We start from the raw sequence: 461,373 nt of genomic DNA on the forward strand, positions 1-461,373 counted from the left end.
CCTCGATGCTCTCCAGCCCGTTGATGCGACGAATAAACTCAATGTTGCTCGGGCACCAGGGCGCGTCTGGGCGCACAGACTGCATGTACTTCTCAATGGCGAGGCGGGTGGCGGGATCGTCCCAGGAGAGGGGCAGATGCACAATCCGGGAGGGGACCTCAAAGTTCTGGAGGTCGCCCAATTCATCTTCCGCCCGGGCCAGCAGCGCGAGGAGTTCGGTCCGGGGCATGACCCGGTTGTCATAGTGGAACTGGAGGGAGCGGATGCCGGGGGTCAGGTCAATCAGGCCCGGCAGGTGTTGTTTCCTGATCCATTCCATGAGAGCGTGCACGCGGGCGCGCAGGGTGATGTCCAGCACGAGAGGGCCGTATTCCACCAGCAGGTATTTGTCCCCCGCGGCCCGGTAGCGCACCTCCACCTGGGTGTCGGTGGCAGGGCGTAGGACCGCGACAGGGCTCTCCAGATCCGCCACGATCACGGGGCCGGGGCTTTCTGCGGCGGCGGCATAGGTCAGGGATTCCAGCCCGGTGTCCGTGGCGCGTTCAGCAGCCTCCGCCTCCGCCAGTGTGACGGGGAGGAACTTCAACGTGTCGCCGGGACGGAGCTGTCCCATCATCCATCGGTCGGCGCGAATGATCACCGCCGGGCAGACGAAGCCACCGCAACTGGGACCGTCTGGGCCGAGGATGATCGGCATGTCGCCCGTGTAGTCGATCGCGCCAATCGCGTAGGCGTTGTCGTGGATGTTGGAGGGGTGCAGGCCAGCCTCACCGCCGTCCGTGCGGGCCCAGCGGGGCTTGGGACCGATGAGGCGGATGCCGGTGGGGTTGGAGTTGTAGTGCACTTTCCACGCTGTGGCGAAGAAGGTCTCTATGTCCTCGTTCGTGAAGAAATCAGGAGCCCCATGTGGACCGTAGGTCACGCGGATGACCCACTCGTTCTTCCAGGCTGGAGCGGTGACTCTCGCGGCCGGGGCCACGCCCGTCTCTACGGCCGCCCCCAGGTGAATGATGTCCCCCGCGCGCAGAGCGCGACCTGCGTGGCCGCCGAAGCCTCCCAAGGTGAAGGTGGAGCGACTGCCGAGATACACCGGGACATCCAGGCCGCCGCTCACGGCCAGATAGGCGCGCACACCCGTGTCGCCCAGACGGCCTGTTTTCAAGATGCCACCGGCGGGAATGGCGATGGCCGTGTCCATCGGCACCGATTCGCCGTTCAGGGTTGGTTTCATGCGGGCCCCAGTGAGCGCGACCGTGCAGGCCTGCTGAAACTTGAGGGTGGGGCCCGCCATGGTTATTTCCAAACCCGCAGCGTGATCGTCATTGCCCACGAGGCGGTTTGCCAGACGGAACGAGACATCGTCCATGGGGCCGGACGGCGGCACGCCGATGTCCCAGTAACCCAAACGGCCGGGGAAGTCTTGGACGGTGGTTACAGCGCCCGGTTCCAGCACCTCCATGGTGTGCGGCTGCCAGGCGAACTCCGAGAGCATGCGGGTGGTGGCGTGCCCCGCCAGGAAGGGGGCGTGCTGCAGGACGGCCAGCAGGTAGCTCCGGTTGGTTTCAATCCCGGCCAGAGTCGTGCCCTCCAAGGCGCTGCTCAGAGCGGCCACGGCTTGCTCGCGGTCCGCGGCATGGACAATCACCTTGGCCACGAGTGGATCATAGAATGGGGAGACGGTGACCCCCTGAGTCACCCAAGTCTCCACACGGGCCTGTGGCGGCCAGGCTGCCGCAGTGAGCATGCCGCTGCTGGGCTGGAAGTTCCGGGCAGGATCCTCTGCATAGACACGTGCCTGGATGCTGTGTCCCTGGGAAACGGGCAGTGTCTCGGGCCAGAAGCCCAGATCCCCCGCCGCCAGACGCACCATCCACTCCACAAGATCGATTCCCAGCACCTCCTCGGTGACCCCATGCTCCACCTGGAGCCGGGTGTTGACCTCGAGGAAATAAAACTTCCGGCTGTCCGCATCGTACACGAACTCGACCGTGCCCGCGGAGCGGTAGTTCACCGCCTTGCCCAGCCGCTCCGCGCAGGCGAGCAGTTCCGCCCGTCCTTCAGATGAAAGGTGCGGCGCTGGCGTTTCTTCGATGACCTTCTGGTTGCGGCGCTGCACGGAGCAGTCGCGTTCGCCCAGGGCAAGCACGCGTCCTTCGCCATCGCCGAAGATCTGCACCTCGATATGCCGGGCGTGACGGACGAACTTCTCCAGAAACAGACCGCTGTCCTTGAAGTTGGCCATGCTGAGCCGCTGCACCGATTCAAACTGCGCCCGCAGATCCGAGTCGTTCTCGCAAACCCGCATGCCGATCCCACCACCACCCGCCGTGCTTTTGAGCATGACGGGGTAACCGATGCCTTGGGCCTTCTCCACCGCCTCATCCACGGTGGCGAGGAGACCGGTTCCCGGCAGCAACGGCACCCCCGACTCCATGGCGATTTCCCGGGCCGTGTGCTTGAGGCCGAACTTGACCATCTGCTCAGGCGTGGGGCCGACGAAGGCGATTCCCGCCGCTTCACAGGCGCGAGCAAACTCTGGATTCTCACTGAGGAATCCGTAGCCTGGGTGAATGGCAGTGGCTCCGGTGGCCTTGGCGGCTGCCAAGACTTTTTCTGTATCCAGGTAACTCTCCTTCGGTGCGGGTGGGCCGATGAGGACCGCCTCGTCTGCGGCATCCACATGCAAAGATGCCTTGTCAGCTTCTGAGTAAACGGCCACTGAGCCATATCCCAAGCGTTTAAGAGTGCGGGATACTCGGCAGGAAATGGCACCGCGATTGGCAATGAGGACCTTGGGCGTGGAAGACATGGGAAGGATGAGAGTGAGTGCTGGGAGATGCTTCAGCCGCCTCGAGGCGGTACTCCAACCCGCTTCGATGGGAGTCTGAGGGGGGAGTGGAGGGGAGCCGTTCTGGATCGAGCATTCTGCCGCTTGAGTTTCGCAGCAGGGTTGGAGTACCGCCTTTAGGCGGCTCAGGAGATCAGTCCCAAATCAACAATCTGATGGGCGTCGGATTGTAAGCATTGCACGGATTGTTGAGCTGCGGGCAGTTGGAGATCAACGCCACCACATCCATCTCGGCTTTCATCTCCACGTACTTGCCGGCATCAGAAATGCCGTCTTCGAAGGTGAGCCTGCCCTCGGGAGTGACCGGCACGTTCATGAAGAAGTTCACGTTGCTGGTGAGATCCCGCTTGGAGTAGTCGTGGCCATACTCGGCCATTTGAAGCAGGAAGGTGTCGCGGCAGTTGTGCATGTAGCGCTTTTCGATGGCATAGCGCACCATGTTGCTCTCGGCAGCGCATGCACCGCCCAGGGTGTCGTGACGGCCGCAGGTGTCTGCGGTGATCGTGAGCATGGGGTTCAGTTCGGTGGAGAGCAGGGTGGAGCCGGTGGTGAGGTAAATCGCCCCCTGTTCCCGGATGGTGTCCACGGCGCTGTAGCGCTCGTCTGCATTGGCAGCATTGTAGAAGAGTATGTCCACGGCCTGGTTGCCCTCCAAGTCCACGATGCGGAAGGTCTGTCCCTTCTTGATCTCGTGCATCCAGCCGTCACCAGCTTCGATCACCTGGTCGTAGATTGCTTGTTCAGGAGTAAGTGGGCTCAGGGTCAGGCTCATGGAAGGAACAGAAAAGGGGGTGAAAAGTGAGGGGCGGGGGCTCTAAGTTACATGAAATAACGGTCAGTGAGGATGAGTCCGCGGTCATTCTCCGGGCGGAACTTGCGCACCACGTCTTCAGGCCCGGCGGGCTCGGAGGAGTACACCACCAGATGCACTGGCTTGGGATCATAGGTGCCGCTGGGGGCGAGTGGGTGAGGGCAGGTGTTAAGCACAACAAGCGTGTTCAGCCCGGCACGCAGATCCACGTGGGCACCTGCTTTGGCGTGAGATTCGTCAAAGTGCAGACCACCCGTATCGTCCACGGTCACTTTGCTGAAGAAGTTTGCATTCGGCACCAGATCCTTGGCACCCAGTCCATATTTGCCCAGCTCCACCAGAAAACTGTCCCTCCCGTTCCGGTGGTACTTGTTGCGGTGCTCCTGAAAGCTCGCCTTGCCATACTTCCGCTCCACCAGGGGGGCCGTGCTATGCCCGCAGATCGTGTCGTGCCAGCCGCTGGTGTCGTCTGTGATGGAAACAAGAATGCGCCCCATGTCCGAGTACAACGCACGACCGGTCGTCAGATAGGCCACGTGCTGGGCCTTGAGCGTGTCAGACATGTTGTAGCGCTCCACCATCAACTCAAAGTTGAAAAACAGGGCCGACACATTGGTGCCGCCGTGAGGATCAATGATGCGCATGGTGCTGCCGCGCTTCAGCACATGCGACCAACTGGCACCGCCGAGCACGACCTCGCGGAAACGGACTTTGTCTTCTGGGATGTCTGGGGTGGGGGAGAACATGGGGAATGCGGAGGGTGGAATTTGGAAATCGGAATGGAGGGAGCGAGCTAGGCGGACTCGGCGGCGGGGGGCGTCGTGCGACGGATCTTCTTCTTCTGATGGGCAGAGGAGGAGGATTCCCCGGCCTCGTGGAGCGGAGGCAGCAGGGTGGTGCTGAGCTGGAGCTGACCGTGACGGACGCCTTTAAGGGCGCTCATTTCTTCTTTAATCTCCCGCAAAATGCGGGCCGGACCCTGCACGAGCATGATTTGCAGGCTTTGGTTGTCCTCCAGGTGCACCAGCTGGATGGTCACGATCTCCCGGAGGTATTTGTGCTGGATGTCGGTCAGCGTGTTCTGCAGGTTTCGCTTTTGGTGATCGTAGATCAGGCTGATCACCCCCATCATGACTGTGTCGCCCAACTCACTGGCATAGGCGACGAGGTGATCCCGCACCAGGGCGGTCAGGCATTGGGACCGATTTGCGAACCCGCGGCCGGTCGCCATGCGGTCAAGACCCTCCACGGCGTTTGCGGGCATGGAAACACTGAACCGGATCAGATTGGAGCCTTGGCGCTTTGGCATGGGTTGAATGGGTGTGAAGAATGTCCACATTCGTAACACGAAATGTGCCAAAAGCGAACGGTGTGTTACCCAGAGAGGTGATTTTTTTAAGCAAAGTTCGGGCCAAGAGAGGGGTGGCTCCCCGACATTTCCTTTGCGCCCCTCCCCCTTTTCTTTATGTTCACGGTTCCCATGATGTCCCCTGAAGTCGAGAAACTGGTCAATGCCGGCAAGCTGTCGCGCGCCGATGGTGAAAAGCTTTCCAACCTCCCTGTGGGAGCGTTCTGCCAGCACAAGAGCTGGGGAGCTGGTCGGATTGCAGAATGGGACTTGCTGGGCGACCGTGTCGTGATCGACTTCGAAGGCAAGCCAGGGCATCCCATGAAGCTGGGCTTCGCGGCCGGTTCGCTGGAGCCACTGGCTTCGGATCACATCCTGGCCCGCCGGGTGGGTGATTTGCCCGCGTTGCAGTCCATGGCCAAGGAGCGCCCTGCGGATCTGGTGACGCTGGCTCTGAAGAGCAGCGGAAAGACCATGTCTCTGGATGCGCTCGAAGGCCTTCTCATTCCCCGCGTCATCAAGGAAGCTGACTACAAAGCTTGGTGGAGTGCCGCCAAAAAGGCGCTCAAGGACAAGCGCCATATTGTGGTGCCGGCCAAGCGCACGGAACTGCTGGTGCTCCGTGATGAGGATGTGAGGCACGGCAACGCCATGCTGGACGACCTCAGGAATGCCCGCGACCTCAAGGCCAAGCTGAATGCGTTGGCCCGCATCCAGAAGGATCTCGACCTCTTTGAGAACCACGCTTCAGACCTCATCCCCGTGTTCCAGGAACTGGACACCACGGTGCGCAAGTCCTGGAAGCTACAGTTGAAAGAGGCGCTAAACCTGCTGCTCTCCCGCGATGAACTGCTGGACTCTGCCAAGGGTGCCAAGCTTCCCGAGGGCTCGCTGACAGTGGAGCAACTTCTGCGTGATGCCCGGCCTCAGCTGGCAGATGCTGTGAATGGTCTGCCGGTGGCGCTGCTCAGCCGCGTGTACAAGGCTTTCCCCGCTGCATTCCCTGATCGCGCCTGGGTCCAGGAGTCGCTGAATCACCTCACCAAGACGGGCGGTCGCGCCGTGGCCGAAATCGCAGCGGTGCTGGATGCCAACGATGAAATCGACCTGCTTGCCGACTTTTTGAAGAAGGCGGTGCGCAACCGTCAGCTCAGCACGGACCTCCTCATCTGGATGTGCAAGGAGCGCAAAGGCAAGGCGGAAGGCGTCTTCGACATGGACCTTGGCAATGCCATCATCAGTGCCCTCGAAGACGACCACATTGCTGGTGGACCCAAGCGCACTGGTCGTCTGCATGACGCTTTCGCCGAAGACATCGGTTTGGTGGGCGAGATGGTGGGTGATGCGGACGCCGACGAACTGCGCCTCTTCGCCAAGCGAATCCTTTCCAGCCCGGTGTTCGACGAACTGACCCGTCGTTCCCTGATGGGCCGCCTGATCAAGGCACGGCCGGAGACGCAGGAACTGATGGACGACACGGGCAACAATCAGGCTGCATCCCTGGTTGTTTCCTGGGACAGCATGGAGAAGCGCAAGATCGAGCTTGAAGAGCTCGTGCGCGTCAAGATCCCGCAGAACAAGAAGGACATCCAGATTGCCCGTGAGTACGGCGATCTTCGTGAGAACTTCGAGTACAAGTCCGCCCGTCAGCACCAGGCGGTGCTGCTGCGCATGCAGTCCACTTACGAGCGGGAACTCCGTCGTGCGCGTGGTACGGATTTCGTGGGTGTCAGCACAGAAACGGTCGGAATTGGCACCATCGTTGACCTCCAGGACGTCGGGACAGGAAAGACGGAAACTCAAACGATCCTTGGGGCTTGGGATGGAGATCCAGATCAGAGCATCCTCTCTTACCTGTCCGAGATGGCCAAGGCCCTCATTGGCAAAAGAGTGGGTGACGAAGCCGAACTTCCGACGGATACCCACGGCACGCGGAAGGTGAAGATCGTCAGCATCCGCCCTTACCGTACGCAGGCAGAGGCCGCCCCGATTGCGGGTTGACCCTTGTAAGCGAAACTTCAGGCCCCTGACCGGCGTCGGCTGGTCGGGGGCTTTTTTGTTGGGGGATAGTGCCTGGGCATCCGATCGTCCGCTTGCCTTTCAGGATTGGCTTGGCTCCTGCTTCAATTGAGCCTTCTCCGTGCGGGTGCCCGCAAAATCAGGCAGTCCACCCAGGTTCCTCATGCAAGGTCCCCCCTCCAACGTCATCAGCACGGCTCAGGCACTGGCCCTGACCTTCAGCGGCATGAGAGAACTGGGGATACTGGACCGGGCACTCTATGGCAACATTCTGCAGCGCATTCTGGTGCAGCATCCGGAGTACCTGGGCGTGTGGACGGTCTGGGAGCCCAACGCGTTGGATGGTCGTGATCACGAGTTTGCCCATGCTCCGGGCCACGATGGCACGGGGCGGTTCGTGCCGCTGTGGAACCGGGCGGGTGGCGTGGTGCATCTGGAGCCCAACGTGAACTACGATGTACCAGGGCAGGGAGACTGGTATCTGCTGCCCACCCAGTGTGGCAGGGAAACGGTGATGGACCCCTACCAGTTCCCGGTGGCGGGCCGCAAAGAATTCATTACCAGCCAGGTGGCACCGATCTTTTACCAGGGGCGCTGTGTGGGCGCGGCGGGAGTGGACATAGAGATGGATCGCCTTTTGCAGCCTGAAGCGGAGGAGTTGGAGGAGAGTCTGCATCGCGGTTTTGTGCGCCTGGATGCGAGAGGCAGGATCGACCACTTGAATGCCCGCACGCGGCAGTTGTTGAGTTCCTTTGTGGGGCGTCGTCTGGTTCAGGAAATGCCCGCGGTCATTCTCCGGCAGATTGCCAGGGTACGAGAGTTTCCGGGCACGGTGGAGCTGGCACCGTTGCGCCGGGGCAAAGACTCACTGCGGCTGAAGCATGCGCCGCATCCCGAGTCAGGCATGTCTTTGTTGATTGTGGAAGAGGATCTTGATGGAAGCCCGCAGGCGCCCGACGAAACGCTGACGGCCCGGGAGAAGGAGGTGCTGGAGTGGATGCAGGAGGGCAAAAGCAATCCGGAGATCGGCGTGATCCTGGGCATCAGCACACACACCGTGAAACGGCACGTGGAGCGGGTGCTGGCCAAGCTGGGGGTTGAAAACCGCGTTGCGGCCGCCTTGTATGGCCAGTCCCAGACGAAAAGGCACGCCGCATAGGTCCACCGACCTATATCCGGACGGTGACGATTGCCGCATTGTCCGGCATGACTTCAACGACTCCCGCCGGGCTCACGGCCATCAAGGAAGACCTCATTGCCAAAGGGGTGAAATATTGCATCGGCGCGTATGTGGACATCCACGGCGTGCCCAAGGGCAAAGTGGTGCCTGTGAACCACTTCGAGAGCTTCGCCCAAGGTTCAGAACTGTACACGGGCTACGCACTGGATGGGCTGGGGCAAAGGCCGAATGATGATGAACTCTCCAGCGTGCCGGACCTCAGCCGCGGCGTGCAATTGCCCTGGCAGCCGGAGGTCATGTGGTACCCTGCGGATCTCGCCTTCCACGGCCAGCCCTATGAAGTCAGCACCAGGGTGGCCTTTGGTCGTGTGCTGGAGCAGGCGCGATCGATGGGCTTCGGGTTCAACCTGGGCATTGAGTGTGAAGTGTACTTCGTAAAGCAGGAAGAGGGGCGGTTGGTGGTGCCAAACGCGGATGACAACCTCATGAAGAGTTGCTATGACGTGAAGCGCTTCATGGATGTGTACGGCCTCGTGGATCGCATCGCGACGACCATCAATGGCCTGGGCTGGGATCTCTACTCACTGGATCATGAGGATGGGAACTCACAGTTCGAGTTCGACTTCAAGTTCGCCGATGGCTTGACCATGGCAGACCGCTATGTGTTCTTCCGCTTCCTGGCCAAGAAGCTGGCGGCAGATGCTGGCCTGCTTGCCACTTTCATGCCGAAGCCTTTCGCTGACAAGACGGGGAATGGGGCGCACTTCAACATGTCCCTGAGCGACCTGGAGACTGGGAGAAATCTTTTCAAGGCGGCTCCTGGTGAAGCGGACGCCTATGGCCTGGGACTTACGGGATTGGGGTACTCCTTCATTGCGGGAATTCTGAAGCACGGGCGCGCTCTGTGTGCCGCCTTCGCTCCCACGGTGAACTCCTACAAGCGGCTCATCCGTCGTGGCGCCATGGGGTACTATTCGTGGGCCCCGGTGTTCAATTCGTTTGGCACCAACAACCGCACCAATTCCGTGCGTGTGCCGATGGCGGGAGGACGTTGCGAGTCGCGCAATGCGGACTCATCCTGCAACCCCTACCTTGCCGGGGCGCTGGTGCTGGCGGCGGGATTGGAAGGGGTGAGGGATGGGCTCCTGCCGGGCCAACCCCAGACGGAGAACCTCTATGAACTGACGGATGCTCAATTAGCCGAGCGCGGGGTCCAGCCTCTGCCGCGCACCCTGGCCGAGGCGGTGCAGGCCTTTGAGGATGATCCCTTCACTGAGCAGGTGTTGGGCTCTGCGCTCAAAAAAGAGTTCATCGAGTACAAACGCGCGGAGTGGGAGGAGTACCACCTGACCATCAGCCCGTGGGAGGTGCAGAAGTACGCGAGTCTCTTTTGATGAACTCCCCATCTTGCCTCCTCCCGTCATGACGCCATCTTGGTTTGCCCAACTGCCAGTGCCTCCCGTCCGCAGCCCTGTGCGGCTGGAGCGGCTGGCCTGGCCAGATGCAGCGCACACCCTGCAGGATGTGCTCCTGCTGCCGGTGGGGGCCATGGAGCAGCACGGTCCCCATCTGCCGTTGCATACGGACACGGTCATTGCCGAGTCCACCTGTCAGCTTGCTTCAGCCCTCACCGGGGCACCGGTCCTGCCCGCCCTGGGGTACTCCGTCTCACTCGGCCACACGGTGAAGTGGCCGGGCACGTTCTCCTTGTTTCATGAAACCCTCATGCTCACCGTGCGGGAGATCGCCCAGTGGGCGGCTGACACCGGCTGGAACCGGCTGCTGATCGTAAACTCCCACTACGGGAACGATGCCGCCCTCCGCTGCGCGGTGGACCGCCTGCGCCACGACCTTGGCGGCAATCTCCTCACGGCGACACGGAATACCTGGGACCTCACTCCGGAAATTGCCGGACGATTCACGCATGATGCGGCAGACTGGCATGCCAACGAGGCTGAGACATCCCTCATGTTGTTTCTTGATCCTGCTGCCGTGGTGAAAGAGCGCCTGAGCACGGCAGACGATCCTGATCGCACGATGGGGTGTGTCTTTCCGCACCGGGTGGCTCACACCAGCCTCAATGGCGTCACCGGAAGGCCAAGTCTGGGTACGGTGGAGCAGGGGGCTCTGTTGATCTCCCGCATGGGAGATGCTCTGGCAGATCTGATCCAGAAGGCTCGCGTAGAGCATCCCCCTTTGACTTGGGCCCCCTGAAGACGCCGCACATCCTCATCCCGATCAAACATCCCATCCAACCCCTAATCCATCCATCCAGAAATCTATGAAAACACTTGTCAAATGCCTGTTCTCCATTGCCGCCGTGGCGTTGTCCTCGGCCGGTCTTCACGCAGAACCACTGAAAATCGCCTACTCGGACTGGCCCGGATTCACCCTCATCGAGGTGGCCAAACAGAAGGGGTGGTTCAAAGAAGCCGGGGTGGACGTCGAGCTGGTCTGGTTTGACTACCTGCCTTCGCTGGACGCCTTTGCCTCGGGCAAGGTGGACGCAGTGACCTGCGTCACGACGGATGCGATGGTGACAGGAGCCAACGGTGCCAAGAGCAAGATCATCTGCCTGCTGGACTACAGTGATGGCGGTGACATGATCATTGGCAAGGCAGGGATCAACTCCATCAAGGATCTTAAAGGCAAAAAAGTGGCGCTGGAGCTCACGCTCGTGGAGCATCTGCTGCTGCTCAAGGCGCTGGAGGCAAACGGCATGGCTGCATCCGACGTGGAACTGGTGAATACGGCCACCAATGAAACACCCCAGACCCTGGTGTCGGGGAACGTGGCCGCCATCGGGGCGTGGTACCCTGTTTCCAACCAGGCGCTCAAGGCGGTGGCGGGGTCCAAGCCCCTCTTTACCAGCGGCGACGCCAAAGGACTGATCTATGACGGACTCTGCGTGAACCCGGTCAGCTACAGCCAGCGCAAGGCAGACTGGGAAAAGGTGGTGAAAGTGTACTACAAGTGTGTGGACTACATCCTTGACGAGAAAACCAAGGAGGATGCGGCAGCGATTCTGGCCGCGAAGGTGGGGGCCGAGGTGAAGGACTATCTAGCCGCGATGAAAGGCACCCATTTCCTGACGCTTGAGGAAGCCAAAATAGCCTACAAGAAGGGCACAGGGCTGGACTCTGTCTATGGCTCCATGGCGCTGGGAAACAAGTTCAACCTGGACAACAAGGTTTACACGGAGTCGCAGAAACCGGAGAGCTACTTGGTTCCCGGCATCGTCAACAGCCTCAAGTGAGGGCCGCAGGAGAGGATTCAGGCAAGGAAAACCCGGTCAAACTTTTCCTTGGGGAAAGGGTTTGGCCGGGCTAAAATGCATTCCCGCCCCCATCCCTGCTTGAAACCCTGCCCTCCTTGAGGTTAAGAAACCAATGGTAAAATTTGAAAGCATTCTTGCCGGGGGACAAACCGGGGCGCAGCGTGCCGCGCTGGATTGGGCGATCGCCCACAATGTGCCGCATGGTGGATGGTGTCCCAAGGGCAGAAAAGCCTTGGATGGTGTGTTGGACGCCAAGTACCAGTTGAAGGAAACGGAAAAAGATGTGACGATCGAGCGCACGGAATGGAATGTGCGGGATGCCGATGCCACGGTTGTTTTCACCTTCGCGGAAAAAGCCACTGGCGGAGCTCTGAAGTCGGTTACTTTCGCCCGCAAACTGAAAAAGCCCTGTTTGCACCTGCACCGGGGCATTCTGGCCGGCTCTGAGAAGCTGGTCGCCTTCATGGACAAGCACCGCGTTCGTCGGCTGAACATCGCTGGTTCTCATGAGGAAAAGGAACCTGGCATCTATGTTTGGGTGACCTCCACCCTCGACAAGGCGGAAGGGATCATGATGCGAATGGGCGAGCTTTAAGCTTGGCTGCCCTGCAGGACACCGTCTCCCAACATGGAGGCTTCAGAGAAGCTCTGGAGCCTTGAAGTGAGCTCCATTTCAGTTCGCCGCTTTCTGGCGGGCATAGGCAAGTTCCTGCCCGCCCATCCAGCGGTCCAGGAAGAAAGGCACCAGAGGCAGAAGGGAGGCAACGAAGACCAGCGCCGCCCTGAAGATGGGCCATTTGGCGGTCAGCCAAACTTGGAGCAGGGAAAGGCAGAACACCACAAACAGGGCTCCATGCACCCAACCCACGTACTTCACTGCCAGCGGCATGTGCCACACGTACTTCAGCGGCATGGCGATCCCCAGCAGGATGAGGTAGGACACAGCCTCGGCCAGGGCCACTTTGCGCAGCAGGGTGACAGGGTTTTTCATGCTGCCGCCATACCGCACCCTCAGGCGAGGTTCAAGTGCTGCGCTCTTTTGCCGCACCTGGCGAACCGCGGCGGCCGATGGCCCATAAGCCGCAAGTTCTAGGGTTGACCAGTGAGTTGAGGGAAGGAGGGCTTCTTGCTGTAACAGGCAAAGAGCTGCACCACGCTGCATAGTTCTCCCCGGTGGCGGACCTTGAAGAGGCCAAGACTTTGCACGGACCGGAATTGCTGGGCAAGCTGCTTGGGTGGTTTGCGACGCCCCGATGTCTTCACCACGTAGATGGCATTCTCTCCCACACGGGCATCATAGGAGGGCCAGAACCAGTATTGGTTCTGGGGTTTCTCGGTGGCCAGCACATAGACCAGTTGATCTTCGGGAAGGAGTTTATGTGCCTCTGGTAGATAGAAGTTCAGCAGACTGGCCCGGCCGTAGTGATCAGCGATGACAAACACTGGCTGGCCTTCGACGGCAAGGTGCTGCCGGTGATCTTCAACCAAGCGTGCGAGTTCGGAGGCTCCACGGACTCGAACGAGGGGGTCGTTTTTTTCTGTCAATGCCACGCCCAGGCCCTTGTGGAGCCATTGGGTCTCGTGGAGGAGGGTGACGACGGGCAGGCCCACCACGAGACCCGCGGTCAGCCATCGGGTGCCCCATCTGATCCCTGCGACATGACGCTCATGCCAATAGAGGATGGCGAAGAGAAAAAGCACGGGAGAGGCGGGGGCAATCCAGTTGGGCTGGGCTTTTCCATGGCAGGCCAGCGCGAGATAGAAGACGAAGACCGGCAGTGCAGTGCACAGAAGGAAACGCTGAAGAAGTGGCAGCCCCCGGGCGCGGACAAATCCCATGACGGCACCGATGACGGCGAGGAAGAAGACCGGATTCAAAAGTGCTGCTACGGAGCCCAGGAAGGCGCCTGCGTATTGAAAGCGCAATCCTCCCGGTTCCTGCAGCCCACCACGTTCACCCAGATGAACCAGGGTCACCCAGTCATGCTGCTGATTCCACCACAAGACGGGCAGCAGCGCGATGATGTTCATGCCCATGGCCAGCCAGAGGCCCGGTCGTGTGAACTGTTTTCGCGCACTTGGGGTAAAGGCGGCATAGAGGAAAAAACCGGCCCAGAGGAACGGGGAGAAAAACTTGCTCAAAAATCCCAAGGCCATGGTCCCGCCGGTGAGCAACCACCAGCGGAGCTGATCAGTCTCCAGCGCCTGCCACATGGCCAAGGCGGACAGCGTGTAAAAGAACACCGTAGGGGCATCCACGGTGAGCAGGGTGGAACCCACTGCAAAAAACGGGGTGGCGGCAAAGATCGCGGTAGCGCAGAAGGCCGTTCTCTCGCTGGTGTGGCGGCGGAGAAAACTCCAAAGCACGAGTCCCAGCACGAACGCAAAGACAGGAGAGAAGAAGCGGACGCCAAATGCAGTATGGCCCCACAGGTGGGTGCCCAGCCATTGGATCCATGCAATGAGAGGAGGCTTGCTATAATAGGCCCAATCCAACCGACGGCTCCACATCCACTGGTATGCCTCGTCTTCGCTCAACTCGATCGTGTCTCCCGCGATGTAGAAGAGTCGTAAGATGAGCAACAGGCCCAGCACCATCCAGGTGGCATGCCGCCACGTGAGTTCCTTGTCCTGCTCGGACAAGGAGACTCCGGAGGCGCAGGAATCACGGAACAAGTGGGGCGTGCGGTGCCACCATGCCGGGAAGATCCTGCGTCCCAAGGTGGACCAGAACCAGGCGGCAAATCCCGCCACGGCAAGCCCCGTCAGTGCTCCAAGCAGCCATCCCGCCACCACATCAGAGGGATGATGAACGCCGAGGTAGATGCGGGAGTATCCTACGAGAAGGGCCATGGGGATGCCCAGCCAGCCTGCACGGCGGCAAAAGAGCCATACCACGATGGCGAGGGCACCCCAGGTGGTAGCATGACCAGACGGCATGGCCGTGAGTCCATGCCCGTTACCCGCAACCAAGCGCACGTCAGGCAGAGTCATCGCAGGACGGGGGCGCTGCCAGAACTCCTTCAACGGAGCGGCAACCCCATCTCCCGCCACCAAGGCTGCCAGCACCGCCACCATGACGAACGCCGCACCCCGGCTGCGGCCTTTCTTCACGACGACGGATGCCAGGATGAGGAGCAGCGGGTAGAAGGCCTTGTTCCCGCTCAACCAGGTCATGAAGGGATCCCAACCGGGACCGGCAAGGTCACGATTGATTAGATGAAACAACCAATGGTCCAGGTGTTGCAGAAAAGGCATGCGTACGCGAGTCCCGGACGGGGGCTGACTGTCCGGTGGAGGCGAGGCATGCTAAGTCAGGGGCATGACCAGAGAATGACATGGGGATAACTTTTCAGTTAGTCACCTTCTTCATGTTGCTATTGAATCGCATTTCCACGGTGGTGCCTGCGCCTGGGGTGCTGCTCACAGACACGGTGCCGCCATGCAGTTGAACCACCGTTTTTACGAGTGCCAGCCCCAGGCCCACCCCGGCATCACCACCCTGGCTGCTGCGGGCCGAGTCCACGCGATAGAAACGATCAAACAGGCGGGGCAGATGCTCGGTGGCAATGCCCGTGCCGGAGTCGGCCACGGAGACAAGGCACATACCAGCCTCTCTTGCGATCATCACGGAGACCTTTCCTCCTGGCGGAGTGTGCCGGATTGCGTTTGAGATGAGATTGCCCAGTGCCATGCGCATGAGCGAGGCATCGGCCATCACGCAACCCTCCCCAGATGAGGTGAGCATCACCCCCTTGTCCTCAGCGAGTGCAGAGTAGAAATCCGCAACTTCCTCCGCCAGTGCAGCGGCATCCACCTCCGCCTTGGTGAGAGATGCTTCTGCATTGTCCGCCCGGGCGATAAAGAGGAGACTTTCCACCATATGCTTGAGGCGGTCGTACTCCTCAAGATGCGTGGCCAGCGTCTGGCGGTAGTCTTCCTGGGCATGATCCCTGGAAAGGGCCAGGCTGGTGGAGAGCACGAGATTGTTCAAGGGCGTGCGGAACTCGTGTGCGACATCGGCGCTAAACTGGGACTGGCGCGCAAAAGCGTCGCGCAGGCGTTGCAACATGCGGTCAAATTCCCCGGCCATGGCCGCCAGTTCCCGGGGCCAGGGTTTGCCACCCAGTCTTTCATCCAGTCCCTCTGCTCCCACTCTCTTCATGGTGGAGGTGATTTCGCGAACGGGTTCCAGACCGCGATGGGTCAGGAGCCAGGCTAGCAGGCCTGAGAGAGCGGTGCCTGTGGCCACCACCAGGATCAACTGAAGGCGCAGCTCACCCAACCACTCCTCCAGATGCCTCACGTCCAGTGCCACATGGTAAACGAGTGGAGGTTTGGCAGGATCATGGGCCACCAGCGCGGCGGCCAGGAAGGACGGGATGCCTTTGTTGGAAACATGGCGAGCCACCGCTGAGATGTTCCCATTCTTGGGTGCCGCGACCGGGAAGGCGGCGTCTTTCTCCACCAGATCGCTGAAGCCCGGTGTCTCCAGCAGTACTTTGCCTGTGTGGTCAAGCAACTGGCCGTAGTAGCGCTCCAGGGTGCGATGGGTGGCCGTGGAAAGAATGATTTCCTCTGCCTCACGGAGGCTCTCTGGAGCACGCTCCAACTCGTGCCTGAGGGTGTTCACGTGGTCTGTAAGCAGCTCGGCGTCTTCAATCTCAAAGCTCGTATAGAGCATGTGATAGAGGAAGACAGCAGCGGAAGACATCGTGAACAGAGCCGCAAGCACGTAGCCCAACACCAAGCGCTCGGTGAGCCCAAGCGCAGGCCGACGGGGTGGGGCGGTATCAGGACTGTCCACGATCTTCAAGGATGTAGCCCAAGCCCCGCTGGGTGTGGATGAGCTTGTTCTCAAACGGCTCATCCACCTTGCGACGCAGCCGGCCCATGGCCACATCCACTGCGTTGGAGTCGGTGGAAAAATTCATGTCCCACACCTGCTCGCAGATCGTCGTGCGGGAGAGAACCTCCCCCCGTCTGCGGGCCAGGAGGCTCAGGAGTTGAAATTCCTTGGCCGTGAGGTCGATAGGGTGTCGGCCGCGGCGTGCCTTCATGCGAGGCAGATCCAGCTCCAGGTCGCCGATCTTGATGATCTCCGCCGTGCGCACTGGACTGCGCCGCAGCAAGGTGCGGACCCGGGCGAGGAACTCCGTCCAAGCGAAAGGCTTAACCAGATAGTCATCTGCACCCAGCTCCAGCCCACGCACCCGATCGGGGACCGAGTCGCGCGCTGTGAGGAAGAGAACAGGCGTTTCGCAACCCTCGGTGCGGAGGTGCTCCAGCACATGCCAGCCGTCCCGGACAGGAAGCATGACGTCCAGCACGATGAGGTCGAAGGCGCTGTCCCGCGTCGCTTGGAGCCCCTCCTCGCCATCACCGGCCACATCGACCACGTAGCCCGCCTCCTGGAGCCCCTTGGCGAGGAACTCCCGGCTCCTTCGTTCATCTTCCACAATGAGGATGCGCATGTTGTCAGCCAGAGTTAAGGGGCTGGGGGGCAATTCGTCAACGCCCTTCACGACCTGGAGGGATCTGCGACCCGACGGTCAAAGACGCATGCCCCTGTCGAGGTGTTCACACGCGATGCCTTCATGAACAAGATTTTAGATGAGCAGATCCCCGAATGTCCTGTCCCAACGTATTGACGGTTAACCTTTCAACACCACAACATCATGTTTGAGATCGTAAAAAAAGGCGTTTATATGGGACTCGGGCTGGCCAGCCTGACCAAGGACAGGGTCCAGCAGTTTGCCGCCGATGTGTCTCGGGAGGCCAAACTGACGGAGGAGCAGGGCCGCAAGTTCGAAGAGGAATTGCAGCAGCAGGTAGATGCTTCCAAGAGTGACCTGGAGACGGAAATCGACAAGCGTATCGATCAGTCGCTGGTGCAATTGGGGATTGTGAAGGCGGGTATCAAACGCACTGCAGGCCAGGCGGCCGACGGCATTCAAGGTATGGTGGACAGACGTATCGATGAGGTGCTCAGCCGGCTTAAGGTGGCCCGGCAGGAGGACATCGACTCGCTCAAGCAACGGATCGAACTGCTGGAGTCCAAGCTCCATGCGGCTCCTGGAGAAACTCCCATTGTGCAACCAGGGTTCGAGAGCTAATACCAGCCCATGGAATTGAATCCGCTTGCGAAGCATCAGCGGGATTTCGGGCGGGTGGCCGAGATCATGAAGGCCCTTGTGCGCTATGGACTGGCCGACTGGATGCGGCCTCTGCCATTCGCAAGCTTGCAGCAGTTTTTCACAAGTCGGGAAGGGGATGTCATTGCGGAAGCTCCCATGGCGGTGCGGGTGCGTCTCGTCCTCACGGAGCTGGGGCCTACCTTCATCAAACTGGGACAAGTGCTCAGCACCCGGCCAGACCTGATCGGTGTGGATCTGGCGGAGGAGCTGTCCAAGCTTCAGTCCAGCACCCCTCCCGATCCTCCAGACGCCATCCGCGAGGTCATCATAGAGGATATGGGCCGTCCTCCGGAGGCGATCTTTGCCACCTATGAGCCCCATGCCTTTGCCTCGGCATCGATCGCCCAGGTGCATCATGCCACCTTGCACACGGGTGAGGCTGTGGTCTTGAAAGTGCGCAAGCCCGGCATTGAGCGCAAGGTGGAGGCGGACCTCTCCATTCTGGCTTGGCTGGCGGAGATGTCAGAGGTGCATGCCCCACAGTCCAAGCAGTATGAACCGGTGGCGCTGGTGCGGCAGTTTGAGCGCACGCTCATGCACGAGCTGGATTTCAATCACGAGCGCCGCAATATCGAGGAATTTACCCGTCGGTTTGCCGGGGACCCTACGGTCCGTTTTCCCCGGGCCTATGCAGAATACTCCAGCAAGCGGGTGCTGACGATGGAGCGGCTTGACGGCATTCCCGGCAATGACCGGGAAAGCCTCCAGGCCTCTGGGGCAGATCTCAACGCCTTTGCCCTCCGCGGGGCAAACATGTACATGGCGATGATTTTCCGTGATTCCTTTTACCATGCCGATCCCCACCCTGGGAACCTGATGCTGATGCCGGGTGGCGTGGTGGGAGTGCTGGATTGCGGCATGGCGGGTCGGCTGGATGAACGCCTGCGGGATGAGGTGGAGAATCTCGTGCTCGCCGTGGGCCAGGCGGACGTGCTGGCGCTGGCGGATGCGGTATGCCGGCTGGGCTCGGTATCGGCTGGTGCCGACCATGATCAGCTGATTGCCGAGTTGTCTGACTTTGTAGCGGACTATGCTTCCCAGTCCATCAGCGAGCTCGACGTGAGCGAGGCCCTTTCATCCTTGACGAGCATCATCCGGCATCACCATGTGGTTCTGCCTCCCGGGGTTTCCCTGCTCTTACGCACCTTGGTGCTGCTGGAAGGCACGTCTCAATTGCTCAGCCCCAAGTTCAGCCTGGGCGAGGTAATCCAGCCCTTCTATCGGCGAGCCATCAAACGGCGGTTCGCGCCCAAACGCATGCTGCTGCGGCTCCAGCGCACCTTTCGCGACTGGGACCTGTTGTTTCAAGCACTGCCCCGGGACCTGGGAGACGCGCTTCAGCGCGTTCGTACTGGCAATTTCCAGGTGCATCTGGACCACCGGCACCTTGATCATGTCGTCAACCGGCTGGTCATGGGCATCATCATGGCCTCCATGTTCCTGGGTTCCTCCCTGCTCTGGAGCATGAAAGCACCGCCGGTGGTGTGGGACATCTCCATCTTCGGCGCTGCCGGGTATGTGATCTCCCTTTATCTAGGCTGGAGACTGTACCGGGCCATCCGTAAGTCGGGCAGTATTGACTCGAAGGACCCTTAGCCGGGTGAGGGGGGCGTCTTTGGGGGACAGGATTAACAGGATGGAATGCAGGGGATTTTTAGACGGAATTAACGGAATTTACAGAATTGGGTTGGGGCTTGGAGCTCGGGGAGCGCACGCATCTTGCGTGCTGTTTGCGGCATCTTGCCGCAAACGTCAGCATCCGATTGCCGTCGAGGCGTTGAGGGCGGCAGGGGCAAGTGGATGCTGTCGGCATCCCCACCTGATCATCCTCCGCGGTGGTACCCAGGGTCTCCGTCCACTTCGTGATCTTTGCCCCTGGGCTGGATTCGGTGGGCCCTTCAGGCCCAAGTCCGCTTCGGGAATGCTTCACACTGAGCCAGAGCTGGTTCCTTGGCGGCCACCCGCAAATGTGCATAGCTCGCTCCAACTCCTCAGATCCTCTGGGTTCTCTGCGCCTCTGTGGTTAATTTAGAAGCGCTCTCCCTTCTGCAATTTCCTATTTCCCTTCACTCTGCCAGGTCGCCACATCCTTGGCGAAGTAGGTCAGGATCAGGTCTGCACCGGCGCGGCGGATGCTGGTGAGGGTTTCCAGGACGATCTTCTTTTCATCCAGCCAGCCGCTGGCCGCGGCAGCTTTGATCATGAGGTATTCGCCGCTCACGTGATAGGCGGCCACGGGGAGGGGGCTGTGGTGACGGAGGCGGTAGATGACGTCCAGATAGGGGACCGCGGGCTTCACCATCATGATGTCCGCGCCTTCTGCTTCGTCCAAGGAGGCTTCGCGCAATGCCTCCCGGGCGTTGGCGTAGTCCATCTGATAGGTCTTCTTGTCGCCAAACTTCGGGGCGGAGTCCAGCGCGCCGCGGAAGGGGCCGTAGTAGGCGGACGCATACTTGGCGGTGTAGGACATGATGGCCACGTCCTGAAAGCCGCCCTTGTCCAGCGCGGAGCGGAGGGCGGCCACGCGGCCGTCCATCATGTCACTCGGAGACACCATGTCGGCACCAGCAGTCGCATGGCAGAGGGCCTGCTTCACCAAGGCTGCAACGGTCTCATCATTGAGGATGCGTCCGTCGTCGGCGACCAGCCCGTCGTGCCCATCCGTGTTGTACGGGTCCAGCGCCACGTCCGTGATGACGGTGAGTGTGGGATGGGCCTTCTTGAGAGCCGCAATGGCCTTGGGCACGAGTCCCTTGGCATTCCAGGCCTCACGGGCGTCCTTGGTCTTCAGCTTGTCGGAGATTGCAGGAAACAACACGACGGCCGGGACCCCGAGCGCGTGAGCTTCACCGGCTTCCTTCACCAGACCGGCGAGACTCCACCGGGTACAGCCTGGCATGGACTCAATGGGCTGGTCTGCGGTCCCAGCATGGAGGAAGAGGGGGTAGATGAGATGTGCTGCAGTGAGCTCCGTTTCCCGCACCAGACCGCGGATGGCTTCGGTGCGACGATTGCGGCGGGGACGGATGGGGAGGTCCATGACAGTTGAGGACGAGGAAAACGGGCGCACTGAGGGAATAAACTCTGAGGGGTGTACAAAGAAAGCGGGTGCCAATGAGTGCTTACGCCTGCGGTGTGAGGGTGTAGCCCTCTTTTGAGTCTTTCACGATCCAACCGAGCAGCTCGATCTGCTTGCGCAGATCGTCGGAGGTGGTCCAGTCGCGGGCCTGCTTGGCGTTCCAGCGCTGGTCTGCCAGGGCCTTCACCTCCTCAGGGGCTTCGACTTCGCCTTCGTCTTTGATGACGGGCAACTCCAGTCCCAGCGCGGCCAGCACAAAGTGCAGACCGATCCAGGCGGATTTGGCTGCCTCAACCGAGAGGGCGGCGGGCTTGGTCTTGTTGAGCGTGGCGAAGACGGCTCCAATGGCACCGGGAACGTTCAGGTCATTGAGCAGGTCTGCCCAAGCCTCTGCAAAGATGTCCGCTTTGCCGGTGGCCTTGAGCTCATCGAGCGAGGGCGCTTCAGAGGCTTGCGTGAGGGCACGCAGTTGCTTCTCGAACTTCGCCAGCTTCAGGAGCGCCTGATGGGAGGCATCCAGCGAGTGCAGCGTGAAATTGAGCGGCTGGCGGTAATGCCCGCTGAGCAGCGTGTAGCGAACCACAGCGGGTGAATAGCCCCGATGGCCCAGATCCGCGAGCGTGTACAGGTTGCCAAGGCTCTTGCTCATCTTCCCGCCGTCCACCATGAGGTGGGCGATGTGCATCCAGTGCCGGGCGAACCGGCCCCCGGTCGCGCAGCAGCTCTGGGCGATCTCGTTCTCATGGTGGGGGAAGACAAGGTCGATCCCGCCGCTGTGCAGATCAAACTCGACCCCGAGGTACTCCAGGGCCATGGCGCTGCACTCCAGGTGCCAGCCGGGCCGCCCCTTGCCCCAGGGGCTTTCCCAGAAGTTTTCACCGTCATCTGTCTTATGGGCCTTCCACAGGGCGAAGTCCGCCAGCGAGTCTTTCGTGTACTCGTCGCTGTCATTCGCGGTCTGGGCGGCCCCGACCTTGAGCTCGCGGTCCTCCAGATGGGAAAGCTTGCCGTAGTCCGCATAGGACGAGACGCGGAAGTACACTGATCCATCCGGCGCGGCATAGGCGTTGCCGTGGGAGATCAGGTCCTCGATCATCTTGATCTGGTGCGCAATGTGATCGGTCGCTTTGGGCTCTACGTGAGGGGGCAGGAGGTTCAGCGCGGCGCAATCCGCGTGAAAGCGCTCCGTCCAGTACCGGGTGAACTCGAGGAGCGTCTGTCCCGCCTTCTGGGAATCGCGAATGGTCTTGTCATCGACATCTGTGATGTTCCGCACATGCAGAGTGGGCGTGCCGCTCAGCTCCACCACGCGACGGAAGACGTCCTGGGCGATGAAGGTGCGGAAATTGCCAATGTGCGCCGGGCCGTAAACCGTGGGTCCACAACCGTAAAAGCGCAGGGTGCCGGCCTCAGAGGGCCACACCTCACGCGCAGTGCGGGTCAGCGTGTCGTGGAGTTGCAGACGGTTGGCAGATTCAGACATGGGTTGGGTAGTATGCGCAGAGTGGTGCAGTTTGCAAAACAGTTGCGTGGTGGAGGGGCGTGTGGAGAAGCAGAAGGAGCTTGGCAGCGCCCCGGTGTGATCCATATTGTTCGCCCGCCCCATGCCAGTCTTCACGAACATCGCCGCCTACAAGTTTGCCACGCTTGCCGATCTCAAACCGTTGAGGGAGCGACTCATAGCCCAGTGCAAGGCCTGGAATCTGAAAGGGACGATTTTGCTCAGCCCGGAGGGCATCAATCTGTTTGTCGCGGGAGGTGCCGCTGAAATTGAGGGCCTCATGGATCTGCTGCGGGCGATTTCCGGGCTGGAAGCTCTCACACCCAAGTATAGCGAAAGTGACCACCAGCCCTTCCGCAGGATGCTCGTGCGGCTGAAGAAGGAGATCATCGCCTTTGGCGTGGAAGGGATTTCCCCTGGCGTACACACCTCCCCCAAGCTGGCCCCCGCCACGCTAAAACAGTGGCTGGACGCAGGTCGGCCGGTGACCTTGCTGGACACGCGGAATGATTACGAGGTCAAGCTGGGCACCTTCAAAGGGGCGCTGATTCCCGGGATCGATCACTTCCGGGACTTCCCTGAAGCGGTGCGCAGGCTCCCCGAGACGCTGAAAAAAGAGCCCATTGTCATGTTCTGTACGGGTGGCATCCGCTGTGAAAAGGCGGGCCCCTTCATGGAGCGGGAAGGGTTCGAGCAAATCTACCAGCTCGACGGCGGCATCCTGAAGTACTTCGAAGACTGCGGTGCCGACCACTATGATGGCGAGTGTTTCGTGTTCGACCAGAGGGTGGGTGTGGATCCCAGCCTGCAGGAGTCGGACTCTGCTCTTTGCTTTGCCTGCCAGACACCGCTGGATCTGGAGGACCAGAAGGACCCTCGCTTCGTGCCCAGTGTTTCCTGCCCCTATTGCTACAAGACCACGGATCAACAGCGCGAGGACGCTGTGCAGGCCAGAAATGAGGCCATCCAGAAGTTGGTGAACCCGCTCCCAGGCAGCGTTCCCTACGAGAATGAGCGCCCGCTCAATGTGCCCTCCGAGCAGGATGGCAAGCCGCTCCTGGAGGTGGTGATCGCCCTCTTTCCCCAGATCGATGCGGAGGAATGGCAGCGTCGCTGTGAGGAAGGGCGCTTCACTCGGGAGTCGGGAGAGCGCCTCACTGCTTCCACGGTGCTGGCAGCGGGAGATCGTTGTGTCCAGCATTTCCCGGCTGCGGCAGAGCCCCCGGTGAACGCTGACTTGAAGGTGCTTCATGAGGATGAAGCGATCGTCGTGCTCGACAAGCCAGCACCGTTGCCCATGCACCCGGCGGGCCGGTTCAACCGCAATACCGCTCAGTACATCCTGAGTCAGGTGTATGCCCCGCAGCGCCCGCGGCTGGTGCACCGCCTGGATGCCAATACCACGGGACTGGTGGTTTGTGCCCGGACCCGGCATTTTGCCAATCTGCTGCAAAAGCAGTTTAAAGACTTCAGCATCGAGAAAGGGTATGTGGTGCGGGTGCTGGGGCATCCAGAGGCAGACCAGTTTATGGTGGATGCCCCCATCAGTGCTGAGCCGGGCCATCTGGGCTCGTATGCCGTGGATGAAGAAATGGGACAGTCCGCTCGCACAGACTTCGTCGTTCTGAGCCGGGATGGGGATGGCACCAGTCTCCTGGAAGCCCGCCCGCTCACAGGGCGGACGAATCAGATCCGCCTGCATCTGGCGCACCTCGGCCACAACATTGTGGGCGATCCCACCTACCTCCAAGGGGGTGGCTTGGGGGATACCCAGACGCTTGAACTGGGCAGTCCGCCCATGTGCTTGCATGCCTGGAAGCTTGGTTTCAAACATCCGCTGACAGGGGAGCGCCTGGCGTTCGAGACGCCGCTGCCGGATTGGGCAAAGCGGTAAAAAACGGCGAAAAAGGCACGGCCAGGGGCGAAATAGTTAAAAAGTCAGTTTGACTGACTAATATGGTCAGGGTATCTGACTATGTGGCTTGCCTGCTATGAGTTTGCTCAATCCCACCGATCATGCCGACAGCCTCGGGGCCTCGCTGCGTCGCCCGTACCGTCTCCTTCAGGAGCGGGTCTATGCGGAGCTGGCGGCATCTGGCTTCCCGGAGATCCGGGCAGCCCACAGCGCGGTTTTTCGGCACATTCTGCCAGAGGGTTCACGACTCACGGCGCTGGCTGAGCAAGCAGGAATGACCAAGCAAAGCATGGCGTACCTGGTGGAACATCTGGTGGAACATGGTCACGTAAGCGTTGGCCCTGATCCAGATGATGGTCGGGCGCGAAGGGTCCGCCTGACCCCCCGGGGTGAACGTTTTATCCAGGCGGCCTTGAGTGCCAGTCAGCGGGTGGAGGATCTTCTTTCTGCGGAACTGGGAGCCAAGGCCATGCGCGAGCTGAGGCGGATTCTGGGGGACATTGAGACAGTCCTGATGACGCCTGAAAACGACCCCCGCCAGTCGCTGGCCCAGAGACCGACGGATTGAGCTTTTTCACAAACACACCACCCATGAGCACCAACTCAACAGCAACCCCCTGGATCACCCGGGCTGGCGAAAGCCAGGTCATTCACGCCTTTGGCGATGAGATTCACATCCATCTCGGAGCCCGTGAAACAGGAGGCCGGTACACCTTGTTCACCGATTTCACCCCGCCGGGAGGAGGCCCCCCTCCTCACGTCCATCATACGGAGGACGAGTGGTTCCATGTGCTGGAAGGGCAGGCCGCCTTCCTCAAGGACGGCGTTTGGGAGGAAGTCCCCGCAGGCAGCACGGTCTTCATGCCGAAAGGCTGCGTGCATACTTTCAAGAACATCGGTGATGTTCCGCTCAAGCAGCTCATCACCGTGGTCCCGGCAGGCATCGAGAGGTACTTCGCCCGCTGCGGGGAGGAATTCGCAAAAGCCGGCGGCCCAGACATGGCGGGCATCCTGGCCATCAGCGCAGAACACGATATCGTGTTCGTGTAATTGGTTTCCCGGCAAGCCGCCCTATTTGCCGCCTTTCGCCACGGCTTTGGCGTGTTTCATGAACCGCTCAACCGTGGCGTCCTGCAGGTCATCACGGCAGGCCAGCACCACCTCCATTTCGGGCGGAGCCGGCGTTATGGGTACGAACTGAATGCGTGGGCCCGAGATGCAAAGCAGGCTCTCTGCACTGAGGGCGATGCCGCGACCGCCTTCCACCGCGGCGATGAGGCTCAGGGCACCGTCGCATTCCTCCTCGATGTGCAGTTTCTTGGCGGACACTCCCAGTACGCGGGAGATCCAGCCGTGGTAGTCGTTGTAGTCCCTGCGGGTGTACGCCACCAGCGGCTCTGCGACCACCTCCTGCGCGGTTACTGCTTCCTTCAGGGTGAAGGGATGTCCGGGGGGGACGGCCACCCCCACACGGTATTTGCGGAGGGGCTGGTACACAATGCCCGGCATGATGTTGTTCGGCTGAGCCACCAAAAGTGCCAGGTGAAGTTCGTCCTTGCGGAGCCCGTTCAGCATCTCGGCAGAGGTCATGTCATGCAGAGTGACCCGAACGCCGGGCGAAGACTCGCGGAAGGCCCGCAGGGCAGGGGGCAGGATTTCCACAGTGGGAGAGGGGGCATACCCCACATGCAGCTCGCTTAGCTGGGACAGCGCGGCATCCCGCGCCGCCTGAATCGCCTCCTCTGCACGCAGAATAACCGCACGGGCTTCATTGAGGAACACCCGGCCGGCCTGGGTCAGCTTGACGGACTTGGCCGTCCGTTCCAGGAGATCCACCCCCAGTTCGTCCTCCAGATCCCGGATTTGCCGACTCAGCGGCGGCTGGGAGACATGAAGCCTTTCTGCGGCACGCGTGATGTTCTGCTCTTCAGCAACAGCGACGAAGTAGCGGAGATGGCGCAATTCCATGAATGGCACCAGCATACCTTTGGAGTATGGCCAGACAAGGTCTTTCGTCTTTGGACGATGCGGAAGCTGGTGGTTCGCTCGGGGTGTCAACAGCAACACCCTTTCAAAGCACCATCATCATGAAAAACATCGCCATCATTTACTTCTCCGGTTCAGGTCACACTGCTCTCATGGCTGAGGCCGTCAAGAGCGGAGCAAGCTCCGTAGCCGGAGTGGATGTCAGCCTTATTCCGATCGAGGGCAAAGACATCGTGGAAGGCCGCTACACGAACAATGAGGTCCTGACCCAACTCACGGCCGCAGATGCCATCATCTTCGGGACCCCGACTTACATGGCCGGACCTTCTGCCCAGTTCAAAGCCTTCGCCGATGCCACGGGCATGATCTGGTTCCAGCGTGGCTGGCGCAACAAGATTGCCGGCGGCTTCACGCACAGCGGCTCTCCCAGCGGGGATAAAGTGGTGACGCTCAACTACCTCAGCGCACTGGCGGCTCAGCAGGCCATGATCTGGGTGAACTTCCCAGAGATTCCTTCCTTTAACTTTGGCAAGGACGATGGCCTGAACCGCTTTGGGTTCTACACCGGTGCTGCCGGGGCCACACCGATGAACCCCGGTGCCCCTGCCAAGGTGGATGCAGGTGACCTGCTCACGGCGGAGACCTATGGCCGCCATCTCGCAGAAGTGACCCTGCGCTTCAACGCGGCTCCCGCTCAGGCCTAAGTTTGGGGCATTCGCCTTGTCGATCCTTCACCCTTTCGCGCTCTCCTTTATGAAAATTGCTCCCCTTGTCGCTCGAGTCCTTCTCGCATTGATCTTCCTTGTTTTTGGCCTGAATTTCTGGCTGAAGTTCATCCCGGTGCCGCCCGCCAGTGGTCAGGCCGGGGCCTTCCTCGGTGCCATGTTCCTCAGTGGGTACCTGGCAGTGATCAAGGCCTTGGAGGTGGTCGGCGGCCTGTTGGTGCTCAACAAGCGGTTCCTGCCGTTGGGACTCCTTGTGCTCGGGCCGATCATCATCAACATCAACCTCTATGACCTCTTCCTTTCCAAGGGGTTCAACCCGCCAGCCCTTCTGGCCGCTGTGCTTTCCTTGTTCCTCCTGTGGACCGAACGGAATCGTTTTGCCGCGCTGGTGAAATAAAGAACTGAGATTCACCATCGGCCCCCCGGAAAAGAGGCGCAGGGAGACCTGCGCCTCTTTTTTGCGGTTGTTCATATTCGTGGCGACGCTCCAGACCGTGTGCTATCCGTGTCCCCCTCACCCGAGGCGACCAATCTCCATTCCGACCCGACGATCATGTTCAAGACCGGCCAGCAGGTGGTGTGCATCAACGACGAATTCGACCCGTGGGTTTACGACCTGTACCGGGCTTTGCCAAAGAAGAACCGTATCTACACCGTTCGGGCCGTGGGCGTGGGGCGCTCCAATCCCACCTTCGTGGTCAACGATGACGCCGAGATCAAGTTGAGCGGGGCCGAGTTTGACCTCCTGCTGCTGCTGGAAGAACTGCGCAATCCAGATGATCCCCATTCCAGTGTGAAACAGGAGCTTGGGTTCCGCTCAGAACGTTTTGCCCCGCTTGATGAAGAAGAGGAAGAGGCGGAGGAGTTCGAGCTGGTGGGCACGGGGAAAGCTACGGAGTCTTGGGAACCAGCCACAAAGCCGGGCTGAGCTGGCCGCAATGGACCTGGCCCGGAGGTGATGATGGAAGGGAGAGGGAAGTTGCTCGGCAGCAACGGGTGAGGGCTTCTCGGACCCCGAAAAAAGTTCACGAAAGTGAAGATTTTAGTGGCAAAGTTTTTGGTCTGAGGTACATAAACCTCCGCTTCGGCGACGCGCGGTTAGCTCAGTGGTAGAGCGCTTGCTTCACACGCAAGATGTCACAGGTTCGAACCCTGTATCGCGCACCATCCTTTTAGATTTTTATTTCACCCGCAGATTCGCTCGTTCAAGGCGCTGCGGGTTTCTTATGCCGAAATGCCGACCGCCAGGTTTGGGGTGATCCCGGATGATTGGTGCAGGCTCCGAAGTCCCGGGCTTTGCGATTCTGAATTTGGCTGCAAAGGAGGTGGCTTCTGCGCAGTCTGGAATTAATCGCCCAAGGAGATTTGTAGCGCAGCCCTGTGGTGGAACGAGTCCCGTAAGGGGGCCATGAGTCAACCCTGGGTACGTCTCCCGCACAGGCCATTGAGAGATCGCCAGACTGGGTTTGGGAGCCGAGGTTCCTTGGCAGGCGATAGCTTTCCGGTAGCGGATGTTTGGTTTATGCGTGCTGCCAAATACCCAAAGGGTGCTTCACATGGCCGTGAGTCGCGGTAGCATTACGTACCCCGGAAATGTGTCCTCCCCCGGAGGAGTGGCGCCACTCGGGCCTTTTTTGGCACCTCCGATTCCTTCCCTGGTGGCCTCTGGAGAGCTTCAACTGGGGTGGCAGCCCCGCATCACGTTCAAATGCCGTATGACGCTCCATCCCTTCGCTCCAACGTGGGGGCTGGGAACCCCGCATCCTTTCGGCTTCCAGGCTCGTGATCAGTAAAAGGATAGAGGACATTCCTGGCCGGGTCGTGTGCAGATGTCCCATGAGATTGTATTAGGAATCGCCGTCCAGATAACTTGGTTTGTAGGGCGACCGCTTCGGTTGCCTCAGTTCGGCGGACATGCAAGGCAAGCGGAGCGCTTGCCCTGCCCTATAGCGTCAGGGAGGGAAGGAGTGTTAGAGACGAACGAATCTCAGGGGGACGGCGCTTGAGCCGGATGGCACATCCGGACTACGCCTGAGGCAACGCTGCGGGAGTAGTCCGACGGTCCCCGTCGGTTTGGGAGCGAAGGGGGGATAGGTAATCACCCTTGACGCACTGACTCTTGAACGCCCCACGGCGTCTGGTCGGGCAATACCCAAACTTGTTGCCCCCCAAGCCTGATACCTGCCTGTTTTGGCGGTTGTGGTACCACTACGCGCCTCCGCGCAAAGTTGAGTTCTTCATCAATGTGAGGCATCCTCAGGGGATGCTGATATGATGGCAACATCAGATGCGTTAGTCGGAGCATGGTACAACCAGTTCTCGCTCCTGGCGCCTGATGAAATTTTGAACCGGAGTGCCTCAAACTCCTTCTTGTCCAGAAGTCCGTCTGTTGTCAGCTCTGTCAGCACCTCAGGGTAGAATCCATGCTTTTGCCGATGAACTGATAGCGCGGAGCCGAGTTTGATCGCATTTTCAAGCTGTTTGGGCTGGCCACAACTTTTTAGAACTCTGGCGGCGAAGAAATTCGCCTGATGCGGTCAATCCGATCAGCAGTCCGACGGCGACAAGTATCAAGAGCCTTTTTTCCATCCCGTGCGGGCGTAAATTGGCTAATCCACTGTTACTTCGGCAGCCTCTTGCCGGTGATTCTCCGGGCCTTGTCGAAGTCGAGCACTTCGAAGGTCGAGTAATCATCACTGAAGGTCATCACGGCCTGCTCTCCGCCTTTGCGATTGAGCTCCACGGTCTTGATGTCTTTGATGACGAATTTCGCTGTGAAATGCGGGTGGCGGAATGTGCCGTCAGGCATGAACACGCACTCCCGATCCGGCACCCCAGCGCTCACATTGCGCCAGGACCACTTGCTGGTGAGCAGGAAATCACGCAAATTCGCGGTTGTGCTGACGCGGCTGGGCTCCTTTGGAGGTAGCTGGGCACTTGCGACTAAGGTGAAGGTCAAGAGCAGAGAGAGGGCCAGAAGGTGTTTCATGAGATTGGAGGTGGCAAGAATAGGCAATTCAATGTCAGTCTTGGTTGCGCTGGCCGAGTGCGCTTGCGCTTGCGAGCATAATTTGGATGATCGGAATCAGGACCTTATCGATCTTGGGCATGTGGCCAGATCCGGTGGGCAGCAACCTGATGACGTAGGAAAAAGCGATCGCTGCCGCCCAGAAGGCCTGATTGAGCACTGATAGGTTTCGTCTTGTCTCCGTGTGCCTCGTTCATAGCGCTGTTGGCAGGGGGGGCGCGGGAATTCTCGCTTCGTCTTGGGGGTTGTCCAACCATTCCGGTCCAGGCACCTACGCAACGACGCTCAACCTGCTCACCGAGACCGCTCCACCAAAACACACGTTCACATCAGAACCCACAGGTGCTGGGCGGTCTGCATACCGGGCGGTGTAGCGCAGGTCCCACTCTCCCGCATTTCCCTCACTCCGATCATACGTCACCAGCATCGGCGGGCGGGCGGGGGAGGTGATCAATCGCTCCGGCAATGCCTCGCTGCCAGGTGGCAGGTGGGGGTAGTTGACGTTCCAGAACTCGCCATCCGCCAAATTCTGACCCAGCAACCACTCGATTAACTGGGTGGTCCAACGGCCTGTCCGTTCCCAATCAAGAGCAATGCCCTTCACGAGATAGTGCGAAAAAGCGGCCGAACGGAACCCGTGATACGCCGCTTCTCTCGCCCCGGCGACCGTGCCGGAGATGACCAGATCCTGCCCCATGTTCCCGCCGGCGTTCACGCCGGAGAGCACAAAGTCCGGCTTAATACCCAGGCCAAAGACGGCTGCCCGCACGCAATCGGCCGGAGTGCCGCTGACGGCATAGGCGTGTTCCGCCTTCTGGAGGACCTTCAGGACCTCCGTGGTGGTCACGCGATGGCCACACTGGGAGTACTCGCGATCTGGGGCGGCAATCGTGTAGGTAGCCCCGGGAATTGCTGAAACTGCGGCGGCCAGAGCGGCCAGTCCGGGGGCTTCAATGCCGTCGTCGTTGGTAAGGAGGAAGTGCAAGTCCACCCATGCTCCGGGGAGCAGGAAAAATCAAGTCTTCCCCCGTCGCCCTGCTTACAGGCACTCCCTCTTGCGCAGGGCGTCGATCAGCAGCTCAAACCGGCGGGCTAGAGAGGTCTCAGCAAGGAGCTTTTGCTGCAGCTTGGGGCAGCGGGTGAAATGGTAGCTCAGCACATCACAAATGAGCTCCGGATTGTCGTTCTCTCCCAGCGTTTCACAGAGCTGGGATGCGCTCTCGTCTTTGCCCACCTTGAAGAGCTGGAGGGCCTTGTCTTTCAGGTCCATCACCTTGTCGATATCGTCGATGTGGGTCTCGACTGGATCGACGGCCGCGATGCGGAAGGGGCGTTCCTGGACCCATTTTTTGAGGCGAATGCGGCGGACCCCGAGGAGGAGCAAGTGGGAGGTGCCATCATCCTGCTGGACGCAGGCCCGGACCAGCCCGGCAGTTGTGTGCGGATTGATCTGGTCGCTGTCGCCTTCATCGCTCCGATTCCCGATGCAAAACATGCGATGCGACTGCAGCGCGTGGGTCAGCATGGAGCGGTAGCGCTCTTCAAAGATGTACAGCGGAAGAAGGCAGCCCGGAAAAAGGTGGCAGTCAGAGAGCACCATCACAGGCAGTTCTCCGGGGATAGTCAGACTGGCTTCTTGATTGATGTCCATTCCCACTTCTATACGCCACTCAGCAAGCGGGTGGACGACCCGGCTTGCCGTTTCCCGCCTCCTGCAAAGCACTGATTTTGCAGGAGGTTGACGGATTTGGCTAGCTGAAAAGTGCCTGAATGGGGTGTCCGCCGTCGGTGATGGGCACCGGGCGGGATGCATCAAAGAGCTCCTTGGAAGGGTCCACGCCCATGGCGGCATGGACGGTGGCATGAAAATCCGGGATGCTGACGGGATTCTCCAGGACGTTCTTGGAGAGGTCGTCTGTGACCCCATACGCGCCGCAATGCTTGAGCCCCCCCCCAGCGAGGATCAGGGAAAAGGCGGTACCCTGGTGGCCGCGCCCCCCTTTGCCATCGTAGGCGGCAGGGCGACCGAACTCGGTGCCGATGACGATGAGCGTCTTGTCCAGGAGGCGCTTCTCCTCCAGATCGATGATCAGGGCAGACAGGGCGGTGTCCAGCTCCTGGATAAGCACGTGCTGCTGGAGTTGACCCTCGTTGTGCGTGTCCCAACCGGTGCCGTTGATGAAGTTCAAGTTGTGTGAAACCTCAATGAAACGCACTCCGGACTGTACCAGGCGGCGGGAGAGCAGGCAGCGTTGGCCGAACTCGCCGCCATAGGCCTGGCGCAGAGTGGAGGATTCCTCATCCAGCTTGAAATTGCGCATGAACTCCGGACCGGCCAGCCGCAGCGCCTCCCGCTGTGCCGTCTCGTAGTCGCCCATCACCGAGTGGTCGCTGGTGCGCTTCTGCAGGGGTTCAAGAAGCTTCTCCCGGGCACTCATCCGGTCGGGGGTGACGAAATCTGGGCGGGTGAAGCCTGCGGGTCCCGTGGCCGTATCCGTAAGATACACGTAGCCGTCCTTGGCTCCGAGGAAACCTGGTCCGCGGCTCACGTTGGGGTAGCCGATCAGCATGTAGGCGGGCACTTTGGGATCGGCAGCACCACGCTCATGAGCGATGATGGAGCCGATAGAGGGATAAGTCACGTTACCGCTGATCATCCGGCCGGTGTGGACGATGTTCGTGGCGAAGGCGTGCTCATCAATGACCTTGTGATTCACGGTGCGCACCGCAGTGATGCGGTCCATGAGCGGGGCGGTCTTCTTGAGGTGCTCGCACACCTTCACGCCTGACACTGCCGTATCAATGGAGGCGTACTCTGAGCCTGCCAGCTTGGGCGTCGCCTTGGAGTTGCCCAGAGCCTTGGGGTCAAAGGTGTCGATCTGCGACATCCCGCCGCCCAGCCAGATGAAGATGCAGTGCTCCGCCTTGCCCTTGGGCATCATGGCCTGGGGACTGGCATAGGCCGCGAGGGGGGCCAGGGCGGCGGTCTTAAGGAAGGATCTGCGGTTCATAGTACGAGGAAATTAGATGGGTTGAAGAAGCGGAAACGGATGGTGAATCAGGGGACGAAGACCCATTCCGGGGCGTTCAGCAGGGCCCAGAGGGCGTCCTCCAGCTTCTGACGCCAGGCAGCATCCAGCTTCTGGGTGGGTGGGTCACCCTTGCGGGCGGCCGTTTCTTCCGCCATGCGCACCGTGGTGGCCACGGGGTCCAGGTGGTTGGACCAGGACACGTACATGGGCTTCACCCGCGGGGCTGGGGTGGCGACAGGCACCGGGGAGAGTTTGCGATCGGCATAGCCTGCACCGAGGAACTCCGTGTAGCGTTGCTTCTCCTCCGCGGTCGGCATACGGGTGAGGAGTTTCAGGAACAACGTGTCCACAAACTGGTCCACGGGCCGGTCTTCCAGCGCCAGGGCAGTGATTCCGTGGTCATCGCTCAGTCGGGTGAGCCAGATGCCCACGGTGCCGTTGGAGATGATGGCAGGCTGCAGGACATTCGACTCCCGGTCGCGCTTGCTCACGGGATCCTGACGGGACCCACGCCAGCCGAAGGCGCCCAGCACGTCGCACACGGCCTGGTTGCGGGGGAGAGCCAGGCTGGGGCGGTCACGCTCATTCGAGGTGGAGGTGAGCATCCAGCTACGGCGGGGATGGCCGAGGCTGATGGAGTTGCCCAGATCGCGACGGCCGTCGATGTCGAGGCTCACTTCTTCCAGATTGAAGGGCTTGCCCGTGGCGGCAAAGAGGGAATCGACGATCTGCTCCGCTTCCAGGCGGCGGGGTGCCGGGGAGGCGAAGAGCGGGCTCGCGGTACGCAGGGTGTCATCCGTTGCGCGTTGATAGGCGTGGGACGTCATGATCAGGCGGACCAGCTTCTTGGCATCATAGCCATTGCGCACAAACTCACGGCCCAGCCATTGCAGAAGCTCAGGATGGGTAGGCTTGCCTTTCTCCCAGTCTTCCACCGGCTCCACGATGCCTCGCCCCATGAGGCGGGCCCAGAGGCGGTTGGCCATGACTTGGGCAAAGCGCTCGTTCTGCGGACCTGTGATGATCGCCGCCAGTTGCTCGCGGGTGTCTTCAGGATGCTCCGCAAGAGCGGCTCCGGACGCCTCATCACCAAACTTCGTGAAACGCCACTTGGGCTGCACTTTGGAACCTGGCTTCAGCGTCACTTGAATGAGCGGCTTGCGGCCCCCTTCATGCAACTTGTCCATGGGCACACTGCTTGTGGTGGGCACATCCACGGGTTTCTGGGACAGCATCGCCGCCAGGGCAAAGAGGTCCTCCTGTAGGGACTCATGAGAAGGGGAGTCGTGGCAGCGGGCGCACTTTGTCTCCACACCCAGGAAGGCAGTGCTCACAATCGTGCCCTTGGCGGCCATGGGCACGTCATTCTGTGACGCCACGCCGAAGCCAGCAGGGCCACCAAAGCGGACACTGCCCTTCATGGTCAGCAGTTCTGTGACGAACAGGTCCATCGGCTTGTTATCCAGCAGTGCCTCGTAGATCCACCAGCGGAAGGGACCGGAGTTGTTGAGCGTCGGGTTCAAGATGTTGGGGTTCTCTGCCAGCACATCCTGCCAGTAGCCCGTCCAGTTGTCGGCCCAGCGGGGATCGGTGAGCAGTTTGTCAATCGCGCGAATACGCTTGTCAGCGCTGGTGTCCTTCTGGAAGGCTTCGATCTCGGCCAGCGTTGGCGGCACGCCCACTGTATCGAGGTAAGCACGGCGCAGGAACGCGAGGTCGGAGGTCAGCGCGGTTACGGTGATCTTGTCCACCTTCATTTCGGGCCAGACGGCCCCCTCATTGATCCAGAGGGTGATCAAATCCGTCTGTTCCTTGGTCAACCGGCTGCCTTTGGGGGGCATGATGGCGTCTTCATCATCCGTGATGACTCGCGCAAGCAGGGAGCTCTCCTCCGGGTGCAGTGGCGTGACGGCAGGACCGTCGTTCTCACCGCCATGCATTGCTGCGGCCAGAGAGTCGAGCTTGAGGTCGCCCTTGGTCTTCGTGCCCTGGTGACAGTCATAGCACTTGGTCTCCAAGATGGGCTGGATGTCGCGATAGAAGTCCACCTTGCCGCTGTGGGAGGCCGTGTTCTGCTCACTCACCGTCGCCATCTTCACAGAGAGGAAGTGATCGATGGGGTTGAGGGCAGGATAGCCCTTGACGAGCGGGGGCACGGCCACCTCCTTGGTGCTGGCCAGCCAGTCTTGCACTGCTTTGCGGCGGTTGTCCCAATACGGCTTGGTTTCGGCCAGCCGCTCCGCGCGACGCTGGCTGTTCATTTCATCCAACCTTGCCTGACGGTCTGCCGCATAAGTCGTCCAACCCTGGTCATTGTACGTGATGGCTTCACCCGCCTTGCCGCCCTTGGCCGGGGTGAGTAGTTGCCAGGTCTCCGTGCCTTGCTTGGACCAGGCCACGACGGTTTCCCCCAGTTCAGGCCGACGCTTGCTTTTTCCAACCATGCCGCCCACCAGTGTTTCCAAGACGACGGTATGCTCCCCGCCTTTTGATTCAAACTCGCACCACGTTTCCTGGGTGCCGGGAGGGGCAAAGCGGAAGTCCGGGCCGAGGTTGAGATAGCCTTCCTGCTCGCCCACATGGCCATGTCCGCCGCTGTCGGGTTTGGGGAAAGTCGTGGTGAGCAACTGCACCCCATCGATGTGCAGATGAGAAGCCCCCCGACCACGCAGGAGGATGCGATGCTTGCCCGCCGGGAGGTTCACCACCGCGGCTGCCCGCACAAGAAAAGGGATGGGGCGATCTGCGCGCACGCCGCTGGTGATGTACTTGTGAGGCACTTCGAACAGGCCAAACGCACGCTCACCGTAGGACTCCGTGGCCCGGGGGGATTGGGTCGGCCAGGCGTTCTTTTCTGGCAGGCGGTCCTCGCAGATCTGCACGAGCACCTTGCCATCTGGAATCATGCTGCGCTCGACCACTGGGGGCTGGGGCACATACTGGAAGCGTTGGGCCACCACTGACTCAGGCAGAGTGCCGCGATAGATGGCCACTTCATCCAGCGACCCTTGCAGCGAGTTGCCGGCGCCGCCGCCGTAACCGGAGCCGATGTTCAAGTCGTCGGCATCATTTACAGGACCGTTGTTGGTCTTGCCCGCCATGTCCCACACGCCCTTGACCTCCTTGCCGTCCACATAGGCTTCGAGGCTGTCGGCCTTGCCGAACGTATAGCTCACCACAACATGGTGCCACCCGGTGCCGGGAGTGAATCCTTCTTCGGCCACCCAGCGGTGATACTCGCGTGTGCCATCTGGCTTGTCGGACTCGCTGCGGAAGAGGAACGAAGGCCGGGCCTCGCCACCTTCGCCTTTGAGGCGCAGGGCATAGTTTTGGTTCTCTGTGGAGAAAGCGGCTTTCTTGTTGCGGCCCTTGCTTACGAGATAACAGTAGGAGCCGTTCTTGATTTGCTCGACGCTGACCCACGCTTCCAGCGTGATGGCATCCCCTTTAACAAAACGCAGGTTCACTCCCGGGACATCCGATTCACGGACATTGATGCTGGTGCCGCTGCCGGAGAAGACCGCCGCCTTATTGCCCGCTTTGAAGCCGGGGAACGTCGGTGTCTGCGGCCCCGTCGGGGTGATGGACTTGCCACCCTGCCACGCGCCGGGCTCATCCTTGTCGAAGGTCCATTTGATCAGCGGAGCGGGGGCCTGTTCCGCCACTTTGTCGCTGGAGTCGTTCACGGAGTCATTCGTGGCATCGTTGGTCGTCTGCCCAAAGGCAGTTGCCGAGGCCAGAGCCAGGAAAAGAAAAGGTTTGCGGGGAAAGTGCATGGCGGTGTGTGCTAAAAGAATAACGGAGTCAGGCCGCGTCTTTCAACACTCGCCCGAACCGCATTCGGGGTGGTCCCGCATCCCCCATTCGGGTGATGTTCAGACCTCCAGGAGTCCTCGCCGGATCGCTTCCGTCACCGCCTGGGTGCGGTCTTGAGCCCCCAGTTTTTCCAGGACATTGCTTACGTGGCGTTTCACGGTCTCCTCACTCAGACCGAGAACGGAGGCGATTTCTTTATTGCTGCGCCCTTTGGCCATCTGGGCCAGCACCTCGCGCTCCCGCGGGCTGGGTTCCGGCCTGCCCAGCCGCTCCGCCAGACGCTGGGCGATGTCTCCTGGGAGGTAGCGCTTGCCCAAGCCCACGGTGCGGATGGCCTTCAGCAGGTCCTCGCGGGGAGCGGACTTTTGCAGGTACCCCAGAGCCCCGGCCCTGATGGCCCGGTACACGTCCTCATCCCGTGCAAAGGAGGAAAAGACGAGGATGCGGATGCCCGGGTGGGCCTGCCCAAGCTGCTCTGTGCAAGTGATGCCGTTCACCTCCCCAAGCTGGAGATCCATGATGACGACGTCCGGAGTGTGGGCGGCGCAGGCGGTCAGAGCCTCCGCCGCACTGCCGGCCTCAGCGACCACCAGCAGATCCTCCTCAAGCCCAAGAGAAGCCGCCAGTCCGCTGCGGACCACGAAATGGTCGTCAACGAGAAGGATGCGAACAGGAGGAGGCGCAGTGGACATCAGGTGAATGACGCGCGGAGGGCGGGCAGCGCAAGTGTCAATCCCACCGAAGTGCCTCCACCCGGAGTGCTCTGCAAGGACAGCTCCGTGTGTAGTTTCCTTGATCTCTCCCTCATGCCCTGCAGGCCAAAGTGCCCGCCAGACACGGACATCTTGCTGGGATCAAAGCCCTTGCCATCGTCGGCCACCGTGAGCCGCAACACCTGGGCATCGGTCTCGACCTTGACAATCACCTTTTGAGGCAGCGCATATTTCAGAGCATTGTTCACGGCCTCCCGGGCGATGCGCAGGAGATGATGCTGGACGAGCGGCGGCAGGGGAGGAATCTCGCCGTGCACTTCCACCTGAATCGGGATCGCCGTCGTCGTCTGCAGGTGATCGACGAGCCCTTGGAGAGCCTCGGGAAGCGGCACCTCATTGCGTGAGGCGTCACGCAGATCCCAGACAAAGTCCCGGGTTTCCGTCTGAAGCCGGGAAAGCAGTTTGCGCTGCTGTTCCAGAAGCTGGCGCGCCTTGTCATCGGCCACCCGCGGCGTCGCGGCGTCCAGGCGCAGGGAGAGGCCGGCCAGTTCCTGTTCTAGCGTGTCATGAAACTCCCGCGCAATGCGTTGCCGTTCCTCCAAAACTGCCTCCTGCTGCGTCTTCAGTTGCAAGAGACCCAGCTGCCGGTTCACCTGTAGCTTGAGCAGACCAGCCCATGCGGCCACGAGCACGCCCGCACCGGCGACTCCCGCCAGCGCCAGCGCCAGACGCCGGGCATTCCACCAGGACGGTGCCGTCAGCAGCAGAGCATCCTCCGGCTGACGAAGCCACAGGTCATAGGAGGTGGGGAAGGTGCGGTACCCCTCTGACCGGGTGGAACTGACCCGGCACAACCCGGTGAATTGCACCCTCGAACCCGGCTCAAACATCATCGCAGGGGATGCCGGGCCGATCACCTTGAAGCTGGTCGATTCCACCTCGGCCACCCAGACATTCGCTGTCCCGGACCGTTGCAGAATCTTGGCATTGACCACCACGAGCTCAGAATCGCAGCTGCCGTTGGCCAACTCCTTGGCCGTGACTGCGACTGGTGCCGGAGTAGTGCCGCGAGCGGTCACGCGAAAAACTGCGTCTGCCAGCATGGCACTGAAGTTGCCCATCTGGGGAAAGCCCAGCGCTTCCACATCATCTCCAGGTTCCAGTGGTTCCGCGTATGGCGTGTGGACAAACAGGCTGCGGGTTCCTTCCCGGAGATAGAAGCCGCCGCCCAGCACGCCGCTGAGCGCCGTGCCCTTCACCTTCACCCGATGAATATCGGGATTGCGATTGGCAGCGGCCAGGAGCGCTGCCACGGAGACGGGGGGGAGGTCAAAAGGGTCTGGGGGTGGGGGAGCGCTGATGGTAATGGCCCGAATGTCGGCGACCCGGACGTAGGGATGCACCAGCTGACGGCGATCATTGATCGCCCCCGCCGCCAGCCCAGTGACTTTGAGCTGTGCATCGACAAAGTCGTGGGTGTCTTCCGGTGGATTCTGGTCGAAACGCACCTCTGCCACGCCATCTCGCGTGTTGAGCCGGAGGCTGGCGGTGTTTTCCCCTGTGAGCTCCATCGAGCGTCCCACGCCATCCAGTTCCACCAGTTGATAGTGATAGCGCCCGTCCACGAGATCGTCCGGAGTCACCTTCACCGGGCTGGGCAGCGGCCCTTCACCCAGGATCTCCACCGACTCTGGAGCAATCCCACCGATGTACAAGCCAGGGACGCGAGTCCCTTTCACCCGCAATCGCATGCCCGGCCGCATGGAGCGTCCGGACTTGGAATTCCGTATGAAGGTGGCTCCCGACTCATCCTGGAGAAAGACGGTGCCGCCGGGATCTACAAAGGTCACCGTGGCATCCAGTTGCACAGGGGGCTGCAATTCCGGATCGATCTCCGGATAGCGGGCCACCTCATTGGCGCGGCGCAGGATGTTGGCATTCGCCACAGGCGCGACCGTCGCCGGGGCGGCAGGCGGGATTTGAGAGAAGGCGTCGGGAGTCCCCACACCTAGAATGAGGCACACGGTCAGCAAGGCTGGGAGGGAAAGGGGGCTCATGGTGACCGGGAAAAACATAGCCCTTTCCTCAAAGTTCAAGCAAGCTGGAGCTTGAGGAATTCGTACGGGTCACAGACCCCATATACAGCATGGTCGCCCGGGACAAGGATTCCCGCGCTCGAGCCCTGATCTTGTCGGCAATGGATGTTCACGGCTACTTCCCGCCAATCCACTGATGGACGCCCGCTTTGTGGCAAGCGGCGCAGATGGGGATGGCGGGGTCATGAACGAAATTCCCAAATAGCTACGAGGATGACCAGACTGCGCGTTTGTGATTAAATCCCACTTCCACCATACGTTTCCGCTTCCATGAGCTCCGAACCCCAACCGCTGACACGCCGTCGTCTCCTAAAACAAACCTTTGCTTTCAGCGCGGCTGCGCTCCTGGGTCAGGGTTATCGTCATGTATCGGCTCAAGAAGTCGTCAAGACGGCCAGTCACCTGCTCATGATCGGAGATTGGGGGCCGGACAAGGACTGGAAGCCTCAGGAGGCCGTGGCGCGTGGCATGGCGACCTATGCCAAGGACATGACCGTGAAGCCTGAGGCGTTGTTCCTGTTGGGGGACAACTTCTACGGCTCATTCAAAGGCGGGCTGAAAAATCCCCGCTGGAAGTCCCAGTTTGAGGACATGTACCCGACCAGCGTGTTCCCTGGTCCCTGCTACGCCATGCTTGGCAATCACGACTACGACGATGAGCCAGAGATCAAGCTGAAGGCGCAGCTCGCCTATGCGGCAGAGAACCCCGGCACCCGGTGGACGATGCCTGCCAAATGGTACCGCATGGAGCATCCTCAGGTGAATCCACTCATGACGGTGCTGGTACTGGACAGCAACTACAAAAACCGGGTGGCCTCCCTGACGCAGGACGAAAAGCAGGCCCAGGACAAATGGCTCCGGGCGGAGCTGGCCAAGCCCCGTACCACTCCCTGGTTGGTGGTGATGGGGCACCACCCGCTCTACACCAACGGCGTGCACGGCGACAGCAAGACACTCATCGCTGCCTGGGACAAGCTCTTCCGCGAACACGAAGTGGACTTCTACTTCTGCGGCCACGATCACGATATGCAACACATGGAGTTCGAGGGGCACCCCACCTCCTTCGTGCTTTCTGGCGGGGGCGGGGCCCGCGTTCGTGAGTTCAAGAACGGAGTGGTGCACGGACCCTTTGGTCAAGCCATTCACGGCTTCACGCACCTGGAAGTCACCCAGGACCGGTTTGTCGTGCGCCACATTGATGCGAACCGGAAGCTTCTGCATGCCTTTGAGAAAGACCGGAGCAGCAAGGTGACGATCGTGAGCTGATCCCTCCGTTCTCACCATGAACCCAAGCCTCGCCCTGGCAGGCCTGCTGGCGCTCTGCATCCCAATGATCGGTGGCCGCCTGGCTGCGGCCGAGGTCGCAGTAGCGGATGCGGTTCAACTCCGCGCTGCCGCCGCCGCCGCCCGACCGGGGGATGTGCTGGTGATGAAGGACGGCACCTGGACGGATGTGGACCTCTTGCTTCAGGCCCATGGAACGGCAGAAGCCCCCATCACCCTGCGGGCCGCCACGCCTGGAGTCGTTGTCATTTCCGGGAACTCAAGCCTGCGCATCGCCGGGAGTCATCTCACCGTGGAAGGCCTCTGGTTCAAGGACGCCCTTCCGACGAAGGGAGACGTCGTGAGCTTCCGGTTCGATGCGAAGAATCTGGCCAGCCACTGCCGCCTCACGCAATGCGCTATCACCGAGAGCGAGGGCGGTGGCGACGGCAAAGAACGCAAGTGGGTGTCTCTGTACGGCGCGTATCACAAAGTGGACCACTGCCACTTTGCCGGAAAGACGGGGAAGGGCACGCTCATGGTGGTGTGGCTGGATGGCGGCGAGGCCTCCCACGTCATCGAGGCCAACTCCTTCGGCAAGCGCCTCAAGCTGGGCAAGAACGGCGGCGAGATCCTAAGGGTGGGGGACAGTGATTCCTCCATGCAGAACGCGAGGTGCAGAGTGATGGGAAACCTCTTCGAGGAATGCAATGGGGAGGTCGAGGTGATCTCCAACAAGTCCTGTGAGAACGTGTATGAGGGCAACGTGTTTCGGAATTGCCAGGGCACCCTGACCCTCCGGCATGGAAATCGCTGCCGGGTGGCGGGCAATGCGTTTTTTGGCAATGGCCGTCCCCACACCGGCGGCATCCGCATCATAGGCGAGGGACATCGGGTGATCGGGAACTATCTGGAGAAGCTGGAGGGTGCTGAAGCCCGGGCTGCGATCTGCCTGATGAACGGCATCGAGAAGTCCCCGGCCAACGGGTATTTCCAGGTGAAGGACGCTTTGGTTACAGGCAACTACATCAACCAGTGCCGGGAGAGCATCAACATCGGCTGTGCGGACAAGGACGTGAAAGCTCCGCTGGGACCTCTGAGCTCTGTGATGGCGGACAACGTGATCTACGCGACGAATCGCATTGTGACGCTGCAGGGCACAGGTGCTGGTGTGCGCTGGAGCAGCGGAAAGGTTGGGGGAGCAGAGCTGGGGTATGTAGGCCCTGTGGAGCCCGTGCAGGCCCAAGAAGTGAGCTATGAGGCCTGGCTGAAAGCGACAGGGCGGAAGCCGATGGACGAAGGGTCGGTGGGGGCTTCGTGGATGAAGCGGATGCCGTCGTCGTAGCAGGCTGGCGGAGGTGAGGGGAGATTGAAAGCTCATCCGACAGGCGAAAGCGGCGTCGAGCCGCACGCACTCCAAGACGCTTCGCGAAGTTCGCAGGCGCTGGAGCAAAAGAGTCCTTCATCTGGCATGATCGCCCAACGCGCCAGCGTCTTGGAGTGCCGGTGGCTTGACACCGCTTTGGCAGCCTCTGTGATTTCCTGCAATCCGCAGACCTCTTGCAGGGCTGGTGATTACCTCTGATTCAGTCCATTTCTGCTCCGTCGCTACTCACTAACCAAATTTCCCTCAGCGCCGTAGGCATCAGCGCCCTGAGGCCCCGAACCCGTGCTGGAGGCTTCCGCCGCCTCAGGCGCTTGTTTGCCGCTCGCCGCGGCGGGAATTTTCACCACGGCCACGGTGGTGTTGTCCTGCCGGGGGTGGTGGGCTCCACGAACCGCGAACAGCAGGGCATCAGCTATCTTTCCGGCAGTCGTATTTGTGCCAAAAGCCAGCAGGTCCTGAATGGTTTCCGCGTCCAGCGTGAGCACTCCGTCGCTGGCCGCTATCAGGACGTCTCCCGGCTTCAGAGGGAACTTCTCCATCCGGGCATCCACCAGGGTCAGAGGCAGCCCCATACAGGCTGATTGCAGCACGTGCCGGTCGGGGTGGAACTGGGCTTCTTGAGCGGTCATTTCGCCGCGCCTCACCCGATCATCGAGCAGGGGGGCAAGGGAGTGATCTGCATTGAGGCGCTGCAACTGCCCTTCCCGAAAGAGGAAAAGCGGGGAATCTCCTACGCTGATCCAGTGGGCATGGTCTGCGGTCACGACCAAACCGATGAAGGTGCTGCCCATGGGTGCCTGGTTCCACTGCAGGCGATGGCTCAGGTGATGCAGGGCCTCGTTGGCCGCTTCCAGAGCCACACGAAGCCGCCACGCAGCGGTCAGGGCACTCCGGCGGTAGGCCTTGATGAATTCACTGACCAGAAGGAAACTCGCCACGTTGCCTCCTATGTGCGCACCCAGACCATCTCCCAGGCCAACCAGCAGACGGGTGAAAGGGGGCTCCAGTTTCTCCGACACATCGCCAAAGGCATAGTAGTCCTCCTGCTTCTCGCGGTGACCAATATGCTGGCGGCCGGCGAAGTCCTTCTCGACCTCAAACCGCGGTCCTGGAGCTCTCAAGGGAGCTTTTTTCAAAGACGGAGTCACACCCAGTTATTCGACGCTGAACTTAAAGATGCATGTGTGCTGGTAGCTGTCCCCAGGAGAAAGTTTCGTGGTGGGGAACTCCGGCCGGTTGGGACTGTCTGGGAAGTGCTGTGTCTCCAGGCAGAAAGCATGACGTGCACCGTAGCTATGGCCCTTCTTGCCGGTGATCCCCAGATGGTTGGCCGTGTAGAGCTGTACACCAGGTTCTGTCGTCAAAACTTCCAGCACGCGCCCCGACTTGGGATCTTTGGCACGGGCGGCCACGCGGAGTCCAGATCCATCAAGAATGAAGTTATGATCGTATCCCTTGCCCTGACGGAGCGGCTTGAAGTCCGCATTGATGCGCACCCCGATCTTATGAGGGCTGGTGAAGTCCAATGGAGTCCCGGCGACCGGGGAACGCTCACCTGTCGGGATCAAGGTGTCGTCTGTCGGTGTGTAGTAGTCGGCATTGATGCTCAACTCCTGACCCAGAATGTTGCCACTGCCTTCACCAGCGAGGTTGAAGTAGCTGTGGTTCGTCAGGTTGACGACCGTGGATTTGTCCGTGGTGGCACGGTATTCGATCTCCAGGCTGTTGTCATTCGTCAGCACATAGGTGACCTTGCATTGCAGCGTCCCGGGGTAACCCTCCTCGCCATCAGGGCTGGTGTAGGTGAGTTCCAGTCCAGCCCCACCCCGTTTCATCGGTCGGGCGGTCCAGACTTTTTTGTCAAAACCCACTCGACCACCATGCAGGTGGTTGGGGCCATTGTTCTTGGCCAACACATACTCCCGCCCATCGAGTGTGAACCTGCCACCGGCGATCCGGTTTGCATAACGCCCGGTAATACAGCCGAAGAACGGGCTTGAGGACTCGTATTGGGCGAGGTTGTCAAAGCCCAGCACCACATCCTCGAACTGTCCCTGGCGGTCTGGTGCCGTGAGGCTGACAATCACCCCGCCATAGTTGGTAATCTTCGCCTCCATGCCCTTTTCATTGCGCAGGGTATAGAGACTGACTTTCTGTCCGTTCTTGGTTTCGCCCCAAGATTCTTCTGTGACGGTCATATGGGTGCCGGATTGCAGCGATTGACAAGAAGCCAAAGTGCCTGACAGCAGGGCTGCCAGGCACAGGAAAGTCGGAATTAATTTCATGGATTGGCGTGAGGAATTGGGCGCATTCTGAACAAATCGCCACCGACTGGCAATCCTGTTCGAACGTCGGCCCCTCCTTACGCCTGCTCTTCCGCCTTTTTCTCCTTCCAGGTGCTCTGGATGTAGATTTCGCGGAGCTGTTTGAAGTCGGCCGGACTCGGGCTGGCGGTCATCAGCTCCATGCCACGGTTGTTTTTCGGGAAGGCAATGACCTCACGGATGCTGTCCTCACCGGCGGCCAGCATGATGATGCGGTCCAGACCGAGAGCCAGACCGCCGTGGGGCGGGGCACCAAACTGGAAGGCTTCAAGGATGTGGCTGAACATGATCTTCTGCTCCTCCTCGCTGACGCCGAGAACGCTGAACATCTTGGCCTGGAGATCACTCTCGTGGATCCGCAGGGATCCACCGCCCAGTTCACAACCGTTGAGCACCACGTCGTACGCGATGGCGCGTACTTCGCTGTACTTTCCTTCTTCCAGCAGCGGAATGTCTTCGGTCTTCGGCCGGGTGAATGGGTGGTGCACAGCGCACCATTTGGCGTCTTCCTCGCTGTAGGCGAGCAAGGGGAAGTCCACAACCCAGAGGAAGTTCAGCGCATCGCTGCCCTTCGTAGTGCCCATCATCTCAGCCACCTCAAGGCGGACGCGTCCCAGGATGGTGCAGGTGCTTTCCCATGGGCCAGCCACGAAGAAGACGATGTCGCCTTCCTCGATCTTCATGCGCTCAATGAGCGCCGCCTTTTCCTCATCGGTAAAGAAGCGCCAAAGCGGGGACTTGTACTCGCCGTTCTCATATTTGATGAACGCCAGCGTCTTCACGGGCAGACCCGCCTGGATGGCGATCTCGTTGAGACGGTTCATCTGGCCGGTGGTGACGGAGGCGAAGCCCTTGGCGTTGATGGCACGAACCACTCCGCCGCCGTCGAGCACGCCGCGGAAGATCTTGAACTCGGTCTTGGTGAAGATGTCACCGAGGTCGGTGATCTCATTGCCGAAGCGGGTGTCGGGCTTGTCGATGCCGTAGCGGTCCATCGCCTCTTTCCACGTCATGCGCGGGAAGGGGAGGGGGATTTCCACGTCGCGACCGGCCTTGAACATGTCCTTGAGCAGGCCTTCCACGAGGTTGTAGATGTCTTCTTCCGTGGGGAAGGACATTTCGATGTCCACCTGAGTGAACTCGGGCTGGCGGTCTGCACGGAGGTCTTCGTCACGGAAGCACTTGGCGATCTGGAAATAACGCTCGAGACCCGCGACCATGAGCAGCTGCTTGTACTGCTGGGGGGCCTGGGGCAGGGCATAGAACTTGCCCGGGCTCAGACGGGAGGGCACGAGGAAGTCACGCGCACCTTCCGGGGTGGACTTGGAAAGGATCGGGGTCTCCACCTCCACAAAACCGTGGGCATCGAGGTAGTCACGCGTGGCCTTCGTCACCCGGTGACGGGTGCGCAGGTTCCGAGTCATGCGCGGACGACGCAGGTCGAGGTAGCGGTACTTGAGACGCAGGTCTTCGTTGCTGAGCTCCTTGTCGAGCTGGAAGGGCAGCACCGCGGCCTTGTTGAGCATCGTGAGGCTGGAAACGACAAGCTCCACCTCACCGGTGGCGAGCTTGTCGTTGTTCGTGCCTTCGAGGCGCTTCACCACCTTGCCGGTGATCTGGAGGACGTCTTCATCACGGAGCTTGTGGCTGGCGGCAGCGGCTTCGGGGTTCTCCTCGGAACGGAAGACGATCTGAGTCACGCCTTCCCGGTCCCTCAAGTCCACGAAAATGACGCCGCCCTGGTCGCGAGCCGAATTCACCCAGCCAGACAGCGTGACGGTTTCCCCGACGTGGGCGAGGCGCAGTTCGTTGCAGTGGTGCGTACGGTAGGTGTTCGGTTGCATGGGGTGGGAAAAAGCGAGCGGGTGAAATGCCAGATTTCCGGGGGTTGCGCAAGTGGCATTGTGGTTTCTGCTTGGGCTCCTGCCCCGGAAATGAGAAGCCCCCGGGCCGGGAACTCCGGCACCGGGGGCAAAAGGGAGAGGGCAGGTGCTAGAGTTTCTGGAGTTTGGAGACGCGGCCGCTCTGATTCCAGTCCATCACAAAAAGATTGCCTGCGGCGTCATACCCGATGCCGTGGGGGGCGGTGAAGATGCCGTCCTTCCAGTCTGTGGTGGGAACTTTGAAGTTGGCCCATTCCTTCTTGTTCGGGTTGTCCCCCAGGTGGGCCACTTCCTTGTTGTCCTTGTCCAGAATCGTGACCCGGCCCTGAAGCTCAGCGATGGCGACCTCGCCATTGCGAATGGACATGCTGCACGGGCGGCGCAGGTTCTCGATGACCACGGCCACGAACTTCCCCTCGAGGTCGAAGTGCACCAGACGGCTCTTCTCCCGGTCTGCCACAAGCAAGAGGGGTTGGGGGCCGCGAGTGTCCAACGAGATGCCGTGGGGGTTGGAGAGCAGTTCTTTCGTAGGATTTTTGAGATCGGGGTCTGGGCCTCCGAACGAGCTCACGTACTTGCCGTCAGCGCTGTAGCGGTGGATCCACTTCTTTCCGTAACCATCTGCAGCGTAGATGTCGCCATTGGGGCCGACCGCCACTCCTGTCACCTTGTATTCCCCCGCTTTGGTGTATTTGCCACTTTCCGCCGGGTAGGGGATGGTCAGCACGGGAGTGCCGTCCAGATTGAATTTGACCACCTGGCCCCCCTTGAGATGCGCTGCGTAGATGAACTGCTCCCCATTGGTCTCGTGGATCGCGAGGCCATGGCAGCCGCTGAATTTGGGATCGAAGGACCGGAGGTATTTGCCCTCAGGGGAATAGACCATGATTGAGCGGTCGGTGTCGGTGCTGAAGTAGATAAGTCCTGCCTTGTCCACCACGATGCCACCGTGGGTAGCCCCCAGCACGGCACCGGCACTGGTCGGGATTTCACACCACCCCGCGACGGACTTGAATTGGTGGGTGCCTCCCCCCATTTTCACGTTTTGCGTGACAGACGCGGTATCCGGCGGAGCGACTGCGTTCTGGGCGAGAAGACCGTCATGCGCTTCCAGTGAGAAGGGCGTGAGGGTGACAGCGGCAAGGGCCAGCAAGGTGGATCTCATGAGCATGTTTGGAGTTGGCATAAACGACGACATGGAGCGTATGTACGCAAGTTTCTTCCAGACGTGATATTTTCACATCTTGATGGTGGAAATGACCTTCACCCCCGGGATCTTTTTGCTTGCCGCTGCCAGAGGCTATCGCCAGACTGCGCACGGCCCCGCCAACTGAGCGGAGCCGCATGCACGCAATTCAACCCTATCTGTGATCATGAGCCAGTTTGTTCCTCTCATCTCCTCCGGCGTGGCCGGCCCGCTCGGGGTGCTTCATCTGCCCCGTCTCTGGCAGAAGGCCTCTCTCGAAGCCTCCGGCAAGCTCCACCCTGACTATCCCGGCTGCGGCAAGGGTTACGACCAGATGGTGCTCGACGGCCTCGGCCTGGACCGCGAAGAGTTCCTCGCGTACATCAAGAGCGACAAGCCCACCTATGTGCAGCTCGAGGGCTGGGTGCTCGCCAAGAAGGGGGGCAGTCTCGACAAGGCTGCTGTCCAAACGCTGAACGACGCCATCAAGGGCTACATTCATGACGACGCCACCCGGGCTGCCATCTTGAGCTCCGCTGGCCGTCCAGATGATGGCACCGTGAAGGACGCCATCGGTCTGAACAACCTGGACGACTGGCAGAGCTTCTACAACGAAGTGCTGAAGTAGCCGTGCCCGGCGCAGGCCATCAGGCTTGAATATTCAAAGCCCCGGAATCGCACACGATCCCGGGGCTTTTTGCAGGTTGTGAAAATCTGAAACCGTTTCAGACGGCGGGCATCAGCCGTGGCGGCCCTTGAACGTTAGTTCCGCGATCCCGCTCTTGTCGAGTTCGCCAAGGCCAAGGTCCACCATCTTGCGATACTGGGCCGTCGTGGCGTCATTGAGCGGGAGGTTGAGCCCCACTTCCTTGCCCATGGCACCCGCTATTCCGCTGTCCTTGGCGGCGTGGGCGGCGCTGAACCAGCAGTCATGGGATCGGTCGGCCATGTCCCCACCATCGGTCTCAAGCACCCGGGAGTTGGCCCCCGTCTGGGAAAACACCTCACGGACCATGTCCAGATCGTGCCCCAAGGCGGCAGCCAGACCCAGGCCTTCCGCCAGACCGGCGGTGTTGATGTTCATCACCATGTTCACCAGCACCTTCACCTCGGCCGCACGGCCGGGGCCGCCAATGAAGCGACGGTTCACGCTCATGTCTTCGATGATGGCCAGCACCTTGTTGTAGGTTGCCTCGTCACCTGCCAGCATGAGATAGAGCTTGCCTTCACGTGCGTGACTGATGCTGGAGGCCATGCTGGCTTCCAGTGAGCTTGCGCCTGCCTTCTTCGCAGCATCATACACCTCGCGATGGATGGCTGGCGAGACGGTGGCACAGTTGATGAAAATCTTCCCGGACGCGCCCTTCAGGAGGTTGTCACCCTCGCCAAAGAAGATCGTCCGCATGGACTCGTCATTGGTGACCACGGTGAAAATGACATCGGCGGCAGCCGTCACCCCGGCCAGTGTTTCAGCGTGATGGCACCCCACTTCCTTGGCGAGTGCGCTGGCACCCTCCTTGTAGGTATCATACACAGCGGTGACGTTGTAGCCGCAATCCATGAGGCGGCGCACCATGTTGGCGCCCATACGGCCAACTCCGACAAACGCAATGGTAGGTGACATAAAGAATTTAGGACGGTTGTGAACCGGAAAGACGGAAGGAAAGATGACGACGCAGCCCGGATTCTTAATCCGAGGGCACTGGATGCGGGGCGCGCTTGTACTCGGGATAGAACGGATTGTGCTGACGCTCCTCGCCCACGGTCGTCATCGGGCCGTGACCAGGGCACACCACTGTGTTCTCCGGCAGGGTGAAGATGGCCTCCCGGTTGGTCTTGAGCGCATCCGCATAGGACACCGCTCCGCCGCCCATGGAGCTGGCGAAGAGGGCGTCTCCCACGATCGCGATGGGACGCGCCAGCCCGTGGATCACGTACGTGGTGCCGCCTTTGGAGTGTCCCGTGGTCTGGCGGGTCTCGATCCGGAGATTGCCAATGGTGAATTCCTTGCCGATGGCGAACAGGGTGGCCCCTTCCCAGGGTTCCTTTTCGCATGCATAGAGAGGCTGTTTGCCCTTGCGCAGCGTGGCGATGTCCGCCACGTGGTCGGGGTGGGTATGGGTGAGGAAGACGGCCTCAAGTCGCACGCCCAGCGCGCGAGCCATATCAGCCATGTCGCTGGCGTCGGCACCGCTGTCAAAGGCGGCTCCTGCCTTGGTCGTGGTGTCCCAGACCAGGTAGGCATTCACCGTCATGTCATCGAATGTCGTGTTAAACTGGCGCAAGCCATTGATCTCCAGGGGATGTGGGCGCCAGGTTTTGCGCGCCATGACCACCAGGGTCGGGCCGTGCAACTTCAGCACTGGGGCGATCTTCTCCAGGACGTCTTCGTCCACCGACCCAGATTTGACTGATTCCAGAAGCTGGGGATCTACACCAGCCTGGCTGGCGAGTTCTTGATCGTTGATTCCGAGGCCACGCTGGGCCTTGGCTATCACGTCTGTATAGAGATCTTCAAGTGGGAGAAGCATCCGTGGGGCGGGGGTGAAAAAGCGTACCGGCGCGCAGAAAACTGAGGGTTGCCCATCAGATTACGCGCGCCGGAGAAATGATGGTCTCAAATACTCAGCACTACTGGGAAACGGTCACCTTGTTGATCGTGATCGGGTCCACTGGGACGTCGCCGTGGGGGCCCTTCCGGGTGGTCGGCACGTTCACGATGGCGTCACAGATCTCGATGCCCTTGGTCACCTTGCCGAAGACGGCGTAGCCCCAGCCATCCGGATTCGGATAGTCGAGGGAGGTGTTGTCCTTCACGTTGATGAAGAACTGGCAGGTCGCGCTGTGCGGGTTGCTGGTGCGGGCCATGGCGATGGTGCCCTTGGCGTTCTTGAGGCCGTTCTTGGACTCGCACTCAATGGGCTTGTCGGTCGGCTTCTGCTGCATGTCTGGGGTAAAACCACCCCCCTGGATCATGAAGCCCGGGATCACGCGGTGGAAGATGGTGCCTTCGTAGGTACCCTTGTTCGCGTAGCTGAGGAAGTTCTGAACGGAGATCGGGGCCTTGTCGGCGTCCAGTTCCAGTTCGATGTTGCCTTTGGAGGTCTCGAGGGTGACTTTCACTTTGCCTTTGACAGGTTGGTTGTTGGCGGGTGTTGCCGCGTCCTGGGCCTGGAGCCCGAGGGTAGCGCTCATGGTGAGGGCCACCAGCGTTTTGATAAAGGTTTTCTTCAACATGGGGCGGGATTGCAGCATGGAGTAGGGGGGAGCGCAATGGCAAATTGCTGGAGAGGGGGCTGATAATGGAGTCTTGGAGTGATAGAGCAGGGTGGTTGTGGCCAGAACGGGATGATTTTGCGCCAAAATGAGAACCTCTCACTCCCAAGACCAGAAAGGTTTTCGTGGAAGGTCAGGAACAGAAGTGATGTTGTCTTCCCAGGTGGCCGGATCCATGTCCCGCCCTGCCGTATAGACAATATAGCGAGCCTCGATGAATTCCCCTGGCTTCTGAGGATGGGCGATCTTGCCGTCCTTGTCATCGTCTTTCGATATTCCTCGCATGCCTTCCTTGTTGGCACCAGGTGGCTCAAGGAGGCAGGCACCACGAGCGTTCCATCGCTTCTCCGTCGCCGTCAGGGCTCCCAGAACGTCAGAGTCCACCAACACATCCGCCTGCAACGACCTGCCGAGCAATTCTGGCAACTCCATGATGTATTCCATCTCATACGCCTTGAGACCATTGACGATTAAGACACAGGAACTCCTTTCGCTGAGTTCTCGGTGGCCGCTGCCATGGAGAGTCCCAGTACGGCTGCAAAAGTCGGGGGCCTAAACGAGAAATGCCAACAGAAGCATCGCAATAACGAGGCACCCGCAGCCTCGGGGAAAACGAGAGGGACTTGGCACCACTTCGGGTGCGTCGAGCAGATTCCGTGGCATATCGAGGGGAAGAGGCGCCTACTTCCAGGAGGTGACGTTGTCTTTCCAAGTGTCGCAGTCTTGATCCGGGCCAGCGGAATAAAGAATCACACCCGAGAAGATGCCCTCACCTCATCGGGAAGTTGGCTTGTCGACTTTGACGATCTGATGGTGTCCCAGCCCTGATTGCCCGATGCCGGAGGCATCAAAGCCATTAGCCGGACGGTTGAAGGAGCGTAGCGACTGATACCTCCGGAAGATCAGATTCAGTATTGCATCCCGGAGCGGATGCCAGCGACGTCGCCTCCGGCATCTCAACTTCCCTGGAACACTGTTCCGATTTTAATCGGTTATTGACGCTGTAGGGGCCTCGGGATTGGAGATCTTGCCGTCGCCGTCCGAGTCACTGCGAACGCGAAAGGGGCCTCCCCAAGGGTCACGCATCTGTATTTGTGGGCCTCCGGAAGGGTCGCGCCACAGTCCGTGCTTACCCTTCTTGCTTTCTGGAGGGTCATAGAAACGAATCTTTCGCGGGTTCAGTTCCGACTCGACGGCCATGAGCGGCCTGAGGAGAACCTCGTCAACGGGGTGATTTTTGCTTTCCTTGAACCCGAGTCTATTGGTGATTGGCACATTATATTCCGTTTGGAACCCGGCGAGAGCAATCTCCAGCCCCTTAATGGCTGTCTTTGCCTGAAGTCGCTCAGCTTCTATTTCCGTGGAGTGTGCGACCCTGTGGGAATACTGAACCACGCGAGCAATCCCAAAACCAGCACAGCTGAGACGATACAGCCCCATCGGGGCCGATTGCCAGGCGGAGTGATTTCGAGGGCGTCCATGGTGGAGATATGTCACTGCCAGGATTTGAGATTGTCTCGGGTAGTCGATAGATCGCGATCCATCCCGGCAGTAAAGAGCATATAACGCCCATGCAACTGACTGCTGTTGTCATCTGGGTCCATCACCTTGTCATCTCCATCGGCATCATAGCGAATCATGACCGAATTCCCCATATCGTCGCGATATTGCAAAGTCCCAGATTCATCCCTCCATGCACCGCCCTTCTTTCGCTGGGCAACAGGAGGGTAGAAGAACCGAACCTTGCGTGGGTTGTACTTTGTTGATTCTGCCACGAGGGCACTCAGGATCTCCCCCTCGAAGACCAGATTCTGGTCTCCAGGGAGCTGCATCTCATCCAGAAGACAACGGTTGTATTCCGTCTGATAGGCCTTGAAAGCGATCTCGATGCCTTTCATCATGGTCTTGGTCTGAGGCTTGTGAGTTCGAGGGAAGAGAGCGATCAGCGCCATCACCGCGACAATCAGCAGCATCGGTGAGAGGGCCAACGCACACCCCCACTTGAACCCGGCGGGAGCAACCACGGGGCGTTCGCCTGGCTGTTCGGCGGGATAGATGTACGATTCTTCGGGTGGAAGGTTCATTGCAACAACGCCATTTGCCTCGCTCAACCCTCGCACTCTCACTTCCACGACGCCACATTATCTCTCCAGGTGCTGGGGTCGCCATCAGGACCTGCCGAGTAGATGAGGTACTGCGCCTTCACCGTCGCCGTCGGCATGGCCGGATCGGGAATCAATCCGTCACCATTCAAATCAGCCCGCACGCGGTAAGGCGCACCCCAAGGATCGCTGAGATGCACCACCCCAGTTGCATCGAACCATGCGCCATTCACCTGCCCCTTGGCCGCAGGAGGATCGTAGAAACGGACCTTCCTTGGATTGTGCGTCATCGACAACTGCATGAGGGTGGCCAGCAGGTCGCCTTCGGTGAGGCTGTCGTGCCCCTCAGTCAGCCTCACTTTGTCGCCCAAGGACTTGCCCACAGCTCGTCCATACTCCGTCTCGTAGCCATTCATCGCAATCGCCAGCCCTTTGATGGCCGTCTTTGCCTGGAGAGTGCGGGCTTTCTTGAACAGATAGCCGCCGCCGATAAGAAAGGTGCACGCCACCATCCCAATGATGGCAACCCAGTTCAAAGCCGTCGGGCCAAAAGGGACAATGGCCTCAGGAGCAGAGGTGGGCTGACGTGCGTGGGTCGATTCCACCAGAGGATTGCACCATGAAGTGCCGGTGTTGCACAAGGAAATTGTTGGGGCGAGAGAGCGTGCACCTCAGTCGTAGGTGCATTCGCAAGAATGCGCAACGCACGGCCTTTGAACGTCGTTGTCTCGTTTGTTGCCCGTTCGGTGAGTTCACCCTGTGAACCGCGTTCTCACGAACGCAGCCACGTTAAGCTCCACACCCGCACTCCCAAAAAAATGCCCCGCGGATATCCATCCCGCGAGGCATTCAAACCTACTTGCTAGCTTTTCGACCACTCGGTCCTCACTTCGCGCCCACTGCGGGAACAGCTGCTGCCGGTTTCATCACATGGAGCTCATGCACGCTCCAGAAGTTTCCCTTGGCAGAGCTCGTCTGAGTGATCTTCACAAACTTGGTCTTCACGGGTTTCTCAAACACCAGCTCCGTCACGGCCCCGGAGGGTTGCCCCGTGAGCAGAGGTTTGGACCACTCCGTGCCGTTGCTGGACACCACCACCGTGTAACCGCGGGGGAAGTCGTTGGCAGAACGGGTACTGTCCAGTTCCACTCCCGCCACCTCGGTCTCGGCGGGCAGTTCAATCGTCAGCCACTCGCCACCTGCCTGGAACTTGTTGGTGCTCCACCGGCTGCCAGGATCATTGTCCAGAGCCTTGGAGAGGGCGCTGTCGTTCAAGCTTGAGGTGAGCTTCCACTCCTTCGAGTTGGTCATCGGCTGAGGCAGTCCGGCCCGCAGTTCGTCAATGGTCCAGGCGACCACGCGATCCTTGTTCGCCGTGCGCAGTTTCTTCACCTCATCCTTCGTGACCAATGCGCCTTGGTTGCCAAAGGCCTTGCGCACATAGCTGGCCACATCGGCAATCCACTCGTCGCTGTTGCTGCCCAGTGGTACCATCTGCGACTCATACGTCTTGCCTTCGATCGGGCCTGCCAGACCATGCAGGAGCACCTTCACCAGGAAGTCGCTCTGCAGCACCGTCTTGGAACCAGCCAGCGGCGGGGCCATGGTCACCCCTTCACGACCGGGCATGGGCATCCCTTTGCCGTCAAAGCCGTGGCAGGCAAAGCAGATGGTACGAAAAGCCTCCTGCCCCTTCTCCAGACGCTTCTTGTCCTGCTGACTGAAATTGCCCGCCAGTTTGGGGGCTTCCACCAGGAGCTGCGCGCCGATCTCCTTCACCCCCAGAGACGGGCTCAAGAAGAGGGTGGTCTGCGAGTCCTTCTTCCAGTCCGGCCAGTTGAGCAGCTTGCCGGTCATGAGCGACTGCAGCACCACGGTGGGGGAGCTGTCCTGACGCAGGGACTTGATCTGGGCAATGAGGGCCTCGTTGCCCTGTTTCAGCAGCGTCTCCGCCACGCGGATGGCCGCCGCACGCACCTGGGCGTCCTCGTCCTTGAGCTTTTCCGTCACCAGTTCAGGAGTTAACGCGCCAAGACCTTCCAGGGTCCAGAGGGCATGGATGCGGGCCAGGTGATTCTCATGCTTCTGCGTCATGGCCACCAGGGCGGGCGCCACCGACTTGTCACTTTTCACAATCAGCATGCGCTGGGCGGTGTCGCGCCACCAGCCATTCGGGTGGGCGAGGTGCGCCACCCACTGGGCGGGCGTTTCCTCCAGCATGCGCGGCTGGGGCCCGGGCTTGAAGTCCTTGTGCGTGAGACGCCAGATGCGGCCCTTGCCGATGTTCTTCTCGAACCCGTTCTCAATGACCTTGCCGCGCAGGTAGCTGCCTTCCTTCACCCAGTTGCCTTCCTGGATGATGCCGCGATACATGTCCACGATGTAGAGGCAGCCATCCGGCCCGGTGGTCATGTTCAGCGGGCGGAAGTTCAGGTCCCGGCTGCGGAGGAACTCGGACTGGCCATGGGGATTCGCCACTGTGGTGACCCCGTCCTTCACCTCTACCGTGGCACGGCGGATGAGGCGGCCCACGGGTTCAGGAAGAAACACGTTGCCGTAAAGTTCCCTGGGCAGGCGGTCCCCGCGATAGACGGTCTGGCCCGCGCAACCGGTGAAGTGGTTCAGCGTGCCATCTTCAGGGCGTGACCGGTTGGGCCCACCCTGAAAGTCGTAGGCCCCCACGAGGGGCCAGACGGTATCGAAGTCCGCCGGCTTCTGGCTGCTCACGTTGATGGCTGCATAGAGGATGTGCGTCTGGTAGTTCCAGAGACCCTTTTCACCACCAGCGTTGGACCACCACATCTTGCCGTAGTCATCCTGCGCCACGCCCCACTGGCCGCCGTTCGCTGCCGTGTTCTCCTTGCCTGCCGCCACACCTGCGCCGTTCCAGCGCAGGCGGTAGCTGTTGTAGGTGGTGTAGATCCAGTTGTCCTGACCCCAGACCAGCCCGCTCGGCTGGTGCTCGAGGTTGCCACCACGAGGACCGCCCTCGTACCAGAGCGACTGTTCATCCGCCCTGCCATCCCCGTCCTTGTCCCTGTTGAGCGTGATGTCGTTCGTGTTTGTCACGCCCACGAGCACCCGGTCATCCAGCGGCAGCACCATGCGGGGCAGCAGCAGGTTGTCCAGATAGACGGAGTGCTTGTCATACACGCCATCGCCCTTGCTGCTCTCGTGCCAGCTGATCCGGCTCTTCGGCGTCAGTTCATCAGTGCCGTCGATGTCCTGCATGTAGGTGTTCATCTCCGCCACGTACATACGGCCATTCCCGTCGAAGACGCACAGCACCGGCTCCGTGACCTGGGGCTCGCTCAGCACGAGTTCCAGCTTGTAGCCATCGGGCAGCTCAATGGTCTTGAGCTCCTGCTCGGGCGAGAGCATCGGTGACTGCTTGATGAGCTGGGCTGGAGCAGGGGCCGGGGCCGGGGGGCCGTTGGCAGCCGTGGCGACTGCCGCTGGAAGCAGCAGGCAGGAGAGGAGGGCGGAAGTGCGTTTCATGGGAGGAAGCGGTCTCAAGGCGGAGTTAATACGGGCAATCCGGGAATAAGTTAGCGACGACGACGACGCCAGATTCCGCAAGAACAGATCGAACTGGAACACCGTGGCGCTGTTGAACGAAGACGCACCGGTGCCGGTGACCGTCATCGCAAGGTCCTCTGCCACCGTCGCCGTCACTCCGCCGTGGCTTTGCCCCACCACCAGGAAGCTTCCTGCGCCCAGGCTGATATTGGCCGTGCTGCCACCCGTGATGCTGCGCCACCGCCGAGCTTGGCCCCAGCCGCCACGGAGACGCTGCCACTGCCCGTGCCGGACCCAGCGGCGTTGTTCACCAGGAGCATGCCTTCCGTCACCGTCGTGCCGCAGCTGTAGGTACCCAGCTCCCGCTGCCCGCCTGGCCGTGGCATGGCGCACCCCAAATCAGGATGAAGCCCGCCAGGAGGTCGAGAACGAGGTTGAACTGGGAAATCAGGCAGGAGGGATAGGGGAGATGAACAGGCACCAAGTCAGGGCTTACGCATGAACTGACTGTGAAAACATAAGATTTGTTAAGTATATGGTTTTTAGGGGGCTCCCGCCTTTTTGAGGTGAGAGCATGAGTTCCCAGCTTCCTTCTCAAGACGCTTTGCAAGCTTTGCGGGCCAAGTTTTCCAGACTTCCCGCCCCCGCCAGGCCGGCAAAGTTCTCCACCGGCTTGATGAAGTGCTCCTCATCGCCTTTTGCAGCACCTTGTGTGATGGCGAAAGCTATCTGGACATGGAGGACCTCGCCCAGAGCCAGCTGGTCATTGATGCCGTGGGGACACAAGGCCCCATTGCTGAGCAGATCATTGAGGCGGGTGCCGATTATGTTCTCGCCCTCAAAGCCAACCAGCCCAGCGCACTTCAAGCGGTGAGCGCCCACTTCAAGGAGGCTGAGTCTGTGGATCTCAAGAGCCTGCGGCAGCGCAAAGTGTGACCTTGGAACTCTCCCATGGGCATTGTGAGAAGCGTGAGTACACCATCGTGGAGGATCTCAGATGGTATCACAAAAGTTGGAAATGGGCAGGGCAGGCCTGAAGAGCGTGGCCCAGGTGCGCCGTGAGGTGCAGCGCGACTACGATGGCCCACCTGTAGAGGAAGTGCATTACTTCCTGTGCAGCTTCAAAGCGGATGTGGAACGTCTGGCCAGCCTGGTGCGAGGGCACTGGAGCGTTGAAAACCGCTGCCACTGGGTGCTGGATGTGACCTTTGGAGAAGATCACCGCCAGGTACGAGATCGCACCGCCGCCCACAACCTGACCATCCTATGAGAGATGGTCATCAGCACCCTGCATCGGCACCCAGCCAAGATCAGTCTGCGTAGAAAGCGCAAACTCGCCACCATGGATCCACACTTCAGGCTCCCAATCCTCTCCCTCCTTCATGCGCGTAAACCCTGGCACCAAGCCGGGAGAGTCCAGGCTCGCAATTGAAGAATATGCAGCTACGTTCCAGGATGAAGCTACAGCAAGGTCAAGTTTGGAAACAAGGGGAGCGCTACATCCGGATCGTGCACCTGGAGCGTCTTTCCGTGGAGTACAAGGACATGACCGACCTCGAGGCCAAGACAGGCAAGCACCTCCAGGCGACCAAAAAAGAGTTCTGCCGACTCATCAAAGGCGCTGAGCTGCTGCCCTCGTGATCGGAGAGCGCGGCGAGTGTGCCCGGCCCCGTCGCCGAGGAGCGCCGCGCGAAGACGGCCCCCTGCCTGCTCGCCGCCAACTTCCTTTGGATGGTCGTGTGTGTCCAGGGAGTAGATTGCCCACGTTCCTCCCGCACACCGGTTGGCACCACCAGAACATATGCAGGCATCGCCACAGGCGCAGTCTGGATGTGCCATCCGGCCAGTCGCCGTGTGGACCCTTACCCCAAACAACGACAGCCAGACTTCGCGGTCTTTTGCTCTGCCTGCCTTGATCGCACTACCGCTTCGTTGCCTGAGCCGGTTGACACAACCAGACGACGCCTGAGGAGCATTCGGGACCTCTTTGCAGCGCAGCTCCTCAATTCACGACCACCTCACGGCTTTCTCGCCCCCAGCTTTCGCAACGTTTTGTAGGTTTTAGTGTATTTCCAGAGGCGTGACTTCAGAGTCTCGCCTATCTGCTGACGTAGCGCATCCAGTTCCCTGCGTGAGGCCTTTAGCAGGCCTGCCATCTTCTCTCGCTCCATGGAGCCAGCCTCAAGCTGCCTCCTCAAGTCTTCATTCTCCTGTTTTGCCAGATCCAGCGTCTGCTGCAGGTCCCCACACTTTGTCATCAGGGAAACCACGCCGGGATGCAAGGCATGAGGGTTGTTGGTAACAACAATGTCATTAACGGAATTGAAGCATGCCATATTGTCATGCACCAGCTTCATGGCTGCTTTAACAGGGTCCGCATCCATCCGTTCAAGCAAAACCGCCTCACTCTCGCTCTTGTTTACCCTGTAAACGAACTCAAACTGGGAGGTGATGCGGCGCATGAAGTCCAGGGGATGATTCCTGCTCTGGGATATCAAGCACCAGCTATTGAGCTCAAAGTAAACGACGGGGTTGAAACGCGCCAGGGTCGCCGTCGCCCCGTCAAAAAACTGTGGCTCGTGCCCTTCAATATCCACCTTGATGAAATCAAGACGTTCAAGCCCCAATCTGCCCACAAGATCATCCAACGCAAAACCCTCGATGTCGCTTGCCGATACTGAATCGCTTTCGCCGTCTGGCTCAATATAGCCAAAGGCTGAATTTTCGAGAAACCGGACCCGTTGTGTCTTGTCTGAAACCGCCTGATGATAGGCATCCACATTGGAAACGGCATTGTTTTTCAAATTCTCCTGAAGAAGCTGAAAAACCGTTTCCCCAGGCTCGAACGCAAACACCCTGCCTGATCTCAATCGCTCGCTTAAAATCAGCGACGTCACACCAATGTTGGCCCCCACATCAAGTGCAACGGCATCCTCAGCCAAAAACAGTCGGCAAAAGTGCTGAAACCTCGCTTCAAATCTGCCCTCAATGGCGTTGAAATACCGATCTGTGTCCGACACACCCGCCACCACGAAGGACCGACCGTTGACGCTGAAACACCTTGTACTCATGCAGAAAGGACAAACTACCCAGCAGCATAGATTGTCGTAGAAGGCATTCAAGCCTGGACACACGTCAAAAAAGTAGGCCAAGACCTGCGCCCGGCCGGACGTCTGGCCTTGGTCAAAGGGGGAGGAGATTACCTATCGCCCGGACTAGAACCTCCACTCAAAGCCGCCATCGAACGAGATTGGCTCGCCGGGATGGGAGCGGTTTGGGCCGGTCATACGGGTCTGCGAGGGGTTTTGCCAGGTGCGGGTGTTGTCCACCCACTTCCACATCATGGTAGAGGCACGGAAGCGACCGGAAGGGGAAGGGTTCTCGGATGAATGGCCGCTCAAAGCAGGCGGCAGATGGCTCGTCCTAGGCTTCGCTCCGCCCCTGAAGGACTTCGCACGAAAGTGGCCCGCGAAGACTGGATGAACATCCCATCGCCTGGTCCTATTCACGAGAAGGGAAACCCAAGGCACGCGAGATCGTCCTGGAGCAACCAGTCAGACTAAGGCACCGTACCCGTTGCATATGAAAGGCCCCGTGTACACCCGTCTCCTGAAACTGTCGGGCATTCTCGTGCTGGCAGCATTTGGCGTCGCCGCCTCCTTCATCCCCTGGGGGAGGGAAGACTCACTCCACGGCACCAGGTTCCCAGTTTTCACAGTAGCCTGGGACAGAAGCAAGGATACCGGCCTGTTCCTGGATTACCCCAATCCGCTCGCCTACATTCTGCTACAAGCTCACAATGCCCCACGTATGGGTGGTGTGTTTCTAAACAGAACTCAGGAAGTCTCGTTGAACAATATGAAACCGATGAACGATACTGCCGAGTGGCTTGCGGAAAAGCAGAAAGCAATCCAATTGGGCGTGGCCTAGAACATTTACACTTCTGATAGCGAACCAAACAGGCAATTTCCCGTTAACTTGAGATCTGTGTTAGAGTGCTTCGACCATGACAAAAAATGGCTCTTCGCTGTTATGGGTGGGTAAATGCGGGCCGGAGCTTCAAGTCCAGATCTCCTGCCATCCAGTACGCAATGGCTTGGAAGTTGGCAAAGTTGCGAAAGCCCCTTGCCCGCCGGCGGGCGGTTTGAAGGATCCCGTTGATGGCTTCAATCGCCGCCGACGTAACCCGGTTGGGGTAGTACGCAAGGATTCCCGCCCAGTGCTTTTTGATCGTGCGTGACAACTTGCGGAACGACTCCAGCCGGCTCCGGTCTGCCCACTGACACCATCGCTTGAGATGATGCTCTGCCATGAAGACCCCTGGCCACTCCCATGTCTCCTGCAGGTGCTCACGCAGCGCAAGGGCACGGCCAATTTCCTTGTACCGGGCGCACAACTCGTCTCGCAACTGCTTCTGCGAGGCTTTGAGCCCCTCCCAATTGCCCCTCAAGGCCCACAGCCCCCCTTTGACATCGGCACCCATGCGATGCAGTTGCTTGCGCACCGCATCGGTGGCCTCCTGGGCCAGCTTCATGACGTGGAAGCGGTCAAAGACCACTTGCGCTGCGGGGAAGTGCTCCGCCGCTCCCTTCTGATAAGCGGGGCTCAGATCAATGGCCACCACTTTGACCTGGCTTGGCTGCGCCCCATGCGCGGGCATGGCTTGAGCCACCAGCTCGACACACTCGCCACTGCGCCCCGGGGTCATGAACAACAAGCGTGCTGAGGCTCCTGTCTCAGGTCGAAGATCAACCGCCACTGTGGCATAGCGGTGGCCTTTGCGCGTGGCAGTCTCATCAATGGCCAGAACATGGACCTCGCTCCAGTCTTGGGAAGCATGGGCCTGTCCCACATAGTGATGCACCACCCGCCACAACCGGGTGTCGGTCTCTCCCACCAGACCGGCCACCGCGCTGACGGGCATCTCTCGGGACAGGGCCATCACCAGCGCTTCAAACATCAGCGTAAAGCCGCTGCCCGCTCGCGCCCAAGGAACCTCCACCTGCCTCACCCCGTGTTCAGGACAATCCACCCGCGGCACCCTCGCACTCAAGTAAGTGGCATGCTGCCAGAAGTTCAAATGCCGCCAGCGCTTCAACTCGTGATCATAGGACGTGCAAAGCTTGCTACAGCAGGGACAGGGCAACTTCGCACCGGACTGCACCTCAATCTCCAGGCACAGGAACATCTTGCCGCTCTGATCGCGCTCCAGACCACTGCCGATGACCTTCCAAGGTGCCGTCAGCCCCAATGCTGCCTCAAACAAGCTGTTCTGATCCATGCCTATCCTCTAGCAAAATCCCCACAAAAGACCAGAATCTACCCACTCAATTCAGCGAAGCGCCCAAAAAATTGAAAAAGGGAATCGAGCGCTTATTTTTGTTTAAAGATCCGACGTCAAAAGAATTACACCCTTGGGTGTATAACTTTCGGGCAAAGAATAATTCAAGAGACCTCCTGATTGCATCACCAGCATCTGACGCCCAAAAAAGGGTGATTTTGCTTTGCGACGGCGAAGCCGATGTGATCGCTGAAGATGCGTTTGTCAGTCGATTTGATTGAGATAAAAAAGATCTCTGTCACACGCCACAGGGCAAAAGGCCGAGACGGCGTTTGTGGGGCAAACGCTGACCAAAGTCCTCGAAGCCCTCAAGACCAGTGAGTCGGCCGTCCGTCCACCTCAGACTTCACACCGGGCCAACTCACCGCTGTTGCCTTTCCGGTCGAATCCGACGGCCGATGGCTCGTGCCGGTGAGACCGGCCTGTTTCTGGACTACCCCAATCCGCTCGGATACATCCTGAATCCCTTGTTGTTCGTGGTTGTTGGAGTTCTCACGTTTTCCGCAGCGCGATGGTGCTGGAGCCAGTTGAACAGAAACAGGTCCTGAACGGCACCCCTGCACCCCTCGCGAATCGAGATGGTCATCAATCTGGCGTGTGCAACTGAGATTTCATACTTTCGACTACATCCCCCTTGCCATGTGGTGCGTGGCTTCGCTTTCTGTAATCGCTTAGCATGCGGTTCAAAATCCTATCTTGCCATACCGTTTTCGAGTGGAATGCAATAACTATGCAGCTAGCCAGTATGTTACTTTCACCCTCCCTTTTCACATTAGCTTTGTCGCCCAGTTGTCGAACCTTCTCTATCTGATCGCCCGTGAGATTTGGCGCCCACCTTGATCGAGGTAATCCCATCTGGGTCCACAGAGCTACGGACGCTAATTCCTGAATCCCTTCGATTTCGCTTTCCAACCAGATTTCAAGAATGGAATCACGCCCTATGTCAGAAAGTTGGGTTGATGACTCACTGTAGTACGCCATGAGAGTCCAAGCCCAAATTGCAGCACCCACCACCGCGCTAGATCGATGCTTCAAGTTTGCAACAACTGGCTCTCTTAGAATGATCCATTCATTTAGGTCAAAGTGTCCTTCGGATTGGGTGTCAAATCGATCTGCTATGGCGAACAAGCCTCTGGCCACAAGCTCGTCCTCATCGCTTGTTAGCAGGCAATTGAGTTGCGGGTCAATTTTCCCTTTGGTCACCGCTTTCCCGGTCAATATTGCTCCCGCAATCGTGGCGCAGACGGAGTGTTGATATCTGAATGGGTGATCAAACCTCCTAAATAGCAACCATGAGTGGTGAAACAACTCTGTGCCATATGGGCCACGACCAATTGTACGAAGGTCCAGCGAATCTTGGCCTATCTTTGCGCATGACGCCACTACTTGAATTGCGGACGTAATTGTCTCAGGTGAAGCTTCAGCTTCTTCAACAAGACACTGCATGATTCGCGGGATCGCTGGATCTAGATGCTGCCATGAACTTTTGCTCACACCTTTGTCCGCGCGGGCTTGCGTGGTCGATTCGGGGTAGCTGACCCTTCTGATTAACTCAAGAATCAAGGGTTCAGCCTGCTTGCGTGACAAGACCGCAGCCATTGGAACAACTTCTTTCCACTCATCTGAGAGCAAACAATGCGCCAATGGAGTAAGGACGTTGTCATTGGTTTCATAGTCAAGATAATGCCCCTCGGCCGCAGCTACTGCGGCAAGGTACTCTTGGAATGTTAAATGTCTAAACTGATAAAATGGAACCGTTATACCTGCATCAACCTGCCGACCGGCTTCTAGCAAGACGCTGGAACGCAACTCGACTCTCTTGAGGAACTCAAGTGGAGAACCTTTGGAATATCGCCGAATGTGAGGCAACCGATCTCGAGCCTCTTCCAGAAGCTTCAATAGCTCTTTTTCAGTCGCAGTCTGTTTACCTTGCTTCATAAGCTGAAAAGCAATACAGGCAAGTTGCGGCACGGACTCTTTGAGATTGAGCGGCTCATGTCCTTTGATGTTCCATGTATCAAGCAAGACCTCGACTGCTCGGCCATACAAACTGACGCGATCAGGAGGGAGGCGACCTGCGCCGTGCTTCACCACCAAAAGCATCGTTAAAAGCAGGGGGTTTTCAGCAAGCCGATTTAGTGAAGGATTGGACAGCAACTGCCGAACAACCTCACCCATTTCCTCCACTGCTTCACTGGAATCTCCTGCCATGAGGCACCTCCAATGGTCACACAGGCTTCTAATTGCATCCGGTTCCAAAGGCGCAACTCGCCATCTTTCGCAAAACCTGGATAGCCGCGGTGCAATCAATCCAAACCCCGCTTCGCGACTTGTCACAACTAACTTTATCCTTGGATACTGATCCAAGAATGCCTCGAGGTGCTCAACAAATGACTCGCGTCCAGCATCATCATGTATCTCGTCCAATCCGTCAACAAGCAACAAAACGTTGCCAGCTTGAAGCAACGGAACTAAAGCTTCCCGTAGACCGTCAAGATCAAGTTGACCGGTAATGGCGGCAAGGTTTCCAAGAAGTGTCAAAATTGGCTTTCCTATATATTCTCGCCATTCTCGGCACCTTATTAGAACTGGCGTGAGGTCAACTGACGGCAAATGATCTTCAGTTGCGTTACGGCGATTGGGATTAGCATATGCTACTGCAAGGCGCTTCAATAACAGCGTCTTGCCGCCACCTGGCAAAGCAAGGAGTGCCAAACAGCGTTTAGATGTGAACGCCTTTCCGAAGTCGACAGGCTTTCCGAATCGTTTTACCCACTTGTCCAGTTTTTGTTGTGCCTGGGGGTCGTTTTTAGAGAACTCTGGAGAGCATCTAGTTACCTTCAAGGGCACAAAAAGGCGCTCGAGATCAAACTTGCGCTGACCAAGCTCCATGTCCGCCCGCACACCTTCGATGGTCATTTGACCACAGTCTCTCACGAGGTACTCCCTGTATCGTTGGAGCAGCGCCCTTGAATTAGCGTCGTCATTCACGCTGGGCCCGCTTGGTGCAATTGACTTATTTTGTAAATTTTTGGAGGGCAGAAGGGAATCTAAAAATTGGGGGAGATCTTGAAAACGCTCCCCGTATCCTATTGGCTCAACAAACCCACGCCAACTAGGATCAGCGTGGCGCATCGAAACTTGTGAGTTGAGTACCAATGCATAATGTTGGGGGGCTGCGGTGTTCATTTTCTCTCGCAACCATTTCACTAGGGCCGTGAAATTGGGGTCACTGAATGTCTCCCCGCAGCCGACAAAAAGCAAACGTTTGAATGAGCACATGCTCTTTTGCATGAGATCGCGAATTTCGCTTCGCAGTGTTGCGTCGTAGTCTCGTATGCCTAGAACGCAAGTGGCAGGTCTAGTCCATGAGCCGTGGAGATGTAGGATTCCATCGGTTTCATTTCGCATCCACGATGCTGCTTGTTTTACTTCATCCAAAGTGATCGCCTGACTACTTGTCACCGATTCCAGCAGGTGGTCGTAGTTTAATGTGCAGAAGGGTATTCTAGCGTTCTTTAGACCCACAATTGATCTTGCCAACGCCTCATTGCATGCGAATTCTGCTTTGAATACATGTTCCAGCCAACGCGAGTAGAGGTCTCCATTTGGCGCAGATAATTTGCGACTCACGAATTCCGCGGCGCCGAGCAAGTCGTCAATGTCTGTTGAATTGAGTTGGGCTTGCCACGCAGCGAATTGCACGTCGGATATAAGACCTTTTTTTTGCGCATGGGCGAATCCATCTTGCACGAGGCCTGCCCATGACATTGATGGCATTTTCCCCTCAGTCAGCGCGATGCTCACGCCGGTTCCGACAACTAACACAAGCTCCTGACGCGCTATTGATTCTTTGATCTGTGCCAAATCACTGTGTTGATTTATGCCTTGGACTGGATTGACATTGGCTTTGGGGCTTTTTTTGCTTCGCATTTTCATGGCCTCATTATTTTCATCGACAAATTAGACAAGAAATGTTTTGCTATAGGAAATCAAGTCCAAATAGAACGTTTAGCGTTTTTTGGGTGGGAGCTCTCGGCGCCCTACCCATTCCGCCTTTTTTTGGCTGTTGCAGTTTGCAACGAGCTTTGTATAGCCCAAAATTCATCGAGATCCCTCCACTCATTGTCGGTGACGCGCCCCACTGTGTGGTGCGCAATATTGGGGTAACTTTTCGCGATTCGCGTGCACTCGGCACACTTGGGCATGGATGTCGGCAGCTTGCGCCGTCCAGGCAAACAGGTTGGATCCTTGTTGTAACAGGGCTCGTAGGCGTCGATTGCGCAGATCAGGTCGGGCACACCATGGAGCCTCAGCGCAGTCGTTTGGTGGTGATGTCTCGAAAGAACCTCTCCACCATATTGAGCCACGAGATGTTTGTCGGGGTAAAATGCACCTGGATTCGAGGGCATCGCCTGAGCCAAGCCTGCCCCGGGGCGTGGTTGTGCGTTAGCATAGTTGCCGACGATGAGACGCAGGTGCTTGTCAGATGGTGTCGGGACTTGAGGAGTTTCAGCTCCTCCTGGGGTCGGTGTTGTTGCTGACGGGTGCTTATGACCGTGGCGTCTGCCACGTTGAGCGATGCAAACAACGTGGCGGTGTACCGTGCCGTTTGTAGTCATGGGTGAAGGTGGCGGCGAGCCCCGTCTTTAATGCCAGGGCCTGACTCCTCTCGTCACTACTCAGAACCAACACGTGCTCCACAAGACGCTGAGGGCTAAAAGCGCTTCGAGATAGGCTCTCTAGGGTTAACTCTTGCTTCTCATGCAAGGCGATGGTGACGGCATTGGACATGCGCTACAACAGCACAGGCATTGCAACGCAAGTGTCACACTAGTTGCTGCGCACTACTAAGTTTCATATAGTTCTTTATCCCAACATGTAGGAATGAAGTATTTGTGAATGCATCTAAAATTTGTCTCTAAGCAGGGAATGTTCGTCCAAGTAGTCGATCCTGCTTACAAGGAGAGGTGATTGCGAGTCTCGTCCTTCGTAGAAGATTCCAATGATCAATGGCCGGTTCTCCCTAAAAATGAATGCTGGTGATCCGCTGGCACCTCCAAGCATTGAGCTAGTTGTGTACAAGTCCGAATTGCCATTGCTTACGATATTGGCCTGGTTTGGCCAAAGGTGTACATGCCTAATTCCAACATGTGCTATGGGATACAAGGCCGCCCAATAGTCTTCTCGGATAGGTAGGGACAAGAGATGTCGACCAACGCTGGGATAACCTATAACGTAGCACTCTTCACCCTCTAGAGGTTTAGGGATTGGGTGAGGCTGAGTGAAAAACTTCTCCTCTAGAGTAGAAGGGTCTGAAAATATTGGGGTCGGCTGTGTAGTGGTGAAATATGCTTGATCAAGTTCACGGGATTCGGATTTCTCCCACAAGTGGAGTTCTTTGATGATGCAAAGGGTGCCTGAAATTGAAAACACTACCCGCCCTTGGGGATGGGATCTGCGAAAAATCTCCATCTCGTCCCAGACGTGAGCGCATGTAGCATGCAATTGAATTGCTCCACTGCGCATTCTAAAGCAAGTGCCAAGCGGGCGCCATAACTCTGGTTTTTGAATATCGTAGGCTAAGTAGATCGGCGATACACTCTTCCTTAAGTGGTCTCCGAGTTTAAGCAGTTGTTCGGAGAAGTTCATTGCGGAGGGTCAACGAATTGCACGGCAGGAAGTAAAGTGCATGAGAAGCTTCAGCGCAATTTCAGCGAAGTTCCCGAGAGTTGCAAGATGAGGGCCGAGGGGATCCGGGGTCGTTACGCGTCACTCATCGCCCCTGCCAGCCTTGCCCTCTAATCCCCCAAATAAGCCTCGCGAACCTGCGGATTCTGACGTAGAGCCGCCGCGGAGTCTTCCAAGATCACTTTCCCAGTCTCCAGGACATAACCGTAGTGGGAGATGGCCAACGCCAGGTTGGCGTTCTGTTCCACCAGCAGAATCGTCAGGCCGCGCTCTTTGTTGATCTTGACGATCTGGTCAAAGATGGCGCGGACGAGCATGGGTGCGATGCCGAGGGAGGGCTCGTCCAGCATGAGGCACTTGGGCTTGCTCATGAGGGCCCGGGCGATGGCGAGCATCTGCTGCTCACCACCGGAAAGGGTGCCGGCGAGCTGGGAGATGCGCTCCTTGAGCCGGGGGAACATGGTGAAGGCGTAGTCCACGTCCTCCTTGATACCGGCTTTGTCCCGACGCAGGTAGGCACCCATTCTGAGGTTCTCCTCAACGGTCAGGTTCGCGAAGACCATGCGGCCTTCCGGCACATGGCAGAGGCCCTTGGAGACCACGGCGTGAGGGGACTGGTTGGTGATTTCCTTCCCGTCGTACTTCACCTGACCGCCACCGGCGCGGATGAGGCCGGAGATGGCGCGGAGGGTGGTGGACTTGCCCGCGCCGTTGGCCCCGATGAGCGTGACGATGGACTTCTCCGGCACCTTCAGGGACACCCCGTGCAGGGCCTTGATCGTTCCGTAGGAGACTTCGAGTTGGTTGACTTCAAGCATCGAGCGGGCCCTTTCCATCCTCGGTGCCCAGGTAGGCGGCGATGACTTTCGGGTTGCTTTGAATTTCTGCGGGCGTGCCTTCAGCGATCTTCACTCCGTACTCGAGCACGGCGATGCGCTGGCAGATGCCCATGACGACCTTCATGTCGTGCTCCACGAGCAGCACGCTGATTTGGAATTTGTCTTTGATGAACTGGATGAGGTGCATGAGCTCCTCTTTCTCCGTGGGGTTCATCCCGGCGGCGGGCTCATCCAGCAGCAGGAGCTTGGGCTTGGTGGCCAGGGCGCGGACGATCTCCAGGCGGCGCTGATCACCGTAGCAAAGCGACTTGCACGGCGTGGACGCCTCCTTGCCCAGATCGAAGATATCGAGCAGGTCGAAGACCTCGTTCTCGATCATCGCCTCCTCATCCAGGAACGCTGGTCCGCGGAAGAGGGAATGGGCAATGCCATGCTGCAGGTGCATCATCTTGGCCGTGCGCACGTTGTCGAAGACCGACAGCGAGGAGAACAGGCGGATGTTCTGGAAGGTGCGGGCAATGCCGAGCTTCGTGATCTGGTGCGGCTTGTGCCCTGGCACGGAGACCCCGCCGAACTTGATGCTGCCGCCCGTGGGCTGATAGACCCCGGTGATGAGGTTGAACACCGTCGTCTTGCCGGCACCATTGGGCCCAATGAGGCCGACGAGTTCACCCGGCTGGATGGAGAACGTCAGGCCCCCGACAGCGCGCAAGCCGCCGAACTGGATGGTGACGTCGTTGAGTTCAAGGACCGAACTCATGCGGACTTCCTCCTTTTCTTCTCAAAGGTGACGGGCAGAAGGCCCTGAGGCCGGACAATCATCATGATGATAAGCAGGATCGAAAACACGATCATGCGGTATTTCTCGGCATCGCGGAGTTGCTCATTTAGCACGGTCAAGCCGATGGCAGCGACTACGACACCCAAGGTGCTGCCCATGCCGCCGAGGATGACCATGATGATGATGTCCACCGACTTGAGGAAACCAAAGCCCTTAGGATCGATGGCACCGAAGAGGTGGGCGTACAGTCCACCAGCGAGGCCCGCGAAGAAGGCGCCCAGCACGAAGGCCACCACCTTGTAACGCACCGTGTTCACCCCCATCGATTCACTGGCGACCTCGTCATCCCGCACCGCCAGGAAGCCCCGGCCGTAGGTGGAGTTCACCATGGAAGCCACGACATAGATGCAGATGGCAGCGATCCCGAAGACCCAGAAGAAGGTGGTGTAGTCTGGAATACCCCGCATGCCCAAAGCACCGCCGAAGGGGCCATTGCTGGCGGTATTCTGGAAGATGACCCGGATGATCTCATTGAACCCGAGGGTGACAATGGCGAGGTAGTCGCCCCGGAGACGAAGGGAGGGCACGCCTACCATCCAGCCGCAGGCCGCCGCACAGAGGCCGCCGACCAGCAGGGAGATGATGAACGTGACGGCATGCGGCGCAGGTCCGGGGCCACCCAGGAGGTTCATCAGAGAGGGCCCCATCTCCACCGAAACGGCAGCCGCCATGTAAGCGCCTACGCCCATGAAGCCGGCGTGTCCCAGGGAGAACTGACCGGTGTGGCCATTCACCAGATTCAAGCTCACGGCGAGGATGATGTTGATGCCTGCGATCAACATGATCTGCAGGACATAGGCATCGATGTTGTCTGATGCCTGCGAGACCCCGAAGCTGACCAGCAGGGCCAGCAGGAGGAGCGCTTGAGTACGGTACTTGAGAAGAAATTGCATCGTGACCAGATTCAGACCTTTTCACGTTCCACCTTGCCAAGCAGACCCGAGGGCTTGAACAGCAAAATGAGAATGAGGATGACGAAGGCGACGCCCTCCTTATACCCCGAAGGGATGCCCAGCTTCTGGCTGTAGCCGGTGACGAGAGTCTCCACCACGCCAATGATCATGCCACCCAGCGCGGCACCAGGGATGTTGCCGATGCCTCCCAGCACGGCTGCCACGAAGGCCTTGATGCCTGGCTGGATGCCCATGAAGGGATCCACGGAAGGATAGAGAGATGCGTACAAAATGCCGCCGGCCGCCGCGAGGGCAGAGCCAAGGCCGAAGGTGAAGGAAATGACCACGCTGGTATTCACCCCCATGAGGGCGGCCGCAGTGGGGTTCAAGGAAAGGGCCCGCATGGCCAGCCCCAACCGGGTGCGCATGACGATGTAGCGCAGTCCGACGAGGAGGGCGGTAGTCACCACCACCACAATGACCTGCGTCATAGTCACCGTCAGCCCGCCCAGTCCGCTGATGTTCTGCCGGGGGATCAGCGCCGGGAAGGGCTGCTGCGTGGCCCCGAAGACGAGCTGACCGGTGTACTCAATGAAGAGCGAGACCCCGATGGCGGTGATCAGGACGTTGAGCCGCGGGCGATTGCGCAGCGGCCGGTAGGCGAAGTATTCAATCGCAATACCGAGGGCCGCGCAGATCGCCATGGAGGCGAGCATCACCACCGCGAGCGCGAGGGGCCAGGGCAGGCTGTTCAGCAGGGGCTCGAGGGCCTTGTGGACATAGAGTCCGCCAAAGGCCCCGAGCATGAAGACATCCCCGTGCGCGAAGTTGATGAACCGCAGGACCCCGTACACCATCGTGTACCCCAACGCGATCAACGCGTAGATGGCACCGAGGAACAGGCCGTTGAGAAGTTGCTGAACGAACTGATCCAAGGTGCGCTCTCGATTAAGGGTGGGGCTGCTGCGTCAGGTCAGATGAGTTAGCGAGAGTTCCTAGAGCGAAATCAGGGAGCGACCGTTTCGACGTACACGAACTTGCCGTCCTTGATCGTGAGGACGACCGCGGGCTTGTTGGCGTCGCGCTTGGCGTCCAGGGTGATCTTGCCGGTGATGCCTTCGAAGTCCTTGGTGGCGGCGATCGCGTCACGCAGAGCCTTGCCTTCCGTCGTGCCTGCACGCTTGATGGCGTCCACCAGGATCATGGCGGAGTCATAACCCAGAGCGGCCATGGCGTCAGGGATGGTGCCGTGCTTGGCCTTGTACTTGGTGACGAACTCCTGGATGCGGGGTGCGGTGTCCTCGTTGGAGAAGTGGTTGGAGAAGAAGGAGCCCTCAATGGACTTGCCCGCCACCTGCACGAGGGAAGGGGAGTCCCAGCCATCGCCACCCAGAAGGGGGGCCTGGATGCCGAGTTCCTTGGCCTGCGTGGACATGAGGCCCACTTCATTATAGTAGCCGGAGGCGAGGATGGCATCGGGAGCGCCTTCCTTGATGGAGGTGAGCTGGGCCTTGAAGTCCTTGTCCCCGGAGGCGTAGCTCTGCTCGCCCACGATGGTGCCGCCGTTCTTCGTGAAGTACTCCTTGAAGTACTGGGAGAGACCCACGCTGTAGTCCTGCGTGACGTCCGTCATCACAGCCACCTTCTTCCAGCCACGGGCGAGGGCGAACTTGGCCATCACCGTGCCCTGGAAGGGATCAATGAAACACACGCGGAAGATGGAGTCACCGGTCTCCGTCACCTTGGGGTTCGTGGAGGCAGGGGAGATCATGGGAATGCCCGCCTTCTGGGCGATGGGGGCCATTTCCAGGGAGCGGCCAGAGGCCACTTCACCCAGCAGGGCCACCACCTTCTCACGGCTCACGAGCTTCTTGGCCACGATGCCAGCCTCGCCCTGCTTGGACTGGTCGTCCTCGGTCACGAGCTTGATCTTCTTGCCCAGTACCCCGCCAGCAGCGTTGACCTCGTCAATCGCCATCTGCGTGCCAGCATGGGAGGACTGGCCGAAGGTGGCCGTGCCGCCCGTCAGGGCCGCCACCTCGCCGATCACGATGGTGTCGGCATCAGCAGCGTCGCCGCTCTTTTTACAGCCAGTCAGACCGGCGGTGGCGACGCCCAACAATCCAAGGAGGAGAAAAGCACGGTTGCGGATTTGCATGGAGGGACTGTTTAGCAGCCACCGTTCCACGGGCAAGGGGAAAAGCCGTACGTACTCCACTTCATTTGCGATGTGGGAAATTGCAGGAAAAAGGAATCTTTCCCACAGAGGTTGCCTCGCGGCGGAATGGTGGTTTGATCGGGGTCGGTTTTGTTCCTGTTCCCGATTCTTTTTGCCCCCCTCTAATGGCCCGCGACTACACGCTTCATGGCACCCCGGCTCCTCATCGTATCGATTACCGTGCGGAGCTGAACGAACAGCAGTTCGCGGCCGTGACGGCTCCCGCGGGGCAGTCCCTGGTGATCGCGGGCGCAGGCAGCGGCAAGACCCGGGTGCTGACCTACCGGGTGGCCTACCTGCTGGACAACGGCATTGCTCCGGAGAACATCCTGCTGGTGACCTTCACCAACAAGGCCTCCCGCGAGATGCTGGACCGGGTGCAGAATCTGCTGCCGATCGAGACCAACCGGCTCTGGGGCGGCACCTTTCACTCCATCGGCAACCGGCTCCTGCGGAAGCACGGCGACCGCCTGGGGCTGCGGCAGGGCTTTTCCATCATGGACCGGGAGGACCAGAAGGACCTCATGGAGACGGTGGTGACCAGCAGCGGCGTGGACACCACGACCTACCGCTTCCCCAAGCCGGAGGTGCTGGGGGAGATCTTTTCCCTGGCAGACAACACCAGCACCTCCATCGCCCAGGTGGTGAAGGGCAAGTACCCGTACTTTGAGCGGGTGGTGGAGGGCATCGAGAAGCTCCGCGAGCTCTACACGGCGAAGAAGCTGGAGACGAACAACGTGGACTTCGACGATCTGCTCACGATGACGCTCCGGCTCTTCCGTGAGAATGAGGATCTGCTCGATCGCTACCGCCGGACCTTCCGCTTCATCCTGGTGGACGAGTATCAGGATACCAACCTGCTCCAGAGCGAGCTGATCGAGCTGCTGGCCGGGCCTGAGGGGAACCTCATGGTGGTGGGGGACGATGCCCAGTCCATCTACTCCTGGCGCGGGGCGAACTTGAAGAACATCCTGGAGTTCCCCCAGCGCTATCCGAAGGCCCGGGTGTACAAGATCGAGGTGAACTACCGCAGCGTGCCTGAGGTGCTGCATCTGGCGAACCGGGCCATTGAGGTGAACCAGGGCCAGTTCCGCAAGGCGCTCATGCCCGCCCGCGTGGGCAAGGAGGTGCTGCCCGCCCTGGTGCCGCTGGACAACGCCAGCGCCCAGGCATCGTTCGTGGCTCAGCGCATCCTGGAGCTACGGGATGAGGGCATGGAGTTCAACGAGATGGCGGTGATCTACCGTGCTCATTATCACTCCCTGGAAATCCAGATGGAGCTGACCAACCGAGGGATTCCGTTTCAGATCACGAGCGGTCTGCGATTCTTCGAGCAGGCGCATGTGAAAGACGTGGCCGCGTTCATGAAGTTCGCCGTGAACCGTCAGGACGAGGTCTCCTTCATGCGCCTGGTGCGCCTCATTCCCGGCGTGGGCACCGCCAGCGCAGGGAAGATGTGGGCCCACTGGCTGCAAAGCGCCGCGGTGGCTGGACCGGTGACCCAGAGCGTCTTTGGAGAGTGTCTCCGCAAGCTGCCCGCGCCCAAGAAGGCGGCCAAGATCTGGGAGCAGACCGCCTTCACCCTGGAGGAGTTGCTGGAATCTGAAGGGGAACCCGTGGCCCCCTCGGCCATGATCCGGAGCGTCATGGAGGGCGTGTATGAGGACTACATGCGCACCAAGTTCAAAAACGCCGATCAGCGCAAGCAGGACCTGGAGCAGCTCAGCAACTACAGCACCCGGTTCAAGGATGTGTCCGAGTTCCTCAGCCAGCTCGCGCTGGTGAGCGGGGTGGACACGGATGAGCAGCCCAATGCGAACAACCGCGACTCCGAGGCGGTCACGCTGACGACTGCCCACCAGGCCAAGGGGCTGGAGTGGCAGGCCGTCTTTGCCGTGTGGCTGGCGGAGGGCATGTTCCCCAACAACCGCGTCATCGAGGAATCAGGCGAGGTGGGTCTGGAGGAGGAGCGCCGGCTCTTCTACGTCACGGTCACCCGGGCGAAGGATGAACTTTACCTGACGTATCCGGTGATCAACTACCAGGCGCGCGATGGCGAGGTGCTGCAGCGTCCGTCCCGATTCCTTCAAGAACTGCCCAAAGACTTGATGGAGACCTGGAACGTGCGAAGTGTGTTCGCGTGAGGTCCGGCGGAAAACCCCTGAAGAAGAAACGTGGCTGTGCATGGCGGATCCTGGGCCTCCTGATGGTGCTGGGACTGGTGGCGGTGCTGGCGGTGGACTATGTCTTCAACCTGCGGAGCACCATCGTGTTCCTGGCCTTTCGCGATTCCAGGCAACCCCTGGAAGTGCGCCTGGGAGGCAGCGGTTCATGGAAACCGGTCTCAGCCCTCACCGTGGCCGAGATGGATCGCGCCCTGGTGCGGAGGGACGAGGACAGCGGCATCACCTGGCGCACCCTGGTGCTGCGGCGTGAGGCCCGCACCTGGGGGCAGCGTGTGGCGGGCTTTCTGGTGCGCGAGACCGTGAACGTCATTGAGATCAATCCGGCCAACTACCAGTTTCAGACCAGCTTCAAGGACGGCTTCGCTCTCACCACGGCCAAGGAACGGCTCGCCACCGAGCGTGCCGCCTTTGCGATCACAGCCAATTTCCGCGATCCCGCGGGCAAGCCGCTGGGATTGGTGGTGCACGAGGGCACCCAGCGGAACCCGACCTTCCCGGCGTGGACGGGCTACTTTTTTGTGAAGGCGGGCAAGCCCTGGTTCGGGCCCAAGTCCCTCTTCGAGGAGACCCCCGGTGTGCTTCAGGAGGCATCCCAAGGCTATCCCTCCCTGATGAAGAACCACACGGTGTTTTCCTATGTGGATCTGCCCAGCACCCGGTACTTCGACGGTAATCGGGTCACCTACCGCGCCCTGGCGGGCATGAAGCAGAATGGGAACATCGTTTTCATCCTCTCAGGGACTGGCGGCGTGATGAACGTCTCTGAAGTCACGGCGCTGGCCCAGCGGCTGAACGTGCAACACGCGACGCTGCTGGATGGCGGGCGCGCCCTGCAATACTCGCTGAAACTGCATGGGGCAGCGAGGCATTTTACGGCCTTCAACACGTTGATTGACTTCGGCTCTGAGATGCTCGAATTGCAGCGCTCGCCCGTGTACATCGTCGCCCGTCCCACGGCGGTGGCACCAGCGGGTCCTTCCACCGCCACCGCCCCGTGAAAAAGTCTGCCGCCAGTCGCCCAACCGCCGCACGCAAAAAGGCGGGAGCAGGGAAAGCGATGCTGGGAGCCGCACGCCCGACCTTCCGCTATGAAATGGAGCTGCGCCAGGAAGGCCACCAGGTGGTGGCTGGGGTGGATGAGGCAGGGCGGGGCCCCTTGGCCGGACCAGTGAGTGTGGCCGCGGTCATCTTGCCGGATGATTTCACCCATGCGGAGTTGCACGATTCCAAGCAACTCACGGAATTGCGGCGCGAGCGCATCTATGATGAGCTGATGGGGCGCGCCGACGTCCTGTGGTGTCATGTGATGGTTGAGGTGGATGAGATCGACCGCATCAACATCCTCCAGGCCACGCGGATGGGCATGCGCCGGGCAGTGCAGGGTTTGTCCATGCTGCCGCACGCAGTTTTGATTGACGGGACACCCGTGCCCGACTTTCCTGTGCCACACCGTGCGCTGGTGAAGGGGGATGCTCTAAGTCTCTCCATCGCTGCGGCCAGCGTCATTGCCAAGGTGGCGCGGGACCGGCTCATGCGGCAGGCGGCATTGGATTATCCCGTATATGGCTTCGATCAACACAAAGGGTATGGGACACCTGAGCACCTGGAGGCGCTCCGCAGGCATGGTCCTTGCCCGCTGCATCGCCGTTCTTTCTCGCCCGTCTCTCAACTCACGTTTGCGTTTGACGACCTCTAGGGGGCACCGCGTCGAGCCCAGGATCATTGGGGAATGGGGCGAGCATCTGGCCGCGAAATGGCTGGTGAGGAACGGGAGAAAGATCCTGTACCGGAACTACCGCGGCCCCAAGGGCGGCGAGGTGGACATCGTTTGCCGCCATGGCGATGTGCTGACTTTCGTGGAGGTCAAGACCCGTACCAGTCTGGAGTACGGCCGGCCGGCGGACGCGGTGGGCAGCGTAAAGGAAAGGCTCATCCTTCGTGGGGCAAGGGCCTGGCTGCGACTACTGGATCGGCCAGAATGCATTAACACTCGATGCGATATCGTGGAGGTCATTGTTTCTGAAGGAGAAAAACCACAATTATCCGTCATCGAAGGAGCATTTATTCTGGCGGATGATTAAGAGGGAGTTATGGTTTCTCAGAAATCCCCTCGGCAGTCTCATGGTTCGTAGCGTCTTTGCTTCACTGGTCTTGTTTCTCCTTACGGATGCGGCGTGTGCCGTTACCATCGTGGGGTACGATCCCGCTTTGCATGACCGGTTTGCATCGGGGTATCCCACGACTCCGGTCGTGAATTCCAGCGCGGGTTTTGTTGGCGCTGGCTACGACTTTTCTGGAGTGGGTTGGAGCACGACGGAGCCACAGAAGTCGATCACGATGATCAGTGACCAGTACTTCGTGTACTCGGGGCACTATCCTATTGGATCAGAGGTCACCTTTCGGACGGCTGGGGGCAGCATTATCACCTACTCCGTTGATACCAGCTTTTCATTCGCTCCCACAGGAGAGGTGTCCGATGCGCTCGGGGATCTGAGGATCGGTCGCTTGACCACCACGGTGTCGCCAAGCATCGCTTCGTACGCCATCTTCGACTCATCGGACTACGCTGACTTCGAGGGTTTGTCTCTGCTGGTGTATGGCCATGGAAGCGGAGCCTCACCCAGGATCGGCACCAACATCTCTGAGGGCGTGCAAGATGTGGAAATTGACGGGAGCCTCATTCGGAAAGGGTTGGTCTGGGATCAAGACGCATTGACCGGAGAGGCCCTCCTGGAATCCGGCGACTCGGGCAGCCCCACCTTTGCCATCTACAATGGACAACTGGTCCTGCTGGGCACCCACTACGGGGTAGGAGGTACCACATCGGTGGACGATCTTCTTGCTCTCTATCTGGAGAGCCTGACCGCCGCTGGGATACCATACTCCAGCGTCCCGGAGCCCGGGAAGATGGCGTTTTTCTTGCTGGCGTTGGGATTGATCGGGATGCGGCGGAAGCGCCAGTCGAGCTGATATTTCCAACTATTGTCTGGCATCGTCAGGGTTAAATGATATTTTCGGGCTGATTGGAAATATCATAGGGTAGTCCCAGCCGTCCTGACTCATGCGCCCCTTGGTGAAATCAGTCTTGATTTTCGCGAGCAGCTTCTGCCTTGCCTGGTGTGGCATGCTGGGCGACCTCTCCGCGGCCCTCCAGGTGGCCAGCTATGATGCTGACGTGAATGAGCGGCTCAATGGCAGTGCGAACTTCATTGGCGCTGGCTACGACTGGAGCGGGGTGGGGCAGACGTCCGATGGTCGGTGGGTCACGATGATCTCTGACGAGTACTTCATCTCCGTGGGGCACTACCATCCCGTGGCGGGGGCGGACAATGTCCGCTTCTATCTGAGCGACAGTCTTTCGGGCGGGTTCGAGGACTACGTGGTGAACACCTCATTTGGCATTCAGCTCATGACGGACCAGGGCCTGAGCGACATCTGGATCGGCCGTCTGACCTCCTCTACAAGCAGCAACATCAGCTCCTACGAGATCTTCGACCCGCTGCCCAGTCCCGACATTTTGGAAGGGGAGGATGTCTTCGTCGTGGGGAATTCAGGTCAGGGCTCGTACCAGAACTTCCGCGTGGGCACGAACGTGCTCGATCTCGATGACGGAACCCTGGGGGTGGCGGAGCGGAGCGTTTCTGTGGTGAACGGCTGGTCCGCCACAGCGATTTATGATGCAGACGTGCTGTACGACACCTTCTTCCAGTCTGGGGATTCCGGGGCGCCGACCTTCATTGTGAACAACGGGGTGCTGGAGCTGGTGGGAGTGCATTCCGTGGCTGGCACGATCACCCTTCCCGGAGGAGACGAGCAGGTCAGCATTGATTCCCTGGTCTCGGGCTACCGTCAGGAGATCTTGGGCCTCATCACGCCCGTCCCTGAGCCTGCAGGAATGGTCTTGGTGTGGGGTGCCTGCATGATGCTGGCCCTGCGGCGTCGCCGGCCGGTGATGACGGCTTGAAGAACAAGTGAAGAGGGCGCACACAAATGCCCAACGCCGGATTTGTGTCACTCTGCCTCACCACGTAAGCTTGGCGCGCATGCCCCCTTGCCGTCGGTTTCTCGTCTTGCTTTTCGCCGGGATACTTGTCTCCGGCCCGTCCTGCACGCCCATCGCAGCCCTCCGTGAGACGCGTGCCCGGCTAACGGGCCAGACGAAGGTGGATGTGCGTATCAAGAGCGCCAACGAGGCTCTCCACGAAATCAGCCGCTGCGCGAAGAAAGACCCCCAGCGAGCTATCGAACGGTACCTCACCGTGCTCAAAGACAGCCAGGACCGCCTGCAACAGGATGCCGGGGACAAGGAGGCGCTCCGCGTGTACAACTACGCCCTGCAGCGGGTGTTTGCCGTCATCCGGATGCACCGGATGGACCCGTGGTCGCAGCCAACCCGGTTTGGAGACTTTACGCTCAGCCATCACAAGGATCCACGGCCCACGTGGGATCCCTCCCTGTACGAGTTCCTTCCCGACGACCAACTGGAGGTGGGGGGAAAGTACCTGAAGGAACGTGTCACCCGCCCCGGAGTCGGCGCCGCGTTGGTGGCCATCAGCAAAAGGGCGGACCTGGACCCTGCCGAGGCCATCACCATGGGGGCCAGGATCTACTACGGCGTCACTGCCGTGGCCCGATTCAAGGGCAGCAGTTGCGAGATCCAGTTCTACGATCCGCTGGATACGGACGAGGCAAAGGTGGCAGGACACAGGATGGATCTGGCGGCCGACTACACCACCCCTCTGGCCGTGCTGCTCACGAGAGAGAGGCCCGAACGCCTCGGTCTGCGCCGGCTCATCGACCCCGGGCGCTATGCAGACACGGCCCGGCTCATCCGGATGCGCCCCTATGATCCCAAGCGGGTGCCGCTGGTGCTGGTGCACGGCCTCATGGACACGCCCGCCACCTGGACGCCCATGCTCAATGCCCTGCGGGCAGATCCAGTGATCCGGAAGAAGTACCAGATCTGGATGTACAGCTACCCCAGCGGCTATCCTTACCCGTACACTGCTGAACTGCTGCGGCAGGAGTTTGACAAGGCGGCCAAGACCTACCCCCACCATAAACCGATGGTCTATGTGGGCCACAGTATGGGCGGAGTGATCGGGCGGCTCATGCTGATCGACACGCACCATGATGTCTGGAACAAATTCTTCCGCGTGCCGCCCGAGGAAACGCGCCTCTCCGCGGAGGATCGGGCTCTGCTGGCCAATACGCTCATCTTCAGCCACCGTGATGACATTGACCGCGCCATCTTCATCTCCGCCCCGCACCGCGGGAGCAAGTTGGCCATGGGCTGGGTGGGGCGGCTCGGTTCCCGCCTGGTCAAGGCACCGTCCGATCTCGTCTCCCTGGCCTCCACCATCACCGATGTGCTCCTGCTGGACGAGACCTCCCTACAGATGGGGCGTCTGCCCAATAGCATCGACACCCTCTCCCCGGCCAACCCCTTTGTGAAAGCCACCATGGACCTGCCCATCACGCGGGGGGTGCCGTATCACACCATCTGTGGCAATCGCGGTCGTGGCGGACCTCCGGGCTGTAGTGATGGCGTGGTGCCCTACACGAGCTCGCATCTGGACGGTGCGGAGTCTGAACTGATTGTCCCCTCGAACCACGGTGCCCATCAGAACCCTCAAGCCATCCAGGAAGTGCGCCGCATTCTCCGCAAACATGTGGGAGCCCCACCTGCGGCAACACCCCCTCAGACAGGAGAGGCAGGCAGCAGTCAGGGGCAGGTCAGTAGATAACCCTTGGCTGCGGGGACCAGAATCGAGTGCGCTGGATACCCGCACCTGATCGAACATAGCCCCGCTTGCATCAACTGAAGCGGCAATCACCCCAGAGGATACCTTAACGTCGCCAGCACAGGCACCATCCAGCGGATCTGTTCCCGCGTCACATGCATGGGCGGGATCTCGGGGTGCAGGGAGGCGAGCGTCGCGGACTGATCCGCGCTCTGGGAATGGAAGACACACAGAAGGGCCGGGCCACCGGCATCGCCCCGGAGTCTCACGACCACGCGGAGATGGGGCATGCGCAACGGGTTGCTGGAGAACCCGGCAAGCGTGGCTGATTTCTTGAGTTTTGCCCATAGACCGAAAGGTCTGTTTTGATTTATACTGCACTGCATCAGGTTTTGTGAAAAGTCGGCTGAAGCAGATTCACAAAACGTGTTGCCGGGAGGTATAGTCGGGATCTGCTGATCAGCGCCTCATACAGCCGGGCACCCAGCCCTGGACGCGAGGGCCCCACCCAGACATAGCCGTCGATGAGGATGAGGGCAGGAGGCTCGTCCAGAGACTGGATGGCCGCCAACAGGCAAGGGAGTTCCCGCTTATAAAACTCTCCGGGCTCGTAGCCCTCAGCCACTGGGAGTGTGAGGGTAGTTTCCTTAATCGCCACTGCGTCCGTCCAGCTGGAAAACACCACGGCCGCCACCGTGGCGCCGGCATCAGTGTAGTGAAGGTCCAGGCAGACGATGGGGGCACCAAGTGGCATGGTCGCCACTGTGGAGCGGCAGACGACGCACTTCAATTGACAGGAGGTTGCGGATTCAATCGATTCCAACAGCCGATAAAGGAGGCGGGGTCTCCGGCCCCGCGGTATGCTGGGAGACTGAGGCGATAAGAGAGTCAAGGGAAGCACGACTGAGCGGGGCTGGGAACCCCCGCCTCCTGTACCGCTTCGACCAGGTGCAAGACCTGATGCCCCACCTCACGTTGTTGATCTTGTACCACCATGGGATCCCATTCCGCCAGCTTCGCCTTTCTCAGCCTGCTCTTCCCGTTCTGGCTTGCCGCCCCGTCTGCGGCATCGGCACAGAGGCCGGAACTCACCCCAAAGAACGCTGTGACCGGCATCCAGAGCTACGCCCTGCCTTCCTCTTGCCAGTCCGGCCCCACCACGGTACGAGTGATCCTTCCTGCACCGCTCACCGCAGAAAAGCGCTATCCGGTCCTCTACATCCTCCCCGTCGAGCCAGAAGGCAGCTTTCGCTATGGTGATGGACTCGATGAGGCGCGCAAGCTCGACCTCGCGAACAAGCACCAGGTCATCTGCGTGGCCCCTTCCTTCAAAATCGTGCCTTGGTATGGCAACCACGCCAGTGATCCGAAGTTGCGGCAGGAGGACTTTGTGGTGAAGTCGCTCGTGCCTGATGTGGATCGGCGGTACCCCACAGTCGCGAACGCGGAACATCGCTGGCTCCTGGGCTTCAGCAAATCAGGGTGGGGGGCCTGTGTGCTCCTGCTGCGGCACCCGGCCGTCTTCGGGTACGCCGCCACGTGGGATGCCCCGTTCCTGTTGAACGGCGAGAATCACGGCAAGGAATGGGGGCCCATCGGCATCAAAGACGTGTTTGGGACCAAGGAAACATTCCTCGCCGTTCTGCCTCCCACTCTCCTTGCCGGGGCGGGGGAGGTTTTGAAACACCGTGGCCGCATCGTCCTGGCGGTGGGGCCGGATTGGAAATCGCAGGTGATCGGCATGCATGAGCTCCTGGAGCAGAACCGCATCCCCCACGCGTACCTTCCCGACCTGATGGTCAAGCATCGGTGGGACACCGGCTGGCTGGGGCCCGTGGCGGATCAGCTCGTGGACCTCGCAACTGCTCCCTGAGCGCCAGAATGCTTTGCGAAGGCAAAGAATTCGCCCCGGCCTGGGGCAGGAAAGCCGCCAAACGACCAGTGCGCGACTTTGTGGGAATTTCCCGCCTTTTTTTGCTTCTGCCTGCCCCATTTCTACGTCATGCTGCGTGTCCCGCGTTTGCGTATTTGACAACGCCCACCACCCCGCCTTGTATCCGCGCCACCATGCCGAAGACAACACTTAATAAAGACGAAGTTAAAGCGATGCTGACCCTCGTGGCGGATCGCATCATTGCTGCAGAACCCGTGTTGTCCGAGGCGGACCGCAATCTGGGTGACGGGGATCATGGTCTGGGCATGCAACGCGGGATGAACGCCGCCAAGGAAAAACTGAGCGGTGAGTCCATCGAAAAAGCTTTCTCCAGCGTGGGCATGGCCATGATGAGCAGCATGGGCGGTGCTTCCGGCGCGATCTTTGGCACCATGTTCCGCAACGGCGGCAAGGCCCTGGCTGGCAGGGAAGAATTCGACGCCGCCGGTCTGGCGCTCCTGCTTCAGGCAGGGCTGGAAGGCGTGAAGTCCCGCGGAGGCGCGGCGGTGGGTGACAAAACGATTGTTGACTCGCTCGAACCGGCGGCCGTGAAGGCGCAGGAAGTCGCGGGAGCCTCCCTGATCGATGCCGTGACGGCCGTAGAAACTGCCGCTTTGGGAGGTCTTGAGGCCAGCAAAGCCATGGTGGCCAAGTTCGGCCGCGCCAAAACGCTCGGCGAGGGTGCCATTGGCTTCCCGGACGCGGGTGCGATGTCGCTGACCATCATCGTCGGTGCTATGAAAGAATACATCGCTGCCTGAATATTTCCTGGCGGATTTGTCCTAAACCGCACTTCCTGTGCGATGGAAAATTCCCCCAACATCCGTTTCATCAGACCCCAACTCAACCGACCCTACTAACTACAAGACCATGGCAGACCTAGACGGCACCAAAGCAGAGAAAAAGGAAAAAGAGTACTTCACCGACACTCCCCAGGCTGCACCTGGCTTCTTCCTCAAAGGTTCCCACCAGTACGACTGGGGATTGAAGAACCGCCTGAGCCGCGTGTTCAATCCCAAGGACGGCCGCACGGTGATGCTGGCTTTCGACCACGGCTATTTCCAGGGGCCCACCACGGGCCTGGAGCGTGTGGATCAGACCATCCTCCCGCTTGAGCCGTATGCAGACTGCCTCATGCTGACCCGCGGCATTCAGCGCAGCGTGATCCCCGCCACCACGCAGAAGGCGATCGCCCTGCGCGCTTCCGGCGGCACCAGCATGGCCCAGCCCGACCTTCTCTCCAATGAGAGCATCGCCTGCTCCATTGAGGAAGCCGTGCGCCTGAACGCCTCCGTGCTGGCCGTGCAGGTCTTCATCGGCAGCGAGCATGAGCGCCAGACCATCAAGAACATGACCGACCTCATCGACGGCGCGAACCGCTACGGTATCGGCGTCATGGGCGTGGTGGCCGTGGGCAAGCAGATGGCCCGCACCGCCCAGTACTTCCGCCTCGCCACCCGCATCATGGCGGAGCTCGGCTGCCACATGGTGAAGTGCTACTACACGGAAGAAGAGTTCGACACCATCACGAGCTGCTGCCCCGTGCCGCTCGTCATCGCCGGTGGCAAGAAGCTTCCGGAGCTGGACGCGCTGAAGATGAGCTACAACGCCATCCAGCAGGGTGCCTCCGGTGTGGACATGGGCCGCAACATCTTCCAGTCCGACGCCCCCGTGGCCATGATGCGCGCCGTCCGCGGCGTGGTGCATGAAGGCCTCACCGCCGAGCAGGGCTACGAGTTCTACAATGAGCTCAAGGCTCAGGGTGTGAAGTAAGATCCGCCTCGTTTTCTGAATGGTGCAACAGAAAGGCTTGCCACGTGCAGCCCGGATGTTGCACCATTCCTGTTTCGCCAAAACATCATTCGAATCGCAAAGTCCCGTTACCGAATCATGGCTACTCTACCCAAACTGCACAACGCGATGTGGCCCGGCCTCGTCGGCAAAGAGCCCGGCACGGACCACCCGCCCATCAGCCTGGAGCGCATGCTCGAACTCACCGCCAATGCGGAGGTGAACGGGCAGAAGTTCGAGGGCGTGGATCTCTTCCTCTTCCATCCCCACACGGACCCGGATGGCAGCCTGGATGACATCAAGCGCATGGCAGACCTCATTGCCAGCAAGAACCTCAAGGTGGGCTCTCTGGTGGCCCCGATCTGGCCGGGCACGGTGGGGGATTCCGCCATGGGTGCCCCCGACCAGCGCGCGAAGTTCGTGCTCGCAGTCAAGAAGGCCTGCCGCATTGCCAAGATCCTCAATGAGCACGGCGTCCGCCAGTACGGCGTGATCCGCATTGACTCTGCCGGCAGCCCGGGCGCTTGGGTGGCAGATCCGGTCGCCAGCACGAAGAAGATCGCCGAAACATTCCGCGAAGCGGGTGTGGTGGCCGCCGCAAACGGCGAGCGTCTCGCCGCAGAAGGCGAAATCTGCTGGGCAGGCATGCACTCATGGAAGGACATGCTGGACCTGCTGGAGCAGACTGGCATGCCCGGCACCGTTGGCTTCCAGGCTGACCTGGCCCACACGTACCTCTACCTTCTGGGGTACAATGCCCCTGAGCACGCCCTCCTTAAGGAAGGCTACAGCGAGGCAGAGTTCGAAGCTGCGTACACAACGATGACGGACGCCCTGCGGCCATGGACGATCGACTTCCACGTGGCGCAGAACGACGGCACCGTGCACGGCACCGGCTCCCACGACAAGACCGGGCGTCACTGCCAGGCAGATGATCCCAACGGCAAGCTCGACATCACCAAGGCTGCTGGCTACTGGCTCAAAGACGCCGCCTCCCGCGGCATCCAGCACATCTGCTGGGATGGCTGCATGTTCCCGAACGCCGTTCTGGAAACTCAGGACACGTGGAACAAGATCCTGGCCGCCATGATCAAGGTGCGCGAGGCCCACGGCTGGAGCTGATTGCCCGGAAACGAGGACACCCTCTGAAAGAATACCAACCCCGTCAGGCTGATGGTCTGACGGGGTTTTTTGTGTCGGGGAAGGTCATCGGTTGGGGAGCACGATCTCGCATGAAAAGACGCTCATCAAGCCTCCTCGCCCTCGTCCCACTTGGGCTGTAGGGCGACCGCTCCGGTTGCGGGTCTCAGGAGACGCTCGCGGCAAGCGGGGCGCTTGCCCTACAGAGCGTAAATCAGGGGCGGAGTTCGTGGTCACATTTGGAATGTCGATCTTCTCGCCCGTCAGCCGAACCCCACTTGGGCTGTAGGGCGACCGCTCCGGTTGCCTCATCGGGAGACGCTCGTGGCAAGCGGGGCGCTCGCCCTACAGAGCGTTAGTCAGGGGTGGGGGCATGGTCACACTTGGAATGTCGATCTTCTCGCCTCTCAGCCCGGACTCCACCTGGGCTGTAGGGCGACCGCTTCGGTTTACTCATCGGGAGACGCTCGTGGCAAGCGGGGCGCTCGCCCTACAGAGCGTTAGTCAGGGGTGGGGGCGTGGTCACACGTGGAATGTGGATCTTCTCGCCCGTCAGCCGAACCCCACTTGGGCTGTAGGGCGACCGCTCCGGTTGCTGGGGCAGGAGACGCTCGTGGCAAGCGGGGCGCTCGCCCGACAGAGCGTTAGTCAGGGGTGGGGGCATGGTCACACTTGGAATGTCGATCTTCTCGCCTCTCAGCCCGGACTCCACCTGGGCTGTAGGGCGACCGCTTCGGTTGCCTCATTGCCCCTCCTCACACCGCATGCTTCCCATTTCGCTGTCTCCTCGCCTCACCAAGAAGAGCCCGCAGTTCTGCGATTCCCACCGGCTTCACCAAGTGATGGTCGAAACCGGCGTCATGTGAGCGCTGCCGGTCTTCCTCCTGACCATAGCCTGTGACCGCGATGATCAGGGCATTGCGGCACCCCTCAAGATCGCGCAAGCGCCGCGCCACCTCATAGCCATCCATGCCGGGGAGACCGATATCGAGCACCACCGTATGGGGCACCCATTTTTTCGCTATCACCAGTGCTTGGTTCCCATCATGGGCCACCGTGGTCTCGTGACCGGCCCGTTCCAGCAACCGGGCCAGCCCCTGCGCAGAGTGGACGTTGTCATCCACCACGAGGATGCGCTGTGCTGGAGACTCCGCAGTCGCAGGAGCTGGCTGCTTCTCGCCCGCCGGGGCGGGAGGATCCGCCAACGGCAGGTGCACGGTGAAGGTGCTGCCCTGTTGGGGGCCGGGGCTGACGGCTTCCACGCGACCACCATGCATCTCAGCGATCTTCTGGACAATGGTAAGCCCGATGCCGAGGCCGCCTTCACTTCGGGCAATGGAACGCTCCCCCTGGGTGAAGAGCTGGAACATCTCAGGCAGTCTCTCGGGCACAATGCCGGTGCCATTGTCGCAGACCTGGATGACGACCTCTCCTTCCTGCCGCCGGGCCGCGAGTTCGATCTGTCCGCCGTTGGGTGTGTACTTGGCGGCGTTGGTCAGGAGGTTCAGCACCACTTGTTCGATGCGGGTGGCATCCGCCTCCAGCCAGAGTTCGCCCTGGAGGTAGCGTCTCCTGAGCCGATGCCCCCGGTCGATCATCAAAGGACCGGCGGTCTCACAGGCATGGTCCAGAACGATGGCAGCGTCGATGACTTCCTTCCTCAGATGGATCTTGCCTGTGGTGATGCGTGAGACATCCAACAGATCATCGATGAGGTGGGCAAGTTGCCGGGTCTGCCGGTCAATCACGCCAGCGGCCCAATGAAGGTCTTCCATTTCGGAAGCGTCATTGACCAGCATGGCCGCATGGGAGACGGCGGCTAGGGGGTTGCGCAGTTCGTGGGAGAGCATCGCCAGGAACTCGTCCTTCTTCCGGTCCGCTTCTCGCAGGGCCTGCGTCTGCTGGAGGAGGGCCACCTCGGCGTCTTTCCTCGCCGTGATGTCCATCACCGTGCCAATCATGCGCGGGAATCGCCCGATCGCCTCATGGTAGAGGCCGCCGTGGATGGCGATCCAGTGAACGCTGCTGTCAGGCCAGATCACGCGGCACTCCAAGCGCCATGATTCATTGCTCGCGATGGCGGCGGAAAATTTCCTCGATACCTCCTCGCGATCATCCGGATGCACGTGCTCGAGAAAGGTCTCCAGTCCCCACTCTCTGACCGGCTTCGTGTAACCAAAGACCTGGTCATGCCGCAAGGAACGGTGCGAGGTGTTGTTGGCCAGGTTTAGATCCCAGTCGCCCATCTGCGCAGCGTTGAGGGCGAACTCCAGCCGAGCCTTGCTTTCCCGCAGCTCATTCTGCGCGTGGCGACGCTCCGTGACATCGGAGATGAAGACGGAGATGCCGCGTGAGGAGGGGTAAATTCTCACCTCCAGCCAGCGGTTGAGCGTGGCGTGATATTGCTCGAAGTCGAGATTCTGCTGCTGCACCATCGCCCGCTGCACCGCCTCGTAGATGGGCAGCTCCCGGGCTTCAGGAAATACCTCCCAGATGCACCGGCCGATAAGCTCCTCCTTCTTTCGCCCGGCCAGCACCTCCCCTTTTTCATTGAGAAAGGTGCAGCGCCAGGCGGAGTCAAAGGTGACGAACGCATCACTGATGCTGGCAACCACTGCCTGGCGTTCCTCCAGCAGGTCCCTCACCTGGTATTGGCGCAGGCGGGAACGCAGGGCCACTTTGCAGCTGTTGACCAGGGTGGTGGGTCGCACTGGACGCTCCATGATGGAGACGTTGCCCACTGGGCCCAGCAGATCCAGATAGCGCTGGCGGTAGCGCGTTGCCTCCCCGTTTCCGGTCAGGATGAGGATTGGCAGGTCAGACCAGGACGGTTGGGTGTGAAGTTCCTGCACCAGCAGGTTCACGCAATCCGTGTGAAGCGCTTCTTCCGCCACGAGCACGGCCGCACATCCAGCTCGCATCGCTTCAGTCAGCCCTCCCATGGTGTAGCAGATGAAGGCGTCCAGTCCGGCAGCGGAAAGGAAACCCGCAGTGAGCCGAGCATCGTTGCTGGTGGGTGCCAGCAGGAGGATACGGTTCGCCGCGATCGCCGCGGGCACGGTTGGCACCGCCGATGGCAGCATGTGAGGAGGATCCGTGCCGCCGCTGCTGGCGGAGAGGGGCTCCCCGTGGGTGGTGTCACTCATGGTTGGAGCAGGGGGCTGTCGGTTTCCTCAATCTCCGCCCCATTCAGAAACTCCGGCACGCCCGTGAGGACCCCCTGCATGTTGTACAATGGCTGCCCCACGGTGATCCCCTCGGCGGTGATGCGCATCTCGCGGATGGTCCGCTCATGCGTGCCGCTGCGCTTCTTGATCACGGACACCGCCTGTTTTACCCGCCCATACGCCTCGAAGAACCGGAGCAGCAGCACCGTGTCCGCCAGGTAGGTGAGATCCACGGCAGATTTCATCGAACCAATCAGCCCCTGCTGGGCCAGCACCATGATGGTCACCACCCCCAGCTGGTTCAGGAAGGCCAGCAGCTCATGCAACTGGAGGTTGAGGTGACGCTCCGCAGGCATGGCATTGATGTAGCCATTGATGCTGTCGATCACAATCAGACGCACGCCATCACGGGTAACCGCCTCGCGGATGCGGTGGCCCATCTCCCCAGGGGAAATCTCCGCTGGGTCCACCGACACGATTTCGACCATGCCCCGTTCGATATGCGGTTCCAGGGCCATCCCCAATTGCGAAGCCCGGTTCAGCAGAGTGCCCCGGGTCTCATCAAAGATGAAGAGCATGGCCTTTTCCCCACGTTCGGCGGATGCGAGCGCAAACTTGATGGCCATGGTGGACTTCCCCGTCCCGGGTGGTCCCATGAGCATCGTGCTGGTGCCGCGCCCCAGGCCACCGCCCAGCAGGGCATCCAGCTCTTTGATGCCGCTGGGGAAATCTCCCCGCTCAAAATCATGGTGCGTGCCGTCGGCGATCAAGCGAGGAAAGACGATCATGCCCCCGCGGCGCAGCACCAAATCATGACTGCCTTCCAGGTACTTGGACCCACGGATCTTCAGAACCGTGAGCTGTCGCCGTGTGACACCGTAACTGGGGGAGGAGGCCTCGATGCTGATCACCCCGTGGGCCACACTCTCCACTTGCAGATCCTGGGTGCCTGAAGTGCGGTCATCCAGCAGAAGCACCGTGCACTGGCGCCCTGCGAAGTAGCTCTTAAGCTGTAGGATCTGCCTCCGGTACCGGAGCGGCGTCTCCGCCAGCATGCGCATTTCAGACAGGGAGTCAAAGACCACACGGGCAGGTCCGATCCGTTCCACCTCCTCAATCAAGGCCCCAATCGTCCGGTTGAGCTCCACTTCAGAGGGATGAAAGAAGGTGCTCTCACTGTCACCACGGATCTTCTCCTCGATCGAGGACAACTCATAGAGGTTCACGGCGGAAAGGTCCCACCCGTGAGATTCTGCAACAGCCAGGATCTCGTTCTTCGTCTCAGAGAGGCTGATGTACAGCACCTTCTCACCCTGGTTGGCCCCCTTCATGAGGAACTGCAGGGCAAGTGTGGTTTTTCCCACGCCGGGGTCACCTTTTACCAAATACAGGCGGTGGGATGGCAACCCGCCGCAGAGGACCACGTCGAGGCCCTCCACGCCCATTTCGCAACGTCTGGCAGATGTTGCAGGAGAACATGTGGGATCATTGTGCGTTGGATGGGTCATGGGAGTCGGTGGTTGTGAGGATGGATCGACCTCCGGGGAGGGGTATGGAGCCCCAGTACAGGGCAGGACTTCCATGGCCTGCACTCTAGCTTCTGGCATATGGTGCGCGCCGTTCAACGCAGCCGTTGGGACGGGTCAACAAGTCGCAAGTGCGCGGGCACCTAAAGGTGCGGGAGGTCAGGAGGGGATAGAAGGCGCTGCCTTGGTGATATCCGGTGGATGGAGAGGTTGTTCATACCGTGGACTTTGTATTTCCTGAATCGTGCCTTTCCGGGCAGTGGTCGTATGCACACAACCTGAATTGCGGATAGTCCCGACTCCCGCAGCCGTTGATTTCGCATGCCAACGGAGGGGTTTGGTGAGGCCCTTGGTCTTAAGGTTGCCCAGGATTCTGGGCGGAAACTAGCCGTTGACCTCGTCGCCGAGACCCAAGGCATTCACCACGCTTTCAGCCGCTGCCACCGTGTCACACTCCTGCCAGAGCAGCACATCTGAGGTCTCAAAACTCGTCCGCCCATCCGCAGAATAGAAGGTAAGCTCACCCCGGGTGTTTGTACCCTTGCGACCCTTGAATATCACAGGACCCTTCGAATTGGTGACAACCAGTATGACCTTCATGACAGGTGGAGCCCGTAGCATAAATCATAATTGGTTGCACGTGAAAATTAAATACAACCGAATTACCGCCCTTCAAGTCTGCCACGAGGCCGCATGGGCGGAGTCGGTACGAATGCCAATCTCCGCTACGGAGGCCTGTTCACTCTGGGGGCTTTGGCTCTGCATAACCGGGGAGGGGCCGCAGCTTGCTCCAAGTCGGGCCCATTCCACCCAAGGGGGGTTTGGTCAGATCCGTGTCCCAGCACAACACCTCCGTCTTGGCGAAGCTCTTCAGGATCGTGTCATTCTCCTTGAACAGGAGTTCCGGCCCGTGGGGATCCACGGTCTCAGCCGTAAATTCGTGATATCCACCGTCGAATGCCACCACCACAAAACGAGCCATGCTGGTAATTATTACTTATGGGGGATAATGGACAAGCTATGATGGAACACCTTAGGAATCAATAAAGTTTGTGCTTAGCGATACCCACTCAACAAAGAGTAGTACTTAAGTGCTTCTTCAAGTTCGTCAACCGAGTTCGAAGGTAGTGACACCAAATATGCCCCCAAGATCCACCAAAGGTGGATCTCCAGTGTACATCCGGGCCGTTTCGAAGGTCACCTGCATGCCTGCTTCCTCCGCCAGGGCGACGGCGGCCGGGTTCACCTCAGGCACATCCAGCATGACGGGCCCGGTTGAATTCCGCTGGCTGGCCAAACTCAGCAGGAGCAGTTTCGCGATCTCCCCACTGTCAGCGAAGAGGGGTCCCACCTTGTGCCCCTCACGACATCGCCGAAGCACCCCCAAGCCGCGTAGGCCTTCGCGTCCCAGCGCTGTCAGCGCCACTGCGTCTGGTTGTCGAATCCATGCGCGCAGGAACGCCTGACGCTCTGACGGGAAGAACCGGCGATCATAGGCCACCAGATCTGCGAAGGGCACGTCAGCCGCCGGCATCAGCCGGATGTCGTCGGGCAAGGTGCCCGGAGAGGGGAGGTCGGAGGCCGTATAGCGGACGTTTCGATAGGCCAGCTTGAATCCCGACTTGGCGTACGTATCCTGCATCGCCACCACCCCATCCAGCCCGATGTTGGTTCCGCGCAATCGCTGCATGGCCTTTCGCCATAAGGCTCGGCCGATGCCGCAGCCGCGGTACTCCCGCTCCACAATGTACAGGCCGATGAAACCGAAACCACCCGGGTAGGAGACAGCGGAGATGCACCCCACCGGCTCGCCTTCCAGCTCCGCCATGAGAAAGCCCTCGGGATCGGCAGCCAGGAAGGTTGCCGCATCCTGCAGACCAGGATTCCAGCCCTCGGCGGCGGCCAGTTGGATCGCGTACGGCACCTGAGACGGGCTCATGGTCACGATGGCGACAGACTTGGTGTGCGACATGGGGGAACGACAATGTTGGGCGTTCGCGGGAGGTTTCGCCGTACTGTATCCCAATGCTGCCCGTATCGCGAGCGGGAAAATGCCCAGCGTCTGCATCAGCACCGTCGCATCTGTCACACCATTTGACCATCACCGACTCCACTCCAGAGTGGCGGGGTGAGGAAACTCTTCTCGTGGATCGGCCTGATCATCTTCGGCCCCTTGTTGGTCATGCTGCTGTTCATGATGCCCCTGGACTTCGTCGTCTCCAGCTGGCATCTCTACCGGGCGCGCGAGGGCCTCACCCACGGGAAGGTGGTCTCATCTGAGAAGGTCAGCCATCACGGCAACTCCCGCTCGGACATTCGCTACCGCTATGAGGTGCAGGGCCGCGTCTATGAATCGGATCGCGTCCGGGCCGGATGGTTCAGCCGTCACGGCTATGAATCAGGGGCAGGGGAGCTGGGCGGCGCGCTTCGTCCGGGGGATACGATCCCGATCTACTATGACTCGCACCATCCCGAGTTCGCCCTGGTGGAATACGGCTGGCCCAAGTGGAGCATCGCCTTCTCCCTGTGCGTCTGGGGCGTGCTCTGGAGGAACTACGTCCGGCCAGACTCACCTCAGCGCGTTCAAGGGAAGCTACAGTCCAGGGCTTGGGGAGACAACTTCTCGGCTATGGGGTTGGCACCGGAATGACTGTCTTGGGATTCTGCCTGTTCGCCATTCGTCCTTCCACCGTGGAGTTACAGGATGTCCCCTGGCTGGTGATCTCGGGGTGCGCCATCAGTCTCTTCGCCATGGCATATGGCTGGTTTCGCTACCTGAGGCGTCAGAGCGTCATAGTCCGCCAAGCCCCGTAGTATATTGAGGTGAAGTTCCAGGGCGGGACCATCAAGCTGACCTTAAGCGTCAGGCATGTCGAAGAGCCGTCTGACCCTGCTCGCGGGTACATCGGGGGCCTTCAGGATGAACGAATCCAACTCTCCATTCGATTCACGGCAGAAGTGCCCCCTTCGCAAGAGAGTTTGAAGTTCCCGATGCCGGGCACCCGCTGGTTTAGCGTCATCCACCCAGCGCCTCAGCCTGCTCGATGGCTTCTTCTTCTGTCTCAAAGCCTTCGTACACCAATACATCACGCACGGGAAACGCTTTCCGCCCATCTTCGCAGTAGAACACAAGCTCCCCGATTGTTTGGACAAACTTGAGCGCCTTCAGAACCTCAACACCGCGTGTGTTACTTGCAACCACAAAAAATTTCATCTATGAGACCATGTACACCGGGAGTGGGTATTCAAGGTCCGACTTTTCATAAATTGCTCCAGAGAGCCACCGTTGTCAGCGGGCACTCAAAACCGGCCACTCTGAGGTTGAGTTAGCGCACCGGGCGGCGGCAGCCGCACAGGTGCGCGATGCCGATCACGACAAGACTGCCGATCACGACAAGACAGGCTATTACAAGAAAAGACAGTTGACTGCCCACTATTTTAGGTCGATGGGCCGCCATGGCCTCGCCTCGATACTTTGCCGATCCGCTGGTTCCGGTTGCCTACTACCACTGCATCTCGAGAGTGGTGGAGAGGCGCTTGGCGTTTGGGCCGGAGGAGAAGGAGCAGTTTGTGCGGCTCATGCGCTCGTATGAAGGCTTTTGCCAGGTGCGGGTGCTCTCTTACTGCGTGATGTCCAACCACTTCCACATCATGGTGGAAGTCAGGAAGCGGCCTGAAGGGGAGGTGTATTCGGACGCTTGGCTGCTCAAGCAGGCGGCGTTGATCTACTCCAAGCCAGCAGTGCGAATGCTCAAGGAAGCGCTGGAAACCTTTCGCAGCCAGGGGCATGACGCGGCGGCCGAGGAACTCAAAGAGAAATACCTGGGCCGGATGTGGGATGTGAGCCAGTTCATGAAGGAACTCAAGCAACGCTTCAGTTTGTGGTTCAACAAGAGGGAGAACCGCAAGGGGACTCTCTGGGAGGAGCGGTTCACCAGTGTGTTGCTGGAAGGTGAGTTGGCGACACTCTCGGTGATGAGTGCCTACATCGATCTTAATCCGGTGAGGGCGGGGCTGGTGGAGGATCCCAAAGACTACCGCTGGTGCAGCTATGCGGAGGCGGTGGCGGGTGGACGCAAGGCGTTGTCAGCCGTGTACACGATCACGAACGAGCATCGAGCGCATGAGCGGAACCAGCAGGGGGGCTCGCAGCGGATTCCCGGTGCGGCCAAGATCCTTTCCGGCTACCGGGTATGGCTCTTTGGCCAGGGGGAGGAGGTTCGAGACGGTCACGGTTCGGATAGCCAGGTGCTGCGCAAGGGAATGAAACGCGAGACGGTAGAGCAGGTGCGCGCCGAAGATGGCAAGCTAACGCTGGTGGAGACGCTACGGCACCGGGTGACTTATTTCACGATGGGTGTGGCCTTGGGAAGCCGGGGTTTTGTAGATGCGTTCTTTGAGGCGCGGAGGGAACAGTTTGATGCCCGCCGCAAACGAGGTGCCCGGCCCATGAGGGGCGGAAGTTTCGCGGGGATGTTCGCCTTTCGAGCGCCGAGAGTCGGCGTGGTCTGAGGACGACAGGGGCTACCGAAAGGGAAGGGAGTAAGCTTTCATAAAAATGGGACCCTGGGGGGTATTGGGCTCCAGGTGGCCTGTGGGTAGTGTCCGAAGACGAATCCTGGTTTGCTCTCCGGAACCCGGTGTGTAGGTCCGCTGACGGGCTGTGCATTGCGGAGAAGATCCCAGTCGCGCCTCAAATGATGGCATGAATTGCAATTTTCTTTCCTGGCCTTTGTATAGCCTGTCTCTTCGCACTATGAATCGGATCGCGTACGGGCCGGATGGTTCAGCCATCACGGCTATGAATCAGGGGCAGGGGAGCTGGGCGGCGCGCTTCGTCCGGGGGATACGATCCCGATCTACTATGACTCGCACCATCCCGAGTTCGCCCTGGTGGAATACGGCTGGCCCAAGTGGAGCATCGCCTTCTCCCTGTGCGTCTGGGGCGTGCTCTGGAGGAACTACGTCCGGCCAGATTCACCTCAGCGCGTTCGAGGGAAGCTACAGTCCAGGGCTTGGGGGAGACAACTTCTCGGCTATGGGGTTGGCACCGGAATGACTGTCTTGGGATTCTGCCTGTTCGCCATTCGTCCTTCCACCGTGGAGTTACAGGATGTCCCCTGGCTGGTGATCTCGGGGTGCGCCATCAGTCTCTTCGCCATGGCATATGGCTGGTTTCGCTACCTGAGGCGTCAGAGCGTCATAGTCCGCCAAGCCCCGTAGTATATTGAGGTGAAGTTCCAGTGCGGGACCATCAAGCTGACCTTAAGCGTCAGGCATGTCGAAGAGCCGTCTGACCCTGCTCGCGGGTACATCGGGGGCCTTCAGGATGAACGAATCCAACTCTCCATTCGATTCACGGCAGAAGTGCCCCCTTCGCAAGAGAGTTTGAAGTTCCCGATGCCGGGCACCCGCTGGTTTAGCGTCATCCACCCAGCGCCTCAGCCTGCTCGATGGCTTCTTCTTCTGTCTCAAAGCCTTCGTACACCAATACATCACGCACGGGAAACGCTTTCCGCCCATCTTCGCAGTAGAACACAAGCTCCCCGATTGTTTGGACAAACTTGAGCGCCTTCAGAACCTCAACACCGCGTGTGTTACTTGCAACCACAAAAAATTTCATCTATGAGACCATGTACACCGGGAGTGGGTATTCAAGGTCCGACTTTTCATAAATTGCTCCAGAGAGCCACCGTTGTCAGCGGGCACTTAAAACCGGCCACTCTGAGGTTGAGTTAGCGCACCGGGCGGCGGCAGCCGCACAGGTGCGCGATGAACCAACTCAACGTGAGCCTGCCGATCACGACAAGATGCCGATCACGACAAGACAGGCTATTACAAGAAAAGACAGTTGACTGCCCGCTATTTTAGGTCGATGGGCCGCCATGGCCTCGCCTCGACGATCACGACAAGACAGGCTATTACAAGAAAAGACAGTTGACTGCCCACTATTTTAGGTCGATGGGCCGCCATGGCCTCGCCTCGATACTTTGCCGATCCGCTGGTTCCGGTTGCCTACTACCACTGCATCTCGAGAGTGGTGGAGAGGCGCTTGGCGTTTGGGCCGGAGGAGAAGGAGCAGTTTGTGCGGCTCATGCGCTCGTATGAAGGCTTTTGCCAGGTGCGGGTGCTCTCTTACTGCGTGATGTCCAACCACTTCCACATCATGGTGGAAGTCAGGAAGCGGCCTGAAGGGGAGGTGTATTCGGACGCTTGGCTGCTCAAGCAGGCGGCGTTGATCTACTCCAAGCCAGCAGTGCGAATGCTCAAGGAAGCGCTGGAAACCTTTCGCAGCCAGGGGCATGACGCGGCGGCCGAGGAACTCAAAGAGAAATACCTGGGCCGGATGTGGGATGTGAGCCAGTTCATGAAGGAGCTCAAGCAACGCTTCAGTTTGTGGTTTAACAAGAGGGAGAACCGCAAGGGGACTCTCTGGGAGGAGCGGTTCACCAGTGTGCTGCTGGAAGGTGAGTTGGCGACACTCTCGGTGATGAGTGCCTACATCGATCTTAATCCGGTGAGGGCGGGGCTGGTGGAGGATCCCAAAGACTACCGCTGGTGCAGCTATGCGGGGGCGGTGGCGGGTGGACGCAAGGCGTTGTCAGCCCTGTACACGATCACGAACGAGCATCGAGCGCATGAGCGGAACCAGCAGGGGGGCTCGCAGCGGATTCCCGGTGCGGCCAAGGTCCTTTCCGGCTACCGGGTATGGCTCTTTGGCCAGGGTGAAGAGGTTCGTGACGGTCACGGTTCGGACAGCCAGGTGCTGCGCAAGGGAATGAAACGCGAGACGGTAGAGCAGGTGCGCGCCGAAGATGGCAAGCTAACGCTGGTGGAGACGCTACGGCACCGGGTGACTTATTTCACGATGGGTGTGGCCTTGGGAAGCCGGGGTTTTGTAGATGCGTTCTTTGAGGCGCGGAGGGAACAGTTTGATGCCCGCCGCAAACGAGGTGCCCGGCCCATGAGGGGCGGAAGTTTCGCGGGGATGTTCGCCTTTCGAGCGCCGAGAGTCGGCGTGGTCTGAGGACGACAGGGGCTACCGAAAGGGAAGGGAGTAAGCTTTCATAAAAATGGGACCCTGGGGGGTATTGGGCTCCAGGTGGCCTGTGGGCGTGACCCAAGACGAATCCTGATTTGCTCTCCGGAACCCGGTGTGTAGGTCCGCTGACGGGCTGTGCATTGCGGAGAAGATCCCAGGCGCGCCTCAAATGATGGCATGAATTGCAATTTCTTTCCTAGCTTTTTTGTATAGCCTGTCTCTTCGCACTTTGTCTCTTCGCACTTTGCGCTAACAGCACCGCAAGATTTGGGTAAACTCACTACAATTTCAATATTTTTACTAAGAATTTAATAAGCGTATTGAACACTCTGGATGAGGCACTCGGATGAGTCGGGTCCACGGTCTGAGACCGGCACCGTCAACGTAACAACTCCGGAGACAGCTGGCTTCTTGATTGCCGACAGAATGCCGACCAATGACTGGTCCCATAATGTAAGTTCACTCACGAGAGCAACCATCGCCTCATGGATAGCCTTGTCTGGCACGAAATTTTGATTTGTTTGAGTGTACGGTGTCCCAAAGGCTCCTACCGAGTCCATGAAGCCAAATCCTTGCTTCGACTCGAAAGCGACCAGCTTACCGCGATGGACGATTTTGGAGCGCGCGTCCATGAGCGTTTTGTACCAAGGCTTACCGCTAAGTTCAATACACTGCTGAAGCAGTTGGAGAACTTCAGCTTGTGAGCTATTGCCTAGGTAGAACTCTTTTGAACCCTTGCTCTTCAGCGCTGCCAAGTCAGCGTGATGACTCATCGAATTCACCGGCACTTTATTAAGCGCAATGGCAGCGAGAATGCAGGCCAGGACATCAATTGCTGCCACGGCAGCTGCGAAACAAGAAAATCCAAGACTCGGCATCGTACGGGGGGTGTGCGATCCGGGAATCACCATTCGCTCGTAAGCACTGGCGCTGACACTCAGAAGTGTCGCAAAGGAAGCGCACTGGTGGGTGATGAAATCAGCCTGCTTACGGTCTGTAAACACACTCCCACTGTCGAGTCCGAAAGCGAGCAGGGATGACGCGTAATAAAATGATGGCTGAGTCTCGATGGGAACCGTCCACTCCACACCATTTTCCACAACTTTTGCTCGTTCCCCAGAATCCAAAATCCTCATCCAGATATCGGGAGCCAAAAGCCGAAGTGAATGTGGGGAATAGGGATAAGGGAACTTTGTATTCATGGGCCAAGTTCATCCACAATAAAAAAACCCCAGGGTGTTAGCGCACCACCGGGGCGACAATGAAGTCTGGCTGACCACAATCAGCGTTGAATCAAAAGTATAGGCTAGGGCCACGCATGCAAGCCACAAAGTTTCAACATCTTCATTTTCCCCAGTAGATTTTATATTACGTACATTGTATATAGTTATAAGCATTCCCCAGCGACAGCCTCAAATCACCCTTAAACACACCCATTCCGCCCTCAGTTCTGACAGATTCTGGCTATAGTCGGCTATAGCCGATCACCGGCCAATTCGCAGGCGTGAGCCGCATTTTGATCACTTTGTGAGGCAGTGTTCCACGTGCAACAATCGGCATAAGCGCCTGATTTTGAGGCTTCGGGATTTCGGGATTTTGACGCCGTCCAGCGCTGGGCTCACAAAGCTTTGAGCCGCTTTGGACTGCCTTGCGTGACGCCCGTTCTCAGAATCGCGCCAGCGACTCGTGCCAATCGGCACAGGCCGAGGCCGCGCCCCGCAGTCCTGACGAAACTGCGAGACGCAACACTGAGACAATCCATCACGATGCGGTCGGCATCAGGCTCCCATGAGCATCTCTTCCAGCTCCGAATCCGATACCCCGGCCATGACGGTCGGATCGTCCTCCAAAGTCATGTCCATGATGGAACGCTTCTTCTCCTGAAGCTTGAGGATCTTCTCCTCCACCGTCCCTCTCGTCGCCAGACGGTACGCCGTCACCGGCCTGCCCTGACCGATACGGTGCGCCCGGTCGATGGCCTGGGCCTCGACGGCCGGGTTCCACCAGGGATCCACCAGGAGCACGTGATCGGCCGCCGTCAGGTTGAGGCCGTAGCCGCCGGCTTTGAGGCTGATGAGGAAAAGCTTCCGCTCGGGGTCTGATTGGAACGCTGACACTTGGCCACCACGGTCCTGAGTGCCGCCGTCCAGGTAGCTGTGAGCGATCTCCAAGCTCTGAACTTTATCACGCACAAGGCGTAACATTCCAACGAACTGACTGAATATCAATGCTTTGCCGCCTCCGTCAATGATTTCTTGCAGCAATTCTTCCAACATCGGCCATTTCCCGCCGGGTTGCCCCTTGAAATGATCTCCCAATTTGAGGAGCCGGAGGTCGTTGCAAACCTGACGCAGACGCAGGAGCACGGTGAACATGGTCATGCGCGCCGAGCCCTGCCCAGTCCGCTTGCGGGCCGAGCGGATCTCCTCACGCCCTTCCTCCAGCAGGCGCTGGTACACCTCATTCTGCTCCCGGGTGAGTTCACACCAGACTACTTTCTCGATCTTCTCTGGCAGATCCTTGGCCACCTCCCGCTTGGTACGCCGGAACAAGTACGGCCGGATGAGCCGACGCAGGCGCTCCATGATCGCGCGCGACTGGGCGGATTTCCCTTCCGCCTGGCTGAGCGGTTTCACAAAGCGGGACTGGAAGTCCTCCAGCACCGGCAGGTATCGCGGCAGCATGAAGGCGAAGATGGACCAGAGATCCTTGATGGAGTTCTCCACCGGGGTGCCCGTGAGGGCAAATCTGGCCTCTGCCTTGAGCTGGCACAGCGCCTTGGCGGCAGCCGTATCGGGGTTTCGGATATAGCTGGCCTCATCCAACACGATGACGCAAAACTTAAGATTTGCGTAATACTCTAAATCTCTGATAATCAGAGCATAGGATGTGAATACCACGTCAAAATCGGCAAGGCTCCCCAGCTTCTCTTTACGGCCCGCGTCATGAGAAACATGGGTCTTGAGCTCGGGGGTGAAACGGGCCGCTTCCTCGGACCAGTTCGACAAAAGCGAGGTGGGACAAATCACCAAGGCGGGCCCAACCGGCTCGCCCCCCTGCCCTTTTCCTCCGGCTGCGTTGACTCGGCCCCGGATGATCCGGAGTAGCGCCAGGGTCTGCACGGTCTTGCCCAATCCCATCTCATCTGCCAAGAGGCCGGCGGCTCCTGATCGAGTATGTTGCTCAAGCCATTGAACCCCTTCAAGCTGATAAGGTCGCAAGGTGTTTCCAAGTTCTGAAAGTAGCGTCTTGATCTCAGAAAGTTCCAGCGCTGCCGCTTTCTGTGGCACCGCGGATTTGCCCGTGGGGAGGAAATCACTGAGCACCCCAAGCTGACGCGACCTGACGGCGATCGTCTGGCCGCCCTGGCCAAAACGCGACTCCACATCCTGCAGGGTTTCTTCCAACTCCTCACAGCCTTCAATGTCCAGGAGGTACCGACGCCCATCCTGAGCGCGGACATCCCGCTTACCGCTGCGAATGAGGCGCAGGACCTCCTGCCGGGCAATGCGGAAACCGTCGGCAGCCTCATAGGCCACCTCCAGGCTGAGCCAGTCCATGCCCGTGCCCTGACGAGAATCACCCGCCGACGAGTCCCGGGGATCCTCCTTGGTGCGCATCTGGGGACGGATGGTCGCCAGACCGCGCGTGGCATTGCGCCAGCCATCGCCGTCCTGGATCTCGAAAAGTGATTTCAGGCGCGGCAACTCGGTGGCCACGAAACGAAGCACCTCCGACTCGCCATTGATCGCCAACACGCCTTGATGGTCCATGCGGAAGCCTGCCGACTCCAGCCGCTGCCAGGCACCCTGCTCCCGCAGCAGATTCCGATGTCGGAACCGCAGTGGATCACCTGAGGGGTCCGGGAGTGGGTAGAGGTCTGTCTCGCGCCACTCGCGACCAAAGTCCACCCCGAGGGTGATCGGATGAGAGGCGTGAGGGACAGGATGCACGGTCAAGGATGCCTCGACGCGCCGCAGAGAGCCATCAAGCCGGAGGCCAAAGACAGGGTCCGCCGGCACGACCCGCACCTTTGCCAGAGGAGCCGCAGGGCTCTCGACGTCCATGATTTCCCCCAAGGCTCCAAGGTTCGCCGCCACCCAGCGCGGGGTTCGCTCCACTTTGCGCCGCGTAAAAAGCTCGTCCAGAAATGGCCGCAAGTTATTCACATGCGGGCCATCGAGAAGCATAATCCTACCAGTGGTTGCATCGACCACTGACGAAACATTTCCCACATTATGAACGTTTAAAGCGCTGCTTAATACATGTAATGCAACGCTTTGTGATATATTAACACGTGCAATTTCATCAGTGATGTGCAAGTCATTGATAACCAGCTGTTTTAGCGATGTTCGCACGCCACCTGAAGGTTTGGCGCTCAAGGCGGGCAGGCCATTGTGGACGCGGGGATGACCCTTCAACGTTGTGAACAACTCACCAAGATCGGCCGCAGGAAGTCGAAGCGGCATGGACTGGCATTTCAGTCCTCGCGTGAAAAGCCACTGGGCGATTTCTGCCTCTTTGGTCTCGCCACCGGCCTGGAAATCGAGGAACACGGGAACGGTTCCCTTGGGCAACTGAGAGAGATGCGAGAGGGGGATGTAAATGGTGAATTTTCCCGCCGGGACCGTGTTAAGATCCAGCACGGCTTTCGGAGTCGCACTGGTGCTTTTCACGTCTGAAGCATGAGAAGGCGCGCCTCTGGAAGATGAAGATCCGACCGGAGTGGCATACCGCGATGTGCCAATGCTGGGGCGCGCCTCAGTCGCTCCGGGTCCCGAACTGGCCGATGGTCCCCCGCTGATCGCTTGAAGTGCGACAGCCAGTCCGTGAGAACAGATAAGGCCCCTCTGGGCGTCACTGCAGGCACAACGGCAGTCCACCGTCCGCGCGTCCTTCACGGTCAGGGTGGCCTTGTACCGCCGTCCCCCCTGCCCTACCAGGCCCTGATAGACCTGGCCTTGATGGGAGGCTTCCGCCACGCCACCTGTCCGCACGTATTCCCTGGCCGACTTCATTGCCTGCCAGCCACCGATTTCACCGAGCCACTTTTCCGTCACCTGCATGGGGATTTATCTTGCTGTCATGCAGGTTTGTGATGATGGAATGCGCCCGTCAAGCTGCGTATGAGGATAGTTGCGATCGCGAACCAAAAGGGAGGTGTGGGAAAGACCACCACATCTCTAAATTTGTCTGCCTGTTTGGCAGCAAGAGGGCTGCGCGTGCTGCTCATTGACCTTGACCCCCAGGCCAATACGACCAGCGGTCTGGGGATCGCTCAAGAGGAAGGGGGCAGCTTGTACCCCTGTCTGGTGAGCGACGTGAATCCCACCCAGGTGATCCGGAGCACCCGCCTGCCGAACCTTTCCATCATCCGCTCCCACCAGGAACTGGCGGGGTGCGAAGTCGAGCTGGCCCAGACGGGCCATCATCTCACGCGTCTGCGGGATGTGATGAAGCCGCTGCGCTACAGCGGCCACTTTGACTACGCCATCATGGACTGCCCTCCCTCCCTGGGCGTGCTCATGACCGGCGCTCTCGCCGCGGCCGATGAACTGCTGGTGCCGATCCAGTGCGAGTACTTCGGCCTGGAAGGTCTGTCCAAGATCGTGCAGATCGTCCAGCAGATCCGCGAAAGCGGGGCGAATCCCGCCCTGGCGCTGGAGGGCATCGTGATGACGATGTTCGACTCCCGGATGAACCTCTCCCAGCAGGTGGTCTCCGACGTGCGCAACTACTTCTCCCAGGTGGTGTACGACACCATCATCCCGCGCACGATCCGTCTGGGCGAAGCCCCGAGCTTTGGCAAGTCGATCATCGAGTACGAGCCGAATGGTCGCGGTGCCCAGGCCTACTTGTCCCTGGCCGAGGAGTTCCTGCGCCGACACGGGGATTCTCGGTAGGTCGGTGAGTGGTTAGCGGTAAGAGGTAAGTGGTGGTTGCGCGGCTGGAAATCGTCCGTCAGCGTTTACTGCTTACCTGTCACCTTTTACCATTGACCTGAGGCTTCAGCACCTTTTGCGTCCAAATCGTGCCACTCGGTGCTATCCATCCTCATGGACCCAGCCTCAGATCCCCACCGCGCTCTGGTGCCGCTGCTAATGCGGCATGAGCGGCAGATCTTTGCGTATATTTACACGCTGGTGCCGCACCGTCACGATGCGGAGGACATCCTGCAGGAGACCTGCCTGACCATCTACGACAAATTCCAGGAGTTCACGCCGGGCACGGATTTCCTGGCTTGGGCGATGCGGATCGCCTGGTGGAAGGTGCGGCAGGCCCGGCAGAAGTACGCGAGGTCGAAGGTGGTCTTTAATGACGAGGTGCTGGAGGCGGTGGCCCACACGGCGGAGACCATGCAGGAGGAAACCTCCACCATGCAGATCTGCCTGGCCCAGTGCCTGCAAAAGCTGAATGAACGGGACCGACGCATGATCCTGACCCGCTATGAACGCGGCAGCGGCGTGGAGCGGGCCGCGATGGTAAGCGGTCGGTCGCTTCAGGCGGCCTACAAGGCGCTCATGCGAATCAAACAAGTGCTGCACGATTGTGTGACGAATTCCATGTCCAAAGAGGAGGCTTTGTCATGAGCCAGGAGGAACGAGATCTGGGCCGCCTCTCCGATGAGGACACGGTGAAACTGAACTCCTGGCTCCACGATCTGGAGGAGCACCAACTCGCCGAGCCGGATCGGAAGGCGCTGGAGACGATGCTGCTGGGCAGTGAACCCGCCCGCCGCTATCTGGTGCAACGGCTGGGCATGGGGGCGGCGCTCTGCCGACTGGCGGACGAATCCCAGGAATCCGGCGATCAGGAGGGCGACTCTCCACAGGGATTGCGGGCGCATGGGACCTCCGTCCATCTGGAAGGATCGCATCGACCGGGATCTCTGAAGCGGGCGTGGCCCGCCTCCGCCAAGCTGGCTCTCGCGGCCTCGCTGGTGCTGTGTGCTTGCACTTTGGGTCTGCTCTTTCTAAGACCTGGGCTCCACCGGAATGACGGCCCCATGGTCCAGGCGGAAGTAACGGATGAAGGCTGCGCGGTGCTCGTGGATGTGGTGGGTGCACAGTGGGCCAGCGACGGCGGCGACTGGCAGGTGGGCATGTCTGTGCCAGCCGGGAAGGTCAAGTTGCAGAGTGGCCTGGCGAGGTTGGAATTCTACAGCGGCGCTTCGGTGACGCTGGAAGGTAACAGCGAGCTGGAGATTGTGTCTGTGAACGAGGCCAAGTGCCGGTTCGGCCAGATGCGGGTGCATGTGCCGCCTCATGCGCGCGGGTTCAAGCTGATGACACCCGATGCGAAGGTGGTGGACCTGGGGACTGAGTTCGGCCTGAAGGTGAGCGACTCCGGCAAATCGGATGTGCATGTCTTTGACGGTGAGGTGGAGGTGTACCCGGGCACCGGCGACGACAAGCTGAACCTCAAGACCGGAGCCCGCTGGAACGCGGAGGATGGTGCGGGGACCACAGGAGCAGACACCCAGGCCTTTGCCGACATCGCCTCACTGCATGCGCAGTCCCAGGATGCGGACGAACGCCGGACGCTGGAATGGCGGGTGGGGCTGCAAAAGTTTCTCGATGATCCCCGCTTGCTCGTGGGCTACACCTTTGAGCCGCTCAATGCGTGGGATCGAACCCTGCGAAATCAGCAGCCCGATGCACCTGAGTTCACCAACGGCTCCGTCGTAGGAGCGCAGTGGGCGCAGGGACGTTGGCGGGGCAAGCAGGCGCTGGCCTTCAAGTCCCCCGGTGACCGGGTGCGCCTGGCGGTGGCGGGGGAGTATGACGCCATCACGCTGGCGGCCTGGGTGCAGGTGGGCGGGGTGGACCGGAATTACAACAGTCTGTTCCTCACGGATACATGGACTCATGGCAACCCGCACTGGCAGATCATCCGGTCCGGGGCGGTGGCCCTGGGAGTGCACAACGGTAAAGGTTCCGGCCAGCATGTGCTCAACACCCCTGTTCTATTTGGCCCGGAGAATCTGGGCCTCTGGTTCCATGTGGCATCCACCTTCGATGTGCGCACAGGGATGCTGCGGCATTTCGTGAATGGTCGGCAAGTCGATGAAAAGAAAGAAGCCAAAGTGGATCCCTCTTCACGTATCCGCATCGGCAGTGGCGAGCTGGGCAACTGGGGTCTCCCCGAAGGCAAAACACCCCGCACCGAGGTGCGCAGTTTCAACGGCCGGATGGATGAGTTTTTGATGTTCAAGGAAGCTCTGAGCGCGAAGGAGATCGAACGGATCTTCGAGATCGGGAAGCCAAACTGAAGACCAAAGACTGGAAGACAGAAGACGAAAGACTTGAGGCTCGGGAGCGCAGATTGGCAATCTGCCGTGCCGTCGATTGTTAATCGGCAGCGTTCGTGGGCGACGGGGCGCGGAGTGCGTTTTCTCACACAAAGGTATGAAGAATAACACCACAGGACCAGGGCCGTGCGTGTCCCGACTCTTGGAGCAGGTCCGCAGCAGGGTTGGAGTACCGCTTTTAAGCGGAATCACTTCTCGCGCGTCCCATGTCGAGATTCCCATCCCCAGCGCTGCCAAGCGAACGCCAAGGGGTCAGTCGCTTCGCACCGGGAGCGCGATCAAGGGCCACTTGTAACCTGACTCCGCTTAAAAGCCAATGCCATCAGGGAAAAGCTGGTGAGGTCGATGATTCGCCTTTGGCGAACGAGCTGAGGGCTGAAAGCCCGGCATGATAGCAGCCTTGGGCAACGCCCAAGGTTGGCGTTCGTTTTAGAGGTTGAGGGCTGTAGGCCCGGGGTCATTCAGGGATGCTCGTCGTGGGCAGGATGGATGAGGCCGGGCCTTCAGCCCTCCGATTCCCTTTCAACCCCTAACCTGGGGCGCTGCCCCAGGCTGGTATGACACCGGACTGTTGGTCCTCAGTTTCATCATGCAACGGCGTTGATCGCTCTGCCCAACCTTTTCCCTGATGGCATTGGCTTAAAAACGGTACTCCAACCCTGCTGCGAAACAGTGGTTGGGACTTGGTGCCCCAGTCAAGGAGGAGTCCAAGGGGCCGGCAGGAGTGTGGCGATCGCGTCGCGCAGATTGGGCCATCTCAGTTACTTTGGCACCGGCCACTGCCCACTGAATCTGAATTCCCCTTGCTCCCTGCCCCGGGTCCGCGTAGGAACGGGCCGATGTCCGCGACTGCCTCCTCCCCCGCTCCAACGCCCGCCACTGTCGAACACGTCCTCGTGATCCCCCGCGCGCTGTTTGATGAACTGGGCGCATTTCAGGGCTTTCAGCCGGAGGTGGACCGTTACCTTGAGGCCATCCTGGCACCGGGCGCGAACTTCTTCCTTCCCCGGCCTGGCGCGGAGATGGACCCCACTCACAAGCAGATCATCCCGTACGCGATCTTCCACCATCAGGGCAAGTACCTCGTCTATACCCGGGGTGGCAAGTCGGGTGAAAAACGCCTCGTGGCAAAGCGCAGCATCGGCATCGGTGGTCACATCAACCCGCACGATGAACGGGAGGACTCCCTGGCCAAGACGACCTACCTCAACGGCGTCGAGCGCGAGATCGAAGAAGAACTGGTGCTCACGGGTAGTCATACTCAACAGGTCATCGGCCTGATCAATGACGACTCTAATGAGGTCGGCCAGGTCCACCTCGGCGTGGTGCACCTCTTTGACCTGGAGAGCGATCAAGTGACTTCCAATGAAGACGCCATCCAAGACCTGCAGTTCCTCAGTCTGGACGAGCTGGTTGCGGGGATTGAGAATCTCGAGACTTGGTCGGCGATTTGCGTGCGGCATCTGGTGACACTGCTGTGAGTTTCAGGAGTTTGTTGCATTCGCTGTCGCCAAGAGTCCACAAGTGCAGCTCGAAACGGTAGCATGGGGTGAAATATACAACCTTTGGAAGACTGGCATTGATGTCATTTTGGTGAACAACCTGCCTCCGTTGCCCGTCATTTTCTCGATAGACCGTTGAGCGAAAGGCGATACTGAGCTATCCAAGACGCAACTGAATGGGCAATACAAGTTCGGCAGCATTGCAGGAGGCACGGAGGCGCATCAGCGTTTCCAAGACAACGGGACAGCCCCATCTCTTTTTGGGAGACTTGGGGCTGGATGAAGTCCCATTGGAAGTCGCGGAGCTGTCTCATCTCCGCCAACTGAGTCTCGGATGGAACTATTCCCCTTCGGCCAAAAAGTGGAATCCGGATCGGTCATTCTTTAACCCGGGTGCGATGTCCAACCTCTCAGAGTTGGCGCACCTCCCGCTTGAGTGGTTGGATCTGAGGGCCACCGGATTTAACAACTGTGCCGCTTTGGAAGGGTTCTCTGCATTGAGGAGCCTGAATCTCAGCCACTCCTACGTCAGAAATATTGAACCCCTTTCGGCCCTCAGCCAGTTGCAGTGTCTGGAGCTCTGTCAAACTCAAGTCACGGACTTCAAACCATTGCAACGACTCGGGGCCTTGCAGCAGCTAGACCTCTACTCGACTTCCGTAAGCGATCTCGAACCGCTGGCGGCACTCCACGCTTTGCAGCAACTAAACATTTGTAGCACCAAAGTCACTGATCTTGAACCGTTGGCGGGACTCAGCAGCCTACGGCAGTTCAATTTCAGTTTTACCGGAGTCACCGAACTGGATCCATTGGCGAAGATCACCACCTTACAGCAACTGGAGTTCAGGCTGGCCCCTATCTTCGATCTGGATGCGTTGGCAGGTCTTCGCGAACTGCAAAAGCTTGATCTCAGCACGACAGAAGTTCGTGATCTTGAACCATTGTCAGGGCTCGGCGCATTGCAAAAGCTCTATTTTAACCACACTGCAGTCAGCGACCTTGGACCGTTGGCGGGGCTCAGCGCACTGCGTAAGCTGGACCTTAGATGTGCTCGTCGGGTCACCGACATTGGGCCCTTGGCGGGGCTGCATGCGTTGCAGCGTTTGATCCTCGCTTCAACCCAGGTAACCGACCTCACGCCACTGACGGAACTTCGAAATTTGCAGCATTTGGACCTTTCGAGGACCAAAGTGAGTGACCTCAGTCCGTTGACTTCACTCACAGCTTTGCGGAGTTTGGGCCTTACTTCGACACAAGTCAGCGACCTGGCCCCATTAGCCGCCTATAGAGACTTGCAGCGGCTCTTTCTCGATTCCACACAAGTAAGTGATCTTGGACCAGTGGCGGGAATGAACAGCTTGCAGGAATTGTACGTCAGTCACACGTCGGTCACCGACCTTGGGCCGCTGGCGGGTCTAACGGAACTTAAGCGGTTGAGTGTTGACGAGTGTGCTGTCAATTCAATGCCTCCGACGATCTCCCCCAATGAGAGCTGGGCAAAGCAATGACACTTATGAAAGTGGCTAAAGTGACAATCTGCCAGAATTACGATCTCAACGAGCCTCCAAAAACGGACTCGGACTGGCCGCGGCGGTGACGCACTGAATGGTGCGCAATCCATCCATCCTTGAAGTTCCACGCGGTTTGCTTGATCCTTATATTAGCCGCCATCCTCGTTTCCCGTCCAAAATTCCAATATCTGGCGGTTACTTTTCGGCGTCCTGTTCTGTGCCCAATCGCTCGTTCCATGTCCACCCCTCCCGCCCCTGCCCCACCCGAACACTACGAGACGTTCGTTCGCCTTTTTGTGCACCACGAAGGGCGGCTCCGGGGCTTCCTGAGGACCTTGGTACGCGATTGGGATGACGTGGATGAGGTGATGCAGGAGACCAGTCTGGTGGCTTGGCGGAAGTTCTCGCAGTTCGATCCGGACACGAATTTCATGGCTTGGGCGGCAGCGATTGCCCGATTCGAGGCACTGAAGCACCTGCGGAAGCAATCCCGGGACCGTCTGGTCTTCAACGACGAAATCCTGGACCTGCTGGCTGAGGAGAGTCTGGAAGAAGTGGACTCCCTGGAGCGCCACCGTTCCGCTCTGGGCAAGTGCCTGGAGAAGCTCGACTCCCGCCAGAAGGAGCTCCTCCAGCTGGCTTACCAGCCGGGTGTGAAGTTCCACGAGGTGGCCGCACAGGCGGGCAAGAGCGCGCAGGCCTTCTACAAAACCATCCAGCGTATGCGGGCAGCCCTGCTGCAGTGCGCGGAGAAACAGATGCAGGCGGAGGCTGCGACCTGATTCACCATGTCAACTTCTGGAAACGGTAACACAGGTAACGGTGGGGGGTGCAATCCGGGGCAACTTCCCGAGGCGAGCCGCCTCATCGGTGAGTGGCTCAGCGGTGGCATCACGCCGGCTGACTTTGACCTCTTGCAGACGATGCTGCGCGATTGCAGCGAGGTACGGCGGATGCTGCGCGAGGAGGTAAACCTGGAGCAGGTGCTGCGCGAGAACGCCAGCGTCACGGCCGACCTGAAGGCCTGGAATCCGGAAGGTCTGCCTGACCACGAGGGCGAGGGAGAGGCGGCGGTCATGCCCTTTCCGGGGCAGAGTACGAAGACCCGGGCCAAGAAGTACTGGATTTCTTGGGCCGCGGCTGCATCACTGGCAGTACTGCTCTCCGCAGGCACCTTCCTCTGGGGGGGCCGCCATGCGCTGAGCAAGGATCTGGTGCGGGAAGAAACGAATCGCGGCTGCGCCATCCTCACCCATGTGGTGAATGCTGAGTGGCTGGATGACGACAACAGCCGGCGCACCGGGGACACGGTGAACTCCGGGATGCTGAAACTGGCCTGCGGCTTTGCCCAAGTCGAGTTTTTCAGCGGGGCCACGCTCCTCATGGAGGGAGACGCTGAGCTGGAGATTATTTCCCCGTGGGAAGCTATCTGCCACTCTGGAAAAGTGCGCGTGCGCGTGCCCCCGCCTGCTCGCGGCTTCCTGCTCCATGCCCCGGGCATGAAACTGGTGGATCTGGGCACGGAGTTCGGTGTGCAAGTGAACCCGGAAGACCTGAGCTCCGAGGTGCACGTCTTCGAAGGAGAGGTGGAAGCCCACCCGAACAATCAAGAACTCATCAGCCTGAAAGAGGGCATGGGCCTCTATAAGGAAGGCAACAAAGTCGCCCCGCTACCCGGCGTGCGCCCTGATGACTTCATGGGCATGGAGCGTCTGGACGCGATCACCGCCACCCGGGCCAAAGCCCGGTATGATGCCTGGGCTACATGGAAAAAGGACATCAGCAGCGACGAGCGGCTCGTGGTCTATTTCCCGTTCGAGCGCCAGGGTAAATGGCAGCGCATGATCGGCAACGGCTGCAATCCGTGCAATCCTGACCGCAACGGCGGCGTGGTAGGGGCCCGGTGGACCCAGGGCCGCTGGCCCATGAAGGATGCCCTGGAATTCAAGCGTCCTGGGGATCGGGTACGTCTCCGCATCGACGGCGAGTACGAGGCACTCACTCTCACCTGCTGGGTGAAGGTGGACGGGCTGGACCGCAAGTTCAATGCCCTGCTCCTGACCGATGGCTATGATGCCGGTGAGCCCCACTGGCAGATCACCCAGGATGGGAGGCTCATGTTCTCCATCGCCTATCCGGATGAGGAGCACCCCGATGTGAAGCGCAATCAGGTGCACTACTCGCCAGTCGTGTTCAACCGCTCCAACATCGGCCGCTGGCACCAGCTCGCGGTCACCTATGACAACTGCAGCGGTGAAGCGATCCAGTTTGTGGACGGCAAGGAAGTGAGCCGGGAGGTCTCGCCGCTCTACCAGCCGGGGCGCAAGATCGTCTATGGTGCCTGTGAGCTGGGCAACTGGGGCCTCCCCCTCCAGGACCACCAGTTCCCCGTGCGGAACCTCAATGGATGCATGGACGAGTTTGCCATCTATCAGATCGCACTCGCTGGCGATGAGCTGAAGAAGATCTACGAAGCCTCCAAGCCGGAGTAGGCGGATCATTTTGGATTTTGGAAGCGAGATTTTGGATTAATTGTTTCCTCGATGCGATCTCACAAGCACTTCTGGGCGCTGATGACGGCGGCAGTCTCCACGGGAGGTGGATTGATGGCGGCAGAGCCGGAGGCAGAGAAGCATTTCGTGTTAAAAGTGCTGCCGCTCTTCAAGGAGAAGTGCCTCGCCTGCCACGGGGACGACCCGAAGAAATTCAAGGGCGGGTTCGACATGCGGACGCCGGAGAGGTTCTTCTCCGGCGGTGACAGTGAGAAGAATCCCGTTGTGCCGGGCAAGCCGGAGGAGAGCGTGCTCTACATCTCTGTGACCCGCACCGACTCCAGCCTGGCCATGCCGCCGAAGGAGAATGACAAGCTCTCTGAGGCGCAGGTGGAGATCATCAAACACTGGATCCTGGACGGCGGAATCTGGCCGGATGCCGGGAGGATCGCTGAAATCACGGAGGAACAGGCCCGCGCCCCCAAAGCTGCCGCCACCGGAGAGACGGGTGTCAAAGTGACCACCAGCGGCGGACTGTCGGACGACTGGACGAACCGACCCTACAAGCCGGAGGATCTGTGGGCGTATGCGCCGATTCGTGGCGTGCTCAAAGACGAAGGACCAGAAAGCGGACGTTCCATTGATCGCCTCATCGGCGCCAAGATGAAGGAACTCGGGGTGGAAGCGGGACCTCTGGCGGACCGGAGAACGCTGATCCGCAGGGCGACGTTTGACCTCACCGGACTGCCACCGACTCCGCAGGAGGTGGCGCAATTCCTTGCAGACCCTGTCTCCGAGGAGGAGGCATTTGCAAGACTCGTGGATCGGCTCCTGGCCAGTCCCCACTATGGAGAGCACTGGGCGCGTCACTGGCTGGATGTGGTGCGCTATGCAGACTCCTCCGGCTTTGCCAACGACTACGAGCGCGGCAACACCTGGCGGTACCGCGACTACGTCATCCGGGCATTCAATGAGGACAAACCGTATGACCAGTTCATCCGGGAGCAGATCGCGGGAGATGAACTCCCGTCAGACCGGACCAAGACACCTGAATCGGAAAGGCTGATCGCCACGGGATTCCTGCGCATGGGCCCCTGGGAGCTGACCGGCATGGAGGTGCCGAAGGTGGCGCGTCAACGCTTCCTGGATGACGTGACGGACATCGTGGGACAGGCATTCCTGGGGCACACCCTGCAATGCGCGAGGTGCCATGACCACAAGTTCGATCCCATACCGACGCAGGACTACTACGCCATGCAGGCCTGCTTCGCCACCACGCAGCTCTCCGAGCGGGAGGCGCCCTTCCTTCCGGCAGAGAACACCCGTGGGTTTGAGGAAATCAAGTATCTGGAGATGCGCCGGGCAGAACACCTGGCCAGTCTGCGCCGCCTCGATGGAGTCTCGCTCAAGGCGGCCGGAGCCTGGTTCAAGGAAAAGAGCCTGGACCGCAGTGCTTGGGATGCCGCCCTGGCGAAGATCCGGACCCGCCAACCGGACACCCGGGCGAATGCACGCAGGGAGTTTTTCGGCCTCTTTGACGCCGCGCGCAATGCCCTGCTGAAACAGGGCGTGCCGGAGGCTGAGTATCCGCCAAAAAACCTCGGGTTCAACGTGGAGGACTACGGTCATGAACGCATCGCACGGAAGGGACTGGAGCGCCTGCGCTGGGAGATGGAGCGGTATGAGCCCTATGCCTTCGCCGTCTATGCGGGGCGAACGCCAGCGCTTAAGTCCGTGAACGCCCCGCTGCGGGTGCCTGCGGCAAGGCTGGAGGATGGGGAACTGGAAATCACCGCGATCTTGGCGGGCGGGGATCCCTTTTCGCCCAAAACGCCAGTGAAACCCGGTACGCTGAGTGCCCTGGGAGGACGCAGCGCGGTCATCCCGGAGGGCATCGAAGGGCGGCGTCTGGCGTTGGCGGACTGGATCGCCTCCGCGGACAATCCCCTCACGACCCGCAGCATTGTGAACCGCCTCTGGCAGTGGCACTTTGGGCGACCTATCGCAGGCAATCCCAACAACTTTGGTGCCACAGGGAAGAAACCGACGCATCCCGAACTGTTGGACTGGCTGGCGAATCGTCTCGTCAAAGAAGGATGGTCGATCAAAGCGATGCATCGCGTGATCATGATGAGTGAGGCGTATCGGCGCAGCGCCAGGCACCCCCACCCGGAACGGCTCAAGCAGCAGGATCCTCATGGCGTGAGCTACGCCGCCTTTCAACCCAGGCGGCTCGCCGCGGAGGAGATTCGCGACGCCATGCTCCTCGTCTCGGGAGAGTTGAATCCCACGATCGGCGGCATTCCTGCCCGGCCTGAGATCAATATGGAGGCCGCGCTACAGCCGCGGCAGGTGATGGGCACCTTCGCCCCGGCCTGGCAGCTGAATCCCCTGCCCGCGCAGCGGCATCGTCGCTCCATCTATGTGCTGAAGCTGCATGGTCTGCGGGACCCTTTCATGGAGGTGTTTAACGAGCCCATACCGGAGTTTTCGTGTGAAGCCAGGGATGCGTCCAACGTCACGCCTCAGGTGTTCAGCCTCTTTAACAGTGCCGCCACGTTCGACCGCGGCCTGCAACTGGCACGCCGTATTCTTCGGGATGGGATTGCGGATGCCCAGGTCATCTCCGCGCTCTTTCTGCATACCTGTGGTCGCCCTCCCACCGAGCAGGAACAGCAGAAGTGTCTGGTGCACTGGGGGAACATGACCCGACGACATGAGGGGCTGACTCTGCCGCGGCAGGTGCTTCCCACCGAGGTGGTTCGAGAGGCCGTGGAGGAGAATACAGGAGAGAAGTTCACCTTCACGGAGCGGTTGCATGTCTCTGCGGACTATCAGCCGGACCTTGTCCCGGGCGAGATGGATGCAAAACTGCGCGGGCTTGCAGAAGTGGCCTTGGTGCTCTTTAATTCCAACGAGTTTGCGTTCGTGTACTGAGAGGGCTTTGAGGAGGTGGGTGCAGGACGGAACGCCGGTTCCCCTTTCCCCCTGCCATGAAAACCCCGCACGACTTCTTCAGGGCCATCACTGGCATCGCCATGGAGAACGGGCTCCGGTATCTCCTCTTCGCCGGCTTCGCGTGGCTGTTGGCGTATGTGCTGTTCCGGCGTCGCTGGTTTCACCGCAAGATCATTGCCCGCCTGCCCACTTCGGCAGATGTGCGCCGTGAGATGGGTTACTCAGTGCTCACGGTGGTGATCTACGGCATCGTGGGCACCCTCACGATCTGGATGGCCAAGCAGGGGTGGACGCACATGTATGGCCGCATCCCCAAGTTTGGGTGGGGCTGGTTTGTGGCCAGCATTTTCTGCATCATTGTGCTACACGATGCCTACTTCTACTGGACCCACCGGCTCATGCATCATCCGCGGCTCTACCGCTGGTTTCACCGGGTGCATCACCAGTCCAACAATCCCTCGCCCTGGGCCGCATACTCCTTTGGCCCGCTGGAGGCTGCCATCCAGGTGGGCATCTTCCCGCTCTCGGTGCTGGTGATGCCCGTGCATCCCCTCGCGTTCTTCATCTTTCTGGTATGGCAGATTGCTTTCAACGTGGCTGGTCACACCGGGTTCGAGTTCTATCCCCGCTGGTGGCTGGATACGTGGTTTGGCCGGTTCATGAACACTCCGACGAATCATGTCATGCACCATGAGTACTACCGCGGGAACTATGGTCTGTATTTCAACGTCTGGGACCGCCTCATGGGGACGAACCATGAGAAGTACGAGGAGCGGTTCAAGGAAGTGACAGGCAGGAGCCGGGCAGCCTGAGGGAGGGGGCAAAAAGTCACTTGTGGCTGGGTTCGTAAGAACTTGGTCAGGCCGCTTGTGGCCCATGACGTGCTGTTCACCCCGCAGGGCCGCGCCACCTTCCCCACTTTCACAAGTGCAGCTACGAGCTTCGAATTGCCCTGCAATGATCCTCAGTCGTGGCTGGGTTCGTAAGAACCTGGTCAGGCCGCTTGTCGCCCATGACGTGCTGCTCACCCCGCAGGGCCGCGCCACCCTCCGCACTTTCACAAGTGCAGCTACGAACTTCGAATTGCCCTGCAATGATCCTCAGTCGTGGCTGGGTTCGTAAGAACCTGGTCAGGCCGCTTGTCGCCCATGACGTGCTGCTCACCCCGCAGGGCCGCGCCACCCTCCGCACTTTCACAAGTGCAGCTACGAACTTCGAATTGCCCTGCAATGATCCTCAGTTGTGGCTGGGTTCGTAAGAACCTGGTCAGTCCGCTTGTTGCCCATGACGTGCCGCTCACCCCGCAGGGCCGCGCCACCCTCCGCAGTTTCACAAGTGCAGCTACGAACTTCGAATTGCCCTGCAATGATCCTCAGTTGTCGCTGGGTTCGTAAGAATCTGGTCAGGCTGCTTGGGGCTCATGACGTGCTGCCCACCCCGCAGGGCCGCGCCACCTTTCCGCACGTTCACAAGTGCAGCCACGAGCTTCGAATTGCCTTGTAGGTTCCTGCATTTCCCTTCGACAATTCCCGGGCCGTTTGTATTCGTCCCTCCACCAGCCCATGGCCACGCCGTCACCCACCCGTCGCGACTTTCTTGCCCTGTCAGGAACTTCCCTTCTGGGATTGGCTGGTTGCGATGGCCCGGCCTCCCCAGCCATCATCCCAAAGACCACCTTGGGCATCACGGGGCCACAGTTCACGTTGAATGGGAAGCCCACCTTCCTGCTCGGTTGCAGCTACTACGCGGCATTGGGAGCTCAGGACGGCACCTGGAAATCGGACTTGGACGAACTGCAGCGCCTCGGCTTCAATTGGATCCGGATGTGGGCCACTTGGGCATCCTTTGACAACGATATCTCCGCCGTGCATCCCAAGACGGGCAAGGCCCGGCAGCCGTATCTGGATCGGCTGAAAGCGCTTCTGACCGACTGCGATGCCCGCGGCATGGTCGTGGACGTAAGCCTCTCCCGGGGCAACAGCGTGACTGGACCCGCCAAGCTGCAGAAACACGAGGCGCATGCGGAAGCGGTACGTACGCTGGTGAGTGAACTCAAGAGCTGGAAGAACTGGTACCTGGACCTCAGCAACGAACGAAACCTGACCGACAAGCGCTTCTGTAGTTATGATGAGCTGGTGGCGTTAGCAGGCATCTCACGATCCATCGATCCAGGTCGTCTGCTCACTGCCTCGTTTGCCGGCGACTTTTCCGCAGACGATCTCCAGGCCTACTCCCAACAGGTGAAGGTGGACTTCCTCAGCCCGCATCGTCCTCGCGAAAGCAACTCCCCGGCCGAAACCGAGTCCCGGACCAAGGAATGGCGGGCTGCGACGCTCAAACTCGGGAAAGAGCTGCCGGTGATGCATCAGGAGCCGTTCCGGCGGGGCTACGGATTCTCCCCCGAGGTGAAGGACTTCCTCATCGATCTGGAAGGGGCGGTGCGGGCAGGCGCAGGCGGATGGTGCTTCCACCAGGGCGACGCCCGCAAGGCCCCGGATGGCCGCCCGCGACGGTCCTTCGATCTGCGGGATGGGCCGCTCTTCAGTCAACTGGACGACGTGGAGGAACAAGCCATCACCCAAATGGCGGCCTCGGTCAAAACCGCCCAAGGCACGCCTTAGGCGCTCATGCAGGGGGTGGAAGTCCGCGGCTTTCTTCATTTCCTGTCCAGATTGGCTCTGCGGCGTCGTTTCCCTTGTGTCCTGACGCCGACCCGCTTCATCAGCCATGTCCACCCCGCCCACTCCCTTCTCCTGTGCCGGTCACCGGGCAGTGTGGGCGCCGACTCGGCGGGAGTTTGTCTATAGCCTCGGGGCGAGCATTGGCAGCGTGGCTCTGACGCAGGCGCTTGCGGCAGAGAGCTCCTCTGCTCCGCCGCTCGCGCCCAAGGCAGCGCACCTGCCCGCACGGGCACGACGCTGCATCTTTCTGATGATGGAGGGCGGTCCGTCCCACATCGACACCTTTGATCCCAAGCCCGAGCTCAAGCGGCTGCATCTGAAGGAATTCGTGCGCAACGATGTGCAACAGTCGGCCATGTCCGGCGGGAAGAGGTACTACGTGCAGAGCCCGTTCGGCTTCGCCAGATACGGTGAGAGCGGTGCCGACATGTGCGACCAGTGGGAGCATCTGCGGCATCACGCGGATGACCTCTGCTTCTACCGCGGCTGTCAGGTTGACTCCGTGAACCACCCGACGGCCATGTACCAGATGAACACGGGAAACCGCTTTGGCGGAGATCCCGGCATCGGCGGTTGGGTGACGTATGGGCTGGGCTCGGTGAACCAGGACCTGCCCGGGTTCATTGTGCTGCCGGAGGTTTCCTATCCACAGGGCGGCGCTGCGAACTGGAGCAACGGCTATTTGCCAGCCAACTTTCAAGGCACGCCCCTGCGCGCCCGCGGCTCCCCCATTCTGGATCTCCAGCCCGCACCGGGCATCACGGCAGAGCATCAACGCGCCAATCTGGATCTGCTGGAGGCCTTGAACCAGCGGCATCAAGCGGAACACCCCTGGCACGATGAGCTGGCCGCCCGCATGGAGAACTACGAGCTGGCATTTCGCATGCAGATACAGGTACCAGGCGTGCTGGACATCAGCAAGGAGAATGCCCAGACGCAGGAGATGTACGGAATCGGCAGCGTTCCCACAGACGCCTTTGGCCGCAAGTGCCTCCTTGCCCGCAAGCTGGTGGAGCAAGGGGTGCGCTTTGTGCAGGTGTATGCCGGCACCTGGGATTCACACGACTACATCGAGCGCGCCCATGGCAATCTGATCCGGGCGGTGGACCGTCCCATCGCGGGACTGCTGGCAGACCTGAAACAACGGGGCCTGCTGGAAGACACGCTGGTGGTGTGGTGCGGCGAGTTTGGCCGCAGTCCGGACAACGGCGTGCGCGGCGGCACTTCGTATGGGCGCGATCACAACCCCAAGGCCATGACCGTCTGGATGGCGGGCGGCGGGGTGCGAGCTGGACACACCATCGGAGCCACGGACGAAACCGGTGCCCAGGCTGTCGATTGCGTCCACCATGTGCGCGACCTCCACGTGACGCTGCTACGGCTCCTGGGGCTGGATGACAACAAGCTCACCTACTTCCACGCGGGACGGTTCAAGCAACTCTCGCAGTTCGGAGGCAGCGTCATCAAGGAACTCATCGCCTAGACGCCCCTCCCCATTTAAGGTATGCTGGGTTCGTGGAAGCACCCCGCATCTGTGACACCAAGCACCGCACCGTCGAGCTGGAGCCCGGCGTGCATTGGTGGTGCTCCTGCGGCCTTTCCGGTCACCAACCCTTCTGCGATGGCAGCCACAAGGGGACCGGCCTGCCACCCCAAAAGATCGTCGTGGACAAGCCCACGGTGGTATGCCTGTGCAACTGCAAGCACACCAAAACCCCGCCTTACTGCGATGGATCGCATGCGGAGCTGGCGGGCGGGTAGCAGCTCACCTGCCTACGAGGTTTTCAGTCCGAGAAACTTCGCCAGCTCTTTGACGGCTCCAGAAGCTTTGTGGCCGCGGCGGACAGTGCGATTCATCACTTCCAACCGGCGCTCCTGCCGGTTCGCCTTCGGGTCCACATGCCCGGCGATCTCCAGATTGGAGAGCAGCGGCAGGGCGTAATACCCTCGTACCCGCTTCACAGCGGGCGTGTAAACTTCCCAGGTGTAGTCGAAGTCCCAGAGCTGCCGGGTCACCTTCCGGTCATAGATCAGGGGATCCAGTGGAGCCAGCAGGGTGGGAAGGCGGTCCCCTTCGTCCAGGCTTTCGAGCAGGGGCAAATCCTCCCGCAGGCAATACCAGAGCGGGCCATCCGCCACCTTGATGGGTTGCACCAGATCTTCCACGACTGGCACTTCCTGCCTGGTGAGCGGCACAAGCCGCCGTTGCCGGAGCTTCTGCAGGACAGACCAGCGCCTGATCGCCACCGCATCCGGCTCGGACTGGCTCAGGACTGACGACGGGATGACCCGTTCTGTAAGGTCATAGAGGCGACGGATGCCCTCGCGCCGGGCGATCATGACGCGACCATGGAAGAAGAGCTTCTGCAGAGTGGCCTTGGCCAGCGTGGCCTGGCTGCCCCAGCCGTGGTGGGAGCGTTGATCATCGTCCACATCATCGGAAGCCAGGGGGCCCCGCTCAGCCATCTCGGCGAGGATCCTCCCGGCCAGCTTGGATTCACGATCATCCAGTTTCCCAGACCAGGTGCTGTCCGTCCCCGTGCGATGGCGCATGGTCGCCAGCAGATACGGCCATGCCTCCAGCGGCAGAGCCACGAGGATGTGAGTGTGAGGAAGATGATGCTCGAACGCCTGCCTTTCCTCCGTCGGCAGCCGGGCTTTTTCAGAACCGTGAAGGAAGCGAAAGAGATCCCCCTCCCGGTAGCCCTGCACGCGGTTGCGCAGGATGAGATCTTGCATGCGGCCACAGACATTGATGGGGTCAATCTGGATGTAACCGTGGTGGCGCAGCGCGGCTGCCACGTCGGGAACCCTGGCACTGAGTAGCACAGCCTTGCAATGGAAACGGCGGGCTTCTGGGAGGGAGAGCGTGAGGGGCGCGGTCACAATATAGAGGGAGTGTTCATTATGCCACCTACGCCCACCCTTGCAAGGCGGACCAAGCCGATGAAACTTTCTGCGAATGACCGAGGCTCAGCTCATCCAGAACTATGTGCGCGTTCGCGTAACTCCCGCTCGCATCATGATCGAGGTCAGGGTGGAGGAACCTGCGGATGAGGATGGCGAAGTCCCCTTCTCGCGCTGGTCGCTGGCTGCAGCCCTGCCCAAGCTCTCCCTGGCCACAGCCGTGGAGCGGGCCCGAATGATGGCGGTAGCAGACCGGCGCTACTTCCGAACCTGTGACGATTGCGGAGACCGATTGCCCGTGGCCCAGATCATCAGCCGTGAAGACGGCACGGAGCATTGCCAAGATTGTGCCGAGGAAGGTGGCAGGGACGACTAGCGTCAGCCGCCTGCCTACCGCAGTGGTCCCTACTGCACATAGTGAATGCCGTGCCGTGCTGAGACGGCCACGACTTGCTCCATGTCCGGAGCTTCGGCACCGGCGCAGACGTCTGCCAGCTCAGCAAAGAAGTCCTCAAACCCGGCGGGTGCGGTGTGCACCAGCATCCGTGAAGGAGCGTCTCCCAAATTCTTAAAGGTGTGGGCGACGCCGCGAGGCAGGTAGGCGGATCCGCCGGGGCCGACTTCTGTCCAAGCCCCGCCGCTGAAGAAGCCTACCTTGCCTTCGATCACATGGAACCACTCGTCTTCGTTGTCGTGGACATGGGTAGGCGGCCCGCCACCGGGTGCGGTGATGACGGTGAACATGGAGTACTGACCGTCCGTATCGGCCCCTGTCAGATGGAGCTGCACCTCATCTCCCAACGCACACAGCGTGCGGGGGGAACGGGTACGGATGACGGCGGATGTCGCGGGTGGTGGGGGGCTCAGATGCATGGTGGAGTCGCTGTTGGATGTCATGACGAATTCAGTTGTGACACCTCCATTATCTGGGCGGACCTCGATTGCCGTGGCGAAAGCTGAAAGTAGTCCAGCACTTTAGTGCGTCAGTTGCGCGACTCCCATCGTCGAATACCGAGCTAAAGCTCTGACTACTTTATGCGCTGCCGCAGGGCTCCTTATCCGGCTGCCCACTAGTAAGTCCGAGCAACTCCCAATGAGGCCAGCGAGGCTCTGTTCGTAGGACAAACTTTAGTTTGCTCAGGCAATCAGAGATCACGCATACTGAGCAAACTAAAGTTTGTCCTACGAACAGCTTCCTCCTGCGATGGCCACGCCAGACATGGATGCATCAGGCGCGGCCGCAAGCATTCGATTCCACCTACTTCGCAGGAGCAGCAGGCTCTGCTGCCTGCGGTAGTTTCCTTTTCTCCTGTCCTTGTCCCTGCCCCTGCCCTCGCGGTCCCTGGCCAGGCTTCCGACCGCCGTAGAACCAGGGCTCCTCTTTCTCTGGCACCTTCAGTTCCGTGCGCAGGCGGCTCAGCTCCCCTTTCAGTTCCTCCGTGATCTTCGTGTAGTCCGGGTTCCCGTAGAAGCTTCTCATCTCCTGAGGGTCCGCCTTGCGGTCAAACAGCTCCCAGTAGTCCACATCCGGCGCATAAAAGTGCACCAGCTTGTACTGGTCAGTCACCACACCATAGTGAGGGCGCACACGGTGAGGCTGGGGAAACTCGTAGTAGTGGTAGTAGAAGCTCTTCCGCCAGTCGCTGGGTGTCTCCCCCTTGAGCAGAGGCACCAGGCTTTTGCCCTGCATGTCTGCGGGAACGGACACCCCGGCGGCTTCCAGGAAGGTCTCGGCAAAGTCCAGGTTGGACACGATGTTCTCATTCTCCACCCCTGCCTTGGCGACTCCTGGCCAGCGCACCATGAGAGGCGCCCTTAAGGACTCTTCAAAGATCCAGCGCTTGTCGAACCAGCCATGTTCACCCAGGTAGAAGCCCTGGTCTGCGGAATAGACGACGATCGTGTCCTCCGCGAGCCCCTCGTCATCCAGATACTTCAGCAACCTGGCAACGCCTTCATCCACGGCTTTCACGCAGCCCAGATAGTCGTGCATGTAGCGCTGGTACCGCCAGCGCACGAGGTCTTTACCCGTGGGTTTTGACTTCTCGAACTCTGCATTCCGGGGGCCGTAGTAGGCGTCCCATTTCGCCTTTTGTTCCGGCGTCATGCTGGCTGGGGCTACCAATTTTGCATCCTTCGGCGTGAAGGTCTTCTCCAGCGTCATGTCCTGGTCACGCTCTGCCACGCCGCGGTTCTCATAGTCATCGAACAGGGTCTCGGGCTCCGGGTATTTCCTATCCCCGTCATGGCCCAGATGGCGCAGCGCGGGGTCCCACTCGCGATGCGGTGCTTTGTGCTGGCACATCATCAGGAAAGGCTTGTTCTTGTCGCGATTCTTGAGCCAGTCCAGAGTAAGGTCCGTGATGATGTCTGTCACATAGCCCTCGTGTTTCACGGGCTTGCCGTTGTCGATCATCGGTGGGTTGTAGTAGATGCCCTGCCCGGGAAGGATCTGCCAGTAGTCAAAACCGGTGGGGTCAGACATGAGGTGCCACTTGCCCACAATCGCAGTCTGATACCCTGCTCCCTGAAGCAGCTTGGGAAAGGTCTGCTGACTGCCGTCAAAGACGGAGTTGCTGTTGTTGAGGAACCCGTTGAGGTGATTGTATTTGCCCGTCAGCACCACCGCCCGGCTCGGGCCACAGATGGAGTTGGGCACCACACAGCGCTGGAAGAGCATGCCCTCCTTGGCGATGCGATCGAGGCCCGGGGTCTCGATGAGCTTGCGGCTGTCCTTGTAGGCACTGATGGCCTGATAGGCATGGTCGTCAGAGAAGATGAAAAGGATGTTGGGCTGCTTGGAGGCGGCAGCGGCCGGGGAGGCCGTTGCCAGCGCACCGAGCACCAGCAACCCCAGGATTGGGAGGAACTTTCGTGCGGTCATGAGCGCATGATAACGAATCAACCCGCCAAAGCTATCTACGAAAAACTCCCACTCAGACTCCCTCCGTCCCAGCGGGGATCTTCGCTGGGATCGGCTCACCTCTTTGCGACTTGAGCAGGTCACGGATCTCCATGAGCAGCTTCACATCCTCAGGCATGGGTGGGGGCACTGCACTGGTCTCCGCCTTTTTCATGGTGATATCCCGAAGCTTGTTCATCGGCTTTACAAAGATGAAGAACAGGATGGCAGCGGTAATGAGGAAGCCCATCAGGGCGGAGAGAACCAGCCCGACATTCAACACCCAGATCTGCAGACCGATCTGGGGGGTGCCGCCGAAGGCACCTAGCAAGGGGTTGATGATGCCTTCAGTGAACTTTTTCACCACCTCACCAAAGGCGGTGCCGATCAAGACGCCCACGGCGAGGTCAATCACATTGCCCTTCATGACGAAGGACTTGAATTCTTCCAGTAGAGCTTTCATGGCAGGAATGGAATGATATGGGGACCCTGTGCCCCATTTTCCTGCGGGTTCGGGCAGCGTGATCACTCTGGACGTAGGATTTGCAGCTCCTCGCCAACTTCCATGCTCAAAAGGGCGGGATTTGTCTCCAGCGTGCGGGCGCGCATTTTCTCGAGCAACCGTTTGTCGAGATGAACCCGGAGTTGCTCAAAGCCCTCATGAAACACAGGCGTGCAGTGCTCCCGGTCTAGATTGGCAAACGGGAGTTGAGCGGGAGCGAACCAGCCCAGACGCCCCATATTATCGTCCACCAGTTCAGAGACCGTCTTGCCCACCAGGTGGGCAATGCCCACATAACAGCCCAACTCCACCGCCCGGGCAGAAGCGCAGCGCCCGATGCGGTCCACCCCCATGAGGCTTTCCGTAGCGCTGGGCACGAGTATCGCGTCCACCCCTTTGCCACGGAGAGCGGCAGAGAGTTCCGGAATCTCAATATCCAGACAGATGACTACGGCTAGCGTAAAGCCCCGCAACGTGAACAGCCGGACCTCCCGCCCGCCGGTGAACCCAGTCTCCCAAGGTGTGAGGAAGACCTTGTCCTGATAAGTCGGCGTCCCTTCACAGAGAATGGGAGCCCGGTTGCGCATGGATCCATCCTCAGCGATCCAGGGAGCAGTACCGAACACCACCGCTTTTCCTGGAGCCGACAGCCGCTGCTGAAGCTCAGGCCAAAGCGTCTTCCAAAAGAGCGCCGCCACCCCTGCCAGCTTGTCCGCGTCGGGAACAAATCTCTCCAGGCACATCCAGGAGTATTCCGGAAACAGGACCACATCTGCCCCATTTGCCCAACTGGATTGAACCATCTCCACCATGTGCTGCACACAACCCTTCGGCGAGCTGACGACGGCTCCCACATCCCAGGTCCGGAGGTCGATGTTCATGAGAGATCTTTGAGCCAGAAAGTGAGCGTTTTGGGAGACTCGGATTCTTCGCCGATCTCCTTCCACACAAAGGTGGCCTGCAGTTCCGGGTGCTTCTGATAGCCCTGTGACACCCAGAAATCGTCCAGAACACGGTAGCCGGGTGGACGCGAAGGATGCTCTGCCATGCGGTCCACCGCGCAGAAGGCGGACCACTTGCACCCGAGTTTTTGAGCATGGGCCACGCGCCGCTTGAAAAACTCCTTCCCGAGCCCTTGGCCGCGCCATTGCGGCAGCAGAATGCTCTCCCCAAAGTAACAGACGGAGTTCACTTCATAGCCCGCCGAGAGAAACGGAGCCTGGAACTCCGGCCCCTCGTCCCTCAGCGGAAGACAGGTGGTCGCACCCACGACCTGCTTTGCAGCGTCCACCACCAGCACCACCAGACTGTCTGGGGTATTCACATAGGTCCTCAGGTACTCCCGCTCATACTCCAGCGTGCCATCGTACAGGTAGGGATACTCGCGAAAGACGCTGATGCGGAGTTCCCCCAGGCCATCCAGCCAGGGTTCCACGTCAGCACCGTGAAGATCGAGAAGAGAGAATGCGGCATCCATGAGACTCCCGTTTAAAAACGGCAATCGTGCCAGACGTCAAGCAAGGATGGCTCGGATTCCTCGAAGGTAGGGATCAAGGCTTGCTCGGATCCCACCAGGCATCGAGCTTCTTGGTCAGAGCCTCCACCACCGCCGCTTCCGCAGAAGCCAGATTCGTCTGCTCGTTGGGGTCGGTTTCGATGAGGTACAGCTCCGGCTTTTCGGTCGGCTCATTGCGGGAATCCGGCACGATTAGCTTGTAGCCTCCATCGATGATCCACCGCCAGCGCAGACTGGCTGATGGCTTCTCCAGATCCACCGAGTTGTGGGTGAAGATCTCACCTGTGATCGATTTCCTCGCCGCGAGGGCAGCATCATCCAGCAGGTTGAGTCCAGTCATCTCCAACGGGGGTGTCATTCCCACTGCCTTGAGCACCGTCGGGGCGATGTCCACTGAGCTGGCCAGTGTTGTCTCTTTGCCAGGCTTCACTTTCCCCGGCCAGCGCACCATGATTGGCGTACGCAGCCCACCATCATACTGGCTCTGTTTGGAGCGCGGGGCATACTTGGGCGCCTCTGGATTCTGAATCCAGCCATTGTCTGCCACATAGATGACGATGGTGTTTTCTGTGAGCCCCTTTTCCTTTAGGAAGCCCATGAGCTCACCACAAGTTTCATCAAACCACTCTACCATGGCCCAGTAGCGGGCCACATGGATGGAAGGCGTCTTGTCCTTGTACTTGGCCAGCAGACGATCCGGGGGCGTGTGGGGATCGTGAGGCAGGAGCGGGGCGTACCATGCCAGGAAGGGCTTCTTGTCCGCCACGGCCTGATTGACGAAGTCATAGATCGGCTGGAGCCCTTCGCGCCCGATCTTGAGGCCGTCATCACCATGGCGATCCCCGCGGGTCATGCCGTGGGTGAATCCTCCACGGGCAAAACTCCCCTGCCACCATTTGCCTGTTTGAAAACTCACGTACCCCTTCTGTTGCAGCAGGCGGGGCAACGTGGCGAGCTGATCCATGTGCTGATTGAACCGCTCCCTGCCTGCCACAAAGGCTGGATCCTTGATGCCAGCCCGTTTCCTGCCCTCCGCCAAGGGTGGATCGTTGCTGGTGATGAAGTTCTGGTGCGGATACTGGCCGGAGATGATGGTGGCCAGGCTCGGGCAGCAAAGACTGGAGGGCACATAACCTCGCGCGAAGACACGGCTCTCCGCCGCAAGCCGGTCCAAGTGGGGCGTCTGGACCACTTGGTGCCCCATGAACCCGTAGTCACCCCAGTGGTGGTCATCGGACACAATCAACACCACATTCGGCGGGGCCGGCTTGGGAGTGGCAGCAGATTGGCCGTAAGTCACGCCAGCCAGGAAGGGCAGGCAGACAACGAGGATCGTGAGAAGGCGGGAACCGGTCATGGACGAGTTAAACGCCCACAACCGATGAAAATGTCAAAAAATGCCGGACCCTACGTCAGGAATCCAGCATCAATGCTTATCCCTGCTTTTTGGCCCTCTCCTTGGTTTTCTGGGTGGTTTGGCGGCGCTTGTCCACCAGGGCCGTCTTGCGTTTGCGCAGTTGCCTGGCCAGCACACTGGAGGCCTTGTCCAGCGCGGCATAGAGATCGGCGTCTGCCACGTCGGCATGAATGTCCGGCCCTGCCACGGCGAGGTGGGCTTTCACCCGGAAGCGCTCCTTGGGCTTGGTGGTCTCATCATGAATGAGGACCACATGGGTCGCGATGATCTCGCCGAGATTTTCAATGGCCTCGATCCTCTCCGCTGTGTACTGGTGAATGGCGGCAGTAAGCTTCAGATTGCGCGGGCTGATGTGGATTTGCATGGTGTATGAGGAAGGGGTTGGCTGAATGGTGATCCATCAGGATCTGACGAAAAGGCGCAGCTGCGCATTTTGCGTCACGGCCATGGTAGCAGGATGTCGCAGCTTTCGCTCACCAGTAATTGCGAAAAACTCGCTCTGGATGGCGTCCAGTTCAGCGATGACCTGGAAGCCATAGCGTTTCACCGCCGATTCCACGGCCACGGAGGGCAACGGGAAGAAGCCCTGGGCCTCCAGTGCGAACACCTGCATGAAGGCGGGGTCGTCGAACTCAGCGATGATTTTGGGCTGCAGGATGCGTTCCTCGAACCACTTGTCCACCTGACGGCGCATGGCGGAGTGCTCCGTGGGCAGCAAGGCGGGGGCCCCATGCAGGGACTTGGGAAAGCCCTGCCGCAGCTTTGCGGCGATCTTTGCCGGGGCGCACAACGTTATCCCACATGATCCCAGAGAATGATTGTGAGCTTTGATCTTTGCGCTGCTGGGGGCAGGCTCATCGGCCAGGATGATGTCCAGCTTGTGCGCAGCAAGACGCTGTAGCAGATCTCCCAAATTCCCCTCATGGCAGATGATGCGTGATGGCTCAGGCAGGAAGAAGACAGGTTTCAAAATCTCACTCGCTGCGGATTTGGGCACCGTATCGGTCAGCCCCACATGGAACGGGGCCAGCTTGGCATCGCGATGCTGCACTGCTCCCAGCAAATCGCGACCCAGGGAAAAAATCTCCTCGGCATAGTCAAACACCACCTTGCCGGTTTCGGTCAGCACCTGTCCCCTCCCACTTTTACGAAATAGGGCGGTCCCCAGAGCTTCCTCAAGCTGATGGATTTGGGCACTGATGGACGGCTGGGAAACCCCCAACTCCTCTGCTGCCTTGCGCAGGCTGCCTTCGCGGGCCGTACACCAGAAATAGCGCAAGTGATGAAAGTTGAGCCAGTCCATGGGAATTGCGACGGAGGAGTATTGTTAACTTTAAACTAAGTATCATATAGAAACTAAGTATCAAACAAAGTTTCACCTCTATGCTCTAATCCTGCATGCCTCCTTCCTCAAGGTCAGGCATGCAACCCCCAAGAACTCAAAAGAACCCCACTCTAAAAAGCCCCCACCCCTTTCCTTAATTCAACCCGATAACCCTAGAAACTCACTATTATGCTAGCTGCCATTCTACTTTTTGTCGGCACTCTGCTGCTGTCCCTGTGGGCGCAGTGGCGGGTGAAGAGCGTTTACAACCGCTACCTCCAGGTGCCAGCCCGCTCCGGGGTGACCGGGGCCCAGGCTGCCGCACGGATCTTGCATGAGTCCGGCATCCACGATGTGGAGATCGTGCCCCACGATGAGATGCTGGGGGACCATTACGATCCCACGAACAAGCGTCTCGTTCTTTCCAACGCCAACTACTATGGCAATTCCCTGTCTTCACTGGGCGTAGCCGCTCATGAAGCGGGGCATGCCATCCAGCACAAGGTGGCGTACGCACCCCTGCACTGGCGTATGGCCGCGGTGGGCGTGACGAACTTTGCCAGCCAGATCGTGATGTGGCTGCCGCTGATCGGTATGTTTACCGGTATCTTGAGCGCCTACACTGGCGCGATGATCATGGGCCTCGCGTGGGGTGTGATCATGCTGTTCAACCTCGTCACACTGCCGGTGGAGTTTGATGCCTCCCGTCGTGCCAAACTGGTGCTGGCAGACATGGGCATGGTGGAAGGTTCCGATGAAGGCAAGGGCGTGAGCCGCGTGCTGAGAGCCGCAGCGTGGACCTATGTGGCCGCCTTTATCACCTCTCTCGCCTACCTGCTGTGGCACATCGCTCCCCTGCTGTTTGGCCGGAACAACGACGAATAAACAAATCACCCTCAAACTAACCAACCTGCCCTAGCGTTCCCTCCCTACTCCTTATGACTCCCATTTGGTGGTTCATCTTCTCCGTATTTGTTCTCGGCATGCTCGCCTTGGACCTCGGTGTCTTCCACCGGAAGGCGCACGTGGTCAAGGTCCGCGAGGCCTTAACCTGGACGGCCATCTGGGTGGCCCTCGCACTGCTCTTCAGTCTGGGTATTGCGATGGGCTATGTAGGTGCCTACCCTGAAGGTCTGCAGCAGCAGGCCTCGTTGGAGTTCCTCTCTGGCTATGTGCTTGAGAAGTCTCTAAGCGTGGACAACGTCTTTGTCTTTGCCCTGCTCTTCGCCTACTTCAAGGTCCCCCAGCTTTATCAGCACCGCGTGCTGTTCTGGGGCATTCTTGGTGCTCTGGTCATGCGGGCCGTGTTTATCTTTGCCGGAGTCGCTTTGATCGAGCGCTTCCACTGGATTCTCTATATCTTCGGCGTGATCCTGATCGTGAGCGGTGTAAAAATGTGGATGTCCAAGGACGTGGAGATCGATCCCGCCACCAATCCCGTACTGCGCCTGACGAGACGCCTTTTGCCGGTGAGTGAAACCATGCATGGCCAGGACTTTTTTGTCCGCCAGGGTGGCAAGCTCATGGTGACGCCTCTCTTTGTCGTCTTGATCTTCGTGGAGTGGAGTGACCTGGTCTTTGCCGTGGATTCCATCCCGGCGGTGCTGGCTGTCTCTCGCGATCCGTTCATTGTCTTTACCTCGAACGTCTTCGCCATTCTCGGCCTGCGCTCCCTGTACTTCGCCCTTTCAGGGGTGATGGACCGGTTCCACATGCTGCACTACGGCCTCTCGGCCATCCTCGCCTTCGTGGGGGTGAAAATGCTCATCGTGGACTTCTACAAGGTGCCGATCGGCATCTCCCTGGCAATCATCACTGCCATCCTCACAGTCTCGGTAGTCACCTCCTTCTACATCCCGCCGAAGAAGTCGGAAGCGGCTCCTGAGCCGGACAGTGGTGGCGCAGCGTGATCTGCGGACGATTAACCACCCCTTCCTCCAAGTAACAGAAGTTAAGGCCGCCCGAATCCCGGGCGGCCTTTTTTATGGGGGCACTCAGGTCGTTTCCTTGTACACTCCCAGCCAATCTTTTGCCCTCTGTGGTTTATGGGTTTCTTGGTGCCACCTTCCAGCTGGCGTCGAAGAATCCTGCATCCACCACGTTCCCTGCCCTCTCCGCATCCGGCGGAGTGGTGATGTCGATCACTGCCCAGTCAGGGAGCTTGGGGTTTTGCAGAGAGTTCGTGCGATCATGTGCTTCGCGGAAGGTGAGGCCGGAGTTGATCACCACCATGCCCTGGCCGGGGGCGGAGGGCACCTCGGGATAAATAAGAACAGGCACATGGCTGCCAGAACTGAACCGATTCCCGCCCACCGTGACATCGCCACCAGACCACTTCACGGGGAGGCCGGAGAGACGCTGGGCGATGCAGGAGTTGGACAGGTCATCCCCCCAGAGGATGAGATTTTCACGAGTGGCAAGGCTCTGGCCTACGTCGGAGGCCTTGGCCACCAGAGGGTCGCCACGCATGAGTTCCTTCCACCGACGGATGAAGTGTTCGCTCTCTGCCTTGACCCAGGCATCCACTTCAGGGCTGCGCCCCGGCTTGTCAGGCAGCACGATGACGAAGCGGTTAAGAAGGGCGTCCTCGATACAGGTGCCTCCACTTTTGACCATGGCACGATCTGCACGGCTTTTTCCCGAAAGATTCCACGAACCATCCGGCTGCTTGGTGAGAAGATAGTATTGAGTCTGCCCGCGGCCAGCTTGAAAGGCACGCGTCTCTGCAAAGGTGCTGGATGCGCCATCAATCACGACTGTCCGGGTGGGGCCTGAAGTCTTCCAGGGCACGAGCATCTCGAAGGACTCCACGTTCTTGGTGGTGACCGTGATCGTGTGGCCCACCTCGTCGAGCCTCGCTTCCACCCGGGTGTCCAGCATGGGCTCCTTTACCTGTACCACCTGGAGCCAGTGCATGCGGGCGTAGCGGGCGGAGCGAAACTGCAAAATCACTTGATCGGGCTGGAGATTCCGGCCAGCGGCCACGGCTTTTTCAACGATGGCAGCCACTTGGTCACGCACAGCAGGGTCGTACTTGTGTCCCATGCCTGGACCGATCAGATGCTGCAACTGGAAGCCCTGACCCGCGAGCACCTCCGCCATGTACTCCGCCGTATCCCGCTGGGCGTCGTTCTCCCCGCTGTAGGCGACGAGCGGGACGTTGAAGAAGTTGCGCGCATAGTCCGGAACATCATAGACTCCCCACAGAGTCTGCTCATACCACGGCGCGGAGAAGCCAGCGGGCTTCTTCCCGGGCACGCGGTTCAAGTACCGCTGCACATCGGCAAACCCAGCACCAGCGTGCACACAAGCCCATTGATCCGCATAGTGCGCCCCCATGTGCCATGCTCCAGCTCCACCCATGCTGAAACCCATCAGCGCCACCCGGAGGGGATCGCCGTTGAATCGCTTCAAGGCATCGCTCCGGCATTCAAAGACATCCGTCTCCCCTGCCGATTTGTAGCCGTTGCAGAAGCGTCCAAAAGGGTGCACGACAATGGCGTTCTTGGGCCGGAATTCGCCGCCTTTGGAGCGCATGCGACCGGCGATGAAATGCAGGTCTGTGGCCGTATCTCCCCGCCCATGCAGCCATATCCACAGTGGCACTGCCTTTTTGCCCCGACCCCACTCCAGGCCCTCCGGGATATCCACGCCATACGGTTGGGGTGAGTCATCAATGTTGGAGTAGAATCCCAGCACTTTGGAGCCAGCTCCCTCCAGCCAGGGAGTCGTGTCGTTTTTGAGGCCTTCAATGCGACGACGTGCTTCGGCGAGCTGATCCTGCGCCTTTTTCACCCCGTCCTCCGGCTTCTTGTCATACCATTCACCGAATTCCAGCGCATATCGCACGGCCTTGAGAAAAATGTCCGCATCAGCGGCCCGGTTGTGTCCACGAACTGATTCAAACTCCCTGCTCACTGCCGCGAGTTCTTGCTGCAGCGACGCCTGCAGGTCTGAGGGAATCTCCTTGGCAGGAGGGGGCAGCACACGGTCAAACGCCGCAGCCGGCAGGGCGAGACCACCGGTCAATGCCAGTAAATAGAAAGCCAGGTGTTTCATGATGGGATGAGGTCTGCGAAAAAAATGGGGCGGACGTTAATCATAACGTCCGCCCCCAAAGGCACACAAGACAAGAGAAGGAAAAGCGCAGTGCCAGATTTGCCCTGTTATTTGCCAACGCAATAGAGGCGGTCCTGAGCGCGAATGTAGAGATTGCCGTTCGCGACCACCACGCACGCCCGGCAGATTTTGTCATTATTGGTGGCCGTGGCACCTTCCTGCCCAAAGGTGGCCTGGTGCACGATCTCGAAACCGGCGGTTCCGGCCTTCACGACGAACACATTGCCCATGAAGTCGATGGCATAGATTTTGCCGTCAGCGCCTGTCGGAGAGGCCTCGATTTTGACTCGCGTGGGGAACTCCCCCCGCCAGAGCACCTTGCCAGTCTTGGGCTCGACGCAGGCCAGCGCCTTCCGGTCACTGTCCAGCACGTAGAAGTTCCCCTGGTAGAAAAGCGGCGTGCTCACGTCGCTGCTGACCTCTTTGCTCTCCGAAGTCCAGGCAGGCTCCACGGTGCCCGTGGCATCCAGCTTCAAGCCGTACACCGGTTCCTTTTTCGGGGCGCAGAGGAGGGCGATCCCGTCCCCCGCCACAGGCGAGGGCACATGCCGCCAGTGTCCAATCCGGGACGGATTGTAGGAAACCATGCGCCAGAGCTCCTTGCCGGAGGCAGCGTCATGACAGGTCAGGGTGTCTCCACCAGAGATCAACATGAGCCGACGGCCGTTGTGCGTGTGAAACACCGGGGTGCTGAAGGCTTCCAGCGACTCTGCCTGGGCCTCGCTGGGGCGCACTTGCCGCCAGATTTCCTTCCCCGTCTTGGGCTCAAGGGCAAGAATGTAGCTCTCGTTCTTTCCATTGGGATCCCCTTTCTGAAGTCCGTGGAATTCAAAGGCCTGATTGCGTTGCAGCACCTGGATGTACAGGCGCTCGTTGTCTAAAACCGGGCTGCTGGAGTAAGTCCACTGGGTGCCGAAATTGCCGTAATCCTTGCCAAGGTCTCGTTTCCAGACCTCCTTGCCGGTGAAGTCATAGGCGACAAGCACGCTGGTCCCGTAGAAGAAATAGACCAGATTCCCGTCTGTGCAGGGCGAGGGGGAGGCCAGGTTGCTGCGGTCATCGTGCTGGTAGCCATCGGTCACTTCGTGGCTCCAGCGGACCTTGCCCGTCTTGCCATCCAGGCACATGGCCATGAGCTTTTGGGTGGCCGGGTTTGAGGAGCTCACAAACACATGATCTCCCCACACTGCTGGCACGGAGGCAGCGGGACCGGGCATGTCCGTCGCCCACTTGATGCCATCGGTCTTGCTGAACTTTTCCGGCAGGCCGGTTTCCGGGCTCGAACCATCTTGATTGGGGCCGCGGAACCCAGGCCAGTTTGCGGCTGAAAGCGTGGCACAGGTGGCAAAGAGCCACACCGGAATGAATCGGGAGTATTTCATAGGCATAGGTAAAAGGGATGAGCGGAAACCGGCCAGACCAGACGAAACCAGACCAGTGCAAGGAAGCAAACAAGCAAATCTACTAACGGGCCGAAGGACAAGGATTTTAGCACCAGGTTGGACAGAAATGGGCACTGAAAATCTTACAGACGAAGGGGAGAGCCTAAGGTGTCCTGATACTTAGGTTTAGTTAGGCACATTCCTTATGTCTCTACTTGCCCCAGAATTTTCCAAATCTATAGTCCCAATGAACTGTCGGATCTTCATAATAATTATTTTTAGAAGCTGAATCGGTCAATTCGCTTGTAATTATGGTAATTATAGTTAATGATCCGGAGAAATCGACCCCTAAGAAAAATTTTCAGCCGCCAACAAAATGAGAGTGTGCTCTTTCGAACTCGCCACGGAGAACTACTCGTCCTTCCTTACCAAGGGGTTCGGTACGGTTCGAGTCGGTCGCCGCACGAACACTTTCGGATTCCAGATCGCCACCACCAACCCAGCTCCCCACCCCACCCTTTTGTTCGCCCTGCGGAGTGATGGCGGCGAGTTTCCTGTGGAGTTTGGCATCCGCATCAATTTAGCCACCGGTGAAATCACCGACACCGCCAACAACTCCGGACTGATTGGGTGGCTTGACCCCTCCCTTTGGCCATCGAGCATCGCTCCGTATCCATTGGTGCTCCGCTGGGAGGTGGAAAATACCGGCTTGGCGCTCATCCCCCGATTGATCATTGGGGATGAAGAATGGCTCTACCCTTCGGTCCACTCCCCGGGAGAAGCCTGGTTCACAGCCACAGCAGGGCACGACCTGGAAAACGCAGAGATTGGAGCCGTTTTCTCACCTGCCTATGTCTGGTGTGAAGACCGGATGAATTGACCCGCTCCGGCAGGCCCTTGCAGGCGCGGAGCCTGGGCATCTCATGCACTTCCTGCTTGAGGTGCCCCTTCTGACGCGTTAGGTCGGGACATGGCATTCATCCATGACGACTTCCTCCTGACGACCAAGGCAGCGCGCCGACTGTATCATGAGTTTGCTGAGAACGAGCCGATCTACGACTACCATACCCATCTGCCGGTGGACGAGATCGCGCGTGACCAGCGCTTCGAGAGTCTCGCTCACATCTGGCTGGGAGGTGACCACTATAAATGGCGGGCTATGCGCGCCAACGGAGTGCCTGAAACCCACGTCACGGGCCAGGCTCCTTGGAAAGAGAAGTTCCTCGCATTTGCCAAAACGGTTCCCAACACGCTCCGGAATCCCCTTTATCACTGGACCGCCCTGGAGCTCAAGCGGTTCTTCGGCGTGGACGAACTCCTGAGCGAGGCCACCGCAGAGTCCATCTGGAACCGTTGCAATGAGCAACTGGCGACGCCCGAGTTCTCGTGCCGGAACCTCCTCACCCGCTCGAATGTACGCGTGGTGTGCTCCACCGATGATCCGACGGACTCTCTGGAACATCACTTGGAAGTGGCCAAACTCTCGAGTTTCCCTGTAAAGGCTTATCCAACCTTCCGCCCCGACGCTGGCATGCGGTTGGAAGATTTGAACGCCTGGAATACGTGGACCAACAAGCTCGCTGAAGTGAGCGGCGAGGCCTGTGATACGCTTGACTCCTTCCTGACCGGCCTCCGCAAACGACACGACTTCTTCCACTCCGTAGGTGGTCGTCTCAGCGATCACGGACTCACGGCGATGGACACAGAGACGGCGACGGACGCCGAAGCCAAGGCTATCTTCGACAAGGCCCGCGCCAATCAGGCTCTCACCGCCAGCGATGTCATCCGCTTCCGTTCCTATCTGATGCTCTACTTCGGCCAGCTCGATGCGGAAAAAGGCTGGACCAAGCAGCTCCACCTCGGGGCTCTGCGCAACACGAACACGCGCCTTTTCAACCAGCTTGGGCGCGACATCGGTTGCGATTCCATCGACGACCCAGTGCACGCTGCCGGGCTCAAGTTTTACCTCGATACCCTGGAACAGCGCGGCCACCTGCCCAAGGTCGTGTTGTACAACCTGAACCCGAAGGACAACTACGTCTTCGCCACGATCGTCGGCAACTACCAAGGCAACGACCAGGGGATCGCCGGAAGGATGCAGTTTGGCTCCGGCTGGTGGTTCCTGGACACGATGGAAGGCATGGAATGGCAGATCAACTCCCTCAGTTCCACCGGCCTCCTCAGCCGCTCCGTGGGCATGCTGACCGACTCCCGCAGCTTCCTCTCCCCACCCCGCCACGAGTACTTCCGCCGAATTCTGTGCAACCTCGTCGGCCGCGACGTCGAAAACGGCCTCGTCCCCGACGACTACGACCTCGTCGGCACCATGATCAAGCGCATCTGCTATGCGAATGCGCATGAGTACTTTGGCATGGACGTTTGAGGTAGTTTAGACGCTGCGCTGGTTGAGACGGTGCCGCCGGAGGCGGCACCTGTTGAGACACGTCGTTGGTTGAGACGCTTCGCTGGATCATGAATGAGAACGTTCATCGCAAACAGTTCCCTTTTGAAAAGCTTGGCGTCTGGCAGGACTCACGAAGCTTGATCACAGAGATCTATAGACTAACTCGAACCTTCCCGAAGACCGAGGCATTCGGTCTGGTTTCGCAACTGAATCGAGCGAGCGTTTCCGTAGCATGCAACCTGGCTGAAGGAACCGCCCGCACCAGTGCCAAAGACCAAGCGCATTTTTCTCAACTTGCGTACAGTTCCCTCATGGAAGTGGGTTGCCTTGTTGCAGTCAGCGCTGATCTCGGCTTGATCAGCGAAGAAGATCAGGCACGTATTCGCAGCGCTACCTTTATGTTGTCAGCTCGCATTCACAATCTCCGCAAGTCCCAACTCTCCCGCTCTGACAAACCAGCGTAGCGTCTCAACCAACAACGTGTCTCAACAGGTGCCGCCTCCGGCGGCACCGTCTCAACCAGCGCAGCGTCTCCTCTTTCCTCCTCCCCTTCCATGCCATCCTCCCGTATTCTCGTCACCGGCGGTGCCGGCTTCATCGGTTCCGCACTTGTCTGGGCTCTTAACCAGAGGGGGGAGGAGAACATTGTTGTCACAGATTCACTGGGCACGGATGAAAAATGGAAAAACCTGGTGGCTCTAAAATATGCTGACTATCTGGATGCAGCGGACCTGCTGGAGGCGGTCGCGAACCGCCCAGAGTCGCTGGGCAAGTTCGATGTGATCTATCATCTGGGGGCGAACTCTGCCACGACGGAGCGGGACGCGAACCACCTGATGAAGAACAACTTCGAGTACACCAAGGTGCTGGCCCACTGGGCCATCGCGACCGGGGCGAAGTTTGTGTACGCCTCCTCTGCGGCCACCTACGGGGACGGTGCTCACGGCATGGATGACAAAATGCAGGACATCTCTGTGCTTCGCCCGCTTAACATGTACGGGTACTCGAAACACCTCTTCGACCTCTACGCTCAGCGTGCGGGCATCGCCAAGCGGGTCGTGGGTCTGAAGTATTTCAACGTGTACGGCCCCAATGAAAACCACAAAGGCGACATGCGCTCCGTGGTGAACAAGGCGTTCGACCAGATCCTCACCAACGGCAAGGTGCAGCTCTTCAAGAGTCACCGCCCCGACTTTAAGGATGGTGAACAAATGCGGGACTTCCTCTACGTGAAGGACGCCGTGGCCATGACCCTTTTCCTCGGCAACCATCCCCTTTCCGGCGGACTTTATAACCTGGGCTCTGGCTTGGCGCACACTTGGCTACAGCTCGTCACCGGCATCTTCCGCGCCCTGGAACTCCCACCACACATTGAGTTCATCGACCTTCCCGCCCACCTGCGGGAGAAGTACCAGTACTACACCTGTGCCGACATCAGCAAGCTACGCCAGCTCGGCTACAAAGACGCCATCACCCCGCTGAACGATGCCGTAGCCGACTATGTCCGCTCCTACATGGTCCCTGGCAAACTCCTGGGGGACGGTGAAGCGAGGATCGGGTGAAACCACGCAAGACGATGACGATGGGGAAGGTGGGGGACACCTTCCTCAGACTCATTTTTGCTTCTCCTGATCGCGCCCGGCAAAGCGGATGAGCACCATGCGCTCGCCCCGCTTGCCTTGATCACCCCACGTGCGCTCAAACTCCGCGACGGTCTCTGCCGGGCCGAAGCGACGTTCAAACCAGGGACGGAAACCTTCGTCCGTCTTGGTGCCGGTGAGCATCCAGCGGAAAGGCTGATCTTGAGGAACCTGTTCCAAAGTATCCAGCTCCAGCGAGGTTTCAGGCAGATAGAATGGGTAAGGCATCTGGCCCAGGTGAAAGATCAGAAGGCGTCCTTCGGAGGTGTCCCCCATCGCTTTCCGAATCGCGAGCGCCGTAGAGCGCACATCCTCCCGTTGGGACATGATGTGGTGGCCGATCCGGACGAATGCACCCATGAGCATGGCAGCGGCCAGCGCTGTGACGAGTGTCAAGGACACCACCGCGAGCGTCCCCTCTTGTTTCACCTGGCGCAGCAGCACCTGCGTAAGGACAGTGATGCCAGCCGCCCACGCGGCCACAGCAATGAGTGAAGACGGCCAATAGAGAATGGCGGCGACGCCGATGGCCACCATCGCCAGGACAAAAAAACCGCGATTGATCCAGTGCCAAACCGTGCGCTGCCGTTGGGTAGCCTCGGCACCTCCCTCAACGAGCACCCAGGCGATCATCAAGAGCACCGGTGCCAGCAGCGGCGCCACATAGCGCGCGCTCGAGCTGGGAATAAGAATCATGAAAGCGAAGCCCGCGACCACGCCCCATTTCAGGCCGTCAAAGGTCTTGCGTGATTCGAGATCCCCAAAGGCGCGTTCCAAAGCAGCCTTGCGCCACCAGAGCGGCACCAGCAGGATCCATGGCAGGAACATCACCAGTGCCTTGGGCCCACGGATCAGCCAGTCAGAGGCACTGGTCTTTTCCTCACCCGTCACGCGGCTGGAGACCTCATTTCCCCAGGTGCTCAGCACATCCATCTTCTGGATGCCCATAAGCTGGGCGTACGAGGATATGAAGGGGAGCGCCCAGGCGAGAGTGATCGCAAAGAACAGCAGCAGACCTGCGAGATGCGGGAGGCTGAACAATTGTTTCCAGCGGCTGCTGGCCCAACAGGCACCGACGACCGGCAGGTAAAAGAAGAGCAGATGCATGGGCCCCTTGGCCAGCATGGCCAGCCCCAGGAAAAGCCCCACCCACAACCATGCCGCCCACAGATTGAGTTTGCCCTTGAACCCCGCCATCCACGCTGTGAAGGCCAGCCCTGTGAAGGCAATGTAGTAAACTTCGATCTCCGCGATCCGGCCTTTCTCAATGACCCCTACGCTTGCCAGAAAGAACAATCCGCCCACCAGCGCTGCCTTGTTCCCCATCCAGCGGCGGGAGAACCCAAACATGCCCAGGCTCGCCACCAGAATCGTCAGCACACTCGGGAGTCTTGCCGTCCATTCGTTCACCACTCCAGTGGTCTTGAAGCTCACCGCACTGATCCAGTTGATGAGCGGTGGCTTGCGGACATAGGGAAGCCCTCCTGAACGGGGCACCAGCCAGTCGCCATTCTGCAGCATGTTCCGACCTGGGATCGTGCGGCGCCACTCCTCCCCTTTGATCTCCAGGTCTCCTAATCCGGGCAAATAGATGAGAGCCCAGAAGACGAGAAGGATGAGACGTGCGGTCCAGGTGGAATTCATGCGAGGGATGGAACGGGACAGTGGTGGCGAGAATGCGCTGCATTTCAAGCAGTTGCAGCGCTGCGTGGCACATGGTGATCGGAACTGGCGTTGAGCTCCATGGGCCGTAAAAACCAAGAAGCCCCAAGTCCCCGCCAGGGAGGACTTGAGGCTTAAATGACTGTCAGGGGTCCGGGGCTTAGCCCACGGCGGCGGTGTCTTTTTCCTTGAGCACGGCCTTGCGGCTGAGCTTCACGCGGCCCTTGTCATCCACACCGATGCACTTGGCGGTGACCACGTCACCCACCTTGACCACATCTTCCACCACGTTGACCCGGAAGTCAGCGAGTTCGGAGATGTGAATCAGGCCGTCCTTCTTGCCGCCGAGCGACATGAAGGCACCAAAGTTGGTCGTGCTGACCACGCGGCCCGTGTAGTTCTTGCCGACTTCGACTTCACCCACGGTGTTGTTGACGAGCTCAAGCGCACGCTCAAGGGCTTCCTTGGAGCTGGCATAGATGAGGACGGTGCCGTCGTCATTGATGCTGATGTCCGCACCGGACTCGGCCTGGATGGCCTTGATGTTCTTGCCGCCAGGCCCAATGAGTTCGCCGATTTTGTCGGGGTTGATCTTGGTCTTCTCAATGCGGGGAGCGAACTCGCTAAGGGACTTGGGAGCAGCGATCGCGCTCTTCATCACTTCGAGAATGTTTGTGCGGCCGGTTACCGCCTTGGCAATGGCTTCGTTGAGGATGCTCAACGGGATGCCTGGCAGCTTGAGGTCAAGCTGGAAGCCGGTGACACCCAGCTCGGTACCGCAAAGCTTGAAGTCCATGTCGCCAAAGTGATCTTCGCTGCCGATGATGTCGAGCATCGTCAGGTAGCGGCTCATCTGGTTGTTGGCGTCGTACTCGCTGACGAGGCCCACGGAAATCCCGGCCACGGGGCGCTTGAGAGGCACCCCTGCGTCGAGGAGGGCCATCACACCAGAGCAAACGCTGGCCATGGAGGTGGAACCGTTGGATTCCATCACTTCGCTGGACACGCGCATGGCGTACGGGAAGTCTTCGGAGGAAGGGACCACCGGCTCCACGGAGCGCTCGGCGAGTGCGCCGTGACCGATTTCGCGACGATTCTGCCCGCCGAAACGGCCGGTTTCACCCACGCTAAAGGGAGGGAAGTTGTAGTGAAGGATGAAGCGCTTGGTGGTTTCGCCACCGGCGTAGTTGTCCATTTCCTGGGCTTCGTCGAGCGGGGCCAGAGTGGCCAGCGCGAGCGCCTGGGTTTCGCCACGGGCGAAGAGGGCCGAGCCATGGGACCGGGGAATGAGGCCGGTCTCGCCGCTGAGGGGGCGGAGCTGGTCGATCCCACGACCGTCGGCGCGGGTCTGCTTGTCCAGGATGGCCACGCGGAAAGCCTTCTTCTGAAGGTAGTCGAACGCCTGGCTGATTTCAAAATTGCCGGACTCGGGATAGCGGGCCTTGATGGCGGCTTCCACTTCATCACGCAAGGCTCCCACGGCTTTGCTGCGCTCGACCTTGCTGGGGCGATAGATGGCACCCTCGATACGGCTGCCTGCGACTTCGTAGGCGATCTCAAGGAGTTCGTCCTTCACCAGCATGAGAGGCACTTCGCGCTTCACCTTGCCAGCCTTGGCGCGGAGCTCTTCCTGCACAGCCACGAGCACCTGCACGTGTTCCTGGGCGAAAGCGAGTGCCTTGATGAACTCGGCTTCGGGCAACTCATTGGCGGCACCTTCAATCATGATGACCTCGCTCTTGTTCCCCACGTACACAAGGTCAAGATCGCTCTTGGCGCGCTGGCTGTGAGTGGGGTTCAACACGAACTGGCCGTTCACACGACCCACCCGCACGGCACCCACGGGGCCTGCGAAAGGAATGTCGGACACGCAAAGGGCGGCGGAAGCGCCGTTGATGCTGATGATGTCAGCATCATTCTCGCCGTCTGCGCTCAGCAGGAGGGCGACGATCTGGGTGTCGTAGTAGTAGCCCTTCGGGAAAAGCGGACGCAGTGGGCGGTCCGTCATGCGGCAGGTGAGGATTTCCTTCTCGGTAGGACGGCCTTCACGCTTGAAGTAGCCACCGGGGAATTTGCCGGCTGCTGCTGCCTTTTCCTTGTATTCGACGGAAAGCGGGAAGAAGTCCTGGCCTTCCTTGACCTTGGTAGCGGACACAGCGGTCACGATGACGATGGTGTCACCCTGACGGACGGTTACGGCACCGTCAGCGAGTTTCGCCAGTTTGCCGGTTTCGAACGTGATGTCGCCGTTGGGAAGCGCGGCTGTGATAGTGTGAATAGACATGGTCTAAAATCTTTAAGATTAACGTTTTAGGTCGGATTGCGCCCGGGCGATGGTTCAATCTGCTCCGGTTGACGGAGACATGAGTGACGCCTGCCTGAATTGATGGGGAGGCAAGTGCCCGGTAACGCGGGCGGGTTGGCATCCGTCCAACCCGTTTGGATGCGAATGCTGATGCTAAAAACAGGAAAAGGGCCGCTCGGGAAACAGCTCCCGGTGCCCGTACAGACGTAGGGTCTGCGATCCTGAAAGCAGAAAGGCGAGACCTTTGGAGCCCCGCCTTTCGGCAAAAACTTTAGCGGCGCAATTTGAGCGCCTTCAGCAGACTGGCGTAGCGCCCCTCTTCAGTGACCTTGAGATAGTCAAGAAGCTTGCGGCGGCGGGCAACCATCTGGAGCAGGCCGCGACGGGACGAGTGGTCCTTGGAGTTCGTGGCGAGGTGCTGCGTCAGGTGGTTGATGCGGTCAGTAAGACGAGCGATCTGCACGTCTGCGCTGCCGGTGTCCTTCTCGTGAAGCTGGAAGGACTTGATTTCGTTGGTTGCGGTTTGGCTCATGGTTGAAACTGTCTCCGCCTACTTGGCGGCGGTGGTTCACGGCAATGTGTGGAGCCTGAAAACAAGCATGAAATCCGAAGTGTGCAAGAGGAATTTTGTTTGAGTCAGTTAAGTTTTTCCGATCTGATCCGACCTTTTCCGGGAGCACAAAACCTTGCCCCCATCTGCCACTATCACATGACGCCTTGCAAAAACCGGATTGACTTCTGCACCGCCCTTGGGAACTGGAACATATCCCCCCCTTTCTATGGCCACCCCCTCTGACTCCGCGACTGACTCCCGCTTTCGAGGCGAGGCCCCCGAAAACGCCATCGAGACAGCTCACGCGCTCTATCGCTCCGAACTGAGCAACACCTCGTTCTCCGAGGTTCTACTCTCGTGGACCTCCCATTTTGTTTTTGCCCTTGTTCCCGAAGATGTCGGCATGGAGGAAGCCTTGACGACTGAGGGGCCCGATGGCCACACCTTCATCGCGGTCTTCACCTCGCTCTCCCGAGCAGCAGCAACTGTCGCATCCGCAGGTCTCCCCCACCGCCCGCTGGCGGTCTCGATCTTTGAGGTGATCTTTCTTGCTGAGCCAAATTTTGGACTGGTGATCAACCCCACCATACCCGTGTGGGAATGGACATTCCTGTCCGGGGAGTTGGAAAGACTCCGGACTCTGCTCCTGACTCCCCTGCCCTTGTTCGAGCGTGGCTCGATCTGCGCAATAAGGGGCGCAGAATATTATCAAGCTGCCAAGATTCTCATGGTGGATGACCATGGGGTGCACATCCGCCTCTATTCTAATTGTTGGCCCAGCCCACCAGAGAGGATTGACGTTTCCACCTTGATCCTGGACTCGGAGGGCCCCGGGCAGGCCTTGGGGATAGGGCACCTCCCTTTCACGACCAAAGCTTTTCTGGCGCAGGGCCCCGTGGCCTTCCAGCAGTCCACCGTCACCGAGGAAGAGCTCGATGGCTATCAGATCTGGCAGCAGGACCAGGGTGGCTATTTTGCCTCGTAGCTTGTCGAGCCGCCTTCATTGAGCGCAGCAGAGACGGTTTTGTAGAAAACTTTAGCGGATTTGTCCTGTGGACGACCGCCCGTTCGTCGTGGCCTGGAAGGAAGGGACCATGACAAGCGTGACGCGACTCCATTTCAAAACCCCTCACCCCAGAACCGAAAAACCAAACTACAGACCACCCAACCCATACTACCATGAGCCAAAACGCCACCCTCGAAGCCGAAGCACCCACCCAAGCCTGTGGAGACATGAACCCACCTTCCAGACAACACCAGTGGCTGGACCGCCTGGTGGGCACATGGTCCTCCAAAGGAGAAGCCAACTGCATGCCTGGCCAGCCCGCCATGCAACTCAGCGGTATTGAAACCGTCCGCTCCATCGGCGGCTTCTGGGCCCACACCGTAATTGAAAGTGACAACCCAGAGATGCCTTACACCCAGCTTGTCACCGTCGGCTACGACCAGGAGAAGGAAAAGTACATCGCCACCGTGGTGGACTCCATGAGCGGCTATCGCTGGCTTGCCGAGGGCACGGTGGACGATACTGGCAACAAGCTCACCATGGAGACGGAAGGCCCCTTCCCATTCCGCGACGCTCCCCTCTCCCGATTTCAGGACGTGACCGAGTTCAAATCCGCCGATCACAAGATCTTCACCTCGTCGATCCAGGAGGAAGACGGCTCCTGGACGACTCTCATGAAGTTCGAGGCAAAACGTCTCCAGTAGGATGGCGCTTTCGACCGTAGCCAAAGTGGCGAAAACATTTTGGCTACGGTTGCGTCCTCCCAAAAAACATTCTCTCCCCACACACACCCAAATAGTGGGTGACAGCCGATCACTTCAAGTCCTGTAATCCTCCCGGGAACATCAGCCCATCGGTCGCACTCTCGCTCACAACGCGCTGCTCAAACATCCGCCCATGTTTACCAAAATCATCCTCGCTCTCGTTCTCATCGTCGGCATCTTTTTCGTTGCGGCTGCGTTTCAGCCCAAGGACTTCAGCATCACTCGTGCCACGACCATTGAGGCACCCTCCACCACTGTGTTTGACCAGGTAAACGACTTCCACAAATGGGAGGCTTGGTCGCCTTGGGCCAAACTGGATCCCCAGATGAAGCATACCTTCGAAGGACCTGCTTCTGGCACCGGATCCAGCTACGCCTGGGTGGGCAACAATCAGGTGGGTGAAGGCCGTATGACCATCCTGGAAAGCCGCCCGGGAGAACTGGTAAAGATCAAACTGGAGTTCATCAAGCCCTTCGCCGCCACCAATACGGCAGAGTTCACATTTAAGTCCGAGGGAAGCAAGACCGCCGTGGACTGGACCATGCTCGGTGAGAAGAACCTCATGTCCAAAGCCTTTGGTCTGGTGATGAACATGGACAAAATGATCGGAGGCGACTTTGAAAAAGGCCTGGCCGACCTAAAGCGGGTGTCAGAAGCTGCCGCAAAAGCGCCGCAACCTTGATTTTTCACTTCCTCATCCGTCACGCCTGGCCGCTTCGGTTGGGATTGGGGGTCTGGGCACCTCGGAGTACATCGACCCCAAAGAAACCAGGGGATGATGGATTCGCCCGAGCCTCCCGCCATCTTCTCTGACTTCTGGACCAGCACTCACCAGGCACTCAGCGACTGATCAGAATCTTACCCACAGACAAGAAACAAAACTCAGACCACCCACCCAACCATGAGCCAATACACAGACGGATTTCTGCTACCTCTCCCCAAGGACAAAGTGGAAGAGTACCGCGCCATCTCCTCAAAAGCGGGGCAGATCTGGAAAGACTGCGGTGCCCTGGAATATCGGGAATGGATCGGCGACGACCTGCAGGTCGAAGGTCAGATGCCGTTCCCTAAAGCCGTGAGTGCCAGTGAAAACGAAACCGTGGTCTTCGCCTGGATCACCTATGAATCCCGTGAGCATCGGGACGCTGTGAATGTCAAGGTCATGGCAGATCCCCGCATGGCCGAGATGATGGCCCCGTCAACCTGTCCTTTTGACTACACCCGCATGTACTACGGCGGGTTCAGCAATCTGGTCACTGCATGATCCGGAAGCACACGCCTCCATAGCCTCCTCCAACTACCAACCTTCCATGAAAAGCTTCACTCGCTCCACGCTGGCGGCCGTCCTTCTCGCCGCGCTTTCCCTTCACCTTCCGGCTCAAGAGACACCTCAGATGCCCAAGCCCACCAGGGAGCACGAATGGCTTCAAAGGTTTGTCGGCAACTGGACTACAGAAACCTCCATCCACATGGAACCTGGCAAACCGCCGTTGAAGGCACAGGGTACGGAAACGGTGAAGTCGCTCGGAGGCTTTTGGATCGTCAGCGAGGGTAAGAGCGAAATGATGGGGCAACCCTTCCTTTTCAATCTCACGCTGGGTTACGATGCCGATGCCAAGAAATATTCTGGAACTTGGGTGGACTCCATGAATGGCTACCTCTGGAGGTACAGCGGCTCCGTTGACGCCTCTGGCAACAAGCTCACCCTTGAATCGGAAGGCCCCTGCCCCATGGAGCCGGGCAAACTGTTCAAGTTCCAGGAAGTTACCGAATTCAAAAGCGACAGCGAACGCACCTTCACGTCCAGCATGCAGGGAGCGGACGGCAAGTGGACCACCCTGGTCACGGGAGTGTCCAAGAAGAAATAGGAACGCGCGTTCCAGCCTCAAAATGCAAAAAGCCGGCAGACGCTCTCTGCCGGCTTTTTCATTTCATCGAGCGATGGTTCGAATCAGTCCGGCACGGCTTGGGACTTGCCGGACTGACCGGCCTTCAAGACGAGCGACTGCGTCTCCGGATCCAGTGAAGCCACTTTGAAATAACGCCCGTCCAGATAGGCTCTCCGGCCGTGGTAGTGCTCAGCGTTGGCCGAAATGACTTCCAGATAGAGGTCTTTGTAGATGAAGGCCAGATTGGACTCGTCCTTCTTTTCCGGGTCCCGCCCCTTGTCACTGAACCAGCCCAGAGGTGCATTCCACGAGGCCGTGCCCGCGATCACCCCCAAGTCAAATCCTGGGCCTCTTACGGTGTTGAGATCAAAAAAGAGCTGGCCGTTCTTCTCCACGACTTCAAGCGTACCGCCCTGTCCGTCAATCCAGACTCCGGTCACCGGCTCCCTTTCATTCTTGATGACTCTTTGCAACCACGCTGCGCGATCTGAGCTGAGGAAAGCCGCTTTCTCATACCAAGCGGAGGACCTTGTCTTGCCGCCAGCCTTCTCCTGGGCCGCATCTGCCTGGATATCCCGATAGACCACCCACTGCCGCTGCACTGTCGAGACATGTTTCATCCGCTCCTCGCCGAGCTGGGCCTTTGCCGTCACCCAGGCCGCATTCAGGTCTTGATCGGCCTTGTCAAATCGCCCCTTGGCCGCAACAACATCTGGAGAAGCTGCCGTGAGACCAGCTGGAAACGGGAGACTGAAAGACGCGAACAAGAAGGTGGCGAACCATCGCGCTCCGTATAGCCGATGAAACTTTGTCTGAAATTTTGGGGACATGAGAAAACCCTGCGTTCGCCTGGCGGATCTTGCAATGGGATTGTTCGCCACGAGCTCAGCGGCATCAGCCAGCGTGGCTTCTTGTCTTCATGCTGAAAAATGTCAGCATGGACGTCGAAAGCTGGCTGCCACAATCGACCAAGGGGTGAATTCAAACCACATACACCATGCAATACACCTGCCTGATCTACCTCGATGAAAAGAAGTTCTACGCCCTGTCCAAGGATGAACAGAATCAAATCCACAAAGAATGTGGCCAATGGCACGAAGAACTGGTCAAGGCCGGCAAGAGCCCTCGTGGCTCCGCTTTACAGCCCGGCTCGACCGCCCGCACCTTTCGCATGCAGGATGGGAAAGTCATCATGACGGATGGCCCCTTTGCCGAGACGAAAGAAGTGCTCGGTGGATTTGATACACTGGAGTGCGAAAGCCTTGATGAGGTGCTGGAGATTGCCGCAAAATTTCCAGGCCTCAAGGCGGGAGGTGCGATGGAGGTGCGCCCCCACATCGACGGCAGTTGCGAGGCGGTGTGAATGATGCCCTGGATGCCATGAACTGCCACCCCGGGCATAGGCCATGCTCGGGGTCAATCTTCACTCCTCACCGCACCACGCTGGTCTGCTCAGGCGGGGCTGAGCTCGTTCTCCTCCACCTGGGCGGACCTCGAGCCCGGAGGCGGTGGCAGCGGTTGGTCCTCTGGAAGATCGTTCACCACCTCTTCCGCAAGGCCGAACTCCTCCACGAGTATTTGATTCCTGTGGTGGGCATCCCGGATTGCCTGCTCGGACACGCTGCCGTCCGCGTGCAGCGTAACCTTGTTGCCGAAGGCCAGACCGATGACCTCCTCCCCCCGATTCTTGCGGATGTAAACGCTGTAGTTGAAGGGGCTCCAGCGCCGAGTGCCATCGTACCGTTCTCGAAACTCCCCCTCTGTCGCCCCCCAGGATTCCAATCGGCACACCAGACCCTGAGGTTGATGCACAGGCCGCCAATGAATGTGCCAGCGCCCGTCGTCCCACACTGACCGGCAACCCCACGCAGGATGCTCCACTTGGGCAGCGCCTTCTGCCCTCAGTGGTAAAGGTTGCACGTGCAGCAGGGCGGAATCCAGCAGAAAACGGGTACCCTCCACGATCACGATCACTGTGCCATGATTGGGGGGCAACTCAGGTGCAGCCATCATGGTCGCCACCCCGCGGATGGCATCGAAACCCAATGCTTGCAGAAGCGATTGCAGTGCCCCAGCGCTGGACCAGCAGGTGCCGCCAGTCCCATAGCGTAGCCAGGCCTCCCAGAATTTTTTGGCCTCGCTCCCGGGCAGAGCGGAGAGATCACCGGCCCGGACATGCCGCAGCTTCAGGACATTGTCGAACGGTACCTTTTTGCACCAAGCGCCGTACACCGTCGTCAGCGCCTCCAAAGTGGGCGCTGCGGGCGTGGTCACATCGAACCGATTTAGAATGGTCTCAAGGGTGTTTTGATCCAGTGGGTCGCCTTTTATCATGGGCAGAAGTGGACAAACCCGTGCGACGAATGTTGGAACTATTTTTGCCCCGTCGGCGTTGCAGGGCTGCTTATTCGCAAGAGCCTACATGCTGTAGTTGGGCCTTCAAGAGCACCTCAGAAAAACCATGAGCAGCAGTCAATGATCTGCGCATGGAGCGGGTGACGCGATTCGAACGCGCGACATCTTCCTTGGCAAGGAAGTGCTCTACCACTGAGCTACACCCGCAATTGCGTTGCGGACTGTTAGTGTGGCGAGAACCAGAATCGTTTCAAGCTGAAAGTGCTAAAAATGTTTTGGTTTTGTAGATCATTGTCGCGGAGGGCGAAGGAGTGCGTTTGATTGATGGATCACCGTGACTCTCCTGCTTGCAAGTCCCCCTCAGGCAGGGCAGGTTGACTGTCCCCCCTCTTCATACAGAGGTCCCCTTTTCATGAACAAGCTCGACGAGATCATTGCCACCAAGCACAAGGAAGTGGAACGCCTGCTGCCCCGGGCCGAAAAGCTGCGCCACGCCGCCGCGGGTCGCGATGATTTCCGGTCCCTTTACGACGCGCTTCGAGCCGACCCTACCCGCCTGGGATTGATCGCCGAGGTCAAGAAGGCCAGCCCCTCTGCGGGAGTCATTCAGCCCAACTTCGACTACCTGACGATTGCCCGCACCTATGAAAAGGGTGGTGCCAACGCCCTCTCCGTCCTGACTGACGAAAAGTACTTCCAAGGCCGCCTGGAGTACATGACCACCATCCGTCAGGAAGTAAGCATTCCGGTCCTGCGGAAGGATTTCATCATTCACGAGGTGCAGATTCACGAGGCCGTCGTTGCGGGGGCTGACGCCATCCTCCTCATCGTCGCAGCCCTGGATCAGCCCACGCTGGAGCACCTTCTGGAGGTTGCCCACGGCTGCCAGCTGGACGTTTTGATGGAAGTGCATGATCTCCCGGAATTGGAACGGGCTCTGGCAACCGATGTGCGGATCCTCGGGATCAACAACCGGAACTTGAAGAGCTTTACGGTGGACCTCGCCACGACAGAAGCGCTTGCTGAAGAAGTGCCGGACGACGTCATTCTGGTGAGCGAGAGCGGGATCAAGACCGTGGACGATGCGGCCCGTCTGGCCATCGCTGGTGCCAATGCCCTCCTGGTAGGTGAGACGCTCATGAGGGCGGCGAACCCGCTGGATATGGTGCGCTCCCTACGCGTGGAGATGGCCTTGGACGAAGAGTAGTCACAGGAAGAATGTCCCGCACTCCCAGACGCAGCATCCCCAGTCGCCGTCCTCAAGGCACCCGGCGGGCCTCGCTGGGCACCATGAAGTGGCTGCTGCTCATCACCATCGTCGTCGTTTTGGCAAAGGTGGTGGTTCCCCCCGTCTCCCGAACGATGCTGGCGAAGCAGTTGGAGGCCCCGATCGACCGGTCCTCCATGAAAGCCCTGGACCTGGCAGTCAATGCCTATCGGCTGGAGCAGTTCCAGTTGCCGGTGGAACCCACCTGGAAGGACGAGACCGAGGCTCACCCTACGCAGGGAATGTGGCTGGGGGCACTGACAGGGCAGACCGGTGACCTGAACCCCCGTGGCACCGCGTATCTGACCCTTCCATCAGCGCCGACGCAGCGCGGAGGACTCTACACTGACTCCCAAGGGCAGGTCAGGCTCACCGATCAGTACGGACGCCCGTTTCAGGTGCTGTTTGATCTGGACGGCGACGGCAAGATCCCGAATCCGGACCCCTCTGCTCCGGCTGACAAGAAGCTTCTGCCTGCCTCGATTCTTATCTACAGCTTGGGGGCGGATGGGAATGCCAAGACCTGGAAGGACAACCTGGCCAATTGGTAAGCGTGCGTGCTCTGGAACGCATTGACGGCAGGCGCATTTCGTGGTGCAATTTTCGAAATGGATCTATCCGATACCTTTAGGGACGAGGCACTGAAGCCTGATCGCCCGCCCAAGAGCAGCCGATTGCGCATTGTGCGGCCGCTCTTGTGGGTGGCTGCTGGCAGCGTTCTGATCATCCTCGTCCTCGCCATTGTGGCCGCCACCTTCCTCGCCAGCGGCTCTGCCATCCGAGAACAGGCTGCGATGAAATCCCTCGCCACGGGGATGGAGAACTATTTCAAGGAGTACGGACATTTCCCCATCTCTGATCCCGGTGCCTTCACGGAAACGGTCTCGGTCCCTGCCGAGGGAGAAATGGTCGTCGCAATCCTGGGTGCCGAAAGCCCGCTCAACCCACGCAAGATCCCCTTTTACAATCCACCCAATGCCAGAACTGGCAAGGCAGGCCTCGACCAGAGCAATGCAGCGACGATAAGGACCGTGGACTCCAATGGCACTACTTTCTTTCTGGTCATGGACCTTGATGGGGATGGGACGACTCCCAATCCAGATCCCCGCGACGGTCAGTTGAAACAGATTCGTGCACGCGTTCTGGTTTACTCCGCGGGGCCCGACCAAGACCCTGCCACCTGGGCAGACAATTTGGTGAGCTGGTGAGTCCCGGCCCATAGCCTACGATGGGTTGCTGTGATCAATGCTCCTCCGTCAGCAATCCAGACTCAGCCAGGAACACTGACCAATGGCGTCACAAGACGGTGCCCCTGCCACTTGGAAAGACCATCTTGGCCAGAGCTGGCAATGATCGCGCCTGTCCAGGTGACGTCGCCGTTTCGTGCTGCCATTTGAAGTGTCGGCCGCAGGGGTTAACTTGTGGTTTGCCACCGACTACCCGCCCAGCAAATAGCCAATGTCCGCCCGACGTGTTCTGATCTTCCTCCTGGCCGCCACGGCGCTCGTTGCGCTGGGAATCTATGCCTGGGGATTGCTGCCCAAACCTGAGAACAAACGCATCGTGATTGTGGTGGGGCTTGACGGATTTCGATCCGACTACCTGCAGAAATTCCAACCGCCCCTGCTCAACAAGCTGGCTGGCGAGGGCGTGACCACACCCCGGATGATACCCAGCTTTCCCTCCCTTACTTTCCCCAATCTCTACACCTTGGTCACGGGGCTCCGTCCTGCCCGGCACGGCATCGTGGGCAATAGCATGTATGACCCGGAGTTCGACGCCAAATTCTCCTTGGGCAGCCCGGCGGTCAAGGAGGGACGGTGGTGGGGAGGCGAGCCCGTCTGGATCACCGCGGAGCGGCAGGGCGTCCGTTCCGCCTGTATGTTCTGGCCTGGCTCTGAAGCTGAAATCCTGGGCCGCCGTCCTCACGACTGGCGCGACTATGACGGCAGCGTCACCGCAGAAAAGCGAGTCGCGACCGTGCTGGACTGGCTGGGACGTCCAGATGCCGAGCGTCCCCGCCTGGTGACCCTTTATTTCCACGAAGCCGACTCAGCAGGCCACAAATACGGCCCGAATGCACCGGAGACGGCGGAAGCTGTGAAGATGGTGGACCAGGCTTTGGGGAAATTGCTGACAGGCATCCACCAATTGGGCCTTGAGGATAAGGTGCATCTCATCTGCGTGGCCGATCACGGAATGACGGAAGTCAGTCCGGACCGCGTCATCAACCTTGCGGCTCTCATCGATATCAAGACGGTCGAAGTGGACTCCACCGGCGCAGTGTCGGGTCTGCGTCCCAGGGAAGGGACTCCGGAGGAGCTCGTCGCAAAGTTGAACCACCCGGAGGCCCGATTCAAAGCCTACCTGGCCAGTGATATGCCTGCGCGCTGGCACTTCACGGGCCATCGAAGAATTCCGCCCGTGGTCCTGGTGGCGGATGAGGGCTGGAGCATCGTTCGGAAACCAGTCCGAACCGAGGAAGAAAGGCGCACCTTCCTAAAAGCGACGCATGGCTTTCCACCAGAGTTGCCCTCTATGGGAGCCACCTTTATCGCTTGGGGGCCATCCTATCGCCGCGGCGTCTCTGTACCGGAATTTGCCAATACGGAGGTGTACTCTCTGATCTGCGCCACACTCGGCATTGTTCCCGCAGCAAACGACGGGGTCGGGGTGCTTTCAACAGGGGTGCTGGCCCCATGATGGATGGCCCATCGGGCTCGATCCCTGTTTATTCTAGAGAAAAACTCCCTCAAGCCATTTCCCTCAAGGTTCGATAAAAAAGCGACTTGCCATTAGGGGGCTGGCGCGGGTATGCATGGTGCAGCACCGAGGTCAGATGGTTGACCCTTTGTGCTGATCCATTCCCCCACCTCTTCTTCTCATGATCTTCTTCAGTGGTCACGGCATCCTCATACCCGTCTTTGCAGTCATTGGCTTTTTCGTTGGTTTTATTGCTACATCGGCCGCGGTAGCCATGATGAATCTGTCACTGGCTTGGGTGCCGGTCGGCGGTGCTTGGGCCTCGGCCCTGTGTGTCATGCTCTACGCCAAGACCATCGGAAAGACTGTCGATAACCCATACATTGATCCAGCCACAGGTCGCCCGGCGGTGTACCGCAAGCGACACACGTTCTTTTTCATCCCGGCATTCCCCTGGGCGGTGCTCGGGATGATCGGGGCAGCGTTTATCTCGGTGGGTGCTCTGTTCGCTCCGAAAGATGGATTTGATTCTGCCGACTCGTCGAACAGCGCGGAGGAAGCCCGCTTCGAATCCGCCAATCGAAAGATCACGACGAACAACGACGGAGTGGCCCACGGCAACTCGCCGGAGGCAGAGAAGCTGGCTGCGGAGTTCTCTGCCAAACTCAAGTCACTGCGTGACGTTGGCATCGAACCCTCCAAAAAACGCTCCGTGTCTCTGTCGGGCGGAGAGTTCATCACCTTCTGTCACCTTGCAGGAGACACCTGTGTCTTTCTCGTCCACGTACCAGAGTTGCGGAAGTACACGGACGAAGCCAAGGAATTCATGGGAGAAGCGGCTTGGGGGGTAGCACAGCATTGTCTGGCAACGCTCCCTGACAAGCCCGAAGAAGTGGCCGTGGGTGTCCGGGGAATCGCTCTCTATGACCGCGTCCTTACTGGTACTGGAGCAGCCGATGAAACCACCGCGCCACAGGTTCACAAAGGTGCAAGCTCCAAGGATGTCCTGTTCCGTTACTTTGAAGTCAAAGAACCCAAGTCTGCCGGAGCATCAAACCAGCGCCCGACTGCTTCCGCCGCAGTTGAAAAGACTCCAGAACCCACCGCACCCGCCAGCACTCCTCCTGTCGCCACGGCGGAGATGACTCCGGCAGAGACCCCCTCCCCTGCCCCCGTCTCAACGGCGGCCGCATTGCCAACTGCTGTGAAGGACTGGAAAAGCGCGGATGGCCGGGTGCTGAGCGCCAGCCTGGAAGGCTTTGCCAGTGCGACCATCGCCCGATTCAAGCGTGCTGCAGACGGCGTCATTTTCGAGGTGCCCGTCGAGAAATTTGACGCTGCGACCCAGGCAGAAATCAACGCCCTGTATCCAAAAGGGCAATAGTCCTACCCTTTGGCCAGATGCGGGAAGCGGCGGTAGATACGGCTGCGGTTTACGTCCAGCAACCGTGCCGCTTCGGCAACATTGCCGCCTGTCTGCTCCAGGGCTCGTTGAATCAGGACCTGTTCGGCCTCTTCGAGGTTGAACGGGATCCCTTCCGAGGTCGAGATGTTGACGGCCGGGCGGTGGGGTGCGGGCCGGTCACCAGACGGTTCCAGCAGCTGCAGATGCTCCTTCCTGATCGTCTCTCCACCGCTGAGGATAAGAGCCCGCTCGATGACGTTTTTCAACTCGCGCACGTTTCCGGGGAAGGCGTAATTTCCCAATACCGCAAGCGCCTCCCGGCTGAGAGAGGGCGCCGTCATGCCCATCTCCCCAGCGAACAGGCTCAGGAAGTGGGACGACAGCAATGACAAATCCTCAGAGCGCTCCCGGAGGGGTGGCGTATGCACCGAGTAGCGGGCCAACCGGAAGTACAAGTCCTGACGGAAGTCGCCGGAGGCTATCTTGTCCTGCAGGTTCGCGTTGGTGGCACTCACCACCCGTACGTCCACTTTGCGCGGCTTGGTGCCGCCCACTGGGGTCACCTGCCCGTCCTCCAGTACGCGCAAGAGCTTGGCCTGGAGCGTGGCTGGCATGTCACCTATTTCATCAAGGAACAACGTCCCTCCATCAGCCAGCTCGAAGTACCCTTTGCGATCGTTAGTGGCTCCTGTGAAACTGCCCTTCAGGTGGCCAAAGAAGAGTGACTCCGCCAGTTCTCCCGGCACAGCCACACAGTTCACGGCAACGAAGGGCCCATCTGCACGGGGGCTGTGATGGTGCACAGCCCGGGCCACAAGCTCCTTGCCCGTCCCACTCTCTCCAGTGATCAGCACGCTGGTTTTTCCGAACTGTTGGAGGCGATTGATGTCTTCCAAAATACGCCTCAGGTGCGGGCTCTCGCCCACGAAGCCGCCAAGTCCCCAACGCTGGGCTTCACGTGTCGCCAGACTGGAAAGGCGCTGTGCAGCCTTGTCCCGCGCCTGCTCCGCCTCGCGACGTTTCAGGATTTCCTGCTCCAGCTCGTCATTGCGCTGCTGGAGCTCACGGGTGAGCAGGCTGAGCTTCAGATGCGTCGCCACGCGGGTGACCACCTCCTGCGCCTGAAATGGCTTGTAAATATAGTCCACCGCCCCCACTTGAAAGCCGCGGACCACACTTTCGATCTCATTGCGGCTGGTGACAAAAATCACGGGAATGTTGCGCGTCTCGTCCGCCGCCTTGAGCTCGCGACATACCATGAACCCATCCTGACCTGGCATCATCACATCCAGCAGAATGAGATCCGGCTTGGCCTTGGGAGCAAGCTGTAGCGCATCCCTCCCATTGGAGACCGCGAGAATCTCGTACCCCCTGGGTTCGAGGACATTGCTGATGAGACTGAGGCTCGCCGGGGTGTCGTCGGCGATGAGAATACGTTGACGGATCATGCAGGTGAGTTCGATCAGGTGACGGGGATTTGCGCCACAATGCGTTGGATGGTCTTCATGTCATAGCTGGCCAGGAACCCCCGAAGGTGCTGTGCCAGCCGTTCTCCGGCAGGGCCCAGTTGTTCCAGTTCGACGAGGCATCCCTTGAGCACGGTGGCGCTGTGCAGCTCTGCGGCCATGGTGAGACGGGTGGCGAGCTCTTCGGGCAGGGATACTTGTCGAAGATCCACCGACTCCTCCCCGCTGGCGGGCCCCTCTGGCAAAGGCTCGTACTCGAACTTCACATCCAGCAGTGTCTCGATGCACCCGTAGATGCGCTCAGCGCGAAACGGCTTGGCCACGAAGTCATCGCACCCCGTTTTGAGATAAGCCTCCCGCTCATGAGCCAGGGCGGAGGCGGATGTCGCCACGATCTTGAGCCCCATGCTGCCAAACTCCTCGACCAGTCGTCGGGTGGCTTCGATGCCGTCCAGCTCGGGCATGCGCATATCCATGAAAACGATCTGCGGCCTCGAGACGCGCACGACTTCGATGGCCTGACGCCCGTTCTCGGCCAGGACTACCTCGCAACCCACCAGTGTCAGCAGCGTCGCCAGCACCTCGCGATTCTCAGCGATGTCATCGACCACCAGGGCCCGCAGCTTGTAGCCTGCGGCCAGATGCAGGACTCGCGGCACTGTGGTCCGACCATTGCCAGACCTTGCCGCCGCCGTCTGAGGCAAGGCCAGCGTCGCACTGAAACAGGATCCCCGCCCCACTTCTGAACGGACATTGAGGCTGCCGCCCATGATCTCCATCTGCTTGCGGGCGATGGCGAGCCCCAACCCTGTACCTCCGGGAATGGTGGTCGGGCCGCCCTGCTGGAACGGCTCAAAGATCCTTTCCTGCAGCTCCTCGCTGATGCCGGTGCCGGTGTCCTCCACCTCAAAGCGCCAAACGTCCGCATCCCCCGGCAGAACCCGGAGCGTCACCCGCCCCCGAGCCGTGAACTTCACCGCATTGGCCAGCAGATTGATCAAGACCTGGCGCAACTTGCCCTCATCCCCTCTCACCATGATGGGATGGTCTGGCACAGGCAGCTCCAGACGCAGGCCCAGTTGTTTCTCCTCGCACCGCTGCTGGAACATGCCCTCCAGATCCCGGAGGGTGGCGGTGAGATCAAACTCGGAGAGCGAGAGCTCCATGCGGCCGGCGTCGATCTTCGAGAGATCCAGAATCTCGTTGATCAGGTGAAGCAGATGATCTCCACTGTGCAGGATAGTGGCCACCGCGTCACGATGGAAAGGGTGCAAGGTGGGTTCACGTGCAAGGATCTGGGAGTAGCCCAGAATGGCGTTCATGGGCGTGCGGATCTCGTGGCTCATGTTGGCCAGGAACTCAGACTTCGCCTGGTTGGCCGCCTCAGCCGCCGCCTCGGCCGCCTTCCGGATCGCCACCTCGTTGAGCAGGACGGCATTCGACTCCCGAATCTCCGCTGCACGGCGGGCCAATGACCACAGGTGCCCAGCCAGCAAGAAGGAAATAAGACTGCCCGCGCCCAGAGCCACCCACGGCATGCCATCGGTGCGAAAGCGGGAGAAGCCTGGAGCGGGTTCAAAAAGCAGGGCCCAGCGGCGCCCGGCCACATCCAAGGTCGTTTCCCATATCGGTGCCCCCTTCAGACGCGTTCCTTCCTGCCGATGGATCAACTGGCCGTCCGCAAGATCCCGCACGGTCAGGAGGATCTCCCGCTTGCTGGCATGTCGCAAAGACATCTCCACCATGTCCCCGATGCGGAACACCGCAGTGGCAAACCCCTGGAGCAGCAGGCGCCGCTCTTCCACCGTGGACGCCTGCCCGCGGTAGAGGGGCTCAAAGACGAGAAAACCCCGCTGAGATCCCGTCTCCTGTGCGAGGCGGATGGGGGCCGTAGCAGTCGCGGTGCCGGTGTCCCGCGCCTGCTCCAGTGCCGACCGGCGGGTGGGTTCGGACCCCACATCGAAACCCAGTGCCTGAGCGTTGCGTTGCAGGCTCTCCAGATAGAATACCGGAAAGTACTCGTCCCTAAGCTGGGCCGGGCCCATGTGTCCTTCGGATTTTTCCTCGGTGAAATGGAAGTTGGGGAAGCCCTCACGTCGAGCTCGGGCCTCCCAGGCCTCCCGATCACCACCTGCCACACGGGGATCCCATGCCAGAGCCTGCAGCTCCGGCTGCCGGGCCAGCGCCTCATTCACAAAGTCCCGGAACTCGGTGCGTGTCACCTCCCCACCCCTGGCCACATACAGGGCCACCATGGCGTGCAGCACCTCCATGGAGCGCAGCACCTGACCCCGGAGCAGCTCTGCCCGATCCTGGCCAAGTCTCCGCACCTCCTCCTCCCAGGCCCGATGATTCCCCTTCCAGAGCAGTCCACTCACCCAGACCGTCAAAGCCAACCCCAGACTGAGCACGGCCAGCGCTGAGGCCTTGGCAGTCAGTTGAGGTTGAGGCGGTTTGGGCATCTTGTACGGAGGTCTAGCCTTCCCAAAAGAAGCATCACCCGTGCCATTTTTAGGGGCATCCCGGGGTGAGTCCCGGAGCCCCCCCTACCGCCAAAGCGCCAGGGAGAGACGATCTCCCACTAAACCGCACCACCATGAAAGTCACCCCACCCTCCTCACAAGGCTTCGTGAATAGCGACGCCGAAGGCAAACACGAGAAACTTCAGAAGAGCAATGTTGCTCGAGAGAATGACGAACTTGCCGACGTGGATAAATCAGATCCTGCGCCGCTGCACCGCAAGGAAGACTTGTCGCAGGGGGATGAAGGAGTCGATGATCCTCAGTGAAGTTTTCAGCCAGGCACGGTGACCCTTGGAAGGCTCCAGGGAAATACTGAAAACCGCTCTACGCCATCATCCCTTTGACCAAGTGCCCGTGCACATCGGTCAGCCGGTAGCGACGACCTTGGAACTTGTAGGTCAGCTTTTCGTGATCGATGCCGAGCAGATGCAGAAGTGACGCGTGGAAGTCGTGGATGTGCACACCGTCTTTGACCACGTTGTACCCGAACTCGCACGTCTCGCCATAGGTGGTGCCAGCATTGACGCCTGCACCGGCCATCCAGACGCTGAAGCAGCGGGGATGGTGATCGCGGCCAAAGTTGGGCTGTATCTTCCCCTGACAGTAGTTGGTGCGGCCAAACTCTCCGCCCCATACCACGAGGGTGTCATCCAGCAGACCGCGTTGCTTGAGATCCTTCACCAGCGCAGCCGCGGGCTGGTCGGTCTCCTGGCACAGCTTGGGCAACGCGCCAGGCAAGCCACCGTGGTGGTCCCAGTCCTGGTGGTAGAGCTGGATGAAGCGCACGCCTTTCTCCGCCAGGCGACGTGCTTGCAGACAGTTTGCAGCGAAGGTGCCTGGCGTCTTCACATCGGGCCCGTAGGAATCCAGCACATGCTTGGGTTCACCGGAGGTGTCGGTGACCTCGGGAATGCTCGACTGCATCCGGTAAGCCATTTCATAGTGGGAGATCCGGTTCTGAATCTCTACGTCCGGCGTCAGCTCGAGCTGGTGTTCGTGAAGCTCCATCAAGCGGTCCAGCATGCGCCTGCGGCCCGCGTCCGTGATGCCTGCAGGATTGTTCAGATACAGCACAGGATCTTCGGCTGCACGGAAGAGCACCCCCTGATGTTTGGTCGGCAGGAAACCGCTGCCCCAGAGGTGCGCGCCTAGAGGCTGCCCGCCCTTCCCCTTCGTGATCAGCACCACAAACGAGGGCAGATTCGCATTGTCCTGCCCAAGACCATAGCTCAGCCACGCACCCATGCTGGGACGGCCGGCAATCTGTGAACCCGTCTGGAGGAAGGTCACGCCCGGGCCGTGGTTGATCGCTTCCGTGTAGAGGGATCGAACCACGCAAATGTCTCCAGCGATGCTGGCCGTGTGCGGGAGGAGCTCACTCATCCAGGTGCCGGACGGACCATGCTGCTGGAACGTGAACGGCGAACCCACCAGGGGAATGGACGACTGATTGCCAGACATGCCGGTCAGACGCTGTCCTCCGCGCACTGAGTCTGGCAACTGTTCGCCGTGCCGTTGATTTAGCAGAGGTTTGTAGTCCAGCAGATCCAGCTGGGACGGCCCACCGGACATGAAGAGATAGATGATCCGCTTCGCCTTGGGGGCCAGGTGAGGGGCACCCAACACCCCACCCGTCTCTGCCATGGCCCCCGACGCACTCTGCTGGGTCGCGAGCATCTCAGCAAGCGCCACCCCGCCCAGCCCCATGCCAAAGCGATTGAGGAACTGCCGTCGCGTGGGCAATCCTGTGGGAGGCATATCGAGGGTCGGGATCATGGCAGTTACAGAGTCTTATCGCTTCACCACGCACACGTCATGGTTCAGGAGCATTTGCGCCAGGACCGTGGCGGCAGCCGCCTCCGGATCGGGAATAGAGGTGTCTTTTGCCGCAGCGCCAGCAACCAGGAGTTGAGCCGCCAGTTCAGGTTGTTTCCGGTATTCGTCCAGCTCCTCCCGGTAGAGTCGCGCGCAGATCTCCCGCTCCCGGGCATCGGGCTTGCGCCCCAGGCAGCTCATGAAGCCGGCCTCCACCATCCCCTCGACGCTTCCGCCCTGCTCTCTGTACAACTTAGCTCCCAACATCCGGGCGGCTTCCACATACTGCGTACCGTTCAGCAGAATAAGGGCTTGCAGCGGAGAATCGGTCCTCTCACGTTTGGCGGAACATACCGCCCGACGCGGGGCATCGAAGGCAATCATGGCGGGTGGCGGACTGGTGCGACGCCATGTGGTGTACAGACTGCGACGATACACCCCCTGCCCTGCTGAGGGTTTAACGGGCTTGAAAGCCTCTTCCATTTCGTAGGGATTCACCGGGGGACCGCCCACCTGTGGAGCAAGCAGGCCGCTCGTAAACAAGGCGTTGTCACGAATCATCTCCGCTGGCAGCCGGAAGCGAGGTCCGCGTGCCAGCCACTGGTTGTCTGGATCGTCCGTCATGACCTCCAGGCTGCCGATGCTCCGCTGACGGTAGGTGCGGGACATGACTATCGTCTTCATCAGATCTTTCACATCCCACCCTGTCTGCATAAAATGCCATGACAGACCGTCCAGCAGTTCAGGGTACAACGGGCGCTCGCCCTGGCTCCCGAAATCCTCAGAGGTCTTCACGAGCCCCCGGCCGAACAGCCCCTGCCACAAGCGGTTCACGGTAACTCTCGCCAGCAGTGGATTTTCCCGACTGGTCAGCCACCGGGCCAAACCCAGGCGGTTCTTGGGCAGACCTGCGGGAATCGGAGGCAGGGCTTCGGGCGTGTTGGCAGTGACTTCGTCCCGACGCTGGGTGTATTCTCCCCGGAAAAGGACGTAAGCCTTCTTCGGCTCAGGGAGCTCCTTCATCACCATGATCTCCTTGGTCCCATCTTGCAGATCGTAGAACTCGGCCCGCGCCGCCTGTAACGCAGCCAGATGCTGGCTCCAGGCATCATCCGCGGTCGCAAGAAAATACTCCCGCCAGAGCGTCTCATTCTGAAGTTCCTTCCTGGGAGTCTCCGGATCGAAGATGGACAGCGCTTCCAAGGCCGTCACCTGGCGGTTGAAAATCCGGACCTCATCGACCGCCCCACCCTTGAAGCCGCGATCACGGAAGCGTTCCCCGAGCGAGATGTTGTCGTGACCGCCCCCCGTGATGCCCTTTGTCAACGCGTCGCGAATCACTTCCACCTCGGCAAGCTTGCCGTTGACATAGAGCTTGAGACCCGCCGCCGTACTGGAGCCGTCGTTGGTCACGGTCACATGTGTCCATTGCTCCAGGGGCACCTCCGACTTAGACCGCACAGAGGCAGCATTTCCAGGCCAGAAATGAATGAGAGACCACTTGAGCCGCCCTTCTTCGATCAGCAGTTCATACCCCCGGCTTGCAGCATCGGTGGAAGCCTTGGAACGATGCAGCACCACCGCCCGCTCTTTGCGGTCTGGTGTCCTCAACCACAGAGAAATGCTAAATGGCTCGTGTCGGTTGTAGTTCCCCAGACCCAGATCCATGGAATCGTCTCCGGTGAACCTGAGCGCCTTCCCATGACGTCCGTCAGTCAGCGCATTGGCTCCTTTAACCACAGCCGGCATCTTTTCATCCAGGGCGTTGGGAGATTTGTCCCCTTCCAGACTGTCGAGGTCATAGCGCGCCGCTTCTCCTTTGACGGGCACAGTGCCCGCCTGGAACTGCCACCAGTTCTGGAACCCATTTTCCAGGCTTGATGCCAGATGAGCCCCCTCTTCCTTTAGTCCACCCACTTTGCGCTGAGCTGCATTCAAGCGCTCCTTGGTCGAGCCGTTTACCAGCGCCAAGGTGGGTGTGGGCTGCGACGGGGTAAAGAAGGAGTACAGCCCTGCTTCATCAATGTTCTGGAAGAAAGCAAACAGTGAGTAATAGTCCTTGTGGGTGATGGGATCGTACTTGTGATCGTGACAGCGGGCGCACTCCATCGTGAGGCCCAGGAACGCGGTGGAGAAGGTTTGAATGCGGTCCGCGACGTACTCCACCCGGTACTCCTCTTCCACACTGCCACCTTCTGACTCCTGCTGATGCAGGCGGTTGAAGGCGGTGGCCAGAATCTGTTCGTCAGTCGCCTGGGGCAGCAAGTCTCCGGCTATCTGCCAGGTGACAAATTGATCAAAGGGCAGGTTTTCATTGTACGACTTGATCACCCAGTCCCGCCACGGCCAGACCTCCCGCTCCCGATCCACCTGGAAGCCATAGCTGTCCGCATAGCGCGCGACGTCCAGCCAGTCCACTGCCATGCGCTCCCCATAGTGAGGAGACTGTAGCAGTCGATCCACCAGCCGTTCATAGGCATCCGGTGCCGGGTCCTTCACGAATGCCTCCACATCCGCCGAACTCGGCGGCAAACCTGTAAGGTCAAAGCTCACCCTGCGGATCAGTGTTTCACGGGGTGCTTCTGGCTGCAGTTGCAGATTCCTGCCCGCAAGACCATCTGTCACCACCGCATCAATGGCGGAGGCACCACTTTGGCCAAGCTTGGACAACTGTTCACCCTTGATCGGCACGAAGGACCAGTGCGCTTCGTATTCTGCGCCCTCCTCAATCCAACGCTTCAACAGGGCGCGATCCGCGTCGCTCAGATGGCGGTTACTTTTGGGCGGAGGCATGGCGTCGTCGGCATCATGCGTGAAGATACGCTCCATGAGCGTCCCCTTCGAAGCATCTCCTGGGATGATGGCTCCCTCTTTGAGCGCGTCTTCCCTCTTGTCCAGCCTCAGCCCAGCCTCACGCGTGGCGGAATCGGGTCCGTGGCAGTAGAAGCAGTTCTCACTAAGCAGCGGACGGATGTCACGATTGAACTGCACTTTCGCCGGAGCCGCCGTTATAACGCCAGCTCCAACCATCAGTGGCAGGATCTGGAGCAGCAACTTTTTCACGAGTATGACCGTTCTCTGCATGGCGTCAGTAACAGGTGTCAATGGCACGGCACTGCTCAGTTAGGACATGTGATCTTGGTTTTCATGTCTTCCTGGGCTACAACACGATGCCTTTGACCACACTCCCAGCGACCCCTGTCAGGCGCATGTCAAGCCCTTGGAACTTCACGGTCATCCGTTTGTGATCAATGCCCAGTTGGTGTAACATCGTGGCATGGAGATCGTGCACGGGCACGACGTTCTCCACAGCCCGGTAGCCAAGCTCATCCGTCGCACCATAAGTGCCCGGCCTCACTCCGCCGCCCGCCATGGCGACGCTGAACGCAAGAATGTGATGGTCACGACCCGACCCCTGCCCCATGGGCGTGCGGCCGAACTCTCCACCCCACAAGACGAGCGTGTCGTCCAATAGTCCGCGTTGTTTGAGATCCTTGATCAAGGCTGCGCTGGCCTGATCCACATCTTTGGCCGCGCTCTTCATGCCGTCCACTATGCCGCCATGATGATCCCACGCGCGGTGGTAGAGCTGGATCATCCGCACACCCCGCTCAGCCATGCGGCGCGCCAGCAGGCAGTTGCTCGCAAATGAACCATCCCCTGGTTCCTTGATCCCGTACATGTCCAGCACCTCCTGCGCCTCGCTTTTCATATCCGTGAGTTCAGGCACGGAGGTCTGCATGCGAAAGGCCATCTCATACTGCGCAATGCGGGTCTGAATCTCCGGGTCCACCCGCTGCTCTCCCAGCAGTCCGTTCATGCGCTGGATCTCTTCCACCACCTGCCGCTGGGTGCTCTGGCAGACACCTTCCGGACTCCCCAGATAGTGGACCGCATTCCCCTTGGAATTAAACAGGATGCCTTGAAATTTGCTCGCAAGAAAGCCGCTGGACCATTGGCGGGCGGAGATGGGCTGCTGCCCGGACTTCCCTGCAGAGGTCAAGACCACGAACCCTGGGAGCTCCTCGGTCTCGCAGCCCAAACCATACAGCAGCCACGAGCCCATGCTCGGCCGCCCCTTGATGATGGAGCCGCTGTTCATGAACGCATGCGCCGTGTCATGATTGATCTGCTCCGTCTGCATGGAACGGATGATGCACAACTCATCCGCCACTCCAGCCATGTGGGGAAAGAGATCCGAGATCTCATTGCCCGTCTGTCCGTGTTTGGTGAAGTTGCAGAACGCTCCCCTCGCCTTCAGTTCCGCCCCTTGGAGCTGGGCGAGTTGCTGCCCTTTGGTGAAGGATTCAGGAAATGGCTTGCCATCCAGATCCTTCAGAACCGGCTTCCAATCAAATGTCTCCAGATGCGAAGGACCTCCCGCCATGCAGAGATGGATGACGCGACGAGCCTTGACGGGCGTGTGCGGCTTGAGCACCGCTCCGCGCCAGCGTTCTGATGACGAGCCCGCATAAGATTGCTCCAACAAGCCAGCGAGTGCCATGCCGCCCAGTCCATACGCGGACTGCTGAAGAAAGGCGCGACGCTGGAGAAGAGGCGCAGGGTGATAGGATGGCGAGGACATGGGGGGGAAATATCAAAAATTCAAACGCCAAACTGTGTTGGCAGGGGCACGTCATGGAGAAAGAGCTCCAGCCGCCTAAAGGCGGAACTCCAACCCTCTCCGTTCCAACAGCAGGGTTGGAGTTCCGCCTTTAGGCGGCTCAGTACATCAAGGGAATTGAGCATTGAATACTCTGCGGTCATCGTGGCAAGATCAATACCGAGTAATAGTCTCTTGGAGATTCAGCACCACACGCGCGACCGAAGTCCACGCGGCCAACTCTACGGGATCCAATTCCGCGACCGCAGGCGAAATCCCCGCCTTCACCACTTTCGCCGCATCTTCCGGAGCAGCCTCGAACTGCTCCCGTTGTGAATTAAGGAAATAAGTCAACGAAGACCGTTCGGGTGCATTGAGCGGTCTGCCGGCAGCCAGTTCCATCGCGGCATTGAGCCGGGCGTCATCACCCGCAACACCCAGCTTCAGCAGGCGCTCCGCAAACACCCGGGCGGCTTCGACGAAGGTGGGATCGTTCAACAAGGTCAGCGCCTGTTGCGGGGTATTCGACAGGGTGCGGTTGGCTGTGCACTCGTCGCGCATGGGCGCATCGAAGTTGGCCAGCATCGGGTGCAGGAACGTACGCTGCCAGTGCATGTACACACCTCGACGCCATTGGCGATCATCCGTTTCTGCCACATACTTCCGGTCTGGGAACTGGAGGTTCTCATAGTACCCCTCCGGCTGATAGGGCTTCACGCTGGGACCGCCCAGCTCAAGATTCAGGCGACCCGCGATGAAGAGCGCATTGTCACGCACGAACTCCGCATCAAGACGGCGCGGATTCTGAGAAGCCAGCAAGCGGTTGTTGGGATCGATGTCCTTTAACTCTGGACGCAGACTGGAGCTCTGGCGGTAGGTGTGGGAGAGCACCATCAGGCGTATGAGGTGTTTCACGTTCCAGCCGCTGTCACGGAACTCTGAGGCGAGCCAATCGAGCAGTTCAGGATGGCTGGGAGGCTCCCCTTGGGCACCCAGGTCGTCCACAACGATCGAGAGACCGTTGCCAAAGAACTGCTTCCAAAGGCGGTTTGCGAAGGCCCGGGGCGTGAGTGGATTGTCCTGTGAACAGAGCCACCTGGCCAGGTCAAGCCGTGTCGCGCGGGGCTGCCCTGCGCCCGCCCGGAAAGAGGCAGGTAGAAATTCCGGCACCGCGGGCAGGGTCACCTCCCCAGTCTCATCCATCCAGTTTCCGCGCGGCAGCACTTTCACCGTCAAGGGTGGCATGGCTTGAGTGACCATCGTCCACGTTTTGCCCTCACGACACTCCAGCCATTGGCTGAAAAACTGGCGATACTCTGCCATCGCGGCAACCGGCTCAATGGGAGCGGAACGCAAAAAGGTTTCGGCCAGCCGGGCCGGGATATCCGGCGACGCGAGGTCATCCTTCATTGATGCCAACGCTCCCGGGGTATTGGGTTTCACAGGGGCGAAGGGCGAAACCTGCACCCGGCAACTGGCTGCACTGTTGGCATCCAGCTTCACCACCAACGTGTCCCCTTCCTTGAGAGACACGGGTCTCTCAAGCTGCCACACGGACTGCTGTGGGGCGTTCCATCGGAGGGAGGCCGTCTTCCAGCCGTCCTTGAGGTTCAAGACCTGCACGGTGCTGCTGTAGCGGGGATCTTGGAAATCGGCGTCCGCATAAGCGACCACCAGGCCTTGCTCTTTCTCGGTGCCCTGCCTTTTCACTGCGACAGACACCTTGACCATCGTGCTCCCCTCACCCCCATTTCGCAAGATGGAGCCCCCTGCCCCATGGGGGCGCAGTTGCACCCGCACCGCCGCCACGCTCATGGCCCCCGGGCTTAGTTCAATGCGGGAGTTGTCTGCTGCTTTTGAACTGGCAGTGATCCATCCCTCCGCATCCACCAGCGGTGCCGGCACTGTTTTCTTCGGCTCAGCAGGGCTAGCCGCAGGCTTTTTCCCCACTGGAGCGGCGGTGACACTCACGATGGGTTGGGCAGCCAGCCAGCCGTCGTTGTGTTCATTCAGGAACTTCGCTGCCGCCGTCCGCCAGGTCTGAAATGCCTGCTGGACGGCTGTTTGTTTCAGCTCCCCGGCTGCGAGCGCCAGCATGCGCTTCCTCAGCGATTCGCTGCGCTGCTTCAGATAGGGGCTTGTGACCTCAATCTCAGGAGGAAAGGGATACTCATTGTTCCAGCCTTTGAGCTCGGGATTGGGGGAATAACCATAGTCCGAATAAACGCCCCACTGCTTCACGTCCGCAAAAAAGGCCTGCATGGCGTAGAAGTCCTTTGCTGTAAAGGGATCGAACTTGTGGTCATGGCACTCACTGCACCCCAGCGTGGCCCCCATCCAGGCACCGCCGACTGTTCTCACACGTTCTGCGCCGTATTTGCTCAGGTACTCCTTGGGCTGGGCACCCCCCTCACGAGTCACCATGTTCAATCGGTTGAAGCCGGTCGCCACCAACTGCTCCTTCGTCGGCTCCGGCAACAGATCTCCTGCCAGCTGCTCGATGGTGAACTGGTCAAAGCGCTTGTTTTGGTTGAACGCGTCGATGACATAGTCCCGATACGGGAAGATCCGTTGATTCTGGTCACCGTGATAGCCCACCGTGTCGGTGAATCTGGCCACATCCAGCCACCATACGGCCATGCGCTCGCCATAGTGAGGCGATCTGAGCAGCCGCTCCACCTCCCGGGCGTAGGCATCAGGAGCTGCGTCCTTCACGAAGGCCTCCAGTTCCTCCGGGGTCGGCGGCAGCCCCGTCAGGTCCAGACTCAACCTGCGCAACAGCGTGCGCCGGTCCGCCTCCGCAGAGGGTTGGATCTGCCTGGCAGACAGCCCGGCTTGAATGAAGGCATCAACAGCCTTCTCCCCGGCAGGTTGGGCATCTGCCCCGGGCACGGGAGGCCGCACCAGCGGGGTGTAGGCCCAGTGTGCTTCGTAAACCGCGCCCTCGGCCACCCATTGCTTGAAGATCGCCTTTTGCTCGGGGGTCAGCTCCTTGTGAGCCTCCTCTGGCGGCATGAGGTCGTCATGATCAGTGGTGAAGATTCGCTTGATGATTTCACTCTTGTCCGGCTCGCCAGGCAGGATGGGAAGGGCTCCGCTTTTCCCCGGCTTGAGCGCCTCTTCACGGATATCCAGCCGCAGGCCCCCTTTGCGGGAGCTCTTATCAGGTCCATGACAGTGGAAGCACGTGTCCGACATGATGGGACGAATGTCCCGGTTGAACTTCACCTTTCCCTCGCCTTGCGCGTTGGCGGTGACCAGCAGGAGCAGGAGGATGGGCGGGATGAACTTCATGGACAAAGATGCAGACGCTGAATCACAGCAATCAGAAACGTCGCGGCATCTGGCACTCTGTCCTGTACCTTTGCATGTCCTATTTGACTCTGCGTGCGGGCGAATCGTTGCACGCCATCCCGGCTAGGAAAAAGAGGTCTGCCTCTAGGATGTGCCGCGAGGGACGATCCGCCCCCGCTGAAACTCCCGACGGCAATAGATGTGCGACTCCCCAAAGCTTCTGGGCACGATCTCCAGCCCCTCCTGCAGCAACTCCTGACGGGCGGCCGAGCCGCGTGGAGGCACCGCCGACGCCACCCACTTGACCGGCTCAAACGAGGGCCATCCCTTGTCTGACTCGCCGGGCTGGGACATCGCGTTCACACAGGCGATACGTTCCTCCCCGGTTCTGCGGTCGGGGGGCAATTCGGGAACCTCTGCTCTTGCATTCTCACGGGGCAGGCCGTCCCTTCTGGCACCTGTCTCAGCCGCGTCATGAAGCTCGTCTGCCATACTCCGCGCCCGCCCCTCTCCCAGTGGGTGGAGCTGATCTGGCACCACGAGTGCGCCCACCTGCCTTTTTCGTTGGAGAAGTTGATGCCCACGGGAAGGGTGGACCTGATCATCAATCTGAATGATGAAGCCCTGCGCATTCATGATCCGAAAGATGTCCGCCAGATTGAGCACTACCGTGGCCCTCTGCTCTCCGGCGTGCAGGGATCTTTCTCGGTCATCGATGCAAGCCAGCAGACCCAGATCATGGGAGTGGCCTTCAAGCCCGGTGGTGCATATGTTCTGCCAGGGTTGGCAGTCGCTGAGATCAGTGACACCCATCTCAGTGCTGGCGATGTGTGGGGGCATCAGGCCCAGCTTTGGGGGGAGCAGTTGGCGGGATTACCCGATGCCTGGAGCCGTGTGAATGCGCTGGAACGCGCCCTGATCAAAGTGATCGCCCGGGGAAGGCTACGGGAAATGCACGCCTCCGTGCAGATGGCGCTGCAGGAGATTCAGCATCGCCCCGCTACAGCCAGCGTGCGGCAGCTGGCAGAGCAGGTCCGCCTCAGCCAGCGGCGGTTTATTGAGCTCTTCACCCGTCAGGTGGGCATCACACCCAAGCTCTACAGTCGCATCCAGCGCTTTCAACGCACGCTCAAGCAGGTGCATGCCCGGAGCCAGGTGGACTGGTGCGAACTCGCCTTCGATGCGGGCTACTCTGACCAGTCCCATCTTATCCGGGACTTTCAGAAATTCAGCGGTCTCTCTCCCACCCAGTATCGGACGCTCCGCACAGAGCACCCCAATCACGTAGTGCTCACTGACAGCACCCAAGGGTAAATTTTCTCCAATACGCCAGGGGTGCTACCGGGTAAGTTCGAAACATGAGCACACCCTACCGTCCCGAAGGTTTTTCGGCCATCACCCCCTATCTGATCGCACCTGACGCCGCCCGTCTTATCCAGTTCCTCGTCGAGGCGTTCGACGCCAAGGAGAAGATTCTGGTCCATGACGATGCTGGGAAGGTGCGGCACGCAGGATTTCAGATCGGCGACTCCCACATCGAACTTGCTGACGGTAATCCCCAATGGAAGCCGATGGCGGCGGGACTCCACCTCTACGTCCAAGATACTGACGCCGCCTATCTGAAGGCAATCGCAGCGGGCGGCACCTCACTCTATGAGCCCACAGACATGCACTATGGAGAGAGGAGCGGCGGTGTCATGGATCCCGCAGGCAATCACTGGTACATCGCGACATTGCTACCCTCCTGAGAGCACTCGCGTAAAGGACTTGCGCCCCGGCGATGAGGCTGCGGCATATTCACAGCCCTGGGCGGGCACGTATTGGCCATGCGCAGTCTATGCGCCACCATTAAATTCCACTGAGTCGCGTGGAAGGAGTCGCTGAAAGCCCTCCGCAGCCGCCCTCTCCGATGGCTCCCGCGTCCGATCTCACTGCACGCGTTTTGGGGTGGCCACCGAGGAACCGACTCCAACCCAGTCCGCAGCCGATCCCCAGCGGGGATCTCTACCACAGCCCAGCGGTTGGACAAGCCCTAGGCGAGTCAACCCTGGGGACCGTCCAAGGAGGGGGCTCAGGTGCGAAGACCGACAGCATCTACTTCCTCCCTACCGCGATCAACACCTCCACGTCAGGCGGATGCGATTTCACACGCTGACTGACGTTCCCGGCAAGATGCCGGAAACAGCACGCAAGATGAGTGCGCTCCCCTCGCATCTGCGCCGCGCACTCACCCAAACAAAAAAGCCGGGCATCGTATCACGACACCCGGCTTTCGCATTCACACGCACTGCTACTTCACGCGGCGCTCGGCGCAGGCAGCAGCGCGGGAGTCGCCTCCCCTGCCCCTTCTTCCTCATCACCCGCCGTCACTGGCTTGTGCTGCTCGGCAATCAGGGAATAGAACACCGGCACGACGAAAAGCGTGAACAGGGTGCCCACGATCATCCCGGTCACCAGCACAATCCCAATGCTGTTGCGAGCTTCCGCACCGGGCCCGGTGACCAGGACCAGCGGGAAGTGACCGAACACGGTGGCCGCTGAGGTCATCAGCACGGGACGCAGACGGGTCATCGAGGCCTCGCGCAGCGCGGCCGCCTTCTCCAGCCCTTGCAGCTGCAATTCATTGGCGAACTGCACGATCAGGATCCCGTTCTTGGCGATCAATCCCACCAGCGTGATCAACCCGACCTGCGAGTAGATGTTGATGGTGGTAAAGCCGAGGAAGGTGAAGATCAATGCCCCGGAGATGGCCAGCGGCACAGACCCCACCAACACGATCAAGGGATCGCGGAAACTGCGAAACTGCGCTGCCAGCACGAGATAGATCAGCACCACAGCAAAGCCCAGCGTGACGGTCAGAGCAGAACCCTCCTTGCGGATCTGGCGGGACTCCCCGGCATAGTCCAGAGTCACGCCGGGACCCGCCGCGGCTTTCGCGGCATCTTCCAACACCCGCAGTGCTTTTTCCTTGGTCACTCCCGGTTGCACTCCGGCAAAGATCTTCACCGCGTTGCGTTGTTGAAAGCGGTTCAGCGTCCGCGGCGCGGTGTGGGCCTCGATGCTCGTGAAGGTGGACACCGGCACCAGGTCCCCTTCAGGCGTCTTCACCTTCAGATCCAGAAGCGGCCCCACCGTGGCGCGGTCACTGTCGCCGATCTGCGGGATGACCTTGTAGCTGCGGTCAAAGTAGTTGAACCGGTTCACATACGCCCCGCCCAGCAGGGTGCCCAGCTCCTGCCCTACCCCGGCCAGATCCAGCCCCAGGTCTGCCAGCTTCTCGCGATCAATCATGACGCGGGCCTCCGGACGGTCGATCTTCAGATCCGTGTCCACATAGAGGAAATTACCACTCTGGTAGCCGGCGGCGATGACGGCGGATGCGGTCTCCAGAAGCTGCTCCACCGGGGCGTGCGTTTGCAGGACGAGCTCGACATCATATTGACCCGGCGTCGGCAGCGGCGGATCCAGCCGCGGGAAGACCCGCAGCCCGGGCACCTGGGAGACAGCCCCATAAACCTCGCCGTACATCTCGGCCGTGGAGCGGCCGCGACTCTTCCAATCCTTGGCCACCATGCCGCCGAAGCCACCCCAGCCGGCCGTGAGCGACCACATGTACTCCGCCTCGTGGAAGGCGGTAATGGCGTCCACCAGTCGGAGCGATTCACGGTTGGCAGATTCTATTGTTGAATCAGGAGGCGTATCCAGGAAGAGGCTGATGTGGCTCTGATCTTCCACCGGGGCGAGCTCCTTCTCCGAGAACATGTAGAACGGCCAGGCGGCAAACATCACCATCACCGCCACCAGCACAATGGCCCAGCGGATCTGCAGGGCTCCGTCCAGCATCACGCCATAGGCACGGCGCACGCGCTCGAAGATGCGATTCACCAGACGCGTCAGCCAACTCTCTCTACCTTGCGGATGCACGAACTTGGAGCTCATCATGGGGGACAGGGTGATGGCCACGAACCCTGATACCACCACCGCTGCCGCGAGGGTGATGGCGAACTCCAGAAACAGCGAACCCGTCAGACCGCCCTGGAAACCAATCGGCGCATAGACGACGGCCAGCGTGATGGTCATGGCAATGATCGGCCCCACCAGCTCACGTGCCCCAATGAGGGCCGCCTGCGTTCGAGACTTGCCCGCATGAACGTGACGTTCCACGTTCTCCACCACGACGATGGCGTCATCCACCACCAGACCCACCGCCAGCACGATGGCCAGAATGGTCAGGAGGTTGAGGCTGAAACCACAGGCCAGCATGATGGCTGCCGCGCCAATGAGTGAGATGGGCATGGCGATGAGCGGCACCAGGGCCGTGCGAAGGGATCCCATGAAGAGAAACACGGCCAGGCCCACGATGAGCACCGTCTCCACGAGGGTCTTGCTGATCTCCTTGAGCGCGGACCGCATGAACATCGTGCCGTCCCAGACGAGGCTCATCTCGATGTCCTTGGGCAGCGTGGGCCGAATGCGGGCCATCTCCTCCTCCAAGTTCTTTGCCACATCGATTTCATTGGAGCCAATCAGCGGCCACACCCCCAGGTACACGCCCTCTTTCTTGTCATGTTTGGCAATCAGGTCTGGATCCTCTGCCCCCAGTTCCACATTGGCGACATCGCTCAGACGGACGAGTGCGCCCTCACGATCTGCGACGATGAGGTTGGCAAACTCATCCTTGGAGCGCAGGTCCGTGTTGGCCAGCAGATTGATCTCCACCAGATTGCCTTTGGTGCGCCCCACGGCAGCCAGGTAGTTGTTGCGGCGCAGCGCCGCGTGCACATCCCCGGGAGAAAGGTTCAACGCGGCCAGACGATCCGGGTCAATCCAGATGCGCATGGCGATCTGGCGGCCCCCTTCGATCGTGACACGCTGCACTCCGGGAAGGGTGGCCAGTTGCGGCTGTAGGCTGCGTGTGAGCCAGTCGGTTACCGCAGGCACAGAGCGCTCACTGGAGCTGAAGCTCAGGTAGAACGTCGCATAGGGCCGGTCCGCCCGTTGCACCTCCACCACGGGAGGTTCTGCCTCTGGTGGCAGCTCAGTGCGCACCTGTTGAAGCCGGGCTGTGACTTCAGCGAGCGCCGCCGTGATGTTGTGGTTCAACTTCAGGTGCACAGTCACGGTGCTGATGCCCGCACGACTGGTGGAGTCCACGTAATCCACGCCCCCAATCTGCGAGACGACCCGCTCGATGGGTGTGGTCAGGAAGCCTCTGGCCGTCTCCGCACTCGCCCCATAGTAGAGGGTGGTGATGATGATGGAGGAGCTTTCAATCTTGGGGTACTGCTGGACTGGCAGGGAGCTGATCGACTTCCAGCCGACCAGGACGATGGCCAGGTTGACCACGATGGCCAACACTGGGTGTTTGATGAAGATGTCTGTGAAAGATGAGCGCATGCGAACGGGGCATTTCTGCGGTTGGGAATGACGGGTGTTTAGTCAGCCTTGTCGCTGGCCATGGTGGTGACGGGAGCCTGGGGCTGGTCTTTGGCCTCGGCCACGAGCACTGCCTCACGTAGTTTGAAGGAACCGGAGGCCGCGACTTCTTCACCCGGCTTCAGGCCGGATTCGATGAGCACCTCGTCAGCCTGCACGGCACCGCTCTGCACGATGCGCTGATGAGCCCGGCGGGCACCGCTGGCATCTGCGGCGATCACGAAGACATGGTCTCCTTCCGGCCCGCGGCGCAGGGCGCTCACCGGCACGCTTACCACCTTCCGCATCGGACCCACCGGGACGCGAACGCGTACGGATGCGCCAGGGCTGGGTGCCTGGGTGGCGTCCTCGATCTTGGCGCGCACTCCGGCATTGCGGGTCTTGGGATCCACTCGGGAATCAAGCGCCACGATCTTGGCCAGAACGGGCGCAGAATCCAGGGTGGCAAGCACCTCCACAGTCTCCCCTTCCTTAAGCGTTCCTGCCACGGCCTGCGTGACGGTAAAGTCCACATGCACCGCACCATCCACGCCCTGCAATGTGGTCAGCACGGTCCCTTCCTCCAGGTACTGGCCAGGATGCACATCCGCGAGCCCTACTCTGGCCCGGAAGGGAGCCAGGATGGTTTTGCGAGCCATCACTGCCTTCGTGCGGGCGGTCTGGGCGAGTGCAACATCCCGTTCTGCCCTGGCGCGATCCAGCTCCATCTCCGGGGTGGCACGGTTCTCCGCCAGTTTTTCCATGCGCTTGAGCGTGGTTTCGGCGAGCGCAGCCTGGGCTTCTTGCGCCCTGAGTTCTGCCTCCTCCACCGACACATCCAGGGCGACCAGCACGGTTCCAGCCTCAACAATCTGTCCGGGCTTGAGGGCAGCGCGCTCCACGGTGCCGGCGATTTCGTTGCGCAACGTGATGGAGCGCATGGCCAGGACAGTGCCGATCGAGGTGGTGACTCTGCGATGCTCCCGCTCCTTGGCGGCAGCGACGATCACCGTCTCCATCGGCTCCGGCTGATTGGCCGCCTCTGCCGCCGACTTCTTCAGTTCCGAACGTTTCCAGGCAGCCAGGGCAAGCCCTCCTGAGGCCACTGCCGCGATCAAGATAAAGGCTCCGATCCAACGAATGATTTTCATGGTGTGAAGGTGTGTAAGAGGGATTTTTAGGCGGTGGCTTGCGCTGCGGATTTGAGGGCGTCGTTGAGCGTCAGTTCCAGAGCACCCCGCATGCGATCCAGGTCTCCCTGGTTGACGGGACGCAATCGCAAGACCCAGTAGAACCACAGACCGTCCATGGCCGTGGTCACTGACTCTGCGACGCCAGGAGGCAGGCCGTCCTGCTCCACGTAGTGGTAGAACTCGGTGTACGCCTCCCTCATCGGCTCAATGAGGGCAGGATTGTGAGCCAGCGCGGCAAACACGGAGCCGAAGGCGCGACGCAGCGCCTCTGTCCAAGTCTGGGCATCTGTGAAACAACTCTTGAGCAGCCCCCGGGTCATGCGACCTGGGCCTTCCGGCTCATTGTCGTAAGCGGCCTTGAAGTAGTCCCGCCAGCGATTTGCCGTGCGTTTGACCATGCCCTCGATGAGCTGGTCTTTGGTTGTGAAGTAGTGGAGCACTCCCCCTTTGCTGACCCTGGCCTCTGCAGCCACGGCGTCAAAGGTGAGTCGCGCCACCCCATCCCGGGCGGCGATGGTTTCGGCGGCGTCGAGCAAGGTATCTTTGATGACAGGATTGGGGCGGGACATAAGGAAATGGAAGCGGCAGACCGTCTGGACGGTTTGCTTTAGATCTGGGCTGGGAGATGAAATGAAAATCTAAGGATCTCGTCGTTTCTGTGACGAACCAGCTAGGCCGGATTTGACATTTCCGGCAAAAATCTTCCGCTCTTGGCGGCAACGGCCTTATCGGGTGCAGTCGCTGGGAGCACAGGCCGAATCGTTGTGTTCATCGTCGAGAGAGGGGGTTGGGGCTTTCCGAACTGCCAGCCTGTGGACTCCATTGGAAATGGAGTTTACGCCACCGCTTGGGAGAGCGGCAGATCGCTGCTGGATGAATTCTGTAGAGCGAATACGGCAATCCCCACTTGGCAGATGCGCGGGAACTGAGATTTTTTTGCTGCCCTACAGCGTCAATAACCGATTAAAATCGGAACAGTGATCCTGGGAAGTAGCCTGTTCCAGCGTCCTGCGCGTGGAGTACCAGGGTCTGTTGAAACTTGATGAGATCGTCGAGAAGGCGAGGCCCTCAGACGCTTCAGCTAGTGCTCCTCACGTCAACAGCTACAGGGGCGCTGGGTGGTGGGGGATCAAACACCTGCGGGTTGGTGGAGAGGCGTGAGCCATCAGGGTGGGTGCGGATACAGAAGGTGTTCCAGGACTCCTTCTGCCGTGAGGCCGCCAGAGTCGGTCGTAGTTGTCGACGTGAGGAGGCACTGGCTTATCGGTATGCGATGTTTTCCCGGGGAGTGCGGCCAACTGCCCAAGGGTGGATTGATGGCCGCAGGGCGCGGTAGAATCAAACGCCCGAGAATCTACTTCCCGATGAGGGCGTCAGGGGCGGGTTGGTTGTGCGAAGGTCTTTGGGGGTTCTGTTCCCGACCCCGGATTCAACCACCTCGGGGTCTGTAGGGCGACCGCTCCGGTTGCCTCAGTCAGGGGTGGCGCGTGGCAAGCGGGGCGCTTGCCCTACAGGGCGTCAGGGGCGGGTTGGGTGTGCGAAGGTCTTTGGGTGCTCTGTTCCCGCCCCCGGATTCAACCACCCCGGGGTCTGTAGGGCGACCGCTTCGGTTGCCTCCTCAGGGGTGGCGCGTGGCAAGCGGGGCGCTTGCCCTCCAAGGTGTCAGGGGCGGGTTGGGTGTGCGAAGGTCTTTGGGTGCTCTGTTCCCGCCCCGGATTCAACCACCCCGGGGTCTGTAGGGCGACCGCTTCGGTTGCCTCAGTCAGAGCCACACGCGGCAAGCGGGGCGCTGGCCCTACAGGCTCCGGTGGAGACACCCGTCCCGCGCTGCCGTCACCCCTGCTTGGCCAAGTGGTCCACGGAGTTCTTCAACAGCGTCAGGCCCGCACGCTGGCTCTTTTCCGGGTGGAATTGCACGGCGATGACACGATCCGTCACGATGCCGCTGGCAAACTCGCCGGCGTAGTCGGTGAAACAACCTGCGAGATTGCGGTCAGCGGGCTGTGGGTAATAGGAGTGCACAAAATAGAACACCTCCTGATTGCCGAGGCCTTTCCAGGCGGGATGGGCCGAGTCAGCAAACCGGGCAGTGTTCCAGCCCATGTGGGGAACTTTGATGCCGGGCAGGGTCGGGAAGCGAGGCACGGTGCCCTGGTATTTAGCGAGGCCTTCGACCTCGGGGTTCTCCTCGCCCCGCTCAAACAGCAACTGATAGCCGAGACAGATGCCGAGATAAGGACGATCCTGCGCGAGCCATTCCTTCAACGGCTGCCACAGGCCCGTTTCCTTGAGCTGGCGCACAGAGTCCCCAAAGGCTCCCTGGCCGGGAAAAACCAGCAGGTCCAGGGAGTCGAACTGATCAGGCTGTGTGATGAGGGTGGCGTGCTGGTCGATGGCTTTGAACGCGTTGATCACACTGCGCAAATTGCCACCGCCGTAGTCGAGGATGCCGAGTTTCAAGGAATGAGCTGATTGGGGACAAAAACTGAAGTGGTACTGACGAACTCAGAAATGCCCTGCTTTAGAGCATCTCTTTCGTGGAAGGTACGCCTGTCACACGCGGATCGTGACGGGTGGCCTGATCCATCGCACGGGCCAGCCCTTTGAAGAGCGCCTCGGCCATGTGGTGGGCGTCTTTGCCGTACTGGATTTCCATATGGAGCGTGGAGAGCAGGGCGCTGGAGAATCCTCTCATGAACTCCTCCACCAGCTGGAAGTGGAAGCCGATGCCGATGGTGTCCACCCGCTCAGGAGCGCGGAAGACCAACAGCGGGCGGCCGCTCAGGTCCGTGGCAACCTGGGCCAGCGTTTCGTCCATGGGCAGGAGGCACCAGCCGTATCGGGTGATGCCCTTTTTGTCTCCGAGTGCTTCCTTGAAAGCGTTCCCCAGCACGATGCCGGTGTCTTCCACGGTGTGATGGTAATCCACCTCGATGTCCCCCACGGCGTCCACGGTCAGGTCGAAGAGCCCGTGCTTCGCAAACAAGGTCAGCATGTGATCAAGGAACGGAACCCCGGTCTTGATGCTGGAGACTCCCGCTCCATCCACGTTGAGGGTCAACCGGATGTCGGTTTCGGCGGTCTTGCGGTGTTGCTGGGAGGTGCGTGTTGCGCTCATGAAATGGATTCCCAATAACCGCCACGTGGGCGCGGGAGTCAACTCTCACCTCCCGAGGTGCCGGGACAGAAAAAGCCCGCTGGCCGGGTCTCGGCACAGCGGGCTTGAATGAGTATCGCAGTCCCGGGCGAAGCCGGGAACGGCTGGGCCAGGGTCAGTCCACCTTCTTCTTCTTGCCAAGGAAGATCACGGCCAGGAGCACCACGAGCACACCACCGCCCACAATGGGGATGTACGGTCCGAGCTTCTCCATCATAGTTTCCGGCTCTGGTGCACTTGGAGCAGCGGCCGCAGAAGCGGCAGGCTTGGCGGCCTCCTCCCTCTTCTTCTCTGCCTCTTTCTTTTTCTTGGCCAGTTCCTCCTGCTTTTTCTTCAGGGCCTCCTCCATCGGGTTGCCAGTGGCTCCTTCGGCAGTTTTGGCTTTTCCATCGTCGTCTTCTGGAGCCGCTGCGACCGCGCCGCTGGTTTTGGCTTTGGCCTGCTTCTGGGACTCGATGACGGCCGCCTTCACCTGCTTGTCCACCGCAGCGTAGGCCAGCTTGTTGAACACCTGACCTTTGGCGATGCGGGCGAGGGTGTTTTGAGCCTCGGTGGCATTGCCATCGGCAATGTACCGGATGGCGGCGGTGAGCACTTCATTCTCAGCCTGCAACGCAGCCAGATTCAGAGCCTTGAGGTCTGCGCGCTCCTTGATCACTGCGGCGGTCGCGTCCTGGAGGGACTTCAGGTCATACTTGTAGGTGTCGCGCCACTTGGTCTTGTTTTTGAGCTGGGCGTCTGCCAGGCTCTTGAAGTTGGCCTTCTCCTGCTCGATGGCGCTCTTGCTGAGCTGCTGGTCGGAGCCACTGAGCAGTTTGAGCCCGTCTTCTCGCTGTTTACTGATGATGGGCTGTTCTACGATCAGGCCAGAAAGCTGTTTTTCGTATTTGTCCAGGATGTCCAGCGCCTCAGTGATGGAGGCTACATATTGGAGGGAGGCGGGGTACTGGGTGCGCAGGGCGTCAAAGGCACGCAGGGCGTTGAGGTAGCGGCTGTCCACGTTTTCAGCGGCAGCCTTGTTCATCTGCTGCCGCAGACGGAAGGCTTCGATGTTGTAGGCGTCTCGCTTGGCAGTTTCGGCGTCCAGCCAGCGGCCTTCCATCTTCACCTCGCCCTTTTGGACACGGGCTTTCTCCTCGCCGAGGGTGGCGATGATTTTTTCCACCTCGGTAGCTTCCGGCGTGCCGGGATGCTTGGCGGTGAAGGTGCGCAGTCTGTCCTGAATGATGGCTTCATAGTCCGCAGCGCTCAGCAGATCCGGGGTCGGCAGGATCTTGGCCAGACCGCGTTCTTCCATCTCGATCATCGCGGCACTCTGGCGCACGTGTTCTTTGATATCCGCCTTGTTGAGGACCTTTTTGTCTTTGATCTTCGGAGTCAGATTGTACTCGATCGTGACCGTCGATGCGTCTTCCGTGATCAAGGGGCCTTGATAACGTTCGCCGGACTTCATGGTGATGATGTCCGCGTGGGTCAGTTGAAGCGTGAGGAGACCAGCAGCGGCGAATACGGGGAGGCGAAGTCGATATCGGGCAATCATGTTTGATGAAGCAGAATCAATTTTCTTGGAAAACATCTTCTAAGATTAGGGAGTTTGCAGATTTGAGTAAAGTTTTTTGCCGCGACGGCCCTTCGCCTGCGAACAATTTCCAACGGCAGCCACTTTTCCCTGCAAAACCCCGAATCCCCGCTAATCTGCCACCGTGATCGCCCTCGCCACAGCCAGTCAAAAAGGAGGAGTGGGAAAAACCACCGTCTGTATCAATTTGGGCCATGCCCTCGCCCGGCGTGGATGGAACGTCCTGCTCGTGGATACCGACCCCCAAGGGGGTATTGGCCTGTCTCTCAGCAAAAGCACCCGCAAGAAAAAGGGGTTCTATGACTACCTGGTGAAAGGCGGAGAAATTCGCACCTTCATCCTGCCTACGCGTCTGCCCGAGTTCAGCATCCTGCCTTGCGGTCAGCCGGAAGAGTTCTTGCGCCGTCATGATCTGAACGGGTCCGAGCAACGGCTGCGCGACCTGCTCAAGCAGGCAGAACTGATTGGGTATGATTGTGTCATCCTCGACACCGCAGCCGGGCTCACCGGCCTGAGTGAGGTGGCAGTGCGGGTCTCAGACTGGGTGGTGATCCCGCAACAGGCGGAGCCCCTGGCCATCCGCAGTGTACCGCTCCTGCTGGAGACGCTGGCCCGCTTCCGCACGGAGGGGGCTCCTGTGCGCTTTGCCGGGCTGCTTCTGACGATGTTGATGGAGTCCCAGCCCGCCAGCGCAAAGGTGGCCAAGGAATTGCGGCAGATGCTGCCAGCCCAGCTCCTTTTCACCCAGGCCATCCCGCGTGACCCTCTCTTCCTTGAAGCCAGTGCCCTCGGACTGCCCCTTTCCCTCCTCCGCAAGAACCCGCCCCCTTCAGCCCTGCTGTTTGACCAGCTCGCCGCCGAGCTGGAAGAACGCATCGGACTGCAGCAATCCAAAGACCAAGTAGAAAGCCATGCAAGTCTCCTGGATTGACGAAGACGAACTCCGCGCCCTGACCAGCCAGTTGCAGGGTGCTTTCCCTGAACCCAAGGCCGGGGCACCGGTTGGATCCTCATTCCCTGAGGTGAATGAGGCGGTGATCGCGAACCTGCTGGAAGGCGGCCCGCTGCCCTCATCAACATCGTTTGCGAGGCCTGCGCCAACGGCTCCGGTCCCGGCCCCAGTTCGGGTCGCAGAGACGTCCCCTGCCCCCGCCGACGTTCCAGGAGGGTCACTGCCTCCGGTGGTGGCAGTCGCGGTGGAGGCCCCTCTGGCGGTCGTTCCCCAGATGCATGTCTCCGTCATCACCCCTGCTCCCGAACCGGTCGGCACGGTCCCTGACGACAGCAACCGCCCTGAGGTGGCCCATATTCGTGATCGGCTCAAAGCCATCCGCGACCGGGCTCAAGCTGCGGGATTGCTCCCCCCTGCCCCAGATGTGCCGCCAGTCCCGCTGGCCGAGGAAGCCCCAGCAGCACCCGTGTGGGCCGCTGCCGAGGAACAGCCCCGACAGACGCCAGATTTTTCATCGCTGGCCCAAGCGGTGGCGTCCATCTCGGAGTCAGACGTGAATCCACCTGCCCTGCATCTGCCGGAAGACGGCACGATGGCGGAGCGGCTGGAAGGCTACACGCACTGGGCAGCGCGCCTCACCCGCGCCGAACAGATCATTCTCATGGACGACTATGGGGATCTCCTCTGGGGAAACCCGGAGAGCAACGACCTGATCCTCACCGCAATGCTGGCGCTGAATGCGTCCAGCCGGTCGCGCATCCCCGGCGCACCCGCCTTTCTGCGGTCACAGCTTGGGCAGAATCGGGAACTGCACGCCCTGCCTACGTCCACCCGCTTCGGCACCGTAACGCTGGCCTTGATCAATCCCGCCGAGATCAGCACGGCCACGACCGGGCTGCTTCAGGATGGGCTGGTCAGGTGCATCGAGGGCAGCGTGGCGACCGCGCAAGGATGAGGCGGAGGGAAGCGAGATTGGGCGGGGAGCTAGGCGGTTGAGCGAGCGCGGTTCGAGCCTTCATGTGATTTCGACGACGCTGTGATCCCAAGGTGCGGCGGTGTGCGCTTGCACGACCTCCGATGTGCCGGAGAGACCAGGGGCTTCGATGATCCTGGAGCATTGGGATCTCACAAGGCAATGGGCCGTAGCCAGCCAAGGGCGACGTCAAACGCCCTGCCTCACCGGGTCCATGTCTTCAGAAGATCTGGCAGAATCACCTCCGCCGAGCCTTGAATGACCGTGAAGTCAGGGACCTGCCGCTTGGCATCCAGGTCCACGTAGAACTTGGTCGCGTACTCGTGAGCGCATGAACACAAGCCTGCGGCGGGATACACTTTAAGCGAGGTTCCCACTACAAGCACGCGTCCAGCACTGGCGACTTCATCCGCCGCCAGATCAATCGCCTTCACCTCTTCGCCGAACCAGACAATATGGGGGCGGAGTTGGGAGCCCTTTTCGCAAAGGTCTCCTAGGGCAATGGGCCGGGCGCCCAGTTCGTAGACGAGGGATTCATCGCTGGTGCTTCGGGCTTTGTTGAGCTCACCATGCAGGTGGATCACACGCGTCGAGCCTGCCCGTTCATGAAGGTCGTCCACATTCTGAGTGACAACCACCACTTCAAAGCGGTCCTCCAGTTCTGCAATGGCACGATGTCCGGCATTTGGCTCCACAGAGGCCGCCTTGGTGCGGCGCTCATTGTAAAACTCGAGCACCACCTCCGGCTGTCGCTCCCATGCACGAGGAGAGGCCACGTCCTCGAAGCGGTATTGCTTCCAGTAACCGTTGTTATCCCGGAAGGTCGAAAGTCCGCTGGGGGCGCTGAGGCCCGCTCCGGAGATCACGACGACCTTCTTGGAATTGAATTGAATGGGGTTCATTTTCCTTAACCTTGATCGGCCTTCTGCCGACCCATTCTTTCGCTCCTAATTTCCAGGTGTAGCCACTTCCTCCACCATCTTCCAGGTGTAGTCATACTCGCTCTGGAACATGTCCCACTCCTCACTGCTCACCGATTCGAAGCTGGGAGCATGAAAATCTTTTTGGGTGAAGCGGACCTTGTTCATCTCACGACTGAAATACTTCAACCAGGCAAGGTCAGGGTGGTAGAGCTGGCCCCGCATCTTGAGCACGTGCGACTGGGGAAATCCCTCCAAGTCGAAAGTGGTGATCTCCGCGTTATCCGGAACTTCGACGTAGTGCTCAATGGTGACCTTGATCGTCTTCATGGGAGTGGTCGAGGGTGCAGCTGAAATGACGGCAGTTATGTCGATTCGAAAACATGCCGCTAACGACTTGGATTTGAGCACTATTTTCTCGCGGCGCGAGGAAAAAGGTGATCGAGGCATAGGAACAAACCCTATTTTGACCTTCCGCCATCCTAATTTTTAGCGGAGAAAGCCCTATAAACTTCCGCGACGGAATCCCCATTTTGCCTGCATCGGCCCGATTTGCGTCCCACTTACAACGACGTGATGGGCAACGTTTTATGAGGAAAAATAGTATTCTTCCGCCATCGAGTGGGCTGCGCCCCAGAATGAAGGGCCGTTCATACGCCAGGGGCGCAAAGATGGTCCCTGCAAAATTCTACTAACTTCTAAGAGGAAAAATCACGCCTGGAGCAATCGCTTGTCTAATATCTGGAAAAAATTCTAGAAAATCCTTCTGGAATTCATAGTAATGGGTCTCCAGAACGGCCATGGCCGGGCTGAGGTCAACGGGCCGTCTAAGGCGTTTGCCCATGCGGTCCAGCACCTGTGCCAGCTCCACGACGTTGCCGTACTGGCTCATCCAGCCGTGATCGCGGATCTGATCGAGCCGTTCGGTTGCCAACGGAGGCAATGTCTGCCGCCAAGGCTCCACCGAGCGGAAGAACTGGTCCAGGAACTCAGGCAGCTCCACCTGGCAGTAGTGATCCCAGTGCGTGGTCAGAAAGTGGTCGTAGAAGAGGTCTGCGAAGACCTTTCCGAAACGCCGCAGGGGCGGATCAAACCGTTGCGCGCTCCGGGTGACTGCGGGATGGGCATCGGTGTACGCATCGATGAGACGATGCTGATGGACTCCTGCCAGCATCTCCTCCGGCAGCGCGATCAAATCGCGGCCCTGGACCAGATCTGGAAGCAGGTTCCCGATGCGGAATGCCCCGCCCCGGTCAGACAAGACGAGGTGCGCCAGCCAGTTCACGGGGGGGGTTCTTTTTTCAAATGCGTCTCAGCGAGCAGCAAAGCTCAGGAGGGGCGCAAGGTCTCGACCGTCAGAGCTTGTGGCCCATCTTGGTCCGCTTGGTTTCCAGGTAGCGGGCGTTGTGCTCGTTGGGCTCCAGCTTGATGGGAATCTGCTCGACAATGTGGAGCTTGTGACCTTCCAGCCCGACGACTTTTTTCGGATTGTTGGTCATGAGCCGGATTTTGCGCACGCCGAGATCGAAGAGGATCTGGGCCCCGAGACCGTAGTCGCGCAAATCCATGGCGAAACCGAGTTTCTCATTGGCCTCAACGGTATCGAGCCCCTCCTCCTGTAGCTTGTAGGCGTGGATCTTGGCCGCGAGCCCGATGCCCCGCCCCTCCTGACGCATGTAGAGGAGGACGCCTCGGCCCTCTTGCTCAATCCGCTTGAGGGCGGTGTGGAGCTGCCCGCCGCAGTCGCAGCGCCGTGAGCCGAAGACATCGCCCGTAAGGCACTCGCTGTGCACGCGCACGAGCACGGGCTCTCCGTCATCGATCTGGCCCTTCACCAGTGCCAGATGATTTTCCCCGTCCAGCTTGCTCTTGTAGAGGTGGAGGCTGAAGTCGCCATAGTCGGTGGGCATCTTGATGACCTGTTCCCGTTCGACGAGTTTTTCACGCTCCTGACGATAGCGAATCAGGCTCTCGATGGTGCAGACTTTCAGGTCGTGCTGACGGCCAAACTCCAGCAACTGCGGGAGCCGGGCCATCGTGCCATCGTCATTCAGGATCTCGCAGATCACACCGCTGGGCTCGAGTCCGGCCATCCTGGCCAGATCGACGGCGGCCTCTGTGTGGCCAGCCCGGCGGAGCACTCCGCCGTTCTTGGCAATGAGGGGAAACACATGACCAGGCTGCACGAGGTCGGAATCCTTGCTCTTGAGATTGGCCAGCACGGAAATGGTGTGAGCCCGGTCTTGGGCACTGATGCCGGTGGTCACGCCGTGAGCGGCGTCCACGCTGACCGTGAAGTTGGTGGAGAAGGGATCTTGGTTGCGCTTCACCATGGCGCTGAGCCCCAGACGCTGGGCGTACTCTTCGGTCACGGGCACGCAGATGAGGCCGCGGCCGTATCTCGCCATGAAGTTCACCGTCTCGGCAGTGGCCAGTTCCGCAGCACAGATCAGGTCCCCTTCATTCTCGCGGTCGGCGTCGTCCGTGACGATCACCATCTTTCCAGCCCGGATATCGGCAAGTGCAGCTTCAATGGGTGCGAAAGGAGAGTCATCTGGCATGGGACGGAGACGTTCAATTGGTCTGTTGCAGGGTTCAAGTACTTCTTCGCCTGTGACCTGCCTTTCGTTGCAACAAACTGAGGCCTCACTCAGAACTGGAAATAGAGGAACTCGCTGGATTTTACCATGCGTAGAAGGCTGATGGCCAGCCCGGCAGAGATGAGCAGCGACCAGACAAGCGAGGGGCGCCAGAGGAGCCGCTGCGGCCATGAGTGACTGGTCGGCTCCACCTGGCGCATGATTTCCTGGCTGTTGGGCAGGCACCTCACTACCGCCAGCAGAGCAGCCAGACAAAGCCACTGGCTGAGACCCCGGAAGACGAGCCAGGGGCTGTCTGCGTGTGACCGCACGGGCAGCCAGCCCAGCCCCAGCCGATGCAGCAACCCGACGTAGGACAGCGGGAGTTCCACCCCGTTCATGCCGATCATGGCCTTGAAGATCTCCCAGGCGCGGGTGAGAGAGTCGGACCGAAACACCACCCAGGTGGCGATGATGAAGGCGAAGGTGGCCACCCAGCCCGCCTCCCGCTGCCACCAGGATGGGGGCGGCGGGAGGCCCCCTGCCCCGTCCGAGGATCGGCGGGAACCCCAAAGATGGGCGACAACGAGGGCGCACCCATGCAGGCCACCCCAGACGATGAAACTCCATCCCGCCCCGTGCCAGAAGCCACCGATCAGCATGGTGAGCATAAGGTTGGTGTACCGACGGGTCGGCCCCAGACGGTTGCCACCCAAGGGGATGTAAACATAGTCTCTGAGCAACTGGGACAAGGTCATGTGCCAGCGACGCCAGAATTCCACGATGGAGGTCGCTTTGTAGGGAGAGTTGAAGTTAAAGGGTATCCTGAGCCCGAACATCCAGCCCAGTCCGATGGCCATGTCTGAGTAACCGGAGAAATCAAAGTAAAGCTGGAAGGTGTAGGCCAGGGCGGCCGTCCAGGCATCCAAGAACGTCAAAGGAGTGCCTGGCGCGGCATCGAACACTCCCCCCACCCATTGCCCTACGCCATCTGCGATGCCCACCTTCTTGAAGAGGCCGACAACGAACCAAGTCAGCCCCAGTGAAAGCTCCGCGCTGCGCAGCCCCTGCATGGGGTGCTGGTCGAACTGGGCAAGGAACTTGCGGGGATGCAGAATGGGACCCGCGATGAGATGCGGGAAAAAGGAAACCACGAGCGCGAAGTTGCCCGGGCGCCGCTCTGCGGGAAAGCCACGGTACACATCCACAGCGAAGGCCACGAGCTGAAACGTGAAGAAGGATACCCCCAGAGGCAGCGCTGCGGGCACGTGAAACATCTCCAGTGACCGCGGGAGCGGCAGGTTCTCCAGGATAAAGCCAGCATACTTGTACCAGCCCAGGACCAGCAGGTTCGCGGTCACAGCAGAGACCAGCCACCACTTCCGGGCCGGACCTCGGTCGGAGGAGATGCCGCGGCACAGGAAGTAGTTACCCAGAACCACTGTGCCCAGCAGCAGGACATGCGGAGCATACCAGCAGGAGTAGAAGACCAATGAGCAGAGGAGGAGCCAGTGCAGGGCGGCCTGGCGGCTCAGGTGGCGGCAGGCCAGATGCCAGCCCACCAGGGTCACCGGGAGGAAGATGAGAAGGAACTGGAATGAGTTGAAGAGCATGAGTCCGGGCAGCCTGCCGGGTGGGCGTCAGATCCGAGCGGAAAAACCATCTGGGAGGTCATCTGGGCACCTCACTCCAGCGCTGCCGGAGACGATCGAGATGGCCGGGCAGCATGGCAAAATCCAGCCGCACCCCGTGGGCGGGATCAGGCCCCACAGGATCCAGCAGGACGCGGTCCATAATGCGGTCCCCCAGCCTCTGGGTGAAGTGGGAGCACTCCAGGTAGAGCGGTAGCGTGTTGCCAGCGCGGCTCTTCATCTCCTCCAGCAACATCGCAGGCGACATGCCAGCGGCTTCCGCAAGCGCGAAGTCCCAGATGACGGGCATAGGACGCCCAAGTCTCCGCGCTCCTTCTTGCGCCTGCTGGAGCAGTTCAGACCTCCAGGCCAGCACCGTGTCCATGTTCTCTTCCTCAACGCAACGTTGCCACAGCAGGTCATGCGCTGGGGAGATCACATAGGCGACCTCCACCTCATGCTGCGCGGCCAGATCAAAGATGTGCTGTAGATGCTCCCACTGACGTCCAATGCTGAGACGGCCCGAGAACGGGATGAGCCCCTGGCAGAAGCCAGCCTCCCAACTCCAGCGCGGGTTGTCGCGGTGTCTTTCGTGCAAGCGCTGCCAGCAATCCAGATTGTCGAGCTGACCATCGGGCAACTGGAGATTGTCGCATCCGTTGGTGAACAGCGTCTTGAATCCCGTGGAGGTGACCGGCCATGACAGCAGAGCCAGATGAAGACGCGCCGCCTCCTGGGATTGGCGGGATCCGTCTTTGAAGTGGTCCAGCCACCGGTCGCGCACCGTAGCAGGCTGGCCCCCGGGTGACGTTTCCTGGCTCGCGTAGTCCAGCAGGATGAGGGCGTTCTTGACGGGAGCGACAGCCACGGCGTGCTCAAAGTGCCTGGCCAGCAGCTCCAGCGAGGCCCCGGCGACACCGAAATTGTACACCGGGGGCCGGGTCCAGCCCGGATGTTGCGGGGAGAGTCCAATGTCCGCCCGGGAGGAACCAAGGATGACCGTCTGCGGCTGCTGGCGGATGACCGCACAGGCTTTGACGAAGCGCTCCTGGCTGTGGAGAAAAGGTTGCCGGTCATTGATGCCCTTCAGTACAGGGGGCGCAAAGACGTTGTAGGGGTTCATCACCCAGTTGAAGGCAGCAGTCACCGCCAGCCCGAGGAAAGTCGTACCCACCAGGCAGAGGAGGTATTTCCGCGTGGAGAACAGACGCTCGCGGACCCGCGGCAAGGGCTGCCGCGAGGGCCTCTCCAGCGCTCGCTCCGGGTGGGACATCAACTGCTGCATGGCGCAAACCTCGACTCCAGCTTGGAGGAAGTTTTGCATGCATCAAGATCTATTTATCAAGATGCATTACCCTGCCTTTTTTAAGGTCGCCTCAGAAAAATGCCCCCGACCCTGAACGACACACGGGAAATCTCAATTAGCGCCTCTTCTTGAGATCTTCGGGATCAAAAGAAGACAAGGCGGTTGGGGCATACCCAACCGCCTTGAAGCCATTCTGCGCACTCTGATGCGGTCAGATGATGTTCGACTGGCCACGATACTTCTCGTGCCATTCGGCGTACACCTTGGGGGAGATCTCGGAGGGCTTGATCTCACTGCGACCGCCCCAGAAGACGTTCGTGTACAGCACGGGGATGCCGATGCTCTCCAGATGGCGGTCAATCGCAGCCTTGTGCTCCAGCACACGCGCTTTGTCCGTGCCATGGACCACGCCCATGATGTTGGCATTGCCGAAGCGGGGCCCGCCTTCACGCCAGTAGGCATGCGTCATGATGTGGTGACGGCCCACCTCGCTGCCCGCACGCTGCTGCATGCCCTCAGGCACACGCCAGTGGAAGAGCGCGTTAAACTTGGTCACCCGCACACCTGTTTGGGAGGGCTTCACGTGCTCCAGGAAGGTGGAGAACCGGCCCAGGATGCCCTTGCGGTCAAAGCCCTCCGCCACTTCGCAGAAGCGGTCCATGCTCACACCCGCCTCTGCCGCACGAGCCAGCCAGGGCTCGGCAACGATTTCGTCCGGCGTGAGGTCGCGCTTCATGGCCACGAGGACGTCCCATTCCTCCTGGTCCAGCTCCACAATGTCTGGCGTGATCATTTCTGCGGGTTCATCGGACTTGTCGCCGATCTCCATCGTCTTGCGGCGCACGTGGCCCACTCCGAGGGCGAAGATGCCCCTGGGCTGCATGATGATGTACTCCTCCGCACCCAGCAGGCGCTTCAGGGCATCGGCATGCTCGGAGATCTCCTTCCCCTGCGGGACCTTGATGGTGGTCCAGAGCTTGAAGTCGGAGCCGCTCACCTCACGGTCGGTGGAGCGGAGCACGACGTGACCGCTGAAGGGGTCTTCCTTGACCATGAAGTCGAAGGCGGCGTCGATCTTGTCACCGGGGATCTTCCAAGCCACCAGGCCGCCATCTGCCAGCTTGTTGGCCAGCAGGGTCTGACGCACACGGCGAATCACGCCCGCACGCAGCATGCCCTGAATGCGCTCCAGCACCGTCTCCAAAGGCAGCCCGGAACGCTCGGCCACAAAGTGGAATGGATGCCGGTGAAAGCCTTTGATCTGGTCCTCAGAGACCTCGAGTATCTTCGCGTTGATCGAATCGGTGTGCTCAGTGGGAAGAGGTTCGGCAATCATGAAAGTCGTGCGTGGGGTGAGAGGCGGCAGAACTATAAGTACGTCGGTTCAGAGGCGTTTCTGGACAATTGAGGGCAAAGACCGGGCGGAAATTGCGCTCCCCTGCCCTGCTGCAGTCGCCATTTAGAGCATCTGGTCCAGGAAAGTCTCGGGCACAAAGGCCTCGAAATCTTCCATGTGCTCACCCGTACCGACGAATCGGGCCGGGATGCCCAGCTCCTGCTGGATGGCGACGAGCACGCCGCCCTTCCCGCTGCCATCGAGCTTGGTGACAATCACTCCCGTGAGCGGGACGGTCTTGTTGAACTCCTTGGCCTGCTGGAGGGCGTTTCCTCCCGTAGTGGCATCGACCACCAGGAGCACTTCATGGGGCGCGGTGGGGTCTTTCTTGCCCAGGGTGCGTTGCACCTTGCGCAGTTCCTCCATGAGATTGTGCCGGGTGTGGAGACGTCCGGCGGTATCGCAGATGAGGAAGTCCGCCTTGCGGGCGATGGCGGAGCTGTACGCGTCGAAACACACGGCGCTGGGATCCCCGTTCGGAGGTCCCTTGATGATGGGCACGTCCACGCGCTTGGCCCAGACTTCGAGCTGCTCCACCGCAGCGGCGCGGAAGGTGTCGGCCGCCGCCAGCACGAGGCTGTGCCCCTGCTTCTTGAGCAGATTGGCGAGCTTGGCCGTGGAGGTGGTCTTGCCCGTGCCATTCACACCGACGATGAGCAGGACCTTGGGCTTGTCGCCAAAGGGTTTCACCGGGGCGACGGTCTCCGGCAGGATCCTGCGGATGTGCTTCTTCGTGACCTCGACTATGTCCTGGTCATGAAGCTTGCGAGCCTGATCCTTCAGGTCGTCCACGATCTGCATGGAGAGCTTGGCCCCGAGATCTCCGGCGATGAGCTGAGCCTCAAGGTCATCCCAGTCAATGTCCGCCTTGGTGAAGCGCTGGATGAGTTTTTTAAAGAATCCGGCCACGGAGCGGGTAGGAGGAAAAGGGGGATTACGGTTGGGGGGCGGAGGGGGCCTGACGCCCGGGGATCCGCTTGGCGATCTTGTCCAGCACGCCGTTCACAAAGGCGCGGGTCTGGGTATCGCCGAAGACCTTGGAGATCTCCACTGCCTCATTGATCACGACCGGTACGGGTACCTCGGTGTGGAGCATTTCATAAACCGCAAGGCGGAGAATGTTGCGATCCACCACCCCGAGACGCTCAAAGCGGAAGTTTTCCAGCGTGGCGGCGATGCAGTCATCGATCTGCACCTGGTGGGTCTTGATGCCCGTCACCAGAGACTCGGCGTGAGCCCGGATGTCCTGGGTAGCGCTGTGCAGCGTCCAGAACGCCGCACGGTCCGTGTCTTCCACCTTGCCATGCACATCGTGCGCAAAAAGGAACTGCATTGCCGCCTGGCGGCCTTCGCGTCGTTTACCGATGGCCATGAGCGTTATTTGGAGGACTGGGAAAAGGGAAAGGTGAGGCGGAGTTTTTCAAAGAGCTGGACCATGTTCACGGCCACGCGACCGGCTTCGGTGCCGCGGTTCAGGCGATCACCAAAGCAGCGCACCTGGGCCTGCTCCTCGTTGTCGAGCAGCAGCACCTCATGCACGATGGGGGTGCAATGCGCCACGGCCATGCGCTGGAGGGCATCCGTCACGGAGGCACCGACGAGGTCGCCGTGCTCCGTCTCGCCGCGCAGGATCACGCCCAGGGCGATGACCGCGTCCGGCTCGGTGTTGCGCAGCACAAACTCAGCGCAGACCGGGATTTCAAAGGCGCCCGGCACGCGGTAGGTCATGACCTGGGCCTGGGGCAGGAGTTCGTCGAGCTCCTCGCGCACCGAATCAAGGAGGGCCTGGACGTAAGTCTCGTTGTAGAGGCTGGCCACGATGGCAATGTTCGCCCGGCTGGTCGAAACCTGGGGGCGTGAGGGTGCGTCTTGGGACATGGGGCGGGAGATTTAATGTCGGATCAGCAAAGATTCAACAAATTGTATGCTCCCAACGCTCTCAGGGTGACATGGCCCCGGTTTCTGCGAGCAAAACCTGGAACTTCAGGCCGCGCATGGGGGCACCGCAGTTGTGAAAACGCACGCCCTGGTACAGGTAATCCTGCAAGGCGAGATGGGTGTGCCCAAAGTAAACCGCCTCTGTGCCGCTCTCCGGCCCCTGCCCTACCTCCCCGAGGTACCCCAGCAGCCTGCGCGCCACCAACCGTTTTGGGAAAATGAGATTGGCCCCAGCGCGATGGAGACGCAGGCGGATGGCCCCGTGATAGAGGAGATTCATGGCCCGCCCCCGGGCACGATGGTGGGCGGTCCGGCTGCGGGAGCGAATGAGCCGGGCCTCCGTGCAACGGGGATTGGCGGAATCGCCATGGAGAAAAACCGTGTTGGCAACCCGGAAGAGGTAGGTTTCCACGATCAGTTGCGGGGACTCGCCGGACAAGACCTCCAGCCACTCCCGCAGGGCGGGATGATCATCGTGATTCCCCAGCAGCATGACGAATGTGTGGGCCGGGTGCATGCGCATCAGCGCCTGGAGCCACTGGCTTGCCGCCTCTGCGGTGGCCGCGGCCGAGCCGTGCGTGGACCACTTGAAATCAAAGACATCGCCCCCCAAGACTACCAGGGAACTTTCGCGTATGCGCTCATGCAGCAGGGGCATCCATTGTCCGGCGAGGCTGCGCTGGGAGAAGAGGTGAAGGTCGGAGACAAAGCAAATCTTCATGATTGGGGGCGGACGGCTTGGCGCAGGGTCTGAGTCCCGCCGGAGGTCCCATGCGTTCAATCGTGCGCAGCCGACAGATGCCACCGATCTCGTGGTGATGCGCGATCCAGCGGCATGAGTTCCATCAACGACAACCAGTCAGAAGACAATCGCGATGACATGTCCGGGGCCAAGGCCGTGAGCAAAATCAAAGAGCTCGTGGACAAGGCCGAGAAGTATTGAACTGGGGCTGAACGGGGTTGCTTGTATGCCCCCCTCCGACCTACAATCACCGTTTTCGCCTTCCCTGTCGCGCCAGCCTCTGATGGCGACCGCGCCCCTCTTCCTCCCTATCAAGAATGAAAGCCTTCCGGTGCTGCTGTTCCAACACCCTCTACTTTGAAAACAGTCACTGCCTGCAATGCGGTGTGCAGGTGGGGTTCGATCCCACCACGTCCACGATGGTGCCACTGACGAAGGATTCCCCCTTCCAGTGGTGCAACAACGGCCTCCAGCATGGGGTGTGCAACTGGGTGGTGCCGAGAAGCCCCGCAGGCTCGCTCTGTGTGGCCTGCCAGTTCAATCACATCATTCCGAACCTGAGCGTGGAGCCGGGCGTCCCGGCCTGGGCGCGGTTTGAGCGGGCCAAGCGACGGGCGCTGTACTCGATCCTCCAGCTTGATCTCCCCCTGGTGAACCGGGTGGCGGACCCAGTGTACGGGCTGGCGTTTGATTTCCTCGTTCCCACTCCGGCGCTGCCTGTGACCACCGGCCATCAGAACGGGGTGATCACCATGAACCTGGAGGAGGCGAGCGACTCCATCCGCGAGCGCAACCGCGAGCTGCTGCGTGAACCGTATAGAACCCTGCTGGGCCACTTCCGCCATGAGCTGGCGCACTACTACTGGTACCTGTGGTTCGAGAAGCCCCCGGTGAACTTCGACCTCCTGAATGGCTTCCAAAAAGTGTTTGGCGATCAGCGGGTGGACTACGCCTCCGCCCTCCAGAGGTACTACACCTCCGGCCCGCCGCCCGGCTGGCAGCTCACTCACGTGTCTGCCTACGCGACCATGCACCCGTGGGAAGACTGGGCGGAGACCTGGGCGCACTACCTGCACATCACGGATGCGCTGGAGACGGCCCGGGAGTTTGGCATGAGTGCGGAGCCGGTGGCCAGTGAGACGGCCTTCGACCCCGCCACCATCCTCCTGCCCCCGCCCCTCAAGGAGGAGGATCCCTCGGACTTTTTGGACATCATTCACCGGTGGTCCGCCCTCTCCCCTGCCCTGAATGAGATCGCCAGCAGCCTGGGCCAGCGGAACCTCTACCCGTTTGTCCACTCGACCACCACCGTCACGAAGCTGTACTTCATCCACCAGATCATTCAGCTGGCGGAGAATCGGGCGCAGTCTCTCTCGACCGCGCCGGTCCCGGCGGCCCCTCCGGTGGCTGCGGGAGCCCCCACTCCGGGCTCGGTCCCTGCGCCTGCGCCTGCGGTTGCCCCGCTTCCGTCTGAAGTTGCACCGGACAATCGCACCAAGGACTTGCACACCGCACAGCCTCAAGCTATCCGCAAGGAATGAGTAAAGTTCACAAGATCGCAGTCCTCGCCGGTGACGGCATTGGCCCTGAAGTAATGGCGGAAGCCATCAAGGTGCTTGGCACCATCACGAGCAAATTTGGCACCCAGTTCGAGTTCAGCGAGCAGCTGGTGGGCGGCGCGGCGATTGACGCGAAGGGCAAGGCCCTGCCTGAGGACACCCTGGCGGTCTGTGAGCAGAGCGATGCGATCCTCTTCGGCAGCGTGGGCGGCCCCAAGTGGGAGAAGCTTCCTCCCAATGAGCAGCCAGAGCGCGGGGCACTGCTGCCCCTGCGCAAGCACTTTGGCCTCTTCGCCAACCTCCGCCCTTCCATCTGCTACCCCTCCCTGACCCACGCCTCTCCCGTGAAGGACGAGCTCATTCAGGGTGGGTTCAACGTGCTGTGCGTGCGTGAACTCACCGGCGGCCTCTACTTTGGCCAGCCGAAGTTCCGGAAAGAGATCGATGGCGAAATGACGGCGGTGGACACGATGGTGTACAAGAAGAGCGAGATCGAGCGCATCGCGCACGTCGCTTTCAAGGCCGCCCAGGGTCGCCGCAAGGAACTCACGTCCATCGACAAGGCCAACGTGCTGGAAAACGGCCTGCTCTGGCGGGCCACGGTGGAGGAGGTGGCCAAGTCCTACCCGGACGTGAAGCTCTCCCACCTGTATGTGGACAATGCCGCCATGCAGCTCATCAAGAACCCGCGCGGGTTTGATGTGGTGCTGTGCGAGAACCTCTTTGGCGACATCCTCAGCGATGAGATGGCGATGATCGCAGGCTCCCTGGGCATGCTGGCCAGCGCCAGCCTCGGCAAGGCCAAGGGCGATGGACTGTACTTTGGCCTCTTCGAGCCGAGCGGCGGTACCGCCCCGGACATCGCGGGCAAAGGCATCGCCAACCCGATTGCCCAGATCCTATCCACCGCTTTGCTCCTCCGTTTTTCCCTCGGGCTCGAGGCGGAAGCGCAGGCCATTGAGACGGCTGTTCGCAAGGTCATCGACGACGGTTTGCGCACGGGCGACATCTACAGCGGTGCCGAAGGCACCCGCAAAGTGAACACCCGCGAGATCGGCGAGGCGATCTCCCAGGCTATCTAACGCTCTGAATGTGACGAGGTTGGAACAAGACGCCCCTTGCGTTTAATAATCCGGCCTCGTCACTCTTTTCTGTGCTGGCATGGCGTCAACCATGCTTCACAAAACCAAAATTCCGCCAGTTGACGCCTTACAGACTCTCCACTAGTTTCGCCAGAATGAAAGTGCACCCCGTCCTTCGTGTCACATTGACCACTGCCTCTGTGCTGGCAATTGCCGTGCCATCCGCACCGGCCGTTGACCTCGGCAAGGCCAATCCCCTGAAGTGGTTCAAATCCAAGGAGGATGCTGTACCTTCCGTGTCGGAAAAGCAGTCTCAGGAAGCTGCTGCTGATGCGATGCTGCGAGATGCGCGTACAGCCTCCTCCACCGGCAATGCTGGCCGGGCCCAGTCCATCTACAAGGATGTGGTGGCCCGCTACAAGTTCACGGATGCTGCCGCTGAGGCCCAGTTTGAGCTCTCCCGCGGGCTGCGTGCCACCGGCAAGCTGCAAGATGCTTACGAAGGCTTCCAGAAGTTCATCGACAACTACCGCCAGAGCCCCCGCTTCAGCGAGGCTCTGCAGCAGCAGTTCGAGATCGCAGAGGAAGCGAAGGCTGGCAAGAAGCAGCCCTCCCTGCTGCTCATCCCCATGAAGCTCGACAAATCCGAGCTCGTGAAGATGTATGAAGGCGTGATCAAGAACTCCCCGTACGGCAAGTATGCGCCGTACGCCCAGTTCGCGATCGGTGAGGTGTATCAGGACGACGGCGACAAGCCGATGGCCAATGCCTCCTACCAGGCCGTGGTGGAAAACTACCCAAACACCAAGCTCGCCTCCGAAGCCCAGTTCCGCATTGGCGCGATCAGCAGTGCCGCGGCCCGCAAGACGCAGGACGCGCAGAACCTGACGGCGACGCGCGATGCGCTGGAGACCTACAAGATGGCCAACCCCTCTGGTGAGCGCACCAGTGAGGCGGAGTCCCTGATCCAGGAGGTGAACACCTCCCAGTCCTACCGCTCCCTTGAGATCGGCAAGTTCTATGAGAAGGCTGGCAAGCCGAAGGCCGCCGCCATCTACTACAATGAAGCCATCAAGTTCGGTGCGCCTGACGCTGCTGCGGATGCCCGCACCCGCCTCGCCAACCTCGCCGCCGCCTTCCCAGAAGAGATGAAGGAGCAGGTCGCCAGTGGCAATGCGGACTACACCGTGCCGGCAGCCGTGAATCTCAAGAGCCGTGATGAATACTCCGGTCCTCCCGCCCCGCTCATCGCCAAGGTCAACCGCAAGCCTGAGATGCGCGTGGAGCCCGACAACTTCCAGCCCGTGCCCCTCAAGGAGCCTGAGCTGCCGACCCGCCCTGGCGCGGTGGACGCTGCCGGTCCTGGCATGATTCTGCCCCCGGCTGCTGGTGGCGAGCCGCCAGCCCCGGCTCTGGCCCCCCTGCCGGTGCCGCCTGCACCTGCTGGCCAGCTTGACGCTCCGTCTCTGGCCCCGCTCCCTGTTCCTCCGGCCCCCTCCCCGGAAGCGGCTCCTGCTCCCGCGCCGGAAGCTCCCAAGGCAAACTGATTCACTGGCATCACTCCCAAGTTCCCGGCCAACCTCATCACTCCCATTACATGAAAAAGTTTGCCTTTTTGCTCGCTCCTCTGGCCCTCTCCCTCCTCACTCAGTGCGCTGGCTACCAACTCGGGGCCAGCAAGCCCGCCAAAATGGTCAACGTGACCAAACTTGCGGTTCCCACGTTCAAGAACGACACGCTTGAGCCCCGGCTTGAAGTGCTCGCCACGAACGCGCTGATCAAGAAGCTCCAGATGGACGGTGCCTACAAGATCGTGCCAGCCAGCGAGGCTGATGCGGTGCTGAACGCCACCATCGTGGACATCCATCGCAGCCAGTTCCGCGCCGTGCGCAGCAACACCCTGCGCACCAGCGAGCTCCTCATGCGCTTGCAGATCCGTTACACGGTGAATGACACCGCGGGCACCGAGCTCATGGCGGGCCAGGCCTCCGGTGCGTCGAACAGCGTGCTGGACCCCAACGTGCAGCTCACGGAGCGCCAGGCCCTGGCCGATGCTGCTGAGCGCATGTCCACGTCGCTGGCCAGTCAGATTTCGGAAGGCTGGTAAGCGCCCGCCTTCTTCCGGCAACCATCACTCCCTACTCTCCCCGGGCGCTGCACCAGCAGCGCCCGTTCTTTTTCCGCCATGTCTGATGTGACAGCGCCAAGCACTGGCAAGCTGCAACTGGTCGCCACCCCCATCGGGAACCTGGGCGACTTCTCTCTGCGGGCCGTGGAGGTGCTCAAGGCCGCCACCCTGGTGGCCTGTGAGGACACCCGCCGCACCATCCATCTCCTCCAGCACCACGGGCTGCATCTGCCGCTCGTCTCCCTGACGGAGCACAACGAAGCGCGGCGCATTCCGGAGTTTATCGAGAAACTGCACGACGGGGCCAGCATCGCGCTCGTCTCGGACGCAGGCTTCCCCACCGTGTCAGATCCCGGTCAGCGGCTCGTGCATGCGGTCATCGCCGCGGGCATCAAGGTGGAGGTCATCCCCGGAGCGACAGCCGTGCTCACGGCCCTGGCGGGTTCCGGCCTGCCCACCGTTCCATTTTACTTTGGCGGCTTCCTCCCTCACAAGAAGGGACAGAGGGACAAGGAGATGGAGGTGGCAATGGCGCGGGAGTGCACGAGCGTGTACTTCGAGTCCCCCTACCGTCTGGTGGACACCCTGCAGATGATCGCCAACCGGGCACCCAATCACCCCGTCGTCGTCGCCCGGGAACTCACAAAAATGTTTGAGGAATTTCAGCGCGGATCGGCTCAGTCCGTGCTTAACCACTTCGCCATGAAAGCTCCCAAAGGAGAAATCACGCTGCTCATCGCGCCTGCGGAGCTTCCCAAGTGGATGACCCGCCAGAACAGCAGCTCTGACGACAAGGAGTAACGATTTCCTGAGTCCCCCAGCAACCCATCACAAACGCTTCCCTCCCAACGATTCAACATCATGTGGCAATCCGAATCCACCCCCTCTCCTGAAGCGCCAGCACCTCTGGATGACGCTGAACTCGCTGCGTCCCTGAAGGCCTCCATCCGGAACCACCTGCTCTTCACCCTGGCACACGATCCGACGACGGCACGGCGGGCGCACTGGTGGACGGCGACGTGCATGGCAGTGCGGGATCGCGCGCTGGCCATCTCCTTCAAGACGATGGCTGCCCACCGCAGCAAGAACACCCGGCGGGTGAACTACCTCTCACTGGAGTACCTCATGGGCCGCCTGCTGGAGAACAACCTGCGTAACACCGGTCTCTATGACGCGGCCAAGTCCGCACTCGGTGAGCTCGGCCAGGATCTGGAGACGATCATCAACGAGGAGGCCGACATGGGCCTGGGCAACGGCGGTCTCGGCCGTCTGGCGGCTTGTTTCCTTGATTCCCTCTCCACGCTGGACCTGCCGGCGGTGGGCTACGGCATTCACTATGAGTTCGGCCTCTTCCGCCAGGAGTTCGTGAACGGCCGTCAGGTGGAGCAGCCGGATCCCTGGATCCGCGACGGCAACCCCTGGAACATTGTCCGTCCCGAGTACAAGGTGGAGGTGAACCTCTACGGCCGCGCCATCCAGCACTTCGACGACCGCGGCAACTCCGTGTACACCTGGGAGAACACGAAAAAGCTTGTGGGCCTGCCCTGGGACATCCCCATCATCGGCTTTGACTCCAAGACGGTGAACTTCCTCCGCCTGTGGGAGAGCCGTGCCACGGACGAGTTCAACCTCCGCGTCTTCAATGAGGGGTCCTACATCGAGGCCCTTCATGACAAGGCGGCGGGCGAGACGGTCTCCAAGATCCTCTACCCCAATGACGCGACCGAGAGCGGCAAGGAACTGCGTCTCGTGCAGCAGTACTTCTTTGTCGCCTGCTCGCTCAGCGACATCATCCGCCGCTACAAGCGGGACAACCAGGGCTGGGATGCCTTCCCGGAGAAGGTGGCGATCCAGCTCAATGACACGCACCCGGCGGTGGCGATCCCCGAGCTGATGCGTCTGCTGACGGATGTGGAGAGCCTCCCGTGGCTCACCGCCTGGAGCATCTGCCAGCGCACCTTCTGCTACACGAACCACACCCTCCTGCCGGAGGCGCTGGAGACCTGGAGCGTGCCGCTCTTTGAGCGTGTGCTGCCGCGTCACCTGCAGATCATCTACGCGATCAACCAGCACCTCATCACGAATGTTATTTCCAAGAAATGGCCGGATGACGTGGACAAGATCCGCACGCTGTCCCTGATCGATGAGAACGGCGGCAAGTCCGTCCGCATGGCGCACCTCTCTGTGCACGGCAGCCGTCATACGAACGGCGTGGCCGCGCTGCACACGCGCCTGCTGAAAGAGAAGCTCTTCCCCGAGTTCAACGAGCTCTATCCGGACCGCTTCCTGAACATGACCAACGGCATCACCCCGCGTCGCTGGCTCATGGTCTGCAACCCGGAGCTCACCTCCCTGATCAACGAGTCCATCGGCACCGAGTGGACGCGGGATGCGTCCAAGCTGAAGGCCCTGGAGTCCTTTGCAGAAGATCCGGTCTTCCAGCAGCGCTTCCGTGCCATCAAACGCCTGCACAAGGAGCGGCTGACGCATGTGATCAAGGATCTCACCGGCTACTCCGTGAGCGCCGATGCGATTTTTGACGTGCAGATCAAGCGTCTGCACGAGTACAAGCGCCAGCACCTGAACCTGCTGAACATCCTCACCCTCTACCGCCGCCTCCTCCAGGATCCGGGGTATGACATGCAGCCGCGCGTCTTCATCTTCGCCGCCAAAGCTGCTCCGGGCTACTACCTGGCCAAGAACATCATCTTCGCCATCAACGCCGTGGCTGAGAAGATCAACAACGACCCGCGCATCCTCGGGAAGCTCAAGGTCGTGTTCCTGCCAAACTACGGCGTCACCCTGGCAGAGCGCATCATCCCCGCCGCAGACATCTCCGAGCAGATCTCCACTGCAGGCAAGGAAGCCAGCGGCACCGGCAACATGAAACTGGCGCTCAACGGCGCGCTCACCATCGGCACACTCGATGGCGCGAACGTCGAGATCAAAGACGAAGTCGGCGACGACAACATCTTCATCTTCGGCCTCACGGTCGAGGAGGTGGAAGATCTCCGCCAGAAGGGCTACAACCCCTGGGACTACTACTGGAACGATCCCGAGCTGCGCAATGCGATCGACTGGATCGGCAGCGACTTCTTCACCGGCAACTCGGACGACTTCAAGCCGCTCCGTAGCAGCCTGCTCGAAGGCGGGGACCCCTTCCTCTGCTGTGCGGACTACCGCACCTATGTGGACACCCAGGGCAAGGTGGACGCCGCGTATCGTGATTCCGCGAACTGGACGCGCATGAGCATCCTCAACACCGCGCGCATGGGCTTCTTCTCCAGCGACCGCACCATCAGCGAGTACGCCGAGCAGATCTGGAATCTGCCGCGGGTCGAGGTGGGGTGAATGGCGGATTGACGCTCGATTGAATTGCCTGCTGGCCCAGCTCTGGATGTTCCGGGCTGGGCCGGTTTGTTTGTTTGATACTAAAACCAGTATTGGAGGTTAGGGGTTATGAGTTAAGTGTCTGACACAGAACGCAAGATGATGTTCTTCGACCTCATCTTGCAGGTGAAGAGGCGTTTAGGCGCAACTCACTGGTGTTCAGTCTTCTAACTTTTAACTTCTAACGTCTAACTCGGTTTGTAGGTTGATCGGAAGAGACACAAGACTTGGGCTCCCGCATAGGAGGTCGCCACAGGCGTAGTCCGGTTGTCCCATCCGGCTCACCAATCATACGTCCCTTGATCCTCTACTCCCTCCGCCCAAGCCACAGACCGCGGGGCCGGAGACCCCGCCTCCTTTGCTCCGCGGCCAAGGCACCTCGTAACTTGTTTCCATGTACAGGAGGCGGGGGTTCCCAGCCCCGCTCACGCCCCAAGCGTCTCACGACAACCGCCAACCCATCGCTCGCCCGTCCTCCCAAGACACCCTGTAGGGCAAGCGCCCCGCTTGCCGCGAGCATCCCCTGACCCGGCAACCGAAGCGGTCGCCCTACAACCCAGGAAAAGGGGTTTGCGAGACGGCCTGGAGACGTTCCAGGAGAGTCCGGTGCCGGACACCCCTGCAGACGATCACACGCTGCCTCTCTTCCCACGTCACCACCCTCCGCTCCACCGCGGGGCCGGAGACCCCGCCTCCTTTGCTCCGCGGCCATACTGCCTTGAGGCTTGTTCCTGAGGACAGGAGGCGGGGGTTCCCAGCCCCGCTCACGCCTCAAGCGTCCCACGACAACCGCCAGCCCATCGCGCGGCCCATCCTCCCAAGACACCCTGTAGGGCAAGCGCCCCGCTTGCCGCGAGCATCCCCTGACCCGGCAACCGAAGCGGTCGCCCTACAACCCAGGAAAAGGGTTTGCGAAATGGGCTGGAGGCGGTCCAGGAGACGTCCGGTGCCCCACAGCCCTGCAGACGGTCAAACGCTGCCTCTCTTCCCACGTCACCCCCCTGCGCTCGACCGCGGGGCCGGAGACCCCGCCTCCTTTACTCCGCAGCCAAGGCACCTCGTAACTTGTTTCCATGTACAGGAGGCGGGGGTTCCCAGCCCCGCTCACGCCCCAAGCGTCTCACGACAACCGCCAACCCATCGCCCGCCCGTCCTCCCAAGACACCCTGTAGGGCAAGCGCCCCGCTTGCCTCGTGCTGCCCCTGACTGAGGCAACCGACGCGGTCGCCCTACAACCCAGGAAAAGAGTTTTCGAGGTGGGCTGGAGACGTTCCAGGAGACGTCCGGTGCCCCACAGCCCTGCAGCCGGTCACACGCTGCCCTCCCGTCCCACGTCACCCCCTCCGCTCGACCGCGGGGCCGGAGACCCCGCCTCCTTTACTCCGCAGCCATTCAGCCTTGAGGCTTGTTCGTGAGGACAGGAAGCAGGGGTTCCCAGCCCCGCTCACGCCTCAAGCGTCCCACGACAACCGCCAGCCCATCGCGCGGCCCATCCTCCCAAGACACCCTGTAGGGCAAGCGCCCCGCTTGCCGCGAGCGACCCCTGACCCGGCAACCAAGGCGGTCGCCCTACAACCCAGGAAAAGAGTTTTCGAGGTGGGCTGGAGACGTTCCAGGAGAGTCCGGTGCCCCACAGCCCTGCAGACGGTCACACGCTGCCCTCTCTTCCCACGTCACCACCCTCCGCTCCACCGCGGGGCCGGAGACCCCGCCTCCTCTACTCTGCGGCCATTCTGCCTTGAGGCTTGTTCGTGAGTACAGGAGGCGGGGGTTCCCAGCCCCGCTCACGCCCCAAGCGTCTCACGACAACCGCCAACCCATCGCCCGCCCGTCCTCCCAAGACGCCCTGTAGGGCAAGCGCCCCGCTTGCCTCGTGCTGCCCCTGACTGAGGCAACCGACGCGGTCGCCCTACAACCCAGGAAAAGGGTTTGCGAAATGGGCTGGAGACGTTCCAGGAGAGTCCGGTGCCCCACAGCCGTGCAGACGGTCACACGCTGCCCTCTCTTCCCACGTCACCACCCTCCGCTCCACCGCGGGGCCGGAGACCCCGCCTCCTTTGCTCCGCGGCCATACTGCCTTGAGGCTTGTTCCTGAGGACAGGAAGCGGGGGTTCCCAGCCCCGCTCACGCCCCAAGCGTCCCACGACAACCGCCAACCCATCGCTCGCCCGTCCTCCCAAGACACCCTGTAGGGCAAGCGCCCCACTTGCCGCGAGCATCCCCTGACCCGGCAACCGAAGCGGTCGCCCTACAACCCAGGAAAAGGGGTTTGCGAGACGGCCTGGAGGCGGTCCAGGAGACGTCCGGTGCCGGACACCCCTGCAGACAATCACACGTTGCCCCTTATCCTGCATCACCTCCCTGCGCTCCACCGCGGGGCCGGAGACCCCGCCTCCTTTACTCTGCGGCAAAGGCACCTCATCGCCCTTTCCCATGACCTCCACCCCGCGAGGCCGAAACAAGCCTGCGCCAGCTCAGGTCTTCTGTCTTGTGTCTTCTAGTCTTCTGTCTCCCGAGCAGCGGGCTCGTCTCCCGCGCTGCGGGCCCAAATTTTCCACCCCAAACCCCGCTCCGCACGCGAACCCTCTTTGACACCGAAAGTCTGATTCATACGTTCGTATGAAATCTAGCAAGCCCCATGGCCGTCACCCTTGGCCAGCCCCCGGCCGCATACGCCCCTGATCGCCCCCGGAGTTCCCATACCCGGGAGGCACTGCTGGATGCTGCCGAGCAGCTCCTCGTCGAGCACGGCGTGGCGGGCACCTCTACCCGGGCGATCATCAAGGCCGCCGGGGCGAATCTGGGCGCGGTGAACTATCACTTCGGCACCAAGGAAGACCTTGTCCTGGAAGTCTTTGCCCGCCGTCTGCGCCCCCTGAACCGCGACCGCATCGCGCGGCTGGACGCGCTGGAGGCCGAAGCCGAAGGCCAGCCGGTCCCCTTGGAAAAGATCGTGGAGGCCATTGTGCGCCCCTCTGTGGAGGCGCGCGAGACGCAGCCGGGCACCACCATGGCGCTGTTCCGCCTCATCTGTCGCGGCTTCCAGGATCCCAACCCGCAGCTGAAGGCCTTCTTGAACAAGGAATGTGCGGAATTTGCGACCCGCATGGATGCCGCCCTGTTGCGTGCCCTGCCCTGGCTGCCGCCGCAAGAGCTGGTCTGGCGGGAGCGCTTCCTCTTTGGAGCCCTGAACCACGGGCTCGACTCCTGGGTGCACTTTGACAACCTGCCGCATCCCAACCCGGAAATGCAGCCTATGCGGCCGGACCGTGAAGGCTTCATCCGCCGGATGGTCTCCTTCATCGCCGCCGGATTGTCCGCGCCTCTTGCCTGAGCTGAGCCCTCACGAGCACAGCGATCCCTCTCCCCTGACAGCAAAAAAAATCCTCCACACGTCCCCTCATGAAATCCCCGAATCTCAAGACCTCGATGGGTCCCGGCGCGCGCCCGTTGTTTCATCGTCCCCATGCCGCTCTGCTTGCCGGGGGCTTGTGCCTTGCCCTCCTTTCTGCTTGTGAACCGAAGCCTGGCGGACCTGCCGCGGGCGGGCCTCCCGGAGGCGCGCCGCCGCCGGTGGAGGTGGGATTCATCACGATCGAGCCGCGCAAGGTCACCCTCACCCAAGACCTGCCCGGTCGTACGTCGGCCTTCCGTGTCGCTGAGGTGCGCGCCCGGGTGAACGGCATCATCCAGAAGCGTCTCTTCACCGAGGGCGCGGATGTGAAGGAGGGGCAGGTGCTCTACGAGATCGATGCTGCCCCCTATCAGGCAGAGCTGGATCGTGCCCTGGGGGCCCTGGCCCGGGCGGAGGCCAATGCGGATGCGGCCAAGATCAAGGAGCAGCGTTATCAGCAACTCATCTCCACCAAGGCGATCAGCCAGCAGGACTATGATGACGCGATGGCCACTCTGAAGGCCTTCGACGCGGATGTGCTCTCCGCCAAGGCGGCCGTGCAGAGCGCCCGCATCAATCTGGAGTACACCAAGGCGGCCTCGCCCGTGCCGGGGCGCGTGGGCATCTCGCAGGTCACAGAGGGGGCCTATGTCCAGGCGTCCAACGCCACCCTGATGGCCACCGTGCAGCAGCTCGATCCGATGTACGTGGATGTGCTGCAGTCCAGCAACGACCTCCTGCGCTTGAGGAAGGCCCTCGGCAGCGGTGAGCTGGGCAGGGACAAGGAAGGCCGGGCCCGGGTGAAACTCCTGCTGGATGACGGCACCGAGTACGCCCAGGAAGGCGCGTTGCAGTTCTCTGATGTCTCTGTGAGTCCCAGCACCAGTTCCGTGACCATTCGAGCGATCTTTCCCAATCCCAACGGCATCCTCCTGCCCGGCCTCTTTGTGAGAGCGCGCCTCGTGGAGGGCAGCAAGTCCGACGCCATCCTGGTGCCGCAGCCCGCGGTGACCCGCAACTCCAAGGGCGAAGCCACCGCCTTCGTCGTCGGTGCGGGAGACAAGGTCGAGCTGCGGGTGCTGGAAACCGGCCGCACCGTCGGCAGTGACTGGCTGGTGCTGGATGGCCTGAAGGCAGGCGACCGCGTGATCATGAACAACCTCCAGCGCATCCGCCCGGGAGCGGCCATCAAGCCTGTGCCGATGCCCGCCACCGGACCTGCCACGGCAGCGACAGCATCTGCCGACACGCAGAAGCGCTAGTTCATCGAACCGGACAACTTTCCTCTAACCCCCTCGGGCGGCGGCCTGTGCTGCTGCTGCCCGTACCCCCTCCCCCTCCATGTCCCGTTTCTTCATTGACCGGCCCGTCTTTGCCTGGGTGGTCGCGCTCGTCATCATGGTGGCAGGCGGCATCTCCATGATGACCCTGCCCATCTCGCAGTACCCGAACATCGCCCCTCCCGCGGTGGCCATCAGCGCCAGCTACCCCGGAGCCTCCGCCAAGACGGTGGAGGACACGGTGACCCAGGTCATCGAGCAGAAGATGAACGGCATCGACAACCTCCGTTACATCGAGTCCGCCAGTGACTCCAACGGCGGCGCGACAGTGACCATCACCTTCGAGGGCGGCACCGATCCCAACATCGCGCAGGTGCAGGTGCAGAACAAGCTGCAGCTCGCCCTGCCGCTGCTCCCGCAGGAGGTGCAGGCCCAGGGCGTGCGCGTGGCCAAGGCAACCAACAACAACCTCCTCGTGCTGGGCCTGGTGTCTGAGGACGGTAGCATGGACAACACTGACCTGAGTGACTACCTCTTCGGCTCCATGCAGGACCCCATCAGCCGCGTGACGGGCGTGGGTGACATTCAGACCTTCGGCTCCCAGTATGCCATGCGCATCTGGCTGGATCCGGACAAACTCGTGCAGTACCAGCTCACTGCGGCAGATGTGAGCACCGCCATCCGCTCGCAGAATGCTCAGGTCTCCTCCGGCTCCCTGGGTGGTCTGCCCGCCGTGCCGGGACAGATGCTCACCGCCACCATCGTCACCCGCGGACGGCTCCAGACGGCAGAGCAGTTTGAGAGCATCCTGCTGCGAGTGAACACAGATGGTTCGAGGGTACTGCTGAAGGACGTGGCCCGCGTGGAGCTGGGCAGTGAGAACTACAACAACCTCGCCCGCTACAACCGCCGCCCCGCCGCAGGCATGGCCATCCGGGCCGCCGCCGGGGCGAACGCGCTGGAGACGGTCGTGGCCGTGAAGGCCAAGGTGGACGAACTTTCCCGCTTCTTCCCGCCCGGGCTGAAGGTGGTCTATCCCTATGACACCTCGCCCTTCGTGCGCCACTCCATCACGGAGGTGGTGAAGACCCTCGTGGAGGCCATCATCCTCGTCTTCCTCGTCATCTATCTCTTCCTCCAGAACTGGCGTGCCACCTTGATCCCCACCATCGCCGTGCCCGTGGTGCTGCTCGGGACCTTCGGCGTGCTGGCGGCGGCGGGGTTCACGTTGAACACGCTCACGCTCTTCGGCCTCGTGCTCGCCATCGGTCTGCTGGTGGATGACGCCATCGTGGTGGTGGAGAACGTGGAGCGCGTCATGGAGGAGGAAGGCCTGGCCCCTCGTGAGGCCACGCAGAAGTCGATGGACCAGATCTCCGGCGCACTGGTCGGCATCGGCCTCGTACTCTGCGCCGCCTTCGTGCCGATGGCCTTTTTTGGGAACTCCACCGGTGTCATCTACCGCCAGTTCGCCATCACCATCGTCTCTGCCGTGGTGCTCTCCGTGGTGGTTGCGTTGATCCTCACACCTGCCCTGTGTGCCACCATGCTGAAGCCAGTGACCAAAGGCGCGCATCACAAGCAGCGCGGTTTCTTCGGCTGGTTCAACCGCGTTTTTGACCGCACCGCAGATGCCTATGCCTGGACCGTGGGCCATCTCCTGAGACGCAGTGCCTACCTGCTCATCGTGTACGGGTTCATCGCCGCGGGCGTGTTCTATCTCTTCAAGCATCTGCAGACCGGCTTCCTCCCGGATGAAGACAAAGGCGTCATCTTCACCGCCGCCCAGTTGCCTCCTGGATCCACGCGCGAGCAGTCGCTCGCGGTAGTGCAGAGGATGGAAGACTATCTCCTCGATAAACAAGGCGACTCTGTGGCCGGGGTGTTTGGTGTGGCAGGCTTCAGCTTCTTCGGTGCCGGGCAGAACCAGGTCATCACCTTCTCCCACCTGAAGGACTGGAAGGAGCGCCAGGGGCCAAACCAGGGCGTGAAGGCCATCCAGGGCCAGACGATGGGCGTCTTCATGCAGATCAAAGAGGCCATGGCCGTCGCCTTCGCCCCGCCTGCCGTGCAGGAGCTGGGCAATGTGAGCGGCTTCGACCTCCGCCTGCTGGACCAGGCCGGTCTCGGGCATGATGCGCTCATGAATGCCCGTATGCAGCTCGTTGGCATGGCCTCGCAGAATCCGGCGCTCTTTGGCGTACGGCCAAACGGCCTCAGCGATACGCCGCAGTTCCAGTTGGATATCGATGAAGAGAAAGCAAGCGCCCTGGGCCTCTCGATTGCCAGCATCAACTCCGAGCTCGCCAACATCTGGGGCTCCGGTTATGTGAACGACTTCCTGGACAAAGGCCGCGTGAAGAAGGTCTTCATTCAGGGCGATGCCCCCTTCCGCATGACACCGGAGGACATCGGCCGCTGGTTCATCAGAAACAACCGCGGCGACATGGTCCCGTACTCCGCCTTTGCCTCCGCGCGCTGGATTATGGGCTCGCCCAAGCTCGAGCGCTTCAACGGCGCGCCCTCCGTGGCCATCAGCGGTGAGGCCGCCAAGGGGCACAGCTCGGGTGAGGCAATGAAGATCATGGAGGACCTCGCCAAGCAACTGCCCGCAGGCATCGGCTACACCTGGGCAGGCATCTCGTATGAGGAGCGCCTCTCCGGCTCCAACTCCGCCGCGCTGTATGGGCTCGCGTTGCTCATGGTGTTCCTGTGTCTGGCCGCCCTCTATGAGAGCTGGGCCATCCCCATCTCCGTCATGATGGACATGCCGCTGGGCGCGCTGGGCGTGCTTGCCGCGGTGTCGATACGAGGTCTGCCCAATGACGTGTATTTCCAGATCGGTCTCATCACGATCATCGGTCTCTCCGCCAAAAACGCCATCCTCGTGGTCGAGTTCGCCAAGGAGCGGTTCGATGCGGGCGAGAGCCTCATCGACAGCGCCGTGTTTGCCGTGAGGCAGCGCCTCCGCCCCATTTTGATGACCTCCATCGCCTTTGGTCTCGGCGTACTGCCTCTTGCCTTTAGCACCGGCCCCGGTGCTGGCAGCCAGAACGCCATTGGCACCGGCGTCGTCGGCGGTGCTGTGACCACGACCCTGCTCGGGCTGTTCTTCGTCCCGCTGTACTACGTGGTGGTGCTGAAGATGTTCCGCGTGAAGCCAGTGAAGCCCAAGGGCGGCAAGGCGGCGGGGGCGACTGTTGAGGCGGTTCCGGAACTCCCCGCGCCACAGGCAGGCTGACGGGGAATGCAGAATGTTCAGAGGGGCCGCGCGCCGGGGCGAAGCAAAGTAGTCCAGCACTTTAGTGCGTCAGTCGCGCGGCTCCTGTCATCCAATACCGAGCTAAAGCTCTTCACTACTTTGAGCTTCCTCCACAGGCGTAGTCCGGTTGTGCCAACCGGCTCACGCCCCGAGCGTCCCTTGCCGATCTTTTCGCTCCGCCCATCCCACATACCGCGGGGCCGGAGACCCCGCCTCCTGTACTCCGCAGCCAAGGCATCCCGCAGCTTGTTCGTGCACAAAGGAGGCGGGGGTTCCCAGCCCCGCTCACTCCTCAAACGTCCCTCGACAGCCGCTAATCCCTATCGCCTCCTCATCAGGCAAAGTAGTCCAGCACTTTAGTGCGTCAGTCGCGCGGCTCCTGTCATCCAATACCGAGCTAAAGCTCTGCACTAATTTGAGCTTCCTCCACAGGCGTAGTCCGGTTGTGCCAACCGGCTCACGCCCCGAGCGTCCCTTGCCGATCTTTTCGCTCCGCCCATCCCACATACCGCGGGGCCGGAGACCCCGCCTCCTGTACTCCGCAGCCAAGGCATCCCGCAGCTTGTTCGTGCACAAAGGAGGCGGGGGTTCCCAGCCCCGCTCACTCCTCAAACGTCCCTCGACAGCCGCTAATCCCTATCGCCTCCTCATCAGGCAAAGTAGTCCAGCACTTTAGTGCGTCAGTCGCGCGGCTCCTGTCATCCAATACCGAGCTAAAGCTCTGCACTACTTTGAGCTTCCTCCACGGGCGTAGTCCGGTTGTCCCAACCGGCTCATGCCCCAAGCGTCCCTCGACGATCTTTTCGCTCCGCCCATCCCACCTACCGCGGGGCCGGAGACCCCGCCTCCTGTACTCCGCGGCCAAGTCCCATCGTAGCTTGTTCGTGCATAAAGGAGGCGGGGGTTCCCAGCCCCGCTCACGCCCCAAACGTCCCTCGACAGCCGCTAATCCCTATCGCCTCCTCATCAGGCAAAGTAGTCCGGCACTTTAGTGCGTCAGTCGCGCGGCTCCCGTCATCCAATACCGAGCTAAAGCTCAGCACTACTTTGAGCTTCCTCCACGGGCGTAGTCCGGTTGTCCTAACCGGCTCATGCCCCAAGCGTCCCTCGACGATCTTTCCCCGTCTCCCATCCCAAACCCAGCGCACGGTTAGAGGACTCACCACCTCACAAGGCCCCGCGAAAGCGGCGATTCTCGCCGCACTCCACAGCGACTTCGTCGCCAGATGCTGTACCCGATTCCCAGGCTCCAACGCAAATGAGCCTCCGATATCGAAGGCTCTCCGAACTCCCCCTCTTTCTCCCGCTCCCAACACCTGAGCGCGCAGCGCTTTTGGGACTGCGGTGAGCATCACCGCTTTCGCGCCCCTCGTGATCTCCGCTCACCCTTCGCTGTCCAGCAGGGGCCAACGCCCAACGCAACCCCACCATCTCCCTTTACCGCGGCAATTCCCGCAACCTCGCATCCGCTGGCCTCGGCTCCAGAGGCCGGGCTTTCAGCCCTCAAGGGATATTTGGTCACCTATTCCTTGGGCGTTGCCCAAGGCTGGTATCACGCCGGACCTTCGGCCCTCATGAGCCTGCACAATCAGCCGATCGTGAAGTGGATGCGCCCCAGCGTGTCTCATTCGCGCTCAGGGCATATTCATTTTTCCTGATGGCATTGCCCATCCCCCCAACACTCCCTCACTCCCTCACTCCCTCACTCCCTCACTCCAGCACTCCCTCACTCCCTCACTCCAGCACTCCAGCACTCCAGCACTCCGCCTCCCCCCTACCCCACCTTCTCATACCAACTGCTCCGCGGGAAGAACTTCAGCGGCACCATGCCCAGCCAGCCGTTCTCGCGTTGTTTCTCCACGCGGATCTCGGTGTCGTGCAGGCTCGCGTCCTGTAGCGGCGTGAGCTTGTTGTCGCGGCGCAGGGCGTCTTTCTCGGGATTTCTGGAGATGGCGACGATGTTGTCCGCGTTGTTGGCGATGAGCGAGCTGCCTTTGATCTCCAGCCGGTCCTGCCGTTGGCCGGAGGGGCTCTTTCTCGGGTGGGCCACGAGGTGGATGTGGGCGCCGGTTTCCTTGGCGAACTCCTGGAGCCGGTTCATGAAGCGGCCCTGTTCGGCGAACTCCTCCTCCAGCCCGTCCACGCGCATGAGGCTGTCCACAATGAAGTGCTGCACGCCGTGGCGCTGGAAGGAGAACATCATCATCTCCAGCAGCAGGTCCTGACTGATGTAGCCCACCACGTCGGCGAAGACGAGGCGGGTGCCGAACTTCTCCAGAAACGTCATCGCATTTGATGGCGTGGCGGGTTCTTGGAAATAGGTGGTCGTGAGACGGCGCAAGGTGGACTCTGCCCGCATTTCCATCGAGGCCATGAAGACGCCGGTGTGGCTGAGCTGGCTGAGGAGGTTGAGCGCCACGAAGTTGAGGAAGGTGCTCTTCCCCTGCCCGTAGGCGCCGGTCCAGACGGTGAGCTCGTGCGGGCGGAAGTAGAAGCCCTGGTGGGGCCAGGCGACGCGCAGGAAGTCCAGCGTGAAGGGCTCGGGCTTGGGCTCCAGTTCGCTCATGAGGCGCTGGTGCAGTTCCTGCCCCAGGAGGAGCTTGTGGATCTGCGGTGGCCGGGCCTGGGCGATCCAGTGCTCCGCATCGTCGGCGGTGCAGCCTTCCAGCAGGCACTCGTTGGCGTCCTTGTGCGGGAGTTTCACCAGCAGGCAGCGATGCCGCCCCAGACGCTGCATCACGCGGTTCGCGTTCTCCGCGCCCGCGCCGTCCATGTCGAACGAGAGGTAAATGTGGTCGAACAGCTCCAGTTGATCCCACTCGTGGTCAATCCAGGCCGCTCCGGTGCCGTTGGGCACGCTCAGCGCTGGCACGCCCCATTGCGTCCAGGTCATCGCGTCGATCTGGCCCTCGCACAGCAGAACCGTGCGCTTCTCCCAGGCGGACTTCGGCAGGGCCTGCCAGCCGAAGAGGCTCGGGGCGCATCCTGCATCCTGCCAGACGCGTTTCCTCGCACCCAGACCGCTTTCACCGGGTCCAGGAACCGTCCGGTAGGAGCGGTTCACCAGCGTGCCATCCGGCGCATGACAGGGAAAGACCAGCGCCCCGGCGGAAGGCAGCCCCTCCACGCCGAAGCGACGCACCACCGCCGGATCCAGCCCGCGCTGGAGCTGCAGGTACCGCATGACCACACCCTCCTCTGCCACCGGGATCACCCCGGCCTGCTCACGCACCGGCGGCGCTTGATATTTCCTCGGACTCGCCGTGGCGGGCTCCGGCCCCAACATGCCCAGGTACTCCTTCGCCTCGCGAAAGGCCTCCGCCAGCGGGATGCCGCGTGCGGCGGCCCAGAGGTCCAGCAAGTCCCCGTGGCGACCTTCTTCCGCCCAGTCCCGCCAGCGGCCTGCGTGTTCGCCACTGAGCTGCACCTTGAGGCTCTGCCCCTGCCCGCCCTGGACGTCTCCGGACAGCCACTCCGCGCCCTTCCGGGTGCCCCCGGGAAGCAGTCGCAGGCAGACCGATTCCACCCTGTCCGCCAGACGGCGGGAAACCTCTTGTGCTGAATGTCGCAAGTTGATCATGTTGGCGATGATGATGATGCCGATGCTGTAGCGTTGTGACTCACTCTGCCTCACCAGGGCAAGCCGCCGCGGTTCTGCGACGTCCAATCCGCGGCTCCCTCAAGCGCCAGCGCCGGGACTGGAGAAGCCGAGGGCTGACTCTGCGCCAAAGCCCGCTGGAGGGGCGAGAGGCCGTCCGCGTCTTTCACGCCGAAGGGCGAGGACATGGGCAAAGGCAACGGTACGGGCAAGGACGGCAGCAGCGGCGCGGTCTGCTGGACCGGTGCTGAGGCAGAGGTGCCGCCGTCTTCCCAACGTCGGCCGTTGATCCAAGTCGCAGGCAGCGGGATGAAGCGGCCATCCTGCTCACGCCACGCCGGGCAGCTGGATTGCCGTCCCAGAGCCTGCATGAGCTCGACGAGCCGCGGACGTTCCTTGCCCTTCACATTGCGCCAGGCCTGCTCCGCCTTGCGCCGGGCGTCTTTGCGCGGGTAGTTGGTCCAGAACTCCTCGAACCCCGCCAGCCAGGCGGCGTCTTTCTCCAGAGGCGGGGAGCTGGGGGCCGGGGTCTGGTTCAGAGTCTGATTCTGAATCTGAGAGAAGTTGGAAACAGACACGCTCAGGGGCGCAGCCCCGGCTGGCTTTGCGGGGGTTGGGGGTTGGCCTTGGGCTTGTTCGAGCGTTTGTGTTTTGCTTTCCTTTTCTTTTACTCTTTCTTTTTCTGTTCCTATTTCCTTTCTCTTTTGTTCAACGACTTCGCTGTTTCCGTTGAACGGACGTTCAGCAGTTCTTTCCTTATCGCAGGCCGATTCCAGCTCCTTCGCTTTTCTTTCCTCTGCGAGTTTTCTTCTGGCAATGCCGCTGGCCACTCCCGCGGCTGCAGCGATTCTTCTCTTCTCCTGGCAGACTTCTTCCTGGCTGACAGGGTACATCCAGACGCGCAGATCGTCCCCCTCCCACTCGAACAGCTCCGTGCAGCGGAGGATCATCTCCCGGGGCACGCCGGTGGTCTGCAACCACCTCGTCTCACTCCACGTCCGGGCCCCTTTGATCAGCCCCTGATTCTCCTGGTCCACACAAAAGCTGCTGACCCGGGTCCAGGCACCCACCTCATCCAAGCCCAGATCCGCCAGCTTCCCCGACCGAATGTTTCTCACGTCCACGTTCCAGTAGTTCATCGTTTTTCTCCTCCTTGTATTGCTCCTCTACCGCCACCTCACCCGTTCTGACTCTCTATTTCCTGCAACCCACCCCCCCACCGCTGGCCTCTGGCATGAGCGGCCATTGGGCGGATAGGGCTATTCCGCAAACGCGTTTGCCCTCGGCCCGCTGCCGGAGTCGTCTGCGGAGAGCAGGCCCATTTCCTGCAGTTTCAGCATCGCCAGATGGCGCAGTTGCTGCCCCCGACTGCGATTCTCCCGCCGTGCGAGGGACTCGATGACCGACCGTTCTTTGAGGGTCAGCGGCGTGTTGATGTAGCTCGGTGCCCGGCCTGGGGCGGGCTGAGCAATTGGGTTTGCTCTGGCCGACTCCACCGCATGCACTGCTACTTCCACGTCTCCCTGCATGAAGACAATGTGCGCTAAGCTTGGCGCACAATCAACAGGAAGTTGTCAGAAGTTGATTGGAATTGGGTGGATGTGTGGGGGGCGTTGGGGACGAAGGAGCCAGGGATGCTCGGGGAGCGCACGCATCCTGCGTACTGTTTGCGGCATCTTGCCGCGAACGTCAGTCAGCGCATGACATCATGTCCAACCGACGTGGAGGTGTTGGTTGAGGTGGGGAGGAAGCTGAAAGTAGTCCAGAGCTTTCGCTCGGTATTGGATGACGTGGGTAGGGCGACTGACGAGCTAAAGCTCTGCACTACTTTGCTGGCGCTCGTTTGGATGCGCCTGAGATATTGCGGCGACCGGTCGGGGGATCGCAAGCAGCTTCGCGGAGTTGGAAGCTGTTCGTAGTACAAACAGAGCCTCGCTGGCGTGGGTGGGAGGGCATGGTCGCGAGCACAGGCTGGCGACGTTGGCGTCTGGGGCGTCAGGTTGTTTCCCATAACGCTCCGTCAACCACTCCGTTCTCAAGCCGGTTGGCACAACCGGACTACGCCCGTGGCGGCAGCTGAAAGTAGTCCAGAGCTTTAGCTCGGTATTGGATGGCGTAGGTAGGGCGACTGACGAGCTAAAGCTCTGCACTACTTTGCTGGCGCTCGTTTGGATGCGCCTGAGATATTGCGGCGATCGGTCGGGGGATCGCAAGCAGCTTCGCGGAGTTGGAAGCTGTTCGTAGTACAAACAGAGCCTCGCTGGCGTGGGTGGGAGGGCATGGTCGCGAGTACAGGCTGGCGACATTGGCGTCTGGGGCTTCAGGTTGTTTCCCATAACGCTCCGTCAACCACTCCGTTCTCAAGCCGGTTGGCACAACCGGACTACGCCCGTGGCGGCAGCTGAAAGTAGTCCAGAGCTTTAGCTCGGTATTGGATGGCGTAGGTAGGGCGACTGACGAGCTAAGCTCTGCACTACATTCTCTCTCCTCACCAACTTCCCCCCAGCGCCCGGATCAACCCCACGGTCGCGATATGCCCCTGGGCCTTCAGTAACGCGTACTGGCGCTCACGCAGCAGGCTGGTGCGCTCGGCGTCCAGAAGTTCCAAATAACTGATGCTGCCGCCTTCATAGAGCTGGCGGGTTAACGCAGTAGCCTTCAACGCAGCATCCAGCGCTTCCTTCTGGGCGACGGCCTGCTCTTTGCGGTACCGGATCTGGATCAAGGAGGTCTCCACGTCCTTCACGGCGGCCAGGACGGACTGGCGGAACTTGGCGGTGCTTTCCTCATGCACGGCGCGGGCGCGGGCGACCTTGGCCTTGGTGACGAAGATGCCGGTGATGGGAACGCTCACGCTGGGGCCGAAGGACCAGACACGGCTGTCGGCGTTGAAGAGCGAGGAGGTGTCCTTGCTCAAATAGCCTGCCTGCCCGGTGAGGCTGACTGTTGGGAAATAACCGGCAATCTCCACGCCGATCTCAGCATTGCGCGCGGCCACGAGGCGCTCGGCGGCGGCGACATCGGGGCGGCGCTCCAGGACCTCGGCGGGGATGCCGGCAGGGATCTTGGGCGGGGTGCCCTGGATCTCCGCCTTGGACACACTGAACCGGCTGGCGGGCTGGCCGCAGAGGAGCGCGAGCACATTGACGGTCTCCTCACGCTGACGCTTCACATCGGCCATGTCGGCCCGCACGGTGGCGACCTCGCTCTTCGCACGGGCGTGATCCGCCTCGGGGATGGTCCCGGCGGCGAAACGCTGGTCGATCAGGCCAAACGTCTTCTCCTGGCTGGCAAGGGTGCGCTGGAGCGCGGCCATCTGGGAATCCAGGCTGCGGATGAGGAAATACTGGCTGGCCACATCACCGGTGAGGGAGAGCAGCACGCTGTGGAAGTCGCCCACACTGGCATCCACCTGGGCATTGGCGGACTCGATCGAGCGCCGCACGCGGCCCCAGAGATCGATCTCATAGCTGAGTTGCAAGGGCACGTTGAAGGTGTTGATGTGCGCGGCGGGGATCGCGATGGGCACGGGTGACGGCGGATTGCCCGAGGTGCGCTCCCGCTGGGCCAGGCCGTCCACGCTCACCTGGGGCACATACGCCGCAGCACTCAGCCCCGCGGCGGCACGCGCCTGGTCGATGCGGGCCATCGCCATGCGGATCTCCTGGTTGTTTCCCAGAGCCATCGCCTCCAGGCGGTTCAGCTCCGCATCCTTGAAGATGCGCCACCACTCACCGCGGGGCTCCGCATCCTTGGGGCTGGCGGGCTGCCACTTCCACGTGGCGGGCGTGAGGGCGCTCACGTCTGGCTTCTCATACTTGGGGCCTACGGTGCAGCCGGTGAAGGCGAGGATCGGGAGGAGTCCGGAGCAGACTGCCAGGGGGAGCGATTTCATGAGGAGAGCGAAAACGGAGTCAGACGATCAACCAGATCAATGAGCAGGCTGTGGGGCGGGATGGGCGGCAGCCTCCCGGGCGGCGCGTTTCGCCTCGCGGCGGTCGGCCCGTCGTTTCCTCCAACCAATGACATCGTCAAAGAGCGAGTAGAAGACCGGCGTTGCCAGCAGGGTGAGCAGGAGGGACATCATCTGACCGCCGATGATGACCCCGGCAGTGGCGTTGTTGAAGGCAGCGCCCACGCCCTTGGAGAACATGAGGGGCACCATGCCCGCCACGAAGGCCAGGGTGGTCATGAGGATGGGGCGCAGACGATCCTTGTTCGCCTGCAGGATGGCCTCCAGCCGGTTCATGCCGCGCTCCCGGAGCTGGTTCGTGTGATCGATCTGCAAGATGCCGTTCTTCTTTACCATGCCGAACAGCACCAGGATCCCCAGCACGGAGAAGATGTTGAGCGACTGGTTGAAGAGCAGCAGCGAGAGGATGGCAAAGGGCAGTGTGAGCGGCAGCGCCAGCAGGATGGTAAAGGGGTGCAGCCAGGACTCGAACTGCGCGGCCAGAATGAGGTACATGAAGATGAACGCCATGCCGAAGGCGGTGACGAAGGCGAGCCCGGCCTTCTTCAGCTCCTTGGATCGACCCGTCGGGCCCACCTCATAGTCCGGGGGCAGGTTCTGCTTCTTCACAATGGTCTCGATGGCATCCGCGATCTGGCTCTCCCCCACCCCGGGTGCGGGGTTGGCCATGATGGTGACCTGGCGGCGGCGATCCGCGCGGTTGATCTCCGCCGGGCCTTCACGACGCTCCAGTTTGACCACGTTGGAGAGCGACACGGTGCCGCCTCTGCCGGAGGGCACGCTGAGCAGGCTGAGCGCTTCCTGACTGTTGCGATACGGCGCCTCAGAGCGCAGGTGTATGTCATACTGCTCCCCGCCTTCATTGTAGGTGGAGACATCCGCCCCGCCCACCAGGAGGCGGAGGGTCGAGGAAAGATCCGCAATGTTCACGCCCAACTGACCCGCCTTGGCGCGGTCCACAGAGGCGACGATCTCCGGCTTGCCGCTCACCAGGGTGGAGTCCACATCGCGAATGCCGGGGATGTTGGGGATCTCCTTGAGCGCATTCTCTGCGGCCTGGTTGATGCGATCCAGATCCGAGCCTGCGATGATGAACTGCACCGTCGCGCTGGATTGCCCGGTGCTGAAGGGCGGCACCTGCAGCACCGTCATGCGCAGTTCCTTGGGATACTTGGGCACGATCTGCTGACGCACGCGGTCCATGATCTGTTCCTGCGAGTCGTTGCGCTTGGCAGGATCAATGAGCCGCACATAGATGCCCGCCTTGTTCGGCGTGCGCTGGTCGTTGTCGCCAATCGTCAGCAGCGTGTACTCCACACCCGGAATGGTGCGGATGTCCCGCGCCACGCGCTCGGCGACCAGGTCGGTCGCCTCCAGCGTGGTGCCTTCTGCGGTGCGCAGGTTCACCAGGAACTCCGCCTCCTCCGCCGGGGGCAGCAGGGCTTTTTGCACCTTCCCCATCATCGGGCCGACGGAATACAGCGCGCCGACGCAGGCCAGCACGACGATCCAGCGGTGCCGCATGGAAAGACGCAGCATCCACATGTACAGCCCCTCCAGCGGCGTGTAGAAGATGTTCACCAGGTAGGTCATGCCCCGCTCGATCCAGTTGGGCTTGGTGATCTTCAGCATGCGCGCGGACATGCTGGGTGCGAGGGTAAAACTCACCAGCAGGGACACGGCGATAGCGAAGGCCATGGTGAGGCCGAAGCTGCTGAGGAATTTGCCCACGATGCCGCTGAGGAAGGCCACGGGGATGAAGACCGCCAGCAGGGACAAGGTGGTGGCCATCACCGCCAGGCCGATCTCCTTCGTGCCATTGATCGCCGCGTCATGCGGGCTCTCGTTCTTCTCATGCAGGTGGCGGAAGATGTTCTCCACCACGATGATGGCGTCATCGATCACGATGCCCACCGCCAGGGCCAGGGCCACGAGGCTGATCGAGTTCAAGGTCACATTCCCCACCCACATCACGCCGAAGCTGGCAATGATCGAGGTCGGGATGGCCAGCGCGGAGATGAGTGTAGCGCGGCCGTTTCCCAAGAAAAAAAGGACGATGAGCGCTGCGAAGATGGAGCCCAGCACCAAGTGCTCCTTCACCGCATGCGTGCTGGTGCGGATGATGAGCGAGTTGTCCCGCACGATCTCGATCTTGTACCCCTCTGGCAGCGTGGGACGGATCTCCTCCAGACGTTCCTTCACCGCATCCACCACCGCGATGGTGTTCTCCCCCGACTGCTTGCGGATGGAAAGCGTCACGGTGGGCTGGCCATTGCGACGTGCGACCGTTTGCAGATCTTCTGCGCCGTCCTCCACACGCGCCACATCCGCCAGGCGCACCAGGCCGCCGTCCTTCTCCCGCACGACGATGCGCCCGATGTCATCCACGCTCTGGGCCTTGCCCAGCACACGCAGACCGGCCTCCACGCCGTTGCCCTTCACGTTGCCACTGGGGATCTGCACGTTCTGCTGGCGCAGGGCGCGCTCCACATCCACTGCGGCGAGGTCGAAGGCCTTCAGGCGCACGGGATCCATCCAGATGTTGATCTGGCGTTTCCTCGCACCCAGCAGGGTCACCTGCCCCACCCCGGCCACGCTCTCCAGTTGCCGGCGCACCACCTTGTCCGCCAGCTCGCTGATCTCACGCACGGGCTTCTCCGCCACCAGGGAGATGCTCATGATGGGCTCCGCATCCGGGTCCAGCTTCTCCACAATGGGCGTGTCCACGTCCTCCGGCAGGTTGGGCAGGATGCGGTTCACACGGTCCCGCACCTCCTGTGCGGCCACGTCCACCTTCTTGTCCAGGTTAAAGGCCACCAGCACCTGGCTGATGCCCTCGGTCGAGACGGAGCGCAGCTCATCGATGCCGCTCACGGTGTTCACGGCCTCCTCGATCTTGTCCGTGATCTCGGTCTCGATCTCCTTGGGCGTCGCCCCGTCCAGGCGGGTCACGACGGACACGGTGGGAAAATCCACCTTGGGGAAGCGGTCCACGGGCAGGCGGGTGTAGCCCAGGGCTCCCACCACCACGAAGACGAGCACGAGCACGGTCGCGAAGACCGGGCGTTTCACTGAGATGGCGGCAAGCCACTGCATAATAAGAGTAGGTTCAGCGTTGGGGGGTTCGCGGAATCATCACCCGGTGCACCCGCAGGGCCCCGGTGAGCGCGATCTAGGAAACCACAGAAATCACATCAAAGCTGGGCGGTCAGCTTCACCTTCGCGCCATCCGCAGCGCCCGGTCCGGGGGAGACGATCACCATGTCCCCGGCCACCACACCCTGGCGGATCTCCACACGATCCCCGCGGGTCTCGCCCACCTCCACCAGGCGCTCCACCACCTGGCCGTCCTTCACCACAAAGACGCGGCGCGTGGGCCCCTCCGTCTTCACGGCCGTGAGCGGCACCGTCAGCACCTTCTCCTCCGGGAGCAGCAGGCGGCCTTCGGCAAACATGCCCGGCTTGAGCTGCTGGTCCTCATTGGCCACCTCGGCCTCGATGATCAAATCCCGCGCCGACTCCCGCACGGATGCCCCCACGTGCTTCACCACGCCGGTGAAGTTCCGGCCCGGTCTGGCAGGCACCATGAACTCCACCTTCTGCCCTTGCTGGATGCCGCCGACCGCAGTTTCAGGAATGTACAACTGCAGCCGCAGGGTCTGCGTGGCCACCAGGTTCACCACCTGAGAGCTGGTGCTGACATATTCGCCCGCCTCAGTCAGGCGCTCCGCCACCGTGCCGTCGAAGGGCGCGCGGATCTGCGTGTCATCCAGCGCCTTCTGCGCCTGGTCCCGCCGTGCCACCGCCGCCGCCAGCCCGGCCTCTGCCGCAGCCACATCCACCTTGAAGCGCTGGTAGTCCGCATCAGAGATCGCCTTCGTCCTCGCCAGCGGTTCATTGCGGGCCAGTTCCCGGTTCTGCCACTCTGTCTTGAGCTTGGTCTCTGCCAGGGTGGCCTCTGCCTCCTGGAGGGAGAGCCGGGCACTGCGGTCATCCAGCTTGATGAGCACGCTGCCCTTCTTCACTGCCATGCCGCGCTCCACGGCAGCCTCCACCACCTTGCCTGCCGCATTGGAGGCCACCAGGGCCTCGTGATCCCCTTTCAGCTCGCCCGTCACCCGGAGGAAGCGCGGCATTGCCTGGGGCTCGGCGGGCTGCACCGTCACTTCCAGCGGCGGCGCTTCTTCCACCGGCTTCACGGTGGAGCCCACGGGCGGCTCAGCGGCCTGGTGGGAGCATCCCACGAGCGCGAGCGCGAGCGCGGCCAGGCACAGATAAGGGAGAGGATTCATGTTGGGGCTTTTTTTTGGTCTGGTCTTGGGGGGGGAAATGGGAAATAACCGGGTTCAGCCAACGCTCTGCGGGCTGGCGATCCCGGCGTGGAAGAGGTCCGCACACACCGCCACGTAGTCCTCGCCGGTGTAGCCCTCAGAGCAGTTGGCCGTGATCTTGAGCATGCCGCCCAGCAGCATGCTGGTGAAGGCCTCCACCGCGATGGTCAGGTCCACATCCGGCCGGACATGCCCGGCCGTGCGGGCGGCCTCCAGGTTCTGCACAAAGCGGGCGCGGATGGGGCGCACGGTATCCAGGATGATCGTGCGGGCGTGCTCCGGGTGCCGGTGCGCCTCTCCCACCATCGTGCGGACGAAGGCCTCATCCTGCACCATCTTGTCATACAGGCCGGTGGCAAAGCGTCGCAGGTTCTCTTTCAGATTGCTCGTCCAGGCCTCCTGCTCGCCAATGTCCTGGCTCCCCATGGACTCGACGAAGTGCCGCATCGCCTCTGAGAGCAGCCCCTCCTTGTTCTGGAAGTGCCGGAACAGGGTCACCTCATTCACCCCCGCCTCCTCAGCGATCACGCGGGTCGTCGCCCGGGCCAGTCCGTCCCGGGCATACACCTTCAGCGCGGCCTCGATCAAGCGCTCGCGGGTGACAGAGGGTTCGTTCTTTTTAGAGGCCACAGTCTGCATGCAAGTAGTTACTTGCAGCGAGTGTAAGTGGTTGCTTGCACAATGTAAACTGCAAAAGTTTGTCTTCTTTGCCCGGCGTTGTTCGTCGATTCACGCCGCCTCCATTCGTCCACCGAGACGGTTTCCGTTCATCCTGCCGCGTGTGCCGATGTTCCCATTTTCCCGACCGCTTGTCCCATTTTCAGAGAGGCCACCCTGGCCCTCCCTATGGTGCACAGCCTCCGCTCCCGTTGCGCCATCCCGCCTGCCCCATCTGGGTGCATCGGACCCAAAAAATGATCCTGATCGAAAAATTCGCCGCACCCAGCTCCGAATCGCGGGCGTAGTGCCCATTGCGTCAAAGTATCGCCAGCCCTCCCAGGCTTCCTCAACCCCCCCGCCCCCTTCAGCGTCTGAATTCTACCGATCCTTGACAACCCGGGAAATCATCAGCATTACTGACGATCATCCAGGCAGACCTTCCGTCCCACTCATCTCTCATGAAGTTAAGCCCCGCCCCTATTGCCTTTTCCACCCTCATCTGCCTGGGCCTCGCCTCGTGCCTGCCCAAGAAAGAGGCTGCTGGCCCCCCGCCTGCCATGCCGCCCACCGTGGTGAGCGTGGAGCACCCGGTCAAAAAGCAGATCACCGAGTGGGATGAGTTCACCGGTCGTCTGGATGCCTCCGCGTCTGTGAATCTCTACTCCCAGGTGACCGGCTATCTGAAGAGCGTCCACTTCCAAGACGGCAGCGAGGTGAAAAAGGGCGACCTGCTCTTCACCGTGGATCCCCGCCCCTTCAAGGCCACCCTGGACATGACGGTGGCCCAGCAGGTGCAGGCCCGCGTGAAGCTGGAGCTCACCCGGAACGAGTTCGACCGCGCTACGAAGCTCCTGGCCGCCAAGGCCATCTCTGCTGAAGACTACGACACCCGCGCCAAAGCCGTGCGTGAGGCTGAAGCCGGGCTCCAGGTAGCGGATGCGACGGTGGAGAAAGCCAAGCTCGACGTCGAGTACACAGAGATCAAGGCCCCGGTGGACGGCCGCATTGGCCGTCGCCTCATGGACCCGGGCGGACTCGTCGTGGGCGGCCCGATGGGGGCCTCCCTCCTGGGCTCCATTGTGAGCCTGGACCCCATGTACTGCTATATTGATGCGGATGAACTCACCGTGCTGCGCTACCAGCGGCTCAACCGCACCGGCGGCGGCGCGGCCAAGGAGGAAGACCGCATCCAGTGCGAGATGGCCCTGGCCGATGATGTAGGCTTCCCGCACAAGGGGGTGATCGACTTCATGGACAACCGCCTGGACCCGAACACCGGCACCATCCAGGTGCGCATGCTCATCGCCAACCCCCGCCCAGAGCGCGGCCAGCGCGTGCTCCAGCCCGGCTACTTCGCCCGTGTGCGGGTACCTGGCAACGGCACCCAGGAAGCTCTGCTCGTCGATGACAAGGCCATCGGGGCGGATCTCGCGCAGAAGGTCGTCATGGTCGTGGATGACAACAATATCGTTACACCCCGCCCGGTGGAGGTCGGCCCCGTCATCGATGGCAAGCGCGTGATCCGCAAGGGGCTCACCGAGAAAGATCGCGTCATCTCCCACGGCTTCGTCGCCAAGATCCGCCCCGGCATGCCGGTGGATCCCAAGACGCCGGAGGAGGCCGCCAAGCTCCAGGCCCAGGCCGCGCCTGCCGCTGCCGCTGGTCATTGATCCCGGGACCGCCCGCCCCCCTCGTTTCCTCGTTCTTCAGTCCTCAGTCCTGATTCCCGCCTTGGGGGGAGTTGACGCTCCCCCTTCCTCAACCTCCCGCATGCCCGGCGCGTTGCCCGGGTAGTTGTCTCACTCCCAGACATGAACTTTGCCAAATTCTTCATCGACCGGCCCATCTTCGCGGCCGTGCTCTCGATTCTGATCACCCTGGTGGGAGGCATCTCCCTCTTCACCCTCCCCATTGAGCAGTACCCGGAGGTGGCCCCGCCCACCGTGGTGGTGACCGCCTCCTACCCCGGTGCGAACCCCCAGGTGGTGTCTGAGACGGTGGCCAACCCCATTGAGCAGGAGATCAACGGGGTGGAAAACATGCTCTACATGTCCTCCGCCTGCACGGCAGACGGCGTGTGTACCATCACCGTGACCTTTAAGCTGGGCACAGACCTGGACATGGCCCAGGTGCAGGTGCAGAACCGCGTGTCCATCGCCACCGCGAAGCTGCCTGAGGAAGTGCGGCGTCTCGGCATCACGACCATCAAGCAGTCGCCCAACCTCGCCATGGTGGTGCACCTGCTCTCCCCCAATGACACCTATGACAGCCTGTACGTAGGAAACTACGCCTTCCTGAACGTGAAGGACCACCTGGCCCGTCTCCCCGGCGTAGGCTCCGTGCAGGTCTTCGGCGCGCGGGACTACGCCATGCGCATCTGGCTGGACCCGGACAAGATCTCCTCCCGCAGCATGACCCCCTCTGAGGTGGTCGCCGCCATCCGTGAGCAGAACGTGCAGGTGGCCGCCGGGGTGCTCGGGGCCCAGCCCGCCCCCGCTGGCACGCCGTACCAGCTCACCGTCACCACCCAGGGCCGCCTTACTGAGCCCTCCCAGTTTGAGAACATCATCGTCAAGCGCGGCGAGAACGGCCAGGTGACGCGGGTGAAAGACGTGGCCCGTGTGGAGCTGGCCGCCCGTGATTATAACCTCGACTCCTTTCTCAATGGCAAGCCAGCCGCCGCGCTCGTGCTCTTCCAGCTCCCCGGCTCCAATGCGCTGGAGACCCGCCAGGCCGTGGGTAAGAAGATGGACGAGCTCTCCTCCGCCTTCCCACCCGGGCTGAAGTACGACATCGTGTATGACACCACCATCTTCACGCAGAAGTCCATCGACGCCGTGGTACACACCTTTATCGAGGCCCTCCTGCTCGTGGTGCTCGTGGTCATCGTCTTCCTGCAGAACTGGCGCGCTTCCTTGATCCCGCTGCTCGCCGTGCCGGTCTCCATCGTGGGCACCTTCCTGGTGATGAAACTGTTCGGCTTCTCGCTGAACAACCTCACGCTCTTCGGCCTCGTGCTCGCCATCGGCATCGTCGTGGATGACGCCATCGTGGTGGTGGAGAACGTGGAACGCAACATGGCCCTCGGCCTCTCCCCGCTCCAGGCCGCCCGACGCGCCATGGAGGAGGTGAGCGGCCCGGTCGTCGCCGTGGCCGTGGTGCTCACCGCCGTGTTCGTCCCCACCGCCTTCATGACCGGTCTGACCGGCCAGTTCTACAAGCAGTTCGCGTTGACGATCGCCGTCTCCACCATCATCTCCGCGTTCAACTCCCTCACGCTCTCCCCCGCCCTCAGCGCCATCCTGCTGAAGCCCCACCACGCGAAGCCGGACTTCTTCCAGCGCCTGCTGAACTTCTTCTTCGGCTGGTTCTTCAAGCTCTTCAACTGGACCTTCGACAAGCTCACCGCCGCCTACTCCGGCGTGGTGAAAGGCACCTTGAGACTCGCTCTCGTCGCCCTGCTCCTCTACGGTGGCCTCCTCTACCTCACGGTGGATCTCTTCAACAAGGTGCCCACCGGCTTCGTGCCGCCTGCAGACAAGGGCTTCATCATCGCCTTCGCCCAGCTTCCAGACGGTGCCTCGCTGGAGCGTACTCGTGAGGTCACGCTGCGCATGGGCAGGATCGCCCGCAGCATCCCCGGCGTGGTGAACAGCGTGGAGTTCCCCGGCTTCAACCCGCTGGTCGGGGGGAACATGCCCAACTCCGGCGTGGCCTTCATCGGTCTGGAGGACTTCGAGAAACGCAAGGGCGATCCGTCCAAGAGCCTCGAGTCCATCCTGGGCCAGATGATGGGCCAGTTCGCCGGGATCGAGGAAGCACTCGCCCTTTGCTTCCCCTCCCCCTCCGTGGACGGCATCGGGATGGTCGGCGGCTTCAAGCTCCAGATCAAAGACAACCTCGCCCAGGGCAAGGACGCGCTCGCCGGGGCCGCCTTCAACATGATGTTCAAGGCCGCTGAAGTCCCCGGTCTGGCCGGGGTCTTCACCACCATCCGCCCGAATGTGCCCCAGGTGCACGTAGAGGTGGACCGTGTGAAGGCGAAGAGCATGGGCGTGCAGTTGAGCGATGTGTTCGACACCCTGCAGATCTGCCTGGGCTCCCTGTACGTGAATGACTTCAACCGCTTCGGTCGCGTGTATCAGGTGACGGCGCAGGCGGATGCCAAGTTCCGTCTCGTGCCGTCAGACATCACCCGGCTGAAAGTGCGCAATGACAAGGGCGGCATGGTCCCGCTCGGCACCCTGGTCAAGGTCTCAGAAGTCACCGGGCTGGATGTCGCCTCCCGCTTCAATACCGCCGCCAGTGCCGACCTCACCGGGAACGTCCTGCCAGGCACCTCTTCCGGGCAGGCCATCGCTGCGATTGAAAAGCTCGCCAAAGAGCAGCTCCCGCCGGGCTTCTCCATCGACTGGACGGAACTCACCCTGCAGGAGATCCTGGCTGGCAACGCCGCCGTGTACATCTTCCCGCTGTGCGTGATCTTCGTCTTCCTGGCACTGGCCGCCCAGTATGAAAGCTGGACCCTGCCACTGGCCATCATCCTCATCGTGCCCATGTGCATCCTCTCCGCGCTGCTGGGGATCACGTACCTGCCCTCCCTGTTTGCCATGTTGGGCCTGCCCCATCAGATGCTGGACAACAACATCTTCACCCAGATCGGGCTCGTGGTGTTGGTGGGCCTGGCGTCGAAAAACGCCATCCTCATCGTCGAGTTCGCCAAGCAGCTTGAGGATCAGGGCAAGCCGCTCTTTGAGGCCACGGTGGAGGCCGCCCGCCTCCGTCTGCGCCCCATCTTGATGACCAGCTTCGCCTTCATCCTCGGCGTGCTTCCGCTCGTGCTCTCACAGGGGGCCGGTGCAGAGATGCGCCGCACCCTGGGCACGGCCGTGTTTGCCGGCATGATCGGCGTCACCATCTTCGGCCTCATCCTCACCCCCGTCTTCTACCTCGTGATCCGGAAACTCACCGGCAGCAAGAAGAAGAAGGTGGTGGAGGCAGAACCTGCCCATCCGGTCAAGGAAGTTGTCGCCAGCCACTGACGAATCTGCTTATGGTGTGCGTGCATGCAATCGCTTTCCAAAGTCCAATGGTACGGACTGAGCTTCCTGGTGCTGCACACCATCATCATCGCCATGGTCTATGCGGGCACCAGCCGCGGCGGACCGTGGGAGATCAAGCTCATCCAGCAGTTTTTTGACTACCCGGTAGAGTCCCTCATCACCCGCCTTGCTGATCATGCCTCTGACAAAGTCCCCACCCTCACGCGATGGGACCACTATGAAAAATTTCATTATGCCAGCGCTGCGATTGTCGGCGGACTCGCGTATTACACGCTCGGCATCGCCATCGGATTCGTAATGACACTCGTCGCCCCCAAGACCCAAGAAGACCTCGACCTCGACTCCCAAGACACTCGCTCATGAACCTACGCCTCCACCCTGCCTGGCACATGCTTTCCTTGTGCCTGCTTTCAGCCTGCGCCGTCGGCCCCAACCCCAAGACTCCGGAAACACAGGTCGGAGCCCAGTTCGACAACAAGAACCAGGGCGGTTATGTCACCGCTCCCACCGTGGCCCAGTGGTGGCGTCGCTACAACGATCCCAAGCTCAACAGCCTGGTCGATCGTGCCATCGCCAGCAACCTGGACCTGAAGATTGCCGCCGCCCGTGTGGAAGAAGCCCGCGCCCTGCGTGCCGCCGTCCGCTACGACTACTTCCCCACCGTCACCTCCGCCGCCAGCTACACGAACCAGCGCCAGAGCAAGGCCGCCAGCTCCCCGGGACTGGACCGCACCTCTGAGCTGTATGACGCCGGTCTGGACGCCTCCTGGGAGCTCGACTTCTGGGGCCGCGTGCGCCGCAGCAACTGGGCCGCCAGGGCAGATGTGCGCGCCGCAGAAGCCGCCGTGGAAGACGGTCTCGTGCTCGTCACCGCAGAGGTCGCCAGCACCTACCTCGAACTCCGCGGCCTGCAGCACCAGCTTGCCGTACGCCGCCGCAACGCCGACAACCAGCAGCAGACGCTGAAGCTCACCGAGAGCCTCCTCCAAGGCGGCCGCGGCACCGAGCTCGACACCTCCCGTGCCCGTGCCCAACTGAACTCCACCCTCGCCGCGATCCCCCTCATTGAGGGTCTCATCGCGCAGGACATCCACCGCCTGAGCGTCCTCATCGGCACCACGCCGTCCACGCTCAAGCCGGAGCTCATCAAGCCCAGGCCGATCCCCACGCTGCCCAGCATCGTCCGCATTGGCAACCCCTCTGAGCTGCTCCGCCGCCGCCCAGACATCCGTGCCGTGGAGGCCGATCTCGAGGCCGCCACTCACCGGGTGGGAGTCGCCACCGCCGACCTCTTCCCCCGCGTGACCTTCAACGGCACCGCCTCTCTCCAGGCAGACAGCTTCAGCGGTCCCTGGTCTGGAGCCAACTCCTTCGGCCCCCGCATCTCGTGGGCAGCCTTCGACCTTGGTCGCGTGAAAGCGCAGATCAATGCCGCCAATGCCCGTGTGGATGCCCAGGTATCCACCTATTACAAGACGGTGCTCGGTGCGCTTGAGGAAACGGAAAACGCCCTGGTCACCTTCGGTCGCCAGCGCGCCCGCCGCAACTACCTCAGCGAATCCGCCACTGCCTCAGAGCAGGCCGCCAACCTCGCCCGCGAGCGCTATCAGAACGGTGTGGCTGACTTCCTGACCGTGCTCGACGCCGAGCGCGTGCTCCTGGAAGCCCAGAGCCTCCTGGCCGAAAGCCAGACCGCCACCGCCACCTCCCAGGTCGCCATCTACAAGGCCCTCGGCGGCGGTTGGGAAGGCATCGGTGCCTCCGGCAGAAACTCCGGCACCGGCGCTGCGCCCAAGTGATGCGATGAGTTAGATCTCATTCGATCACATCTTACCTTCAGCAACCCCCGACGACCGCAAGGCGTCGGGGGTTGTTGTTTTGGAGCGGAGTTGGCCTCACACGAAGGCACAAAGGCACCACTCTCGCGTTGCCTTCTCAACCAAAAGCAGCGCCCACCATACCCAATCACCCAAAAACCTCCGCGCCGTGGTTGGAGTACCGCCTTTAGGCGGCGCATTGAAAACGCCCCCACTGGTCATCCAGTCCACTAACGCGGAGCACGAGGATTCGCTCCGGCGACTGACCGCCTAAAGGCGGTACTCCAACCCTGCCGCGAACCCCTCCGATGGAATACGCAGGTCCAATCGCTCTCGCGTTGCCTTCTCAACCAAAAGCAGCGCCCAGCACATCCAACCACCCAAAAAGCCTCCGCACCGTGGTTGGAGTTCCGCCTTTAGGCGGCGCATTGAAAACGCCCCCACTGGTCATCCAGTCCACTAACGCGGAGCACGAGAATTCGCTCAGACGACTGAGCCGCCTAAAGGCGGTACTCCAACCCTGCTGCGAACCTTCCCCCTTGGATTTCGCTGCCCCCACCCCCTGATCCAGTCCAAGGAACTCCCACCCCCCCCGATCTCCCTCTTCGCGCCTTCGCGCCTTCGTGCCTTCGTGCCTTCGTGCCTTCGTGTGAGCAAAATCAAACCACCCACCCCGCCCTTCAATTCCGCATTCCCCCTTTTACATTCCCCTTTCCGCCTTCCCCCTTCCCCAGAGCAACATCCTCCAGCCCTCGCGCCCCTTCCGCACATTCCTTTTCCACGTTCTTGGACATTTTTGGTCTCAATTTCCCGTACTGGACACATTCAAGATGATGACTCTGTGAAACCAGGACAGCCCATCACCCGCTCGGGGTGATTGCCAATCCCTTCACAGAGAAAGAGTTTCGCCCCTTTCCGACGATCATGCTGCGTACTCACACCGCCCTGTTGCTAGCCGGAGCCGCCCTCGGTTCCCAGCTCTCCGCTGCCACCTTCCCTCCGGTCAAGGTGGAGTTCAACCGGGACATCCGGCCGCTCCTCGCCGACGCCTGTTTCCACTGCCATGGGCCCGACCCCGGCACGCGCAAGGCGGGACTTCGCCTGGATACCGAGGCCGGCTTCTTCACTCCCTCCGAGCCAGGGGCCAGCCCCACCATCGTCAAGAACGACCCGGAAAAGAGCCCGCTCTACCAGCGCCTCATCACCACGGACACGGATGACGTCATGCCGCCGCCGGAGTCGCACAAGACGCTGAAGCCGGAGCAGATCGCCCTCGTCCGCCAGTGGATCGCAGAAGGTGCCCCCTGGCAGCCGCACTGGGCCTTCATCACCCCCAGCCTGCCCGCCCAGCCGGAGGTGCAGCAGAAGGCCTGGGTGCGCAATCCCATCGACACATTCGTGCTCGCCGCCCTGGAGAAAAAAGGCCTCACCCCCGCCCCGGAAGCAGACCGCCATACGCTGGCCCGCCGCGCCGCGTTGGACATCACCGGCCTGCCGCCCGAGCCCGCCGAGCTGGAAGCCTTTCTCAAAGACACGGCCCCGGATGCCTATGAGCAGTACGTGGACCGGCTCATGAAGTCCGAGCGGTACGGCGAGCACCGCGCCCGCTACTGGCTGGATGCCGCCCGCTATGCCGACACGCACGGCCTGCACTTCGACAAGTACCGCGAGATGTGGCCCTACCGGGACTGGGTGGTTCAAGCCTTTAACCGCAACCAGCCCTTCGACCAGTTCACCGTGGAGCAGCTCGCAGGCGACCTCCTGCCCCATCCCACGGAGAGCCAGCTCATCGCCACCGGCCTGCAGCGCTGCAACATCACCACCAACGAAGGCGGCACCATCGATGAGGAAAACCTCGCCAACTACGCCGCCGACCGCGTGCAGACGCTGGGCTGGATCTACATGGGCCTCACCGCCAACTGCAGCCAGTGCCATGACCACAAGTTCGATCCGATAACTCAGAAGGACTACTACGCCCTCGCCGCGTTCTTCCGCAACACCACGCAGGGCCCCAAGGACGGCAACATCAAGGACAGCGGCCCCATCCTCGTGCTGCCAGAGGCCAAGGACCGCCCGCGCTGGGACGTCCTGCCCCAGGAGATCGCCAGCGCCACCATCAAGCGAGACTCCCGCAAGATCGCGGCCAAGCCTGAATTCAACACCTGGCTGGCCTCTGCAAAACCAGAGTCGCTCGACGCCGACATCCCGGCAGAGGGCCTCATCGCCCATGTCCCGCTCAATGAAGGCGTTGGCAGCGAGGTCACTGGCATCTGCGGAGCCTCCACCAAGTTCCGCGCCACCGGCGAAGTGTCCTGGCGTCCCGATGGCAAGATCGGCCCCGCTCCGGTGATGAAGCTCGGGGGCACCTTCGACCTCGGCCCAGAAGGCGACTTCGAGAAGACAGACGGCTTCAGCTACGGCGGCTGGATCCGCGCCGACCGCGCCGGGGTCTATGGCGGCATCATTGCCAAGATGGATGAGAAGGACGCCTACAAGGGCTGGGATCTCTTCCAGGCAGACCGCAACCTCGCCGTCCACATCGTGAGCAAGTGGCCCAATGACGCGCTGAAAGTCTCCACGAAGAAGCCCGTGCTCAAGCCCGGCCAGTGGCAGCACGTCATGGTCACCTATGATGGCAGCAGCAAGCCCGGCGGCGTGAAGATCTACATTGATGGCGTCATTGAGCCCGTCAAGACAGACACCGACGGTCTGCAGGGCAGCATCCGTACCGCCACCAACCTCCGGGTGGGCCAGCGCAGCGGGAACCAGGTCTTTGACGGCGGCAGCCTCCAGGACGTGCGCGTGTACAAGCGCACCCTCACCGTGCAGGAGGTGCAAGCCCTGCACAGCACTGGGCCCCTTCGCGCCACCCTGGCCGCCACCGCGACCAAACGCACCCCGGCCCAGCAGAACGCCCTGTACGACTACTACCTGAACACGCGTGATGCGGAGTACAAGCTTGCCTCCACCACCCTCCAGAAGCTGGATGCGGAGCGCACCGCCATCCGCGGACGCAGCGCCGTCACGCACATTCAGGAGGAGAAGAAGAACAGCCCCGCCATGGCCAACATCCTCATGCGCGGCCAGTACGATCAAGTGGGCGCGCCCGTCGAGGCCGCCGTCCCGGTCGCTCTTGGCAAGCTGGGAGAGAACTCCCCCAAGAACCGGCTCGGCCTCGCCGAATGGTTGGTTCGCGCCGACAACCCACTCACCGCCCGTGTCACGGTGAACCGCTTCTGGCAGGAGCTCTTTGGCCAGGGCCTGGTGAAGACACCCGATGACTTCGGCATCATGGGCGCCGCCCCCACCCACCCGGAACTGCTCGACTGGCTGGCCGTCGATTTCCGCGAGCACGGCTGGGATGTGAAACGCTTCTATCGCCAGATGCTCACCTCCTCGACCTATCGCCAGGCCGCGCTCACCACACCGGAAAAGCTGGAGAAAGATCGCGACAACGCCCTGCTCTCCCGCGGCCCCCGCTTCCGCATGGATGCTGAGATGGTCCGTGACTACGCCCTCGCCGCCAGCAGCACCCTCTCACCCCGCATGGGCGGCCCCGGCACCAAGCCGTATCAGCCGGAAAACATCTGGGAAGTCGTCGGCCTCGGCACAGAGAAATACTCCCAGGATAAAGGAGAGAACCTCTACCGCCGTACGATCTACAACTTCTGGAAGCGCATGGCCCCCTCTCCCAACATGGAGACCTTCAACGCGCCCAACCGCGAAGTGAGCTGCGTGCGCCGCGACCGCACGAACACCCCGCTCCAGGCGCTCGTCACGCTCAACGATCCGCAGTTCGTCGAAGCCGCCCGCAGCCTCGCCCAGCACACGCTCGCCACCACGGGCACCGATCGCGATGCCGCCCTGCGCTACATCTCCACCCGCCTCCTCAGCCGCGAACTCCGGCCCGAGGAATCCGCCATCGTCATCGCCAGCCTGGAGGACCTCACCGCCCACTACAAAGCCAACCCTGCCGATGCCAAAGCCCTCCTCGAAGTCGGCGAATCCAAACCGGACCCCGCCCTCGACCCCACTGCCCTCGCCGCCTGGACCATGCTCTGCAACCAGATGATGAACCTTGATGAGGTGCTGAATAAGTAGCCAGTAAAAAGTTAAGAGTAAAAAGTGAAAAGTTGTTCCGCGAACTCATCCCTCTCTTAGCTTTTCCCTTCTCCCTCATCCCTTTTCCCTCTTTCATCCTATGTCCCTTCTCGCAGACCACAACCTCTTCGAAACCCGCCGCCAGTTCTTCGCTCGAGGAAAGAACGCCCTGGGCTACGCGGCTCTGACCAGCCTGCTGGGTGAAGGTCTGGCGCGGCAGGCGGCGGCCAGCAGCTCCGGGGCAGCCAGCGGGCTGGGGCCGCACTTCGCGCCCAAGGCCAAGCGCGTGATCTATCTCCACATGGTGGGAGGGCCCTCCCAGATGGACCTCTTCGACTACAAGCCGGGCATGAAGGAGTGGTATGACAAGGATCTGCCCGCCAGCATTCGCAATGGGCAGCGTCTCACCACCATGACCAGCGGTCAGGCCCGCTTCCCCATTGCCCCGTCCAAGTACGAGTTCTCCCAAGTGGGACAGTGCGGCATGTGGCTGAACACGGAGCTGCTGCCCCACCTTGGCACCTGCGCGGATGACATCTGCTGGATGCGCAGCCTCCACACGGAGGCCATCAACCACGAGCCCGCCATCACCGCCATGCAGACTGGCAACCAGATCACAGGGCGCCCCTGCCTCGGCTCTTGGGCTTCTTACGGCCTGGGTAGCATGAACCAGAACCTGCCCTCCTTCGTCGTGATGGTCGCCACCCCGACCAATCGCGAGCAGGAGCAGGCCATCTCCTCCCGGCTCTGGTCCAGCGGCTTCCTCCCTGGGGAGCACGCAGGCGTCTCCTTCCGCAGCAAGGGCGATCCCATTCTCTTCATCAACAACCCGCCCGGGGTGCCTTCGTCTGTCCGGCGTCGCACGCTGGACGGCCTGAATGCGCTGAACGAGCTCAACTACAACCTCGTAGGGGATCCAGAGACGCACACCCGCATCAAGCAGTATGAAATGGCCTTCCGCATGCAGGCCAGCGTGCCCGAGCTCACCGACATCAGCAAGGAGCCTGAGCACATCTACAAGCTCTATGGAGAAGAGGCCCGCAAGCCCGGAACCTTTGCCAACAGCGTCCTCATGGCGCGCCGCCTTGCCGAGCGCGGCGTGCGCTTCGTCCAGATCTACCACAACAACTGGGATCACCACTCCAACGTAAACGGCCGCATGCCCGCCCAGTGCAAGGACGTTGACCAGCCCTGCGCCGCCCTCATCCGCGATCTCAAGCAGCGCGGCATGTTCGATGACACCCTCATCATCTGGGGCGGCGAGTTCGGCCGCACCATCTACAGCCAGGGCGGTCTCACCAAGACCAACTACGGTCGCGACCATCATCCCCGCTGCTTCAGCATGTGGATGGCCGGGGGCGGTGCCGCAGGTGGCCACATTCACGGGGAGACAGACGAGTTCAGCTACAACATCGTCAAGGATCCGCTCCACATCCGCGACTTCCACGCCACCATCCTGAACCTCCTGGGCTACAACCACGACCGGTTCACCTTCAAGTTTCAGGGTCTCGACTCCAAGCTTACCGGTGTAGAGCCCGCTCGTGTGGTGAAGCAGTTGATCGCCTGACCCGGAGAGGTGCCCGCCTCAGTTCGAAGCTGATCCCCAGCGGGGATCTCTAGCACAGCCCAACGTTGGACGAGCCCTAAGCGAGTCAACGTTGGGTAACGTCAGAGAAGCTTTCAACGCTGAAAGCGTTGTGTAGATGCTCCGTCTCCTGAGTCGGCACCTTGGCAGGACAGAACTTCAGCAGAGATTTCGGTGCCACCACACCGGGAGTCTGATACACTCATACTCCCATGTTCCAGCACCCTGAGGACTATGAGTACGTGAGCCTGCTGGAGGCGCACTGGCAGGCCGTTCAGGCAGAAGCCTTGCAACTCGACCTCGACCACTTCACGAGCTGGCCAGAGAAATTCCTCTACGACTCCGGTTGGCGCGTCTTCGGCCTCTATGGCTTTGGCCGCAAGCTGGAGCGCAACTGTGAACTCTGCCCAGAAACCACCGCCCTCATCGAGCAGATCGACGGCCTCGTCACCGCAGGCTTCTCCAGGCTCGAACCCCGCACCCACATCCGCGCCCATTGCGGCTACACCAACCAGGTGCTCCGCTGCCATCTCCCCCTTAAAGTACCCGCTCTGGGCAGGTGCGAACTGCGCGTGGGTCACGACATCCGTTCCTGGCAACCCGGGCGTTGTCTGGTCTTCGACGACACCACTGAGCACGAAGCCTGGAACGACACCGAAGAAGACCGGATCATCCTGCTGATGGACGTGAAACGCGATCCCAAGTCCGGAGATGTGACCGTGCCCGAAGGTTTGCTGGAGCAGTTTAAGCTGAGTTAGGCGGGGTGAGGTGAACTGAAAATCCTCACACAAAGGCACGAAGGCACAAAGGGTTCAATGATCTGCGCGTGCGGGCGTTGCAGGCCGCCCTCCGACATCGAAGGCTCTGATACCCCCAACCTACGCGTCACCGCTTTCGCTCCCGATGTGAGCTCCTCACCCCCATTCCAACCCGACCACAAAGGCCGCACCTTCTACAGCATCCTCCGGGGGCGTAGTCCGGTTGTCCCAACCGGCTGGAGAGCGGAGTGATCGATAGGGCATAATCAGGAAACTACCCAACTCCCCTGCGCATCAGTCGCGCCACCCACAGCAGCCAATACCGATCCCGCATGCGGGACTCTGCACTACATTAAGCAGCCAACCGCACCCCTCCCCATGCCGAAGGCATCCCAGAAGGTATCCAGGGGCCGGGCGAGTCTCACGAGCCCATGCCCCTGGACCACTCAAAAAAGAAACTCCATCCTGAAGGGATGGAAGGGACGTCCGCCTCCGCTCACCTGCTCCGGTTCGAACTCGTCACAGAGCTTCCGAAAGCGGCGATTCTCGCGCGCACTCCCAAAGATGCTTCGCATCCAGGTGTTGTTTCCAAGATCGCTTTAAATTCTTCCCTCCGCCCTCCGACATCGAAAGCCCCACGCACAGCCGAGCCACCCATCACCGCCCTCCACCTGAGCGCGCAGCGCTTTTGGGACTGCGGTGAGCATCACCGCTTTCGCGCCCCTTGTGATCTCCTTACACTCTCCCGCTCTCAGCAGCGCCCACTGCCCCCAAGCCTGCAGCCCGGGGAGCGCCCGCATCCTGCGGGCTGTTCTCGGCATCTTGCCGAGAACGTCGGCCGCTCACGCCCTTCACTCCGCCTGATGCCGATACCGATGCCCGTGCCGATTACCAATCTGCGCCACTCACCTCTCACCTCTCACCCGCCACCTACACCGCACTCTTCCCCTTCTTCCCACTCCCGTCTCCCTTCCCTTTCCCCACCGGGCGGTTCGTCCATTCCTCCTTGCTCAGCTTCCCGTCGTGGTCCTTGTCCCAGCGGGCAAACCGCTTCTCCGCTTTGGCCTCGTTCTTCTTGGCGAACTTCGTCACCTTGAATTCATCCTTGGTCACGAAGCCGTCGTTGTTTCCATCCAGCTTCCCGAACCGCTTTTCCATCCTGCTCTTCACCGCAGCGGGATCCTTCTTGTCGGCCTTGGAATGGGCATCGGCCGTCGCAGTCGGGCTGGCCTGGGCGAGCACGGCGGTCAAAGCCACCGCGGCATAAGTAAGCATCGTTTTCATAGAGTCAGAGTACTTGGGAGTTTGGACAATACTGGTGCGCCTCAACTGGATCTCCCAAAAGAAGCCCAGCGACCGCATCCTTCTCCCTTAGTCGTTCCCGACCGCCCCCTTATTCACCCCCATTTCCTCCGCTCTACCAGATGCCGATCAGCCCCGCGCCCCTCCCCCCGTTCCCTTGCCCCTTATCCCTCTTCCCTTGCCCTCCTACACTCCCACCGCCCCATACCCACTGCCTCGGGAGCAGTGCTCAAACAAATGCCCCGCCACCTCGTGCGCGGCGACGCTGCTGGAGCGCGGCAGTTTGGGCAGGTCTCCGATCAGCACCGGCCAGTCCTGGGGATCTTCCGGCACGCGACCGTGCGAACCCTTCACCAGCGTCGCATCCAGCGGGATCACGTCGAAAAGCGTGCGCATCCTCAGCGACTTGAGCGCCAGCTTCGAGCCCAGCTTCAGCTTCGGGAACTTGATCGCCGGATCGAGGAACAACTCGACCGGGTCATAGCCGCACTTGCGATGAATGTCCACGCACCGGGCGAAGTCCGGCGCGAGCTTGTCGTCCATCCAGTAGTAGTAGGTGAACCAGCTCCGGAAATCCGCCACCGCCACGAGATCACCGCTGCGCTCGTGGTCCAGCCCTGCAAAGAACTTCTCCTGCTTGCCCAACACCTGCTGCACTCCGGTGGTGCCCTCCAGAAGCGTCCGCACCTCTGAGATCATCGCGGGGTCATTCACATAGATATGCGCGAGCTGGTGGTCCGCGATCGCAAACACCTTGCTGCCCCCCAGATCCAGCGTCTCCGTGCCCAACTCGTCCTTGATGGAAAGCCAGCCCTTCTCGCGAAACACCCGGTTCAGATGCACGGGCCGCTCCACATCCGTGATGCCGTACTCGGAGAGCAGCAGCACCTTGATGTTGCGCTGTTCATAGAACCGGATCAGCCCCCCCACCACATCATCAATCTCGTGCAGGGCCTTCGTGATCTTGGTCATGTCCAGCCCGTAGCGCTGCAGGTCATAGTCCAGGTGCGGCAGATACACCAGGGAAAGGCTCGGCCAGCATTTCTCCTCCACCCACTTCGCCGACTCGGCAATCCAGGCCGTGCTGCGGATGCTGGAGGCCGGGCCCCAGAAATGCGGGAAGGGAAACGCCCCCAGGTCCTTCTTGATCCGGTCCCGCATGCCCATCGGTTGCGTATGGATGTCGAAGACCTTCCGACCGTCCGCCGGATAGAGCGGCCGCGGTGTGATCGAGTAGTCTGCCGTGGAGTACATGTTGTACCACCAGAAGAGCTTGGCACAGGTGAACTCCGGGTCCACCCGGCGCAGGGAGTCCCAGAGCTTCTCCCCTGCCACCAGGCGGTTGCTCTGTTTCCAAAACCGGTGCTCCGCGTACTCGCGGTCATACCACCCGTTCGCCACCACCCCGTGATCGCGGGGCAGTCGCCCAGTGAGGTAGGTGCTCTGGGCGGTGCACGTCACCGCAGGCAGAGTAGGCTGTACCCGGGCGATCCGGTTGCGCTCCATAAAGGCCCGGATCTCCGGGGTGGCATCACAGATCAGACGCGGGGTGAGACCGACAACGTTGAGAATGGCCGTGCGCTGCATGTGTGATAGGGAGGACCGCCAGGAGCCACAGGCGGCAGATGAACGGGAAACTTCAAACCTCCCGGGCGAGAGTGCAAGCGATCATGCACGAGCCCAACCGCTGGGAGCCCGATTTTCCCCTCACCCCCCTACTTCACCCAGCCCACCAGCAGCACCGCCACATACCCCAACTTGCAAACCGCATGCAGAGCCTGATCCGTATGAAAGTTGATCTTCCGCTCACACTTGGCGGCATCCAGCGCGAAGTGCAGAACCAGCTCTGCTGCGGCAAATACCACCCGCCCGGTAATCAGCCACACGAAGCCCGCGTGAATGAGGCAGTGCGCCAGCAGGCAATGGATCCACAACCCCGCTGGCTGCGGTTGCCCTCCGGTGGCACGGAAATGCCGGCTCTTGTGCAGCGCCAAATACTCCCCCTGGAGGGGATAGTCCGCCAGCGCATGTCCTACGAGGAGAGCGAAGAACAGATTCAAACCCCCGCCCAACGTGGCGGGAGACTGCGCAAGATCCAGCATGAGCCCATTCATTTCACCGGCAGCATTTCCTGGCAACCACAATCTCCATCCGTCCCTCACGGAGAACTAGATTAAAAAAGAGGCGGACAAACTGCCCGCCTCCGCAAATCAACTGATGACGGAGGGCACCGCCTAGATCTGGCTCATCATGGAGACCTTTTCGTTGGTCTCACGCAGGCGGCGGCTCAGCGTGCTGGCAATGCCGATCAGCAGGTGGGAGGCTGGCAGCGGGCTCACGTTCATGAAGTCCTCCAGGCTCTGGCGGTCGATCCGCCACACCTGGGAGAATTCGATGGCGGTCACCGTGGCGCTGGCCAGACCGGGGTGGAAGATGTTGATCTCCCCGATCGTCTCACCGACGCCGATGCGACCCAGCAGCACCTGTCGGCCGGAGCGCACCGTGGAGGCGTGCAGGGTGCCACCGATCACAAAATAGAGGGAGTTCTGCTGGCGGCCCTCTTCAATGAGGATCTGGCGCTCATGCACCGGAAGAAACTCCCCATAGCTGCTGAGAAGGAGGCGATCATCATCGCCCAAGGGTTCAATAATGCCTTTTGCGGGGAGTTCGGGACGGGAAAAATCGGTGCTCATGGTGTTGGAATTGAATGAAAACCGGCGGTATTTTTGCAGTGGAAGTTCCAGACAGGCAAGAAAAGAAAAGATTTGGTTCTGCTGAAATACCGCCCCCTGCGGAAGAGTAGGTATTTTCCGGCCATTTCAGCGCCGGTCTCCGGCAGATGTCTGATTATCCAGCGACTTTGGTGCCACCCCACTCGACATTGAACGGGTGGTCGCCGAAATTCTTCTGGATTTCGACGTGAACCTATTCACAGTCCCGCCGCCGAACTCAAGTCCAGTGACCCTAGTATAGCCAAACCAACTCACACCGAGCCATGTCCGACAACAACCAAGAGAAAAGCAACTTTGCCCTTATTTTTGCCAACCTGCTGCTCCGCCTTTGGATTGCCCTCCGTTTGATCGCCGCTGGTGTGGACAAGTTCCGCGCGGGATCAGGCAAAGATGCCACCTTCAGTCTCCAGAACTACGAGACCAAGATGGCCAACATCGCGAAGCTCACCTATGAAAAAGGCTTCCTTCCTGAGAAACTCTGTGGTCTGTACGCCAAGCCACTTGGTTACATCCTCATCGTAGTCGGCGTCTGGGTGCTCCTCGGCCTCTTTACCGAACTCGGCCTCCTCGCTGCTGGTCTCACCTTCCTTTCTCTGGCCATCGGCCTGGCCACCCTCCCAGACGACACAGAAGTCGTGCTCATCGGGGTGCACATCCTCATCGTGGCCGCCGCCCTCGTCACCAACAAGGCGAACAAGATTTCCCTCGATGGCCTGCTCTTCCGCAAGCGCAACGACGACTAATCCTCCGGGCAGGCCCGTTGTCCTGCCGGCATTCTGATTCGTTGAAGTATGAATTCCTCCCTTCCCTCCTCTCAACCTGCCTCCGGGCTGAACCGGTTCATGGACCGCCGCGGATTCGTCCGCACCTCCGTGCACGCCGGGGCCGGTGCCCTTCTGCTCACGAGCAAGAGTGCCATCGCCCAGCAGACCTCCCCAGATCGTGTCATCAAATGCGCCCTCATCGGTTGCGGCGCGCAAGGTGAGCGCCTTCGCGCCTCCGCCGCAGACGTCCCCGGCGTCCAGTGGGTGGCCGTGTGCGACATCTGGCCCTACCCCCGCACCCCCATGGGGCGCAAGATGGGCTATGACAACAAGAAGCGCGGCTACGACGCTGCCGTGGCAGAATACGCCGACGTGGGTGAAATGCTGTCCAAGCAGACCGACATCGAGGCCGTTTTCATCGCTACGCCCGACTTCCTGCACGCCCCCTTCAGCCGCCAGTGCCTGGAGGCCAAAAAGGCCGTGTACTGCGAGAAGATGATGTCCAACACCATCGAAGGTGCCCGCGACATGGTCAAAGCCCAGCAGGAAACCGGTGGCATCTTCCAGATCGGTCACCAGCGCCACAGCAACCCGCGCTACATCCACTTCCGCGACAACATCTACCAGGGGCCACATCTCCTCGGTCGCGTCACGCACGCCTATGGCCAGTGGAACCGCGGCGTCTCCGCCTCCAAGCCCCTCACCCCGCCCAAGAACCAGGAAATCCCCACGGACATCCTGGCCAAGTACGGCTACGACAGCATGGAGGCCTTCCTCAACTGGCGCTGGTACAAGAAGTACGGCGGCGGTGCCATCTCTGACCTTGGTGCCCACCAGATTGACATGTTCAACTGGGTCTTCCAGACCAAGCCCACCTCCGTGTACGCGGCAGGCGGCATCGACTACTACGACGGCAAGGAAGGCCGCGCGATGTTCGAGTACCCGGACAACGTGATGACCATCTATGAGTATCAGCTCCCGACCGGCACGGCGCGCGCCTACTACCAGGTGCTCACCACCACCGGATCCCAGGGCTACTACGAGAAGTTCATGGGCATCAACGGCAGCGCCATCATCTCTGAGAGCCCCACCTACAACCAGGTTTACGCAGAGCCAGACAACGACTGGACCCAGTACTCCACCGGCCCCAATCCGGCCGTGGTGCAGGCTGGCGACGACGTGAAGAACAAATTCTGGGAACAGTCACGCAACTGGGACAAGCCCAAGCCCCCGTCCTACGACCTCGGCCCGCTGGCCAAGGCCCTGGCCGACGTGCGCGAGAGCAAGCCGCTGGCCCGCTGGGAGATCCCCGTGGTACTCGGCCGCTACCCCCACTCTCCCCACATTCAGAACTTCATCGAGTGCACCCGTGCCAAGACCCCGGACAAGCTCACCTGCCCTGTGCAGATGGCGTTTGAGTCCTGCGTCACCGTGCTCACCGCCCTGAAGTCCATTGAACAAGGTGCCAAAATCAATTTCAAACCCGAGGACTTCGTGGCCTGATGCCCCTTTGGACGGCGGGGGGGCAACGCCCCGCCGTTCGCCCTCCTCATTTCCTCAACGATCCCTGAACCCAACATGAAACTGAAGTCAAACACCCTCCTCCTGGGCGGCCTGCTGGCCACCTCGATCATGATGTCCTCCTGCGGCAAGAGCGGAGACAGCGCCACCGCTGAAGGCTCCTCCAGCGCTTCCGGTGCAGCCTCCCCGGCCGCCGCTCCTGCCTCCGTCCCCGCTGGCGATCTCGTGGACCTGACCCCCGAGTATCCCAAGCCAATGTTCATCGGCACCCCGGTCCCCACCGGCGACATCCCGAACCTCGAGAAGCCTGATCCAGAGGCAGTCAAAGCCCGCCTCACGCTGAAAGTGCCCAAGGGCACCGAAAACGTGGCCAAAGGCAAGAAGGTCACCAGCTCCGACCCCCTTCCGATCATCGGCACGCTTGACCTCGTCACCGACGGCGACGCCGACGGTTCCGATGGCTGCTACGTGGAGCTCGCTCCTGGTGCCCAGTGGGTCCAGATCGACCTTGAGAAGGAGTACGACATCTGGAAGATCCTCGCCTGGCACTTCCACAAGCAGACCTCCATCTACTTCGATGTGAACGTTCAGGTGAGCAATGACCCCGAGTTCAAGACCGGCGTCACCACCCTCTACAACAACGACCACGACGACAGCTCCAAGCTCGGCAAGGGCGAAGACAAAGCCTATGTGGAAACCAACCACGGCCGCCTGATCGACGGCAAGGGCACCAAGGCCCGCTACGTTCGCCTCTCCAGCAACGGCAACACCGCGAACGAGATGAACCACTACATCGAAGTGCAGGTGTACGCCACCCCGGCCAAGTAAGACCAGATTACGCTTCACTTTCCTGTTCAGAACAGGATCCAAACCGCCGCAGCCTCCGTGCTTGCGGCGGTTTTTTTCGTCATCGGGTAACCCACACCACCCTTTGTACATTTGCAGGATGACCCTGAACCCAGTCCAGGCCGGAACCCCCACCATGTCTCCATGAAATCGAAGCCTCCACTTCTACAGCTCGCCTGCCTCGTTGCCTCCACCCTCATCATATCATCCTGCGGAGAGAGTGGCGGTGCGACGCCCAACTCCGTTTCAGAGACTGGCAAGGATGTTTCGCAAGCAGGCTCTGACATGGTTGAGTTTCTCCCCCAGTATCCGCCTGCGGAGATCATCGGGACCCCCGTGCCGATCGATGACATACCCAACCTGGAAAAATTTAATCCGAACGCCGCCCCCACCAAGCCCCCGGCCTTCAACTTGCCCCGCGATGCAAAAAACGTCGCCTTGGGCAAGCCCGTCTCCGGGTCTGACCTCGAACCGCTCCTGGGGGGACTGGAGCTCCTCACCGATGGAGATGCCCAAACCGGCGACGGCCGTTACGCAGAGTTCGCCCCCGGACATCAATGGGTCCAGATCGACCTCGGGCAAAAGTACGATGTCTGGAAACTGCTCGTATGGCATCTCCACAGGGCCAGAGCCGTGTACTTTGATGTGAACATTCAGGTCAGCAACGTCCCCAAGTTCGAGACCGGCGTCACCACGCTCTACAACAACGACCACGACGACAGTTCCAAACTCGGCAAAGGCGAAGACATGGCGTATGTCGAAACCCACCACGGTCGCCTGATCGATGGCAAGGGTACCAATGCCCGCTATGTCCGGCTCTATAGCAATGGCAATACCTCAAACGAGATGAACCATTACATCGAGGTGCAGGTGTACGGCACCCCTCCCAAGTAAGGCCAGATGGTGCCCCAATTCCCTTCCCAGATCCAAACCGCCACAGGCCTCGTGCTTGCGGCGGTCGGGAGACAGAAGACGAAAGACCTGAACTGAGTTCACGCATTGGAGTTCGCGTTCTCCTCCTGCCGCGTTTCACGGCAAACATCCCATGAGATCGCGCCGCGCACCTCGCGACCAAGTGACCTTGGGTTGTAGGGCGACCGCCTCGGTTGCCTCATTCATGGGACGTCACAGGGCGCTTGTGCCCTCCGCGCCACCCACCACATCCACCCCCTGGATGCGCAGCATCTTTGGGTGCGTGAGGGAACCGCCACTTTCGCGCCCCTTGTGACGGTCTTGAACCCCTCGCCCTCCAGCAGAGCCCAACATGTCCCCCAATGGACTCCGCAGCCAGCCATCTCGTCAGCTCAAGAATGTGCAAGGAGCGGCGGTTTGTGCTTCAAGCACAACCGCCGAGCAGAAGCGGAGCGAGTGACCCCAAAACTTCCCATCGCCATTCAACGCCCCATCACGGCTTGCAGCCTCAATAGAACAACATTCCTCCGGCTGCCACACCCTCACATTCACCCGCACCTTCAAAATCTTCGTGCCTTTGCCCCTTCGTATGAGAATCGAAAACAGGAAGCCCTCCACTCCATCACCCCTGCCGACGTTCCCATCTACCCTACAACTCATAACCCATAACTCCTAACCCTCCACCGCTCCCCATATTTTGGATCTCGCATTAATTTGCTTTTGGGAGTCCCATGCGCTAAACCCTCACGCAGACATCGCGCCCCCGTCATTCGAGTGATCGAGCCCCTCCGACAGCTTTTTGACACCTCAGACTTTCCCGCACGCTGGCATTGCGGGGACTGGAGTGATCTTCATGGCTGGCTCCACATTCTCTCAGACCTCGCCATCTTTGGGGCTTATGCCGCCATCCCCACCTCCATCGCCTGTTTTGTCAGAGCCAAGCGGCGCGAGGTCGCGTTCCCGAAGCTCTATTTGCTCTTCGCCTGCTTCATCCTTTCCTGCGGCCTCACCCATCTTATAGAGGCCACCATCTTCTGGCATCCTTGGTACCGTTTCTCTGGCATGATGAAGCTGGTCACCGCCATAGTCTCCTGGGCGACCGTCGTCGCCCTCATCAAGATCCTGCCCACGGCCATGAACCTGCCCGGCATGGCCCGATTAAACCAGGCGCTCACGAAGGAAGTGTCGGACCGCAAGGCCTCCGAGGCGGCGCTCCAGGAGTCGTCCATCCGCCTGGCCCTGGCGCTGGAGCATTCCCAATTGGGCGACTGGAGCTGGGATGCCGCCAACAACATCGTCGCCTTTTCCCGGCGCGCCACGGAGATTTTGGGAGTGGCGCCAGACGGTCGCCACAGTCGGGAGTCTCTCCGCACGGACATTCACCCAGACGACCGGGAGCCTACCAAGCTCATTGTAGATGCGGCCATCCGGACCCAGACCAACTATGATGTGGAGTACCGTGTCATCCGCCCCAATGACGGCACGGAAATCTGGGTCCACGCCAAAGGGCGCGGGGTGTATGACAGCCGGGGCAACATTATCTCCGTGGTGGGCACCATAGGGGATGCGACCAGTCGCAAGCACCGTGATCGGGAACGCGAGGTGCTCCTTGTCAAAGAACGCGAAGCTCGCGCCGAGGCGGATCGTGCCAACCGCATCAAAGATGAATTCCTGGCCACCCTCTCTCATGAACTGCGCAATCCCCTGAACGCCATCTTGGGTTGGGCCAGCATCCTCCGTACCGAATCGTCTGACCCAGACGAGCTCGCCGCCGGGCTGGATGTCATCGAGCGCAACACCCAGCTCCAGGCCAAGCTCATCGCCGACCTGCTGGATATGAGCCGCATCTTGAGCGGGAAGGTCCACCTTGATCTCAAGCCCACCAACCTCCTCTCCCTGGCCAGAGAAGGGGTGGAGACCATCCGCATCATGGCCGAGGAGAAGCGCATCACCGTGACCACGCCCGGGGACGCCCCACCTGTGATGGTGAGTGGGGACAGCGCCCGTCTTCAGCAGATCATCTGGAACCTCCTGACCAACGGCGTCAAATTCACCCCGCCGGGCGGCTCCCTGGATCTCTCCATCATCTGCGGGCAGGACCGGGCCGAACTCGTTGTCACCGATACAGGGACAGGCATTGATCCCCAGTTCCTGCCACACGTATTCGACCGCTTCCGTCAGGCGGACGCCTCCTCCACTCGCAAATACGGCGGTCTGGGCCTCGGGCTCTCCATCGTCAAACACCTCACAGAGATGCACCACGGCACAGTCCAGGTCTTCAGTCCGGGTGTCGGAAAGGGAGCCACGTTCAAGGTCACCCTGCCCCTCTTACGCTCCCCCGCAGAGACGGATGGCGAGCTCTTTGCCGATCTCTCCGCCGCTCTGGAAGAGTGCGTTGACCTGACTGGGACATCGGTCCTGGCGGTGGATGATGTGCCGGACAACCTGGAGGTCATTGCCCGGGTGCTACGGAACCGCGGGGCCACCGTCACCACGGCCCTCTCCGCTGCTGAGGCGATCAAGACCCTGGAGACCACGAAATACCACGTGCTGGTGAGCGATATCGCCATGCCGGAAATGGACGGCTTCGACCTCATCGCTGCCACCCGTCGGCTCGATGCGCAACATTGCGGCCACCTCCCCGCCATTGCCCTCACCGCCTTCGCCCGCCAGGAAGACGGGGACCGGGCCCTTGCGGCGGGTTTTGATCACTTCTTGTCCAAGCCCGTGGATCCCGTCGAGCTGGTCGCCGCCATCTGCCGATGCACAGGACGGGGAAATCACACCCCCATCGGAGGAAAGAAGACCCATCCCGGCCCCGATTCCGCATCCCACCGCAACGTCGCTATAGAGTGACAGAACGGCCCGGGTGGATTCTAGTGCTTCGGGGCATGACAGTTGCGGCACACGTTGACCCGGTTTTGGGATATTTCTTGTCCAAACACCCTGCGCAATTGGCCCTGCATGTGCAAGTTGTCACCCTTCCAGATCGTTTTCTCCTACTTGCTGACCTCGCTCCTGTCCACCCACCCATGTCCACCCCTACCGATACTGAAGCCGCGCAAATCCTGGTCAACGGTTATCAAAAACTCAAGACAGAGCTGAGCAAAAGGATCGTCGGTCAGGACGACGTGATCGAGCAGGTGTTCATCGCGATGGCCGCAGGCGGTCACGCCCTGCTGGAAGGAGTCCCCGGACTGGCCAAAACCCTGCTGGTGAAGTCCTTCGCAGACGCAATGCATCTAGGCTTCCGGCGTATCCAGTTCACGCCGGACCTCATGCCTGCAGACATCACCGGCACGGAGATCATCCAGGAGGACGCCGATACCGGACGCCGCAAGCTCATCTTCATGCGCGGGCCGATCTTCTCCCAGATCATCCTGGCGGATGAGATCAACCGTACCCCGCCCAAGACCCAGGCCGCTCTGTTGGAAGCCATGCAGGAGCACTCCGTCACCGTCGGCCAGGAGACCTTTGCCCTGCCCCGCCCGTTTTTTGTTCTGGCCACGCAGAACCCCATCGAGCAGGAAGGCACGTACCCGCTCCCCGAGGCCCAGAAGGATCGTTTCCTCTTCCTCATCAAGGTCGCCTACCCCACCCGGGATGACGAACGCGAGATCCTCGCCCGCACGACCGGCACCGTCTCCAGCGTCATAGAGCCCGTCCTCAGCGGCGAAGAGCTGCAACAGGCGCAGACCCTCGCCCGGCGCGTCCCGGTGCCGGATCATGTCACGGACTTTGTCCTGGATCTCGTCCGCGCCACCCGCACCACCGAGGACGGCGTGTCCGCCTACGTGAAGCAGATGGTCGGCTGGGGCGCAGGTCCCCGTGCCAGCCAGCACCTCATCCTCGCAGGCAAGGTGCGGGCGCTCCTGCGGGGCCGCACCCATATGACCGTGGACGATGTCGAAGCGCTCGCCTACCCGGTGCTGCGCCATCGCATCGTGCCCACCTTCCATGCTGAGGCGGAGGGCGTCACCGTGGACCACATCGTGAAGCACCTGTTGGAAAACACGCGCCGTCCCCAGGGCTCCCGCGTGCTGTAGTTCGCACTCGCGCAGGTTTTCCCAGCGCCGGCTGCGCCCCTTCCGCCGCCGCTCCGGGGTTTCCTCGTACCTCTTCCGCCCATCATGGCCAAACTCTCAGATCTCCTGACCGCAGAAGACCTCGTGCAACTCACGGGGCTGCCGCTGTTTGCCAGGACGGTCATGGAGGGCTTCTCCACCGGCCTGCACGCCTCCCCGCACAAAGGGTCCAGCGTCGAGTTCCGCCAGCACCGCCCCTACGTCCAGGGAGATGAGATCAAACGGCTGGACTGGAAGATCTTTGGCCGCAGTGACCGCTTCTACATCCGCGAGTTCGATGAGGAGACGAACCTGCGCGCCACCATCCTGCTCGATTCCAGCGGCAGCATGGGCTACCGCGGCACGAAGGGCACGGCCAAGTACGAGCACGCCCGCAAACTGGCGGCCGCCCTGGCCTATGTCCTCACCGGCCAGCAGGATGCTGTGGGCCTTGTCACCTTTGACGACAAGATCCGGGACTTCATCCCCTGCCGGACCAAGACGAGCCACCTGCACCACATCCTGGATACACTCCAGCGCAGCCAGCCAGGTGGGGAAACCTCCCTCGCCTCCGTGCTCAAAAACCTCGCCTCCCGGCTCAAACGCCGTGGGCTCCTGCTCCTGATCTCAGACTGTTTTGACGATGCGGAGAGACTCCTGCAGGCGGTCGGGGTGCTTCGCAAACAAGGGCATGAGATCATCGTTTTCCAACTCTGGGACCGGGATGAACTGGACTTCCCCTTTTCCCGCTGGGCCCGCTTTGAGAACATGGAGAGAACGGACGACGGCCTCCTGCTCGATCCGGCCGCCATCCGCCAGCGCTATCTGCAGGTGCTGAAGACCTTCCGCGAGGACCTTGTCGAGGGCTTGCGCCGCCATCACGCCGACCTCGTGCCGATCATCACCGACGAACCCCTTACTGAAGCCGTCAAGGCCTACCTGGCCCTGCGCATGCGCCAATGATGCCGGCTTCTCCCCCCATCTGCTGCCTCCGCCTCACCGCGCCGTCCACGCTGGACGGCCGCAGGCTCCCGCCATGAGTTTCCTGAACCCCATCCTCCTGGCGGGTCTGGCAGCTTTCCTGATCCCGCTCATCATCCACCTGCTGAACAAACGCAAGGTGGTGACCGTGCGTTGGGGCCCCATGCACCTGCTTCACGAGGCTCTGCGGCAAAAGAAGCGCAATGTAAAAGTGGAGCAGAAGCTCCTGCTGGCCGTGCGCATCAGCATCCCCATCCTGCTCGCGCTCTGCCTCGCCCTGCCCGTTCTCAGCGCCCTCAGCCAGCTCCCCGGCTTCGACAAGACATCCCTGCTCGTGCTGCTGGACAACAGCTTCTCCATGCGGGCCCCGGGCACCGGCGGCACTCCGCGGGACAAAGCACGCAACGACCTGCGCCAGACCCTCACCGGCCTGTCCCGTGGGTCGGATGCTTCCGTCATTCTCGCCGGGGCTCCCGCCCGCAGGCTCATACCCCAGTCCACGACTGACCTCGACTCCCTTCCTACCCGCTTGGAGGGCGAGCCCAGCATGAGCGGCCCGCTGGCACTGCAAGACGCGTTTCAACTCGCCCAAGCGGAGCTGCCCAAGATGGCCACCGCCGCCCGCGAGGTGCTGGTCGTCTCCGACTTCAAATGGAGCGACTGGCGGCACCTCTCAGAAGGCGGCACGCTGCCCGCTCTCGAGGGGATGCTGAAACAGCAGCAACCTCCCCTCGTCACCTTCCTCCGCGCCCCCAGCGACACCGAGTCGAACCTCGCGGTTGTTTCCGTGGAACCATCCGCGTTTGTGGTCGCCCGCGGCCAGGCCATCGCCCTGCGGGCCCGTATTCAGAATCACGGCCCCCGCGCCTATCAGGATGTCGCCGTGCATCTGGAGGCCAACGGTGCCCGCATGCGCTCCACCCGGGTCTCGATCGCTCCCAATTCGGAGTCTGTCCTCACCCTGAGCCATACGCTGGAGACCGCCGGCGATCAAGCCGTGACCGTGCGGGTCGAGGGCGACTCGCTTCCGGATGACAACGCCTTCTCCGTCATCATCCCCGTGCGTGAGCAGGTCAACTGCCTGCTCGTCCGCGGGAAGTCCCGCAGCGGTCCCCTGGAGGGAGCCACCGATTTCCTGGAGATTGCCCTCACTCCGCACCAGAGCGCTGCGACTACGCTCAAGGACGTGATCCGGGCTGGTGTCATCGAGCATCACTCCATCCGCGACAAGTCTTTTGAAGGCAGTGAGGTGGCCATCCTGGCGAATGTGGAACGCCTCAACGACCGTCAGGTGCAGGAGTTGGAGGAGTTCGTCCAGCGCGGCGGCGGTCTCGTCATCTTTGCAGGCCCGGACATGGATCTGCGCTGGTATCAGGAAAAACTCTACAACAAGGGCAAAGGCCTGCTGCCCTGCGCATTGAACGGTTTTGGCCATGTGGACGAAGGGCAGGCCCCCGCCCGCATCCTCAATCAGCGACACACCCATCCCGCCATCACCTATTTCAACGACGCCCGCGGCATGCGGCTGGAGGACGCCGCCTTCACCCACTGGCTGAAGTTTGACAAGATCGAAGGGGAAGCCCGCCCCGTCTTGAACCTCGATCGCGGTGATGCCCTGATGGTCGAGAAACCGCTGGGGAAGGGGCGCGTCATCGCCGTGGCTTCCACCGCGAATGCCCAATGGAGCAATCTCCCCCTGCAGCCCGCCTTTGTCCCCCTCATGCAGCGTGTGGTCACCTACCTGGCCACCCAGAATGCCGCCCCGCAGAGTCAGCTCTGCGGCTCCGTCCTCCGCGCCTCCCTCGGCACCCAGCAGGCCAAGTCCAACTATGAACTCAAGGACCCCGCCAGCCAGGTCAAGGAACTTACCCCCCGGGCCGACCGCGATGGCGTCATCTTTGTGGATTATGCCGACACCCTCGTACCCGGCATCTACGAACTGAAGGCCAAAGACTCCCCGGGTGCCCTGGTGCGCCGCTTCGCCTTCAATCTCAACCCGGCAGAGTCCAACCTCGAGCCCATGCCGGAGGAGGCCCTTCGCACCCTGGCGCAGCGTCTGGGGGTCACCTACGCCGCCAGCCAGGACGAATATGCCCGTCTGGATCGCACCCGCCGTCACGGGGCAGAGGCGTGGCAGCCCCTGCTCTTCGCCCTCATCATCTTCCTCTTTGCTGAAGTCTTCCTCCAGCAACGCATTTCCCGCGCCTGACCCTCTTCCCGACTCCCTTTCTCAGTGACTCCCCAGCAAACAGAAACCCAACTGCGCTTCACCGGTGACTGGCCCGCCATGCCCGTCCTCGCGGTCGCGTTGGGGCTGGGGCTGGTCATGTTCTTCTTCTACCGCAGGGAGCTGCGCTTTCACACCGGCACGGCCCGCTGGCTCCTGCCCCTGCTCCGTTCTTTGGCCGTATTTCTGGCCCTCGTGTGCCTTGCGGGTCCCATCCTGCGCCACATCGCCACCTTCCGCCAGCTCGGCCGCGTGTTGCTGGTGGCAGATGCCTCGGCCAGCATGAGTTTCACAGACGACATCGCTGGCGGCAACACCCCTGCGCCACGTCCCACGCCCCCTCCGGCTGGTGCCGTTGATTCCTTGCACTCCGGCTCCCGCTTTGCCCGCATGGAGAGCGCACTCCTCGATCCCAACCACTCCCTCGTCAAAACCCTCGCGGAAAAGCACGATGTTGAGCTTTTTGCCCTGCGGGGCTATCGCAGTGAGCGCCTCTGGTGGCATCGCCAGGGCGGGCGGGATGTCTCCGGCGATCTTCCTCATCACTTTGAGTTCAAGCCGGAGGCCACCGCCACAAACCTGGATCAGCCCCTGCGCGATGCCCTGGGCCCGAACCCTGCCGGCACGGCGCTCGTGATCCTCACGGACGGTCAGCACAACGGTCCCGGCTCCCCAGAGGAGATGGCCGCAGGCCTCAAGGAAAGCGGCATCCCCGTCTTCACCGTTGGTTACGGCAGCGAGGTGCCGCCACCCGACCTCGCCGTGGTGAATGTGCTCATGCCAGAGGCCGTCTTTGCTGAAGACCGTGCCGAGGGCACACTCGTCATCAGCGACACCCTGCCGCCCGGACTGGCTGCCAGCGTGAATGTTGCCCAGGGTGCCAAGGTGCTCTGGCAGCAGAGCTTCACCACCACGGGTGCCGGGGAACGCCGCTTTGACTTCAGCTTTCCGGTGCGTGGGCTCACGGGAGACCCCCAACAGTCCCTCCGCACCCTGGCCGCGCGCGTTGAGCTTACGGGAAACAACGCCACGTTGGACAAGATCGCGAACAACAACAGCCAGACCGTTTCCTTGCATCTGCTCAGCCGCAAGCGCCGGGTCCTCGTGCTGGACGGCCGACCCCGCTGGGAAACCCGCTACCTGCACAATCACTTCGACCGCGACGAGCGCTGGGAGGTGATGGTCGGCTACGACACCTTCACCCGTGGCCAGGGCGGCCAGGTTCAGGAAGCCTTCCCCAAGACCAGGGAGGATCTCATGAACTACGACCTCGTCATCCTGGGAGACCTCCGTCCAGACGCCCTCAGCGAGGAGCAGCAGGCCCAGTTGGTCGAGTTCGTGGAAAAGCGCGGCGGCGGCCTCATCCTCGTGGATGGCCGCCGGAATCACCTCCAAGCCTGGCCGCAAACCAAGGCGGGCAGCCTCATCCCGGTGAAATGGAAGAATGACGGAGCTCCCTCCGCAGCCCTGGCGTACGATCTGACGCCTCAAGGTGAGACGATGGAGGCACTGCGCCTGAGCGATTCCCCCAGCACGAATTCTGCTCTCTGGGCCCGTCTGCCCAAGCCCTTCTGGGTGGCCCCGGCGGAACCGCTCCCCGATGCCGCAGTCCTCGCCCGTCTGGGCAACAGCACCGTCACGCCCTCACCCGCCTTGGTCTGGCGTCGCCTCGGGGCAGGCAGCGTCCTCTGGCTCGGCACGGATGAGCTCTGGCGCTGGCGTTATGAGGTGGCAGACCAGCACCATCAGCGCTTCTGGATGCAGGTCGCAGCCTGGGTCGCCGCCCCGCCCTTCATGGTCCAGAACGACCGCCTCAGTCTCGGCACGGACCAGTTGCGTTATCAGGAGGGGGACACCGCTGAGCTTCGCGTCCGCCTCCGCAACGAAACCGGAGCCATCGTCTCCACAGGCAGCCCCCGCGCGCATGTCTTCCGCAACGGCCTGGAAATCGCCAGCCTGGACCTCACGCCCGACCCCTCTCATGGGGGCGTCTTTCGTGCCATCACCGGGACCCTGCCCGCCGGGGACTACCACATCACCGTCAGCGAAGGCACCGCTCCCGCCAGTGATCTGAAACTGAGTTTTCGCGTAGAAAGCCAGGCCAACAAGGAATGGAGCCATCTCACCCTCAACCGCCCCCTGCTGGAAGGCATGGCCCGCGTCAGTCAGGGGCGCTTTCTTCGTGAGGGAGACATCGCCCAGCTGCCAGACCTGCTCCAGCAACTCGACCGGATGGAAACCCGCGCCACCGAGACCCCTCTCTGGTACAGCTGGTGGTGGTTCGGTGCCATCATGCTCCTGCTCACAGCGGAATGGATCCTGCGCAAGGTGTGGCGTCTGGTCTGAGCAGGACGAACACTCCAAGAACCAAGCCCATCCAATCGTATTACTCCTAATGAACACGACCCTGCGACCTGCCACAGTGGACGCACTGGCCAGCTTCCGGGATCGGCGCACTCGGCTCCTCATGATGAAGGCCGGCATCGCCGCCGCTGTCGTGTTGCTGGGCCTGCTACTCATCGTGGCCGTCTTGGACTGGGCCACCTTTATGCCTGACTCCCTCCGCCAGGGACTCAGCTACACCGGCTACTTCATCGCCGTCATCGCCGCCTGGCGCCTGGGCGTACGCTTTGTCAAAGAAGCCCGTGGGCTCTACGGCGCAGCTCGCCTGATGGAGGTGGCGGACAAGCGCATGCACGAAAAGCTCCTTTCGGCGGTAGAGCTTGCGCAGGGCGCCCAGGAGAACCTGCCCGACTCTCCAGAGTTCCGCGCCCGCCTTCAGGACGAGGTGGCCGGAGACCTCCAGGACTTCAAGGCAGAGCGCATCCTCCCCACCAGCCTACTCATCCCCTGGTTCAAGGTCCTTGGCGGGGTGCTGTTTCTCATCATCGGCCTCTCCTTTGTACCCGGCCTGCACCTGCCCGGCTTCATTGCCCGCGCCGCCCTGCCCTTTGCCAATCTCTCCCGCCCCTCCAGCACCAAGGTCAAGATCGTCACCCCAGTGCGCGCAGACGTCGTCGTGCCCCTGGCCTCCAGCGTACCGCTCGCTGTCCAGATCGACGGCAAGATCCCCCGCCGCGTTCTGGTCGAGACCCGTACCAGTGACGCCAAGTCCTCCAAGAAGGAGCTGACCCACAACGGGGCCCAGCGCTACGAAGGCTCCGTCGGCATTGGCCAGAGCAGCGTCCAGTATCGGATCCTCGCCGGAGATGCCGTCACCGCCTGGCACACCTTCCACGCCCGCCCCCGCCCTCGCGTTCTGGAGTTCGCCAAGACCATCACGCCGCCCGCCTACACGGGTCTGCCACCCCAGACCCTCACGGAAGACCACGGCGATCTAAGCGCCCTGGATGGCTCCGTGGTGCAGGTGACCATGAAGACAAACCAGCCGGTGGAAAAATCCACCGCCTCTCTCCAGCCTAATGCCAGCCTCGTGGGGGTGAACCAGAATTCCGCAGACTCGCTGACGCTCGCCATCCCCGTGGACGGCAAGTCAGACGCCTGGCAGATCACCCTCACCGCCCGGGGCACGGGATTCACCAACGAAGAAGCCTCCCCATGGCGCGTCCAGACGTTGATCGACCATCCGCCGTCCATCGGCCTCACTCAACCTCGTGAACAGCTCGAATGCCGCACGGATGACACCGTCGAGCTGGTGGGCATCGCGGAGGACGACATCGGCCTCGCCAGGATCCTGGTGGCCCACGCCATCAACGGTGCCGACTGGAAGGAAACCGTCGTCCAGGAGAAGGCCGGCAAGCGGGCAGAAATTCACTCCTCCATCAAGCTGACCCCGCTCCCGGTCAAGACGGGAGACTCCGTCATCGTCAAGCTCATCGCGGTGGATCTCAAGGGCCAGAAGGCCGAGTCCTACCCCATCCGCCTCCTCATTGTGGAGGACAAACTCAACCTCGCCCAGCGTGAACTTGCTGCCGACCAACGTCGCCTGGCCGCCAGCGCGAAGACCCTGGCAGAGGAAGTGCGCGATCTCCGCAAGGAGTCGGAGAAGGTTCGTGCCTTTGACAAAAAGCAGCGCAAGAACGACGAGCAGGAGATGCAGGCGGAGGCCGCACTGGCCAAGATGAAACAACACCTGGCTGCGGTGGACGAAAAGTCTGAGGAGCTCTGGAACAATCTCAAGGAGACCGCGCAAAAATCGGACAACCCTCTCAAGGCCATGGAGCTGAACCTTGCCGGACAGCGCCTCGCCGAACTGCGTGGCCAGCACCTCAAGGAATTGCAGGAACAGAGCCAGGCGGAGGACATGGATGAGCGTCAGTTGAAGGACGCAGCCAACCAGATGGCCAATGATGCCGAGACCGTCTCGCAGGCAATGGAGGCCTTTGCCGCCGCCGACTCCGCCAAGGCCGTGCGCGAGGCCATGGAGCACCTTGCCCCCCAGCAGACGAAGCTTGCGGAGAAGGCCATCGATGCCAATCGCAATCCCGAAGAACGCGGCAAATGGCAGGAGCAACAACGTGCCGCCCTGGCCGCCGCTGCCAGTGCGACAAAGGATCTGGAAGACCTCAAGTCTGCCATTCAGGACCATCGCAAACGGGACGTGAACCAGCACCTCGAGAACTTCGACAAGAAGATGCCCGCAGTTCAAAACTCCCTCGATACCGACAAGCAGCATCAGGCCCCCGAGTATCTCTATGGTCAGGCGCATGAACTGCGCAACGCCGCCAACCAGGCGCGCGACGCCAGCCGCTGGTTCGCGGACGAAACCGCCCAGAAGGCTCAGGAAATGCGGGAACGCCTTCTGAGGGATCAAAACCCCGCCCTGGCTGCCGTGGATCAAGCGCGAGACCAGATGGCCAAGGCCGCCAACGAGAAAAAGGAACAGAAGAATCAGAGCGAGCCCCCCAAAGAGCAAGCCGCTGATCGTCTCGAAGCCGCCGCCCGCCAGTTCAAGGATCAGAGCGAACTCCGGGAGCAAAACCACCAGACCAACAACCAGGCCGCCCTGGACAAGAACCGGATGGGCCGCGCTTTGCAGAATCTTGCGGAGGAACTCCGTCGTACAGAAAGCCCGGAGCAGATCAAGGCCGTGTCGGACAAAGCCCGCCAACTGATCGAATCCGCCCGCGCGCTGGAATCAGACGCGATGGCCCAGGACGCCGCCTCCGCCCTCCAGCAGGCCAAGGACGCCGCCCTGTCTCAAAAAACGCCCGCAGAACAACTGCCTGCGGCCCAAGCCGCGGCCAGCCAGCTCAAGCAACTGCCTGACACCCTGCGTCGCGCCCAATCCAATCAGGAAGCTGCGAATGCGGCTCAGGAGGCGGCGAACAACGCTCAATGGCAGCGGGATGAGACCCAGAACCAGCTCCGCCAACTGGCCGACCAGAAGCAGAACGGGCGGCAGCCCCAACCGATGGCCCCCGGGCAAAACCGGGCTCTGGAAGCAAATGCCAGGGCCGACGCCAAACTCGCCGAGGCCATCAGCCAGTTTGCACCCAAGGTCACAGCCGCCCGCGAGCAGGTGGAAGCCATGACGCCCAAGCTGAGCGAGCTGGCCAAAAACACCTCCGACGCGCTCCAGCGATCCCAGGAACAGACCCAGCAGACCGCGCAGGCAGCAGAGAACAACCAGCCGGCGGAACAGACCGCCCAACAGGCCAATGCCCTGATGCCTCAGGCCAGGGAGGACGCCAAGAAACTCTCGGACCTTCAGGCCGCCCTCCGCCAGGAGGCCAATGCCGCAGACCTCCAGAAGGAAGCGGACCGCCAGATGGCGCGCGCTGCCGATGTCGGCATGGCCCAGATCCGCCAGCAAACACCGCAAATTGCGCAAAACCTCCAACAAGCCGCTCAGGCCCAACAAGCTCCGCGGCAGCAGGCGCAGGCGTTGAAGAACGCCGCCCAGGCCCAAAAACAAACGGCCCAGGCACTGGATCAGCTCGCCCAGAACCTCCAGAAAATGGAGCAGGGCCAGGCTCTTCCGGAAGATGCTCTCGCCGCACAGCAGGCTGTGGAGGAAGCCCTCGGCATCAAGCAACCTCTGGATCAGAGTTATCAGGAAGCCCAGCAGATCGCCAAAATCATGGAGCAGGCTCAACAGGATCCCAAGAAGGCTCTGGCCGCCCTCGAACAGGAACTGAAGAAGAACCCCCAGATGCAGCGCGCTCTGGGCGAGCTCTCAGAAAAGACCGCCCAGGAATCTCAGTCGAACCTGGAACTCGCGCAAAGCCAGCCCCAGATGGCCCCGCTCGCCACAGCCCAAGGCGCACATGATCTCGCCCGTGTCGCCCGCCATCAGGAGCGCCTCGACCAGAAGGCCGCAGCGCAAAAGGTCGCTCAAGCCAGTGCGAAACTGAAAGAGCTGGCCGACGCAGTGAAGGCCAATCCCTCGCAAATGACCCCTCAGACGGCAGAGCAAGCCTCCCAGACGGGTCAGCAAGCGCACCAAGCCGCCGCGGAAACCGCCTCTGCCCAGTCTGAAAACACCCCGCCGCCCACCTCTTTTTCCGATGCCGCGAAGGGCTCCATGCTCGCCCAGGCCTTGGATGAGCTGGATCAGGCCGTGAACCCGATGGAGGGCGGCAGCCCCCAGCAGTCCCAGGAAGGACAACAGGCACAAGCCAGCACACAACAAGGTCAGCAGCAAGGCCAACCCCAGCAACAACAAGGCCAGGGGCAGAACCCCCAACAGAGCGCGCAACAAAACGCCCAGCAGAGTCTGGCCCAAGCCAATCAAGCCCAGGCCCAACAGATGGCTCAAGCTCGTGCCCAGGGCATGGTCCCCGGTCAGAAGCCCCCCCAAGCCGCGCAACGCGACAGCCAGACCGCCAAAGGACCCAACCAGGAGCCCGCGCCAGATGCCGCCGGCAACATGGCCCAGGGTCAGACAAATCTCGTTGTTCCCGTGCTGGGAGCGACCCAGGCCGGAGACTGGGGCCACCTCCCCACCCGCATGGCCAAGGACCTTAGCGAAGCCTCCCGTCAGGAGCCTTCGCCGGAGTATCGCGCCGCCATCGAAAGCTATTACAAGGCCATTGCAGAGAAGGCCAAAAAATGATGCCGCACCGCAGACCGCTCATGCCCGTTTTCAAGTTCGCGCTCTGGGGTTTGTGCACCCTGCCGTTCGCGCTCTCATTCGGTCAGTCAGCCCCCTCTTCCACCGCAGTCTCCCCTGCGGTCAAGCAGGCCGTGGACAAGGCCTGCCGCTGGCTGATCGGCCAGCAGCGCGCCCAGGGTTGTTTCCTTGATGAAAACCGCGGTGATCCCGTGCCCCAGCACAGCGGAGCACTCACCGCCATGGCCATCATGGGTCTCACCAGCGTAGGCCATATGCCCACTGATCCCACCCCTGAAGGCCGCGCTGTTGCCAAGGGCCTGCGCTTCATGACGGACAACATCGTCCCCAATGAAGAAGGCTATCTGGGCCAGAGCGACCGGTCCCGCATGTACGGCCACGGCATCATGACCCTGATGTATGCGGAAATGGTAGGGCAGACCCAGGATGAAGAGATGGATCGCAAGCTTCGCACCCGTGTGGAGCGCGCGGTGGAGCTCATTATGCGCTCCCAGGACGTGGTCAAAAGCGAAGCCAACCGCGGCGGGTGGCGCTACGAGCCCGGCAGCAGCGATTCCGACATTTCCGTGAGCGTCTGGCAGGTCATGGCCCTCCGTGCCGCCAACAACGCCGGGGTCAAGGTACCCAAGAGCACCATTGACCGCGCGGTGGAATACATGAAGCGCAGTTATCGATCCGAGCGCAACCCCCAGGGCCTCCCAGTGGACATGGAAGCCGCCTTCAGCTACGAGCCCTACGGCGGTCGTCAGACCTTCTCCACTACTGCGGCCGGCATGCTATCCCTCCAGGTATGTTCGCAGTATGAAGCCCCCGAAGTCATCGGCGGCGGGAACTACCTGATGAAGAATCCCCCGTCGCCCACGGAGCCCTGGTTCTATTACGGAAACTACTACTACGCGCAGGCCATGTACCAGCGTGGTGGAGACTTCGCCGCCGTGGCCCGGCAGAAGACTGAACAGCTTTTGGTTGGACTCCAGCAGCCTGATGGGGCCTGGCAACCAAGAAATGGGAACGAGCGCAGTGCCGGCCCCATCTATGCGACGGCTCTGGGGCTCCTCAGTTTGTCCGTGCACTACCACTTTTTGCCGATTTATCAGAAATAGTAAAAGCCCCAATTTTCCAGGGCTTTCCTTGCACCTTCGAACTAAAAAAGGTGCATGCGGCATACATACTTCTTCGACTGGGAAAAGTTGGCACGGCGATTGCTGAATTGCGTGACGAAGGCGGCACTTGCCTGATTCATGCAACTCAACCCAAACGACACCATGCTCACAAAGAAGAAGAAGTGGACCATACTAGAAACCGTTGTCGCGGTGGCAGGCCTCGCCTGTATGACCGTCAACTCCGGGCGGGCGTTGGCCCAGGATGCTCCAGCCCCTGCACCTGCTCCGGCTGAAGCTCCTGCCGCTCCTGCTCCCGCCCCGGCCGTTGAAGCCCCGGCTCCCGCTCCAGCGCCTGCCGCTGCTGCTGAAGCCGCCCCTGCGCCTGCCGCGGAAGCTGCACCTGCCGGTCCCACTCTTGAGCAGCGTATTGCGGATATTGAGGCGTACATGAACAACGTGCCCCGCGTCACCACGGAAGGGTCCCTGGTTCCCGGCCCCGGCCCTGGTCACAACGCCTGGCAGATGACGAGCACCGCGCTGGTGCTTTTCATGACCCTCCCGGGTCTGGCCCTCTTCTACGGCGGCCTTGTTCGTAAAAAGAACGTGTTGAGCGTGCTGGCCCAGTGCCTTGGCATCGCCGGTTTGGTCACCATTCTTTGGTGGGCAGTTGGCTACAGCCTCTCCTTCGGTGCTGGCGAAGGCGCAACCAAACCTTTCATTGGCGACTTGAGCTTCAAGTTCCTTGAAGGCGTGGACGCTACCAAGACCGGTGCCGGCTTCGCCTGGATCTCGGATGCCATGTGGTGCATGTTCCAGCTCACCTTCGCGATCATCACCCCGGCTCTTATCATCGGTGCCATCGCCGAGCGCATGAAGTTCATCTCCGTGATGCTCTTCGTCACCCTCTGGATGTTCGCGGTGTACTTCCCATTCGCCCACATGGTATGGGGCGGCACGGGCTTCATGTGCGGTCCGCTTAACCCGGACGCTGGCATCAAGGCCATCGACTTCGCCGGTGGTACCGTCGTTCACATGACCTCCGGTTGGAGCGCCCTGGTGCTCTGCATCATCCTCGGCAAGCGCAAAGGCTACGGCAAAGAGCCGATGGCACCGCACAGCATGGTGCTTTGCATGGTTGGTACTGGCATGCTCTGGGTTGGCTGGTACGGCTTCAACGCTGGCTCCGCTCTTGGCGCTGACGCCATCGCTTCCAACGCCTTCGCTACCACCACCCTTGCAGCAGCGGTTGCTGGCTTTGTGTGGGGCATGCTTGAGTGGGTGCTGCGTGGCAAGCCGAGCGTGCTTGGCTTCTGCTCCGGCATCGTGGGCGGCCTGGTGGTTATCACCCCTGCTGCTGGTTTCGTGACCATGAACTCCGCAGTCATCATGGGCGTCCTCGCCGGTGTGGTTCCCTACTTCGGTGTGTCCGTCCTCAAGAAGGCTCTTGGCTACGACGACGCTCTGGACACCTTCGGTGTGCATGGCATCGGCGGTACCCTTGGTGCCATCCTGACCGGTGTCTTCGCTGACGAAAAGGCGAACGCCATCGTGGGTCCTCTTAAGGAAGGCCTTCTGGTTGCCCAGCTCAAAGCCGTCGCTCTCACCATCGTCTGGAGCGTGGTTGCCACGACCATCATCGCCCTCGTGGTTAAAGTGGTGGTGGGCCTCCGCCCGACTCCTGAAGTGGAAGAAGAAGGTCTCGACATCCCCGAGCACGGCGAGGCTGGTTACGAGCTGCACTAAGACAGCGTTCGTTTCATCAACCACACTCTCCCTATCTGGCCGGGGCACTGCAAAGTGCCCCGGCCTTTTTTATTGGGGGGGAGGCAAAGGTTCAAGCACCTTACATCAGGGGCGTCGCACGAACCTCCGATGTCGCTGGCCCAGATGGACAGCCCCCTCACCCCTAGGAACAACACCTGAGCGCGCAGCGCTTTGGGGACAGCGGTGAGCATCACCGCTTTCGCTCCCTTTGTGATCTCCTCACACCTACTCGCCCTCACCAGCGCCTCCTCGCCCGTGACTCCCCCGCGCATCACGCGCAAAGTGGGCAGACCCCAAAAAACTCCAGCTCGTGATAGAGCTTCTTGAACCCCGACTGTTTCGAAATCTTCGCCTCCAGCGCTTCCACTGGGCAAGCGATATCGAGCTTCTCAATCACTCCGCACTCGGTGCAGATCAGATAGTCACTGTGCTTCCCCGGTACGTTCAGTGTGTAATACGCGGAGCGGTCGTGCAGCCCCAAACGCCGCAGAATGCCCTGCTTCTCCAGCCGCACCAGCAACCGGAACACGGTAGCCCGGTCACAGCGGTCCTTCAGCGTGGGAGAATCCGCCAGATCCGCCAACGTAAGCGGCTTGGCGGTGGCGATCAACAGATTGAGCAGTTCCTCAAGCGCCCAAGTTCTCCGCAGGCCAACCTCCCGGCATCGGGCAATGGTGTCATTGAGCAGGGTATCCTCGGGAGACGGCATCCATTAAAGGTCGCAAACGTCCCGCCCATGCGCAAGCCCCAGCTATTCTTCGCCTTCGTAATAATCGGCATCCGAGACCTGCACCACACGGTTATCCGGCTTGAGCATTTTCCTCCCGGACCGGGGGTAAGTGATCACATCCGCCCGATGATGGTCCGCCAAAACGTAGTAAACCAGCGCCTCCGCACCCTCGTCGGCAGTGATCTGATGAAACTCCCCGGGATGACAGATCACATGATCTCCCGGCCCGATCATCTCCTCGCCGCCCACTCCAATCAGGCGGCCGCGACCGGAAATGACGAGGTAGTATTCCGTCTGAGCGGCATGCGCATGCAACGGGAAATTGGTCTTGCCCGGTGGCACCGTCACCAGCTCCACATCAAACGGATGGCCCCCGCCCCACGGACCCGTGTCTTTGATGCCACCCAGCGCCAGGGAGACATTCTGACGCCTAACTTCAAAGCGACCTCCCGGCGACCGGCGGTGTTCCACCGGCACCGAGTTTACATTCACCTTCTCCATGGCATTGAGACGTCCAGACGCCCTTCCATGACCCTGGAAACTCAGTCCAGATCCAGCTCCGGCTTGAAGTCCGCAGCGTGATAAGAACTGCGTACCAGCGGCGCACTGGCAACATGGCGGAAGCCTTTCTTCAGCGCGATCTGCTTGTAGTTCTCAAACGTGTCGGGGTGAACGTACTCCACCACTGGCAGGTGATTGGCAGACGGGCGCAGGTACTGCCCCAGGGTCAGCACGGTCACGCCGTGCTCCAGCAGATCGTCCATGGCCTGGAAGAGTTCCGGCTCTGTCTCACCGAGGCCCAGCATCAGGCCGCTCTTGGTGGCCACCTTGCCACCCAGTTCCACTGCCATTTCCTTGGCGCGCTTCAGCACGTTCAGGCTGCGATGGTACTTGGCGCGGGAACGCACCAGCGGAGTCAGACGCTCCACCGTCTCCAGATTGTGGTTGAAGATCTCCGGCTTCGCCTTCATCACGGTCATGAGGGCGTCGTCCTTGTCATTGAAATCCGGCACGAGAATCTCAATCGTGATGCCCGGCTGGACTTCACGAACCGCCTCGATCGTCCTGGCAAAGTGTTCCGCACCACCGTCTGGCACGTCATCTCGGGCCACGGCCGTGATCACGATGTGGTTCAGTTTCATCCGCTGAACGGCCTGGGCGACCCGCTGGGGCTCGTCTGCCTCCAGCGCAAAGGGCTTGGCCGTCTTCACCGCACAGAATCCACAGGCCCGTGTGCAGCGGTCGCCCGCGATCATGAAAGTTGCTGTGCCCTGGCTCCAGCACTCCCAGCGGTTGGGGCATTGGGCCTCTTCGCAGACGGTGTGCAGGCGCAAGTCGGAAATCAGGGACTTCGTGCTCCAGAACACGGGGTCACGCGGGAGCTTCACACGAATCCAGTCAGGCTTCTTTTCTGTGTGCAGCGCAGGGTCAATCTTGGGCGTCATTGCAATGGTGATCGTACGCAGGAAGTACGGCTCCACAAGGACGGAAGGTGCCGGAAGTTCAGAGAACCGAACTTCCTCCCTCCCACCGTCGTGACTTCCGGCTTGTCTTCGAATGACCTCGCAGCCCGGGTTGGGACTGTCTCAAGCCCGAATCATGCTCGCTGCCACGTCCTCATTCCCGGGAGCCGCACGCCCCACCGGTGCCGTCTGGGCCGAGTTCGCCAGACGAGCCGTCCAATCCTCCGCTGCATCCACGAAACTTCCCACCGCCTCGCCAAAGGCGGCCCCTGTGAGCCCGTCTCCTTCAAAGGTTCTAAACAAGACAATCTCCCGCTCCAGCGGATCAAGTGAAAGGACCGCACCACCTGTTTCCGCGCCGAACAGATTGCCTTCCAGGAGGATCTGGAACACGTGCTCCTTGTTTTCCACCGGCACCTTGCCAAGCACTGAGTAAATCTGGAGCTTGGAACTGCTTGGCTCATGCTCGAGGTTGAGGGTCACTGACCCGTCGAAAACCAGACGAGCACATCCTTGATCGTCGAACTGAAGGCCGGAGATCCCCATCTGGGAGCCGAGTTCTGAAAGTAACGAGACTGCGTTCATATGAAAGGAATGAAAAATATACGGGCTAATGGTGGGACACGACAGAGAGGCTCAGTCTTTGGGCCTGAGGTTGTACTCAAACTCGGGGCGGCCGACCGTAGAGACTGATTTGTCCGGCGCGATATCCATGGTGAACCCCAGGCTGAAGTGGCTCTGGTCCTGCTCCAGCTCCTTGGGGGTGGAGCCATCCAGCGCATAGTAGTGGCTGGCTTCGTCAACGGACTGATGATACAGCGCACGGAAGCCCCCCTCGGGCTTCTTCTCGAAGGTGAAGCTTTTGTGCTCCTCCCCGCTAAGCATTACGGGCGTGCCATCTTCCAGGCGGATAAAACCGTCAACGGGTGAGCCCATGGCCAGCTGGAAGCACGCCACGGTGCCCTGGTGCACATATTGCGACACCGCCCAGAGCATCTCGGCATCATCCCCAAAGAACTCTTTGAGCCGGGTCAGAGCCTCCTTTGTGGCCTCGTCCTTAAGCCGGGTCACCTCGGATTCCGGCGCATCTTTCGGGATCACAGGGTACTTGTAAACGTTCTCCACGCCTTCCGCAGTCTTGATCTTGAAGACCCCGCGTTCCATGTCACGCTTGAAGATCGTGGAGATCTCCAACTCCTCGCCGCTGAAGAGTGTGCCCTTCTCGACCTCCGTCCCGGAGCGGGGCTCACTCAGGGAAGTCTGAAGACGTTCCAGCGCCCCATCAGGCACAGAGCCTTTGACCAGACGGACACCCTTTTCCAGCCCCATTTCTACGCCCAACATGCCCTTGATCGCCTGACGTGCGTCTTCGGGGAGGTCTCTCTGCAACGGGATTTCATCCACCTTCTGCAAGTCGGGCAGCCCGCGGCGCTCCGCTTCGATCTCTACTTTCTCCTTAATCCGGGTCAGATTCGTCCCCAGATTGGTCAGCTCCTTGGAGAGTGCCTCATGGCGAAGGTCCGCCTCATGGTAACCGGCAAAACGTGATCCCGCGTCCACCAGACATTCGCCAAATGACTGCATGCCTTTTGCCTGGAACGCATTAAAGATCTCCGCGAGTTCCTCATCGGAAGCCCCAGCCAGAGCTGCGGCACCCGCTTCAGCCCGCCAGCGATAGATCGCATCCGGATCATCCAGCTTGCGACCCAGTTGCATCCATCCATTCCGCACCTCATCCTCCATGGTGGCGAAATCCGTGAGCGCTGCGATCACCTCCGCGTAGTCACCAGAGTTCACCACCTTGGTGACCAGAAGCAACCCTGCGGTGTATTGCTTCTCCAACTCCACCTCGCGTTTCCGGATTTCTGCCGTCAACGTTTTCTCAGGGCCGGTCACTCCCAGCGCCTTCAGAGATGACTTCAGTTGATGGAGCTCGCGGTTCGTCAGGCCGGAGAGGTCATGCGCTCCTTCTGTGAGCAGCTTTTCCAGATGCGGCTTCAGTTCCTGAAGGCGGGTCTCCACCTGCCCATCCTCCACCAGGTCGTGGATTTCGCCATGAGACTTGAGCACTCCTAGATGGCGCATGGTGGAGTCCAGGTCCTGGATCAGTTCCCCGAGTTCTGGGGTCCCCACATCCTCGCGGCCGAGGATGCTGGTGGCTCCAGCGATGAACCCCTGTTCAGCATCGATCTGCCTGCTCTCAACCACACGGCCAATCGTGTGGCGCACCTCAAACGTGGATGCGCCATTCCAGGTGTCAGGAGCCTTGCGCAGCTCCAACAAAGTCTCGCTGCTCAGGAAGGTGAGCGCATGTTTGAACTGGGCCAGCGGCACCGGCCCATGCTCAGGCGTGTTAACCATCTCACTCACCGTCTCTGTCACAAGCGCGAGCGCCAGATCTGTATTTTCGCCATACTGGCGCAGCGCGTCTTCGGCAAAGGACTTCATTTTGGCGAATTCCTCCTCCACAGGATCCCTTGTCACGCCCTCGGTGATCACCAGTTGACGCAACTCTTCCAACACGGGAGCGAATGCGGTCTTCGTCCTCTCCATCACCCGGGACTGAATCTCCTGCGTGACCGCCTGTTGAATCAGGTCCAGATGGGACTTGATGCCCTCATCGCCTGCGAGCTCGCTCAGTTGAGCCTGTGCCACCCCATCACGCAGCCCGGCCAGCTCTGCCGGCGTCATGTTCTCCAGGTTCACGGCAAGGCGATGCGCCAAGACCTCATTGTACTCGCCTCCCCGGCGCAGCACCGGCCCCATCACCTCCGGCAGTTTGGCCAGTGCGCTGCGCACCCGGGCTTGATCCACCGGATGATCATTGGCCTGACTCAGTGCCCCGAGCAAGTTGCCCACTTGTTTGCTGGTCGCGGCAAGCCCACGGCGAAACTTGTCTTCGCTTCTCACCCCGCTGGGCGTGATCGCATTCAGCACCCGGCTCGCCAGATTGCTCACCTTGTGCGCAAACTTCTGGAGGGTCACTCCAAAGGATCGCGGTGCCTGTGGCTGTGCCAACTCCACCCGCCGTTTCCCAAGTTTGCCCAAGGCGTGATCACCGAATCCGGTGTTCAGCGGGGTGGCATTGAACTGACCAATGACAGTGGGCATCGAAGGCATGACACGAAGAGGATCAAGATTGAAACGAAAGAAACGGACGAACCGCCAACAATCCTATCACTCCCCGTTTGCCCGCCAGAGTTACGAAGATTCCGCCGTTGCCCGTGCAACACGATCTGCAAAAAGTTGCACTTGATCCCCCATTGGAATGCGTTTCAGAATCACCTTATGAAGCGTAAAGCATCTGCGATCTGGAACGGCGGCCTCAAAGACGGCAAAGGCACCCTCACGACGGAATCCGGCGTCCTCGACGCCACGCCCTACTCGTTCTCCACCCGGTTTGAAGGAGAGAAAGGCACCAACCCTGAGGAACTGATTGGAGCGTCTCATGCCGGCTGCTTCTCCATGGCCCTCTCCATGATCCTGGGTCAGGCTGGCCTCACCCCTGAGAAAATCGAGACCACTGCCACCATCACCTTGGAGCAGGTTGCGGGCGGGTTCTCCGTGACTGCGAGTCATCTTGATGTCTTCGTGACCATTCCGGGTGCCGATGCGACCCAGTTCCAGGAAGCGGCAGAAACGGCAAAAGCCAACTGCCCCATTTCCAAGCTCTTGAACGCCAAGATCACAATGGACGCCAAGCTCATTGCTTGATTCAGCTCTTCTGTTTCCTGCCGGAGTCCCATGATCGACCCCGGCGGGATTCACTTGGTTCACATTGTCACTTGCCATTTGTGTTTCCCTTTGGGAATACCACCACATGCCAAAGAAAGTCTCTGCCCGTCCCGCCAGTCCCACGTCCAAGCCATTTTGGATCGGATTTGACCTCGGAGGAACGAAGATGCTGGCCTGTGTGCTGGATGAGAACTACCAGGTGCTGGGAACCGCCCGCAAGTCCACGCAGGGATCGCAAGGTGCCGCCAAAGGCATCAAGCGCATCGTTGCCACTATTCAGGAGGCCATCCAGGCTGCCGGGGTGGATCCCGCCAATCTCAAAGGCATCGGCATCGGCTGTCCTGGCACAGTAAACTCGGCGAGAGGCATCCTCATTCACGCCCCCAATCTGGGCTGGAATAAAGTCTCTCTCGGTCCCGCTCTGGGCAGGGCCCTGGGCTGCCCGGTGATCATCCTCAATGACGTGGATGCCGGCACCTACGGCGAGTACACGCTCGGAGCAGGTCGCGGCTCCCGCTCCTTGCTGGGTGTATTTCCCGGAACCGGACTGGGGGCTGGCTTCGTCTATGACGGTCGCATCGTCCAGGGGCGGAACGTCTCCTGCATGGAGCTGGGCAACCTCTGGCTACCTGGGACCCATCTGGGTTCGGAGAAACCAGGGGCTGTACTGCTGGAAGACCTCACCAGCCGCCTCGGCATAGCCGCCGCCGCCAGCGTAGAGTGCTACCGCGGCAAGGCTCCGGGCCTTGAGACCAAAACGGGGGCCGCCCTCAAGGAGATGAAGAGCAAGGCCCTCACCACCTCCTACAAAGCGGGCGAACCCGGCACCGTGGCCGTCTTTGACAATTCCCTTCACTTCCTGGGCATGGGCATAGCCATGGTCGTCAACCTCCTCGGCCCGGACCACATCACTCTGGGCGGAGGTCTGGTGGAAGAGATGCCCGCCCTGTATCTCAAAAAGCTGCGTGAACACGTGGCCCACTACACCATGCCCGAGCTCTTCCAGGGTGTGAAGTTCTCCGTCGCCAAGCTCGGTGGCAACGCTGTCGCCATCGGCTCGGTCGCCTGGCTACGCAATCAACCGTCCTGATTCATGTCCCAAGTCAAGTCTCCCTCCGCCTCCCCGGTCGCCGCGGAGACATCGGCTGTCGTGCACTTTGGTGCCACTTCGGTAACTCTCCTCGTCGGCGAAAAAGACGGGTCGGGGGTCGTATCCATTCTCGATTATCTGGAGAAGCCCCTGCCTCTCGCCAGGGACATTTTCCGCACCGGCCTGGTCTCCCGCCCGGTCATGGAACAGGCTGCCTCCATCCTCAAGGAGTACCAGCTCACGCTAGAGGAGTACGGAGTGCCCGCCTCCACGTTGCGCTGCTTCACCACGAACATCCTGGCGGAAGCGGCCAACCATGAGATCTTCCTGAACCGCATGCAGGTCACCAGCGGCACTCCGGTGGACCTCATCGATGATGGCGACATGACCCGCCTCATCTACCAGACCGCTGTGCGTCTGCTGAAGAGCAATCCGGCGATTGCGAATGCCAACACCCTGGTGTCCCACATCGGACCCGGCAACACCCGCGCTCTACACTTCATCAAGGGACGTATCATCGCCTACAGCAGCTATCGCCTGGGCATCTTCCGTACCCGTGAGGCTGTGTCACGGAGCGAAGCGGGTGCCGCCCGGCATCTGGCGCATATCGAAGAACAGATCCGTGGTGTGGTGGACCATCTTGCCACCGACTACACCGAATCCACTCCGGACTTCCATGTGGCCATCGGCTCGGAGATTCAGTCAGCCGCGCCCTTGATCGTCAAACCGGAACAGGGTGCCTCCCAGATCACGCTCAAGCAGCTGGAGAAGTTCACTGAGGGCATCGCCGCCATGTCTGCGGATGAGATGGTGCGCAAGCTCCACCTGCACTACACCGGCAGTGAGGGCATGACCGCAGCGCTCCAGACCAACCTCGCCCTGGCCCGCCGTTTCAATGACAAGGTGATCGTCGTCCCTGAGGGAGATTTTCAAAAGGACCTGCTCATGGACCTGCTGGCCAACAACCCGCAGACCAAGACCTTCCAGGACGAGGTGCTCCAGGCGGCCCGGGAGATCGCCAAAAAGTACAAGACCGACCACAAGCACGCTGAGCATGTCGGCAGGTTTGCCCAGCAGATCTTTGCCGAGCTGAAGGACCTGCACGGTCTGGATGCCAAGTACGAGCTGCTGCTTCGTGTGGCTGCCATCCTCCACGAGACCGGCATGTTCGTCAGTGCGCGGGAGCACCACAAGCACAGCCTCTACCTGATCATGAACACGGAGATCTTCGGTCTCAGTGCCAAGGATCGCACCATCGTGGCCCTTCTCGCCCGCTACCACCGCCGGTACAACCCGGACAACAACCACCCGCACTTCTCGGATCTCTCGCGCGCCGACCGCATGACCATCTTCAAGCTGGCCGGCATCCTGCGCGTGGCAGATTCACTGGACCGCAGCCACTCCCAGCGTATCAAGGCCGCCCGCTTCCGTCGTGAGGCCGACTCCTTCATTATCGAGACCCCGGGCGTCGAGGACACAACCGTGGAGCAGCTCGCGATCAGCTCCAAGTGCGACATCTTCCAGGAGATCTACGGGTTCGAGGTGATGCTGCGTTCCACCCCTGTCTAAACGAGACCCCATTTTGCCAGTGTGAGCATGAAAACCGACCAATTCTTCAATCGTGAACTGAGCTGGCTTGCGTTCAATGAACGCGTGTTGGAAGAGGCTGCCAAGGACACGCTGCCTGTCCTTGAGCGCGTCAAATTCATCGCCATCACCGCATCCAACCTGGATGAATTCTTCATGGTCCGGGTGGGTGGGCTGCAGTTCCTGAAGGATGCCAACAAGCGGGTGCGGGACCTCGCGGGCCTCACCCCCACCCAGCAGCTTGCCCAGATCCGCGAGCGCACCCTCCACTTCATCGACACCCAGTACGAGATCCTCAACCTCCATCTGCGCCCCCTGCTGCGTGACAAGGGCATCCGTCGCATGATGCCGGATGAATTGACTCCCGGCCAGCGCACCTATCTGCACGACTACTTCAACGAGCAGATCTTCCCGGTCCTCTCCCCCATCGCCGTGGATCCCGATGAGGAGCGCATCGCCCTGCCCGCTCTCCACATTCTCCTCATGAGCGAGGTGCGCTCTCGCGAGGAAGAGAAGGCCCCGGAGACCGTCCGCTATGTGGTCTTCACCGTGCCCCCCAGCCTGCCGCGCCATGTAGTCATCCCAGACGTCGAAGGTGCCACCCATTCCTACATCAATGTGGAGGACCTGGTTGAGATGTTCATCCACCAGTACTTCCCTCAGGAGCAGGTGCATGGCACGGCCCGGTTCCGCATCAGCCGCAACAGCGACATCACCCTGGATGATGAAAGCGCCCAGGATCTCGCAACGGAAATGGAGCAAATCCTGGTGGCCCGGCAGTCATCCAGCACCATACGGCTGGAAATCGAAGAAGAGAGTGACGTCACCCCCAGCCTGGTCAAATCCATTCAGAGGCTCTGCGATGTCAATTCCAGCCAGACCTACATGATCCCCGGTGAGCTGGACCTGCGCTCCTGCTTTGGGCTGGCCTCCCTGCCAGGCTTCGAAAATCTCAAGGTCGCCCCCTGGCCGACCTCGGAGATCCAGGAGGTCGAGGACGCAGTGAGCATCTTCGATCTCATCCGTGAGGACGACTTGCTTCTTCACCACCCCTACGAGTCCTTCGAACCCGTTCTGCAGCTTGTTGAGCAGGCCGCCACAGACCCGAATGTGATCGCCATCAAGCAGATCCTCTACCGCACAGCCAAAAACAGCCGCATCATCAGCGCCCTCATCAAGGCAGCCCAGGCCGGCAAGCACGTGACGGTGCTGGTGGAGCTCAAAGCGCGGTTCGATGAAGCACGCAACCTGGAGCGCGCTGAGGACCTGCTCAATGCCGGTGCCCAGATCATCTACGGCGTGCGAGGTCTCAAGACGCATGCCAAAATCTGCCTCGTCCTGCGGCGTGAGGCCGGGCGCATGATGCGCTACTGCCACTTCGGCACCGGCAACTACAACGAGGCCACCTCCCGCCTCTACACAGACATCAGCTACCTCACCTGCCGGCCGGAATATGGAGCAGATGCCACATCCTTCTTCCACACCGTCACCGGCCGCTCCCGCTTCGTCCACTTCCAGCGCATCAGCATGGCCCCCTTTGGCCTGCGGGAGCGTCTGGTGGAGATGATCCAAAGCGAGACCGAACGCGCCCGCCAGGGCGAGGCTGCCGAGATGAAGCTAAAAATGAACTCCCTGGAGGATCCCCAGATGATCCAGGAACTCTATGCCGCCTCCAAGGCCGGCGTGAAGGTGCATCTTTGCGTCCGCGGCATCTGCTGCCTCCGCCCAGGCATCAAAGGCCTGAGCGAAAACATCCGCGTCGTCAGTATCATCGACCGTTATCTGGAGCACGGTCGCATTTTCTGGTTCCGCCAGGGCGGCAATCCCGTCGTCTTCATCGCCAGTGCGGATTTCATGAACCGGAATCTCAGCAAGCGCGTGGAACTGCTCACCCCAATTGAGGACGCCGATGCCCGCAAGCGTCTGGAAGAGCTTCTGGACACGCAGTTCGCAGACACCGTCCAGGCTCGTGAACTGGACAAGGATGGGGTGTATCTCCCGGTGAAAACGCTCAAACGCAAGCCGCTGCGCTCCCAGGAATACTTTGCCAAACAGGCCGCTCGCCGACATCGCTCCAGATCCCAGTCGCCCGATCTGCTGGTGCCTCACGTGCCCAAGTAAGGTGACCACCCGATGAGTGACACCCCACGCGGCCTGGCGCGGCAGGCAGTAGCCTCTACCCCCGAGACGACGAAGTACCACACCTTCTGGCCCCGCCTGTGGGCCCTGGTGGTGGACGTCGTGATCGTCCTCCCCTTCATCAGTCTGGGGGAATTCCTCCTGCATCCAGAGCGGGGGCAGTCGTCGGTGATCTCGGGTCTGGCTCTCGCTACTTTTCTACCCATCTGCTACCGCACGCTCATGCATGCCCGCTTTGGCCAGACCGTCGGGAAGATGGTCGCGCGGGTGAAGATTCTCGATGCCTCAGAGTCGCGGGGTCCCTCGTTCTGGCAATGCCTGGTGCGGGACCTGCCGGAGTACCTGGTCGCCACCTTGACGGCCTATCATACCATTGAACTGGTGCAACTGGGCCAGTATCAACCAGACCAACCCGACCGGAGCACCTTTGCCCAGATGATTGATCTCAGCTACATCACGTGGTGGTTCGCCGAGGGCATGGTCCTCTCCGCCAACTTCCGGCGTCGCGCCATTCACGACTGGCTGGCGGGGACGGTGGTGGTCAAGTGTCCGCCCAAACGCAGAAATCGGCCCCAAAAGGTCTGACGCGCCTCTGCCCCATCATCCTCATGTCGTCACTCGACCTTCCCATCCGCGCTGCTACCGAAACTGCCGTCCGCCACGGCATTCAACCTGATCGCTGTGACATCCTGCAAAATGCCAGCACCCTGGTCCTTCGGTTGACCGAGAACCTCGTGGCCCGGGTGGTGACGGATGTGGACGGCCCGCGCAAAGGCACAGAATGGTTCGCGAGGGAGAATGCCATCGCCGCCCACCTGACCCGTCACGGGGCACCGGCCATCCCGCTCCATCCAGACCTGCCCCCAGGGCCCCACGAGCACCTGGGTTATACACTGAACTTCTGGCAGTTTGTCACCATCACAGAAGACCCGCCCGCCAACGCGGCCGCAGGCCGCACGCTACAGCAATGTCATGCGATCTTGAGCAGCTTCCCCGAACCCCTGCCCAGCCTCGCCATCGTCCGGGAGAGCATCGATCTGCTGCAGACACTCCGTGACAAGTCGCTACTCCCCTCACCCACCATTGAGATGCTCGGCGCCCACCTTGAGGAAGCCCTTCAGGTCCTGGCCCATCATCCCCAGCAGGCGCTCCATGGCGATGCCCATCCTGGCAACCTGCTGAACACCACCGGAGGCCTCCGCTGGACCGACTGGGAGGATGCCTTTGCCGGCCCGGTGGAATGGGATGTGGCCTCCTTCATCTGGAATCCCCTGCTCCTGGACAACGATGTCAGCACCGCGAACCAAATTGTCGCCGCCTACTGCAAGGCCGGTGGCCGCCTTGATCTCGAGGCGATGAACCAATGCCTGATTGCGCGCGCCGCCGTCATCACGGCCTGGTATCCGGTGCTCTATCCCAATCCCAACGCAGACCGTCAGAACAAGCTACAGCGACGCATCCATTGGCTGGAAAGCCTTTCGCCACACCGTGGCACTGACTTCGGCTTGATCCTGCCCTGATAAAAAGAAAACCGATGCCTGTTAAGGGCACCGGTTTTCCAACAACACAACAACAACTTTAAGCTAACAACTGAAAGGGGCTGAGCACTCGGCCTCAATAGGAGTATCCGCGGTTGCCGTAGTACCCACGGTCGGAGTAGTACCCACGGTTCGCATAGTAGCGGCGGCGGTCATAGTTCCGCTGGTCCTGCGAATCACCGATCATGTTGCCGCCCAAGGCACCCAAGGCACCGCCAATGGCTGCGCCTTCAAGGCCGCGACCACTTTGGTGACCGACAATGCCCCCTACGGCAGCACCGCCCAGACCACCAACGACCGTGCCCGTTCTGGCGTTCGGACCTGAGGCGCATGAACTCATCATCACCGCCGCCAGAGCAGCTGCGCTGAGGACGGGGATACGATGAAAGAGCCGATTAAGAATGGAGGGATTTTTCATGACTAGTCGGGGTTTGAATTGAGATGACTGGAATCAATTCCGTGATCGGCGTGGTTCGCATGGGGATTTCCTCCGCTGGCCGAGGTGGGGTTCTGTTCCGACGGGAACGTTTTGATTTCTTTGGCAGAGGTATCAGGACGCACGTAGTCAGGAAGGAAGCTGGGGAACTCACGGTGTACGGATCTGATGAATCGCATGCATTCTTATGTGCAAAGCACATGCCAGCCTTGCTCCATAACATTCAATGATCTCACAATGAACGCATTACCACCTTTTGACACCCCATTCATCCTCGATCAATTGGTCTCAGGACGAAGCAATTGGCACGATGCCGAGTGCAGATTGCAAGATGCTTTCCTCGACGGAAGGTCAGTTGTCCGGTAACTTTCGGTAATCTGCCATTGTCGCAGTGATTTTTATCATTCCCGAGATGAGGAATTTGTTGTTTAGAGGCCTGTGACGATGGGTGTTACCTTGGCCAGTTTTGCTTCCAATGGGTTCCGATGGGCGGGCTTCTTGAGCCAGTCGTGCGGGCTGGTTGCGCTTGCCGCTGCCGTGCCAGGGGCCTCGTCTGCACAAAGTCAGCTGTACCGAGCCGAATCTCCGTCAGCAGAGCCCGCGACAGCCTTCGTCTGGCAAGCCAGATCAGACACCCCCTGGGCTACGGGTCTGGTGGCGGCACTGGGAGCTGGGGCCATCGCCGGGTATCTCGTTCACCGGGATCGCAGAAAGCGTTTCGAAATCGCCCTGGAGGGACGCCTCCGCACAGAGAAGTTCATCTCCGAACTATCCGTCTCTCTGATCAACGTTTCTGCCGATCAGATCGATCAGGAAGTCATTCGCGCGCTGGAGAGGATCCAGAGCGTGATGTCCATCGAGCATTGCGTCCTTTTTACCTATTCGCTACGAGCAGAGGCCCTGGTAATCACCCACGAGGCCGACGATCCCCCACGCCCCCCGCTGTCCCAAATCAATGGCTCTAAGTTCCCCTGGGTGCTATCCCATCTGACGGAAAAAGGAACCGTCCGCCTGAACGACACCTCACAGGATCTCCCCCTCGATGCACTTGCCGAGCGGGCAGCGTGTATTGAACTCGGCGTGCGGTCTGCCTTGATCATCCCTCTGCGGATGACGGATGCAGAGGTGCGGGGCGTCGCCTACGCCACCACGAGAGACGCCCGGCAATGGTCAGATGACCTCGCTTCAAGCCTACAGCTGATTGGGGACGTGCTGCTCTCCTCCCTCTCAGCCAAACAGGCAGAAACAGCCCTCCGCCACACCGAGACCAGCATGACGCTGGCAGCGGAGTCTGCCATGCTCGGCTTCTGGCGATGGTATCCCGATGAGAACCGCTCCTGGCTTACCGATCAAGCCCGGGCCATCTACGGATTCGAGAAGGACACCCGGGGCACTCACGCGGATTACCTAAAACGCATCCATCCTGAAGACCGGGCGGCAGCATTGACCCGGTTTGCTCGCGCCATCAAGGTGGACGAGAACTTCGAGCACGAGTACCGCCTCCTCTTCCCCGACGATGACATCCGTTGGGTGGTCGTAAGAGCCCGCCTGGTGCGCAAGCCCAACGGCCGGCTACAGGAGATCGTGGGCGTGAGCATCGACGTCACCAAAGACCGTGAGCAGGAACTGCGCATGCACCGGCAGCACGAGGAAATGGCCCGCCTCGGCCGGGTGGCGGTGTTGGGTGAAATGACAGCCTCGCTGGCCCATGAACTGAACCAGCCCCTCACTGCAATCGTCACAAATGCCTCGGCTGCACGTCGTTTCATGAACCGGGACAATCCCGATCCTGAGATGATGAACGACCTCCTCCAGGACATCACCACCGCAGGGCAGCGGGCCGGGGAGATCATCCGTGGCATTCGCAGCATGGTAAAGCCAGGTGGAGCTGGCAGAGAGGCGCTCGATGTGAACAGTCTCATCTCCGAGGTGCTGAGCCTCATGAAGACAGACATCATGGCCAAGTCCAGCTCGGTGGACTTGGATCTCGCACCACAACTCCCCCAGGTTCACGCCATCGCCGTCCAGGTACAACAGGTGCTCATGAATCTCTTGATGAACGCTCTGGAGGCCATGCAGCACCTGCCGGCAACCAGTCGGCGGCTCACGGTCTCCTCCAGCAGTCCCTCCGGAGAGGCGGTGCACATCTCAGTCCGTGATCTGGGCACGGGCCTGCCCACGGACGTTCCTACCCGGCGGCTCTTTGATCAGTTTTTCTCCACCAAACCAGATGGCATGGGCATGGGCCTTGCCATTGCCCGCTCGATCGTGGAAGGTCACGGCGGCACATTGGAGGCCAGTGACCATCCCGAAGGCGGTGCCAAGTTTACCATCATCCTACCCGTTCGAAAATTCGCACCGCCCAGTTCCAGGCCTGCATGAAAGCCACCTCTTCCCCGCCCGTTGTGTATGTGGTGGATGACGACGAACTCGTCCGCCGAAGCTTGCAGCGGTTGTTCCTGTCGGCCGGTCATGATGCCTTCACCTTCTCCAGCGCAGAGAGCTATCTCCAGCAGGTACTGCCCACCCGGCCAGCCTGTCTGGTCCTCGACCTTCAGATGCCGGGACTCAACGGCTTCGCCCTGCAAGATGAACTGACAGCCCGCGGCTCCCATGAGGGCATCGTCTTCATCAGTGGTCACGGCGACGTGCCAGCCTGTGCCCGCGCCTTGAAAAAAGGGGCGGTGGATTTTTTGATGAAACCCTTTGGGGATGACAGGCTGCTGGCATCTGTGGAGGAAGCACTCGCCTACTCCGAGCGCACTCTGAAGCAGGCGTTGAGCAGGCAGGGCGTGCAGGAGTTGCTGGCCACCCTCACCCCGCGGGAAATGGAAGTACTGCGCGGGGTGATCGCCGGCTACCTGAACAAGCAAATCGCAGCAGATCTGGGCACTAGCGAAAAGACCATCAAGGTGCATCGCGGCAGGGTGATGGAAAAACTGGAAGTCCACTCTGTCGCAGAACTCGTCCGCATGTGCGCCATGATAGGGCTTGAACCGGGATCGGCTGGGGCCGGTCGTGAAGAGGCTGTCTCCACATAGCCGGCTCACCCTGCCAGACACCAAGCAACGGTCCCTATGACGACCCACTTCCCCAACCGTGACCAGCCTCCCGATACTCCGATCTGTGTCGTCGAAGATGACCCCACCGTATTGAGGGCCATTTCCTGGCTGCTCGCTGCTGAAGGGTATGACATCCTTGGCTTCAGTCTGCCGCAGGAGTTTCTCACGCATGTGAGCACGAACAACGTGCCGCTAGTCGTGCTGGATGTGTGGATGGAAGGGATGAGCGGCCTGGAGGTCCAGACCCGTCTCCGGGCCATCTCTCCGACCACCAAGGTCATCATCATGACAGCCAATGCAGACCCTGCTACGCGGTCCCAGGCCGAAGCGGGAGGCGTTGCCGCATTCTTCGTCAAACCCTTCGACACGGACTCTTTCGTCCAGGCCATTGCCGCCATGGTAGGCAGGCGGAAGCCGGCCAGAGTGCCGTAAAGTCCGGCTGACGTTGGACCAAGGTCCAATAGCGACGGGCGAGACGTCGTCGCATATTGTGGCCGTTGAAGCGGATCCTTCCATCGTCGTCTTTACTCCGCATCCCTCTCACCTGTCTGGGGGTCGGCATCGGTGTACTTTCAGCCGCCACCGTGCTGACCATGGCTCCCAAGCTGGCCGTACTCCCCTTGGACGCAATATTGCCCAACACCGCCTGGACGTTTGGCCTTGCCGGACTTGCTTCGGCCCTGGGTACCGGAGCTTGGCTGCTTAAAGCCCCGCGTCCCGGGCATGAAGAGGTTGTTTTCAGAGAACTCCGGGATGCCTGCTCACAAAATGATCCACTGGCTGTCTTTGCGGCTCACACCCGCTGGCTGGCCGCTTTGGACATCGATTCCGAGGACTCATCCGAGATTGAGCTCTTTGCCCCCTTCTCCGAGTGGGAGGAAATGCAGCTCGCAGCAGAAGATGCCTCCCCCCATTGGAAGGGCGAGCAGTTCCTGAGCGTGCTGGAGCAACAGCGCGCTTCATACTTGGGCGAACGCCGCGCCTGAGAGGCTGGCCACATCCTGCAAACTAGGGCATCTCCCGGTTTCAACTGCGGTCCACCCCCACTTTTTTCAGTCAGTTGACTCGGCATTGGACTTTGGTCCAATATCATTAAACTGGCTAATGGGCTAGGATGTGGCATCAGTTTGAGAGAAACAGAAGCCATTCACCGCCTGATGTCCCCTTCCCTGTATGCCGCAAGCTTCCGCCGCCACAACGGCTCCGGTCTCTGCTTGGGCATGGGAAGCCAATGAGACTCCGGTACGGTGCGCATCATTTCAGCACGGGCAACGTAACCAAAGTATTCCGAAAACCAGCTGTAAGGAGTCAACAGCTTGATCTTGGATGGGTCTCGGAGATTGGAAACAAGGTTGCGTTGCCCGGCGCTGAACCCTCAAAAAATTGATGGTTCGGGCCTGAAGGTGCCAAGAGAGAGGCGCCCGCACTGTTGATGAACGTTCGCCGGTGGTAGGATGAGCATTCATATCTGAGGCGGCAAAAATCTCTCCCGCCTGTAGCGTTGATGGCTGATCAAACTCGGAACACTCTTCCCAAGAAGCTGAAGGCCCGAGCCCCCGCCAACAGCCAAAATCAGTGTCCGCTCTGGAGACGCGCAAACTGAGGCATCAGCCGCCACACATACCTTCAACCCATCCGGTCTGATGGCTTCGATGCCTCCAGCATCAGATGACACATTGCCCCTTAATTCAGGATGCTCTCGAACCACATGTCCGTGCGCTCCTGACGGGCTTGAATCCGTGCCTTTCTCCGGTCCATCTTGGACTGGTACTTCTCGTTCCTCTGCTTCAGCTTGTAATAGTACTCCGTATCATCCTGCGTGGAGGAGCAGGAGGTGAGGGCGATGCTGGCCAGAAGAAGCATGAGAATAACTCGGAAATACATGCGCATGAAATACAATGTCCGGGCTGGGAAGTAAATGCTTTGGTGACGTTCCATCACCTGTGAAAACAGGTTTTCACTTGGGTGAGTTGCCGGACTTGGAGCTCTTCTTGGATGCCCCCCCGTCCAAACTGGCCAGATAGGCGACCAGATCGCGAACCTGACGCTTGTTGAGCATGGCACCCATGGGCGGCATCACCGAGATCGGATCAGTCTTCGACTCAATCTGGGCTGTGTCCACCTTCTCCAACGCTCCATCCGCCAGTCGCAACTGGAGAGTCGAGGAAGTGTTGGCCACCAGCGTCCCAGTCAACATTTTGCCATCCTTCAATGTCACCGTCATGATCCCAAAGCCTGGGGCCACGGCTTTGGAGGGCGTGATCAATGCCTCCAGCAGGTAGATCCGATCCTTTTGCTTGCCGATGAGGTTCAGCGCGGGGCCGACAGTGCTGCCTTCCTTGCTCTCGAACTTGTGACAGGCGGTACAGTTCGCCGTGAGATTCTGCAGGGCAATTTCCTTGCCCAACTTCGCGTCTCCCCCTTCCAGGCACTCCTCAAAGGCAGCCGCAGTGCCCGCCTTCTCCGCCAGCGCCTTGTCATGGGTCGCGAGCCTCTCCTCCAGCGCCGGAGCACTGCTGCGGCGAGCCTGGCAGGCCTCGATCAGCTCAAGCAGCACTGCCGCGGGAACCTTGCCAAGTTTGCCGGACTTCCAGGCATCCCACTGCTCGACGAGTGCCTCGTCCCCAGCCTCCATCTGCACACGACCCAACATGGCCAGAGCCTTCTGCTTCTCCAATGTGGTCCCGCTTTTGTATAGCTTCTTCGCTTCTGCCGCGGCCTGGGCCCGGTCACGCAAGAGCACATTGTCCAACGCCGCGACCCGAAGAAGTTCCGGTGCTTTCGCCCCCAGGATGGCGTCTAGCGCCGCCACCAAATCGTCAGAACCTGGATGCTGATCCGCAAGCAACCGGAGGGCCTCCACCCGCACCTCAGGACTGGCGCTTTCCTCCATCACCGCGGCACGCGCTACGCGAGACTCTACCGGCACGCGATGGATCGTGAGCAGCTGAACCACCTTGGCCTTGAGCTCTTTCTCAGGAAGCCCCATGAGGGCGTCAATCTTGGCAAGCGCCACCATTGCCAGGGTTTTCGGATCCGCGGAGCCAACGATCACCCGATATCGCCCGTCCACACGGTCTAGAACTGGCGGGTCATTCCAGAGCATGGCCAATTCCAAAGCTTCCATTCGCAGGGGAAGGGGCGAATCCTGACGAAGGGCGTAAGTGATCAGACGTTCAGCGTTCTCCTTGCCTCCGGTCCGCAGGCAGGCATTGAGCGCCCGGCGGGCCACCGCGTCAGGCAAAGCAGAGCTTTTGTCCAACAGCACAATCAACTGGGGCAAGGCAGCCACGATGGACTCGTCATCGTAGATGGCCCGGGCGGCTTCGGAGGCGATCTTGGGATCAGGATCTTTGAGAAATCCGGCCACTCCCGGATGATTCAACCGTCGCAGGGCCAGGAGGCTGGCCATTCGTACCGCACGGTTGGGATGGGCGGCCGATCCCGCCAGAGCATCCGGCGAAGTGCAACCCAGAAGACCGACTACACAAGCGTGGCGAATCCATGGGTCCAGGTCACCGTTTGAAGCGGCCAGTTGGATCAGCGGCAGAGTGGCCACGCTGGTCTTGCATTTACCGAGCGCAATCGCGGCGTGGAAGCGGACGCGGGGATGCGGATCGGAAAGAAGCGGCACCAGATGCCCGCTTTGGACGTCATGGCCTGCAGCATCTCCCATCATTCGGGCCGTCAGCGCACGGATCTCTGGGTCGGAATCCTGGGTGAGATCGTCGAGAATCGTGGTGGCCGCATACTTGCCAGCCCGCATGAGCTGTCCCAATCCCCAGAGGGCGTGCAGGCGCCCCAACTGGGGCTGCTTCCTATCCAACACGACGGATTCCAGGGCCTCGTAAGCGCCTCGCTTTGCCAGCTCAAACTGCGCCCCACGGCGCACCCGCTGGTCAGCGTGCCCCAGCAGCGCGGCGAGCGCCGGGACTTCGCGGGTCTCAAAGCCAGCTTTCAACAGGGTGGCAGTCTCCTGGCGATCCGCCTGCCCCTCTCCGGCAGGATCATCCACCGTCCATACCGCACCGATTTCATTCAGCGCATAGTCCCCACCCCAATCCACCATGAACAACTTGCCGGAGGGGCCCCAGCTCATGCCGATTCCCATGACGCCACTGGCCACCATCTTGTCTTCCTTCAGCCCGAAGGACGCGCCTTCCGGCGTCACCCTCATGGCATTCATCTTCCCGGAGGGGAATTGGTTCAGGAAAAACGTATCCTTCCACCCCCGAGCCAGGGCCGTGCCCGGATTGTACGCGAAGCCCGAGGGGCCATCATGGGAGCTCGCCAGAGGCGGGGTGATGTACTCCGGCTGGGAGGCGTGTAGAGGCTGCCACAAGCCCTCATCCACCCAGGGGCAATACCCCTTCATGTATTGAAAGCTACAGCGCCATCCGGAATCACTCTGCTCGGTGATGTACACCAGGCGTTCCTTTTCGTCCGGCTTGTCCGCATCGTTGTCCACGCCAAAGAGATTGCCGTAGTCATCGAACGCCACTTCCTGCACGTTGCGCAGGCCATGGGCAAAGATCTCAAACCCGCTCCCATCAGGTTCGCACCGCAACACCGCCCCTTGATGCGGGGCTGATGCTCTCCTGCCTTCCTTGGTAATGACGTTCGTGCCCTTGTCACCGATCGTCCAGTAAATGCGCCCATCCGGTCCAACGCACAGACCGTGCATGTCATGCCCGGCGTAGGCGATGTGGTGACCAAACCCGTGAGCTACGATTTCGCGTTCATCCGCCACGCCATCGTCATTGGTATCCCGCAGGCGCCAGAGATCCGGCGCGATGGTGCAATACACCCAGCCGTCATGCCAGAGGATGCCAGCCGCAATCCCCGTCACCTCCGTATTAAAGCCCTCGGCAAACAACGTCCGCTTGTCGGCCACGCCGTCTCCATCGCTGTCTTCCAGCCGGTAAATCCTCTCGGAATGCACGGTCAGGTCCTTCCAGTCGATCGAGCCGTCTCCATTGTGGTCTTTGAGGCTCCCTTCAGGCTTGAGCATCTTCCCCGGAGCCAGCACGTCATGGTAGAAGGCCTCTTTCTGCTCGATGCTCTCAAGGCGCACATCACGCGGGATCCACTGTGTGTGCTCCCGGATGTCGAGATCCGCCACCTTACGACGGGTCGTTTGAGTGACATAAACCCGCCCCTGAGGATCCACCGTGCAGGCCACGGGATCCGGCACATTGATGTCTCCAGACCACTTGTGGAGTTTCAGCCTGGACGAACCAAGCGTTGACTGCGCCACCGCGTCGCCACCACCGCCCAAGGCAAGAAGTGAAAGGGTAAAGACCGCACCAGTCGTGCCGAAGGGGTGCAGAAAACGAGTCAAAATCATGCACCGTGTCTTTCACCTCTTTTTGCCCATCACGCAACCAGCGGAAACTCAACAATTGCCCACGCGGAGGGCAAAAACCGAACCTCCAGCGCCCTGTGCGGAAAGTGAAGAGCATGGCATTGTTCAAACACGCCCCGCGTGCGCTACACCTCAGCACTCCGCGCCCTACTCGCACTCGAGGGTTCAACATGAACAGCCATCCGATGAAACGAGCATAGCGACTGAAACCCAGTGAAATCGTACTGCGGAAACTCTACTGCGGAGCGGTAGGCCATCAGCGCAGTCAATCCTTCCCCAACCAGCCCCCCAGAAGCCAATCGCTCCGAGGACGTCCGGAGGTAGTGCAACAAAAAAGCACGGCGGGTTGCCGTGCTTTTAAGTGACCCTTGAGACGCGAATGAAGCCCTAAGGAGCCTTGGGAGCTTCCGCGGGCTTGGCCTCCTCAGGTGCCTTTGGGGCCTCGACCTTGGGAGCCGCAGCGGAAGCGGGTTTGGCTTCGGGAGATGCCGCAGGCTTTTCGGCAGCCTTGGGAGCTTCAGCGGGCTTCTCGGCGGGCTTGGCTGCCTCTTTGGCTTGGGGTTTCACCTCTTCTGCGGCAGGAGTCGGCGCGGGAGCGGCCGGCACAGGGGCGGCTGTAGGAGCCGGCGCGGGTGCAGCCGGAATCATCGGCGCGGCGGGAGCCTTCAGGAGCGGAGGCGGCGCAGCCCCCAGGGATCCTTCTGCCGGAGATCCTGCACTTCCAGGTGTACCCTCTGCGGACTTGTCACGAAGGACCTCGGAGCGCTTCTTGAGCAGATCCGATACGCCGTAGCTGCTCACTTCAAACACCTTGCCCTCTGTAGCCTTCTCTTTGGCAAGCTTCGCTTCCAGCAGTTTGCCTGCCGCAGCGAACTCGTCGTCGAGACGCTTCTTGTCTTCGGGCTTCTCATCCGCCGCAGGCTTGCGCTCTTTCGGGAAGTTGCCAGATACCTGCACGGTGAGGAAATACTTGGGCTCCGCATCGCCTTCCTTCTTTTCAAGAAGCTGCACCTCGTAGCTGAAGCCCTTGAAGGTTTCCAGTTTCACCTTGGTCGCCCCCTTCATGAACTCGGGAGTAGCCTGTTCTTTGGTCAGCACATCATTGAAGACCACCGCCGAAAGCGCACGGTTGAGCACGTCAGCCTTGGCCGTGTCCAGTTCTTCACCCGGCTTCGCGTCGGTGAGAAGGAAAGGATTCTGCAAGTCCTTGCGGGAAGCACTCCAGCCGTCGGCAGTGTTTGGAGGCGTGATCGTGACGGCCTTGATCTCCTGCACGTCGATGAAGGCCTTGTCGAGCCACGCCTTGGGATCAGCCTGGAGTTCGTAGAGGCTCTCCCCCGTCAGCCACACCGTGTCCCCATCTTTGGGGTTGCGGATCCATCGCTGCTGCCCTGCGCCGCCCATGAAGTTTCCGCTGGACGCCCCACCGGTGCTTTCGACAGACTTCCCGGCCACGAAGGAGCCGAGCACCTCGCCCTTCTCATCCTTCAACTCCACCTGGAGGCCAGTGGACTCCGGACCTGCCTCTCCCGGAGGCAGCAAGCCCACTTCGCCCAGCACGGACTTCCCGACGGTTTGTTTACTGAGGAGTTTCAGACCCGCGATGTCCGCCACCGCCTTGGAGAGCTTCTCATAGGCTGCAGGATAGTTCTCGCGTTCATTTACCACCCACTTGTCGCCTTCAACGACAAGCGTAACGGTGCTTTTGCCTTCACGGATCACCACCTGACGGATGTCCTTGGAGGGGAGATCCGTGAACAAAGTGGCGCGGTCCTTCACCCCCACCAGCCTGGCGGAGTTCAAGCTTTTGTCGCGCAGCTTGCCGTAAAAAAAGGCAAAACCGACGAGTCCGCCGAGGACAATCAACAATACAACTGGCTTTTTCATGGTCAGTGATTCAAGAGAAATGATACCAAGTCACGTGGACGGGGGTTAGTGAGCGGCCTGCAGGGAGCGACGGCGGGCGGCGATGGTGACTCCGACGGCGATGATCAGCAGCGGAACCGCTGCCATGTTGAGCAAGGTGATCAGAAACTCGCGACGATCTTTCATGCGAGTCTGCTCCTTGATGAGCTCACGTCTTTTCGCCATGAGCTCCACCTGCTTGTCCTGAAGCTGTTTTGCCTGGGCTTCGTTGGGGTTCAGCATGATCAGGCCCTGCGTCGCTTTCACGCCGCCGCCCTTGGCGATCTCCTGCACCACGTCATTGAGGTCCTGCTCGATCTTCTGCATCCGAGGACGATACTGCTCCTCAATGTTGGCGTTCAGTTCCTGAAGCTTGGTGAAGGGGCGGTTCGCGGAGGAACGGCTGCGGACGGCGATAAGATCAGCACCACCGGAGAGCAGTTCAACGGTGTTGAGCAACAGGGGCAGGTTCGAGTTGCTCATTCGCATGGAAGCGCCGCCCATCGGGTCACGCTCGACGACGAACTCATCGAACTCCATGTCCACATCGCTGAAGAGGAACACGACGCCATCATTGTTGGCAGACTCTTTGAGAGAAGGCTTGGCCTCCTCCTTCTTTTCACCGGCAGGTGCCCCTGCGGGCTTGTCATTTTCACCACCTGTACCGCCAGGCAGCATGCCCGGGGGCAATCCGCCGGGGAAACCACCGGGCATGCCGGGAATCCCACCCGGACCTTCGGCGGCCGGTGCGGTCGCTTTCGGCTGCCCATCAGGGAACGCCGTCTTGAACCGGCCAGTCAGCCGCACGCCCATGACCTGGGATTTGCCGCTGGCCTGGAAGTTCTTCAAGTCTTCACGCATCGCCTTCTCAGCGTCGGTGGTGTCGATCAGCTGGGATTTCTCAGATGAATGCACCAGAGTCGTGGCAGTCACGTTGCCCTTGGCCGCCACATTGAAGGACCCTGCGGAGAACATCTGGATGAGCTGCAAGGGCTCCGTCATCGGCTCCTTGTCATTGATCCCCTCTTTGGGAATGCTCAGGAAGGTCGGGACCGCCCGGCGATTGTTGGCCGTACGGAAGGTCATGTCAGCCACGACAAGGTTCTTGTCGTAACCCACGCCCCATTCCTTGAAGAGCGTCGGCAAATCGGAGTTCGGAGAAACAAACGTCGTGGGTGCGCGGCCCATCTGTCCGGGGTTGTTGTAGGCCCGGCTCACCAGGCAGTGCGGATCCACAAAGGCGATCACCTTCCCACCCTTGAGCAGGAACTGGTCGATGGCGAATTCTGCACGTGGCGAGATGTCCGCAGGATGGATCACCAGAAGGATGTTGATGTCGGAGTCCACTGCTTCGCTGGACATCGGCACTTCACGCACATCGTAGTCCAGGCGCAGTTGCTGGATCGCAATCCAGGGGCGTTGCTGGTTCTGCTGCATCCCTGGCGGGAAGTTGAAGGCCGGTCCAGAAATGGGCATCGGGCTCATCACGCCGATCACACTGCGCTTGGTGCGTGTGACCTGGGAGAGCGCCCGTGCGATTTGATACTCCAGAGTGCCCTCTTCCGCAGGTGTCAGCGTTGGGATGATCTCCTTTTTATCGAGCGACTGGATGGCGAGGCCGAAGTAGGCCTTGTCGCCTTCTTCGTTCACAGTGTAGCCCTGAATGTCATCTGCCACCGCCTTGTCTTCCTCCTCCGTGTTGGGACGCGGGTCGATGTTTTCCAGGGTGATCTTGCCGCCGCTGGCCTTGGTGATTTCCAGCAGCAGGTCACGCACGGTGTTCCCGTAGGTCTGTCCCCACTGGGGCATCAGCCGGCTGTCTGAAGTGGCGTAGAAGCGGATGGCAACCGGCTTGTCCGGGTTCAAGCCCTCAACAATACGGCGGGTGCCGTCTGAGAGCGTGAAGATCCCCTTCTCCGTGAGATCCATGCGGAAGTTGAGGAAGCCAAGGCCACTGACAAGGATGTTCACCACCACAACGATGGCGATCACAAGCAGCAACACGAGGGCGCTGAGAGTAGTTTTCGATTTCATGCGCGAAAAAAGTTTGGGCTATTGGGTGTCAGGGGCGCATCAGGCACGCTTGGCCTGGATCGCATAGTGGGTGATGCCGAGGCAGACGCCGACGACGCTGAGGAAGTAAAGCACGTCGTCGAAGACGAGCAGGCCCTTGGACATTTCATAGAAATGGGTCATGAAACACAACTCGGCGATGAAGCGCACCAAGCCATCGAGACTGGCTGGCGTGACCTTGAGGAGGAAATCCACCACCTGCTGGAATCCGAAGAGGAAGAGCAGCAGACAGATGGCCACCGAGATGATGAAGCAGATGACCTGGCTCCGTGTGAAAGCACTCACCGCGCTGGTGATGGCCAGGCAGGCCAGAGCATACAGGTAGCTGGCAATGTAGCCGCTGATGATCGGGCCCGGATCAGGTTCGCCCAAGTACGAGACGGTGAGGATGATCGGAAAAGTCAGTGCCAGACCGATGGCCCAGACCGAGGCTGCAGCAAGGTACTTGCCCAGTACGGCATGCCACGGGGAGATGGGCATGGTGGCCAGGAGTTCCATGGTGCCGAGGCGTTGCTCCTCAGACCACAGTCTCATCCCCACCGCCGGGACGAGCACAAGGTAGATCCAGGGATGCCACATGAAGAAGCTGCCCTGTCCCGACAACGTGGCGTTGTTGGAGGAGAGGAAGCCTCCCACGATGAACGTGAAACCCATGGCGGCGATCACGAAGATGAACAGGATGATGTAGGCCAGGGGCGAGTTGAAATACGAGAAGAATTCCCGCTTAAAAACCGCAATGATGTTTTTCGTTGGACTCATGGTGAGCAATTCAGATCAGCTTTAAAAAATCGATTCGGGGGCATCCGCCACTCGAGAGGGCACCCGTCTTTGGTTCTGGTAGACTCTTGGGCCGGTCAGGAGGCCGTGTCGGAGCGTGTGATGGTACGGAACACCTCGTCCAGACGACCTTCCTCACGGTGCAGCTCCTCTACCCTCCAGGACTTAGCAGCCAGCAGCGTGCCGATCTCGCGTACCAGGTCCTCTGGCTTGGCCTTGCGGGAGGGAAACACCCGGCCGGAAAAACCAAGTTCATCCATCACCGCCGCCTCCACCTTGTCCACCCCGGCGAGTTTCTCCAGCTCGGCACGCACGCCCGATCCCGCGAAGCCCCGCACCGTGACCCGAACGGCATCCGCGCCAGGCGCACGGGTTTTCAGGGAATCCGGTGTGCCGTCTGCCACCACCTTGCCGTGGTCAATGATGATGGCGCGGGAGCAGACCGCTTCCACCTCTTCAAGAATGTGCGTGGAGAAGACGATCGCCTTGTTCTGGCCCATGCGCTTGATCAGATTGCGCACTTCATGCTTCTGGTTGGGATCCAGGCCGTCCGTGGGCTCGTCGAGAATCAGCACTTCCGGATCATGGATGATGCTCTGGGCGAGGCAGGTGCGGTGACGGTAACCCTTCGACAGCGTATCCACGCTCTGATTGCGCACCGGCTCCAGGAAGCAGGTCTCCAGGGCTTTGTCGATCGCCTTGGAGCGGGCGGAACCATACAGCCCGCGCATCTCCGCGCAGAAACCGAGGAAGCCGACCACGCTCATGTCCGAATACAGGGGTGCGTTCTCCGGAAGGTACCCGAGGGCCCTCTTGGCGATCTCGGGTTTCTCAAGCATGTCAACGCCACCCACGCTGATCGTTCCAGCCGTCGGCTGAAAGTAGCCCGTCACCATACGCATCGTCGTGGACTTGCCGGCACCGTTTGGCCCGAGAAAGCCGAGCACCTCGCCTTTTTCCACGTTGAAGGTGATTCCATCGACGGCCACCTTCGGACCGAACACTTTGCGGAGGTCTTTTACCTGGATCATACTTTAGGGATTCTGGTCTCTTCCTGAAATGTGCAATTCGAGCGGGGGTTACTAACGCCGATCAGACAGGATTATTGTTCTCATGTTCAAGCGTTGGGAACCACAACTTTCAAAGCAAAAAGACCTCTCCGCGCAAGAATTTTCTTTCATTCAACTTCCCTGAAAAATACCTGTCCAAATCGGCCTAAAATGCGGGTCTCTTCGCCCCTTTTGCCAAATTAATGTCCTCCCCTGGCAAAACGGAAATTCAACATCCTTGCCTCCGAATGCGTCAGTTCGTATGCTGGGTGTCTTTTCTGCCCCGCTCCTGCCCCCAATGCTGACCTCCCAGAACCCAGATCCTACTGCGTCCCGGCCGTTTGTCCTTCTGCGCCCGCTGATTGCCGCCTGGCACTGGTTTTTTCCCCCGACCCAGGCTCATATGGACCGGCAGTCCCGGACCGCCCGGATCGCGGCGGGCTCCTTGATCCTGCTCTTTTCCATCGGGCTGATGGTTTTCACCGTCATGAACGCCCGTAAATGGCACGATGCCTTCCAGACATGGCAGTCCAACCGTCTGATTGACGAGGCCATCAAGCTCAAGGAGCAGGACAAGTTTGTAGATGCATGGCTCAAAGCCCACGAGGCGTATGCCAAAGACGCGGACAACGTAAGGGTGCTCCGCGTCATGGCTCAATTCTACACTTACATGCAGAAAAAGGAGGCAGGTTGGTTCTTCGACCGCCTTCGTCAGAAAGGGGCCATGACAGACGAGGACACGACCTTTGAGATTGAGGCCCTTGCTTCCATTGCTGAGAACAAGCAGGCACAGGACCAGATCGAGCAGGTTCTGCGGACCTCGAAGCCCACCCAGAAGGTCGTGGAACTTGCTGATGTGGTGCTGAGGAAGAACCAACGCAGCCGCCAGCTCCTCCAGATCCTGGACAACTTTGTCGTCCAGGAGCCCGACAACATGGAGATCAAGCTGCTCTATGGCCGCCGGTTGGTGGAGTATGGCACTTCTGATGAGATCGAGAAAGGTCTGAGGCTGCTCTGGGAACTCGCGTCGGACAAGGGGACAAACGGTCTTGCCGCCCTGGAGTTTCTCGACCGCGTCAAAACCATCAGCAGTGAGGAAAAACAGAGACTCATCGAACTGCTGGACAGCCATCCCCAGGTCAAAGAGGAGCACCGGATCGCCGCCTTGCGCCGTCAGGTGGAACTGGAACCTGGCCGCAAACAGGAGATCATTGCCAAAGCCATGGAAGATCGACGCGGGGCCAAACGCGAGGACCTCGTGCCCCTAGCCCGCTGGCTGACCACGGAAGGCGAGAACGAAAAGCTCCTGTCCTACCTGGATGCAGACATGGTCCGGGACTATCCCCCGCTCCTGGAGAATTACCTCAATGCTCTCACACTCCTGGGGAAAAACGAAGAACTGGCCGCATTGATCAACGACCCCCGCACACGTCTCACCACCGCCATTCGCGCCTTTCACAAAGCCCACCTGGCCTACGTGACGAAAGCGCCCTGGGAAAAGGTGAACGAACTGCTCAAGGAAGCCTTGGCAGCGATCCAGAGCGAGGGTCGGCAACCCATGCTTCTGACTCTTGCAGACTATGCCGAGAAGAGGGGTCACCTGAAGATCGCAGAAGAAGCCTACAAGCTGGCTTCCCGGAGTAATCGGGCGGATCTAGCTGGTTACGAGGGCCTGCTCCGGCTCACCTACCGGAACGGAAACACTGCAGGGTTCCTGGCCGCGGCACAGGAAACGGTGCAGCGCTGGCCCGAAAAAGAGGTCTTTGAGGAACGCTACCTCTACAGCGCGCTGATCTCCGGCGTGGACATGGAGCAAGCCATCGGACGCGCCACCCGGCTCCTCTCCTCCCGCCCCGCCGACTCTATGCGGAAGTTGCTCGTCGCCTTGGGTGAGATCCGGATGGCCAACCCCAAATCCGCCGCCACGGCGTTGCAACGGATTGATCTGGGAGATCTCACTCCCGGTCAGGGCGCAGTCCTTTGCGGCATCATGCAGGCCGCAGGCTACGATGACCAGGCCCGCTCCCTCGCTGGCAGAATCCCAGATGACACCCAGATGCTGCCTGAGGAAAAACAGTTCCTGATGATGGCCAAGGCTCCCCCGCGCGGCTAGCCCTGCGCCGTCATTGCATCTTGAACTGCCACGTATGGCAGACGTCAGCAGGCATCAGATTGGAGATTCAATAGGGACTGGTGACAATTCAGGTGTCATTTCCGGCATCGGGAGTATCTTCCTGCACCGTGAAATCCATTCTCGCGCCGTTTCAGCACCTGGAGATTCACAGTCTGCCAGCCGGGGAGATCGTCATGACCCAAGGTGAGCCTCATTGTCGCTTGCTGGTGTTGATTGAGGGCGCGGTGGAAGTGATCAAGGATGACGTCCGCGTGGCTCGCTCGCGGGAGCCCGGCGCGGTCTTTGGTGAACTGTCACTGCTTCTAGGCGGCCCTCATACCGCCACGGTCCGCACCACCCAGTCTTCCTCATTTTACGTACTGGATGATCCAACGGAATTTCTCCGCACTCATCCAGAGGCGGCCATGGAGCTCTGCCGCCTGCTCGCCCGCAGGATCGACGCTCTCAATCGCTACCTGGTGGATGTGAAACGCCAATTCGAAGGGCAGGAAGGCCACATGGGCATGATCGGCGACGTGCTCGATACCTTGATGCACCATCAGCCGAAGGCTTCATCTTAGCTGGGTTGCAGCGCGTTGGGCGTCTGACCATGATCAGGTCTGCCACGCCAGGGGTGTCGCGTGGCAAAGCGGGATGCCTGCTCTACAACGTCTGGGGCGAAGCCAAGTAACGCGGTGGGGCAAGCGCCCCGTTTGCAGGGACCGACGCGAGTCAAAATCGCGATTTAAAACGCCACCGTCTCCGCCCCGCCGCTGCTGCACCAGCGCACCGTCCGGTTCTCCAGATCCACCCAAAGATGCGGCGGCGTGGAGGACATCTCGTACCCCGCATTGAAGGCCAGAGTCGACCCCACCTTCGCCTGCCATGCGCCCTCCGCCTGGAAAGGCGCTTGGTGGACATGGCCGCTGAAGACCAGATCCGGTTTAAGCTCCTCAATCCATTCCTGTAGCTCAGGAGACCCGAAATGCACCTTGCCCGTCCAACTCAGGGGCGTGTGATCTGGCGGAGCATGGTGAACCCATATCCAGGTGCCTAGTCGTTTCGCACCCGCAGCCCGCAGGCCAGATAGAGCCGCCGCACGCTGGTCAGGATGCATTGTCCATGGACAGATGCTGACCGTCACATCCCCCATTTCCACGCAGTCGCCGTCCACCTCAATCCCCGAGTCGCGCAAGTCCTGCATCCAGGCGGCCGCATATGCGGCCCCTTCTTCGGGCTGGTCCACATCGTGGTTGCCTGAAGACACCATCACCCGGGTGTCTCGTACCAGTCGGGTGAGATATTTCTCCACCACCTGACTCTGCACATCCACAGTGACATACGATCCGATGTCCAGGAAATCACCCGCCAGGACCATGGCGTCCACCTCTGCCACCTGCCGGAGCAGCCAGTCGAACTGCTTCAGATTGTAGTGCAGGTCCGCGGTGATAAGGAGCTTCATGCGGTGGCAGGGCACAGGTGTAGATCAACTTCGTACCAGATCAAGACCGCATGAGCCAATCTTCATTGACATTGGAGCAGACTGGCTTCTGCTGGAAAGCCCAATTTCTCAGGAATGAAGTCTGCCAGCACGCCCCCACCCCCGCACCAGTTGCTCACCGCCCACTGGCCCGCCTACCGGTTGCTGGACACGGGTGCAGGCAGAAAGCTGGAGCAATGGGGTACCCACATCATTCAGAGGGATGAACCCAAAGCCTGGTGGAAGCCCACTCTGCCCAAATCAGAATGGCAGAGGGCGGTGAACCAACTGGATGCGAAGACGGGTGTCACCGTCGGCGGGAAGGAGATTTCCTGGACCCTGCCCCTTCAGGATCTACAGATACGCCTCCGCCTGACCCCCGGCTCCCGTCACGTGGGGGCGTTTCCTGAGATGGCACCCCAGTGGCTCTGGCTTCAGCAGAAGATCCGGGCCATGAAGGATCCCAAGCCCAAGGTCCTCAACCTCTTTGGCTACACCGGCATTGCCTCTGTGATGGCCGCAGCCGCCGGAGCAGAGGTGGTCCATGTGGACGCCTCCCGCCCCTCTCTGGATTGGGCGCGAGAAAATCTCGAAATGAATCCCAAGACAACCCACAGCAGCACCGTCCGATGGATGCTGGACGATGCTTTCGCATTCGTGCAACGGGAAGTCCGGCGAGGGAACCAGTACGCTGGCATCCTGCTCGATCCTCCCAGCTATGGGAAGGGACCCAAGGGCCAGATTTGGAAAGCTGAGGAGCAACTCCACGAACTCCTCACCACCTGCAAGTCCCTGCTGCGGGAGAAAGATGCCCTGTTCATCCTGACGCTCTACAACCTCTCCATCTCCGCCTATTCCGTGCACAACCTGCTTCGCCAGGTCTTCGCCCTTCCCTCTCCTGCGATCGAGATCGGCGAGCTTGGTTTGGTGGATGAGTCAGCTGGCAACGTGCTGTCACTGGCCAACTACGGCAGGTTCGCACGTTGAGGCATCACGTATCAGGACGCATCCCGCAAAACTGCCTCGACCTCTGCCGAGGTTGTCTTCCACGAGCACATGAATCTCGCTCCGCCACCGATGAAGCTGTAGTACTTCCATCCAGCCTTCTTGAGCTTTTGATCCACCGCCTCCGGCAATTTAGCGAAGACGGCATTCGCCTCCACCGGATGGAGAAGCTCTATTCCTTCAATTTGACGGAGTCCTTCAGCCAGAGTCCGGGCGTGGTCATTCGCCTGGCGGCCATACTTCAACCAAGCACCGCCTTTGATCAGGCGCCGCCATTGGGCAGAAATGAATCTCATCTTGCTGGCCAACTGCCCCGCCTGCTTGCAGCGCCAGGCGAAGTCGCGGCTCAGATTTTTGTCGAAGAAGACCACCGCCTCGGTCATTGCCATGCCATTTTTCGTACCGCCAAAGCACAACACGTCCACCCCCGCGCGCCAGGTGATGTCCGCGGGAGAGCAGCTCAGAGACGCCACGGCATTCGAAAACCGCGCTCCATCCATGTGAATGGCCACTCCCTTGCTCCGGGTCACGCCCCATAATTCCTTCAACTCCTCAGGCCGGTAAACCGTGCCAAACTCTGTGCTCTGGCTGACGCTCAGGGCCCTCGCCTTGGGATAGTGCAGATCCTGCCGGTGGGTGATAAGCCGGGACACATCAGCAGGATGACACTTCCCCATCTCCCCCTGGGCCAGGAGGATTTTGGAGCCGTTGGAGAAGAACTCTGGAGCCCCGCACTCATCCGTCTCCACGTGTGCCACCTGGTGGGCGATCACACTGTGATAGCTCTGGCAAAGAGACGCCAGGGAGAGCGAGTTGGCGGCCGTGCCAGTGAAGACAAAGTACACGTCACAATCGGTCTCAAACAGTTCACGGAAAGCATCGCAGGCCTCCCGGGTCAGGTGATCGTCCCCATAGGAGGGTTGATGCCCCTCATTGGCCTCTTGGAGCGCCTCCCAAGCCTCGGGACAAATTCCTGCGGTGTTGTCACTCGCAAACTGGCATCCTGGTACGATCATACGAACATGATGGAGAAGACGCCAGGGTTGGAAAGTCAAATTGCGGGCTCCCTGTGGGGAGCCGTGGTGGGAGACGCCTTGGGAGTGCCGGCAGAGTTCCGCAGTCGCCAGGACCTGGCACAGAATCCGATCGTCACGATGACCGGCAACGGCACCCACCACCAACCACCCGGCACCTGGTCGGACGATTCCTCTCTGATCTTCTGCACGGTGGAGTCTCTGCTGGAGTGCAACCATCTGGTCGCCCAAGACATGGCCGAGCGCTTCCTGCGCTGGTTGCGCCGCGGCTACTGGACGCCCTACGGAGAGGTTTTCGACCTGGGCATCGCCACCCGTCAGGCGCTGGCCCGGTTTGCGGAGGGGCGCCCCGTGGCACGCTGTGGCGGTCGGGAAGAGTTCGACAATGGCAACGGCTCAATCATGCGCCTCATTCCCGTCTCACTCTGGGTCTGCAACACGACCCCAGAGGAGGCCGTCGCATCCTCCCACCTGGCGTCCATCATCACCCACGCCCACCCACGCTCACAGATGGTGTGCGGCTTTTTCACCATTATCGTCCGGGGCCTGTACCAGCAGCTATCACCCTTGGAAGCCTTGAAGCAAGCCTGGTCACAAGCCGAGGCTCTGTACTCCACCGATGAGGAGTTCCACAACGAATGGCCCGCACTGCACAAGATGCACCCAGACATCCTCCCCCACATGAGTGAGTCGGAGGTACCCAGCAGCGGCTACTGCGTCCATACCCTGGAGGCCGCTGTCTGGACCCTGCTGCACACCACCAACTTCGAAGAGTGCGTCCTGCGAGCCGTCAATCTCGGTGAAGACACGGACACCACTGGCTGCGTGGCCGGTGCCCTTGCGGGCCTGACTTACGGCATCGAAGCGGTCCCTGCACAATGGACCCGGGCTCTGGCCAGACATGATGATGTCACGGAAATCATCTCCAGGTTCACCGAAAGGTTGACCCGGCGTTGACGAATCCATTTGCGCCCGCCATTCCACATGACACACTCCGGGGAAACGAACCCTTATGCGCTGCCCCAAGTGCGGAACTCTCGAAGACAAAGTCATCGATTCGCGTGAAGCGAAGGATGGCAGCTCGGTGCGCCGTCGCAGGGAGTGTCTTTCCTGCAACCATCGGTTTACCACGTATGAGCAGGTGGAACACGAAGAGCTGCGGGTGATCAAGCGCAACGAATCGCGGCAGCCTTTCAGCAGGGCAAAACTGATCGACAGCATGAAGAAAGCCTGCGGCAAGCGACCTGTCGGCATTGAGCTGCTGGAGCATGCCGCAGACGCCATCATCACCGAGATCAGCGCCGCTGGTTACCGTGAGGTACCCTCCCGCGTGCTCGGCGTGAAGGTGATGCAGCACTTGGAGGCCATCGACCACATCTCCTATGTGCGGTATGCCTCCATCTACCGCGAATTCCAGGAATTGGGTGAGTTCATAAGCGAAATCAACTCCTTGGAAACCCGGGTGCCACGTGACGTGAAGCAACCGGAGCTCTTCCGCAAAATGTAGGTGCGGGACCGCCCCTTCCCTGCTCCAATGGCGGGCATGACGCTGTTCCAAAAGATTCTGGCCCGCGAGATCCCTGCCACCTTTATTTACGAAGACGACGACTGCTTCGCGATCAAGGACATCAATCCCCAGGCACCCGTCCATGTGCTGGTGATCCCCAAGACGGTCATTCCCCGCGTCGGTGACGCCGTGCCTGCGGATCAGGGCACTCTGGGCACCCTCCTCCTCGCCGCTGGCAAGATCGCCACCCAGTTGGGAGTCAACGCCACAGACAAGGGCTTCCGCTTGGTGATCAATCACGGGCGCGATGCCGGTGAGACGGTGCCTCACATGCACGTGCACCTGCTGGCGGGTCGTGATCTGACCTGGCCTCCTGGTTGATGCAGGACGAGCGGTTCAGGAGACTATCTCCAGCACAAAAAAGGGCGGTCGTGAAGACCGCCCTTTTCATTGGAATCTCAACTCAATCCACTCAGACCGCATCCGGCAACCGGACATACGGACCTTCCTTGAGAACGGAAGGCTTCAGACCGCGGAGGATCTTCACCCACTCCAGAACGCAGCCAATCACGATAACCGCCACAAATAGGAGGAAGAGCGAAGTGATGCCCACGTCCACCTTTGCGTTAAAGATCGCTGTATGAGCCTCCTTGATTTGAATAGCTGTCAAAGGGACGTTGTCTATGGAACCCGCAGCAAGCACTGCCTGATGTTTTGCAATTTCAGGAAGGAATCCGGCCGCATTGGGCGAGAAGATCTTCATGTACCCGGCACTGAACGTCACACAGAGCAGGAAGACCAGTGGCACCATGGTACACCAAGCATATTTGGCCCGGCCCATCTTGATAATGATGGTCGTGCCCAGGCAAAACGCGATCACCGACAGCAACTGGTTGGCAATGCCGAAGATTGGCCAAAGGCTCTTTGCGATACCCGATGGATCTATGGCACCATTGTAGAGAAAGTACCCCCAAGCCGCCACGAGGGCTGCGCTTGCAACAATGTTGCCCAGCCAGGAACTCGTATCTCCCAACGGTTTGTAAAATGTGCCTAGCAAGTCCTGCAAGATAAACCTCCCAACACGCGTGCCAGCATCGAGCGTCGTCAAAATAAAGAGCGCCTCGAACATGATGGCGAAGTGATACCAAAGGTCGAGGAGGCCATGGCCCGTGTTGAATTTCTTGAACACGGAATCAAACATCGCAGCCATCCCAACAGCGAAAGTTGGAGCCCCCCCTACCTTGCCCACCAAATTCGGTTCCCCCATGTCCTTGGAGAGCTGTTGCATCTCCGCCACCGTCACAGGAAAACCAGCAGCGTTGACGTCCTGAATGGCTTTCTCAATGGCACCTGGCTTGTCATACTTCACTGGGCTGTTGATGGCGAAATACTGGCCAGGTTGAAGGGCGCAGGCGGCAATGATCGCCATCAGGGCGACAAGCATCTCCGTCACCATGGCACCGTATCCCACCATGCGAATCTCCTTCTCCCGACTCATCAGTTTCGGCGTGGTGCCGGATGAGATGAGCGAATGGAAACCAGAGATGGCTCCGCAAGCGATCGTGATACACACGAAAGGAAACACCGGGCCAGCCACCACCCAACCGCCTCCGTTCACAAACTTTGTCACGGGCGGCATGTGCAGCGGCGGCGCCACCAGCACGATGAAGATGCCCAGCAGGGCCACCGTGCCCAGCTTCATGAAGGTGCTGAGGTAGTCACGTGGAGCGAGGAGCAACCACACCGGAAGCACCGAGGCACAGAAACCGTAGATCATGATCGCCCAGGCCAGCGACGTATCGCTCCAGGTGAGCATGGCGTTCATCTCCGGCGTGAGAAGGCGTCCGCCCCACACGCACCCGAGCAGGCCAATCACACCAAATGCGGAGACCGTCCCGACCTTCATCCCGGCCCGGATCGCCAGCCCCATGATCATGGCCAGAGGAATGGTCATGGCGATGGTGAACAGGCCCCAAGGGCTGTGCGCCAGGGCCTTGACGACCACCAGACCAAGCACCGCCAGGATGATGACCATGATCGCCAGCAGGCTGATCATCGCCACCAGACCGATGAACGGGTTGATTTCGTCCTTCAACATCTGGCCCAGCGACTTGCCCTCGCGTCGCATCGAACTGAACAAAACGACCGCATCGTGCACACCGCCTCCCAGCGTGGCCCCGATCAGAATCCAAAGCGTCCCGGGAAGGTAGCCAAACTGGGCGGCAAGTACCGGCCCCACCAGCGGCCCCGGACCGGCGATGGCGGCGAAGTGATGGCCGAACACCACCCACTTGTTGGTGGGCACAAAGTCTTTGCCGTCGGCCTTCGTGACCGCGGGAGGAGCCCGATGGTCATCCAAGACCAGCACCTTTGCCATCAGCCAGGCGCTGTAGAACCGGTAGCTTACCGCGAATGCACAGACCCCGGCCACGACCAGCCAGAGAGCGTTCACCGGCTCCCCGCGTTGGAAAGCTGACACCGCCACGGCCACTGCGCCCAGCACAGAAATGGCAAACCAAATGAGAATACGCCAGAATTTTGACATGTGAAATATGTATAGGAAGAGGAAGTGCCAGTGGCAAGCGTCCCGTGAACGCTTTCTGCTCACGTTCTCGATTTCAGGCAACGCCCACCGTAAATGAACTTTTGCAGCATGAGGTCTCTCAACGTCCTGCCCGCCCTATTGCTTGTCTTCACGACGGCAATGCTGCACAAGCTGCCCGCAGAAACGAAGGTTCCCTCCGTTCCTACCAAGGAGGACCTCGAGTTTGTGGAAGTCATCAAGTTCATCCCCAACCTCGTCGTGGATCTGCCCTATGCCTCCGAGCAGAACTTTTTCAAGAAGCGCTTCTACTCCGCCAACCGCTGTTTTCTCCGGCGCGGCGTAGCAGAGCGTCTCGCAGAGGTCCAAAAGTCGCTCAATGCGAAAGGCCTCGGCCTGAAGCTCTGGGATGGCTACCGTCCCCGCCGGGTGCAGTGGGAGTTCTGGAAAGTGCTCCCAGATCCTCGCTATGTCGCCGACCCTAAGGAAGGTTCTCGTCATAATCGCGGTGCCGCCGTGGATGTCACTTTGGTGGATCTCACCACGGGCTTGGAACTTTCCATGCCCACCGGATTCGATGACTTCAGCCCCAAGGCTGCCTCAGATTTCCCGCTCCTTCCTCCCCTGGCGATCAAGCATCGCGAGTTGCTGCATCAGGCCATGAGACGGCAGGATTTCAGCCCGTTGCCGAGCGAGTGGTGGCACTTCGACGCCCCAGGCTGGCAGCAATACCCGCTCGAAGATCGGGACCTGCTCGCTGAACTTCCTTGAACGTCTGCTCCGGCCCTGCCCTTTTTTCCTTGTTCCTTTCTCAAATCTCGGGATAGTCCACCTTCCCATGTTTGTAGATCAGATCCGAGTATTTGCCCGTGCCGGTAGAGGCGGCGACGGCAGCGCACACTTCCACCGCGGCAAGTTCCGCCCCAAAGGCGGCCCTGACGGCGGCGACGGAGGTAATGGCGGCAATGTGATCTTGCAAGTGGATCCCAGCACGGACAGCCTGCGCACCTTTTTTTACAATGCCAAGATGGTTGCCGAAGATGGCAAACCCGGTGCAGGAGCCCAATGTACCGGACGCTCAGGCAGTCACGGTGTGTACAAGGTGCCCCCAGGCCTCCTGGTCAGCCGGATCGAGGAGCGCTTCGACGAGGAAACCGGAGAGATGGTCACAGAGACCACCCCAGTGGCCGACCTCACCGAAACGGGGCAGGAGTATGTCCTGTGCAAGGGGGGCAAAGGCGGCAAGGGCAACGTGCACTTCAAGAGCCCGACGAACCAGGCCCCCAAGGAATTCACGCCGGGGACTGATGGCGAATCCGGCTTCTACCATTTCGAGCTGCGCAGCATCGCTGACGCTGGCTTGGTTGGCTTCCCCAATGCGGGTAAGTCCACCCTTCTGACCAAGCTGTCCCACGCCAAGCCCAAGATTGCCAACTATCCCTTCACCACTCTACAGCCGCACGTGGGTGTGGTGGAATTCACCGAGACCCGCCGTGGCACGGTGGCTGACATTCCGGGGCTTATTGAGGGTGCTCACGCCAACGTCGGCCTGGGCCACGATTTCTTGCGCCACATCATGCGTTGCCGCATCCTCCTCTTCGTGGTGGACACACCCGGCAGTGAAGGTCGCGATCCCATCGCAGACATCTCTACGCTCCGTGAGGAAATCTCCCTCTACAGCAGTGAGCTGGCAAAACGCCCCTGGTGCATCCTGGCAAACAAGATGGACCTTCCCCAGGCAGAAGAAAATCTCGCCCTCCTCAAGGATCGCTTCAAGCGGGTAAAAGTGATCCCCATCTCAGCCAATGAAGGCATCGGCATGGATAAACTCAGAGCCTTCCTCTCCGAAAAAATCGGACACGAGATCGACTTTTGATCTCATAAGAGATCCTACTTGGGGATCAGAATGCACCAAAAGGATTTCTGGTTATTTTTGCTAATGTGAATCCAGATTGGGGCCATTGGCGAAGAAGGAGGGTGACTCCTCCTCTTCGCCCATGTGCCCTTTAGCTCCGCCCGGATCCAACTCCCCGGCAAATCTCTCCGAGACCCATCCGCTCAACACTTCCAGCCCACCGTCAGACGTCCCCACGCTTAGCGTGGAGGCGGTGACGGATGAGTACTGGAACCAGGTGGAGCCTCTTCTGCCCTCTGTGGCCCTGGAGAATCTGCAAAAAATCACCCACTCCGGGCCCGGGCGCGGACGCAAGCCTGTCCATCCCCGGCATATTTTCCGCGCTATCATCCATGTCATCGTGAACCGGATCTCGTGGTATGAACTGCCTGAGTCGTCCTTCGGGCTCTCCTACGGCACGGCGGCGATTGCCTTTCGCCGTTGGAGTCGGGATGGATTCTTCGCCCGCCTCCACCAGGCGGGACTCGCCGGTCATGCCCAATGGGAAGGCATCGCCTGGCAGTGGAACAAGGTGCACTCCCCCTGGCAACAAGCAACCCTGCCAGGAAGCTCCCCCATCAAGCCCGTCAAGGCCCGCTCTAAAGGAACCTCGCGGGTGCCCTTCGCGATTGCAGCACAGAATGCTGACCGCGCCGCCTAGCGCACTCACCGCTGTTGAATGTGAAAAAAGATGGGGCACCTCCACCCATTGTACTATTTTGCATTTGCATGATTTTACGTAATAGCTAGACTCTCGGAGGCTCGGTTGAAAAACCTTCTACTTTCTCCGACAAGTTTGGGCCGACTCATCGTGAGCAACGTGCGATTCCCTTCGCCCGATCATGTCACCCCACCCCTCCATTGCAGCAGACGAAGATCGACAGATTCTCGCCGCAGTCGCAACGGGCAGCGAGGAGGCATTCGTTCAGCTTTATGACCGCTTCTCAGCCCTCCTGTGGGCGGTGGCAATGCGAATTTTGCAGGATCCTGCTGAGACCGAGGATGTGGTGCAGGAGACATTCCTTTACATTTGGAAGAAGGCATCGGCCTACAATCCGGATCTGGCTCAGCCGAGCACGTGGATGTGTCTGATCCTTAGAAATCGCTGCCTGGACCGCCTCCGATCCCGCCATCGTCGGGAGAAGCTCATGACGGCAGTGAATAATTCCAATCCCGCTGGCAAAGAACCGCAGTCCGATTTAGTCGAGGCCTCCGTACAGTTGCGCGAACTGGGTCAAAAGGCACGGGAAGCCATGGCGGGCATCCCTGAACTCCAGCGCAAAGCCCTCGAGTTGGCCTACTTTTCGGGTCACAGTCATTCAGAGATTGCCCTGGCCATGCGTCTGCCCTTGGGAACCGTGAAAACGATGATCCGCCAGGGCCTGATCTTCCTGCGTGGTCACCTGGAAGAAAAGTGGGGGTAAAGCATCGTCCGCCCTTGTCTTGGGGACCGGATTTCTTTGCGTTCACAAAGCGCTTCCGCGCTGGCATTGGGCAGGATTGTGGCTACCTTGCGGCCCGTCTCACCGGAGGTTCCGGCTGACGCCGCAGGCCCCCACATCGCTCATGATACCCTCTCTCTGGCTCGGCATTGTACTCTCAGTTGGACTGAACGGAAACCCCGCCATACGCCGGTTCCCAGATTTGGTGGCCTCCTCGCCCGTCTCCGCTGCTACAGCCAGACCCTCCGCCATGCTGCCCGGGGTGGAGATTCTTCCCGGACTCAGAGACACCGACCATTTTGAGATTGCCAAAGTGCCACCGCCCTCGGTCAAGGCCAGCTATTCGACGGTACACATGACGCAACCCTACGTTGCGATCACTTTTGACGATGGGCCGCACGCCACCAACACCCCGCGATTGCTGGACATCCTCGCTGAGCGCAACATCAAAGCAACCTTCTTCGTGGTGGGCAAGAATGTACGGGAGTACCCCGCGATCCTGCGCCGGATCATCGCAGAAGGGCACGAGGTGGGGAATCACACCTGGAGCCACATGGCCCTCTCCACCCTGACCCCGGACAAGGTGCGGCAGGAGCTGAGCAAGACCCATGATGCGGTCCTCCAAGCTGCTGGCTACCAGATGCGCCTCATGCGGCCCCCTTACGGGGCGACCAATCTGCGGGTGAAACAGATCTGCTTCCAAGAGTTCCACTACCCCAGCATTATCTGGACGGTGGACCCGCTGGACTGGAAGCAGCCCGGGTCCGCCATCGTTGCCCAGCACATTGTGGCTGGGACACACTCGGGTGCCATCATCCTCGTTCACGATATCCATGCCGCGACCATCGATGCGATGCCAGACACCCTCGACACCCTCCTGGCCCAAGGCTACCACTTTGTGACAGTCAGCCAGCTCCTGAATCTGGGCGACAAGTACCCCGTCACCTCCACGGTTCCCATGGCCATTCCGGTCCCAGAGCCGGAACCGACCATGCCTATTCCTGCCGCCGCCACCGGCAATGGTACAGGTGCCAATCTCGATTCCACGATACCCAATAGCGCAGTCAGGCCCCTCATGGGCTTGCCAGGCGACTCCAACTAACTGACTCACTCCAAATTAAAATCGGCGGACAAAGGTCCGCCGATTCAGTTCATTAAAGAAGCGGCCCAGTGGCGGCTTCGATTGGGCATCAGGAGGTATCCGCACTAGTGCTTCTTGTCGCGGCCCTTGTTGGCTGGAGCCTCGTGACGGGCTTTCCCCTTCTCGAGCACTTTGGCGATCTCGACCTGATGCTGACTCTGGTCCGGCTGGTGAAGCTGGTCCGTGTTCCGGAACTTCGCAGCCTGTTCTTCAAGTTCTGACGTTGCGTAGCGTGACGGCATGGTTAATCACCTCCTTCCGTTTCATGTTTAAACGTTTCCAAGCCCTGTGCCGGACGCCTGAAAAGGGAATTGCCCGGGCTGAATTGCTTTCTCCAATCCACTTGTCACTTGGGCAGGAAAACGCTTTACTCCGTGCCCGTGACGAAAATCCCCAACGCCTTTCAGCGTGCCACCCTTTGGGCCGCCATCACGGCGCTTTCGATAGCGGTGATTGGCAGCCTCTCCATCGGGCTCATCTGGTTGTTCACCAGGGTGATCTCCTTCCTGCAACCCCTGCTCATTCCGTTCGCGGTCGCTGGCGTTCTGGCCTACTTGCTAGAGCCGCTGGTCTCCCGTCTCATCAAGTGGGGGCTGAACCGGCAGCGCGCGGTCATGCTCGTGTTTGTCCTCGCCACAGCCTCCATCGTGGGCGTCTCCCTGGTAATCGTTCCCGCCTTTGCCCGGCAGAGCGTTGATTTTGCCAAGGAAGTCCCGGGATACGCTGAAAAAGTACGCACCCAGGTGTTGGGCTGGGCCACTTCCCTGAACACCCGTCTTATGAACGACTACGGGGTGGACATCCTGCACTGGAGCGTGCCCCAGACTCATCCGACGTCCAACGATGCAGGCGCTGGCCTCCCCACCCCAGCCACCGCAGTGCAAGAAGGCACGGACGCCACTGCCGGGACAGCCGCTCGTGATGCAGCCGCCGCAGAGGCTTCTTACTTCACGCTCCAAGACCTCCTCAGCGGAGACTGGTTGAAGAGCACCCTTCCCAAAGTGGGTCAAAATGCCTGGAACTTCATACGGGCTGGCGTCGGCGGATTCCTGGGAGGATTCGGCTTCCTGCTGTCGCTTGTCATTGTGCCCCTGTACCTCTACTACTTCCTTACCGAGAGTCCGAAAATCGCCGAGAGCTGGTCCCACTACGTCCCTCTCAGGGCTTCCCAGTTCAAGGACGAGGTCGTCAGCACCCTGGCAGAGATCAATGGATACCTCATCGCCTTCTTCCGAGGGCAGCTGGTGGTGAGTCTGATCAACGGGGTCGCCACGGGCCTTGGGCTGGTTATTGTGGGCGTTAAGTTCGGCTGGCTGATTGGCCTGTCGCTCTGTGTGCTCGGCATCATCCCTTACCTGGGCATCGTGGTGTGCTGGATCCCAGCCGTCATCATCGCCTCGGTCCAGGGGGGCAGCTACCTGATTCCAGCCTCCAGTCCCTGGTGGGTGTTTCCGCTCGTCGTCACCGCCATCTTCGCCGTCGTTCAACAGATTGACGGCCTCTTTATCACCCCGAAGATCGTCGGCGAATCAGTCGGCCTCCACCCCATGACCGTGATCGTATCCGTGTTCGCCTGGTCCCTGGTCATGGGCGGGCTGCTTGGCGCGATTCTGGCGGTGCCCATGACGGCCGCAGTCAAGGTGTTGTTTCAACGCTACGTCTGGCAACGGGCGATGATTGCCGGCCGCGTGGAGCCAGAAGGGCTCTGACGTGTGCATACTCTTCAATTCCAGCAAATTCCTGCTCAATCTAAACTAACACTGGCGTTGGAGACGTTGTCTCACTAGCGTTCCTAAATTGTCACATGGATTCAGCCTCACTTTCTCCCGCTCCGTCCGAAAGCTCCGTAACCGCCGATGACATTCGCGCTGCATCCTCTTGGGTGGAGCCGTTGCGGGAGGAGATTGCCCGGGTTCTGGTGGGCCAGAACGACCTGGTGGACCGGCTTCTCATTGCTCTGCTGACCAACGGTCACGTGCTGCTGGAAGGCGTACCCGGCCTGGCCAAGACCCTGACCGTGCGTACGCTCGCCTCCTGCTTGCACGCACGCTTTCAGCGGATCCAGTTCACACCGGACCTTTTGCCAGCCGACGTCGTCGGCACCATGATCTTCAACCCTCGGGAAGGCACCTTCTCCCCTCGCTTGGGCCCGGTGTTTGCCAACCTGGTGCTCGCGGATGAGATCAACCGCGCCCCTGCCAAGGTGCAGAGCGCCCTGCTGGAAGCCATGCAGGAGCGGCAGGTCACCATTGGAGACACCACCTACAGTCTGCCGAACCCCTTCGTGGTCTTGGCCACGCAGAACCCCATCGACCAGGAAGGTACCTACACCCTGCCGGAGGCCCAGCTCGACCGTTTCCTGCTCAAGATCCGGGTGGACTATCCCACCATGGCGGAGGAGCGGCTCGTTCTGGACCGCATGGCCACGTCCAAGCCCAATCTCGAAGTCTCTCCCGTCATTCAGATCCAGCAGATCGCCAACAGTCGTGCGTTGGTCAATGCCATTCACATGGATGACAAGATCAAGGACTACATTGTCGGCCTCATCTCTGCCACGCGCCACCCGGAAGGGGTGATAAGCCATCTGCGCAATTTGATTCGCTGCGGAGCATCTCCACGCGGCACCATCAATCTCGCCCTGGCCGCCAAGGCCAACGCCTTCCTCGCGGGTCGAGACTACGTAACGCCGCACGATATCAAAGCTCTGGCACCGGACATCCTCCGTCACCGTATTCTCCTCACTTACGAGGCGGAGGCTGAAGGCGTGACTACGGAGGACATCGTCGGCCAGTTGCTGAGCAAAATGCCTGTTCCTTGATTCTGGTCCCACCCTCCTTCATGCTGCCGCCCCCCGACAACGAAGCTCGCATCAATCGCATCCTCAAACGAGTGCGGAAGATTGAGTTGATCACGCGTGGGCTGGTAAAAGAAACACTCGGCGGCGCCTACCACAGCCGCTTCAAAGGCCAGGGGATTGAGTTCGATGACTTTCGGGAATACCAGCCGGGAGATGATGTTCGTTTTCTGGACTGGAACGTCACTGCCCGCCTGAATGAGCCCTATGTACGCAAGTACGTGGAAGAACGGGAGATGACCGTTCTCCTCCTCGTGGATGTGAGCCGGAGCGGCGACTACGGCAGCGGAGAGGACAGCAAGCGGGAGCGGGCAGCGGAAGTAGCTGCCGTCTTTGCCTTCAGCGCCTTGCAGAATCAGGACAAGGTGGGGCTGGCCATGTTCTCCAGCGAGGTCGAGTTCTACCTCCCCGCCCGCAAGGGTACCGGCCAGGCGTTGCGCATTGTCCGGGAGATCCTCAACTTCCAACCCACCCGCCGGGGCACTGACCTCGAACCCGCGCTGAACCTGGCCGTCCAGCGCATCCCGCACCGGGCATTGGTGTTCATGATTTCTGATTTCATCTCCCCGGGTGGCCCCGCGTCCTGGGAGAAGGCCCTGCGGGCCGCCTCCAGCAAGCACGACGTGGTGGCGGTGGAAGTGGTGGACCCACGGGAAATGGAGCTCCCCAGCGTGGGGCGGGTCTGTCTGGAGGATCCCGAGACCATGCAACAGGTCATTGTTAACACCTCCAACCCGCGGGTGCGTCGCGAATTTGCCGCACGCGCCCAGGCCATGCGGGAAAACCTGACCGGAATGTTCCATCGGAACAACATAGAGAACATCGTCATTCACACCGATTCCGACTATCTCCCGGCCCTGCGGAGTTATTTCCGCTCCCGCCATCGTCGCTGATTCCGCCCCATGATCCACCGTCTTTCCAGCATGGCGATCCTGGGCGGGCTGCTTTCCGCAGCCTGGGGAGGCACGGCGTTTGCGCAGCAGCGCGAGCCGGTGAATCTCACCCCCCTGCCCTTTCCGGAGATTGACACGCCCCACCTCCCTGAGCCGGGCATGCCCTGGTGGGTCATCACTGGCGGAGCAGTTCTTCTTGTCGCACTTGTGGCCCTGCTGGTGCTCCTGCTTCTGCGCACCAGGGGCACCCGTCCTCCCACTCCACCACCTCACCCGCTGAAGCATGCCCTGCAGCGGCTGGAGACACTCCGGGCTTCACTTGACTCCTTGAACCCCGATGCGGTGGGGCATGAAGTTTCCGTGATCCTGAGGGACTACCAGCAGGCGAGATACCGGGTGCCTGCTCCTTATCTGACGTCAGAGGAGCTTTACGGGAGCAACGTGCTGGATTCCCGTGAAGACGTCCGGAGCCGCTTCAGCCCGCTCGCGAAAATCTACGACAGGCTGTCCTTTGGCCGGATTCCAGCCACTCAAGCCGAGGCGGAGAAGCTTGTGCAAGATGCCACCGCCGCCTTGCAGGAGGAACGTATCTATCTTCCAGCAGCCAGCACATCGTCGCTTGCAGGTCCCGAGGTGGAATCCCCCGCTGCACCAGAACCCCTGCTCCAGCCCCCACCGGTGCCATTGGCGAAGCCCGCCCCCAATCGCGAAGAAAAGCCCGCCAGCTTGAGCTGATCCATCCATCCCGAACTATGCGCATCCCCTTCATGCCTGAACATCAGCTTGCCAGTCCCTGGTGGCTGCTGTTGCTGCTGGCCCTGCCAGTTCTGGCCTGGCTGCGTGGTCGGGCGGGGGACGCGCCCGCCATGTCTTTCCCCATGACGGGGTTGTTGGCCGAGTTGGGGCACCCCACGCGAAGCCGCCCGCGGGGATTCGCGTTCAACCTTCTCCACCTGGCCATGGTCCCCGCCATCATAGCCCTCGCCCGGCCCCAGAAGGTGATCTCGTACGACGAATTGAAGTCGGAAGGCATCGGCATTGTCGTGGCGTTTGACGTGTCGCTGTCCATGCGGATCCGGGACTTCTACATCGGAAACCGCCAGGTGGACCGGATGACCGCCGCCAAGCGGGTGCTGGTGGACTTCATCAAGGGACGCCCGAACGATCGCATCGGCATTGTGGCGTTCGGTGGTGCCCCCTACAACCCCTGCCCGCCCACTCTGGATCATGACTGGCTGTTGAACAACATGGACCGGATTCAGACCGGCATCATGGAGGACGGCACAGCCATCGGGTCAGGCATCGCTGCCGCCGCCCGTCGTCTGGATCAGCTGGAGGTCAAGAGCAAGGTCATCCTCCTCATGACCGACGGGGCCAACAACAGCGGCAAGCTCAGCCCTCAAGACGCAGCGCGCCTGGCCGCCACCCTCGGCATTCGCATCCATGCCATCTCCATCGGCACGCCCGGCATGCATCCTATTTACATGCCAAACGGCCCCCCCATCAATTCGGGTCGCCAGGAGTTCGACCCCGAGACGTTGCAGGAGGTCGCCAACATCGGAAGCGGCAGCTTCTTCCGTGCGGAAGACCTCTCCACCCTGGAACGCATTTTCAAGACGGTTGATGAAATGGAACGTACGGAGATTGAGCGACGCAAAATTGTCGAAACTGCGGACGTCTATTTTTGGTTTCTTCTGACAGCGGCTGTACTGGGTGGAGTCTATCTCATCTGGAAGCAGTCGGCTGGTCACACTGCCCCGTCCATTGCCTGAGACCCGCCAGTTTTACCCATGAACTTTGGAGCGCCCAGTTTTGCCTACCTGCTCTTTCTGCTGCCCTTGCTGGCGCTGCTGAAGATCGTGGCGGACGCCAAGGGGCAGAAGGCCGTTCAGGCCTTTGCCCTCTCAGAAAGGCTGCGCAATCAACTGCTGGGTGGCGCTTCCCGCATGTGGTCCAGCCTCCATTTCGGCCTGCAACTGCTGGGCCTCGGTTTCTTTTTCATCGCCTTGACCCGCCCCCAGTACGGCCTGGAAACCCGCGTGGATGAGCGTTCGGGGCGCAACATCTTCATCGCCATCGACACCTCGAAGTCCATGCTCGCGGACGATGTGTCTCCCAACCGGCTGGGGCGCGCCAAACTGGCCGCTCAAGATCTACTGGAAAGGCTGCCCAATGACCGGGTGGGGGTCATCGCCTTTGCGGGTCGCTCGTACCTCCAGGCCCCGTTGACCAACGACCACGAAGCGGTCATCGAGTGCATCCAGTCTCTGGATCACACGACCATTCCCCGGGGTGGCAGCAGCATCGCCTCCGCCATTCAGCTTGCCGTGGAGACCATTGACAAGGTGAAAGGACGGGAGCACGGCATGGTGCTGTTCACCGACGGCCAGGAGACCGATGAAGCCACTCTCACGGCTGCCCGGATGGCCGCGCAGAAAGGCCTGATTGTGATCCCCGTCGGTGTGGGGACGACGGAAGGGGCACTCATCCCTGATCCGGACGAGCAGAACACAGGGGGCTATCTGCGGGATGAAAACGGCAACGTCATCAACTCCCGTCTGGAGGCCCCCCTCTTGCTGGAGGTTGCCAAGATCACAGGCGGGGAGTTTGTGCCACTCGGCACCCAGGCGCTCACTCAAAACCTTGTGGAACGCCTGCTGGGCCAGTTGGAACGCCAGAAACTGGACTCTCAAAAGGATACGCGTCCGATCGAGCGATACCAATGGCCCCTGGCATTGGGCATCGCCTGCATCTGCCTCTCCCTAATGATGCGCCCCTCTTCCCGGCGTCGGATCAAGGCAGCACCGCTGCCGGTGGAAGCTCAGGCCACCATTCACCACCCTACCACCCCTCCACCCCTGCCCGCCATGGCCCAATCCGCCGCGCCCACCGCCTTGTTGGCTGGAAGCCTCCTGTTGTTGGGAGGGTCTTTGCAGGCCGCCTCTCCCATGGATCTGCAACGCGCCCGCCGTGCTTACGAAAGCGGGCGCTATGAGGCCGCCCGCGATTCTTACCAGCTGCTGCTGGCAGATGAGAAGCCTCCGATCTCCAAGGAAGATCTGTCCTATGGCCTGGGTGCCTCAGACTTCCAGCTCAAGGACTACGACCATGCCGTGAAGGCCTTCAGCGACGCCGCCAAATCGCGAAACAAGGGTCTGCAGAAGCAGGCCCTGCGCGGTCTGGCCTCAGCCTTGTACAATCAGGGGGATCTGTCCCTGAGCAAACAACCAGACTACACGGTACGGGCTTGGACAGATTCGCTGAACCATTTCGACACGGCGCTGGACCTCGAAAAGGACAATATCGAGCTCAAGACGAACCGCGATTTTGTGCAACAACGCCTCGATGAGCTGAAGAAGCAAATCGAGATGCAAAAGCAGCAGCCCAAGCCCGACAAAGACAAGCAGAACGGCAAAGGCAAAGGTGAGGGCGAACCCAAGGAAAGTGAAGAAGAAGGAAAACCTGACCAACCGCAAGACGGGCAGTCTGACCAAAAGAAGCAGACGGACGCCATGGAGAAGAAGTCCGGTGATCTGCCTGAAGGAGAACTCCGCGCTGGCGAAGCTGGCAAGCCCGATGACAAAAAACAAGGGCAGCAGCAGGAGCCCGGTGATGAAAGCAAGGTGAATGACAAGACCGGCTTCAGCCCCCAGGAAGCTCGCAACCAGCTGCGCAACTACGCCAACGACCAGCAGTCCGTCCAGTATCTGCAGCGCCGTGAGCAGCCTCATGGCGGCAAGGACTACTAGCTGCCCCAACGTCACCATGAATTTGAAGCCTACTCCCCATCGCTTGCCGGCCTTCTGTCTTTTGTTGGCGGGACTCATGGTCTTCCTGGCCGCGGGTGCCCATGCCAAGGGACCCAAGGTGAGCGCCACCATTGAACCTGATGCGATCCAGCCGGGTGGCTTTGCCCTTTTTGTCATCACCATTGAAGAGGGCAATGCCGATGAAGCGACCCCCTTGGTGCTCCCCTCCAATGTGGAGCTGGCCCATCCCCTGCCCTCGACAGGCAGACCCCAGAGCGGAGGCCGGTTCCAATACGCTTCCACCATCACCTGGCAAATCACGTCGGACGTGCCCGGAACCCATACCATCCCTGCCCAGGAGCTGCATATCAACGGCGTCCCTTTCAAGACCAACGCCACCAAGCTGGTCGTGCGTGATGATCCGGATGCGGGCAATCAACTGGAGCCCTTGATGACCCTGGAGACCGCCAAACGTCAGATCTATGTGGGAGAAGTCATTCCTGTCACCGTCAACCTCTACGCCCACCGGCAGACCTTTGTCCGTCGCATCGGGCTCATCGAGCTGCCCAAGGACAACTTCGCCATCCAGCGCTTTCCCACACAGCCCAACGAATCCGTCATCACCATCGGCAATGTCCCTTACCGGGCCTATGCATACCAGAGCACCCTCTCGGCACTAAAGCCGGGCAAATTCAAGCTTGGTCCCGCGACTGCGGAGGTGATCCTCGACATTCCCTCCAGCGCTCGCGAGCCATTTCTTCATCCATTGCTCAATCAGATGGAACCCCGGAAGCTGCGCCCTTCCTGCAACGAGATTGAGATCCAAGTCATCCCCCTGCCCGAAGAGGGCCGCCCCAAAGACTTCAAAGGCGTGGTGGGCGATTTTGAAATCACCATGACGGCCGATCCCAAGAACCTCAACGTGGGAGACCCCATTTCGGTGGACATCACCATCACCGGCACTGGCAACTTTGACGCCCTCATGATGCCAAACATGGTGGAGCAGAACGACTGGAAACTCTATCCTCCGAAGCGCTACAACACGGAGTCCCCCAACGAACCTTCCGACACCTCCGGCCAGCACATTGGCTTCAGCCAGGTCATCGTTCCCAAGGCTCCGTTGACGAACATCCCTCCGTTTGAGTTCAGCTTCTTCAGTCCCATCAAGAAGCAGTACGTGACCCTTCGCACCAAGCCGGTCGCCATTCAGGTCAAAGGCGTGGCTCCTTCCAACCCTGCTGCAGCGACCGCTTCTGCGGGCTCCCCTGGAGGAGTCCCTTCGGTTGGCAAGCTGCCGGACGAGCTCGAAAAGATCCCCACCGTGAAACCCCTCGTCACGGACATCCTCACCGTCATGCCCTCCCAAGCGAGCCTGCTGGCCGCGCGCCCCGCCCTGTGGCGCAGCCAGCGATTCCTAGTGGCGAATGCCGCCGCGTTCGGCCTGCTTGCCTTGCTCATCATCGGCAAAATCCTCACCCAATATCTTCGTGAACGCTGCAATCTGACGGACGCCGCCACCCGCAAGCTCTGGCGTGACCTCCATGCCCAGGGCCTCTCTCGCGAGCAATTCTACACGCTCGCTGCCCGGTATGCAGAAGCCCGCCAGCTAACAGGCGAGCAGATTCACCCCATTCTGGAGCACCATGAGAAGTACTCGTTCTCTCCAGGTGCCGCAGAAGCGGGCCGCGAGCCAGTGACACCGGTGGAGAAGTCCACCGTATTGGCCACCCTCCGCTCCGCCCCTGTCCTCCAGGCCTGACGTTTTTCCCGTGATCCATGTTTCGACATTTCCTCTTCCTTCTCGCCGCCTTCGTCATCGCCTCCACGGCCCCCGCACAGGAGGAGTCGGCCCAAGCGCGATACGCCGATGCCAAGGATGCCTTCGACAAGGGCGACTTCCAGGGAGCCCGGAAGATGGCGGAGAAGATGCTTTCGCAGGGGCAGCTCAGCCGTGAGGCCTTTCAGTTGCTGGGAAATGCCCACTACCGTCTCGGTCACCTGGGAGAGGCCTCCCTTTTCTTCAGGCGCGCGAACCTATTCCCCCCCGTTGAGCCAGAGGTGAGGCAAAACCTTGCCCACATTCGCGACCGGACCGGTCACGTGTCGTTCCCTCGGAGTGCCTTTCGTGAACAGTACGCCGGGTTTTTGGGGCGAACGCAGTGGTTCATCACCGCAGTGTCCGCCGCGTGGGTGGCCATTGGTTCCTTCGTCCTGGCCATCTTCCTCCGCCGTCATAGCCCTCTCAGAGTGGGCCTTGCTTTCGTGCGGGTGCTGGCGGTGATCGTGGCTGTGCTTGCAGGATTCGGCTGGTACTGGCGGCCGAGCTTTGAACGCATCGAGAAAGTGGCCATCATCACCGTCCCAGACACCAAGGCCTATACGGCCGCCACCGTTACAGCAGGAACCGTTTCCGCCCTGCCTCCGGGCAGCGAAATCCGGAGGCTGGAAGATCGGGGCATTTGGAGCTACGTGGAAATCCCCGGCGAAGACCAGAACCGCCGGGGCTGGGTGCAAAATGCCGCCTTTGAGCCCCTCTGGCCCTACCAGCGTGGGTATCTGGAGTAGCGCCACCCGGCAGCAGCCTTGGCAGCGCTGCCTAGTTGACGTGGCACCCTCGCAGAAATGTCTGAACAGGAGGCGCTGTTCTGACCTGTTGGGACTCTTTGCAGTTGCATCCGCCGTTGCTCCCGCCTTTGTTCCGGTCAATGGCCTCCCGCTTTGTACACCGCGATATTGTTCAGTTCTCAGATACGGACATGGCGGGAATCATGCACTTCGCCAATTTCTTCCGCTTCATGGAGCGAGCGGAGCACGCCTTCTTCCGATCCCTCGGCTACAGCATCATGGAGCGCCGGGAGAGATTTCCGGCTGATCAGCGCGTAGGATGGCCCCGGGTGCACGCCTCGTGCGACTATGTCTCGCCCCTCCGGTTCGAGGACGAGGTGGAGGTGGAAGTGCTGGTCGATGAGATCCGCACCCGTTCGCTCAAGTACATCTTCCGTGTCCGCAAGACGGATGGTACCCTCGCTGCCGAAGGCAAGATCGCGGTCGTATGCGTGCGGAAAGATCCCGAGACCCGACAGATGAAAGCGGTGGCCATTCCTGCCCACATTTTGGAGAAGATCGAGGTCGCCTCAGAAGAGGTGCGCAGAAGCATCCGGCCGCAAATTGCATCGTAATACGAAGTTCTTGTCCAGAACCCGCCTCGGCTGACGTCTTCTCTCCCCGCCCAAATTCCTCAGTCAACGCTCCACCAAACCATCAAGTGAACGAGAAAGGCAGCAATAAACGCATGAGCTGGCAGATATTCGCAGTGACCACAATGCTCTTCTGGGGCGTGTACGGAGTTCTACTTCACACTGGACGTCTGGGCATGATCGCAAGCGAGGCAGGCAAGGCCGATGTAGCCAACGCCTCCATGAAGGCCTTCCTGCTGGTCGGTGCCGCGTACTTCGTCGTCGCGATCGTAGGCCCCCTCATTGTCCTCGCCAGGAACAACACGAACTGGAGCTTCACCGGCAAAGGCGTCACCTGGAGCTTTATTGCCGGCACGGCTGGCGCGATTGGAGCATTCACGCTGATTTTGGCGCTGGCGGCCGCGAACCGCATGGGCTCGTCCCCAGCGGCGGTGATGTCGATCGTCTTTGGCGGTGCACCCATCATCAATTCCATCGTGGCTCTGTCCATTCATCCGCCAGAAGGCGGATTTAAAGCCATCCCGGTGCCCTTCTTCATTGGCATCCTGATGGCTGCGTGCGGGGGCTTCCTGGTGGCCAAGTTCAGCCCGTCCAATGCCGCAGCGAAAAAACCCGCTGCCGCTGTCGCCCCCGGAGCCCAACACTAGCGAGCTCCATCCAGCCCCTGACTCAGCGGATGTGGGGGTTTGACATTTGAAGTCTGGATACTGGCATTTTTCCCATGTCGTCCCCACTGGACCAAACCATGCGCGTTCACCTTCCGGGGAACGCCTTGAATTTGCGCCAGCGACAGTGGGAAAAGCTGCGGACTCTGATGTACCGCACAGCCAAGACGGACAACTTCAACACCCGTCGCTTCAAGGAGCATGGGATTGATCCCTTCTCCATCCACACGCTGGAGGACTACATCCGCAGGATCCCTTTCACTGCCAAAGGAGACCTGCTCAACGACCGGCTGGCCCACCCGCCGTTTGGCACCAATTTCACAGAACCGCTGGACCGGTACACCCGCTTCTGTCAGACCACAGGTACCGCCACGGGCCAGCCCATGGCTGTGCTGGACACTCCGGCGAGCTGGGAAACCATGCTGGCCTGCTGGCGTCAGGTGTATCGAGCCGCAGGCATCAAGGCGGGAGACCGCATCTTCTTTGCCTTCTCCTTCGGACCCTTCCTGGGCTTCTGGACTGCGTTTGAAGCAGCCGCCCGCGACTGCCTGGTGCTGCCTGGCGGTGGGCTGTCCAGTCAGGCCCGCCTGGAGATGATGGCCCGCTACAACGCCACCGCCCTCTGCTGCACCCCCACCTACGCATTGCGTTTGGGTGAAAGCATCGGTGCCCCCAGTGGCGTCAATCTCGACCAGCTTTCGGTGAAGCGCATCATCGTGGCGGGCGAACCTGGTGGTTCACTGCCCACCACCCGTGAGCGAATCCGCCAGCTCTGGGGTGGTGCCAAATTGTTCGACCACCATGGCATGTCCGAGGTGGGCCCCGTCAGCTATGAAGATCCTGAGATGCCCGCAAGTCTGTGCGTCATCGAGGACTCCTACTTTGCCGAAGTGGTGGACTCAGCGGGGAATGAAGTGCCCGACGGTTCCGAAGGCGAACTCATCCTCACAACCCTCGACCGCAGTGCCTGTCCGTTGTTCCGCTACCGCACGGGCGACTGGGTCTGCAAGAAGATCTTCAATGACCGGCTCTACCTTGAAGGCGGCGTCTTGAGCCGGTGCGATGACATGGTCGTCATACGCGGCGTGAACCTCTACCCGAGTGCCATCGAGAATATTGTGCTCAGGTACCCGGAAATTGCCGAGTTCCAGATCGAACAGCACAAGGTGGAGAACATGGACGAAGTGACCCTGACGGTGGAACTGGCCGCGGGAGTGGATGATACCCTGCTTCACCGCCTGCAGGACCGCCTGCGCGACACTTTTTCCCTTCGCATCCCTGTGAAGCTTGCTCCCCAAGGCTCCCTGCCACGTTTTGAGTTCAAGGCCAAGCGCTGGCGCAAGGTTCTTTAACCAAGAACCGGTGCATCAAACGGCTGTTGAATTTCGTATCGTAGGGACCGGTCCACTGACCTGTGGCTCCTGATCACATCCCCCCTGCGCCCCACATGCCCCTGATCCAGCTCACCAACGTCTCCAAGGCTTACCGCGAACCGGTGAGCGGGCACTCCGTTCCCGTGCTCAAAGGCATTAACCTGCAGATCGAAGCCGGAGAGTCGGTGTCTATTGTAGGACCTTCAGGCTGCGGCAAGAGCACCTTGCTCAACATCCTCGGAACGCTCGATGAACCGGATACGGGTGAGTACCGGTTTGAAGGTGACAGCCTTCAGGGTGCAGGGCCTACCAAACTGGGTCAGCTCCGCAGCGCCAAGATCGGGTTCATCTTCCAGCTCCATCACCTCCTGCCGCAGTGTACGGTCCTGGAGAACGTCCTGCTTCCCACCTTGGCCCTCACCCCCAAGCCAGATCAAAAGGCCGCACAAGACAGAGCGATGGACCTTCTGAGGGAGGTCGGTTTGGATCACCGGGCCAGCTATAAACCCGCCGAACTCTCGGGCGGCGAACGCCAGCGAGCTGCGGTGGTGCGAGCGCTGATCAACGCTCCCAAATTGATTCTCGCTGATGAGCCGACCGGGGCACTGGACGAAGCAAATGCCGACACTTTGACCAACTTGATGATCAACTTGGTGGAAAATTCCGGAATCTCTTTAGTGCTAGTTTCCCACAATCCCACTCAGGCTCAACGCATGAAGCGGGTCCTCCACCTTCACGAAGGCACCTTGTCCGTTTAACCCGCTTTTCTCCACCATCATGACAGCGGGAAAGCTCATTATTGGGAGCCTGAAGCACTATTGGAAGGGCCATGTAGGTCTGTTGTTCGGGGCGTTTCTTGCTTCGGCGATTCTGAGCGGATCGCTCGTGGTGGGCGATTCTGTCCGGGCCAGTCTGCGCAAGGCTGCCGACCAACGCCTCGGCAAAGTGCAGACCGGGCTGCTGGGTGGCGACCGCTGGTTCACCGAAGCTCTGGCGACCAGCCAGGGGGCAGCACCGGTCATCCTCATGCAGGGATCGGTAAGCGCGGCGAATGGAGGAGTGCGAGCCAATGCGGTCCAGGTACTGGGGGTCAACGATGCCTTCTGGAAGCTCAGCCCAAGTGGAAAGACCGTCGCCATCGAGCCCAATGGCCTGGTGGTGAATGAGGCCCTGGGCAGGAAACTGGGTGTAAAAGCTGGCGATACTGTCCTGGTACGCATGGAACTGCCCAGCGTAATCTCCCGCGATGCTCCCTTGTCTGGCAGCACCAATCAGGAAGTGACCATGCGGCGTAAGATCTCTGCCGTGGTGGGTGGCGAAGACTTTGGCAGCTTCCAACTCGCTGCCTCCCAAACGGGCAGTGACACGGTCTATGTGCCCCTGGCGGATATGCAGGCAGAGTTGGAGAAGACTGGCCGCATCAATGCCATCCTCGCCGGGAGCAGCGGCCTGACTCCAGAAGCCACTGAGAAGGCCAAGTCCCTGGAGGACTTCTCCCTCAAGCTAACAAAGGTTCAAGGAAGCAGCAGCGAATGGGAACTGGGCACCGACCGCGTCTTCATGGACGAGGTGCTGAGCAAGAAGCTGTTGGAAAAGCAACCTCTGAGCTATGGGGTCATCACCTATCTGATCAACGGTTTCTCCTCGGCCAACGGCCGCACCCCCTACTCCATGGTCACGGGCCTGCCCAAGACCGTCTTGGAGAGCAAGTTCAAGGCTCCGGCGGACCTGGCTGGCACCCCTCCGCCCATTCTGATTTCCCAGTGGCTCGCTGAGGATCACCAACTGCAGGTTGGGGGTGAGATCTCGTTCCGGTTCTTCACTGTGGGGCTTGGGCGTGACCTCAAAGAGCAGACAGCCACCTTCAAAGTCGCTGGCGTTGTCCCCATGGACAATCCCGACTTGAAACGCGAGTGGACGCCGAACTTCCCCGGAGTTTCTGACGTGGACAACTGCCGCGACTGGGAACCGGGCATTCCCGTGAAGCTGGATGCCATCCGGGACAAAGACGAGAAGTACTGGGATGACTACCGGGGCACCCCCAAAGCCTTCATCCCGCTGGCGGAAGGACAGCAACTCTGGAGCAACCGCTTCGGCAGTCTCACGGCGATCCGGTTTCCCGATGCTGGCCAGGAAGAAGCTACCCTGCGGGGGCAACTGCTTCAGGATTTGCACCTCGTAGACGTGGGTCTGGTCCCCCGCAATTTCAAGGCGGAGGCTGGTGCCGCCGCCAAAGGCAGTGTGGACTTTGGCGGACTGTTTGTCGGGCTGAGCATGTTCCTCATTGGCGCGGCGCTGATCTTTGCCGCTCTGCTCTTTCTCTTCACTATTGAGAAGCGCGCTCCCCAAGTCGGCCTGCTCTTGTCTCTGGGCTGGACTCAGCGCCAAGCCCGGTGGGTCGTGCTCGCAGAGGCAGGGTTGGTAGCGTTGATCGGCTCTGCCTTGGGACTACTGGGCGGGATGGCCTATACCAAACTCGCGCTGGCAGGCCTCAACGGTGCATGGAGTGGCGCAACGGTCGGGTTCAACCTCACCTATGACGCTCACCCCGCCACGTTGGCCATTGCGTGGGTATCGAGCGCCTTGGCAGGCATTGGCACGCTCTGGTGGGCCAGCCGCCGCCTCTTTAAGACCGCGCCCAAGGATCTTCTCGTAGGAGAAGCCTGGGCGGATGTGAAGACTAAAGGACCACAAAAGGCAGGCAGTGTTTGGAAACGGTGGATCCCGCTTGTCTGTCTGCTGCTGGCAGCGGGGATTTCGGCAATGGGCAGTCGCTTGAGCGATCCTCAAGCGGTGTCTGGAGCCTTTTTTGGAGCAGGATTTCTTCTACTGATGGCAGGGGCAACATGGATCAGCCGTTGGTTGCGTCGTCCTACTGAGTCTGGCCCTCCTGCAAGTTCGTTGTTCCGCATCGGCATGCGCAATCTGACCCGCCGCCCGGGTCGCAGTGTGGCGGTGGTCGCCATGATGGCTGGCGGAATCTTCCTGGTGATCGCCGTGAATGCTTTCCGTCTCAGCGGCGCGGCCACCCCAGCAGAGCGCAAGTCAGGCACGGGCGGATTTGTGCTGCTCGGAGAATCCAGCCTGCCTGTCTATGAAGATCTCAATACGGAAGCAGCGTGGGACGCGTTCGCGCTCGACGAGAAACTCATGACGAAGGCCAAGGTTGTCCCCTTCCGCATCCGTGAAGGCGATGATGCCAGCTGTTTGAATCTCAATCGCGCGCAGCGTCCCGTCCTCACGGCCGTGAATCCTCAACTGCTGGAAGACCGCGGGTCATTCACCTTTGCTGGCGGAGGCTGGAGTGCCCTTGTCCCTTCGATGGGCGGCGGAGCCATTCCGGGCATTGCCGACCAGGCCACCGCGCTCTGGGGCCTCGGCAAAGGCATTGGCGACACCATCGCCTACACGGATGCCCAGGGCCGGGAGTTTAACGTCAAGTTGGTAGGCCTGGTGACGGGATCGATTCTTCAGGGCAAGATCATCGTCAGCGAGGCCAACTTCCTCGCCAAGTTCCCAGACGCTGCTGGCTACAAATATTTCCTCGTGGATGCGCCGGCTGATGAGGCCAGCAAGATCAGCAGCCACCTGACCAAGCAGCTCGAATCCCGCGGGCTAGCGATGGAGACCACCTCGGCCCGACTGGCCGCCTTCCAGGCGGTGCAGAACACCTACATCGGCATCTTCACGGTGCTGGGTGGGCTTGGAGTCCTGCTGGGCACCGCAGGATTGGGGGTGCTCGCAGCCCGGAACATCCTCGAACGACGGGGTGAACTGGGGCTGATGCAAGCTTTGGGCTTCCAGCCCGGAGCCCTCCGCTTGCTGGTCGTGAGTGAGCATGCCACCCTCCTCATCACCGGCTTGATCCTCGGACTCGTCAGTGCCGCCATTGCCGTCTGGCCCAACGTCCGGCAGAGCGGCGGCGCTCTTCCCGTTGGCTTCCTTGCCTGGCTGAACTTGGGTATCGTCGCGTTCGGTCTGGCGGTCTGTTTCATGGCAACGCTACTGGCTCTGCGCGGCAAGTTGCTGGATGCCGTGCGGCGCGAGTAGCAGAACCGAATCGCTTGATCGGACAAGGCACAAACTTCCCACACCGGAACAGCTTCCCGCCTACCGGAGATCCAAGGGAGGGGATGCGGCATCCGGATGGATCAGCGTGACCGTGGGTTTTGGGACCTCACTCATGAGGTGGCCATCCAAAAGGCACAACCACGGGTTCCAGCGAGGACGATATCCAGGTGCCGTGGGGGTCAATCCACACCTTTTGGCTGTCCCATGCCGGTTGATCCCCCTCCTGCCGCCGAACGAATCCACACACCACGGCCCCGGCGCCTCTCTCGCCTTTGGCCTTGGCTTATGATCATTGCCCCAGCAGTGATTTTGCTGGTCGAGATTGTCCCTCTCCTGGTTCCTGTGCCCTGCCTGGACGCCTGGTCCTTTGTGCAACAATACCAGCATTTGGTGGAAGACCGCTACTCATGGGAGGCCTTCTTTGCCCCCCACTACGTGCATCCCTCCACCGTCGGGAAGGTAATCTACTTTGCCGTTCTTCACTGTCTCGGGGGAAATGTGGCCGTCCTGCCAATCTTGAGCTGGCTGTTCTCTGCATTGATAGCCTTCTCCGTGTACAAGTTGGCGAGACCTCTCTGGCCTTGCGGAGGAGAGCACCAGGGACGCTCACGTCTGAATGCCACCGTTCTGCTGACCTGCGTCACGTCGGTGATATTTACCGCGGCTCAAGGAGAGGTTTGGATTTGGGATTTTGTCTTTCAAAACTTCATTCCTGGAACCTGCCTGGCCTTGGGGATCTTGCTTTTGCATCGGGAAGGTCACCTGCGATTCCGATGTTTGATGCTCGCCAGCGTGCTTTCGCTCCTCGCCATCTGCTCATTTGGCACGGGGTTCTTCGTTCCCGCATTCCTCGGTCTGATCCTGGTCTGGCGACTGCGGGGTGTCGGCGAATCTTGGAGCAAAACTGGCACCTTGGTCGGTGGCTGGTGGCTGGTCCATGGAGTAGTCGCCTGGCTCGCCCTGACGGCGAGCGGTGGTGAAGATTCCGGTCTTGATGCAGGGACCCTTTTCGAACGCCCTCTGATGAGGCTCCAGTTCGTGTTGATTGTGCTGGGTAACATCTTGGGAAAAGGAACCACGTTCGAACCCGAGGTTCTTTGCGCCATCACGGGTGCGGCATTGCTCACCGCCTTTCTGACCAGCTTGATCTATCTGTGGCGACACCGCGATGAGCGCCCCTTGGTACAGGCAGCGTTCCCTTGGATCATTTTCAGCCTCTACGGTCTTTCGTCTGCAGTGCTCATCAGCTTGGGCCGCATGCATAACTCTCTGGACAATGCCCTGGATGAGCGTTTCGCGACGTTTGATGTGTTCTTCGTTTTTGGGGCACTGCTGCTGCTCGCCATTGTCATCAGGCACTCGGGTCTCAATCACCCGGCATATTCCCGAGCCATGGCCGTACTGCCACCTGCTGCCATGACCCTCTTTGTGGCCCTGCTCGCGGTGAACTGGGCAAACGGCCACAACCTCATGAAGGTGAAGTACAGCCGCATGAATCAAGAGCGGGCCTTGTTGATGTTTGCGAAGGTGATGCCGCTCAACGAGGAATGGATGGACGCGAGGGTCACCCGTAAGTCCGCCTTTCGCCTTGCTTCATTTCTCTCAGACCGCGGGAGGTTGCACGATGTCGTCTTTGCGGCTGACCGGAACATCAAATCGTTCCAACAGGGCAGAGAGATGGGAGGAAAGTGGGCGCGTCTTGATCCGCCCGTGCCCTTGGAAGAAGGAGGGTGGCGGCTTTCAGGTCTGGGTGGGCTGGCGGTGGACAATGCTGCCGATCTGATCCTCGTGACCGCCCAACCCGCCAACGGTTCAGGGAACGAGCAAATCGTCGCCCTCACAGCGCCCCAACTTCAGCAACATTTCTACGACCGGGCGAAGCTGGTCCGCATGCATCCAGAGAACTATCTGGGCTGGCAACAAACCTTGCATGACGAGATGCTCCCGTCTGGCCCGGTTACGTTGAGGGCTTATGTGCTGGATCAGGACAAGCGCATCGTCCACCCGCTCAAGGGTGTTTATCGCCTGGAGCGGGATCATCCTCATGCAGTGTCGGAGGGGTGACGTTGAAAACGTTGGAAGGTCCACACCAAGCCCTGATTCCCTGTACCAGCCGGGGTTCCTTGACGGGATCCAACCAAGCCAGCACCCGCACCACATCGGCATCCGCCATCCCGGTGCAGCCCGCCGTAGCCTCCCCCGGACCCGGCCAGATGTGGATGAAGATGCACGAGCCCAGATGGGGCACCCCTTCTGGATTGTGAGCGATGAAGGCTCCCCATCGGTACAAAACCTTGAATCGATTCATCGGTTCATGGCTGTTCCAGTCCCGGGGGATGAGGTTCGAGTCCACGACCTGGTTGTAGTAGTGGGAGTCGGGGTCATCGACGCCGATGATGCTGTCCGCCAAATGAGTGTAGGGCAGGGTTAGCCCTGGTGCTTCCATCCGGGCATCGGCCTCGGGTGCCATGCCAAAGACAAAGGGCACCCGGAAGATTCCTGCGGGACTGCATCCATCCCCCTCCCGCTTTTCGCGAAACCCTTCCGGACGCGAGGCGCAGTGTTCCCCCACGCCCCAGGCCAAACCGTTCCGCCCCAGGGTTACGGGTATCGGCTTCCGATCGCTGATCCATGGCGAATGTCCATCTTTCCTCACCAGCAGAAAAAGTTCCGCTGTCACTGAGGTGTCTCCGGGTGAGACGACCAGAGCGACCTGTCGGCAGGATACCGGCAGGTCCTTCTCAAAGAAGGCCGGGATCGGTGACACAGGATCGTCAGTCATTTCGCGAGCCGGGACGGAAGGACTCTTCGGTTGACGAAGCTTTAGCGCCAGCCACGTAGCTCCTCCCAGCAAGGCCAGGACAAGAATGAGCAGCACCAGCGCAAGGCCTCCAGACAAAACGCGGGGGGATCGCTTCATGATGGGGCAGGCCATCTCGAAATGGCCGGACGCATCGAAGACGAGAATCTCCGGTGGGACAACCCCAAAATAGACGAATTGAGAATGGAACCGCTGCCACGTGCACACGGGACAAGCTTGGCAGAGACTTCCAGGGAAATCGCACCCAAGATGCCCGCCCCCTAGTTTTCCCTTTTTACCTTTTTACTTTTCGCCTCCCCCGCCCACTCTAACCCCTCATTTTTTCGCCGCCACGCCATGCAAAGCCTTTGGAACGATCAAGAAGCCGCTAGTTTCGGAGCTGACCTCCTCGGTCAGCGTGTGTACACCTCCCGTCTGCTGGGCCGCAATCCACAGCTGGTCCTGCATGGTGGCGGCAACACCTCGGTGAAAATTGAGGAAAACGACTTCTTCGGTGAACCTGTCAGCCTTTGCTACGTGAAGGGCTCAGGCTGGGATCTGGCCACGATTGAGCGCGGCGGTTTCGCCCCTGTGCGAATGAACGCCCTGATGAAGATGGCAGAGCTGCGCTCGATGACCGATGAGGACATGGTGCTGCAGCAGCGGGCCGCCATGACCAATCCCAACGCACCGGCCGCCTCTATCGAGGCCATCCTGCATGCGATCCTGCCATTCCGTTTCGTCGATCACACGCATGCGAATGCGATCTCCGCCCTCACCTGCCATGCCGAGGGTGAAGCACGCGTCAGAGAGGTTTTTGGCAGCCGCGTTCTGACGGTCCCGTATGTGATGCCGGGATTCATCCTGGCCAAGACTGTCTATGACCTCATCAAAGGTCGCGACCTCAAGGCTGAAGGCATTGAGGGCATTGTGCTCCTGAAGCACGGTCTCTTCACCTTCCACGACGACGCACGTCGCAGCTACGAGCTCATGATCGAGATGGTCACTCAGGCGGAGGAGTACCTGACCAAGAAAGCCGGTGCCACCGTAGAGGCCACTGTCGAGGCCCAAGAAGATCTGGTCGGTCTGGCCAAACTCCGCAAGGCCGTTTCAAAAAAGCGTGGTCACGCCCAGTTGGCCAAGCTGGATGCCAGTGCCGTCGCCGTCGGATATTCGCATCAGCCCAATGTCGCCACCTTCGGCACCCGGGGGCCCCTCACCCCCGACCATAGCATTCGCACCAAGCGGACTCCGGCTTTCGTGGGCGAGGACATCGACGCCGCCATTCAGAAGTTCTCGGAAGACTACACGTCCTATTTCACCCGACACGCCAACGGCCAGACCATGCTGGACACCGCACCGCGCTTTGTCATCTGGCAGGGCAAAGGTCTCGTGAGCTTCGGTGACACCCTCAAGGATGCGGGCATTGTCGCCGACATCGCCCAGCACACCGCCGCCACCGTGCAGCTCGGACAGGCCGTTGGCGGTTGGGAGCCCCTTCCGGAGAGAGACATCTTTGAGATTGAATACTGGGATCTGGAGCAGGCCAAACTTCGCAAGGGACCGGCCCGCAAAGTGCACCAGGGCAAGGTGGCCATCGTCACCGGCTCTGCGGCTGGCATCGGCTTTGCTTGTGCGGAAAGCCTGGCCGAACAGGGTGCCACCGTCGTGGGCCTGGATCTCAACCCCGACATCGTAGAAGGCATGGCTCGCATCGGTGCCGTGGGCAAAGTGGTGAACCTGACCGATGACGCCGCCGTGCAGGCCGCCATTGCGGAAACCGTGCGCAACTACGGTGGGATCGACATCGTCGTTTCCAACGCAGGCATCTTCACTGCCGGCCAGTATCTTGAAGATCTGGAGTCATCCAACTGGGACAAAGCCCTGGCCGTGAACCTCACCAGCCACCAGCGCCTGCTGAAGTTCACCATCCCCTATCTGAAGCAGGGCATTGATTCCAGCATCATCCTGGTGGGTTCGAGGAACGTCAAAGCACCGGGTCCTGGTGCCGCCAGCTATTCCTGTTCCAAGGCCGCCCTTACGCAGCTCTGCCGCGTGGCCGCCCTGGAACTGGCACCTGTCGGCGTGCGTTGCAACATCATCCATCCTGATGCGGTCTTCGACACCAAACTGTGGACTCCTGAAGCGCTGCAGCGCAGTGCGGAGCGCTACAACATGACCGTGGAAGAGTACAAGACCCGCAACCTTCTCAAGGCAGAAATCAAGAGCAAAGACATTGGCAACATGGTCTCGGCCATGGCCTCCCCGCTCTTCGCCAAAACCACCGGCGCCCAGATCCCGGTGGACGGCGGCAACGATCGCGTGATTTGATTTGGCAGCCCAACGCCAAACGACATGGTATTTTGGACCCCGCAGAAATGCGGGGTTCTTGTTTTGCACACGCCCTCATCACATAACCCACGAAGGAGCCATACTCAGTTTTCCCCGAAGGGGATCCGGAGCCAGACCCACAGCAGCGCCTCAACCAGCGGCAGCGCCTCAACCAGCGGCAGCGCCTCAACCAGCGGCAGCGCCTCAACCAGCGGCAGCGCCTCAACCAGCGGCAGCGTCCCAACCAGCGGCAGCGTCCCAACCAGCGGCAGCGTCCCAACCAGCGCAGCGTCTCAACCAGCGCAGCGTCTCAACCAGCGCAGCGCCTCAACTCCTCTCCCTCACCCCTTCCCCATCAAATACATGCCCCCCACCAACAACGCCATCCCAGCGACGTTGGCCAGTCGAATGGGCTGACCGTCCACCCACAGTGCGATGAGGGCTGCCCAGATGAAGGTACTGGCATAAACTGGGTACAAGACCGTCAAAGAGCCGCCCTTCTTGAAGGCAGCTACGAAAAGACTCATCACACCCATGTAGCAGGCAATGCCTACAAGGATGCGCCCGTTCGTGAGGTATCCAGCCAGCCCTCCGGTGGCCCGGCGGGCCCCTTCTCTGTAAAAAAACTGTCCGGCGGCACCCAAGAGCGAGGCGAGGAGGAAGAAGATGATCGATATCGCAGGCGTTTTCATAGGAGACTCTGGGGCGCTGCCCAATGGCCTGATTGTGCGATTTCGTCCGATTTATGCCAGAGATTTCCCTTTGCTCCTGCGGACACGTCCGACAAAATGCGCCTCCCCACGCCAGCGAAGTATTTGCCTTGTGATGTCTCAACCGCCTCGTATTTCGCTATCAACTTTCTCCCTACGCCTCGCCCCTCACCCTTGACCCATGAGCACCCGTTACGCCCTCGGTATTGATTACGGTACGAATTCCTGCCGCTCCCTTTTGGTAAACCTGAATGACGGGTCCGAAGTCGGTTCGACCGTCTTCAACTACCCCAGTGGCGATATGGGCGTGCTGACCGATCCCCGTGATCCCAATGTCGCCCGTCAGAATCCACAGGACTACTTGGACGGACTCGAAGCCGTGATTCGTGGAGCGTTGTCCCAAGCCAACGCCAAAATTTCCGACTTTGACCCCGGCGCAGTCGTCGGCATTGGTATCGACACGACGGGCAGCACCCCTATCCCGGTCAACCAACAAGGCACCCCATTGGGACTTCTCCCTGAGTTCAAGGGCGTGCTTAACGCCATGGTGTGGTTGTGGAAGGATCACACCAGCCATGAGGAAGCCGCCGAGATCACCCGTCTTGGTCACGAGATCCGGCCCAACATCATCGCCAAGTGCGGCGGCATTTATTCCAGCGAATGGTGGTGGAGCAAGATTCTCCACCTTCGCCGGACGGATCCAGCAGTGTTTGAAGCGGCCTACTCCTGGGTGGAGCATTGCGACTGGATTCCCGCCGTGCTCGCGGGCGACACGAATCCGCTCACCCTCAAGCGCAGCGTCTGCGCAGCGGGCCACAAGGCCCTGTTCAGCACAGAATGGGGCGGCCTGCCCGACAAGGAATTCCTCACCCGTCTTGACCCCGCACTGGCAGATCTCAGGGACCGGCTGTACTCCGAGGCCCATGTGGCTGACACTTCCGCTGGCACGCTCTGCGCCGAGTGGGCCCAACGCTTGGGTCTCAGAGAAGGGATTGCCATCTCCGTCGGAGCCTTCGATGCCCACATGGGAGCCGTGGGAGCAGGCATCAAGGAAGGCACGCTGGTCAAGATCCTCGGCACCAGCACCTGCGACCTGATGATAGCCCCCAATGACCAGCCGCTCGCCGACATCCCCGGGGTATGCGGCATAGTGAATGGCTCGGTCATGGGCGGCCACTTCGGCATTGAAGCCGGCCAGAGCGCCGTGGGCGACATCTTCCTGTGGTTTGTGAATCAGTTGGTTCCTGAATCCTACGGCACCACGGTGGGTGAAAAGTTCCAAAACATGGAGAAGGCGCTGGCCGGCCACAAGCCGGGTGCATCTGGCTTGCTCGCCCTGGACTGGAACAACGGCAACCGCACCGTCCTGGTCGATGCCCGCCTCACCGGCCTGCTCATCGGACAAACCCTGCACACCAAGGCTCACGAGATCTATCGTGCCTACATTGAGGCCACCGCCTTCGGCGCCCTCACGATCATCAAGCGCATCGAGGAATACGGCGTGCCAGTGAAGGAAGTGATCAACACCGGTGGACTCAGCATCAAGAACGAGACGCTGATGCAAATCTATGCTGACGCGATCGGCCGCCCCATGAAGGTCAGTCGCAGCGAGCAAACCTGTGCCTTGGGGGCAGCCATCTTCGGTGCCGCAGTCGCTGGCGTCGGCACCGTGGCGGAGATCCAGGCGAAGGTCACCGCCACCCGCGAGAAAGTTTACTACCCCATCCCAGAGAACCAAGCCATCTACGAGGAGCTCTACACCCTCTACCGCACCCTTCACGATGCCTTCGGCACCGCCGAATGGACCGGCCGACTGCACCATGTCATGAAGCGTCTCCTCGAAATTCGCGCTCTGCAAAGGAAGTAAGCCCACTCCCCCAACTTTCTCATCGGATTAATCACAGAGAACACAGAGAGAAGCTCCAGAATCTCAATTCTGTAAATTCCGTTAGTTGTGTCCAAAAAATCAGCCTCATTCCCCGCCATCACGCCCCTTCTCCCATCTTGTTAATCCTGTCACAAAAAGCATCACGTCCCCTCGTTCCCAATGTCCCTCGCCTCCCTCAAAGAAGAAGTCTGCGCCGCCAACCGTGCCCTCGAACCTAGCGGCCTGGTAAAACTCACTTGGGGAAATGTGAGCGGGATTGACCGGAGCCTGGGGCTCTGGTGCATCAAGCCCAGTGGCGTGGCCTACAGTGACCTCAAGCCCGAAGATCTGGTAGTGCTCGATCTGGACGGCAAGGTGGTGGAGGGCAAACTTCGCCCATCCTCCGATACCAAGACCCATCTTCACCTGTATCGCGAGTTCGCCGAGATCGGCGGTGTAACCCACACCCACTCTCCCTACGCCACGACGTTCTCCCAGGCCGGACGGGCGCTGCCCTGCTATGGCACGACCCATGCCGATCATTTCTTCGGGACCGTCCCCCTCGCCCGTGCTCTCACTCCAGAGGAAATCGCAGCCGACTATGAGCATCATACTGGCGTGGCGATCGTCGAGCGTTTTCGCGAACTTGGCTTGAACCCGATGGAGATGCCCGCTGTCCTCCAGATCCATCATGCGCCATTCAGTTGGGGAAAAAGCGCGATGGATTCCCTGAACAATAGCATTGCACTGGAGATGTGTGCCCAAATGGCCCTGGGGAGCCTCACGCTCAACCCAGAGTTGACGGCCATCCCTGACCATATTCTCAATAAACACCATTCCCGCAAGCATGGCCCTGGAGCCTACTACGGGCAGAAGTAATTGAGCGTGAGCCTCATCTATCTGGGAATCTAAAAACTTCCCAACATTCGGCACGGTCGGGAGTCGGACATAACCCCCCCTCCCAAGGGGGGCCTGACCCCAATTCCGATTTTCCCCTTGCCCCACCTTTCAAACCGTGGCTAATCGGGGTGCACCAACCCTTCTATTCTACACATTTCCTCATGACAGACCGTCGTATCGTCATCACCGGCATTGGCGTTGTTTCCCCTCTCGGAAACAACAAGGATGACTTCTGGAAGAACCTCGTCGCCGGCAAGAGCGGGATCCGTTTTATCAAAGCTTTCGATACGGAGCAGTACGACACGAAGTTCGGTGGCGAAGTCGTGGACTTCGATCCCAAGGCGTACTTCAAAGATTTCAAGGACGCCCGTCGCGCTGACCGATTTACGCAACTCTCCGTGGGCGCGGCCAAGATGGCTGTGGCCGAGAGCGGCATCGACTCCTCCAGCACCCCGCCGGAACGCATCGGCGTCATGCTGGGCAGCGGCATCGGCGGCCTGACCACTTTGGAGAACAACCACACGCTTCTCATCACAAAGAGCCCCTCCCGCGTCTCCCCTTTCACCATCCCGATGATGATCGGCAACATCGCGAGTGGCATGCTCTCGATGGAATACGGCTTCCTTGGGCCGAACATGTGCATCACCACGGCCTGTGCCACCTCCAACCACTGCATCGGTGAAGCTTGGCGCATTCTGAAATTCGGCGATGCCGATGTGATCATTGCCGGCGGCTCCGAAGCCTCCATCGCCCCCATGGGTCTGGCTGGTTTCGGCAACATGAAGGCTCTGAGCACCCGCAACGATGCTCCGGAAAAAGCCAGCCGTCCGTTTGACCGTGATCGTGACGGCTTTGTCATGGGCGAAGGTGCCGGCGTCGTGGTGCTTGAAGAATATGAGCACGCCAAGAAGCGCGGGGCTCACATCTATTGTGAACTCGTCGGCTACGGCCTCAGCGCCGATGCCTACCACCTCTCCGCCCCGCTTCCCGACGGGTCCGGCGCGGCCCGATGCATGAACATGGCCCTCGGCCATGCGAAGATGAATGCGAACGAGGTCAGCTACGTGAATGCCCACGCCACCAGCACCCCGGTGGGTGACATCTGCGAAGTCCAGGCCATCAAGCGCACCTTCGGTGACTACGCCAAGAACGGCCTCCTCGTCAGCGCCACCAAGTCCATGACCGGTCACCTGCTCGGGGCCGCTGGCGGTATTGAGCTTGCTGCCAGCATCCTTTCCATCCGCGACCAGGTCATCCCGCCCACGATCAATGTGGAAAACCAGGATCCGGAATGCGATCTCGACGTGGTGCCAAACGTAGCCCGTGAAGCCAAGGTCAATGCAGCTCTCAGCAACTCGTTCGGATTTGGTGGCCACAATGCGGCCCTCCTGGTGCGGAAACTCTGATCCTCTGATCCCCACCCGTTGACTCTTTAAAAGCATCACTTGCCCCGGCAGGTGGTGCTTTTTTGTGCCCTCCGGCGAAACCCAGCAGGGCACCCCATTCCGCCCCGAACGTTTGGCAATAGAAGGAGTCCAAAAATGGCACTCCGCTCGATATTAAAAAGTACCGCTCTGCGTGAAAGACTGGGAATTTCAAGGCGGTGCCCGCAACTTTTCATTCGATTAAACAAGAGTTTTCCATCATACTGTATCGAACAGCAGGTTCCCTGGCTTGATCGCCCTCGTGACCTGCCGATTGCGCCGCCGCACCGCATGAGCCCTTCCCTCCGCGCCCTCCAGGCTAACATCACCACCCTGCCCGTGGATGCCATTGTCAATGCGGCCAACTCCTCGCTGCTGGGCGGAGGAGGAGTGGATGGTGCCATTCACCGCGCTGCTGGCCCCGAGCTGTTGAACCAATGTCGATTGCTGGGTGGCTGCAAAACCGGCGATGCCAAGCTGACCATGGGTTACCAGCTCCCGGCAAAGTTCGTCATCCACACCGTAGGCCCAGTCTGGCGCGGCGGGCAGGAAGGGGAACCTGAGTTGCTGGCTTCCTGCTACCGCCTATCCCTGAGACTCGCCTCTTCCAACGGTGTCCGTACGATTGCCTTCCCCTGCATCAGCACCGGCATCTACGGCTATCCCGTGGAACTTGCAGCGGAGATTGCCCTCCACATCGCCAGGGAGGAATCGACCCGTGACACCGGGATCGAGGAGATTCTCTTCTGCTGTTTCTCCGCGCGTGACTTAAAAGTTTACACCCGCCTCCTTGAAACTTCGAAGTCAGCCCCCACTTTGAGTCTTGCCCATTGACCCTGCCATGAGGTCACGCTTCTACTGCATTTTTCTCATCGCCTCATCGCTCTTCCTGCTGATGACGGTCATCCTGCCTGTCTTGAGCGTGGCCGCCAAGCACGGCATCAACGACGAAGAGTGGACGAACATCCAGCGTCGCGGTCTGCCCAGCAGCGCCGCCTTCATGACCTGGACTTCGTGGTCTCCAGCGGACGGCGCCATCTTCTCGATCCCGGTGGATGATTCCGGCGGCCCTCCCCCACCCCTTATCGAGTATCGCATTGGCACAGGGCAAACCTGGCTTTTTGATTTCAATTTCTACCAAGGGCGCTACAAGAACACCAACGGGCAGTGGCAGGTGATTCCGGCCCGCGGTCCGCTCTGGGGCGTGCAGATCCACTGGCACTGGACCTGGATCGCGATGGGTCTGGCTGTTCTGACCACGGTCATCTTTGTCCTGCTAAAGCCCACTTACGAGCCGACGGGGGCCGAAATGCCGCTTCACACCTGACCAAACGCCTTGCGCAGCAAGGCCAGACTTTTAGGAATCGCACTCAGCGGATCTTCCTTCCCTTCAAATTCCAGCGAGACATAGCCGGTAAATCCGGCCTTCTGCATGATGCTGGCGATCCGGTCATAGTCGAGGTCGAGCGTGTACCAGGTGCCGCCACCATAGTACGTCTTTGCCTGGAGCAGCACGGTGTCCGGTGCCAGGAGCGCCAGCCGGTCATAAGGGTCCTCCAGGAAACAACCCGTATCCAGTGTAACTTTGAGCCAGGGGGAATTCACCGCATCCACGACCCGCTTCACGCCCTGGGGAGTGCGGCCCAGACCCCAGTGGTTTTCCAGTCCCATGATCACCCCTCGCTTCCCCGCCTCGGCCGCGAGCCCGCCGTAAGCTTCGATCACCCACTCAAACGCATTTTCTTTTGTATAGCCAGGGAGCGGATCATCCTCGCCCCGCCGCGCCATCAGCTCATCGAAATTCTTGGTCGTACCCCACGTGCCAGAATTCACCCGCATCGTGGGAATCCCCAACTGATACGCCTGCTCCAGGCAGTCCACCGTGTGGTCGTAGTTCTTCTTTCGCTTCTCCTTGTCTGGCGAGAGAAAACCCTGGTGGGTGGAATAACCCATGAGGTCGAGGCCAAGAACAAACGCCTGCCGCTTGATCTTGAACAGCTCTGCGGGCTCATAGGAAGTCAACTGCCGCTGTAGCACTTCGAAACCATCGAACCCCATCCGCGCCGCATGCTCCAGACAAACATCCATCGGGCGCAGGGCCTCCCGATTGAAGCCCCAGAAGGAATAGGAAGAAACGCCGATCCGGTTAGGGCGTAGCTTGGGTGAGACTTCCGCCGCCGAGGAAAGGCTTCCCACTGTGGCGAGTGAACCAAGCGCAGCACTCGAAGCAACAAATTGACGGCGATTCATTCCCTCGAGAGTAAACACATCTTGTCGGGTGGAATCAATCCTCGAACGAGATTGACCGGTTTTGTCAGCATGGAAGCATTGACGTGCCATCGCGGCCGTCCTACCTCTTGTCGTCTTCAGAGGGTTTCGCTTCGGACGCCCTCCCCCCCTCTCTCCATCTCCCCATGCCCAGCTCCTTTAGCGGAATTGGATCGATCTACTACGGCCAGCGTCATTTTCGACCTGACGGCTCATACGTCACGACGGAATGGCTGATCTTTTTCTACTTTCCTGTCTTCCCCATACGGAGCCTCAGGGTTCTCAGAAATCCACAGGCCGACCGCCATTCACTGATCGACAACGGCATAGGTTACCGTGTCCTGGCCCAAGAGCGCCTCTGCTGGTCTCAGGTCATTTCAACCTATGGATTTGTCATTGGAAGCCAGATCTGGATGGTATTCGTCATCGGAGTGTTAGCAGCGTCTTCCGAAGTCTGGAAAGAGTATGAACTTGCAGCGGTGTTTGCTGCAGCCCTTGTGGTAGCTATTCCCTTCCTCCTGGTCCTTTGGTTTCGCATTAAAAACAAGAACGCTGCCATGGCCAACCCACAATTCGACTCACAGAGTTAGGGGTTTCGGATATCCTTCAGATGCCCCTCCACACACAGAGCTTGGAGTCGATACAAGACAGCCCAAGTCATTCCATTTCGGGATCCCATTGACAGGCCAGCTCAACTTTACTTGAGCACATCCCGCACGTACAACTCAGACACGGGCTGGCTCATGTAGTCTTCACCCAGCAACTTCTTCAGCTTGGCCACCGCCGTTTTCCGGTCATCGCCCGTGTTCTTCTCATGGCGGGCCCAGAATTCTTCCCACCAACCTTCGGGCTGCACCTTCACTCCGGCGTATTCCGTGACGCGGCCCGTCTCCCCACCCGTGACCAGGCTGCCCACATAACTGCTCTGGGCATACACACGATCAATTTGGGCCTTGATGGCGGCCACATCGGCTTCCGACACCACCCCGTTGGAAGTGGCCTTGTAGAACTGGACCGTGACGCGTACGGGATAGTCAGGATCCCGGCGAATCGGAAGGTTGTCGATCTCTGTGAAAGGACCCTCCATTTCACCGTGGCCGATGACGGCGTTCTCCACATCACTGGTGCGTGTCCGAGCCGCGCCCCCCGGAGCCGCGGGCATCGCTCCTTCGGACGCTCCGAGTGAGAAGCGACGAGGCCGCTCCTTTTGTTTCAGGGGCACTTGAATGAGGAGCACCATGTTCAGCCCGGTTTCCTCTCCCAGCTTGGGGGCCTGACCTTCGGGACCAGCCTCCTTGGCGACCTTGGAGTCGGACTCCCGTTCACCGGTGAGACTTGCCCGTTGACCATTCGCATTGAAGAAGAGGCGTTGGCCCCAGGCACTGCCACTGGCAAAGGCGTCGCGTTTGTTGTCGATCACCGTCACACTCGTGCCTTCCCTGGTGCACAAGATGGTCAACACCGCGGGATCTCCGCTGATGGACTGGTAGTTGAACAACACCGGGTTGAAGATCGCCTTGCCCTCCTTGGGAATCGGGAGGAAGCACGCCTGGGCACTCACCAGCACTTTGGAATCTCGTGCCGCCAGCAGGGACCGGGCTTGGCCGTCGTTTTTCCACGAACTCGGCTGGCTGAGGAAGTCCAGTGGGCTGGAAAGAAAATCCCTTAGAGAGACCCGCTGGAGACCCCGCCCCCGCTCATTGCCAACCAGCAGGGTGAAGGCGGCGGGATCGATGTCGCAAGACTTGTCATCGAAGTTGGGAAAGCGAATGACAGGCATGCAGGTGGTCTTGAATCCCCCTTTGGTCTCCCGTCCCACCTGGATGGTCATGTCACTGATGTTGGGACCGACGGATGAGCCCTTGAAACGCCCCGTGTCCTCCCAAGTCAGGTCCAGGACTTGCAGGCCACGCGCACGCGCCAGCTCTTGAGCCTTTCCCTCGCGCGACATGGTCGCGGTGCGTTCGATAGCCTTCTCATAGGGATCGCCAAACAAGGACAGGGCAGGTGCCGGGGGTGTTGCGGCCAGAAGTGCGGCAAGCCCCAGCGTCAAGCGGGTGCCTCTATGGGTGAAAATCATTTTCATAGGTGGCGGGGAGGTCTCTGGAGAGGCATGACGGCCTCCCTGAGCGTTTCTTGTCAGATTCCCCTCGCCTGTGACCGGGGCCATCTCGCGGCACATTGCCACTGGCGCATCCACCGCATCCCCCTATGCTGAGCTACTACACGTATGCCCCAGTACGACGCCATCATCATTGGTTCCGGCCCGAATGGCCTGGCTGCCGCCATACGCCTGGCCCAGCAGGGATGGAAGACCCTGGTCCTGGAAGGTGCCGATACCGTGGGCGGAGGGATGCGCACCAAGGAACTGACCAAGCCATTCCACCTGCACGACGTCTGCTCCGCCATTCACCCAATGGGTGTGGCGTCCCCTTTCTTCCGGTCGCTCGACCTGGAATCTCACGGCCTACGTTGGATTCACCCCGACCTGCCCCTGGCTCACCCCATGGACGGTGGTCGGGCCGTGTTGCTGCACCGTTCGCTTCAGGAAACGGCCGCGGGACTGGGCAAGGACGGTGGTCGGTACCGGTTCTTTTTTGATTCTCTAGCAGCTCATTCCCATGAACTCTACGGGGACCTCCTGGCACCAGCCCGCCTGCCCCGGCATCCCTTGTTGATGGCCCGTTTCGGCATGGGCGCTGGCTTGCCCGCCAGCATCTTTGCCCGATATTTCTCCACACCTGAGGCGCGCGCGCTCTTCGCAGGAAATGCCGGTCACTCGGTCATGCCCTTCCATCTACCGCTAACCTCGGCTATCGGGCTGGTTTTGCAAACTGCCGCGCATGCGGGGGGCTGGCCCATTCCCGAGGGCGGCTCGCAGAGCATCGCCAACGCGATGTTGAGCCTGCTGACCTCCCTTGGCGGCGAGGTGCGGTGCAATACCCCGGTGAAGTCTTTTGCCGATCTGCCGGACGCCCGTGCTTATCTCTTTGACATCAGCCCAAGGAATCTCGCCAGGATCTGCGGTCGCGAGCTTCCTCAAGCGTACCGGTACAAGCTGGAACGTTTCCGTCACGGCCCGGGGGTATTCAAGGTGGACTATGCCCTCCATCACCCCATCCCGTGGTCCAATGAAAACTGCCATCGCGCTGGCACTGTCCACTTGGGCGGCACCCTTGAGGAAATAGCCAAAAGTGAGCGGGATGCCTGGGAAGGACGGCATTCGGACCATCCCTTTGTGCTGGTCTCCCAGCCTTCCATGCTCGACTCCAGCCGCGCTCCCGCTGGCAGGCACGTGGCCTGGGCCTACTGTCACGTCCCGCATGGTTCTACGGATGACCGTCTGGAAGTCATCACGCGCCAGATCGAGCGATTCGCTCCCGGCTTCCGCGATTGTATCGTTGCCACGGCTACGCTCAATACCAGCCAGATGGAGAGCTACAATCCCAACTACATCGGAGGCGACGTGGTGGGCGGCATCACAGACTGGCGACAGCTCTTCACCCGACCTGCCAGCTTGTTTCAGCCCTACGCCACCCCCCACCCAAAGATCTACCTCTGCTCGGCATCCACACCGCCTGGAGGAGGCGTTCACGGCATGTGCGGTTATTGGGCGGCGGAGTGCGTTTTGAAGCGCGTTCGCGAGTAGTGGCCAGAGTGAATGACACCACCACGGAGCCCGCCCTGTCTCCATGAACTGAGTCGATCAGGATCCCATTCCCGCCTCACGGCTGCTGGCCCCACATCACGCATCACCCACCCGGTCTTCGCTCGCATGACCCTGGAGCCCATTTTCTCCCGAACCAGGCATCTCTGGCAGGCCTGTGCCACAGGCGGAGCGATCATCCTGTCGGTTGGAACGGCTCATGCCTTCCCTCTGCTCTCACCAGATTCTCCCGTGGATGCCACTCTCACGGGATCGATTGACCTGGAGAGCTATTCCATCGACCAGCCGGCACCCGGCCTGCTGTTCACAGATGACGACACCTACTTCGCCCCCCGCCTCTCGTTGATTCTGGATCTCCAGTGGGGTCCGCACTGGAGCGCCTTTGCACAGGGCCGCGTCGATCGGGGTTTTGATCCGGGCGTGAGATCTGATGGCGACATTCGTCTCGACGAGTATGCCATCCGCTGGAGTCCTTGGGGAGACTCCATGGTGAACCTCCAGGTGGGCAAATTTGCCTCCGTATTTGGCAACTGGATTCCCCGTCAGCTCAGCACCCAGAACCCGTTCATCACCGCCCCTGCTCCGTATGAAAATGTGTTCGGCATCACCGATGCCGCCGCCCCTCTCAGCCGGGGCGCTTTCCTGGAACGCAAGATGCAGGCCGACAAAAAAAGAGACTGGCTCCCCCAGATCTGGGGCCCTGCCTATGCCCATGGCACCTCACTATCCGGACGGTTGGACCAGTTTGAGTACGCCATCGAAATCAAGAGCAGCGCCCTCTCCTCCCGCCCCAGTGCCTGGGAGGCAAGAGAGCTGGAATGGGACCACCCCACCATCACGGGGCGGCTGGGATGGAGACCCGACTCCTCCTTAGCACTGGGCCTCTCTGGCAGCACGGGTGCCTATTTGCTGGAGGCTGCGGACGCCACCCTTCCCGCTGAAAGCGAGCGGGATAACTTCAAGCAGGATACCGTTGGGATGGACTTCCGCTACTCGATCCGCCATTTCGAACTCTGGAGCGAGTTCATTTTCACCCGTTTCGAAGTGCCCGGCGTTGGCGACGCCGACCTGGCCTCTTTCTATGTGGAGGGGCGCTACAAGATCACCCCCAGCCTCTATGCCGCCCTGCGCTGGAATCAGCAGTGGTTTGACGACATTTCAGACGGACACGGCGGCTCCCCCGGCTGGGACCGGGATCTCTACCGGGTGGATGTGGCTCTGGGATACCGATTTGCCCGCAATTTACAGGGCAAGGTGCAGTACAGTTATGGACACGAACCCGGTCTGAACGCCAATGGCAGCCACCTGCTGGCCACGCAGCTCACCTGGACATTCTGACCGGCCACCCGGGAACAGGAGGATCTGCGAATCAGGCTCGTAAGCCGAGCTGGCGGAGTTTTTCCTCGCTCTCCTTCCAGTTCACCTCGTGCGGCAGGCGCTGGGACTTCGCAGCGATGGCTCCGGTCACTCCGGCGGCCTCACCCATGGCCACGGCATTACCGGTCACCCGGTAGCTGGCGTGGGAGATGAAATCGCCGCTGATGCACCTGCCAGCCATCATGAGGCCATCCACATCCCGGGCGATCAAGGCGCGCAGAGGAATGTCGTACGGCTTCACCTTGATGCCCGTGGCATGAATGGCTGCTGTCTTGTTGTGATCCGCACTGGTGGCATGAATGTCCACACCGAACGTGACCCGGGCAACACCGTCCTCGTGACGGATACCTTGAATGAGGTCGTCCTTTTGCACCGTGAATCTTCCAGAGATGCGTCGCCCGTCCCTAACGCCGATCTGTTCTGCGGTAGCCACAAGTTGCAGACCTTCCCAAGGACCACCCAGACCCCGCAGGCCATTCACCATCTTTGTCATCTCAGCGCGAGCCCGCACCGTGGCAGTGGTGATGCCCGCTGCATCAAATGGCTTCACCCCATACTCGTGGTTCATCATGGCGAAAAGCAAGTTGCCCCGCACATGCCAGAGGGTCGGTTTGCTGTAGGATGGGAAGTGACCAAATTTCTCGATTTCAGCCCGAATGCGATTCTTCTTCTCGTCATTGGTATTCTCATCAGGCAAGGCCTTGCCGAAGCGAACGAACTCGCGAAGTGCCTCCACATCCTTTACCACGAGCAAGGCATTGAGCGACATGGGTTGACAGGGGCAATCCTTCGCCTCCCCCAGTTCAAAGGCACAGCCCGCCAGCGCCCCTAGGTCGCCATCGCCCGTGGTGTCGATAAAGACTGGCGCCCGCCAGGCTTCCCGACCCGACTTCGAGTCGGTGACAATCGTGGTCAGGCGGCGGCCCTCCTTGAAGGCCGCCGCGACCCGGGTGTGATATTGGAACTGCACCCCCGCCTCCACGCACAAATCTTCCAGCAGCAGCTTCAAGGCTTCCGGATCATAACAGAAAGCCTTCTCACCGCCTCCTGTCTTGCCTCCTCGCTCATCCAGCTTCACCTTCAACTCTTTGGCCAAACCGGGTTTGTCAAAATCGAGCAGATAGCCCAGCAGACCCGCAGTCCACACCCCGCCCAGGCAGCCACGCCACTCAAACAAGCGCACCTTTGCCCCAGATCTGGCCGCCGCAATGGCGGCCGCCACGCCGGCGGGACCCGCGCCACACACAATCACATCCGCGTCATCCGCCAGCGGCACCGCTTCAGCCGGAATGGAAAACTTGCCAGCCGGTGGGGCCTCACCATTTTCCAGCGGCACTCTTGCATCTGCGGCAGACAAAGCCGGCACAGCGGCACTGCCGAGAGCCGCGTGGAGAAAGTGACGGCGGGAGAAAGGAGCAGCAGATTCAGATTTCATGCAGCCCTCAAGACGTTCTGAAACGGCTGAACATTTCAACGATAGCCCCCCTTCAGGTCGAACCATGATCATGGTCCAGACAAATTGCCGCCATCCCGGCTGCCTTATTTTCCCCCAGAACACATTGACCAGAAACACCAATCCATGGAAAATCCCTGTGGCGGCACGCGACTCACGTCCGCACCACTGGCAGAAACCCACCTCTGACTTATGAACTGGAAATTGAGCTGCACCGTATTGGGAGGCTTTGCCCTCACCGTAGCCCATGCAAGCGACCTTAGCGAAGCTTTGCGCAGGCTCTCAGAGAACGGCCCCACCTATTATCAGCCGCCACCAACTTACAACGACAGCCCGGGCTATTACCCCTACGCCCCACCACCTCCGAACATCCCGCCCCCACAGCGCGCCCAGCATGCCTATGATGTTGGCTACCGGGTCGGGCAGGATGACTTCCTGCAAGGCCATTCCAAGCACTTCGTCCGTCATGTGGAGCTTTTTGACGACGCCACGCGCGATGCATTTTCTCACGGTTACGACACGGGTTACGATGTCGCAAGGGAGGCCGCCGCCCGGCGGGATCGTGACTACTACAAGGCCAGAGTCTCACCTCGGCCTCCCGTGCCCAGCGAACACTACAAGTCCGGCTACTACCCGTACACTCCACCCCCCAAGGAGTCACCCAATGTGGACCGCCAGCGTCACGCCTACGACATAGGATACCGGGTCGGGCAGGACGATGCCCACAAAGGCTTGTCCAAGCATTTTACCCGTCACGACAAACTCTTCGACAAAGACACCCACGAGAGCTTTTCAGCCGGGTACGACAAAGGCTATGACCGGGCCCGCAAGTAGGCTTGCGGGCGGGGGACGTCACTCCCACAAATCACGATACGGGGCGCTGTGCTCTCGCAAGCGCCAGTATTTCCTCGTCTGACAGTTGGGAAGGGCTGACAAGGGAGCGTGCCGCTTGCAGGCTGGTCACTGCGCCATCGCGGATGACGTAGAACTGCCCCGGCCCTTGTCCGGGCAATTTCGAGGCCACATCGATGCGCGCTTCGCTCAGCATGGGTTTCATTTTGGCCAGAGCGGTGGGCTCTTTCACACGCCCTACAAACCAGTTGCGGATGTTGTCCTTGGCTTTGTAATCGAAATCACCGGGGCTCTGGGTGGCGAGGAACATCCCCAACCCTGCGGAACGAAAGCGCTTCAGGGCGTTTTCCATAGGCTCCTTGGTGGAGGGCTTGCTCGTGGCAGGCAGGTAGAGATCAGCCTCATCAAAGAGCAGGACGGCCTGGAGTTTGTCTGAAGGCTGCTTGCTCGCGTAGCGGTTCATCTCCTGCAAAAACTGCGAAATCCAAAACAGGAGCTTAACAGAGGAGTCGAAGAACTTGGTGCTGATGATCGTCAGCCGCGTTTTTCCGTGCGGCGAGTGAAAGAGCGATTCCGCGCTCAGTTTCTCCCCGCGCGCTTCCACGAGGTCGGCATTGCCCAGGCGAAGCGTCTCCAGATCCTGCACCAGCTTTTTGAAGTGTTTGGTGTCAAGGTATCCGATGGCGTTGATCAGCGTGGCATCCTCGTCATGGACGATGCCCAGGAGCTTGTCCAGACTCATGTCTGGGTGCACCTGTGCCAGCACACTGAGCGCCTTTTGGAGCACGACTGTCTTGGCGGCGTCATTGCCATTCGCTTTGTAGCCCATCATCCCGGCGAGGGCACCAGCGGTATGTTTGGCCGCGATGTCTCGGTCTGCAGGCTTCATGTCGGCCAGCCCGTCTGGAATCATGGGCAGGCATAGAGGGCGTCCGTCATCGCGGCCCGGAGTATAGAGGGATACCTCGATCGACTCGCGCAATTTCGCGCGGCGCGCCTCTGCTTCTGGCGAGGGCAAGGGTTGTTGCCAGGCAGTCTCGCTGGCGTAGCTGCACAGGTCTCCCTTGCGGTCGATGAGCACAGCGGGCACACCAGAGAGCAGCAGGCTCTCGATGAGGTTGAGCGCCAGCGTCGTCTTGCCACTCCCCGATCCACCGAGAAAGGCGGTATGACGGGTGAGCTCCGCGTTGTCAATCGTGACCGGCGACGGGGACAGCTCCTTGGTCATGCCGAGCCACGAACGGCCTGCGGGCTGGATCACCAGACTAGCGGGAGCTGGCTCAGTAGGTGTAGTTTTATCCGGCTCAGCATCCACCCGGCCAGTGCTTCCAGACAGGACAGCCGGGACCGCAGGTGCCGCCGGGAGGTTGTGGAGGTTCAGAATCATGCTGACCGGCCGGAGTTTCGTCAGTGGCGTTTCACTAAGGAGCCATTCTGCAAATCCCTGGCGGGAGCCATGTCTGGCCACAAAGGTCTGCATGGCCGCCATGGCACGCCAGTCAGAATCTTCAACGATCGTGCGAGCTCCACCTTCAGCAATGAGTTCACCCAGTTTCTTGGCAATGACTGTACGAGGACTCTCTGGAAATGACGTGGTGCGAACGATGACACAACGCCGATCTTGATTTATGGCTCGCTCTCTTGCAGCAACTACAGCATTCCCCAATGCGCCACCTTGCGCTTTTTGATTGCAGAGGGTCACCAGCGTCCGGGAAATCACACGACCGCTGTTTTCCAGTTGCGTCGCGACCTGGTCCCCACCCGCGGACGCTTTGACCAACCAGCCCTTCCCAGGCAGTTCATTGGCGGCGTGGGTGAGTGCCGACGCCAGCAACCCTGTCATCTCCGCCTCGTGCTGAGGGAGCGGCTCGGAATAGGACGTGTAGTGATCATTCCACAATTGCTCAAGAACGAGTCCTTCAGATATGACGGGGGACACCTTTCCAGTCGCCCCTCCGATGTCTCCGGCATCCGTGTTCGCCACCACCGGCCGTTGACCATCCTGCTGGCTTCTCGCGCGCGCCTCCCGACAAAGGTCCAGCACCTTGCGAGCGCGAAATCCCTGAAGCTTTTCTGGCAAGTTGCCCGCGAAGGGATAGAGCGGCTCGCTCGCCACGATGTCCGCATCTGAGTCGTCAAAGAGATGCTCCAGACGTCGGGTAATGATCTTCTCGACTTCTGCGGCGGAGCGCCTGCCTGCCAGCCTTACGGGCTCAGGGCTTGTTTCAATGCGATCAAGCAGTGAATTCGTTAGGGACGGCTTGAGGTGGGAGTAGAAATCTTCAAGACAGGAGACTACGACAACCATGGACGGCACAGCATCAGTGAGCTCGCATACGATGCGCATGGCGGAGAGGAACCTCGTCTGGACGGGCAGGTTGAGCTCATACATGCCCTCCAACTGGTCCAGACAGACCACAAACGTGCTTTGCTCCAGGGCCCAAGCCAGTGCGGCCAAAGACCTGATGACCTCCCGGGGGCCTCCATCGCCGTGCAGAGGCGCAATGCCTCCCAGCTTTCGCAGATCATAGTCTGAGAGGGGCCGGCAGCGGAGATACTGTAGAATAAGATTCTTCAATTCGGGCTCATCTCGCTGAAGCAGGAGCAGAACCCTGAGCAGATCGGGATGAATGTTCTGCACCTTGAGCCTGGCTATCAGATAGTCGGAATACTCAAACACCCACGGCAGGTTCAGCTCCCCTTCCCGGAGAAACTGAAGCGCACCAGGCTCAAAGAGATCCCTGTCTTCCACGAGCGAGTTTGACAAACGTCGCAGGGCTGTCTGTTCTGAGATGTCGTCGTCATAGGGCTGGTTTAAGGAGTCAATGATGTTGGTCAGCACATACTGCTCGTAGTTGGCCTCACTGGAGGTCATCTGCATGTAGGTGAAGTACCCGCTGGCCTTCCGGGTGACTTCACTGCGGAAGGCGCGCATCAGATGGGTTTTGCCCGATCCCGCTTCCCCCAACAGCAGAAGAATTTTCCCGTAATGGAGCCCTGCCCCAACGCTGTTCATCACGCGGGCGAAGGCCGCCCTCGCCTCCTCATGCACTTCCGGTACGTCCATGATGTCGTGCCGGAAAATCTCATGCCGATGCACGATAGCGTGAAACAGTTCCGGGTGGCTGTTGGAGCAGAATGCCGTGAGTCGCGGGTCGGTGACGTTCATGAGAGGAAGCGCCCAAAATTAATCAGTGCGGATAAAGTGAAAAGTTTCGCCGAGGTGATGGGTGGCCGAGCCAGCCACATCCGCTGGATTCATGGCTTCCACCAGGTCGGCCCGGCTCAGGCGCAGGCGAAGGGCCTGATTGGCTTCCACCAGCCGCCGCTTGAACTCCTGCTCGTCCACTGCGTAGGGTGATCCCAGTTGTTTCAGCCGCCGCCATAGGTGGGAGATGAAGACTTTGTTGTCTCCGAACCAGCCGGTCTCACTAGATCGCGCGGCTGCCAGCACTGTTTCAGCGAAGTCTGGCGCTGACCTCATCTCCTCGGAAGCAGGCTTTCCTTCTGGCCCTACCGGGTCAGGTGCTTGGACCATGCGATCCCCCACCCATCGCCGAAGGAGAGCAAGGCGCATCTCGGTAGAACCGCTTTTACGAGCCCCCACGGCTTTCCCGGCCAGTAAATCCAGAGCTTGTGTGGGCGTGGGCAGATCACCAGTAGGGAGGTTGTACTCTCGCTTGACAATGCAGGCACGCAGCCCGTCAGATTTAGAGACATGTGCCTGCACCTTGGTAGAGGACGGCAACCCCAAGGCTTGGGCGGTGAGAATCCTATTTTTCAACTGCTCCCACCTCATCCCCTTTGGCAGTTCGAGTACTCCAAGAGAACCCAGCGCCGCAGACACCCCTGTCTCCGTGAGGGCGATACGCGACTTCCCCAGGCGAATAGCGACCTCCCTTTCAACCAAATCATGGGATTTCACCTCGAAAGCAAGCGCCAGTTCGGCCTTGGTCAACCGGCCCTCGAAAAGAGGCCATAGATCCTTTCTAACGGTGCTTGAGGTTTCACCCTTGCTTCTGTCGGCCACTACTAGCCGAATCAGAATGAGTTCAGAGAGAATGTCAGGATTCATGGGGTTCACGCGGGCTCCTATAGCGAATTACACTAACAATTGCATCTAAAATATCTTCCAGACGTGTCACCACATCCGCAGCCAGAAAGCGAAGCACAAAAAAGTCGTGTTTTTGCAGCAGCACATCCTTTCGCCTGTCGCGCCGATAGGCATCCGCATCGGCAAAATGATGGTACCCGTCGATCTCTATGGCCAGCCCAGCATCCACTGCCAGCAAATCCACTTCGGCCCGTTGGTTCCCGAAAGTCACCGCCAGCCGCTGATTCAGGCGGAACTTGCCCCGGGTTTTGGGTAATCGTTCCAGCACCTCAAAGAGAAAGGACTCGGCGGCGCTGCGAGCCTCGTCCCCCTCCCTCGCTGATTCCCCCTTCTCAGGTTCCGCCACAGCTTGCTTCGCCAGTATTTGCAGTTGGGCAAGCTCTGACGACGACAGTTCACCGCCCTCGCGAGCGACGAATTCCAACGCCCGTCTAAGTCCATTCTCTCTCCATGTGGCGCCCTCTGCAGCGGTGCAACTCGACCCTCGTTGGCCGGCTGCACTCGCCACCGCCACCAGTCCCTCACGCAAAAGAACTTCCCAGCGGGTAGCAATCTCACAAGCAGCCAGCGCAGCCACCTGCATTTCGCCCAGCGTCACAGCGACCGGAAGATGCGGCACGACTTCCGCAAACCGGCACAATGCCTGCACATCCGCCGCCGCCACCTCCGTTCTTCCACTCTGCGGCAGCAGGAGCACGGCGGGCAACTTTTCAGAAGGCATGAGGCGGCCGAAGATCTTGACGCAGGTCTCCAGGTCCCCGGTCAAGCGCAACACTTCACTCAGGAGATGCTCTGACTTCTGGGGACCCACACCATGGCGAAGGATGGTTTTGCAAACCTGCCGTTCGATTTCGTCCAGTTTCCCTGCGGTCACCCGGTCCAGAAACAGCCCCAACTCCATTTCCGTCTTATCCGCTAGAGCGGACGCCATCTGCTCCAGGTCGTCTCCCTTCAGTTGGGCCACGAAGGCTATGCACAACGGCAGAAGATAAGGCAGGTCCAGCAGGCAACCCACCCACTGGGCGGCCACCCGGCCTTCCTCAAAAGAATCGATGCAGACCACCGGCCGCCCGACACGCCGCCATGAAACAATCCACTGCTGATGTGCCTCCCGCACCCCTCCATGAAGCGCTGAAACCATGGGTACGCCCTGGACTCTCCGCTTTTGGTGCAACTGAATTATTTGATCCATGTACAGTGAAAACTGCGAAAAAAACTGGCTCCAGGCACGAGGTCACCAGGTTCCCGATAGTTGGTTGAGTTCCTCTACCAAATAGCCGCCGAGTATTCAAGCAGGAGCAAGACCAAAATAGCTGAGAAAACGCCCTATCAAGCTATGCCCTCGCATGCACCCCGCGTAAGAGCGAAAGACCTCTGCAGCGTTGGCTGTAAATGGGGGGGGCACCGGACAATGCACCGCCCCACCAGACCATTCACTTGCCCACGTCACACTCGGTGCGCCCCAACGAGTGGGTGCGCCACCTCCACACCCTAGACAGGGTGTGACCTTTGATCGTCATTACCTCCCCGGATCAGCAAGGACCGACTCCACGTTTGAAAACCGGTGGGACATTCCCCGGTTCATTGCTCTCCGTCTCACGCCGATTGCCTTGGACGCTCAGTCGATATGAAGCCCGCTCCCAAGCCAGGTCCGCACGCAGTCCTTTGACGAACCGGTCCATGCCGCGCCAGATACCGCGATAGAAGGCTCCGTCCGTGGCACCCATGCCAATGAGTGCACTCCGGTGATTCACCCACAGCACGGTTCCTGCGGCCAGTCCACGCAAACGGAAACAAGCCTCCCAGATTCTGCCATAGCTGCGATCATGCTGCACACCTTCACTGGCGAGCCGAGCACGATGAAACGCAATGTGCCCCGATTCGTCCCGATTGATCAAATCGCACATGCCCCGGATGGCCACATCATCGCAATGACGCCGCAACAGGCGGTAATACTGGTGGCTGACGATCTCTGTCAGCAGCAATGCGTACAACTCGAACTGGACACCCAGCCATTTCCTCAGACCGCAAAAGAGTGAGAAGCTCCAATGGGATTTGATCTCCGGTGCCCCGAACCGCCGCAGAGCCCAGCCAAGGAGCCGGGAATGCTCCTCCTCTTCCTTGAACCATAGATCCACCAGTTCCTTGATGTTCCCCTGCCCCTCCAACACCTCCGAACGATCGTAGGCGATCAGGTAAGCAGGTCCGCCGCCGTCTCCCAATTGGAACTGCTGGAGGGATCGGATCAAGTGCGCGAACCGGCGCGGTGACAGCTTCTTGTCCACGGTGACAGGAGCAAACCAGTCAGGCTCCGTCCGATGGGATTGATTGTCGCGAAAGTGATTGATCCAGTGGCTGAAGTTCATCGTTCGGCTCCTCTCAACAAGGTGGGTTGCTGTCTTCGGGGACAGCCACCCACCCCTCTGTGCAGGAAGTTTGAAGGAACGATGAAATGGCGGTGAATTTCCGCTTAGGGCGGATTTCACACCACCCCAGAAGACCTCCGGAATCCGAGAGCCAGCCAAAATGAAACAACAGCCGCGGCCAGGTGATAGACCCCGGAGAGCACCCAAAACCAACGCCCTCGCGAGATCCGCCCATCTGGCCTAGCAGCCTGAACATATCCCAGACACATCCAAAGGCCAGGGAGTCCCGCCGCTGCAGTGAGCCCGATGACGCCGAGCTTGCCGAGCAACTCCGCCTGCCCCTGGTCAGTGGCAAGAAAGGATCGAACACCGAAGAATGCCACCCAGGCCGTCAAACCAAGGCTGGCAAGCAACGTGACCACAGAGAGGCAGAAAGTCCACACCCCCAACGGGAACGTGAATCTCAAGGGAGTTGCCGCGTGGGTATTCATCTGGCTCACCGATAGAGCTTCACCTTCTACCACTTCACCTGTTTTTCCAATGGGTATTGGGCGACTCCCTGGGATGATAGGCTGACAGATTCCCTGTTGCGAGCACTTCTGCCACTTGACGGAAGGTCCCAGTGGAGCTTGCGGTCTCTCCACTGGAGAGATACGGATGATGCCATTCATCCAGCTTAAGCACCAGATTCAATCCAGGTGGAAGGTTCACCACCAGTTCCTCCGGCGTGCAGAGCACCAGGTCACGGCGGGTAGCCGCCAGATACCGGCACAGTTCATACACTTGAATGCGATCTGGATCTTCCGGCTCAACCCCTGCTTCCTGGTACTCGTTTCGTGAGGGCAGGTTGATGTAATTGCCACGAACCACCACCTCCCGGGCCCCAGACGCCACGAGTTCGCCGTCCTGCCAGCTGCCGCTTTCCATAGGAAAGACAAAACGCGTCTCGTCATGAGGATGGTTCAGGAGATGCTGATGCCACGCATGGTCATTATAGAAGTCCTCCCGGCCCGGTCGATTGACCAGGTTGCTGCCAGAGGAATACACCTGCACTTCCGGCTCACCAGCACGGGGGGAGAACCCAAACACCTCAATGGTCATGGCCCAGTCATCCTCTGAGCGATAGAGAAACAACCTGCTCGCAGCCAGATGCAAATGCCCATTGCCCAGGCTCGGAAAACTGAATTTCCGGCAGCAGGCGTCCCAGACTCCCAAGATCGAATCAGCAGTCCAAGTCATACCCCTTTCTATTGAGGGATCCGTGGATTCGGCAAGGACAAAAAGACGCCCCTACACGATCTGCGGAGGGTATCCGCCCCTCCTGCCTTCAAATTAGATTTCCATATCTGAGCAAGATCTCCAATCGTGTTGCAATCCCATGACAAGAATGGCATGGAATAAACAGCTCAATTTCCGAGTGGATGTTGGGTTAGTTGCAGCACACAACGGCCCACCATTCTTTCTTTTGGAAGGATGGTGGGTTTTTTGCTTTCCACAACGGTCCACCCTAAATAATTCTCGAATCGCAATAATATAAGAACATTCGCAAGATCTACTTGCATAAATGCAACTTCTTAACTAACGTGAATTATCGTTAGGAAAAAGGCGCAAGCTTAATTCCAAGCGAAGCTGTTGGATGCAGCGCAGGGGCTCCTGGCATTCCGCGGTCAGGTGCTCCTGTTCTGTCTAGTCTCCCCAGTCATATGCTGGCCTCCTTTCCAAGGGACGAGGACTGCAAAAAATCTTTCTGCCCACACCGCCAGTGCGCTCACCATGTGCGAAATACTGATGTTGTTGTGTGAATAGTTGAGTTTATTGAGAGAGCACTCTGCCCGTCTGCACCTTCACCTGTGCAGACGGGCTTTTTCATGCCTTCGTCCAGCTTTTTTAGCCCCGGGTGAGGCACCCCCAGAGCCACGGTCCACGCGGCTCTTCTCGCTTCCTAGTTGACCAGTGGGCTGCCCTCCGCAAAACTCACCTTCCGTTTTCTCCAGCAACCGCTTTCTTCCCCCCTTCCTCCTCCCATGAACACGAATCCTGCCAAAAAAATCATCAATGATCCCCTGAAGTGTGCCGACGACCTTTTTGATGGCCTCGTGCTCGCCTATGATGGCAAGGCCCGCAAGGTGGGCACCCGCTCGATCGTGATGAATGATTTGCGTCCTGATGCGCCTGCCCTCCTCATCGGCGGCGGTGCGGGACATGAACCGATCTACCACGGCCTTGTAGGCAAGAATATGGCGGATGGGGCTGCGATTGGCGACATTTTTGCCGCTCCGCCACCTGATATCGTGCTGGAAGCCACACAGGCGGTCAACCGTGGCAAAGGGGTGCTCTTCCTTTATGGCAACTATGCGGGAGATGTCATGAACTTCGACATCGGCGCGGAACTCGCCTTGGAAGAAGGCATCGAAGTCAGAACGGTGATCATCAATGACGACGTCGCCTCGGCTCCCATCGACCAAAAAGGCAATCGGCGCGGCGTGGCTGGCCTCGTGCCGATCGTCAAGCTCGCTGGCGCAGCGGCCGCTACGGTGGACTCTCTGGACGAACTCGCCCGACTCGCCCAGAAAGCAAATGACCACACCCGTTCGGTTGGCGTGTCCACCAAGCCAGGCTCCATTCCCGCCACCGGACAGCCAACTTTCGAGCTCGCTGACGACGTCATTGGTCTTGGCATGGGCATTCACGGTGAGAAGGGAGTTGCCCTCATCCCCATGTGCACTGCCAAGGAGCTCGCCCCCAAGATGCTCGACATCATCTTTGGCGACGACCTTCCTCTCAATCCTGGCGATGAGATTGTCTTCTTTGTGAACAGCCTTGGTTCTACGCACATGATGGAGTTGCTCATCCTCCTCAAGGAAGCCCGCCCGCTGCTTGAAGCCCGGGGTTTGAAGATTCACCAGACCATCGTGGACAGCATCGTTACCTGCCAGGAGATGGCCGGAGTATCCTTCAGCATCACCAAGCTGGATGCTGAGCTGAAAAAGCTCTGGGACATGCCCTGCGAATCCGTCGGCTACACCAAACTTTAAATTCTGGGGGTTTTCACGAGCCCGCCTCGCCCCATTGCTGGGTGAGGCGGGTTCGTTATTGTCGCGTGTCACAAGGATGTCACAGACAAGACACCAAAAGCCCAGTATGATCCATCCCTCGTTCTGGAATGGGAAGATTTCACCGTTGAGATTGAGCTCATTGGGACTTTTCCCATTCTCGGTCAGGATGATGCGTGCAAAAGCCAAAACTTGATAGATCTTGAACAATAAAGGACTTCCCTTCCGCGTCCTCGTGTGCCATTGTTTCAGTACTCCAAACCATTCGACCTGTGACTACATCACTCAGTGTTGAACTCGCTCCCGCCGGGGAGGCATGGAAAGCCTCATTTCTAGCGGCCCTCCACCACATGACGGCCGCCCGGGTGTTGGAAGAAAAACTTGCCAGCCTCTACCGCGCCGGTGGGCGCATCGTCGGCGGCGTCTATTTGGGCAAAGGCCAGGAAGCCTTCAGCGTGGCTCTAGGTCTTCAACTCTCGAAAGGCCGGGACATTTTTGCCGGGCTGATTCGCGATCAGGCCGGGAAACTGGCCTTTGGCGAGCCTATGCTTGACGCCACACGAACCTACCTCGGTTCCGCGCTCGGCCCCATGCGCGGGCGGGATGGGAACATTCACCGTGGCCGCCCCAAAGAAGGATTGCCCGCCATGATTTCCCACTTGGGATCCATGGTCAGCGTGGTGGCTGGCATGCTCATGTCCCGTCGCTTGCAAGGGCGTCTGGGTGACGCCGTCGGCGGCACCGCCATCGGCGATGGTGGCACTTCCACCGGAGCATTTCACGAGGGGCTGAACCTCGCCGCCGTGGAAAAACTCCCCCTGGTCGTGGCGGTGGCCAACAACCAGTACGCCTACTCCACCCCCAACAACCGGCAGTTTGCTTGTGCGAACCTCGTGGACCGAGCGAAAGGCTACGGTGTGGAGGGCTATGAAGTGGACGGCAAGGATCTCCTGGCATGCCTGCAAGTCTTTCAGCATGCCATCACTCGTGCGCGCGCCGGGCACGGCCCGCAGATGGTGGTTGGCTCCTTGCTCCGTCTCGGCGGGCACGGTGAGCACGATGATGCCTCTTATATTCCAGATACAGTCAAACACTCCGAGCACGGGCGAGATTGCCTGCAACTGGCCGAAGAGTGTGCCTTGGAGCGGGGTTGGGCCACCATGACAGAGCTGGCCGCCCTGCGCGAAAGCTCCCAGAAGGAAGTGGACAGAGCCCTGGCCCAAACGAGCCGTGAACCCTCGCCCGATCCTTACAAAGAATCGTGGCGCGCCCTCGCAACCTCGGCTTTGGTGGACGAAGAGAAATGAGTCTGACCTACCTCGAAGCCATTCGCGAAGCCCAGTACGAAGCCCTGCGCCGTGATCCGCGCGTCTTCATCTACGGCCAGGACATCGGAGAATTTGGCGGTGCCTTCAAGGCCACCAAGCGCCTGAGCGCGGAGTTCCCCGGCAGGGTGCTGGACTCCCCCATCAGCGAGGATGCCATGGTCGGCATGGCCATTGGAGCAGCGGTGGAAGGGAGCCGGCCGATCGTGGAGATGCAGTTTGCCGATTTCAGCAGCGTGGGTTTCAACCAGATCGTCAATCAGGCCGCCACGCTGTACTGGCGGACCAATGTGCCCTGCCCCATCGTGATCCGCCTGCCCAGTGGCGGCACGCCAGGGAGCGGACCGTTCCACAGCCAGAGCATGGAGAGCATCTACGCCCACTACCCCGGGCTCGTGATCTTGACTCCTGCAACCGTGGAAGATGCTTATCATCTCCTGCTCGATGCGGTGGAACTGGAAGATCCGGTGGTCTTCTGTGAACACAAGTTCCTTTATTATCACCTGAAGGCCGATGCGCTGCCCACCTCCACCTTGCCCATTGGCAAGGCTCGCATCGCACGCCCAGGACGCCATGCGACCGTCGTCGCATATTCCGCCATGGTGCACGAGAGCATTCGCGCTGCGGAGGAACTTCAGCAGGATGGCTATCAGATCGAGGTGGTGGACATGCGGAGCGTGAAGCCGATCGATACGGGCACCATTCTGGCGTCTGTCGCCCGCACGGGGCGTTTGCTCTGCGTGGGGGAGTCCTTCCCCTGGGGTGGCGTGACGGCAGAGGTGATCTCCCGCGTGGTCGCAGATGGCTTCCACCTCCTGGACGCCCCTCCGCAGCGGCTGAACTCCAAAGACACACCCATCCCCTACCACCCCAATCTCTGGCGCGCCCATCGGCCCACAGCTGCCAGCATCGTGGCCGAGCTTCGCAAGCTTTTGAAGTTCTAGATAGCAAGCTTCCGCGTCCCCATGGACGGCTCACAGACGACCGCCTGCGCCCTTCACTCCCCCTTCCTCGACAGCATCTCATGCCCGCCATTCCGATTCTCATGCCCCAACTTGGGGAGTCCATTGCTGAAGCCACGATTGTCAGAGTGCTCATCGCACCCGGGCAGGATGTGGATGAGGGCCAGGAGATCTTTGAGGTCGAGACGAACAAGGCCGTAATGACCGTCACCGCCCCTTGCAAAGGCAAGGTGGGTGAACTCACGGCGCAGGTAAATGTGAGCTACCCGGTAGGCTCCACTCTGGGAGCGCTGGAAGTCTCCTCCCAGATGGCCAAAGACATGGGCGTGGACCCCATCAAGTCCGCCCCTAAGCCTCAGATTGCACCATCCGGTCACCAAAATGGCAACGGCGAGGAGCCCGCCAATCTTCATTTCAAGATCAGTGATGCCGACACCATTCAAGAGCGACTGCCCACCGTAGAGCCCGTAGTAGGTGGCCTGCCGGTGCCCGCTGGCGCTACCGGAGCCCACTACATCTCCCCGCGCATGCGTGCCCGGATGAATGAGCTTGGGCTCAATGCCTCAGACCTCTCTGCCGTGGCCGGAACGGGCGCGGGGGGGCGCGTGACGGTGGAGGACTTTGAGCAATTCCTGCGCAACCTGGACGCCCATCGGATGACCAACGCATCCCCCATGCGCATTGCCGTGGCGGACTCCATGCGCCGCAGTTGGAGTCGGCCGCTGGCTACCGTAGGATCACCCGTTGTACTGGACCCCCTGCTGGCCCACCGTAAGAAGGCGAACCCGAAACCTGGCCCGGCCCTCTACGTCATCCGGGCCCTCGCCCTCGCCCTGAGCGAGGACACCGCCGTTGCAGGCCGCCTCGTAGGCAACCGGATCGTTCACCCTCGGGCCATCGATATCGGCTTCGCAGTGGAAGTGGCAGATGGGGTGCTCGTGCCCACCCTCCGCGAGGTGGAGAAAAAGCCGCTGGCAACCTTGGTCGAAGTGTACAACAAGCTGGTCGAGCAGGCCCGCAGCCGTCGGCTGCCTAATGAGGCCAGCCGACCAGGCATCGCCACCGTTACAAACTTCGGAACTTTCGGCATCGTCTGGGCCACACCCATTCCCCTTCCAGAGCAGAACTTGGTGTTGGGACTCGGCGCGGGCCGTAAGGCTCCCGTCTGGAGTGAAGAGGTGAAAACCTTCATCCCGGTGACCGAAGCCGAGCTGACGCTGAGCTTCGACCACCGCATTCTCGATGGCGGCGGCGCAGGCCGACTGCTGGCCCGCGTGGCACAACTCCTTCAGACCCCGGAGAAGCTCTGATCCTCGCTCCGCCCTCCCGCCAATTCTCTTTTGATTGACTGATGAAGCTCACTGTTCTTGATGCCCACACCGCCAATCCGGGCGACCTCTCTTGGGACGGCTTGCATGCGCTGGCGGAGTGCACCTTTCATGATCGCACCCCAGCCAGCGAGGTGGTGAATCGAGCCGAAGACTGCGAGCTGATCCTGACCAACAAGACTGTGATCAGCAGTGACGCGATCCGCTCACTCCCCAAGCTGAAGTACATCGGCGTGCTGGCCACCGGCTACAATGTCGTGGACATCGCCGCCGCTCAGGAACGCGGTATCACCGTCTGCAATGTTCCGGGGTACAGCACCGCTTCAGTGGCCCAAACGGTGTTTGCCCTTCTCCTGGAATTGACCCATCGGGTCGGCCATCACGCACAGACCGTTCGGGAGGGCCGCTGGAGTGCTTGCCAGGACTTCAGCTACTGGGACGGTTCCTTGGTGGAGCTGAGCGGTCGCACGCTGGGCATCCTAGGGTATGGAGCGATTGGCGAAGCGGTAGCCCGTATCGCGCTCGCTATGGGCATGAAGGTCATTGCCAATCGTCGCACTTGGTCATCGGAACCCCTTCAAGGCGTTGAGAAGGTGGACCTTGAGTCCTGTTTTAATAATTCAGATGTCTTAACATTACATTTCCCCTTAACACCCAACACTTCAGGCATCATCAATCGCGAAAATATTGCGAAGATGAAACCTGGAGCATTCTTGATCAACACCGCGCGCGGCCCGTTAATCAATGAGGCCGATCTGGCCGAGGCGCTTAATACAGGTCGCATCGCTGGCGCTGGCCTGGATGTGCTTTCTTCCGAGCCTCCTGCGGCGGACAATCCTTTGATCGCCGCCCGAAACTGCCTCATCACCCCGCACATCGCTTGGGCGAGCCTGGAAGCCCGCGCTCGATTGATCCAGGTGGCTACTGAAAATGTGCGAGCTTACCTGGCCGGGGTGCCACAGAACACGGTGGGCTGAAAATTTATCAATTCGGTTGTCAGAAAATCACGCTTTCGGGCAGTATCATTCCCTCTGCGTTTTGGATTTTTCTGACCTCATGAAACTGCTTCCCTTCGCCGCCTGCTGTCTCCTCTCTGCCACCCCTCTTTTTGCCGGAGATTGGGTTAACCTCTTCAATGGGAAGGACCTTGCGGGATTCGTACAGCGGGGTGGCAAGGCGGCCTACGCCGTGGAAGATGGAGCCGTGGTGGGCACCACTGCACCCAACACGCCCAACAGTTTCCTCTGCACGGAAAAGGACTATGGCGACTTCATCCTTGAGCTGGAGTTCAAGGTGGACTCCCGCATGAACAGCGGAATTCAGTTCCGCAGCGAGTCAAAGCCTGACTACAAGTCAGGGCAGGTCCACGGCTATCAGTTCGAAATCGACCCCTCGGATCGCGCCTGGACGGCAGGTATTTATGACGAGGGCCGCCGCGCCTGGCTGGCACCTCTGACTACCAACGATACCGCCCGGTACGCCTTCAAGCAAAACGAATGGAACACGGCCCGGGTGGAGGCTGTGGGCGACCAGTTGCGCACCTTCCTCAATGGAGTGCCCGCTGCCAGCCTGAAGGACAGCATGACCCCGAAAGGATTCATCGCCCTGCAAGTGCATGGCATTAAGAAAAACGACGCCCAGATGCAGGTGCGCTGGCGCAACATCCGCCTGATGGAAAACCCCTCCAAGGCAGACCTCACCCCTGAAGCCGCCGCCCCCATAGCGCCCGCATCTCTTGTGGCTGACGGGGCCGAGGTGATGCTGCTCCAGGGTGGATTCAAGTTCACCGAAGGCCCCGCCCTTGCACCAGATGGTCGGATATTCTTCACCGACATCCCCAACAACCGGATACACATCTATGACCCGGCCACAGGACAAACCACCGTTCATCGGGAGAACACCGGTGGTGCCAACGGCCTCATGTTCACTCCGACGGGAGCCTTGCTTGCCTGTGAAATGAAGGCCCGCAGAGTGACCCGGGAATCCAACGGCGAGATTCAAACAGTCGTCGAAAAAGCAGGCGGCAAGCGCATCAATCAATCCAATGACCTGGATCTCGACGGCAAGGGCGGATACTATTTCACCGATCCCAACTACGGCCAGAAGGACGACATTCAGATGGAGAAAGAGTGTGTGTATTACGTTGATCGTGGCGGCAAGGTTTCCCAGGTGGTGGACGACTGCCTCAAGCCCAATGGCATTGTGCTGTCGCTTGACAAGAAGACGCTCTATGTCGGCGACAACGGATCCAACAAGGTTCGCGCTTACGACATCCAGGAAAACGGGACGGTGAACAATGGCCGTGACTTCGCGAAGATGGCAGAAGGCCAGACCACCGGTGGCGATGGCATGACCATTGACCAGTTGGGCAATGTTTATGTCACGGCCCAGGAGTTCGTCTGGATCTTTGACCCGGCTGGCAAAGAAGTGGCCAAGATCAAAGTCCCGGAAAACCCGGCCAACTGCACCTTTGGTCGAGACAACATGCTCTACATTACCGCCAAAACTGGCTTCTATGGCGTGAAAATGAACGTCTCCGGCCGTCGTTAACTGCCCGCGCCTGATATCACTTCTCATGAAACTGCACCACCTTCCCTTTCTGGCCGGACTTCTCGCCTGCTCATCTCCGTTGTTCAGCGCAGAGTACAGCTTCAAGGAAACGCCAGTCAAACATCTGGACATCCTACGTGATGGCAAGATCATCGCCCGCTGGATGACCGCCTACGACATCTCCAGCAAGGAGCAGGTCCATGATACTTACAAACCCTTCCTGCACGTCTTCGATGCCGAAGGCAGTGGGCCGATCACCAAAGGACCGGGCGGCGACTTCACCCATCACCGCGGCATCTTTGAAGGCTGGAACAAGCTAGTGGTGGGCGACAAGACCTACGACCGCTGGCACATGAAGGACGGGGCGCAGGTGCATGTGAAATACCTCAACCAGTCCGCCAGTGCGGACGGGGCCACGTTCACCTCCCTGGTCCGCTGGCAGGGCAAAGGGGAAACCGCCGAGCCGGTCCTGGAGGATGAACGCACCTTTAAGTTCCTGCCTGCCTCAGGCCAGTTTTACTCAATCATCGACGTCACGACCAAACTGAGAGCAATCGCCGGAGACACAACCTTTGACGGAGACCCGGAGCACGCCGGCCTTCAGTTTCGTCCCGCCCAGGAAGTGGACCGCTCCAAGACGGCCTACCTCTATCCCGTGCCCAAGGCAGACGCCCACAAGGATCTCGACTACCCCTGGTTCGCTGAAACCTACTCACTCAACGGAAAGACCTACAGTGTGGTTTACCTAAACCACGCTTCCAATCCCGACGGCACGCGCATCTCCGCATACCGCGACTATGGCCGTTTTGGAGCCTTCTTCAAAACGAGCATCAAGAAGGACGAAACGCTGACTCTACAAGTCCGCTTCCTGATCGCCGAAGGGGCACTCCCCACCGCCGAGGTGATTCAGAAGGCGTGGAATGAGTACACCGGAAAGAACGCCCCGACGCCGGACGTCACGCATAAACCGGCGGAAGCCGCTGGCAAACCAGCAGCACCCAAGGCAAAAACCGCCCCCGCGCCGACAAAGTCGAACTGATTTCGCTCCGCGATGTCAAAACAGGCGGCACACCAAGCAGGGCGTGCCGCTTTTATTTTAAGACCTCCACTCCCTTTAAATTTTCATGACCATTCCAGGCTGAGACTAACGAGACCCCTCTGCACGTGTTCGTGCTGCTTTTCATAGAAGGCGCAAGAACGCATACCGCAGCGTCCCCCACGCGTCCGGGAAGAACTCCTCGGACGTTTTCTCGTGGGCGCATGACGCTGTGATCCTCCTTGTGCCCCTCCGTCCCCAGACGGTACGGGGCAAGGGAATCTCGTCTCGTATCTCCAGCCAGTTTCATGACTTTCCGTTCCACTGCTTTTTCCGTGGCGCTGTCCACGGCTTTGCTGACTTTTAGTGTCGGCACCCCACATGCTGCACTAGCAGCCTCGCGACCTTTTGAAGCCCTTCGCATCAACTGCGGAGGCGGCACCGTCAAAGACCGCCTCACAGGGCATGTCTGGCTGTCCGACAAGAAATATGCGGTTCGCGGCAAGAAATATCGGTTTAGTCATAAGCTAAACCTCAAAGAAGCCCAGCTGCCCGCCCCTGAGCTGGTGTACCAGTCCGTGCGCAGAGCCAACCTCAACTACCGGATACGCAGCGTGGCGGATGGCACCTACCGGGTGCGACTGCACTTCGTCGATGGTAAGCAACAAGCCGAGCGGAGCATGGATTTCTGGATCGAAGGTGAGCACCTTCTACAGAACTTCAGCCCCAGGGAAGCCGCAGGTTCGTCGAACCGCGCTTACATCTATGAAGCTGTGGTGCAGGTGAAAGATGGCAATGGGCTCGATATTCGCGGTACTCGCGGGAGGGGGGATGATGTGTTTCTCAGCGGGATCGAAGTTCTGCCCGCGCCCAGGGGAGCGCCCCTCACCCGCCCCCCATTGGCCAGCCCAAGCGCCCCCGCAGATCTGGCGCAGCAATTGCGCGACTTTGCAGAGGGTCCAGCTCGGGTGGTGTGGACACGCACAGACGATGAAGAGGATTTCTATCTGAAAGGCGGCACGGGCGTGCTCTATGGCTATGACACCGAGGATGGCAAAGGTGAAAGGGCCATCCTCTCTGAACTCCGCAGTTACGCGAGCCCGATGCTCACCCCTGATGGGAAACATGTGGTATTTACGGATCAAACGAAGCACAAATGCTACGTGGTTGGTTTCGACGGGGCCGGGCTTCGTGAACTGTCGGCAGGGTACGCATCCGACATCTGGGAGGATCCCTCCACCGGGGCCACTTGGGTGTACGTGCGGACCGGATGGCGGGACGTGAAAGCCCCCGTCAGGCGCTTCAGGCTCGATGATCCTTCTGTGTCTGAAGAGGTCTGGACTAAATCTGGGACCGGACAGCCGCAAACCGCGTGGTTCCATCTCTCTGGAGATGGGAAACTCGCGGCCGATGCCTTCCCCTGGCCGCAATGCGGACTCGCCGATCTCAGCACGGGCGAATTCAAGGTCATGGGCAAAGGATGCTGGCCTGCGGTGGCACCAGACAGCAGCCACAGGTCGTTTTACTTCATTGGTCAGCACACCGGCGTACAGTTCTTTGACACCCCTCAAGCCACGCCGCGCACCATCAACCTTGCCACCGTACCTGGATGGACCGGACGGAAGGTGTACCACCCCAGATGGACGAATGATGTGCGCTTCGTCACCCTCACGGCACCCCAATGGATGCCAGAAACGGAGCTTTATATCGGCAGGTTTGACGCCGGATTCACCGAAGTGGAAAGCTGGTTTCGCCTCACCTACAACCACACGGCAGACTTCTTTGGAGATGCCTGGTTTGCCGCTTCCAGGAAACACAATGTCCCCAGCAAGCCTGGAACGGGCAACCCAGGACTCCTGGCGCAGGCAAACGAGAACGAATTGCCTGGAACCGTCTTTGTCTGGGAAAATGAACGCTCCCGCAACGTCATCACCGCACCAGATGGCAAGGTCCTCCGTAGCTGGTCCGCCCGCTACGATGGAGCCACCCGTCCAAACCGCTGGTTTGGTGCCTTGATCCGCCAGGGATCCCTTCGACCGGACGATGACGCCGCCCCCGCTTTCGGACGGGCTGCCGCAGCTTCGGGAGCCTTCTCGTTTGCGTTAGACCTTGAACCCGCCTCTGCATCCGGGAAGCAGGAGGCTGCAATACTTTCCCTGGCAAACTCCAAAGAGAAGCCATTTCTTGAGCTCATCCAGAACCAAGGCACATTGTCGGTCACCGTCACCGGTAAGGACAGGAAGCCAGTGAACCTCCTACTGGGGGACGTCATGCCAGGAGCACCAACCCAGATCGCGGTCACCTACGCGTCTGGACAGCTCGCAGGATACCGTGATGGCAAGGAGAAAGCCCGAATCGCTGCAACCTGCGACCCTGCAGAATGGGATGCCTCCAGCCTGGTGTTTGGCAACGACATCTCACATAGGCGACCTTGGGAAGGGTCTATCGAGAACATTCGCCTGCTAGACCGCGAGTTGAGCGTTGCGGAAGTCGCCACGCTGAATGCACGGTCCGCGAAAACCCGACAGGGGCGGCAACCAGTCGCCCAGGTGGTCGTGGAGGCAGAGCTGCTCCAGGCTTCAGAGCCAGATGAGCCCGCCACCATCGCCCCCTATGTACGGAGCTTGGGGGAGAACGTTTATAAGGTGAAACGCGTGTTGTCCGGGAAACTGGAGGACACTGAGATCATCGTTCTGCAATGGGTGGTTCTGGGAGGTCAACCGCTCGCCTCGTCCGAGCGCGAAGAAGGGCAGATCTATCGGCTGGAATTGGAGTCGGCCGACAGCCACCCGGAGCTCGCCGGAGAGCACCGGTCCACCGACATCTTTGAGCCCGTGATGAACGTGTACTACGACGTCAACCTGTAGCCACCCCGTCCCGCATGGCGATCTTATTAAGGCGACAGCGTCTTGCAGCCCATTTCTGGCTGAAAAACGACCACGCTACAGCTTGCAAACCTCGACTTACTGCCTCTTGACCCGTAAAGCACCCGCCATTCCAGCATTTTCAGCGAACACACAAGTGATCCCGCCGTGACACACGCGCTGGTACAGCGATGATTGTTCACTCCCCTGTCTCTTCAGCGGAGACATCGTGTTACCTGAGAACGCAGTCCTGATAGCGTTCAGGAAAGCAGAGCTGCATTCTGAACACGCATCCCTCCAGCCACGAGCTGCGCCGCAGTTCTGGGTTTCCGACGCCTGCACAGGGATCGAGCGAGCCTTCTCAGTGGCTGAGGGGCAGCCTTTCCTGCCGTAAAACAACAAGATCTGATAGAGCAATTTCAGTCCATGACAGACATCAACTGGCAACGAACGAAACAAGAGTGGTTTCCTAATATCCGCAAGGATCTGCTGGCCGGCCTGGTCGTCGCGCTGGCCCTCATTCCAGAAGCGATCGCCTTTTCCATCATCGCCGGCGTTGACCCCAAAGTCGGATTGTACGCCTCATTCTGCATCGCAGTGGTCACCGCATTTCTGGGGGGACGGCCCGCCATGATTTCTGCGGCCACCGGGGCCATGGCGTTGCTTATGGTCAATCTGGTCAGGGAGCACGGCCTTCAGTATCTGCTGGCAGCGACCCTTCTCACTGGCGTTTTCCAGATCATAGCAGGAGCCCTGCATTTGGGAAATCTGTTGAAGTTTGTCTCCCGGTCGGTGATGACAGGCTTCGTCAATGCGCTCGCCATCCTTATTTTTCTGGCGCAATTGCCCGAGTTTCACGGAGCTGGGTGGCAGATGTACGCGATGGTGGCCGCCGGGCTTTCCATCATCTATTTGCTGCCTCTCCTGACGAAGGCAGTGCCATCTCCTCTGGTGTGCATCGTTGTTTTGACGGCCTTCTCCATCATCACTGGGCTGAATCTGCGCACAGTGGGCGATCTGGGAGAACTCCCTTCCACCCTTCCCGTATTTCTCCTTCCAGATGTCCCGTTCAATTTTGAAACTCTCTGGATCATTTTACCCTACTCACTTCCCCTGGCCGTCGTGGGACTGCTGGAGTCGCTGATGACAGCATCCATCGTGGACGATCTCACGGACACAGACAGCGCCAAAAACCGGGAGTGTGCAGGCCAGGGTGCCGCCAATGTCGTGGCGGGGCTTTTTGGCGGCATGGCAGGTTGCGCCATGATCGGGCAGACAGTGATCAACGTGCAATCGGGCGGTCGAGGGAGGTTGTCCACGTTCTCCGCTGGTGTGCTGCTTCTGACGATGATCGTGACTTTGGGGGAATGGGTAAAGCGAATCCCCATGGCGGCCTTGGTGGCAGTCATGCTCATGGTATCGATCGGGACCTTCAACTGGGCGTCACTGAAGAACCTACGCATCTATCCCAAAAGCTCCAGCATGGTCATGATCGTTACCGTGTTGGTGGTGGTTTTCACACACAACCTCGCATTGGGTGTGCTTGTAGGCGTGTTGATGAGCGCCCTTACCTTCGCCCGAAAAATCTCACAGATTGTACGGGTCACCTCGCTCTTTGACGAAAAGGAGAGCCGCCGGACCTACCTCGTTCAGGGACAGTTGTTTTTTGTTTCTGCCGGAGCTTTTGCCAAGTCATTCGACTTTCGAGAAGCCCTGAAGGAGGTCACGATCGATGTTTCTCATGCGCACTTCTGGGACATCACAGCCATCAACGCCCTGGACAAAGTGGTCCTGAAGTTTCGTCGTGAAGGCACCCATGTCACCATTGTCGGAATGAACGAGGCCAGCGCCACCTTGGTTGACCGTCTTGCCGTGCATGACAAGTGCGGCACCATGGACAGGATGCTCGAACACTAACCCGAACCGACGGCTCCGCCTTTGCTCGCAAGCATGTACGAGATCACCCATCATGGGCCAACGCGGCAAGACGACGACCGAGATGCCTTTCCGTGGAGGTTTGGGCGAGCTCCTCGTGATCGGTGCATACGGACGCTCGCCTATCGTTGAAAACCAGCCTGTGCCCCTTTCCTCATCCAGCCCCTACGGGACGAGGAACGTGTTGCCGGTGCGGGGATCCCGGGCTTTTTGGCCAGGAGCCAACCCCCGCACATCAAGCATGTTGGCCTCGATACGCTCCGCACCCGGAGGGTAAACATAGCCAGACCGGCCAGCCACGGGAACCGCGTAGCTGAGGGGGGCGGGAGGACCCATCACTTCGGAGGAGTCAGCAGTCTTTTCCGTAGCGCCAGATCCCTTGCCCGACTTGGATTTGGGGTCACTGCTGCTTCCCCCTTCGCCGCCGCTCGATGCCATGCCCGGGTTAGAGGGCCCCTCACGGAGGTACTGGGTCTCCCCGCTGCGACCTGAGTTCACACCCGGGATGGGAGGCAACGGCGTCCCATCGCCTGTCTGAGCTTTTTTGCCCGTCCTCTGCTTGGGACGGGATGCAGAGGGAGGGGGTACCGATTTAGGGGGCTCTTGCGACTTTTCAAAATCGCGTGTCTTTCTGAAGAGGAACCCTCCCATCTTCTTGAAAAAATTCGGATCCTCCTCCTTGGTGGCCGGGGCGGGAGGAGGTGCGCTCATCCCGTTCATGGACCATCCGGCCAGGACGGTAAAGATCAGAGCGTACCGACGGGCAGATTGCCAGGAAAAAGTCACTTTCATCAGATCAGGGGGCTGAAATTTCCACGCCCGCCCGGGAACTCGGGAGCAACGGGAGATTACGATAAACGGAGCTACTTGAACAGGTCTATTGCAAGCAAACGATACGGAACATCCCAGTGGTTCCCCACCGGGTTGAATTACTTTTATTCTGCAAGGGATTGCCTTTCGCCAAACGCGACGCTTACTGAACGCCATTTTCATTTCCCGCCCCCACTTCACTCCCCTTGAACCGCCCCACCGTTGCCAGCTATTGCACGACATTTCTGAAGCCGGAGATGCTTCATATCTACCGTCAAATCAAAGGTTTGCGACGGTACGAGACGTTTGTGATCTGCAAAGAACGGCAGAGCGAAGACCTCTACCCCATGCCAGAGGGGGGCATCGAAGTCGCCCCCGGAGTGAAGAGCAACTTTCTGAGACGATTCTGGCTGAAATACATCAAACACGAGCCCGCGATCGTCTATCGGGGAGAGTACGGGGTGCTGGCGGGTCTGCTGAACCGGCGTGAGGCCGATCTGATGCACGTCTATTTTGGTCATACCGGCGTGCACCTTCTCCCCTTCATCCAACGGTGGCCGAAACCGACCGTGGTCTCATTTCACGGGATGGACGTTCAGACGCGGGCGCATGACCCGTCCTATGAAATCCGTCTTCGGCAATTGTTAAAGGCGTCCCGACTCGTGCTGGCGCGCTCCCAGTCCTTGCTGGACAGGCTGCTCGAACTGGATTGCCCGGTGGACAAGGTCCGTATGAACCGCACCGGCATCCCTCTTGACCAGTTTCCCACCATCAACCGTTCCTGGCCTGATAACGGGGCCTGGCACCTGGTGCAGGCGTGCCGATTGATCGAAAAGAAGGGTTTGGATGATGCCATCCATGCGTTTGCCGCCTTCGCCAAGGTCCATCCGCAGAGTCAGTTCACCATCGCAGGTGAAGGTCCGCTCCTCGATCCGCTCAAAAAACTGAGGAATGATCTGGGTTTGCGAGACAAAATCCATTTTCCCGGATTCGTGAAGGGTCCCGCCCTGTGTGACCTCTTCCACAGTGCGCACCTCTTCATCCATCCCAGCCGCATGACGGCCGATCAAAACCAGGAAGGCGTGCCCAATGCCATGCTGGAGGCCATGGCAACGGGATTGCCCGTGGTGGCAACACTTCATGGTGGCATCCCGGAGGCGGTGAGAAACGGCGTCACAGGGCTGCTCGTCCCGGAGCGTGACCGGGCTGGCTTGGAGCGGTCGTTGCATGATCTTACGGACAGCCCTGCCACCTGGGAGCGTATGGGGGCCGCGGCTGCCCTGGATGTGAGGGAAAACTTTGAATCCTCCGAGCAGATCGCCAAACTCGAGCAGGCGTACGACGAAGCCAGGGAAAGACGTTGAAGCGGCTGTCCCTTGAGCCATCATAAACACCAGTAGTATCACCACTCCCAGCCGGGGCAGCTCCGCTGCTCCCTCCGTACATGCCATCCTGTTGCCCTGACGCCCAAGACAAATCCAAACCGCTGGTCGTCTCTCTATGCGGCACCTTTCTGAAGCCGGAAATGCAGAGCATCTACCGGCAAGTGACGGGATTTCACCGGGTCCGCACCATCGTCTATACGCAGAGCCACGAAAACGCGGATCTGTTCCCCTTTGAACCGGTCAAGGTGCTGAAGAAACTGCCCCGTCCGCGGCCCCGCGGACACTTCCTAAAGCGCTTTTGGTACAAGCATGTGCTGAAGGTATGGCCTCCACCACGCCCCATTGAGCGCCATGTGCACCCCTACTATCCTTATGACCTGGTTGACCGTCTCAGGCGGAATGATCCAGCGCTGGTCCACGTGTACTATGGCCACAAGGCGGTGCATTATTATGAGATGATCCGGGCCTGGGGAGGACCGTTCGTGGTCTCATTTCACGGTGTGGATGTTTCCAAGTTCCTGGACCGGCCAGCCTATGTGGCCACCCTCAAGAAGGTGTTCGCGAACGCGAAGCTGGTGATGGCCCGAAGCCAGTCCCTCTTGGATCGGCTGGTCCTGCTCGGCTGCCCCAAGGAGAAGCTCCGGCTCAACCGCACTCCGATCCCGTTGGAACACCTTAATGCCGTTCCCAGGACCTCGCCGCACGATGGCCAGTGGCGACTGGTGCAAGCCTGCCGTTTGATCCCCAAGAAAGGGATCATCACAGCCCTCAAGGCATTGAAGATCGTCACGGAAACCCATCCTAACGTCAAATACGTAATCTGTGGCGTCGGGCCTCTGTCCGGCAAAATCCAACGCACCGCCGCCGAGCTGGAGCTGAGCTCGCATCTGGAACTCAGGGGCTGGATGAGCCAGGATCAACTGCTTCAGGAATATGAAGCAGCTCACATCTTCTTGCATCCGAGCGAGACGACCAAAGACGCCGACCAGGAGGGCATTCCCAACTCCATGCTGGAGGCCATGGCCACGGGGCTTCCCGTGGTGGCCACTCAGCATGGGGGGATCCCCGAAGCTGTAAGCAATGGATTTGATGGGCTGCTCGTACCCGAACGCAGTCCAGAGCAACTGGCTGAAGCCTTGCTGACCCTGATGAACGCGCCTGCACTGCTGACCTCCCTGTCCACAAACGCAGCCGCTTCGGTACGTGCCAACTTTGGCAGTACCGCTCAGGTCGCAGCCATGGAAGACGTGTACTTCGAGGCCATCAGCCGCAAGTAGGCTCCTTCTCCCCAAGTCACATGCAGACTCCCGTCGCTCTTCTCTGCCCCACCGTACTGGTGTGGCTCATGGCAGGAGCCCTCCAAGTGCTGGCAAAGGACCCCGCAGTTCCCGCGCGCCCACCTCCCTTGATGCTGCCCGCGACTGCCAGATACGTGAGCGTGGCGGAAGCCAGGGAACTCTTAAAAGGAGGCAAACTAGGCGGGATCGTGGACGTCCGCACTCCTGAAGAAGTCACCGACAGCAATCACCTTCCCGGAGCAAGGTTCGTGAACCTCTTTGTGTCCAACTTTGACCAGTCCATTCTGAATCTGGGGCTGGACCGCACCCGCCCCTGTCTCGTGTACTGTGCCCTGGGCGGACGGGCCGCACGCACCGCAGCAAGACTGGATGCGCTCGGGTTCAAGGACGTACTAGTCCTGCAAGGGGGCTACGAAGCCTGGCACCGGCAGAGCGGGGAACTGGGGCCATGAGCGCCGCTTGCCCCCGTATCGCAGGAAAAAATCGGCCTCAATTCTCACGCCAGTCATCACCCGCGTCATCCCGTCCCATGATGGACCAGCGGTAGAGGTAGGTGAAAACTTGCCCTCCGACAAAAGGCTCTTCCAGGTCCACAGGGACCAGTTCATAGAGCCCCACAGCCACATCTTCAAGAAGGTCCAGCTCCTTGCGGCAGCTGGCATCCACCTCCCAGACTTCCCCGTGAACCCTGAGCCCCCCCTCCTCCTCTGGCACCTCATAGAGTCCCGGATAGCCGCCCGCATTCACCATGCGATATTTCGGCAGGGTGCGGGCGGTGCCCACAAAAGTCTGACCGTTCAGATAATGTGCATTGCTCAGGCCACGCTTCAGCGTCCCGTAAACAAAGATGCGCTGCAAAGAAGCTGCAACCGGCTCTGGAGCGCTCATGGCAGGACGTTGGATCCAGCACCCGCAAGTCGCGGCCCGGGGTTCGAGGCAGCCACACTCCGGTGAAGTGTCCATTCCATGGTCGCATACTTGTCCCGGGCCAGTTCCCGGGCTTTAGGAAGAAGCCGGGCCTCCATTTCCATTTGGTCCATCACGACGACATCCATCGCCAGTTGACGTGCAAACAGCAGGCCAAAGTCAGCGGGTAATTTCACAGGCTGAATTGTGCCCTGATGAAGGAATCCAGTCTTCGCCCGACGTTGGGCTGCACCGGCGATCTTTTGCTCCTGCCACACCACGTCGAACTTCGCAGGCTCAACAAAGCAAACCCCCATGCCATCGGAGGTGTTCTCAGACTGCAATGAGCACTCACCCATGCCCGCCTCATGAAGAGCACGGATCATCGCCTCGTGGATCTCCCGATAGGTTTCCACCGCTCGCTGTTCGCTGAGGTCACTCCCAGCGGGAGCCGCCAGGGTGTAGGTCCAGTCCCCATCATGGACCACCACTCCCCCACCCGTCCAGCGCCTCACCATCGGCCAGCCCGCTTGAGCATTCGGAATCACCGAAATCGGCTGAGAAAACCCGATGCTGACACTCGACTCCTCCCAGCCATACACCCGCATCCACACGCCTTCAGCCTGGAGCAGCATGGCCTCGTCCAAGGCCATATTGAGTGGTCCCTCGCGGGGCACCGTGTCTTGCCAGAGATGAAGGCGGGGAATGGATGGCATTTTCAATGATACAGTTGGGATATCCTACGTTCCGGGGACTGGCGATGGTACCGACTTGGCCGACGGCAATCTAGCTCCCCATGAGCTCCTTGACCTTCCCGTCGATGGCTTCTGCCCAAATTTCGTATCCCTTGGGCGACAGATGCAGGCGGTCGGGCATGATTTCCTGGGAGAGCGTTCCGTCCGGTTCAAGGAACTTTTCTCCAAGGTCCATGTAGTAGATGGACTTGTCATCGGCGTACGTCTTGATCAGGCTGTTGGTGGCCGCGTTTTGCTTGCGGAAGGCATCGTTGTTGTCCGCGCCGCGAGGGAAGATTCCGAGCAGGAGGACTTTGGCGCCCGGGCACTTTTGCTGCACCTTGCTGATGATCGCCTTCACGCCTTCTGCAGTCTGTTCCGCACTGCACAAGTACCCGTTGCGGTTCTGATGGCCGGTGTTGTTTGTGCCAATCATCAGCACCACCAGCTTGGGCTTCAAGCCATCAAAGTTCCCGTTCTCCAGACGCCAGAGGACGTGCTCCGTGCGATCACCACCGATGCCGAAATTTGCGGCACCAAGAGGGGCCCAGTGCTTTTCCCAGGCAACCTTGCCAGATCCTTCCCAGCCTTGGGTGATGGAGTCCCCGAGAAAGACGAGGGTGGACTCCCCTTTGCTGGAGATCTCATTGAACCGCGAATGGCGTGCCTTACAGCCGGGTTCCGGGCGCTCGACGGGCGTTACCGCCACCTTGGGATTTGGCACCGGCACCGGCGTCGCAGCGACCGAGGCCTTGGCAGGATTCGCGCCAGTCGTGGGAGATTGCTGGGCCAATGCGACAGAAGCGGTGCAGAGCAGGAGGGCGAGGATGGATTTCATGGTTGAATCAGAAACCGGAATACGTGCATCGTGGCCATACTTCATGCGCCCAAATCCTGACAAATGGGAAAATAAGGCTCCCTACAATCGATCCCTCCCGTCATGCCGACCTGATCTGTAGGTCATGAAAACCGGCATCCCGGAGCGTGCGGTGGGCGGTGGCAGCAAAACTGAGCAATCCTTGTGGATCGGCATGGTGGGCATGACGCCCCGTTGAGGTCATCCACTCCTCACGCAGATACTCCCCCACCACATCTGCAACTGGGAGCTGAAATACTACGGACACTGCAGCCCAAACCGTTGCCAGATGGACTTCGCGAGTCTCGACATCGATCCGCTGCCGCAGGTGACCGAGCACCCCTTGATATTTGGCACCACGGGTGCTCTTCAGTAAAAGCTCCCCGGCAAAAAGACTGCGCGAGCGGCCCTCAGCAGGTAGCAGCCTCCCCAACTTGGCGTCCACCGCAAGGAGCGCGTCCAAATCCCCGGCATCCGCCGTCCGCCAGGCATCCAAGAGGCAGGGAGCGATCCAGTCCTTCCAGGGGCGGTCGAGAAAACCCTCCCAGTCCTTGATCATGGTGTGCCGTCCCGCCTCTCCATGAGTATGGAACAGAATCGCCTCACACTGGGCGCGCACCCCCTGAAACATCCACCTTACCCATGAGAGATTCTCGTCATGCTCGGCCCGGGATTCCGCGCTGCGCAACGCCAGTTCCCCGTTCGGATCGGTACCGGACGAGCGCGACGTTGAAGGCTGGGGAAACCGGGCTATCATGGGGGACTGACTATTTTAGCGGACCAACGACCGCGGAAAACCTAAAAGTCCCTCTTCACTGCATGTCGCTTGACACCTCGAAAGTCTCTTATCTGTGCCAGCGCTGCGGCAACTGCTGCCGCTGGCCCGGCGATGTGATTGTGACTCCTGAGGAAGTGGATGCGATTGCCCGCCACGTGGGCATGGAGGTGGATGAGTTCATTCAAACTCGTACGCGGCTCAGCGCGAATCGGAAACACCTGTCCATCATCGACAAGGAGGACGGCTCATGCTTTTTTCTTGAGGGAAAGAACTCCTGCCTCATTCAGCCGGTCAAACCCGCTCAGTGCAGCGGATTTCCCAATTCCTGGCAGTTTCCTGGGTGGCGCGATGTTTGCGAAGCCATTGAGATTCCCGCAAAAGCAGGATGAAAGTCCCGACAACGAAAAAGGCGCGGATTGCTCCGCGCCCTTCGAAATGGGGATTCCCAGGCTGGTGTCTGTTTGGCCTACTTTGAGCTGGCCGCCTTCAGTTCTGCCGCTCGCTTCTGGGAGGCGTCATTCAGTTTGGTCAGGGGCACATCCACCTTGTTGCCGTTGGCGAGCTGGAGCACCACTTTATCCGGAGCGACCTCCAGCAGAGTCGCCTGAATGGTGCGTCCATCGGAGCTGGTCCACCCTTCCACACTGGCCCCTTGAATGGCCACTGAGCCAGCTGCAACCGCCGGAGGGGTGGCAGTTGGAGGGGTCGGTGCGGTTCCTGGAGCAGTGGCGGGGGTGGTAGCCGTGGGCTTGGGCGGATTCTTTGCCAGCTCTTTGATTTCTTTGTTGAGAGCCTTCACTGCATCTTCTCCGCCGTCGATGAGCTTGGCCGCAGGGACCGAGGTCAACACCACGCTCCCTGTGTGATCCATGACGACGACCCGGGGGTATTCCTTGCCAAGATCCTTGGCGTTGATCGCTGCTGGCAATGCAGCCGGCAGACGGCGGGACCACTCCCCGGCAGAGTTGGGCCTTAGCACGACGACAGTGTTGTCTTTCTCAAGGCCCCAGTAAGTGATCTTCCCGGCAGCTTCCACCTTGGCATCCTCGGCCCGCTCGTTCACAAGAAGGAACACGATGGGATCTTTCTTTTTGGCGGACTGCTTCTGCGCATCTTCAAAGCTATAGACGCCGAAGGCCTCCTTGGGGATGGCTTTCGCGGCTTCTTCCTTTGCGGCGTAGAGCCCTACCGTAGCGGTGGCGAGAAGGGTGAGGATGAGCGTGGATTTCATAGAGTGGTGGTACAATTTCGTGGGCGGAGTTTGTCCAACGCCGCCCACGTGATTTCTTTTGCATGCATTTAGCTGAAGAATTTCTTCAGGTCACCTCCCAACAGGCTTTGCAGCCCCTGTTGCAGGGCACTTCCTGATACGGATTCGCCATTGGGAGTGAGCTGGTCAACCAGACCCGGGAGGATCTGGGCAAGCCCGCTGGCGGCCGTTTCGGTGTCCGTACCGGACTCATCGGCAATTTGTTGCACCGGACCTCGGCCAAGCACCTGCAGTATTTGCTCCCCACTGACAGGCAGATTGCCACCCCGCCCCACCCAAGAGGAGATCAGATCCCCCAGACCGCCTTGTTGGAACTTCGCAATCAGTCCGTCGAGTCCTCCAGATTGACTGACCAGTGCAATGCCCAATTGCACGAGATTAGGGCTTCCCGGGGCATTTGCTCCGGGCATGGATTCACTTTCCTCTCCAGGCGCGCCACTCATTAGCTGGCGCGCCAGATCTCCTAGCAGGCTCATAGTGGTAAATGCCGGGGAGTCCTCCGGGTGGGTTGAGTCTGGCAGGAAGAGGAAAATCTGGCAATGGTCTTTTTGTCGGGGCCAAGTCCCCCGACCCTTCTACGACAACCGGTTCCGGAAGTCTTCGTAGCCGAAGCGGCGCACCACTCGCAGCTCCCCCGTGGCAGGATCGTAGGTATCAATGTCTGGGTGGGGCACTCCGTTGAAGGTGGTCGTTTTGACCATCGTATAGTGGCCCATGTCAGTGAAGATAAGTTTCTGACCGAGGTGCAGGGGCTCGGGGAACGAGTAAGCCCCGATCACATCACCTGCCAGGCAGGATGTCCCCCCCAGCTTGTAGGTGTACCCATGCTCGCCAGGCAGACCGGCCCCAATGATCTGGGGTCGATAGGGCATCTCCAGCACATCCGGCATATGGCAGGTGGCGGAGGTATCGAGGATGGCGGTTTTTTCCTCTGCTCCCACAATGTCCAGCACCGAGGTGACCAAATAGCCTGTATTCAGCGCGATAGCCTCACCGGGCTCAAGATACACTTCCACATCGTGACGCTCACGAAACGCCTTCACAATTCGCACGAGTCTCTCTACATCGTAGCCAGGTTTGGTGATGTGGTGGCCTCCTCCCATGTTCACCCACTTCACTTGCTTGAGAAACTTGGGAAAACGTCGCTCTACAGATTCGATAACTCGCTCCAGCACGTCGGAGTTCTGTTCACACAGCGCGTGAAAGTGGAGCCCTTCGAGACCGGTCAAATCAGCCCCTTCCAACTCGACGTCTCGGGTCCCCAACCGACATCCTGGAGAACAGGGATCGTAGAGGGCCACTTCGACCGTCGAGAGCTCGGGATTCACGCGCAGCCCGGGGCTCGGGCGATTGCCTTCAGCGCCTTCCAGCACCGGTTTAAATCGCTGCCACTGGGCAAGAGAGTTAAAAGAGATGTGGCAGGCTATGGGCAGGATCTGTTCCATCTCTGCCTCCTTGAATGCCGGGCAATAGACGTGCACTTCTTTTCCAAATTCATGATGGGCCAGCAGCGCCTCGTTGAGCCCGCTCGCGCAACATCCATGCAGATACTCGCGGACCAACCCAAAGGTGGAGAACATGGAGAAGCCCTTGAGGGCCAGGAGGATCTTCGCTCCAGACGCTTCCTGCACCTCGTGCAGCAGGGTGAGGTTCTTCTTAAGCAGGGCAAGGTCCACCACGTATGCGGGGGTGGCAACACGGGCGGGGTCAAAAGAAGTCGGGGCAGTGTAGGACATTGTGAAGGCGAGATCTGAACTAACGGGACGGAAAAGCACGCCGCAAGCGTGACCTGCATGCTTACGCCTCCGCGGCCTGTTGGCATCCGGTTTTAACAGGAAATTCCGTCACGTTCGGGGGTCCACGGCTAGCAATGCATAAAATAGGCGGTTCAAGGCATCTTTTTGCCACCGGAGGCCTCGCAGGACCCGATCCATGGGCATGAAAACCATTCCTACTCTCCTCACCGCCTCCCTCGCCGCATTGACCACGCTGCTGGTGTCCTGTGACTCCAAACAGGAGCAAGCGCGCGAACGCAGTATCGAAAACAAGGCGGACGCCCTGGAAGAGCAGGCCAAGGCCACTAAGAAAGAAGGGGAGCAACACGCAGATGCCATCGAAGACGCCAAGAAGGTCAACGATCTGAATGCGGACGCCACCCGGAAGGAAGCTGAGGCCAAGGCTGAGGCATTGAAGCGGGAGGCAGAAGCCACTCGCGAGCAGAAGTAGGAAGTTCCTGCCTCTCCGTCGCCGACGCCTGACTACGGGACACCCCGATCAGCCCGTCGGCGTTGCTCTTTTCAGCTGGCGTCTGCTCCGGTTTCGCCGCAGGTACTCGTCGGCAATCGCGCCCAAAAGGATCACCATACCGAGGACGACAAATTCCAGCTGGGTGGCAATCCCCAAAATGTTGATGGCGTTCAGTAGAACCCGAATCAGAGCGGTACCGATGAGGACTCCGATCACGCTCCCCTCTCCTCCCCGAAGGCTGCATCCCCCGAGAACGGCCGCCGCAATGGCATAGAGCTCGTAGAAGTTTCCCTGCGAGGCGGGCTGCACCGTATTCACGTCCAGCGCGAAGAGAATGCCACCGATGCCTGCGAGGGTAGAGCACAGCACGTAGGATAAGATCACCAGGCGGTCCGTGCGAATGCCGCTGTACCGCGCGGCCTCCTCATTCCGCCCCAGCGCGAACAAGTGACGCCCCCAGACGGTCTTGTTCAAGAATACCGCTGCAAGACCTGCGATCACTGCCAGGATGATCAGGGGTGCCGGAAGTCGGTAGTCGCCAAAAAAGGGAAGGGCGATGCGACCATTGGCGAACCAGCGCTGCCCATCATAGGCCGTACCAAAACCGAGAGTGCCGTCGTGCACGAGCCATCTCGCCACGCCCCGATAAATTAGCAGGCCGCACAAAGTCACAACGAACGGCTGCAACTTGACCTTGGTGATGAGAAGCCCGTGCACCAACCCAATGGAGGCCGACAGCGCCGCGGTGACCACCAACGCCACTGGCACGGGCCAGCCCTTCTCAACCAACAGCCATCCCAGGACAGTGCCCACCAGACCCACCACGCTGCCGATGCTGAGGTCAATCCCACCAGTGATGATGACGAAGGTCACCGCCAAGCCGATGATCGCGTAGAGGGACACCCAGTTGACGAGGTTCTCAGCGTTGTACGGTATCAGGAAATTTGGATTCACCAGCGAGGTGACCACGCAGACAAACAGCAAAAGCAGGCTGATCCCCAAGTTTTTTTTCATATCATGAACTAAGATGTCAATGCAGGCTCTGATTTGGGGCCGTGATGCCAGTGGCCAGTGCCATAATGCTCTCCTCGGTCGCTTCGGCCCTGGAGAGCTCCCCGCTCAGCCGCCCTTCGTGCATCACGAGCACACGGTCAGACATGGCCAGCACCTCCTCCATTTCGCTGCTGGCGAAGAGCACCGCCATGCCTTCAGCAGTCAGCCTCTCCATCAGTTGATAGATTTCAGCTTTGGCACCCACATCGATTCCGCGGGTCGGCTCATCCAACAACAGCACCTTGGGAGCCAAAGCCAGCCACTTGCCCAGGACAACCTTCTGCTGATTGCCACCGGACAATGTGCCGACCAAGGTATCGGGAGAGGCGGCCTTGATTCGCAATTGTTGCCCCAGGTCCGCAGCCAGGGCGGAACCGGCCTGTTCATTCACAAAGATTCCAGCCTTGGCATCGCGAGCCAGGGTGGTCAGGGCGACATTCCATTGCACAGACTCCTCCAAAAAGACACCCAAGGTCTTCCGGTCCTCCGGGACCAGAGCAAGGCCGGCAGCAACAGCCTGATCCGGATGACGTGCAGGAAGCAACTGACCCGCCACTCTCACCTCCCCAGCAAGCGGAGGCACCACCCCGAACAGGGCGCGCAACACCTCTGTCCGACCCGCCCCCACCAAACCCGCCAGGCCAACCATCTCACCACGACACACATGAAACGTCAACCGATTGGCGGGAAAGGCCTGCGTGCGGAGGGATTTCACCTCCAGCACCCTCTCTCCGGGCGGTCTTGCATCCAATGGCCGGGCACCGGAAAGATCCCTGCCCACCATCAGCCTCACCATGGCGTCGTGGGTTATTTCCTCCCTCGAAAGTGCCCCCACATTTCGACCGTCCCGCAGCGCAACCACCCGGTCTGCGAGAAGCTTCACCTCGCCCAGCCGGTGCGAGATGTAGAGGATGCTCAATCCGCGACTCCGGAGGTCGGCGATGACGCGAAAGAGAGTCTCTGTCTCCCTCAGCGAGAGACTCGAAGTCGGCTCATCCATGATGATCAGCTTCGCGTCCAGTGAGAGCGCCTTGGCAATCTCAACCAGCTGACGCTGGCCAAGGGACAAATCTGCGACAGGTGTGGTGGCCAAGAAGCCAGCGCCCAGTTGGTCCAGCAGGATCTGAGCGCGCTGCCGCATCACCTCGTGGCGGATGAAAATGCTCTGCCGGGGCTCCCTGCCTAGAAAGACATTGCCAGCGGCATCGAGATTGTCCGCCAGCACCAGTTCCTGATGAATCAAAGCGATCCCCAGAGACTGCGCATGCTGGACTCCTGACAGACCCACAGTGCGACCTTCAAATTGGATCTGTCCGCGGTCAGGGGACTGCATGCCCGCCAGGATCTTCATGAGCGTGCTCTTGCCGGCTCCGTTCTCCCCGATGACAGCCACCAGTTCTCCTTTTGCGACTGCCAGACTCACATCGTCCAGAGCCCGGACACCGGGGAACTGTTTGCTTAGATTCTGAACTGACAGCAGATCGCTCATGATGGACCAGGCTATTCCACCTGCTTTTTCAGTTCCGTCCAGAATGTGTCCACATCTCCTTTTTTCACGGCCTTGGCGGGGACCTCGACGAATTTGCTGGCAGGCACAACGCTCTTGTCCCCCTTGGCGAGGGCCGCGAGGATGCGCACGCTCTCATGTCCGTATTGAAAGGGATTCTGCACGACCGTCGCGTAGATATGGCCCTCCTGAATGCCGCGCAGGGTATCTTCTTCCTCGTCAAATCCGACAATTTTCACCTTCCCAAACAGATTGGCCTCTTTGACCGCCTCGTAGATTTTGGGCGTGTTATACGAGAAGAGCCCCACCAGACAGCCAATGTCCGGGTGGCGGGTGATGGATTCCTGCACATTGGACTTGGCCTTGGCAAAGTCCACCTCATCGGTCCGGGTGCCGAGGATGGTGTACTTTTCGCCCTTCAGTTCAACATCAGGCGGATCGTCATGCCGCTCCCCTTGAGGCCTTCCCAGGAGCTCGTCCACACAGCCCTGGCGACGCTCCTTGGCATTGAGCTGACCCGCGCGTCCCACAAAAAACATCACACTGCCCCCGTCCGGCATCGCTTCCTTCACCAACTTGCCGCACAGGCGACCGGCTTGATAATTGTCCATGCCTACAAAACAGAGCCGGGGAGAGTCAGGGGCGTCACTGTCCTGGGTAATGAGATGGGTCTGCTGGGCCATGGTTTTCATGAGATCCAGTTGATTCTTGGGATCGGCCGGGCTGAAGGCAATCCCCGCCACGCCTCTCGCCAGAAGTTCCTCGACCATCCGTTTTTGATCGGTGGCACCGTTCTGGGGCATACGGACTTCCACCTCCACCCCATACTCGGCGGCTGCCTTGCGGGCCCCCTTCTCCGCGATCGTCCAGAAGGGAGCAATGGCGTTTCCGATGTACGCCACGCGAGGCTTTTTGCCGTCCGCGCCATTCGACGACGGACCGCATTGCACGAGGAGAGAAGCTGCCAGAACAGGGAGGGCCAGGGGAAGCAGAAAGCGGCGGCGTTTCATGATTGATTTTGGAGATGGTAACTGGCTGGAACCACGCATGCTACGAAATCCCAAACGGCTCCGGCAAGGCAAATGTTTGCATGCAGAAATGCACCTTCTTTGTTGTCTCTACGATGCCACCATGCGAACATCTTTTTCATGCCCTCCACAGCCGATCTCCCTCTGTTGTTCCTTGTTGGCGGTGTCGCCTTCCTCGTGCTGTCCACCTTGTGGATCCTCGCAACACGCTTCAAGCGGTGCCCCTCGGACAAGATACTGGTGGTGTACGGCAAGGTCGGCAAAGGGTTGAGCGCCCGGTGCATACATGGCGGCGCCACCTTCATCTGGCCGATGATCCAGGACTACCAGTTCCTCGATCTCATCCCTATTCCGATCGACATCAAGCTGACTGGTGCCCTGTCCAAGCAGAACATCCGCGTCAACACGCCCTCCACCTTCACGGTCGGGGTCTCCACCAAGCCTGGCACGATGGAAAACGCCGCCGAACGCATGCTGGGACTCTCCAACGAGTCCATCCGCGAACTGGCCAAGGACATCATCTTCGGCCAGATGCGCGTGGTTCTCGCGACGATGTCCATTGAGGAGATCAACGCGGACCGCGATAAACTCATAGAGAACATCAGCCGCGGGGTCGAAGTGGAACTGGAGAAAGTGGGCCTCCAGCTCATCAACGTGAACATTCAGGACATCACGGATGAGAGCGGCTACATTGAGGCTCTGGGTCAGGAAGCCGCCGCCCGCGCCATCAACGACGCAAAAATCAAGGTTTCCCAGGCCGAGCGCGATGGGGAGATTGGTCGCGCCCAGGCCCAGAAGGAGCAGAAGATTGTCGTGGCCCAAGCACAGGCTGAAGCCACCACCGGTGAAAACCTAGCCGCTGTGGACATCGCGAACTCCAATGCCAACCGACTTGTGCAGGAGGCAGAGGCCAACCGCCAGGCTGAGGCCGCCCAGAATGTCGCCAATGCCCGTGTCCAGCAGGAAGCCTACCTCGCCCAGCGGGAGGCGGAAGTCGCCCGTGCAGAGAAGGACAAAGCCTCCCAGTACGCCAGTGTTGTCGTGCCCGCAGAGGTTGAAAAACTCCGCATGGAGACCATCGCAGCCGCGGATGCCGCCCGCATCCAGATTGAGGCGAAGGGCAAAGGCGATGCCATCCGCTACGTGCAACAGGCGGAGGCCGATGGCCAGAAGGCCCGCTTCCTTGCAGAGGCGGATGGCCAGCGCGCCCGACTCCTCGCCGAAGCGGAAGGCACGGAAAAGGTACTCAAAAGCAAGGCGGAAGGTTTCCGGGCCCTGGTGGAAGTCACCGCCTCCCGCCCAGAACTCGCCATCAACCTGCTGATCACCGAGCAGCTGCCCCGCCTGGTGGAGGAGCAGGTCAAGGCCATCAGTAACATCAAGGTGGACAAGATCACCGTATGGGACAGCGGGGTCGGAGCCGACGGGAAAAACAGCACCGCCAGCTTTCTCAGCGGCCTCGCCGGCAGCCTGCCCCCCATCCATGAACTGGCAAAGAACGCCGGCATTGAACTGCCCAGCATTCTGGGCAAGACCGGCGAAATGGGTGGCGGCAAATCCTCTGGAACGTCCGCCTAGACGCGCCCCCCGCCATTCGCTGTTGTCAACTCGAACTCCCCTCCCCCTCCTGACCCACCATGAACTTCCTATTTGACTGGAGCACACTTGGCGTTGCGGAGAAGATCTTCACCGCCATCGGCACCGTGGCGATCGTGCTGATCCTGTTGCAGTCCTTGATGTCTCTGGTGGGGGGTGAGGTGGATCATGACTATGACATCAGCGACATGGATGGCCACGCGGGCCACTCGTGGGGCCTGCTGTCCATTCGTGGGCTGTTTGGTTACATGCTCGGTCTGGGCTGGGGCGGCATCATTGCCCTGCGCTACGGCTTCGGGGTTTTTGCCGCCACCTTGTTGGGAAGCGCCCTGGGCGTGAGCATCGGCTTGGTGCTCGGTCTGCTCATGAAGGCCATGCACTCCCTCCGCAGCGAAGGGACGTTGAACCTGCAAAACGCCATCGGCCAATCTGGTACGGTCTATCAACGCATCCCAGCGGGCAGAGGCGGACTCGGAAAGATTCAGATCCTAGTACAGGGTCGATTGCAGACTCTTGAGGCATGCACGGATGCTACCACCGACCTCTCCCCCCAGCGGCAGGTGAAGGTGGTGCAGGTGGTCTCAGGAAACACCCTCCTGGTGGAACAGGTCTGATGCCATCATCGCAATGAATCCCCCGATCCGCGATGTTTCATGCCGTCGCGGCTTTCTGCGAACCAGTGCCGGGGCCCTCCCAGCGCTGCTTTGTGGGCAGACGATGGCTTTCCCACCGGAGCGGACCAGTCTGACCAGAGGACCCGCCGAGGCAGCCCATGCGGAGATCTGGCGTCGCTTCGTCACCGCAGACCACGGTACGCTCCTGCATTATGCCGGATTGAATGGCGAAGTCGTGCTCCCCACCCCAGAAGACTGCAGAGCCGCGCGTCCCAACGGGATGAGCTGGTCCACTCCCATTGAGGACGGCCCATTCTTCGGGGGTCTCTATCTCGCCGCACTCTGCCAGCGCTGGCAGGTGCTCAAAACACCTGAAGCTGCAAAAAGCGCCCGCCGTATTGCCGAAGGATTGGTCAAGCTCGCCAAGGTCAGTGAGACGCCAGGCTTTGTTGCACGGGGCCTGGCATCTGATGGCCGCAGCCACTACCCCGCCAGTTCTGAAGACCAGTTCTTCCCATGGCTCTACGGCCTCTGGCACTTCGTGACGTCGAATCTCCCCACCGAGACAGAGAGACTCGAAGTCCAGGCACTCATAAAGAAGCATGTGCGGGCCGTGGAGGAGCACCAGTGGCGCGTGCCATGTGATCCGCCGGCCTTTGGATTTCGTGGAGATTTCTTGCGCCCCAAAGCCACGGATGCCTCCCGTCTGCTCTTCATCCATCGCATCATGCACACCTTGACGGGACAGGAGCGATGGCGGCTCCGCTACCGTGAACTGGCACAGGAGAAGGTCGGCAAGGTCCCCCGCTCCAGGCTGGAGTGGTGTGCCGCAGGACTTGCCCTCGATCCGCCGGAAGTGCGGGAGTCATTTCTCTGGACCTCCAGCATGTCTCAGGCAGCCCTTCGCACCCTCTGGAAGACGGAGGAAGATCCCCAGTGGAAGAAGGCCTATGCAGAAGGGCTTTCCGCCACGGCCAGAGCTGCAGTGCCGCATCTTGCCAGACGAAACCATTACCGTCGCGACGACAGGAGCCCCTTTGACATTGACTGGCGTTTCCTGAACCAGCATTGGATCACCCAGGGGAATTGTGATGCAGCCATCCAACTCGCCCGCACCCAGCTTCCCAAGTGGGCGGAGCACAATCCACGGAGCCAATGGGAAGATGATTGCATGCGAGAACCGCTCTTTGCAGCCTGGATGATCAGCTTGAGTGCAGACAGTGATGTGATGGAAGCGACCCGCTCACGCGTGGCAGAACTTCTCAGCACCTACGAATGGCACGGCTTGTACACCAGCTTGTTTTTCATCGCGGTGGCAGTGCATTACCAGACCGAGCTGCACCACCTTGAAATCACCCCATGACGCCTCCCACCCCATCCACCTCCTCAGTCGTCAAAAGATTGGGCTGCCCTCTCCACTTCAAGATCTCCGGTCATACCGGCCCAAAGGTGCTCTTCATCCAAGGCACAGGGTTGCACGGTGACGGATGGCTGCCCCAAGTGGAGGAGCTGTCGAAGGATCACCAATGCCTCACCTTCGACAACCGCGGCATTGGCAGGAGCCTGCCTGTTGGTCAGGCGGAGATCAGCGTCCCTCAAATGGCAATGGATGCCCGAGCAGTCCTGGATCACGTCGGGTGGGAGAGCGCCCATGTGGTGGGCCATTCTCTGGGAGGTCTGGTCGCCCTGCAGCTTGCCCTGACTGAAAGGGCCCGCGTGGCCAGCCTGGCTTTGCTCTGCACCTTTGCCGACGGACGTGCGGCCACTGGCATGACTTGGCCGAAGCTCTGGGTGGGGCTCCGTTCCTATCTGGGCACGCGGGCCATGCGACGTCAGGCATTCCTCCAGATGGTCATGCCCAAACACCACCTGAGACAAACGCCCGATTTGAATGCCCTCGCCATTCGTCTGGAACCGATCTTTGGCCACGACTTGGCCGATCACCCGCCCGTTGAAATGAAGCAGCTTCGTGCCATGGGCGGCTGCAATCTCACGCATCGTCTCCGTGAACTTGACGGTCTGCCCACGATGGTCGTGACGGCGGCTCATGACATCATCGCGGGCATCGCCCCCGGGCGGATCATTGCCGAGAGCATCCCGGGTGCCACGTACCATGCGCTGCCTGATGCCGGGCATGGCGCAACCATCCAGTGTGCCGATCAGGTCAATGCATGGCTGAGATCATCTTGGGCGACCGTGCAGTTGCCATAGTGGACCGGAGATCACCGCCGCCGCTCCATCATTTTCTGAACATGAAATACACCGCGCCACACATGCAAAGCGCGGCCCACACGAAATCCCATTTCAGAGGCTGCTTCATGTAAAACAACGCAAAGGGCACAAATACCGAAAGGGTGATGACTTCCTGGAGAATCTTGAGCTGGGGAAGGCTGAACTCAGTGCTGCCGATTCGATTCGCCGGCACCTGAAGGAGGTACTCAAACAGGGCAATCCCCCAACTTAGAAGAGCCGCCACAATCCACGGCTTGGACTTCATGTCCTTGAGATGGGCATACCACGCGAAAGTCATGAAAACGTTCGAGGCGGTAAGCAGAAGAATGGTTTTCCAGGCGGCGGGGGACATACAGGGGTGTGGTCTGCGAAGATGATTTATTAGGCGCAAACGACAATTTTGCTCCTTGACCAACGTTAAGATTTCCCCTTATTGGACATCAAAAAGCGCCCAGTTTAATCATGCGGAAATCAGCAGTTCCAGGAAAACTCGCCATCCTCGGCATTTTGGTCCTTTGCAGCCCAGCTTGCACGGAACACAAACGCCTTGCCAGTGAGACGGTGATCATACGGCAAAAGCTCGAGGAAGCGGAGCAAAGCTTAAAGGATCTCAACGATGAGTATCGGATTCTTGCCGATAATCTCAACGCCTTGAAAGCCGACCCTTCTCTCAAGCAGTCTGGCAAAACAACTCCTGAGGATCGCGCCAGAAAATTGCAAGCCGAGATTGATTCCCTTACCAACCAGAAGGCAGACGCGGAAAAAGCGCTGGCTGTGTTGAAAGAGGACTTCGAGAGCTACAAAAAGGCAAACTAAGCCACCCCCCGCCAGGCAAATTCAGCTGATTATTTTATGGAAAACCGCATCGTAGGCATGCTGGCCGCATTCTTCTTCATCGTGCTCTTTGCAGTCGGTGTAAGCTACTTTTTTGAAATTGATTCCCGACGTTCCGAGTACAATCAAGCAAAGAGCCTGCTCGAGTCCCATCAAACCGGCATCGCGAACAAACAGTCGCAGCTGGACGCTTTGCGAATTCAATACGACGTCACCCGGGAACTCGTGGAACGCAACTCAGGACTCAGCGACGCGAAGTCAAGACTCACCCGAGAAGTCTCCGAGCTCAAGGCTGCCAAGGAAAAGCTGGTGTCTGATTTTGCGGGTGAAGTCATCAAGGCACGAGGCAGAGCTGAGGGAGCAGAATTGGGCGTGATCACTTTGGCGACAGGGCAAGGGCTCCAGGCTGCCAAGATCCAAAAAGTCACCGAGGATGACGTAACCATCACCCACAACCTCGGCGTGACCAAGGTCGCCCCGGAAAACCTGCCTGCTGACCTCCGCCAGAAGTTTCGTCATGGCATGATCCCATTCACGTTGTTGAAGCCGGGTGCCGAGCCGACCCCAGTAGCCATCTTACCAGCAGCAGAGTCGGCCCCTGCCCCGACTGCAAGCCTGACAAAGGTTAGTCGCATCCAGGTCGAGATCGAACAGAAGCAAAACCAGATTACCCAGCTTGAGCAAGTGCGATCTCAGTGGCTGAGCAAGGCTAGCCAACTTCGGAACCAGGCTTCCGCCGCCCAATTCAATGGGCGCCCCAGCTACACCTTCAACGCCCAGGCCGCACAATGCGAACAGAATGCTGCACAGGCCTCTCAGCAAACATTGTCCATCAGAAACGAGATCGCCCGACTTCAGTCGGATCTCTCCAACGCGGCTGCGGGAAGATAGTCCTTGGGTCGTTTATTTCCTATGTGAAGCCCCGCCCGGTTCTCCCTGGCGGGGCTTTTTTCCGGGCTATTGCAGATTTCAGCGATGACTTCCTGGAAGATCCGCAGTCATCTGAAGTATTAGACTTGCATGAAGAAGTCACCGTCGCTTCTCACCCGCCGGTCTCTCATGGCCGGGATCCTCGCTTCAGCCTCTGCGCCCCTCTGGGTGCCAGCCCGCGTCCTTGGGCTTGGCGGAGCCGTCTCCCCATCCAACCAGATCTCCCTAGGGGTCATCGGCGTGGGACGGCAAGGCCAGGTGGATATGCAGGCGTTCATGAACCATGACGACGTGCGAGTCACGGCGCTCTGTGACGTGAATGAGCGCAATCTGGCTGCCGCCAGGGGCATCCTGGCTCAGAAATATGGTGGTGCCCACGTGCGGTCCTTCGCCGACTTCCGCGAACTCAATCTCGACATCTCGGTGGACGCCGTCCTGATGGCGCTGCCTGTCCACTGGCACAGCATCCCCTCCACCGACGCCATCTTGAAGGGCAAGCACATCTACCATGAAAAGCCGATGGCCCTGTCCTTTGCTGAATCCCGTCACGTCCGGGAAGCGGTACGCCGCAGCCGGGTGACCTTCCAGTTCGGGACTCAGCAACGCAGCGATCTCAAGTTCCGCTGGGCCTGCGAACTCGTCCGAAATGGACGTATCGGAAAGTTGCAGGAGATTCAGGTGGGCGTGGAGGGCGGCATCCAGACGGAAGTCTTCCCAGTTCAGAAGATCCCAACCTACATCCAGTGGGACCAGTGGATGGGACCTGCCCCGGAGTCCCACTTCAGCAGCAAGAAGCTGGACCGCCGGTACCACGAGAACATCACCGATTTCTCCCTGGGTATGATCTCATGCTGGGGCATTCATCACCTTGACATCGCCCAGTGGGGCAACGGCACAGATGACACGGGGCCGGTGAGCGTTGAAGGTCAGGGCACCTATCCGGCCAGCGGCACCTGCAATGCCGTGCAAACCTGGAAAGTCCGGTATGAGTACGCCAACGCCGCCCCAATCACCTTTGCCAGCGAGGGCGAGGAGATCACTCACGGCATCAAGTTCATCGGCGATGCAGGATGGCTCCAGGTGAAGCGAGGAAAGATCTGGTCCTCAGATGAAAAGCTGCTGCTCGATCCTCAAAACAAAGAAGGCACCATGCCAGTCAAGTTGCCCGTAAGCACAGACCACACACGCAATTTCCTGGATGCGATCAAAGCCCGGTCCACTCCGATCTGCGGCATTGAGACGGCGGTGCGGTCAGACACCCTTTGCCAACTCGCCTCCATCGCCCTCCGCAGTCGGAGAAAACTCGCGTGGGATCCGGTGAGCGAAAGCTTTGGCACCGACACCAAGGCGGCACGTCTTTTGGAGGCGCGTCCGTTTCGCGGCGATTGGAAATTGCCCGCGATCAGCTAGCCATCCGCCGGCTCTCCTGGGAGCTTGCGCTTCGCGAGCCGTATCGCAGGCCAGAGCAATTCCAGACAGCCGTCATCAGCGCGATGACGCACCCCCTTGGCTGTGGGCAGGTCAGTTTGGAGTTTAATCACGGGGCCGCCTCCAGCTTTCCCTTTCATAACGGGAGAGGGCATGACTGGCTTGCCCCCGCTCTTGGAGACAGCAGCCGTCTTTGTAGCCTCGCTTTCCTCCGGCGTCCAGACCTCCCAGTCGGGCGGCACCCCGGGGAGTTCTTCAAAGAACCTGCGTCGCACGTCGCGCGTTTTTTCACTCAACAATTCATGCATGCCGAGCTGGCACCCCTCGCAGATCATCAGGCTGTCGATCAGGCTCGTCTCCCGGCACAAGGCCGTGATGATGTAGTCCTTCATGGGTGTCTCCACCTTGGACTTGCCACAAAAGGCGCATTCTCCTGTACCATGCACCTCCCGGAGATTCTCCTCCTGGTGCCGCAGCATATTGATCTTGGACTCCTCGGAGAACTCCTCCAGCAGCGAATCGCGGCATGGAGAGCAGAAGCAATACTCGAAGACGCACTCCCCGTTCCTGTAGGCTTTGTTGATCTGGTAGTTGTCGAAGATGCTCAGCAACTCTCCACACCGGGAGCAGTTTTGGAACGGTCGCTCCTCGTACTCAGAATGAAATTCCCGGGGGATCGGTTTTTCCGATTCCGGCTCTGGCGCGTCGTCAAGGTCTGGATCGTGGTCCGGCATCGGGATTAGGGCGATGCTTCAAGGCAACAATTAGTATGCCACAAAGGCAATGCTGGAATCGTAGAAAAGTAGAAAATGTTGCCTCATTTTCTGCCGTTGTTGTCTTAGATTGATATTCTTTTGTCCCAATGCTGACCTCTGCCCTCTTCAAAACCACCTCAGCCAGAGCTAATTTCCCCGGATTTCGCCGGAAGATGGTTCTGGCGGGCCTGGCGGGAGCGCTTCTGGTGCTGCCCGCCATTGCATCCGCGCAGGACTGGCAGATGGGGCGAGGTGATGCCGCCATGCGCGGCCAGTCCCCTACCGCGCTGAATTTCCCGCTGGAACTGGCCTGGACAGCGGAACTGGGGAACAAAGCTCGCCGGGAAGGCGTCATCGCCACCCCGGTCGTGCGCGACGGCAAGGTGTATGTCGGATCCCAAAGCGGAAATTTTGCATGCCTTGACCTCACAACTGGCAAAGAGGTCTGGAAGATCAAAAAGGACAGCTTTTTCGAGGGCAACGCAGGTTTTGCGGGGGCGCTGGTCATCGTCGGATGCGGAGATGCCTTTGTTTATGCGTTTGACGCCGCGACCGGCAAAGAGGTATGGAAGTTTGAGACGGACGGCGAGGTCCACGCCGGGGTCAACCACTGGACGGGACCCGATGGAAAGCAGCGGGTCTTGATCGGCAGCTACGACAACCGCCTCTATTGCCTGGATGCGGCGACTGGCCAGAAGCACTGGGACTACGAGACGACAAACTACGTCAACGGTGCCGTGGCCATTTATGAGAACCAGGTCGTCTTCGGCGGGTGTGACGGGGTGCTGTACGTCCTGGACATCGCCACCGGTAAAGAAGTGAAAAAGATCGAGGTGGGTGCCTACATCGGCAACAACGTCGCCGCAGACAAAGGCATGGCCTATGTCGCCCACTATGGGAACCGCGTTTCCGCCTTCTCCTTTGGGGATGGGGCCAAGCTCTGGGAGTTTGGCGAGCGTGAATTCCCCTACTATGCTGCTCCAGCCGTTAACGATACCTGGGTGGTGGCTGGAGGACGTGACAAACGAATCTATGGCCTTGACCGCGCCAAAGGTGAGGCAAAATGGCAGTTCCGCACCCGGGGCGATGTGGACAGCTCACCCGTCATCTGTGCGGGCGTCCATGTCATTGCCGGCAGCAACGACGGCTATTTTTACGCGCTCGACCTGTCCAAAGGCGAAGAAGTCTGGCGGTATGAGGTCGGTGCACCTGTCAAGACGGCTCCGGCCGTGGCGGGTGACTATGTCTTAATTGGAGCGGATGACGGGAACGTCTATTGCTTCAAGAACGGCAAGTCTACCCCAAAATAAGCTCCCCTCTTCGCCTGCCCGACCCCTATTTTTCGTTACCTTTTCCCTCTTCCATGTCTTCCGCCACAGAACCTGTCAGCGATGCCGCCAAGGCCAAGCACCATGCCACGGAGGCTGGCAACTACTTCGTTGCCAACTATCCGCCCTTCTCCTTCTGGCAAAAGGAGCAGGTCTTCGCCGTCGAGAAGGTGCTCGACAGTCCCGCACCGCATGACATCCCTCTGGGCGTTTACTTCCACATCCCCTTCTGCCGCAAGCGCTGCCACTTCTGCTATTTCCGCGTTTACACAGACAAGAATGCGGCTGAGATCCGCAAATACATTCACGCAGGCATGGAGGAGTTCGCCCGCTATGCCGCACGCCCCTACCTTCAGGGCCGCAAACCGCACTTCGTTTACTTTGGCGGCGGCACCCCTTCCTACCTCTCCGTACCGCAACTTCAGGAGCTGACCAACCGCATGAAGGACCTCATGCCGTGGGATCAGGCCGAGGAAGTGGCATTCGAAGCCGAACCGGGGACCCTCAATGAAAAGAAGCTCGAAGCCATCCGCGAGATCGGTGTCACGCGGCTCAGTCTCGGGGTAGAGCACTTTGACGATCACATCCTGGAATCAAACGGCCGGGCCCACCGCAGTGGGGAGATCGAGCGCGCCTACCGTTTTGCCCGGAGCTTGGGCTTCGAACATATCAACATCGATCTGATTGCCGGGATGATGAATGACACGGAGGAACTCTGGAGAGCCGCCGTGGCCAAGGCGGTGGAGATGCAGCCCGACTGCGTGACGATCTACCAGATGGAAGTGCCGTATAACACCGGCATCTACAAGCAAATGCAAACCGACGGCAAGGTCACAGCCCCCGTCGCTGACTGGGAGACCAAGCGGGCCTGGGTCAACTACGCATTCGAAGAGTTTGTGAAGACGGGTTACACCGTCACCAGCGCCTACACCGTGGTGAAGAACCCGGAGACCATCAAGTTCGTCTATCGCGACTCGCTCTGGGAAGGGGCAGACCTCCTTCCGATCGGTGTCGCCTCATTCGGCCACCTGGGCGGCATCCACCTTCAGAATCAGGCTGACATCGCCCCCTACATCGAGACGATTGAGCGAGGTGAAAGCGCCATCTTCCGCGCGTACGCCACCAGTCCCGACGAGCGCTTCATCCGCGAGTTCATCTTGAAACTCAAGCTCGGCAGCGTGAAGCCCAGCTACTACCAGACCAAATTCGGCGAGGATGTGCTCACCCGCTTTGCCCCTCAATTGGGCTGGATGCAGAATGAAGGCTTCGCGACGCTCGGCCCCGATGAGATCCGCCTCACGCGAGATGGCTTGCTGCAGGTGGACCGACTGCTGCACGAGTTCTTCCTGCCCCACCATCGGAGCGCGCGCTACACCTAGGAGCCACCTTCCCATCCAGATCAGACCTGTGCGTTTCATGCAAATCCTGCCATGACTCAAGTTCTGGAAGCCCAAACTCCAACCGGGGCAATGCCTACAGACATTCTGGCACCTCTCCGGTTTTTCTATGGCCTGGGCAGCGAGAGCCCCCGGGTCACCTTCCTTGAGCCAGAGTCCATGCCGGAGGCAGAGCGCTGGCTCCTCGTGCATGCCACGGACATGACGCCGCGTCTGGCGGAGTATCACCACGATAACATCACCCTGGATGTGCATGCCCGGTCTCGTCTGGGAAACTACCTGGTACGAGCTTCCGTGCTGAAGCGGCAGACGGACAGGATCCCGGTTGAGTTTGGTGCCATCGGCATTCATTTGGATGGGTTCGATGATCACACCCGACGTCTCGTGCTGGAAGGTCAGATACCTCTTGGGGGCATTCTCCAGCAAGAGCGGGTGCCCCACACCAGCCATCCCAGCGGCTATTTCCGCATCGAAATCGACCACCGGCTGGCCACCCTGCTGGGTGCCCGGGAGGGGCAAACCCTCTTCGGCCGCTGCAATGACTTGCGACATGCCAACGGTGCCTGTCTGGCGGAGGTGGTGGAGGTCTTGCCGGGTGCAGAGCAACTGCGAGATGGGAACTGATCCCTTCCCGCCTGTTCCGGCGGACGGACCTCTGTACGGTCGGCCGCGTCACCGGGACTTTTGGGCGGTGGCATTGTCACCGCTCAGGACTGGCATCATTTGCCTTTCCCGCAAACTCCGCTAGGCTCCGCGTCCACCATTTTCAGCCCGATGAGCGACAAGAAAAAAGAAAAAGACGCCCCCAACCCCTACAAAGAGACCCTGCACCTGCCGGTGACGGAGTTTCCCATGAGGGCGAGCCTGACCGAACGGGAGCCCCAGCGGCTCGCCAAATGGGAGGCAGAAGGTCTTTATCAGCAGATTCAAGAAAAGCGTCGCGGCGCCAGGAAATTCATCCTTCATGACGGCCCTCCCTTTGCCAACGGTGATGTGCACATGGGCACCGCCTTGAACAAGATCCTCAAAGACTTGGTGGTGAAGTCCAAAACCATGCTGGGCTGGCATGCTCCGTTTGTGCCCGGCTGGGACTGTCATGGTCTCCCTATCGAATTCCGCGTGGTGAAAGAGAGCACCGGCCTTACGCCAGTGGAAGTGCGCCGCCGTTCGGAAGAGTACGCACGCAAATACATCGACATCCAGCGCAACAGCTTCAAGAGGCTGGGTGTCTTCGGTGATTGGGAGAACCCTTATCTCACGCTCGATCCGGGCTACGAGGCCGACATTATCCGCGTTTTCGCCAAACTGGTGGAACAGGATCTGGTCTATCGCATGAAGCGGCCGGTGCTCTGGAGCTACGGCGCAGGCACCGCACTGGCGGAAGCGGAGGTGGAGTACAAAGACAAGGTCTCGCCCGCCATCTACGTAGCCTTCGCCCTGGCACCGAACAACCTGCCTGCCGCCCTGGAAGGGGCCAGCCTCGTGATCTGGACGACCACGCCATGGACACTGCCCGCGAACCTCGGCATCGCCCTGCATCCGGAGTTCGACTACGTGGTGGGTGAGTTCACCAACGTCGAAAACGTGCCCGCCCGTTTCGTCGTTGCGAAGTCGCTGTTGAACGAGTTTACTGCCAAGACTGGGTTCAGTCTGGTCACGGAACTGGCCCAGATGAAGGGCCGCGAGTTCGTGGGAATGGAGGCCCGGCATCCTTTCTTACCTCGCACCTCCAAGGTCATCAACGGCCTCTTTGTGACCGCCGACACCGGGACGGGTCAGGTGCACATCGCCCCCGGGCACGGTGCAGACGACTATCAGGCCGGCCGTGAAAACGGCATGGAGATCCTCTCCCCCGTGGATGGCCGCGGCCACTACACCGCAGAAGTGGGCCTGCCCGAACTGGTGGGAAAACACGTCTTCCAGGCCAATGAGCCCATCATCGCCCTTCTGACTGAGAAGGGCGCGTTGCTGGCCCGCGAAAGCTACGCCCACCAGTATCCGCATTGCTGGCGCTCCAAGACGCCGATCATCTTCCGCGCCGTGGAGCAGTACTTCATCCGCGTGGAGCAGATCCGTGGGAAAGCGCTTGAGGAAATCGACCGCGTCAAGTGGCTGCCAGCCTGGGGTCGCAACCGCATCTATGGCACCGTGGAATCCCGCCCCGACTGGTGCATCAGCCGTCAGCGTACCTGGGGCGTGCCTCTGCCCGTGTTCTATCATGCAGACGGCACACCGGTCGTCAGCGCCGAGGTGGCCCGCAAGGTCGCGGACATCATCGAGCAGGTGGGCACCAATGCCTGGTTCGAAAAGTCCGACGCGGAGTGGGCCACCCTTGTGGGCCTGCCCGATGGCGCGGTCAAAGGAAACGACACCCTCGACGTCTGGATCGACTCCGGTTGCAGCCATGTCGCGGTGCTTGATCGTCACCCCGAGCTTCACTGCCCGGCCGACCTTTACATCGAAGCCACCGACCAGCATCGCGGCTGGTTCCAGAGCTCCCTCATGCTCAGTGTGGTCGCCCGCGGTGCCGCCCCGTACAAGAGCGTCATCACCCACGGGTTCGTGGTGGACACCAGCGGGAAAAAAGTTTCCAAGAGCGACCAGGGCAACGACAAGAATGCCAAGCCGATGACGGCGGACCACTACTACAACAAGTACGGGGCCGATCTCGTGCGCTTGTGGGTGAGCTCCGTGGACTACCAGAATGAGGTACCCTTCTCAGAAGAGCTGTTCCAGCAGGCCTCCGAAAGTTACCGCCGCCTCCGCAACACGCTGCGCGTGCTGCTGGGCAATCTGGACGGATTCAACGCCGCAGAAGATGCGGTGGAGCCCGACCAGCTCACGCTCGTGGACCGCTGGATCCTCAGCCAGCTCGAGAACCTGAAACAGGAGTGCCGCGAGGCTTACGATGCATACGACTTCCGCAAGGTCTTCGTCCTTCTCAACCAGTTTTGCGCCGTCGATCTCAGCGCCCTCTACGTTGACATCACCAAGGACCGTCTCTACTGCGACGCCACGAGCAGCCTGCGCCGCCGCGCCACCCAGACGGCCATCCACCGCATCACGGACGCCCTCTGCCGCCTGCTGGCCCCCATCCTCTCCTTCACCGCGGATGAGGCCTGGGAATACCTCGGTCATGAGACCAGCGTGCATCTGGAGGACTTCCCCGAGCTCGATCCCTCGTACGTCAATCCAGAAGCGACCGCGGCTGTCCAAGAGCTCCTCAAAGTGCGTACTGTCATCCAGCAGGCCATCGAGAAGGCCCGCCAGGAAAAGCGCATCGGCTCCAACCTGGAAGCCACAGTAGAACTCACCCTCCCCGAGTCCGCCTTCCAGCATCCCGTTTTCGAGGCCATCCCGACGCTGGAGGAGTTCTTCATTCTCTCCGTCCTTACCATCAAGCGGACAGACGCCGCCGAGCCATCTGCCGTGGTGCTGGAGTCTCCGCACCAGAAGTGTGCCCGGTGCTGGAAGCACGTTCCCACAGTCGGCCACCAGACTCACACGGATCTGTGTGATCGCTGCGACGAGGCCGTTGCCTGACCCAGGCACCTGGCAATGTAGATTCCTAATACCCCCCTCCCTTCCCGCATGCTCCGTCTCCTGCTCCTCCTGAGCCTCCCCCTTTACATCATCGACCAGCTCACCAAGCTGTGGGTGGTCCGGAATTTCGAGCTTCGCGGCCCCGGCCGCGAGGTCATTGAAAATTTCTTCACGCTCCACTACATTGACAATACGGGGGTGGCTTTTGGGAGCTTTAACGGAGGCGAGTATTCCAACTACATCTTCGGAGGCATCGCTCTCGTAGCCCTCGGATTTTTCATTTGGGCTTACCGCAAAGGTTTCTTCCCGGGGCTGTTAAACCGCGTCGCGATCGCCCTGATCGTGGCCGGGGTATGCGGAAACTTTACGGATCGCCTGATTTACCATCACGTGGTGGACTTCCTGTCCTTTGACCTGCATCTGCCCATGGCCAGTCCATGGCCGTCCTTCAATGTGGCGGATTCCTGCGTGGTGATTGCTGCCTGTCTGCTGGCGAGCGGTGTCTTCCGCGCTGATCCCTCCGAAAAGGACAAACAGACAACAGAATAGCAGCTCCTGCCCACCGGGGGTGGTTTCAGGTGTCGTTATGGACACATTGTTCCATCTCTTGTAGGATGGCGACATGAATTCCCACACCCTGCCGGCCGCCCTGCTCGCCGAAGTAGCCCCCATCCTGGACCTTGATGCTCTGGTCCAGCATGACGGTGACGACGGTGTGTCCTGGGACTTGATGTTCGACGACAGCCTCCTCGTAGAAGCCTTCCACGAGGAAGTGACGAACAAGCTGGTACTGACCACCCATGTGGGCACCCCCAATGACGATCGGGTGGCTCAGCTCTATAGACTGCTGCTCCAGTACAACTACCTCTGGCGCGACACGTCCGGCACGCGGATGGCCCTCGAGCCACCGGATGGAAACATCATCATGATCTACGACCTTCCCCTTGCCGGGCTGGATGGAGTGACTTTGCGCAACGTGCTGCAAAACTTTGCCGCGGCCGCCCGGGCCTGGACGGTGACGATCAACGGTCCGGTGGCATCGGATGCATCTGCCTCCGAAGACGCCACGGATGACCCCGCATTTGGCCCTGCGCTGCTAATCCGTGTCTAGAGGAAGACTTCGTCTTTGCTTCTCCCCGCCATGAACATCAACTCTGCTCAAACACGTTCGCTCACCGAAATTACGGCCGCCTTTGACAAGTCGGGTGTGGGTGCCGACAAGGAGGTGCGGGCCAAAAGCGGTGGCAAGGTGCTCTATGAAAAAACCAAGTCTGAAGGCCGTTTCAGCACCAAAGCGTCAAGGACCAAGAAGCAGGATGATGCACGCAAGCTCATCGGATCAGCACTGAAAAAGGAACTGGAATCCCGCCCTGGAGCCAAAGTGTTTGAAGGTGTGGTGCGCAAGAACATGCGGGACATCTTTGAAGGAAACGGCGTGGTGACAAAAGGCGACTTCGACAGAGTCAAGGTGGAGTCTGACCGGGTGGTTTCCATCTATGAATCCTACAAAAATGCCAAGGAGAAGTTTGCCAAGGATCCCGATTGTGAAGCGGGACGCAAGGACATGCGAAATGTCCTGCGAGACACTCCCGGCTTCAGCCCGGGCATGGAGTTTTTTGACGTCGTAGAACTCTATTCCGAGTTGCTCAACAGTCCCAAACCATTCACCTCTGAGATCAAGAAACAACTCGGTGCGCTGGGAGCCTTTGCGAAGGACAAGGGCAGCGATATCTCAGACGTGGCGGCCCTTGAACGCGCCAGTGAAGCGGTCCACTCCGCTGTCAGTCACGGAGCCACCAGCGTCAAGGCGCTGCCCCAAACCATCCTGCTGCGCCAGATCGGCACGCCGGAAGATCAAAAGGGTCGGTGCGCCCCGCTGGTCGCACTCACCGCCCTGGCGGAATCTTCGGGGCCGACTGGCTCTGATGGCTTGATGCGACGCCTGGAGCAGGAGGTGCATGACATGCAAAAGGCGGGGCTCCGGGAACCGAATGAGTATGCCTCCCAACTGGCCCAACTGCATGGCCCCACTGGAAACACCCGGGAGCGCATTAAGGCACCTGATGGATCCAAGATTGAGACCTTTGGCCATCGCTCCACAGTGAAGCATCTGGAGGACGCATTCGAACAGGGTGGCGGCAAACCCGTCATGTATGGCGTGGAGGTGACGGGCCATATCATGATGATTGGCGCCACCCGCCATGAGGGCGAAGACTCGTACATTTTTTACGACCCAAACTTTGGCACGGCCCGGTTTGAAAGCGCCAAGGACATGAGCAAGTTTCTGGACCAGTACTTCGGGGAGCTGGGGTACGGCAAAGAGTACAGTATGGATGGACTTGCCAGGGGCGAGTTTGAGTTCAATGTGGCCAAGCAGTATGACCTGGACAAGGTCGCGGCACTGACCGTGAGAGGGGGCAGTGTGGACGTGATGCTGGAGCCCAAATAGCGAAACAGAGGAAACAACCCCGGGAACCGCCGTCCCGGGTCAGCCCAGGAAACGGGAGGACATTTTTACGGCCTCTTCAAGGATCGCTAGATACTCCTCCCGTGCGATTTCACGGCCTCCGAACATCGACAGATGAGCTGTCGTCCACTGCGTATCATGCAGCAGAAACTGTTTTTCTCTCAACCGGTCCATGAGCCAGACCAGCGCCGCCTTGGATCCCCCTGACCGCCGGCTGAACATGGACTCTCCAAAGAAGGCACCGCCGATGGCCACCCCGTAGAGTCCGCCAATGAGTTCGTCATCCTCCCAGGCCTCGACTGAATGCGCGTACCCCAGCTTGTGCAGGAGTTCGTAGCTATGGATGATCTCCTTGGAGATCCACGTTTCCCGGCGCTGGCCGCAGCCGCGCAGCACCTCGCCGAAGGCGGTGTTCACCCTCACCTCGATCTTCCGTCTGCGCAACTCCGCCCTCAGACTGCGGGGCACATGATATTCCCGGATGGGCAAAATGCCTCGGGGATCTGGCGAAAACCACGAAAGACGACCGTTCTCCATGCCCATGGGGAATATCCCATTGCAGTACGCACTGATGAGAAGTCGGGGCTCTAATGCAGACACGGAGGGTTCAATGGATATCCTCATCCACTATTCATCGAAAACGCGTTTTCGTGCAACTCTCAGCACGCCTGTTCCGCATGAGAATTTCTCTTTCATCACCCCGGGTCCGGCTTAAGGTCAACCATCACCTCACCCGCCATGCGCAAAGGTCTCTACCCGGGCAGCTTTGACCCCATTACCAACGGCCATCTGGACGTACTCCGGCGGGCTGCCCGCCTGTTTGACGAGTTGGTAGTGGCAGTGGCAAGAGACAATCAGAAGCAATCCCTCTTTACCATGGACGAGCGGGTCGCGATGATCGAGGAGACCGCCCAGGCCCACGGGCTTGCCAACGTCAGCGTCCAGCCATTCGAGGGCCTGCTGGTGGAGTTTGCGGCACGTGAGGGAGCCTGCGCCGTCATCCGCGGGCTGAGAGCCGTTTCTGACTTCGAGTTTGAGTTCCAGATGGCACTCATGAACCGGAAACTGGATGACCGGGTGGAGACGCTGTTCCTCACTCCTCAGGAGGAGTTGACCTACATCAGTTCCCGGATCGTCAAAGAAATCGCCCGTCTGGGTGGAGACATTCGCGCCTTTGTGCCGGCCCATGTCGCCGAGGCCCTAAAACGCAAGCTCGGAAACGCCCGCTCCGCCCCTGCCAGCGTAACTTCTTGAAAAGGAAAACTTTGCCATGAACCTCAAAATAGACCCCCGCGGTATCCCGTCCGAAGGCCTGCACGTGGAAGGCCAGCTTCCGGTGACCATCTTTGCCTTGTCTGAGGATGATCCCGCCCGTCCTGTCAGCCCTCTGGACTACCAGTTGACCGTGATGCGAGATGAGAATGACATCCTCGTCCATGGCCATCTTGGAGCCACTTTTGAGCTGACCTGCGGTCGCTGTGCGGAACGATTTCAGACCCGTGTAGAGCTTCAGACCTACGGATTGGACGTAGAGATTGAAAATGAAGATCCAATTGACTTGACAATTTACCTAAGAGAGGACATCCTGCTGGCCCTTCCGACCTACCCTCGCTGTGAAACGGGCAACGTTACACTTCGAGATTGTCCCGCTGAAGGCAAGTTCAGCCCTGAAACGGAGCCCCTTGGCACTGAGCTTGACGAAGCTGCGGACAGAAATGTGTGGGGAACTCTCGATCAACTGAACAACCTTAAACGCAACTGAATCATGGCCGTCCCGAAGCGCAGACAATCCAAGAGCCGTCAGAAGATGCGCCGTGGCGCAAACCGCTGGCGCGCCCCCAAACTCAAGTCCTGTTCCTCCTGCGGAGCGGCTGTTCCCTCCCACGTTGCCTGCCCTTCCTGCGGCTATTACGGCGACCGCCAGGTGCTTGACGTGGACGCGGGCTAAGCCATCGGCTTACCCATCTGCCAACATACAGCTTCGATCCCTGCAACGCCCGGCGTTGCGGGGATTTTTTGTTGTCGTACACCAAAGTACAACAAGCATAAGTCCTTCATCCGCCAGGAGACAGGATGACACCCGCAACTGCTTCCTCACACCGCTTTGCATTTGCACTCCCCTGCCGACTGCGCTACCTCGCCATGACAATGCTCTACGGTCCTGAGACGACATGAACCTTGCCCTTGATGCCATGGGCGGCGATATAGCCCCGAAGAATCCAATTGGAGGCCTCAAACTCGCCCTCGAGAGTCTCCCTTTGGTGAAGAAGTTTTACCTCACCGGTCCGCGGGATGTTCTGGAGGCAGAGCTTGACCGACAGGAGGTCGGCCAGCGCGAACGCGTGGAAATCGTACACTCCACGCAAGTGGTGGAGATGTCTGACTCCGGACTGGATGCAGTGCGCCGGAAGAAGAACTCCTCCATTTCCATGGCCGTGGATCTCGTCAAACAGGGCGAGTGCCAGGCAGTGGTGAGTGCCGGCCACACGGGAGCCTCAGTCGCTGCTGGAACCCTCATGCTGGGCAGGCTGGACGGAGTGGACTTCCCCGGCATCGCCAGCCCCATGCCCAACGAGCACGGGGTATGTTATATCCTCGATGCAGGTGCCAATCCCGACGCCACCCCAGGCCACCTGGTGCAGTATGCCATCATGGGCTCCACTTACGCCCAGTACGTACACGGCAAGGCTTCGCCAGTGGTGGGATTGATGAACGTGGGAGAGGAAGACTCCAAGGGGAATGCCCTTGCCAAGGAGACCTTCCCGCTTTTGAAGCTGGCCCCCATCAACTTCAAAGGCAATGTGGAAGGACATGACATCTTTGAAACCGAACTGGACGTCATCGTCTGCGACGGCTTCACAGGAAATGTCATTCTGAAGAGCTGCGAGGCCACGGCCAAGGCCATGTTCAAGTGGCTGAAGCATGAGATCGAAGCCTCCTTCATCCGCAAGATGGGTGCCCTGATGGCCCAGCAGGCCTTCCGCACCGTCAAGCGCAAAGGCAGCTACGAGTCCTACGGTGGCAGCCCTCTCCTTGGCGTGCGGGGCGTCGTCATCATCGGCCACGGTTCCAGTTCCCCCACTGCCATCATGAATGCCCTGCGAGTCGGCATGGAAGCCGTCACTCACGAAGTGAATCCTCACATTCAGAACGCCATTACTTCACACGTTTTCGCACATGTCTGACAATTGCCAATGCAGCATCATCGGTACCGGCAGCTACATGCCGGCCCGCGTGCTGACCAACCACGACCTGGAGAAGCTCGTAGAGACCTCCGACGAGTGGATCACCACCCGCACCGGTATCAAGGAACGTCGCATCGCCGCGCCAGATGAAACCACCAGCGACATGGCCTCAGAAGCCGCCCGTCGTGCCCTTCACACCGCGGGCGTCAAGCCCGAGGAGGTGGACCTCATCATCGTCGCCACGGTGACTCCCGACATGTTCTTCCCATCCACCGCCTGCTTCGTACAGAAGAAGATCGGTGCCACCAATGCGGTGGGCTTCGACATCAGTGCCGCCTGTTCCGGCTTCCTCTATGCCCTGCAGACAGCGCGCCACTTCCTCAACGGCGGGCCTCGTAAAACGGCCCTCGTCATCGGAGCAGAAAAGCTCAGCAGCCTCATCAACTGGACAGATCGCAACACATGCGTTCTGTTTGGCGATGGAGCGGGTGCAGCCGTCATCCGCTGGGACGATCAAGCCAACGCACCTGGCAGGGTGATCTCAAGCTTCATGGGAACCGATGGCAATCTGGCCGACCTTCTTAAGGTCCCAGGCGGTGGCACGGCACTTCCCATCACCGCTGAAAACGTCCATCTTCGCCCCAACACCATTCACATGGAAGGTCGTGAGACCTTCAAGCACGCCGTCACCCGGATGTGCCAGGCCAGCGAGAAGGCGCTCAAGGAAGCTGGACTCACCGCGCAGGACGTGAAGTTGGTGATCCCCCACCAGGCCAACGCACGCATCATCTCCGCCATTGCGGAGCGTCTGGGCGTACCTGAAGAACGCACCTTCATCAACCTGGACAAGTACGGCAACACCAGTGCCGCCACCATCCCCGTATGTCTCGACGAAGCGAATCGCTCCGGGCGGATCCAGCGCGGAGATATCCTCCTGCTAGTCGCCTTCGGCGGTGGCTTCACCTGGGCCAGCACTGTGATCCGGTGGTGAGAACCTTGCCCCCCTGAATCCGGCAGGATCACTTTCAAACCTCTGGGGCACCGGGATCCGGTGCCCTTTCCTTTTCTGCAACGGAGTCACCAGTGCCTGGCGACTCAGTTCCCCGCCCGGTTTCATGAGGAAGCTCGTGAAACAGTTTTCCATAGCTGGCGGAGAATCTACCGGGATGAGAAAATCCGCACTCCATCGCCACGTCCGACACCAATCCGGCCTTCCACCTCGCGCGCGTCAGCCGACGGTAGGCCATGTTCAGGCCAAAGCACTCCCTCCAGCGGCGCGGTGACATGCCGAACATCTTCTTGAACTGTAGCTCGACATTGCGCTCCGTCATGCTCAGCACACTGGCAAAGTCTCGGCTTGAGTAGGGCAGCGCCAGATTGGAGAGGATGAATGTCTCAGCCCGCTTTACCGTTTGCAGGGCGACTTGCAGCCTCGCGAGTTCGGCATTGGAGGACCGATTCGGGGCGCTGGCGAGCGCACCCACCATCGCGAAAATCAGCATTTCTTTGTAACACTCCACCGCGACCTCATCCCGGCGCAAGAGCATCGTAAAATCATCGAACACTCTGCGCAGTTGCGCCATGGTCTCCGGCAGGGGCTCGTACTTTTTCATTCCTTGGGTCGGCAGTTCCAACTCCCTCCCCAGCATCTCCAGCGTCATGGCTTGCAGGTATTCCCGGGATACCTGTGTCGCCACCCAGTGGGTGTCCCGCTCTGCCCGATAGGCAAGCTCCGAGTGCTCTGCAAAGACGACGATCTGGTCAATTCGCACTTCCGTCCCATTGATCCAGCAGGGACTCAGATGATCCCGAATAAACCCAATGCAGAGGCGGTCATCGCTGAACTCACCCCGCACCCATGCTTTGAAACTGTACTTCGCGTGGTCCAGCAGCACGACCCCATCCTCCCAGTGCTCATGCAGCACATCGCAAGGTTCACTGCCCATGAGAAAATGCTCCAGCTTGCCCTGCGACACCACGTCCGCGAGCATTTCGGGCTCAAACCGATGCAGCCGGAGGGTGCGATAAAGTGTTGTTCCGCCCATCGCGTCGAAAAATAGCCATTTTTCCGGCTCGTGTCCATACAACCTTGGGAGCATTCACCTGCTTAATTCAAAAAGAATCTGAATGCCGTTCAGTTGATCAACGGGGAGCCGTCGTGTTGGCGGAAATGGAATCTTCCTACGGAAATCGCCTTCAATTTGCGACTGCTTCTCAAATTTTTTCCAGTGCTTTTTCGGAATCTGGATAGATGCATAACCCAGGCACATGCTAATATCACCCCGTTTACGATAAATACCCTTAATTCTCAAGGGCTTTCTGGCAGTTGAAACGTGCACTATCCAGAATTCGGTCAGGACCAGGAAACAGCTGACAGCAGTCCATTTAATCCCACCATGAAATCCGCCCTCCTCCTCGTCTCTTCTCTGGCACTGGCCGCTGCACTGCCTGTCTTCGCAGGCAGCCCTGCCACTTCAGAAAAATCCGTCATCATCCCTCCCGCCCCACCCCAGCAGGATGAATGGTACTTTACCGTTGCGGTGTATGGCTGGCTGTCGGCTGTGGATGGGACCACGGGAGTGGGGTCCACTTCCGTGAGTGCGGACACCAGCATCTCAGACATGATTGATGAACTTGAGTTTGGCTACATGTCCTACTTCGAGTTGGGCAAGGGACGTTGGAGTCTCGGGGTGGACGCCATCTACGCAAAGCTCTCTGACGACGCCACCTTTACCTTCGGACCGGTGACTGGCAGTGCTGACCTCGAGCAAGAGCAGGCATGGATCACTGCACGCCTCCAGTACACAGTCTGCAAGACAAACCGCTACAAGCTGGACCTGTTTGCCGGCTTCCGCTGGAATTATGTGGACGTGGATATCGACATCAACACCAACCTCGGACCCGGTGTTAACCTGGGACTGACCCGCGACTGGTTCGATCCCATTGTCGGCTTCCGTTCCGTATGTGATCTGAATGACAAATGTTTCCTCCAACTCATGGGAGACATCGGAGGATTCGGTGTGGAGTCAGACCTCACGTGGCAGGCCCTTGCGGGATTTGGATATCGCTTCACCCCGAAGTTGAACGGCCTGCTCGGTTACCGCGCCCTGGGAGTGGACTACGAGAAGGACGGCTTCAAGCTCGATACCACCTCCTACGGGCCCGTCATCGGGCTTTCTTACACGTTTTAGACCATCCTCATTTCCCGCTCCCAGCCAGCTGTCACAGTATTCAAGCGATGGTCGGCTGAAAGCCGGACTTGTCATGGGAGGCAGCAACTCGGGATTCCACAGTCATTTCTAAAGCCCTCGCTCCGGAGCCATCCACAGTGCGGGCCGCCCCGTCCGGACGGGGACCATGGTGTGACTCCTCTCAACGGTCTGATCGGCATTCTTCCGTTGGCTCCTAAAACCAAGAGACCTCCTCTTCTGCACTCCATGAAGCCCTCCCCCCACCTCACCTGGCTGCCCACGCTTTTCTCTGTCGCGCCTGTCACGGGAAATTCGGGAGCGATTGCCGGAAGAGCCTTGCCCGCGCCAGCGTGAAGAGAAGACAGGCGCAAGGTGACCATCCGCGAAAAGCCCCCCACAACCCTGCTACCGTCCAACCCTTCGCGTCGCCATTATTTTCCGCCCTCTCGGTTGCAACTACACAAGCGAACAACTGAATTGCATGAAAATCATCCTCCTCGCTCTGGCTGCCCTTGGCACGCTTTCGCCTCTCACCGCCCTTGCGCAGGGGGCAGATGCCGCCACCCTTGCAGGCACCTCATGGAAACTGCACAAGATCTCCTATAGCAATGATGAAACGCACGCCCCGCCGGATCCCACCCGGTACACATTGGAGTTCAAGGACGAGGGAAAGCTAACCGCCCAGATCGACTGCAATCGCGGGACAGGCACATGGAACTCTGACGCACCGGGCAAGATCGTGTTTGGTCCCATGGCCACCACCAGGATGATGTGCCCACCGGGGTCCCTCTCCAATCTGGTCACACGCGACCTGCCAGCCGTCACCTCCTATGTGCTGAAGGAGGGCAAACTATTCCTCTCCCTCAAAGCTGATGGTGGCATCTATGAATATGCGAGTCTGGGCAACAGCCGAGCGGCCGGAGCTCCCCTTCCCTCCTGGAAAGACAGCAGTCCGAAAAGAGCGATCATCGCATTCGTGGAGAAGGTCACCACGGATGGCTCACCCGATTTTGTCCCCCCTTCCGAACGCATCGCCACCTTTGACAATGACGGCACTCTCTGGGCGGAGCAACCAATGTACACGCAGCTCGCGTTTGTCATCGACCAGGTGAAGGCCAGAGCCCAACAACACCCCGAGTGGGAGGACAAAGAGCCCTTTGCCTCAGTGCTCAAAGGTGATCTAAAAGGGGTTGCCGCTGGTGGGGAAAAAGGTGCGCTTGCCATGCTCGCCGCCACCCACACGGGCATGACGACTGACGAGTTCAACAAGAGCGTCTCGGGCTGGATAGCGACCGCCAGGCACCCCAAGACGGGCCGTCCTTACACGGAAATGGTCTATCAGCCCATGCTGGAGCTGCTCACCTATCTGCGAACCAACGGGTTCAAGACGTTCATTGTTTCCGGTGGCGGCATCGAGTTCATGCGTCCCTGGACGGAAAAGGCTTACGGCATCCCCCCCGAGCAGGTGGTCGGCAGCAGCGGCAAGCTCAAATACGAGGTGCGGGATGGCACTCCGGTGCTTGTGAAGCTCCCGGAGATTGAGCTCATCGACGACCACGCTGGCAAGCCCGTCGGCATCCAGAGGCACATCGGCCGTCGCCCCTTGATGGCATTTGGCAATTCGGACGGCGACCAGGAGATGTTGCGATGGACTGCGGCCGGCAGCGGCGCACGGTTTGCGCTCCTCCTTCACCACACCGATGCGGAACGCGAGTGGGCCTATGACCGCAACACTCATATCGGCAAGCTCGACAAGGCCTTGGATGAGGCGGTGGCAAAGGGCTGGACTATTGTCAGCATGAAGGATGACTGGGAGGTTATCTACCCACCGGAGAGCAAATAGCGGATGTATTTTCTGAACTCAACGGACACGCCAGCCCTGTACGCCATGTTCTTCCATCGCTCAATTCCTTGGCCGCACCACTTCAACCGTCCTGGCCTTCGCTTTGCTTATCCCCCAAGATCCCGCCACGGGCCATCAAGGAGGCATACTTCCATGCCTTCCCGTTGGTGGACAGTTACCTCATCCAGCACTCCCACGTTGTGGAGAAGGGACGCTATTACTCTCTCCAGTTCATTGACCAGCACACGTTCAACTCTGCCTCCGCAGCCTGCTTTCCGCGAACCCACTTAATCGCTGTCTCATCAATTCACCCATGACCCCTACTCTTCAGAACGAAACCGATGGCGGCATCACCCTTTTTGCGCAGCATAAATCGCGAGCGTCTGGGGAATGGAAAGCACCTGCTCACGAACGGAAGCACTAAACTTCAACGAGCTCCTTACCACCATGAATCTCTATCTGCGTTTCTTGACTTTCACCACATCAGCCTTTCTTGTCGCAGCAACTCCCGGGGCCGAGCCCACACCAGTCACCGTGGACAACTTCGTCCGCGCGGAGTCGGACATGTATTTCAGCGGCGTTATCAAGGACAGCGGTGGTGTTCTCGGCAAATTCAACCACCGACGCGAGCCAGCCTCCATCGATCATCAAACCGTGATCCGGCTCAATCGTGACACCCTTTACTCCTCAGCCGTATTCGATCTCGACGCAGGTCCCGTCACCATCACATTGCCCGATGCGGGAAAGCGGTTCCGCTCTCTCCAGGTGATCAATGAAGACCACTATGTACCCGAGGTCATCTACGCTTCCGGTTCCCACACGCTGGAGAAAGCAAAGGTCGGCACCCGCTACGTGGCAGTGGCGCTCCGCACCCTGGTGAATCCCGCCGACCCGGCCGATATCAAGGCCGTCCACGCCCTGCAAGATGGCGTCAAAGTAGAACAACCAGGGGGACCTGGAAAATTCGAGGTGCCGGAGTGGAACCAGGCGGACCAGAAGAAGGTACGCGAGGCCCTGCTGGTGCTCGCCTCCGCGATTCCAGACTTTAAAAAAGCCTTTGGCACCAAGGAAGAGGTGAACCCGATCCGCCACCTCATTGGCAGTGCGGCCGGCTGGGGAGGAAATCCTGACAAGGACGCCGTCTATCTCAATGTCACCCCTGCCCTGAACGACGGCACAACCATCTACAAGCTGGTGGTGAAGGACGTGCCCGTGGAAGCCTTCTGGTCTGTGAGCGTGTACAATGCCGATGGCTACTACGAAAAGAACCCACACGATGCCTACACCATTAACAGCATCACCGGCCAGAAGGCTGGGGATGGCACGGTGACCATCCAGTTCGGCGGGTACGATGGCAAGACGCCCAACTGCATACCCATCAGCAAGGGCTGGAACTATACCGTGCGCCTTTACCGCCCCCGTACGGAGATCCTCGACGGCTCCTGGCAGTTTCCTGAACCCCAGCCAGCAAAGTAGCCCTGTTCAAGGCAGTGAAAGCTTTTTACCCCTGACCCGCAATGCGGAACCAGCCCCCAACCACCGAACGCTGTTCTGCTACACCGCTCTCCCCACATGGCTGCGCCATCTTACCACATCCAGCGCGCCCAGACGGACCGCAGAGACTTCTACGCCTACAAGGCTGAAGGCAAGGGCCTCGCCCACCTCGGAGGCGAAGCGGAGCACCACCGCAACCAAGCAACCCCTATCCCAAAATGGCCTGCGACTGGGGCCCGAAAACCTTCTGGTGGTAGTAGTACCACAGGGCACCAAACTCCAACTAAAACATCATGAATACCTCTCTGTTGCATCTCCTCTCGCGAAACTGGGGCTGGCTGTTCCTGCGCGGCATCCTCTCGTTGATCTTCGGCGTGCTGGCCTTTACCTGGCCGCTGCTCACCTTGAACGTCCTTGTCCTCCTCTACGGTGCCTATGCGCTGGTGGATGGGGTGTTTGCCCTCGTTGGCGCAATCACCGGCGGCTCCACCCAACCTAGATGGTGGCTCGCCCTCATTGGAATGGTGAGCCTTGCGGCAGGGGTTGCTGTGCTGCTTTGGCCGGGACTTACCGCCCTTGCGCTCCTCGTCTTCATAGGGGCCACCGCAGTGGTGCGAGGCCTCTTTGAGATCACGGGCGCGCTCGCTCTGCGCAAGGAAATAACGAACGAATGGCTTCTCATCCTTTCGGGACTGGCTTCGATCGCATTCGGCATTCTGGTCATTCTCTTCCCCGGTGGTGGAGCCATCGCCATGGTTTGGATGATTGCCGCCTACTCGGTCGTCCTGGGGATCATCTTCTCTGTGTTCGCACTTAGACTGCGGAAGCATGGCCACAGCCACCCGCTTCCCGCGTGATACGGCATAGCCCCTCGATCACTTCATTCAGCTGGGAAACCAAAGGAGCCATGAAACGCCCGCCGCTCAGCGGGTTTCAAGGGCTCAAAGTTCGGAGACTGGATCCGAGAGGGCAACAGCCCCGCGGCACCCTGGCGCTGGACGGCGTAGCCCACGCCTGTCTGCGGCACCGTCTGCTCCTTCCCTACGAAGCGGAGGCGGAAAGCACGACCAAGAACACGGTCGTGGACGAACTGCTCAGGCAGGATGCCGTCGTTTAGCATGCCCTCTTCCCAACAGCCCCTCCCCCACCATGAGCAAAAATTCCCGCAAATCCTCATCCGCCAAAACAGGTTCCCCCACGGCTGCCAAGAAAAACACCAACGCGAAGGATCCTACCTCTGGTGCCATTAAAGGACCACTGTCTGAAGACCAACTCGCCAGGATGGATGCATGGTGGCGTGCGGCCAACTACCTCTCCGTGGGGCAGATCTATCTGCAGGACAATCCCCTGCTGACGAAGCGGCTCAAGCGTGAGCACATTAAACCTCGCCTTCTGGGCCATTGGGGCACCACGCCCGGCTTGAACTTCATTTACGTTCACCTCAACCGGATCATCAAGGAGCACGACCTGAACATGCTCCTCATCACTGGCCCGGGTCACGGAGGCCCCGGCATTGTGGCCAACACGTACCTCGAAGGAACGTACAGCGAGGTGTATCCAGAGATCAGCGAGGATGAGGTGGGGCTGCAACGCCTCTTCAAGCAGTTTTCCTTTCCCGGTGGCATTCCCAGCCATGTCGCCCCGGAAACGCCCGGGTCCATTCATGAGGGGGGCGAGCTCGGTTACTCCCTTTCTCACGCCTATGGGGCAGCATTTGACAATCCCGACCTCATCATCCCTACCATCGTGGGTGATGGCGAAGCTGAGACCGGTCCTCTTGCCACCGGATGGCATGGCAACAAGTTCATCAACCCTGTGCGCGACGGTGCCGTCTTGCCCATCCTTCACCTCAATGGCTACAAGATCGCCAACCCTTGTTTCCTCGCCCGCATTCCACACGAAGAGCTTCAGAAGTTCTTCGAAGGGATGGGCTATCGCCCATGGTTCGTTGAAGGTGACGACCCCGCCATCCTTCACCAGCAAATGGCGTCCACCTTGGACAAGGTGACGCAGGAGATCCGCTCCATCTGGAAGAACGCACGGACACACGGTTTCCAAGGCCGCCCTGCCTGGCCCATGATCGTGCTCCGCACGCCCAAAGGATGGACCTGCCCCAAAGAAATCGATGGGCTCAAGTGCGAAGGCTATTGGCGCGCTCACCAAGTGCCCATGGGAGACATGGACAAGCCTGAACACGTAAAAGTGCTGGAGGCCTGGATGAAGAGCTACCGCCCTGAGGAGCTCTTTGATGCCACCGGTCATCTCCATGAAAATATCGCCAGCCTCGCTCCGGGCGGCACACGTCGCATGAGTGCCAATCCGCACACCAATGGCGGTCTCCTGTTGCGCGATCTCCGCCTCCCTGACTTCCGCGACTACGCCACCAAGTGCCCGGCCCCGGGAGAGAACTTCGCCGAGGCCACCCGGGAAATGGGACGGTTTCTGCGTGACGTGATGAAGCTCAACCTGGAGAGGCAAAACTTTCGCCTTTTCAGCCCGGATGAAAACAACTCGAACCGCTGGCAGGATGTCCTGCAGGTGACCAGCCGCGCCTACGCCGCGGAGATCCTCCCGGAGGACGATCATTTGTCCCCGGACGGACGGATCATGGAGGTCCTCTCCGAGCACCAGTGTCAGGGGTGGCTGGAGGGTTATCTCCTGACGGGACGCCACGGCTTCTTCAGTTGCTACGAGGCTTTCATCCACATCATTGACTCCATGTTCAACCAGCATGCAAAGTGGTTGAAAGTCTGCCGGCACATCCCATGGCGACGCCCCATTGCTTCATTGAACTATCTGCTTAGCTCCCACGTCTGGCGACAGGATCACAATGGCTTCAGCCACCAGGACCCCGGCTTCCTGGATCACGTCATCAACAAGAAGTCGGAGGTCATACGCGTGTATCTGCCCCCAGATGCCAACACCCTGTTAAGCGTGACCGACCACTGCCTCCGCAGCCGCAACTACGTGAACGTCGTGGTCGCAGGTAAACAGCCCGCTCCAGTCTGGCTCTCCATGCAGGACGCCGCCCAACATTGCGCTGCCGGTGTCGGCATCTGGGACTGGGCCAGCAATGACCAGGGTGGCGAACCCGATGTCGTTATGGCCTGCTGCGGAGACGTCCCCACCCTGGAGACCCTGGCCGCCGTCGAGCTCATCCGTCAGCATGCGCCGGACGTGAAAGTCCGCGTGGTGAATGTCGTGGATCTCATGAAACTACAGCCTGTCGAAGAGCATCCTCACGGTCTGCACGACCGTGAGTTCGACGCCATCTTCACCAGGGACAAGCCGGTTATCTTCGCCTTCCACGGCTACCCCTGGCTCATACACCGCCTCACGTATCGACGCACCAACCACTGCAACCTGCATGTCCGGGGCTACAAGGAGGAAGGCACGACCACCACGCCTTTTGACATGTGTGTGCTCAATCAGCTGGACCGTTTCACCCTCATGGGAGACGCACTGAGCCGCGTCACAAGACTAGGCAGCCGTTTGGGTTACATTCTCCAGTTCGTCCATGAGCAACTTCACCACCACCGCGCGTACATCTGCGAGCACGGCGATGATGTACCCGAGATTCGTGACTGGAAGTGGAACGCAAAACTAAACGGTGCAACCCGCCGTGGAGTCCGCCAGGCGGATACTTCCGCCGACAACACTTGAGCACACCTTCCCCTTTCAGTACCGCAATCGCCATCTCACCCCGACTCGCGGGGCTGGCGCTCGATCCTCGAACCTCAAGCAAGATTGATGCTCCCCTGCCCGCCCCCATCACAGAGGCTGCGCAGGACTGACTAGCGCCTCAGCGCATCCGATAGGTGGAGACCAGCACACCAGCCCGCCAGCGCGCACATCTTTCAATTCTCCATAGTTCGCGGTTACTGGCGGGCGTGAACCGCCTCCAGTGGAAACAACCAAACTGGAAACAACAACACCCAACGAAACATGAAAATCGTTCGCAATAGCCTCCTTGCCTGGGCCAGCCTGACCCTCGCGGCATCCAGCTTCGCTGGTACGCCCGTCTCCCCGCCCCCCGCACCACCCGAGCCCGCCCCCGCTGGTGGCCTTTACTTCTCTCTGAATGGCGGTGCCCTCTGGCTCCAGGATTCTGGCGCTTCTGGCGTGAATCTCGACTTCGACACCGGATTTTCTGTCCTGGGAGCGGTCGGCTACTCCTTCGGCAACGGTCTGGCCGTTGAACTGGAGTCTGGCTACCTCGGCGTGGACGGTGGTGAAGGCTCATTCCGTGGTCGCAGCTTCGACGTGGACGGTGAATTCCGTCAGGTGCCGATCTTCGCAAACGCCGTTTACACCGTGGACCTTACCGACCGCCTTGGCGTTTACATCGGCGGTGGTATCGGCATCGTGTGGAGCGAGGCTGAAATCGACTCCGTCGCTGGCTACAACCTCGACTTCACTTCCAGCGACGAGTGGAACTTCGCCGCCCAGGCCAAGGCCGGTCTGACCTTCAAGGTCACCGATGCCGCCAGCCTGAACGTCGGCTACCGCTACTACTACGGCCAGGACGCCGTAGGCTGCCTTGACGACGCCCAGGGCTCCGTCCTGGAAGGCGGCATCACCATCCGCTTCTAATTCACGCACGCCGGGCATCCGGCGTCTGAATTTACCATTGTTGATTTGTATTGTGTTTGGTGGGAGCGGCCTTCGGGCCGCTCTCTTTTTACGGAGCACTTACTATTCTCCTCGGCTCAAGAGGATGATGAAGAGTTCTCGGCGCATCTTCGCCTCCACTGACTGAAGCGGCAAAAAAGCCCACGCTGAGACAGCGTGGGCTTTGGCAGCGTTGAGCTGGGCGGACCTACTTGATCTCGTCGCCAGTCTTGGCGTTGGCGATCAGGAACTGCTCGCGCGTGTAGTTCGGATCGGTGCGGAAGGTCATGCGGGCCTGGTATTTGCGCTCCAGTTCGACCAGGATCTGGTCATCAGAAGTGCGCAGGCGCTGCATCACATCGGGGTGAATGACCACCAGCACGTCGCGGTCGTGTTCAGGCAGGCGGGACATGATGGAGGACAACCTGCGTTGCAGTTCAACGCTCATGGTGAGCGGCGTCTTGATCTGCCCATGCCCCTTGCAGTGCGGGCACTCTTCATACATGGCGTCGCTCAGGCTCTCGTGGAGGCGCTGGCGGGTCATCTCCATCAGACCGAATTGGGAGATTGGCAGGATCTGCGTCTTTGCCTTGTCCCGTTGGGTGTGGTCGATCATCGCCTTGTACACCGCCTGCTGGTCCTTGCGGCCCTTCATGTCGATGAAGTCCACAACGACCAGACCACCCATGTTGCGCAGCCGCAGCTGGCGGGCCACCTCTGCGGCAGCCTCCATGTTGGTATCAAGGATCACCTTGTCCACGTTGTTTCCAGCACCCTTGTTGCGGCCCGTGTTCACATCGATCGAGATGAGAGCCTCCGTCTGGTCGATCACAATGTAACCACCACACCTCAGCCACACCTGGCGGTAGAACGCGGAATCGATCTGTCTTTGAATGTGGTACTTTTCGAACAGGGAGCCGGGTCCCGGGAAATAATTGATCCGGCGTTGGGCACGGCGTGAGATAGGAGCGACCAGCTCCTTCATCCGCTGCACCACAGCCTGGTCATCGCAGACAATCTCGTCCAGATCCTCCGTGAGGAAGTCACGCACGGTGCGCTCAAACACATCCGGCTCCTCAAAGCAGCACACGGGAGCCTTTTGGGTATCACGACGCTCGGCGATGTCCTTCCACTGCTCCACGAGGATGCTCAGGTCCCGGATGATATGGCGGGCCCGCTTGCCGGATGCTTCCGTGCGCAGGATCACGCCCATGCCTTCTGGAAGGCTCAGCTTTTCAATAATCCGGCGCAGACGGAGGCGCTCCTTGGGATCGTCAATCTTGCGGGAAATACCGCAGGAATCATTCAAGGGCATGAGCACCAGCAGACGTCCCGCCAGGGAGATGTTCGTGGTCACACGCGGCCCTTTGTTACCGACTGGTCCCTTGGTCACCTGCACCAGGATTTCAGAACCCACAGGGTAGAGGTCAGGAATGTCCTTGGCCGTGATGGCCTTCTTCTTCTTGCCGCTGCCGCCGCGGTTGATCTCCTCCATGCCGGCATCAAGCGCTGCTGGAATGGCGTCCCAAAAATGGAGGAACGCATTTTTCTCCAACCCAATGTCAATGAACATGGCCTTCAAGCCCTGCTCAATGTTCTTGATGCGTCCCTTGTAGATGCTGCCCACCAGATGGGTCGTGCCCACTCGTTCGACGGAGTACTCCTCGAGCACTCCGTTTTCAAGCAGGGCTACCCGGTTCTCGAGTTTTTCACAGTTGATGACAATTCGCGTTCCGCTGTTCACATCTTTGTGTCCGGTGAAAAACTCCTTAATTCTTTGCACAAATCCCAAAGCCATAAAATTGATCGTAAATTGCTAAAGTTGAGCCCACAAGGCTAACCATCCCTCCCAAACAATCTCTTCAGGAAGTTGGCCCGGCGAGGTGGGGGTGCTTGATTTTTGTTCTGTTTCGTTCCTTCCGCGTCAGCTTCATCGCGAATGGTGGGACGCGCCTTCGGGGCCTCCTCACGCTTCGCACTGCGACGTGGTTCATCATCGTTGTCCACGGCAGGCTCCTCTTCCTCCGTTCCTGGCTGGAACGCGGTCGCGAGTCCGTCGTACGAGACAATGTCCACAGGGTTGAAGTTGCCTTGCACTTCATTCACCTTGGTGAGCTCGACGGAATACCCATTGTCGAGCGCCAGAGCCTGTTCTAAAATCCGTTTGGCCACGGGGGCCGCCGTCACCCCACCCCCTTTGCCCCCCTGCACGAGAATGCAGGCGGCAAACTTGGGATTCTCATAAGGTGCGAAGGTAATGAAGAGGGTGTGGTTGTCCTTCACGAACTCCTTGCCATTCTTGCGCCAGTTCTGAGCGGTACCCGTCTTCCCGGCCACATCCACACCGTTGATCTTGGCAGCCTTGGCGGTGCCCCCCTGGTCATTGACCACACGCCACATGCCCCGCCGCACCAGTTCCAGCTTCTGCGGGGTGAGACCGAAGTCCTTGAAATTCGCACGCACGTCCGGCAACTGCTCGCGGATAAGCTCCGTGCCATCCATCACCTTGTTCAGGAGGTGCGGACGGTAGGCGACACCGCCGTTGCCCACAGCTGCGGCCACGCCTGCCATCTGCAGCGGACTGGCCTCCACTGCACCCTGACCGATCGCCATGTTCGCAATGCTGGCCTCAGAGAAACGCTCTGACGCCGTCTTGTTCACGCGCCACCAGCGCTCCACAGGCAGGATGCCAGGAGCCTCTTCTTCCAGTTCAATGCCAGTGCGCTGTCCCAGGCCGAACATGTCGCCAGCCTTGGTCATGGCTGCGTTGCCAGCGTGATTCGCGTAGCGGTAGAAGTAACAGTTGCACGAGCGCATGATGGCCTCGCTCAGCCCAAGCGTGCCATGGGCACCGCCCTTCTGGCCGATCCAGCACTTCATGAACTTGCCACCAAACTGAATCCCGCCCGGGCAGTTGACCATGTCTCCTTCCACACCTGCAAGAATGCCGGCGAACGAGGTCATGATCTTGTAAGTGGAACCAGGCACGAAACCGCGCACGGAGCGGTTCAGCAACGGCACACAGGGATTCTCCAGATAACCGGCGAAGTCCTCCTTGCTGATTGAGGGGATGAACTTGTTCGGGTTATAGGAAGGAACTGACGCCATGGCCAGTACCTGGCCGGTGGAAGGATCCAGCACCACCACCGCACCTCGGCCGATCGCGGGAGTCCCCTCGCGGAGGGCCTTCTCCGCGATCATTTGAATTCGTGCATCAATCGAGAGATAAACGTCATGGCCCTTGCGCGGCTCCTGATAGTCCACCTCCTTGACGAGGCGGCCTTTTTCATTCTGCAACCAGATGCGCATCCCAGCCTTGCCCCTCAGATCCTGGTCAAAGGTCTTCTCTACGCCATACACACCGTAGTCGTCCGGCACGAAGAAATCCCACTCGTTGATCTCCTCTTTTGTGGCACGCTGCACATCAGGTTGATTCACGTAGCCCACCACGTGACAGGCGAAGGAGTCAAAGATGTATTGCCGCACTGGCCGCACTTCCACTGAGATACCGGGCAGCCCCAGCCGGTGCTCGGCAAACCGGCTGAATTCCTCAAACGTCAGATCGCTGCGATATACCCATGGCACTACCCCACGATTCGTGCGAAAATGAATGCGAAGCTTGTTCGCGTTGAAGTCCGCAGCCAAGCCGAGCTTATCCAGCGGCTCGATAATGCCCTCCCGAACTATCGCGACGATGTCCGTCTCGTCTTTGCTCCGTGGAATGCCACCTTCCGTATATTTGTAATTGAATTGAGGAATGGGCTGTTTCTCAGCCTTTGCCTGCTTGGTGTACTCCTCGACCAGTGTCTTCAGGTTCACACGCACCTCGAACGAGGGCTTGTTGGAAACCAGCACTACGCCGTTGCGGTCACGGATCTCCCCGCGCGAGCCCGGAATGCGCGCCCGCAGGTTTTTGGTTCCCGGAACCTTGTTCTTGAGTTCTTCGTGGTGGTCGATGCTGAGATTCCACAGGCGCTGCGCCAGCGCACCGAATCCAATCAGGATCACCAGGGTAAAGAGGTACAGACGGAAGCGATACTTAACCACCATAGTAACGGTAAACTAGCCCTTCTGTCCGCACCTCATAGTGGACGAGTCGCGCAAGCGTATGAAGCATGAACAGAAGGAGCGGTGAGACCAACATGGCCAGCAGTGCATCCGTCACCAGCTTCGTCCACAGGCCGGGATGGAATTCAAAACTGCCCCTCAGGAATGACATCATTAAAAACTCTATCAGAAGACACAGGAGCGTGGCAATGCCAACCATGATAACCGGCAACTCCCAACGCCCCCGTTTGAAAAGCGGCCGGATGCCCTGCATGAGCGTACCCGTGACGCCAAAGAGAAACATGGAGTAGCCAACCGGCAGCGCGGTCCCGTTGGGCGGCTGCTTCTCCACGGGCAGTTCCCGCGCCAAGTCTGCTGACTCCACCGCCACAGGCTTTTCCGGCTTGTAAGGCAGGTGCCGGGCGTCCCACACCAGTCCGGTGAAGAGCGCGAGGAACAGCATCATCGGAAATGACACGGTCAGGGAGGCGGAGAAAAACAGGACGGGGGGCAACAGCACCCGGGCGTTATTGGCAAACTCAATGGCCGGCAAAAACTCCTGCGCCCCGAAGCTCAGGGCCACGAGCAGCACCACAATGATGTTGTACAAGAAACTCATGGTTGCACGAGCGAATCCATGTGGACAACAAAGACATCTTCGATGAGGCCGAAGTTCACTGCAGGATCAACGACAGCCTCACCAGAAATGTCCTTGAATTCAAACGCCTTGACCTTTCCCAGCGCCAGACCAGCGGGAAACACGCCACCGTCGCCGGAAGAATAAATATTGGCCCCCGGCTCAAGCTTGAGGGTACGGTCCAGAAACCTCAGACGAAGATCCGGACGCGTCTCGAATCCGCCACGCTCACCGCTGAGAATGCCCTTGGCCTGTGTCCCCTCGATGCGAGCCGCGACGCGGCATTCCTCGTCAGTGAGAAGGATCACCTCAGAGGTGTGAGCCGCCACTTTGCCAGTCTTGCCCACCAAACCTGACTCGGTGATGACAGGGCTGTCCGTGCCGATGCCATCCAGAGAGCCCTTGTCGATGATGACCGTCGTCCACCAGTTGGAGGCAGAGCGGCGGAGCACATGGGCGGCAGTCAGTTTAAAGGCGGACTGCTGCCGGTACCCGAGCATCGAGCGGAACTTGTTGTTCTCCTCAAGTGTCATGTGGTACTTCTGCTCAAAGATCATCAGCCGGTTCATTTCCCGGCGCAGGCTCTCATTCTCCTGCTGGAGCCGCTCGGCGTCCACGGGATTGCTCACCACCTCATGCACCTGGTTCTGGGCATGTGCGCCCATCCGGATGAACGGCGAGAGCACATTCATCACGGAGGTTTGGATCGCCCGCGTCTGCGGGGTCTTGAGCGTGAACACTGCCACCAGCGCCACGAAAAAGAGCAGCAGGGCGATGACGTTGATCTTCTTCATGCTTGCAGCACTCCCCTGTAAAGCCGCCAGCCCGGGAACGCTGAAGTCTCAGCGCTCACGGGTCTGACCGTTGGTATCCATGACCGCCTATTCGTTGGTGCTGACTTTGCGGAGAAACTCAATCTCGCTCAGCACCCGGCCTGCACCTTCCGCCACAGCGCTGAGGGGATCGTCGGCCACGTGAACCGGCAGAGCCGTCTCCTCCTGTAGAAGCTTGTCGAGGCCGCGCAACAACGCGCCGCCACCCGCCAGCATGATGCCGCGGTCCACCAAGTCGGCGGAGAGTTCAGGGGGGCAGCGCTCCAGCGTGGTGCGCACTGCATCAATGATCGTGTTCAGCGGCTCCAGCATGGCCTCGCGAACTTCCTGGCTCGTGATGGTGATCGTCTTTGGCAGACCCGCCACCATGTCACGGCCCTTTACCTCCATCGTCGTCTCCTTGCCCAGTGGGTAGGCCGAGCCAATACGAAGTTTGATCTCCTCCGCCGTGCGCTCACCGATCATGAGGTTGTACGCACGCTTCATATAGTTGATCACGGCTTCATCCAGCTCGTCACCTGCCACACGGACGCTGCGGCTGTACACGATGCCGCTCAGCGAGATGATCGCCACCTCGGTGGTGCCCCCACCGATGTCCACAATCATGTTCCCAGCCGCTTCTTGCACGGGCAGGCCCACGCCGATAGCAGCCGCCATCGGTTCTTCGATCAGATAGACCTCACGAGCGCCAGCCTGCTCAGCACTCTCCTTGACGGCACGCTTCTCCACCTCAGTGATGCCCGACGGAACCGCCACCACCACACGCGGACGCACGAAGCTGCGGCGATTGTGAACCTTCAAAATGAAGTGACGAAGCATGGCCTCCGTCACCTTGAAATCGGCAATAACGCCATCCTTGAGCGGACGAATGGCTACGATATTCCCGGGAGTGCGCCCCAGCATGCGCTTGGCATCATCTCCCACGGCCACCACTTCGTTGGTGCCCGCTTTCACTGCCACCACGGAAGGCTCACGTAGGACAATGCCGTGATCCTTCACATACACAAGGGTGTTGGCGGTGCCGAGGTCGATGCCAATGTCACTGGATGCAAATCCGAATAAGCTTCTGAAAAACGACATGAGGTTGTTGAAATAGAAAGGGTGGAAAAGAGCTAAAAAAGGCAGTCAGGCGTTAGCTTGAGAGAAAGATATCAAAGAAAACCGAAAAATCAGGAAATGAAAACGACGCCCAATTCCAAACCGTTGACCTTCAAGTAAAAAACCCTGCTAATTTTCGTCAAGGGAAAGATTTCCAGGGCGGATACCACTACAGGCAACGGGATTGCGCGACGAATTTTCCCCCCGCCTATCGTTCTCCCTCTTTGGTTTGCAAGCGGAATCCACGGTCTTGTAAAAGAAGGGCCTTTTTTGCCGACGCAGCCAAAAACCTTATTTCACCCGGATCATATTCCACCCTCTTTTAGCCGTCCATCCTGAACCTCATAGACCATTCCGCCTACGCCAGTCTCACTGGCCCAATCTGTGAAGGTGGTGGTGATGATTTTTTGGCCGTGCGCCGGCAGGTAAGCCAGGAGGGCTTGACGCCTGGTTTTGTCCAGCTCGCCAAAAATATCGTCGATCAATAGCAGAGGGGGTTCCCCCTGCGCCTCCTCCAGCACTCTGGCCTGGGCCAGCTTCAAAGCCAGGCAGAGCGTGCGTTGCTGCCCCTCGGAGGCAAAAGCGCCTGCTGGCCGGCCGTGAATGGTCAGCGCCAGATCATCCCTATGCACCCCTACCTGAGTGGTCCGGAGCCGGGCTTCACTGTCCCGCACTTCCATGAGGGCAGCCTCTAGATCCTCCCCGGGGTAACCTGGCACGTAAGCCACCGCCCCAGGCTCCACGCCAGCGCTGAGGCCCAAGTGAGCCTCAGTGACTGGCTCTTGGACCCTTTGGACCAGTTCATCCCGGCACCGACGGATCGCAGCACCATGCTCGGCCAGGATGCGACCGTAGGCATCCACCTGTCGCCAAGAAATGACCGCGTCCCGCTTCAAGAGAAAATTCCGGCTGCGGAGCGCCCGCTCGTAGCTCTTGAGAGCATTCAAGTATTCCGGGAAAAGCTGGGCTGCGGCAAAGTCGAGGTACCGTCGGCGGTGCTCTGCCCCGCCGCGGGCAAGATTCATATCAGAGTGATCCATCCACACCACCCGGGCGGACTGAATCAGGTAGTCCCCAGCCCGAGGGCAGACGGAGTCATTCACCGCCACCCGACGCGCGGTCGGGCTCTGGGCCACTCTCAGCTTCCGCCCCCCTACCACCCCCTCGGTCACGCAAGTCTGGGCACCAAATCGGATCAGGTCCGAGCGCGTGGAAGTTCGGGGTGATTGCAAACGCATCAGCACGCACGCCGCCTCCAGCAATGATGTCTTGCCCTGCCCGTTTTTTCCAACCAGCAGGGTAGTCTCAGGATGCAGCGCGAGACGCGCTTCTGTAAAGCAACGAAAATCCCGCACCTGCATCCACTCCAGCAACATGTGCAGCGATGATGCGAGGGTGCAAGCCCTTGTCCAGCGCTCTCTTCACCCCTCCCCATGACAATTCGGCATGGAACATGCTAAAAATACATTCATTGCAGGGGCCTGGCCCGAATTCAGGCCCAGTGAGTGACAATTTGTTCGATTGGGGTTCCCTAATCTCAGGGCTATCCCCTGAATCCAAAACATTCCACCTATCACATGAGCACCCAAGTTTACCTCAGCCGCAACTTCACCGAATTCGGAGCCTTCACCGTCGCAGAGATCCTTGATTTCAAAAAGCGCGGGATTGTTCTGGACGGGGACTTCATTCGTGAAGACGGCAGCAGCGCCTGGGTGCCCTCTCTCAACTTCCTGTCCTCCCTCCCGGAGCCCAAGCCAACCACCCTAAAGGCGGCCCCCAAGGCGAAGGCGGTAAAGGAAGCGAAACCTGTCAAGGAACCCAAGCCGGCCGCCAAGACACCTGCAAAAAAAGCCTCCAAGAAGGCCAGCACTCCGGCCAACTAGCCTTTTGAGCAGCATCCTGCTGGCCACTTGATCGGCCGAAAGCCGCCAATCCATTTGCGCGATCCCGTGCTCTGCTGCATCAGTAGGGTTCCATGTCTGGCTTCAAGACCGTCAAAGGCTTCCGCGATTTCTTCCCTGAAGACTGCGCTCTGCGCAACTCCATCTTCAAACGCTGGCGCAGTGTCGCCTCACGTCACGGGTTCGTGGAATATGAGGGCCCCACTCTGGAGAGCACCGATCTTCTGAAGAAGAAGAGCGGGGACGAGATCACCCAGCAGCTTTTTTGCTTCACGACCAAGGGCGAGGAGGAAGTCTCCATGCGTCCTGAAGTCACGCCTACCCTGGCTCGTATGGCAGCAGCCCGTCAGCGTGATTTCCCCAAGCCCCTCAAGTGGTTTCAGATCGGTCCCTGCTACCGCTATGAGCGACAGCAGCGGGGCCGTCTGCGGGAGTTCTACCAGTTCAACGTGGACATCCTTGGTGAGGCCTCCCCTGCAGCCGATGCGGAGCTGGTCGCCCTGGCCATTGAGAGCCTTCGCTCCTTTGCGCTGGAGCCGGGTGATTTCATCATCCGCCTCAGTGACCGCCGTCTCTGGACCGAGTTCCAGTCCACCTATGAGCTGAACGAAACACAGAGCGGTGAGTTCCTCCAGATCATCGACAAGATGGAGCGCACGCCCGCAGAAGTCACCAATACCAAGCTTGAGGCACTGGGAATGAGCCTTGAGAAGGTTCAAGCCTTTATCAGCAGCATCAGCGCGGACCATCCCATATTTGCAGAGCTTCGGGAGAATCTCGAAGCCCGTGATCTCTGGCAGTATGTCAAGATCGATCCCGGCATTGTGCGCGGCCTCGCGTACTATACCGGCACGGTCTTCGAAGCCTTCGACGTCAAACACGGTCTGCGGGCCATCGCGGGCGGTGGTCGCTACGACAACCTCGTGGGCCACCTCAGCGATGGGGCAGTTCAGATGTCTGCCTGCGGCTTTGCCATGGGAGATGTCGTTCTAGGCGAGCTGATCAAAGCCACCCCGGCAGCCCAGCAGCAGATGAAGCGGGACATGGACCAGTCCGTATCCGTGGATGTCTATGTCTTGTTGGCGGATGAAACCCGACGCCGCGAGGCCCTCCAGACCGTCACCCAGCTCCGCACCGCGGGCTGGCGTGTGGACTACAGCCTCACTCCGCAGAAGGTGAACAAGCAGTTTCAAGCAGCAGAGAATTCCAAGGCCCGCTTTGCCGCCATCATCGGTGGGGAATACCCCATCGTGGTGCTGAAGAATCTGGCCACCCGTGACCAGATGGAGATTCCAGCCGCCAACCTTGCCCAGAAGATCGGGGAGCAAATGAGCAACCCGGTGTACAACCATCTGCTGGCCTAGATCACAAGGAAACAGTATCAGCTTGCAATACAGGGTGAATACCAACCGTAAGCGTTGGGCCACCTTGTAGAAATGCACTTTTTTTCCATCCCCCGACTGATTCCTGCCGCGGCCAGCACTCTGGCAGCAGCAGCGCTTCTGGCCGCATCGCGGCCCTGTGCGGCCTCTACACTGATTTATTTTCAGTTTAACGGCACCGATGGAGCGGCTGCTTCCGCAATCACAGACTCCTCCACCTACGGTCTGAACGGCACCGCCAGCGCCTCAGGCTCCGGCCAGGCACCCAAGTACAGCTCCCAGACTGTCGGCCCGGTTATTACCAATGGCATAGGCGGAGAGATCCTCAACGCCAGCAATACCTCGTCGCTGAAGTTTGACAACACGGGGACGGTGACCAGTGGCGATGGCGGACGAATCACCGTTCAGGATCCCATCGGCAATGATTCACTCCTCGAACCCAGCAGCTTCACCGTCGAGGCCTTCATCAAAGTTCAAGATTCCATTCAATACCCCACTCTCGTTTCCAAAAGCAGGGTGGACGGGGGTGGCTCAAGCTGGCTCGTGGATACGAACAGCAACAACACTCTGCGAGTGCGCACCGATCACCAGGCGATAGGAATCGCGACCAGCCCCGCTCCTCCCGGGTTTAACCAGTCCATCAGCAGCACTCAAAACATAGCGGATGGAAACTGGCATCATTATGCCGTCACTTATGACGCCACCGGGAAGAGGTTTACCATCTATCTGGACTACGTCTCGATCGGCACTGGTACGCTCAGTGGCGGTGAGCCCGATCTCGTTTACGACGACAATCCGCTGCTTATCGGTCAAGGAGGCGGAGGCCGCGCTTTTGACGGTTGGATGGATGAATTTCGCTTCACGGATTCTGTTCTCACCAGCGACCAGTTCTTGAGAGCCGTCCCTGAACCCAGTCGGGCACTGCTTCTGACGCTCGCCGTCACCTTGATGTTGACGCGTCGTCGCCGTCCGCGTTCTTGAATTCGCTGATGACGAGAGGGCAAAGGCAGGTACGCAAGCCGCTGCCGCACGCCCCCCAATCCAGCTTACGCCAGGAAGCGCTTCGCGCTGGGCCGGGTGCAGCATGCCCAGACTTGATCTGGTGAGATGCCGCCCGCCAGCACCCTTTTGCTGCCAGCCCGGCACATGATGAGCATTTGCTGCCTGCCGTAAAAACCTGCGGGAGCTTGGCCTGCCACCTGCTTGCACATATGACTCCGAGCACTCCACCGTCGTCGTGCAGGCTCTTAAGTGCACACGTTTTAGCAAAAAGGTAACACACTCGAACTGACCCTCTCATCATGAAGATCAAGATCCTCTCTCTTCTCGCTGCCCTGGGCTGCGCGCTCCAGCTCCAGGCCGAGCCGCTCAAGGTGGCCTACTCTGACTGGCCGGGCTGGACCGTGCTGGAGGTCGCCAAACAAAAGGGCTGGTTCAAAGAGGCCGGGGTGGATGTGGAATTGCTCTGGTTCGAATACCTGCCTTCCTTGGATGCCTTTGCTGCGGGCAAGGTGGACGCCGTCCTGGCCGTGCATACCGACGCCCTGGTCACTGGTGCTAACGGAGCGAAAAGCAAGATCATCGCCGCGACAGACTACAGCAACGGCAACGACAAGATCATCGGCAAACCAGGCATCAAGTCCATCAAGGATCTCAAAGGCAAGAAGGTGGGCCTGGAGCTGACCCTCGTGGAACACCTCCTACTGTTGAAAGCGCTGGAGATGAATGGGCTCAAACAAAGCGATGTGGAGCTCGTCAATGCTGCCACCAACGACACTCCCCAGACCCTGGCCTCTGGTCAGGTGGACGCCATTGGAGCTTGGTACCCCATCGCTGGACAAGCCCTCACCCAAGTGGCGAACTCCACGCCGCTGTTTACCAGTGCAGACGCCCCTGGTCTCATCTATGACGTGGTCGCGGTCAATCCCGTCAGCTTGAATGATCGCAAGGACGACTGGGGCAAGTTCCTCAAGGTGTACTTTCGCTGCATCGACTACATCCTCGATCCCAAAACCGAGGATGATGCCGTGAAAATCATGGCTGCCAAAGTCGGTGCCGACCCCGTCGAATATAAGAAGAACATTCCCGGCACGAAGTTCCTCACTCTGAAGGAAGCCAAGGCGGTCATGAAGAAGGGAGACGGCCTGGGCTCCCTCTACGGGTCACTCACGATCGGTGACAAGTTCAATGTGGACAACAAGGTTTACAAAGAGTCGCAGAAGCCAGCTTCCTACGTCGCCCCCAGCCTCCTGCAGAGTCTGGAGTAAGCCACCACCACCGCCCGGACGTGACCAGTTCCAATCCGGGACTGGCACGTCCTGTGCGGTTGCTCACTCATTGAATTCCCGACGCACTTATGGCTCTATCCTCACCTCCCCCCAAGCGCGATTCGGACTTTCTCGGCCTCAAAAAGGAACTCCCGCCCCGGCGGAACTGGCTGCTCGGCGCAGCGTCGTTTCTCCTCCCCCTCGTGCTTTGGGCAATCGTCTCCTACGTCCCTTGGCTGTGGCACCCTCTGGTGCATGTCATTGATGCGGGCGAGGTGGAGATGTTTTCTGAAGGGATGGACCTGCCCAGGGCTGACTTTGACCGCGCCAACGCGCAGGCCGTTGCCGAGGGCCTGGCACCTGGTTCGGGAACTCGCGTCAATCCCGTTTACCTGCCCGCTCCTCACGAGGTGGCCCGGGCCTTTTACACAGCCTTCACCACCCCTCCTCGTCTTCCAGGCGAGCCCTGGCTTCACCAGAGCCTCTGGCACAGCATCAAGGTCATTGCCTCTGGCTTTTTGCTTTCTTCACTCGTCGGGGTCCCACTTGGCATCCTCTGCGGCTCCTTCCGCTTCTTCTCCCGTCTCCACGAGCCCTTCATTGAGTTCTTCCGCTATCTCCCCGCACCCGCATTTGGCGCGCTCTGTGTGGCCATGCTCGGCATCCATGATGCGCCCAAGGTGGCGATCATCTTTATCGGCACCTTTTTCCAACAGGTCCTCGTCATTGCGAACACGGTGAGGAAGGTGGATCCCGGTCTGATCGAGGCGGCTCAAACCCTGGGTGCCTCCCGGAGGAAACTGGTCACCCGGGTGATCATTCCCTCCAGCATCCCGGAGATTTTTACGGACATGCGGATCCTTCTTGGTTGGGCATGGACCTACCTCATCGTCGCCGAAATCATCGGAGCCACCTCCGGGCTCACCTGGTTCATCAACCAGCAGGCGCGCTATCGGAATTTCGACAACGTGTACGCCGCCATCTGCCTGATCGGCTTCATCGGCCTGGGTACGGACATCCTCCTGGCCAAGCTCGGCACCATGATCTTCCCCTGGCGGCGGCGCAATCGCGGCCCCTCCTTCTTGGGAAGCCTAATCTCCCGTCTCATCAAACCGCTGAAAAAATCGATCCATACCGCGGGCTCCACTGCTTCAGCACCCGCGCCGCCGTCCAAAACTTCCCCGGCTGCTTCTGACATTCCGCCATCCGCATGAACGCCTCCCCTTTGGCACCTCCTCCTGACTACCGCACTCAGGATCCAGCAGTGGCAGATCGCTTCAAGCGGCTCTACCAGCGGCCGGTCATCCTGACGGTGGACAACCTGCGCAAGGACTTCGGGTCCAACGGCAGCACCCGCACGGTGTTCGACAACCTCAGCTTCAACATTCATCGGCGGGAGTTCATCACCGTCATTGGCCCCTCAGGATGCGGGAAGTCCACCTTCATCCGTATCGCCGCCGGCCTGGACGATGCCTCCGGGGGGCAGATCCTTCTGGATGGTCAACCCGTCTCCGGCCCCGGCCCAGATCGCGGCATGGTCTTCCAAGGGTACACCCTGTTCCCCTGGCTCTCGGTGAAGCGGAACGTCATGTTCGGGCTGGAGATGCGGGGCAAGGACAAATCCACGGCCGAGAACGAGGCGGGTCTGTGGCTCGACATGGTGGGGTTGTCCAAGTTTGAGAACTCGTATCCTCATGAGCTGTCCGGAGGCATGAAGCAACGGGTGGCCATCGCCCGCGCCCTGGCAAACGAACCCCGCGTCCTGATTATGGACGAGCCGTTCGGCGCCCTGGACGCCCAGACCCGGGCTCAGATGCAGAGCTACCTGCTCCAAATCTGGCGCAAGGTGGACGTCACCATCCTGTTCATCACCCACGATCTGGACGAGGCCTGCTACCTGTCCGACCGCATCCTCGTCCTCGGTGCCAATCCAGGCCGTGTTGTGGAGTTTATCGAGAACCCCGTCCCTCGCCCTCGCAGCCCGGCGCAATGCACTTCTTCAGAATTTCAGGCACTCAAGTACCGGCTTGAAGAGTTGATCCATCCTCCTATCGAGATCGAGGAACAGCAGCTCCCCATGGTCCGTCTCACCGAAGCGGGCGATGATGTGGAATAGGTAGTGACGACCAGGGGAGGCACCGTTGGCGATTTTGAGTCTGAAGAATTCGCCACCTGCTCATTTTCTGGACTTTTTGATCCTTTCCTTCTTGCCAAAGCACGGCAAAATTGGCTAACTTTCACTTAATTCTTTCATGAAAAATCGTATCACCCTCATGCTTGTCGGTGCCCTCACCTTGGGCAGCCTCGCTTTCGCGGACATTCAGGCTCCTCCCGGGGCTAAATGGAACTGGAGCCGCAAGCTCTCCCGCTCACTGGCGAACTTGGCTTATGGCGTGACGGAGTATCCCACGACCTGGAGCAAGGTGGAGCGTCAGGACGGCGTCAATGCTGCCGCCACCTCCATGGTGGTTGAAGGCACCTCCCGCACCTTGGTGCGCGTGGGCTATGGCCTCTTCGAACTGGTCACCTTCCCCTTCCCGGCCTACAAAGGCGGCTACAAGCCCCCTTACAACAAGGACGAGCGTTTCGACACATGGTACGGCTATGAGGAATTCCCCCCTCAGCTCGGCTTCACCTCCCAAGCCCGCTACAGCCGCACGCAGAGCAACTAAGCTGTCGGTCTGATTTTGATTTCGTGAAAAAAGGCGAACCGTAAGGTTCGCCTTTTTTGTTACAGGTCAAGGAGCGGCGGTTTGTCCTTCAAGCACAACCGCCGATGGTGACAAGAGGGAGCAGTGTCCAAGCAACAAACTCAAGCCGCTACGCCCCTCAACGTCCAACCTTCACTCCTTTGGTTGGCCCGGGGTGAAAGCATCGCGCGAGGAACGTACAACAGAGCAGGGTTGAAAAAAACCGCCTCCTTTCGCTGGCGCATTCTTGGCCTACCCGCGCCCAAACAACCTCGAGTTGCCTATCATCTGGGAGTGTTGGCCGAAATGGACGAGCGCCCCCCAAACCCGGAATTCGCTCATCAATCCTTTTTGTCCGGCGACTTCGCCAAGATCGTCACCGGGGTACCGATCGCCGTGTTGGCGAAAAACTTCTGGGCCATGTAACGTGGCACCCGAATGCAGCCGTGGGATGCCGTCGCACCAGGGCGCGGGATAGGACCCACGTGGAGTCCTACGCCATCATTGGTAAGGCGCTGGAACATAGGCATGCGTGCGGGGGAAAACTGGTGCCCCTCCGGCACCTCCTCCTTGCTCAGGTTGAAATCGCTGTCCACCACCTTGCCGTCCACATCCAGCAACTTGCCGTACAGGTTGGAAATCTTGTCTGGCGTCTTTTCGATGATCCGGAACTTGCCGGAAGGCGTGGGATGCGAAGGCTTCCCGGTGGCCACATAGGTCCATCCCACCAGCTTCTTGCCGCGGTAGAACTCTGCTTTTTGGGTATCCAGATAGATGACGATGGAGGGCTCCCCTTGCACACCGTCCCCCTCCCAGTGGTACATCACAAACTTGGCGGGCTCAGCGGCGGGCTTCTGATGCCGATTCCCGGTAGCACAGGAGGAGAGACCAAATGCGGCAGCCCAAACCAGCAGAGCACCGGTTTTCAGTGTCCAGGATGCAGCCATCGAGCGGGAAGACAGTATCAGTTTTCTCATGGGAGTTCGGCGCATCTATAAGCGAGGGCACAGGGGCTGACAAGCCCCATGTGCCCGGCGAAATGGGCCACAGGCCCGACTGCCCCGTTCGTCAGGGATTGATCCGCAAATGGGCCGCTTTCAGTTCCTCCACCACTTTCTTGGAATCTTCGGACAACGGGTTCCCCCCCAAGTACAGGTTCAAGTAAGGAGCAAACCGCCGGGCTCCATCGAGGTCTTTTTTAAGCATCCGCTGCAAGGGCAAAAGATCCACCACCTTGTTCCCATCCAGAAAAATCCAGCGCAACTCCGTCAGAGGCTCCAGGGGGGCCACATCCACGATCTGGTTGTTTTTGAGCGAGAGCATGCCCAGCCACTTCAAGGCACCGATGCCGCCGATGCTGGTCAGCTTGTTGTCATCCAGATAAAGGGAGGATGCCTTCGGCAGTTTGAACAGAGGGCTCGCATCAGCGATCTGGTTGCCGGACAGGTAGATGGAGGTGAGCGCGGGAATGCCCCCCAGCGGCGTGACATCCTTCACCTTGTTGCCGGTGAGTTCGAGGTATTGCAGTCCTTTCAGGGTGCCCAGTGCAGTGATGTCCTCCACCTGGTTCCCCGCCAGATCCACAAACTGCAGACGCTCCAGGCCTTTGAGCGGTGTGACGTCTTTCACCTGATTGTTGGCCAGTTCCAGTTGCGCCAGCGCCTTGCACTGCTCCAGGCCGGAAAGGTCGGTGATCTTCATTCCCTTGCCTTGGACAAAGGAGATGTTCTCCACGTCGGTGGCATAGAGCGGCTCATTGTTGTCCCGCTTGGCGAATACCTGCTTGCGCACCGCTGTTTCCAGATTCCTGTCTTTGAAGACCGGCACTTGCGGAGGAGCGGCAGGCTTGTCATCCTTTTTCTTTTCGGTCGGCTTGGCCTCCGCAGCCTTGGGGGCGTCCTGCTTCTTTTCGTCTTTCTTGGGCTCTGCGGGCTTGGCTTCCGCAGGTTTCTTTTCTTCCGGCTTCTTGGCTGGCTCAGCAGGCTTGTTCTCCGCCGCCGGAGCCGCGGCGGCTGGAACTGGAGCCGCTGCGGGCGCAGGAGCAGGAGCAGGCGAGGGTGCGGGCGCAGATGCCGGTGCCTGTGGAGCAGGCGCGACCGCGGGCGGATTGTCTGCACCACGCGACAATCCTACGATGGACAAAACGGTGATTCCTGTGAGGAGACGGAAGTTCATGGCGAAGACAATGGGAGGTTCCTGATTCGTGGCTTGCCAATACGGGATCACACGTGGCAAACTTTCGCCAACCAACACAGGAAAGTCACCCGTGAGGCAACGCCCGGCTCCCGCCATGAAAAGACTTTTTCCCGTCCTCGTCACGCTGTTTTTGCCCTCCCTCCTGCTCTCCGCCGAGTCTCCACCTCAAACTGAGAGTCCGCCGCCCAGAAAACGTGAGCCGCTCATCGTCCCGAATGTTCCACGAAACGAGCTCATCTGCTTCGCGCTCTACACCACCAGCAGCGGTATCCTCAAGATGTCCGCGTTCCTCTACCCCCTGATAGACGGCGAGGAGCGCAAGCTGACGCTTGAGGTGATAAGGGATGGCAAGTGGCAACCTCTCTCGGAAGCGCCCGTGGAGGAGCTGGGGTGGATGGCCCAGTTCCGCGTCTCCCCCTGGGACGAAGCCGGGGACCACCGCTACCGCATTACCCACGCGGGCGGTTCCATTTATGAAGGCCTGATCCGGCGCAATCCGGTGGACAAGGACGAGATTGTCGTGGCGAACTTTTCCTGTAATGGCAACAACGACCGCGGGCCCCGGGAGGACATCATCCGCAACATCAAGGCCCAGAATCCTGACCTGCTCTTCTTCGCCGGAGACCAGAGCTACGACCACAAGGAGCACTATGCCGCCTGGCTGCTCTTTGGCCGGCAGTTCGGGGAAATATGCCGGGACCGCCCCGTGGTGACCATTCCGGACGATCATGACGTGGGCCACCCGAACCTCTGGGGTGAAGGCGGTGAAATCTCCCGGGTCCCGACCGGCAGCGATGGCGGTTATTTCATGCCCGTGCCCTACGTGAACATGGTCCAGCGGGCCCAGTGTGGGCACCTGCCAGACCCCGTGGATCCCACCCCGGTGAAGAACGGCATCACCGTGTACTACACCTCCCTCCAGCTCGGTGGCATCGACTTCGCCATCCTCGAAGATCGCAAGTGGAAGACCGGGCCTGCGGGACTGGTGCCCCAGATGGGCCCCCGCCCGGATCACATCAACGACCCCAACTATGACCGCCAGAGCATCGACGTACCGGAGGCCCAACTGCTGGGTGCCCGCCAGCTCAAGTTCCTGGAAAGCTGGACCAGCTCCTGGAATGGTGTGGAGATGAAGTGCGTTCTTTCCCAAACCCCGTTCGTGGGTACAGCCCATCTGCATGGTGGAAAAGCGGACCGGCTCCTCGCAGATCTCGATTGCAATGGCTGGCCCCAAAGCGGGCGCAACGCCGCGCTGCGGGCGATTCGCCGGGGCTTTGCCGTGCACCTCTGCGGAGACCAGCATCTCTCCACTGTGTGCCAGTACGGCATCAACGCCTGGGGAGATGCGCCCTGGGCCTTCGCCTCCCCAGCCATCGCCAACATCTACCCGCGATCTTGGGATCCGCTTGAAAAGCCGAAGCGACACGACGCAACGTCTGCTCTCCCCGCCACAGGCGACTACTACGACGGCTTCGGCAACAAGCTCACCATGCGCGCCTACTTCAATGCCGTGCCGGAGAACAACATGGGCGTGGGCTATGGCATCGCCCGCTTCCGCAAAAGCACCCGCGAAATCACCTTCGAACTCTGGAAACGCGGTGCAGTCGTCACCAACGACAAACCCGTCACCGGGTGGCCGGTCACGATCCGCCAGCAGGACAACTACGGTCGCGCACCCTTGGGCTGGCTACCCACTTTGAGAATCTCAGGAGCCAAAGACCCCGTCGTTCGCATCGTGGAGGAATCTTCAGGCGAGACCGTCTATGCTTTGCGGATTCAGGGCAGCCAGTTTCGGCCGAAGATCTTCAACGCCGGAAGTTACACCGTTGTCGTAGGTGAAGGCGAGCATCAAGTCACGGTGCCCAATGTCAGTTCCCTGCCACTGGATGCGCCGGAACTGAATCTCGAAATCACTGTACCCTGACCTCCATGGGCGGCTTTTCCTGGGCAGTTGTCATCATGTACTACATTTTGGGTGCAGGCGCTGGGGTATTTCTGGCGCTCTGGCAATGCCCGAATCTCTTCGCCAACTCAGATCGCCTGATCGTCTATGCAGTGTTGTTCGGCTTGATCACGCTGGGCGGCGGCATTGGCGGACTGGTCCAGACCATACCAGGCACCACGCCGGATACTTACCTGATCCCTCCTGACGAACCGGTGAACAGCCGCGCCAGCACCTTTGTGATGTCCTGCTCCATCGCGCTCGGAGCAGCCTTGCTGGGATTCGCGCTTTACCGCTATCTGGCCCCCGGCTAAAGAACGCCTGCGCACCTGCCTGCGTTTCCCAATCACCACCCACTTCCCTATGATCTCCCTTATTGTCACCGTTGAAGTCCACCCCGAGCGCGTGGAAGAATTCATCCAGTACATCACGGAGGAAGCCGCTGATGCCCGCACCAAGGAGCCCGGCTGCCGTCGCTTTGAAATCAGCCAGAGCGTGGACAAGCCCAACCTCTTCACGCTCACAGAAGGCTACGATGACCTGGCCGCCCTGGAGGCCCATCGCGCCACTCCGCATTTCCTGCTGTTCCGTCAGCGCGCAGATTCCGGGCTGATTCTCAGCAAGCAGTCTGTCTGCGGCAACATCATCGACGCCTGATCCCAGGCCGGAGGATGTCCGGCCATCACTCCGTTTTCCATGGGTCAGCCGACATTGGATCACCGCTTGGGGGTGCGCGCACGACCGCCGCACCCCCATGTCATGTACCAGACGTGGAGTCACCTGCTCTTCCTCCACTGGGAGTGGGACGCCGCGGCCATTCAGCGCACACTGCCCTCTGGGCTGCACGTGGATACCTTTGGCGGCAGCGCCTGGGTCGGCCTGGTGCCGTTCTTCATGCGGAACATCCGCCCTCGATACCTTCCTGCCGTGCCCTGGGTGAGCTATTTCCTCGAGCTCAACGTCCGCACTTATGTGCACGATGACGAAGGCCGCCCGGGGGTCTGGTTCTACTCGCTGGACTGCAACCAGCCCCTCGCCGTGTGGACGGCGCAGACTTTCTTCCACCTGCCCTACCAGCATGCCCGGATGACGGCAGAGTTTGGTACGGGGAAGGAGATTCACTACCGCTGCCACCGGGTCGGCGCTCCCGAGGGCTCTGAATTCCGTTATCAGCTGGGAGCCACCCCCACCCTTGCCGAGCCGGGCACACTGGAGTTCTTCCTGGCGGAGCGCTACCTGCTTTTTGCACACACACCACGCGGGATATTCCGCGGTCAGGTGCATCACGAGCCCTACCCCCTTGTCCCGGCGCAAGTAAATGCCTGGGACGACCGCATCCTCCAGATGCAGGGCTTTGCCAGCCCCGGTCGCCCGCCCGACCACGTCGTCGGCTCTCCGGGGGTGGATGTCCGGGTCTATCCCTTACAGGGATAAGCCGCGCTCATCAATTGTTGGAAGTGAATACAATATGGCTTTTGCAATCCAGCGGCGTCACGCCCAGTCTCACCCGGCAGCTCCAGTACCAAGGCCGGACGTTGTTTCCCAGCATCGTCCGGCAGGTCTCGCGTAAGTCGGTGAGCCCTACCTCATCCTCCCCGACACCGAGCTTCAGCAGGGTCTGCACATGGCCCTGGCTGGTGGCGAGCCCGAAGAGGCGATCCCCCGTGCCGTCATCCACGTGATGCACCAGCACCTCCCGCACGTAGGCAAAGTTCCCGGAGTCTTTCATGCGTCCCAGGTGCCCCTCCTTCTCCCACTGCCGGAGTTGCTCCGTCACGCCGTGACGTCGCTCCAGATCGCGCGCGGTCTTCATGCATTGCTCATAAGCCTGGTCCACCTGCCAGACTCCTGTGGCCGGAGGCCAGTCATAGTCAAAGGCGGCGAAGACCCCGCCGGGGCGCAGCAGCCGGGCCGCTTCCTTAAAGGTCCCTTCCGGCTCCATCCAATGCAACGACTGGGCACACGTCACCAAGTCCGCGATGCCTCCCGGCAACCCCGTCTCATGGGAGAAGCCCCGGCGATAGCTCACTCCCGGCAGAGACGTCTGCACGGCCTGCTCCCGCATGCTGTCGGACGGCTCCACCCCGACCACCGCATCTGCCTTGCCCGACCAGTAGCGGGTGGACAAGCCGGTGCCTGAACCCAGATCGACCACAAGCCGGGGCCGCTCGACGGCCGCCATGCGACACAGCAAGGGTGCCAGTGCCTGCGGAGGCGAAGGGCGCACCTCATCATAGTGGGCGGAGAATCCCGTGAACCGGGCGATGTTCCCCTCGAATCCCATGTCACCTTTGCCGCCGTCAGGGTCGTGCGTCGCCTGCATCAGGGAACGTCCAACACCTGCGCGTCCTTCTCAAGGCGCAGTTTGAGCTCCTGATAGTCCAGCTGCTGCACCGGCACCCCGCTGTCCATGGCCAGCACGGCAGCTGTGGCCACAGACTGACCCATCACCATGAAGGTCCACTCCAGGCGGATAGCCCCGTACGCCACATAGCTGGAGGAGGGGCAGGTGGGCGTGAGCAGATTCACGCATTCTGCGGCCTTGGGCACCACGGAGCGATAGCTCACACCAAAAGGAGCCCACTTGTACCCACCAAACACCGTGCCTTCATTCCAGGCCGCTCCGCCCTTCACGATCCTGCGGGCGTTGTGGAGATCAAACGGCCACCAGACCAGCGCGACAGCGTCCTCCACCGCCACCTGGTTCTCCTTCCGTCCATGCGCCTCAGTAAGCACAAAGTCGCTAATCATGCGCCTCCCGTTGCGCACGTATAACATGCGCGGCCAGCCGCCGTGATCCTGAAACTCGTCTTTGCACACGCCCCATTGGGACCAGGCTTGCCGCACATCCTCAGGCACGCTTGGGTCATTGGCGGAGAACCAGCAGAGCCCCTGGATGAAGGTCAAGCTGCGCTTTAACAACTCCTGCCGGCGCGCGTAGCTGGCCGTGGGCCATTCGTGATTCCAGCCGATCAGGTTGCCGGAGAGATCATGCCAGGAGCCCAGATCCGTCTTGCCGTTGGGGAGGGCCGGGCCGGGCTTCCAGAGTTTCCCCCCTGCCTTCACATAGCGCCGGTAGATCTCGTAATCCTCGGGGTTGTAGCCAGCAGGCTTGGCAAAGGGAATGCGGTTGGCGGGATCCTTCGTGAGACAGAGCCTGAAGCAGTAGGCCTGGATGCTCTCATCTCCTGCGCCATGCTCGCCCACCACCCCGTCTTGAATGCAGGCAATCAGGCCACTGGATGGGTCCCCAGGCGTCTTGTAAGGATCCACCCGCACGGAGAACTGATTGTAGGTCGTGTTGGCACGGATGCCGTTCAGCGTCTCCCCATACTTGGCATTGCCCTCCCGGCCTACCGTGGTACTCACGCCAGCCGCCGCCAGCAGGTCGCCTTCATAAGTGGCATCAATGAACATCCGGCCCCGAAATTCCTGGCCACCTTCCGCCTTGAGCGCCACAAGACGCGGCCCCTCCTTCACCGCGCCGCCTGCGTCTGCCAGCCGGGTTCCCGGAAACAGCCGGATCCTTGGGAACTCCTTCATCCAGGTGGAGAACACCTCCTCCGCCACATGCGACTCAAAACGCCACAGTGCCGGTTTCTTTTCCCCCGTTCTGAGCATTTCATCGAACTCCGCCAGTTTCCCGTATCTGCGCGCCGCCTTACGGTAGAACTGGAGCGTCAGCCCTCCCACTGCAGGACTGTTCTGAAAGGGCTTGTGGTTGTCGATGTCCGATCCCCCCAGTCCCTCCACACTCATCCCGCCGAAGTGCTGGCCAGGCTCGATCAAGGCCACGCTGCGCCCCATCTTGGCCGCCTGCACTGCCGCCACCACCCCGGCGCTGGTGCCGCCATAGATGACGAGATCCGTCTGGACCAACTCCTGCCCGGCCAGGGGCAGTACAGACAGCAGGGTCAGAGCAAGGTAAGCAAGAGGAAGTTTCATTCGATGAAGAAGTCGGAAATTCCGGAATTTGGACGGGAGAACCTTGTCCGAGATGAACTCATCTTCACTTGGGCAGGCAAACGCCGATACCCTGTGATTGCCCCGATAGAGCAACCCGCCACCCCGCCGTATAGCATCCTCCATGAATTCACGCACCCTTCATTTCAGCAGACCTCTGCTTGCCCTGCCTTTCCTTCTGGCTGGTCTCACCTCTGCATCGGCGGCAGACGCCCCCAAACTGCCCAAGGTCCCTTCCAAGTCGATCGCCGTGAAAAAGGAGCTCTTATTCTCGGATGATTTCCAAGGAGCCACTCCGGCCGCCGTCTGGCACAAGGTAGTGCCAACTTTCGCGGTGGAGAATGGCATGCTCAAGGGCACCCAGACCCGCGACCAGAACATTCCCGCCGCTGACGGCAAACCGGCGGTCACCGCCCATGCCGCCGTCCACGGCCTGGAGATCCCCACCAAGGACAGCGTGGTGGAAGTGAAAATCAAGTTTGAGGGCGCAACCATGATCGATGTTGAGTTCGATGATCGCAAGTACACCGGCGCTCACTATGGCCACCTCTGCAGGGCCCAGGTCCGCCTCAATGGTGTGACCATCATCGACGAACGTGATGGAGGCATGAAGAATGAGATCCGTGAAATGCGCAACAGCACCGACCCAGCCAAGAAGGCGGAGGCCAACAAACTGTTGGCAGGCCGTCAGGTCACCTACCCAGCAAAGCTTGAGACGGGCAAATGGTACAACCTGGTGGTGGAAACCGTGGGAGACGAAATGCGCGTCACTCTCGATGGCGAACCTGCCGCTTACCTGAAGTCCTCTGGCATCGCACACATCACCAAGTCCAAGATCGAGCTGGGCGTGGCGGGCAAGGATGGGTTCTACGACGACATCAAGGTGTGGAATGCCGCGCCGGCCAAATAAGGCGGACCGAACGCATCTTCATAAAAACCCCTTCCCCATTCGCTCATGAGCCCCTCTCGACTTGCCCCACGTCATTGGATTGCCGTTGGTTCTCTGATCGCCGGAGTGGCCATGATCACCCTCACGCAAGAACCGGCTCCTGGCAGTCGCCCCGCCGTCCCGCATGAATTCCCAAGTTTTTGAACAGGACCTACTCAGGGCGAAGAACGCCGACAAAAAAACCAAGTCCGCACTGAGTGGCCGCCTCCAGAAGCGATGAGGCCATCCCTGACAAAAACAGCTTTTTCACAAACTGACGGACACTGGTACTTATGTACCCCGTGGTCCTCAGTGGCATGCGTCGTGCATGATCCTGCGCCATCATGCGATGGCACTGCCTGCGGTTGTTCCTGATCCCGACTCTGATAGTTGTTTCCACAACCCTCAAGGCGGCCACAGTCCTGTACTCCCACGAGGGAGCCACTGATCCTACGACGGAAGGCTGGGCCAAAAGCGCGAGTGGGGCCACCACCATCGTCACCTCCGCCTACACGGACACGGCGGACAGCAACAGGGAGTCCTGGCGCATCTACGATCCGGGTGAGGCATCGGGAGGCACTGGTCTGTACTATCAAGCCGTCCTCACCGCCCCAAAGACTGCCGACATCCTGAGCACGGGGTGGGAATACAACGCCACCCTCAAGGTGCCCACGCTTGATCCCAACGAAAACACCGCCTGGAGCACAGGCAGCAACACCTGGGTTGGTTTTCTGGCGGCCAATGACGGGCTGGGCAACCGGCGCGCCTGGGCACTGATGTTTGGCCGCAATGCCACGGGCGGCACAGTTGTTTCCCTCTTTGGAGGCACAAGCAGGACATTGGACCCAGGGTATCACGACTACTCCATGGTGTATGATCCCACCACAAAACTCGCCACAGTCTCCATAGACGGCGAAGTCTGGCTCACCAACTATGCGGGCAGCAATCAAGGGGCCGCCGCAGGCTCAAACCTGGTCTATTGGGGCGACAACAACTCGCAGTCCGCCAGCCAGACGGCGCGGGCCGCCTACTACGAATCGGTCGAGTTCATCCAGTATTCCACCGCCCCGGAACCCGGGCGCATGCTCCTGTTCAGTTCCGCTTTGGTGGTCTGGGCGATGCGCCGTCGCAGGGGATAGTCCAGATTGCAGTTGGCAGTTGGCGACGCGGTCAGAACACCCCCGCCCCCCCGGCTCCAAGTCTTGTGTCTTGAAGTCTTCTGTCACTACCCCGTTTGGCGACACGTATCCCTAGGACACCATGCAAATCGGGATCGACAGCTTCGTGGCAACGTCCACCAATACCACCTCCGGCAACGCCATCTCTCCAGCCGAGAGGCTGGGCAACCTGCTTGAGGAAATCACCCTCGCGGACGAGACCGGTCTGGATGCCTTTGGCATTGGCGAGCACCATCGCAGTGAGTTCCTGGATTCTGCACCCGCCGTCATCCTGGCGGCCGCAGCCGCTCGCACCCAGCGCATTCGCCTGAACAGCGCCGTCACCGTGCTCAGCGCAGCCGATCCTGTCCGTGTGTTTCAGGAGTTCGCGACTCTTGACCTCATTTCGAAAGGACGCGCAGAGCTGGTGGTAGGACGAGGCTCTTTCACGGAGGCGTTTCCTCTCTTCGGTCTCAATGTGCGAGACTATGACTCGCTTTTTGCCGAGAAACTCGAACTGTTGTTAAAGCTGCGTGCGGAGCCCCATGTCACATGGGCCGGACGGCATCGCGCCCCTCTCACAGGGCAGGGCGTCTATCCTCGCCCCTTTCAGGATTCCATCCCCATCTGGCTGGGTGTCGGTGGCACTCCGGCCTCCTTTGTCCGAGCGGGCACACTGGGCCTTCCGTTGATGGTAGCCATCATCGGAGGCGACCCTCGGCATTTCCGTCCCCTGATAGATCTCTATCGGCAGGCAGGAAAGGAGGCGGGGCACAAACCAGAAGTGCTCAAGGTGGGGCTGCATTGCCTCGGGTTCGTGGGTCAAACCACCGCCGCTGCCAAAGACGATTTCTTCCCCGGCTATGCGGAGTCCTTCACCCGCATCGGCAAGGAGCGCGGATGGCCCCCAACCACGCGCGCGCAGTTTGAAGCGGTGGCCGGACCGAATGGAGCCCTGCTCATCGGCGATCCCGGCACCGTGGCAGAGAAGGTCGTCCGGCTCAGCAAGGATCTGGGCGGAATTTCCCGGCTGAACTTTCAGATGACCGTGGCTGCGGTGCCCCATGAGAAGATGCTGGAGTCCATTCGACTGCTTGGGACAGAGGTCGCGCCGCGAGTGAGGTAGGGACTTGCCCATGTCGTGCCGTGAGGGGGCGCACCCGGGCGTCAGCGTAGCGCAGATTGGCAATCTGCTGTGCCGCCGATTGGCAATCGGCATCAGTCGCGGAATCGGAGCGATTGTCTCACACAAAGGCACGAAGGTGTGAGGATTTCAAAAGAGGCGGGGGTTCCCAGCCCCGCTCACGCATCCAGCGTCCCTTGATCCCCTTCCCGCTCCGGCCACCCTACAGACCGCGGGGCCGGAGACCCCGCCTCCTTTATTCACGGGCAAGCCTCAAAAAAGGCTGCTTTGGTCCTCAGACCGAAGCAGCCTTTTCATCGAACCGAAACTGTTTTTAGTTACAGAGAACCGAGAGTGTCGTCCAACGCAGCGATCAGCTCGCCGATGGATTCATCGGTCTCGTCACCCATGTTGGAGATGCGGAATGTCGTCCCTTTGATTTTGCCATAGCCGCCATCAATAATGAACTTGTGCTTCTTCTTGAGGTTGCTCACGAACGCAGAGACATCGATTTCCTTGTTGTTCTTCACACAGGTCAGCCCCTTGGTTCGATAGCCCTCTGCGGCGAAGTGCTCAAAACCGTGCTTGGCGACCCAATCATGCACCTGGCCGTTGAGGCGGGCGTGGCGGGCGTACCGGTTCTCCAACCCTTCGGCGAAGAACTTGTTGAGCTGGTGACGCAGGCCGTAGATAAGCGAGATGCACGGCGTACTGGGCGTCATGCTTTTCTCACCGTTGGCCTTGAACTCTAGGAAGTCGAAGTAGTAGCCGCGATCAGCGATCGTGGCGGCACGCTCATAGGCCGCTTCACTGGCTGTGAAGAGTCCCAGGCCGGGCGGCATGGCGAAAGCCTTCTGACTGCCCGTGAGCAGCACATCGATGCCCAACTCGTCGAAGTTCATCGGCACTGTCGTGAAGGACGAAACCGTATCCACAATGAAAAGAACATCCGGGAACTTCGCCTTGAGCTTGGCGATCTCTTCCACCGGGCTGAGGACTCCCGTGGAGGTCTCGCTATGCACCAGGGTCACAGCATCAAACTCGCCGGTGGCGAGCCTTTCCTCCACCTGAGAAGCAAGAATGGCCTGGCCCCAAGGCACTTTGAGTGCCTCTGCCTGCTTTCCGCAACGGAGGGAAACGTCGTGCCACTTGTCGGAGAACGCGCCGCAGCAGCAGTTCAGCACCTTCTTCTTCACCAGGTTCCGCACCGCGCCTTCCATGACGCCGAAAGCGGAGGAGGTGCTCAGAAACACCAGTTGCTTGGTTCCGAAAAGGACCTGCAGCTTCTCATGAATCTCAGCGTACAGATTTTGGAAGTCCTTGCTGCGATGACCAATCATCGGAGCGGACATGGCCGCGTAGGTGTCAGGAGAGACTTCTACGGGTCCGGGAATGAAGAGTTTGACGTGGTCTCGCATAGTTGAGGGAGGCCGAACATAGGGAGAATTGGGCCGTTGGCCAGAGCTATTTGGATTGGGAATCGTTCATTTCTGACCTCCGGTTGCGGGGCAGCGGGGGCAGGACCCGGGGTGCAGATGGCCGATTAATGGCTGGTTTTCAGTGTTTTATGCACATTGCCCGGTCTTCCAGGTGCATGGGATTTCGGAGGTTCACTCACCTTCAACCTACCAGATCACTTCCAGCACCTGAACGCGCAGCGCTTTTGGGGCTGCGGCGAGAATCGCCGCTTTGGCACCCCTCGTGACAAGCTTCAACCCTTCGCCCCCCAGCAGCGCCCACCGCGCCCTACCTGGTTGCCTACAAGCGGTTCGATCCCGACGACAAAGCCATGCTCGTTGCTCTGGTCAATCACCACCCCGTCGTGCTTCACGGCGGCACGGTGGAATTCTGTGAGCTGCCCTAGTCGTAGGCAGCGTCACTCCCCGCCTATTTGTCCCAGATAAAATGCTCCAGGCGGATACGCGTGCCTTCCAGCTTGGCAGATTCTGACCGGTCTCCTCCGGCGGAGGCCAGTCGATCAGCAAGTCGGGCGGCAGCTTCCCATTCGTGGCGGCCTTTGAGCACCTCCATTGCAGCAAAGCCAGCACGATAGAGCCACACATACTCCTGCGGGGTCAGCGCCCGGGAAATGGTGGGATTCAAGCAGGACTCCACCACATCATTACATGCTTCCAGAGCCTCTGCGGAACGGCCCGCCAGGAGCTGGCACTGGGCAAGCAGGTAGCCAGCCTGGCCGCGCCACGCCCGGGTGGCCGTGGTATCCTGCGTGATATAGGTGAACACCTCCTTGGCCTCATCCAGATGCTTGGGGTCCTTTTTGGCGAGAAGCATGCCCAGCTCCCCTTTTTCGATTAAAAGGGCAAAGAGTTCGTCGCCCGCGGGTGCGGGCTTGCTGGTAAGCAGGCTGTTGACCACCAGAAGCGCATCCACCTCATTGCCCTGCCTTCTTTTCGCCAGAGCCTGCTGGCGCTGTGCCTCGCGGCCCAGCGAGCCATTGCGGTTCACCACTTCTTCCCACAGTGAGATCGCTTTTTCCATGCCCGCCGGGGTGAGCATGGCCAACGCCGCTTTGCCTGCATAGAACTGTGCGACCTCCGCGTAGGGAGATTCGGTCTGCTCTTCCACCAATTCCTCGAACTGAGTCCCGGCATTGGTGAAGTCATCCATGCGGTAGTAGGCCTGGGCCACCTTCATCCTCACTTGATCCCGGCGCTGAGACGTGCGCCATGTCTCGAGATACTGTATTCCCACCTTAGTCAGAGCAGGGAAGTCCTCCGCAGCCTCGTACAGCCACACGCGAGTGTAGTCAATCTTCTCCTTCCATCCGTCAGCCAGCCCAGGAATTTCCTTTGCAACATCCAGAGCGAGCGATGCGGCCTTGGCCCGCACCGGGATGTCCAGCAGGCAAAGTTCTGCCAGGGCCAAATGAGCCTCCACAGCCCGAGGATGGGTGGGATGCTCCCGCAAAAAGTCCTGCAATGCGGCCTCCGCCGTCGGGTCATGTTTGGCAGCCAGATGAAGCGCTTTTTCCAGCAGCAACTGGGAGGCCGCATCGCGTCCCGCTGCATCCATCTCATCCTTCACCGGATGCCCGGAGGCTGGCCCCTCAGGATTCGATGCTGCATCCTCGTCCTCCTCCCGAATCTGGGGGGCGGCCAGCTGCTGCAGACACTTCTGGTAGCGTACCTTGTCCCCCCCTAGAAACGCCGCAGCCGCGGCATTATACATGGCCCGCTGACCCTGCACGGAATCCACCGCAGCTGTCCCGGATTTCTCGAACAACACTGAGGCTTCACGGTACTCCTTGCGCGCAAAGCGGATCATCGCGGTGAGATAGTCCACCGTGTCCTCCCCACCCGTGCCGAACCTGCTGCGCCAGACGTTGGCCAGCTCCAGCACGCGGCGGTCAGCCCCCATGGTGCCGTAGAGGCTCATGAGATTCCGCAGGGCTTCTGCCTCACGCACGTGCCCTGGATGGAGGGACAAAAATGTTTCCAAGAACCCGACCGCGTGCGCTGGCTGGTTGTGATCCGCCAGCCATTGGCCAAGATAGTACAACGCCAGGGCATGCCGCCCACGAGGCTGGGGAATGGCAGCCCAGGCAATGAGCCGGTCTCGCGCATCCGTCTCCTCCGGGGCCGTCACATCCAGAAGCAAGGCGAACGCCTGCTCAAAGTACCGGCTTTCCGGGGCGTGTTCGAGGAAACGTACCAGCTCCCGCTCTGCCGTGCGCTGGCGTCCTTGCAGTGCATAGGCCTCTGCCAGCCGCACCGTGGCCGCGTCCTGCAGGTCCTTGTCCAGAGTGGTGAGGGGCAGGATGCGACGCAGCAGGATCTCCCCCTGCTTGCCGTCGCCGGTCTTCAACCAGGCACACGCCTTGAGGAACTCCGTTTCGACATCCTTCCTCTCCTGGCCGAAACGGCGAAGGACATTCGGTGCGCGGGAGGCTATGATTTCCGACTCATTCCAATACAGCCCGGCGATCCGCGCGATCCCGGCATTGGGGCTCTCCATCAATTCCTTGAACTCCTTGCGCCCGGGGATCTCCCTACCCTGCGCCACCAGCACCTGCCCAAGGGCGAGCCGGGCTTCCGCCTCGTAACGGGTGCCGTCTTTCAGGCAGGTCCGAAGCGCCTCCTCGGCCTCACGAAACTTGTGATCCAGGATGAGGCACTGCGCCTTCCAGAAGTTGGCCTCCGGCACCTTAAAGAGAGAAAGCGCCAGGAGCGCCTTGGTGGAATTCCGGGCCCGCACCAGCGCATCCACCATGCGCTCGCCTACCTGTGCCTCCTCCTTTTTGCTCAACGACCTGTCCTTCAGCAGGCGTTCATACTTGAGCGCGGCCACGTCATGCAGCCCCTCGCTGGACGCCCTCAGAGCGGCTTGGTATTCCTCACGCGCTGCCAGATCCACCTTGGCCACAGGAGATGGCGGGGGCGGGGCCGCATTTCCCCACGTCATCCCGCCAGCCCACAGCACTGCCGTGCAGGCATAGGGCAGGATGCGGTGCGCGAAGGTTGGGGGCATCCAACCAACTTACCCAGCCCGGCGGGAACTTCAACGCATCACTCCAGTCGAAACGTCACATTCAGCTCATACTCAGCACCGCCGTAGTCCTGAGGCAGGGGCAGAACCTGCCCCACCCTGCTCGCCGCCACCACGATCGAGGAATCCAGGGCGTCGCTTCCCGAGGGGCGTACAAAATAGCGTCTCTCGACATGGCCATCGCGGCCCAGCACGACACTAAGCACCGCCTCCCGTTGGGAGGCTGGCAGACGCGTCACCGGCGGCACCCACTCCTCCATCAGCACTGTTCGCATCCGGTGATCCACGGCCTTCAGCACCTCCTTAAGCTCGGCCACCAAGGACTTCCTTCCCTGTTCACCCAACGTGGCACCCGGCAGTTGCAGCATGCTGAGAATGCGCTCGTGTTCCGACAAAACCACGGGAGACACCCGGCGGACAACGACCTGTTTCCGCTCGCGCCCCAGGCCAGCGGACAACGGCAGCATGGAGGAGGCAAAGTCCCCCGGGGAGAACCACACACCCGCACTCGTCTGGGGCACGGCCTCCCGGCTGTCCACCATCTGGTAGCCCACCCATGCCAGGGCCATCGCGAGATTCGCAGTCAGCACGCCGATGAGCAGTTGCACTCCAGGACTGAGAGCGGAACGGCTCATGGCTCTGTCCTCACGTCCACTGAGGTCTGCGGCACCGCACTGGCCTTCAGCACGTTCATCACGTTCAAAAGCACCTCCAGATCCAGATCGTGTGGGACCCTTACGCGCACGGCAGGCATCCCTCCCTGACCGGCAAGTTGTGTCAGCTGATCTCGCAACTCATCCACCGGAAAGGTGATGTCCTTCAGCATGGCGTAACCATCCGCCTCAAGGGTCAGGTCAACCACTGCGGCAGGTGCTGGCAATGGAGCCTTCTGACCGCGTTCCCCACCTGGTACCGCGAGAGTCACGATCCAGGCCATCAACGCAAACAGCGAAACCGCCCACGCCAGGGGACGACACGTCACGGGACGGAGTCGGAGGTGACAGGGAGTTCGTGGTTCCAACATGGCGGCAGTCCTGGCGTTTCAAGGCATCTTAGGGAGAGCTAGGGAGCCGCCGACATCAAGGGAACGGCACGGGAGGTGTCTGAGGGGGGCAACGCAAAAGTGGGCCCCTCTATGGGCAACATGGAGCCCAGACTCGGCAACGATTCCAACGGTTTGCGATGATCCACAAACGCCCGGTCAAACTGGGTAGCCAGCTCGACGGCAAAGTCACCCACCTCACCTGAGATGTCCCGCACTCTTTGCACCATGGCATTATGCCACAACATCAGCGGAATAAAGACAACCACCGCCAGGGCCATGGGCGTGACAGCAGACACGATCAACTGCGGGCCGGTCACTCCGCCAGAGACATCCACCACCACACTCAACAGTGCGGCCAACAGCCCTAGAAAAGGCAGGATGTCCACCGAACCATCTCCCAGGCCATCCCCCAGTTCCCGTGAGGTGAAATCCGCCGTACGTTCCTGAACCTTCCGCACAGAATCCATCTGGCTGGGCGAGATGCGCCCCGCCGCCCGCAGGCGGATGGAGAAGTTCTTGTCCACAGAATCCGAGCCCATCAAATGAAACGCCATCTCCCGTGCAGAGGTCAGGTACACAGCATGTCTGGGGGCTCCCTCAAAGGTCAGACCAACTTGGAACACCTCCAGACTGTGAGAGGCATCCTGATGCGCTTTCAGAAAAGCATCATCCGCTTTCCGGCATCTGCGCAACTGTGAAGCGGTGACCAGCATCCGGATCCAGCAGACGAAGGCCCACAAGATGATCACGCCGCAGGCGGTCAGCGCGGGCAGATTCATGGCCTTTAGATGCGTCTCAAGCCCTGCGGTTGCAGTCACGGAAGACGCCTGGGCAGCAGCGAACGCAGCAAAGATGGGCATGACTCCACATGCTACTGGAAAATTTACACCTGTCTTAGGAAAAATGCGGGAGACGTGCTCGAAGCCTCTATGGAGTCCAAGAATCCATCGACTCAAAGTTTGCCATAAAACCAGCGCCTCCCAACGATCCGTCGCGTATGGTGAATAAGCACGCCCTCTTCTTTGCTGTTCCCCATCTACGGAAATTATGAAACGCTGGTCCCTGCATGTTGCCACCTTTGGAGGTACGGAAGTCCGCATCCATGCCACATTCCTTTTGTTGCTGGCTTGGATTGGCTTGATGGTTCTGGGCAAGGGCGGCCCCGCTGCCGCCTGGGAGGCCATCTTGTTCCTCGTGGCCATGTTCATCTGCGTGCTGCTGCATGAGTTTGGCCACGTGGTGGCTGCCCGTCGCTACGGCATTCACACCCCAGATATCACCCTCCTGCCTATCGGCGGACTGGCCCGGCTCGAGCGCATGCCCCGGAAGCCGCAGGAGGAACTCATCGTGGCCTTGGCAGGCCCAGCGGTCAACGTCGCAATCGCCGGACTCCTCTTCATCGCGCTTCAGGTCCTGCCCGCTCCCAGCCTGAACTTCAACATGGTGGACGGACCCTTCGCCGTCCGCCTTATGGTCTGGAACCTGATCATGGTGCTGTTCAACATGATCCCAGCCTTCCCCATGGATGGCGGTCGGGTGCTGAGGGCAGCACTTGCCATGTTTCTGGACTATGGCAAAGCCACCCGCCTGGCCGCAGGCATTGGCCAGGCCATTGCGATCATTGGGGCCATGGTGGCACTCTTTGTCGCTCAAAACCCCCTCCTTATCCTCATTGCGGTCTTCATCTTCATGAGCGCTGGACAGGAGGCGGCATATGTCAGCGAGCAGGAAGCCATTCGTGGACTGTCGGTGAAAGAGGCCATGATCACACAGTTCAGTCACCTTAGACAGGATGCCGTGCTGAAGGATGCGGTCAAACTCCTGCTATCCGGAGCCCAACAGGACTTCCCTGTGGTGGACTGGCAGGGGGCGTACATTGGCATGCTCAGCCGCACCCGGCTTATTGACGCCCTGAACCAGTTCGGCCCAGAGCGGGCAGTGCTCGACGTCATGGAGACCTGCCCGATCACCCTGGATCCTCGTCACCCGTTGCCCGAGGCGATGGATCACCTGCGCACCAGCAACTGCCCCGCCCTGCCCGTCATTCACCCGGCAGACGGCAGTCTCGTGGGCCTGCTGACGGCGGAAAACGTGGGCGAGATGCTCATGGTTCGCGCTGCCCTTTCCAAATCCCAGGCCCCGGCATCCCTCAACGCGGTCTGACAAAATTGTCCCGCAAACGCGCATCGCCTCTCCACATTCGCGGTGGACATGGCGTTTTTCCTGCGCGACTAACAAGGCGCATCTTGCGAAGCGAAGATTCCTTTGCTTACCTTAACTACCAACGACACTCAATGGACGACCTTATCATCTCCCAGATCATCGGACGCGAGGTTCTTGACTCGCGCGGCAATCCCACCGTGGAAGTGGACGTGTACCTTGAAGGCGGCGCATTCGGCCGCGCCGCTGTGCCGAGCGGAGCCAGCACCGGTGAGCATGAGGCCCTTGAGCTGCGTGACGGCGACAAAGGTCGCTATCTGGGCAAGGGCACCACGAAGGCAGTTGCCAACGTGAACGACATCATCGCGGAGCACATTGAAGGCCTGATCGCCACCGACCAGGTCGGCGTGGACAAGGCGATGCTCGCCCTCGACGGCACCAGCACCAAGAGCAAGCTCGGTGCAAACGCCATCCTCGGCGTCTCCATGGCTGTGGCCAAGGCCGCCGCCAGCGCTCTGGGCCAGCCCCTCTACAAGTACCTCGGCGGCCCGAACGCCAAGGTCCTCCCCGTGCCGATGATGAACATCATCAACGGCGGTGCCCACTCCGACGCCCCGATCGACTTCCAGGAATTCATGATCATGCCGAAAGGTGCCCCCACGTTCCGTGAGGCCCTTCGCTATGGCGCAGAAGTGTTCCACGCTCTGAAGAAGATCCTTCATGACCGTGGCCTCAGCACCGCAGTGGGTGATGAAGGCGGCTTCGCCCCCACCCTGAACAGTGCCGACGACGCCCTCGCCGTGATCGCCCAGGCCGTGGACAAGGCTGGCTACAAGCTCGGTGAAGACATTTTCATCGCCCTCGACGTGGCCTCCAGCGAGTTCTTCGTGAAGGACAGCAGCAAGTATGTCTTCAAGAAGAGCGACAAGTCCGAGCGCGACGCCGCCGGCATCGTGGCCTACTACCAGGAACTTCAGAAGAAGTACCCGATCATCTCCATCGAAGACGGTTGCGCTGAAAACGACTGGGCTGGCTGGAAGCAGCTGACCGACGCCATGGGTGCCAACACCCAGCTCGTGGGTGATGACCTCTTCGTGACGAACGTTGAGTTCCTCCGCAAGGGCATCGACCAGGGCGTGGCCAACTCCATCCTCGTGAAGGTGAACCAGATCGGCTCCCTCACCGAGACCTTTGACTCCGTCGAGCTGGCCCACCGCCACGGCTACACCGCTGTGCTGAGCCACCGCTCCGGTGAGACCGAAGACTCCACGATCGCTGACTTGGCTGTTGCCACGAACTGCGGCCAGATCAAGACGGGCTCCCTCAGCCGCTCCGACCGGATCGCAAAATACAACCAGCTCCTTCGCATCGAAGAAGAGCTGGGCGACTACGCCATCTACGGCGGTCGCATGAAGGTCTAGTCAACCCTCCCCTTCGACGCCTCACCATGTCTCGCGAGGAACCTGAATTCGACGGCCCGGAAACGGACCGGCCGAATTTCCTCGCAAGGCTGGTGAGGCTGAATCGCTACCTGCTCGCTCTGCTGGTCATTCCCGTTGCGGTGTTGTACTTTCGCCCTCCGCTGAAGGAGCAGAAAGCTGCTCGCGCCAAGCTGGCGGAGGTTACCACGCGACGTGATGCCCTCAAAGCCGATGCCGAGCGCCTCCAGCGCAAGCTGGAACTGATCAAGACTGATCCTGAGTATCTTGAAAGCATGGCGAGAGACCGTCTGAACCTGCAGAAGGACGGTGAAATCATCCTACGGTTCGAGGACTAGCCTCACCGCACCGCCGCAGTCCGCCCCGCCCTCCCTACTCTCATTGTCATTTCGTCAAGGCATGCCCCTCCGCATTTTTGACCGCTACATCTGGCGTCAGGTTTCCTCCTCAACCCTTACGGGTGTCCTCGTCCTTACCGGGGTGATGGTGCTGGGAAACGTGTTCAAGGAAATGGAGCGCCTACTGGGCGACACCGCCTCCCTCCCGCTGATGGCGGTGGCGCAGTTCATCACCTACGTCATCCCGTACTCCCTCATCTTCACGATCCCATGGGCTTTGCTCACCGCCATCCTGCTCGTGTTTGGGCGCATGAGCGCCGACAACGAGATGACGGCCCTGCGCATGACCGGGATGTCCATGCCCCGCATCTGCGCGGCCGTGTTTGCCCTTTCCATCTTCATGTCTGGCGTCTGCTACCTCGTGAACGTGGAGCTGGCCCCGCTGGCCAAGACCAAGATCAAGCGCCTGTTCTACGACTTGGCACTGGATGACCCCGCGGTACTCTTCCAGCCCGGAAAGGTGCTCGACCGCTTCCCCGGCTACCGCATCTTCACTCAGGAGCGCGAAGGCAACAAACTCAAGAACGTCGAGATCATTCAGACCAACCTGGGTCGTGCTGAGCGCTACATCCGCGCCAAGCGTGCCGAGGTGGTGGTGACCCCGGGCGTTACCGACTTCCAGCTTCACCTGCGCAACGCCACCGTGGAAACAGGGGGCGGCGAGGCTGATGCCGCTTCAGCCGGGGGCGAGGTCAACATCATGAACGACCTCCAGTTCCTCTACATGGGGGACACCGCCATCACCTTCCCGCTCAGCAAGCTCAAGGAAAAGACGGAACGCGTCACCAGCAGCATGAAGGACACCTCCGCCCTTTGGAGCGAGGTCAACACCGGCATCAGCAGCGTGGACGGCCAGCCTCTGAGCGAGAAACTGATCTCCGTCTCCCGCACGGAACTGAGCATGCGCTACAGCTTCTCCCTTGCAGCCATCGTCTTCACCCTTGTGGGCATTCCCCTGGGCATCACCGCCCAGCGTCGTGAGACCTCCATTGGCTTCGCCTTGAGCCTCATTGTCGCCGTCTCCTACATGGTGTTCGTGATCTTCGTCAACGGCCTCAATGAGCGCCCCAGCGTGTACCCCCACCTCCTCATGTGGATACCCAACCTCATCTTCATCGGCGTTGGCTCCCGGATGTTCTACAAGCTGAATCGGCGGTAGGAACAACGCGGCCTGACAACTGAGGACGCGATAGGCAGTCAGCACGTCCGCCTCATTTCACGCGCTTCCCTCCGCTCCACCAGCCGGACGGCACGCCCTTTGTATGACGCCCTTGGCGTCAGAGCACTCGCTGGCGACGACCCTTACGGCTTCGCGAACCACGCAGGCTCAATACCCGGCTTCCATTTGATATTGCAGCCCGTGCTGGGGCGCTGATTTGCCACCGGAGATTCCCCTTTCAGCACCGCATCCACTGCAGCACGCAGATCTTCACCCGTCACGGAAAGCCCGTTCTTGGGGCGGGAGGCATCATACTGCCCACAATAGGTCAGCTCCAGCTTGTCATTAAAAACGTAAAAATCAGGCGTACACGCCGCAAAATAAGCCTGCGCAACCTCCTGAGTCTCGTCATAAAGGTAGGGAAAAGTCCAGCCGTACTTGGCAGACATTTCCAGCATCTTCTCCGGGCCGTCCGCAGGATAGCGCTCCACATCATTGGAACTGATCCCGACAAATCCCATGCCCTTGGCCTCGCAAGTGGCCGCAAAGATGCCCAAGTCGTGAGCCAGATGCAGAACGAAGGGACAGTGATTGCAGACAAACGCCACCACCAGGCCGCGGGGGCCGCGGACATTCTGTAGGGCGAGCACCTCCCCCCTTCCGTTGGGAAGGGAAAACGCCGGAGCAGGGCTGCCAAGACTCAAACTGCGCGTGGAGGGAACTTCTGCCATGGCCACTTCGTTTAGTTCCAGAGAGTTCCCGAGTCAACCCCCTCCCAACAAACAGTTCTGCCTCAATACCGGGCAGAGCGGTCACGTCGCCCAAAGAAAAGCTTGCACTATCGAAGATTTTGCGAAAATACTTTAGGCACCCAAAATATCCCAAAGTCCAAACTAGCGGCTTATGAAATCCATCGTCTCAGTTCTCGCTCTTTCCTACTGTATGGTGGTATCGGCCAAAGCACAGGGCTACCAGCCGCAATACCCCTACGATCCCTATAACCCCGCCCCCCAGCAACAGCAGAGCTACCAGACCTACTCCTCTACCGGGTCCAGCTACGGGAGCAGCAACAGCCTTCTGGGTTATCAGTCTCTGGAAGTTCGCTATGTTTACAATGACTTCAAGGGCGATGACCGCCTTGAAGGAGACAGCGGATTCGGCGTGGACCTCAAGCTGGAACTGATGAAGCCGCTGTACTTGCGGTTTGGCTTGGAACGCATCACCAGCAAGACGCCGGAGGCAGAAGACCTCGACCTCACGACCTTCTCGGTGGCAGGCGGTGCCTTCATCCCTATTGGAAATCGTTTCCACATCTTTGGCGAAGTGGGGGCGCGGTATGACTATGTTTCCGAGGAGCTGGAAAACATCAGCACAGACGACTTCTACCTCTACATCCGCCCAGGCGTTCGCTTCGCCGTGACCGACAAGCTGGAACTCGCCCTCAGCCTGCTCTTCACCAACACGGACAACTTGAACGAGCGGGTCATCGAGCTCAACGCCTACTATGCCATGCTCTCCTGGCTTGACGTTTCCGCTGGCATCGACTTCGGCGATGAGGTCAACTCCTTCCATCTGGGTGGCCGCTGGCGCTGGTAACAACCAGAACCCTCCGCAACCGAGTTTTCCAGGCCATGGGCAGACACCCCGTCTCCCATGGCCTTTTTGTTTTGGTCAGGCTTTGCGGGTTTTAACGCTCTTTTTCCGGTCCGGGTAGAGCTCCGTGCAGAGCATGCAACTCAATCCGTCACAGGCCCGGGCGCTGCAATGTTCCCGCCCATAGTAGATGATTTGAAGATGCAACTTGTTCCAGGAGGACACAGGAAAGAGACCCTTCAAATCCCGCTCCGTTTGGGTGACAGAGCTTCCTGAAGTGAGCCCCCAGCGTTGGGCCAATCGGTGAATGTGAGTGTCCACTGGAAAACTCGGCACCCCGAAGGCCTGAGCCAGGACCACCTGCGCCGTCTTGTGCCCCACTCCAGGCAGCTTCTCCAGCGCATCCAGAGTATCTGGCACTTTGCCGCTGTGTTCGCGGACGATGATCTTGGAAAGCTCCGAGATGGCTTTTGCTTTCTGGGGCCCCAGGCCACAGGGCTTTACAATGCCAAGAATCTTCTCCACCGGCACCTCCGCCATGCCCTCCGGAGCATCCGCGAGGGCAAAGAGGTGTGGCGTCACCAGATTGACCCTGGCATCCGTACACTGAGCTGAAAGCAGCACCGCCACGAGCAACGTGTAGGGGTCTTTGTGATCCAGTGGTATCGGCGGATCCGGGTACAGCTCCGCCAGTCTGACCAGGACATGATCGGCCCGTTGTTTCTTCGTCAAAACCCCCCCTCCGGCACGTAGATAGACGCTTGCCTCCGGACTAGGAGCTGCGCTCGATGCGCTTCACCATGGCCTGCACATGCGGATTCTTCTTCTCGCGCGGACGCATGATGGCGAGGCTCTTCGTGAAGGACCCCCACTTCACCACCTTGATGTTCACGTTCTTGGCTCCCCACTGCTTCATGGCAGCCTTGTCTGGACGATAAAGGTCGATCGTGTTGGTGCCAACCAACGCCGAACCGTAGTCATCCACCTCATAGAGGAAGGGTTCACCTTCGATCTGGAAGACGGTGCCCACCGGATAGACGGACCAGTCGGTGGCCGCACTGCGCACGCGACCGTACTTCAGGGTATCCCCTGTGGCCGCCTTCGGACCATACTTAATGTGGTCAGACTCGGTGTGGGTGTAAGCGGTGGTGCGTACTCCGCTGATCTTCTGACCGCGATTACTTGGCTTGGTGGTCGTCTCGCAGGAGATGACAGACACGCAGCACAACGTGGCAAGTCCGAGGATCTTAGGGTTCAGCATGGCAGATTAGTTAAGCTCTCCGAAGTTTGCAGTATTTTGGGTGACGAAAGGGGGCTGGTCAACCCAAAATTCGCCCCCCTGAGGGACGCCCCATTTGCTCGACAGCGCCACCACCACACCCGCTTCCCTCTTGCGCAGTGTCTCCTGCTCTCCACTCTGACGCGATCCACACCGTTCCCTGATTTTTTCGGCCTATGTCCTCTGCTACCGACCTGCTCAAGCTCCATCTCGCCCAGAAAGCCGCCCGGGGAGTGACGCATGTGGCCTTGACCCGGGAAGCACAAACCCAATTGCGTCTTGTCAGGCCTGCACCTGCCACCAAGCCCCCCACCCCGCGCAATCAACCAGCCGTCGCGTCGCCCGCCGCCCCCCCCGCCATTCGTCGCGTGGAGCAGGCCCCGCTTCCCGCCGCCCCTGCTCCGGTCGCCCCAGCCCGGCCCCTGCCAGAGCGGATCTCCCTGAGCGCCCCCTCGCCACTGACCCCGCAGGCCCAGACCCGGGATGAAATGCTGGCCCACTTGGCCCTGGAGGCCGAAAACAACGACAAGGCGCGCAGCTTGGGCACACTAAGAGACATCATGGTCTTCGCCACGGGCACACCTGATGCTGAGATCGTCTTTGTAGGCGAAGCACCCGGAGCAGAAGAGGAAAAAATGCGCGAACCCTTTGTTGGCCCTGCTGGCCAGTTGCTCACCAAGATTATTCAGGCAATGGGGCTGCGCCGCAACGACGTTTACATCACCAACATCTGCAAATTCCGGCCCAAGATCGATGATGGCCGTTTCCAGGGCGCAAAGAACCGCGCCCCGAGCGTTGGCGAGATGCTCTCCTGCCAGCAGTTCGTGCTCGCAGAGCTGGAGATCATCAAACCCAAAGTGATCGTCGCCTTGGGGTCGACGGCCGCGACTGGCCTGGGCATTGAAGGCACCGTGGGGAGACTGCGTGGCCAGTTTCACGACTTCCGCGGCACCCCCATCATGGTCACCTATCACCCCTCTTATCTGCTGCGCAGGGAACAAGAGGACGGTGGTGGCATTGCTGAAAAACGGCTGGTTTGGGAGGACATGATGAAGGTCATGCAGCAGGTTGGCCTGCCCATCACGGACAAGCAGCGGGCCTACTTCAGCAAGGCACGCGGATAGCGTCTCCCCTCGGGCTCAAAACTATCACTCTTGGGCAGAAAAAAGAACTGCCCACCTGCGTTGAAGACTACCCTCCGCCCCTCTGGGGTGCGAGGAGCCCCACCTTGCCGTTATTCCCCTCTTGCCTCGCGCAACATTGTCGTTACAATCGCCCCCTCTTTTGCCCCGGCAAAATGAGTTTTCCCGTTAATTAGCACCGCCTCCATTCACTTCGTCGCATGTCCAGTTTCCTCCTCAATCAAGGCATCTTGCTCTCCATCATTTTAGGCGCGCTTGGCCTCGTCTATGCCGTGATGCTGATCAAAAAAATCGTCAGCGCATCGCCCGGAAATGAAGCCATGCAACGCGTCGCGGGTGCCATCCAGGAGGGAGCCAAGGCGTACCTCAGTCGCCAGGTGCGCACGGTGAGCATCATCGCCATCATTCTCACCGCCCTGTTGTTCTGGTGGAAGAAGAGCCTCCCAGTTCCAGCTGGATTCCTCATCGGAGCCGTCTGTTCCATGATCGCAGGCTACATTGGCATGCGCATCGCTGTGGTGGCGAACGTCCGCACCACGCAGGCCGCCACGGAGGGCCCGACTCCCGCCTTGCGCATCGCCTTCAATGGCGGCGCGGTCACGGGTCTTCTCGTTGTGGGTCTGGCCCTTGTTTCCGTCGCCGTCTTTTACATGGTGATGACCGCCGTTCACAGCTCCGCGGCCGCCATTGACTCTCTGGTGGGCCTCGCGCTGGGTGCCTCGTTGATCAGCGTATTCGCCCGTCTGGGCGGCGGCATCTACACAAAGGCAGCCGACGTGGGTGCCGATCTTGTGGGCAAAAACGAGAATGCTCTGGACGAAGATGATCCCCGCAACCCGGCCACCATCGCCGACAACGTAGGTGACAACGTGGGTGACTGCGCTGGTATGGCCGCAGACGTGTTTGAGACCTATGCCGTGACCCTCATCGGCGCGCTCCTCATCGCCTCCCTTACCCTTCAGGGCGTCGGAGCCGCACTCATTTACCCATTCCTCATCGGTGGCATTTCCATCGTGGGTGCCGTGCTGGGGATTCTCTGGGTGAACATCCGCAAGGGTGGAGCCACCGCCCTGCTCATGCAGGGGGTCGCTATCTCTGCGCTCGTCACCGCCCTCCTGGGCTGGCCCGTGACCAAGGCCCTTTTCAGCGGCCACGCCGAGCTCCCCTTTAGCCCTGCCGGACTCTACGGCGCAGCATTGATCGGCCTTGTTCTGACCTGGATGGTGGTGCTCATCACGAACTACTACACTGCCACCGAGTACAGCCCGGTGCGCAAGATCGCCAAGGCCAGTGAGACTGGCCACGCCACCAACATCATCGCTGGCATTGCCATCGGCAACTACGCCACCGCCATGCCCGTCATCCTCATCTGCGCGTCCATCGCAGGCGGTTATGTGCTGGCCGGTCTCTACGGTATCGCCATCGCAGTCATGTCCATGCTCAGCATGGCAGGCATCATCGTCTCCCTCGATGCTTTCGGCCCCATCACCGACAACGCAGGCGGCATCGCCGTGATGAGCGAACTGCCCAAGGAAGTGCGGAACGTGACCGATGGCCTGGACGCCGTGGGGAACACCATGAAGGCCGTGACCAAGGGATACGCCATCGCCTCCGCCGGGGTGGCTGCCCTGGTGCTGTTTGGCTCCTATTACCTGGAGCTCGACAAACATCTGCACCACACAGGCGTGCTCAAGCTCGCCACCGACACTGTGGACTTCTCCCTGAAGGATCCCTACGTCATCATCGGTCTTTTCATCGGTGGCTTGATCCCCTTCCTCTTCACCGCCATGAGCATGAACGCCGTTGGCAAATCCGCCGGTGCCGTGGTGAAAGAAGTCCGTCGTCAGATCGCTGCCAAGCCCGGAATCCTCACTGGCAAGGACACGCCTGAGTACGCCACCTGTGTGGACATTGTGACCAAGGCCGCTCTGCGGGAAATGATTCTGCCCGCGCTCCTTCCCGTGGTCGTGGTGCTGCTGGTCGGCTGCACTCCCCTGCTTGGCTACAAGGCCCTCGGCGGCGTTCTCATGGGCACCATCGTCACCGGACTCTTCCTCGGCCTGTCCATGACCAGCGCTGGTGGAGCCTGGGACAACGCGAAGAAATACATCGAAGAAGGCAATCACGGCGGCAAGGGCAGCGACGCCCACAAGGCAGCCGTGACCGGCGACACCGTGGGTGACCCCTACAAGGACACCAGCGGCCCGGCCATCAACCCCATGATCAAGGTGGTCAACATCGTGGCCATCCTGGTGATTCCCCTGCTCTTCTAAACCAGCGTCTTTCCAGGGACTCTAAACTTCCAGCCCGGAGTTGCTCGATGCACTCCGGGCTTTTTGTTGCAGGGGCCGGGGCTATTTCCCGCTTTCTCCGCCACCCACCTCGAGCTTGATGAACTCCTTGATCTCGCAAACGGCAGGCTTGCCCTTGCGCTGGGCCGACAGCCAGTTCAGCGCCGCCTGGTGCACGATCTCATGCCCGCCTTCGAAGATCGTCACGCGTGTATTCCCAGCGGTCTGCCGGAAACGCGGCTCCCACGCACCATACACCGCATCCGCCGCTGGCGCGCTCCATTCCGAGGGCAGCTTTTGCGTGTTGTAGTATTCCTCGATCTTGTCTGGGGCCAGGGCCGCCTGCCCCGCGCCCACCACTGCATTGAACGCCTTGAGCGAGTGCGAGAAAGGCACGCTACCCTTGCGACCATCATGAATGCCGTGATTGATGTCCAGAGGGAGCCCTTGGGCAGCCGCGAGCGAACTCAGAGGCGACCGTCTCCAAGCCTCGGCTTTCAGCGTCTCACTCGACGCTGGACTCCCGCCCAGCGCTGCCTCGATGTGCTTGCCGTAGGTGTCAGGCACGCCGTTCTTCAGATGATCGGTATGCCATTGGGCAATGTCGCTAATGCCACACCAGGCGCTGACAGCCGCCCACAGTTCCGGATGTTTACCCGCCATCTGTAGCGCCATGTGCCCCCCACCGCTCACGCCAATGAGGTAGATGCGCTCTGGATCCACCGTCGTCTGTTTCCTTGCCCAAGCCACCGCCTCCACCACGTCCTCCACCGCCCGCTCTGACCCCATAGCCAGGGGCGTGTTGTTGGGACCTCGGAAGTGCGGATGCACAAAGGCCCAGCCCTGGGCGATGCACCATTCAGCGTACACAGCATCGCCTCCAGCGGACGCATAGTGGCTGCTCCACGTGTGCAGGCCTACGAGGAGAGGCTTGGGACCACTTGTTGTCGGCGCATACCACATCGCGGGCTGCACGGCTCCATCGCTGGATGGGATCTCCACCTTCGACACCCCGGTGGGCCATCCCTTCCTGGCCACCGCAGCCGCGGCCGGGAGCGGTGCCGTTTGAGCCGGAGCGACAGAAGAAATGGCGGCAAGCGCCCCCATGGAAAGGAAGTGGCGTCGATCAGTCATGCCGTATGCTCAACAAGAGAGCTCGGGCTTGTCAACTCCGCGGTGAGGGAGCCTGCCTCCGCGGTGTTGAGATTCACTCGCATAACACCATCAACACCTTTTTCAGGTTCACAGAAAGTAGGAGAGGTGGGCTGTTTGGCGCAACTTCCAAAAGGGTGTTGCTGGCGTTATGCTATGCGAACCAATCTCAAAAACCTTGATCCCGCTCCCATAGAGCGAGCGCTCCGCTTGCCACGCACGTCCCCCGACTTAGGCAACCGAAGCGGTCGCCCTACAACCCATGTTGTCGGAACGCGAGATCCCAACACGACCTCATGGGACGATTGCACGGGAACGCGAAAGGAATATCCCTCCCTCTCTTTACGGTCCGCTCCGCACAGTGTGCTCTCCCATGCGACAGCTCAAGTCTTGCGTCTTCTCCACGGGCTCACTCCCCACGCCCCTCATCCACATCCATGAAATCGGCCAGGGTCAAAATATCCACCCTTTCCGACAACCCAGCCTCGGCTTTCTGGCGATCCAGCACCTTGGTGGCGATGTCGTTCCAGCCCAATTTCAGGACAAACTGGTTCCAGACGACAATATCCGTGCGGTTCAAGGACCTGCCTTGCGCCTGACACCATTCCAGTATCTCCTCATCCGTCCCGCCATCTGCCACCCGCTTCTCCAGCTCTGCATGGGACACGCGGAGAAAATCCGTGCACCAGCCGTCCACACCCTTGCCGTAGTTTTCCTGATAACCGACCCCCAGCGTTCCAGCCGCCTTCAGGCGGATCTTGTCCAGCATGCGGGGGAAGTATGTCAATCCTCCGGTTTTCTCTTTCGGGCTTTTGGGAACGGTGATGGCAGGTGCAGTCATGAATGCGGTGTGGAGTTGTCAGGTTGTACCGGAGATCTCAGACCGTTTTTCCTGAATGCGTTCAACCGGCCCATCACTTGAGTTTCTCCCGCAGCCATGCGGTGGTTTCATCGGGATGGCTCAGCATGAAAAAACGTCCTCCTCCCGCGATTAGAGAGAAGCCCGCTCCTCCCTTGGGTCTCCTCCTCTGGACTTCCTGCCAACGTCGCCAACGTCCATCCAGAACGAAGGACTCCTGATCGCCCGCGAGAAATGCGGCATTGGCCTTGCGCAGTATTGAAGTCTCGACTGCGGCGGGTGGATACGCCGCCAGTACCAACAGCGAACTGAAATCGGAAGGACTGCTGTTGAAGATGACGGATGCCCCAAAGCCTCCGGCAGACAAACCCATCAGATCAGGATCTTTCCCGGGTTTCCACCCAAGTTGCGCCTGGGCCTCCCGCACATAGCCCGCTGGCATGGCTCCCCCGCTGATTCCATAGGCAGGACAGAGGATGACCCGGTCCGGGAAACGCTCTGAAAGATAGTGCTGATACCAAAGGAAATTGCCGCCATAGCCGTGAAGAAACACCCACAACTTCGTCGCGGGCGTCAGGCGATCCGGCAAATACACCGTCGCCCGCCCCTTCGTTGACTCGATCGCGGCGAAACAGTAGGGAAGCGCACTGGGGACCCGGGCATAGACGGGATCCACCGCAATCGCCTCATATCTCCTGCTCACAAGGGGCAGAGCCCATTGGCCTGATCCGGAGGCAATCCCAGCAGCGCCGGTTGAGAGAGAGCCAGCGCCACGCTCGCGCTTTCCGGCAGCGTTGCCAGGGCAAGTCGGAAGCTGGGGAGCCAAGCTTCCGCCTCACGTCCGAGCCCCGTAACAGGGGTTGCGGTGGACCGGCTTTCCCATTCCAGAACTCTCACTTCAGCCGCCAGACCACTGGACAACCACAGCAGAAAAACCAGCATCCCAAAGACTGCTGACAATGGGGCTTTCGCCTTCAGCCTCACGGTGAAGCTCTTCCTTGAAGGAGTGCTCATGATCTCAATTTTTTGCCGCATGGTGTCAGTCCGCCGTGTCACCGCATCGATCACGTCCGATTATTACAAAAGCCTGACCACTGGGAAAGTTCCGATAGATTAAGTAAATTGTTGCATCCATTACTCCGGGGATGTTCGATGTGGGGCGACTCCGAGCAGGTGAATTTTTCGTTGCCACCAAACACCATATGGCTATATTTTTTCGTAACGTCGGAATTCCTCATCCAAGCCAGAAACGCTTCGAGCTAAGAGCGTTGGATGAGGTCTATAGTAGAGCCATGTGATTTTGCTTGTCGCGCAGGAAAGGTTACACTTCCAAAGCATCGCCCCCCCAAAGCCTCAGGAAAAAATGGAAAAGCTCTTCAAAGTCTGGGTTTCGTTCGAAGCCACCGTGGACACCAAGTACTCATACGGCACCGTGGAAACTTATGCAGGCGTCACCTGCAACCGCGATGAACTCGAGCGGGAGGACCTGCCCCTCGAAAGCAAAGCTGTCCGTCTCGCGCAGAAGGCAGTGACGGATGTGCTGGGTCTCCGTGACAATGTCACTATGGGCACCATGTATGCCCCCAGCGTGGTTCCCAAACTTGCCCCCACCATGAGCGACCGGGAACCCCATGTCGTGTTTGAGCATGGCCGCGTCTGGTTTGGCAAGCGCTCCCTCTCCCCTGAATTAAAGGACAAGGAAAAGCTTCTGGGGCCCACGGCCAACGGCCCGCACATTCTGATGGCCTCGTCAGTTGGCAACCGTTAGACTGCCTTGACAAGTCCACCCCCGCCGATCCGTTGCAGGCCGGAGGTTCAGTCCACCTAAATCGCACTGCGTTTCGGTTGCGAGGCCGGATATTTTGGACTTGTTAAGGGATGAATTGGGTCACCCAAGGCAACATCGTTCTTGCTGTCTCCGCGCTCCTGACCGTCCTGATCCTGGCGCGGTTGATCGCCGTCTTTGGGGCGGACAAAACCGGGTATTGCTCAGCAGGCGTACTGCTCACGAGTGCCGAGCTCAACTTCTTTCGCTCGCTTCAGCAAGTCATCCCACCCGGATGCTACGTGGCCTGCAAGGTGCGCCTTGCCGACATCCTGCTGGTCAGCGCAGGGGCGAACCGCAAGTCCCAGTGCCGCGCCTTCAACCGCATCAAGTCCAAGCACGCCGACTTTGTGATCTGCGAAGTCTCCACCTTCCGCATCCTCGGCGTGATCGAACTCGATGATCGGAGCCACCGTCGTCCAGATCGCAAGGCGCGGGACGTTTTCTTTGATTCCGCGCTGCAGTCTGCCTCCGTGCCGCTGCTGCGGGTGCCCGTGAAGCGGGATTATGAGCCACGCGAACTGAAAGAAATGCTCTCCTCTAAAATTACCTCCCGCCGTGGGTGACACGCTCATATTCTGCGCAATGGCGTTGCAAATTGCCCTGCCATCATCGGCAAATTCTTGCGTCTTGCACGGCCACCATTTGAAGTGCCCGGATATAGGATTCACAAAACTCTCAATTTCAGGCAGGTTAAATAATTGTAACTAATAGGCACAGAGCATGCGCTCCTATGCGATGCTATGAGCAGCCCCGCCCTCCCTTCGATCCTTCCCCCGGCCTTTCTTTTCGCCTCGGGCACCTGGTTGAAATCCTGCGGAGTTTGCGAACTGGACAAGCCCTTCCCCCAAACTCGCCCGATCATTGCGCGCAGCCGGAGTCGCAAATCGAGAGCCTCAAAAGGCGACACGTCGCCATCTCCGCTTGATCCTCAGCGATGAGCGGCGGATAGGGATACAGCGTGAAGTATCGACTGGTCATTTTTGATTTCGACGGCACCCTGGCGGACACCGTGCCATGGATGCTGGGGGTAGCGGATGAAATCGCGGACCGACATCACTTTCCCCGCCTCACCGAGGCCGATCTGGAGGCCCTGCGGGGACCTCAAGGGGCCAGCATACCCCGCCTGCTAAAGATCCCACGCTGGAAACTCCTGCTCATCGCCCGGGACGGCCGCCGCATGATGGCTGCCAAGTTGGATGAAATCCGGCTGTTTCCAGGTAGTGAGGACCTCCTCCGCCAGCTTTCCGCAGGCGGAACCCGCATCGCCATCGTCAGTTCCAACTCAGAAAGCAACATCCGGCAGATCCTGGGAGAGGAACTCTCCAGCCTCGTGGAGCACTATGAATGCGGTGCCTCGTTTTTTGGTAAAAGCCGCAAACTGCGCCGCGTGATCAAGAAGTGCGGGTTGCCCGCAGAGGCCATCCTGAGCGTTGGCGACGAGATGAGGGATCTCACTGCAACACTGGATGTGGGGCTTCCTTTCGGAGCCGTATCCTGGGGCCTCTGCCATGCCCACGCGCTGGAAACGGCAGGAGCCACCGTGGTCTTTGAGAGTCTCGCCCAGATCGGTGACCTCGTACTCTCAGCCCCCGCCTCTGTCAGCCACTGAGCATGCTGGCGTTGTGCCCGCGCCCCCTTCCCTCCCACTTGCCCAGTTATGCTCAGGCTCCTCCCTCCGCTACTTTCCCTCGTCCTGCTCGCTCAGGGAGGACCGGCCCAGGATAGTCGCCCCTTCCCTGCTGCTGACTCCAAAAAAGGACTGCAGGTGCAGATGGTGGACGACGCGCTCGCCTTGGGCATCCGGCATGCCGGCATCAACGTGAATCTGGCCGCGCTTCTGGCCGACGCAGGCACCGCCCATCGCGTTGGTTTCCGCTCTGAGGATCGCGAGTACTTCATCAATGAGGACTACGCCCGCAGCCTCGATCGGCAGATCAAGCCCCTCTCCGACGCCGGTGTGCTGGTCTATTTGATCCTCATCCAGTACCCCAGCCGCGTTCCAGAGAAGGACGCCGTCTTGATCCATCCCAAGGCCAGAGCCGATGGAAAATACATCATCCCCGCCTTCAACACCGCGACGGAGACGGGCCTGCGCCACTACCGGGCTTTGATAGAATTCCTCGCCGCACGGTACAGCGGTGAGAAGTCCGTCTCAGGTCAGGTCTGGGGCTACATCGTGGGCAATGAGGTGAACTCCCAGTTCACCTGGTACAACCTTGGCCACATACCGGTGGCGGAGGCTGCGATGGAGTACGAGAAGGCCGTACGCACCACTCATGATGCCGTGCGGCGACACTCCCTGCATGCCCGTTGCTACCTGTCGTTTGATCATCACTGGAATGTCTCTGTTCCTGGCATCAGCCCGACAGAGGCCTACAAGACGAAGGAGTTTCTGGACAACTTCGCCCGCACCGCCCGCGAGCATGGCGACTTCGAATGGCATGTGGCGCACCACCCCTACCCTGATGATCTGGGTAACCCGCGCACTTGGGAGGACAAAAACGCGTGGCCCACCGAAGACTCACCCCACATCACCTTCAAGAACCTGGAGGTGGCCACCCGGCACATGAACCGCCCGGACCTCCTCTGGCAGGGCAAACCGCGCCGGATCATCCTCAGTGAACAGGGCCTGCACTGCCTGGATACCCCGGATGGCGAAACCCTCCAGGCGGCAGGATTTGCCTATGTCTGGGAAAAGCTGCGCCGCCAGCCGGGTATCGACGCCCTCATCTGGCATCGTCATGTGGATCACACCCAGGAGGGCGGGCTCAAGCTGGGACTCTGGACCACCAAGCCTGGCACCATCTCCGAGCCCGGGCGAAAGCGCCCGTTCTACGATCTCTTCCAAAAAGCAGACACGCCCGCCTGGGATGAAGCGGCAAAGTTTGCCCTTCCCGTGGTCGGCTTGAAGTCCTGGGACGAGCTCAAGGGGCCCTGACCTCCCCTGGAATCTCCATCAAACCTCCGCCACCGCCCGGATCGGAGAACCGTCCCGACCCGCGAAGTTCAAGGGAAAACCGATGAACTGGAACTCCCGGTCGTCCGGCAGCGCGTCCAGGTTGGCCAACCCTTCCACGATCACCATCTCCACCCCATGCCCGAGCAGCGTGTGGTGGATCTCGTAGTAGTCCTTTCCCGGTGTGGGGGTGTCCATACCGATGAGGCGGAGCCTGCGTGATGCCAGATAGACAGCCGCCTCCTGTGTCATGGAGGGAGCCTCTTCATAGTACCGCAGGGTGCCGTATTCGCGGTGCCAGCCCGTCTCAAACAGGATCCTGGCTCCGGGATAGAGCACCGCTTCGTGCTTGCGGAAGTCGGCCGAGGTAATTTCCTCCCCTGCCCGTTTTGGCACCCGGATGACCCGTGCTGGACCGTAAAACCAATCCAGTGGCATTTGATCGAGCGTGCGCCCATCCTCCACAAAGTGAAACATGGCGTCCAGATGGGTGCCATGATGAGAGCTCATCGTGATGCGGGACAGATTGCATCGGGGACCGGAAGCCGTGGTAAAGTGCGCCTCAATCAACAAGGCGGGGTCTCCCGGAAACGACTGCTGACCCTGGCAGATGGGATGAGAGAGATCGACAAGCATGAGATGGGCTGAACGGTCGAAGCGTCGGCTTTCGAGCGATTTCTTTCACTTAAACGCCTGCTTATTGTGATTTTCACCGGTTTACACAACGAGTAAACGCGAGTCATTTTCTGCAATGAGCATGGGGCGCAACTTGGTGATTCTAGGGATCTGGGCCACGGGCATGGGAGCTTGGGCATGGTGGAAATATGTTCGGATCGATGACAACCTGTCCCTCCCGGGAGTGGAGACCCATGCCGCAAATCGCAAGCCGCCTGCTCCGGGAGTGGATGTGACGTGGAAGTGGACCTCCGAGTCCACCTGGCTGGTGGATCAAGTCGCACGCGACATCGCCGAGATCAGCCTCTTTGCCAGCAACCCCAAAGCATCTGCGGAAGACCTCGCTTCCTTGGAAGTGAAGGTCGAGTCCGTCTCGAACAGCGACACTAGCTACCTGGTATCTGCCTCGGCTAATCGCGCCAAGAAGGATAAATGCAGCACCACTCTGCCCCTGGGTCACCATCTCTGGGCTCCAGAGAACTTCGTCCCCTGGGCCCAAGCCGTGCAGAAGGGATGGAAGATCACCCACCAGAAGGGCAAACCAAGCAACCCACCAGCGGCAAGCGGCCTGGAACTCGCCAAGAAGCTCCTGGAACCCACCAGCACCGTTTTGATGGGGGAGTCCAACCGGCTGTCCAAGGAACTGAACCAAGCCCCCCTGGATGCAGGCCTGCATGATCAATCCGCGCTCCTGGCGGGAGCATTGGCATTGCGGGAGGCCGCGGGCGCGTTCTCCGATGCCCGCCCAGCTCTCTGCCGCATGACCGCCCATCTGGCCCTGGCAAAATGCCTTGCGCCGCAGTCAACCCCCGAGCGGGAACTGGCCGAAGCCATCCTCCTCACCCTGGCATGCCGACAGGTGGATGCATTAGAGCGCATCGAGAAATTCCCCCCGGAACTCGCCGCTTGGCAAACAGCCCTCAAGCTCCGCAATACCAGCGACTGGCGCCTGGTGGAAAAGCCCGGCCAGGTCACCCTGCTGGAACGTCGGGAGCATGCCCGGGCGCTGATCACCTGCCGGGACGCAAGCGCGCTCATCAAGACATTCGAGGAAACTCCCCCCGCAGATCTGCCGGACTGGAGCCGCATCGCCACCGAGCAGAACTTCAGCGTCGGTGAAGGTCATGTCCTCGCCAATGGCTGGCTGGAGCGGGAGATAGCCGATCTGGCGGAGTCCTGGAAGGCCTGGTCCGGCAAGGATCTGAAGACGGACAACCTGGTCGTGATCCTCAACGACCCACCCACCCGCTGCCTGGGCAGGAATCAGAACGGGAAACCCGCCCTGGAAGTGCTCGGATGGGGACTCGTCGCCGCCGGGCACCAGCGTCATCTCTGCCATGCCATGGACCGCACCCAGGCCTTTCTGCGAGACATGTGGGGCGTGCCGGATGCGGCAGCGGGCTTTGAAAAACAGGTGCTACAGCACTTTGCCGGCATGCGGCTGCTGCCCTTCGCCCTCAAGCGCATCGCCACCTCTGAAAAGCTCTACCGCACGGCGGTTGAGGATGCCAGTGCCCTCTGCCGGAAGCAGCCAGACCTCGTCACCTGCTGCAACTGGGCCACGCTGCGGCAGAAGGGGAGGTTCTCTGCGCAAGCCACCTCCCTGCCCCGGGCCCAGGCGTGGTTTACCCGGGAGTTGGCTCTCGGAACCGCATACGATTTTCGCTCCCGCTACATCGATCTCGGCACGCTTTACAATGCCAGCATTGGGTTCTGGGACAAACTGGCCGCCATCGCCCCCTACCACTATGATGTGACCCGGTCCTATCTGTACAAAAAGCATGGCAACTCCCCCACCCTGGAGCAGTTTCACCAGGTGTACGCCAAGTTGGAAGAGTACCACCTGCCTGTGATGGAGCACATCAGCACGAACCTCAAGGGGGACCCCAAGGCCTACATGGCCTACATGACCCGGATCTGCCAGCTCAACCCGGATGAGTTCATCGACCTGGGCCAGTATCTGGTGGAAAAAGGGTTCAAGGAAGATGCCGCATTTGCCTATCAGGCGGCGTTTGAAACGGCAACCGACCGCGTAGCATGGGCCAATCATGCTGACTGGCTGGTGAACTACTACTTTGACAACGGGCGCACCGACGATGCCGTGAAAATAGCGACAGCCGCCGCGGAGGTTTACTCCTACCGCGGTCTGGAGACCATGGCCAGGCTCATGGAGCGCATGGAAAAGTGGGAGGATGCCGCCAAGCACTTCGCAGCCATCGGCGAACGGTACAATGACAATGCTCCCCTCATCGCGTTCCTGGAGCGCAATCAGGAACGGGATCCCAAGCTCGCGGAAGCCTACAAACAGGCCCTCGCCCCCATCTTTCCAGATGGAATAAAAGACGCAACCTTGGCAGACTTCAAGGATGCCCCGGTCGATGGGGTAGAGTTCACCTCTACCAGCCAGTTGCTGGTCCGCAGCGGGTTAAAACTGGGGCACATTGTCGTGGCACTGGACGGGCACCGTGTGCAAACGCTGGAGCAATACCTTGTCCTCCGGAACATGAAGTCCGAAGCCCCTCTCGACCTGATTGTGTGGGACGGCTCAGCCTACCGCCAAGTGATCGCCCAGGTGCCCAAACGGAAGTTCGGCTGCGACATGGAATCCTACATCAAGTGATGCCGTGGGAACCCTGACCTCACACCAGCTTCATGCGGGTGAGGTCCTGGGTGTCCACCAGACCCACGGGTTGTCCCGTTTCATTCAGCACCACCAGATCATCCACCCGGTGGTGCTCCAGCACGGCCAGGACCTCCGCAGCCAGCTTGGACTCCGCAATGCTGACCGGATTTCGCGTCATGAAATGCGCCACCGGCCGCCCCGCGATATTTGGATCCGCCTGGAAGGCTCGCACAAAGTCTCCATGTGTGAACACCCCCGCAAGCATCCCTGCCGGGTTCACAATCACTGCGGCACCGCAGCGAGCTCGTGTCATGGCTTGCAGAGCCTCCTGGATCGTCGATTCCTCTGTAGCCAGCGCCAGGGAGGTGCCGGTACGCATCACATCGCCCACTTTCGTGAGCAGGGCGCGGCCCAGCGATCCACTAGGGTGATACTTCGCAAAGTCATCCTCGCGGAAGCCACGCGCCTCCAGCAGCACCATGGCCAGGGCATCGCACAGCACCAGCATCGCCGTCGTGCTGGAGGTGGGTGCCAGATTCAGCGGGCACGCCTCCCGCTGCACGTGCACGTCCAGCACCACATCGGCATTGCGTGCCAAGGTGCTGCTGAGCCCGCCGGTGATCGCGATCAGCGTCACCCGATGACGCCGCAGATGCGGCAGCAGATCCACCAGTTCCTGTGTCTCCCCACTGTAGCTGAGCAGGACCACCGCATCACCATCATCCAGCACGCCCAAGTCCCCATGCAGGGCATCCTGGGCATTCAGGTTCACGCTCGTGGCCCCCGTGCTGTTCAGCGTCGCCACGAGCTTCCGGCCAATGTTTCCACTCTTGCCCACACCGCACACCACGATCTTGCGGGTGGCCGTCAGGCAGCCCAGCAGGACATTCACCGCCTCGGTGAAACTCTCCCCCACGCGGTCCCGCAGACGGTTCAGTTCTTCAATTTCCAGCTCGATGACGCGACGTGCTTTCTCAGGAAAATTCATGGTGACAGGGGCCAGCATTCAACTAGGGATGCCTCCCGCCAAACTAGAGAATCCCCACCCGCCCGCAATGCCGAAAAAGCCTGTGATTGCCAGTTACGTCTCTGACTTCCTCAAGTCTGACATGCTGCATGTGTATCGGCAGGTCACAGGATTACAAAATCTGGAGCCTTGGGTGTTCACCCACAAACGGGAAAACGAAGCCCGGTTCCCCTTCCCCAAGAAGCGTCTAGTGGTGCTGCCCAAGCCGAAACTACGCTGGTGGAGGCGCTGGGTGCACAAGAACCTCAAAAAAGCCCCCTGGCACCTCTACACCTGGGAGGTACGCCACGCCCTGCTGGAGCTTGAGCGGGCAGAGGCGAAGTTGCTCCACATCTATTTTGGCCACACCGCCATCCATTTCCTGCCCCTCATCAAGGCCTGCCCCCACCCCGTGGTGGTCTCCTTTCACGGAGCCGATGCTGGCGTGGACGTGCACAAACCATCTCACCTTTCCCCCCTGCGGGAGGTGTTCGCCGCCGCCGATCTCATCCAGGCACGGTCGCAAAGCTTGGCGGATGACCTAATCAAGCTGGGATGCCCGGCGGAGAAGGTTCGCGTGCAACGGACCAGCATCCCCCTTGAGGAATGGACCTTCACTCCACGCGAAATTCCCGCAGACGGTGTCTGGCGTCTTTTCCAGAGCTGTCGTCTCATTGCCAAAAAGGGCCTGGACCTGACACTGGATGCCTTCGCGACCGTGCATCGGGAGTTTCCCAATGCAACGCTGACGATCGCGGGAGACGGTCCGCTCAAGGAGGAGCTGGAAGCTCACGCGGCCCGCCTGGGAGTGGCGGAGTCCGTGAGATTTGCCGGGTTTTTAGATCAAGCGGATTTGAGGAAAGAAGTCGCCGCCTCGCACTTCTTCCTGCACCCCAGTCGGACGACGAGCGATGGGAATCGCGAAGGCGTACCCAACGCCATGCTGGAGGCGATGGCCAGCGGGGCGACCGTCATTGCCACAAAGCACGGCGGCATCCCTGAGGCGGTCGAGTCCGGCGAAAGCGGCTGGCTCGTGGGGGAGAACGACGGCGCGGGTCTCTCGGCTGGATTGCTCGCGTTGATCAAAGATCCCCAAAGAAGCCAGGCCATGGCGCTGCAAGCAAGAGCTCGCGTCGAGGCGATGTTTGACCGATCGACGAACATCAAGGTGCTGGAGGACTGCTATCGGGGGTTGATGGAAGGGGCGAGTTAGGAGTTATGGGTTATGAGGCGGATGTGATGGGCGGGAGTTCGAGGCAACGCGTTGCATCGCCACAGCGAAATTCATGGGGACCGCACGCATCCTGCGTGCCGCCTTCCGCATCCTGCGGAAGGCATGCGCCGGGTGATCGCACGACCAAAGCAGGCTTCGTATTTCCTCTCCCCTGACTCCCGCGCTACGATGCACATCGCATCGGGGAGCGCGGTGCCGACTGCGGCCTAAGTGTCCTAACAACCTGCAACGTCACTGACGTTCCCGGCAAGACGCCGGAAACAACACGCAGGATGCGTGCGCTCCCCGTGCTTCCCTGACCGCCTCCGCATAGCCGAAGCTTATCCCTCATCGGGAAGTTGGCTTGTCGACTTTGATGATCTGATCGTGTTCCAGCCCGGATTGCCCGATGCCGGAGGCATCAAAGCCATTAGACGGACGGTTGAAGGAGCGTAGCGACTGATACCTCCGGAACATCAGATTCAGTATTGCATCCCGGAGCGGATGCCAGCGACGTCGCCTCCGGCATCTCGACTTCCCTGGAACACTGTTCCGATTTTAATCGGTTATTGACGCTGTAGGGGATATCTACCTCCGCCCAGGGTTGGACGAGCCCTAAGCGAGTCACACCCTGGGGTTGGTATGGGGCAGAGCATCAGGTGTGGAGGCCGCCACACATCTCTTCCTCCCCATCGTCATCAACACCCCCACGATCGTCACCCGCATTCTCCCGCGCAACCAAGAGCCGGGACGGCTCTTCTACAGTCCCTCCAGCTCATCGAATCTCGTTTAAGACCTACTTCCCGCCAGTGCGCCCCCCATTGCAAGCAGCCCATAACTTCTAACCCATTACTCTTAACTCTTAACCCCTAACTCCCCCCCCCTCACACCGCCCCCAGCCCCCCCGCCACCACGCACACCTCGCGGCGGTTGGCAGGCAGTTGAGTTGCCTTCAGAGGCGTCGGCACGAACCGGCGCAACGAGCCCAAGATCTCCCCCACTTTGCTTTCCAATCGCTCGTCGGTCATCTTCAGGGTGAGGATGAGCAGCGCAGGACGATGGCGGCGGCACAAGTTCTCAAGATACGGGATCACCACCCCGGGAGCGAGATTCATGTCAGATACCAAGACATCCACCTCCGGCGGCAGGTGATGCGGGGCCAGGGTGCCCACCGCCATACGCAGGTGTTGGAACCTCGCACCCGTCGTGGCATCATGGAAACCCAGCACATCCGGATCCATCACTCCGGTATCGACGCCATAAACTTGAGCGCCATGTTGGAGGAGAGAATAACTGGCTCCGCCCGGCGCGCTGCCAAGTTCCAGCACGACCTGCCCTTGCAAGGACTGCTTTCCGTCCAGGCCCGACCAAGCCAGAGCCTGCTCCATCTTCAGCCACGCCCGTGAGGGAGCCTCCAGGGGCAATTCCAAACGCGGCAACCCGCCTGCGAGTGGGTGATGACTGGCACTGTGAAGATGGCGGCCAAAGAAGAGAGGTTCCGTGGCCTTGTCTCCCACCATGACGTCAAAAATAAGATCACCACGGTTCGGCCGACTCTCGGTTGGAGCGGACAACCCCGCCCCGAGGGCGAGACCGACCAACCGGGCGCGAATCGCATCCATATCCGCCCACTGCAAGGTGGACACCCCGTCCTCATGACAATCCCTTGGGAACACATGCAGGTGATAGGGGCGGCCATCGGCAATCTCCCCCAACTTCTGGACCAGCGCTTTCTCCTCGGGGAACAACCCCACCGAAGTCCCGGACGCCCGGCCAAACACGCAGCCCAGCTCAAAGCCCGGAGGCAGTATTCTTGTGGCCTTCCACGTCACGAATTGTGGCCGCATGAAAGCGGGCGTCAGCAGCCCCTCATGCCGCCGCGCGACCTCCGCCTTCAAGAGGCGTTCAGAACCTTCACGACAGGTGGAATAGACGAATTGGGCAGGAACAGACACAGTAGAGAGATCGGCGTGAGAATGAGGATGCGGAGGAAATCGAACTTTCGACGATTCTGGCGAAATGACACGAAAAAAGGAGGGCCGTCACGATGCGACAGCGTAGCGCAGATTGGCAATCTGCTGTGCCGCCGATTGGCAATCGGCATCTGTAGTGGCACCGGAGCGATTGACTCACACAAAGGCACGAAGGCACAAAGGGCTGAGCACTTCAAAGGAGGCGGGGGTTCCCAGCCCCGATCACCCGCCAAACGTCCCTTGATCCTCTTCCCGCTCCGCCCACCCCACAGACCGCGGGGCCGGAGACCCCGCCTCCTTTATCCTGCGGCCAAGTCAGCTTGAGACTTGTTCGTGAGTACAGGAGGCGGGGGTTCCCAGCCCCGATCACCCGCCAAACGTCCCTTGATCCTCTTCCCGCTCCGCCCACCCCACAGACCGCGGGGCCGGAGACCCCGCCTCCTTTATCCTGCGGCCAAGTCAGCTTGAGACTTGTTCGTGAGTACAGGAGGCGGGGGTTCCCAGCCCCGCTCACCCGCCAAACGTCCCACGATCCCCTCCCCGCTCCGCCCACCCATCAGACCGCGGGGCCGGAGACCCCGCCTCCTTTGTTCTGCGGCCATGTCACCCTGAGACTTTTTCGTGAGTACAGGAGGCGGGGGTTCCCAGCCCCGCTCACCCGCCAAACGTCCCTTGATCCCCTTCCCGCTCCGCCTACCCCACAGACCGCGGGGCCGGAGACCCCGCCTCCTTTACTCGCAGCCACGTCACCTCGAGGCTTGTTCCCGGGGTACAGGAGGCGGGGGTTCCCAGCCCCGCTCACCCGCCAAACGTCCCACGATCCCCTTCCCGCTCCGCCCACCCCACAGACCGCGGGGCCGGAGACCCCGCCTCCTTTATCTGCGGCCATGTGACCTCGAAGCTTGTTCCCGGGGTACAGGAGGCGGGGGTTCCCAGCCCCGCTCACCCGCCAAACGTCCCTTGATCCTCTTCCCTCTCCGCCTACCCATCAGACCGCGGGGCCGGAGACCCCGCCTCCTTTATCTGCGGCCATGTGACCTCGAAGCTTGTTCCCGGGGTACAGGAGGCGGGGGTTTCCAGCCCCGCTCACCCGCCAAACGTCCCTTGATCCCCTTCCCGCTCCGCCCACCCCACAGACCGCGGGGCCAGAGACCCCGCCTCCTGTATTCCGCGGCCAAGTCACCTTGTAGCTTGTTCCCGAGTAAAGGAGGCGGGGGTTCCCAGCCCCGCTCACGCTCCAAACGTCCCTTGATCCTCTTCCCTCTCCGCCTACCCCACAGACCGCGGGGCCGGAGACCCGCCTCCTTTGCTCCGCATCCACACCACAAAAAAATGGAGGGCATCATGCCCTCCATTTCTCAAAACGATCTCTGTCAGAACTTGGACCCGCCCCTTACACCGCCAGCGACTCGGTCGGGAAGGTTTCCACCCAGGGCAGACCGTACTTGTTGAGGTCTTCCATGAACGGATCAGGATTAAGCTGCTCGACGTTCCACACGCCGGGCTGGCGGTACTCCGCCGGGTTCGTGAGCAACTGGCGGGCGGCGATCATGGCAGGGACGCCGGTGGTGTAGCTCACACCCTGGGAGTTGGTCTCGCGATAGCACTCCTCATGGTCGCAGATGTTGTACACGTAGTAGCGGAGGAGCTGACCGTCTTTGCCAGTGCCTTCGATCCAGTTGCCGATGCAGGTCTTGCCCTTGGTGTCTGCGCCCAGCGTTCCCGGCTCAGGAAGCAATGCCTTGAGGAACTGGATGGGGACGATGTCCACCCCCTGGTACTTGATGGGCTTGATGCCCGTCATGCCCACGTTCACCAGCACTTCCATGTGCTTGATGTAGTTGTCCGAGAAGGTCATCCAGAAACGCGCACGACGGATCGGGATGTGCTTCGTCAGGCTCTCCAGCTCTTCGTGGTACAGGCAGTAGATCTTCTTGGGACCAATGCCCGCCGGGAAATCAAAGGTACCCCCGATCTCAAGCGGCTTAGTTTCCACCCACTTGCCATCTTCCCAGTAGCGCCCGTTGGCGGTCACCTCGCGGAGGTTGATCTCAGGGTTGAAGTTGGTCGCGAAAGCCTTGCCATGGTCGCCCGCGTTGCAGTCGATGATGTCGAGCGTGTCGATCTTGCTGAAGTGATGCTTCAGCGCGTACGCGGTGTACACGTTGGTCACGCCGGGGTCGAACCCGCAGCCCAGCAGCGCGGTCAGACCAGCGTCCTTGAACTTCTGCTGGTAGGCCCACTGCCAGTGGTACTCGAACTTGGCCACATCTGGCGGCTCGTAGTTTGCGGTGTCGATGTAATGCACCCCCGCCTCAAGGCAGGCGTCCATGATGGTAAGATCCTGGTAGGGCAGTGCGACATTGATCACCACCTCAGGCTTGAACTCCTTCAGAAGGGCGACCAACTGGGGCACATTGTCGGCATCCACACCGGCGGTCTGAATG

378 protein-coding genes, 2 tRNA genes and 2 pseudogenes (2 of these 382 cut by a window edge) are annotated in these 461,373 nt (G+C 60.1%); 212 read left to right on the top strand and 170 right to left on the bottom strand.

From position 1 onward, the window contains the following. The 4 genes from uca to nikR all read right to left on the bottom strand — a co-directional run. Positions 1-2,809, bottom strand: partial view of an urea carboxylase gene (gene uca, locus VSP_RS16005; protein WP_009961909.1) — the 5' portion only. The gene continues 806 nt to the left of window position 1, outside the view; only the first 2,809 of its 3,615 coding nucleotides appear in the window; its start codon is at positions 2,807-2,809; the stop codon falls past the left edge of the window. Positions 2,810-2,981: 172 nt separating this feature from the next. Beyond that, the gene (locus VSP_RS16010) at positions 2,982-3,620 is read right to left on the bottom strand and encodes an urea amidolyase associated protein UAAP2 (protein WP_009961910.1); all 639 of its coding nucleotides are present in this window, start codon (positions 3,618-3,620) and stop codon (positions 2,982-2,984) included. A gap of 47 nt (positions 3,621-3,667) precedes the next feature. After that, entirely contained in the window at positions 3,668-4,405 is a 738-nt protein-coding gene (locus tag VSP_RS16015) for an urea amidolyase associated protein UAAP1 (RefSeq protein ID WP_009961911.1), read from the bottom strand. Between the two features lie 47 nt (positions 4,406-4,452). After that, positions 4,453-4,968 carry a nickel-responsive transcriptional regulator NikR gene (gene nikR, locus VSP_RS16020; RefSeq protein WP_009961912.1) on the bottom strand — a complete coding sequence of 172 codons (516 nt, stop codon included), beginning with the start codon at positions 4,966-4,968 and terminating at the stop codon, positions 4,453-4,455. Between the two features lie 156 nt (positions 4,969-5,124). On the opposite strand from nikR, the gene VSP_RS39555 reads away from it, so the two are divergent. The 6 genes from VSP_RS39555 (at position 5,125) to VSP_RS35750 (ending at position 12,078) form a co-directional block, all read left to right on the top strand. After that, the gene (locus VSP_RS39555; protein WP_009961914.1) at positions 5,125-7,008 is read left to right on the top strand and encodes a GreA/GreB family elongation factor; all 1,884 of its coding nucleotides are present in this window, start codon (positions 5,125-5,127) and stop codon (positions 7,006-7,008) included. A gap of 181 nt (positions 7,009-7,189) precedes the next feature. Further along, on the top strand, positions 7,190-8,185 hold the full coding sequence (locus tag VSP_RS16030; RefSeq protein WP_009961916.1) for a LuxR C-terminal-related transcriptional regulator: 996 nt from the start codon (positions 7,190-7,192) through the stop codon (positions 8,183-8,185). A gap of 47 nt (positions 8,186-8,232) precedes the next feature. Then, positions 8,233-9,600: a type III glutamate--ammonia ligase gene (gene glnT / locus VSP_RS16035; RefSeq protein WP_009961918.1), complete on the top strand. Its 1,368-nt coding sequence runs from the start codon at positions 8,233-8,235 to the stop codon at positions 9,598-9,600. 28 nt (positions 9,601-9,628) lie between these two features. Further along, positions 9,629-10,420, top strand: coding sequence for a creatininase family protein (locus tag VSP_RS16040; RefSeq protein WP_009961920.1), 792 nt, complete (start codon positions 9,629-9,631; stop codon positions 10,418-10,420). Positions 10,421-10,487: 67 nt separating this feature from the next. Next, a complete protein-coding gene (locus tag VSP_RS16045) occupies positions 10,488-11,462 on the top strand; it encodes an ABC transporter substrate-binding protein (RefSeq protein ID WP_009961922.1) in 975 nt (324 codons plus the stop codon). Positions 11,463-11,595: 133 nt separating this feature from the next. Then, positions 11,596-12,078, top strand: a complete 483-nt coding sequence (locus VSP_RS35750; protein WP_009961925.1) for a putative molybdenum carrier protein — start codon at positions 11,596-11,598, stop codon at positions 12,076-12,078. A 78-nt stretch (positions 12,079-12,156) separates the two neighbouring features. Here the strand turns inward: VSP_RS35750 and VSP_RS16055 are convergent, their stop codons facing one another. The 4 genes from VSP_RS16055 to VSP_RS16070 form a co-directional block, all read right to left on the bottom strand. Further along, on the bottom strand, positions 12,157-12,474 hold the full coding sequence (locus tag VSP_RS16055; protein ID WP_044133568.1) for a DUF3817 domain-containing protein: 318 nt from the start codon (positions 12,472-12,474) through the stop codon (positions 12,157-12,159). A gap of 98 nt (positions 12,475-12,572) precedes the next feature. Then, the gene (locus tag VSP_RS16060) at positions 12,573-14,741 is read right to left on the bottom strand and encodes a glycosyltransferase family 39 protein (RefSeq protein ID WP_009961929.1); all 2,169 of its coding nucleotides are present in this window, start codon (positions 14,739-14,741) and stop codon (positions 12,573-12,575) included. A gap of 94 nt (positions 14,742-14,835) precedes the next feature. Continuing rightward, positions 14,836-16,290 (bottom strand): heavy metal sensor histidine kinase, encoded by a 1,455-nt coding sequence (locus tag VSP_RS35755; RefSeq protein WP_009961931.1) that lies wholly within the window; start codon positions 16,288-16,290, stop codon positions 14,836-14,838. Next, complete coding sequence (locus tag VSP_RS16070; RefSeq protein ID WP_009961933.1) at positions 16,277-16,957, bottom strand: heavy metal response regulator transcription factor; 681 nt, start codon at positions 16,955-16,957, stop codon at positions 16,277-16,279. Before VSP_RS16070 ends, VSP_RS35755 begins: the two co-directional genes overlap by 14 nt. 204 nt (positions 16,958-17,161) lie before the next feature. On the opposite strand from VSP_RS16070, the gene VSP_RS16075 reads away from it, so the two are divergent. Further along, positions 17,162-17,599, top strand: coding sequence for a phasin family protein (locus VSP_RS16075; protein ID WP_009961936.1), 438 nt, complete (start codon positions 17,162-17,164; stop codon positions 17,597-17,599). A gap of 9 nt (positions 17,600-17,608) precedes the next feature. Next, positions 17,609-19,276, top strand: coding sequence for an ABC1 kinase family protein (locus VSP_RS16080; RefSeq protein WP_009961938.1), 1,668 nt, complete (start codon positions 17,609-17,611; stop codon positions 19,274-19,276). Between the two features lie 460 nt (positions 19,277-19,736). On the opposite strand, the gene hemB is transcribed toward VSP_RS16080, so the two are convergent. Then, the gene (hemB, locus tag VSP_RS16085) at positions 19,737-20,720 is read right to left on the bottom strand and encodes a porphobilinogen synthase (protein WP_009961939.1); all 984 of its coding nucleotides are present in this window, start codon (positions 20,718-20,720) and stop codon (positions 19,737-19,739) included. 82 nt (positions 20,721-20,802) lie between these two features. Continuing rightward, positions 20,803-22,242: a cysteine--tRNA ligase gene (gene cysS, locus VSP_RS16090; RefSeq protein WP_029190495.1), complete on the bottom strand. Its 1,440-nt coding sequence runs from the start codon at positions 22,240-22,242 to the stop codon at positions 20,803-20,805. Between the two features lie 121 nt (positions 22,243-22,363). On the opposite strand from cysS, the gene trhO reads away from it, so the two are divergent. The 3 genes from trhO to VSP_RS35760 all read left to right on the top strand — a co-directional run bounded on the left by trhO (position 22,364) and on the right by VSP_RS35760 (position 25,225). Continuing rightward, positions 22,364-24,154 carry an oxygen-dependent tRNA uridine(34) hydroxylase TrhO gene (trhO, locus tag VSP_RS16095; protein ID WP_009961943.1) on the top strand — a complete coding sequence of 597 codons (1,791 nt, stop codon included), beginning with the start codon at positions 22,364-22,366 and terminating at the stop codon, positions 24,152-24,154. 97 nt (positions 24,155-24,251) lie between these two features. Beyond that, positions 24,252-24,743, top strand: coding sequence for a MarR family winged helix-turn-helix transcriptional regulator (locus tag VSP_RS16100; RefSeq protein WP_009961945.1), 492 nt, complete (start codon positions 24,252-24,254; stop codon positions 24,741-24,743). Positions 24,744-24,766: 23 nt separating this feature from the next. Next, entirely contained in the window at positions 24,767-25,225 is a 459-nt protein-coding gene (locus tag VSP_RS35760) for a cupin domain-containing protein (RefSeq protein WP_009961946.1), read from the top strand. A gap of 21 nt (positions 25,226-25,246) precedes the next feature. Here the strand turns inward: VSP_RS35760 and VSP_RS39560 are convergent, their stop codons facing one another. Next, entirely contained in the window at positions 25,247-26,143 is an 897-nt protein-coding gene (locus VSP_RS39560) for a LysR family transcriptional regulator (protein ID WP_198141403.1), read from the bottom strand. Positions 26,144-26,262: 119 nt separating this feature from the next. Between VSP_RS39560 and VSP_RS16115 the strand changes: the two genes are divergently transcribed. From VSP_RS16115 to VSP_RS16130, 4 genes are all read left to right on the top strand, one after another. Then, positions 26,263-26,865: a flavodoxin family protein gene (locus tag VSP_RS16115; protein ID WP_009961949.1), complete on the top strand. Its 603-nt coding sequence runs from the start codon at positions 26,263-26,265 to the stop codon at positions 26,863-26,865. Between the two features lie 49 nt (positions 26,866-26,914). Then, positions 26,915-27,283 carry a hypothetical protein gene (locus VSP_RS16120; RefSeq protein ID WP_009961950.1) on the top strand — a complete coding sequence of 123 codons (369 nt, stop codon included), beginning with the start codon at positions 26,915-26,917 and terminating at the stop codon, positions 27,281-27,283. Positions 27,284-27,391: 108 nt separating this feature from the next. Continuing rightward, positions 27,392-27,814, top strand: a complete 423-nt coding sequence (locus VSP_RS16125) for a hypothetical protein (protein WP_198141404.1) — start codon at positions 27,392-27,394, stop codon at positions 27,812-27,814. A 164-nt stretch (positions 27,815-27,978) separates the two neighbouring features. Next, a tRNA-Val gene (locus tag VSP_RS16130) sits at positions 27,979-28,053 on the top strand. Between the two features lie 1,453 nt (positions 28,054-29,506). Here the strand turns inward: VSP_RS16130 and VSP_RS16135 are convergent. From VSP_RS16135 to VSP_RS35780, 7 genes are all read right to left on the bottom strand, one after another. Further along, positions 29,507-29,875 carry a hypothetical protein gene (locus VSP_RS16135; protein ID WP_009961954.1) on the bottom strand — a complete coding sequence of 123 codons (369 nt, stop codon included), beginning with the start codon at positions 29,873-29,875 and terminating at the stop codon, positions 29,507-29,509. Positions 29,876-30,185: 310 nt separating this feature from the next. After that, complete coding sequence (gene surE, locus VSP_RS16145) at positions 30,186-30,899, bottom strand: 5'/3'-nucleotidase SurE (protein WP_029190496.1); 714 nt, start codon at positions 30,897-30,899, stop codon at positions 30,186-30,188. A gap of 54 nt (positions 30,900-30,953) precedes the next feature. After that, positions 30,954-31,565, bottom strand: a complete 612-nt coding sequence (locus VSP_RS39565) for an LON peptidase substrate-binding domain-containing protein (RefSeq protein WP_009961957.1) — start codon at positions 31,563-31,565, stop codon at positions 30,954-30,956. A 100-nt stretch (positions 31,566-31,665) separates the two neighbouring features. Next, on the bottom strand, positions 31,666-32,925 hold the full coding sequence (locus tag VSP_RS16155) for a DUF1501 domain-containing protein (protein ID WP_009961958.1): 1,260 nt from the start codon (positions 32,923-32,925) through the stop codon (positions 31,666-31,668). A gap of 47 nt (positions 32,926-32,972) precedes the next feature. Further along, a complete protein-coding gene (locus tag VSP_RS35775; RefSeq protein ID WP_009961959.1) occupies positions 32,973-36,722 on the bottom strand; it encodes a DUF1553 domain-containing protein in 3,750 nt (1,249 codons plus the stop codon). Between the two features lie 99 nt (positions 36,723-36,821). Beyond that, on the bottom strand, positions 36,822-37,454 hold the full coding sequence (locus tag VSP_RS16165) for a response regulator (protein WP_009961960.1): 633 nt from the start codon (positions 37,452-37,454) through the stop codon (positions 36,822-36,824). Continuing rightward, positions 37,454-39,532 carry a sensor histidine kinase gene (locus VSP_RS35780; protein ID WP_198141405.1) on the bottom strand — a complete coding sequence of 693 codons (2,079 nt, stop codon included), beginning with the start codon at positions 39,530-39,532 and terminating at the stop codon, positions 37,454-37,456. Before VSP_RS35780 ends, VSP_RS16165 begins: the two co-directional genes overlap by 1 nt. Before the next feature lie 309 nt (positions 39,533-39,841). On the opposite strand from VSP_RS35780, the gene VSP_RS16175 reads away from it, so the two are divergent. Continuing rightward, positions 39,842-40,837 carry a metallophosphoesterase gene (locus VSP_RS16175; protein WP_009961963.1) on the top strand — a complete coding sequence of 332 codons (996 nt, stop codon included), beginning with the start codon at positions 39,842-39,844 and terminating at the stop codon, positions 40,835-40,837. Positions 40,838-40,853: 16 nt separating this feature from the next. Beyond that, positions 40,854-42,179: a polysaccharide lyase 6 family protein gene (locus tag VSP_RS35785; RefSeq protein ID WP_009961964.1), complete on the top strand. Its 1,326-nt coding sequence runs from the start codon at positions 40,854-40,856 to the stop codon at positions 42,177-42,179. A gap of 263 nt (positions 42,180-42,442) precedes the next feature. Here the strand turns inward: VSP_RS35785 and VSP_RS35790 are convergent, their stop codons facing one another. The 4 genes from VSP_RS35790 to VSP_RS35795 form a co-directional block, all read right to left on the bottom strand. After that, entirely contained in the window at positions 42,443-43,342 is a 900-nt protein-coding gene (locus tag VSP_RS35790; protein WP_009961966.1) for a PP2C family protein-serine/threonine phosphatase, read from the bottom strand. A gap of 33 nt (positions 43,343-43,375) precedes the next feature. Beyond that, the gene (locus VSP_RS16190; protein WP_029190497.1) at positions 43,376-44,506 is read right to left on the bottom strand and encodes an aldose epimerase family protein; all 1,131 of its coding nucleotides are present in this window, start codon (positions 44,504-44,506) and stop codon (positions 43,376-43,378) included. Between the two features lie 77 nt (positions 44,507-44,583). Beyond that, entirely contained in the window at positions 44,584-46,389 is a 1,806-nt protein-coding gene (gene aspS / locus VSP_RS16195; RefSeq protein ID WP_009961968.1) for an aspartate--tRNA ligase, read from the bottom strand. A 148-nt stretch (positions 46,390-46,537) separates the two neighbouring features. Beyond that, positions 46,538-47,593: an NHL repeat-containing protein gene (locus tag VSP_RS35795; RefSeq protein WP_198141406.1), complete on the bottom strand. Its 1,056-nt coding sequence runs from the start codon at positions 47,591-47,593 to the stop codon at positions 46,538-46,540. A 208-nt stretch (positions 47,594-47,801) separates the two neighbouring features. Here VSP_RS35795 and VSP_RS16210 point away from each other — a divergent pair, with 208 nt between their 5' ends. Continuing rightward, the gene (locus VSP_RS16210) at positions 47,802-48,242 is read left to right on the top strand and encodes a hypothetical protein (RefSeq protein WP_009961971.1); all 441 of its coding nucleotides are present in this window, start codon (positions 47,802-47,804) and stop codon (positions 48,240-48,242) included. Positions 48,243-48,353: 111 nt separating this feature from the next. Here the strand turns inward: VSP_RS16210 and VSP_RS16215 are convergent, their stop codons facing one another. The 8 genes from VSP_RS16215 to VSP_RS16260 all read right to left on the bottom strand — a co-directional run bounded on the left by VSP_RS16215 (position 48,354) and on the right by VSP_RS16260 (position 56,897). Next, positions 48,354-49,238, bottom strand: a complete 885-nt coding sequence (locus VSP_RS16215) for an NAD(P)-dependent oxidoreductase (protein ID WP_029190498.1) — start codon at positions 49,236-49,238, stop codon at positions 48,354-48,356. A 64-nt stretch (positions 49,239-49,302) separates the two neighbouring features. Then, the gene (locus VSP_RS16220; protein WP_009961974.1) at positions 49,303-50,145 is read right to left on the bottom strand and encodes an MBL fold metallo-hydrolase; all 843 of its coding nucleotides are present in this window, start codon (positions 50,143-50,145) and stop codon (positions 49,303-49,305) included. Between the two features lie 100 nt (positions 50,146-50,245). Next, complete coding sequence (locus VSP_RS16225) at positions 50,246-50,851, bottom strand: peptidylprolyl isomerase (RefSeq protein ID WP_269724133.1); 606 nt, start codon at positions 50,849-50,851, stop codon at positions 50,246-50,248. A 138-nt stretch (positions 50,852-50,989) separates the two neighbouring features. Beyond that, the gene (locus tag VSP_RS16230) at positions 50,990-51,322 is read right to left on the bottom strand and encodes a hypothetical protein (RefSeq protein ID WP_157210932.1); all 333 of its coding nucleotides are present in this window, start codon (positions 51,320-51,322) and stop codon (positions 50,990-50,992) included. Positions 51,323-52,383: 1,061 nt separating this feature from the next. Further along, complete coding sequence (locus VSP_RS16245) at positions 52,384-52,974, bottom strand: hypothetical protein (protein WP_009961980.1); 591 nt, start codon at positions 52,972-52,974, stop codon at positions 52,384-52,386. 38 nt (positions 52,975-53,012) lie between these two features. Then, complete coding sequence (locus VSP_RS16250) at positions 53,013-53,597, bottom strand: hypothetical protein (protein ID WP_009961981.1); 585 nt, start codon at positions 53,595-53,597, stop codon at positions 53,013-53,015. 280 nt (positions 53,598-53,877) lie between these two features. After that, a complete protein-coding gene (locus VSP_RS16255; protein ID WP_009961982.1) occupies positions 53,878-56,490 on the bottom strand; it encodes a DUF7133 domain-containing protein in 2,613 nt (870 codons plus the stop codon). Positions 56,491-56,663: 173 nt separating this feature from the next. Continuing rightward, positions 56,664-56,897, bottom strand: coding sequence for a hypothetical protein (locus tag VSP_RS16260; RefSeq protein WP_009961983.1), 234 nt, complete (start codon positions 56,895-56,897; stop codon positions 56,664-56,666). 188 nt (positions 56,898-57,085) lie between these two features. Here VSP_RS16260 and VSP_RS41060 point away from each other — a divergent pair. Further along, a pseudogene (locus VSP_RS41060) lies at positions 57,086-57,943 on the top strand (ISAs1 family transposase). Positions 57,944-57,948: 5 nt separating this feature from the next. Further along, on the top strand, positions 57,949-58,152 hold the full coding sequence (locus tag VSP_RS16280) for a hypothetical protein (protein ID WP_198141407.1): 204 nt from the start codon (positions 57,949-57,951) through the stop codon (positions 58,150-58,152). A 377-nt stretch (positions 58,153-58,529) separates the two neighbouring features. Here VSP_RS16280 and VSP_RS16285 read toward each other — a convergent pair whose 3' ends face one another. Further along, complete coding sequence (locus VSP_RS16285) at positions 58,530-59,582, bottom strand: FkbM family methyltransferase (protein ID WP_009961992.1); 1,053 nt, start codon at positions 59,580-59,582, stop codon at positions 58,530-58,532. A gap of 144 nt (positions 59,583-59,726) precedes the next feature. After that, entirely contained in the window at positions 59,727-59,855 is a 129-nt protein-coding gene (locus VSP_RS43615) for a hypothetical protein (protein ID WP_269724134.1), read from the bottom strand. 238 nt (positions 59,856-60,093) lie between these two features. Between VSP_RS43615 and VSP_RS16300 the strand changes: the two genes are divergently transcribed. Further along, the gene (locus VSP_RS16300) at positions 60,094-60,441 is read left to right on the top strand and encodes a hypothetical protein (RefSeq protein ID WP_009961994.1); all 348 of its coding nucleotides are present in this window, start codon (positions 60,094-60,096) and stop codon (positions 60,439-60,441) included. A gap of 100 nt (positions 60,442-60,541) precedes the next feature. On the opposite strand, the gene VSP_RS16305 is transcribed toward VSP_RS16300, so the two are convergent. Then, positions 60,542-61,792, bottom strand: a complete 1,251-nt coding sequence (locus VSP_RS16305; protein ID WP_009961995.1) for an ISL3-like element ISVsp17 family transposase — start codon at positions 61,790-61,792, stop codon at positions 60,542-60,544. Between the two features lie 71 nt (positions 61,793-61,863). On the opposite strand from VSP_RS16305, the gene VSP_RS42350 reads away from it, so the two are divergent. Next, complete coding sequence (locus VSP_RS42350) at positions 61,864-62,073, top strand: hypothetical protein (protein ID WP_156345832.1); 210 nt, start codon at positions 61,864-61,866, stop codon at positions 62,071-62,073. 364 nt (positions 62,074-62,437) lie between these two features. Here VSP_RS42350 and VSP_RS16315 read toward each other — a convergent pair whose 3' ends face one another. The 6 genes from VSP_RS16315 to VSP_RS16340 form a co-directional block, all read right to left on the bottom strand. Beyond that, positions 62,438-65,791, bottom strand: coding sequence for an SIR2 family protein (locus tag VSP_RS16315; RefSeq protein ID WP_009961997.1), 3,354 nt, complete (start codon positions 65,789-65,791; stop codon positions 62,438-62,440). A 1,862-nt stretch (positions 65,792-67,653) separates the two neighbouring features. Beyond that, entirely contained in the window at positions 67,654-68,361 is a 708-nt protein-coding gene (locus VSP_RS16320) for an ABC transporter ATP-binding protein (RefSeq protein ID WP_029190501.1), read from the bottom strand. Then, complete coding sequence (locus VSP_RS16325; protein ID WP_009962000.1) at positions 68,354-69,142, bottom strand: ABC transporter ATP-binding protein; 789 nt, start codon at positions 69,140-69,142, stop codon at positions 68,354-68,356. The genes VSP_RS16320 and VSP_RS16325 overlap by 8 nt, the downstream gene beginning before the upstream one ends. Then, complete coding sequence (locus tag VSP_RS16330) at positions 69,139-70,116, bottom strand: branched-chain amino acid ABC transporter permease (protein ID WP_009962001.1); 978 nt, start codon at positions 70,114-70,116, stop codon at positions 69,139-69,141. Before VSP_RS16330 ends, VSP_RS16325 begins: the two co-directional genes overlap by 4 nt. Positions 70,117-70,127: 11 nt before the next feature. Continuing rightward, positions 70,128-71,051, bottom strand: a complete 924-nt coding sequence (locus VSP_RS16335; protein WP_009962002.1) for a branched-chain amino acid ABC transporter permease — start codon at positions 71,049-71,051, stop codon at positions 70,128-70,130. 71 nt (positions 71,052-71,122) lie between these two features. After that, on the bottom strand, positions 71,123-72,274 hold the full coding sequence (locus VSP_RS16340; RefSeq protein ID WP_044133571.1) for an ABC transporter substrate-binding protein: 1,152 nt from the start codon (positions 72,272-72,274) through the stop codon (positions 71,123-71,125). A gap of 185 nt (positions 72,275-72,459) precedes the next feature. Between VSP_RS16340 and VSP_RS16345 the strand changes: the two genes are divergently transcribed. From VSP_RS16345 to VSP_RS35800, 7 genes are all read left to right on the top strand, one after another. After that, positions 72,460-74,478 (top strand): ATP-dependent helicase, encoded by a 2,019-nt coding sequence (locus tag VSP_RS16345; RefSeq protein ID WP_009962004.1) that lies wholly within the window; start codon positions 72,460-72,462, stop codon positions 74,476-74,478. A gap of 62 nt (positions 74,479-74,540) precedes the next feature. Then, entirely contained in the window at positions 74,541-75,518 is a 978-nt protein-coding gene (locus tag VSP_RS16350) for a phosphodiester glycosidase family protein (RefSeq protein WP_009962005.1), read from the top strand. Next, the gene (locus tag VSP_RS16355) at positions 75,515-76,216 is read left to right on the top strand and encodes a ribonuclease HII (RefSeq protein WP_009962007.1); all 702 of its coding nucleotides are present in this window, start codon (positions 75,515-75,517) and stop codon (positions 76,214-76,216) included. The genes VSP_RS16350 and VSP_RS16355 overlap by 4 nt, the downstream gene beginning before the upstream one ends. Continuing rightward, positions 76,203-76,601, top strand: a complete 399-nt coding sequence (locus VSP_RS16360; RefSeq protein ID WP_009962009.1) for a YraN family protein — start codon at positions 76,203-76,205, stop codon at positions 76,599-76,601. The genes VSP_RS16355 and VSP_RS16360 overlap by 14 nt, the downstream gene beginning before the upstream one ends. A gap of 40 nt (positions 76,602-76,641) precedes the next feature. Beyond that, the gene (locus VSP_RS16365) at positions 76,642-77,490 is read left to right on the top strand and encodes a PEP-CTERM sorting domain-containing protein (RefSeq protein WP_009962011.1); all 849 of its coding nucleotides are present in this window, start codon (positions 76,642-76,644) and stop codon (positions 77,488-77,490) included. A 91-nt stretch (positions 77,491-77,581) separates the two neighbouring features. Continuing rightward, complete coding sequence (locus tag VSP_RS16370) at positions 77,582-78,484, top strand: hypothetical protein (RefSeq protein WP_009962013.1); 903 nt, start codon at positions 77,582-77,584, stop codon at positions 78,482-78,484. A gap of 79 nt (positions 78,485-78,563) precedes the next feature. Then, positions 78,564-80,267 carry an esterase/lipase family protein gene (locus VSP_RS35800; RefSeq protein ID WP_053332347.1) on the top strand — a complete coding sequence of 568 codons (1,704 nt, stop codon included), beginning with the start codon at positions 78,564-78,566 and terminating at the stop codon, positions 80,265-80,267. Between the two features lie 86 nt (positions 80,268-80,353). Here the strand turns inward: VSP_RS35800 and VSP_RS35805 are convergent, their stop codons facing one another. After that, on the bottom strand, positions 80,354-80,554 hold the full coding sequence (locus tag VSP_RS35805) for a hypothetical protein (protein ID WP_157210933.1): 201 nt from the start codon (positions 80,552-80,554) through the stop codon (positions 80,354-80,356). 95 nt (positions 80,555-80,649) lie between these two features. Further along, positions 80,650-81,018: an endonuclease V gene (locus VSP_RS35810; protein WP_009962015.1), complete on the bottom strand. Its 369-nt coding sequence runs from the start codon at positions 81,016-81,018 to the stop codon at positions 80,650-80,652. Positions 81,019-81,258: 240 nt separating this feature from the next. Between VSP_RS35810 and VSP_RS16385 the strand changes: the two genes are divergently transcribed. From VSP_RS16385 to VSP_RS16400, 4 genes are all read left to right on the top strand, one after another. After that, complete coding sequence (locus VSP_RS16385; RefSeq protein ID WP_009962016.1) at positions 81,259-82,137, top strand: alpha/beta hydrolase-fold protein; 879 nt, start codon at positions 81,259-81,261, stop codon at positions 82,135-82,137. A 194-nt stretch (positions 82,138-82,331) separates the two neighbouring features. Further along, positions 82,332-82,958 carry a dihydroxyacetone kinase subunit DhaL gene (dhaL, locus tag VSP_RS16390; protein WP_044133574.1) on the top strand — a complete coding sequence of 209 codons (627 nt, stop codon included), beginning with the start codon at positions 82,332-82,334 and terminating at the stop codon, positions 82,956-82,958. A 109-nt stretch (positions 82,959-83,067) separates the two neighbouring features. Continuing rightward, the gene (lsrF, locus tag VSP_RS16395; RefSeq protein ID WP_009962019.1) at positions 83,068-83,970 is read left to right on the top strand and encodes a 3-hydroxy-5-phosphonooxypentane-2,4-dione thiolase; all 903 of its coding nucleotides are present in this window, start codon (positions 83,068-83,070) and stop codon (positions 83,968-83,970) included. A 117-nt stretch (positions 83,971-84,087) separates the two neighbouring features. Beyond that, positions 84,088-85,110, top strand: coding sequence for a TIM barrel protein (locus VSP_RS16400; protein ID WP_029190505.1), 1,023 nt, complete (start codon positions 84,088-84,090; stop codon positions 85,108-85,110). A gap of 773 nt (positions 85,111-85,883) precedes the next feature. Here VSP_RS16400 and VSP_RS39570 read toward each other — a convergent pair. The 5 genes from VSP_RS39570 to VSP_RS16425 form a co-directional block, all read right to left on the bottom strand. Next, complete coding sequence (locus tag VSP_RS39570; RefSeq protein WP_009962021.1) at positions 85,884-88,274, bottom strand: ATP-binding protein; 2,391 nt, start codon at positions 88,272-88,274, stop codon at positions 85,884-85,886. After that, complete coding sequence (locus tag VSP_RS16410; RefSeq protein ID WP_009962022.1) at positions 88,271-89,740, bottom strand: ATPase domain-containing protein; 1,470 nt, start codon at positions 89,738-89,740, stop codon at positions 88,271-88,273. Before VSP_RS16410 ends, VSP_RS39570 begins: the two co-directional genes overlap by 4 nt. 465 nt (positions 89,741-90,205) lie before the next feature. Further along, a complete protein-coding gene (locus tag VSP_RS16415; protein WP_009962023.1) occupies positions 90,206-90,421 on the bottom strand; it encodes a hypothetical protein in 216 nt (71 codons plus the stop codon). 139 nt (positions 90,422-90,560) lie between these two features. Then, positions 90,561-90,803 (bottom strand): hypothetical protein, encoded by a 243-nt coding sequence (locus VSP_RS16420; protein ID WP_009962024.1) that lies wholly within the window; start codon positions 90,801-90,803, stop codon positions 90,561-90,563. Positions 90,804-90,929: 126 nt separating this feature from the next. After that, positions 90,930-91,793, bottom strand: a complete 864-nt coding sequence (locus tag VSP_RS16425) for a GNAT family N-acetyltransferase (protein ID WP_009962026.1) — start codon at positions 91,791-91,793, stop codon at positions 90,930-90,932. A gap of 156 nt (positions 91,794-91,949) precedes the next feature. Here VSP_RS16425 and VSP_RS16430 point away from each other — a divergent pair, with 156 nt between their 5' ends. Beyond that, positions 91,950-92,471 carry a DUF3592 domain-containing protein gene (locus VSP_RS16430; protein WP_009962028.1) on the top strand — a complete coding sequence of 174 codons (522 nt, stop codon included), beginning with the start codon at positions 91,950-91,952 and terminating at the stop codon, positions 92,469-92,471. A gap of 366 nt (positions 92,472-92,837) precedes the next feature. Here VSP_RS16430 and VSP_RS16440 read toward each other — a convergent pair whose 3' ends face one another. Then, complete coding sequence (locus VSP_RS16440) at positions 92,838-93,035, bottom strand: hypothetical protein (protein WP_009962030.1); 198 nt, start codon at positions 93,033-93,035, stop codon at positions 92,838-92,840. Positions 93,036-93,277: 242 nt separating this feature from the next. On the opposite strand from VSP_RS16440, the gene VSP_RS35820 reads away from it, so the two are divergent. Beyond that, positions 93,278-94,333: a transposase gene (locus VSP_RS35820; RefSeq protein WP_009962031.1), complete on the top strand. Its 1,056-nt coding sequence runs from the start codon at positions 93,278-93,280 to the stop codon at positions 94,331-94,333. A gap of 913 nt (positions 94,334-95,246) precedes the next feature. On the opposite strand, the gene VSP_RS16455 is transcribed toward VSP_RS35820, so the two are convergent. Continuing rightward, positions 95,247-95,444: a hypothetical protein gene (locus tag VSP_RS16455; protein ID WP_009962030.1), complete on the bottom strand. Its 198-nt coding sequence runs from the start codon at positions 95,442-95,444 to the stop codon at positions 95,247-95,249. 348 nt (positions 95,445-95,792) lie between these two features. Here VSP_RS16455 and VSP_RS35825 point away from each other — a divergent pair, with 348 nt between their 5' ends. After that, positions 95,793-96,848: a transposase gene (locus VSP_RS35825; protein WP_009962032.1), complete on the top strand. Its 1,056-nt coding sequence runs from the start codon at positions 95,793-95,795 to the stop codon at positions 96,846-96,848. A 323-nt stretch (positions 96,849-97,171) separates the two neighbouring features. Here the strand turns inward: VSP_RS35825 and VSP_RS16465 are convergent, their stop codons facing one another. The 3 genes and pseudogenes from VSP_RS16465 to VSP_RS43985 all read right to left on the bottom strand — a co-directional run. Beyond that, the gene (locus tag VSP_RS16465) at positions 97,172-98,065 is read right to left on the bottom strand and encodes a hypothetical protein (protein ID WP_156346477.1); all 894 of its coding nucleotides are present in this window, start codon (positions 98,063-98,065) and stop codon (positions 97,172-97,174) included. 576 nt (positions 98,066-98,641) lie between these two features. After that, entirely contained in the window at positions 98,642-100,930 is a 2,289-nt protein-coding gene (locus tag VSP_RS35830; RefSeq protein WP_232289575.1) for a DEAD/DEAH box helicase, read from the bottom strand. A 753-nt stretch (positions 100,931-101,683) separates the two neighbouring features. Further along, positions 101,684-101,929 (bottom strand): annotated as a pseudogene (locus tag VSP_RS43985) (hypothetical protein); the annotation flags it as partial. Between the two features lie 60 nt (positions 101,930-101,989). Here VSP_RS43985 and VSP_RS16480 point away from each other — a divergent pair. The 13 genes from VSP_RS16480 to VSP_RS16540 all read left to right on the top strand — a co-directional run bounded on the left by VSP_RS16480 (position 101,990) and on the right by VSP_RS16540 (position 118,079). Continuing rightward, positions 101,990-102,766, top strand: a complete 777-nt coding sequence (locus VSP_RS16480) for a ParA family protein (RefSeq protein ID WP_029190507.1) — start codon at positions 101,990-101,992, stop codon at positions 102,764-102,766. A 153-nt stretch (positions 102,767-102,919) separates the two neighbouring features. Then, positions 102,920-103,453 (top strand): sigma-70 family RNA polymerase sigma factor, encoded by a 534-nt coding sequence (locus VSP_RS16485; protein WP_009962042.1) that lies wholly within the window; start codon positions 102,920-102,922, stop codon positions 103,451-103,453. Next, on the top strand, positions 103,450-105,135 hold the full coding sequence (locus VSP_RS35835; protein ID WP_009962043.1) for a LamG-like jellyroll fold domain-containing protein: 1,686 nt from the start codon (positions 103,450-103,452) through the stop codon (positions 105,133-105,135). Before VSP_RS16485 ends, VSP_RS35835 begins: the two co-directional genes overlap by 4 nt. Before the next feature lie 878 nt (positions 105,136-106,013). Continuing rightward, positions 106,014-106,655, top strand: a complete 642-nt coding sequence (locus tag VSP_RS16495; RefSeq protein WP_009962044.1) for an NUDIX domain-containing protein — start codon at positions 106,014-106,016, stop codon at positions 106,653-106,655. 197 nt (positions 106,656-106,852) lie between these two features. Further along, complete coding sequence (locus VSP_RS16500) at positions 106,853-108,184, top strand: leucine-rich repeat domain-containing protein (RefSeq protein WP_009962045.1); 1,332 nt, start codon at positions 106,853-106,855, stop codon at positions 108,182-108,184. 239 nt (positions 108,185-108,423) lie between these two features. Next, positions 108,424-108,969, top strand: coding sequence for a sigma-70 family RNA polymerase sigma factor (locus tag VSP_RS16505; RefSeq protein ID WP_009962046.1), 546 nt, complete (start codon positions 108,424-108,426; stop codon positions 108,967-108,969). 6 nt (positions 108,970-108,975) lie between these two features. Next, positions 108,976-110,679, top strand: coding sequence for a LamG-like jellyroll fold domain-containing protein (locus VSP_RS16510; protein WP_009962047.1), 1,704 nt, complete (start codon positions 108,976-108,978; stop codon positions 110,677-110,679). A 51-nt stretch (positions 110,680-110,730) separates the two neighbouring features. After that, positions 110,731-113,616, top strand: a complete 2,886-nt coding sequence (locus VSP_RS16515; protein ID WP_009962048.1) for a PSD1 and planctomycete cytochrome C domain-containing protein — start codon at positions 110,731-110,733, stop codon at positions 113,614-113,616. A gap of 56 nt (positions 113,617-113,672) precedes the next feature. Then, entirely contained in the window at positions 113,673-114,449 is a 777-nt protein-coding gene (locus VSP_RS16520; RefSeq protein WP_009962049.1) for a sterol desaturase family protein, read from the top strand. Between the two features lie 281 nt (positions 114,450-114,730). Next, on the top strand, positions 114,731-114,895 hold the full coding sequence (locus tag VSP_RS43075) for a hypothetical protein (protein WP_009962050.1): 165 nt from the start codon (positions 114,731-114,733) through the stop codon (positions 114,893-114,895). A 304-nt stretch (positions 114,896-115,199) separates the two neighbouring features. After that, a complete protein-coding gene (locus tag VSP_RS16530) occupies positions 115,200-116,258 on the top strand; it encodes a cellulase family glycosylhydrolase (RefSeq protein WP_009962052.1) in 1,059 nt (352 codons plus the stop codon). Positions 116,259-116,364: 106 nt separating this feature from the next. Beyond that, positions 116,365-117,801: a DUF1501 domain-containing protein gene (locus VSP_RS16535; RefSeq protein WP_009962053.1), complete on the top strand. Its 1,437-nt coding sequence runs from the start codon at positions 116,365-116,367 to the stop codon at positions 117,799-117,801. A gap of 32 nt (positions 117,802-117,833) precedes the next feature. Then, a complete protein-coding gene (locus VSP_RS16540) occupies positions 117,834-118,079 on the top strand; it encodes a CDGSH iron-sulfur domain-containing protein (protein WP_009962055.1) in 246 nt (81 codons plus the stop codon). A 12-nt stretch (positions 118,080-118,091) separates the two neighbouring features. Here VSP_RS16540 and VSP_RS16545 read toward each other — a convergent pair whose 3' ends face one another. Then, positions 118,092-119,204: a DNA glycosylase AlkZ-like family protein gene (locus tag VSP_RS16545; RefSeq protein ID WP_009962056.1), complete on the bottom strand. Its 1,113-nt coding sequence runs from the start codon at positions 119,202-119,204 to the stop codon at positions 118,092-118,094. 76 nt (positions 119,205-119,280) lie between these two features. On the opposite strand from VSP_RS16545, the gene VSP_RS16550 reads away from it, so the two are divergent. Then, positions 119,281-119,601, top strand: a complete 321-nt coding sequence (locus tag VSP_RS16550; protein WP_009962057.1) for a hypothetical protein — start codon at positions 119,281-119,283, stop codon at positions 119,599-119,601. A gap of 29 nt (positions 119,602-119,630) precedes the next feature. On the opposite strand, the gene VSP_RS35840 is transcribed toward VSP_RS16550, so the two are convergent. The 8 genes from VSP_RS35840 to VSP_RS16590 all read right to left on the bottom strand — a co-directional run bounded on the left by VSP_RS35840 (position 119,631) and on the right by VSP_RS16590 (position 126,865). Beyond that, positions 119,631-120,122 carry a cupin domain-containing protein gene (locus VSP_RS35840; protein WP_009962058.1) on the bottom strand — a complete coding sequence of 164 codons (492 nt, stop codon included), beginning with the start codon at positions 120,120-120,122 and terminating at the stop codon, positions 119,631-119,633. A gap of 361 nt (positions 120,123-120,483) precedes the next feature. After that, positions 120,484-122,109, bottom strand: a complete 1,626-nt coding sequence (locus VSP_RS16560) for a sulfatase family protein (protein ID WP_009962059.1) — start codon at positions 122,107-122,109, stop codon at positions 120,484-120,486. 52 nt (positions 122,110-122,161) lie between these two features. Beyond that, positions 122,162-122,590, bottom strand: coding sequence for a large conductance mechanosensitive channel protein MscL (gene mscL, locus VSP_RS16565; protein ID WP_009962060.1), 429 nt, complete (start codon positions 122,588-122,590; stop codon positions 122,162-122,164). Positions 122,591-122,652: 62 nt separating this feature from the next. Continuing rightward, positions 122,653-123,510: a nitrilase-related carbon-nitrogen hydrolase gene (locus VSP_RS39575; protein WP_009962061.1), complete on the bottom strand. Its 858-nt coding sequence runs from the start codon at positions 123,508-123,510 to the stop codon at positions 122,653-122,655. After that, positions 123,507-124,106, bottom strand: a complete 600-nt coding sequence (locus tag VSP_RS16575) for a GNAT family N-acetyltransferase (protein ID WP_009962062.1) — start codon at positions 124,104-124,106, stop codon at positions 123,507-123,509. Before VSP_RS16575 ends, VSP_RS39575 begins: the two co-directional genes overlap by 4 nt. Positions 124,107-124,179: 73 nt before the next feature. Beyond that, entirely contained in the window at positions 124,180-125,502 is a 1,323-nt protein-coding gene (locus VSP_RS16580; protein WP_009962063.1) for a sulfatase family protein, read from the bottom strand. Between the two features lie 76 nt (positions 125,503-125,578). Next, a complete protein-coding gene (gene hpf, locus VSP_RS16585) occupies positions 125,579-125,926 on the bottom strand; it encodes a ribosome hibernation-promoting factor, HPF/YfiA family (RefSeq protein WP_009962064.1) in 348 nt (115 codons plus the stop codon). 36 nt (positions 125,927-125,962) lie between these two features. Then, a complete protein-coding gene (locus VSP_RS16590; RefSeq protein WP_009962066.1) occupies positions 125,963-126,865 on the bottom strand; it encodes a LysR family transcriptional regulator in 903 nt (300 codons plus the stop codon). 210 nt (positions 126,866-127,075) lie between these two features. Here VSP_RS16590 and VSP_RS16595 point away from each other — a divergent pair, with 210 nt between their 5' ends. Both VSP_RS16595 and VSP_RS35850 read left to right on the top strand, forming a co-directional pair. After that, complete coding sequence (locus VSP_RS16595) at positions 127,076-127,771, top strand: zinc metallopeptidase (protein WP_009962067.1); 696 nt, start codon at positions 127,076-127,078, stop codon at positions 127,769-127,771. Positions 127,772-127,824: 53 nt separating this feature from the next. Beyond that, positions 127,825-128,796, top strand: a complete 972-nt coding sequence (locus VSP_RS35850) for a TerC family protein (protein WP_009962068.1) — start codon at positions 127,825-127,827, stop codon at positions 128,794-128,796. A 133-nt stretch (positions 128,797-128,929) separates the two neighbouring features. On the opposite strand, the gene VSP_RS16605 is transcribed toward VSP_RS35850, so the two are convergent. Together VSP_RS16605 and VSP_RS16610 are read right to left on the bottom strand one after the other, a co-directional pair. Then, a complete protein-coding gene (locus tag VSP_RS16605) occupies positions 128,930-130,945 on the bottom strand; it encodes an alpha/beta fold hydrolase (protein WP_009962069.1) in 2,016 nt (671 codons plus the stop codon). Positions 130,946-131,052: 107 nt separating this feature from the next. Beyond that, positions 131,053-132,387 carry an outer membrane protein assembly factor BamB family protein gene (locus VSP_RS16610; RefSeq protein WP_009962070.1) on the bottom strand — a complete coding sequence of 445 codons (1,335 nt, stop codon included), beginning with the start codon at positions 132,385-132,387 and terminating at the stop codon, positions 131,053-131,055. A gap of 376 nt (positions 132,388-132,763) precedes the next feature. Here VSP_RS16610 and VSP_RS16615 point away from each other — a divergent pair, with 376 nt between their 5' ends. The 4 genes from VSP_RS16615 to rfaD all read left to right on the top strand — a co-directional run bounded on the left by VSP_RS16615 (position 132,764) and on the right by rfaD (position 136,353). Continuing rightward, the gene (locus tag VSP_RS16615) at positions 132,764-133,267 is read left to right on the top strand and encodes a hypothetical protein (RefSeq protein ID WP_009962072.1); all 504 of its coding nucleotides are present in this window, start codon (positions 132,764-132,766) and stop codon (positions 133,265-133,267) included. 90 nt (positions 133,268-133,357) lie between these two features. Further along, a complete protein-coding gene (gene uxaC, locus VSP_RS16620; protein ID WP_009962073.1) occupies positions 133,358-134,770 on the top strand; it encodes a glucuronate isomerase in 1,413 nt (470 codons plus the stop codon). 89 nt (positions 134,771-134,859) lie between these two features. Beyond that, positions 134,860-135,255, top strand: coding sequence for a four helix bundle protein (locus tag VSP_RS16625; RefSeq protein WP_009962074.1), 396 nt, complete (start codon positions 134,860-134,862; stop codon positions 135,253-135,255). A gap of 90 nt (positions 135,256-135,345) precedes the next feature. Continuing rightward, positions 135,346-136,353, top strand: coding sequence for an ADP-glyceromanno-heptose 6-epimerase (rfaD, locus tag VSP_RS16630; RefSeq protein ID WP_009962075.1), 1,008 nt, complete (start codon positions 135,346-135,348; stop codon positions 136,351-136,353). 51 nt (positions 136,354-136,404) lie between these two features. Here the strand turns inward: rfaD and VSP_RS16635 are convergent, their stop codons facing one another. From VSP_RS16635 to rpsO, 3 genes are all read right to left on the bottom strand, one after another. Further along, positions 136,405-138,075, bottom strand: a complete 1,671-nt coding sequence (locus tag VSP_RS16635) for an ArnT family glycosyltransferase (RefSeq protein ID WP_009962076.1) — start codon at positions 138,073-138,075, stop codon at positions 136,405-136,407. A gap of 178 nt (positions 138,076-138,253) precedes the next feature. Beyond that, complete coding sequence (locus VSP_RS16640) at positions 138,254-140,377, bottom strand: polyribonucleotide nucleotidyltransferase (protein ID WP_009962080.1); 2,124 nt, start codon at positions 140,375-140,377, stop codon at positions 138,254-138,256. A gap of 292 nt (positions 140,378-140,669) precedes the next feature. Further along, the gene (rpsO, locus tag VSP_RS16645; protein ID WP_009962082.1) at positions 140,670-140,930 is read right to left on the bottom strand and encodes a 30S ribosomal protein S15; all 261 of its coding nucleotides are present in this window, start codon (positions 140,928-140,930) and stop codon (positions 140,670-140,672) included. A 247-nt stretch (positions 140,931-141,177) separates the two neighbouring features. On the opposite strand from rpsO, the gene VSP_RS39580 reads away from it, so the two are divergent. From VSP_RS39580 to VSP_RS16670, 5 genes are all read left to right on the top strand, one after another. Beyond that, entirely contained in the window at positions 141,178-141,936 is a 759-nt protein-coding gene (locus VSP_RS39580) for an SseB family protein (RefSeq protein ID WP_009962083.1), read from the top strand. A 194-nt stretch (positions 141,937-142,130) separates the two neighbouring features. Beyond that, positions 142,131-142,661: a DUF1579 domain-containing protein gene (locus VSP_RS35860; protein ID WP_009962084.1), complete on the top strand. Its 531-nt coding sequence runs from the start codon at positions 142,131-142,133 to the stop codon at positions 142,659-142,661. Positions 142,662-142,854: 193 nt separating this feature from the next. Next, a complete protein-coding gene (locus VSP_RS16660; protein WP_009962085.1) occupies positions 142,855-143,403 on the top strand; it encodes an SRPBCC family protein in 549 nt (182 codons plus the stop codon). A gap of 219 nt (positions 143,404-143,622) precedes the next feature. Beyond that, complete coding sequence (locus VSP_RS16665) at positions 143,623-143,985, top strand: DUF1428 domain-containing protein (RefSeq protein ID WP_009962087.1); 363 nt, start codon at positions 143,623-143,625, stop codon at positions 143,983-143,985. Between the two features lie 46 nt (positions 143,986-144,031). Then, on the top strand, positions 144,032-144,589 hold the full coding sequence (locus tag VSP_RS16670; RefSeq protein ID WP_009962089.1) for a DUF1579 domain-containing protein: 558 nt from the start codon (positions 144,032-144,034) through the stop codon (positions 144,587-144,589). A gap of 83 nt (positions 144,590-144,672) precedes the next feature. Here VSP_RS16670 and VSP_RS16675 read toward each other — a convergent pair whose 3' ends face one another. After that, positions 144,673-145,440, bottom strand: coding sequence for a lysozyme inhibitor LprI family protein (locus VSP_RS16675; protein ID WP_009962091.1), 768 nt, complete (start codon positions 145,438-145,440; stop codon positions 144,673-144,675). Between the two features lie 167 nt (positions 145,441-145,607). Between VSP_RS16675 and VSP_RS16680 the strand changes: the two genes are divergently transcribed. Continuing rightward, entirely contained in the window at positions 145,608-145,973 is a 366-nt protein-coding gene (locus VSP_RS16680; protein ID WP_009962092.1) for a YciI family protein, read from the top strand. An 89-nt stretch (positions 145,974-146,062) separates the two neighbouring features. Here the strand turns inward: VSP_RS16680 and VSP_RS16685 are convergent, their stop codons facing one another. Together VSP_RS16685 and VSP_RS16690 are read right to left on the bottom strand one after the other, a co-directional pair. Further along, positions 146,063-146,944 carry an arylamine N-acetyltransferase gene (locus VSP_RS16685; protein WP_009962093.1) on the bottom strand — a complete coding sequence of 294 codons (882 nt, stop codon included), beginning with the start codon at positions 146,942-146,944 and terminating at the stop codon, positions 146,063-146,065. Between the two features lie 153 nt (positions 146,945-147,097). Beyond that, positions 147,098-147,172 (bottom strand) — tRNA-Gly (locus VSP_RS16690). A gap of 205 nt (positions 147,173-147,377) precedes the next feature. On the opposite strand from VSP_RS16690, the gene trpC reads away from it, so the two are divergent. From trpC to VSP_RS16715, 5 genes are all read left to right on the top strand, one after another. Further along, positions 147,378-148,172 carry an indole-3-glycerol phosphate synthase TrpC gene (trpC, locus tag VSP_RS16695; protein ID WP_009962094.1) on the top strand — a complete coding sequence of 265 codons (795 nt, stop codon included), beginning with the start codon at positions 147,378-147,380 and terminating at the stop codon, positions 148,170-148,172. An 11-nt stretch (positions 148,173-148,183) separates the two neighbouring features. Further along, the gene (locus VSP_RS16700) at positions 148,184-148,783 is read left to right on the top strand and encodes a hypothetical protein (protein WP_009962095.1); all 600 of its coding nucleotides are present in this window, start codon (positions 148,184-148,186) and stop codon (positions 148,781-148,783) included. Positions 148,784-148,840: 57 nt separating this feature from the next. After that, positions 148,841-149,440 carry a hypothetical protein gene (locus tag VSP_RS16705; protein ID WP_009962096.1) on the top strand — a complete coding sequence of 200 codons (600 nt, stop codon included), beginning with the start codon at positions 148,841-148,843 and terminating at the stop codon, positions 149,438-149,440. Between the two features lie 250 nt (positions 149,441-149,690). Then, entirely contained in the window at positions 149,691-150,935 is a 1,245-nt protein-coding gene (locus tag VSP_RS35865; protein ID WP_009962097.1) for an alkaline phosphatase family protein, read from the top strand. A 181-nt stretch (positions 150,936-151,116) separates the two neighbouring features. Beyond that, on the top strand, positions 151,117-152,319 hold the full coding sequence (locus VSP_RS16715) for a hypothetical protein (RefSeq protein WP_009962098.1): 1,203 nt from the start codon (positions 151,117-151,119) through the stop codon (positions 152,317-152,319). A gap of 2 nt (positions 152,320-152,321) precedes the next feature. On the opposite strand, the gene VSP_RS16720 is transcribed toward VSP_RS16715, so the two are convergent. Continuing rightward, positions 152,322-153,788: a sigma-54-dependent transcriptional regulator gene (locus VSP_RS16720; protein ID WP_009962100.1), complete on the bottom strand. Its 1,467-nt coding sequence runs from the start codon at positions 153,786-153,788 to the stop codon at positions 152,322-152,324. Between the two features lie 14 nt (positions 153,789-153,802). Then, positions 153,803-156,268, bottom strand: coding sequence for a CHASE domain-containing protein (locus VSP_RS39585; RefSeq protein ID WP_009962102.1), 2,466 nt, complete (start codon positions 156,266-156,268; stop codon positions 153,803-153,805). A 134-nt stretch (positions 156,269-156,402) separates the two neighbouring features. On the opposite strand from VSP_RS39585, the gene VSP_RS16730 reads away from it, so the two are divergent. Further along, positions 156,403-156,594, top strand: coding sequence for a hypothetical protein (locus VSP_RS16730; RefSeq protein ID WP_009962103.1), 192 nt, complete (start codon positions 156,403-156,405; stop codon positions 156,592-156,594). A gap of 58 nt (positions 156,595-156,652) precedes the next feature. On the opposite strand, the gene VSP_RS16735 is transcribed toward VSP_RS16730, so the two are convergent. The 5 genes from VSP_RS16735 to VSP_RS43080 form a co-directional block, all read right to left on the bottom strand. Next, entirely contained in the window at positions 156,653-158,104 is a 1,452-nt protein-coding gene (locus VSP_RS16735) for a DUF1501 domain-containing protein (RefSeq protein ID WP_232289488.1), read from the bottom strand. Between the two features lie 15 nt (positions 158,105-158,119). Beyond that, a complete protein-coding gene (locus VSP_RS16740) occupies positions 158,120-161,227 on the bottom strand; it encodes a DUF1553 domain-containing protein (RefSeq protein ID WP_009962105.1) in 3,108 nt (1,035 codons plus the stop codon). Between the two features lie 76 nt (positions 161,228-161,303). Further along, on the bottom strand, positions 161,304-162,728 hold the full coding sequence (locus tag VSP_RS16745; protein ID WP_009962106.1) for a DUF1501 domain-containing protein: 1,425 nt from the start codon (positions 162,726-162,728) through the stop codon (positions 161,304-161,306). Positions 162,729-162,920: 192 nt separating this feature from the next. After that, entirely contained in the window at positions 162,921-166,040 is a 3,120-nt protein-coding gene (locus tag VSP_RS16750) for a PSD1 and planctomycete cytochrome C domain-containing protein (protein WP_009962108.1), read from the bottom strand. 144 nt (positions 166,041-166,184) lie between these two features. Further along, the gene (locus VSP_RS43080; protein WP_009962109.1) at positions 166,185-166,394 is read right to left on the bottom strand and encodes a hypothetical protein; all 210 of its coding nucleotides are present in this window, start codon (positions 166,392-166,394) and stop codon (positions 166,185-166,187) included. Positions 166,395-166,514: 120 nt separating this feature from the next. On the opposite strand from VSP_RS43080, the gene VSP_RS16760 reads away from it, so the two are divergent. Both VSP_RS16760 and VSP_RS16765 read left to right on the top strand, forming a co-directional pair. Beyond that, positions 166,515-167,354: a helix-turn-helix domain-containing protein gene (locus VSP_RS16760; protein WP_009962110.1), complete on the top strand. Its 840-nt coding sequence runs from the start codon at positions 166,515-166,517 to the stop codon at positions 167,352-167,354. A gap of 44 nt (positions 167,355-167,398) precedes the next feature. Beyond that, entirely contained in the window at positions 167,399-167,788 is a 390-nt protein-coding gene (locus tag VSP_RS16765) for a VOC family protein (protein WP_009962111.1), read from the top strand. 547 nt (positions 167,789-168,335) lie between these two features. On the opposite strand, the gene VSP_RS16770 is transcribed toward VSP_RS16765, so the two are convergent. The 6 genes from VSP_RS16770 to VSP_RS16795 form a co-directional block, all read right to left on the bottom strand. Continuing rightward, the gene (locus VSP_RS16770) at positions 168,336-171,437 is read right to left on the bottom strand and encodes an efflux RND transporter permease subunit (protein WP_009962113.1); all 3,102 of its coding nucleotides are present in this window, start codon (positions 171,435-171,437) and stop codon (positions 168,336-168,338) included. A gap of 38 nt (positions 171,438-171,475) precedes the next feature. Further along, positions 171,476-172,606, bottom strand: coding sequence for an efflux RND transporter periplasmic adaptor subunit (locus tag VSP_RS16775; protein ID WP_009962114.1), 1,131 nt, complete (start codon positions 172,604-172,606; stop codon positions 171,476-171,478). Positions 172,607-172,632: 26 nt separating this feature from the next. Next, entirely contained in the window at positions 172,633-173,217 is a 585-nt protein-coding gene (locus tag VSP_RS35875) for a TetR/AcrR family transcriptional regulator (protein ID WP_009962115.1), read from the bottom strand. Positions 173,218-174,481: 1,264 nt separating this feature from the next. Next, positions 174,482-175,108, bottom strand: a complete 627-nt coding sequence (gene hisH / locus VSP_RS16785; protein ID WP_009962116.1) for an imidazole glycerol phosphate synthase subunit HisH — start codon at positions 175,106-175,108, stop codon at positions 174,482-174,484. Positions 175,109-175,169: 61 nt separating this feature from the next. Further along, positions 175,170-175,766, bottom strand: coding sequence for an imidazoleglycerol-phosphate dehydratase HisB (gene hisB, locus VSP_RS16790; RefSeq protein ID WP_009962117.1), 597 nt, complete (start codon positions 175,764-175,766; stop codon positions 175,170-175,172). A 154-nt stretch (positions 175,767-175,920) separates the two neighbouring features. Then, positions 175,921-177,381 carry a PTPDL family protein gene (locus VSP_RS16795; protein ID WP_009962118.1) on the bottom strand — a complete coding sequence of 487 codons (1,461 nt, stop codon included), beginning with the start codon at positions 177,379-177,381 and terminating at the stop codon, positions 175,921-175,923. A gap of 127 nt (positions 177,382-177,508) precedes the next feature. Between VSP_RS16795 and VSP_RS35880 the strand changes: the two genes are divergently transcribed. Together VSP_RS35880 and VSP_RS16805 are read left to right on the top strand one after the other, a co-directional pair. Continuing rightward, on the top strand, positions 177,509-178,315 hold the full coding sequence (locus VSP_RS35880) for a ParA family protein (RefSeq protein ID WP_009962119.1): 807 nt from the start codon (positions 177,509-177,511) through the stop codon (positions 178,313-178,315). Further along, entirely contained in the window at positions 178,296-179,291 is a 996-nt protein-coding gene (locus VSP_RS16805) for a hypothetical protein (RefSeq protein ID WP_009962120.1), read from the top strand. The genes VSP_RS35880 and VSP_RS16805 overlap by 20 nt, the downstream gene beginning before the upstream one ends. Before the next feature lie 221 nt (positions 179,292-179,512). Here the strand turns inward: VSP_RS16805 and VSP_RS16810 are convergent, their stop codons facing one another. The 11 genes from VSP_RS16810 to VSP_RS16860 form a co-directional block, all read right to left on the bottom strand. Beyond that, the gene (locus VSP_RS16810) at positions 179,513-180,211 is read right to left on the bottom strand and encodes an SIR2 family NAD-dependent protein deacylase (RefSeq protein WP_009962121.1); all 699 of its coding nucleotides are present in this window, start codon (positions 180,209-180,211) and stop codon (positions 179,513-179,515) included. 45 nt (positions 180,212-180,256) lie between these two features. Then, positions 180,257-180,559 (bottom strand): hypothetical protein, encoded by a 303-nt coding sequence (locus VSP_RS16815; RefSeq protein WP_009962122.1) that lies wholly within the window; start codon positions 180,557-180,559, stop codon positions 180,257-180,259. Between the two features lie 361 nt (positions 180,560-180,920). Further along, complete coding sequence (locus VSP_RS35885) at positions 180,921-181,514, bottom strand: acyl carrier protein phosphodiesterase (protein ID WP_009962124.1); 594 nt, start codon at positions 181,512-181,514, stop codon at positions 180,921-180,923. A gap of 70 nt (positions 181,515-181,584) precedes the next feature. Further along, positions 181,585-182,790 (bottom strand): bifunctional 3,4-dihydroxy-2-butanone-4-phosphate synthase/GTP cyclohydrolase II, encoded by a 1,206-nt coding sequence (locus tag VSP_RS16825; RefSeq protein WP_009962125.1) that lies wholly within the window; start codon positions 182,788-182,790, stop codon positions 181,585-181,587. 89 nt (positions 182,791-182,879) lie between these two features. Continuing rightward, entirely contained in the window at positions 182,880-184,421 is a 1,542-nt protein-coding gene (locus tag VSP_RS16830; RefSeq protein WP_009962126.1) for an MBOAT family O-acyltransferase, read from the bottom strand. 58 nt (positions 184,422-184,479) lie between these two features. Then, positions 184,480-185,763 (bottom strand): hypothetical protein, encoded by a 1,284-nt coding sequence (locus VSP_RS16835; protein ID WP_009962127.1) that lies wholly within the window; start codon positions 185,761-185,763, stop codon positions 184,480-184,482. Between the two features lie 193 nt (positions 185,764-185,956). Further along, the gene (locus VSP_RS16840) at positions 185,957-187,081 is read right to left on the bottom strand and encodes an Lrp/AsnC family transcriptional regulator (protein WP_009962128.1); all 1,125 of its coding nucleotides are present in this window, start codon (positions 187,079-187,081) and stop codon (positions 185,957-185,959) included. Positions 187,082-187,204: 123 nt separating this feature from the next. Next, a complete protein-coding gene (gene ftsY / locus VSP_RS16845) occupies positions 187,205-188,050 on the bottom strand; it encodes a signal recognition particle-docking protein FtsY (protein WP_009962129.1) in 846 nt (281 codons plus the stop codon). Between the two features lie 25 nt (positions 188,051-188,075). Beyond that, on the bottom strand, positions 188,076-188,513 hold the full coding sequence (nusB, locus tag VSP_RS16850) for a transcription antitermination factor NusB (RefSeq protein WP_009962130.1): 438 nt from the start codon (positions 188,511-188,513) through the stop codon (positions 188,076-188,078). Positions 188,514-188,518: 5 nt separating this feature from the next. Then, positions 188,519-189,019 carry a 6,7-dimethyl-8-ribityllumazine synthase gene (gene ribH / locus VSP_RS16855; RefSeq protein ID WP_009962131.1) on the bottom strand — a complete coding sequence of 167 codons (501 nt, stop codon included), beginning with the start codon at positions 189,017-189,019 and terminating at the stop codon, positions 188,519-188,521. A gap of 61 nt (positions 189,020-189,080) precedes the next feature. Then, positions 189,081-189,800: a metallophosphoesterase gene (locus VSP_RS16860; RefSeq protein ID WP_009962132.1), complete on the bottom strand. Its 720-nt coding sequence runs from the start codon at positions 189,798-189,800 to the stop codon at positions 189,081-189,083. A 338-nt stretch (positions 189,801-190,138) separates the two neighbouring features. Between VSP_RS16860 and VSP_RS35890 the strand changes: the two genes are divergently transcribed. The 9 genes from VSP_RS35890 to VSP_RS16915 all read left to right on the top strand — a co-directional run bounded on the left by VSP_RS35890 (position 190,139) and on the right by VSP_RS16915 (position 205,895). Further along, the gene (locus VSP_RS35890) at positions 190,139-191,362 is read left to right on the top strand and encodes a zinc-binding metallopeptidase family protein (RefSeq protein ID WP_009962134.1); all 1,224 of its coding nucleotides are present in this window, start codon (positions 190,139-190,141) and stop codon (positions 191,360-191,362) included. Next, a complete protein-coding gene (gene leuB / locus VSP_RS16875) occupies positions 191,359-192,462 on the top strand; it encodes a 3-isopropylmalate dehydrogenase (protein WP_009962135.1) in 1,104 nt (367 codons plus the stop codon). The genes VSP_RS35890 and leuB overlap by 4 nt, the downstream gene beginning before the upstream one ends. A 155-nt stretch (positions 192,463-192,617) precedes the next feature. Beyond that, on the top strand, positions 192,618-194,009 hold the full coding sequence (locus VSP_RS43620) for a tetratricopeptide repeat protein (protein ID WP_009962136.1): 1,392 nt from the start codon (positions 192,618-192,620) through the stop codon (positions 194,007-194,009). A gap of 50 nt (positions 194,010-194,059) precedes the next feature. After that, positions 194,060-194,569, top strand: coding sequence for an LPS assembly lipoprotein LptE (gene lptE, locus VSP_RS16885; protein ID WP_009962137.1), 510 nt, complete (start codon positions 194,060-194,062; stop codon positions 194,567-194,569). Positions 194,570-194,647: 78 nt separating this feature from the next. Continuing rightward, the gene (gene rsmI, locus VSP_RS16890; RefSeq protein WP_009962138.1) at positions 194,648-195,391 is read left to right on the top strand and encodes a 16S rRNA (cytidine(1402)-2'-O)-methyltransferase; all 744 of its coding nucleotides are present in this window, start codon (positions 194,648-194,650) and stop codon (positions 195,389-195,391) included. A gap of 60 nt (positions 195,392-195,451) precedes the next feature. After that, on the top strand, positions 195,452-197,941 hold the full coding sequence (locus VSP_RS16895) for a glycogen/starch/alpha-glucan phosphorylase (protein ID WP_009962139.1): 2,490 nt from the start codon (positions 195,452-195,454) through the stop codon (positions 197,939-197,941). A gap of 2,677 nt (positions 197,942-200,618) precedes the next feature. Continuing rightward, entirely contained in the window at positions 200,619-201,314 is a 696-nt protein-coding gene (locus tag VSP_RS16905; protein WP_009962141.1) for a TetR/AcrR family transcriptional regulator, read from the top strand. 68 nt (positions 201,315-201,382) lie between these two features. Beyond that, entirely contained in the window at positions 201,383-202,636 is a 1,254-nt protein-coding gene (locus tag VSP_RS16910; RefSeq protein WP_009962143.1) for an efflux RND transporter periplasmic adaptor subunit, read from the top strand. A 79-nt stretch (positions 202,637-202,715) separates the two neighbouring features. Then, a complete protein-coding gene (locus tag VSP_RS16915; protein WP_009962144.1) occupies positions 202,716-205,895 on the top strand; it encodes an efflux RND transporter permease subunit in 3,180 nt (1,059 codons plus the stop codon). Between the two features lie 1,795 nt (positions 205,896-207,690). Here VSP_RS16915 and VSP_RS16920 read toward each other — a convergent pair. The 7 genes from VSP_RS16920 to VSP_RS16955 form a co-directional block, all read right to left on the bottom strand. Further along, positions 207,691-209,583, bottom strand: coding sequence for an AAA family ATPase (locus VSP_RS16920; protein ID WP_009962145.1), 1,893 nt, complete (start codon positions 209,581-209,583; stop codon positions 207,691-207,693). Next, positions 209,547-210,653: a hypothetical protein gene (locus tag VSP_RS16925; protein WP_009962146.1), complete on the bottom strand. Its 1,107-nt coding sequence runs from the start codon at positions 210,651-210,653 to the stop codon at positions 209,547-209,549. The genes VSP_RS16920 and VSP_RS16925 overlap by 37 nt, the downstream gene beginning before the upstream one ends. Positions 210,654-210,773: 120 nt before the next feature. Beyond that, positions 210,774-211,043, bottom strand: coding sequence for a hypothetical protein (locus tag VSP_RS16930; RefSeq protein WP_009962147.1), 270 nt, complete (start codon positions 211,041-211,043; stop codon positions 210,774-210,776). 959 nt (positions 211,044-212,002) lie between these two features. Then, the gene (locus tag VSP_RS16940; protein ID WP_009962149.1) at positions 212,003-213,409 is read right to left on the bottom strand and encodes an efflux transporter outer membrane subunit; all 1,407 of its coding nucleotides are present in this window, start codon (positions 213,407-213,409) and stop codon (positions 212,003-212,005) included. Between the two features lie 36 nt (positions 213,410-213,445). After that, entirely contained in the window at positions 213,446-216,583 is a 3,138-nt protein-coding gene (locus VSP_RS16945; RefSeq protein WP_009962151.1) for an efflux RND transporter permease subunit, read from the bottom strand. A gap of 98 nt (positions 216,584-216,681) precedes the next feature. Further along, the gene (locus VSP_RS16950; protein ID WP_009962152.1) at positions 216,682-217,779 is read right to left on the bottom strand and encodes an efflux RND transporter periplasmic adaptor subunit; all 1,098 of its coding nucleotides are present in this window, start codon (positions 217,777-217,779) and stop codon (positions 216,682-216,684) included. A 54-nt stretch (positions 217,780-217,833) separates the two neighbouring features. Beyond that, positions 217,834-218,457 (bottom strand): TetR/AcrR family transcriptional regulator, encoded by a 624-nt coding sequence (locus VSP_RS16955; RefSeq protein ID WP_009962153.1) that lies wholly within the window; start codon positions 218,455-218,457, stop codon positions 217,834-217,836. A gap of 479 nt (positions 218,458-218,936) precedes the next feature. On the opposite strand from VSP_RS16955, the gene VSP_RS35900 reads away from it, so the two are divergent. The 7 genes from VSP_RS35900 to VSP_RS17000 all read left to right on the top strand — a co-directional run bounded on the left by VSP_RS35900 (position 218,937) and on the right by VSP_RS17000 (position 231,802). Next, positions 218,937-220,148, top strand: coding sequence for an efflux RND transporter periplasmic adaptor subunit (locus VSP_RS35900; protein ID WP_009962154.1), 1,212 nt, complete (start codon positions 218,937-218,939; stop codon positions 220,146-220,148). Positions 220,149-220,289: 141 nt separating this feature from the next. Further along, positions 220,290-223,520 carry an efflux RND transporter permease subunit gene (locus VSP_RS16965; protein ID WP_009962155.1) on the top strand — a complete coding sequence of 1,077 codons (3,231 nt, stop codon included), beginning with the start codon at positions 220,290-220,292 and terminating at the stop codon, positions 223,518-223,520. 24 nt (positions 223,521-223,544) lie between these two features. After that, positions 223,545-223,904, top strand: coding sequence for a hypothetical protein (locus VSP_RS16970; protein WP_009962156.1), 360 nt, complete (start codon positions 223,545-223,547; stop codon positions 223,902-223,904). Then, positions 223,901-225,340 (top strand): efflux transporter outer membrane subunit, encoded by a 1,440-nt coding sequence (locus tag VSP_RS16975; protein WP_009962157.1) that lies wholly within the window; start codon positions 223,901-223,903, stop codon positions 225,338-225,340. Before VSP_RS16970 ends, VSP_RS16975 begins: the two co-directional genes overlap by 4 nt. A 942-nt stretch (positions 225,341-226,282) precedes the next feature. Next, positions 226,283-229,459: a DUF1553 domain-containing protein gene (locus VSP_RS16990; RefSeq protein ID WP_063607736.1), complete on the top strand. Its 3,177-nt coding sequence runs from the start codon at positions 226,283-226,285 to the stop codon at positions 229,457-229,459. A 100-nt stretch (positions 229,460-229,559) separates the two neighbouring features. Then, the gene (locus tag VSP_RS16995) at positions 229,560-231,026 is read left to right on the top strand and encodes a DUF1501 domain-containing protein (protein ID WP_009962162.1); all 1,467 of its coding nucleotides are present in this window, start codon (positions 229,560-229,562) and stop codon (positions 231,024-231,026) included. 230 nt (positions 231,027-231,256) lie between these two features. After that, the gene (locus VSP_RS17000; protein ID WP_009962163.1) at positions 231,257-231,802 is read left to right on the top strand and encodes an aspartyl/asparaginyl beta-hydroxylase domain-containing protein; all 546 of its coding nucleotides are present in this window, start codon (positions 231,257-231,259) and stop codon (positions 231,800-231,802) included. Positions 231,803-232,732: 930 nt separating this feature from the next. Here VSP_RS17000 and VSP_RS17015 read toward each other — a convergent pair. The 4 genes from VSP_RS17015 to VSP_RS39590 all read right to left on the bottom strand — a co-directional run bounded on the left by VSP_RS17015 (position 232,733) and on the right by VSP_RS39590 (position 235,797). Beyond that, the gene (locus VSP_RS17015) at positions 232,733-233,086 is read right to left on the bottom strand and encodes an EF-hand domain-containing protein (protein WP_009962166.1); all 354 of its coding nucleotides are present in this window, start codon (positions 233,084-233,086) and stop codon (positions 232,733-232,735) included. Between the two features lie 204 nt (positions 233,087-233,290). Beyond that, positions 233,291-234,691, bottom strand: a complete 1,401-nt coding sequence (locus VSP_RS17020) for an alkaline phosphatase family protein (protein WP_009962167.1) — start codon at positions 234,689-234,691, stop codon at positions 233,291-233,293. Between the two features lie 128 nt (positions 234,692-234,819). Further along, positions 234,820-235,206, bottom strand: a complete 387-nt coding sequence (locus tag VSP_RS17025) for a DUF3307 domain-containing protein (RefSeq protein WP_044134503.1) — start codon at positions 235,204-235,206, stop codon at positions 234,820-234,822. A 132-nt stretch (positions 235,207-235,338) separates the two neighbouring features. Beyond that, positions 235,339-235,797, bottom strand: coding sequence for a Crp/Fnr family transcriptional regulator (locus VSP_RS39590; protein WP_009962170.1), 459 nt, complete (start codon positions 235,795-235,797; stop codon positions 235,339-235,341). Between the two features lie 302 nt (positions 235,798-236,099). Here VSP_RS39590 and VSP_RS17035 point away from each other — a divergent pair, with 302 nt between their 5' ends. The 12 genes from VSP_RS17035 (at position 236,100) to VSP_RS17100 (ending at position 257,033) form a co-directional block, all read left to right on the top strand. Then, positions 236,100-236,579 (top strand): TQO small subunit DoxD, encoded by a 480-nt coding sequence (locus tag VSP_RS17035; RefSeq protein WP_009962171.1) that lies wholly within the window; start codon positions 236,100-236,102, stop codon positions 236,577-236,579. A gap of 48 nt (positions 236,580-236,627) precedes the next feature. Further along, positions 236,628-238,103, top strand: coding sequence for a Gfo/Idh/MocA family protein (locus tag VSP_RS35910; protein ID WP_009962172.1), 1,476 nt, complete (start codon positions 236,628-236,630; stop codon positions 238,101-238,103). Positions 238,104-238,178: 75 nt separating this feature from the next. Beyond that, entirely contained in the window at positions 238,179-238,949 is a 771-nt protein-coding gene (locus tag VSP_RS17045; RefSeq protein ID WP_009962173.1) for a hypothetical protein, read from the top strand. 162 nt (positions 238,950-239,111) lie between these two features. Next, a complete protein-coding gene (locus VSP_RS17050) occupies positions 239,112-239,861 on the top strand; it encodes a discoidin domain-containing protein (RefSeq protein WP_029190520.1) in 750 nt (249 codons plus the stop codon). A gap of 792 nt (positions 239,862-240,653) precedes the next feature. Continuing rightward, a complete protein-coding gene (locus VSP_RS35915) occupies positions 240,654-242,735 on the top strand; it encodes an ATP-binding response regulator (RefSeq protein ID WP_009962175.1) in 2,082 nt (693 codons plus the stop codon). 176 nt (positions 242,736-242,911) lie between these two features. Then, entirely contained in the window at positions 242,912-243,925 is a 1,014-nt protein-coding gene (locus VSP_RS17065; RefSeq protein ID WP_009962176.1) for an AAA family ATPase, read from the top strand. Positions 243,926-244,009: 84 nt separating this feature from the next. Beyond that, a complete protein-coding gene (locus tag VSP_RS17070; RefSeq protein WP_009962177.1) occupies positions 244,010-244,906 on the top strand; it encodes a DUF58 domain-containing protein in 897 nt (298 codons plus the stop codon). Between the two features lie 73 nt (positions 244,907-244,979). Continuing rightward, the gene (locus tag VSP_RS17075) at positions 244,980-247,133 is read left to right on the top strand and encodes a BatA domain-containing protein (protein ID WP_009962178.1); all 2,154 of its coding nucleotides are present in this window, start codon (positions 244,980-244,982) and stop codon (positions 247,131-247,133) included. Positions 247,134-247,157: 24 nt separating this feature from the next. Continuing rightward, positions 247,158-249,497: a VWA domain-containing protein gene (locus tag VSP_RS17080; RefSeq protein WP_009962179.1), complete on the top strand. Its 2,340-nt coding sequence runs from the start codon at positions 247,158-247,160 to the stop codon at positions 249,495-249,497. Positions 249,498-249,546: 49 nt separating this feature from the next. Continuing rightward, positions 249,547-254,169, top strand: coding sequence for a DUF4175 family protein (locus tag VSP_RS17085; protein ID WP_009962180.1), 4,623 nt, complete (start codon positions 249,547-249,549; stop codon positions 254,167-254,169). 20 nt (positions 254,170-254,189) lie between these two features. Beyond that, on the top strand, positions 254,190-255,290 hold the full coding sequence (locus VSP_RS35920) for a prenyltransferase/squalene oxidase repeat-containing protein (protein ID WP_157210937.1): 1,101 nt from the start codon (positions 254,190-254,192) through the stop codon (positions 255,288-255,290). 228 nt (positions 255,291-255,518) lie between these two features. Next, entirely contained in the window at positions 255,519-257,033 is a 1,515-nt protein-coding gene (locus VSP_RS17100) for an ammonium transporter (RefSeq protein WP_009962184.1), read from the top strand. 292 nt (positions 257,034-257,325) lie between these two features. On the opposite strand, the gene VSP_RS17110 is transcribed toward VSP_RS17100, so the two are convergent. The 5 genes from VSP_RS17110 to VSP_RS17130 all read right to left on the bottom strand — a co-directional run bounded on the left by VSP_RS17110 (position 257,326) and on the right by VSP_RS17130 (position 262,367). After that, a complete protein-coding gene (locus tag VSP_RS17110; protein ID WP_009962186.1) occupies positions 257,326-257,763 on the bottom strand; it encodes a Fur family transcriptional regulator in 438 nt (145 codons plus the stop codon). A gap of 42 nt (positions 257,764-257,805) precedes the next feature. Further along, positions 257,806-258,285, bottom strand: a complete 480-nt coding sequence (locus VSP_RS17115; protein WP_009962187.1) for a cupin domain-containing protein — start codon at positions 258,283-258,285, stop codon at positions 257,806-257,808. A gap of 41 nt (positions 258,286-258,326) precedes the next feature. Next, the gene (lipA, locus tag VSP_RS17120; RefSeq protein ID WP_009962189.1) at positions 258,327-259,229 is read right to left on the bottom strand and encodes a lipoyl synthase; all 903 of its coding nucleotides are present in this window, start codon (positions 259,227-259,229) and stop codon (positions 258,327-258,329) included. A gap of 141 nt (positions 259,230-259,370) precedes the next feature. Further along, positions 259,371-259,832 carry a type III secretion system chaperone gene (locus VSP_RS17125; protein ID WP_081452580.1) on the bottom strand — a complete coding sequence of 154 codons (462 nt, stop codon included), beginning with the start codon at positions 259,830-259,832 and terminating at the stop codon, positions 259,371-259,373. 51 nt (positions 259,833-259,883) lie between these two features. After that, positions 259,884-262,367, bottom strand: coding sequence for a hypothetical protein (locus tag VSP_RS17130; RefSeq protein ID WP_009962192.1), 2,484 nt, complete (start codon positions 262,365-262,367; stop codon positions 259,884-259,886). Between the two features lie 168 nt (positions 262,368-262,535). Here VSP_RS17130 and VSP_RS17135 point away from each other — a divergent pair, with 168 nt between their 5' ends. The 6 genes from VSP_RS17135 (at position 262,536) to VSP_RS39595 (ending at position 269,318) form a co-directional block, all read left to right on the top strand. Further along, entirely contained in the window at positions 262,536-262,961 is a 426-nt protein-coding gene (locus VSP_RS17135) for an OsmC family protein (RefSeq protein ID WP_009962193.1), read from the top strand. Between the two features lie 106 nt (positions 262,962-263,067). Then, the gene (locus VSP_RS17140; RefSeq protein WP_009962194.1) at positions 263,068-264,072 is read left to right on the top strand and encodes an ROK family protein; all 1,005 of its coding nucleotides are present in this window, start codon (positions 263,068-263,070) and stop codon (positions 264,070-264,072) included. Positions 264,073-264,075: 3 nt separating this feature from the next. Continuing rightward, positions 264,076-265,641: a Ppx/GppA phosphatase family protein gene (locus VSP_RS17145; RefSeq protein WP_009962195.1), complete on the top strand. Its 1,566-nt coding sequence runs from the start codon at positions 264,076-264,078 to the stop codon at positions 265,639-265,641. A gap of 27 nt (positions 265,642-265,668) precedes the next feature. After that, on the top strand, positions 265,669-267,780 hold the full coding sequence (ppk1, locus tag VSP_RS35925; RefSeq protein ID WP_009962196.1) for a polyphosphate kinase 1: 2,112 nt from the start codon (positions 265,669-265,671) through the stop codon (positions 267,778-267,780). A gap of 12 nt (positions 267,781-267,792) precedes the next feature. Continuing rightward, positions 267,793-268,383 carry an RDD family protein gene (locus VSP_RS17155; protein WP_009962198.1) on the top strand — a complete coding sequence of 197 codons (591 nt, stop codon included), beginning with the start codon at positions 267,793-267,795 and terminating at the stop codon, positions 268,381-268,383. A gap of 23 nt (positions 268,384-268,406) precedes the next feature. Beyond that, the gene (locus tag VSP_RS39595) at positions 268,407-269,318 is read left to right on the top strand and encodes a phosphotransferase (RefSeq protein WP_009962200.1); all 912 of its coding nucleotides are present in this window, start codon (positions 268,407-268,409) and stop codon (positions 269,316-269,318) included. A gap of 94 nt (positions 269,319-269,412) precedes the next feature. Here the strand turns inward: VSP_RS39595 and VSP_RS17165 are convergent, their stop codons facing one another. Beyond that, complete coding sequence (locus VSP_RS17165; protein ID WP_009962202.1) at positions 269,413-269,754, bottom strand: glycine zipper domain-containing protein; 342 nt, start codon at positions 269,752-269,754, stop codon at positions 269,413-269,415. 462 nt (positions 269,755-270,216) lie between these two features. Here VSP_RS17165 and VSP_RS17175 point away from each other — a divergent pair, with 462 nt between their 5' ends. The 4 genes from VSP_RS17175 (at position 270,217) to VSP_RS17190 (ending at position 273,820) form a co-directional block, all read left to right on the top strand. After that, positions 270,217-272,154 carry a sensor histidine kinase gene (locus VSP_RS17175; protein ID WP_009962204.1) on the top strand — a complete coding sequence of 646 codons (1,938 nt, stop codon included), beginning with the start codon at positions 270,217-270,219 and terminating at the stop codon, positions 272,152-272,154. Further along, entirely contained in the window at positions 272,151-272,813 is a 663-nt protein-coding gene (locus tag VSP_RS17180) for a response regulator transcription factor (protein ID WP_009962205.1), read from the top strand. Before VSP_RS17175 ends, VSP_RS17180 begins: the two co-directional genes overlap by 4 nt. A 36-nt stretch (positions 272,814-272,849) precedes the next feature. Then, positions 272,850-273,266 carry a response regulator gene (locus VSP_RS17185; protein WP_009962207.1) on the top strand — a complete coding sequence of 139 codons (417 nt, stop codon included), beginning with the start codon at positions 272,850-272,852 and terminating at the stop codon, positions 273,264-273,266. A gap of 161 nt (positions 273,267-273,427) precedes the next feature. Then, the gene (locus tag VSP_RS17190; RefSeq protein ID WP_009962209.1) at positions 273,428-273,820 is read left to right on the top strand and encodes a hypothetical protein; all 393 of its coding nucleotides are present in this window, start codon (positions 273,428-273,430) and stop codon (positions 273,818-273,820) included. A gap of 697 nt (positions 273,821-274,517) precedes the next feature. On the opposite strand, the gene VSP_RS17195 is transcribed toward VSP_RS17190, so the two are convergent. The 6 genes from VSP_RS17195 to VSP_RS17220 all read right to left on the bottom strand — a co-directional run bounded on the left by VSP_RS17195 (position 274,518) and on the right by VSP_RS17220 (position 283,985). After that, the gene (locus VSP_RS17195; protein WP_198141179.1) at positions 274,518-274,697 is read right to left on the bottom strand and encodes a hypothetical protein; all 180 of its coding nucleotides are present in this window, start codon (positions 274,695-274,697) and stop codon (positions 274,518-274,520) included. A 94-nt stretch (positions 274,698-274,791) separates the two neighbouring features. After that, on the bottom strand, positions 274,792-278,181 hold the full coding sequence (locus tag VSP_RS35935; RefSeq protein ID WP_053332348.1) for a PVC-type heme-binding CxxCH protein: 3,390 nt from the start codon (positions 278,179-278,181) through the stop codon (positions 274,792-274,794). 405 nt (positions 278,182-278,586) lie between these two features. Continuing rightward, entirely contained in the window at positions 278,587-280,086 is a 1,500-nt protein-coding gene (locus VSP_RS39600) for a DUF4340 domain-containing protein (protein ID WP_009962213.1), read from the bottom strand. A 45-nt stretch (positions 280,087-280,131) separates the two neighbouring features. Beyond that, entirely contained in the window at positions 280,132-282,138 is a 2,007-nt protein-coding gene (locus VSP_RS17210; protein ID WP_009962214.1) for a GldG family protein, read from the bottom strand. 39 nt (positions 282,139-282,177) lie between these two features. Beyond that, on the bottom strand, positions 282,178-282,936 hold the full coding sequence (locus VSP_RS17215) for an ABC transporter permease (protein WP_009962215.1): 759 nt from the start codon (positions 282,934-282,936) through the stop codon (positions 282,178-282,180). Between the two features lie 95 nt (positions 282,937-283,031). Further along, a complete protein-coding gene (locus VSP_RS17220; protein ID WP_009962216.1) occupies positions 283,032-283,985 on the bottom strand; it encodes an ABC transporter ATP-binding protein in 954 nt (317 codons plus the stop codon). A gap of 316 nt (positions 283,986-284,301) precedes the next feature. Here VSP_RS17220 and VSP_RS17225 point away from each other — a divergent pair, with 316 nt between their 5' ends. Both VSP_RS17225 and VSP_RS17230 read left to right on the top strand, forming a co-directional pair. After that, the gene (locus tag VSP_RS17225) at positions 284,302-286,116 is read left to right on the top strand and encodes a tetratricopeptide repeat protein (RefSeq protein ID WP_157210939.1); all 1,815 of its coding nucleotides are present in this window, start codon (positions 284,302-284,304) and stop codon (positions 286,114-286,116) included. Positions 286,117-286,244: 128 nt separating this feature from the next. Continuing rightward, positions 286,245-286,697 carry a Crp/Fnr family transcriptional regulator gene (locus VSP_RS17230; RefSeq protein WP_009962219.1) on the top strand — a complete coding sequence of 151 codons (453 nt, stop codon included), beginning with the start codon at positions 286,245-286,247 and terminating at the stop codon, positions 286,695-286,697. Between the two features lie 164 nt (positions 286,698-286,861). Here VSP_RS17230 and VSP_RS35945 read toward each other — a convergent pair whose 3' ends face one another. Then, positions 286,862-287,578: a metallophosphoesterase family protein gene (locus VSP_RS35945; protein WP_009962221.1), complete on the bottom strand. Its 717-nt coding sequence runs from the start codon at positions 287,576-287,578 to the stop codon at positions 286,862-286,864. A 114-nt stretch (positions 287,579-287,692) separates the two neighbouring features. Between VSP_RS35945 and VSP_RS17240 the strand changes: the two genes are divergently transcribed. Next, positions 287,693-288,583 carry a class I SAM-dependent methyltransferase gene (locus VSP_RS17240; protein WP_009962222.1) on the top strand — a complete coding sequence of 297 codons (891 nt, stop codon included), beginning with the start codon at positions 287,693-287,695 and terminating at the stop codon, positions 288,581-288,583. 11 nt (positions 288,584-288,594) lie between these two features. Here VSP_RS17240 and VSP_RS17245 read toward each other — a convergent pair whose 3' ends face one another. Beyond that, positions 288,595-289,617 carry a threonine aldolase family protein gene (locus VSP_RS17245; RefSeq protein WP_009962223.1) on the bottom strand — a complete coding sequence of 341 codons (1,023 nt, stop codon included), beginning with the start codon at positions 289,615-289,617 and terminating at the stop codon, positions 288,595-288,597. A 6-nt stretch (positions 289,618-289,623) separates the two neighbouring features. Between VSP_RS17245 and VSP_RS17250 the strand changes: the two genes are divergently transcribed. The 3 genes from VSP_RS17250 to VSP_RS17260 are packed head-to-tail and all read left to right on the top strand — an operon-like array spanning position 289,624 to position 291,523. Continuing rightward, positions 289,624-290,592 (top strand): ADP-ribosylglycohydrolase family protein, encoded by a 969-nt coding sequence (locus VSP_RS17250; RefSeq protein WP_009962224.1) that lies wholly within the window; start codon positions 289,624-289,626, stop codon positions 290,590-290,592. A gap of 55 nt (positions 290,593-290,647) precedes the next feature. After that, complete coding sequence (gene nrdR / locus VSP_RS17255) at positions 290,648-291,142, top strand: transcriptional regulator NrdR (RefSeq protein ID WP_009962225.1); 495 nt, start codon at positions 290,648-290,650, stop codon at positions 291,140-291,142. A gap of 27 nt (positions 291,143-291,169) precedes the next feature. Continuing rightward, the gene (locus tag VSP_RS17260; protein ID WP_009962226.1) at positions 291,170-291,523 is read left to right on the top strand and encodes a histidine triad nucleotide-binding protein; all 354 of its coding nucleotides are present in this window, start codon (positions 291,170-291,172) and stop codon (positions 291,521-291,523) included. A 91-nt stretch (positions 291,524-291,614) separates the two neighbouring features. On the opposite strand, the gene VSP_RS17265 is transcribed toward VSP_RS17260, so the two are convergent. Next, positions 291,615-293,687 carry a carbon starvation CstA family protein gene (locus VSP_RS17265; protein ID WP_009962227.1) on the bottom strand — a complete coding sequence of 691 codons (2,073 nt, stop codon included), beginning with the start codon at positions 293,685-293,687 and terminating at the stop codon, positions 291,615-291,617. A 108-nt stretch (positions 293,688-293,795) separates the two neighbouring features. Here VSP_RS17265 and VSP_RS17270 point away from each other — a divergent pair, with 108 nt between their 5' ends. The 5 genes from VSP_RS17270 to VSP_RS35960 all read left to right on the top strand — a co-directional run bounded on the left by VSP_RS17270 (position 293,796) and on the right by VSP_RS35960 (position 298,122). Beyond that, the gene (locus VSP_RS17270) at positions 293,796-294,455 is read left to right on the top strand and encodes a M15 family metallopeptidase (RefSeq protein ID WP_157210940.1); all 660 of its coding nucleotides are present in this window, start codon (positions 293,796-293,798) and stop codon (positions 294,453-294,455) included. A gap of 67 nt (positions 294,456-294,522) precedes the next feature. Beyond that, on the top strand, positions 294,523-295,560 hold the full coding sequence (obgE, locus tag VSP_RS17275; protein WP_009962230.1) for a GTPase ObgE: 1,038 nt from the start codon (positions 294,523-294,525) through the stop codon (positions 295,558-295,560). A gap of 121 nt (positions 295,561-295,681) precedes the next feature. Then, on the top strand, positions 295,682-296,239 hold the full coding sequence (locus tag VSP_RS35950; RefSeq protein ID WP_009962231.1) for a transposase: 558 nt from the start codon (positions 295,682-295,684) through the stop codon (positions 296,237-296,239). A gap of 181 nt (positions 296,240-296,420) precedes the next feature. Continuing rightward, entirely contained in the window at positions 296,421-297,002 is a 582-nt protein-coding gene (locus tag VSP_RS35955; RefSeq protein ID WP_009962233.1) for a sigma-70 family RNA polymerase sigma factor, read from the top strand. Between the two features lie 142 nt (positions 297,003-297,144). Beyond that, positions 297,145-298,122, top strand: coding sequence for a polysaccharide deacetylase family protein (locus tag VSP_RS35960; protein ID WP_081452582.1), 978 nt, complete (start codon positions 297,145-297,147; stop codon positions 298,120-298,122). Positions 298,123-298,226: 104 nt separating this feature from the next. On the opposite strand, the gene VSP_RS42360 is transcribed toward VSP_RS35960, so the two are convergent. Further along, positions 298,227-298,403, bottom strand: coding sequence for a hypothetical protein (locus tag VSP_RS42360; protein ID WP_156345310.1), 177 nt, complete (start codon positions 298,401-298,403; stop codon positions 298,227-298,229). Between the two features lie 138 nt (positions 298,404-298,541). Here VSP_RS42360 and VSP_RS35965 point away from each other — a divergent pair, with 138 nt between their 5' ends. From VSP_RS35965 to VSP_RS17365, 14 genes are all read left to right on the top strand, one after another. Then, positions 298,542-299,870, top strand: coding sequence for an AI-2E family transporter (locus tag VSP_RS35965; RefSeq protein WP_198141180.1), 1,329 nt, complete (start codon positions 298,542-298,544; stop codon positions 299,868-299,870). Positions 299,871-299,965: 95 nt separating this feature from the next. Further along, on the top strand, positions 299,966-300,979 hold the full coding sequence (locus VSP_RS17305) for an AAA family ATPase (RefSeq protein ID WP_009962240.1): 1,014 nt from the start codon (positions 299,966-299,968) through the stop codon (positions 300,977-300,979). A 20-nt stretch (positions 300,980-300,999) separates the two neighbouring features. Continuing rightward, entirely contained in the window at positions 301,000-301,908 is a 909-nt protein-coding gene (locus VSP_RS17310) for a DUF58 domain-containing protein (RefSeq protein ID WP_009962241.1), read from the top strand. 9 nt (positions 301,909-301,917) lie between these two features. Continuing rightward, positions 301,918-302,643, top strand: a complete 726-nt coding sequence (locus VSP_RS17315) for a DUF4381 family protein (protein WP_009962243.1) — start codon at positions 301,918-301,920, stop codon at positions 302,641-302,643. A gap of 17 nt (positions 302,644-302,660) precedes the next feature. Then, a complete protein-coding gene (locus tag VSP_RS35970) occupies positions 302,661-303,680 on the top strand; it encodes a VWA domain-containing protein (RefSeq protein WP_009962244.1) in 1,020 nt (339 codons plus the stop codon). A gap of 18 nt (positions 303,681-303,698) precedes the next feature. After that, positions 303,699-305,657, top strand: a complete 1,959-nt coding sequence (locus VSP_RS17325) for a vWA domain-containing protein (RefSeq protein WP_009962246.1) — start codon at positions 303,699-303,701, stop codon at positions 305,655-305,657. A 16-nt stretch (positions 305,658-305,673) separates the two neighbouring features. Next, positions 305,674-307,416 (top strand): BatD family protein, encoded by a 1,743-nt coding sequence (locus VSP_RS17330; protein ID WP_157210941.1) that lies wholly within the window; start codon positions 305,674-305,676, stop codon positions 307,414-307,416. Positions 307,417-307,433: 17 nt separating this feature from the next. Next, positions 307,434-308,222 carry an outer membrane protein assembly factor BamD gene (locus VSP_RS17335; protein ID WP_009962248.1) on the top strand — a complete coding sequence of 263 codons (789 nt, stop codon included), beginning with the start codon at positions 307,434-307,436 and terminating at the stop codon, positions 308,220-308,222. Between the two features lie 140 nt (positions 308,223-308,362). After that, positions 308,363-308,836, top strand: coding sequence for an acyl-CoA thioesterase (locus tag VSP_RS17340; protein ID WP_009962249.1), 474 nt, complete (start codon positions 308,363-308,365; stop codon positions 308,834-308,836). 113 nt (positions 308,837-308,949) lie between these two features. Next, positions 308,950-309,501, top strand: a complete 552-nt coding sequence (locus VSP_RS17345) for a hypothetical protein (RefSeq protein WP_029190532.1) — start codon at positions 308,950-308,952, stop codon at positions 309,499-309,501. A 98-nt stretch (positions 309,502-309,599) separates the two neighbouring features. After that, positions 309,600-310,871, top strand: a complete 1,272-nt coding sequence (locus VSP_RS17350) for a phenylacetate--CoA ligase family protein (protein WP_044134521.1) — start codon at positions 309,600-309,602, stop codon at positions 310,869-310,871. Positions 310,872-310,966: 95 nt separating this feature from the next. Next, entirely contained in the window at positions 310,967-311,650 is a 684-nt protein-coding gene (locus VSP_RS17355; protein WP_009962253.1) for an ABC transporter ATP-binding protein, read from the top strand. 19 nt (positions 311,651-311,669) lie between these two features. Further along, on the top strand, positions 311,670-314,942 hold the full coding sequence (locus VSP_RS17360; RefSeq protein WP_009962254.1) for an ABC transporter permease: 3,273 nt from the start codon (positions 311,670-311,672) through the stop codon (positions 314,940-314,942). Positions 314,943-315,248: 306 nt separating this feature from the next. Beyond that, positions 315,249-317,027 carry a hypothetical protein gene (locus VSP_RS17365; RefSeq protein ID WP_009962255.1) on the top strand — a complete coding sequence of 593 codons (1,779 nt, stop codon included), beginning with the start codon at positions 315,249-315,251 and terminating at the stop codon, positions 317,025-317,027. Here the strand turns inward: VSP_RS17365 and VSP_RS39605 are convergent. Continuing rightward, positions 316,972-317,883 carry a L,D-transpeptidase family protein gene (locus VSP_RS39605; RefSeq protein WP_157210942.1) on the bottom strand — a complete coding sequence of 304 codons (912 nt, stop codon included), beginning with the start codon at positions 317,881-317,883 and terminating at the stop codon, positions 316,972-316,974. The genes VSP_RS17365 and VSP_RS39605 overlap by 56 nt on opposite strands. Before the next feature lie 237 nt (positions 317,884-318,120). On the opposite strand from VSP_RS39605, the gene VSP_RS17375 reads away from it, so the two are divergent. After that, the gene (locus VSP_RS17375) at positions 318,121-320,094 is read left to right on the top strand and encodes a bifunctional aldolase/short-chain dehydrogenase (protein ID WP_009962257.1); all 1,974 of its coding nucleotides are present in this window, start codon (positions 318,121-318,123) and stop codon (positions 320,092-320,094) included. Between the two features lie 341 nt (positions 320,095-320,435). On the opposite strand, the gene VSP_RS17380 is transcribed toward VSP_RS17375, so the two are convergent. After that, positions 320,436-320,786, bottom strand: coding sequence for a hypothetical protein (locus tag VSP_RS17380; RefSeq protein WP_009962259.1), 351 nt, complete (start codon positions 320,784-320,786; stop codon positions 320,436-320,438). A gap of 199 nt (positions 320,787-320,985) precedes the next feature. On the opposite strand from VSP_RS17380, the gene VSP_RS17385 reads away from it, so the two are divergent. From VSP_RS17385 to VSP_RS17405, 5 genes are all read left to right on the top strand, one after another. Continuing rightward, on the top strand, positions 320,986-322,671 hold the full coding sequence (locus VSP_RS17385) for a ribulokinase (protein WP_009962260.1): 1,686 nt from the start codon (positions 320,986-320,988) through the stop codon (positions 322,669-322,671). A 180-nt stretch (positions 322,672-322,851) separates the two neighbouring features. Next, positions 322,852-323,550 carry an L-ribulose-5-phosphate 4-epimerase AraD gene (araD, locus tag VSP_RS17390; protein ID WP_009962262.1) on the top strand — a complete coding sequence of 233 codons (699 nt, stop codon included), beginning with the start codon at positions 322,852-322,854 and terminating at the stop codon, positions 323,548-323,550. A gap of 182 nt (positions 323,551-323,732) precedes the next feature. Then, positions 323,733-324,977 (top strand): beta-ketoacyl-ACP synthase II, encoded by a 1,245-nt coding sequence (gene fabF, locus VSP_RS17395; RefSeq protein WP_009962263.1) that lies wholly within the window; start codon positions 323,733-323,735, stop codon positions 324,975-324,977. Positions 324,978-325,286: 309 nt separating this feature from the next. Further along, positions 325,287-325,829: an O-acetyl-ADP-ribose deacetylase gene (locus tag VSP_RS35980; protein ID WP_009962264.1), complete on the top strand. Its 543-nt coding sequence runs from the start codon at positions 325,287-325,289 to the stop codon at positions 325,827-325,829. A 7-nt stretch (positions 325,830-325,836) separates the two neighbouring features. Further along, positions 325,837-326,322 carry a hypothetical protein gene (locus tag VSP_RS17405; RefSeq protein WP_009962266.1) on the top strand — a complete coding sequence of 162 codons (486 nt, stop codon included), beginning with the start codon at positions 325,837-325,839 and terminating at the stop codon, positions 326,320-326,322. On the opposite strand, the gene VSP_RS17410 is transcribed toward VSP_RS17405, so the two are convergent. Then, positions 326,313-327,245, bottom strand: a complete 933-nt coding sequence (locus VSP_RS17410; RefSeq protein ID WP_029190534.1) for a sugar phosphate isomerase/epimerase family protein — start codon at positions 327,243-327,245, stop codon at positions 326,313-326,315. The two genes, VSP_RS17405 and VSP_RS17410, sit on opposite strands and share 10 nt — an antisense overlap. Before the next feature lie 164 nt (positions 327,246-327,409). On the opposite strand from VSP_RS17410, the gene VSP_RS17415 reads away from it, so the two are divergent. Further along, positions 327,410-327,853, top strand: coding sequence for a hypothetical protein (locus VSP_RS17415; RefSeq protein WP_009962268.1), 444 nt, complete (start codon positions 327,410-327,412; stop codon positions 327,851-327,853). 107 nt (positions 327,854-327,960) lie between these two features. Here the strand turns inward: VSP_RS17415 and VSP_RS17420 are convergent, their stop codons facing one another. After that, positions 327,961-329,349, bottom strand: coding sequence for a hypothetical protein (locus VSP_RS17420; RefSeq protein WP_009962269.1), 1,389 nt, complete (start codon positions 329,347-329,349; stop codon positions 327,961-327,963). A gap of 144 nt (positions 329,350-329,493) precedes the next feature. Between VSP_RS17420 and VSP_RS17425 the strand changes: the two genes are divergently transcribed. Next, positions 329,494-330,912: a phytoene desaturase family protein gene (locus VSP_RS17425; protein ID WP_009962270.1), complete on the top strand. Its 1,419-nt coding sequence runs from the start codon at positions 329,494-329,496 to the stop codon at positions 330,910-330,912. Between the two features lie 126 nt (positions 330,913-331,038). Beyond that, positions 331,039-332,268 carry a hypothetical protein gene (locus tag VSP_RS35985; RefSeq protein ID WP_009962271.1) on the top strand — a complete coding sequence of 410 codons (1,230 nt, stop codon included), beginning with the start codon at positions 331,039-331,041 and terminating at the stop codon, positions 332,266-332,268. 31 nt (positions 332,269-332,299) lie between these two features. Here the strand turns inward: VSP_RS35985 and VSP_RS17435 are convergent, their stop codons facing one another. After that, positions 332,300-333,742: an FAD-dependent oxidoreductase gene (locus VSP_RS17435; RefSeq protein WP_009962273.1), complete on the bottom strand. Its 1,443-nt coding sequence runs from the start codon at positions 333,740-333,742 to the stop codon at positions 332,300-332,302. Positions 333,743-333,952: 210 nt separating this feature from the next. Here VSP_RS17435 and VSP_RS17440 point away from each other — a divergent pair, with 210 nt between their 5' ends. Then, positions 333,953-334,594, top strand: coding sequence for a hypothetical protein (locus VSP_RS17440; RefSeq protein ID WP_009962274.1), 642 nt, complete (start codon positions 333,953-333,955; stop codon positions 334,592-334,594). Positions 334,595-334,625: 31 nt separating this feature from the next. Here VSP_RS17440 and VSP_RS17445 read toward each other — a convergent pair whose 3' ends face one another. The 5 genes from VSP_RS17445 to VSP_RS17470 all read right to left on the bottom strand — a co-directional run bounded on the left by VSP_RS17445 (position 334,626) and on the right by VSP_RS17470 (position 342,331). Further along, positions 334,626-337,781 carry an ATP-binding protein gene (locus VSP_RS17445; protein WP_009962275.1) on the bottom strand — a complete coding sequence of 1,052 codons (3,156 nt, stop codon included), beginning with the start codon at positions 337,779-337,781 and terminating at the stop codon, positions 334,626-334,628. An 18-nt stretch (positions 337,782-337,799) separates the two neighbouring features. Next, positions 337,800-338,687, bottom strand: a complete 888-nt coding sequence (locus VSP_RS43085) for a hypothetical protein (RefSeq protein WP_009962276.1) — start codon at positions 338,685-338,687, stop codon at positions 337,800-337,802. Continuing rightward, the gene (locus tag VSP_RS39610) at positions 338,677-339,867 is read right to left on the bottom strand and encodes an endonuclease domain-containing protein (protein ID WP_157210944.1); all 1,191 of its coding nucleotides are present in this window, start codon (positions 339,865-339,867) and stop codon (positions 338,677-338,679) included. The genes VSP_RS43085 and VSP_RS39610 overlap by 11 nt, the downstream gene beginning before the upstream one ends. A 391-nt stretch (positions 339,868-340,258) precedes the next feature. Next, positions 340,259-341,092, bottom strand: a complete 834-nt coding sequence (locus tag VSP_RS17460; RefSeq protein ID WP_009962279.1) for a hypothetical protein — start codon at positions 341,090-341,092, stop codon at positions 340,259-340,261. Positions 341,093-341,617: 525 nt separating this feature from the next. Then, positions 341,618-342,331 (bottom strand): DUF7003 family protein, encoded by a 714-nt coding sequence (locus tag VSP_RS17470; protein ID WP_009962281.1) that lies wholly within the window; start codon positions 342,329-342,331, stop codon positions 341,618-341,620. 785 nt (positions 342,332-343,116) lie between these two features. Between VSP_RS17470 and VSP_RS17475 the strand changes: the two genes are divergently transcribed. From VSP_RS17475 to VSP_RS17515, 9 genes are all read left to right on the top strand, one after another. Then, the gene (locus VSP_RS17475) at positions 343,117-344,127 is read left to right on the top strand and encodes a dihydroxyacetone kinase subunit DhaK (RefSeq protein ID WP_009962282.1); all 1,011 of its coding nucleotides are present in this window, start codon (positions 343,117-343,119) and stop codon (positions 344,125-344,127) included. Between the two features lie 290 nt (positions 344,128-344,417). Continuing rightward, positions 344,418-345,452, top strand: coding sequence for a thiamine pyrophosphate-dependent dehydrogenase E1 component subunit alpha (locus tag VSP_RS17480; RefSeq protein ID WP_232289491.1), 1,035 nt, complete (start codon positions 344,418-344,420; stop codon positions 345,450-345,452). Continuing rightward, on the top strand, positions 345,449-346,414 hold the full coding sequence (locus VSP_RS17485) for an alpha-ketoacid dehydrogenase subunit beta (RefSeq protein ID WP_009962285.1): 966 nt from the start codon (positions 345,449-345,451) through the stop codon (positions 346,412-346,414). Before VSP_RS17480 ends, VSP_RS17485 begins: the two co-directional genes overlap by 4 nt. A gap of 80 nt (positions 346,415-346,494) precedes the next feature. Continuing rightward, complete coding sequence (locus VSP_RS17490) at positions 346,495-347,742, top strand: 2-oxo acid dehydrogenase subunit E2 (RefSeq protein WP_009962287.1); 1,248 nt, start codon at positions 346,495-346,497, stop codon at positions 347,740-347,742. A gap of 41 nt (positions 347,743-347,783) precedes the next feature. Then, positions 347,784-348,737: a D-2-hydroxyacid dehydrogenase gene (locus VSP_RS17495; protein WP_009962288.1), complete on the top strand. Its 954-nt coding sequence runs from the start codon at positions 347,784-347,786 to the stop codon at positions 348,735-348,737. A gap of 79 nt (positions 348,738-348,816) precedes the next feature. Next, positions 348,817-350,310, top strand: coding sequence for an SMP-30/gluconolactonase/LRE family protein (locus tag VSP_RS42370; protein WP_053332351.1), 1,494 nt, complete (start codon positions 348,817-348,819; stop codon positions 350,308-350,310). A gap of 25 nt (positions 350,311-350,335) precedes the next feature. Further along, the gene (locus VSP_RS36000) at positions 350,336-351,349 is read left to right on the top strand and encodes a DUF6807 family protein (RefSeq protein ID WP_009962291.1); all 1,014 of its coding nucleotides are present in this window, start codon (positions 350,336-350,338) and stop codon (positions 351,347-351,349) included. A gap of 305 nt (positions 351,350-351,654) precedes the next feature. Then, on the top strand, positions 351,655-354,213 hold the full coding sequence (locus VSP_RS17510; RefSeq protein WP_009962293.1) for a LamG-like jellyroll fold domain-containing protein: 2,559 nt from the start codon (positions 351,655-351,657) through the stop codon (positions 354,211-354,213). A 423-nt stretch (positions 354,214-354,636) separates the two neighbouring features. Continuing rightward, on the top strand, positions 354,637-356,127 hold the full coding sequence (locus tag VSP_RS17515; protein WP_009962295.1) for a SulP family inorganic anion transporter: 1,491 nt from the start codon (positions 354,637-354,639) through the stop codon (positions 356,125-356,127). Between the two features lie 183 nt (positions 356,128-356,310). Here the strand turns inward: VSP_RS17515 and VSP_RS17520 are convergent, their stop codons facing one another. Next, entirely contained in the window at positions 356,311-356,937 is a 627-nt protein-coding gene (locus VSP_RS17520; RefSeq protein WP_009962297.1) for a hypothetical protein, read from the bottom strand. Between the two features lie 224 nt (positions 356,938-357,161). On the opposite strand from VSP_RS17520, the gene VSP_RS17525 reads away from it, so the two are divergent. The 3 genes from VSP_RS17525 to VSP_RS36005 all read left to right on the top strand — a co-directional run bounded on the left by VSP_RS17525 (position 357,162) and on the right by VSP_RS36005 (position 360,090). Further along, the gene (locus tag VSP_RS17525) at positions 357,162-358,319 is read left to right on the top strand and encodes a glycosyltransferase (RefSeq protein WP_009962299.1); all 1,158 of its coding nucleotides are present in this window, start codon (positions 357,162-357,164) and stop codon (positions 358,317-358,319) included. An 80-nt stretch (positions 358,320-358,399) separates the two neighbouring features. Further along, positions 358,400-359,617 carry a glycosyltransferase gene (locus VSP_RS17530; RefSeq protein WP_029190538.1) on the top strand — a complete coding sequence of 406 codons (1,218 nt, stop codon included), beginning with the start codon at positions 358,400-358,402 and terminating at the stop codon, positions 359,615-359,617. Positions 359,618-359,637: 20 nt separating this feature from the next. Beyond that, the gene (locus tag VSP_RS36005) at positions 359,638-360,090 is read left to right on the top strand and encodes a rhodanese-like domain-containing protein (RefSeq protein ID WP_009962304.1); all 453 of its coding nucleotides are present in this window, start codon (positions 359,638-359,640) and stop codon (positions 360,088-360,090) included. A 37-nt stretch (positions 360,091-360,127) separates the two neighbouring features. Here VSP_RS36005 and VSP_RS36010 read toward each other — a convergent pair whose 3' ends face one another. From VSP_RS36010 to VSP_RS17555, 4 genes are all read right to left on the bottom strand, one after another. Further along, entirely contained in the window at positions 360,128-360,526 is a 399-nt protein-coding gene (locus VSP_RS36010) for a gamma-glutamylcyclotransferase family protein (RefSeq protein ID WP_009962306.1), read from the bottom strand. Then, on the bottom strand, positions 360,523-361,260 hold the full coding sequence (locus VSP_RS36015; protein ID WP_009962308.1) for a lipoyl protein ligase domain-containing protein: 738 nt from the start codon (positions 361,258-361,260) through the stop codon (positions 360,523-360,525). Before VSP_RS36015 ends, VSP_RS36010 begins: the two co-directional genes overlap by 4 nt. Positions 361,261-361,330: 70 nt before the next feature. Beyond that, positions 361,331-362,116 carry a platelet-activating factor acetylhydrolase IB subunit gene (locus tag VSP_RS17550; RefSeq protein ID WP_157210945.1) on the bottom strand — a complete coding sequence of 262 codons (786 nt, stop codon included), beginning with the start codon at positions 362,114-362,116 and terminating at the stop codon, positions 361,331-361,333. Positions 362,117-362,216: 100 nt separating this feature from the next. Further along, positions 362,217-362,891 (bottom strand): urease accessory UreF family protein, encoded by a 675-nt coding sequence (locus VSP_RS17555; protein WP_029190539.1) that lies wholly within the window; start codon positions 362,889-362,891, stop codon positions 362,217-362,219. A gap of 62 nt (positions 362,892-362,953) precedes the next feature. Here VSP_RS17555 and VSP_RS17560 point away from each other — a divergent pair, with 62 nt between their 5' ends. Next, a complete protein-coding gene (locus VSP_RS17560; protein ID WP_009962312.1) occupies positions 362,954-363,301 on the top strand; it encodes a YkgJ family cysteine cluster protein in 348 nt (115 codons plus the stop codon). A 77-nt stretch (positions 363,302-363,378) separates the two neighbouring features. Here the strand turns inward: VSP_RS17560 and VSP_RS17565 are convergent, their stop codons facing one another. The 3 genes from VSP_RS17565 to nspC all read right to left on the bottom strand — a co-directional run bounded on the left by VSP_RS17565 (position 363,379) and on the right by nspC (position 365,918). Continuing rightward, complete coding sequence (locus VSP_RS17565) at positions 363,379-364,143, bottom strand: hypothetical protein (protein ID WP_009962314.1); 765 nt, start codon at positions 364,141-364,143, stop codon at positions 363,379-363,381. 68 nt (positions 364,144-364,211) lie between these two features. Next, positions 364,212-364,658 carry a YidB family protein gene (locus VSP_RS17570; RefSeq protein ID WP_009962315.1) on the bottom strand — a complete coding sequence of 149 codons (447 nt, stop codon included), beginning with the start codon at positions 364,656-364,658 and terminating at the stop codon, positions 364,212-364,214. A 99-nt stretch (positions 364,659-364,757) separates the two neighbouring features. After that, entirely contained in the window at positions 364,758-365,918 is a 1,161-nt protein-coding gene (gene nspC, locus VSP_RS17575) for a carboxynorspermidine decarboxylase (protein ID WP_009962316.1), read from the bottom strand. A 202-nt stretch (positions 365,919-366,120) separates the two neighbouring features. On the opposite strand from nspC, the gene VSP_RS17580 reads away from it, so the two are divergent. After that, entirely contained in the window at positions 366,121-366,408 is a 288-nt protein-coding gene (locus tag VSP_RS17580; protein ID WP_029190540.1) for a hypothetical protein, read from the top strand. Positions 366,409-366,456: 48 nt separating this feature from the next. On the opposite strand, the gene VSP_RS17585 is transcribed toward VSP_RS17580, so the two are convergent. From VSP_RS17585 to VSP_RS17595, 3 genes are read right to left on the bottom strand one after another with little or no spacing between them, the layout of a single operon-like run. Further along, positions 366,457-367,443: an ABC transporter permease gene (locus tag VSP_RS17585; protein ID WP_009962318.1), complete on the bottom strand. Its 987-nt coding sequence runs from the start codon at positions 367,441-367,443 to the stop codon at positions 366,457-366,459. Between the two features lie 16 nt (positions 367,444-367,459). Beyond that, on the bottom strand, positions 367,460-368,971 hold the full coding sequence (locus VSP_RS17590) for a sugar ABC transporter ATP-binding protein (protein WP_009962319.1): 1,512 nt from the start codon (positions 368,969-368,971) through the stop codon (positions 367,460-367,462). 11 nt (positions 368,972-368,982) lie between these two features. Continuing rightward, on the bottom strand, positions 368,983-369,999 hold the full coding sequence (locus VSP_RS17595) for a sugar-binding protein (protein ID WP_009962320.1): 1,017 nt from the start codon (positions 369,997-369,999) through the stop codon (positions 368,983-368,985). 138 nt (positions 370,000-370,137) lie between these two features. Between VSP_RS17595 and VSP_RS17600 the strand changes: the two genes are divergently transcribed. Genes VSP_RS17600 through VSP_RS36025 form a run of 4 tightly spaced genes read left to right on the top strand, consistent with a single transcriptional unit; the run spans position 370,138 to position 374,438 of the window. After that, positions 370,138-371,595 carry a flotillin family protein gene (locus VSP_RS17600; protein WP_009962322.1) on the top strand — a complete coding sequence of 486 codons (1,458 nt, stop codon included), beginning with the start codon at positions 370,138-370,140 and terminating at the stop codon, positions 371,593-371,595. Positions 371,596-371,654: 59 nt separating this feature from the next. Continuing rightward, positions 371,655-372,227: a hypothetical protein gene (locus tag VSP_RS17605; protein WP_009962324.1), complete on the top strand. Its 573-nt coding sequence runs from the start codon at positions 371,655-371,657 to the stop codon at positions 372,225-372,227. A gap of 13 nt (positions 372,228-372,240) precedes the next feature. After that, positions 372,241-373,590, top strand: a complete 1,350-nt coding sequence (locus tag VSP_RS36020) for a hypothetical protein (RefSeq protein WP_075087060.1) — start codon at positions 372,241-372,243, stop codon at positions 373,588-373,590. Continuing rightward, positions 373,587-374,438 carry an alpha/beta fold hydrolase gene (locus VSP_RS36025; RefSeq protein WP_009962328.1) on the top strand — a complete coding sequence of 284 codons (852 nt, stop codon included), beginning with the start codon at positions 373,587-373,589 and terminating at the stop codon, positions 374,436-374,438. Before VSP_RS36020 ends, VSP_RS36025 begins: the two co-directional genes overlap by 4 nt. A gap of 28 nt (positions 374,439-374,466) precedes the next feature. Here VSP_RS36025 and VSP_RS17620 read toward each other — a convergent pair whose 3' ends face one another. Continuing rightward, entirely contained in the window at positions 374,467-374,811 is a 345-nt protein-coding gene (locus VSP_RS17620) for a DMT family protein (RefSeq protein WP_009962330.1), read from the bottom strand. A 110-nt stretch (positions 374,812-374,921) separates the two neighbouring features. Here VSP_RS17620 and VSP_RS17625 point away from each other — a divergent pair, with 110 nt between their 5' ends. The 3 genes from VSP_RS17625 (at position 374,922) to VSP_RS17635 (ending at position 377,633) form a co-directional block, all read left to right on the top strand. Next, positions 374,922-375,275, top strand: a complete 354-nt coding sequence (locus tag VSP_RS17625; protein ID WP_009962331.1) for a hypothetical protein — start codon at positions 374,922-374,924, stop codon at positions 375,273-375,275. A 36-nt stretch (positions 375,276-375,311) separates the two neighbouring features. After that, positions 375,312-376,184: a hypothetical protein gene (locus VSP_RS17630; RefSeq protein ID WP_009962334.1), complete on the top strand. Its 873-nt coding sequence runs from the start codon at positions 375,312-375,314 to the stop codon at positions 376,182-376,184. Between the two features lie 129 nt (positions 376,185-376,313). After that, on the top strand, positions 376,314-377,633 hold the full coding sequence (locus VSP_RS17635; protein ID WP_029190541.1) for a Gfo/Idh/MocA family protein: 1,320 nt from the start codon (positions 376,314-376,316) through the stop codon (positions 377,631-377,633). Here VSP_RS17635 and VSP_RS17640 read toward each other — a convergent pair. Next, on the bottom strand, positions 377,630-378,385 hold the full coding sequence (locus VSP_RS17640) for a hypothetical protein (RefSeq protein WP_009962336.1): 756 nt from the start codon (positions 378,383-378,385) through the stop codon (positions 377,630-377,632). The genes VSP_RS17635 and VSP_RS17640 overlap by 4 nt on opposite strands. A gap of 128 nt (positions 378,386-378,513) precedes the next feature. On the opposite strand from VSP_RS17640, the gene VSP_RS17645 reads away from it, so the two are divergent. From VSP_RS17645 to VSP_RS17675, 7 genes are all read left to right on the top strand, one after another. Beyond that, positions 378,514-379,716: an outer membrane protein assembly factor BamB family protein gene (locus VSP_RS17645; protein ID WP_009962338.1), complete on the top strand. Its 1,203-nt coding sequence runs from the start codon at positions 378,514-378,516 to the stop codon at positions 379,714-379,716. A gap of 53 nt (positions 379,717-379,769) precedes the next feature. Then, on the top strand, positions 379,770-381,113 hold the full coding sequence (locus VSP_RS17650; protein WP_009962340.1) for a coproporphyrinogen-III oxidase family protein: 1,344 nt from the start codon (positions 379,770-379,772) through the stop codon (positions 381,111-381,113). A 51-nt stretch (positions 381,114-381,164) separates the two neighbouring features. Beyond that, positions 381,165-381,755 carry a hypothetical protein gene (locus VSP_RS17655; protein ID WP_009962342.1) on the top strand — a complete coding sequence of 197 codons (591 nt, stop codon included), beginning with the start codon at positions 381,165-381,167 and terminating at the stop codon, positions 381,753-381,755. Between the two features lie 150 nt (positions 381,756-381,905). After that, the gene (ileS, locus tag VSP_RS17660) at positions 381,906-384,674 is read left to right on the top strand and encodes an isoleucine--tRNA ligase (RefSeq protein ID WP_009962343.1); all 2,769 of its coding nucleotides are present in this window, start codon (positions 381,906-381,908) and stop codon (positions 384,672-384,674) included. Between the two features lie 48 nt (positions 384,675-384,722). Then, positions 384,723-385,223 carry a signal peptidase II gene (gene lspA, locus VSP_RS36030; RefSeq protein WP_009962345.1) on the top strand — a complete coding sequence of 167 codons (501 nt, stop codon included), beginning with the start codon at positions 384,723-384,725 and terminating at the stop codon, positions 385,221-385,223. A 73-nt stretch (positions 385,224-385,296) separates the two neighbouring features. Then, the gene (locus VSP_RS39620; RefSeq protein ID WP_009962347.1) at positions 385,297-385,785 is read left to right on the top strand and encodes a type III secretion system chaperone; all 489 of its coding nucleotides are present in this window, start codon (positions 385,297-385,299) and stop codon (positions 385,783-385,785) included. A 30-nt stretch (positions 385,786-385,815) separates the two neighbouring features. Next, positions 385,816-387,123, top strand: coding sequence for a YopT-type cysteine protease domain-containing protein (locus VSP_RS17675; protein WP_009962349.1), 1,308 nt, complete (start codon positions 385,816-385,818; stop codon positions 387,121-387,123). Between the two features lie 39 nt (positions 387,124-387,162). On the opposite strand, the gene aat is transcribed toward VSP_RS17675, so the two are convergent. Next, positions 387,163-387,765 (bottom strand): leucyl/phenylalanyl-tRNA--protein transferase, encoded by a 603-nt coding sequence (gene aat, locus VSP_RS17680; protein ID WP_044133585.1) that lies wholly within the window; start codon positions 387,763-387,765, stop codon positions 387,163-387,165. Positions 387,766-387,879: 114 nt separating this feature from the next. On the opposite strand from aat, the gene coaD reads away from it, so the two are divergent. The 5 genes from coaD (at position 387,880) to VSP_RS17700 (ending at position 391,317) form a co-directional block, all read left to right on the top strand. Then, entirely contained in the window at positions 387,880-388,395 is a 516-nt protein-coding gene (coaD, locus tag VSP_RS17685; protein ID WP_009962353.1) for a pantetheine-phosphate adenylyltransferase, read from the top strand. 16 nt (positions 388,396-388,411) lie between these two features. Beyond that, entirely contained in the window at positions 388,412-388,903 is a 492-nt protein-coding gene (locus VSP_RS17690) for a YceD family protein (RefSeq protein ID WP_009962355.1), read from the top strand. 3 nt (positions 388,904-388,906) lie between these two features. Then, positions 388,907-389,089, top strand: coding sequence for a 50S ribosomal protein L32 (gene rpmF, locus VSP_RS41075; protein WP_050028419.1), 183 nt, complete (start codon positions 388,907-388,909; stop codon positions 389,087-389,089). A 223-nt stretch (positions 389,090-389,312) separates the two neighbouring features. After that, a complete protein-coding gene (gene plsX, locus VSP_RS17695; protein ID WP_009962357.1) occupies positions 389,313-390,326 on the top strand; it encodes a phosphate acyltransferase PlsX in 1,014 nt (337 codons plus the stop codon). Then, the gene (locus VSP_RS17700; RefSeq protein WP_009962358.1) at positions 390,319-391,317 is read left to right on the top strand and encodes a beta-ketoacyl-ACP synthase III; all 999 of its coding nucleotides are present in this window, start codon (positions 390,319-390,321) and stop codon (positions 391,315-391,317) included. Before plsX ends, VSP_RS17700 begins: the two co-directional genes overlap by 8 nt. 34 nt (positions 391,318-391,351) lie before the next feature. Here the strand turns inward: VSP_RS17700 and VSP_RS17705 are convergent, their stop codons facing one another. Continuing rightward, the gene (locus tag VSP_RS17705; protein ID WP_009962360.1) at positions 391,352-392,371 is read right to left on the bottom strand and encodes a helix-turn-helix domain-containing protein; all 1,020 of its coding nucleotides are present in this window, start codon (positions 392,369-392,371) and stop codon (positions 391,352-391,354) included. Positions 392,372-392,722: 351 nt separating this feature from the next. Between VSP_RS17705 and VSP_RS36040 the strand changes: the two genes are divergently transcribed. The 7 genes from VSP_RS36040 (at position 392,723) to VSP_RS17740 (ending at position 401,447) form a co-directional block, all read left to right on the top strand. Next, positions 392,723-393,517, top strand: a complete 795-nt coding sequence (locus VSP_RS36040) for an outer membrane beta-barrel protein (RefSeq protein ID WP_156345165.1) — start codon at positions 392,723-392,725, stop codon at positions 393,515-393,517. A 481-nt stretch (positions 393,518-393,998) separates the two neighbouring features. Continuing rightward, positions 393,999-395,360 carry an META domain-containing protein gene (locus VSP_RS17715; protein WP_009962365.1) on the top strand — a complete coding sequence of 454 codons (1,362 nt, stop codon included), beginning with the start codon at positions 393,999-394,001 and terminating at the stop codon, positions 395,358-395,360. 447 nt (positions 395,361-395,807) lie between these two features. Further along, on the top strand, positions 395,808-396,836 hold the full coding sequence (locus VSP_RS17720) for a DUF1254 domain-containing protein (protein WP_009962370.1): 1,029 nt from the start codon (positions 395,808-395,810) through the stop codon (positions 396,834-396,836). Positions 396,837-397,147: 311 nt separating this feature from the next. Beyond that, positions 397,148-397,711 (top strand): HdeD family acid-resistance protein, encoded by a 564-nt coding sequence (locus VSP_RS17725; RefSeq protein ID WP_009962371.1) that lies wholly within the window; start codon positions 397,148-397,150, stop codon positions 397,709-397,711. A 50-nt stretch (positions 397,712-397,761) separates the two neighbouring features. Then, positions 397,762-397,971: a hypothetical protein gene (locus VSP_RS42375; RefSeq protein WP_009962372.1), complete on the top strand. Its 210-nt coding sequence runs from the start codon at positions 397,762-397,764 to the stop codon at positions 397,969-397,971. Between the two features lie 32 nt (positions 397,972-398,003). After that, positions 398,004-400,517 (top strand): phosphoketolase family protein, encoded by a 2,514-nt coding sequence (locus VSP_RS17735; protein WP_009962373.1) that lies wholly within the window; start codon positions 398,004-398,006, stop codon positions 400,515-400,517. Between the two features lie 282 nt (positions 400,518-400,799). Next, positions 400,800-401,447 (top strand): outer membrane protein, encoded by a 648-nt coding sequence (locus VSP_RS17740; protein ID WP_009962374.1) that lies wholly within the window; start codon positions 400,800-400,802, stop codon positions 401,445-401,447. A gap of 226 nt (positions 401,448-401,673) precedes the next feature. Here the strand turns inward: VSP_RS17740 and VSP_RS17745 are convergent, their stop codons facing one another. The 6 genes from VSP_RS17745 to recF form a co-directional block, all read right to left on the bottom strand. Beyond that, complete coding sequence (locus tag VSP_RS17745) at positions 401,674-403,263, bottom strand: Rne/Rng family ribonuclease (RefSeq protein ID WP_009962375.1); 1,590 nt, start codon at positions 403,261-403,263, stop codon at positions 401,674-401,676. Positions 403,264-403,301: 38 nt separating this feature from the next. Beyond that, on the bottom strand, positions 403,302-405,515 hold the full coding sequence (locus tag VSP_RS17750) for a penicillin-binding transpeptidase domain-containing protein (RefSeq protein ID WP_009962377.1): 2,214 nt from the start codon (positions 405,513-405,515) through the stop codon (positions 403,302-403,304). Continuing rightward, positions 405,505-406,131: a hypothetical protein gene (locus VSP_RS17755; RefSeq protein ID WP_009962378.1), complete on the bottom strand. Its 627-nt coding sequence runs from the start codon at positions 406,129-406,131 to the stop codon at positions 405,505-405,507. The genes VSP_RS17750 and VSP_RS17755 overlap by 11 nt, the downstream gene beginning before the upstream one ends. Further along, on the bottom strand, positions 406,128-406,943 hold the full coding sequence (gene mreC, locus VSP_RS17760; protein ID WP_009962379.1) for a rod shape-determining protein MreC: 816 nt from the start codon (positions 406,941-406,943) through the stop codon (positions 406,128-406,130). The genes VSP_RS17755 and mreC overlap by 4 nt, the downstream gene beginning before the upstream one ends. A gap of 87 nt (positions 406,944-407,030) precedes the next feature. Further along, positions 407,031-408,062, bottom strand: coding sequence for a rod shape-determining protein (locus VSP_RS17765; RefSeq protein WP_009962381.1), 1,032 nt, complete (start codon positions 408,060-408,062; stop codon positions 407,031-407,033). Between the two features lie 323 nt (positions 408,063-408,385). Beyond that, positions 408,386-409,456, bottom strand: a complete 1,071-nt coding sequence (gene recF / locus VSP_RS17770) for a DNA replication/repair protein RecF (protein WP_009962383.1) — start codon at positions 409,454-409,456, stop codon at positions 408,386-408,388. 201 nt (positions 409,457-409,657) lie between these two features. On the opposite strand from recF, the gene VSP_RS17775 reads away from it, so the two are divergent. From VSP_RS17775 to VSP_RS17810, 7 genes are all read left to right on the top strand, one after another. Then, entirely contained in the window at positions 409,658-409,963 is a 306-nt protein-coding gene (locus VSP_RS17775; protein WP_009962384.1) for a hypothetical protein, read from the top strand. A gap of 92 nt (positions 409,964-410,055) precedes the next feature. Next, complete coding sequence (hisS, locus tag VSP_RS36045; protein WP_009962385.1) at positions 410,056-411,345, top strand: histidine--tRNA ligase; 1,290 nt, start codon at positions 410,056-410,058, stop codon at positions 411,343-411,345. Between the two features lie 72 nt (positions 411,346-411,417). Beyond that, a complete protein-coding gene (locus tag VSP_RS17785) occupies positions 411,418-412,344 on the top strand; it encodes a LamG domain-containing protein (protein WP_009962386.1) in 927 nt (308 codons plus the stop codon). 320 nt (positions 412,345-412,664) lie between these two features. Beyond that, the gene (locus VSP_RS17795; protein ID WP_009962388.1) at positions 412,665-413,630 is read left to right on the top strand and encodes an ABC transporter substrate-binding protein; all 966 of its coding nucleotides are present in this window, start codon (positions 412,665-412,667) and stop codon (positions 413,628-413,630) included. 89 nt (positions 413,631-413,719) lie between these two features. Beyond that, positions 413,720-414,844, top strand: a complete 1,125-nt coding sequence (locus tag VSP_RS17800) for an ABC transporter permease (protein ID WP_009962389.1) — start codon at positions 413,720-413,722, stop codon at positions 414,842-414,844. After that, entirely contained in the window at positions 414,841-415,746 is a 906-nt protein-coding gene (locus VSP_RS17805) for an ABC transporter ATP-binding protein (protein WP_009962391.1), read from the top strand. Before VSP_RS17800 ends, VSP_RS17805 begins: the two co-directional genes overlap by 4 nt. Before the next feature lie 136 nt (positions 415,747-415,882). Further along, on the top strand, positions 415,883-416,302 hold the full coding sequence (locus VSP_RS17810) for an exosortase system-associated protein, TIGR04073 family (protein WP_009962392.1): 420 nt from the start codon (positions 415,883-415,885) through the stop codon (positions 416,300-416,302). Positions 416,303-416,661: 359 nt separating this feature from the next. Here VSP_RS17810 and VSP_RS36050 read toward each other — a convergent pair whose 3' ends face one another. After that, positions 416,662-417,267, bottom strand: coding sequence for a L,D-transpeptidase family protein (locus tag VSP_RS36050; RefSeq protein ID WP_009962394.1), 606 nt, complete (start codon positions 417,265-417,267; stop codon positions 416,662-416,664). A 121-nt stretch (positions 417,268-417,388) separates the two neighbouring features. Further along, on the bottom strand, positions 417,389-418,495 hold the full coding sequence (locus tag VSP_RS36055; protein WP_157210947.1) for a leucine-rich repeat domain-containing protein: 1,107 nt from the start codon (positions 418,493-418,495) through the stop codon (positions 417,389-417,391). 115 nt (positions 418,496-418,610) lie between these two features. On the opposite strand from VSP_RS36055, the gene VSP_RS36060 reads away from it, so the two are divergent. From VSP_RS36060 to VSP_RS17840, 4 genes are all read left to right on the top strand, one after another. Beyond that, complete coding sequence (locus tag VSP_RS36060; RefSeq protein WP_009962397.1) at positions 418,611-420,440, top strand: metallophosphoesterase family protein; 1,830 nt, start codon at positions 418,611-418,613, stop codon at positions 420,438-420,440. 5 nt (positions 420,441-420,445) lie between these two features. Next, a complete protein-coding gene (locus VSP_RS17830; RefSeq protein ID WP_009962398.1) occupies positions 420,446-420,772 on the top strand; it encodes a hypothetical protein in 327 nt (108 codons plus the stop codon). A 49-nt stretch (positions 420,773-420,821) separates the two neighbouring features. Beyond that, the gene (locus VSP_RS36065) at positions 420,822-421,115 is read left to right on the top strand and encodes a putative quinol monooxygenase (protein WP_009962399.1); all 294 of its coding nucleotides are present in this window, start codon (positions 420,822-420,824) and stop codon (positions 421,113-421,115) included. 102 nt (positions 421,116-421,217) lie between these two features. Then, positions 421,218-421,892 carry a YqjF family protein gene (locus tag VSP_RS17840; protein ID WP_009962400.1) on the top strand — a complete coding sequence of 225 codons (675 nt, stop codon included), beginning with the start codon at positions 421,218-421,220 and terminating at the stop codon, positions 421,890-421,892. A gap of 10 nt (positions 421,893-421,902) precedes the next feature. Here VSP_RS17840 and VSP_RS17845 read toward each other — a convergent pair whose 3' ends face one another. Both VSP_RS17845 and VSP_RS17850 read right to left on the bottom strand, forming a co-directional pair. Further along, positions 421,903-422,781: a class I SAM-dependent methyltransferase gene (locus VSP_RS17845; protein ID WP_009962402.1), complete on the bottom strand. Its 879-nt coding sequence runs from the start codon at positions 422,779-422,781 to the stop codon at positions 421,903-421,905. Further along, positions 422,781-424,403, bottom strand: a complete 1,623-nt coding sequence (locus VSP_RS17850; RefSeq protein ID WP_009962403.1) for an FAD-dependent oxidoreductase — start codon at positions 424,401-424,403, stop codon at positions 422,781-422,783. Before VSP_RS17850 ends, VSP_RS17845 begins: the two co-directional genes overlap by 1 nt. Positions 424,404-424,545: 142 nt before the next feature. Here VSP_RS17850 and VSP_RS17855 point away from each other — a divergent pair, with 142 nt between their 5' ends. The 3 genes from VSP_RS17855 (at position 424,546) to VSP_RS17865 (ending at position 427,632) form a co-directional block, all read left to right on the top strand. Next, on the top strand, positions 424,546-425,331 hold the full coding sequence (locus tag VSP_RS17855) for a hypothetical protein (RefSeq protein WP_009962404.1): 786 nt from the start codon (positions 424,546-424,548) through the stop codon (positions 425,329-425,331). Between the two features lie 362 nt (positions 425,332-425,693). Next, complete coding sequence (locus VSP_RS17860; RefSeq protein WP_157210948.1) at positions 425,694-426,488, top strand: PEP-CTERM sorting domain-containing protein; 795 nt, start codon at positions 425,694-425,696, stop codon at positions 426,486-426,488. Between the two features lie 121 nt (positions 426,489-426,609). Then, on the top strand, positions 426,610-427,632 hold the full coding sequence (locus VSP_RS17865) for an Atu2307/SP_0267 family LLM class monooxygenase (protein ID WP_009962406.1): 1,023 nt from the start codon (positions 426,610-426,612) through the stop codon (positions 427,630-427,632). A gap of 335 nt (positions 427,633-427,967) precedes the next feature. Here VSP_RS17865 and VSP_RS17870 read toward each other — a convergent pair whose 3' ends face one another. The 5 genes from VSP_RS17870 to VSP_RS17890 all read right to left on the bottom strand — a co-directional run bounded on the left by VSP_RS17870 (position 427,968) and on the right by VSP_RS17890 (position 434,040). Further along, complete coding sequence (locus tag VSP_RS17870; RefSeq protein ID WP_009962408.1) at positions 427,968-429,047, bottom strand: pyridoxal-phosphate-dependent aminotransferase family protein; 1,080 nt, start codon at positions 429,045-429,047, stop codon at positions 427,968-427,970. Positions 429,048-429,516: 469 nt separating this feature from the next. After that, positions 429,517-432,117 (bottom strand): tetratricopeptide repeat protein, encoded by a 2,601-nt coding sequence (locus VSP_RS17875; RefSeq protein WP_009962409.1) that lies wholly within the window; start codon positions 432,115-432,117, stop codon positions 429,517-429,519. A gap of 38 nt (positions 432,118-432,155) precedes the next feature. Continuing rightward, positions 432,156-432,770 carry a TonB C-terminal domain-containing protein gene (locus VSP_RS17880; RefSeq protein ID WP_009962410.1) on the bottom strand — a complete coding sequence of 205 codons (615 nt, stop codon included), beginning with the start codon at positions 432,768-432,770 and terminating at the stop codon, positions 432,156-432,158. Then, positions 432,767-433,117: a biopolymer transporter ExbD gene (locus VSP_RS17885; RefSeq protein WP_156345162.1), complete on the bottom strand. Its 351-nt coding sequence runs from the start codon at positions 433,115-433,117 to the stop codon at positions 432,767-432,769. The genes VSP_RS17880 and VSP_RS17885 overlap by 4 nt, the downstream gene beginning before the upstream one ends. 80 nt (positions 433,118-433,197) lie before the next feature. Then, complete coding sequence (locus VSP_RS17890; RefSeq protein WP_009962412.1) at positions 433,198-434,040, bottom strand: hypothetical protein; 843 nt, start codon at positions 434,038-434,040, stop codon at positions 433,198-433,200. A 187-nt stretch (positions 434,041-434,227) separates the two neighbouring features. Between VSP_RS17890 and VSP_RS17895 the strand changes: the two genes are divergently transcribed. The 4 genes from VSP_RS17895 to VSP_RS17910 all read left to right on the top strand — a co-directional run bounded on the left by VSP_RS17895 (position 434,228) and on the right by VSP_RS17910 (position 438,336). Beyond that, complete coding sequence (locus tag VSP_RS17895) at positions 434,228-435,343, top strand: site-2 protease family protein (protein WP_009962414.1); 1,116 nt, start codon at positions 434,228-434,230, stop codon at positions 435,341-435,343. A gap of 131 nt (positions 435,344-435,474) precedes the next feature. Further along, positions 435,475-436,761, top strand: a complete 1,287-nt coding sequence (gene eno / locus VSP_RS17900) for a phosphopyruvate hydratase (protein ID WP_009962415.1) — start codon at positions 435,475-435,477, stop codon at positions 436,759-436,761. A gap of 26 nt (positions 436,762-436,787) precedes the next feature. After that, the gene (locus tag VSP_RS17905) at positions 436,788-437,117 is read left to right on the top strand and encodes an FtsB family cell division protein (protein ID WP_009962416.1); all 330 of its coding nucleotides are present in this window, start codon (positions 436,788-436,790) and stop codon (positions 437,115-437,117) included. Positions 437,118-437,178: 61 nt separating this feature from the next. Further along, complete coding sequence (locus tag VSP_RS17910; RefSeq protein ID WP_009962417.1) at positions 437,179-438,336, top strand: LptF/LptG family permease; 1,158 nt, start codon at positions 437,179-437,181, stop codon at positions 438,334-438,336. A 143-nt stretch (positions 438,337-438,479) separates the two neighbouring features. On the opposite strand, the gene VSP_RS17915 is transcribed toward VSP_RS17910, so the two are convergent. Continuing rightward, positions 438,480-439,067, bottom strand: a complete 588-nt coding sequence (locus VSP_RS17915) for a thioredoxin family protein (protein WP_009962418.1) — start codon at positions 439,065-439,067, stop codon at positions 438,480-438,482. A gap of 172 nt (positions 439,068-439,239) precedes the next feature. On the opposite strand from VSP_RS17915, the gene VSP_RS17920 reads away from it, so the two are divergent. Beyond that, entirely contained in the window at positions 439,240-439,932 is a 693-nt protein-coding gene (locus VSP_RS17920; RefSeq protein WP_157210949.1) for an outer membrane beta-barrel protein, read from the top strand. Positions 439,933-440,007: 75 nt separating this feature from the next. Here the strand turns inward: VSP_RS17920 and nth are convergent, their stop codons facing one another. Next, positions 440,008-440,661: an endonuclease III gene (gene nth / locus VSP_RS17925; RefSeq protein WP_009962420.1), complete on the bottom strand. Its 654-nt coding sequence runs from the start codon at positions 440,659-440,661 to the stop codon at positions 440,008-440,010. Positions 440,662-440,701: 40 nt separating this feature from the next. Continuing rightward, on the bottom strand, positions 440,702-441,190 hold the full coding sequence (locus VSP_RS17930; RefSeq protein ID WP_009962421.1) for a 3D domain-containing protein: 489 nt from the start codon (positions 441,188-441,190) through the stop codon (positions 440,702-440,704). Between the two features lie 194 nt (positions 441,191-441,384). On the opposite strand from VSP_RS17930, the gene VSP_RS17935 reads away from it, so the two are divergent. Both VSP_RS17935 and VSP_RS17940 read left to right on the top strand, forming a co-directional pair. Further along, a complete protein-coding gene (locus tag VSP_RS17935) occupies positions 441,385-442,332 on the top strand; it encodes a uracil-DNA glycosylase (RefSeq protein WP_009962422.1) in 948 nt (315 codons plus the stop codon). Positions 442,333-442,550: 218 nt separating this feature from the next. Then, positions 442,551-444,623, top strand: a complete 2,073-nt coding sequence (locus VSP_RS17940) for a sodium-translocating pyrophosphatase (RefSeq protein ID WP_009962423.1) — start codon at positions 442,551-442,553, stop codon at positions 444,621-444,623. 81 nt (positions 444,624-444,704) lie between these two features. On the opposite strand, the gene VSP_RS36070 is transcribed toward VSP_RS17940, so the two are convergent. The 4 genes from VSP_RS36070 to VSP_RS41080 form a co-directional block, all read right to left on the bottom strand. Then, positions 444,705-445,775, bottom strand: coding sequence for an alpha/beta hydrolase family protein (locus VSP_RS36070; RefSeq protein WP_081452589.1), 1,071 nt, complete (start codon positions 445,773-445,775; stop codon positions 444,705-444,707). A gap of 427 nt (positions 445,776-446,202) precedes the next feature. Continuing rightward, entirely contained in the window at positions 446,203-446,634 is a 432-nt protein-coding gene (locus tag VSP_RS17950; protein WP_009962427.1) for a DUF5069 domain-containing protein, read from the bottom strand. 73 nt (positions 446,635-446,707) lie between these two features. Then, positions 446,708-447,355 carry an alpha/beta hydrolase gene (locus VSP_RS36075; RefSeq protein WP_009962429.1) on the bottom strand — a complete coding sequence of 216 codons (648 nt, stop codon included), beginning with the start codon at positions 447,353-447,355 and terminating at the stop codon, positions 446,708-446,710. Next, positions 447,352-447,666, bottom strand: a complete 315-nt coding sequence (locus VSP_RS41080; protein ID WP_156346328.1) for a hypothetical protein — start codon at positions 447,664-447,666, stop codon at positions 447,352-447,354. Before VSP_RS41080 ends, VSP_RS36075 begins: the two co-directional genes overlap by 4 nt. A 349-nt stretch (positions 447,667-448,015) precedes the next feature. On the opposite strand from VSP_RS41080, the gene VSP_RS17965 reads away from it, so the two are divergent. From VSP_RS17965 to VSP_RS17980, 4 genes are all read left to right on the top strand, one after another. Next, positions 448,016-448,420, top strand: coding sequence for a hypothetical protein (locus VSP_RS17965; protein ID WP_009962431.1), 405 nt, complete (start codon positions 448,016-448,018; stop codon positions 448,418-448,420). Positions 448,421-448,530: 110 nt separating this feature from the next. Next, the gene (locus tag VSP_RS36080; protein ID WP_009962432.1) at positions 448,531-449,043 is read left to right on the top strand and encodes a DUF2726 domain-containing protein; all 513 of its coding nucleotides are present in this window, start codon (positions 448,531-448,533) and stop codon (positions 449,041-449,043) included. A 395-nt stretch (positions 449,044-449,438) separates the two neighbouring features. After that, positions 449,439-450,089: an HAD hydrolase-like protein gene (locus tag VSP_RS17975; protein WP_009962433.1), complete on the top strand. Its 651-nt coding sequence runs from the start codon at positions 449,439-449,441 to the stop codon at positions 450,087-450,089. A 48-nt stretch (positions 450,090-450,137) separates the two neighbouring features. Then, positions 450,138-451,418, top strand: coding sequence for a DUF5722 domain-containing protein (locus VSP_RS17980; protein ID WP_009962434.1), 1,281 nt, complete (start codon positions 450,138-450,140; stop codon positions 451,416-451,418). Positions 451,419-451,436: 18 nt separating this feature from the next. Here VSP_RS17980 and VSP_RS36085 read toward each other — a convergent pair whose 3' ends face one another. Then, positions 451,437-452,072: a cyclase family protein gene (locus VSP_RS36085; RefSeq protein ID WP_009962435.1), complete on the bottom strand. Its 636-nt coding sequence runs from the start codon at positions 452,070-452,072 to the stop codon at positions 451,437-451,439. Positions 452,073-452,187: 115 nt separating this feature from the next. Between VSP_RS36085 and VSP_RS17990 the strand changes: the two genes are divergently transcribed. Beyond that, positions 452,188-454,731, top strand: a complete 2,544-nt coding sequence (locus tag VSP_RS17990) for a tetratricopeptide repeat protein (RefSeq protein ID WP_009962436.1) — start codon at positions 452,188-452,190, stop codon at positions 454,729-454,731. Positions 454,732-454,750: 19 nt separating this feature from the next. Here the strand turns inward: VSP_RS17990 and VSP_RS17995 are convergent, their stop codons facing one another. Next, complete coding sequence (locus VSP_RS17995; protein ID WP_029190551.1) at positions 454,751-455,722, bottom strand: KpsF/GutQ family sugar-phosphate isomerase; 972 nt, start codon at positions 455,720-455,722, stop codon at positions 454,751-454,753. A gap of 67 nt (positions 455,723-455,789) precedes the next feature. Here VSP_RS17995 and VSP_RS36090 point away from each other — a divergent pair, with 67 nt between their 5' ends. Then, positions 455,790-456,953, top strand: coding sequence for a glycosyltransferase (locus VSP_RS36090; RefSeq protein ID WP_009962438.1), 1,164 nt, complete (start codon positions 455,790-455,792; stop codon positions 456,951-456,953). 884 nt (positions 456,954-457,837) lie between these two features. On the opposite strand, the gene VSP_RS18010 is transcribed toward VSP_RS36090, so the two are convergent. Both VSP_RS18010 and VSP_RS18015 read right to left on the bottom strand, forming a co-directional pair. Beyond that, complete coding sequence (locus VSP_RS18010) at positions 457,838-458,908, bottom strand: SAM-dependent methyltransferase (protein ID WP_009962440.1); 1,071 nt, start codon at positions 458,906-458,908, stop codon at positions 457,838-457,840. Positions 458,909-460,319: 1,411 nt separating this feature from the next. Then, a protein-coding gene (locus VSP_RS18015; protein WP_009962442.1) for a saccharopine dehydrogenase family protein crosses the window boundary here: on the bottom strand, positions 460,320-461,373 show its 3' portion. 152 nt of this gene lie beyond the right edge of the window; only the last 1,054 of its 1,206 coding nucleotides appear in the window; its start codon lies off the right edge, out of view; its stop codon occupies positions 460,320-460,322.

The organism is Verrucomicrobium spinosum DSM 4136 = JCM 18804 (genome assembly GCF_000172155.1).
In the GTDB taxonomy this organism is placed as follows: domain Bacteria; phylum Verrucomicrobiota; class Verrucomicrobiia; order Verrucomicrobiales; family Verrucomicrobiaceae; genus Verrucomicrobium; species Verrucomicrobium spinosum.

Coding starts and splice junctions, on each gene's coding strand:
- VSP_RS16830 (WP_009962126.1), bottom strand. CDS start 184,421: ATGCTCTTCAACTCATTCCAGTTCCTTCTCATCTTCCTCCCGGTGACC.
- VSP_RS17460 (WP_009962279.1), bottom strand. CDS start 341,092: ATGAACTTCAGCCACTGGATCAATCACTTTCGCGACAATCAATCCCAT.
- nikR (WP_009961912.1), bottom strand. CDS start 4,968: ATGCCAAAGCGCCAAGGCTCCAATCTGATCCGGTTCAGTGTTTCCATG.
- VSP_RS35830 (WP_232289575.1), bottom strand. CDS start 100,930: ATGGACGTCGAGAGCCCTGCGGCTCCTCTGGCAAAGGTGCGGGTCGTG.
- VSP_RS17655 (WP_009962342.1), top strand. CDS start 381,165: ATGACTCAAGTTCTGGAAGCCCAAACTCCAACCGGGGCAATGCCTACA.
- VSP_RS17935 (WP_009962422.1), top strand. CDS start 441,385: ATGTCCTCTGCTACCGACCTGCTCAAGCTCCATCTCGCCCAGAAAGCC.
- VSP_RS39575 (WP_009962061.1), bottom strand. CDS start 123,510: ATGAACATCGACCTCCGGACCTGGGATGTGGGAGCCGTCGTCAGCTCG.
- VSP_RS16385 (WP_009962016.1), top strand. CDS start 81,259: ATGGGATCCCATTCCGCCAGCTTCGCCTTTCTCAGCCTGCTCTTCCCG.
- VSP_RS17530 (WP_029190538.1), top strand. CDS start 358,400: ATGCCATCCTGTTGCCCTGACGCCCAAGACAAATCCAAACCGCTGGTC.
- VSP_RS17590 (WP_009962319.1), bottom strand. CDS start 368,971: ATGAGCGATCTGCTGTCAGTTCAGAATCTAAGCAAACAGTTCCCCGGT.
- rsmI (WP_009962138.1), top strand. CDS start 194,648: ATGTCTGATGTGACAGCGCCAAGCACTGGCAAGCTGCAACTGGTCGCC.
- VSP_RS17570 (WP_009962315.1), bottom strand. CDS start 364,658: ATGAGCCTGCTAGGAGATCTGGCGCGCCAGCTAATGAGTGGCGCGCCT.
- VSP_RS16635 (WP_009962076.1), bottom strand. CDS start 138,075: ATGAATTCCACCTGGACCGCACGTCTCATCCTTCTCGTCTTCTGGGCT.
- VSP_RS17360 (WP_009962254.1), top strand. CDS start 311,670: ATGACAGCGGGAAAGCTCATTATTGGGAGCCTGAAGCACTATTGGAAG.
- VSP_RS17620 (WP_009962330.1), bottom strand. CDS start 374,811: ATGTCCCCCGCCGCCTGGAAAACCATTCTTCTGCTTACCGCCTCGAAC.
- VSP_RS35835 (WP_009962043.1), top strand. CDS start 103,450: ATGAGCCAGGAGGAACGAGATCTGGGCCGCCTCTCCGATGAGGACACG.
- VSP_RS17950 (WP_009962427.1), bottom strand. CDS start 446,634: ATGACTGCACCTGCCATCACCGTTCCCAAAAGCCCGAAAGAGAAAACC.
- VSP_RS35945 (WP_009962221.1), bottom strand. CDS start 287,578: ATGAAGCTCCTTATCACCGCGGACCTGCACTACAATCTGAAGCAGTTC.
- VSP_RS17915 (WP_009962418.1), bottom strand. CDS start 439,067: ATGGCAGAAGTTCCCTCCACGCGCAGTTTGAGTCTTGGCAGCCCTGCT.
- VSP_RS39555 (WP_009961914.1), top strand. CDS start 5,125: ATGTTCACGGTTCCCATGATGTCCCCTGAAGTCGAGAAACTGGTCAAT.
- hisS (WP_009962385.1), top strand. CDS start 410,056: ATGTCTGGCTTCAAGACCGTCAAAGGCTTCCGCGATTTCTTCCCTGAA.
- VSP_RS42370 (WP_053332351.1), top strand. CDS start 348,817: ATGAAACTGCTTCCCTTCGCCGCCTGCTGTCTCCTCTCTGCCACCCCT.
- lipA (WP_009962189.1), bottom strand. CDS start 259,229: ATGACGCCCAAGATTGACCCTGCGCTGCACACAGAAAAGAAGCCTGAC.
- VSP_RS17045 (WP_009962173.1), top strand. CDS start 238,179: ATGAAACTGAAGTCAAACACCCTCCTCCTGGGCGGCCTGCTGGCCACC.
- recF (WP_009962383.1), bottom strand. CDS start 409,456: ATGTTGCTGGAGTGGATGCAGGTGCGGGATTTTCGTTGCTTTACAGAA.
- VSP_RS17190 (WP_009962209.1), top strand. CDS start 273,428: ATGGCTCCCAAGCTGGCCGTACTCCCCTTGGACGCAATATTGCCCAAC.
- VSP_RS16805 (WP_009962120.1), top strand. CDS start 178,296: ATGCAAGTCTCCTGGATTGACGAAGACGAACTCCGCGCCCTGACCAGC.
- ribH (WP_009962131.1), bottom strand. CDS start 189,019: ATGTCCCAAGACGCACCCTCACGCCCCCAGGTTTCGACCAGCCGGGCG.
- VSP_RS17905 (WP_009962416.1), top strand. CDS start 436,788: ATGTCTCGCGAGGAACCTGAATTCGACGGCCCGGAAACGGACCGGCCG.
- VSP_RS35960 (WP_081452582.1), top strand. CDS start 297,145: ATGATACCCTCTCTCTGGCTCGGCATTGTACTCTCAGTTGGACTGAAC.
- VSP_RS35985 (WP_009962271.1), top strand. CDS start 331,039: ATGACCCTGGAGCCCATTTTCTCCCGAACCAGGCATCTCTGGCAGGCC.
- VSP_RS16530 (WP_009962052.1), top strand. CDS start 115,200: ATGGCCACGCCGTCACCCACCCGTCGCGACTTTCTTGCCCTGTCAGGA.
- cysS (WP_029190495.1), bottom strand. CDS start 22,242: ATGTCTGAATCTGCCAACCGTCTGCAACTCCACGACACGCTGACCCGC.
- VSP_RS16575 (WP_009962062.1), bottom strand. CDS start 124,106: ATGGATGCCGCATTCTCTCTTCTCGATCTTCACGGTGCTGACGTGGAA.
- VSP_RS17240 (WP_009962222.1), top strand. CDS start 287,693: ATGAAGTCTGCCAGCACGCCCCCACCCCCGCACCAGTTGCTCACCGCC.
- VSP_RS39620 (WP_009962347.1), top strand. CDS start 385,297: ATGAATTCCCACACCCTGCCGGCCGCCCTGCTCGCCGAAGTAGCCCCC.
- VSP_RS43075 (WP_009962050.1), top strand. CDS start 114,731: ATGATCCTCAGTCGTGGCTGGGTTCGTAAGAACCTGGTCAGGCCGCTT.
- VSP_RS17145 (WP_009962195.1), top strand. CDS start 264,076: ATGTCCCAAGTCAAGTCTCCCTCCGCCTCCCCGGTCGCCGCGGAGACA.
- VSP_RS17735 (WP_009962373.1), top strand. CDS start 398,004: ATGAGCAAAAATTCCCGCAAATCCTCATCCGCCAAAACAGGTTCCCCC.
- VSP_RS17630 (WP_009962334.1), top strand. CDS start 375,312: ATGGAAAACCGCATCGTAGGCATGCTGGCCGCATTCTTCTTCATCGTG.
- nrdR (WP_009962225.1), top strand. CDS start 290,648: ATGCGCTGCCCCAAGTGCGGAACTCTCGAAGACAAAGTCATCGATTCG.
- VSP_RS16895 (WP_009962139.1), top strand. CDS start 195,452: ATGTGGCAATCCGAATCCACCCCCTCTCCTGAAGCGCCAGCACCTCTG.
- VSP_RS17330 (WP_157210941.1), top strand. CDS start 305,674: ATGAATTTGAAGCCTACTCCCCATCGCTTGCCGGCCTTCTGTCTTTTG.
- VSP_RS17625 (WP_009962331.1), top strand. CDS start 374,922: ATGCGGAAATCAGCAGTTCCAGGAAAACTCGCCATCCTCGGCATTTTG.
- VSP_RS36085 (WP_009962435.1), bottom strand. CDS start 452,072: ATGCTTGTCGATCTCTCTCATCCCATCTGCCAGGGTCAGCAGTCGTTT.
- VSP_RS17380 (WP_009962259.1), bottom strand. CDS start 320,786: ATGAAAACGCCTGCGATATCGATCATCTTCTTCCTCCTCGCCTCGCTC.
- VSP_RS17580 (WP_029190540.1), top strand. CDS start 366,121: ATGAAAACCATTCCTACTCTCCTCACCGCCTCCCTCGCCGCATTGACC.
- VSP_RS17195 (WP_198141179.1), bottom strand. CDS start 274,697: ATGCTTCTTCTGGCCAGCATCGCCCTCACCTCCTGCTCCTCCACGCAG.
- VSP_RS16930 (WP_009962147.1), bottom strand. CDS start 211,043: ATGCAGGGAGACGTGGAAGTAGCAGTGCATGCGGTGGAGTCGGCCAGA.
- VSP_RS17785 (WP_009962386.1), top strand. CDS start 411,418: ATGCACTTTTTTTCCATCCCCCGACTGATTCCTGCCGCGGCCAGCACT.
- VSP_RS17345 (WP_029190532.1), top strand. CDS start 308,950: ATGAGCTGGCAGATATTCGCAGTGACCACAATGCTCTTCTGGGGCGTG.
- VSP_RS16605 (WP_009962069.1), bottom strand. CDS start 130,945: ATGAAACACCTGGCTTTCTATTTACTGGCATTGACCGGTGGTCTCGCC.
- VSP_RS35775 (WP_009961959.1), bottom strand. CDS start 36,722: ATGCACTTTCCCCGCAAACCTTTTCTTTTCCTGGCTCTGGCCTCGGCA.
- VSP_RS17715 (WP_009962365.1), top strand. CDS start 393,999: ATGAAAATCATCCTCCTCGCTCTGGCTGCCCTTGGCACGCTTTCGCCT.
- VSP_RS16305 (WP_009961995.1), bottom strand. CDS start 61,792: ATGGATCAGAACAGCTTGTTTGAGGCAGCATTGGGGCTGACGGCACCT.
- VSP_RS17070 (WP_009962177.1), top strand. CDS start 244,010: ATGGCCAAACTCTCAGATCTCCTGACCGCAGAAGACCTCGTGCAACTC.
- VSP_RS16485 (WP_009962042.1), top strand. CDS start 102,920: ATGGACCCAGCCTCAGATCCCCACCGCGCTCTGGTGCCGCTGCTAATG.
- rfaD (WP_009962075.1), top strand. CDS start 135,346: ATGCCATCCTCCCGTATTCTCGTCACCGGCGGTGCCGGCTTCATCGGT.
- VSP_RS16825 (WP_009962125.1), bottom strand. CDS start 182,790: ATGCCAGATGACTCTCCTTTCGCACCCATTGAAGCTGCACTTGCCGAT.
- VSP_RS17125 (WP_081452580.1), bottom strand. CDS start 259,832: ATGAACGCAGTCTCGTTACTTTCAGAACTCGGCTCCCAGATGGGGATC.
- VSP_RS16995 (WP_009962162.1), top strand. CDS start 229,560: ATGTCCCTTCTCGCAGACCACAACCTCTTCGAAACCCGCCGCCAGTTC.
- VSP_RS16245 (WP_009961980.1), bottom strand. CDS start 52,974: ATGAACCTTCCACCCGAAGAATCGTACATCTATCCCGCCGAACAGCCA.
- VSP_RS39590 (WP_009962170.1), bottom strand. CDS start 235,797: ATGAGCACCGATTTTTCCCGTCCCGAACTCCCCGCAAAAGGCATTATT.
- VSP_RS16115 (WP_009961949.1), top strand. CDS start 26,263: ATGAAAAACATCGCCATCATTTACTTCTCCGGTTCAGGTCACACTGCT.
- VSP_RS17260 (WP_009962226.1), top strand. CDS start 291,170: ATGGCGGGCATGACGCTGTTCCAAAAGATTCTGGCCCGCGAGATCCCT.
- VSP_RS17115 (WP_009962187.1), bottom strand. CDS start 258,285: ATGGAGAAGGTGAATGTAAACTCGGTGCCGGTGGAACACCGCCGGTCG.
- VSP_RS16835 (WP_009962127.1), bottom strand. CDS start 185,763: ATGCAAAACTTCCTCCAAGCTGGAGTCGAGGTTTGCGCCATGCAGCAG.
- VSP_RS39600 (WP_009962213.1), bottom strand. CDS start 280,086: ATGAAAAAGCCAGTTGTATTGTTGATTGTCCTCGGCGGACTCGTCGGT.
- VSP_RS43080 (WP_009962109.1), bottom strand. CDS start 166,394: ATGTCCCAGCCCGGCGAGTCAGACAAGGGATGGCCCTCGTTTGAGCCG.
- VSP_RS16775 (WP_009962114.1), bottom strand. CDS start 172,606: ATGAAAATCATTCGTTGGATCGGAGCCTTTATCTTGATCGCGGCAGTG.
- VSP_RS16215 (WP_029190498.1), bottom strand. CDS start 49,238: ATGTCACCTACCATTGCGTTTGTCGGAGTTGGCCGTATGGGCGCCAAC.
- VSP_RS17800 (WP_009962389.1), top strand. CDS start 413,720: ATGGCTCTATCCTCACCTCCCCCCAAGCGCGATTCGGACTTTCTCGGC.
- VSP_RS16350 (WP_009962005.1), top strand. CDS start 74,541: ATGGTGCTGGGACTGGTGGCGGTGCTGGCGGTGGACTATGTCTTCAAC.
- VSP_RS17225 (WP_157210939.1), top strand. CDS start 284,302: ATGCTGACCTCCCAGAACCCAGATCCTACTGCGTCCCGGCCGTTTGTC.
- VSP_RS16155 (WP_009961958.1), bottom strand. CDS start 32,925: ATGAACCGCAGATCCTTCCTTAAGACCGCCGCCCTGGCCCCCCTCGCG.
- ileS (WP_009962343.1), top strand. CDS start 381,906: ATGAGCGACAAGAAAAAAGAAAAAGACGCCCCCAACCCCTACAAAGAG.
- VSP_RS17315 (WP_009962243.1), top strand. CDS start 301,918: ATGATCCACCGTCTTTCCAGCATGGCGATCCTGGGCGGGCTGCTTTCC.
- lptE (WP_009962137.1), top strand. CDS start 194,060: ATGAAAAAGTTTGCCTTTTTGCTCGCTCCTCTGGCCCTCTCCCTCCTC.
- VSP_RS17865 (WP_009962406.1), top strand. CDS start 426,610: ATGCAAATCGGGATCGACAGCTTCGTGGCAACGTCCACCAATACCACC.
- VSP_RS16220 (WP_009961974.1), bottom strand. CDS start 50,145: ATGCTTCTCCCACTTGAAGATCTCTATACAGACGTGATAGCCAAGGCC.
- VSP_RS39610 (WP_157210944.1), bottom strand. CDS start 339,867: ATGGTTTCAGCGCTTCATGGAGGGGTGCGGGAGGCACATCAGCAGTGG.
- VSP_RS16615 (WP_009962072.1), top strand. CDS start 132,764: ATGAGAGTGTGCTCTTTCGAACTCGCCACGGAGAACTACTCGTCCTTC.
- VSP_RS43085 (WP_009962276.1), bottom strand. CDS start 338,687: ATGAATCCTGACATTCTCTCTGAACTCATTCTGATTCGGCTAGTAGTG.
- VSP_RS17220 (WP_009962216.1), bottom strand. CDS start 283,985: ATGATCCAGGTAAAAGACCTCCGCAAAGTGTTCGGTCCGAAGGTGGCC.
- VSP_RS36005 (WP_009962304.1), top strand. CDS start 359,638: ATGCAGACTCCCGTCGCTCTTCTCTGCCCCACCGTACTGGTGTGGCTC.
- VSP_RS17310 (WP_009962241.1), top strand. CDS start 301,000: ATGCTGCCGCCCCCCGACAACGAAGCTCGCATCAATCGCATCCTCAAA.
- VSP_RS17475 (WP_009962282.1), top strand. CDS start 343,117: ATGAACACGAATCCTGCCAAAAAAATCATCAATGATCCCCTGAAGTGT.
- VSP_RS35860 (WP_009962084.1), top strand. CDS start 142,131: ATGAGCCAAAACGCCACCCTCGAAGCCGAAGCACCCACCCAAGCCTGT.
- VSP_RS17015 (WP_009962166.1), bottom strand. CDS start 233,086: ATGAAAACGATGCTTACTTATGCCGCGGTGGCTTTGACCGCCGTGCTC.
- VSP_RS17270 (WP_157210940.1), top strand. CDS start 293,796: ATGAGGTCTCTCAACGTCCTGCCCGCCCTATTGCTTGTCTTCACGACG.
- lspA (WP_009962345.1), top strand. CDS start 384,723: ATGCTCCGTCTCCTGCTCCTCCTGAGCCTCCCCCTTTACATCATCGAC.
- VSP_RS39585 (WP_009962102.1), bottom strand. CDS start 156,268: ATGCCCAAACCGCCTCAACCTCAACTGACTGCCAAGGCCTCAGCGCTG.
- coaD (WP_009962353.1), top strand. CDS start 387,880: ATGCGCAAAGGTCTCTACCCGGGCAGCTTTGACCCCATTACCAACGGC.
- VSP_RS16010 (WP_009961910.1), bottom strand. CDS start 3,620: ATGAGCCTGACCCTGAGCCCACTTACTCCTGAACAAGCAATCTACGAC.
- VSP_RS39580 (WP_009962083.1), top strand. CDS start 141,178: ATGGCCACCCCCTCTGACTCCGCGACTGACTCCCGCTTTCGAGGCGAG.
- VSP_RS17565 (WP_009962314.1), bottom strand. CDS start 364,143: ATGAAATCCACGCTCATCCTCACCCTTCTCGCCACCGCTACGGTAGGG.
- VSP_RS16495 (WP_009962044.1), top strand. CDS start 106,014: ATGTCCGCGACTGCCTCCTCCCCCGCTCCAACGCCCGCCACTGTCGAA.
- VSP_RS17690 (WP_009962355.1), top strand. CDS start 388,412: ATGAACCTCAAAATAGACCCCCGCGGTATCCCGTCCGAAGGCCTGCAC.
- VSP_RS16425 (WP_009962026.1), bottom strand. CDS start 91,793: ATGTCGCACACCAAGTCTGTCGCCATCGTGACCATGAGCCCGTCTCAG.
- VSP_RS43620 (WP_009962136.1), top strand. CDS start 192,618: ATGAAAGTGCACCCCGTCCTTCGTGTCACATTGACCACTGCCTCTGTG.
- VSP_RS35900 (WP_009962154.1), top strand. CDS start 218,937: ATGAAGTTAAGCCCCGCCCCTATTGCCTTTTCCACCCTCATCTGCCTG.
- VSP_RS17880 (WP_009962410.1), bottom strand. CDS start 432,770: ATGAGCCGTTCCGCTCTCAGTCCTGGAGTGCAACTGCTCATCGGCGTG.
- VSP_RS17890 (WP_009962412.1), bottom strand. CDS start 434,040: ATGCCCATCTTTGCTGCGTTCGCTGCTGCCCAGGCGTCTTCCGTGACT.
- VSP_RS17740 (WP_009962374.1), top strand. CDS start 400,800: ATGAAAATCGTTCGCAATAGCCTCCTTGCCTGGGCCAGCCTGACCCTC.
- VSP_RS36020 (WP_075087060.1), top strand. CDS start 372,241: ATGAATCCCCCGATCCGCGATGTTTCATGCCGTCGCGGCTTTCTGCGA.
- hemB (WP_009961939.1), bottom strand. CDS start 20,720: ATGGACCTCCCCATCCGTCCCCGCCGCAATCGTCGCACCGAAGCCATC.
- VSP_RS16400 (WP_029190505.1), top strand. CDS start 84,088: ATGGCTACTCTACCCAAACTGCACAACGCGATGTGGCCCGGCCTCGTC.
- aat (WP_044133585.1), bottom strand. CDS start 387,765: ATGAGGATATCCATTGAACCCTCCGTGTCTGCATTAGAGCCCCGACTT.
- VSP_RS17065 (WP_009962176.1), top strand. CDS start 242,912: ATGTCCACCCCTACCGATACTGAAGCCGCGCAAATCCTGGTCAACGGT.
- VSP_RS17850 (WP_009962403.1), bottom strand. CDS start 424,403: ATGAAACTTCCTCTTGCTTACCTTGCTCTGACCCTGCTGTCTGTACTG.
- VSP_RS16300 (WP_009961994.1), top strand. CDS start 60,094: ATGAAAGGCCCCGTGTACACCCGTCTCCTGAAACTGTCGGGCATTCTC.
- VSP_RS16175 (WP_009961963.1), top strand. CDS start 39,842: ATGAGCTCCGAACCCCAACCGCTGACACGCCGTCGTCTCCTAAAACAA.
- VSP_RS16190 (WP_029190497.1), bottom strand. CDS start 44,506: ATGAAATTAATTCCGACTTTCCTGTGCCTGGCAGCCCTGCTGTCAGGC.
- VSP_RS16135 (WP_009961954.1), bottom strand. CDS start 29,875: ATGAAACACCTTCTGGCCCTCTCTCTGCTCTTGACCTTCACCTTAGTC.
- VSP_RS17375 (WP_009962257.1), top strand. CDS start 318,121: ATGCAAAGCCTTTGGAACGATCAAGAAGCCGCTAGTTTCGGAGCTGAC.
- VSP_RS17795 (WP_009962388.1), top strand. CDS start 412,665: ATGAAGATCAAGATCCTCTCTCTTCTCGCTGCCCTGGGCTGCGCGCTC.
- VSP_RS16535 (WP_009962053.1), top strand. CDS start 116,365: ATGTCCACCCCGCCCACTCCCTTCTCCTGTGCCGGTCACCGGGCAGTG.
- VSP_RS35780 (WP_198141405.1), bottom strand. CDS start 39,532: ATGAGCCCCCTTTCCCTCCCAGCCTTGCTGACCGTGTGCCTCATTCTA.
- VSP_RS16990 (WP_063607736.1), top strand. CDS start 226,283: ATGCTGCGTACTCACACCGCCCTGTTGCTAGCCGGAGCCGCCCTCGGT.
- VSP_RS16665 (WP_009962087.1), top strand. CDS start 143,623: ATGAGCCAATACACAGACGGATTTCTGCTACCTCTCCCCAAGGACAAA.
- VSP_RS17365 (WP_009962255.1), top strand. CDS start 315,249: ATGATCATTGCCCCAGCAGTGATTTTGCTGGTCGAGATTGTCCCTCTC.
- VSP_RS17910 (WP_009962417.1), top strand. CDS start 437,179: ATGCCCCTCCGCATTTTTGACCGCTACATCTGGCGTCAGGTTTCCTCC.
- nspC (WP_009962316.1), bottom strand. CDS start 365,918: ATGTCCTACACTGCCCCGACTTCTTTTGACCCCGCCCGTGTTGCCACC.
- VSP_RS16285 (WP_009961992.1), bottom strand. CDS start 59,582: ATGAGTACAAGGTGTTTCAGCGTCAACGGTCGGTCCTTCGTGGTGGCG.
- VSP_RS36010 (WP_009962306.1), bottom strand. CDS start 360,526: ATGAGCGCTCCAGAGCCGGTTGCAGCTTCTTTGCAGCGCATCTTTGTT.
- VSP_RS16165 (WP_009961960.1), bottom strand. CDS start 37,454: ATGTCCACTGCGCCTCCTCCTGTTCGCATCCTTCTCGTTGACGACCAT.
- VSP_RS17000 (WP_009962163.1), top strand. CDS start 231,257: ATGTTCCAGCACCCTGAGGACTATGAGTACGTGAGCCTGCTGGAGGCG.
- VSP_RS17830 (WP_009962398.1), top strand. CDS start 420,446: ATGGGCGGCTTTTCCTGGGCAGTTGTCATCATGTACTACATTTTGGGT.
- VSP_RS16700 (WP_009962095.1), top strand. CDS start 148,184: ATGTCCCGCACTCCCAGACGCAGCATCCCCAGTCGCCGTCCTCAAGGC.
- VSP_RS16720 (WP_009962100.1), bottom strand. CDS start 153,788: ATGATCCGTCAACGTATTCTCATCGCCGACGACACCCCGGCGAGCCTC.
- VSP_RS17165 (WP_009962202.1), bottom strand. CDS start 269,754: ATGAAAAATCCCTCCATTCTTAATCGGCTCTTTCATCGTATCCCCGTC.
- VSP_RS16255 (WP_009961982.1), bottom strand. CDS start 56,490: ATGAAACGCACTTCCGCCCTCCTCTCCTGCCTGCTGCTTCCAGCGGCA.
- VSP_RS36080 (WP_009962432.1), top strand. CDS start 448,531: ATGAATTGGGTCACCCAAGGCAACATCGTTCTTGCTGTCTCCGCGCTC.
- VSP_RS16100 (WP_009961945.1), top strand. CDS start 24,252: ATGAGTTTGCTCAATCCCACCGATCATGCCGACAGCCTCGGGGCCTCG.
- VSP_RS35795 (WP_198141406.1), bottom strand. CDS start 47,593: ATGAGATCCACCTTGCTGGCCCTTGCCGCTGTCACCCTCACGCCCTTC.
- VSP_RS17920 (WP_157210949.1), top strand. CDS start 439,240: ATGAAATCCATCGTCTCAGTTCTCGCTCTTTCCTACTGTATGGTGGTA.
- VSP_RS16965 (WP_009962155.1), top strand. CDS start 220,290: ATGAACTTTGCCAAATTCTTCATCGACCGGCCCATCTTCGCGGCCGTG.
- VSP_RS16510 (WP_009962047.1), top strand. CDS start 108,976: ATGTCAACTTCTGGAAACGGTAACACAGGTAACGGTGGGGGGTGCAAT.
- VSP_RS16595 (WP_009962067.1), top strand. CDS start 127,076: ATGCTAGCTGCCATTCTACTTTTTGTCGGCACTCTGCTGCTGTCCCTG.
- VSP_RS16925 (WP_009962146.1), bottom strand. CDS start 210,653: ATGAACTACTGGAACGTGGACGTGAGAAACATTCGGTCGGGGAAGCTG.
- VSP_RS17050 (WP_029190520.1), top strand. CDS start 239,112: ATGAAATCGAAGCCTCCACTTCTACAGCTCGCCTGCCTCGTTGCCTCC.
- VSP_RS16950 (WP_009962152.1), bottom strand. CDS start 217,779: ATGAATCCTCTCCCTTATCTGTGCCTGGCCGCGCTCGCGCTCGCGCTC.
- ppk1 (WP_009962196.1), top strand. CDS start 265,669: ATGAAAACCGACCAATTCTTCAATCGTGAACTGAGCTGGCTTGCGTTC.
- VSP_RS17635 (WP_029190541.1), top strand. CDS start 376,314: ATGAAGAAGTCACCGTCGCTTCTCACCCGCCGGTCTCTCATGGCCGGG.
- VSP_RS35920 (WP_157210937.1), top strand. CDS start 254,190: ATGCCCGTTTTCAAGTTCGCGCTCTGGGGTTTGTGCACCCTGCCGTTC.
- VSP_RS17645 (WP_009962338.1), top strand. CDS start 378,514: ATGCTGACCTCTGCCCTCTTCAAAACCACCTCAGCCAGAGCTAATTTC.
- VSP_RS16030 (WP_009961916.1), top strand. CDS start 7,190: ATGCAAGGTCCCCCCTCCAACGTCATCAGCACGGCTCAGGCACTGGCC.
- VSP_RS35785 (WP_009961964.1), top strand. CDS start 40,854: ATGAACCCAAGCCTCGCCCTGGCAGGCCTGCTGGCGCTCTGCATCCCA.
- VSP_RS35825 (WP_009962032.1), top strand. CDS start 95,793: ATGGCCTCGCCTCGATACTTTGCCGATCCGCTGGTTCCGGTTGCCTAC.
- hpf (WP_009962064.1), bottom strand. CDS start 125,926: ATGCAAATCCACATCAGCCCGCGCAATCTGAAGCTTACTGCCGCCATT.
- VSP_RS16760 (WP_009962110.1), top strand. CDS start 166,515: ATGAAGCTCGTCTGCCATACTCCGCGCCCGCCCCTCTCCCAGTGGGTG.
- VSP_RS17340 (WP_009962249.1), top strand. CDS start 308,363: ATGGCCTCCCGCTTTGTACACCGCGATATTGTTCAGTTCTCAGATACG.
- VSP_RS17515 (WP_009962295.1), top strand. CDS start 354,637: ATGACAGACATCAACTGGCAACGAACGAAACAAGAGTGGTTTCCTAAT.
- VSP_RS17425 (WP_009962270.1), top strand. CDS start 329,494: ATGCCCCAGTACGACGCCATCATCATTGGTTCCGGCCCGAATGGCCTG.
- VSP_RS17350 (WP_044134521.1), top strand. CDS start 309,600: ATGCGCGTTCACCTTCCGGGGAACGCCTTGAATTTGCGCCAGCGACAG.
- VSP_RS16230 (WP_157210932.1), bottom strand. CDS start 51,322: ATGGAGTTGCCAGAATTGCTCGGCAGGTCGTTGCAGGCGGATGTGTTG.
- VSP_RS16045 (WP_009961922.1), top strand. CDS start 10,488: ATGAAAACACTTGTCAAATGCCTGTTCTCCATTGCCGCCGTGGCGTTG.
- VSP_RS16120 (WP_009961950.1), top strand. CDS start 26,915: ATGAAAATTGCTCCCCTTGTCGCTCGAGTCCTTCTCGCATTGATCTTC.
- VSP_RS35935 (WP_053332348.1), bottom strand. CDS start 278,181: ATGATTTTGACTCGTTTTCTGCACCCCTTCGGCACGACTGGTGCGGTC.
- VSP_RS35890 (WP_009962134.1), top strand. CDS start 190,139: ATGAAAGCCTTCCGGTGCTGCTGTTCCAACACCCTCTACTTTGAAAAC.
- VSP_RS17325 (WP_009962246.1), top strand. CDS start 303,699: ATGAACTTTGGAGCGCCCAGTTTTGCCTACCTGCTCTTTCTGCTGCCC.
- VSP_RS39595 (WP_009962200.1), top strand. CDS start 268,407: ATGTCGTCACTCGACCTTCCCATCCGCGCTGCTACCGAAACTGCCGTC.
- VSP_RS35805 (WP_157210933.1), bottom strand. CDS start 80,554: ATGCCCCATCTCCGCGTGGTCGTGAGACTCCGGGGCGATGCCGGTGGC.
- trhO (WP_009961943.1), top strand. CDS start 22,364: ATGCCAGTCTTCACGAACATCGCCGCCTACAAGTTTGCCACGCTTGCC.
- VSP_RS17555 (WP_029190539.1), bottom strand. CDS start 362,891: ATGATAGCCCGGTTTCCCCAGCCTTCAACGTCGCGCTCGTCCGGTACC.
- nusB (WP_009962130.1), bottom strand. CDS start 188,513: ATGGCCATCGGTAAACGACGCGAAGGCCGCCAGGCGGCAATGCAGTTC.
- VSP_RS35750 (WP_009961925.1), top strand. CDS start 11,596: ATGGTAAAATTTGAAAGCATTCTTGCCGGGGGACAAACCGGGGCGCAG.
- VSP_RS17980 (WP_009962434.1), top strand. CDS start 450,138: ATGCTCAGGCTCCTCCCTCCGCTACTTTCCCTCGTCCTGCTCGCTCAG.
- VSP_RS35840 (WP_009962058.1), bottom strand. CDS start 120,122: ATGACATCCAACAGCGACTCCACCATGCATCTGAGCCCCCCACCACCC.
- VSP_RS17385 (WP_009962260.1), top strand. CDS start 320,986: ATGAGCACCCGTTACGCCCTCGGTATTGATTACGGTACGAATTCCTGC.
- eno (WP_009962415.1), top strand. CDS start 435,475: ATGGACGACCTTATCATCTCCCAGATCATCGGACGCGAGGTTCTTGAC.
- VSP_RS17930 (WP_009962421.1), bottom strand. CDS start 441,190: ATGCTGAACCCTAAGATCCTCGGACTTGCCACGTTGTGCTGCGTGTCT.
- VSP_RS17805 (WP_009962391.1), top strand. CDS start 414,841: ATGAACGCCTCCCCTTTGGCACCTCCTCCTGACTACCGCACTCAGGAT.
- VSP_RS17470 (WP_009962281.1), bottom strand. CDS start 342,331: ATGACTTGGACTGCTGATTCGATCTTGGGAGTCTGGGACGCCTGCTGC.
- VSP_RS17585 (WP_009962318.1), bottom strand. CDS start 367,443: ATGAAAAAAAACTTGGGGATCAGCCTGCTTTTGCTGTTTGTCTGCGTG.
- VSP_RS17860 (WP_157210948.1), top strand. CDS start 425,694: ATGCGATGGCACTGCCTGCGGTTGTTCCTGATCCCGACTCTGATAGTT.
- VSP_RS17640 (WP_009962336.1), bottom strand. CDS start 378,385: ATGCCGGACCACGATCCAGACCTTGACGACGCGCCAGAGCCGGAATCG.
- VSP_RS16680 (WP_009962092.1), top strand. CDS start 145,608: ATGCAATACACCTGCCTGATCTACCTCGATGAAAAGAAGTTCTACGCC.
- VSP_RS16670 (WP_009962089.1), top strand. CDS start 144,032: ATGAAAAGCTTCACTCGCTCCACGCTGGCGGCCGTCCTTCTCGCCGCG.
- VSP_RS17140 (WP_009962194.1), top strand. CDS start 263,068: ATGCCAAAGAAAGTCTCTGCCCGTCCCGCCAGTCCCACGTCCAAGCCA.
- VSP_RS16580 (WP_009962063.1), bottom strand. CDS start 125,502: ATGACCGGTTCCCGCCTTCTCACGATCCTCGTTGTCTGCCTGCCCTTC.
- hisB (WP_009962117.1), bottom strand. CDS start 175,766: ATGAGCGCAACACGCACCTCCCAGCAACACCGCAAGACCGCCGAAACC.
- VSP_RS16685 (WP_009962093.1), bottom strand. CDS start 146,944: ATGATAAAAGGCGACCCACTGGATCAAAACACCCTTGAGACCATTCTA.
- VSP_RS16345 (WP_009962004.1), top strand. CDS start 72,460: ATGGCCCGCGACTACACGCTTCATGGCACCCCGGCTCCTCATCGTATC.
- VSP_RS36050 (WP_009962394.1), bottom strand. CDS start 417,267: ATGGCTGCATCCTGGACACTGAAAACCGGTGCTCTGCTGGTTTGGGCT.
- VSP_RS17965 (WP_009962431.1), top strand. CDS start 448,016: ATGGAAAAGCTCTTCAAAGTCTGGGTTTCGTTCGAAGCCACCGTGGAC.
- VSP_RS16735 (WP_232289488.1), bottom strand. CDS start 158,104: ATGATCCCGACCCTCGATATGCCTCCCACAGGATTGCCCACGCGACGG.
- fabF (WP_009962263.1), top strand. CDS start 323,733: ATGACAGACCGTCGTATCGTCATCACCGGCATTGGCGTTGTTTCCCCT.
- VSP_RS16905 (WP_009962141.1), top strand. CDS start 200,619: ATGGCCGTCACCCTTGGCCAGCCCCCGGCCGCATACGCCCCTGATCGC.
- VSP_RS16040 (WP_009961920.1), top strand. CDS start 9,629: ATGACGCCATCTTGGTTTGCCCAACTGCCAGTGCCTCCCGTCCGCAGC.
- rpsO (WP_009962082.1), bottom strand. CDS start 140,930: ATGAGCCAAACCGCAACCAACGAAATCAAGTCCTTCCAGCTTCACGAG.
- VSP_RS17600 (WP_009962322.1), top strand. CDS start 370,138: ATGCCCTCCACAGCCGATCTCCCTCTGTTGTTCCTTGTTGGCGGTGTC.
- VSP_RS16500 (WP_009962045.1), top strand. CDS start 106,853: ATGGGCAATACAAGTTCGGCAGCATTGCAGGAGGCACGGAGGCGCATC.
- VSP_RS16975 (WP_009962157.1), top strand. CDS start 223,901: ATGAACCTACGCCTCCACCCTGCCTGGCACATGCTTTCCTTGTGCCTG.
- VSP_RS17305 (WP_009962240.1), top strand. CDS start 299,966: ATGGATTCAGCCTCACTTTCTCCCGCTCCGTCCGAAAGCTCCGTAACC.
- VSP_RS17265 (WP_009962227.1), bottom strand. CDS start 293,687: ATGTCAAAATTCTGGCGTATTCTCATTTGGTTTGCCATTTCTGTGCTG.
- VSP_RS17650 (WP_009962340.1), top strand. CDS start 379,770: ATGTCTTCCGCCACAGAACCTGTCAGCGATGCCGCCAAGGCCAAGCAC.
- VSP_RS17130 (WP_009962192.1), bottom strand. CDS start 262,367: ATGCCTTCGATGCCCACTGTCATTGGTCAGTTCAATGCCACCCCGCTG.
- VSP_RS17870 (WP_009962408.1), bottom strand. CDS start 429,047: ATGCGAGACCACGTCAAACTCTTCATTCCCGGACCCGTAGAAGTCTCT.
- VSP_RS17180 (WP_009962205.1), top strand. CDS start 272,151: ATGAAAGCCACCTCTTCCCCGCCCGTTGTGTATGTGGTGGATGACGAC.
- VSP_RS36000 (WP_009962291.1), top strand. CDS start 350,336: ATGAAACTGCACCACCTTCCCTTTCTGGCCGGACTTCTCGCCTGCTCA.
- VSP_RS17100 (WP_009962184.1), top strand. CDS start 255,519: ATGACCGTCAACTCCGGGCGGGCGTTGGCCCAGGATGCTCCAGCCCCT.
- VSP_RS16420 (WP_009962024.1), bottom strand. CDS start 90,803: ATGGCTCGTTTTGTGGTGGTGGCATTCGACGGTGGATATCACGAATTT.
- lsrF (WP_009962019.1), top strand. CDS start 83,068: ATGGCAGACCTAGACGGCACCAAAGCAGAGAAAAAGGAAAAAGAGTAC.
- VSP_RS39570 (WP_009962021.1), bottom strand. CDS start 88,274: ATGAGTGACACCACCCACGGGGAGCCCCTCTCCGCCAGCAGCGGCGGC.
- VSP_RS16625 (WP_009962074.1), top strand. CDS start 134,860: ATGAATGAGAACGTTCATCGCAAACAGTTCCCTTTTGAAAAGCTTGGC.
- VSP_RS16455 (WP_009962030.1), bottom strand. CDS start 95,444: ATGAAATTTTTTGTGGTTGCAAGTAACACACGCGGTGTTGAGGTTCTG.
- VSP_RS17750 (WP_009962377.1), bottom strand. CDS start 405,515: ATGGTGGTTAAGTATCGCTTCCGTCTGTACCTCTTTACCCTGGTGATC.
- VSP_RS35910 (WP_009962172.1), top strand. CDS start 236,628: ATGAATTCCTCCCTTCCCTCCTCTCAACCTGCCTCCGGGCTGAACCGG.
- VSP_RS35865 (WP_009962097.1), top strand. CDS start 149,691: ATGTCCGCCCGACGTGTTCTGATCTTCCTCCTGGCCGCCACGGCGCTC.
- mreC (WP_009962379.1), bottom strand. CDS start 406,943: ATGAAGAAGATCAACGTCATCGCCCTGCTGCTCTTTTTCGTGGCGCTG.
- VSP_RS17085 (WP_009962180.1), top strand. CDS start 249,547: ATGAACACGACCCTGCGACCTGCCACAGTGGACGCACTGGCCAGCTTC.
- aspS (WP_009961968.1), bottom strand. CDS start 46,389: ATGCAACCGAACACCTACCGTACGCACCACTGCAACGAACTGCGCCTC.
- VSP_RS17845 (WP_009962402.1), bottom strand. CDS start 422,781: ATGCAGGCGACGCACGACCCTGACGGCGGCAAAGGTGACATGGGATTC.
- VSP_RS17550 (WP_157210945.1), bottom strand. CDS start 362,116: ATGAAATCCATCCTCGCCCTCCTGCTCTGCACCGCTTCTGTCGCATTG.
- VSP_RS36065 (WP_009962399.1), top strand. CDS start 420,822: ATGATCTCCCTTATTGTCACCGTTGAAGTCCACCCCGAGCGCGTGGAA.
- VSP_RS16560 (WP_009962059.1), bottom strand. CDS start 122,109: ATGACCGCACGAAAGTTCCTCCCAATCCTGGGGTTGCTGGTGCTCGGT.
- VSP_RS16765 (WP_009962111.1), top strand. CDS start 167,399: ATGAGCACACCCTACCGTCCCGAAGGTTTTTCGGCCATCACCCCCTAT.
- VSP_RS17155 (WP_009962198.1), top strand. CDS start 267,793: ATGAGTGACACCCCACGCGGCCTGGCGCGGCAGGCAGTAGCCTCTACC.
- VSP_RS16940 (WP_009962149.1), bottom strand. CDS start 213,409: ATGAAATCGCTCCCCCTGGCAGTCTGCTCCGGACTCCTCCCGATCCTC.
- VSP_RS17485 (WP_009962285.1), top strand. CDS start 345,449: ATGAGTCTGACCTACCTCGAAGCCATTCGCGAAGCCCAGTACGAAGCC.
- trpC (WP_009962094.1), top strand. CDS start 147,378: ATGAACAAGCTCGACGAGATCATTGCCACCAAGCACAAGGAAGTGGAA.
- VSP_RS16370 (WP_009962013.1), top strand. CDS start 77,582: ATGCGCCCCTTGGTGAAATCAGTCTTGATTTTCGCGAGCAGCTTCTGC.
- VSP_RS17210 (WP_009962214.1), bottom strand. CDS start 282,138: ATGAAATCGAAAACTACTCTCAGCGCCCTCGTGTTGCTGCTTGTGATC.
- VSP_RS17675 (WP_009962349.1), top strand. CDS start 385,816: ATGAACATCAACTCTGCTCAAACACGTTCGCTCACCGAAATTACGGCC.
- VSP_RS16955 (WP_009962153.1), bottom strand. CDS start 218,457: ATGCAGACTGTGGCCTCTAAAAAGAACGAACCCTCTGTCACCCGCGAG.
- VSP_RS35820 (WP_009962031.1), top strand. CDS start 93,278: ATGGCCTCGCCTCGATACTTTGCCGATCCGCTGGTTCCGGTTGCCTAC.
- VSP_RS16070 (WP_009961933.1), bottom strand. CDS start 16,957: ATGCGCATCCTCATTGTGGAAGATGAACGAAGGAGCCGGGAGTTCCTC.
- VSP_RS35875 (WP_009962115.1), bottom strand. CDS start 173,217: ATGTCCCGCCCCAATCCTGTCATCAAAGATACCTTGCTCGACGCCGCC.
- VSP_RS39605 (WP_157210942.1), bottom strand. CDS start 317,883: ATGAAGCGATCCCCCCGCGTTTTGTCTGGAGGCCTTGCGCTGGTGCTG.
- VSP_RS17725 (WP_009962371.1), top strand. CDS start 397,148: ATGAATACCTCTCTGTTGCATCTCCTCTCGCGAAACTGGGGCTGGCTG.
- VSP_RS16315 (WP_009961997.1), bottom strand. CDS start 65,791: ATGAAAATGCGAAGCAAAAAAAGCCCCAAAGCCAATGTCAATCCAGTC.
- VSP_RS17895 (WP_009962414.1), top strand. CDS start 434,228: ATGAAACGCTGGTCCCTGCATGTTGCCACCTTTGGAGGTACGGAAGTC.
- VSP_RS16860 (WP_009962132.1), bottom strand. CDS start 189,800: ATGAAGATTTGCTTTGTCTCCGACCTTCACCTCTTCTCCCAGCGCAGC.
- VSP_RS36015 (WP_009962308.1), bottom strand. CDS start 361,260: ATGCCATCCATTCCCCGCCTTCATCTCTGGCAAGACACGGTGCCCCGC.
- uxaC (WP_009962073.1), top strand. CDS start 133,358: ATGGCATTCATCCATGACGACTTCCTCCTGACGACCAAGGCAGCGCGC.
- VSP_RS16795 (WP_009962118.1), bottom strand. CDS start 177,381: ATGTTTTCCAAGAAAATTGATTCTGCTTCATCAAACATGATTGCCCGA.
- VSP_RS16465 (WP_156346477.1), bottom strand. CDS start 98,065: ATGAATACAAAGTTCCCTTATCCCTATTCCCCACATTCACTTCGGCTT.
- VSP_RS16750 (WP_009962108.1), bottom strand. CDS start 166,040: ATGAAGTTCATCCCGCCCATCCTCCTGCTCCTGCTGGTCACCGCCAAC.
- VSP_RS17075 (WP_009962178.1), top strand. CDS start 244,980: ATGAGTTTCCTGAACCCCATCCTCCTGGCGGGTCTGGCAGCTTTCCTG.
- VSP_RS17025 (WP_044134503.1), bottom strand. CDS start 235,206: ATGCTGGATCTTGCGCAGTCTCCCGCCACGTTGGGCGGGGGTTTGAAT.
- VSP_RS17355 (WP_009962253.1), top strand. CDS start 310,967: ATGCCCCTGATCCAGCTCACCAACGTCTCCAAGGCTTACCGCGAACCG.
- VSP_RS16415 (WP_009962023.1), bottom strand. CDS start 90,421: ATGAAGGTCATACTGGTTGTCACCAATTCGAAGGGTCCTGTGATATTC.
- VSP_RS16660 (WP_009962085.1), top strand. CDS start 142,855: ATGTTTACCAAAATCATCCTCGCTCTCGTTCTCATCGTCGGCATCTTT.
- plsX (WP_009962357.1), top strand. CDS start 389,313: ATGAACCTTGCCCTTGATGCCATGGGCGGCGATATAGCCCCGAAGAAT.
- VSP_RS17775 (WP_009962384.1), top strand. CDS start 409,658: ATGAGCACCCAAGTTTACCTCAGCCGCAACTTCACCGAATTCGGAGCC.
- VSP_RS17335 (WP_009962248.1), top strand. CDS start 307,434: ATGTTTCGACATTTCCTCTTCCTTCTCGCCGCCTTCGTCATCGCCTCC.
- VSP_RS16340 (WP_044133571.1), bottom strand. CDS start 72,274: ATGCAAATCCGCAACCGTGCTTTTCTCCTCCTTGGATTGTTGGGCGTC.
- VSP_RS17990 (WP_009962436.1), top strand. CDS start 452,188: ATGAGCATGGGGCGCAACTTGGTGATTCTAGGGATCTGGGCCACGGGC.
- VSP_RS36060 (WP_009962397.1), top strand. CDS start 418,611: ATGAAAAGACTTTTTCCCGTCCTCGTCACGCTGTTTTTGCCCTCCCTC.
- mscL (WP_009962060.1), bottom strand. CDS start 122,590: ATGAAAGCTCTACTGGAAGAATTCAAGTCCTTCGTCATGAAGGGCAAT.
- VSP_RS17560 (WP_009962312.1), top strand. CDS start 362,954: ATGTCGCTTGACACCTCGAAAGTCTCTTATCTGTGCCAGCGCTGCGGC.
- VSP_RS16330 (WP_009962001.1), bottom strand. CDS start 70,116: ATGCAATTTCTTCTCAAGTACCGTACTCAAGCGCTCCTCCTGCTGGCC.
- VSP_RS16610 (WP_009962070.1), bottom strand. CDS start 132,387: ATGAAATACTCCCGATTCATTCCGGTGTGGCTCTTTGCCACCTGTGCC.
- VSP_RS16945 (WP_009962151.1), bottom strand. CDS start 216,583: ATGCAGTGGCTTGCCGCCATCTCAGTGAAACGCCCGGTCTTCGCGACC.
- VSP_RS17855 (WP_009962404.1), top strand. CDS start 424,546: ATGAATTCACGCACCCTTCATTTCAGCAGACCTCTGCTTGCCCTGCCT.
- VSP_RS36025 (WP_009962328.1), top strand. CDS start 373,587: ATGACGCCTCCCACCCCATCCACCTCCTCAGTCGTCAAAAGATTGGGC.
- VSP_RS35980 (WP_009962264.1), top strand. CDS start 325,287: ATGAGCCCTTCCCTCCGCGCCCTCCAGGCTAACATCACCACCCTGCCC.
- VSP_RS16910 (WP_009962143.1), top strand. CDS start 201,383: ATGAAATCCCCGAATCTCAAGACCTCGATGGGTCCCGGCGCGCGCCCG.
- VSP_RS16550 (WP_009962057.1), top strand. CDS start 119,281: ATGACCGAGGCTCAGCTCATCCAGAACTATGTGCGCGTTCGCGTAACT.
- obgE (WP_009962230.1), top strand. CDS start 294,523: ATGTTTGTAGATCAGATCCGAGTATTTGCCCGTGCCGGTAGAGGCGGC.
- VSP_RS17445 (WP_009962275.1), bottom strand. CDS start 337,781: ATGAACGTCACCGACCCGCGACTCACGGCATTCTGCTCCAACAGCCAC.
- VSP_RS17875 (WP_009962409.1), bottom strand. CDS start 432,117: ATGCCCCCAACCTTCGCGCACCGCATCCTGCCCTATGCCTGCACGGCA.
- VSP_RS17720 (WP_009962370.1), top strand. CDS start 395,808: ATGAATCTCTATCTGCGTTTCTTGACTTTCACCACATCAGCCTTTCTT.
- VSP_RS17755 (WP_009962378.1), bottom strand. CDS start 406,131: ATGAGTTTCTTGTACAACATCATTGTGGTGCTGCTCGTGGCCCTGAGC.
- VSP_RS16770 (WP_009962113.1), bottom strand. CDS start 171,437: ATGCGCTCATCTTTCACAGACATCTTCATCAAACACCCAGTGTTGGCC.
- VSP_RS17135 (WP_009962193.1), top strand. CDS start 262,536: ATGAAGCGTAAAGCATCTGCGATCTGGAACGGCGGCCTCAAAGACGGC.
- VSP_RS35850 (WP_009962068.1), top strand. CDS start 127,825: ATGACTCCCATTTGGTGGTTCATCTTCTCCGTATTTGTTCTCGGCATG.
- VSP_RS16325 (WP_009962000.1), bottom strand. CDS start 69,142: ATGAGTTCGGTCCTTGAACTCAACGACGTCACCATCCAGTTCGGCGGC.
- VSP_RS36090 (WP_009962438.1), top strand. CDS start 455,790: ATGCCGAAAAAGCCTGTGATTGCCAGTTACGTCTCTGACTTCCTCAAG.
- VSP_RS16480 (WP_029190507.1), top strand. CDS start 101,990: ATGAGGATAGTTGCGATCGCGAACCAAAAGGGAGGTGTGGGAAAGACC.
- VSP_RS39560 (WP_198141403.1), bottom strand. CDS start 26,143: ATGGAATTGCGCCATCTCCGCTACTTCGTCGCTGTTGCTGAAGAGCAG.
- VSP_RS42360 (WP_156345310.1), bottom strand. CDS start 298,403: ATGCCGTCACGCTACGCAACGTCAGAACTTGAAGAACAGGCTGCGAAG.
- VSP_RS35810 (WP_009962015.1), bottom strand. CDS start 81,018: ATGCCACTTGGTGCCCCCATCGTCTGCCTGGACCTTCACTACACTGAT.
- VSP_RS17440 (WP_009962274.1), top strand. CDS start 333,953: ATGAACTGGAAATTGAGCTGCACCGTATTGGGAGGCTTTGCCCTCACC.
- VSP_RS35955 (WP_009962233.1), top strand. CDS start 296,421: ATGTCACCCCACCCCTCCATTGCAGCAGACGAAGATCGACAGATTCTC.
- leuB (WP_009962135.1), top strand. CDS start 191,359: ATGAGTAAAGTTCACAAGATCGCAGTCCTCGCCGGTGACGGCATTGGC.
- VSP_RS16365 (WP_009962011.1), top strand. CDS start 76,642: ATGGTTCGTAGCGTCTTTGCTTCACTGGTCTTGTTTCTCCTTACGGAT.
- VSP_RS17605 (WP_009962324.1), top strand. CDS start 371,655: ATGAACTTCCTATTTGACTGGAGCACACTTGGCGTTGCGGAGAAGATC.
- VSP_RS16015 (WP_009961911.1), bottom strand. CDS start 4,405: ATGTTCTCCCCCACCCCAGACATCCCAGAAGACAAAGTCCGTTTCCGC.
- VSP_RS16320 (WP_029190501.1), bottom strand. CDS start 68,361: ATGCTTGAAGTCAACCAACTCGAAGTCTCCTACGGAACGATCAAGGCC.
- VSP_RS36070 (WP_081452589.1), bottom strand. CDS start 445,775: ATGACTGATCGACGCCACTTCCTTTCCATGGGGGCGCTTGCCGCCATT.
- VSP_RS17185 (WP_009962207.1), top strand. CDS start 272,850: ATGACGACCCACTTCCCCAACCGTGACCAGCCTCCCGATACTCCGATC.
- VSP_RS17435 (WP_009962273.1), bottom strand. CDS start 333,742: ATGAAATCTGAATCTGCTGCTCCTTTCTCCCGCCGTCACTTTCTCCAC.
- VSP_RS16440 (WP_009962030.1), bottom strand. CDS start 93,035: ATGAAATTTTTTGTGGTTGCAAGTAACACACGCGGTGTTGAGGTTCTG.
- VSP_RS39565 (WP_009961957.1), bottom strand. CDS start 31,565: ATGGACATCAATCAAGAAGCCAGTCTGACTATCCCCGGAGAACTGCCT.
- VSP_RS16055 (WP_044133568.1), bottom strand. CDS start 12,474: ATGAAAAACCCTGTCACCCTGCTGCGCAAAGTGGCCCTGGCCGAGGCT.
- VSP_RS17020 (WP_009962167.1), bottom strand. CDS start 234,691: ATGCAGCGCACGGCCATTCTCAACGTTGTCGGTCTCACCCCGCGTCTG.
- VSP_RS41080 (WP_156346328.1), bottom strand. CDS start 447,666: ATGAGCACTCCTTCAAGGAAGAGCTTCACCGTGAGGCTGAAGGCGAAA.
- glnT (WP_009961918.1), top strand. CDS start 8,233: ATGACTTCAACGACTCCCGCCGGGCTCACGGCCATCAAGGAAGACCTC.
- VSP_RS17510 (WP_009962293.1), top strand. CDS start 351,655: ATGACTTTCCGTTCCACTGCTTTTTCCGTGGCGCTGTCCACGGCTTTG.
- VSP_RS17765 (WP_009962381.1), bottom strand. CDS start 408,062: ATGTCGTTTTTCAGAAGCTTATTCGGATTTGCATCCAGTGACATTGGC.
- VSP_RS35970 (WP_009962244.1), top strand. CDS start 302,661: ATGCGCATCCCCTTCATGCCTGAACATCAGCTTGCCAGTCCCTGGTGG.
- VSP_RS16915 (WP_009962144.1), top strand. CDS start 202,716: ATGTCCCGTTTCTTCATTGACCGGCCCGTCTTTGCCTGGGTGGTCGCG.
- VSP_RS35760 (WP_009961946.1), top strand. CDS start 24,767: ATGAGCACCAACTCAACAGCAACCCCCTGGATCACCCGGGCTGGCGAA.
- VSP_RS17495 (WP_009962288.1), top strand. CDS start 347,784: ATGAAGCTCACTGTTCTTGATGCCCACACCGCCAATCCGGGCGACCTC.
- VSP_RS16640 (WP_009962080.1), bottom strand. CDS start 140,377: ATGTCTATTCACACTATCACAGCCGCGCTTCCCAACGGCGACATCACG.
- VSP_RS16505 (WP_009962046.1), top strand. CDS start 108,424: ATGTCCACCCCTCCCGCCCCTGCCCCACCCGAACACTACGAGACGTTC.
- VSP_RS16810 (WP_009962121.1), bottom strand. CDS start 180,211: ATGAACCCCATTCAATTCAATTCCAAGAAGGTCGTCGTGATCTCCGGA.
- VSP_RS16520 (WP_009962049.1), top strand. CDS start 113,673: ATGAAAACCCCGCACGACTTCTTCAGGGCCATCACTGGCATCGCCATG.
- VSP_RS16715 (WP_009962098.1), top strand. CDS start 151,117: ATGATCTTCTTCAGTGGTCACGGCATCCTCATACCCGTCTTTGCAGTC.
- VSP_RS17705 (WP_009962360.1), bottom strand. CDS start 392,371: ATGGGCGGAACAACACTTTATCGCACCCTCCGGCTGCATCGGTTTGAG.
- VSP_RS17520 (WP_009962297.1), bottom strand. CDS start 356,937: ATGAAAGTGACTTTTTCCTGGCAATCTGCCCGTCGGTACGCTCTGATC.
- VSP_RS16060 (WP_009961929.1), bottom strand. CDS start 14,741: ATGCCTTTTCTGCAACACCTGGACCATTGGTTGTTTCATCTAATCAAT.
- VSP_RS16210 (WP_009961971.1), top strand. CDS start 47,802: ATGAGCCAGTTTGTTCCTCTCATCTCCTCCGGCGTGGCCGGCCCGCTC.
- VSP_RS36055 (WP_157210947.1), bottom strand. CDS start 418,495: ATGAACTTCCGTCTCCTCACAGGAATCACCGTTTTGTCCATCGTAGGA.
- VSP_RS17700 (WP_009962358.1), top strand. CDS start 390,319: ATGTCTGACAATTGCCAATGCAGCATCATCGGTACCGGCAGCTACATG.
- VSP_RS17745 (WP_009962375.1), bottom strand. CDS start 403,263: ATGGCTTTGGGATTTGTGCAAAGAATTAAGGAGTTTTTCACCGGACAC.
- VSP_RS17245 (WP_009962223.1), bottom strand. CDS start 289,617: ATGATCGTACCAGGATGCCAGTTTGCGAGTGACAACACCGCAGGAATT.
- VSP_RS16410 (WP_009962022.1), bottom strand. CDS start 89,740: ATGGGCGTGGAGGGCCTCGACGTGGTCCTCTGCGGCGGGTTGCCATCC.
- VSP_RS16515 (WP_009962048.1), top strand. CDS start 110,731: ATGCGATCTCACAAGCACTTCTGGGCGCTGATGACGGCGGCAGTCTCC.
- VSP_RS16815 (WP_009962122.1), bottom strand. CDS start 180,559: ATGAAGACGATCAAGGTCACCATTGAGCACTACGTCGAAGTTCCGGAT.
- VSP_RS17420 (WP_009962269.1), bottom strand. CDS start 329,349: ATGAAAATGATTTTCACCCATAGAGGCACCCGCTTGACGCTGGGGCTT.
- VSP_RS17840 (WP_009962400.1), top strand. CDS start 421,218: ATGTACCAGACGTGGAGTCACCTGCTCTTCCTCCACTGGGAGTGGGAC.
- VSP_RS16590 (WP_009962066.1), bottom strand. CDS start 126,865: ATGGACTGGCTCAACTTTCATCACTTGCGCTATTTCTGGTGTACGGCC.
- VSP_RS17490 (WP_009962287.1), top strand. CDS start 346,495: ATGCCCGCCATTCCGATTCTCATGCCCCAACTTGGGGAGTCCATTGCT.
- VSP_RS35950 (WP_009962231.1), top strand. CDS start 295,682: ATGTGCCCTTTAGCTCCGCCCGGATCCAACTCCCCGGCAAATCTCTCC.
- VSP_RS16675 (WP_009962091.1), bottom strand. CDS start 145,440: ATGTCCCCAAAATTTCAGACAAAGTTTCATCGGCTATACGGAGCGCGA.
- VSP_RS16730 (WP_009962103.1), top strand. CDS start 156,403: ATGAAAGTCACCCCACCCTCCTCACAAGGCTTCGTGAATAGCGACGCC.
- VSP_RS17940 (WP_009962423.1), top strand. CDS start 442,551: ATGTCCAGTTTCCTCCTCAATCAAGGCATCTTGCTCTCCATCATTTTA.
- VSP_RS16225 (WP_269724133.1), bottom strand. CDS start 50,851: ATGTTGAAGAAAACCTTTATCAAAACGCTGGTGGCCCTCACCATGAGC.
- VSP_RS16705 (WP_009962096.1), top strand. CDS start 148,841: ATGGATCTATCCGATACCTTTAGGGACGAGGCACTGAAGCCTGATCGC.
- VSP_RS17175 (WP_009962204.1), top strand. CDS start 270,217: ATGGGTGTTACCTTGGCCAGTTTTGCTTCCAATGGGTTCCGATGGGCG.
- VSP_RS17215 (WP_009962215.1), bottom strand. CDS start 282,936: ATGAGTCCAACGAAAAACATCATTGCGGTTTTTAAGCGGGAATTCTTC.
- VSP_RS16970 (WP_009962156.1), top strand. CDS start 223,545: ATGCAATCGCTTTCCAAAGTCCAATGGTACGGACTGAGCTTCCTGGTG.
- rpmF (WP_050028419.1), top strand. CDS start 388,907: ATGGCCGTCCCGAAGCGCAGACAATCCAAGAGCCGTCAGAAGATGCGC.
- araD (WP_009962262.1), top strand. CDS start 322,852: ATGTCCCTCGCCTCCCTCAAAGAAGAAGTCTGCGCCGCCAACCGTGCC.
- VSP_RS36040 (WP_156345165.1), top strand. CDS start 392,723: ATGAAATCCGCCCTCCTCCTCGTCTCTTCTCTGGCACTGGCCGCTGCA.
- VSP_RS16740 (WP_009962105.1), bottom strand. CDS start 161,227: ATGCAGAGAACGGTCATACTCGTGAAAAAGTTGCTGCTCCAGATCCTG.
- VSP_RS16260 (WP_009961983.1), bottom strand. CDS start 56,897: ATGCCACGGCCAGGCGGGCAGCGGGAGCTGGGTACCTACAGCTGCGGC.
- VSP_RS17810 (WP_009962392.1), top strand. CDS start 415,883: ATGAAAAATCGTATCACCCTCATGCTTGTCGGTGCCCTCACCTTGGGC.
- dhaL (WP_044133574.1), top strand. CDS start 82,332: ATGCCGAAGACAACACTTAATAAAGACGAAGTTAAAGCGATGCTGACC.
- VSP_RS17595 (WP_009962320.1), bottom strand. CDS start 369,999: ATGAAACGCCGCCGCTTTCTGCTTCCCCTGGCCCTCCCTGTTCTGGCA.
- VSP_RS16075 (WP_009961936.1), top strand. CDS start 17,162: ATGTTTGAGATCGTAAAAAAAGGCGTTTATATGGGACTCGGGCTGGCC.
- VSP_RS16840 (WP_009962128.1), bottom strand. CDS start 187,081: ATGATTGCCGAACCTCTTCCCACTGAGCACACCGATTCGATCAACGCG.
- VSP_RS43615 (WP_269724134.1), bottom strand. CDS start 59,855: ATGATGTGGAAGTGGGTGGACAACACCCGCACCTGGCAAAACCCCTCG.
- VSP_RS17410 (WP_029190534.1), bottom strand. CDS start 327,245: ATGAATCGCCGTCAATTTGTTGCTTCGAGTGCTGCGCTTGGTTCACTC.
- VSP_RS16745 (WP_009962106.1), bottom strand. CDS start 162,728: ATGTCCTCGCCATCCTATCACCCTGCGCCTCTTCTCCAGCGTCGCGCC.
- VSP_RS16080 (WP_009961938.1), top strand. CDS start 17,609: ATGGAATTGAATCCGCTTGCGAAGCATCAGCGGGATTTCGGGCGGGTG.
- VSP_RS17415 (WP_009962268.1), top strand. CDS start 327,410: ATGCCCAGCTCCTTTAGCGGAATTGGATCGATCTACTACGGCCAGCGT.
- VSP_RS17035 (WP_009962171.1), top strand. CDS start 236,100: ATGTCCGACAACAACCAAGAGAAAAGCAACTTTGCCCTTATTTTTGCC.
- VSP_RS42375 (WP_009962372.1), top strand. CDS start 397,762: ATGAAACGCCCGCCGCTCAGCGGGTTTCAAGGGCTCAAAGTTCGGAGA.
- VSP_RS16280 (WP_198141407.1), top strand. CDS start 57,949: ATGCAGCTACGTTCCAGGATGAAGCTACAGCAAGGTCAAGTTTGGAAA.
- VSP_RS35800 (WP_053332347.1), top strand. CDS start 78,564: ATGCCCCCTTGCCGTCGGTTTCTCGTCTTGCTTTTCGCCGGGATACTT.
- VSP_RS17250 (WP_009962224.1), top strand. CDS start 289,624: ATGATGGAGAAGACGCCAGGGTTGGAAAGTCAAATTGCGGGCTCCCTG.
- VSP_RS17995 (WP_029190551.1), bottom strand. CDS start 455,722: ATGAATTTTCCTGAGAAAGCACGTCGCGTCATCGAGCTGGAAATTGAA.
- VSP_RS17405 (WP_009962266.1), top strand. CDS start 325,837: ATGAGGTCACGCTTCTACTGCATTTTTCTCATCGCCTCATCGCTCTTC.
- VSP_RS17110 (WP_009962186.1), bottom strand. CDS start 257,763: ATGCCGTCTCCCGAGGATACCCTGCTCAATGACACCATTGCCCGATGC.